Source organism: Arthrobacter sp. 9E16 (assembly GCF_002929435.1).
Classification (GTDB): domain Bacteria; phylum Actinomycetota; class Actinomycetes; order Actinomycetales; family Micrococcaceae; genus Arthrobacter_B; species Arthrobacter_B sunyaminii.
The window spans coordinates 494,408-942,856 of the sequence record NZ_PJIU01000001.1; the positions used below are offsets into that span (position 1 = coordinate 494,408).

A 448,449-nucleotide genomic window follows, 5' to 3' on the forward strand; every position below is an offset into this window, starting at 1 on the left:
ACGGGGACATCCGGATCCCCATGCTGCTCAGCAGTCCGCGGAAGCCGCGGGTGGCCGGAATCCGGGCAGTCTGGGTGTCCAGGAAGGAGGCCCGGCGCCGGGCGGTGGCACGTGTTTCCGGTTCCCCGGCGATGACACTGCTCCAGTCCGGGGCATCGGTCTGTTCGGCGGCGAGCCCGGTCTCCGCGGCATACCCGGCTTCGTCCTCCCAAGCCAGAGGAAGGTTGTCCTGCCGGAGGGATTCCGCGAAGCCGGCGGGCGGCTGGGCTGGCGGCTGGACAGGCGGCTGGACAGGCGGCTGGACAGGCGGCTGGACAGGCGGAACGGGAGCGGAGACCGCCGCGGTGCGGCCCTCGATCCCCCGCCGGCTGCGCCGGCTCATCGCAGGAAGATTGGCTGCTTCCCGTCCCTCAGGGCCTTGGGTGAAATGGTCTTGGGCAGCGGGGTATTCGGGACTGGGCTCGCGCATGTCTTCGTCTTTCGTTCCGGGCTGTGTGGTGGGCTGAACACGGGGTGCGGACAGCTCATATACCGCTGCTGCACCCCCGATTCCGCTCCCCCCGGCGAATGTAAAGGCCTTTCCACCCTACAGAAGGCCCCCGCGGCTCACAGAACCGGGCCGCGTCCGGCCTACTTCCCGCTCACGAAGCCCCCTGCTGCCACGCGTCCCAACAGTTCCGTCAACAGGTCCACTCCGGCCAGCATGTCCGCGTCGCTGGTCAGTTCCTTTTCATTGTGGGAAATCCCTTCAACGCTCGGCACGAAAAGCATGATGGAGGGCACCAGGTCCTTCAGGTTGGTGGAGTCGTGCCCGGCCAGTGTGCGGACTGTTCCGTACGGCAGGCCCAGGGACCGGGCGCAGTCGGCAGCGAGCGCCATGCCGGCCTCGTCGTAGGCCTTGGCGGCCCACACATGCTGGGCTCCCTGTTCGATGCGTACGGAGGCGGACTCTTCAATGGCGGCGATGCGCCGGTGGAGTTCGGCGTCGGCTGCGGCCAGCACATCGGCGTCGGTGCTGCGCACATCCACCAGCAGCTGAACCCGGCTGGCGACCACCACGGGAGAGTTTGGATAGACGGTGAATTCACCGCAGGACGTTATGACGGCGTGTTCCTGGGTGCTGAACCCGTCAGCGATCTCCCGGGCCGCCACCACCAGGGCGCTGGCCCCCAGCAGGGCGTCATGCCGGTCGGCAATTACGGTGGCACCCGTATGGGCCTGTTCGCCGTGGACCGTGAACTCGTATTTGTTGGCACCCCAGGTGGATTCGACGAGGCCGATGGTCAAGCCGGCATCTTCCAGCGAGCGCCCCTGCTCAATGTGGATCTCCAGGTACGCGGCCAGGTCCAGCGAGAAATCCCCGATGGTGCCAATGCTCTCCAGCGCTTCCCGCACTGACGTGCCGCGGGGATCGGTGGTCGCCAGGACCTGCTCCGCCGGAAGCTTGCCCGTGAACACCGCGCTGCCCATCATGGACGGCTTGAACCGGCAGCCTTCCTCGTTGAACCAGTTGATTACCGCAATGTTGAACAGCGGCTCGTCGCCGCCGGCGGCCAGTTGCTGCTGCAGCCGGATGGCCGCATGCGCCCCGGCGAGGACACCGTAAGCGCCGTCGTACCTGCCGCCCAGGGGCTGGGAATCAAGATGTGAACCCATCGCAATGTACGGCGCCCCGGGAACCAGTTCCAGCAGGGCAAACTGGTTGCCCACTTCGTCATAGCGCACCTCAAACCCGTGTCCCTCGGCCAGCCCGCGGAACCAGTTCCTGGTTTGCCCGTCCGCGGGGGTTCCGGCCTGCCGGTCCACTCCTCCCCCGGCTGTGGCTCCGAAGGTGCTCATGGAGCGGAAATCGGCGAGGAAGGCGTCGGCGTCGCTGCCGCGCAGGGACGGGGACTGGGGTGCGGTGGTGGTCATTGGATAGCTCCTGTTGTTGGGGCCGCCGGTTCGATGCCCGGTGCTGCTCCGGCAAGCCTGTTGTAGGTGAATTCGCCGCCCACAAGGGTGGCGAGGACTTGGAGGGCTGAAATGTCCGGCGCATCCAGCGGTGAACCGGAGAGCACCGCAAAGTCCGCGAGCTTTCCACGGCGCAGGGTGCCTTTGTCCGCGGCCGTGCCGGTGGCCTGGGCCGCCCAGTCGGTATAGGTGCGCAGCGCTTCCTCGGGGGTCAGGCCTTCGCCGGCACCGCCCAGGATTTTTCCCTTTTCGGTTTTCCGGTCCACGCAGGACTGCAGGGCACGCAGGACGTTGTTGTCCGCCACCGGCAGATCCGAGCTGCCCGCCACCAGGATTCCCGCGTCAACCAGGGACCGCCCGCGGTACAGCCAGCCCTCGCGCTCCGGCCCCACCATGGCGGCGAACTGGTCCCCGAGGGGACCAATGAACGCTGCCTGCGGGGTAACGGCAATGCTTGCGGCGGCGACGGCGGCCAGCTGGTCAGGGCGGGCGATGCCAAAGTGTTCAATCCGGTTGGGCAGGGCGTTGCGGCCGTAGCGTTCCTGGCACGCAACAATGATTTCGGTCGCCAGGTCGATTGCTGCGTCCCCGATCGCGTGCAGGGCGATGGGCCAGCCGGCCCGGTAGGCGGCGTCGACGCGTTCGCGGTAGACATCGGGATCATCGAGCAGGTACCCGGTGTTGTGCGGATGTCCGCAGTAGTCTTCGGTGACCGCCGCCGTCGCGCCCAGCAGCGAGCCGTCCATGAAGACCTTGACCGGACCCAGGGATACCCGGTCATCGCCAAAACCGGCCACCACCCCCAGGTCCAGCCCGCGGCCGGCCCCGGTGCCGTGCATGTCGGCTTCATTGGCCTGCAGCGGCTGCAGGGAATCCAGCGCCGGCATCAGCTGAGCTCTGGCATGCAAACGTCCCGCGGCGGCAGCCTGCTGATACGCCGCAACTTCCACCGGACTGTGGCCGATCCAGCCGCCGCCCACGCCGGCTTCGGTGAAACTGGTGATGCCGACGGCGGCATAGCGGGCGGTGGCTGCGTCCAGGGCTTTAACGATCTGTGTCACCGGATAGGGCAGCAGCAGGCCCTGCAGCAGCTGCTGGGCCGCTTCCTCCACGATTCCGTTGGGTGATCCGTCCTCTGCCCTGCGGACGGCGCCGCCGGTGGGATCCGCGAACCCCGGTTCAAAGACGCCCGCCAGCTGCAGCGTGGCGGTGTTGGTAATGGACAGGTGCCCGGAGACATGGCGCAGATACAGCGGCCGGTCGCCGGTGATCCGGTCCAGTCGGTCGATGTCGGGAAAGGCTCCGCCGTGATGCTTGTGATTGAACCCCGTGCCATTGATCCAGGCCCCGGGTGTGTCCGCCAGCCGCTGCACTTCGTTCTCCAGCAATGCGTACAGCTCATCAAGGCCGCGGGCCTGCTCCAGATCGATGGCGTCCAGCCCCAGACCCCACCAGGTGGTGTGGCAGTGCGCATCGATGAAACCGGGCACCACGGTGGCACCGTCAAGGTCGATGCTCCGTTCGGCGGTGCATCCCTCCAGCTCCTCGTCAAAGCCGGCAATCCGGCCGTTGAGCACCCCCACTGAACGGGCAGCGGGCCGCTCCTTCTCCAAGGTGACGATGTTCCCGCCGTGCAGGATGAGGTCAAGTTTCATCGGATTCCTTCCAGCGCCGCCGGTTCCGCACTGCGGCCGGGGACTGAGGCTGTGTCTCGTGCGAGGGTGTTGGCCGTGGCGGGAGCCATGGTGTCCGGATCTGTCAGCACATGCAGCAGCGCCAGGCGCCCGCTGTCCAGGGCCCGGTCCAGTGCCGGGCCGAACGCAGCGGTGTTCTCCACCCGCTCTCCGTGTCCGCCGAAGCTGCGGATCCAGCCGGCAAAGTCCGGGTTGGCAAGCGCTGTGCCGGAGGGCCGCTCCGGGTATTTTTGGCGCTGATGTGCCACGATCGTGCCGTAGCCGCCGTTGTCCACCACAATCACCAGCGGGGCTGCGCCCTGTGCTGCGGCGACGGCCAGTTCCTGGGCGTTCATGAAGAAGTCACCGTCACCGCAAACGGCAACCACCGGGCGTTCGGGGTGGATCAGCGATGCAGCCACCGCGGCAGGCACTGCCAGTCCCATGGCTCCGTTGCGCGGGCCCACCAGGGATCCCGCGCCGTGGTGGCTGAGGTAGCGGGCGCCCCAGATGGTGGCGTTCCCGGCTCCGTAGGTCAGGATCCGGTTCTCCGGCAGCCGCCCTTCCAGGAGGCCAAAGGCCACTGCCAGGTCGACGCCGGAGCCTCCGTCCGGCCGCGGCACGGCGTACCGCCGCTGATCAGCGGCGAGTGCTTCCATCCACGCACCGTCCCGATTTCCGCGGGCCGCCAAAGGGTCCGGCAGGGACCGGGTGAAAGCCGCGGGGGTCACGGTCAGATGCAGGTCGATGCGTCCGTCGTGGCCTGCTGCATCGGGATCGGGCAGTACCAGGACGGTTGGTGTTCCCGCCGCGCGCGTGTAGCCGTCGCTGAGGACGTCGGTGCGCGCGCAGCCAACAAAGAGCAGCAGGTCCGCCTCGTCCAGCCGTGCCGCCAGGGTGTCGGCCCGCCCGTATCCCAGCCACCCGGCCCAGGCCGCAGAAGTGTGCGGCACTGCGTCGTAGGACCGGAAATCCGCAGCCACCGGAACCCGTGCCGAGACTGCCCATGCGGCCAACTGCCCGCCGTCGTCGGCCGTCCAGCCTTCTCCTCCAACGATCAGCAGCGGACGCTCCGCACGGGACAACCGGTTTGTCAGCTCGTCAAGATCCGCTGCGCCGGGCTGGGCGGCGGCGGTTCGGCGGGGCGGCACCGTCCCCTGTCCGGCCGGACGCACGAGTACGTCCTCGGGCAGCCCGATCACCACCGGCCCGGGCCGTCCGGAGGCGGCCAGGTGCATGGCTTCGGCAACGGTTTCCGCTGCCCGGCGTTCGTCGTCGAGCACCATCACTTTTTTGGCCGTGGTGGAGAACCAGCCCTCCAGGCTGAACTCCTGGAAGGCGCCCCGGCCGCGGTCTGCGTGCGGAATCAGTCCGACAAAAAGGACCAGCGCAGTGGCGTCCTGCCAGGCGGTGTGGACCGCGATCATGGCGTTGGCCGCTCCCGGCCCGCGGGTCACCATTGCCACGCCGGGTGCGCCGGTGAGCCGGGACTCCGCGAGCGCCATAAACCCGGCTCCGCCCTCCTGCCGGCAGACCACCGTCTGGATAGCTGAATCATGGAGCCCGTCCAGAACGTCCAGGAAGCTCTCACCGGGGACGGTGTAGATCCGCTTTACGCCGTGCTCTTCCAGCTGGCGGACAATGAGATGGCCTGCTGAGCGCTGTGCCACAAGAAATTCCTTCCGTTTGACCTAGTGCTTGAAGCCGGGAAGGTCCACGCTCATGCGCGGGGCGATGGTTCCGGCGGCCGCAGTGAACAGGCTCAGCACCACCAGCATCGCCGCAGCCGGCCACCAGTGATCGGATGCCGCCGCCACCAGGCCGGTGGCCACCAGCGGAATGAAGCCCGACACCATGCCGGCGGTGTTCTGCGCGAACCCGACGCCCGTGTACCGGGTGCGGGCGGGGAAGAGCCCCGTCAGGATGGTGCCGTTTGCGGCGTACGGGAGGGACAGCGTGGCCACGGCCAGTGTCATGCCCAGGATCACCAGCACCGGAGTGCCGGAGGTGATGAGCAGGAAAGAGGGGATGGCTGCGACGGCGGAGCCGAGGCCGCCGTAGAGGATCACCCGGCTGGAACCGAAGCGCTCGCCGAGCCGGCCGCCCAGGATGAGCACGGGAATTTCCACCGCCGCGGCCACCATGCCGCCCAGCAGCATCAGCTGGGAGGAGTAGCCCAGGATGGACACGCCGTAGTAGACCACGAAGGCGGTCACCAGGTAGAAGCCGCCGACGCCGAGCAACGCAGCGGCCATGCCTACGATGATCTGCTTCCAGGAGTCCTTCAGGGTGGTGCGGATGGGGGTCTTTTCCACCTGCCCGTGTTCAAGCAGCTCCGCAAACACGGGAGATTCCTCCAGCCGGCTGCGGATGTACACGGCAACAAGGAGCATCGGAATGGCGGCAAGGAAGGGAATGCGCCAGCCGAAGCTGTCAAAGTTTTCCTGCGAGAACAGCAGTGTCATCAGGAAGAATCCGCCCGAGGACAGGATGGTTCCGATGGGTGAACCAATCTGCGGGAACGCGGCGTACCGGGCACGGCGCTCCAACGGCGCGTTTTCCACCACGATGGTCATAGCTCCGGACCATTCCCCGCCCACGAACAGGCCCTGGGCCACGCGCAGGAGCACCAGGAGGACCGGGGCGGCGATGCCGATGGCCGCGTAGGTGGGCAGCGCACCGATCAGGCCCGTGACGACTCCGATGCCCACGATGGTGATCATGAGCGTCTTGCGCCGGCCGATCCGGTCCCCCATGGCGCCGAAGAACATTCCGCCCAGCGGCCGTGCCAGCAGGCCGACGCCGAACGTCGCGAACGAGGCCAGGGCCGCCGCCGTGGCATTCTCATTGGTGAAGTATTGAACGTTGAAGATCAGCGCTGCAGCGGCGCTGAAGAGGAAAAAGTCGTACCACTCCATGGCGGTGCCGATCAGGGCTCCGACAGAAACCTTCATGGCCTCTTTGTCGGTGAGAGTACGGGTTGCCCCGGCCTCGAGGTTCAGTGGTTGTGTCATGCCTGCCTCCGCAGCTGCTGGTGCCAAACCGTTCAAACGGTCGTTCTGGACGGGAACGAAGCACCAGCATCTCAGGGCGCCCCGTATGACGCGTGCAACAAATTCAGTGGATTACGCCCCGTAAGATGTGCAAAAGCACAAAAAACAGGGCGGTTTATCAAGTGGTAATCATGCAGAAACACGGATTTAACATCGAGGACTCCTCAGCTCGGTGGACCGCGCTCCTGGACGGACTCAGCGTGGAGCGGCTGACCGCGCTGTTCCTGGAGCGGGTACTGCAGCTGAATGACTACCACGACGGCGCGTTGCCGGCCAGCGAGATCCGCCGCACCGCCACCGTGTCCTTCAGCGCACTGATTGAAAGCCTGCGTCCTCGGGATGACAGCCCGCGCCTGGTGGCGGAGCGCCACGACATTGCCCTGGATGTGGGGGTCTCACGCGCCCGGGCAGGTGTTCCGGTGGAGTCGCTGATGACGGCGATACGCCTGGATTTCACCATCCTGTGGAGCGAGCTGATGAACCTGGCTGATGCCTCGGACGCCGAACTGCTGGTCCGGCGGGCCGAGACAGTCTGGGAAGTGGTGGATTCCTATGCCTCCCAGGCGCAGGCCGCATACATTCTGGAGCGCCAGCGAATGGCACAGGAGGCAACGTCGCTGCGGCAGGGCTATGTTGCGGCGCTCTTCGGGCCGGTCAGTGCGCCGCCGGAAATGCTCGCCCGCATTGCCCGGGGCCTCGGGGTGGGCGAAGACGCAATCCTGATGGTGGCGGCAGCCGCCGCGGACAACACCGCCGCCCTCCATCTGGCTGTGGCGGCGGCTTCACGGCGCGGCGCTGACCTGTTCACGCATCCCCTGCCGGACGGGCTGGTGGTGTTTTGGGTGTGCGACGAGCGGAGCGGAAGCGCCGTCCGGGACGCCGCCGAGCAGGTCCGCTGCATTCCGTGCGGTCTGGTGGAACGCGTACACGGGCTGGCCGGCTTGAGGCTGGCCGCGCAGACAGCCCGGGCGCTGGCGGCGCTGGCCGGCCCCGGCGACCGGGGAGCCCTGACCATGCGCAGCGCGTGGGCCCGCCTTGCACGGCACCGGCTGGCGGAGACCGGCATTCCCATGGTCCCGGATGTCGACGCGGCCCTGCAGGGCTGCGGCCCCGTGGAGCGGGAGCGGCTGCAGGAGGCCGTGAGCACCTACTTGGCGACCGGCAGCATCGCCCGGTCCGCGGAGCAGTTGTTCTGCCACCGGAATACCCTGATGAACCGGCTGCGCCGCTTCACCGAGCTCACCGGCATTGATGTGATGGTGCCGGAGCAGGCGGCGCGCCTGGTGGTGGCCTGGTCCTAGGACCCTAGGATGCATTGACCGGCCCGCCGCCGCTCCGTTCCCGTTTAGCGCCGGCGCCGCGCGGCCAGGCGTTCCAGCAGATCCTCCTCCGCATGTTCCCCGGGGGCGATCCCGCCGGGAATACGCAGCAGGAAGAAGAGTCCCAGCGTCCACCACAGGCCAAAGAGCAGCCACGGGACGGCACCCAGCGCGGCCGGCATGCCGGGCAGGTACAGCGAGAGCAGTCCCAGGCACAGCACCGCCGCGGCGATGCCGATCAGCTGACCGCCGTTGCCCTGGCCGCCGATACGCAGCGGGCGGTCCATCTTCGGTTCGCGGCGGCGCAGGAGGACAAACACCAGCGAAACCATCGCATAGGCAATCACAATGCTCGGTGACCCTGAATCAACCAGCCAGCCCAGCATATTCTGCCCGAAGAACGGCGCCAGGACGGACAATGCCCCGATGAACAGGAGCGCATTGACCGGGGTGCGGTACTTGGGGTGCAGCTTGCCGAACCATGCCGGCAGCATCCCCGCGCGCGCCATCGAATACATCAGCCGTGAGGCACCCAGCAGCAGGGAGTTCCATGAGGTCAGGATGCCCGCGATTCCGCCCGCGATGAGGATCTTGGCCATGATGTCGGAGCCAAACAGTTTACCCATGGCGTCCGCCGTCGCAATGTCGGTGCCGGCGAGCTCCTGCGCGTTCATGGCGGAGGAGGTGGTGAGGATAGTGCCCACGTACCAGACGGTGGCCAGCGCGACGGCGATGACCACCAGGCGGCCGATCTGCCGTGCGGGGATGTGGGTTTCCTCCGCGGACTGCGGAATGACGTCAAAGCCCACGAACATGAACGGAACCACCACCAGCACCGCGAAGAAGCCGCCCATCCCGCCGGTGAAGAAGGGCTCCATATTGGCTGTCGATCCGCCGGTGAAGGAGCCAAAGACCAGCATCAGTCCGACAACGATCAGCAGCAGAACTACAAAGGTCTGCGCCACGCCGGCGTGCCTGACACCCAGAATATTCACTGCCGTAATGACGACGGCGGCCACCGCGCCCACCAGCGCCCACGTCAGGTGCACGTGGTCCCCGGCAATCTCCCACAGCGGAACCGCGTTGAGGTTGGGAAACAGATAGGTGGCGGTCCGCGGCAGGGCCACGGCCTCAAAGGCCACAATGGTGATGTACCCGCCGGTAATCCCCCAGGATCCGATGAAGGACCACCGCGGTCCCATTCCGCGCAGCAGGTAGTTGTGCTCGCCGCCTGCCTTGGGCATGGCTGCCACGAGTTCGGCGTAGGTCAGGCCAACCACCGCCATGATCAGGCCGCCGGTGACCATGGCCAGGACCGCGCCCATGGTGCCGGCCGAGGTGATCCAGTCGCCGGTCAGGACCACCCAGCCGAAGCCGATCATGGCTCCGAAACCCAGGGCGAGAACGTCCCAGTTACCGAGGACCTTGAGGAGGGACGGCTCTGCGTCCCGCGTGGACTTCACTTCTGTTCTGCCCATTGATCTACCTATTCTGTGATTACCTCGGGTGGGTGTTGCGGTCAGGTGGTGATGCGGTGCCCGGCGCCGAACTGTCAGCCCGGATTTCCCCCGCGCAGATAGACGGTGGTGGTGTGGCTGAAGAATTCCTTCGCCGCGCCGCCCTGTTCCTTCGGTCCGTACCCGGATTTCCGTGCACCGCCGAAAGGCACGTGCGGATCGGCGCCGGCGGATTCCGAATTCACGTGCAGGATGCCAACGTCAAGGCTGTCCACGGCATCAAGCACGCGGGTGACATCCTGGGTAAAGACGGCGGCGCTGAGCCCGAATTCACTCTGGTTGGCCAGTTCAAAAGCCTGTCCGGCATCAGCAGCGCGGCGCACACTCAGCACGGGGCCAAAGAACTCTTCCCGCCAAGCAGTGTTGGCTGCCCCGGCCGCCGGATCGCCCGGCAGTTCCAGCACCGTCGGCGGAAGGAAGAACCCGCCGTCCGGGTCGGCGCGGCCCGGAGCCTTGCCCTGATAGGCAAGTTCCGCTCCTTCGGCCAGGGCTGCCTCCACCCCGGCGCTCACGCTGTCCGCAGCCGCTCCGTTAATCAGCGGCCCCATGTGGACTCCGTCGTCGGCGGGGTCACCGGTCACCCAGGCATCAAGGCGGGCGCGGAGCCGGTCCAGGAAATCATCGGCCACCGCCCCGTCCACGATGAGGCGCGAGGTTGCGGTACATTTCTGGCCGGTGGAACGGAACGCTCCCAGCAGGACCTGCTCGGCTGCGAGATCCAGATCCGCATCCCGGAGCACGACGGCCGCGTTCTTGCCGCCCATCTCCGCCTGCACCGGAACGCCGCGCGCGGCACCGGCTGCGGCGAGACGCCGTCCGATGCCGGTTGATCCGGTGAAGGTGAGACCGTCCAGCCGCGGGTGTTCCACCAGGGCGCTGCCCAGGCTCCCCGGTCCGATGACCAGGTTCAGTACACCCGCGGGGAGCCCCGCTTCCGCCAGGGCACCGGCCAGCCGCAACGCCAGCAGCGGTACGGTGCTGGCGGGTTTCCACACCACCGTGTTGCCGTACGCCAGCGCCGGGGCGATCTTCCAGGCCGGGATGGCGATCGGAAAGTTGAACGGTGTCACCACACCCACCACACCCAGCGGCTTGCGGACCACCAGGATCCGTTCGCCCCGGCGCGGGGAGGAGAAAACCTCCCCGGCGGACCGGTCCCCTTCGTTGCCGTAGTACCGCAGGATCTGTGCTGCGCGGAGCACTTCGCCCTGTGCCTCGGCTCGGGTTTTCCCTTCCTCCCGCGCCAGTTCCAGGCCGAGGCGCTCCTGGTCCCGTTCCAGGATGCCGGCGGCCCGGAGCAGGATTGCCCCGCGCTCATGCATCGGAGTACCGGCCCAGGCACGCGCTGCCGCCGACGCAGCGGCCACCGCACGGTCCAGCTGCTCTGTGGAGGCCTGAGGGCCGTGTGCCACTGTTTCGCCGGGCCGGGCCGGGTTGACCGAAGTCAGGACGGAACCGGTGCCTTCTTCCCATGTTCCGTTGATGTAGTGCCGCAGTGCGGCGGCTGGTGCAGAGTGCGTCAAGGGAGCTCCTGGTGTGGGACGGCGGTGAGGCTGCGGACGGGATTCGCGGGCGGTTAGCGGAAGGCGGGGATGCCGGTGAGTTTCTGCCCCAGGATGAGGGTGTGCACTTCATCGGTGCCCTCGTACGTGCGCACCGACTCCAGGTTGTTGGCGTGGCGCAGCGGTGAGTATTCCAACGTGATGCCGTTGCCGCCGAGGATGGTCCTGGCTTCGCGGGCAATCGCAATGGCTTCGCGCACGTTGTTGAGCTTGCCCACTGAGATCTGGTGCGGCTGCAGGGTTCCGGCGTCCTTCAGCCGTCCCAGGTGCAGGGCCAGGAGGAATCCCTTGTTGATTTCCAGGGCCATGTCCACCAGCTTCTGCTGGGTCAGCTGGTAGCCGGCCAGCGGTTTGTCGAACTGCAGCCGCTCCTTGGAATAGGCCAGGGCGGTTTCGAAGGAATCGCGTGCGGCGCCCATGGAGCCCCAGATGATGCCGTAGCGGGCTTCGTTCAGGCAGGAGAAGGGCCCGCGCAGTCCCTTGGCGCCGGGCAGGACCGCATCAGAAGGCAGGCGGAGGTCGGTCAGTTCAATCTCGCATTGGATGGAGGCACGCATCGAGAGCTTCGGTTCAATCGGCGTGGCGGCAAAGCCCGGCGTGTCAGTGGGCACAACGAAGCCGCGGACGCCGTCGTCGGTCTGCGCCCAGATGACGGCAACGGCGGCAACGTTGGCCAGTCCGATCCAGCGCTTGGTGCCGTTGAGCACCCAGTCGTCCCCGTCCCGGCGGGCGAAAGTCTTCATGGATGAGGGATCGGATCCGGCTGTCGGTTCGGTGAGCCCAAAGCAGCCGATGAGTTCGCCGGCCGCCATTCCCGGCAGCCACTGGGTTTTCTGCTCCTCCGAGCCCCATTTGGCGATGGCGCTCATCGCCAGTGACCCCTGCACGGAAACGAAGGTCCGCAGTCCGGAATCGCCGGCTTCCAGCTCTGCTCCGGCCAGCCCGTATTCGACCGCGGAACCGCCTGCGCAGCCGTAGCCATGCAGGTGCATGCCCAGAAGACCGAGTTTGCCCATTTCCGGAACAATTTCGAGCGGGAAATGGGCGTCCTCGTACCAGCGCGCAATGTTCGGGCGGATCTGATCATTGACGAAACCGCGCACCCGTGCGCGCAGCTCCAGCTCCGCCGGGGTGAGCAGGGAGTCGAAGTTAATGAGGTCTGCGGGTTCCAAGGCTGCTTCGCCGGGTTCCTGGGCGGCAAGGGCGGTCATGATGCTCCATCTCTGTAGGGCGTTGCGGTTGTGCTGTGGGGCCGGCCCCTATCAGCGGGGCCGGGTGTGTCAGGAAATGCTGGCTGCGGGTGCGGCGGAGGATGCCGTCTGAAGGATGGCCGTGCGGAGAACATCCAGCCCGTCGCGCAGCAGTTCGTCGCCAATGACCAGCGGCGGCAGAAGGCGGATGACGTTTCCGTAGGTACCGCAGGTCAGGGTCAGGACACCTTGGGCGTGGCAACCTGCGGAAACAGCTGCGGCCAGGTCCGGCCGGGGCTGCAGGGTGTGGGGATCGGCAAACTCCAGGGCCAGCATGGCTCCCCGGCCGCGGAACTGGGCCACGACGCCGATCTCCTCCACCAGCGGTTCCAGCAGCTCACGGGCTGCAGCTTCAATGGACCGGGCGTTGGCCAGCAGGGTGCCGTCTTCGAATTCCTCAAAGACTGCCAGTGCGGCCTCGCAGGCCAGCGGGTTGCCGGCATAGGTGCCGCCGAGTCCACCCGTATGCACGGCGTTCAAAAGCTCTGTCCGTCCGGTGACGGCGGACAGCGGCAGGCCCCCGGCCAGTGCCTTGGCGCTGAGGGTGATGTCGCCGGCCACGCCCTCGTACTCGCTGGCATACAGCGTGCCGGTGCGGCCCATGCCGGCCTGGATTTCATCCATGACCAGGACAATCCCGTGCCGGTCGGCGATCTTCCGCAGTCCGGCCAGGAAACCGGGCGCCGGAACAATGAACCCGCCCTCGCCCTGGATCGGCTCGATGACCATGGCAGCGAAGGTTTCCGGGCCGCTTTCTGCCAGCGTCTGTTCAACGGAGGCCAGTGCAGCTGCGGCGTTCCCTGCCTCGGCACCGGTTGAAGGGCGCAGGGGGTTGGCCGAGGCTGCCCGGATAACCTCGCCGGGCAGCGGACCGAAGTTGAGCCGGTACGGGTTTACCTTGGCGGTCATGGCCATGGTGAGCAGGCTGCGCCCGTGGTAGGCCTCGTCGAAAACCAGCACGTTAGGCCGGCCGGTTGCCGCGCGGGCTATCTTGACGGCGTTTTCCACGGCTTCGGCGCCGGTGGAAAACAGGGCGGTGCGCTTGTCGAAATCGCCGGGGGTGTGTTCATTGAGCCAGCGGCATACCTGGGTGAACGAGTCATATTCGGTGACCATGAAACAGGTGTGGGTGAACTTTTCCAGCTGCGCAGCCACCCGCTGCCGGACCCGCCGATTGGCGGCACCCACACTGGTCACCGCAATTCCGGAGGCAAAGTCGATGAACCGGTTGCCGTCCACGTCCTGGAGGATCCCGCCGTCCGCCCGGTCAATGAAGACGGGCAATGTGACGCCGAAGCCGGCGCTGACGTGGGCCGTGCGCTCCTGGTGCAGCGCCCGGGAACGGGGGCCCGGCACGTCGGTTGCCAGGTGCCTGGTCTGGGGAAGGGGTGCGGCTGCGGATTCAAAAGTCGTCTCGGTCATGCGCACACGCTACGGAGCAATGCGACGTGCGTCATTGAACATTTGAGCCAATTTTGGCCGCGGTACTGGATGATTTGTCTATGGTCTCCCTCACTGAGCTCAGCAATGCCCTGGGCCCCCTCCTGGTCTTCCATTCCGGACGGCAGCAGCCTAACCGCCAGCTCACCGGCGTCCATGTGTCCGAGCTGGAGGACCCCACGCCCTATCTGGAGGGCGGGGAACTGCTGCTCACCACCGGCATGCCGCTGGTGCGCAATGATGCCGCTGCCGGAGAGTACGTGGCGCGGCTTCGGGACAAGGGAATTTTGGCCCTTGGCCTGGGCTTGGGCCCGTGGCTGGAGGAGGTTCCTCTGCCGGTGGCCGAGGCCTGCGCAGCGGCGGGCGTTGAACTGCTGACCGTTCCCGACGGAGTGCCGTTCCAGAACATCTCGCGGGCGTACTGGCGGTTGTCCGCCCGGAGCAGCCAGGCCGACCTCATGAGCAGCCTGGGCACCCAGACAGCCCTCGCCCAGGCGGCGATGCGCCCGGACGCGACCACCGCCGTCGTCCGCGGCCTGGCGCAGGCGCTGGGGGGCTGGGCCGCGTATCTGCCCGCCGATTCGGGGCCATCAACCTTTTGGCCCGCCAGCGCCGAGGGGTACATTCCGCCGCTGCGCGCCGAAACCCTCCGGCTCAACCGGGCCGGAACACACTCTGCGGCCACTTTTGAAATCCACGGGCAGGCCGTTGTGGAGTATTCCATCGGCACCAGCGGACGCATCCACGGTTTCCTCGCCGTGGGCCCCGGACGCACGCTGACGGCGGCGGACCGCCAGGTGATCCTGACCGTCTGCACGCTGCTCGCGCTCAAGGCACGGCAGCGGGAGGTGGTTTCCGGCGCCACTGCGACGCTGGGCGCTGCCGTGGCCAAGCTCGTCCTTCACGGACACACGGAGGCGGCACGCATCCTCGCTGCAGACGTGGGCCTGCAGGAACTGCCCGGCCGGGTGCGCGTGCTGGGACTTACTGTCCGGGCCGGCGAGAACCCGGGACTGCTGATTCGGGCCGCTTCCGCTCTGGTTCCCGATGCCGGGCTGCCTCCCCTTCCGGACTATTCGGCCGCCGGCCTGCTGCGCCATGAGGAGGAATCAGCCCTGTACCTGGTGCTTCCGGCCCACGAAGTTCCGGCCGCGGGGCAGGAACCGGGGGCCGCGGCGTCCAGCCCTGCGGCGGCCCATCCGCACCTGGCCGGAGCCCTGAGCGAGCCGGTCCCGCTGGGGGAAGCGGCGTCGGTGATGCCGGCCGTCCGGCGGGCCCTGCGGCAGGCACCGCCCGGTTCGCTGGTGGGGACCGGAAGTGACAGCAATTCCCGCGCGCGTGAATGGGTGACTCTTCTGCAGGGCTACCCGCGGGCGGACCTGGTGGGCACAGTGACCGAGTATCTGCGTCACCGCGGCCACTGGGAAAACGCCTCCCGCAGCCTGGGGGTGCACCGCAACTCGCTGCGGCACCGCATCAGCCTTGCTTCCTCGCTGCTCGGTGTGGACCTGGATGATCCCGATGTCTTTGCACCGCTGTGGATGGAGCTGCGGCACTACGAAAGGTGATCGGTTGGCTGCCTCTCGGCCTCTTCGCTGCGCAGCCAGGAGAGCACACTGTCCGTGTGCTCGCCCAGCCGGGGCGGGGCCTGGACGCGCGGTGCCAGCGGCGGCTCCCAGACGGCGGGGTGCCGCAGCTGCCGCCCGCTCACGGCGCCCGAGGCGTCCCGGACCTCGATGGTGGGTTCCAGTCCCAGCGATTCGGCGTAGGCAATGCCGTCATCGATGCCCGCGACCCGGCCGGCCGGCACGCCGGCCCGCGTCAGCCGTTCCTGCCATTGGGCAGCCGGAGCCGCCGCCAGCAGCTCTTCCAGCAGCGGCACCAGCGCCTCACGGTGTTGCACACGGGCACTGTTCGTTGCAAAGCGCCCGTCATCGGCCAGGTCCGGCGCTCCCAGCTCCCCGGCGAGGCGGCGAAACTGTGCGTCATTGCCGCAGGCGACGGCAAGCGGTCCGTCAGCGCATTCAAGGAGTTGATACGGCACGATCGACGGGTGGGCGTTGCCCATTCTGGCCGGCACCGCTCCGGCCCCCAGGAAGGCCTGCCCCTGATTGGCCAGGGCTCCCTGCAGGCTGGAGAGCAGATTCAGCTGGACGTGGCTGCCGCGCCCGGTCGCGCGGCGGGCCTGGAGGGCGGCCAATACGGCAATGGTGGCGTCCTTGGCCGTCAGAACGTCTACCAGCGCGACGCCGGCCTTGTACGGAGCGCCGTCGGCTTCCCCCGTGATGCTCATCAGTCCGCCAAGGGCCTGGACGATGAAGTCATATCCGGGAATGTCCCTGCCGCCGGTTGTTCCGAAGCCGGAGATGGAGGCATACACCAGCCCGGGATTTGCGGTGCTGAGTTCGGCGTACCCCAGGCCCAGCCGGTCCAGTCCGCCGGGCTTGAAGTTCTCCACCAGCACGTCCGCACGCAGTGCCAATTCCCGCGCCGCCTGCAGATGGTCAGGGTCGCTGAGGTCCAGGCAGACGGACTCCTTGTTCCGGTTCACCGATTCAAAATACGTTGAACCTGTTTCCGACCAGGGCGGCCCCCAGCTGCGGGTGTCATCACCGGCTCCCGGGCGTTCCACCTTCACGACCCGGGCGCCCAGGTCCGCCAGCGTCATGGTGCACAGCGGGCCTGCCAGCACGCGGGAGAAATCCGCAACCAGGATCCCGTCAAGCGGCCGCTGGCCCGCGGCGTCCGCTGGGCAGCCTGCCGCTGATCCATCCAGTCCGGCCGGTCCGTGCGGCGATGCTGAATTCACCATCTGTATGCTCCCCTGTTCCCCGGCGGACTTTCTTTCGGGGAATTCCCCCTGTGTCACTCGTCACGCCGGACGGTGCATCCAGCTTAGACACGGGCCGGATCGGAGATTTGGACGAATTGTCCTGCCGCAGGGCGCTCTGCACACCGGACGCGGCGTGCGGGCCCAACTGGACAGGGATTGTGCGCGGCAGGTGGGCAACCGGCGGGAAAAAGAAAAAACCCCCGGAAAACCGGGGGTTTTTTATCTGTAGCGGTGGGGAGGCTCGATCTCCCGACCTCACGATTATGAGTCGTGCGCTCTAACCAACTGAGCTACACCGCCACTAAATGAGTGAAGCCCGCGTCCCTAAATTGGCCTCTGCAAAAACAAACAGCCTTAGCAACACGGGCCCTCCCATTGAGAGCCCCGACCGGGAATCGATCCCGGGACCTCCATCTTACCAAGATGGCGCTCTACCACTGAGCTATCGGGGCAACGAGTAAATACTTTACCAGTAGTTTTCGAGAACATGAAATCGGGCAAAAACCGCACAGATAAAGTGATCTGGGCCACTCTGAGCTGCGGGGAAATCGGCAGCTTCCCGAGCCCGCCGCTCCGTCTGGAAGCGGTGCTCCGAAGCAGGGTTTTCCGCCAATAGTCAGTATGCTTAGGGGACGAGAAAGTAGGCATAGTGACAGATTCACCGCAGCACCCGGACGGTGCCCTGTTGGGCGGTCGCTACCGTTTGGAGCAACAAATCGGTGCCGGCTCCATGGGCACCGTTTACCGCGCCGGGGATGAATTCCTGGGCCGCGACGTAGCCGTGAAGGTGGTCCGGACTTCGGCTGCCACGGCAGAAGAGCAAGAGCAGGCCGACGCCGAGGCGAAGATCCTGGCACGGCTGAACCACCACAGTCTCGTGACTCTGCTCGACGCCGGGACACATCTCGCCGCTCCCGGTATCCAGCAGGTGTACCTGGTGATGGAACTGGTGGAGGGTGCGGATCTGCGGCTGCGGCTTCAGGACGGACCGCTGGCTCCCCGCAAGGTGGCCCAGCTGGGCTATGACCTCGCGGTGGGTCTGGATTACATGCATCGCGCCCACGTGGTGCACCGGGACGTCAAACCGGCCAACATCATGCTCTTTGACTACCGCGGTGACGACGCCCGCCTCCGCGCCAAGCTCACCGATTTCGGCGTGGCGTTGATTGCCCGGGAGCCGCAGCCGCAGAACGGAACCTTCACCGGCACCGCTGCGTACATGAGCCCGGAGCAGGCCCGCGGCGAGGCGGTAGGCACGGAATCGGACATCTACTCGCTGGGCCTGGTGCTCCTGCAGTGCCTCACCGGCGTACCTGCCTACCCGGGGCCCGCCCTGGAGAGTGCTGTGGCACGCCTCCTGCGCACCCCTGCCATCCCCGAGGACCTCGAGGATGGGTTCCGGAGCCTGCTGACCGCCATGACGGCTCTAAAGCCCTATGACCGCCCGTCCGCCCACGAGGCTTCCCTCGCCCTGTATGAACTTGCGGTGGCACCCCGCGCCCGCCACCGGCTGAGCCTGCCGCTGATTCCGGCCGACGAAGCCGAGCGCATCGCAGCTGTGCGGCGCTACAACCTGCTGGACACTCCCCCGGACGGTGCCTTTGACCGCATCACGGCCCTGGCTGCACGGCTGTTCTCCGTCCCGGTGGCGATAGTGAGTGTGGTGGACACGGACCGGATCTGGTTCAAGTCCCACCACGGAACTGACGTCAAGCAGATCGGCCGGGACCCGGGACTGTGCGCCTCGGCAATCCTGCAGGACGATGCCTGGGTGGTGTCCGACGCGCGGGTTGATCCGCGGACTCTGGCCAATCCCCTGGTGGCCGGCGAGTTTGGGATGCAGTTCTACGCCGGGGTGCCGCTGCAGACCCGCGACGGCTACAACCTGGGCACCCTGTGCGTCTTGGACCGGGAGCCACGGGAATTCACGGAAAACGATGTTCAGACTCTCGAGGACCTGGCCGCCATCGTCATGAATGACTTGGAACTGCGGCTGGAGAGCCAGCGCACGCTGGTCTCCTGAACTGCATGACCGGGCCGTGACGCACCGGGCTTCCCGGACTCCCGAAAGAGTTCCACACGCAGAAAAGGAAAGGCACCTCCGATAATTCGGAGGTGCCTTTCCTGTGCGTCAGTAACTTATCTCAGAGCGGCCGCGCCTCTCGGCGCTGCCCTCCAAAAAGCCCGGTGCTTAGTCGCGGAAACGCGGTGCGCGGGTACCGGCCGGCTTGAAGCCGCCGCGGTCGCCGTCGCGCTTCTTGAAGCCGCCGCGGTCGCTGCCGCTGCGGTCACCGAAGCTGCGCTCGCCGTCGCGCTTCTTGAAGTCCTTCTTGAAGCCGCCGCGGTCGCCGCGGTCATTGAAGCCGCCGCTTTCGCGTTCGCGGGCCGGCTTGCGGCCGTTGTCCAGCTCGAGGTGGATCAGCTCGCCGCCAATCCGGGTGCGGGACAGAGCGCGCAGCTGGTCCTGGCTGAGGTCAGCCGGGAGCTCAACGAGCGTGTGGTCGGCGCGGATGTCGATGCCGCCGATCTGTGCGGAGGACAGTCCGCCTTCGTTGGCAATGGCGCCAACGATGGAGCCGGGCATGACGCGCTGGCGGCGGCCGACAGCGATGCGGTACGTCGCATTGCCTTCGGTCAGCGGGCGTGTCGGGCCGCGGGATCCGTTGCCGTCGTTGCGGCCTTCGGAGCGCTCACGCTGGCGGGCCGGAGCCTGGGGAATTTCTTCCATCAGCAGCGGGCGGCCGCCCTGTGCCATGACGGCCAGTGCAGCGGCAACTTCCTCGGCGGTGACGTCGTGGTCAGCCAGGTAGGTCGTGACCAGGTCGCGGAACACCGAGACATCCTCGGATGCCAGGGTTTCGGTGATCTGCTCGGAGAACTTCGCCAGGCGCTTGTTGTTCACAATGTCGATGCTCGGAAGCTGCATGTGCTCAACGGGCTGGCGGGTGGCCTTTTCGATGGCCCGCAGCAGGTACTTCTCGCGCGGAGTCATGAAGAGGATCGCGTCGCCGGTGCGTCCTGCACGGCCGGTGCGGCCGATGCGGTGGACGTAGGACTCCGTGTCGTGCGGAATGTCGTAGTTGATGACATGGCTGATGCGCTCAACGTCAAGGCCGCGGGCGGCGACGTCGGTGGCAACCAGGATGTCGATCTTGCCGCTGCGCAGGGCCTCGACGGTGCGCTCGCGCTGCTGCTGCGGGATGTCACCGTTGATTGCTGCGGCCAGGTAACCACGGGCCTTGAGCTTGTCAGCCAGGTCCTCGGTGGCCATCTTGGTGCGGACGAAGGCGATAACGCCGTCGTAGTCTTCGCTTTCCAGGATGCGGGTCATGGCGTCCAGCTTGTGCGGGCCCATGACCTGCACGTAGCGCTGGCGGGTGTTCGCACCGGTGGTCGTCTTGGACTTGACCGTGATTTCCGCCGGGTTGTTCAGGTACTTCTTGGCGATCTTGCGGATGGCGCCGGGCATGGTGGCGGAGAACAGTGCCACCTGCTTGTCGGCGGGCGTGGTCGCCAGGATCTGCTCGACGTCTTCGGCGAAGCCCATGCGGAGCATTTCGTCAGCCTCGTCCAGAACCAGGTACTGCAGGTTGGACAGGTCCAGGGAACCCTTGGAGATGTGGTCGATGACGCGTCCCGGGGTACCGACAACAACCTGGGCGCCGCGGCGCAGGCCGGCCAGCTGGGGGCCGTAAGCGGAGCCGCCGTAGACGGGCAGGACGGTGAAGTTGTCCATGTGCTTGGCGTAGGAAGCGAAGGCTTCAGCGGACTGGAGGGCTAGTTCGCGGGTCGGTGCCAGCACCAGGATCTGGGTGTCCTTGGTGGCGGGCAGGCCGGCCATCAGGGACAGGGCGGGAACAGCAAACGCGGCAGTCTTGCCGGTACCGGTCTGCGCCAGGCCGACGACGTCGCGGCCTTCAAGCAGGAGGGGGATGGTGGCTGCCTGGATGGGGGACGGCTTTTCGTAGCCGACGTCAACCAGGGCCTGCAGAACGCGGGCATCAAGACCGAAATCGGTGAAGAGAACCTGGTTCTCTTCAGCTGCTTCGGGAGCGGCGGTTGCTGCGGTGTCAGTGTTTTCTACAGTGTCAAGCAAAAGAAATAATCCTCATTCATTGGGACCGCGCGGCCAATATCGGCCGCAGGACGTAAGTCCGGCGCTGTTGCAATCCCATGGCAGGACTTTCCGTCACAGCTGTAGGCCAATTTCACTGGATTGTGAGGCGTGGCCGGTGTGACGATTTCTTTGCCGGCGCTCCCAAAAAGATGAATCTGCCCGCATTCGAAAACGCGAGCCCCAACACAACGTACCTAACGGTCAGAAACCGTAGGAAAATAAGGGAATACCGGAGTGGGGGATGTTTCAAGTGTACGGCATGCCGGGGGTGGCCCGTCCACAGTTGCCGGTGAGCTTGGGCACACGGGCCCATAATCAGCTGTTTTGGCCGGTCTCCTGGCTCTCGATTTTGCTGGTTTGACGGCGTTTTCGGGAGTTCGCTTGATCTTTTGGGTTTATTGGGCGGCGGCCGCGGTTTCCCGGGACTGCCGCGATTCCAGGGTGCGCAGGACCTTCTTGATTTCCGGAGACAGCACCAGTCCCCCTGCAGCCTCCGCGTCGGCCAGCAGCCCGGCCTGTGCCGGACTGAGCCCGCGGAAAACATCGCCGGAGGTCACCCCGTGTTCCGGACGCCGGATAACAGTCACCGGGTCTGCCGCACTGATGGTCCCGTTGCGGACAACGCGCAAATAGGTTCCCACCCGGCCGGCCGCAGCGAACCGTTTCACCCAGCCGGGCTGCTCCATCCGCTGGGCAAAATTCCGGCACGGCGTGCGGGGACAGGTCACTTCCAGGATGGTCCGGTCCCCGATCTGCCAGCGCTCACCGATCACGGCCTCGGATACCGGAAGGCCCGCAATCCGCAGGTTTTCGCCGAAGAGGCCCGGAGGAATGTCCGTACCCAGTTCGCCTGCCCAGTAGTCGGCGTCGTCCTGCGAATAGGCGTAAACGGCCTTGGATTCCCCGCCGTGGTGTTTGCGGCTGGCCTGAATGTCCCCGCTCAAACCGAGACCGTGAACCTTCACGGGCCCGACGACGGGACGCTTGTCGATTGCCGTCACACCGGTGGAGTCAGTGGTGGGCAGCAGTTCATGGACGCGGCATACGGCCAGCAGGGTTCCCGGGGTCATGCGGATGATTCTACGAGGCTGGTTTGTGTTCCGCCTGACACTCGGCGGGCAGTGACCGGAAACTACGGCTGAACGTTCTTCACGGGAGCCAGCGGGATCTGTTCCGAAACGGGCTGTTTCCACCAACGCTGCGGGCGGCTCTTCCACAGCGCGACGAGCCACCAGGCCATCAGGCCCACTCCCCAGAAGACACCGACGCTGGAGGCCATGAGCCATGCCTCGGGTATTTGGGAATCAAGGTTTGGTGCCCCCATGAGCCAGCCAATGGCCTTGGGCGAGAGCAGGAAAACTACAAAGGATGAGACCAGCAGGACCATGCCCCAGCGGTGAACCCCTGTTCCCTGCTGCGTAAAGTCCGCGATGTTCCGCCAGAGGACCGGGATGAAGAGGGCCGCCCACACCCAGTGGTGCGACCAGGAGACCGGTGAGATCAGCAGCATGAGGAGCGCGGTTGCAGCCAGGGCAGTGATCAGGTCTCCGCGGTTGCCGGCGAGCCGGATGATCACGGCCGCCGCAGCAACCATCAGCAGGGACAGCAGCAGCCAGGGCAGGTCCACGGGGAAATCCGGTCCGGTGAAATGCAGGATGGCGCCCTTGATACCCAGGTTGTCCACATATCCGGCCCCGCCAATCCGGGAGGTGTCGGGCAGCAGCTCGGCCCAATAGGTGCGTGATTCCCGCGGCAGGATCAGGAAGCCAAGCCCAAAGGTGGCCAGGAAGCCAAAGGTCATGTTGCGCAGGCCGCGCCAGTCTCCGCGCGCCAGGTAATACAGGCCGAACACCAGCGGCGTGAGCTTCAAGCCGGCAGCGACGCCGGTCAGCAGTCCCGTGGGCCAGGTGTCCCGCTTAATCAGGAAGTCCGCCATGATCAGCCCGAACAGCAGAATGTTGATTTGCCCGAACGCCAGGGTTTCCCGCCAGGGTCCCAGCAGGATCACGAAACCAATGCCGGCCAGGGCCAGCGGACGCAGCCACTGGTGCTTGAGGACGGCGCGCACTCCCGGCTGCCGGAAGGCGTAGGCAACACCCAACACGGCAGTGGCTGCGGCGATCAGCAGCGAGATGCCGGTGAAAATGTTGAGTCCGAGGCTCTGCCCGAACGGCGCCAGAACGGCGAACAGGAGCGCCGAAAAAGGCGGATACGTGAACAGGAGGCTGCTGCCCTCGCGGTACCGCAGTTCCTTGGTGTAGAGCTCGCCTCCGGCGTCGATCACGCTCTGTCCACCGGTCAGGTAGACGCTGAAATCCAGCCCGTGCCGGGGGGAAATCACAAAGGCTGCAGTGATCATGAGTGCCGCAGCGATCAGCGCCGCCAGAGTTACTGCCAGCCGGGCCATTCCGGATCGGGTCTTCAGGCCCATGATTCTCCCTGCACTACAGCCAACCGAGATATTAACGCTCGCAAGTCTACCGGGGGCCGCGCATCGGTGAACTGTCCGGGGCACAGGATAGGCTGGGCGCAGTCAATCCATCATTGGAAGGTTGCTCATGTCCGCACCGCTTTTGGCCATCGTTAATGCCCGCGTTGTTCCCGTCACTGCGCCGCCGTTCGACGGCACGGTGGTGCTGGAAGACGGCAGGATTCGGGAGCTTGGACCGGACGTCACCGTTCCGGAGGGAGCGCAGGTCATCGATGCCGGCGGCCAGTGGCTGCTGCCGGGCCTGGTCGACGCGCACACCCACCTCGGCGTGCATGAAGAGGGCGAAGGCTGGGCCGGCAATGACACGAATGAAATGACGGACCCGGTGATGGCCGGGGTCCGCGCCATCGACGGCGTCAACCCGCACGATCTGGGTTTCGATGATGCGCTCGCCGGAGGGGTCACCGCAGTGAACATCAACCCCGGTTCGGGCAACCCCATCGGCGGTCTGGCCGTGGCCCTGCACACGCACGGGCGGTACGTGGAGGAAATGGTCCTCCGCTCCCCCAGCGGCCTGAAGTCCGCCCTCGGCGAGAATCCCAAGCGCGTGTACAGCGACAAGAAGCAGACCCCGTCCACCCGGCTGGGCACGGCGCTGGTGATCCGCAAGGCGTTCATGGATGCACAGAACCACATGGGAAAGAACGACGACGACGACCGCGACCCCCAGCTCGAAGCCCTCGCCATGGTGCTGCGCCGGGAAATCCCGTGGCGCCAGCACGCCCACCGCGCCGACGACATTGGCACGGCCCTGCGGCTGGCCGACGAGTTCGGCTATGACCTGGTCCTGGACCACGGCACCGAGGCCCACCTGCTGGCAGACGTCCTGGCCGAGCGCGGGGTGCCGGTGCTGATCGGCCCCCTGTTTACTACCCGTTCCAAGGTGGAGCTGCGCCAGCGGAGCATGGAAAACCCGGGCAAGCTGGCCGCGGCGGGCGTGGAAATCTCCATCATCACCGACCATCCGGTGGTGCCGATCAACTTCCTGATCTATCAGGCAGCCCTGGCGGTGAAGGAAGGACTGGATCCCGAGACAGCCCTGCGTTCGGTCACCATCAATCCCGCCAAGGTCCTGGGCCTGGCAGACCGCATCGGTTCGCTTGAGCCGGGCAAGGACGCCGATGTTGTGCTCTGGAGCGGAGATCCGCTCGATGTCATGCAGCGGGCGCTGACCGTGTGGATCGGCGGACGTGAGGTCTACCGCTATGACACCCAGACCCGGACGCCCGTAGTGGCCGGCCGCCAGTGACCAGACCCGCAGACCGCAGCCCCGTGACGAACAGTCCCCGCACTCCTCTGCCCAAGATCATCCGGGCCGCTTTCGGAGCCTGGCTGGCGGCGGCCGTTCTGGTGGCCGTGGCCGGGATTTCCTTCATCACGTCAGCCCAGACCCAGCACCGCGACGGCGCAGCACTCACCAGTTTGGGGCTGGTGACCCTGGCGGTGGCGGTGGTGATCGGGTTTTATGCGCTGCGCCTGCGGACCGGGAAACGCAGCGCACGCGAGACACTCACCACCGTGGGCATGATTCTCGGGATACCGCTGCTGTTCCGCGGCCCGGCGCTGGTCGCCCTCGGCGCCGTCCTGCTGCTGTGTGTGCTGCTGCTGTGGCTGCCGCAAAGCAGCAGGTTCTTCCAGGAACGAGATCCCAAGGCCCGCCGCCGGCTCCTGGGCCGGCGGCGGCCTTAAGGCTGCAGGTTTCCTACAACTGGTCCAGTGCCTGCTCCAGATCCGCGATCAGGTCTTCGAGATCCTCGATGCCCACGGAAAGCCGCAGCAGGTTCTCCGGAACGGCAAGCTCGGTGCCCTTGACTGATGCGTGCGTCATTTCCGACGGATAATTCATCAGCGACTCGACCCCGCCCAGCGACTCCGCCAGCGTGAACACACGGGTGGATTCGGCCACCTTCTTGGCCGCGGCCTCGCCGCCCTTGAAGGACACCGAGACCATTCCGCCGAAGTCCTTCATCTGGGCCTTGGCCAGATCGTGTCCGGGGTGGTCTTCCAGCCCCGGATAGAGCACGTTTTCGACGGCGGGCTGGTCCCGCAGCCACTTGGCGACCGCCATGGCGTTGGACGAATGCCGGTCCATCCGCACGCCCAGGGTCTTCAGTCCGCGCGTGGTCAGCCAGGCTTCCATGGGAGCGGACACCGCGCCGACCGCAAACTGGATGAAGCCGATCTTCTCGGCGGCGGCGTCGTCGTTCAGGATGACCGCGCCGCCAACGGCGTCGGAATGCCCGCCGATGTACTTGGTGGTGGAGTGCACCACAATGTCCGCGCCCAGTGCCAGCGGCTGCTGCAGGTACGGGGAAGCGAAGGTGTTGTCGACAACCAGCCAGGCCCCGGCGTCGTGCGCGGCCTGCGCGACAGCGGCAATGTCGGAAATCTTCATCATGGGGTTCGACGGCGTTTCCAGCCACACCATTTTGGTGTTGCCGGCGGCGATGGCCCGGGTGAGGGCGCCGACGTCGGACATGTCCACCGCAGCGTTGGTGATGCCCCACGCGGAGAGAACCTTGTTGATCAATCGGTAGGTGCCGCCGTAGGCGTCGTTGCCGAGCACAATGTGGTCTCCGGGGGCCAGGAGGGCACGGATCAGGGCGTCCTCCGCGGCCAGCCCGGAGCTGAAGGAGTACGCGTGGGCCCCGCCCTCCAGCGCGGCCAGCTGGTCCTGCAGCGCATCGCGGGTGGGGTTGGTGCCGCGGCCGTACTCGTAGCCGTTGCGCAGTCCGCCAATGCCGTCCTGGGCGTAGGTGGTGCTTTGGTATAGCGGCGGAATGACCGCACCGGTGGTGGGGTCCGGGGTCTGGCCCGCGTGGATGGCGCGGGTGTTGAAGCCTTCGCTCATGGTTTGCTCCCTTGCTTCAGGATGGATGTCGGTTAGACGCTCATGTAGGACAGCAGGTCATGCCGCGTGAGTATTCCCACCGGCGCGCCCTCTGAGGTGACCATGACGGCGTCGTTCTCCTGCAGTTTTTCCTTGGCGGCAGCCACGGAGTCCCCGGCGCCGACCATCGCCAGCTGCGGTCCCATGTGGTCCCTGATGCTGTCAGTGGGCTTGGCCTCGCCGCGGAACAGCTTCTCCGTCAGCGAGCGCTCGTCCACTGATCCGAGGACCTCGCCGATGCGCACCGGCGGTTCCTGCGACAGGACCGGAATGCACGAGACGCCGTACTCGTTCAGGATGTTGATGACGTCCAGGACCGTCTCGTTGGGATGGGTGTGCACCAGGTCCGGCAGCGAGCCGTCCTTGGTGGCCAGCACGTCGCGGACGGCGGCTTCCTGCTCCGGGCCCTGCAGGAAACCGTAGGAGCGCATCCACTCATCGTTGAAGATCTTGCCCATGTAGCCGCGGCCGCTGTCCGGCAGCACCACCACCACCACGTCGTCGGGGCCCAGGTCGCGGGCAGCGCGCAGGGCCGCCACTACTGCCATGCCGGAGGAGCCGCCTACCAGCAGGCCTTCCTCCCGGGCGAGCCGGCGGGTCATGGCGAAGGACTCCGCATCGTTCACGGGAATCACCTCGTCCGGAACGGACGGGTCATAGTTGCCCGGCCACATGTCCTCGCCTACGCCCTCCACGAAGTAGGGACGTCCCGTGCCGCCGGAGTACACCGAGCCCTCCGGATCGGCGGCAATGATGCGCACCGGGCCGGTTGGACGGTCGGCGGAGATGTCCTTGAGGTAGCGGCCGGTGCCCGTGATGGTGCCGCCCGTGCCGGCGCCGGCCACGAAGTGGGTCACCGTGCCGTCGGTGTCCGCCCAGATCTCCGGTCCCGTTGACTCATAGTGGCTTTCCGGGGCGGAGGGGTTAGAGAACTGGTCCGGCTTGTAGGCGCCGGGGATTTCCCGGACCAGGCGGTCGGAGACTCCGTAGTAGGAGTCGGGGCTGTCGGGTGCGACGGCGGTGGGTGTCACCACCACTTCGGCGCCATACGCGCGAAGCACATCGCGTTTTTCCACCCCCACCTTGTCCGGCGTGACGAAGATGCAGCGGTAACCCTTTTGCTGTGCCACCAGTGCCAGGCCGACGCCGGTGTTTCCGCTGGTGGGCTCGATGATGGTGCCGCCGGGCTTCAGCTTGCCTTCCCGTTCAGCGGCCTCGATCATCCGGACCGCGATGCGGTCTTTGATGGATCCGCCCGGGTTCAGGTATTCCAGCTTCACGAGCACCGTGGCCGCGATGCCATCGGTAACGTGGTGCAGCTTCACCAGCGGGGTCTTGCCGATCAGGTCCAGGACAGTATCTGCAAACTTCATGTGCAACACGTTACTTGTTCGGTTCCACGGGTCCAGCTTTCCCCGGAACCCGGCGTAGCAAAAGCCACACCGCCCGGCCGCCTCCCCGGCCCTGAGCTGTCAGCGGTGCGTGCAACCATGGAGATATGTCCTTCTCCGTACCGGTGTCCGCCGCTGGGGGACCCGGCGCCACCGGAACCGGGCCGCTCTCCATCCTCTGGGAATCGGACCGGCCGTTGAGCCTGACCCAGTCGCTGGGCATTCTGGCCCACGGCCGAAAAGATCCGTCGGTGCGGATTGGCCCCGGGGTTGCGTGGCTGGCGTTTTCGACGCCGGAAGGGAACGCCACGCTGGCACTCAGTGAGCAGCCCGCACCGGCACCGGGCGCCCGTGTGCTGGCCCGGGCCTGGGGGCCGGGCGCCGGGGCGGCGCTGGCTGGCGTTCCGGCTCTGCTCGGGGAAGATGATGACTGGACGGCCTTTGACGACCCAGACTTCGCCGCTTCCCTCCCCGCCACAGTGGCGGAAACCCGGCGCCGGAACCCCGGACTGCGGCTGCCCAGCACCGGCCGGATGCTGGACAGCATTGTTCCCGTCATCCTGGAACAGAGGGTCACCGCCATGGAGGCCTATTACGCATGGCGGTATCTGGTGACCAAATACGGTGCCGATGCTCCGGGCCCGGCACCCGCCGGCTTGAAAGTGCCGCCCGGCGCCGAAACCTGGCGCCGGGTTCCGAGCTGGGAGTGGCACCGTGCCCGGGTGGATTTCCACCGGTCCGGCACCATTCTGCGGACCTGCGCGGCTGCCTCCGGCCTGGAACGGCTGTCCGGGGTTCCACTCGGCACGGACCTGACGGAGCGGTTGTGTTCGCTTCCCGGCATCGGCCCCTGGAGCGCCGCGGAGATCACGCAGCGCACGCATGGCGCTCCGGACTCAGTCTCCGTGGGCGACTACCATTTGGCAGCGTTCGTGGGTGAAGCGCTGACCGGGCGCAGGACGGACGACGCCGGGATGCTGGAGCTGCTGGAGCCCTGGCGGGGCCACCGGCAGCGGCTCGTGCGGCTGCTGGTGCTAAGCGGCTTCCGGAAGCAGGCCTTCGGGCCGCGGCTGGCCCCGGAGGACCACCGCGGCCGTTAGGGCACGGATTTCTCTCTGTCCCGACGCTGCCAAGACCTGCCGCGCCTGCGAAGGGTTAATCCTGCGAAGGGCTAATAGGGGGTGATCGCCAACCGGTAGATGGACGACGGCTCGGCCCCAAAGCGCTTCAGCACTGCCACCACCGCCTCCTCATGCTCGCGGTCAACGGCCACCTGTGCGCGCAGCCGATCCTCGAAGTCCATTTTCCGTTGGTCGCCGCGGAAGTTTTCCGTACGCACCCTGTCCGAGTACACCGCGGAGTCTGCCAGTTCCAGGGATCTGGCCCCGGCCAGCAACAGGGCATCGCGGAGGCCATCGATACGATCGGTGTTGACGACCGCGCTGATCAAATAGTCGGGGGCGTTGGAAGGGCTTCGAGCGCCGTCTCCGGTTGTCGAGGTCATGTCGGAGCCCCGTCCTCTGGTGGTGGGCCGTGAGGTGATCCCGCTGAGCGCGTAGGCTGAGGCGCCCTGCTGGATCTGGTCCAGGTCGTCCTGTTCCGGGCCGGGCTCGCGCAGCCCCATGGTGCGGCTGATGATCGCGGCAATTATCCAGCTCAGGATGAAGGAAAACAGGACCACGCACACAATGGCAACCACTTGGTGCCAGAGCAGCAGCCCGCCGCCCCCGTTGAACAGTCCGTCGTCGCTGGTTGCATTCACGGAGCTGTCCGCGAAGAAGCCCAGCAGGAAGGATCCCAGGACGCCGCCGATAAAGTGGACGGCGATGACGTCCAGGGCATCGTCATAGCGCAGCACGTGTTTGAGCCCCACCGCGAAGCAGCAGACGCAGCCGGCAATCAGCCCAATCAGCAGTGCTCCGCCGGTGCTGACAAAGCCGGCGCAGGGGGTGATGGTGGCCAAACCGGCAACACCCCCGGAGACCGCGCCCACCAGGGTGGAGTGGCCGCTGGTCAGGCGTTCCACCAGCAGCCAGGTCAGCATGGCGGCACCGCCTGCCACGTGTGTGTTCATCAGGGCCTGGGCCGCAATGTCATTGGCCTGGAGTCCGTCGCCGGCGTTGAATCCAAACCAGCCGAACCACAGGATGCCGCCGCCCACCAGCATGAGCGGCAGGTTGTTGGGCGAAGTCTTGAGGTTGGGCCAGCCGCGGCGTCGCCCCACGACCAGCAGCACGGCGACGGCGGCGGCTCCGGCCGAGGCGTGCACCACCATTCCTCCGGCCCAGTCCTGGGCGCCGAGCTGAGTCAGCCATCCCTTGGGATGCCAGAGCCAGCGGGCCACCTGCGGATAGACGAGGATGGACCATGCGGCCAGAAAAACGGTCCAGCCGGCGAACTTCAGCCGTCCCGCCGTCGCCCCCGTCAGCAGCGCCGGGGTGATGATGGCAAACATCATCTGGTAGGCGACGAAGGCGAGCGCGGGGATGGTTACCCCCGCCGCCACAGTGTGGAACTGGGGGGTGTCCACGTCGATCAGGGCAAACGCGTCGAACTCCCCCACCAGCGAGTTCCCCTGGTTGCTGAACGCCAGGGTGTAGCCCACCAGCACCCAGGTGACGGTGATAATGCCCAGCGGGATGATGTTCTGCATCATCATGGTCAGGACGTTGCGGACCGGAACCATGCCGCCGTAGAACAGTGCCAGCCCTGGAATCATGAACAGCACCAGGCCTGCGCAGATCAGTACCCAGGCGGTATCCGCGCCGTTCACGGCCGGCCGTCCTGCGGGAAGATTCCCCGGACCCGCTTGTCCCGGGGTATGGATTGACCGTGGAAGGTGTATCGAGCAGCAAGCTTGCAAGTGGGCATGACATCCCCGTTCCGGCTCTGCTTCAGGTGAATGGTGCGTCCGGCGCGCCGCAGACAGCGCGGTCCACCGGAGCTACGAGCTTACTTCCGCGGCCAAACCCATAAGAAGAGGACAGGTCCCTGCACGCAGCCAAAGGGCCGAAACCGTTTCCGGTTCCGGCCCTTGAACTGCCCCGCGCTGCGGTCAGGACGCCCGGGCGCCCACCATGCCGTGCGGATCGATGACGTATTTGCGCGCCACCCCGGAGTCGAATTCACGGTAGGACTCCGGAGCCTGGTCCAGGCTGATGGGCGTGGCGTTGACAGCCTTGGCGATCTGGACCTTGTCATGCAGGATCGCCATCATCAACTCCCGGTTGTACTTCATCACCGGGCACTGGCCCGTGGTGAAGGCCAATGACTTAGCCCAGCCGGTTCCCAGATCGAGGCTCAGGGAGCCCTTCTGCGCCGCCTCATCCACTCCGCCCGGATCGCCGGTGACATATAGCCCGGGAATGCCCAGGGCACCGCCTGCAGCCGTGATGTCCATCAATGAATTCAGCACCGTGGCCGGCGCTTCTGTGGCCGAACCATGGCCGTGGCCGCGTGCCTCGAACCCGACCGCGTCCACGGCGCAGTCCACTTCGGGGACGCCCAGGAGCTGTTCAATCTGGTCCTTGGGGTCTCCCAGGGACACGTCCACCGTTTCGCAGCCAAAGCTGCGGGCCTGAGCCAGACGGTCCTTGTTCAGGTCACCGACAATAACGACGGCGGCTCCCAGCAGTTGCGCTCCGGCCGCCGCGGCCAGGCCCACCGGACCGGCACCGGCGATGTAGACGGTGGATCCGACGCCGACCCCTGCAGTGACCGCCCCGTGATAGCCGGTGGGAAAAATGTCCGAGAGCATGGTCAGGTCAAGGATCTTCTCCATTGCCTGGTCCTTGTCCGGAAACCGCAGCAGATTCCAGTCCGCATACGGAACGAGCACGTATTCGGATTGGCCTCCCACCCAACCGCCCATGTCCACGTACCCGTAGGCGCTGCCCGGACGGTCCGGATTCACGTTCAGGCAGATGCCCGTTTTCCGCTCCTTACAGTTCTTGCAGCGTCCGCAGGAAATGTTGAAGGGCACCGACACCAAATCCCCCACGGAATGGAATTCCACGTCAGGGCCGGTTTCCACGATTTCTCCGGTGATCTCATGTCCCAGGATCAGGTTGGGAGGAGCGGTGGTGCGGCCGCGGACCATGTGCTGGTCCGATCCGCAGATATTGGAGGTGACCACCTTCAGGATTGCCCCGTGGGGCACCTTGCGCCCCACATTGGCGGGATTGACTCCGGGTCCGTCCCGGAGTTCAAAGGTTGGATAGTCGATGTCCTGCACTTCCACGACACCGGGTTCTATGTAGGCAACTCCGCGGTTTGAGCTCATAGGATTCTTCGCCTCGCCTTATCGTCGTTGATACGGGCCCGGGCTTCACCGATGTACGCCGTTTGGATGTACACCGTTTGCCGGAGCCGGTGCCGCCGCGGGATGCCTAGACCCTAGACCGGGACAGCGGCCGGCGCCAGAGTAACCCCGGCCGCGGCGCAACCGGTGCTGCCTGATACGACGCGCTTAACGCACACCGCGGAGGTCCCCGTTGAGGGGACCCCCGCGGTGTGCGAAGCCTGTGCCGCTCATCGGTAGCGGCGAATGTGAACGGCTAGTTGGCCTGTCCGTCGGACCCCGCTGCTGCCTGCCCGCTTTCCTGGGCCGCGATCTGCTCGTGGACAGCCTTCATGTCCAGTCCCTTGACCGCATCCACCAGTTCACTGAACTGGGAAGCGTTGAGCGCGCCGGGCTGCGAGAAGACCAGGACCTTTTCGCGGAAAGCCATCAGCGTAGGGATGGAGGTGATGCCGGCAGCAGCCGCCAGGCCCTGCTCTTTTTCGGTGTCCACCTTCGCGAAGGTGATGTCGTCATGCTTCTGGGACACGGCGTCGTACACCGGTGCGAACTGCTTGCAGGGGCCGCACCAGTCCGCCCAGAAGTCCACGAACACAATGTCGTTTTCCTCAATGGTCTCGGGGAACGTTGCCTCAGTGATGTCGATAGTTGCCATCCTTCAACGCTATCCGGGGGATGCGGAGATGTCTGCAGTTGTTCGCTCAGCGGTGAAGGCGGCAATGCGGGGCCGTGCCCCGGGCAAGAAAAAACCCGCCCCGGCCAGTTTCCTGGCGGAGCGGGCTCTTCCCGTTCGGTGGCAGATACTGGATTCGAACCAGTGAAGGCGTTGCCAGCTGATTTACAGTCAGCCCCCTTTGGCCGCTCGGGTAATCTGCCGAACATCTTCGCGATCAACATCTTCGCGGAAGACTGCCGCAAGCGACTGCGGCCTAAACAACTTTACAGAACTTTTGCCCAAGATACGAATCGGCGGCGTGAATTGCTTCCTGCCCCGCCCTGAAGGCAGTCCGGACTAGAGCCCGCGGGCAATCCGTGACTGCATCTGGGCGTAGAACGCATCGGCCTGTGCCCGGGTTACGGCCCCCCACGCGACGGCGTTGGCCAGGTCTTCCCGGATGCCCAGCAACCGGCGCTCCGCTGACGCGTGGGGAGCGGAGACTGTCTCCTCCGCGCCGGCGACCGCTGCACCCAGCCCTTCCACCGGTGTCAGGAATGACCGCAGCTCCGATGCCTGCGCGGGGGCCGCGGCAGCTCCCACACCAGTGATGGAAACCGCAGCCAGCACGGATCCTGCCGCGGCGGTGCGGAGTTTGCCCATCTGGCTTCGTCGATGACGGGAATCGGACGGAGGGTTGGCGGTGGTGTTCACCCCAATACTGTCGCCCGGAAAGATGGGACCCATCCCGGCAAAAGCTGGGTGCAGCCTGTGAGGGCTGCCACGGATGCCCGGACCTACTAGGCTGGATGCAGGAGAAAAACTACTGCAAGGAGCGCACATGGCCAGCGAGTCATCATTTGATGTTGTGAGCAAGATCGACAAACAGGAAGTTGCCAACGCCATGAACCAGGCGCAGAAGGAACTGTCCCAGCGCTACGATTTCAAGGGTGTCGGCGCCGAGGTGGACTTCAGCGGCGAGAAGATCCTCATGAAGGCCAACTCCGAGGAACGCGTCATGGCGGTACTCGACGTCCTGCAGTCCAAGCTGGTCCGTCGCGGCATTTCCCTGAAGTCCCTGGATGCCGGCGAGCCGTTTGCCTCCGGCAAGGAGTACCGGATTGAAGCCTCCATGAAGGAAGGCATCGCCCAGGACCAGGCCAAGAAGATCAACAAGATCATCCGCGACGAAGGCCCCAAGGGCGTGAACTCCCGAATCCAGGGCGACGAGCTGCGTGTGACATCCAAGTCCCGCGACGACCTGCAGGCGACCATGGCCCTGCTCAAGGGTGCCGACGTGGACGTGGACCTGCAGTTCATCAACTTCCGCTAGGCCTTCTGCGGCTGCTGCGGCAGCCGGTTATCCAGAAAGTACGACGACGGCGCCGCTCCCCTTGTTGGGGTGCGGCGCCGTCGCCTTGTCCGGGCATCTCCCTGCAGCACCAGTTCAGCCGGGCAGATCCGGGGGGTCCCGCCTGATCAGACGCCGCCGCTGTCTCTGGTGCAGATAAAGGGCTCACCAGCTCCGGAGAACCCCTTATCTGTGCGAAGGATCGTCTGCGTCCCGGTTCGTGCCTAGAGCTTCTTCGTGCTTAGAGCTTCACATCTTCGCCGGCGGGACCGTCCTCGCCGTAGTCCCTCAGGGCGCTGCCGCCCACTGCCTCACCCATCCAGGTGAGCAGCTTCCATGAGCCCTTCGTGCCTTGGCCGTCGCCGTCGCCGTCGACCCGGTCCATCACAGCCACGCCGGTGTTGCTCAGCGCGTTCTCCACGATGAAGTCGGGCTCCACATTCTCCGCCCGGGCTGTGCACCAGGCGCGGATCATGGCGCCGTGGCTGACCACCACAGGGTTTTTCAGTCCGGCTGACTGTAATTCTTCGATCACTGCGTCAAACCGCGCGAAGGTTTCATGGCCGTCGGGTCCGCCGGGCATGTGCACTCCCAGATCTCCCCGAACCCAGCTGTAGACGGTTTTGAGGTAGGCAATGACGGCGTCGCGGTCATTGCGCATTTCCAGATCGCCGGCAGAGATCTCCCGCAGCCCTGGGCGAACCTCCACGGGCAGGCCCAGAGCTGCGGCCAACGGATCAGCAGTGAGCTGGGTCCGGACCAGGTTGGAGGCAAAGATGCCGTCGATGGGCTCATGGCCCAGGACTTCCGGCAACGCTGCTGCCTGGGCAAGGCCCAGCTCCGTCAACCCCGGACCGGGGACATCAGTGTCCAGGAAATGGTGCTCATTGGAGGGAGTCTGGCCGTGGCGGACAAGAATGAGGCGCATGCCTGAGAGCCTACCCTTCGTCCGCCGGCCGGCGAGGACGAGAGCAGCGGTCAGGATCCGAGCGGACGTCCGGCCATGTTTTCCAGCCGGCGGATGCGGTCGGCCATGGGCGGGTGGGTGGCCATCAGCCCGCGGACGCCGTTCCGGAAGGGGTTGGCGATCATCAGGTGCGAGGTGTTGACCAACCGCTGGTCATTGTTCGGCAGCGGTGCACGCTGGGTTCCGCTTTCGAGCTTGCGCAGTGCGGAGGCGAGCGCCAACGGATCGTCGGTGAGCTTGGCGCCATCTTCATCGGCGTCGTATTCCCTCGTCCGGCCAATCGCCATCTGGATCAGCGACGCGGCGAACGGGGCCAGAACAGCCATCGCGATCATGGCCAGCGGGTTGGCGTTGCGGCGGTCACCGCCACCGAAGAACAGCAGGAACTGCCCCAGTGAGGTAATGACGCCGGCGATGGCGGCCGCCACCGAGGATGTCAGGATGTCCCGGTTGTAGACGTGCATGAGCTCGTGGCCCAGCACTCCGCGCAGCTCCCGCTCGTCGAGCAGCGTCAAAATGCCCTCGGTGCAGCAGACAGCCGCATGCTGCGGGTTGCGGCCGGTGGCAAACGCGTTGGGTGCCATGGTGGGTGAAATGTAGAGCTTGGGCATCGGCTGACCGGCGCGGGCCGAGAGCTCCCGCACGATGCGGTACATCTGAGGAGCCTGCTGTTCGGTGACGGGAATGGCCCGCATGGCGCGGATGGCAAGCTTGTCACTGTTCCAGTAGCTGTATGCGGTGGTGGCCAGCCCGATGAACAGGAAGATCCAGATGAACGAGGAGCTGCCGGTTCCGCTGGAAAGCAGGGCGCCTATGCCCAGCAGCACGGCGAAGAGCACACCGAACAACGCGGCGGTCTTCAGTCCGTTGAAGTGTTGATGCACTTAGGTGGTCCTTTCGTCAGTGGATTCACCGATATCAACGTTTCACGGGGCGCGTCTGTTCCGCTAGGGCTCGGGGTGCCGGGCGTCGTACCGGGCGAAGCGCGGCTGGCTCCGGGCCAGCACTCCCACCAGGACCACGCAGACCAGGCCACCGATAACCGCTGCCCATCCTTCGCCCAGGAAGGAGGCGTCGACGCCGGCCACCAGGTCACCCAGGCGCGGGCCTCCGGCCACCACCACCACGAACACCCCCTGCAGCCGCCCGCGCATGGCGTCCGGCGTCGCGGACTGCAGGATCGTGGAACGGAAGACTCCGCTGACGGAATCGGCGATGCCCGCACACGCCATGGCGATGGCAGCCGGGATGAGCCATGCGGTGGGTTCGGCGCCGTCGTTCCGTCCGGCCATCACCACCACCACACCGAACGCGGACACGGACAGCCCCCACGCCACCACGGACCACAGCACCGCCAGCCCCTGCCGGCGCACCGCGCCGAGTGGCCCGGAAAAGAGACCGGCGAGGAAAGCGCCCACGGCGGTGGCTGCCAGCAGCACCCCCACCGTTGTGGCTCCCCCGCCCAGCAGCACGGCTCCGATGGCGGGCAGCAGCGCCCGGGGCTGGGCCATGACCATGGCGGCAAGGTCCACCAGGAAGGTCATGCGGATGTTGGGCCGGGTCGCCAGGAAGCGGAAGCCCTCCAGCACCGATTTCAGGCCAGCCTTCTGCACCTCACCAACGGGCGGCATCGGGTCCAGCCGGTACACCGCCCACATTGCGGCGGTGAAGGTGACGACGTCGACGGTGTAGGTCCAGCCGTAGCCGACCCTGGCCACCAGGACACCGGCCAGCAGGGGGCCGATGGTCATGGCCAGGCCGAAGGTGATCATGCTGAGGGCATTGGCGGCCGGCAGCAGCTCGGGCCGCACCAGCCTGGGAATGATGGCGCTGCGTGCGGGATGGTTTAGCCCGCCGGCACCGGCGTTGACTGCCACCAGGGCATAGAGCAGCCAGATGTTGCCCAGTCCCGCCCAGGCCTGGGCGGCAATGCCGATCGTGGACAGCCACAGCAGAACGGAGGAGAACAGGGCCACTTTGCGGCGGTCGTACGCATCCACCACGGAGCCGCCGTAGAGCCCGGCCAGCACCAGCGGAACCAGCCCCACCAACCCGAGCAGTCCCACATAAAAACTCGACTGGGTCAGGGAATAGACCTCCAGGCTGACGGCCACCAGCGTCAGCTGGGTGCCGACGGCGGAAAGCGCCGTTCCGGTCCAGAGGCGGCGGAAATCCGGGCTTTCACGCAGCGGGGTCAGGTCAGCGAGGAGTTTTGGCACCCGAGCAGTCTAAGCCGGAGGCCGCCGGGCCCTCTTACAGGCGCCTCCGGCGGGTTGCCGGCACCGATAGACAGCACCCTTACGATGGAGGAAAAGCCGCGAATCCTTGGAGGTCACGTGTTTACCCGGAACGTTGCAGAGGGAATCCACCGCATCGAACATGCCTACGTCAACACCTACCTGGTGGAAGACGACGGCGGCCTGGCCATCATCGATGCCGGCCTGCCCGGCATGTGGCCGGAGCTGTCCCGGGCCGTCCGCGAATTGGGCTACGGGCCGGGATCCGTGTCGGCGCTGGTGCTGACCCACGCGCATTTCGACCATGTAGGCTCAGCCGCCAAAATCCGGCGGGAGTTCCGGACGCCAATTTTGGTGCACGACGACGACCGGTACATTGCGGCCCACCCCTACCGATATGAGCATGAGAACAAACAGGTTCCTCTATCCCGTCCGCTACCCCGCGTCGATCCCCTACCTGGGCGCCATGACCCTGGCGGGAGCACTGAACGTCCGCGGTGTCACCGATGTGCACAGCCTCGGGGAAGACACCGGCTCCACCCTTCCCGGAACACCGCGCATCATCCATACACCCGGGCACACTGCCGGGCACGTTGCCCTGCACTATCCGGACCGGGGCGTGCTGATCTGCGGGGATTCCTTGGTGACGCTCAACCCGTATACCGGGACCAAGGGGCCGCAGATCGTTTCCGGAGCGGCCACCGCCAACAGCCCGGAGGCGCTTCGATCCCTGGAACTGCTGGCCGCTACCGGAGCCGGCACGCTGTTGACCGGCCACGGTGAGCCCTGGACCGGCGGTGCCGAGGCCGCCGTCGAGCAGGCGCTGGCGCGCGGGGCGTCCTAAGGTTCGCGCTCGACTTCCTGTTTCAGCACATCCAGCAGCCGGGGATCGCCGATGGGACGAAAGTGCCCCATCGTTTCGAGCTGGATATTCCGCGCTCCGGGCAGGGAACTGCCGCCGGGAATGTGGGGGTCAAAGCGGCTGTACACGGAGGTGATGCGCGCGTTGACGTCGCTGCTGCCCTGGAGCTTGAGCAGCAGCTTGTCGCGCGGCGAAAAGGCGCGGATGGACGGAACAAAGAAAAAGCGCGCGTAGACGGAGCCGGAAAAGGGTGTGTTGACGGCGACCATGTGGTCCACCCGCCGGGCACCTTCCGGCAGCAGCATCAGTTGCTTGCCGATGAGGCCGCCCTTGCTGTGGGCCACAACGATTACATCGCTAAGGTCCCGTTCCACGAGATACTGCTGGACCAGTTCCGCCATGCGGTCGATCCGGCCCCGGTTGAAGCCCAGCGGCGCCACTGTGTGAACCGGATGCCCCCAGGAAGACAGTGCCTCCGCCAGCGGGCGCAGGAACTGCCAGTTCTCGTACACCCCGGGAATCAGGACGACCGGGCGTCCCGCCGCACCGGCCTCCGGTACCAGGTACTCGGACGGATCCTTGCGGAACAGGAACCCGTTCACCTGCCAAAACCCCACATAGGCGTAGTCCGCTGCCCAGGCCCTGGCAAGCGCCGCCCGGCGGCGCATCCGCTGCGGCATCACTGCCGGCGTGCTGCTTCCCGAAGGAGTGCCGCGGTCTGCGCCGGCTCGGTGTACATGCACACGTGCGGCTGGCCGGGCAGCTCCACGGCAACCGCTCCGGGGCGCGCAGCGGCCAGTTCCCGCAGCCAGCGGGCGGGAACAATGGGGTCCCTGGCGCCGCGGACGAGAGTCACCGGCGCCTGGACCCTGCCGATGCGCTCCTCGAGCCGGTGCCGCACCATCTTCGGCATGGTGCGCAGGTACCAGCGGGGACCGGCCCGCAGATAGTCGGTCAGCAGAATCCAGTTGATCACCGGAGGTTCCCGCAGGCAGTCCTGCGCCAGCCGCAGTCCCTGCAGCACGGCATGGCGTTCCCCGCTGTTGGTCGTGGGCCCCATCAGTACCACGGAGGTCACCAGGTCCGGCGCGCACAGCGCCATTTCCGTCACCACCTGGCAACCCATGGAATGGCCCACCCACTGGGCGGGACCGATCCCGGCGGCCCGCAGGGCATCGCAGCTGATCTGTGCAAAGCCGGCCATGTCCAGACCGTGGTGCGGTGTGGATGCGGACCCGAAACCCGGCATTTCCAGCGTATGTACCGTGGAATCCTTCGCCAGTTCGTCCACCAGCCGGGAAAAATAGCGCCCGGAGGCTCCCAGGCCGTGCACCAGCACCATCTGATCGGCCCCGGACCCGTAGGTGCGGATGTCGACGTCGTACTCTCCCACCCGCACGCGCTTATGGGTTGGCTGTGCCTTGGTACCTGTCAAAGGATTCCCCTGTATTGAACGTCGGTCCGAACTCCTGAGACCACACTAGTGGGCAGGCTCGAGTCTTATTATGAATTATTCATAATAAGTGGTTAGCTAGTGGCCATGACATCGACAGCAGCCACCGCAGAGACCACCGCACGGTGGTCCGAAGCGCTGCGCACCCACGGTCGTCGGGTCACTAAGCAGCGGCTGGCGGTCCTCACCGCCGTCGAACATCACCCCCATGCCGTGGCCGACGACGTCGCCGCCGCAGCACGCGGGGAGCTTCCGGACATCAGCCTGCAGTCGGTCTATGTGGTCCTGGCGGACCTGACCGAGACCGGGCTGCTGCGGAAGATCGAGCCGCCGCACTCCCCCGCCCGGTACGAGACCCGCGTGGATGACAACCATCACCACGCGATCTGCACCGGCTGCGGACGGATCGAGGACGTGGACTGCGCAGTGGGGCACGCGCCTTGCCTGACGCCGGAGAACACCCACGGCATGACCATCCAAATTGCGGATGTGCTCTACCGGGGGCTCTGCGCAGACTGCGCCGGCCAAGCTTCCTGACGTCATCTGAACACCCTTAAGAAAGAGAGAGCATGTCGAATTTCACCACCACCCAGACCGGCACACCGGTTGGCAGCGATGCCAACTCGCTGAGCGCCGGCCCCAACGGAGCCATCGCCCTGCACGACCGTTACCTGGTCGAGAAGCTGGCCCAGTTCAACCGTGAGCGCATCCCGGAGCGCATCGTGCACGCCAAGGGTGGCGGCGCATTCGGCGAGTTCGTTGTCACCGAGGATGTTTCCAAGTACACGCGTGCCGCTGTCTTCCAGCCGGGCACCGTAACGGAAACCGTCCAGCGCTTCTCCTCGGTGGCCGGCGAGCAGGGCTCCCCCGACACCTGGCGCGACGTTCGCGGCTTCGCACTGCGTTTCTACACCTCCGAGGGTAACTACGACATCGTGGGCAACAACACCCCGGTGTTCTTCATCCGCGACGGCATCAAGTTCCCCGACTTCATCCACTCGCAGAAGCGCCTCCCGGGCTCCGGCCTGCGTGACGCTGACATGCAGTGGGATTTCTGGACCAACTCCCCCGAGTCCGCACACCAGGTCACGTACCTGATGGGTGACCGCGGCATCCCGACGTCGTGGCGTGAAATGCCCGGCTTCGGCTCGCACACCTACCAGTGGATCAACGCCGCCGGCGAGCGTTTCTGGGTGAAGTACCACTTCACGTCCAACCAGGGCAACCACGAGATCAACGGTGCCGAGGCAGAGAAGATTGCCGGCGCCGACGCCGACTACTACCGCCGCGACCTGTACGAGGCCATCGCCGAAGGCAACTTCCCGTCCTGGGACCTGCACGTCCAGGTCATGCCGTACGAAGATGCCAAGACCTACCGGTTCAACCCGTTCGACCTGACCAAGGTCTGGCCGCACGCGGACTACCCGCTGATCAAGGTGGGTACCCACACCCTGAACCGCAACCCGGAGAACTTCTTCGCGCAGATCGAGCAGGTTGCCCTCTCCCCCGCGAACCTGGTTCCCGGCATTGACGCCAGCCCGGACAAGATGCTGATGGCCCGCATCTTCTCCTACCCGGATGCACAGCGTTACCGCATCGGCGCCAACTACAACCAGCTGCCGGTGAACTCGCCGAAGGCTCCGGTTAACAACTACTCGCAGGACGGCGCCATGCGCTTCTCCTACAACTCCCCCGAGACCCCGGTCTACGCGCCCAACACCCTGGGCGGCCCCGTAGCCGATGCCGCACTTGCCGGCGAGGGCTCCTGGGAGAGCGACGGCTCGCTGGTCCGCGCCGCCGCTACCCTGCACTCCGAGGACAGCGACTTCGGCCAGGCCGGCACGCTGTACCGCGAGGTGTTCGACGACGCTGCCAAGGAGCGTTTCCTGGAAACGATCACCGGTGCCGTCTCCGGCGTTCAGCGCCCGCACATCCGCGAAGCTGCGATCCAGTACTGGACCAACGTTGACGCGACCCTGGGCGAGAAGCTGCGCCTGAACCTCGCTTCCGGCGAGACGACGCCGATCGAGAAGGCCGAGTTCGTGGGCGTTGCCGACTAACTCCGGATACTCCGGCAACCGCTTCGGTGGTTGGTGAAATGACATGAGCGGCCGGTCCCTTCGGGGCCGGCCGCTTTTGTGTAATTGGCGACCGCTTTGGGCGTCGGCGCCCGGTTTGGGAAATCCCTGCCTGTGCGGACCGGAAGGGATTTCCCAAACCGGTTACATCTGCCCAAAACGGAGGGGAAACCTCGGTTGCTGGTGTTTCCCTACCGGTTGGGCCAGTACCAGATGATGAGCATGGTCACGAGGAAGCCGGTAAGGAAATTCAGCTTCAAGAAACGCTTCCAGCCGGCGTTGGCACGCTCCGAATCCGCATCCGAAATACCGAGGAAGGGCAGCAGGTTGAGGATGTACGGCAGCGCCAGCAGGCTTCCGAGCGTTGCCGGCCACGGAGTGAGGAGCATCAGCAGGCCGCCGGCGAGATAGGCTGCGGCGGCAATCCGGACCACTGCTTTGGCGCCGAGGACCGTGGCGATGGAACTGATCCCTCCCTCGCGGTCCGGCACCACGTCCTGCACGGCGCCGAATGCCTGGCTCGCCATCCCCCAGAGGAAAAACGCCCCCAGCACCGCCCACAGCCCCGGCGTGAACACGGCTCCGGCCAGCACCAGCCCGTAGACCGCGGGCGAGACGAAGTGGGTGCTGGACGTGATGGAGTCCAGGAAGGGACGTTCCTTGAACCGCAGCCCGGGGGCGCTGTACGCAATGACGGCAAAGACGCTTACAGCGAGCACCAGCCAGGACAGCGGATTGCCGAGCACGATCAGCGCAACCAGGAACGGAACATTGGTGACGACGGCGGCCCACAGGGTGATCCGGTGGAAGCCGCGGTCCAGGACCGCCCCCTCCACTCCGCCCTTGCGGGGGTTGTGCAGGTCGGATTCGTAGTCGAAAACGTCATTGATGCCGTACATCGCCAGATTGTAGGGAATCAGGAAGTACAGCGTTCCCAGCACCCAGGTCAGGTCAATGCCGCCCGTGGTGATCAGGTAGGCGGCGGCAAACGGATACGCGGTGTTCACCCAGGACAGCGGCCTGGACGAGACCAGCAGCATCCGCAGCGTCGTTCCCGCCGTACGGGTGGTTGTGCTCACTGTTTCTCCTGGGGATTGATGGCGGCGTTGCGGGCCTTCAGGGGGTTCTTCCGTTTTCCAAGGAGCATCCACAGCGCCGGCAGCAGCAGCACGGCGGCAACCGTGTAGGCGAAGTCTTCCAGCGGTGCCCTGCCGATAAAGGCACCCGAGATGCGCTCCGGGTTGTACCAAAACAGTCCCGCGGCGATCATCACGTTGTCGAAAACGGCAGTGAGGAGCAGCAGGACAACAGCGGTGATGCCCAGCGCCGCCAGCACGCCCTTCCGGCCGCCCGCCGTCGTCGTGGTCCGCCGCATCAGTGCTAAGACCAGCACAGCGGCGGCCGGAACCAGGAACACTGCGTTCAATGCCCAGTACGTCACTGTTCCGCCTCCTGCCGGGAAGTGCTGCGCTTTCCGGCGCGGTTCAGCACCAGGGACACCAGGCCAAACAGGACCATGGTCAGGTAGCAGAGGAAGCCGAGGAAAAAGACTTCTTCCACGGGCAGGTGCGGTGCCAGGACAATGCCGAGCATGATCGGTGTTTCACCCCGGTAGAAGATGTCCAGGCCAATGCCGCCCAGGTCCCACAGCAGGAAAAACACCAGCCCGATTGCCGTCACCCAGGAGGCACGCCTGGCGTCCGCGAAGAAGAAGAGCCGAAACCGGTGATCCAGCAGTACCATGCAGCCGATCGACGCGAGCAGCAGGAACAGATAGAGGAATCCCACTAGCCGCGGCCTCCCGGAGCCCGGTCCCCGTGTCCGGACGGCACGGGCAACTCTTCCGTGCTGGTGTCCCCGCGCAGCCGCTTGAGCACCAGTTCTGCACTGATCAGGCACATCGGCAGTCCGATGCCCGGCAGGGTGGAGCCGCCGGCGTAGAGCAGCCCGTCCACCTTGCGGCTCGCATTGGAACCGCGGAAGAACGCGCTTTGCTTGAGCACATGCGCCGGGCCGAGCAGCGTTCCGCGCCAGGAGTTCAGGTCCTGAACAAAGTCCTGCGGGCCCACGGTTCGCCGGACCGTGATGCGCTCGGCGAGGTCCGGGATGTTTGCCCAGTCGGAAATCTGGGCGATGACGGCGTCGGCCATCCGCTCGATCCGTTCGTCGCCGCTGCCGTCCATGCCACCGGCTCCCAGAGCCGGATCGGAGGGAACAGGCACCAGGACGAAGATGTTCTCATAGCCGTCCGGGGCGGCGTCGGGGTCGGTCGCACTGGGGCGGCAGACATAGAGCGACGCCGGATCCGGCACCGAGGTTTCCTTGCCGAAGATCTTCCCGAAGTTCTCTTCCCAGTCCTTGGTGAAGAGCAGCGTGTGGTGGGCCAGGGACGGCAGCGTCCCGCGGACACCCAGGTGCAGCAGCAGCCCGCCGGGGCCGGGGATCCGGTTTTTCCAGTAACGCTCCGGATAGGTCTGCAGGTTCCGGGGCAGCAGCGAAGTTTCGGTATGGTGCAGGTCCGCCGCAGAGACCACCAGATCGGCGTCCAGCACCAGTGCCTGTCCGGCAACATTGGTGTATTCGACGCCGGTGGCCCGCACGCCGGGGCTGCGCCGGAAACGGCTCAGCCGCCCGGCCGGCTCAGGATCCGTGGTGCGGATCCGCGTGACGGTGGCATCGGTACGGATCGTGACGCCCTCCGCGGTGGCCAGATCGGCGATGACGCTGATCAGCCGGGTAAACCCGCCCATCGGATAGAGCACTCCGTCCGCCAGGTCCAGCCGGCTCATCAGGTGGTACATGCTGGGCGTGGTGAATGGGGAGGAGCCCAGGAACACGGCCGGATAGCCCAGGATCTGCCGGATCCGGGGATCGGTGAACTTCTGTGCCACGAAGGAACTCAGCGGCTGCAGCAGCAACTGGGCAAGCCGGGGACCGCGCCTGAGCACGTCGGGGCGCAGCAGCGGCAGGAAGGAAGCGAAGGTCGAATAGAGGAACCGCTTTTTGGCCATGTCATAGACGTCGACGGCGGAATCCAGGTATTTCTCAAGCTTGGCTCCGGCGCCGGGCTCGAGGGATTCAAACAGTTTCACGTTCTCAGCGCGCGTGGCCGCGATGTCGACGGGTTCACCGAAACCTTCAAAGAAGACCCGGTAGCCGGGGTCCAGCTGCACCAGGTCCAGCTGCTCCTCGGCGGATGTGCCCATGAGGCGGAAGAAATGGTCGAAAACCTCGGGCATCAGGTACCAGGAGGGCCCCGTGTCGAAGCTGAAGCCGGCGCTTTGCCAGGTACCGGTGCGTCCCCCCGGGACTGACTGCTGCTCCAGGACGGTGACCCGGAGGCCTTCCCGAGCCAGCAGCGCCGCAGTGGCCAGGCCCGTGATGCCGCCGCCAATCACTACGGCGGTGCGGGGAGGTGCGGATGCGGTCCTGCGGGTCATGGCTGCCTTCCGGCTTCGGTGCCGCGCAGCGCCGGGCGGCGGAGGCGGTGGGTGTAAAGCGTTTGTGCCGCAATGCGCAGCTTCACCGGGTTGGGCACCCGGATGCGGCTGCTGCGCAGCTTCCGGGCGGGTGTGGCCCGCAGTCGGCGCGACAGTTCACTGAACAGTTCCTGCGCCAGCGCCACGGCGGGCCGCGCAGCCGGCGGGAGCTCCGCAATGGACGCTCCGGAGACCAAAAGGTCTGCATCGATGTCATCCAGCAACCGGTGCTTATCCGCTTCGGAGAACGACCCCACGCTGATGCCGGGAAAGTAGCTGCGGCCCAGCGTGTCGAAGTCGTCCGCCAGGTCCCGCAGGAAGTTGACCTTTTGGAAGGCGGCTCCCAGTCGCTGGGCACCTTCCTGCAGGCGTTTGCCCCGCTCCTCGCTGACCTCGGTACCGTGCAGGAAACACTGCAGGCACATCAGTCCGATAACCTCGGCCGAGCCGTAAACATAGTCGTTGAAGGATTCGGCGGTGTGCTCGGTGCGGAGCAGGTCCGCGCGCATGGACCGGAAGAACGGAGTGGTCAGTTCCCCGGTAATGCCGGTGGCGCGGGCGGTCAGGGCGAAGGCGTGCACCACCAGGTTCACGCTGTAACCGGTGTTCAAAGCCTGCCGTGTTTCCGCTTCCAGGGCATCCAGTACGCGGGCAACGTCCTCCGGCGGCAGGGCCGCCTCCGCGGCCACGCCGTCCACGATTTCATCTGCCAGCCGCACCAGCGCGTAGATGGCCTCGATCTGCAGCCGGGTCCGGGGCTGCAGCAGCCGCGAGGCCAGCCCAAAGGATGTGGAGTAGGAACGGATCACCACAGACGCCGTCTCAACGGCGACTTTGTTGTACAGCGAAAGGCCGCTCTGCCTGGCCATCCCCTACCGTCCCCGGTTTACGGCGCCGGCCACGATGCGTTCGAGCACCTGGCGCAGCGGCCCCGGGATGGACGGGCAGTCCAGGTGGGACCGGGCGCGGTCCGCGTATTCCTCCGCCAGGGTCCGGGCGTAGTCACGGGCCCCGGAACTGATCAGCAGTTCCCGTGCGCGGTCCGCTTCCTCGGCGGTAAGATCCGGGCAGCCGATGAGATGGGACAGTTCTTCCCACGACTCACCCTGGGCGGCGTGCGCAATGAGAACCGTCCGCTTTCCCTCCCGCAGATCGCTCAGGTTCGACTTCCCGGTGGCGCTCTCCTTGCCGAAAACACCGAGCAGATCATCGACGAGCTGATAGGCAATTCCAGTGTCCCGGCCAAAGTCGCCCAGCGTTGCGACGGCGTCGTCGTCTGCTCCGGCCAGCACCGCACCAGCCTGCAAAGGTGCTTCGAAGGAGTAGACAGCTGTCTTCAGGCGCTCCATGTCGAGGATCTCGGGGATCTGCGGTGCACCGGGGGAAAAGGAAAAGTCCACGTCGATCAGCTCGCCTGCGGCGGAGGCAAAGACTGCGTCATCCAGGATCGCCGCGAGTCGAAGCCGGGTCTGCTGGTCGGTGTCAACGGTGTCCAGCATCCGGAACGCCCCGATCAGTGCCAGGTCTCCGGCGATGATTCCCGCTGACATGCCCCGGTGCCGAGCGGATTCCGGTGTCTGCCCGGCTGTCTGTGCCAGGGCCCGGTAGGTGCCCGAAACATTCTCGTGTCCGCGCCGCATGAAATCCAGGTCGATGACGTCATCGTGGATGATCAGCGCCGTGTGCAGCAGCTCAAAGGCCGCACCCACCCGGGCCGCCGCTTCCGTGTTCGTCCCGCCCAGATGATGATAAGCAGTCATCAGGATTCCAGGGCGGACGCGTTTGCCGCCCACCGTGGATTTCTCCAATGTGTCCCACAGGCTAAGGTAGCTGGGACTAAGTTTGGCTGCACGAAGCTTTGCCTGGGAAAAGAATTCACGCAGGACACCTTCCACCTGCTCGTATCCGACGGCTGGGTCAAGCAGTGGTTCGGTCTCCATAGGTCCAGTAAACACGGTGAGTATACGGAGGAGAAATGTCGCAACGCGGGGAACTCGTAGTTCTCGTGGATTCGGATGGCACGCCCGTCGGAACGCAGGAAAAATCAACGGTCCACACAACTAATACGCCCCTGCATTTGGCGTTTTCCACTCATGTGTTTAACCGCGCCGGACAAATGCTCGTAACCCGGCGGGCCTTAAGCAAGCTGACGTGGCCGGGAGTGTGGACCAATTCCTTCTGCGGGCATCCCGGTCCCGGCGAAGCCACAGAAGACGCCGCCATCCGCCGGGCGGACAGGGAGCTGGGCCTGACACTGGTCCGGGACCAGCTTGACCTTCGGCTGCCGGATTTCCGCTACCGCGCGGTGGATGCCTCAGGAATCGTGGAGCACGAGATCTGTCCTGTCTACACGGCGGTCACGGACGCAGATCCCGTGCCTGCTGCGGACGAAGTCATGGACTGGAAGTGGGCGGATCCGCTCGCGCTGGCCGAGGCCGTGCGCCTGACCCCATGGGCCTTCAGCCCCTGGCTGGTGCTGCAGTTGCCCCTGCTCTATCCGGAGGTATTCGCGGGCCGCGGTTCCTCCGTGCCGGCATAGGCCGCAAAGGAGAGCCGGCGGGGCCAGCGAACCCACGGCGCTTCAGCGGGCCAGTGTGCCCACAGGGTGTGAAAGGCCCGGCGGAAACGGCGGATGACGTTCGCGGTTCCGATCAGCGCCCGCGGGGCCATGCCCACCACTAAGGTTCGTTCAAAGCGGCACCGGTAGCGCTGGCCCATATGCAGACTGAGGCAGACGTCGTCGTGCATTTCCGGATCGCTGCGGTGCACCTCGGAACGGATCTCACACCACGCTGAACGGCGCAGGGCGAGGTTGGAGCCGAAGAGCGGCAGATGCCCCATGGCAAGACCCATGGCCAGGTAATAGGACCCGAGGTACAACACACTGAGCACAGCGCCAACCGGCCTGCGGAATCCGTAGAAGGAACCGGGCCCGGAGAGCGCCGCGAGGGCGGGATCGGCGCGGAAGGATTGTGCTATCTGCTGAATCCAGTCCGGCGGCAGCACGCAGTCGGCGTCGCACCGCGCAATGATGTCTCCTGTCGCGGCGTCGTAGCCGGCGGCAGCTGCGGCCGGAATTCCGCGTTCCCCCTCAAACACCACGCGGGCACCAAACCGGCGTGCGACGGCGGCGCTGGCATCAGTGCTGTTGTTGTCCACCACCACGATTTCAAGCGGCGGCACCGATTGTCCGGCGAGGGAGGCCAAGCACCCCTGGAGGGCGGCCGCGTCATTCAAACAGGGGATCACCACGCTGACTGAGGGCAGGGCGGCAGACATGGGGGAAGTCTACCGGGACCGGCATCCGTCTGGGACACGGCGGACCTCCCGGATGCTGCTCGTCTGCCGCCGGGCTGCACGCTGCGCTACCGTGAATTCATGATTGACGCCCTCCTCCGCCGTCCCGCGGGTTCCGGAGAGTTCTTCGCTGACGGGGTGCGCCTGGCCGTCCTGTTCAGCCTCGCTGCAGCTCTCCTCTGGTACGGCCCGGTGGACGTGGCCCTGTTTTTCCTCGTTCTGGGGGGAACGCTGGTCTCACGTTCCCTGAACATCTCCCGGCTTTTTGACGGGCTCTACGGGCTGACGCTGCTGGCCGCGGCATGGAGCAGCGTCCTGGACGTGTACGCGCGGGTGGGCTGGTGGGACCTTCCGGTGCACTTCGCCGCCACCGGCGTCATAGCCGGCATGACGTACTTCCTGCTGTCCCGCCTCGGTGTGATTTCCGTTCCCGAGCGTCGCCCCGCACCTGCCGCAGCCCGGCTGGCCGTGCCGGTGCTGGTTTTCGCCCTGGGGCTGGCCGTGAGCGTGTTGTGGGAACTGGGCGAGTGGTGGGGCAACTCCTTTGTGGACGCCGCCATCAACGTGGGCTACCAGGACACCATGGGTGACCTGGTAGCCGGCGGATTGGGCTCGCTGCTCGCCGGCGTCGTGATGGATCAGATGATCCGGCGGAACCCGGAATCAGCAGCTCCCGCATCAGGTTCCGGTTCGGCGCTGCAGCGCCGCCTCCACCGCTGATACCAGCGCGTAAAGCACGATCGACGCAAGGGTCACGACGACGACGCCGGCCCAGACCTGGTCATACCGGGCACGGGAAACGGCTGATACGATCCCGTAGCCTATCCCCTGGCCGGTTGCCAGCCATTCGGCCAGCAGCGCTCCCGTCAGTGCTCCCGGAATCGACACCCGCAGAGCCGTGAAAAAAGCCGGCGCAGCGGAGGGCAGTGCCACCTTCCGGAAGGCGTCCAGCCGGCTGCCGCCGTAGACCTGGACAACCTCCAGCATGGCCGGCGAGGCAGATCGAAGTCCGAACACCATCGTGACCAGTGCAGGGAAGAGCACCACGATGCCGCCCATGGCAGCCACTGCGGCTTCCTGCCGGCCAAAAATCAGGATGATCATGGGAGCCAGCGCCACCAGCGGCACCGACCGAAGAAGCATGGCCAGGGGCATCAGGGCTTGTTCCACTCCTCGGAAGACCGTGAAAAGGCAGGCCACGACGGCGGCGGCGAGCATTCCCGCGGCGAACCCCATTCCGGCGTCCAGCAGGGTCTGGCCCAGCTGCCCCATGATGAGGGCCCGGTTTTCCGCTGAATCCGGATCACGGAGCAAATAGCTGTAAACGTCCCAGGGACCCTTGCCGATGTAGGCCGAAACCTCGAAAACGCGCAGCAGCCCAACCCACAGCGCCCCGACAACGGCTAGGGACAGGACAAGACCGAACAGCATCTTCCCCGTAGACCGGAGCACCCCGCGCATCAGGACCCTCCGGCCCGGACGCCGGAAGCCCAAGGTGCAGCGAACCGGGAGAGGAGTCCCAGCACGGCGTACGCTCCCCCGGCCAGGGCGGCACAGGCAAAGGCAATTCCCCAGACCCGGGCTACTTCCAGGGTTTGTTGGGCGTTGACCATTGCCGGTCCCAGCCCGCGGTCCACTCCCCCGACATACTCGCCCAGGATGGCGCCCAGCAACGCGGCCGGGGCCGCGATTTTAAAGGCCGCCAAGACCGCCGGGAGGGCCGCAATGATGCGGACTTTCATGAGTTGGTGGATCCTGCGGCCGCCGAACACCGCCACAATATCCAGGCAGGACCGGTCGGCCGCCTTCAACCCGGCGAGGGCACTGACCATAGTGGTGAAGAAGACGGACAGGGCAGCCAGTGCGACGGCGGTGCCTGAGGGATCACCGGAGCGCGGAGGTCCCACGACGATGAAGATCACCGGGCCGACGGCCACCACCGGCAGGCAGTAACTAATGACGGCCAGCTGCGTTGCCAGGCGTTCCAGCGGCGGAACCAGCAGCACCAGGAACGCCAACAGCAAAGCCAGGGCGTTGCCCCACGCGTAGCCGGCACCGGCTTCGAGCAGGGTCACTGCGGCGTTCCGCCAGTAAAACCCCCATCCGTCAGCTCCCATTTGGCTCAACACCTGCCAGGGTGTGGGTATGGCTCCTGTGCCGCCCCCGGCCGGGGCCCCGACACCGCGCAGGAATGTGGCGGCGCCGATCCACCACAGCGCCAGTGCAGCGCCCGCCCCGGACAGGCCCACGGCCCAATGCGGAAGCTGTAGGCGTCTCACGGGGTCTCCCCGGACGCCGGACCGCTGAACAGCAGTTCTGAAGCATGGTCATGCAGGGCGTGGAATTCAGGGGTGCGCATCATGTCCGGAGTGCGCGGCCGCGGCAGGTCCACGGTGATGACTTCCTTGATCCGTCCCGGCCGCGGGCTCATGACCGCAACGGTGTCAGAGAGGAAAATGGCTTCGGAGATACCGTGGGTGACCATCAGCGTGGTGGCAGGTTTCTCGGTCCAGATTCGCAGCAGTTCCAGGTTCAGCCGCTGGCGGGTCATGTCATCCAGTGCTCCGAAGGGTTCATCCAGGAGCAGGACGGAAGGTTTCAGGACCAGGGCCCGCGCAATCGAGACGCGCTGGCGCATTCCGCCGGAAAGCTGTGCCGGGCGGGCCTTCTCAAACCCGTTCAGCCCCACGAGGCTGATCAGTTCACGGATATACGCGTCATCAGCGGGCAGCCCCGAGACTTCGAGCGGCAGCCGGATGTTGGTGTAGACGCTGCGCCACGGCAACAGGGCCGAATCCTGGAAGGCGATGCCCAGTTCGTGTCCGCGGCGAAGATCCTGCGGGGATTTTCCGTCCACCAGCACTTCACCGGTGGTGGGGGTTTCCAGCCCGGCCAGGATCCGGAGCACGGTGGATTTGCCGCAGCCCGATGGTCCGAGCAGAGAGAGGAACGAGCCCCGTTCGGTCATGAGATTGGCAGCTTCCAAAGCCGTGACCTTCTGCCGGCCGGAGATGAAGGTCTTGCCCAGGTCTGCGAGCCGGATTCCCGTTCCTGACCGGGACCCCGCGGATTCCGGTTGCACCAATGTGCCTGCGGGCGGCACTGCGGCAGCCACGAAGTCCCGGCGCAATTACTTCAGCTCCGGATTTTCTTCGTAAACCTCCGCCAGCAGGCTCATGTCAAAGACGTCTTCGGCAGCGAGGTCATAGCCGGCCAGCTTCAGGATCGAGAGGTTCTCTTCGATCAGGGAATCAGAGATGGTGAAGAGACCATTGGTTTCGGTCTCCTCGGTAACCACCAGCTTGGTGTTCTGCTCTTCGGCCTGCATCTTCTCCTTGGCCATGTCCAGGTTCAGGTCGGCACCGTAGACTTCCACAGCCAGACGTGCCGATTCCTCCGCATCCGCCACGGCGTCCTTCCAGCCGCGCAGTGTGGCACGCAGGAAATCCTTGAGCTCTTCGCGGCGGTCCGCGATGCTCTCATCCGTGGTGACAAAGCTCTCCGCAACAAAGGGCAGTCCGTTGTCCGCGAAGGGCAGCACTGCCGTCGCGTGGCCGGCCAGTTCCAGGGTCAGCACCTCGTTGGTCAGGTAACCGAAGAAGCCGTCCACATCGCCGTTGACGAGAGGCTGGGGATCATATTGGACCGGCACCTTCTCGACCGTCCCGGCATCGATGCCGTTGACTTCCAGCAGAGCGTCGAACAGGGTCTCGTTGACCCCGGCCTGCACGCCTATCCGCTGGCCTAGCAGGTCTTCCGGGGCGGTTATCGGGTTGCCGTCCAAAGAAATGATGACAAACGGATTCTTCTGGTACGTGGTGCCGATGATTTTCAGCGGCGCGTCTTCCTCCACAATGACCGGTGCAACACCCATGGGGCTCGAGGTGCCCACCAGGGCCCCGCCGGATAGGAGCATGGTTTCCGTGGACGTGCCGCCCGGTCCGCCGGCAATCAGGTTCAGCTCGCTGAAGCCCTCCTCGGCGTAGTAGCCGTTCGCGTCGGCGAAGTACTCTCCGGCGAACTCCGCGTTCTTGATCCAGGACAGGTTCATGTCCAGGGTGCCGTAGTCGCCGGCATCTGTGCCGGCCTCCGCCTCGGACCCCGTGCAGGCGGTGACCAGAAGCAGGCTGGATGCGGCCAGAGCGGCAAGGGCTGGCGTGAAACGTCGTGTTGGCCGGGAGGTAAGGCTCATCGGTATCAAGCTTTCCGTAGGCGAATAAGTCCTGAGCCTAGGAACGCATTGTTACCACCGGCGTACTTTCCTCGTTACGTTGCGGTAAACGGGCAGGCCGGCGCTTGCGCCCCGCCCGTCCGTGCCCGTTGAATCCGCGGCCAGGCACAAAAAAGTCCGGACGGGGCCCTGCGCCCCGTCCGGACTTTGATCCTGCTATGCGGTTACTTGCTGATGTACTTCGCGTGCGCCTCGTGCGCCCGGGCTACCTCTGCCCGGATCTCCTCGATGTCCTTGACCTTGTTCCGGTATTTGAGGTCCATCCCGGCGATCTGCCGTTCTTCCTCGCAGAGCGCGGTGTAGATACGTTCCCGTTCGCCTTCATCCGTCGTGTAGGACAGGTCCAGGTAGGCGTTGGCGTGGCGGCGGGCATTGTTCACGGCCGTTTGGGCCTTGCCGGCCGGGCTGACCAGCGACGCGATGATCGTGACCGTCAGGACCCCGATGATCACACCGAGGGACAGTCCCGTGCCGATCTCGATGACCTCCACATGCTCGCCGTTGTTGATGAACCACAGCGTGTTTTCGTGCAGTGCATGCAGCACCAGCTTCACGCCGATGAAGGCGAGAATGGCGGCCAGACCGTAGGAAAGGTAGATCAGGCGGTCCAGCAGTCCGTCGATGAGGAAGTAGAGCTGGCGCAGGCCCATCAGGGAGAACGCGGTGGCGGTGAAGACAATGAACGTGCTCTGGGTCAGGCCGAAGATGGCCGGAATGGAGTCCAGGGCGAAGAGAATATCGGTTCCGCCGATGGCCACCATGACCAGCAGCATGGGGGTGAGGACCTTCTTGCCGTTCTCCACCGTGACGAGCTTGTCGCCGTCGTAATGGTCGGTGGTGGGCAGCACACGTTTGGCGATGCGGATGATGAAGTTGTTTGCCTCATCCTTTTCGCTGTTCTCGGGCTTGAGCAGATTGCCGGCCGTGATCAGCAGGATCAGGCCGAACAGGTAGAAGATCCACGAGAAGGAGTTGATCAGCGCCGCGCCCAGGAAGATGAACCCGGTCCGCGCGATCAGGGCGAAGACGATGCCGAAGAGCAGCACCTTCTGCTGGTCTTCGCGGGGCACCCGGAAGCTGGCCATGATGATGAGGAAGACAAAGAGGTTGTCCACTGAGAGAGCCTTCTCAGTGATGTATCCGGCGAAATACTCACTGCCGGCGGTGGCTCCGCCGAAGACCAGGACCAGGACGCCGAAGACGAGAGCCAGACCCACATAGATGGAAGACCAGACAGCGGCTTCCTTGAGCGTGGGAATATGCGCCTTGCGGATGTGGAAGAAATAATCGAAGGCCAGCAGGCCCAGAATGACGGCAATCGTCACTCCCCAGATCAAGGGGGAAACAGTCATGGAAATCCGCTTTCGTAGGGTCGTCAGAGAACCATAGGTCTCTCCGGCAACCCTGAACAGGTGCCCGCTGCATCCGGCGGGGGCATCGGTGCCCAGCGTGTTGACGGATAACGGCGAGGTGGATACTCCCCTACGAAGGGATCAGTCTAACGGGTTTGGAAGCGTTACTGCCACTCATTGTTCGCGGGGATCTCCAGAAGCGGCAGGTCAGCCGGGGTGTCAACGTCCAAACCATCAGAAAGATCAGAGCAGTTGACGACGTCGATCAGTGCGGGATTGGCGTGCAGGTACGCTCTGGCGCCGGCGTCTCCAGCCGCCGTCTTCGCCGCAGCGGCGGCCAGGACCGGGTCAAAGACCAGCGGATGGCCGCGGCGAAGATCGGCTGACCCGGGCTGCCGGTAGCCGGCGGCGGTGATACGGCCGGGTTGATGGCTTGCAATCAACCGGCCGACGACGGCGGCGCTCACCCCGGGCTGGTCGCCGAGTGCCACCAGCAGCGCTTGTGCGCCGGGGTGGTCCGCCAGTACGGCGTTAACGCCTCGGCTAAAGGAGGATCCCAGTCCGGTTTCCCAGGACGGGTTGGTAACTATTCCGGCCCGGTCCAGCCGCGCATGGGCCAGCACCCGGTCGGCTTGGGCCCCAAGGACCACGGTAATGTCAGTGCAGCCGCCGCTGCGAAGCTGCGTGAGGATGTGTTCAATCAGCGGTCTGCCCCGGAAGGACAGCAGTGCTTTGGTGCCCAGACCCAAACGGGTGCCCGCCCCGGCAGCCAGCACAAGGCCAACCACCGGGACGGGCACGATGTCAGCCTTCGCAGTCAGAGCAGTACTTCATGCCGTTCTTTTCCAGGGCCACCTGGGAGCGGTGGCGGACCAGGAAGCAGGAGGCGCAGGTGAATTCGTCGTCCTGCGCCGGAACCACGCGGACCAGCAGTTCCTCGCCGGAGAGGTCAGCGCCGGGGAGTTCAAAACTCTCCGCGGCCTCCGTTTCATCAACGTCTACGGCGGTGGCGGACGGGGTCACACTGCGCTGGGCCTGCAGTTCTTCAAGGGACGCGGTGGATGCTCCGTCGTCCTCGGTCTTGCGCGGTGCGTCGTAATCTGTCGCCATCTTCCTTGGCTCACACTCCTATTTTCAGCTCATTGTCGGATCCGGCCTTGATCGTAACGGATGGACGGCAACTCCCCTGCCTCCAAGGGCAACAATCCGGACATATTCGCCGCAGGCCGAATCAGGTGCAGCCCGCCGTGCGCCCGGGGCAGGTCCGGCACCCTGCCGCGCCGGCCCCGGGCATGCCAAAGGGGCGCCCCGTTTCCGGAACGCCCCTTCGAATTATCCGTGTAGTTTGGCTACGGCTTCTTGGGCTCGGGCTGCACTTCGGCCGGAGCCATGGTGTGGTTACCACCCGTGGTGAAGGATCCATTGGAAGCGGAACCGGTTCCGCTCGCTTCAGCGGGCTTGGAAGCGGACGAGCCTGCCGATGAGGCGGGCTTACCGGAATCCGATGAATGCGAGACCTTGTCCTTGGCAGTGGAAGTAACCTCGGACACCTTCTCCTGCAGTCCGGGTGCCTTCTCCTTTGCCCACTCCGTGCCGTGGGAAACAGTTTCCTGGACCTTGGGGTCCTTCCAAAGTTCCATCAGCTTTTCGCGGCCGGCCTTGGAACCGAGCAGGTAGCCAACGCCTGCGCCGGCCAGAAATACGAACTTCTTAACCATGGTGCTCCTCATTCCTGCCCCCGTGAGGGGCATTGCGAATACCGTCTGGGTGTTCATACGCACACTACCGCCGGAAGCGGAAGAATCAACAGCAACCTTACTATGTCCGGACCGGTTCCGCTTACCGGTGTGCCTAGCTGCCCATCAGGCGGGACCGGATGAGGAACCGCTTGCCCTCCGGAGCTTCAACAGAGAAGCCGCTCCCCCGGCCCGGGACCACGTCGACCGTAAGGTGAGTGTGCTTCCAGTACTCGAACTGCTCCAGGGACATCCAGAAGTCCAGTTGTTCCCCGGGCGCCACTTCAAAGGTCCCCAGCAACACGTCCGCTTCAGAGGTGATGAAGTCCCCGGCCGGATAGCACATCGGTGATGAGCCGTCGCAGCAGCCGCCCGATTGATGGAACATCAGCGGGCCGTGCTGTTCCCGCAGCTGCAGCAGGAGCTGGTGCGCAGCAGGCGTCAACGCCACCCGGGAAAAGTTCTCCCCGGGCAGCGTGACGGCGGCCTCCAGCGCCCCTGCAGACACGATGGCGGCGCGGTTGGAGCCTGCTTCCTGGTTTGCAACCATCAGTACTGGACAACCACCCGTCCGTCGACTTTGCCCTGCTCCAGCTCCTCCATCACGGCGTTGATCTCCTCAAGGTTCCGGGTGCTCACCTTCGGATGGATGAGGCCGCGGTCGTAGAAGTCGATCGCCTCGGCAAGGTCCTGCCGGGTGCCCACAATCGAGCCGCGGATGGTGAGTCCCTTGAGCACAATGTCAAAGATGGGTGCCGGAAAATCTCCCGGCGGAAGGCCGTTGAAGACAATGGTGCCGCCGCGCCGTGCCATGCCAATGGCCTGTCCGAATGCCGAGGGATGGACCGCTGTAACCAGCACGGCATGGGCACCGCCAATCTTGGACTGGATTGCCTCGACGGGATCCTCGGTGCGTGCATTGACCACCACTTCGGCGCCGAATGACGTGGCGAGCTCCAGCTTGTCGTCAGCGATGTCCACTGCGGCAACCCGCAGCCCCATGGCTTTGGCATATTGAACCGCGATATGGCCCAGCCCGCCAACGCCGGAGATCACCACCCATTGCCCGGGCCGTGCTTCGCTGACCTTCAGCCCCTTGTAGACGGTCACTCCGGCGCACAGGATCGGCGCAATCTCCACCGGGTCCGCGCCCTTGGGGATGCGGGCGGCAAATTTGGCGTCAACCAGCATGTACTGACCGAAGGATCCGTCGACTGTGTAGCCGCCGTTCTGCTGCTGCTCGCACAGCGTTTCCCACCCGGTGCGGCAGAATTCACAAACACCGCAGGCAGACCACAGCCAGGCGTTGCCCACCATGTCCCCCAGGGCGACATCCCGTAACGCCGTCTCCCACAGCAACAACCTCCCCGACGCCCTCGTGGCCGGGGATGAAGGGCGGAGTGGGTTTCACCGGCCAGTCACCCTGGGCAGCGTGAAGGTCAGTGTGGCAGACGCCGGTGGTGACCAGCTTGACCAGCACCTGTCCCGGTCCCGGGTCCGGGACCGCCACTTCTTCCACTGACAGTTCCTGTCCAAGCTCGTTGACTACGGCTGCTTGCATGTTTGCCATTCGGTCCTCATCTCCTTGATCCGCGCGGGTGTAGTTCAGCGTAGGTTCGACCGTCCGGGGTTAGAAGAAGCCCTGCTTGTTTTCGGCGTAGCTGACCAGCAGGTTCTTGGTCTGCTGGTAGTGGTCCAGCATCATGGCGTGGTTCTCTCGTCCGATGCCGGAGGACTTGTAACCGCCAAACGCCGCGTGTGCGGGATAGGCATGGTAGTTGTTCACCCATACCCGGCCGGCCTGGATGTCCCGGCCGGCGCGGTACGCGGTGTTGCCGTTGCGGGACCATACGCCGGCTCCGAGGCCGTAGAGGGTGTCGTTGGCGATGGCCAGGGCTTCGCCGTAGTCGGAGAAGCGGGTCACCGAGACCACCGGGCCGAAGATCTCCTCCTGGAAGATGCGCATGTTGTTGGTGCCTTCAAACACGGTGGGCTTCACGTAAAAACCGCCGGCGAGATCGCCGTCGAGCATTAGACGCTCCCCGCCGGTGAGCACTTTTGCGCCTTCCTGATGCGCAATGTCCATGTAGGAGAGGATCTTTTCCAACTGGTCGTTGGACGCCTGCGCACCGACCATGGTGTTGGTGTCCAGCGGATTGCCCTGGATCATCTGCGCGGTGCGGGCCAGCGCATCGGACATGAAAGAGTCGTAAATGGAGTCCTGGACCAGCGCCCGTGAGGGGCAGGTGCACACTTCACCCTGGTTCAGGGCAAACATGTTGAACCCTTCCAGTGCCTTGTCGTAGAAGGCGTCATCCTCCTGGGCGACGTCGGCGAAGAAGATGTTCGGGCTCTTGCCGCCCAGCTCGAGGGTGACCGGAATGAGGTTCTGGCTCGCGTACTGCATGATCAGCCGGCCGGTGGTGGTTTCACCGGTGAAGGCGATCTTGCGGATCCGCTTTGAGGATGCCAGCGGCTTGCCGGCCTCCACGCCAAAGCCGTTGACCACGTTGAGCACACCGGCGGGCAGAATGTCCGCGAGCAGTTCCATGAGGACCATGATCGAGGCCGGGGTCTGCTCGGCCGGCTTCAGGACGATGGCGTTGCCCGCGGCAAGCGCCGGAGCCAGTTTCCAGACAGCCATGAGGATGGGGAAGTTCCACGGGATGATCTGTCCCACCACACCCAGCGGTTCGTGGAAGTGGTAAGCCGTGGTGTTGTCGTCAATCTGGGAGAGCGTGCCTTCCTGCGCGCGGACGGCTCCGGCAAAATAGCGGAAGTGGTCAACGGCCAGCGGCATATCCGCGGCCAGCGTCTCACGGACGGGCTTGCCGTTGTCCCAGGTCTCGGCAACAGCCAGCAGCTCCAGGTTTTCTTCGATGCGGTCGGCGATGCGGTTCAGGATCTGTGCCCGCTCCGCCACCGAAGTCTTGCCCCATGACGGAGCGGCCTTGTGCGCCGCGTCCAGGGCCAGGTCAATGTCCTCTGACGTACCCCGGGCCACTTCGCAGAACACCTTTCCGGTGACCGGAGAAACGTTTTCAAAGTACCCGCCCTTGACCGGGGGCACCCATTCGCCGCCAATCCAGTTCTCGTATCGGGGCTTGAAGGAAAGCTTGGAGCCCTCGGTGCCGGGCTGTGCATATACAGTCATGTTGCGCTCCTGGAGTTGTGACGTCGGTGTCTTTTCCGTCGGTGGCATGAGCGTAGACCCGGCTACGTTGCATCTACGTAGCGCCAGGGATGGTGCAGCGCCTGCACCGGCATTATTGTTGCCGTGGGCAATTTTCCGGACCTGCCCCCGGACGGACCTGACAAGGACGGCACATGGCTATCGAACGCAGTACCGACGGCGGGGCACCGGGCACCAGCCGTTACATCCGTTACCGGTGGTGGGGCCTGCTGGCCATCAGCCTCGGTGTGGCCATGATTATCATGGACGCCACCATCGTGTCGGTGGCCGTGCCCTCAATCGTTGGTGATCTGGGCATCTCCAGCACCCAGATCCAGTGGGTCCAGGAAATCTACACCCTGCTGTTCGCTGCCCTGCTCCTCACCTGGGGCCGGATCGCGGACCGGGTGGGACGACGGCGGGTGATGCTGGTCGGCGTCGTCCTGTTTGTTGCCGCGAGCATACTGTGCGCCCTCGCCGAGTCCGGCGGTGTACTGATCCTGGGGCGCGCCATCCAGGGGTTGGGCGGATCGATGATCCTGCCGACCACCCTGGCCCTGTTGAACGCCAATTTCCAGGGACGCGAACGCGGCATCGCCTTTGCCGTCTGGGGATCAACGATCGGCGGCATGGCGGCCATTGGCCCGCTGCTGGGCGGGTGGCTCACCGAGAATGCCAGCTGGCGCTGGGCTTTTGGCATCAACATCCCGGTTGGCGTGCTGATTGTGGGCGGTCTGCTGCTGTTTGTCGCGGAGTCGTCCGAACCCGTGGTCGGCGCCGCACAGCGCTTGGACCTGGGCGGAGCCGCCCTGTCGATTATCGGCTTCGGGGCACTGGTGTTCGGCCTGATCGAAGGCCGCACCTACGGCTGGTGGAATGCGTCCGAGGACGCTGCGTTCCAGGTGGGGAACCTCTCCCCTGTTCCCCTGGCTTTCCTGCTCGCTGTATTGGCCCTGACGTGTTTTGTGCTGCTGCAGCGCTCGCGGACGGCTGCGGGGAAGGGCGTGATCCTGGATCTGTCGCTTTTCCGGATCCCGTCCTTCGCCAACGGCAACGTCACCGCGCTTATTGTCAGCTTCGGCGAGTTTGGGCTGATCCTTTCGCTGCCGCTGTGGTTCCAGAATGTGCTGGGCTTTACCGCTTTCCAAGCCGGCCTGGCCCTGCTGCCGCTGGCCGCGGGATCTTTCCTCGCCAGCGGAGGCGTTGCGGCGCTGGCACGGAGGTTCAGCCCCATCCTGGTGGTCCGGATGGGACTGGGCCTGGAAATCCTGAGCATTGCCGCCCTGGCCCTGCTGATCCGGCCCGACAGCACAGCCTGGCTGACCTCGCCCATCCTGCTGGTTTACGGCATTGGCGTGGGACTGGCCACCGCCCAACTCACCTCAGTGGTCCTTGCCGAAGTTCCCATCGCCAAGAGCGGACAGGGCTCGGCTACCCAGAGCACCGCGCGGCAGACCGGATCCGCGCTGGGCATCGCCGTGCTGGGAACGGCCTTCTTCACCACCCTGCGCACCGGCACCGAGGACCGGGTGGCGGACGCCGTCGCCGGCAACCCCCAGTTGGGTGCTGTGGTGGATTCCGTCAATGCAACCTCAGGCGGCAGCATCTCCGCACTGGCAGCGGATCCGCAGACCGCTTTCATCGCGGACGCCGCTCGGGAAGCCATGACCAACGGGGCGTCCCTGGCTGGCTGGATCGCCGCTGCCGCACTGCTGATTGGCTTCCTCACCAGCCTGCGCATCAAGCCGGTTATCGGGCCGCAGGCCGGTGAGCCGGCCGGTGTGCGGGCTCCGGAAGAGGGGCCCGGCGCAAGTTCTCCGTAGCCGCTGTCCCGGGTCAGCCCAGGTCCCGCTCAATACGCTGGAGGCCGGCCACTATCGAGGCTTTCCGCGGGGAGCGCGCAGGAAGCAGCTGCAGGGCGCGGGACCAGGCCTCGGCGTCGTCCCTGCCCTCCGGCAACGCCAGGTACGCGAGCAGCGAATCCGGGCCGGCGTCCGAGAGCATCGCCTCGCGCAGCACCATGCTTACCTCGCTGCGCAGAGCGGTAATGGCCGGGGCATCCGAGCGCGGCAGGACCGGCCCCCGGTACAGTCCCAGCGCCAGCCGATAGGCGCCATTCTCCAGGTATCCGAGCACCTGTTTGGCATCAATGACCACCCCGCGCGGAAGCCGGTACGGACGGGACTGCGGTACCAGGGCAGGCTCCGGCGCACCTTGGCTGTGCTTTCCCAGCAGATTCCGCAGCCGCAGCATTTCAGCACGGACGGTGCTCACGGAGGTGCGCTCCGGATAGACCATGACGGAAAGTTCATCGGCGGTGAGCCCGCCCGGGTGCAGGGCAAGGAGAGTGAGCAGCTCAGCGTGCCGGGTGCTGAGCGTCGCGGGATGTCCGCCGACGTTGACCACTGCCGGATCACGGCCCAGAACCTGCAGGCTGTCCTGCCGAAGGAGGGTCCGGTGTGCTGAGCGCGGCGAGGCATCCGGCAGGCGCGGACGGCGGCGCAGGTTGCGGCGGCGGCCGGCCTCCTGCAGACGCTCCACCTTCAACTGGGACTCCGCTGCCGCCACGGTGGCTTCAACCAGCGCCAGGGTGTGGGCTGCCACGGCTTCGTCTTTCCCGGTGATGTCCACGACGCCGATGAGGGTCCCCGTATCCGGATCGTGGACGGGCACCGCGGTGCAGCTCCACGAATGGACCTGGCGGCTGAAGTGCTCAGCCCCGGAAATCTGAACGCTCTGGCCCGAGGCAAGCGCGGTTCCCGGGGCGCTGGTTCCAATCGAACGCTCCGACCAGTCCGTGCCGGGGATAAACAGCATTCCTTCCGCGAGCCGGCGTGCGTCGTCGTCGCCCTCCACCCACAGCAGCCGCCCCAGTTCATCTCCCACGGCCACGAGGAGCCCGGTATCGGTGCCCGGGCGGACCAGCAGCCGCCTGATGACCGGCATGATGGCTGCCAGGGGATGCGAGGTGCGGTACTCCCCCAGCTCGGAGCCGGTAAACACCAGCTGTGGAACGGCCTCGTCCGGGTCTGTGTGGTGGCGCAGGGACCGCTGCCAGGATTCACGGACCGGGGGCCGGAGCCAGCGCGTCAAACCGTCCGCAGAACCAAGGTTTTCGTGAGCGCGGAAGGCATCGCGCTGCAGGGCGTCCGCAGTGCGCGGAGGCGGATCATCGTAGTCCTGGTTGTGCACTGCCCCGACCTATCCACACCGATAAGGAGACTGTCCTGGCACCCGCAACTGCGGGTGTCAGGACAGTCTACTCATGCCGCTTCCGTCCGTTCCATGGGAAAGGGCCGAAGCTTCGGTGTTATCCGGGCGTGCCGACGGCGGGTTACTGTCCGCGGGCGATCCGGACCATCTCGTCACGGTCCACAACCTTGACGCGCTCGCGCACCAGCTCGCCCGTGGCGGGATCGGGATGGACGTAGGACGCGCCGAGGCTCTTTTCGTAGGCGTCCAGCTTCAGCCAGCCCTCCCACGTGGTGTATTCCACGCCGCGGTCTTCGAGCAGCTTGATGATGGATTCCTCGTCCGGTTCCTCGGCGGCCGGCAGGTTCAGCCGGTCTTCCAGCAGGAAGCCGATGGTTTCCAGCGCGTCACCCTTGGTGTGTCCGATCAGGCCAACGGGGCCGCGCTTGATCCAGCCGGTGGTGTAGATGCCGGGAACGGGGGTGCCGGCTTCGTCAATGACCCTTCCGCCCTCGTTCGGGATGACGCCGCGCCGGGAGTCAAAGCCCACCTCCGGCAGTTCGGACCCGAAGTAGCCGATCGCCCGGTAGACCGCCTGGACCGGGTAGTCGACGATTTCTCCGGTGCCGCGGGCGTTGCCCGTTCCGTCCAGTTCATTGCGTTCGAACTTCATGCCGGCCACCTTGCCGGGGTTGGCGGGGTCCTCGTAGATCTCCACCGGGCTGTGCAGGAAGTGCAGGTGCAGGCGGCGGGAGGCACCGGAGTCCTGTTCCTCAACCAGCCAGTTGGTCAGCGTGTTGACCATGGTTTTGGTCTGGTTGTTGGTGCGGATCTGCTCGTCCGAGCCTTCGTCGAACTCGAAGTCCTCCGGGTAGAGCACAATGTCAACGTCACGGGAGTGCGAGAGTTCGCGCAGTTCCAGCGGCGTGAACTTCACCTGTGCCGGACCGCGGCGGCCGAAGATGTGGACGTCCGTGACGGGGGACTTTTTCAGGCCCTCATAGACATTGTCCGGAATCTCGGTGGTCAGCAGGTCATCGGCGTGCTTGGACAGGATGCGGGCAACGTCCAGGGCCACGTTGCCGTTGCCGATGACGGCAACTTCCTTGGCGTCCAGCGGCCATTCCCGCGGCACGTCCGGATGTCCGTCATACCAGGACACGAAGTCGGCACCGCCGAAGGAGCCCTCGAGCTCTACGCCGGGGATGCTCATGTCCGCGTCCTTGATGGCGCCGGTGGCGAAAATGATGGCGTCGTAGAAATGCCGGAAGTCGGTAAGGGTCAGATCCTTGCCGTAGTGCACGTTTCCCAGGAACCGGATGTCACCACGATCCATGACTTTGTGCAGGGCGTTGACGATGCCCTTGATCCGGGGATGGTCCGGAGCCACGCCGTAGCGGATCAGGCCGTAGGGCGCGGGGTATTTGTCGAAGAGGTCAATGCTGACCTCGAAGTCCCGTTCAGCTTTGGTGAGGATATCTGCGGCATAAACACCGGCGGGGCCAGCGCCGATGATGGCGACTCGCATGGGGCGCTGCGACCGGTCCGCGGCTGAATTAGACACTGATAGTCCTTCGTCTCGGGGAGAAATCCTGTGCGGAATAACGCACAGTTTCCTATTCTAAATGCCGCGTACGACGGCGTCTAAACGGTTCGGTGCGAACGTCCCCGCGGATGGGCGGGGGACGCGTTTGCAGTCCTGGCCACCGGCTGCGCTGCGGCGGGAATACCCGGCGGTCTCAGCATGTTGTGGCTCACGTGTCTTCTTCGAACGGAACCGGCGCCGAGCGCTCCGCATCCTTGTCCGCCTCCGCCACCTCTCCCGCGTCCGCGCCCGCCCGTTCCGCCCCGCAGCAGCCGGCGGCGCAGGCGTCGCCGCCGCCGTCCGGGGCGTCGTCCGGCAGACGCAGCGAAAACTCCACGGGCATCCTGTTTGGGGTCGGTGCGTATGTGCTGTGGGGACTGCTGCCCCTGTACTTTGTCCTGCTGGTTCCGGCGGGAGCGGTGGAGATTGTTGCCTCCAGAATCGTCTTCTCCCTGGTGTTCTGCGCTGCGCTGCTCACCACCCTGCGCTCGTGGAAGGCCACGGCCGCAGCCGCAAGGAACCCGAGATTGGTGGCCACGCTGAGCGGAGCCGCCGTACTCATTGCCGTTAACTGGCTCACTTATGCGTGGGCCGTCCTGAATGAACACGCGGTGGAGGCCGCCCTGGGGTACTTCATCAACCCTCTGGTCTCCGTGCTCCTGGGCGTGGTGATCCTCAAGGAAAAACTCAGGCCGCTGCAGTGGGTGGCTATGGCGGTGGGGTTTGTTGCCGTGCTGGTACTGACGTTCGCCTACGGCACTGTGCCCTGGGTGGCGCTTGCCCTCGCCTTCAGCTTTGGCCTGTACGGGCTGGTGAAGAAGGGCGTGGGTGGAAAGGTTGATGCAATCTCCAGCCTGACCATTGAGACCGCCGCTCTGACGCCAATCGCCGTCGGCGTCCTGATCTGGCTCTCGATTAGCGGAACGTCCACCATCCTCAGCAACGGCGCCGCTCACTTCTGGCTGCTCGCCGCTTCCGGCATCATTACGGCTGTTCCGCTGATCTTTTTCGGCGCCGCCGCCCGGCGCCTTCCGCTCTCAACTGTGGGCATGCTGCAGTACCTGGCGCCCACCCTGCAGTTCATTATTGCTCTGGCGGTCTTCAAGGAAACCATGCCGCCGGAGCGCTGGGCAGGTTTCGGACTGATCTGGCTGGCGCTGGTGATCCTGACCGTGGACATGATGGGCGGTCCCCGACGGAACCGGCTGCTCCGCGCCGCCGGGGTCTGAGCAGGAGCAACGACTCAAAAAGAAAACAGCCCCCGCTGTCCGAAAGGACGGCGGGGGCTGTTTTGGTCTGCGTGAAGCGTTTAGCGGACCGAAGCTGCGCGCTGGCGCTGGAGTGCCACCAGGGCGGCACCACCGGTCAGCGCCATCAGGGCGCCGATCCCGCCGATGGCCAGCTGCGCGGCATTCAGGCCGGTTGCGGCCAGCTCCGCTGTCCCGTCAGCTGCAGCCGGAACCGGCTGCGCTGCCAGGACGGTGACAGCCTGCTCAACCGTGAAGGTTGTCCAGCCTGCAAGGGCTCCGTTCCGGAACAGAGCCACCTTGTGCTCACCTGCTGCCAGAACGGCCGGAACAGCCACAGCCAGTGATCCCTGGGTGTCTGCAGTAACCTCACCCAGATTGACGCCTGCGGACGGCAGCACCACTTCGTAGGCGGTTCCGCCGTTCAGGCCCGAGATGCGCAGCTGGCTGCCGGATGCAGCAGCGGTGACCGTTCCCCGCGCGGCTTCGGTGAGGAGCGTGTCCTGCCCCAGCGTCACCTGTTCAACAGTGGCGACCCCGGCCGCAGCCTTGGCCTTGGCCTGCTCGGCTGCACGGCGTGCTTCTTCTTCCGCAGCAGCTTGCGCTGCGGCAGCCGTCTGGGCTGCTTCCTTAGCTGCGGCCTCATTAGCTGCTTCCTGGGCGGCAGCTTCCTGTGCGGCGGCCTCGGCAGCTGCGGCTTCCTGGGCAAGGGCCTCGTCAGCGGCGGCCTGCTCTTCAGCAGCCTTCTGAGCAGCGGCGTCCTCAGCAGCCTTCTGAGCGGCGGCCTCCTGCGCGGCCTTATTTGCAGCAGCGGCTTCCTCGGCGGCCTTATTTGCAGCAGCAGCTTCCTCGGCGGCCTTCTGAGCGGCGGCTTCTTCAGCGGCCTTCTTGACAGAGGCCTCTTCAGCAGCCTTCTGAGCAGCGGTCTCTTCAGCGGCCTTGTCCTCCACCGGGGCGGTGTCAGGCTTAGCAGCTGCCGCTTCTTCGGCGGCCTTCTTGGCAGCGGCTTCTTCGGCCGCAGCCTTGGCGGCGGCTTCCGCAGCTGCCTTGGCAGCCTCGGCCTCGCGGGCGGCGTTGGCGGCAGCCTCTTCGGCGGCAGCGCGGGCAGCAGCTTCAGCGGCGGCCTTTTCCTCGGCGGCGCGGGCGGCGGCCTCCTGTGCCGCTGCCTCTTCGGCAGCAGCGCGGGCAGCAGCTTCAGCAGCTGCCTTTTCCTCGGCGGCGCGCGCGGCGGCCTCACGGGCTGCTGCTTCGTCCTGCGGCGAGACCGCGTACTGGCCGAACTTCGCAGTGGCGAGGTAGGCGCCCTGGTTCGGACCGGCAGTCAGCTGGACTGCTCCGATTCCAATATCCGTGTCAGCGGCACGGAGCATGTTGGCGCGGTGCGCCGGCGAATTGACCCACCAGCTAAAAGCCTGGTCGGCGCTCATGTTCCAGACGATGTTCTCGGGGAACGCATAGGATCCCGGGCTGTGCTGGAAGACGCCGGCTCCGTAGATGTTGGCCTGGTCGGCCGACTGCTGTGTCCAGGACTGCGACTCGGCAGACATCTGGTCATTCCAGCGCAGCGGGGCCAGCGCATGCTGTGCCCGGTAATCATTAATCAAGACGTACAGGCGGTTGGCGAACTGAGCGTCCGCGGAGCTTGCCGCTGCGGACGGGATCGAGATCAACGCCGTCATGAGTGCGATGGCGAGCGCCGTGAAGACGCCCACAAGTTTCTTAAAGCGCAAAGTGCATCCTTATGCCTCGGGACCCGGTGAAACACCGGTGCCGGCCGTGCGCAGACTCCCCAGAAGACTGCGGTGCCCGGTAAAAACGTCACGGGGCAACGATGTGAATTTACCGCAGGCACCACCAATAGACAACAGGCCCTCTAATAACATCAGTAACACCAATAACAAATAGGACACGCTGAACCCTGTAACGGCTGTCAGAACCGGGCTTGCCGGAGGGTGGCCCGGGACGCAAAAAGATGCGCCGGGCTCTTCGCAGAGTCCGGCGCATCTCCAGCACCGTGAGGGCATGTAGGCCCAGCAGCTAAAGCTGTGCGCGCACCGCCGCTTCCAACACGTCGAGGGCGTCCGACAGCAGCTCTTCCCCAATCACCAGCGGCGGCAGCAGGCGCACCACGTTGCCGTAGGTGCCGCAGGTGAGGATGATGACGCCTTCAGCCAGACACGCCGCGGCGATGGCTTTGGTGATGTCAGCATCAGGGGTTTTGGTGCCGGGCTTGACGAATTCCAGCGCCAGCATGGCACCGCGGCCGCGGACCTCGCCGATAACGCCGGTGTCTTCAGCGAGCTGCTGCAGCCGCGGAACCGCCAGCTCCTCGATCCGGCGGGCGCGCCCGGAAAGATCGAAGGCTTCCATAGTCTCGATTGCTGCCAAGGCCGCAGCGCACGCGACGGGGTTGCCGCCGTAGGTGCCGCCCAGACCGCCGGCGTGGACGGCGTCGAGCAGTTCGGCGCGGCCGGTGACGGCCGAGAGCGGCATGCCGCCGGCAATTCCCTTGGCCATGGTCATGATGTCCGGAATGACGCCCTCATGCTGCACGGCGAACCATTCGCCGGTACGGCAGAAGCCGGACTGGACCTCGTCCGCGATGAAGACAATTCCCTTGGACTTGGCCCACTCGGCCAGCCGCGGCAGGAAACCTTCCGCCGGAACAATGAAACCGCCCTCGCCCTGAATCGGCTCGATCAGGATGGCTGCCGTTTGGTCCGCGCCAATCTGCTTTTCGATGGCCAGGATGACCCGATCGGCTGCCTCGGCACCGGTGAGCTCCGCATTTTCCTCGCGGAACGGGTAGCTCATGGGCATCCGGTAGATCTCCGAGGCAAACGGCCCGAAGCCGGTTTTGTACGGCATGGCCTTGGCGGTCAGCGCCATGGTGAGGTTCGTGCGGCCGTGGTAGGCGTGGTCAAAGGCGACGACGGCGTCCCGGCCGGTGGCGGACCGGGCAATCTTGATGGCGTTCTCCACGGCCTCGGCGCCGGAGTTGAAGAGCACGGTTCGCTTCTCATGGTCCCCGGGGGTCACTTCGTGCAGCTTTTCGGCCAGCGCAATGTAACCCTCGTAGGGGGTCACCATGAAGCAGGTGTGAGTGAAATGCTCCACCTGCTGCTTCACCGCGTCGACGACGGCGGGATCCGACGCACCGACGCTGGTCACGGCAATGCCGGAACCCAGGTCAATGAAGGAGTTGCCGTCCACATCACGGACGATGCCGCCGTCGGCGTCGGAGACATACACCGGAACGGACGAGGCCACGCCCTTGGCAACCACCGCTGCCCGGCGGGCGTTCAGCTCGGTGGACCTGGGACCCGGGAAGGTCCCGTTGATGCTGCGCTTCTGCTCCAGCCGGTAGGCGGGTGAGAGGGCTTGGGTGCTCATGGGGTGTGCCTTTCAAACGGTGTTGCGGGGAGGTAGGTGCTGCGTTGCGGCAGCGGGAGTGAAGCCTAGGCGTCCAGCGCGGTCATGACGTGCTTGATCCGCGTGTAGTCCTCTACGCCGTACATGGAGAGGTCTTTGCCGTAGCCGGAGCTCTTGAACCCGCCGTGGGGCATTTCGGCCGTCAGCAGGATGTGCGTATTGATCCAGACGGCGCCGAAGTCAAGGTCGCGGGCCAGCCGCATGGCCCGGCCGTGGTTGGTGGTCCAGACGCTGGATGCCAGGGCGTATTCGACGTCGTTGGCCATTTCCACCGCCTCTTCCTCGGTGCGGAAACTCTGCACCGTGATGACGGGGCCGAAGGTTTCCTTCTGGACGATGTCATCATCCTGGCGGGCGCCGGTGATGACCGTCGGTTCAAAAAAGAACCCCTTGGCACCGGCACGCTTGCCGCCGGTGACAATGCTGCAGTGCTCCGGCAGGGCGTCGATGACGGCATTGACCGCGTTGAAGTGGTTGATGTTGTTCAGCGGTCCGAAGTAGTTCTCCTCGGAATCCTCGTGCCCGGTCTGCAGGGTTTTGGTGTGTTCCACCAGGGCGGCCACAAACTCGTCCTGGACAGAGTCCTCCACGAGTACGCGGGTGATGGCGGTGCAGTCCTGGCCTGCATTAAAGAAGGAGAACTCGGCCACGGCCCGGGCAGTCTTCTGCAGGTCCGCGTCAGCGAACACCACAGCCGGCGCCTTGCCGCCGAGTTCCAGGTGCGCACGCTTGAGTGTTTTGGCGGCGCCGGAAGCCACCGCGATGCCGGCGCGGACCGAACCGGTGATGGACACCAGGCCCGGCACGGGGTGCTCCACCATTGCGGCACCGGTTTCTCCGGTGCCCAGGACCACGTTCAGGACGCCGGGAGGGAAAATCTCCCCGGCGAGGCGGGCCAGAACGAGTGTGGATTCGGGCGTGGTGTCGGAGGGCTTGAGCACTACGGTGTTCCCCGCGGCGAGCGCCGGGCCGATCTTCCAGACGGCCATCAGCAGCGGGTAGTTCCAGGGGGCAACCTGGGCGACGACGCCGATAGGCTCTCGGCGGATGAATGAGGTGTGATCCTCCATGTACTCCCCCGCTGCCTTGCCCTCCAGCAGACGGGCAGCACCGGCAAAGAAGCGCAGCTGGTCCGCTCCCACGGCCACTTCCTCCGCGGCAATGACCGACCGCACCTGTCCGGTGTTGCGGTGTTGGGCGTCCACCAGTTCATCGGCATTGGCTTCCAGTGCGTCGGCCAGACGAAGGAGCATGAGCTGGCGTTCGGACGGAGTGGTCCGCTTCCAGGTCTTGAAGGCGGCCGCGGCGGCCTCCATGGCGGCGTCGACGTCGGCCTGATTGGACACCGGAGACGAGGCAACCACTTCGCCGTTGACCGGGTTGATGATTTCCAGCTGTTCGGTTCCCTGTGCCGGGACAAACTCTCCGTTGATGAAGTTCTGCAGCGTCTGGGCCATGGCTCGCACTGTCCTTTCGGGTGGAGGTAAGCCCGGACTCCGTTGCCCCGGACTTTCCTCTCAACCTATGCGGTGAAGACTTCGTTCCATAGGGACAAAACTACAACGGTCACCGTCTTGGTCTGTGCAGGCGACCAAAGCCCGCCCGTATAGTTGCTGCATGCCAATCCAACTGTCCGATCTCCTCGCCGCTCCCGGTCTCAACCTGCGCAAATGCGGCACTGCCGAGCTCACACCCGCGCCCCTCCAGTGGGTTGCGGTGACCGAACTTGAAGATCCGTTTCCCTTCCTGGGCGGCGGAGAGGTCGTATTGACGACGGGGCTGCGGCAACGCAGCGGAGCCGTGCAGCGCAGTTTCGTGGACAGCGTGCACCGGGCCGGAGCGCTGGCTATTGGTTTTGGCACCGGACTCAGCCACGCAAAGGTGCCGGCTGCCCTTCTCGAAGCGGCGGACCAGCGCGGCCTGTCCGTCTTCGAAGTTCCCTACGAGACCCCGTTCGTGGCCCTTGGCAAGATGGTGGCGGACGCATTGGCGGCTGATCACGTCACTCAGCTTCGCGATCTGCTCGCTGCACACCAGTCCCTGGCGGCAGCACTGCTGGGCGGGAAAGGCCTGCCCGGATTGCTGCAGGAACTCTCCGGGCTGCTGGACAGCCCGGTTGCCCTGTACCAGTACGGTGCGCGGCTGTTCACCACCGGTGCCCGCGCCGAGTCCGGGCCGCGCCGGCGAGTTCCCATCGCCACCGGCCTCCGGGACCGGTGCACCCTGATGATCGCTGAACCCTATCTCCGGTCGGACATTGTGGCCTACGCCCAAAGCCTGATCAGCGTCGAACTAAGCAACCAGGCCCGCCGGCGCACCCGCGAGCGCGCCGTGACCGGTCAGCTGCTGGCCGACGTCGTCGCGGGTCGGCTGACCGGCACCGACGCCTCGATGCGCCTGCAGGGGGCCGGCATCTCCATGACGGGGCGCAACGTGACTTTCCTGGTGGAAGCCGCTTCCGGCCAGGTGCGCTCGCTGCCGTCCCTTCCGCTGCCCGCGGAGTTCGACGGCGCTGCCACCGCCGTCGTCGACGACCGGCTGGTTGTCGTGGTTCCGCAGGGTTCCCGCCCCGAACTCGCCCGGATCCTTTCCGACTACCTCTACGGCAGCGGGCTCACCGCGAAGATCGGCATCGGCGGTTCCTACGCGGACCATGCCGGGCTGCGCTGGAGCTATTTCGAGGCCAAGGAAGCCCTCCAGCGGGGCCAGAGCCTCAACGAACCGGTTCGGCTGAGCCTCACCTCACTGCTGATGTCCGGCACCGACGTTCCGCTGGCCGATCTCGCCGCCGAAGCGCTGGACCCGGTGACGGACTTTGACGCCGCCCACGACGCAAACCTGCTGGAGACCCTGGATCATTACCTGGCCCTGAACGGATCCGTGGCTGCCGTGGCGGATGAGCTGGGACTGCACCGAAACACCGTGCGCTACCGCCTGGGGCAGATTACCGAACTGACCGGCTACGACCCCGCCGTCACCGCGGACCGGGTACATCTGTTCCTGGCACTGAATGTTCGCCGTCTCGGCCTCGGAGCGCCCTGAGGTGCGGGACACAAAACTTCTCCGCGTTATCTAGTACGGTGCAGGTATTCAAAGTGCAAACCACCATCACGTAGACGCCGCAACCTTAAGAGTGCCCGCTGCAGTGTCCACACGAGGAGCCACCAATGCCGCAGTCGGGGATCGATTTTTCCAGTGCTGACAACAGCGTCCGTCCCCAGGACGACCTCTACCAGCATGTCAACGGCGCGTGGCTCAACAGCACCGTAATCCCTGATGACAGGCCGCTGGAGGGCACGTTTACCGCCCTGCGTGACGGAGCTGAACTGGCAGTCAAGGCGATTATCGAAGAAGCCGCCGCCAAAGGAGAGTCCGCATCCGGCGTCGAGCAGCAAATCGGCGGCCTTTACTCCAGCTTCATGGACGTCGCTGCAGCCGACCAGCTGGGGTTGAAACCCCTGCAGGAACGTCTGGAACAAATCCGCGGCGTGCGCTCAATCGAAGAGTTCGCGGGCCTGCTTGGCCGGCTGTTCCGCTCCAACGTCCACGGTCTCTTTTCCATCTACCCCGACCCGGACGCGGGCAACCCGGAACGGGTCATCCTCCATCTCGGGCAGGGTGGCCTGGGGCTGCCGGATGAGTCCTATTACCGCCAGGACAAGTTTGCCCCTGTCGCAGCGGCCTACGGCGACTACGTTGCCAGGTTGTTCACCCTCGCTGACATCCCTGATGCCCAAGCCGCGGCGTCCCGCGTCGTCGAACTCGAAAGGGCCCTGGCCTCGTATCACTGGGACCGGGTCACCTTGCAGGATGCCCACAAGACCTACAACCTCAAGACAGCCGCTGAAGCCGCTGCTCTCTTTCCGCTGCTGGACACGTGGTTTGAAGCCGCCCGGGTGGAACCGGCCAAACGGGATGAGGTTATTGTCAGCACTCCGGACTTCTTCGCCGGTGCCGCCGGCTTGCTGGAGTCCGAGCATCTGGGCACTTGGAAGGAATGGCTGACGCTGCGGGCACTTAGCTCGGCCGCCCCCTACCTGTCCTCTGAATTTGTGGAGGCACATTTTGACTTCTACGGCACCACTCTCAGCGGGACACCCCAAAACAAGGAACGGTGGAAGCGCGGGGTGGCCGTCGTCGAAGCGAACCTGGGCGAGGCAGTGGGCCGGATCTACGTGGAGCGGCACTTCCCCGCCGGCCACAAAGCCCGGATGGAGTCCCTCGTTGCCAACTTGACCGAGGCCTACCGGGACAGCATCTCCTCCCTGGAGTGGATGGGCGAAGAAACGAAGGCTGAAGCACTGATGAAGCTGAAGGCCTTCCGTTCCAAGGTGGGGTTCCCGGAAAAATGGATCGACTACTCGGACATTGAGATCGATCCGCATGATCTTCTGGGCAATATCGAGCGGGCCCACAACGCGGACGTCGACCGGCATCTGGACGAGATCGGCAAACCGGTTGACCTCACCAAATGGCGCCTAACACCGCAGACGGTGAACGCCTACTACCACCGGACGCTCAACGAGATCGTCTTTCCCGCCGCCATCCTCCAGCCGCCCTTCTTCAACGCGGAAGCAGACGACGCCGTCAATTACGGAGGAATCGGAGCGGTGATCGGCCACGAAATCGGCCACGGATTCGATGACCAGGGTTCACAGTTCGATGGCAGCGGCGCGCTCCGGAATTGGTGGACTGACGAGGACCGGGCCGCGTTTGAAGCTTTGACGGCCAAGCTGGTGGCGCAGTACGACGCGCTCTCTCCGTATGCCGCACCAGGCCACAAGGTGAACGGAAAGCTGACCCTGGGCGAGAACATCGGCGACCTCGGTGGTCTGGCGATCGCTTATAAGGCCTACCTCCTCAGCTTGGGCGGAGCCGAACCGGAGGTGATTGACGGCGTCACGGGACAGCAGCGGTTCTTCATGTCATGGGCAGCCGTATGGCGCCAGGTAATCCGTTCCGAGGAAGCAATCCGGAGACTGGCGACGGATCCCCACTCTCCCAACGAGTTCCGCACAAACGCCATAGCCCGCAACCTCGACGCTTTCCATGAAGCATTCAAGGTCACCGCCTCCGACGGCATGTGGCTGGATCCGGAGCAACGCGTCAGCATCTGGTAACGCGCAGGTCCTTCTCGTCTTCACCCCCTCCCCCGGGCAGCATCGCGCGTGCACGCAGGGGAAAATGCGGGCCCTTGCGTTGCATCAGACGGCGGATTCGGTGTTGAGCGGTGCGTTCAGCCCCCTGAGCGGCGTAGTCCGGGGATCGGGCGGTTGTCCCTCGTTGTCCGGGTTTGGCGGGCATACGGTTACTCCCAACTGGCTCGTCTGAGCGAGTGCACTCTGAACATGCCTGCACTGCCGGAGTTCAGATGTGTCTTTTCACGAGGAGGTGAAGTCCTGTGGAGATTACTGAAGAAAACATCACCGAAGAACGATCCGCGATGTTGTCCAGGCTCGGTCTGGACGTACAGAACAAAGGAACCATGGGCCGGATTTTGGCCACCGGTTCCATCGCCGAGGCAACCGAACGCCCGGACGGCACGATGGAAGCCACCATTCGGATCAACGAAGACGAGATCTGCTGGGAACCGGCAATTCTGGTGCTTCCGCACGGCGGCGAACTTGACCTGACGGTCATCAACGATGACACAAACACGCATTCGTGCCTGCTGCCCAGTAACGGTGACCAGAAGTTTCTGTGGCTGGTGAACCATTCCAGGGGCCGGGCAACCCTGACCCTGGATGGGCCGGGCTACTACTGGTACAGCTCACCAGGAGGAAACGATGAGGGCCGCGGCCTGACCGCCGCCATCGTGGTGCGGGGCGAAGTGCCCCCGGAAGCCCGCCTCGACCGTCCCGACCAGCCCCGACCATAGGAAGGAACTGAACCAATGACTATTGAGTATTTGGACGCCGGTGAGGCAATCAGCCACGGTGCCCTCAGCGCCGTACCCGGTGTTGCACCGGCGGTTACGGACAACATTGACTACGAGCGTTTGCTGAGATCACGTGCGGAGTCGCATAACTGGATCACTTACTACGGCGCCTATGACGGGCAGCGGTACAGCCTGCTGGACCAGATCAACACGGAGACCGTAAAGCAGCTCACCCCGGCCTGGATCTTCCAGGCCGGGCAGTCGGGACAGATTGCCGGCGCCTCGACCTACGCTTTCGAGACCTGCCCGCTGATCGTGGACGGCGTCATGTACGTCACCGGATGGGACGGCTGGTTCTGGTGTCTGGATGCGGTGACGGGCAAGGAACTCTGGCGCTACAAGCATGCGGTGCCCTATGACGTTTCGCTGTGCTGCGGCAACGTCAACCGGGGTTGCGCAGTGGCAAACGGAAAAGTGTACTTCGTGACCCCGAACGCCCAGCTGGTGGCGTTGGATGCTGCCAACGGCCAGAAGGTGTGGCAGAAGACCATTGGTGACGTGCGTGCCGGTGAAAGCGCATCGCTGGCTCCGACAGTCATTAAGGACCTGCTCATCACCGGAAGCGCCGGCGGCGAGTTTGGCGTGCGCGGCCATATCGATGCGTGGGATCTGGAAACCGGCGAGCAGCGCTGGCGCACCTACACCGTGCCCAAGCCCGGCGAGCCGGGTTCGGAAACCTGGCCCGCTGACGGTGAGGCCTGGCAGCGCGGCGGGGCAAACCACTGGGTCACCGGAACGTATGACCCGGAGACGAACCTGTACTACGCGGGCACTGGAAACCCTGCCCCCGATTTCGACGGCGAAGTCCGCGAGGGAGACAACCTTTACACCGACAGCGTCGTTGCACTGGACGTCGACTCAGGTCAGATCAAGTGGCACTACCAGTTCACTCCGCACGATCTGTGGGATTACGACTCCACGATGGAAATGACCCTGTTCGAGCGCGACGGCAAGAAGCTGCTCGGGCATTTCGACAAGAACGGTTACTTCTTCGTCCTGGACCGTACCAACGGTGAACTGCAGAACGTCACCCCCTTCGTGGACCGCATCGACTGGGGTGTCATTACCCCGGACGGAAAGGTCACACCCCGGAAGTACCCGGACAAAGAGGGTGTTCCCGTTCACTTCTACCCCGGCCCGGCAGGCGCGAAGGAATGGACCCACGCGGCATACAGCCCGAAGACCGAGATGTTCTACGTGCCGGTCGCCGACGTGGGTGCCACCGCAACCCGGCGTCGCCGGGAGTTCAAGGAAAGCATGCCGTACTGGGGTGCCGGCGTTGCCGTGGACATCGACGACATGGCCGGCTCGGTCAGCGCGTTCGACACCCACGGCGAGGAAAAGTGGCGCTGGCGCATCGACTACCCCATGGCCGCCTCGGTTCTGGCCACCGCAGGGGACCTGGTCTTCGCAGGCACCCCGACCGGTGAGTTCGTCGCCCTGGATGCCCGGACCGGTGAGAAGTTGTGGGAATTCCAGTGCGGCAGCGGCCACCACGGCAGCTCCTCGACCTACAAAGTCGACGGCAAACAGTACGTCGTTGTCCCCGTCGGTTGGGGTGGATGGCTTGAAGGCATCATCCCCGGAATGCTCGGCGCCGGCCACGGCAGCGCGTTGATCGCGTTCGCCCTGCCCGACTGATCCCCGCCCATCAAGAACTGATCCCCGCCCTTTAGGAACAGAAAGGAAAAACAAACATGACCGCTAATAACGATCTGCAGAAGTGGGAAGCCCCCACCCTCGCGGAAATCCGCGTGTCGGCCGAGGTCACCGCCTACGTCGCCACGAAGTAATTCACATCAGGCGGGCCGCCGGGCGACACGGTCCGGCGGCCCGCCTGCCACCAGCGAAAAGGATGCCATCAACGATGTGGGCACGAGTACTCGGATCAGCCGCCGGCGGAGGATTCCCGCAATGGAACTGCGACTGTCCCCGATGCCGGGCAGTACGAGACGGCTCACGGCCCTGCGTCCCGCGCAGCCAATCGTCCATTGCGGTAAGCGCCGGCCGGCAACAATGGTTCCTGATTAACGCCTCGCCCGATATCCAGTTCCAAATAGAAGCCTTCGGGGCCCTGCACCCCGCAGACGGCAGTGTGACCCGGATGCAGTCCGTCCTGCTCACCGACGCCGAGCTTGACCACACACTCGGCCTGCTCCTGATGCGGGAAGGCCGCGGGCTCGAGATACACGCAACCGAGTCGGTGTATGAGACTCTCACCACCGGCACCGGGATACTGCGGACGCTCGAAGGTTACTGTCCCGTCACCTGGCGACCGGTGATGCCGGGCACCGAGATGATGCTGGGCGAAGGACTGTCCTACCGCGCCTTCGATGTCCCCACGACCAAACGGATGCGGTTCCCCGGGGCCGCGGAGAAAGGCCGGGTGGTGGGCTACCGCATCACCGATACCGCCAGTCAGCGAAGCCTGGTCTATCTCCCCGGCGTGCAGCAGATCACACCGGACGTCCTTGAGGAGCTGGCGGGCTCCTCCGCACTGCTGGTTGACGGCACCTGCTGGCGCGATGATGAGATGCCCGGCCTCGGCCTTGCCAGCAAGACATCGCGCGACATGGGACACATGCCCATAGACGGACCGGACGGCAGTCTCGAGCTGCTTGCACCCCTGCCCGTCGACCGCAAGATCTACATCCACATCAACAACACCAATCCCATCTTGATCGACGACTCCCCCGAACGCCTGTCCCTGGACAGGCGTGGCCTCGAGGTCGCCGTAGACGGCTTGGAACTGGAAATCTAAGGAGCAATGATGACGGCAGTACTCACCCCCGATGAACTCGAGGAAACGCTCCGCTCACACGCCAAGCAGTACCACAGCGAGCATCCGTTCCACCGTCGGATGAACGATGGCCAGTCCAGCCGTGAGGAGATCCGGGGGTGGGTGGCCAACCGCTTCTATTACCAGGTCAACATTCCCCGGAAGGACGGGGCGATCCTCAGCAGCTGCCCGGACAGTGATGTCCGGCGCCGCTGGGTCCAGCGGATCATCGACCACGACGGCGTCACTGAAGGAACCGGAGGAATCGAGTCCTGGCTGCGTTTGAGTGAGGCAGTCGGCCTGACCCGCGAGGAAGTGGAGGATTCACGGCATCTGCTCCCGGGCGTGCGGTTTGCCGTGGATGCCTACGTCACCTTCACCCGCACCCGGCCCTGGGTGGAGGCGGTGGCATCCTCCCTCACCGAATTGTTCGCACCCGATCTGATGGCCGAGCGGATCGCGGCATTCGAACGCGACTACACCTGGATTGCACCGGAGGGCCTGGCCTACTTCCGGTCCCGCCTCACCCAGGCCCCCCGCGATTCACAACACGGTCTTGAGATCGTCAGGAAGCACTGCACCACACCGGAAACGCAGGCAGCAGCGGTGGCGGCGCTGTCCTTCAAATGCGATGTGCTCTGGAGCATGCTGGACGCAATGGAACAGGCCTATGGAAATCGCTGACCTGAATGCCCGGCCGCGGTTGGCGCCGCACGTACGGATGGTTTTCAATGCCGCACGCGGGGAACACGCGTTATTGTCACCGGAATTGATTTGGGTCATCAACGCCACCGGAGCCGCCATCGTCGAGTTGTGCGATGCCAAACGGACTATCGCGGAAATCGCCGTCGAATTGCGCGGCCAGTTCGACCAAGTCGCTGAAGGCGACGTTCAACGCTTCGTGGCCGACCTCGTCACCAAGCACGGCATGGAGGTAGACCATGGATAACCCTTACGGACTGCTCGCAGAACTCACGTATTCCTGCCCGCTGCAGTGTTCCTACTGCTCCAACCCCCTTCAGCTCGATGATTATCGTGACGAGCTGAGTACCGAGGAGTGGAAAAGAGTATTCACCGAGGCCGCCGGCCTGGGCGTGCTCCAGCTGCATCTTTCGGGCGGTGAACCGCTGCAGCGCCGCGACATCGTCGATCTGGTGCAGCATGCCAACCAGCTGGGCCTGTACACAAACCTGATTACCAGCGGGCTCGGGCTGTCCACGCTTCGTGCCGAGCAACTCCGCAAGGCGGGCCTCGACCACGTGCAGCTCAGCATCCAAGCCGATGACCAAGCCCTGTCCGATCAGATAGCAGTGACTACCTCGTTCGAACGCAAGCAGGTAGCCGCAGGGCTCATCAAGTCACTGGGCTGGCCGCTCACCCTGAACGTTGTGTTGCACCGGCAGAACATCGACAGGATCGGGGGCATCCTCGATATGGCGGAGGCGATGCAAGCCGACCGGGTGGAACTGGCGAACACGCAGTATGCCGGCTGGGCAGGACCCAACCAGGCCGAGCTGCTGCCCACCAGGAACCAGTTGGAGGGTGCGGAGGCGGTGGTGCGGGCGGCCCGGGAGCGGATCGGGGATCGGATGGAGATCATCTATGTCATGCCCGACTACTACAGCATGTTTCCCAAGCCCTGCATGGACGGCTGGGCCAGCCGGCAATTTACCGTGGTGCCCAACGGCGAGGCGCTGCCATGCCCGGCAGCCCATGAGGTGGCCCGCGGCCTCGGCCTTCCCCCTGCCACAGTGCGCGAGCACTCACTCCAATGGATCTGGAATGAGGCACCACTGTTTCAGCAGTACCGCGGGACCGATTGGATGCCGGATCCGTGCCGAAGCTGTGACCGGAAGGAAATCGACTTCGGCGGCTGCCGCTGCCAGGCCTTTGCGCTCACCGGTGACGCTGCCCGGACTGACCCCGTCTGCCATCTGTCTCCCGATCACGGAATTGTCGAGGCGGCAGTGGAGGCAGCCAACGACCCGCTGCGGCCGCACAACGGACCGTTGATTCCCCGCGCGAAGGTGAGCCGCGCCAAGCGCGCTGCCACAGCGACGCAGGAAAGGCCGGCGCGAACTTCGCTGTCGCTGTCCCCCACCAGATTGAAGGATTAGAAATGGGACATCTGGAGATACGCTGCGTCGATGCGGACGGGGCGCGGTTCTGATGCCGGACACCGATGTCAGCGGCCGGAGAAACGACAGCAAGCGTCCGCCGTGCTACCAGTGCGGTGAGGCTTACACTCCGGAGGACGCGGACCGGCACCTGGAACCGGTCAATTGCACCCGGTGTCCGCGCTGCAAGATGATGCCCGCGTGCTACACGTGCCGAAACATGTACTGCAACTGTGAAGTGCACCAGCTCTGAAAACCTCGCAGGGCCATGCGTCTTGGTGTGATGCGGATTCGGAATAAGTGGTCTGTTCACTCCACTGAGCGGCGTGGTCCCGGGATCGGGCGGTTGCCCCTCGTTCTCAGCCTTGAGCGGGGCTACCGTGTCCAGTGGGAGACCAATGACGAAACCATGGCCGCAAACGGAGCAGCGGAACCGCCCGGCCCCTTTGATTCCTGCCCATCAATAAGGAGAAAGGAAACCAGAATATGACTGCTAACAACGATCTGCAGAAGTGGGAAGCCCCCACCCTCGCGGAAATCCGCGTGTCGGCCGAGGTAACCGCCTACGTCGCCACCAAGTAAGTGACACAGGCGTTCCACCGGGCCGCATGGCCCGGCGGAACGCCTGCCAAAAGGAGCAGCCATGTCGGGGAACCCGGACGCCTACGTCCACCGAACCTACGATCAGACCGTGAAAGCCCGGCGGCCGGCCACACGCCGGGGACTGCCGGTGGCGGAAAGCGGAAATCCGCAGGACGGCTCAACCCGGACGCTTCATTTGACGTCTCTGGCTCGACCCGGCCGTGCCGCCAATCCGTTGGACAAGGACTTCGACTATGCCACGGAATTCCGCTCCCTGAACCTCGACGATCTGGCACGCGATGTGGACGAGGTCTTGACGACGTCGCAGGACTGGTGGCCCGCCGACTTTGGGCACTATGGACCGCTTGTGCTGCGGATGGCCTGGCACAGCGCCGGCACCTACAGGGTTGGCGACGGACGGGGAGGCGCCGGTGCCGGGATGCAGCGTTTCGCCCCCTTGAACGGCTGGCCTGATAACCGCAACCTCGACAAGGCGCGGCGCCTCCTGTGGCCGGTCAAGAAGAAATACGGCAACAAGATCTCCTGGGCCGACCTGATGATTTTCGCAGGGAATCGTGCACTGGAGACGATGGGTTTCAAGACGTTCGGGTTTGGCGGGGGCCGTGAGGATGCATGGTCTGCCGACGAGACCTACTGGGGTCCGGAGTCACGGTGGCTCACCGACGAGCGGCACAGCGGCATCCGGGACCTGGACGAGCCCCTGGCTGCCAGCGAGATGGGACTGATCTACGTCGATCCGCAGGGACCTGCCACGGTGCCCGACCCTAAAGCTTCAGCGCGCGACATCCGTCAAACGTATGCCCGCATGGGGTTGAACGACGAGGAGACCGTCGCCCTGAACGCGGGCGGGCACACCTTCGGCAAGAGCCACGGCGTGGCCGATCCTGCCATCTATCTCGGAAAGCAACCCGATGCCGCACCGCTCGAGCAGCATGGCCTGGGCTGGGCCAACCACTTTGGAACCGGCAAGGGTGCCGATACCATCAGCAGCGGGCTTGAAGGGATCTGGACAGCCACCCCCATCACATGGGACAACAGCTTCCTGGAGACATTATTTGCCTATGAATGGGAAGTAGCACTCAGCCCCGCCGGGCTATGGCAGTGGATCCCCAAGGATGGCGGCGGTGCCGGCACCGTACCGGACGCCCATGACCCTTCCAAGACCCATGTTCCCACCATGCTCACCACGGATCTCGCGTTGCAGGCGGATCCGGCCTACGAAGCGATAGCGCGGCGATTCCTCGAGAATCCGGACCAGTTGGCTGATGCCTTCGCCCGGGCATGGTTCAAACTTACGCATATCGACATGGGGCCAACTCAGCGCTATCTGGGGTCGTGGGTCCCATCCGAACCCCTGATCTGGCAGGACCCGGTACCGGACGTGGACCATGACCTCGTTAGTGCCGGCGATATCACTGAGCTAAAGAACCGGCTGCTCGAGTCAGGGCTGACGGTAGGCCAACTTGTTTCAACCGCATGGGCTTCGGCCTCCACGTTCCGGGACAGCGACAAGCGCGGTGGAGCGAACGGCGCCCGCATCAGTCTCGAACCGCAGCGGAGCTGGGCTGTCAACGAGCCCGACGCCCTGGCAGCGATACTGGACGTACTTGGGAAAATCCGCGATCAGTTCAATGCTTCCCGACGCGGCGGCACGCAAATTTCCCTCGCCGACCTGATCGTGCTTGGAGGGTGCGCGGCAGTAGAACGTGCCGCGGCCGGAGCTGGTCATACCATCGAGGTCCCGTTCCAGCCCGGACGCACTGATGCGACACAGGAGTGGACCGATCCTGAACGATTCGCCGTGCTCGAACCTGCCGCCGACGCCTTCCGCAGTTACCCCGGCGACGGCAACGGGCCGCCGGCCGAGGTACTCCTCATCGAGCGTGCAGGCCAGCTGACGCTCAGCGCCCCGGAAATGGCGGTGCTGCTCGGCGGTCTGCACGTGATCGGCGCCAACTATGGAGGTTCCCGCCTCGGTGTGCTCACCTCAACGCCGGGCCTGCTGACAAACGACTTCTTCGTCAACATCCTTGATATGGACACTGTGTGGGTGCCGGTGGCGGACGATGCCACGCCTGAGATCACATACGAGGGCCGCGACCGCCACACGGGTGAACCTAAGTGGGCCGCAAGCCGCGTCGACCTCTTTTTTGCCAACAATTCCGAACTGCGTGCACTCTCTGAGGTCTATGCCAGCCAAGACGCGGAAAATAAATTTCTACGCGATTTCGTGTCCGCGTGGCACAAGGTCATGAACCTGGACCGGTTCGACCGCTGGTGATTTCGCAGCCGCGGTTCCGCCCTGCCCGCTGACGCAGGCAGGGCGGAACCGCGCAGGTGCCGGTGTCAGAGGGCTTTGACGCCTGCTTCTGCAACGTCCTGGTCCTGGTTGCCGGAACCGCCGCTGACGCCGATGGCGCCAACCACTTCCCCGTCACGGATGAGCGGGATGCCGCCGGCAAAGATCATGATCCGGCCGTTGTTGCTGGCAGCAATGCCGTAGAACTGCTGGTTGGGCTGGGAGTTCTCGGCCAGGTCCTTGGTTTGGATATCGAAGGCCCGGGAAGTGAAGGCCTTGTTGATGGAGATGTCGATGCCGCCAAGCCAGGCACCGTCCATCCGGACATGAGAGATGACGTTGCCACCGACGTCGACGACGGCGATGTTCATGGGCTGGCCTATCTCGGTGGCTTTGGCCTCGGCGGCGCTAATGATGTTACGGGCGTCCTCAAGAGTCAGTGCCATAACGTTCTCCTCGATCTAGTGGGCAGGCAGACGTCGTCGTTAATGCCAGCCCATTGAGTTGGAAATTCATGCCGCCGTCCGGGCGGCACTGGTTGGCAGGGTACGGGTTTGACGGTTGATTTGCCTGCGTAATTGACGGATTTTTTATGCGTTCCCGAGCATCCCGGCTTCCCCATTTCCTTGTGATGTAACAGGAGTTACACTTCGAAATGTGATGCAACATATCGACTGGGTCCTGATCCTGCCGCAGCTTCCTTCCGAACCCTCCCGGCACCGGGTCGCCGTATGGCGCCAGCTGCGCAAGGCGGGCGCCGTGCCGGTCTCACCCGGCGTTTGGGCACTCCCTGCCGGACCGGCGTTCCAATCGGAACTGGACCGCGCCGGAGAACTGTGCCGCAAGGGCGGCGGAACTTTGGCCGTTGTTGATGCAACGCCGCGGGACGAGGCCTCGGCCGCAATGATCCGGAATGCTTTCACTGCGGTGCGCATCGATGAATGGGCTGAGTTCACCGCTGACTGCGGCAAGTTCGAGGTGAAAATTGCCCGGGAAATCCAGAAGCGGAAGTTCACGTTCGCTGAGCTGGAGGAGGAAGAGCAGAGCCTGGATCGGCTGCGGCGCTGGTACCGGGACCTGAAAAGGCGGGACATACTGGAGCTGCCTGAGGCGAAGGCCGCCGACGTGCGGCTGCGTGCCTGTGCAGCCGCCTTGGAGGACTACGCAGAGCAGGTATATCAGGCCGTTCATGGTGCATCCGGAGACGGCGGCCGCCGCCTGGCCGAGCCGACACTGTTGGAGGCTCCGCAGGAACAGGCCGGTTCCCGCTCATGAACGCCCGGCAGAGGCGCAGCAAAGCCGCCGGGGCAACTCCTCCGGCGGTCCCGAAGCCCTCTGCCCGCATCCTGGCGCCCCTCTACGCCGCTGGATTCACCACGGCCTTCGGAGCCCACAGCATAGCTGCCGGGCTCGGTGCCGAAAGCGGCGGGATAGGAATGGGGATGCTCACCCTCGGTGTGCTCCTTGCCATTTACGACGTCGCCGAAGTGGTCATCAAGCCCGTCTTCGGTTACCTGAGCGACAGGATCGGCGCCAAGCCGATCATTGTGGCCGGGTTGTTCGGTTTCGCCCTCGCCTCTTTGTTGGGTACTACGTCGGCCACCCCCCTCATGCTTGGGCTTGCCCGGCTGGGGCAGGGCATAGCCGCAGCAGCCTTTTCCCCGGCGTCGTCAGCGGCTGTTGCCCGATTGGCCGGGACGGCCGCGGCGGGCAGCTACTTCGGCAAGTATGGTTCGTGGAAGGGCCTGGGCTACGTGCTCGGCCCCCTGCTGGGCGCCGTGCTTATCTGGGCCGGGGGCTTCCGCGCCCTGTTCCTGTCAATGGCCATTGCCTCAGCCGCGGCCGCTGTATGGGTTTGGATCGCCATGCCTGCGCTGCAGGTTCTCGCCCGCCCGCGCTACACCGTAACCGAACTGGTGCGCCAAAGCACCCGGCGTTCCTTCCTGGTGCCCACGCTGGCACTGGCAAGCACTACGGGAGCTCTCGGCGCGTCCGTCGGCTTCCTGCCGCTGCTGGGCAACAACCTGCACTTGAACCTGTTCGCGAGCATAGCCGTGGTGTCCCTCCTCGCCTTGTCTTCCGCCCTGATCCAGCCGCTGGTGGGCCGATTGTCGGATCAGGGCCGCATCACAGCCCCCGCCGGCATGGGTCTGGGCCTGGCCATGATCGCAGCTGGAGTTACGCTCCTTGCCCTGCTGCCGGTGCCGGTAACGCTGTACCTGGCCGCGGTGGTCATTGGCTGCGGCATTGGCATTACTACGCCTCTGGGATTCGCGTACCTTGCCGTCACCACCCCCGAAGAACGGATGGGCCGCACCATGGGCGCCGCGGAAATCGGCAGGGAAGTGGGAGAAATCGGCGGACCACTGATCGTAGGAGCAGTTGCAACCGCTGCGAGCGTGGCAGCGGGTCTTGGAATGCTGGGACTGATCGTGGCCGGCACATCCGTGCTGTGTCTTGCTTTCCTGCGCAACCATTCCCAACGCTGAATGCTGAATCCAATATTTTGGAAACCCCATATATTTTGGCCATATTCCGTTGCCAGAAGCGTTGCCGCACCATAGAGTCCGTTACCAATTGGACAGTCCGTGACCACGTACAATCCGATGAGCAACCCCAAAGGGGTGATTTCCGATTTTAGCTGAGCAACGGCGCCAGCAGATGCTCCCCCAATCCGCCAAGGATGAGGTGAGAGGCGCATGGGAACGGTTCGTGCAGGGCGACGACGACGTCTATGGCGTGCGGCCGGAAGTCGCCATTTCCTGGCAGCGGTCCCGGGATCGCTACCGGGTCGACCCTTTTCTGTCCGAGGTGCCCAACGCTGTCTCGCAGGTGGCCCACTCACCCAATCAGGATGCTGTCTTTGCGGAGCTGGGGTTCTGCGCCGCAGCAATGGCAAACGAGGTGGCCAGTGCCGGGGGCATTGTGACCATTGCGGACGCCTATGGGCGGGTGCTGTCCGCCTGGGGCGATAAAAGCACCCGTTCGATCGCTACCGCGGGTGGACTCGCGCCGTGGCACTGCTGGTCCGAGGGTGCAGTAGGCACGAACAGCATGGGCACAGCACTCGAAACTCACCACGCGGTAATGATCAATCAGTCGGAACACTGGCTGCAGGCCTTCCACGACTGGTCCTGCGGGGCCATCGCGGTACGGGACGTAGTGAGCGGGGACCCCCTCGCCGTTCTGAACATTTCATGCTGGCGCAGTGACCTGCCGCTGTCCACCCGCAAATGGCTGGAGAACTCCGCCGCCCACACTCAGAACACCCTGCGCACCCGCGCGCGGGACAGCGGAAGCGAGTTGGTCGCCGCTTACGTCCAGGCCCGGGGGCGGACAAACGAGCCGCTGGTTGCCGTTGATCTCGCCGGCGGAGTGGTAATTGCAGACGACAGAGCGAGCGTCTTTCTCGGCGTACCCGGAAATGTCCCTGCAATTGACCCCGTGACGCGCTGGGCACCGCAGCTTCCGGCCTTCATCCACGCGGCAGGTTATGCGACGAAAAAGGCCAGCTCAGACCCTGGATGGACCGGGTCCACGAAGATCTTCACCGCTCTCTCCGACGAACCGCTATCGATCGGATTTCGTCCCGTCTTCCTTCACAAGTCTCTGATCGGGCATTTGATCTCGTTTGGTGCATCGTCAGGCGAGGAGTTCCCGCAGACGAAAAAAGGCAGCACGTCCCTAGGGCAATCCCGTCGGATAGTCGCGCTCCGCGGAGAGAACAGAATGGTTCTGCTGGCACCGTCAGAGGTCACAATGGCCGGTTCGGAAGGCAGCGACGTGTGGCTGCTCACGGATGAAGGCAAACTCCCGGCAGCCCAGTCCGGCTTGGAAAAGCTCGACCATGACCTGGCTGATACCGGTAACTTCCTGAGGGTACACCGTCAGTATCTGGTCAACCTCAGCCGTATCCGGGAGGTGGAACGCCGGGAGAAAGGGGAACTTGTTCTGATTATGGACGATGCAGAGAACACCCGCGTTCCGGTCTCCCGGCGTAACACCGGCGCGGTGCGCCGCGCACTGAGCATTTGAGCCTCTGAGTGCGCGGCAACCGGCTCAGTCCATCTCTACCGGTATCTCCCCGAACCCGAAGAAGGTGACCATCCAATAGACGGCGTAGAGACCCAGGAGGACAAAGCCGTGCCATCTGCGCAGGTGGCCTGTCCACAGGAAGTACGTCGCCAGCCAGGTCATCAGCGTCAGTGCCGGCAGGTGCCATGTGATCACCGAAGAGTCGACAATCACGCTGCCGAACAGCAGAAGCACGCCGAGTTTCGCCGTCACGGAGAAAACGGCGCTGCCGATCACGTTGGCGATGCCGATCTCGGGAGCGCCCCTCATTACCGGCCTGACCGTCAGGTACAGGTCTTCGAGAGTGAGCACCAGAGTGGCGATAGTAGCTCCGAAAACCGTCGCTTCCATGCCAAAGTCTTCCAGGATGCCTTCGGTTCCCTCGGCAACCAGATAGGCACCCAGGATCAGCCCGACGAGCGCGACGGCGGCCAGCGCCAGTGCAGGCCAGCCAGTGCGCCGATTTGCCTCCGGAAACGGCATTTCCTTGCCGAAGAACTTGTTGGTCCGGCCAGTTGGAGCTCCACCCTCGCCGCCGGTCAAGGTCAGCGTGTCAACGCTGGAACGGGCTCCGGTGCCGGAAGTGCGGGCGAGCTCATAAGCCTCAAACATCTCCGCATCGCGGAAGACCGGCCGGTTGGCCTTGGATTCCCGGCCGACAACGTAAACGAGGAATGCCAGGAACAGGCCCAGCAGAATGACTCCGTGGATAACAGTCATTGGCCCGGTTAGGAGGAACGGGATGAGGACGAGCGGCGTGAGTGCAAAAATGCTGAGGTAATCCCGCGGGATGCTAACCCGCGTCGGTGCCAGAATCGCCGCGATGGCGAGGACCAAGCCGCTGTACCCCACCGTGGTTCCAAACACGATGCCGACAGCAACCCCGTCCATTTCTTCTAAGTTGAAAACAACACCAAGGGCTACATCGTCGAACTCAATCCCGGTGAAGATGATGGCGAGCAAAAAGATCGAGGCGGTCAGGCCCCTCGCTGCGCCGACCAGATGAGTGACGAGTTTGTCGGCAGCGTAGATCAGTATCGCGGCCCCAAGAACGAACGTGATCATTGAAACCATATGTCTCTGACCAGCCCTTCCGATATGTGAGTACAGATGGACGCTCTGCCCTGCAGAGCAGGCAGGCCCTCGCTCGTCCGAGCCAGTTGAGAGGTAACCGTATGCTGGCCCGGGCAAGACAGCCAGAGACAACCGCCGAACCCCCGCACCGTGCCGCTCACCTGCCCTAACACGCCGTTCAGTCTCAAAACGGGACTGTTACCGGGGTTATCACACAGGTCAGAGTCCGTTGCTGTGTGCCAGGGCGATGGCTTCGGTGCGGGAGCCGACGTCGAGCTTTTTGAAGAGGTTCCGCACATGGAACTTGACCGTGTTCTCGCTGATGCCCAGCGTTGACGCGATGGTGCGGTTACGGTGCCCCGCGACAAGCAGCTCAAGGACTTCCAGTTCCCGGGCAGCCAGGTTCCAGCCGGCCGCATCCCGGGCGGGACGGGTGGTCAGGTCCAGTGGAAGCGAGACGAAGACATCGGCACCCCACCCCGGCATGACTTCCATCCGCAACTGTCCCGTCAGCGCTTTTACCCGGCGTTCCAGACCCCTGACACTGGCTGAGTCGGCGGTCAGCACGCCGCCGCCGTCGTCGCGCACGTTGATCAGCAGGTTTTCACCGTCGCAGTCCCAGCGCGTGCGGATTCTGCTGATGTCGGTTTGCTCCATCATGGTCAGCACAAGTCCGCGGACAATGGCCCGTGCTGCGTGCGCGACCTCGCCGGGGAGCGCGCGCCCGTTAAGGGGAGGCTCGATGAACTGGATCTCAATACCGCTGAAGCGGGTGAGCGGCCGCAGCTCCTCCCGCAGGCGTTCAAAAGCCCTGGCTACGGGTTCCTCCACCGCAGTGGTGGTGCGGTCGCTGAGGGCACGGATGCTGATCAACGCTTTGCCGGCGAGGTCAGTGACGGTTGAACGGGCCGCGGCGTCGTTCAACGATGCAGAACGCAGGGCTGCCAGAAGGGTTTCCAGGGTTGTGGAGTGCATATCGGTGAGTTCTGCGGTTACGCGCAGGCGTTCAGCCGAGGCTGCGCGCGACTCCAGCAGGTACGACGGCGGCGCGTCGGCGATTTTCTCCTGAATCCGCCGGGCGGCGATACGCCACAGATACTTCACCACATCCAGCTCGGCACCGTAGCTGCCGGCGCCGGGATGAGGATCGGTAACCACGAGCATCGCACGGCTGGAAACGTGTTCCAGAGCCAGCACGGGCAGAATGCGGCCCGCGATCTCAGCCTCTGTGAAAACGGGATTCTCACCTGAAAGCGCTGGGCGAAGCTTTTCGAGCTCGGCGATGGAAACCCGGGAGATGATCGATTCCTCACCGGCTTTCTTCTGCGGCCGTCCGGTGCAGTCCTCAGTAAAGATGGCCAGCGCGCTGCTTTTTAGGTAGGGAAGCATAGCGTTTCGCAGCCGTTCCGCTATGTCGGTCAAAGGAGCATCCGCCAATGACGCGACAGCGCGCAGAAACAGCCACGGAAGGCTCGACACAGACTCGGATTCTTCGTCCCGGGGCAGGCTGGTGACAGCACTCATGCGGTGAGTGTACGGGAGCGAAGCGTGTTTACAACCCTTAAGGGTAGTGAGAACCGTTCAAAAACAGTGTTACCCCTACCCGTAAGTTTCTCGATCATGAGTATCAGCCAAGGCATGTGGTGCCGCTACAGGCCCGATGACCGAATCAAGGGAGATACATCGTGAATCCGACAGCAAATGCAACGCTCACTGAGGAACCGGCAACACTGATCTGGACTGAACTCGATCAGCGGGCCGTGGACACGGCTCGCGTGCTGGCCGCTGACGCGGTGGAGAAAGCGGGCAACGGTCATCCGGGCACAGCGATGAGTCTGGCGCCGGCCGCCTACCTCCTGTTCCAAAAACTGATGCGGCATGACCCGTCGGATCCGGAGTGGACAGGACGTGACCGTTTCGTGCTCTCCCCCGGCCATACGTCGCTGACCCTGTACATCCAGCTCTTCCTCTCGGGTTACGGCCTGGAGATCGGAGACCTCGAGGCACTGCGCACCTGGGGCTCACTAACCCCGGGGCATCCCGAGTACCGGCACACCAAAGGGGTTGAAATCACCACGGGTCCGCTGGGCCAGGGGCTGGCCACAGCGGTGGGCTTCGCCTACGGGCAGCGCCGCCAGCGCGGGATGTTCGACGCCGGTGCTGCGCAGGGTGAGAGCCCGTTTGATCACACGATTTGGGTCATCGCCTCTGACGGCGATCTCCAGGAAGGTGTGACGGCGGAAGCTTCCTCTTTGGCCGGGCACCAGGAGCTTGGGAATCTAGTGGTGCTCTACGACGAGAACCACATCTCCATTGAGGATGACACGAACATCTCCTTCACCGAGGACGTCCTGAAGCGCTACGAAGCGTACGGCTGGCACACGCAGCGTGTCGACTGGACCAGGACGGGCGAATACATCGAAGACGTTGGCGAGCTGCACTCCGCGCTTCTGGCTGCTAAGGCAGAAACTTCCAAGCCGTCCATCATCTCGCTGCGCACCATCATCGGCTATCCGTCGCCGAAGCAGAACACAGGCAAGATCCATGGATCCGCGCTCGGAAAGGACGAAGTCGCGGCGCTGAAGGAAGCCCTGGGCTTTGATCCGGAGAAGTCCTTCGAGGTCGCCCCGGACGTCCTGGCGCACGCCCGCCAGGCCCTCTCCCGCGGCTCCGAAGCGCACCATGAGTGGGAGGAGCGCTTTGAGGCCTGGAAGGCTTCGAACCCCGACGGCGCCGCTCTCCTTGAGCGCATCAGCAACGGCACGCTTCCCGAGGGCTGGGACGCCGCCCTCCCGGTGTTCGAAGCGGGAAAGGATATGTCCACGCGGGCCGCCTCGGGCAAGGTCCTGAACGCCCTCGGCCCCGTGCTCCCCGAACTCTGGGGCGGCAGCGCCGACCTCGCTGAATCGAACAACACCACCATCGAGGGCGCCGCCTCCTTCATTCCGGCGTCCCGTTCCACCGGCGTCTGGAAGGGAAACCCGTACGGGCGGGTCCTGCACTTCGGCATTCGCGAGCATGCCGCCGCCGCGATCGTCAACGGCATCGTCATGCACAGCAGCACGCGCGCCTTCTCGGGAACCTTCCTGATCTTCAGCGACTACCAGAAGCCCGCCGTCCGCCTCGGCGCCCTCATGGGTGTTCCGGCGATCTACGTCTGGTCACACGACTCAATCGGTCTGGGAGAGGACGGTCCCACGCACCAGCCGGTGGAGCAGCTCGCCTCCCTGCGCAGCATTCCCGGGCTCGACGTCGTTCGCCCGGCGGATGCGAACGAGGTCGCCGTCGCCTGGCGCACCATTCTGGAGAACACGCAGAACCCGGCCGGCATCGTGCTCACCCGCCAGAATGTCCCTGTGTTCCAGCGCGGCGCAGGTGAGGCCCGGGGCGAGACGTTCGGGGCGGCGGAGGGTACGGCGAAGGGCGGTTACATCCTTGCAGAAGCGAAGAACGGGCTTCCCGACGTCATCCTGATCGGCACAGGCTCCGAGGTTCAGCTCGCCGTGGAAGCCCGCGAGGGGCTCGAAGCGGAGGGAATCTCCACCCGCGTCGTGTCCATGCCGTGCCTGGAATGGTTCAACGCACAGGATTCGTCCTACCGCGACGCAGTCCTGCCGCGCACCGTGCGCGCCCGGGTCTCCGTCGAGGCAGGCGTCTCGCAGGGCTGGCACGGCGTCGTCGGTGATGCCGGACGCAGTGTCGCCCTTGAGCACTTCGGAGCCTCCGCCGACTATCAAACGCTTTACCGCCAATTCGGTCTTACGGCAGACGCCGTCGTCGCGGCGGCGAGGGACTCCCTGGCAGCCGTGGCCGCCGAACCCCTGGCGCCCAACGGCACGCCGGCCATGCCGTCCGGCCACCGGGGAACCGAGACCGGCGACCAGCAGAAAAGCGGAAAAGGAGCACACCATGACCTCATCACCCACAACTGATCTCTCGGCCGCCGGCGTCTCAATCTGGCTCGATGACCTCTCCCGGGAGCGCATCAATTCGGGCGCCTTCAAGCATCTCATCGAGGAGCGCAACGTCGTCGGCGTCACGACCAACCCCAGCATTTTTGCCGCAGCGCTGAAGAAGGGCGAGTCCTATGCCTCGCAAATCGGCGCTCTCGCACAAGCGGGGGCCGGCGTCGGCCAGGCCGTTTTCGACATCACTACGCACGATGTTGCCCAGGCCTGCGACATTTTTGCCGAAGCCGCCAAGCGCACCAACGGAGCCGATGGCTGCGTCTCCATCGAGGTTGACCCGGGACTGTCGCGCGACACCGCGGGAACGGTTGCCGAGGCCAAGCGGCTGCACGCGAAGGTGCAGCGCACCAATGTCCTGATCAAGATCCCGGCTACCCGCGAGGGCCTGCCTGCCATCTCCACGACACTTGCCGGGGGCATCAGCGTCAACGTCACGCTGATCTTCTCCCTGGAACGCTACCGTGACGTCGTTGACGCCTTCATGCTTGGTCTCGAACAGGCCAAGGAGAACGGCCACGACCTGTCGCAGATTCACTCCGTGGCCTCGTTCTTTGTCTCCCGCCTGGACACCGAAATCGATGCACGCCTCGATGCGGTCGGAACTGACGAGGCGAAGGCACTCAAGGGGCAGGCCGGCGTCGCCAATGCCTGTTTGGCCTACCGGATCTTCCAGGAGCAGTTCGCCACCGAGCGCTGGCAGGCCTTGGAGGCCGCCGGTGCCCATGCCCAGCGTCCCCTCTGGGCTTCAACCGGAGTGAAAGACCCGAACCTCCCGGACACGCTCTACGTCGCGGGCCTCGTCGCTCCCCAAGTCGTCAACACGATGCCGGAGAAGACACTCGAGGCCGTGGCCGACCACGGTGTCGTGAGGTTCGATACCATCACCGGATCCTACGAGGAGTCCGAGAAAATCCTCAACGGCCTCGCGGCCGTCGGCATCTCCTACGACGAGGTAGTCCAGCAGCTCGAGACCGAGGGTCTCGACAAATTCGTTGCCAGCTGGGCGGAACTGCTGGCCGACGTCGAAGCTGCCCTCACACACGCCGCTCCCGAAAGGCAGACGCCATGCCCGGTTTCCCTCTGAAATGCTGCATCAACCCAAGCATCCTCTCGGCCGACTTCGCGAACCTGGAGTCCGAGCTCGCGCTCATAAGCAACGCCGACGCCGTTCACGTGGATGTCATGGACAACCACTTTGTTCCGAACCTGACCATTGGGCTGCCCGTGGTGGAGCGGCTGCAAAAGATCAGTCCCGTACCGCTGGATGCCCACCTGATGATCTCCAACGCAGACCGCTGGGCGCCGCAATATGCCGACGCCGGTTTAAACTCGGTCACTTTCCATGTCGAAGCATCGGAGGCCCCCATCAAACTCGCCCGCGAACTGCGTGCCAGAGGCACCAGGGCAGGTATGGCCCTGCGCCCGGCCACTGCGGTGGAACCGTACCTGGATATGCTGCCGGAACTGGACATGCTGTTGATCATGACGGTGGAACCGGGCTTTGGGGGCCAGGCATTCCTGGACGTCATGCTGCCCAAGATTCGCCGTGCCCGGGCGGCTGTAGAGGGTTCCGGAGTGGACGTCGCCATCCAGGTGGACGGTGGCATCACGGAAGAAACAATCACCCGGGCTGCGGAAGCCGGAGCCAACGTCTTCGTGGCCGGTTCTGCCGTCTACGGCAGGCCGTCGCCGGCGGAAGCCATCGAGTCACTGCGGGCGAACGGCCAGCGCGCCCTGACCCGTCCTTAAGGGTAGTCAAAACCGTTCAAAAACAGTGTTACCCCTGCCCGGAGTGCTCACCATCATGGATATCAGCCACAAGCGGCCGCAAGGCCGCTACAGGTCGATGACTGCTTTGAAAGGACAAACAGTGAATCCGACAACAGATGCACCGGCCATTGCGCCCGCCACTGAGAGTGACGTGCTCCGCAATATCTCCCTCGTCAAGGACGAAATCACCAACACTGCAGCCAAACTGGATGCCCGCGAGCTGGCCGGCCTCGCGGCTCATCTCAGCCAGGGCGGACGGGTGTTCGTTGCCGGGGCGGGCCGAAGCGGCCTGGTTCTTCGGATGGCCGCCATGAGGCTGATGCATCTGGGACTGACGGTTCATATCGCCGGTGACACCACTACCCCGGCTATCACATCCGGCGACCTGCTGCTGGTAGCTTCCGGGTCCGGAACCACGTCGGGAGTGGTCAAGTCGGCGGAAACCGCTGCGAAGGCCGGAGCGCGGATTGCAGCGTTCACGACCAACCCGGATTCACCTCTGGCCGGGCTCGCCGACGCCCTGGTCATTATTCCCGCCGCACAAAAAACTGATCACGGCTCGAGCGTGAGCCGCCAGTACTCCGGTTCGCTGTTTGAACAGGTCCTCTTTCTCGCCACCGAAGCCATCTTCCAGTCCCTGTGGGACAACACCGATGAACCCGCCGAGGACCTCTGGCTCCGGCACGCCAACCTCGAGTAACCACAACGTCCGCCGTCACAGCCCAACGCAGTCCCCTACAGAAAGAAGCAGCATCGTGAAACTTCAAGTAGCCATGGACCTCCTCACCACCAAGGACGCCCTCGAACTGGCAGGCCGGGTGGCCGAGTACGTCGACATCATCGAACTCGGCACTCCCCTGATCAAGGCCGCGGGGCTTTCCGTTGTCACAGCAGTCAAGGAAGCCCATCCGGACAAGCTTGTCTTCGCTGACATGAAGACCATGGACGCCGGCGAGCTTGAAGCCGACATCGCCTTCAAAGCCGGCGCAGACCTGATGACCGTGCTCGGTGTCGCCGATGATTCCACCATTGCCGGCGCCGTCAAGGCAGCCAAGGCGCACAACAAGGGCGTCGTGGTCGACCTCATCGGAGTTGCGGACAAGGTCACCCGCGCCAAAGAGGTCCGTGCGCTCGGTGCGGAGTTCGTTGAGATGCACGCGGGTCTGGACGAGCAGGCCCAGCCCGGTTTCGATCTGCAGGGGCTTCTCACCGCAGGCGCCGAAGCCCGCGTTCCGTTCTCCGTTGCCGGCGGGGTGAAGGTGAGCACCATTGGAGCGGTTCAGCAGGCCGGAGCCGACGTAGCTGTAGCCGGCGGCGCCATCTATGGCGCAGCCGATCCGGCCCTGGCCGCCAAGGAACTGCGCGAGGCCATCGCCTAGCTCCCGAAGGGCGCCCCCGTCGAGTGTCCGGGACACTCGACGGGGCGCCCCGGAGCACATCGGCATGGGCCCGCCGCTCCTGCCGCACAGCAAGCACAAAAACCTCCCGTTGCCGCCTACCGCCCGGTAACCATAATGTGGGGGAATGGAAAACTGCGTGCAACCCGCCCGAACTCTCCGCTGGCAGGGCCTGGAAGACACCGCACGCCATGACACCGCAGCCGTATCGTTCCGGGACCGGGAGCTGGCTGCCGGCGGCACCTCGGTCGCCGAGGAGTACACCGCCTCGTGGACCCTTTCCACCTCGCCGGGCTGGGTAACCACCCGCTTCTGCATCCGGGTCGAAGCACCTGACTGGTCGCGTTCCCTGGAGCTCACGCGCTCCCCCGAAGGAAAATGGACTGCCGACACGCAGGTATCAGGGAACCGGAGCCTGCCTGCTCCCGGCATCGAGGACGCCGGCGCGCTGGACAACGCCCAGGACGTGGACCTTGACCTGTGTCCTCTGACCAACACCATGCCCATCCTCCGCCTGGACCTGCTGAACGCGTCAGCTCCTGCGGATGACACCAAACTCACCATGGCCCGGGTGGAAATGCCAAGCTTGCGGGTGCTCCCCAGCGATCAGGTCTATTCCCAGGTTTCGGCCTACGGCGAGGACCGGGGTTACGGTGTGGTCCTCTTCAGTTCCACTTCCCGCGGGTTCACCGCCGAGCTGACCGTGGATTCTGACGGTGTGGTCATCGACTATCCGGGCCTTGCCCGCCGCCTGCCCTAACCCTGCCTTCCCTGGCCCCGGCTGCCGGGTGCACCGGGCTGCCTCCTCCCGCGGCTAGGATTGAAGTACACCATCCGCAATTTTGGAGACCCCATTGAGCCAAATGTTCCTGGACAAATTCAAAGCCCTGGTCCCCAAGTATCTTGAGGACGACTGGCGCGAAGAAGAAGACGGCATCCCCGCCGACATCCTCAATGAGATGCTCGACGCCCACGATTTCGCCATTCCCCTGGTGCTGCGGGAGTTCTACCTTGCCCTGGGCAACAGTGAAGACCTCATGGAGGCCTACCACTTCTTCTGGGATCCGGACGAGCTGGAAATCGAAGACGGTTATCTGCTCTTCCTCGAAGACGAGGACGAGAAGTTTGTCTGGGGCTTCCGTGTGGATCAGCTGGACGTGCCGGACCCGATCGTGTGGCGGCGCAACAACGCCCGCGGCGACTGGCAAAGCGAAGAGGGCACCTTCAGCGAATACGTCTTTGACATGTTCGAGTGGGTCTTCGAGGAAGATCCCAACTAACCCTTCCCGGAAGGAGCCACGCATGCAGCAGCCCGGCACCGTCGATGAGGTGTGGCCCAGCCACGCGCCGGAGAACTACCAGTGCCCGTTCTGCGACATGGCGTCCGGAGAGTTCGCGTTCCCGGACAACCTTTGCGAGCCCGGAGACCTGGTGTATTCCGACGAGCTGGTACTGGCGTTCATCGCGTCCCACGGCTTCGATCCGGAGCCGGGCCACGTCCTGGTGACGCCCCGGGAACATTTTGAGCTGCTGTATGAACTGCCCGACGACGTCGCCGCCCGCCTCATGATTGTCACCCGCGACATTGCGGTGGCCATCAAGAAGGCGTGGCGGCCCGACGGCGTCACCACCCGGCAGCACAACGAGCCCGCCGGCAGCCAGCACGTCTGGCACTACCATCAGCATGTACTTCCCCGCTGGGACAATGACGGGCTCTATTTCACGCCCAAGCGCCCGATCGTGGACCCCGCCGTCCGGGCCCGGAAGGCCGCCGAACTTCGCGCCGTCCTATAGGGCGGAGCGACCCGGCATTGATGCTGCGCCGCGGGGTATTGCCGGCCCTGGCCCTACGGCCGTGACCTGTCAGTCTTGGGTTCACGGTCCGGGCTCCAGGCATGGGAGTAAAGGCCAAGCGCGGCTTCCTCCTGAGGAGCAATGCCAAACCGGTTGATTAACCTTCGGCTTTGATAAAGGGTCAAGAACTCCGCGCTGCGGCTGATACGGGCCTTATCCGCCTGGTATAGGTAAGAATCCATGGCGCGACCCCAGCGCTTACGCCAGGTGTCGACGGACGGCTCGGCAGCGATGGCGGACATAATATTGAGTGCGGGAACGATCTGCGCAGCCGTCCGCAATGTCAGGGCTTGGCGTGCGCGTTCTGCCTGGGGTCCAAAAGACTCCGTGCAGCTGCGCAGATGCCTCGTCCAGTAGTAGTCCCAGCTAAGCGCCCGGCGATCCGGCCAGAGTGACGAACGGGGTCCGCGCATCATGGCGTAAGCCGTGTCGTGGAGAAGCAGGGCCGCAAACGCCGAGCGGGTGCCTGCGGCGGGAAAACGGCCCAGCCCCCAAGCCGCGAGGTCCGAGGAGAGTTCCGCCACCTCGGAGGTGAGCGCAATACCCTTGATACCTCCGAAGGAAGCCATGACAGCCTCGATGTGGGGCGTGGCAGGCGCGCCCTGAGGTGGCGGGTATTCGCCGCGGTGCATCTCGAAAAGATCCAGCTCCCCAAGCTGGGGCGAGCACTGGAGCACGAGAGCCTGCGCAAAGCGCTTCAGCCGGCCCGCGATCTCGCCTCGGACCAAAGAATGCACCTGCACGCTCGGTTCACTGGCATCCAGACGCCGTAAGTAGAAACTCCGCTCGGCCCCCAAGAATCTGGCCTGGGCCATCAGTGGCGTGACCACATGCCTAACGACGGCGTCACACACCTCCGCTCGCGCCGGCTGCACCGTCAGCACCCACCAGCCCGTCACATCAGCCTTCTGCGGCAAGGATCTGGCCGACACCGCCCCCACCTGCTGCACTTCTCGGCGCGTGGCCACAACCTGGCTCATGATCTCTCCCTCTGGCATCCACTACAACGTAGTGGATGCCAGCGTTGCAGAGACCCGGAAGGTACCTTCTGACCTGCAGAAAACTATAGTAAGTATGCTTATGACGATTGCCAGGGGTGGCCTCGTCCGCTAGAGTGCGCCCTAGACTTCCCGTTCCACCACGGCCACGGCAAAGCTGGCCAGCGCCTGCTTGACCACGGTGTCCGGCAGCGGTTCCAGCGCGGCAACGGCTTCATCGGACCACTGCCGGGCAACCGCCCAGGCCTCCGCCGTGGCCCGGTTCTCCCGCAGTGCCTGCACGGCTGCAGCCAGAGCTGCATCGGAACTCAGGTCCCCGTCTACCAGCTCAAGTACGGCCGCAGCATCGGCGTCGCCCGCAGCAGCGTTGCGGCGCAGCAGCAGCACAGGCAGGGTTGGCACGCCTTCACGCAGGTCAGTACCCGGTGTCTTGCCGGACTTAGCCTGAAGTCCGGTGACGTCTATGACGTCGTCGGCCAGCTGGAACGCGGTACCCACCTTCTCGCCGTACTCCACCATGACGTTGACGGCCCGGCGGTCTGCGCCGGAGAAGAGCGAGCCGAACTCGCCGGCGGCGGCGATCAGCGAAGCTGTCTTGCCGGAAATAACTGACAGGTAGTGTTCCAGCGGATCCTGTCCCTCGCGCGGGCCCACCGTTTCATGCAACTGGCCCATGCAGAGCCGTTCAAAGGTGCGGGCCTGAATACCCAGGGCTTCGCCGCCGAGCTCGGACACCAGCGAGGAGGCACGGGCAAAAATCAGGTCTCCGGTCAGCACCGCCACCGAGTTTCCCCACACCTCGTGGGCCGTGGGCGCACCGCGGCGCAGGGGCGCGGAATCCATGACGTCGTCGTGATAGAGCGTGGCCAGATGCGTCAGTTCAACGACGACGGCGGTCTGAATGACGTCGTCGTTGACCGGGTTGGGGCCCAGATGAGAGGCCAGCAGCGCCAGCAGCGGGCGGATTCGCTTACCGCCGGCCTGGGCCAGATGCCGTGAAGTGGCGTTGGCAAAGGGATCCGAGTTGGAGATTGCTTCAAGGAGCCGGGCTTCCACCAGTTCCAGGGCGGCGGCAATGGAAGGGCCCAGCTGGGGGTCTTCGGCGATAAGCGCGAATCCTGCCGGCAGTGCGGGCGCGGCGTCGTCAGCGGCAGTATCCGGGCTGGTGTTCGAGGATTCAGTCACGGTGTGAACTAACTTTTCGTCGGAGCGGGATGGACAGCGGGCGGGATGGATCGTCTTGGTTCGAGGCTGCCGGGACAAGGGCTTCCAGCACGGCAATAACTCTATCCTCCAAACCCTTGTTGCTGCGGTCCGTGAGGTTGGCCAGCATCCGCACCACAAACTTCATCAGCACGGGCAGCGGCATTCCGGTGCGCAGCGCGAGCTTCATGATGGCGGGTTTGCCGATCAGTCCGGCGAAGATCCGGCCCAGGGTGAAGTGGCTTCCCCACTCTGCGCGGATATGGTCGGCGTAGCCCGAGAGCCGGTAATCAAAGGCTGCCGGGGCAGACAGGATTCCCGGAGTGCGTGCCTCAGCCTCGGCGGCCACGATAAAGTCGGCGGCGAACCGCGCGGATTCCATGGCGTAGGAAATGCCCTCGCCGTTGAACGGCGAGACCATCCCGCCGGCATCGCCCAGCAGCAGGAGCCCCGGCGAGTAGTGCGGGGTGCGGTTGAAGCCCATGGGCAGCGCCGCACCGCGGATCTCCCCCACCTGGTTCTCCGGAGAAAAACCCCACTCGGCGGGCATACCCGCGGTCCAGTCGCGCAGGACCTTGCGGTAGTCCAGCTTTCCGAATTCCTTGGACGAGTTCAGGATGCCCAGGCCCACATTGGAGGTTCCGTCGCCCACCCCGAAGACCCAGCCGTAGCCGGGCAGCGGATTTCCGGAAGCGTCGGGAAGTTCCAGCCAGCCTTCCATCCAGTCATCGTTGCTGCGCGGGCTTTCGAAGTAGGTGCGCACGGCCACGCCCAGCGGCCGGTCGTCGCGCTTTTCGATGCCCAGGCTCAGCGCGGTGCGGCCGGAGTTGCCGTCCGCCGCCAGCACCACGTCGGCGAAGAATTCGCGGGTTTCACCGGTGCGCCGGCCGGCGTCGTCGAGCACGTTGGCCACTACCCCGGCAACCCGGCCGTCATCGCTGCGCAGCGCGGAGGTGACCGAGTGCCGCTCCAAAATAAGCGCCCCGGCCGCCTGCGCGTGGCGGGCCAGCGCCTCGTCAAAGCCCAGGCGGGTGCGGATCAGTCCGTAATCGGGGAAATCGGAAAGCACCGGCCAGGGAAGTTCAACGGTGCGTCCCGCGGCAATGAGGCGAAGGCCCTTGTTGCGGCGCCAGCCCTCAGATTCTTCATGGGGCAGGCCGAGGAGCTGGATCTCGCGGACGGCGCGGGGTGTCAGGCCGTCACCGCAGACCTTCTCCCGGGGGAAGGAGGTCTTTTCCAGGACGGTAACGTCCACTCCCGCGCGGGCCAGGTAGTAGGCAGCGGTGGAACCGGCGGGCCCGGCACCGACAATAAGGACCTTCACTTAGATGGCTGTCCTCCCCGGCTTTACAGCACGGTGGATGGCCACGATGCCGCCGGAGAGGTTGCGGTAGGCCACATCATCCCAGCCGGTCTCCGAAATCCAGGCCGCCAGTCCGTCCTGGTTGGGCCAGGCGCGGATGGACTCGGCGAGGTAAACGTAAGCATCGGGGTTGGAGGCAACCTTGCGGGCGATAGGCGGAAGGGCCCGCATCAGGTATTCGGTGTACATGGTCCGCCACACGGGAACGGTGGGAGAGGAGAACTCGGCGATGACCAGACGGCCGCCGGGCTTGGTGACCCGCAGCATTTCGGAGAGCGCCTTTTTCGGCTCGTTCACGTTGCGCAGGCCAAAGGAGATGGTGGAGGCGTCAAAGGAGTTGTCCTCGAACGGCAGATTGGTGGCGTCGCCGGCCACGAAGTCGATGTCCGGACGGCGCCGCTTGCCCACCTTGAGCATCCCCAGGGAGAAGTCGCAGGCAACTACGTTGATGCCGGCGTCTGCGTAGGGTTCGCTGGAGGTGCCGGTGCCGGCGGCCAGGTCAAGGACCCGCTGGCCTGGCTGGGCGCCAACGGCGTCCACCACCAGACGACGCCAACGGCGCGTCTGTCCCAGGGACAGCACGTCATTCACGACGTCGTATTTCGGTGCCACGTCGTCAAACATGGCAGCGACTTCATCAGGGCGTTTTTCCAACGATGCGCGCTTCACTCGATCATTGTCTCAAAGAATGTCCACGGGACCGAACGCGCAGTTGCAGGTGTCTTCCGCCTCACGGAGGATGGCCCCGTGCCCTCAGCGGCGTGGAACGCCGCCCGGGACACATCCGCGCGAGGAGTAGGCTGGAGTCATTATGACCACCCTGCGTTCCCTGACCGTGCCCATTGGTGAGCTGTCCGCCACAATCGGGCTGCTGGAGTATCTGGTCCTTAATGACCAGCTTGCCTGGATCCGCAGCGGAGAAGGGCTGGTGGGCTTCGGTGAAAGTGCCCGTTTCACCTCCAGCGGCCCCGAACGCTTCGCGGACGCGCAACAGTGGTGGCTAAAGCTGGCGGACGACGCCGAGATCGAGAATCCGCTGTCGGTTCCCGGCAGCGGCCTGGCCGCTTTCGGATCCTTCGGATTCTCCAAACGCTCTCCTTTTGAATCCCGGCTCATTGTGCCGGAGATCGTGGTGGGTTCACGCGACGGTGTCACCTGGATTACGCAGACCACAGCAGATCCCGATGCCGAGCTGAGCCCGGCCTCCGCCCGGTCGGCCCTGGACCTGTATCTGGATGAAGTTCCGGTTGCGCGCGAGCCGGACCCGGAGGACCGCATCCTGCCCGGTATCCTCAGCGAGGCCGAGTGGAAGAACGCCGTGGCCCGCTCGGTGGCGCACATCAACGCCGGGGACCTCAGCAAGATTGTCCTGGCCCGCGACATTGTGGCGTCCCTCGGTTCACCCGTGTCTGCGGCGCAGGTGCTGCGCGAGCTGGCTTTGCGGTACCGCAGCTGCTGGACCTATTCGGTGGACGGCCTGATCGGTTCCACGCCCGAAATGCTGATCAAGGTGGAGAACGGAGTCGCCCGCGCCCGCGTCCTGGCCGGCACCCTGGACCGTGCCACGGCGCCGGCGGATGATCCGGACTATCCGCAGCGGGTGCTGGCCGGATCCGACAAACAGCGTCATGAACACCAGATCGCCATTGATTCGCTCACCCGCCAGCTGCAGCCCTTCACCTCCTCCATGACCTCGCACAGCGAGCCGTTTGTCTTGGAACTGCCCAACGTCTGGCACCTCGCGTCCGACGTGGCCGCCAACTTGGCGCCCGGCGCCGACGGCGGAATCCCGACGTCGCTTGCCCTGGTGGAGGCGCTGCATCCCACCGCGGCAGTCTGCGGCTTCCCCACCAGCGTTGCCGGCGAACTGATCAGTGAACTTGAACACATGGACCGCGGACCCTATGCCGGCCCCGTGGGCTGGATGGACGCCGCAGGCAACGGCGAATGGGGCATCGCCCTGCGCGGAGCCGTCATTGAGGACCCCCGCACGGTGCGGCTGTATGCAGGCTGCGGCATTGTGGCCGGATCCAATCCGGCCGCGGAACTGGCAGAAACCTGGAGCAAGTTCCGCCCCATGCTCGAAGCACTGGAACTGGACCGCGCCCGCGGTGCCGTGGCCGGATCCCGGGCTTAGCACTCAGGGCCGCCTGCTCCTAAACTTTAAGCGCCTCCCTTGACGGTGTGACGAAGGTTGTGTATCGCACCGTTTCGGAGTGCGTATAATTGAGTGATCGTGCATATTTATGCATGACTCAGGCAGCAGCACCGGCCCATCCGGCCGGTCCCGTCCCTTTCCGATTTCGAGGTTGTAATTCCCATGCTGTACAAAACACGCACCGCCCTGGCCGCCGTCCTGGCTGTCGGCGCCCTGACCGCCACTGCCTGCAGCGGCGGCAGCGGTTCTGCGGAAACGGAATCCGGGATTCCGCTCGTGAACGACGGCGCATTGACGGTTTGCTCCAATGTTCCGTTTGTGCCCTTTGAGTATGTGGGCGACGACGGCGAATACACCGGCTTCGACATGGACCTCAGCCGTGAGGTGGCCGCCGGAATGGGCCTGGAGATGGAAGTGCAGAATGCCAGCTTTGACGGCTTGCAGAGCGGCACCGTCCTGGCCGCCAACCAGTGCGATGTGATCGCCGCGGCCATGACCATCACCCCGGAACGCGAAGAGAACCTCGCTTTCTCCGACCCTTACTACGACTCCCTGCAGTCACTGCTGGTCTCCTCCGATTCACAGGCCAAGTCCCTGGAGGACATGGCGGGCAAGAAGATTGGCATTCAGCAGGGCACCACGGGTGAAACGTATGCCCGTGACAACGCCCCCTCCGACACGGAGGTCATTGCCTACCAGACCGATGCGGAGCTTTTCCAGGCGCTCCAGGCCGGCAACATCGAAGGTATCCTGCAGGACCTGCCCGTGAATTTGGGCCACACCGGCGACGATGCCTTTACCATCGCGGCGACTTACGCCACCGGCGAGTCCTACGGGCTGGCTGCCAAGAAAGACGGCAGCGAGGAGCTGATCAAGGAGATCAACGCCCAGCTGGCCGAGATGCGCAGCAACGGTAAGTACCAGGAGATTTACGACAGGTATTTCACCGAATAACGCGTACGCGGAGCCAAATACGCGAACGGCGCACTCATGCCCGACATCCTGATGAAATATGGCATGCGTAGAATCTAGAGTGCTTTCATCTGTTTATGAAGGGGCAATCGCCACTGGCTCCGTCCACGAAAAGGTTGTAAATCCATGCTGAACAAAGCACGCAGAACCGCCCTGGCCGCGGTGACCCTAAGCGCCCTGGCACTGACCGCCTGCGGCGGCGACGATTCATCCGCTGACGGTGCCGCCGATTCCGGGCTTGGCCTGGTCTCGGAAGGAACTCTGACGGTTTGCTCGGAAATCCCCTACGTTCCGTTTGAGTATGTGGAGAACGGCGAATACACCGGTTTCGATATCGACTTGATCACCGAGATTGCCACCGGTATGGGTCTGGAAACCGAGATCCAGCAGCAGGGTTTTGAGGCCATCCAGGGCGGCACGGCCGTCAGTGCGGGAATGTGCGACCTCAGCGCGAGTGCGGTCACTATTACGCCGGAACGCTCCGAAAACCTGCTCTTCAGCGATCCGTACTATGAGTCGCTGCAGACCCTCATGGTGCCCGCCGGTTCCGACATCACCGGCATCGACGATCTGGCCGGCAAGCGTCTGGGTGTCCAGCAGTCCACCACCGGTGCCGCCTATGCCCAGGAGAACGTCCAGGGCGCAGAAATCCTGGAATTCCCCGGCGACGGTGAACTCTTCCAGGCCATTCAAGGCGGCAGCATTGACGCCATCCTGCAGGACATTGCCGTGAACACCTCCCACACGAAGGAGGGCGATTACGACATCGTAGAAGAATACGAGACGGACGAGTCCTACGGTTTCCCCACCAAAAAGGAAAACACCGCCCTGATCGAAGAGGTCAACGCCCAGCTGGCCGAGCTGCGGGACAACGGCAAGTACACCGAGATTTACAACAAGTACTTCGCTGAATAAGCACTGACAAGCACCGAACGTTCCGCCGTCCCGGGTTGTGACCCAATCCGGGACGGCGCCACACTTATCTTCCGCGGAAGGCTCCATTTTGAAACCGTCCACCCGCAGACGCCTTTTCCGGGGCGTCCTGTATGCCATCTTCATCCTGGTCGTAGCGGCCATAGTCCTGCTTGCGGACTGGAAAGCCATCGGGGTGAATTTCTTTGACGCCGAGGTGGCCAGGAAGGCCTTCCCGACCATCATTACCGTGGCCGCGAAGAACACCATCATCTACACCGCCATCGCCTTCGCCGGCGGCCTGGCACTGGGTTTGATCCTGGCACTGATGAAGCTCTCCCCCGTGGCCCCGTACCGCTGGGCCGCCACTGCCTACATCGAAATCTTCCGCGGACTTCCTGCCCTGCTGGTCATTTTCGCTTTTGCCTTTGCCGTGCCGATCGCCTTCTCCTGGCGCCCGCCCGGAGGCAACGCCGGCGCCGGCCTGATTGCCTTGATCGTGGTCTCGGCCGCCTACATCGCCGAAACCATCCGCGCCGGCATCCAGGCGGTACCGGCCGGCCAGATCGAAGCGGCCCGGTCCCTGGGCATGGGACCGGCCTGGACCATGGTTTCCGTGACCCTGCCGCAGGCGTTCCGCATCATCACGCCGCCGCTGACCAATGAACTCGTCATCCTGATCAAGGACACCTCGCTGCTGTTTATCGCCGGCATGGCGCTGGCGGACCGCGAACTGACCACGTTTGCCCGCGACGCCGTCTCGCAGAACGCCAACGCCACGCCGCTGGTGCTTGCCGCCCTGATGTACCTGATCATCACGCTGCCGCTGACGCAGCTGGTGGCACGCCTTGAACGCCACAACCAGAGAGGCCGGTGACTTCCATGAGCGCTGAAGCATACAGCTCCTCCGCCACCGCCAATAAAGCGGTGCCCGCCATCCAGGTTCAGAACCTGCACAAGAGCTTCGGCTCCAACGAAGTCCTCAAGGGCATCGACTTCCACGTGGACCAGGGCGAGGTGGTCTGCGTGATCGGCCCGTCCGGTTCCGGCAAGTCCACCCTGCTGCGCTGCGTCAACCGCTTGGAGGAGCCCACCAGCGGCACCATCCTGGTGGAAGGCGTAGATATCACCGATGCCGAGACGGATCTGGACAAGGTCCGCACCCGGATCGGCATCGTGTTCCAGCAGTTCAACCTGTTCCCGCACCTGAACGTGCTGAAGAACCTCACTCTCGCCCAGCGCCGGGCCAAGAAGCGCGGCAAGGCCGAGGCTGAGGAAATTGCCAAGAAGAACCTGGCCAAGGTGGGCCTGGCCGACCGCGGCGACTCGTTCCCCGCGCAGCTTTCCGGCGGCCAGCAGCAGCGTGTGGCCATTGCCCGGGCGTTGTCCATGGATCCGGACATGATGCTCTTTGACGAGCCGACCTCCGCCCTGGACCCCGAACTGGTGGGCGACGTCCTCGCCGTCATGCGCCAGCTGGCCGAAGAGGGCATGACCATGATGGTGGTGACCCACGAGATCGGTTTTGCCCGCGAAGTCGGTGACCGCGTGGTGTTCATGGACGGTGGCGTCGTCGTCGAGCAGGGCCGCCCGAGCGACGTGCTGGACAACCCCCAGCACCCCCGCACCCGCGAGTTCCTCTCCAAGGTGCTCTAGCCTTCCACAGCAAAGCAGCCCTCCCGCACGTCACGTGCGGGAGAGCTGCTTTTGTTGGTGCCGTGGAAAGTTACCTGAGCACGTTCTGCACGGCGCTCCTGACCGCCGCGTGCAGTTCCCGCAGGGCGTCCCGGCGCACCGGAACCTCCAGGATGGAGCGGCCCGTGACCGGGGCGTCGAGGGCGTCGTCGAGCTCGTCCGCCGTGCGGACCAGCGTGTGCGGCACTCCGTAGGCGGCGGCCAGGGCGGCCAGGTCCACGGTGTGCGGGGTGCCGAAAAAGCGCTCGACGACGGCGGCATACTCTTCGCGCTCCCCCAGCGCCCCGTGCTCAAGCGTGGAGAAGATGCCGCCGCCGCCGTCGTTCAGCACCACCAGCTGCAGGTCCGGCTCAGGTTCGCCGGGGCCGAGCAGGAGGGCGCCGGCGTCGTGCAGGAAGGTGAGGTCGCCCAGCAGCGCCCGGGTGGGGATGCCGTTGGCCAGCGCAATGCCGGCCGCCGTCGCAATGGTGCCGTCAATGCCGGCCAGGCCGCGGTTGGCGTAGACGTCCAGCGGATGCCAGTCCGGGGCCGCCACCAGGTCCATGTCCCGGATGGGGTTGGAAGAGCCCAGCACCAGGTTGCCGTCCGTGTGGTCCCACACCAGATCCGCCACGTGCAGGCCGTTTAGTTCCCTCTCCCCGTCGAGCAGCGAGGATACCGCGGCCATCGCCGCGGCGGAGGCGGTTTGCCAGCGTTCCAGCCAGCCGGGAGTGCCTTCGCCGGCAAAGTCGAACAGTCCGGCCAGGTCGGTGATGAGAGTTTCGGGGCGGCGTCCGGCGGTAAACCAGTTCACCGGGCGCGGTACGTAAATGGCCTTCTCCACGTCCCTGCGGGCGAGCAGTCCGGCGACGGGTCGGGACAGGGTTGGCCTGCCGAAGACCACCACGCGCTCGACCTCCGGTCCCAGTTCCTCCAGCAGGAGGCGGTAGGCGCCAATCGCGTTCGGGCCGAAACGGGCGTTCGAGGACGGCTCGGCCAGCAGAGGCAATCCTGCGCGGCGGGCAAACAGTGCGGCAATCTCGCCGGCGCCGTCGCCGGCGATGACCACGGCGCGGTGAGTTCCGGGGTGGTTGGCCAGGGCCGCTGCCTCGCGGCCGGTGGCGACGGGTTCTGCCGGGAGTTCGGCTGGAGTTTCGGCGTCGGGGACTGCCAGTTCGGCGGTGTCGCTGTCCTGCGGGATCAGCGGGTCACGGAACTGCAGGTTGATGTGGATCGGCCCCACCGGGCTGCCGGCGGTGACCGCGTCGAAGGCTGCACCGATGGCTCCGGCGGGGTCATCTCCGGCGCGGACGTTCGCGGTGGAGGCGGGAAACTCGGCGAAGATCCCGGGCTGGACGGTGGTCTGGTTGGCGCCGGTCCCGTGCAGCTCCGCGGGCCGGTCGGCGGAGAGCACCACCAGCGGCACGCCGGCATGGTGGGCTTCCATGACGGCGGGCATCAGTTCGCCCACCGCGGTGCCGGAGGTGGTGACGACGGCGGCCGGCCGGTGTCCGCCGCGGGCCAGGCCCAGCGCAGTGAACCCGGCAACGCGTTCGTCGATCCGCACGTGCACCTTCACCCGTCCCTGCACCTCGGCCTCCGCCAGCGCGTAAGCCAGCGGGGCGCTGCGCGATCCCGGGGCAATGACGACGTCGGTCACCCCTGCCGCGGTCAGTGCGGCCACCGCGGAGCGGGCGGCCTGCAGCGAACTGAGATTGCTTCCCGCCTTCGGGTCGGAGGATGCGGCGGAGGCGGACGGGCTGGGAGATTTCGAGGTTCCGGTCACCTCTCCATCCTAGGGTTCGGGGACGGGCGTGTATCGTCAGCCGTCGATACCGGCCTGAAAGGCAGGCAGCCGTCGTCGTCTGCTCCGGTTTGGGAAATCCCCTCCGTTTTGGGAGATCCCTGCCGTTCCGCAGCGGCAGCAAAATCCCAAACCGGTCGCCTTTTCCCCAAGTGGAGGATGTGGCAGGGCGCAGCCGCAGCGAGATGGCCGCGGACAGCCGACCCCTTCCTCAGTACGCTCAGTACGCCTTCACGCGCTGCTCGACAACCAGGTGGATGAGCGCAAAGGTCTTGTCCTCATCGATAGCCTTCAGCGCAGCCTCGATGGCTGCGGGAACATCGGCGTCGCGCTCCACTTTGATGCCGAAACCCCCAAAGGCCTGGGCCATGAGCGCAAACTCGGGGTTTTTCAGCTGCGTGCCGGAGACCCGCTCCGGGTAGTGGCGCTCCTGATGGGTTCGAATGGTGCCATATTCCTGGTTGTCCATGACGATCACCAGCGGGGTGGCCCCGTACTGGGCGGCCGTGGCCAGCTCCTGGCCGTTCATCAGGAACTCGCCGTCGCCGGCGATGGTCACCACGCGCCGGCCCGGGTAGGTCAGCGACGCAGCTACCGCCGATGGCACGGAATAGCCCATGGAACCGTTACGGGCGCTGACCATGGAGGCGTATCGCTTCGTGGGGAAATAGCGGTGGGCCCAGTTGGTGTGCTCGCCTGCGCCCAGGGTGACCATGGCGTCATCCGGCAGCGTCGGCACCAGATGCGCCATCAGGGTGTCCATCCGTGCCTGCCCGGTCTGCGGTCCGGCGGGCGGCAGGGCGGCGAACGATTCCTGCTCACCGCGCATGCGGGAAGTCCAGGCCATCCACTCGTCCTTCACCGGCAGATCCATCAGCACCAGGTCACGGACAAAGACATCCGGCTTGGCGACGATCTGGTAGGAAACCGGACCGGAACGGCCGCGCAGCGAGGGATCGATCGTGACGAGGAAGTTCTTCTTGCCCCAGTCCTGCCTGGCGACAAAACCATCGGTGAGCACGTCACCGGGCACGGTACCGACAAAGACCAGCAGGTCCGTTTCTTCGAGCAGGTCGTACGTGGGCTTCGGCCTGCCGTACCCGATCGGCCCGACGTAGGAGGGTGAGTCGAAGGGTACGATTCCCTCGCAGCGCCACTCAGCGGCGGCGGGGAGGTTGTGTTCCTCCAGCCACCGGGTCAGGGCGTCTGCGCCTTCCTGCGTCCAGTCATTGCCGCCGGTGACAAACAGCGGCTTGTCCGCTTCCTTCAGCGCAGCCTGCAGCGCTTTCCAGTCCGTCACTGTCATGCCGCCGGGGGCAACCGGAATAGGCGGATGCAGGTCGGCGCTGATTTCCTTGCGAATAATGTCCTCGGGAAGGCCGACGACGACGGGGCCCGGACGGCCGCTCATCGCGGCAAAGATCGCCTCGGCCACAATCTCGGACGCCCGCTCGGCGTGGTCCAGGACCATCACCCGTTTGGCGCCGGTGTCGAACCAGGCCTTGATATCGAATTCCTGAAACGCCTCACGGTCTCGGTGCTCGAACGGAATCAGGCCCACAAAAAGCACCATGGGCGTGGAATCCTGCCAGGCCGTGTGCAGGCCGACGTGCGCGTTTGCCGCGCCCGGGCCGCGGGTAACCATGGCGATGCCCGGAAGCTGCTGCATCTTGCCTGCGGCCTCGGCCATGTAGGCGGCCCCGCCTTCATGCCGGCATACGACGGTTTCAATCGCTGACTGGTGCAGTCCGTCCAGCACATCCAGAAAACTTTCGCCGGGCACCACGTAGGCCCGCTCCACTCCGTGAGCAGCCAGCGAATCAACAATCACGTGGCCGGCGGACTTGGTCGCGGAGCTGGTTGCTGCCGTGGAGGGAGCGGATACTCGGGGAAAGGAGGATGCCTGAGGCAGCTCTGACGTCGTTGTCATCTATTCACTTTCGTTGCTCGGATACATCAATGCGCCGTCGGACTGTCAATGTCCGTTCGATTTCCGTTAGCAAAGCACTTGCTTGGTTTCGAGGTGGGATCATCCTAACCGCACCGGGCCGATATGCGGCGTAGTGTGACGAGATCCGGTCCCCGTGTCCGGAGCGATACCTTCCGGGGCACCGTTAAACCGCGGAAGCGGGAACCAAGATGGCTCCCGCTTCCCTTTCACCCGGGCAGCAACGGCTCACCCCGGTCCAGGCGCTAGTCGGCGGTGGCGGCTTTTACCTTGTCCGGCTGCTCCTCCGGACCCTCCACGACGTCCGGATCCTGCACGGCCTCCGTGTACCACTCGGTGAGCGCGGGGTCATCGCTCTCAAAGTCGGCGCCGGCTCCTTCGTCCTCCGACACGGGAGCGGCACCGAAGACAAAGTCGTCACCGTGCTCACCGATACCCCGGCGCACTCCTCCCCTAATGGCCTCCAGTGCATACCGGCGGCGAATCATGTAGGGATCATTGCGCAGCTCCTTGCCCCACGACACCATCACGCCGATCAGGATGATGGTGAAGGGCAGGGCACAGGTCACCATGATGGACTGCAGCCCCGAGAGTGCGTTGCGTCCGCCGGCCAGCAGCAGGGCCATGGAGATCAGTCCAAGCGCGGAAGCCCACACGATGGTCACCGATTTCGAGGGGACCGGCCGCCCCGACTGGGACATGGACCCCATGACGTTGGCTGCGGAGTCCGCGGCGGTGACAAAGAAGACCAGAATGGCCACCAGGCAGACAATCGACGTCACGGTGCTGAACGGAAGATGTCCCAGCAAATCGAACATGACATTCTCCCCGGCACCCACCACCGTCATGTCCCTGCCCTCCAGGTTCATCCAGATGGCGCTGCCGCCGAAGACCGTGAACCAGACGATGGAGATGGCCGAGGGAACAAACACCACCACGGTGACGAACTGTCGCAGGGTCCGGCCCTTGGAAATCTTCGCAATGAACATTCCCACGAACGGGGACCACGAAATCCACCAGGCCCAGTACAGCGTCGTCCAGGCCGTCAGATACGCCTCCTCCGTGTCGCCCTGGCCGGCAAAGACCGTGAGCATGTTCGGCAGGTTGTCGAAAAACGCGATGAGTGAAACCGGCAGCAGATCCAGCACGAAGAAGGTCGGTCCTGCCAGCAGGACAAAAGCTGCGAGCAGGATGACCAGGGTCATGTTGGCGTTGGACATCAGCCGAATGCCCTTTTTAATGCCGGCCACTGCGGAGATGGTGAAGACAACCGTCAGAATGGTGATGGCCACGACGACGAAACCATTGCCCAGTTCCCTCCCGGTGATCATCGAAACGCCCGTGCGGATCTGGAGTGCGCCGATGCCCAGCGACGTCGCTGTGCCGAACAGGGTGACCAACACGGCGAAGACATCGATGATCTTGCCCAAAACACGGTTGTTGCCGTCCGGAAAAACCGGTTCAAAGAGTGAGGAAATCAACGGCAGGCGGCCGCGCCGGTAGGAGGCGTAAGCCAGTGCCCCGCCCACCAGGGCGTAGATGCACCAGGCGATGGACGCCTGGTGCAGGAAGGCGTCAGTCATGGCGGGCAGGATGGCGTCGGAGGTCCCGGCCTCGGCATCCGTCGACGGCGGAGGGCTAAGGAAATGGCTGAGCGGCTCCATGGGTCCGTAGAAAATCAGCCCAATACCCAAACCGGCGGCGAACAGCATGGAGATCCACGACAGAGTCGAGTATTCCGGGGTGCTGTCGTCGGCACCCAAGCGGATCTTGCCGGTGGGGCCAAAACCCACCACCAGCATGAAGATCACGATGCCCACCACGGTTGCATTGAACAGCCACCCGAAGCGAACCACCACCCAGCCCTGCATGGCGGTGCCGACCAGGTTGAGGTTGGCCGGCGCAAGTGTTGCCCACGTCAGGATTGCCAGGGAAACAGCCAGCGCGACAATGAACACGCTGCGCCGGGTTGGAAAACCAACCCCGGTGTCCTCAACGCTGATTCCCGGCACAAGTCCGGGGTGAAGACCGAACGTTGGTTCGGAAGCGGCATGGCGCAGTGCCTTTTTTACCCGTTCGACCGGCCGCCCGCCCGGTTTCTGTCCCTGCAAACCGGGCGCAGGCGGCCTGTCCGTGCTGTTTGCCGCTCCGTCAAAATGTGAAGGGTCAGAATTCATAACGCACGACTTTAGCGCATTTACCTGCCACCGCTCTAATTCATAACAATTAGAACACTATTGGAAGGAATGCTATTCACTGCTTAAGTAGCAGTGAATTCCAACTAATGCTAATTGCATTTCGGAACGCTACTTTGTTCCCTACCCCGCAGCTGCCGCGGCAAGGATGGGGGCCATGCTTTCACGCATATAATCGGCCACCTCGCCCTGCGTGACGGCAACATCGAGCACAAAGAGACCCTCAGCACCGTCGGCAAGCCATTCCTTCAGCTCCGTGAGGTCGCTCAGGGAACGCATTTTCACGCCGCGCGCACCCATGGCGCGGCCCAGCGCACTGAAATCGACTTCGGGGATCTGCATGGCTGTGTCGTCGAGGCCCCGGGCTGCATACTGGTGAACCTCGGCGCCGTAGGCGGCGTCGTTGAACACCACCATCACTCCGCTGGGAATGGCGCGGACGGCCGATTCGAGGTCGGCCAGCGCCATCAGGGCTCCGCCGTCGCCCGCGATGAGCACGGTGGTCCGGTCCGGACGGGCCACCGCCGCGCCCACCGCTGCCGGGATGCCCAGGCCGATGGACTGAAACGCTGTGCCCACCATCATGAGCCCCTGCGGGTCAGGTGCCTGGCAGTACATCGGGATCCAGCCGCAGAAGTGCCCGCCGTCCTGGACGATGGTGCGGTTCGCGGGCAGGACGGCGTCGAGCTGCTGCGCCACGGCACGGGGATTCAGCCGCCCGTCGGCCGCAAATTCGTCCGCGGCAGGGTCAGAGGTGAACGACGGCGCGGTCACTTCCGGATGCTGCGTCCGCCACCCGCCCTGCACAGCGGAAACTGCTTCCGTGAGTGCCACAACGGTTTCCCGGGCATCGGCCTGAATGAAGCTCGAAACCCGGGGGTTCGTGGGCGCATCGGCTTCATCAATCTGGATGACCTCGGCGTCTTCAGCGAAGAGGGATCCGTAGCGGGCCTGGAAGGCGTTCAGGCTGGCACCGGCAACGAGGACGAGGTCGGCGGAGCGCATGATCTGCAGCGGAGCCCTTCGTGCGAAGCCCCCCGCTATACCCAAATCCCAGGGCGTATCGAGGTAATTCCGCGCCATGAGGGAAGTCGCAAACAGCGCACCTACCTTGTCCCCCAGTTCCACCAGGGCTGTTCCCGCATCGGAGACCACGGCACCGTTGCCGGCCAGGATCAGGGGACGCCTGGCACGATTTATCAGTGCCGCGACGCGTTCCACGGCAGCCGGGTCCGGCAGCACCCGCGCGGCAGGCTGCGGATGCGCCGCCGGCTCCTGGGTCCCGGCAGCTTCATTGGCGAGGTCGTAGGGAATGGACACGATCACGGGACGCCGCTCGTTGCGGGCCGTGGACCAGGCTTCTTCAGTGAGACGCTCCGCGTTTCCTGCTGCGACGGTGAGGGTGAGCACCCCCAGACCCCGGGCAACCATCAGCTGGTCGATGTCCCACGGCCGGGCTCCGGTTGTGGGAGCCTCCCCCACAACCAGCACCATCGGAATCCGGGCTTTGGCAGCTTCGGTCAGCGCTGTCAGGGAGTTGGTGAAACCGGCTCCGTAGGTCACCGTTGCCACTGCAATCCTGCCCGAGGCACGGTAATAGGCGTCAGCCATGGCCACGGTTCCGGCCTCGTGCCGGGCGCTGACATAAGGCAGGCCGCGGGACGTGAGATTGGAGGTGAAAAAGGCGTTGCCGTTGCCCATCAGGCCAAACACGACCTCGGAGTGACGCGCACACACTTCCGCGACGACGTCGGATACGTTCAGTTGTTCAGTCATGTCGGTTCCTTGAGATCAGTGCTGTGGTGTCAGCAGGGCCGCTGCCTGACGGGCGACGGTGAGAATCCTGTTGTTGGCAACAGGTGCACCGATGGTGATGCGGATGCCCTCGTTCGGAAAGACGCGGACGGAAAGGGCGTTCTCCTCAAAGAGCGCGGCGAGAGCGCCCGTCCGGTCCCGGCTGTCGAGCCAGAGAAAGTTGGCTTCCGACGCAAGCACCGGCAGCCCGGCAGCCAACAGCGCGTCGTACACACGCCGGCGTTCAGTGACGAGCACATCAATCCGCTCCTGAAGTTCATCTTCGGCCAGCAGGGATGCCAGCCCGGCCTGCTGTGCCAGCGACGTGACTCCGAACGGAACAGCCACCTTTTGGAGATTTACAACCAGCTCCGGGCCGGCAATGGCATAACCCAGGCGCAGCCCGGCGAGCCCGTAGGCCTTGGAGAAGGTGTGCAGAACAGCAACGTTGGGATACTTGCGGAACATTTCGATCCCGACGGCGGTGTCGGCATCGCGGTTGAAGTGGACGTAGGCCTCGTCCAGCACCACGAGGACATCCGCGGGGACGGATGAGATAAAACTGTCCACCGCTGCGGCGCTGAGGACCGTGCCCGTGGGATTGTTCGGATTGCAGAGAAAGATCACCCGGGTTCTTGGGGTGACAGCGGAGGCCATCGCCTGAAGGTCGTGGCCGCCGTCCTCGGCCAGCGGAATGGGCTGCGGTTCCGCCCCTGCAGTGGTGGCCAGAAGCGGGTAGGCCTCGAAGGACCGCCAGGCGAACATCACCTGGTCCCCCGGATTGGTCACGGCGAGGATGATCTGGCTGGCAACCTCCACCGACCCGGCGCCGAGCGCTATGTTGTCCGGTGAAACCGCCCAGCGGGACGCGATCGCACCGCGGAGTTCTTCCGCGGCGATCTCCGGATAAAGGTTGATGCTGGACACGGCGCCGGCAACGGCCTCCACCACGGAAGGCAGAGGAGGGTAGGGATTCTCGTTCGAGGAGAGTTTAAAGGCCTCCAGGCCGTCAACGGCCCGGGGAGCTTTTCCCTGGCGGTACGGCGGGAAGTTTTCAAGCCCGGCGCGGTGCGTGATGTTCATGATTCTCCTGATGGGCCGGAGCAAAGGATAAGCTGCAGCGCCGGCGCGCCGCCCAATGAGGCTAAGTAATACCGGTCACGCAAAACAAGCTGCACAGCAAACACCTCACAGAGTGCCACCTTTGGCCGGAGTTCGCCGTCTATCTGCTGTACAAATTGCACAACCTTTCTCCGCGAATTTGCTCATGACCGCTTTTGTGATTAGCGTCACTCCGAGGCTGCCGCGTTTGGACCCCACTCATTGACGAGTGTGCCGCCGGCCCGTCCCCGATTTCTTTTTCGATGCGGAGCACCTCCGCACCTGACGCTTGTGAGGCACCTGCATGACCACTGCTGATCTGACAACCAGCTCCGCACCACCCGAGAACCGGTCCGGTCTGGGACGGTCAATGAATTCCCGCCAGCTGACCATGATGGGGCTCGGCAGCGCAATTGGCGCCGGGCTGTTCCTTGGATCGGGGGTGGGTGTCCAGGCGGCCGGACCCGCCGTACTGATTTCCTATCTCGTGGCCGGCGCCCTGGTCATCATCGTGATGCAGGCCCTGGGCGAACTCGCTGCGGCCAATCCGAGCTCGGGTGCATTTTCTGTCTATACCGAGAAAGCCTTTGGCAAGACGGCCGGATCCGCTGTCGGCTGGCTCTGGTGGTTCCAGCTTGTTGTGGTGATTGCCGCCGAAGCCATCGGCGCCGCCGGTCTTCTTGCGTCCGTTTTCCCGGACCTGCCCGTCTGGCTCATGGCCTTGTTCTTCATTGCGGTTTTCTCGCTCATCAACGTCACCGGTGTGAAGAACTACGGTGAATTCGAATTCTGGTTTGCGATCCTTAAGGTTGCCGCCATTATTCTCTTCCTGGCGATCGGCGCCGCCCTCATCTTCGGCTGGCTGCCCGACACCACCTCCCCCGGGCTGAGCAACCTCTTCGGGAACGACGGTTTCGCCCCGACCGGCATGGCAGGCATTGCCTCGGCACTGCTGGTGGTGATCTTCGCATTCGGCGGGACCGAGATCGTGAGCGTCGCCGCAGCCGAGACCGCCGACCCCGCCCGCAGCGTGGGCAAGGCCATCAAGACCGTTGTCTGGCGCATCCTGGTGTTCTACATCGGCTCACTGGCCGTCATTGTCACTGTTATCCCCTGGGATTCCGAAGCCCTCGATTCACCGTTTGCCGCTGTCCTGGCAACGGCCAAGATCCCGGGGGCAGAAACGGCCATCATCCTCGTGGCGGCCGTTGCCCTGCTGTCGGCACTGAACGCCAACCTGTACGGCGCCTCACGGATGGTCTATTCGCTGGCCGAACGCCGTGATGCGCCCAGGGCGTTGCTGCGGCTCAACAAGGCGAAAGCACCTGTTCTTGCCGTGCTCATCTCGGTGGCCGTGGGGGTTGTCTCCACTGTGCTGGAGCTCTTCTTCCCGGACCGGGTGCTCCCCGCCCTCTTGAACGTCGTCGGATCCACCGTGCTCCTGGTCTGGGCTTCGGTTCTGCTGTCCCAGTTTGTGCTTCGCCGCAGGGCCGACCGTGCCGGCCAGGCCCTCAAACTGCGGATGCGCGGCTTTCCGTACCTCACGGTGGCCGGCATGGTCCTTCTGGCAGCCATCCTTGTGCTGGCCTGCCTCGATCCGGCTGCACGGACACAGCTGCTCTCCACCGTCGCGCTCGTGGCCTGCATCGCCCTCGCATGCAAACTGGCGCATTCCTCCCGCACCCGGCGAAGTGCCGCCGCTGATAGCTAAGCGGAACAAAGGAGGATGTCCCCTAAGGCGCCGCCGGCCGCCTCCGGCAAGGTACAAAAAGCCATCACGGTGAACTACAGCAGAGGATTCCCGCTCCCCCGCCAAACCAACTGAAGAGCCAGCCGAGACCGGCGGAGAACACAAGGCCGATCGCCAGCGCCGTGCCCCGCAAGTCGCGGCCGCCCCGGAAGAGTCCGGCTGTCCCCCCGCTAGTTTGTGCCGCCGGTCTTTGCCTTATCCGGCCCCTCTGCCGTCGCACCCTCAGGATCCCCGGAAGCTTCAGGATCAGCCGGGGCCGGTTCCTGCACGTTGTCCGTGTACCAGTCGGTGAGGGCGGGGTCGTCGCTCTCGAAGTCGGCACCGGCGCCTTCGGACTCCGGCACATGGGCAGTGCCGAACACGAAGTCGTCACCGTGCTCGTCGATGCCGCGGCGCACGCCGCCGCTGATGGCCTCCACCGCATACCGGCGCCGGATCATCAGCGGGTCGTTGCGCAGGTCCTTGGCCCAGGAAATCATCACGCCGACGAGGATGACGGTGAACGGCAGCGCGCAGGTCACCATGATGGCTTGGAGCCCCGAGAGGGCGTTGCGGCCCCCGGCCAGCAGCAGGAACATGGCGATCAGCCCGAGCGCGGCCGACCAGATGATGGTCACCGATTTCGAGGGCACGGGCCGGCCCGACTGCGACATCGAGCCCATGACGTTGGCGGCCGAATCGGCGGCGGTGACGAAGAAGACCAGAATCGCGAGCATGCACACGATGGGCGTCACGGAGCTGAACGGCAGGTTGGCCAGCAGATCGAACATGACGTTCTCTCCGGTGCCCTTCACGGCCAGGTCCACCCCGTTCCGGTTCATCCAGATGGCCGTACCGCCGAAGACCGTGTACCAGCAGACAGAGATGGTCAAGGGAACGAAGACGACGACGGTGACGAACTGGCGCAGGGTGCGGCCCTTGGAGATCTTGGCGATGAACATTCCCACGAACGGCGACCAGGAGATCCACCAGGCCCAGTACAAGGTAGTCCAGCCGGTCAGGAATTCCTCCTGCTCGGCGCCCTGGCCGGCGAAGACGGTCAGCATGTCCGGCAGGTTGCCGACAAACGCGATGAGCGAGGCCGGCAGCAGATCGAGCAGGAAGAACGTCGGCCCGGCCAGCAGGACAAAGAGCGTCAACAGAATGACCAGGGTCATGTTGAGGTTGGAGAGCAGCCGAATGCCCTTCTTGATGCCGGCGACAGCGGAGATGGTGAAGACAACCGTCAGGAGGCTGATGGCGACGACGACGAAGCCGTTACCCAGCTCCTGGCCCGTGATGATCGAGACTCCGGTGCGGATCTGGATCGCGCCGATGCCCAGCGACGTTGCGGTGCCGAACAGTGTCACCAGCACGGCGGAAACGTCGATGATCTTTCCCAGCATCCGGTTGTTGCCGTCGGGGAACACCGGTTCAAACAGCGACGAAATCAGCGGCAACCGGCCGCGCCGGAACGAGGCGTAGGCAAGGGCGCCGCCCACCAGAGCGTAGATGACCCAGGCGAGACTGGCCTGGTGCAGGAAGGTGGTCGCCATGGCCGGCAGGATAGCGGCGTAGGTGCCGGCCTCTGCATCGGTCGAGGGTGGCGGGGAGAGGAAATGGCTGAGCGGTTCCATCGGCCCATAGAAGATCAGTGCAATGCCCAGACCAGCTGCGAACAGCATGGAGATCCAGGACGCCGTGGAGTACTCCGGCGTGCTGTCGTCGGCCCCCAGCCGGATCTTGCCGGTCGGCCCGAAGCCAACCACCAGCATGAAGATCGCAGCGGCAACCATGGTGGCGTTAAACAGCCAGCCGAAATGCACAACCACCCAGGCCTGTACGCCGGCGCCCACGGAACTGAGGTTGTCGGGCGCAAAAATCGCCCACGCCAGAACGGCGAGGGAGATGGCCATGGCAGAAATGAACACACCGCGCCGGGTCGGATAACTGACACCTGTGTCCTCGACGCTGATGCCCGGGACCAGCCCGGGGTGGATGCCGAAAGCCGGTGAGGCAACGTGTTGCAGGGCCTTCTTGACCCGTTCAACGGGTCCGCCGGCGGCGGCAGCTCCCGTAGCCGGACCGGCGGCAGTTGACCTGTCAGTACTGCCTGGGACGCGCTGTGGCGGTGAAGGGTCTGTATTCATGATGAGAGAAATTATTCCATTGGGGATGGCTGCTCCCATTTCCGGAAGACTGCCGGCCGAGTGCAAAACTCCGTCGTTACTAGGGCTGCCGCTTCCCTCTGTGACGAAACTCGCACCCGCAGGGACCGCACACAGTTCACTCCTGCCACATAGTTGACTCTCCACGGGCTCCTTTCTAGGCTGACGGGCAAGCCGGAGCAGCACAGCTTGTCCCTCCATGACCGCTCCTGCAGATGCCCGAAGGGATATGACATGCCGCTCTATGCCTACCGTTGCCCGGACTGCTCAGACTTTGAGATTTCCGTTGCCATGGGCAAAGCGGCCGGTTCCCTTCCCTGCCCTGCCTGCGGAACCCCCTCCGCCCGGCGCTTCACCGCACCCAACCTCTCCCGCGCTTCTTCCAGCGCGTACCGGTTGATCGAAAGCACCAAGCGCTCGGCAGCGGAGCCCGCCGTCGTCCGCTCTCCCGGGCCGGCTCCCCGCACCGCCGGCGGGAACATCGCCACCAATCCGCTCCACCGAAAGCTTCCCCGCCCCGACTGATTCCCCAGGTTCCCGCCAGCAAAAGGAGCAATCATGCCAAAGGCCGTCTTTCCACTCGATTCATCGAAGAAATTTGAGGACCAGGAAAAGCTGGGCCACAACCGCTGGCATCCGGAGATCCCGCCGGTGGAGGTGCTCAAGCCCGGGGAATCCTTCCGGGTGGACTGCCGGGAATGGTTCGACGGCGCCATCGTCAATGATGACTCCGCCGAGGACATTCTCAACGCTCCGCTGCTGACCGTACATAAGCTCAGCGGTCCGTTTGCGGTGGAGGGCGCCCGCCCCGGTGACCTGCTGGTGGTGGATATCCTCGACGTCGGACCCATCCCGCAGGAGGACACCGGACCGCTGGCCGGTCAGGGCTGGGGATACACCGGCATTTTTGCACGGGAGAATGGCGGAGGATTCCTCACCGAACAATTCCCTGACGCCTACAAGGCAATCTGGGATTTCACCGGCCAGACGGCCACTTCCCGGCACGTACCCGGAGTCTCGTTCACCGGGCTGATCCATCCCGGGCTGATGGGAACCGCCCCGTCGGCCGCACTGCTGTCCAAATGGAACAAGCGCGAAGGTGACCTGATTGCCACCGACCCGCACCGGGTACCGCCGCTGGCGCTGCCGCCCGAGGCAGAACATGCAGTGCTCGGCGGGGTGCCCCGGGACCAGTGGGGGCGTGTCGGCGCCGAAGCCGCCCGCACCGCGCCCCCGCGGGAAAACGGCGGCAACCAGGACATTAAGAACCTCTCCAAGGGCAGCCGCATCTTTTATCCGGTGTTCGTGGACGGCGCCAACCTCTCCGTCGGGGACCTGCACTTTTCCCAGGGCGACGGCGAGATCACCTTCTGCGGCGCCATTGAGATGGGCGGCTTTATCGACCTGCGGGTTGATCTGATCAAGGGCGGTATGGACACGTACGGTGTCCACGAAAACGCGATCTTCATGCCCGGCACCGTGGAACCGCAGTTCAGCGAGTGGATCGCCTTCTCCGGCACCTCGGTCACGCTCGACGGCGAGCAGCGCTACCTGGATTCACACCTGTCCTACCAGCGGGCCTGCCTGCACGCGATCGACTACCTGACCAAGTTCGGCTACAGCCCCGAGCAGGCCTACCTGCTGCTCGGCGCCGCCCCGATCGAGGGCCGGCTCTCGGGCGTGGTGGACATTCCGAACTCCTGTTCCACTGTCTACATACCCACCTCAATCTTCGACTTCGATATCCGTCCTTCGGCCTCGGGACCGTTCCAAATCGATCCGGGAATCGGAGCGCCAAGGGCAAGTACAGCTGGGTGAACGCGGTCCGCCCAAGCGCTGACGGTGCCTTTGCACCTATGGGGCGTGCACTTCTCGGCTGGATTGTCCTGTGCGCCGGAATCGGCTTGGCGATCAGCACCGCCCGCTTTGCAGCAGGGCTCACAAGTGCACCAGCGGCAGCGGTCCCCCTGCTGCAGGCCCTTCTGGTAACCGCACTGGTGGTACCCGTCATCCTCCTGCTGCGCAGCAAAGTGGACCGCAAATCGGCGGCTGATCTCGGGTTGTCCCGCCGCATGCTGACACCTGTGATCTTTGGCCTCACCGTTGGTGTCGCCTCAGGCGCTCCGACTTGGCTGCCCGCGCTGTGGATGGGATGGATCAGTATTGAGCGCGTGGACTACGGCACGCTCATGTCTTTCCTGCTGATCAACGCCTTTGTGCTGCTGCTCTACGAAGCGCTGCCGGAGGAACTGGCGCTGCGGGGTTATGCCTGGGCGAACCTCCGAAGCCGCTGGATCGCGACGTGGATTGTCACCGTGCTGTTCATTTTCAGCAGCTCACTCATCAGCGTTTTCCAGTTCGGGTCGGCCCGGCTGCTGGACGTGGAGCCGGTTGGTCTCGGCTGGGCTCCGGCAGGCACCGATCCGGTGGCCTATGTCCTTCAGCTGGGGTTGTTTGGCTTGGTGCTTTGTGGGCTGGTGCTCGGCGGGCAGGGCTGGCTCGACTCGGGAATCGACGTCGAGTTCACGGCCCCGGACGCGATTGCGCTGGTACTGGTGCATATATGTTTGGGCGGGTTCATGTTCATCCTCACCCGGAAGTGGCTTCAGCGCCGCGATACGGTAACGGAGGGGAACGCTCTCATGCACCGCGCAGGATCATAGCGGCCGCGTGAGCAGCCTCAGTATTTGGTCGAGTCGTCCAGCAGCGCCGCGATGGCGTCCAGTGTTTCGCTGTCCACCTCGGACAGAGTGCGTGTGGCAAAATCGCGAACCTTAGCCCGGCGCATCGCCGCCAGCAGCTCCAACTCACTCTGGATACGCTCTGGAACTTCGCCGTCGGCCTCCAGCAGGTAGGAAGGATTGATCTGGAAAAACTCGGCCAAGCCCGTGACCACCTCTACGGGCTGGCGGACCGTGGCATCCCCGGATTTCATGTGGTGCCAGCGGGTGCGTGAGAGCTTGATCCCCTTCTCGGCAAGGGCTGACTGAATGTCGTGGAATTCAAAAGGCTTGCCCTCGGATGTCTGGACGACATCCAGCAGCAGGTCGATTTTGCGGGCGAGAATTTGGGATTCCCTCAGGTTGCGCTGGGCAGCGCTTTCAGCGGCCACGGTTATTTTGCCTCCGAAACTGGGTCGGTCAAGTCAACAGGTGTCTCCAGGTCCAGGCACCGGCACCAGGCCTGGACGGATTCATTCCACAGTTGTGGAGCAGAGTTCCACTCCAGCGTGTGGTGGGCGCCGTCGAACTCCACGAATCCCACAGGCTGGCTTTGCCGGGAAACGAATGCCCGAGAAAGCTGTACTGGTACGGAGCGATCATCAGTACCGTGAAAAATCATAGTCGGGATACTTGGATGTTTCTGCATGTATGTTGCGGGCATTTCGCGCCACCTGATGACGGGTTCTCCCCGGGGGCGAAGGAGATTGACGGTATGCGGCAGCCACCGGGCCAGGAACCCGGGACAGCCCGCACGCCGCAGCTGCGCCGAAATGATCGCCGGCCAGTCCAGCGCCGGAGACACCAGCAGCACGCCCGCGGTGCTCGGCGCCGGGCACCGCCCGATGGTGCGGAGCACAATGGAAGCACCCAGCGACCAGCCCACAAACAGGATCCTCCGGGCTCCGTGATCCAGCGCGTAGCGTCTGGCCGCCTCGATGTCTTTCCATTCGGTGAGCCCCAGATGGCTGCGGCCCGGCGGTGGGCCGAGGTCCAGGGATGTGCGGTACGTGGGCAGCAGCGAGGTATAGCCGAGGTCTGCGAAGGCTGCCACGCCACGCAGGCACTGGCTTCGTGAACTGCCCAGCCCATGGACGTGGATGACCCACACACCGCTGCCTTGAGCCGGAGGGATGATCCATGCCGGAAGCCCGCCAATGGTTGCCTCCTCGGCGGCGAATCCGAAATCCGCCGGGGTATCGCCCAGGTGACCGCTGAGGCGGCCTTTGCCATCCCGGATTATTCGGCCGGGGTCACCGCTCTCCACCGTCCGCCGTACCGCGGTTCCGACGGCGGGCGGCCCCAGCACCACTAACCCGCCGCCCGACGGCGCACGCATGCTGAGCCGCCCGGGATGGGCGGCAAATCCGTTCGGTTCAAAGTCAAGGTACTGCCGGTTCCCGATCCTCCCGTGTCCACGGACCGGCGCCAGCGTCCTGCCCGGGCCCGCATCCGTGACCTTTGCGCGGATCAGGGATCCGGCCAGCGCCGGCAGACAGGCGGCGGCCGCGACAGCCAGCACCGTGCGCACGGTTGGCCACGCCATCAGAGCGGCCTCCCCTGTTTCAGGCACAGCGCCTCGGCCTGGTTCACTACGCTTCTGTCCGCCGGTGACATCTGCTGCCCGCGGTTCTCAGAGAGGTCCATCCAGTCGTGGATTTCAATGACCAGGCGGTGAATGGTATCGGCGGTGTTCCGCGCGCGTTTCCGGTGCCCTTCGGTGACGGATTGGGCGGTGGTTCCCACCAGGCTGACGGCGGGTGTCTGAGCGACTGTGGAGAGCCACACTGCCCGGAGCCGCGGCTCCAGCACGCGGATCTGCCGCCGGACTCTGAGGTCGCTGAGGATCCGGCCAATCGGTGCCACCGCCAACCCGGCGGACAGCAGCACCACCGTCAGGGGATTGGACACGTCATACACGGTTCCGGCGGCACGCCTCAGTTCCTCGTTGCCGGTCACGTTTGCCATGTCCATAACAAGCACGGAGATGCAGAGAACAATGCCCGCAACACATCCCAGCGCAATAATCCGAAACCCCACGCGAAACCGCTTGCGCCTCATATGCGGCACGTTCTTCAGGCAGGTGGCCAGGGTTCCCACCATGACCGCCAGTATGTACAGGTATTGAATCCCCGAGTAAAGGGCTGCCGCCGGCTGGCTTCCGTAATCCAGCATGAAGGAGAATGACGGGACAGGATCGTCGATCAAGGCAAAGCTCACCGCCATGATGACAACCGTGATAACTGCCGCGCGCCGCAGCCAGAAGGTTTCCCTGCCGCTTACCGTGTCACCGGCTCTGGCACCGTGGGCGATGGCCCGCGACAAATAATAGACACCAAAAATCAACAGGACGTTGGCGGCCAGATCCAGCCCGTTGGGCCAGGGCATTTTTTCTGCTGCCCAGAGATAGAGCCCGTCGATATTCGTTGTTAAGGACGCGGCGATGACTATTGAGGCTTTCAGCATTGTGTTATCCGGGCGGGTGCGCGCCCGGAGCGCCAGTGTCAGCACGAGCAGCCACATGAAAATCACGACAATCAGGTTGCTCATTCGAAGTACGCCTCGTACCGGTAGATTTCATGGCTGGATTCCCGGATGGCTGCGGCCAGAAGATCGGCGAGATGTTCTGCCGCCGCTTCCAGATCAGAACGGAAGTCACCGCGGGCCAACGCCTTGGCCACCACCTCGCCCGAGAGTTCCTGGAAGACTTTGACCCCCTGCCATGAGGCCTCAACGCTTTCATCATGGCGGAGGACCATGTGCGAGAGTTCGTGGAGAATCAGCTGCTGGCGATGAAGAGTCCCCTTCGTCGCGGAGTGATAGACCACGTCCGCATTCTCCCGTGGAATCCACAGCCCGCAGATTTTCTTACCCGTGAGCTTTTCGCTTTGAACAATGACGATGGGACGCCGGCGGATTGTCTCGACGTGCCGGATAAGAGATTCCAGTGTGACGCGTACAGGCAGCTGAAGTCGCTCGAACGCATCTTTTGCCGTTTGCCGAACGTCTTTATCCATGGGGTTCCTCATTTTTAGTGGGGCCTCACGCTAAAGTGTAGTTCGGAACATGTTCCAATCATGTATTATTGGGTCACCGGCCCGGTGCCGAGCATTGTGAAGATCGTTTTTTCGGAAGTTGGGGGACTTTCGGATCTTTCGCACACATGCTCGGCCCAGGCCGGTTTTTCATTGCGGGGCGCCGCCATACTCCGCACTTCCCAAAGGCACTTATCCAGGCGCGGCTTCTCTTTCGCTGGTTACTTTTGTGCCGCCCATGCGGCGTAGCTGCCGTCCAGTTCGACGACGTCGTACCCGGCGCGGCGCAGGCCGCTGGCTGCCACGGAGTTCCGCACTCCGCTCTGGCAGTAGGTCACAATGGTGCCGCTCTCCGGAAGCTCATCCAGGCGCCACAGCACACGCCCGCCGCTGAGCTGGTACGAACCGGGAATGTGCCCGGCCGCGTGCTCGGTGCGGTTGCGGACGTCCAGCACCATGGCGGCGTCGAAATCCGGAAGTTCGGACGGCTGGATCAGCGGCGGAGTGAACGGCGGCAGACCGTCGATGCTGGTGACGTAACCGGCAACGTTGTCGATGCCCACGCGGACCAGGTGGTTCCACATTTCCTGCGCCTGCTCCTGACCCTCGGCCAGGAGCACCAGCGGGTTCTGGTCCTTTTCCGGATCCACGACCCAGGCACCGAAGCTGGCAAAGGACTTGCCGGCGGGAATGTTGAGGGATCCGGCAACAGTGCCCTCATGGACACGGGCGTTAGAGCGGGTGTCCACGAAAATCGCACGGTCGGCGGCGAGATCACGGACGACGTCGTCCGTGGACAGTTCCTGCAGCGGCGCCCGCTCGCCCATGACGGCCGGGCCCTGCCGGTTTTCGCGCTTCATGCGGCCGAAGTAGGCGTGCGCGTCGGGCTGCCCGTCGAGCAGTTCGTTGATGAACCCCTGCTCGTCGTTGTTCTCGAGGTACGGGCCCCACCAGGCGTAGCGGCGTTCGTAGCCGACGGTGGAGGACGGGATGGCCCCCAGGGCCTTGCCGCAGGCGCTGCCGGCGCCGTGGCCCGGGTGCACCTGGACGTAGTCGGGCAGGGTCAGGAACTTGTCCCGCAGGCTGGCGAACAGCTGCTTGGCACCTGCAAAACGGGTGTCGACGCCGCCGGCGGCTTCGTCCAGCAGGTCCGGACGGCCGAGGTCGCCGGAGAAGATGAAATCGCCGGACAGCAGGTAGCCGGGTGAATCACTGAACGCGCCGTCAGTGATCAGGAAGGACAGGTGCTCCGGGGTATGGCCGGGGGTGTGCAGAGCCTGGACGGTGATGTTGCCGAGCTTGACCGTATCCAGGTCGTGCAGCCGTTCACCGTCGAAGTCATACTGCCAGTCGGGTCCGCCTTCACCGGAAACGTAGACCGTGGCACCGGTGGCCGCAGCCAGTTCCCGGGTTCCGGAGAGGAAGTCGGCGTGGATGTGGGTTTCGGTAACGGCCACGATTTTCATGCCGTTGGCGGCGGCGAGGTCCAGGTAGCCGGCAATGTCGCGGCGGGCGTCGACGACGATCGCCTCGCCCTTGGCCTGGCAGCCGATCAGGTAGCTGGCCTGGGCCAGGTCTTCATCATAAATGCGTTCGATAAGCATGGGGGTGCTCCTTCTGTTGTGAAGTGGAAGGTTTGTTGTCTGTGGAGCTAGGCCGGCAGGTGCCGGGACGCGTCGTCCCGGTGCCGGTTGGTTTTGCGCAGCGGGCAGGAAGGGATGAACAGCCAGCAGACGGCCACCGCAGCCAGTGCAAGTGCCGCGACGCCCCCGGCGAGAATCAGCTGGAGATCCGCCGGTGCCTGCTGTATGAGCACGAAGGCGCCCATGACCAGGACAAACCAGCCAAAGCCCTTGCGGAGCGCGGTCTCGGGGATCCGGCCGGCGAGCTTGGCGCCGATCAGGCTGCCGACAATCGCAGCGGCCGTGACGGCCAGGACCAGGCTCCAGTCCAACTGGACCGTGGTGAGGTAGCCGGCGAGTCCGGCGAAGGACTTCATGCTGATGACCACCAGTGAGGTGCCCACGGCAATCGACATCGGCAGTCCGCCGAGCAGAGCCAGGGCGGGAACTACAAGGAATCCTCCGCCGGCACCCACCAGTCCGGTGACCAGGCCCACAATGAGGCCCTCGACCAGGATTTTTCCGAGCGGCATCCGTCGCGGAGCGCCGTCACTGTCAGTGCCGGCCGCCTGTTTGTTCTTACGGCCGCGGATCATGGCGGCCGAGGTGGCGACCATCATCAAAGCGAAGGCAACCAGCAGAATCTCACCGGGGATGAAGCCGCCCAGCAAGCCGCCGGCAAAGGCGCCAAGCATGCCGGCGGCACCGAAGAGGAGGCCGGTGCGCCACATCACCCGGCCGCTGCGGGCATGGCTGATGACGCTGACCGCGGAGGTGACACCGACGACGAACAGCGATGCCGCAATGGCTTCCTTGGCGTCGAAGCCGGCCACATAAACCAGGATCGGAACGGTCAGGATGGAGCCGCCGCCGCCGAGGACACCGAGCGAGAGCCCGATGAGAATGGACAGCGCCAGAACGAGGATCAGTGTCGGGGTCATGATGCTGCCGCGGTGTCCCCGGCTCCGCTCAGCGGCAGGCTGGCGAGGACGTCTTCAGGGGTGGGTTCAACGGCGGCTTTGTTCCACGGCATGACCGATAGTGCTTTGCCCATGGCGCAGGTGTTGGTGGCCGCGGAGAAGGTCAAACCGGCGCCGATGACGCCGGCCAGAGTCCGGACCTTGGGCGAAGCGAACCGGCCTCCGGTCAAACCGGCAAGCACGAGGGACCCGGCTGCCAGGCGCACCTGGCGCTCCAGGTCCCAGCGCTCCTTGCCGCGGACAACGTTGCCGCCGGCCGCCGCGTAGCCCGGTACACCTCCGGTGAGGACGGTGGCTGCATCTATGCCCGCTGCGCCCAGCCGCTGGCGCGCCTGCTCGGCACGGACACCCGACTGGCAGACCAGAACGACGCTGCCGCCGAGGCGTGTTGCCACGGAATCGGCATGGTCCTTGAGCAGCGGAAGGGGCACATTGACGGAACCGGCAATGTGCAGGGACTCGAATTCAGCTGCGGAGCGGACATCCAGCACGATCAGATCCGGCTGCTCGCGCTGCCAGACCTGCAGGGTCTGCGCATCGAGTGCAGTGACGGCCGATGCGGGGATAGGCGAGCCGGGAGATGAGGGTGTTGCGGAAGCCATGGGGTCCTCTCAGGACGGGGAAGATGAATACCCCACCGAGTATTACTTATACCCCCGGGGGTAGTCAAAACACCCGCCGGGGTATAAGCTGGGATCTTCCCTAGCTTCGGAGAAACTCCATGGAACTTGATGCAACAGAGCTCACCCCGGTCATCAACCGGCTCAAGCGTGCGCAGGGCCAGCTGAGCGCTGTCACCCGCATGCTGGAGGAAGGCCGCGACTGCAAGGACGTTGTCACGCAGCTGGCCGCCGTCTCCAAGGCGTTGGACCGGGCAGGTTTCCTCATCATTGCCACCGGGCTGCAGCAGTGCCTGACCCAAGAAGACAACGCCATGGACAAGAAGGAACTGGAACAGCTCTTCCTGTCCCTGGCCTAACTCCACCCTCCCCTCTGACTCAACGGCTGCCCTTTTTGCCGGGTCCCTTGTGCCCGTGCCGTCCGGGGTTGGCATCCTCGCGGTACACCTGCACCACGGCCGGCCGGGGCGCCCGGACTTCCCCGGCAGCCGGCACGGCGCCATCGGGCACGTAGTCCGGAAAGAAGGACGTGTGCGCGCCGTAGCTGCCGTCCTCCCCCGGATGCTGCACGGCAACGAACACCATGGATTCCTCGTCATGGATCACCGGCCCGCAGGTCTCTCCGTCACGGGGCACGGAAAGGAACTGCTCCACCTTGCCGCGTTCGCGTCCGGTAAGCGCCACTTTGAACAATCCGTCGTTGTAGCCGATTCCGGACGGAGCGCCGTCGGTGGAAATCCACAGGTTGCCGGCGGAATCAAAGGCCAGGTTGTCCGGGCAGGAAATGGGGCTGACCAACTCCTGGGGATAACCGCTGAAGTAGGTGGCATCCCCCTGCGCCGGGTCCCCGCAGAGCATCAGCAGATTCCAGCGGAAGCTGGTGGCCGTGGCGTCGTCGCGGTCCTCGATGATTTCCACAATGTGCCCGTCACGGTTTTCCCGCCGGGGATTCACTTCATCGGCAACTGCGCTGGCGCCGACGCCGCGGTTGGAGTTGTTGGTGCAGGCCACGTAGACCCGCCCCGTGGCCAGGCTCGGCTCCACGTCCTCGCAGCGGTCCATCTTGGTCGCCCCGGCCTTGTCCGCAGCGAGGCGGGTGTAGACCAGCACTTCCGCCACGCTCATGCCCGGGATAGCCGATTTGCCGCGCACCACCAGCGGAAGCCAGGTGCCCCGGCCGTCGAATCCGCCGTCAGCGGGAACAGAGCCGGTACCGTCAATTTCAGCCGCGGGCGAGTTGCCGGCAAACCGGGCAACATACAGGTCCCCCTCGGCCAGGAGCGTCATGTTGTGCCGCTTGTCGTTCTTCCGGTACTTGTTCTTCGAGACAAACTTATAGAGGTAGTCGAAGCGCTCATCGTCCCCCGAATACGCCACGGCCTTGCCGTTGCGAGCGATGATGACGTTGGCACCCTCATGTTTGAACCGGCCCAGACTGGTGTGCTTGCGCGGCACCGACTCCGGGTCCTCGGGGTCAAGCTCCACGATGTAACCGAACCGGTTCGGCTCGTTGCGGGTTTCCGGGGTGCGCGCATCGAAGCGCGGGTCCTCCTGCTCCCAGCCCATGGCCGTCGCGGCGCTGTCCAGGCCATACCGCTTGTCCTCGGCGCTGGTGCCGTCGGCGCGAAAGAAGCCGTTGAAGTTCTCCTCGCCGGAGAGCACCGTTCCCCACGGAGTGCTGCCGCCGGCACAGTTGCCAAGCGTCCCGAGCACAAACCGCCCCTCCGGATCGGCTGCCGTTTTGAGCAGCTCCGTTCCGGCTGCCGGTCCCGTGAGTTCAAAGACGGTGTCCAGGGTGATGCGGCGGTTGAGCCGGGCGCCGCGGACATAATTCCAGGGTGTGCCCCGGGAACTGCGTTCCAGTTCCACCACCGACATGCCGACGGCGTTGCGGAAGATGGCGCGCCGCTCGGCTTCCTCGGCGGCGGAGGCCGGGGCAGCCGGGAACATGATCTCCGGGTTTACATACTCGTGGTTGCAGACGAGCAGTCCCTTCTTGCCGTTGGGCTGGCGAAGGATTTCCAGATAGTCGTTGTTGTAGCCGAACTGGCGGGCCTGCGCGGCCGCGTTCTGGTCACGGAAATTGAACGCGGGGGAATCGGCGAACAGCGGATCTCCCCAGCGCAGCAGCGGTTCCCACTCGTATCCAGCCGGGACGTCAAAGCTGTCCACTGCCGCGTCCACGGGTGCGATGGGTGCGAAGCCCAGGGATTTCCGCGGACCCCGTCCGCCGCCCGGCCCGGCCGGTGCCGCTGTCGCCGGAGCTGCGCCGCCGAGGGCCAGCACGGCGGCTCCCAGAGCACCGGCGGCTCCGACCCCCAAGGCTGTGCGCCGTGAAAACTCGGCCGACACGATGTCCCGGAAATAGCTGTTGGCGGAAGTGTTGCAGACTGCTTTGCTGCAGGCGTTGTCGCACTTCAGAGCGCAGGTGACAGCACTACGCTTGCCTCGGGTGTGCCCGAGCATGGGCAATAGCCGTCTCTTCGGGGCGGCGCCGGCGAGACTTGACTCGGCGTTCACGGCGGGCTCAGAAGCGGACGGCACAAAATTGGACAGGTCGGTCAAGGGTCGGGCCTTTCTCCGGCGGATGTGTCGCTGCCCACGTTGGCAGTGGAAAGCGACGCGCAGGAGGCTGCCGGTTGAACGCCGGGTTAACAACTCCAGCAGGTGCCCTACCGTGCGGCTGCGACCAGGGACCGGACTTCGGGGGCCACTTCCTCGCCGTAACGCTGCAGGTCCCGGGCATTGTCGCTGGCCAGGAGGAATCCGGAGATACCGTATTCCAAGGCGATGTCCGCGAGTTCCCGCGCCCACTGGGCGGCCGGCCCCTGCAGCAATCCGCCGCCGGTGGTTTCGAGGGAACCGCTGATGTTCAGCAGCCGCCGCACCGCTGCCGGATCACGCCCGGCGGCGACCGCAGCGTCGTCAATCCGCGAGTTCATGGCCGCCAAATCGGCCGGGCCGCCGCGGAGATAGCTGAGCGTGGGCACCCAGCCGTCAGCCGTTTCCCCGGTGAGCCGGAGCATGCGCGGCTTGTAGGCACCCAGCCAGATACCGACGTCGTGCGCCGGTGCGGGCCCGCGCTTGGCGCCGTGGACCTGATGCACCTCTCCGTCTACCCGCAACGGCGTGCGGTCACCAACAGCCCAGACACCGCGGATGATCCGGATCGCCTCCGCCAGCCCGGTGACTGCCTCACCCGGTTCCAGCCGCTGCCCGCCCACAGCCTCGATCGCGTCCCAGAAGGCGCCGGCACCCAGTCCGAGTTCGAACCGTCCGCCGCTGAGCAGGTCCAGGCTGGCCGCGCTGCGCGCCACGATCACCGGCTGGCGCAGCGGCAGATTCAGGAGATTGGTGGCGAGGGTGATCTGCTCAGTTCTGGCAGCCGCGTAAGACAGCAGTGTCCAGGTGTCCAGGAACCGCGGCTGATAGGGATGATCCTGGAAGGTGGCCAGGTCCAGCCCGGCCCGTTCCGCCGTGACGGTCAGCTCCACCGCCTGCTGCGGCGGTGAGGCCGCAGGCGTGAGGAATGCTCCGAAGAGCAGGTTCCGGCCATAGTCGGGCATGGGGCGCTCCTAGTCGTTCAGCCTAGGGCCTCGGACCCAGCCTGAGGGCACCACCTTTTGGAAGACCGCTAGAGGAAGAGTTTGAACCCCACATGCGACGGAGTAAAGCCCAGACGCTCGTAGAACCGGTGGGCGGCACCGCGCGCCCTGTCGCTCGTGAGCTGAACCATCGAGGCGCCGCGCCGCCGCCCTTCTTCGACCGCCCAGGCCATCATCGCCGAGCCCAGTCCGTTGCCGCGCAGCCCGGCATCCACCCGCACCGCCTCCACGAGCAACCGGGTGGCCCCGGCACGTGCCAGCCCGGGGATAACAGTCAGCTGCATGGTGCCGACAACCTTGTCCTGCTGGTTTGCCGCAACCACCAGCAGCTGGGCGGGGTCGGCGTCAATCCGCCGGAAGGCCTCAACGTATGCTCCGTGGCGCTCCGGTTCCGCGGAATCCTCACCCTGCCGCAGCTCATCTGCGGCCAGCAGTTCAACGATCGGCCCGACGTCGGCGGCACCTGCCCGGCGCAGGCGGTAGTTCTGTTCGGACAGGGTAAAGGTGGCCAGCGTCATGGGTTGATCCTTGCACGTTGCCTTCAGCCAACGGATCCGGCGGACCCTACTGCCGGGTGGCGCGGATTGCGTCGGCGATGGTCGTTCCCGGATGCTGCGCCCGGTACTCCTTCACCCGTGCCGGGTCGGCATCGCCGGCGTTGTTGTCCGTTCCCAGCCGGCCAACAATGCCCGGGGCAACAGCCCCCAGAAGCAGTGCCAGAGCCACCAGGCCGAGCCCCAAAAGAAGGTTGTCCGCAAAGATCCACACGGCCAGCCCGGCAGCCGCCATCAGAACCGTCACTGCCGGAAGTACGTACTTCATGCTGTCCTGTCCCCTCTCATCAACTGTCCATAAACCCGTTCCAGCCGGTCCAGCCACCACTGCCGGCGCTCCGGCGCCGCCGCGTAGCGCTCCAGCAATTCCCCAGACACCGCCACGTTCCGCACTGCCAGGGCGCCGCCGTCGGGCAGCAGGGGTTCCTCGGCGACATCCCCCGCCATCAGCGACAGGGTGCCCAGCCCGCAGGCATACGGCAGCTCGGGCAGCGAGGCCGCCAGCGCGACGCCGGCCCGGATTCCCACCGAGGTGTCCAGGGCAGAGCTGACGACGGCGGGAAGCCCGGCCGCGGCCACAATCTCCAGGGCGCGGCGAACTCCGCCGAGCGGAGCCACCTTCACCACGATCAGGTCCGCAGCGTCTTCCCGTGCCACGCGCAGCGGATCGGTTTCCTTGCGGACGCTCTCGTCGGCGGCAATCAGCACCGGGATGTCGCGGCGTGCCAGTTCCTGCCGCACCTCCCGCAGCCCGGCAATGTCCGGGACCGGCTGCTCGGCGTATTCCAGCCCCGCTTCGGCCAGCGCTTCCAGTGCGGCGACGGCGGTGGGCACGTCCCAGCCGCCGTTGGCATCCACGCGGATGCCTGCGGTGGGCAGCAGCCGCCGGACTTCTGCCACCCGGGCCAGATCCTCGGCCACGGTCTGGCCCCGCTCGGCCACCTTAACCTTCACGGCACTCACCGCTCCAAACCGGGCAAGGACTCCTTCAACCCGGTCCACGGCCACCGCCGGCACGGTTCCATTGACCGGAACGGAGGTCCGTACCGGTTTCGGATACCCCTCCCCCGCCGCTTCCAGGGCGGCCGTAAGCCACGGCGCGGCCTCGGCGTCGTCGTATTCGGGAAACGGGGAAAACTCGCCCCAGCCGGCAGCCCCGGGAATCAGGAGGGCCTCACGGTGCAGGATCCTGCGGAAACGGACACGCATGGGAATCGAGACGACGCGGGCTCCGGTGAGCAGGACGGACAGGTCCGGCCGGGACCCGGAAGCGGAGGAAAAGTCAGGGGTAGCCACCCAGCCAGCCTAGCCCGGGATCGGTTCGGCACGGCATGACGGCGCTCACGGCGGCCATTCAGCCAAGTGCCAAGATCCAGTGGCAGACTAGGAGGCAATGAATACCCGCGATCTCCTGAACCGCCGCGCTCCGACTCGGCGCCCGCCTGCCTCCAATGCAGCCCTGTTCCTGTTCGGGGCACTGCTGTGTGCGGCTGCAGTGGCACTGACGTACTGGGGTTTTGTCCGAACCACCACCGGCCAGCTGGCCGATGAATCCGCCTGGCGCGAGGCTGAAGTGGCGATGCCCGGAACAAAGCTGCCGGTGCTGGAGTTCCTGGACAACCTGCCGCTGTTGTCCGTCTTCATTGCGGGGGCCGTGGTGCTGGTGATGACCGTACGACGACGGCGGCTGGCACCGGCGGTGATTGCGCTGGCAACTTTTGCTGCGGCGAACATCAGCAGCCAGCTGCTGAAGCGGCTCTTCTTTGACCGCCCGGACCGGGGCGTCATCACGCTGGACTTCAACTCGCTGCCGTCAGGCCACACCACGCTGGCTGCCTCGGCGGCCGCCGTCGTGTTCCTGCTGGCCTCTCCCCGCTGGCGTCCGGCGGTTGCCCTGGCGGGCGGAAGCTACGCGGTGCTCGCGGGGGCGTCCACCTTCGTTAACCTGTGGCACCGGCCGGCCGACGTCGTGGCGTCCTTCCTGGTGGTGGCTACGTGGACACTAATTGGCGGGTTGGTCATGCTGCGCACCACCCCGGAGTGGAATTACTGGCCGCCCGGCGGCCGGGGCCGCGGTTCAGTTCCGGTGCTGGCCGCGATGTGCTGGATCCCCGGGCTGCTGTCGCTGCTGATCAGCGTGGGCGCCTACCTGTACGCCATCAGCGGCACCACGGTGCTGGGCAGCAGCGAGTCCATGCTGTTGTATTTCTGGTCCGGTCTGGGCCTGATCGTTGGTGTGGGTTACGTGCTCAGCGCGCTGGCCTGCTGGGTCTTCTCTATGCAGGCGGGAGACCCGGCCCGCTGACCTGTCCGCGCGCCTGGCCCTTGGGCTGGCCGTAGCCGGGACGGCCTTTAGGCACCCATTTCCACAGTGCGGCCGCTCCCAGCAGGCCCAGGACGGCGGTGGCACCGATGCCTGCTGACAGTGACACCAGCGCCGTCACCGCCGAGAGGAGCGCCGGCCCGGCCATGGTGCCGGTGTCCGCCAGCAGCCGCCAGATGCCCAGGAACTGCGGGCGGCCGGGCGAGGGCGAGAAATCCGCACCCAGGGTCATCACGATGCCGGAACCGATCCCGTTGCCGAAACCCAGGACCAGGGCCACCAGCAGCAGGCCGGTCCGGTCGGTGGTGAACGGCATCAGCGCCAGTCCCGCAGCCATGGTCAGCATGCACGGCACAGCCACCCAGCGCCGCCCCCACAGGTCCATGGCTTTGCCCGCGGGATAGAAGATCAGCATGTCGATGGCACCGGACAACCCGTAAATCAGGGCGGTCTGAGTGGGGTCCAATCCGATGTGCTGGGCCCAGAGCGGAATGACTGCCTGCCGGGAGGCTCGCACGGCCGCGATCAGGAGGATGCCCAGGCCCAGTGTGCGGAACACCCTGCCGTGGCTGCCGAGGACGGAGCGAACGGTAGGCGCGGGAACAGCCGGGTCGCCGGCGCTGCGGCGCCCTCTGCCGGCGGAGCCTGGACCGGGGGCTCGTCCCGGGCCCGCCGGGATGGGCACCCGCAGTTCAGGGACCCGCAGGCTGATAATCGCTGCCAACAGGGCGGCGGCGGCACCCACCCAGTAGGCTCCGGAGATTCCGGCGAAATGGATGACGCCGGCGGCGGCAAAGGGTCCGGCAAAGACACCAATCCGGTTTACCCCGCCCAGGGTGGACAGTGCCCGGGCCCTGTAATACAGCGGTACGGCTTCGGTAAGGTAGCTCTGCCGTGCCAGGCCAAAGACCGAGCCCGCCATCCCCACCATGAACACGGCCAGGGCAAAGATCCACAGCACCGGTGCCAGAGCTGCCGTGGCCATCGCTGCCGAACACCACAGTGCAGCGATCACCAGCGCCCATTTTTCGCCGAACCGGGTGGTAAGCACCGTGGCCGGCACGTTGGTGAGCAAAGAACCGATGCCCGTCAGGGTGATCACCAGAGCAGCCAGGGCCACGGTGGCTCCAAGGTCCCGCGCTGTCAGCGCGATCACCGGCAGGATGGCCCCGGTGGCCAGGCCGTACAGGAGCGTGGGCCCAAACGCGGGAATGGCTATGGATTTGAGGCTAAAGGATTCTGCGGGCACCGGTTCAGGGTACGCCCTTATTGCTTAAGCCACTTCCAGCGTGCCAGGGTCCGCAGCCGCATCAGCAGGGCCCGGGACTGCTCCGGCCCGTACGGCAGAATAGGGATGGCCTTGGTCATATCGGTGGAGGCCTGGTCCATGGCGCTGCGGGTGACGGCAACGGCGGTGCGCATCTTGTTCATCTGCGTAGTCACGAAGTCCACGGCCACCGGTTTGCCGTGGCCCGGCACGAAGACCGAATACAGGTCCTCCAGCGCGGTCATCTTGCCCAGCGTGCGGATCCACTCCTTGGGAAAGGAGTCCTCAAAGGACGGATCCGCGCCCTCTTCCACCAGGTCTCCGGTGAACAGGACATCGCCGGCGCCGACGAGCAGGTCATGGTCGGTGTGGCCCCGGCCTAGATGGAAGAGCGTCACGGAGATGCCGCCCAGATCCAGGTCCACCGGGGAACCGTCCACCAGGCGGTTGGGTGCCAGAATCTCCGTGTGCACGCCCTCCCCGGCGGCCATCTCGGCTTCCACGCCGGCGACGGCGGGGCGCTGGGAATCGCCCTGCTCGCGGATGGCTTCGGCGCAGCGGCTGGTGGCCCAGATGTCCTGGACGCCGTTCGCCGCCAAGACAGCGTTGCCGAAGAAATGATCAAAGTGCGCGTGGGTGTTCACGGCGATCAGCGGCAGATCGGTGCGCTCACGCACTGCCGTCAGGATGGCGCAGCCCTGCCGGGGACCGGCACCGGTGTCGATGATCAGCGCCTGCTCATCCCCGATGACCAGACCGGTGTTCATGCCGAAGCCGGGATTGCGAAGCACCAGCACCCGCGGCGCCACCTCCAGCCACTGCTCGGTTTCCTGGCCGGTTGCGTGGGTCATGGGTCCGTCCTTTGTGGGGTCCGTAAGCTGCCCGGAGCCTCGGGTGCACCGGCGGTGAATTTCTTGTTCCAACTTCTGGTTCCAAGGTATCGCGGCCGCGGCGGCCGGACCACGACTGTCCGCAAATGTTGCGGCGCGGGTCCGGCCGGGTTCGCGGTGCCCCTGGTCCGTCAGAGGTCCGCGAGGACGCTGCCCGGGTTCTCGATGGCATCAGCCACATAGCGCAGGAAGCCGCCGGCGGTCCCGCCGTCGCAGATCCGGTGGTCGAAGACCAGGGTCAGCTCGGTCATTTTCCGTACGGCCAGTTCGCCGTCCACAACCCACGGCTTGTCGATGATCCGGCCGATCCCAAGGATGGCCGACTCCGGATAGTTGATGATCGCGGCGCTGCCGTCCACACCGAACACCCCGTAGTTGTTCAGCGTGAAGGTGCCCGACGTCAGCTCGGCAGGCGTGGCCTTGCCATCGCGTGCCGACGCTGTGAGCCGGCGGATTTCCGCGTCCAGGCCGCGGGCGTTCATGGTGTCGGCACGGCGGATGGAGGGAACAACCAGGCCGCGGTCGGTCTGCGCTGCGAAGCCCAGGTTGACGCCGTCGTAGGCTGTGATGCTTGCACCGCCGTCGGCGTCCTCGGATGCCGGATCAAACCGGGCATTGAGTTCGGGGAACTTCGCCAGCCCGGCCAGCACAAAGCGGGCGAGGAACGCCATCAGGCCGGGGGTGTTAACCGGGTGCCGGCGCTTGAGGTCCGCGCGCAGTTCCAGCAGAGCGGTGGCGTCCACATCCACCCAGACCGTGGCCTCGGGAATGCTGGCCCGGCTGGCGGTGAGGTTCGCGGCAACCGTTTTGCGCAGTCCCTTGACCGGTGTCCGCGATGCGACGGCCAAGCCGGTGCGCGGGTCGCTGCCGGCAGGGGCCGCCTGAGTTGCCGAGGTTGCGGGGGCTGCGGCGGGTTCGGCCTTTTCGGATGACCCTGCCCCGGACAGAGCTGCTTCCACGTCGCTGCGCAGGATCAGTCCGTTGGCGCCGGAGCCCGTCAGATTAGCCAGCCGGACACCGTTCTCGCGGGCAAGCTTGCGGACCAGCGGCGAGATGCACCTCGGAGCCTCGGCCGGGAGGTCCGGGACTATTGCCAGCACCGGTACCGGAGGGGCTGATGAAGCCGGAGCTGCACCCGGTCCAGCCGCTGCGGTACGCGGGCGGCGGGTCCGGCGTGCCACGGCGTGCCCGCCGGGGGTGCCGTAACCAATCAGCACGTTGCCCGAACCGGCCTTTTCTTCCTGCCGGTACGCTTCGCCGTCGGGGTCGCTGCGTCCTGGTGCCGGCGCGGATCCGACGGCGGCGCTTTCGAGGGAAGTTGTCCCGGCGCCGGCCGCTGCCACAGAGATCAGGGGACGCCCGACGTCGAGCGTCTGCCCTGCTTCGCCGTGCAGCTGTGCCACGGTGCCGGCAAACGGGGAGGGAACTTCCACCAGGGACTTGGCGGTTTCCACCTCGGCCACCGGCTGGTCCACGCGGATCTCGTCGCCCACGGCCACCAGCCAGGTCACCAGTTCGGCTTCGGTCAGGCCTTCGCCCAGATCAGGGAGCAGGAAGGTGCGCGTGCTCATCGGTCCTCCCACTGCAGTTCGTCAACGGTGTCCAGGATCCGGTCCACGCTGGGCAGGAACCAGTGCTCCAGCTTGGGGGCCGGATAGGGAATGTCGAACCCGGTGACGCGCAGCACCGGCGCGGCCAGGGAATGGAAGCAGCGTTCCTGCACGCGGGCCACGATTTCCGAAGCCACGGAGGCGAATCCGGGTGCTTCCGAGATGACCACGGCGCGGCCGGTGCGGCGGACCGAGGCGGTGACGGTTTCATCGTCGAACGGCACGATGGAGCGCAGGTCGATCACTTCCAGGGACCGGCCCTCTTCCGCTGCGGCTTCGGCGGCAGCCATAGCCGTGGCCACTGACGGTCCGTAGGCAATCAGGGTGGCATCGGAGCCGGAGCGGGCCACTGCGGCGGTGCCGATGCCGCCGGAAAGCCGGGTGCCGTCCTCGGACACATCTTCGGCGTCGAAGCGGCTGCGCAGTGCGGCGAGGTCCACATCCTCCTTGGTCCAGTAAAGCTTCTTGGGTTCCAGGAAAACCACGGGATCATTCAGCCGGATGGCTTCGCGGAGCAGCGTGTAGGCGTCGGCAACCGTGGCGGGCGCCACGACGGTCAGTCCCGGAGTGTGTGCGTAGTAGGACTCGGAGGAGTCGCAGTGGTGCTCCACTCCCCCGATGCCGCCGGCGTAGGGAATGCGGATCACCATTGGCAGGCGGACCTTGCCGCGGGTGCGGTTGGCGGTCTTGGCGACGTGGCTGACCACCTGTTCAAAGGCCGGGTAAGCGAAGGCGTCGAACTGCATTTCCACTACGGGACGCATGCCGTTCATGGCCATGCCCACGGCCATGCCCATGATGCCGGATTCGGCCAGCGGGGTGTCGAAGCAGCGCTCTTCACCGAAACGGGCGGTCAGCCCGTCGGTGATGCGGAAGACGCCGCCCAGCGGGCCCACGTCCTCGCCGAACATGATGACGGCGGAATTGGCCGCCATTTCATCGGCCAGTGCGGTGTTCAGTGCCTTGGCGAAGGTGAGGGACTCAGGGGCGGCCGGGCCCGGCGCGGCCGGCGCTTCGAGTGTTTCAGGGACTTCGAGGGTTTCGGTAACGGTCATCGTGGCTGCCTTTCAGGCCTGGCGCGAGAGTTCGTCGCGCAGCAGGTTTGCCTGCTCAATGAGCTGCGGCGTGCGTCGGGTGTAGACGTGGTTGAACAGTTCCTGCGGATCCGGTTCCACATCGGTGTTCAAGCCGTCGCGCATGGCGGCGGCAATGTCCTCGGCATCTGCTGCGAAGCCGGCCTCGGCGTCGTCGTCCAGCAGGTTGAGGCCGCGCAGGTAGGTGCGCATGCGGGCGATGGGATCCCGCGGCACCCACTTCTGAACGTCCTCCTCCGTGCGGTAGCGGGTGGCGTCATCCGCGTTGGTGTGGGCCTGCATGCGGTAGGTGTGCGCTTCAACCAGTGACGGCCCGTGTCCCTCACGCGCCCGGTCCACTGCGGCGCCGAGGACCGAGAGCAGGGCCGCCAGGTCGTTGCCGTCCACCCGTTCGCCGGGCATGCCGTAACCGATGGCCTTGTGCGCCAGGGACGGCGCCACCGACTGGCTCGCCAGCGGCACCGAGATGGCGTACTCGTTGTTCTGCACAAAGAACACCACGGGCACGTGGAACACGGCGGCGAAGTTCAGGGCCTCGTGGAAGTCGCCCTCGCTGGTGGCACCGTCTCCGCACATGGCCAGCACCACGGTGTCTTCGCCCTTGAGCTTGGCGGCGTGGGCCACGCCGACGGCGTGCAGCAGCTGGGTTGCCAGGGGCGTGGCCTGCGGAGCGGTGTTGTGCTCGTAGGGGTCGTAGCCCGAATGCCAGTCACCGCGCAGCAGCGTCAGGACCTGCAGCGGTTCCACGCCCCGGGAAATCACCGCCACTGTGTCGCGGTAGGTGGGAAAAAGCCAGTCGTTTTTGTCGAGAACGACGGCGGCGGCCACTTGGCACGCTTCCTGGCCGTGGGAGGAAGGATAGACCGCCAGCCTGCCCTGCCTCACGAGCGCGTTGGCCTGGTCGTTGATGCGCCGGCCCGCGATCAACCGGGCGTAGGCACTGCGGAGGGAATCGCCGTCGGGCAGCGGATAGCGGTCATCGTGGCGGTGGACGCCGTCCGGGTCCACCAGCTGCACCGGTGAGTCCGAGGGCAGCAGGTCCGAGCTGCCGGCGGTGCCGAATCGGCGTGCGTCCCTGCGGGGATCGTCCATGGCTCCGGGGGGCGGATTGCCCGTTGAGATAGTCATTTTGCCTCCGTCAGCTGCCCTTCCACCGCCTCTTCGCCGTGGATGTTCTGTTACCCAAGTATGCTGACGAACCCTTATTCGTATCCAGAGAGCGGCGAAAACGTGGATGGATGCGACGCTGGCGGCTATGCTGGTGGACGAAATGTAAATTGTGAGCTGGATTACCCCGGAGAGTGTGGACACTATGGCACGGGACATCACCGAGCAACCGGCCCCGAAACTGGATGACATCGACCGATCCATCCTCGCTGAGCTCACGGGCAACGGCAGGGCGTCCGTCACCGCCGTGGCCGAGGCCGTGCACATTTCCCGCGCCCACGCGTATTCGCGGATTGCCAAGCTGACGGAAACAGGAGTGCTCAGCCGGTTCACCGCCGTCGTTGATCCGGTGAAAGCAGGGTTGCGTTCGTCCGCCTATGTGACATTGAAGGTGCGCCAGCACTCGTGGCGGGAACTGCGTGAGCAGCTGCGCGCCATTCCCGAAATCCATCACATTGCACTGGTGGGCGGCTCCTTCGACGTAATCCTGCTGGTCCGCGCCGAAGACAACGTGCATCTGCGCCAGGTCATCTTCGACCAGCTTCAATCAATGCCGGGCATCCTGGATACGCAGACGTTCCTGGTGTTTGAGGATCTGGACGCCAGGTAAGGGCAAGGCCCCGGCGGCCCCCAAGACAGCAAGCGGCCCGCCAACCGGAAGTCCGGTGGCGGGCCGCTGTGCGCAGTACCGGGGCGGATCAATCTTCGTCGTGCCCCTGATCCATGCTCATCTGATCCTCGGCGGGAGGGGTCTCTCCCGGGGGAACGCCGCCGCCGGGCTCCAGCCCGGTGACGTTCCCTGCCGCGGGGTCCGGGTTGGCAAACTTACCCTTTTCCGTGCTGGTGTCGGCGTTGCCGCCACCCTCCCGGCTGGAGTCCTGCAGTTTCTTGCCGGCATCCTTGGGCTTGTCGGGATTGCCCGGGTCATTATTCGGATCGTAGCTGTCCGTCATCTGTGCCTCCGTCTCTCCGTGGCTGCTGGTGCTTCCGGGGTGGCCCGGACAATAATCAGCATGCTGATCATTAGTTTCCAACGTAGTCTCTGGCGCCCCGGAGAAACAACCCGGCCCGGTTCAGGCCCGGACGCGGCGGTTGCTCAGCCCGGGTGCTCAGCCGAAGAGCGCTTCCCCCACGAAACCGCCTTCCCTGGCACCCGGCGGAACGGCGAACACCGCCGAACCAATCGGCGTTGTCCATTCGTTGAGCAGGTCCAGTTTGTCCAGGCGTTCCTGGATCGGCAGGAACTGGGCACTCACGTCTGCCTGGAAGGAGACAAAAACCTGCCCCGCATTGGAGACCGGACCGCCGGGCTCCGGTGCGTCGTCATAGTTGTACGAACGCCGCAGGATCCGTTGCCGCGGATTGTCCGGCCGCGCCCGGCGCATATGGGAGTAATCGGGAATCACCGGGAAACCGAGCGCCGTGACGGCCTCAAAGTCGGGAGCGTCGTGCTCGGCGGAACCGGTAAGGGGCGCACCGTTGGCCAGGGTGCGCCCTACGGACTCCTCGCGGCCGTGCCGGTCCAGTTCATCCCAGGTGTCCAGGTTCATGGCGATCCGCCGGATGACCATGGAGGTGCCGCCGTCCAGCCACGCCGGGATTTCAGCGTCGCCCCAGACCACCCGGTCAAATTCGGCCGTTCCGGGAACAGGGTTGGCCGAGCCGTCCACCTGGCCAAACAGGTTCCGCATGGTGGTGCCGGTTTGTTCGCTGCCGTAGGCACGGCGGAATCCGGATTGGATCCAGCGCACAGCGGCAAACGCCCGGCTGTCCTTCAACAGCATCCGCTGGGCGTGGGCCACGGTCAGCGGATCATCGGCGCAGATCTGCAGCAGCAGGTCTCCGCCGTTCCAGCGCTCCTGCAGGGCGTCAACGCCGAAGCCGGGCAGCGGAGCCAGCCACGGCGGTGCCAGATGCGGGGCAACAGCCTTGACCAGGCCCGGGCCAAATCCAAAGGTCACGCTCAGCCGGGCGGGACGAACCGCCAGCTCCGCTTCCGTGTCCGCCAGGGCAGGCTGGCCCTGTGTCAGCGCCGCGGCGTCGTCACTGAGCAGGCGGAGCCAGGACCGGATCCGGTCGCGGCTCACGTCGGTGCGCAGGTCCAGCGCGAGGAACGCTGCGTGCGTCTGCGGCTCGGTGGCGATCCCCGCCTGGTGCCTTCCATAGAAGGGGACCGTCTGGGCCCCATTGGCTCCGCCCTCGTCCAGCCCGGTGCGGGCCAGGTCCGGCTCGGAGCTGGAACTGTTTCCTGCCCATTGAGCGCCGGCCGCCGCGACCGCGCCCAGTCCGGCGGCCGCTCCGCCGAACAGCAGACGCCGACGGCCGACGCCCTGGGGCTTTTCCTGGCTCATCAGTGGCCCGTGGAGGGTTCTTCGCTGCTGTGTCCGGCACCGTGCCCCGCACCATGGGCAGCATCATTTTCGGAGGACGCATCATCCGATTCGTAGTTTTCGTTGGCGCCGGCAAAGTCCTTGGCCGTGGCTTCCATCTCCAGGGTGCTGCCGTCGCCAAGTTCCAGGGTGATGGGCAGCGTCTCGCCGGCCAACAGGTCATCGGTGAGGCCCATGAGCATGAGGTGGTTGGCGCCGGGTTCGAGGACGTATTCCCCGCCCGCAGGGACAACGAAGCCGCCTTCGATTTCCTGCATTGCCATGGCACCGTCGGCGCCGGCTGCCGTCTCGTGCAGTTCCACCGCGGCAGCGGCAGGTGACGTCGCGGACACCACCGTGATGTCTTCCGCCCCGGAGTTTTCCAAGGTGCCAAAGGCGCCGGTCATGTCGCCGGCGCTTTTGGCCTTGGCCCAGGCTCCGGTCATGGCCAGGTGCTGGGATTGCTCGGCGGCTTCAGAAGAGGCGGCTTCAGAAGAGGAGCCGGTGGCCGGGGTATCGGCGGCGCAGCCGGCAAGCCCTGCGGCGGAGAGTGCAAGGACGGCAGCTGCAAGGGAGAGTTTCTTCATTTGGGATACTCCGAAAGGTTTGGTGCGCGGGCGCGCTCATGGGCCCGGGCGAAAAGTCGCTAAAGGTACGCAGCCCGACGGTTGCGTTGAAGTAGCCGCACGCGGGGTTTGAGGCGCGGCGCACGGCAGTTTGCCGGTTAGGAGCCGGCTCCGCGGCGGCGCTTCTTCAGCTGCGCAACAACAGCCCAGACGGCGAGGGCAATGATGGCTCCCACGGCCGCACCGCCAAGGGCCCAGGGCACATGCGATGCCACGGATTCCTCCGTTGCTGCGGGGTCGGAAGACTCAGCGGTCGGCTCCGCCGTGGCGGATGCTGCTGCTGATTCCGTAGGTGTACCGGCCGGAGCGTTCGTCTCCGCGGCGTCCGAACCCGGTGCATCAACGGTGAAGCTGAACGTTCCGGTGATGGGGTGTCCGTCGCTGGAAACCGCGCGCCAGTTAACTTGGTAGGTGCCGTTTTCGAGCGCGGGCAGTGCCTGAACCAGGGTTTCACGGTTAAGCACGGGGTCGGACTCGACCAGGTTGGTTCCGGCTGCGTCCGCGACGATCACCTTGTTGCCGATGTCCATCAGCTCGGAGCTGAAGACCAGTTCAAGCTCTGCCGGGGCTTCTTCCAGGACGGTGCCGTCCGCCGGTGTGGAGGAAACAAGTTCGTCATGGGCCAGTGCTGCCGGTGCGGCTGTCAGTGCTGCTCCGAACCCTGCAAGCAGCAGGGCGCCCAGCAGGAACGCGCGGAAGGCGAGCAGGCGGCGGGAAACAGCACTGCGGGAGCGAGGGGTGGAATTGAACTGGTGGGAAAAGGGTGTTGAGGAGAGAGAGGGCATGACTGCTTTCTGCGCCGGCCCGTTACCGACGGCTGCTGGGAGTAAGGCTCCGCGCGGAGGTGCGCGGGCCTAGACGAACACAGCAGCGGCCGGCGGGCCCCGGTGTCTCATCACCAGCAGCGGAACACCGAGGTTCCCCAGCGGGTCAGCAGGGATCAGGCTGGAGAGCTTGGGAATCCGCGGTCCCAGCGGCAGCGGGAGGATCAGCGGCAGGATGGCCGTGATGGACAGACGCATGGTTGCCACGAGCTGCAGCAGGGCAGCTTCGCCTTTGCGGATGAGCAGTACTGTTGCTGCGGCGGCGGTCAGGTGGCCGAGCCACATCGCGGCCGAAGAATGCCCCGCCGCGCTCACGGATGCAACCGTTCCGGGGTCAGCAAACTGCGCGGCCAGTGCTGCCGGTTCCACATGCCCGGCGTGCCCTGCGTGGCTCACTGCGCTCAGACCGGCGGCGGAGGGACCGGAGGTCAGCCCCGCTCCCCCGACTGTAAAGAGCAGATGGAAGATTCCCTGGCTGGCCAGCACTGCTCCGGCTGTACGCGGCAGGGAAAGAGTCCGTCCGGCAAGGGCACAGGAGACCATCGCGGACAGCGCCAGGGCGAACAGCACGATGAACGGGTTGGGGATGACCCCACCGGCGAGGACGTGGGAGGCAGCAGCAACGGCCGTGGCCGACAAGGCTGCGGCCCAGCCGCGCACCAGGCGTGCGGTGCGCGTGCTCATGTTCCCTCCCGGAGACGGTTCGGACCGGGTGAGCGGGTGCTCGGTCCGGCTGCTGACATTCTCCCCGGATTTCTACGGGTTGTCGAATACGTTTCCGGGCGGACCGTACGATTCATCGTGCAGATAACGGGGTCAAAACCCGTTCCCCTGAATCCTTCGAACAGATAATGGGGTCCTGAGGACCGTTTAGGCCCGTTATCTGTTCCAGCGACGGTTCCAAGTCCCGTGGCTACCCCTGGAAAACCGGCTTGCGCTTGTCGATGAACGCGGAAAATCCTTCAGCATAGTCCTTGGTCCGGCAGAGCTCGCCCTGGGCGGTGTTCTCGGCCTCCATGGCGGTCCACAGCCCCACCCGGGAATCGCGGATCTGTGCCACCAGGGACTTGGAGGCCCGGAACGCTCCGGTTGCGCCGCTGGCCACACGCTCCACGATGGTCCGAGTGGAGTCGAGCAGCTCATCGGCCGGGAAGGCACGGCTGAACAGCCCGGCGGCCACGGCTTCGGCACCGCTCATCAGATCCGCCGTGTAGATCAGGTCCAGGGTCCGGTGCGCGCCGAGGCGTTCGGTGAACAGCCAGTGTCCGCCGGAATCCAGGGTTGCGCCCAGATTGGCGAACGGCGAGCCAATCTTCGCGTCCTCCGCCACGTAGACAACATCCGTGGCCACGAGCAGACCGAGTCCGACGCCGAGGCAGGCACCCTGCGCCGCAGCGAAGGTGGGAGCCGGAAAGGCTGCCATTTTCTTCAGCAGCGGAGTCACCAGGTCGCCCAGATAGGCGTAAGCGTCGTCGTTCGCGGGGTCGACGGCGGAAATGTCGCGTCCGGCGCAGAACGCCCGGCCTTCCCCGCGCAGCAGCAGCGCCCGCACCCCGGCGGCTTCGGCGTCGTCGTAGGCCCGGGACAATTCAGCCAGCGCCTCCTCATTCAGGGCATTGAGCTTCTTCGGTGCATTGAGGACTATTTCGGCGATGCCGCCGGTGACGCTCAGTTCAATCAAGAGGTGCTCCGTTCCTTCGAAAACTAGGCGTCGTAATCGACGGTGACGTCTGGGCTGGTGGGGCGGCTCTGGCAGGTCAGGACGTAGCCCTTTTCCAGTTCATCCGGTTCCAGGGCATAGTTTTCGTCCATTTCCACAGTGCCGGTGACAACTTTGGCGCGGCACGTGCCGCAGACGCCGCCGGCGCAGGCGAACGGAACATCCGGACGGACGCGCAGCGCGGCATTGAGGATGGATTCACGGGCGTGGGTGGGGCTGGCCACTTTGCCCTGCAGCCCGTCCAGGCGGAACGTGATCGAGTAGTTGTCTCCGCCGGGTTCGACGGCGACGGGACGGCCCGCAGACCCTTCCGGCTTGCCGGGCTGGCCGGTGCTGAACAGCTCGAACCGGACCTTGTCCGCGTCAACCCCGCGCTCGGCCAGGGCGTCCCGGCACATCTGCACCAGCTCGAAGGGTCCGCAGAGGAACCATTCGTCCACCTGCTGCGTCGGCAGCACCGAGTCGATCAGCACGGACAGCTTCTCGGCGTCGATCCGCCCGGACAGCAGGGGCGAGATCCGCTGTTCGCGGGACAGCACATGATGCAGGGCAAACCGTGCGGGGTAGCGGTCCTTCAGGTCCGCCAGTTCCTCCAGGAACATGACGTCCATGGCGGCCTTGTTCGCGTAGACGAGGTCGAAACGCGTGCTCTCGGACGCGGCCAGCACCGTGCGGGCAATGGCAATCACCGGGGTGATGCCCGATCCGGCGGCCACCGCCACAAAAACGTTCTCGCCGGTGACGTCCAGGTCTTCGGGGTGGTTCAGGCCGTTCATCGGATGCTTGGAAATGAAACCGCCGGCCGGGCTCATGACATCCAGCACGTCCCCGGCTTTGAGGGATTCATTGGCCCAGGTGGAGAACCGGCCGCCCAGGTCACGCTTGATCGCCACCCGGATTTCCCCGGGCCGCGGCTCCGCGCAAATGGAGTAGCTGCGGCGGACTTCGGTGCCGTCCATGGTGGTGCGCAGGGCAACATACTGCCCGGGCAGGTAGTCATACGATCCGGCGAGGGCCTCGGGCACCGCGAAGGTCACTTCGATGGCGTCCTCGGTGAGCCGGCGCACCTCGGCAACCGTAAGGGGATGAAAGGTGGTTCGGCGGGAGGGCACGGACCCCGGCGACGGCACCGCTGCGTCCGCAGCGGACGGCGCGGACAGTGCGGAGAGCGCCTGCGCGGGAACGGATGTAGTCATGGGTTAGAGCACCTTGAAATAGTCGAAGGGTTCACGGCAGTCCTGGCAGACATAAAGCGCCTTGCAGGAGGTGGAGCCGAAACGGGTCAGTTCACGGGTGTTGAGGGAAGAACACTGCGGGCACTTCACGCTCAGGCCCAGCCGGACCGGGCCCGCCGCGGCTTTGCCCGTGGGCGGGGCAATGCCGTAGGTGTTCAGCTTGGCCTTCCCCGCCTCGCTCATCCAGTCCGTGGTCCAGGCCGGGGCGAGCACCAGGTCCACGCGGACGTGGTCATAGCCGGCGGCGTTCAGCGCCGCCGTCACGTCCTGGCGGATGGCGTCCATGGCCGGACAGCCGGAGTAGGTGGGCGTGATGGTGACCGTGACAGTGTCCGGTGCGGTCGGTTCAACCGCCCGCAGCACACCCAGATCTTCGATGGTGAGCACCGGAATCTCCGGGTCGCAGACAGTCGCGGCAATGTCCCAGGCGCGGGCGGCCGCCGGATCGGAGGGACGGAGCATTTCGGCGCCGACGGCGGTGGCACCTTCAGTCTCAGTCATGACCGCTTACCAGCTGGCGCCGGGATGCTCGCGGGCCAGGACCTGCATCTCGGCCAGCAGATATCCCAAATGTTCGCTGTGCTTTCCGCGGCGTCCGCCGCCCGGGGCTGCCGGGACCGCGGGAACCTCAAGCCCTGCTTCGCGCAGCACGGCGCCGACGCCGGCGTCGAACCCCTCGCGCAGCGCGGACGGAAGGACTGCCGCTCCGGTTGCGGCCAGGGAGACGGCCAGATCGTCGTCCTCGAACAGTTCGCCGACATACGGCCACGTCAGTTCCAGCGCGCGCGTGATCCGGCGCCGTGATTCCCCGGTGCCGCCGGCCAGGCGCAGGATCCACTGGGCGCTGTGGTCGCGGTGGTAGTCAACTTCCTTGACGGCCTTGGCTGAGATCGCGGCCAGAGTCGGATCAGTGGAGGACATGAGCGCCGTGTACAGCTCGTAGAGGTAGAAGGACGCCACCAGCTGGCGGGCGATGGTCCGGCCGAAGTCGCCGTTGGGCTGCTCAAACAGGTGTGCGGAGCGGAACTCACCCTCGCGGCGCCAGTAGGCCAAATCATCTTCGGTCCTGCCGCTGGCCGACCCGGCGTAGGTCAGGAAGGACCGGGCGTGTCCGAGCAGGTCCAGCCCTATGTTCCCCAGCGCCACGTCTTCTTCCAGCTCCGGGGCACGGGAGATCCACCAGCCCAGCCGCTGGGCCAGGATCAGGGAATCATCGCCCAGGCGCAGGGCGTATTCAGCGACGTCGGCGGGAGCCTTGATCCCCGCCGCGGCGATGTCCTCCGGGCGCAGGGCGTTGCCGGGGGTAATGCGGGTGGCGCTGTCCGAGCTCACAGGTGCTTCACTCCTTCGGACTTGGTGTAGTACGTGGCGTGCCGGTAGTCCTTGCCCTGCGGGGATTCAAAGAACTGCCCCTTGGAGTCGGGGTCGGAGGCAATAATGGCCGACGCCGGCACCACCCAGAGCGAGACGCCCTCGTTGCGCCGGGTGTAGAGGTCGCGGGCGTTGCGGACTGCCATGTCCGCGTCCGGAGCGTGCAGCGAGCCGGCGTGGACGTGGGAGAGTCCGCGGGAGGACCGAACAAAGACCTCCCAGAGCGGCCAGGTCGAACTCAGTGCCGCGGCACCGGCCGCGGTCTCCGGCTCGGCGGAAGTCTGCGTGCCCACCGGCTTGGCGCCGTCGTCGCCCGTTGTTGAACCGGAAACCATGATCTAAGCCACCTCTGTCTTCTGTGCCGCTGCCTGCTTTGCTGCATACGCGGCTGCTGCTTCGCGCACCCAGGCGCCGTCTTCGTGTGCCTCGCGGCGGCGGGCCAGGCGCTGCGCATTGCAGGGCCCGCGTCCGGCGAGGACTTCCTTGAACTCGTTCCAGTCCAGGGGACCGTGCTCCCACTGCTGTGTGTCTTCGTTGAAACGGATGGAGTCATCCGGCAGGGTCAGGCCCAGGACCTTGACCTGCTCCACGATCATTCCCACAAAGCGGGAGCGCAGTTCATCGTTGGAGAAGCGCTTGATGTTCCAGGCCATGGACTGTTTGGAGTTGGGTGAATCATCATCCGGCGGGCCGAACATCATCAGCGAGGGGGCGTACCAGCGGTTGATGGCGTCCTGCGCCATTTCGCGCTGCGCTTCGGTGCCGTTCGCCAGTTCCAGCAGGATTTCGAACCCCTGCCGCTGGTGGAAGGACTCTTCCTTGCAGACGCGCACCATCGCGCGTCCGTAGGGGCCGTAGGATGCACGGCACAGCGGAACCTGGTTGCAGATGGCAGCGCCGTCCACCAGCCAGCCGATCGCTCCCATGTCCGCCCAGCTGAGGGTGGGGTAGTTGAAGATGCTGGAGTACCGGGCCTTGCCGGCAATCAGGTCCTCGGTCATTTTCTCGCGCGGCGTTCCCAGCGTCTCCGCAGCCGAGTACAGGTAGAGGCCGTGTCCGGCCTCGTCCTGCACCTTGGCCATGAGGATGGCCTTGCGCTTGAGGGACGGGGCACGCGTAATCCAGTTGGCCTCAGGCTGCATGCCGATGATCTCGGAGTGCGCGTGCTGCGAAATCTGGCGGACCAGCGTCTTGCGGTAGGCCTCAGGCATCCAGTCGCGCGGTTCAATCCGCGAGTCTTCAGCCAGGAGCTGCTCGAAGTATGCCTCCGGCCCGTCCGAGACACTCGGTGCTTCGGCCGGAACGGCCTGCAGTCCGGGGGAAGCGTCGGTATGCAACGACATAACTGTCACCTCACTGTGCGATAAGGAGCCGGATGCGAAAGTGCAAAAGATAATTACCGACCGTTCGGTCAGGATATATGGGTGATCCACTTCACGTCAATATTCCCCACTATTTAGACAGGCGAACTAGTTAATGAAAGTATCTAGTCGTGCAGAACATTTCCTGGCCCAGCGACTGGATGCGGGCAACGCTCAGCCTGTGCGTACTGAAGGCGCTCGACGGCGGCGCCACCTACGGCTACGCCATCGCCTCCGGCTTGGAGGAGCAAGGCTTTGGCACGGTAAAGGGCGGCACTCTGTATCCGCTGCTCACCCGGTTCGAGGCTGCAGGCTGGGTCACCGCCTCATGGCAGGCCGGGGACGGCGGTCCGGGGAGAAAGTACTTCTCCCTCACCTCTGCCGGGCGACGGGAACTGGCTGAGCAGCGCGAACTGTGGGCGCGTTTCAGCGGCACGGTTGACCGTTTTCTCGGCACTCAAGGACGCAGCACTGAGACCCCCGACAGGAGCACTCATGGAAACCCGTGACGGCCGGACCATCCCAAAACCAACCCGCGCCGGCCGAACCGACAGGGCCACCAAGCGATGGTTTGACGACTTTGTGGTCGAGCTGCGGTTGCAGGACGTTCCCGGGGACGCCATCGGGGACGCGGTAGCCTCCGCCCGGGAGTTCCTGGCGGACTCCGGCGGCACTCCCGGCGAAGTGTTCGGCCCGGCACGGGCGTACGCCGCAAGCCTGGATTTGCCCCGCCACAAGGAACCCCGCTCCGGCATGGCCGCCCTGCTGGTGCCCACCTGCCTGGGACTGCTGGGGTTCTTCGCAGTGGCGGCAGCGGTGAGTTCCACGGACGGCAGCGTCCAGGTGACCCTCCCCGGCCTGCTCATCGTGCTGACCGGGCTGGCCCTTGCGGCCTGCGCGCCCCTCCTCCTGGGCTTCTTCGTTCGGGGACCGCTGTGGCGTCCCGCCGCCGCGCTAATGCTGGTTTTCACCCTTCAGGTCCTGATCGGCATACTTGCCAGGGACGTGGTGCTCTTCACCCTTCCAGCGCTGCCCACCGCACTCACCGGCGGCCTGGTTCTGCTCTCCACCTCGCTTTGGGGCCAGTTCCGCAAGGACACAGCTCCGGACCCCATTCTTGAGCCGATGATCGCCCCTCCGCCCTCCTCCTTTGGCCTGACCCTGCTGGGAGTACTCGGCAACTGGATGCTGTTCCTCGCAGCCGCCGCCATGGGGGCCTGGTTCCTGCTGCGCTGAGCTGCCTTCAGACCGGTAAGCCGCGAGCATAAACGCCACGGAGTTCTTCGCCCGCCCGGACGGTGTCGATATATTCGGGACATGACTACTTCTGCCACTCCTCCCGTTGCCCCCAAGGTTCCCACCGAACGCAGCCACCACGGAGATACCTTCGTTGACGACTACGAGTGGCTGCGGGAAAAGGAAAACCCCGACGTCGTGGCGCACCTCAAGGCAGAGAACGCCTACATGGAAGAGGTCACGGCGAATCAGGAGAAGCTGCGGCAGGAGATCTTTGACGAGATCAAGAACCGCACCGAGGAAACTGACCTGTCGGTTCCGGCCCGCAAGAAGGGCTGGTGGTACTACTCCCGGACCGAAGAGGGCAAGCAGTACGCCATCCACTGCCGCACCGCCGCGCAGGACACCGGGGACCTGGACGCGGACTGGACTCCGCCCGTCGTTGAACCCGGCGTTCCGGTTCCGGGCGAGCAGATCCTGATCGACGGCAACGCCGAAGCCGAAGGCAAGCCCTTCTTCTCGCTCGGCGGACTGGCCGTCACCGAGGACGGCAACCTGCTGGCCTATTCGCAGGACAACGCCGGCGACGAGCGCTTCACGCTGCGGATCAAGGACCTGCGCACCGGCGAACTGCTGACGGACGAGGTCACCAACGTCTTCTACTCGCTCGCTTTCTCCCCCGACGGCACCCGGGTGTTCTACACCGTCGTGGATGATTCCTGGCGCCCCTACCAGATCAAGGCCCACACCCTCGGCACTCCGGTCCAGGACGACGTCGTTATCTACCAGGAGGACGACGTTGCCATGTGGACCGGCTTTGACCTCTCCGCGGACCGGCAGCAGCTGCTGATCGGCATCAGCAACTCCGAGTACTCCGAGTACCGGGTCCTGGACTTCGAAGATCCCGCGGGAGAGGTCCGCACGCTGATTCCGCGCAGCGAGCGCATCCTCTACGAGGCCGAGCCCGTCACCATCGCCGGCGAGCGCCACTACCTCATCACGCACAACAAGGATGCCCTGAACTCCATGCTCTCCCTCGTGGCGGAGACAGAGTTTGCACATCCGCTGGCCGAGCAGCACTGGAACACCGTGGTGGCGCACGACGACGATGTCCGCGTCAACGGGGCGGCCGTCACCAAAACACACGTCATCGTGTCGGTCCGCAAGGACACCACCGAGCGGGTGCAGGTCCTTCCGCTGGAGGGCCTGGGCACCGAAGTCCAGGGCGATCCCGTGGAGCCGGCCTTTGACGAGGCGCTCTACACAGCCAACCTGGCCAATGCGGAGTATGACTCCCCGATCATCCGGCTCAGCTACACCTCCTACCTGACTCCGCCGCGCGTCTACGACTATGTGCTGGCCACCGGCGAGCTGGAGCTGCGCAAGGAAACCCCGGTCAAGGGCGGCTACAACCCGGCCGAGTACGTGGCGGAGCGGGCCTGGGCTACTGCTGCGGACGGCACCCGGATTCCGCTGTCCGTGCTGCGCCGCGCCGAGGTTCAGCAGGACGGAACCAACCCCGCCCTGGTCTACGCCTACGGCAGCTACGAGATCAGCATGGATCCGGGTTTCAGCGTGGCCAGGCTGTCCCTGCTGGACCGCGGCGTCATCTTCGTCGTCGCGCACATCCGGGGCGGCGGCGAAATGGGACGTGCCTGGTATGACCAGGGCAAGAAGCTGAACAAGAAGAACACCTTCACCGACTTCGTCGACGCCACTGATTATCTGGCGTCTTCCGGGTGGGTGGATCCGTCACGGATTGCTGCCATGGGCGGCTCGGCCGGCGGGCTGCTGATGGGCGCCGTGGCCAACCTGGCGCCGGAGAAGTACAGGGCGATCGTGGCACAGGTTCCGTTCGTGGACGCGTTGACCACCATCCTGGATCCGGAACTGCCGCTTTCGGCACTGGAGTGGGAGGAATGGGGCAACCCGATCACCGACCCCGAGGTGTACCGGTACATGAAGGAATACTCCCCGTACGAGAACATCCGGGCCGTGGACTATCCCCGCATTGCTGCGGTGACCAGCTTCAACGACACCCGGGTGCTGTACGTGGAGCCGGCCAAATGGGTGGCGAAGCTGCGCGAGGTGACCACGGGCTCCGAGCCGATCGTTCTGAAGATCGAGATGGACGGCGGGCACGGCGGCGCCTCGGGCCGCTACGAGGCCTGGAAGGACCGCGCCTGGGATTACGCGTTTGTGCTGGATGCCCTGGGAGCCACGGAACTGCTTCCCGGCACCGCAGGCAACTAGCGGCTGCCGCTGCCGGGGCCCGGGCGTTCAGTCGCCCGGCTCCGGCGCGGGCCTGTTCAGCGGCTGCCCCGGCGCCCGCTGGCCCTTTTTACCCTGCCGCAGCAGCGTGAGCGAAATGGTCGCCACGGTCAGCAGGACCACGCCCACCACAAGCAGGTCCAGGTGGTCGCGGATAAAGGGGAACCTGTCCCCCAGCACATATCCCAGCAGCGTCAACCCCGTCCCCCACAGCAGCGCCCCCGCCGCGTCGAAGGCCAGGTAGGCGGAATAGCGCATCTTGCCCACTCCGGCCACCACTGGAGTGAAGGTCCGGACGATGCCCACGAAACGGGCCAGCGTGATGGCCTTGCCGCCGTGCCGGGCAAAGAATGCCTCGGCACGGTCCACGTTTTCGCGCCGGAAAATCCGCGATTCGGGCCGGGAAAAAACCGCGGGCCCGGCCCGCCTGCCGATCCAGTACCCGAGCTGGTCGCCCAGAAACGCCGACAGGGAAATCAGCAGTCCCAGCAGCCAGACGTTGATGTGCACCGTTCCGGTGGCCACCAGCAGGCCAGCGGTGAACAGCAGCGTGTCACCGGGCAGGAAGAACCCCACGAGCAGGCCGGTCTCGGCGAACACAATGCCGCAGACCACCAGCACCACCCACGGCCCCAACGCCGGATCCGCCAGGAAGACCTGCGGATCCAGCCATTCAGGGAGCACCGGCTGACGCGGCCCGGCAGGCCGCTCCCCCGGCCGCGGCCGCGGCATCGAAAGCTATCACCTCCTCAACCTACGGCACGGTACGGCGCTGTGTCCCTGCCCCTGGCAAATGCCGGAGCATTACGCCGCCCGGCTTGACAGTGACCTCGCTCACAGGATTACCTAATGAACATTCGGTAAATAAAGCGAGAGGGTCTCATGGCTGACATCGACGTTGCCGCTCATGTGCAGGAACACGGACTGGACCATCCGATCCTGGAACACGACGCCGCGGGGCGCTGGCTGGGATTCACGGTGGAGCATCTGGCCCCCGGCGAAGCGACCATCACCATGGTGCTGCGCCCCGAAATGCTCAACGGCTTCAGCATTGCCCACGGCGGAATGGTCTTCGCCTTTGCAGACACTGCCTTTGCCCTCGCCTGTAATCCCGCCGATACCAGCGTCGCGGAGATGGAACTGATCACCGTCGCGTCCGGCGCTGACATCACGTTCATTTCCTCCGCACTGCCTGGTGAGACTCTGCGGGCTGTGGCCAATCACCGGGCATCCGCCGGACGAAGCGGCGTTTACGACGTCGAGATCACCGCTTCCGGCCCCGGCGGCGGCAGCCGGGTGGTTGCGGAGTTCCGCGGCCGGTCGCGCGCGGTGCCCAACCCGGCCTTCCGCTCCCGCAGCTAGCCACCTCTTCGATGCCGCGGCTCTTTCCCTGACGATGACGTTCCAACCCAAAGGGCATTCCATGACCTCCTCCCCCGCACTGCTCAAATCCACCCCTGCAGACTCGGCGTCGCTTGATCCCGAAGAGCGGATGAGCCGCGATGAAATTGAAGCACTGCAGCTGACCCGGCTCCAGCACACGGTGAAGTACGCCTACGAGCGCGTGCCGCTGTACACGCAGAAATTTGACGAGGCCGGCGTCCATCCCGAAGACCTTCGGGAGCTCGCGGATCTGGCCAAGTTCCCGTACACCACCAAAGAGGATCTGCGTCAGACCTACCCGTTCGGCATGTTCGCCGTGCCGCAGGAGCAGGTGGCAAGAATCCATGCCTCCTCCGGAACCACGGGCAGGCCCACCGTCGTCGGCTACACCGCCGGCGACCTGGACCGCTGGAGCACGCTGGTGGCGCGGTCCCTGCGTGCCTCCGGGGTTAAACCGGGCTACAAGGTCCACAACGCCTACGGCTACGGCCTGTTTACCGGCGGCCTGGGTGCCCACGCCGGTGCAGAGAAGCTCGGCTGCACGGTCATCCCCATGTCCGGCGGACAGACCGAACGCCAGATACAGCTGATCTCCGACTTCCAGCCGGACACCATCCTGTGCACGCCCACCTATCTGCTCACCATCGCCGACGCGATGCGGGCCGCGGGGATCGATCCGCGCTCCACCTCCCTGAAGAACGCTGTCCTGGGCGCAGAACCGTGGACCGAAGAAATGCGCCACGAACTGGAAGTGTCCATGGACCTGGACGCCTGTGACATTTATGGCCTGTCCGAAGTGATGGGGCCGGGCGTGGCCGGAGAGTGCGTGGAGTCCAAGGACGGCACGCATATCTGGGAGGACCACTTCCGCCCGGAAATCATCGACCCGTTCGATGACACCAGGGTGCTGGACGACGGCGAACCCGGTGAACTGGTCTTCACTTCCCTCACCAAGGAAGCCCTGCCGATCATCCGCTACCGGACCCATGACCTCACCCGGCTGCTGCCCGGCACCGCACGCCCGGGCATGCGCCGCATGGGCCGAATCACCGGACGCAGCGATGACATGATCATCCTGCGCGGCGTGAACCTGTTCCCCAGCCAGATCGAGGAGATTGCCCTGCGCATCCCCGCGCTGAGCCCGCACTTCCAGCTGGAAATTACCCGGCCGGACCGCATGGATGAACTCACGGTCAAGATTGAACGGCGCGAAGACTCGACCTCGGACGAGTGCCTGAACGCCGCCATGGAGCTGCGGACGCAGATCAAGATCCATGTGGGGTCCTCCTGCACCGTCCAGGTGGCGGAGCCCGGAACCCTGGCCCGCTCCAGCGGCAAGCTCCGCCGAATCTATGACCTGCGCGCCAAAGAAGCGGGCCTGGTCCAGGGCTGAGCAGTGCCCGCCCGGGACCGGCCCGCCCGGCCGAACGTTCGTGAGAAAATGGACTCCATGCCTTCAACGCCATCAGCCGCATCCGGCGCTGCCACCGCCGCCAACCGCCGCGGCCGTCCCGGATACGATCAGCAGTCCGTCCTCGCCATTGCCGTGGACGTCTTCAACAAACACGGCTACGAGGCAACCTCGATGGGGATCCTGGCGGAAAACCTGGGCATCACCAAGTCAGCGATCTACCACCATGTGCCCTCCAAGGGGGACCTGCTGCGTCTGGCACTGGAAAACGCACTCGGCGGGCTGGAGGCAGTACTGGACGACGCCCGGGCCTCCACCGGTCCTGCGGATGAGCAGCTGGAGTTCGTGCTGCGCGGCACTATCAAGGTCCTCACCGAGCGTCTGCCGTTCGTAACGCTGCTGCTGCGCCTGCGAGGCAACACCGAAATTGAGCGCGACGCCCTGTCCCGGCGCCGCGAATTCGACCACCGGGTGGCCAAGCTGGTGGACGCAGCGCGGAGCGAGGGAACTCTGCGCAGCGACATTGATCCGCGCACCACCACGCGCCTGCTTTTCGGCACGATCAACTCGATTGTGGAGTGGTACAAGCCCGGCGGCCCCATTTCCCCGGACCAGCTGGCCGATGATGTCATCTCGATCATGTTTGACGGGCTGCACGCGCGGTCCTGACGGGAGTGCGGTGCACACCCGCGTCATTCCGGCTCAGCCAGCTCCAGAAGCCTCGCCCGCGAAGTCCGGAGTTCCGACGCGGTGAGGTAGGGAGTCCCGATGGACCCTGCGAGGCCCTCGGCGGCGTACCGGATGGTCAGGGAGGTAGCCGGATCCAGCCCGTCGGCGTCGAATGCTTCCCGCCACCTCTGTGCATCCGCACGGAGGAACCCCTGAATGGCCGGTTCCGTGCTGCCGATGATCAGCAGCAGGGATGTGGGGGCAAATACCTGGCGCACCGCGGGATTATCCGCGTCGGTCAGCGCCCGGACATAGCCCCGCAGCAGCTTCCCGGGCCGGTTCTCGCTCAGATCAACGCGGGCGTGCACGGCATCCCAGAGCTTTTGGGACACATCCGCCAGAATTGCTTCCTCCAGCGCGTTCCGGCTGGCAAAGTGATGGGTCAGCGCCCCCTTGGATACTCCTGCTGCCGCTGCTATATCCGCCAGGCTGACGCCCCCGCCATGGCTAAACAACGTCTGGGACGCCGCCTCAACGATCGATTTCCGGGTCCTTTCCTTGTCCCGCGTGGCAGCTGTCTCAGTGGATGGCATGAGTGTCTTCTTTCGTGGTGTCCGACGGAATCAGCCGAGCGGCGAGGACTGCGGCCACAACCAGGAGTGCGGCAGCAATAAATGAGGCTACCTGCATGCCGTACGTAAAAGCATGCTGCGCCATCGCAAGCAGGGCTTCGTTGCTGTCCCCCAAACGACCGGCCGCGCTGGCGAGGGAGTCCTGCATAGCTGCCGCAGTTTCCGGCGAGGTGCCCTCCGGAATCTCAAGCCGGGCCCGGTACAGGGCCGTCTGCAGCGAACCGAGAACGGCGATGCCCAGAGCGATACCCAGTTCATAGGCGGTCTCGGAGATCGAGGCTGCGGCCCCGGCGCGTTCGGGCGGCGCGGCCGCCACCACAGCATCGGTGGAGAGTGTCATAGCCAGCCCTGTTCCCAGGCCAATAACTGCCAGCGAAAGACCGATGCCAAGGTAGTGGGGCAGGCCCTCCGTCACACCGAGCGCCGCCAGCCCCAGGGCTCCAACAAACAGTCCGGCGGCGATGGCACGTCCGCGCCCCAGCTTCGAGAGCGCCAGGCCAACGACGGCGACGACGGCGAGGGAGGCGATGGTCGCCGGCATCTCGGCCATGCCGGCCCAGAAAGGCGAGTATCCGCGCACCAGCTGCAGATACTGGGAGAAGAAGAACAACACGCCCAGAAACGCGAAGATGGACAGCGTGTTGGCGGCGACCGCACCGCTGAATGCCGGGATCCGGAACAGGCTGATGTCCACCATCGGGGTCTTCAGACCGCGCTGCCGGCGAACGAACAACCAGGCGGAGCCCAGGCCGATCAGTGCACCCGCGAGAACCGGCCAGCCCAGTCCGGATCCGACGGCCTGCTTGATCGCGTAAACCAGTGGAACAATCGCCAGCACCGACAGCAGCGCGGACAGAAGATCAATCTTTCCGGCATTTGGATTCCGTGACTCGGGCAGAAGCCAGAGACCGAGCACCAGGATCAGCACAATCACCGGAACGTTGATGAGGAAAACCGAGCCCCACCAGAAAAACTCCAGCAGGGCGCCGCCCACCAGTGGGCCGATGGCGCCGCCGGCCATGGTACCCGCTGACCAGATGGCTATCGCCCGGGTGCGCTGGATCGGATCGTGGAACAGATTGCGGATGATGGAGAGCGTTGACGGCATTACTGTGGCGCCGGCGATGCCCAGCAGGGCACGGCTGGCAATCAGCACCTCGGCGGAAGGAGCGAAGGCAGCAATCACGGAGGCAACACCAAAGGCCAGGCTGCCGATGATGAGCAACCGTTTGCGCCCGATGCGGTCGGCAAGGTTGCCCATCGTCACCAGCAGCCCGGCGAGTACGAACGAATAGATGTCCCCAATCCAGAGAATCTGCGTCGCCGTGGGGGCCAAATCCGCCGTCAGAGCGGGGACCGCCATGTACAGAACGGTCCCGTCAATGGCGAGGAGCGTGACGGCAAGGATAGGGACAATGAGGGCGATCCATTCCCTGCGGCCGGCCTGCGGAGGAACGTTGGGTATCGAGATCATGCCCCAAGGCTAACAATCCAAATGGTTCGTTACCAAGTACGTTTAGTTTGTTAGTGCACGCCGCAGATGGGACACGGACACCCCGGTGCCGCCGCTCCGGCGGATCAGTCGGTGCTGCGGTTCTTCTCCACCAGGGTCAGGACATCGTAGGTGGCCACGACGTCGTCGTTCTGGTTGGTCAGCAGCGCATCCCAGGCAACCTCGCCGTATTCGTCGGTTTCCCGCGGCGTGATCTTCTTGGCGGTGAGGGTGACCCGGATGGAATCACCGGCGGCCACGGGCGTGATGAACCGCAGGTTTTCCAAACCGTAGTTGGCCAGCACCGGCCCAGGCGCAGGCTCCACGAACAACCCGGCCGCCCAGGACAACAGCAGGTAGCCGTGTGCCACAATGCCCGGGAAGAAGGGGTTGGCCTCGGCGGCTGCCTGGTTTGTGTGGGCGTAGAACGTATCCCCGGTGCTGTTGGCGAATGCCGTGATGTCTTCCAGCGTCACTTCGCGGAGGTCGGAGCGGACGGCATCGCCGATCTTCAGTTCGGACAGGTCCTTCCGGAACGGATGGGTGCCGTCGAAGTTCCGGTCCGCACCCGCGTGCCAGACGCCGGTGAGGGCGGTGAGCATGTTCGGGGACCCCTGGACGGCAGTGCGCTGCATATGGTGCAGCACCGAGCGCATGCCACCCAGTTCTTCGCCGCCGCCCGCGCGGCCGGGTCCGCCGTGGACCAGGTGCGGCACGGGTGAGCCGTGGCCGGTGGAGCTCCGGGCATCCTCACGGTTGAGCAGCAGCACCCGGCCGTGATGTCCAGCGATGCCCAGGGTCAGTTCGCGGGCGGTGTCCGGGTCATTGGTGCACACTGTGGCCACCAGTGATCCGCTGCCCCGGGCGGCCAGGCGCACGGCGTCAGCGACGTCGTCGTAACCGATCACGGAGGCCACCGGACCAAACGCTTCCACGGAGTGCAGTGCCTCAGCTTCGGCGTCTGCCCAGGTCAGCAGGATGGGAGCCAGGAACGCTCCGTCCTCGGCGACACCGCGGCTTCCGTCGCCGCGAAGGACCTCCGGCGCGTCCAGCGATCCGTAGGCCAATGCAGCTCCGGCATCGAGCAGGGTCTGGACGGAGGAGCACACTCCCTCGAGCTGTTCGGTGGACGCCAGCGCACCCATGGTGACGCCTTCAGCGCGGGGATCGCCCAGCACCACGCGCTGGTCAATGCGCCTGCCGGCGGCGGCAACGACGTCGTCCACCAGCTCAGCGGGCACAATGGCGCGGCGGATGCTGGTGCATTTCTGGCCGGCCTTGACGGTGATTTCAGTGACCAGGGACTTCACGAAGGCATCGAACTCCGGGGTGCCGGGGACGGCGTCGGGTCCGAGGATGGCGGCGTTGAGCGAATCGGTCTCACAGGTGAAGCGGACCCCGCCCTCGGCGACGTTCGGATGGGCCTTCAGCAGCTTGGCCGTGGAGGCGGAGCCGGTGAAGGACACGTAGTCGCGGTAGTCCAGGTGGTCGAGCAGGTCCCGGGCTGAACCCGAGATCAGCTGAAGGGATCCGGGCGGCAGGATGCCGGAATCGATGATCATCTTCACGGTGTCTGCGGTGAGATAGCCGGTGGGCGTGGCCGGCTTGACGATGCTGGGCAGGCCCGCGATGAAGGCCGGGGCGAGCTTTTCCAGCATGCCCCAGACCGGGAAGTTGAAGGCGTTGATCTGCACGGCGACTCCCGGCAGCGAGGTGTAGATGTGCTCGCCGATGAAGGAGCCGTCCCGGGACAGTGACTCCGCTGCCCCGTCCACCAGCACCGTGGAGTTGGGCAGTTCACGCCGGCCCTTGGATCCGAAGGTGAACAGCACCCCGATGCCGCCGTCGATATCCACCAGGGAGTCGGTGCGGGTGGCGCCGCTGCGGGCGGACACCTCATAGAGTTCATCCCGGTGGGCGTTGAGGTAGGTGGCCAGCTCCTTGAGCTTGAGGGCACGCTGGTGGAAGGTCAGCTGCTGCAGGCCCTTCCGGCCAACCGTGCGGGCGTGCTCGACGGCGGCAGCCAGGTCCAGCCCCGCCGTACTGACCAGGGCCAGTGTTTCCCCTGTGCTGGCATCGCGGACTTCCGCCGGGCCTGCGGCCGTGAGCTCCGAGCGGTCCGGTGTCCACCAGGAATCCCGAACGTAGCTGGGCACTACCCGGACGTCTATGGCTGTGGAGGTCATCGTTGACTGGCCCTTTCGAAAGCATTGATGGGGACCTGAAGTACGGTCCCGTCCGCGCCAAGGTCCAGCGGCAGGCCGGCAGGCCACCGCAGGATAACTGACCGGACGTTCAGTAATAGGATTTAGCCTACAGCAGGATGTGGCGCAGCACACCCTGCCGGGTCGGGGTACCGGAAATCTACCCGTTCTGTGCGCCGGAACCCTGCCCACGGTGTTCTGCGGAGATTGTGCAGGACTACGTTGGAGCGCACATCCGCATCCCCTGAGGAGCATCATGTACGAGTTTCATTCCCCGACTACGGTTTTGCCTCCGCTCTCCGTTTCCTCCGGGTCACCGGGGAAATCCAAACCGGCCGGCCGGTTCCGACGCACCGGTCTGGTTGGCGCCCTGCTGCTGGGGCTGACCGGAGCCCTTGCCGGCGCCGTGACCGCGGCGCCGGCTTCGGCTGCGGAAACAGTGTCCGGCTCCGGCACCGATGCCCGGGCAGACGGCAGCCACCGGGGCGGATATGGAAACGGACACGGGAACGGTCACGGCAAAGGCCACGGCGGCGGCCACCACGGCCGGGACAAAACGGTTGACTATGTAGCGTTTGGGGACTCCTACGCTTCAGGATTCGGCGGCGGGCCGCTGCTGGATGCCTGCCGCCGCACAGCCCAGGGCTACCCGACCCTGCTGGACGCCCTGCCGCGCGTGGAGCTGGACAGCGATCAGTCCTGCGCCGGCGCCACGGCACTGACCACCGATCCGGCCCCGCCCGCAGGCCCCGTGGACCTGCCGGAGCAGATCTCCACCGCCGTCTCCGCCAACCTGCTGAACCGGCAGACCGATCTGGTCACCGTCACCATTAGCGGCAATGACGTGCAGTTCGGCTCAGTGGTGGCTGCCTGCGCCGGACCCGTGCTGCCGGAAACCTGCGCCCCCGCTGTGGCGGCGGCACAGGCGTACGCGGAGACCGCCGTCGTTGCCCAGCTGCAGGCCAGCTTTGCGCAGATCCGCCGGGCGGCACCGCGGGCGGAACTGGTGGTGGCCGGTTATCCGCACCTGTTCGAGGCCGCCGCGCCGGGAATCCTCAGCGTAGAGGCGCAGAACCTGTTCAACGCCGGAACAGACGCGCTCAACGCCGTCGTCGCCGGGCAGGTGGGCGACGGCACCTTCGTGGACGTGACCGAAGCCTTCGCCGGCCACGGCATCGGTTCACCGGACCCCTGGATCCTTGCGGACGGCCCCTTTGCCCTGCATCCCACGGCCACCGGATACAGCGAGGGCTACTTCGCCGCCATTACCGCCGCAGTGGACGTGGAGCGCCCGGCCCAGGGAGGCAAGGGGCACTGCCGCGGACGCCGCTGACTGAGAGGCAGGCTCAAACTACGTCCCGGCCGGTGCGGTCAGCACTTCCGCCAGGTCAAACTTCACCGGCTCCTCCAACTGGCTGTAGGTGCACGAGTCCGGGGAGCGGTCCGGCCGCCAGCGCAGAAACTGGGCGGTGTGCCGGAACCGCTCCCCCTCCATGTGGTCATACTTGACCTCCACCACGCGCTCGGGCCGCAGCGGTACAAAGGACAGGTCCTTGCCGCCGCTCCAGCGGCTGCCCTCGGAGTTGCGGGGCGTGCGCGTTCCGGTGTCCTGTTTGTCGGCGGTCCACGGGTGGTCTGCCGAATCCGACACCAGCGGCTGCAGTTCAGCGAACAGTTCACGCCGGCGGGCCATGCTGAACGCGCCGGCCACCCCCACGTTGGTGAGTTCGCCGGCGTCGTTGTAGAGGCCCAGCAAAAGCGAGCCGACGGCGTCCGGCCCGGATTTGTGCACCCGGTAGCCGGCCAGCACGCAGTCAGCGGTCCGCTCATGCTTGTACTTCGCCATAGTGCGCTTGCCCGGCTGGTAGGGATCCGTCAGGGGTTTGGCCACGATGCCGTCCAGGCCGGCACCCTCGAACTCGCTGAACCAGCGCTGCGCGGTGCCTGGATCGGTGGTGCGACTGGTCAGATAAACGGGTGCGGCGGCGTGGGCAAGCGCGGCTTCCAGTGCGCTCCGGCGCGCCGCGTACGGCCGGTCCATGAAACCGGTGTCGTCCAGCGCCAGCAGGTCAAACGCAACAAAGGCCGCCGGTGTTTTTTCGGCCAGCAGTTTCACCCGGCTGGCCGCCGGATGGATGCGCTGTTGCAGGACCTCAAAGTCCAGCCGCTTCCCTGATTCGCTGATCAGGATAATCTCGCCGTCCACCACGCAGCGCTGCGGAAGGTTGGTCTTGAGCGCGTCCACCAGTTCCGGAAAGTACCGGGTCATCGGCTTTTCGTTGCGGCTGCCGATTTCCAACTCATCACCGTCCCGGAAAATGATGGAGCGGAAACCGTCCCACTTGGGCTCATAGGAGTAGTCCCCCTCGGGCAGCGCAGTCACGGCTTTGGCCAGCATGGGGGCTACGGGCGGCATTACCGGAAGTTTCATGGGCCCCATTCTTACCCGGTTTTCAGTCGAGGGGAATGGAAACGCCCAGCCCCGCGGCAAACGCGGTCAGCAGGTCCCGGCCCTGCTGCCAGTTCCCGATGCCGCTTTCATCATTGATGTGGGTCAGTGCTCCGGCGTCGATCACGGGGACACCCCAGGCCTGGGCCAGCAGCCGTGCTCCGGGGAGGGTGCAGTAGGGATCGTTTTCGCTGGCAACCAGCAGTCCGGGCACCGGAAGCGGCTCCAACCGCGGGTCCCGGAAAGATCCGGCAGTGTCCGGGAAGGCCGGCTCGGCCGGATCCGGCGGCGCCACCAGCAGCACACCCCGGGCGCCTTTCGGGTTGCGCAGCAGCCACTCGGCGGAGGCCAGGCAGCCCAGGCTGTGGGCCACGAGGATGGTGTCACCGCCGCGGGAGCCGGCGGCGTCGTCGAGCGCGTCCATCCAGTTCTCCAGGTTCGGGTCATCCCACGACGACGGCGAAATCCGGGACACGTCCGCGGCACCGTCCTGCCACCGGCTTTGCCAGTGCTCATCATTGGAGCCGCCAATCCCGGGGACCATGGTCAGGTGCATGCTGTTCGCCTCTCATCCTGTGGTGCCGGGGAGCCGGCAGCCGGGAATATCTGCTCGGAAACCGGTGCTGTCAATGAACATGAAGAAGATCGGTTTCCTGTCCTTTGGACATTACCGCGACGTGCAGGGTTCCTTTGTCCGCACCGCCAGGGACGCCCTGCTGCAGACCGTCGAAACGGCGGTGGCAGCCGAGGAAGCGGGCATTGACGGAGCCTTCCTTCGGGTCCACCACTTCGCCCCGCAGTTCGCTGCGCCGTTCCCTCTGCTGTCCGCCATGGCCGCACGGACTCACCGGCTTGAACTGGGCACGGCGGTGATCGATATGCGCTACGAAAATCCGCTGTACATGGCCGAAGAAGCGGCGGCCGCGGATCTGATCAGCGGCGGCAGGCTTCAGCTGGGCCTGAGCCGGGGTTCACCCGAGCCTGCGCTGCGCGGATATGAGGCATTTGGCTACGTTCCCACCGGGGACAGCACCGATGCGGATGAGGCCCGCAAGCACACGCTGGTGTTCCGGGCTGCGATTGCCGGTGCAGGTTTGGCGAACGCGGATCCGATGATGACCGGCAGTTCCGACGCGCTGGCCATCGATCCGCAGTCCCCGGGCCTCGCAGAACGGATCTGGTGGGGTTCCGGAACCCGGGCGACGGCCAAGTGGACCGGCGAACAGGGCATGAACCTGATGAGCTCCACCCTGCTGACGGAGGATACCGGAGTTCCCTTCGATGAGCTCCAGGCCGAGCAGATTGCGGTGTTCCGCAAGGCCTGGGCCGATGCGGGACATGAGGGGACTCCGCGGGTCTCCGTCAGCCGCAGCGTCATTCCGCTGGTGACCGACACCGACCGCCGGTATTTCGGGCTGCGCGCCCAGGCCGAGGGTCGCGACCAGGTGGGGCGGCTCGACGGCGGCCTGGCCCGGTTCGGCAAGAGCTACATTGGCGAACCCGACGTCATTGCCGCCCAGCTTGCCGCGGACGCCGCGGTTCAGGCTGCGGACACGCTTCTGGTGACGGTGCCCAACCAGCTGGGCGTGGACTACAACGTGCAGCTGCTGGAAAACATCGTGAAGCATGTCGCGCCGGCGGCCGGCTGGCGCTGATGCCTCCCGTACGGCGGCGGTTCCCGGCTGTCACCGGCATGCGCTATGGTGGTGTCAGCTTCACGAGAGGTGGCCAACGCCCGGAGGAATCCGGGTCCGTAAAAGCTCCGACTGGCCTCACACCAACCCCATGTTCGGCGGGTGGTTCGGATGACGAAGCGGCCTGACGCCGCCCGGCGCAGGCAAGGACAACCTGTAAAGGAACACGCTGTGAGCACTTCCAGTGACACCCGCTGCGCCAGCTTCCGGCCCGGCCATAACATCCATCAGATCCATGCCAAGAAGCTTGTTGGCTTCGATGACTGGGTGGATGCCCAGGCCTACGTGGACCTGGACCTGGGCATCGTCCAGCTGGTCGTGGACGGCAGGCAGCAGCTGATGTGGTTCCATGACCTGCCGACGCTGGCCCTGGCCCTCGCTGGTTCCGGCGGAGCGGCACAGTGGTGCGCCCGGTACTCCTCGCTCCTGGTCCCCGGCGGTTTCGACGGCCCGGCCCGGCGCTCTTTTTTCTACTTGGCGACGCCGGAAAAGCTCAGGCCGTGTAGCGGGTTCAGTTCAGCATCCGGCGCCGAAGCCGCTTCAGCACAGCAGGGCTGACCCCGGCGTCGCGCAGGTACTGTTCCGCGTCCAGCCCGTCCAGGGCGCGGAGCAGTTCACGCCTTCCGTCGGCCACCCGGGCGTCTTCCTGCTCGGAGGTCAGCGGCTTTTCCCGCGGATGCACCTGCGTGGCGTGGAAGGCATTAATGCCGCGTACGGCCTGCTCATAATCATCGGCAATGGCCTCCGGCGATGCCCCGGCCAGCTGGAGCAGGAGCATAATGATGAGCCCGGTGCGGTCCCTGCCGGCGGAGCAGTGGATCACCACCGCGCCGTCGTCGGCGTCTGCGAGGGCCTGAACGACGGCGGCGATCTTCTCCGGCCAGCGGCGCAGGTTCTCCCGATACCACTTGGGTGAATCCATGTACGGGCCGCAGAGCGCGGTGAAGTCGGGATCGTTCGCTTCCTGCGTGGGCCGGGTCAGGAAGGTGATGCCGGCAGCGGCGTCGGCGCCCACCTCCGGGTCGGTGTCCCGGCGGCCCTGCTCGACGTCGTTGCGGAGGTCGATGACGGTGCGGACGCCTGCTTCGCGGGCCTGCGCCCAGCCCCGCTCAGTGAGCCATTCGGACCGGCCCATCCGGAAGATCCGGCCGGGTGCCACGGAGCCGCCGCCGGCAACCGGGATGCCGCCCAGGTCACGGGCATTCGCCGCGCCTTCCCACTCCACATCCCGGTTGCCCATCACGCCACTCTAGGACCAGTCGAAGAAGCCCTTGCCGGACTTCCGGCCGAGCTCGCCGCGCGCCACCTTGTCCCGAAGGATCTGCGGCGGTTCAAACCGCGGACCAAGGGTTTCGGCAAGATACTCGGCAATGCCCAGGCGCACGTCCAGACCCACAATGTCGGTGGTCCGCAGCGGTCCCGTGGGGTGCTTGTAGCCCAGGACCATGGCGGCATCGATATCCTCTGCCGTGGCCACGCCCTCCTCCACCATGCGCATGGCTTCCAGGGCGATGGCCACTCCCAGCCGGGAGCTGGCAAAGCCCGGGGCATCGTTCACGACGACGGGCGTCTTGCCGAGGTCCTGCGCCCAGGCGGCGGCGGCTTCAGCCAGCTCCTCGGAGGTCTGCTTTCCCAGCACCACCTCGATCAGGGTGGAGGCGGGCACCGGGTTGAAAAAGTGCAGCCCGCAAAACCGCTCCGGGCGCTGCAGCTTTTCCGCCAGGCCGGAGACGGACAGTGAAGACGTGTTGGACGCCAGCCAGGCCTCGGATCCCAGCTGCTCCTCGACCGCAACCAGGGCTGCTGCCTTCAGTCCGAAATCCTCCGGCACTGCTTCCACCACCAACCCGGCACCGGAGAACGCCGCATAGTTCGTGGAAACGGACAAACGCGCGGTCAGGTCCGCCAGGCCCGCGGAAACGGTGCCGCGCTCGACGCTCTTGGCCAGTGCGCCGGAGACGCGGTCATAAGCGGCGGAGGCGGCGTCGTCGTCGCGCTCCACCACCACCACCGTTGCTCCGGCCGTGACGAAGGCGTGGGCGATACCCGCGCCCATCCGCCCGCCGCCGAGCACTCCTACCGTGGAGGGAACTGCCATTACTTTTTCTTCCTCTCAAGGAATGCGGACATGCGGTCAAACTTGGCCTGCGATTCAAACAGAATCCCCTGCGCCAAATTGTCGATGGCGGGGTGGGCGTCCGCCGGGGCGGCAAACACCGTTTTGGTGAGCCGGACGGCCAGCGGGTCCTGGCGGGCAATCCGGTCCGCCAGGGCGTGCGCGGCGGCCAGCAGGTCTTCCGGTTCGGCGAGCTCGGTGACCAAGTGCGCGGCCAGCGCTTCCTCGGCGTTCAGCACCCGTCCGGCCAGCAGGATCTCCTTGGCCAGCGGTTCGCCCACCAGTTCCTTCAGCCGCCAGCTGGCGCCGGCGGCTGCCAGGATCCCCAGCGAGGTTTCCGGATTGCCGATCTTGACGCGGGGTGTTCCAATCCGGAAGTCCGCAGCGAAGGCCAGCTCCGCCCCGCCGCCCAGGGCGTAGCCGTCCAATGCCGCGATGACGGGCATCGGTAGTTTGGCGATCCGGGCAAACACAGTGGAGTTGATGCCTCGCAGGGCGTCGTCGCGGCGGCGTTCGCGCAGCTGGGCAATGTCCGCGCCGGAGGCAAACACCCCGTTGCTTCCAGCAAGGATGAGGGTCCGGGGGTTCTCCTCCAAGTCCGCGCAGAGCAGGTGCAGCTCTTCGACCATGGCGGCGTCGATGGCGTTGCGGACCTCGGGCCGGTTGAGGACCGCGGTGACGCGCCCGTTCCCGTCGGTGACCTGCAGGGTGGTGAAGGAGCTGTAGTCGGCACCCATTTAGACGGCCTCAATCAGCATGGCGGTGCCTTGCCCGACGCCGACGCACATGGTGGCGATGCCGCGGGAGGCACCCTCGCGTTCCATTCGGTTCAGCAGCGTGATGGCAATCCGGGAGCCGGAGGAACCCAGCGGGTGCCCCAGGGCGATGGCGCCGCCGTCGTTGTTGACGATGTCTTCGTTCACGCCGAGCCGGCGGATGCAGGCCAGGGACTGGGTGGCGAAGGCTTCGTTGAGTTCAAAGGCGCCGATGTCGGCAAGTTTCACGCCGCTGCGGGCGAGCACTTTCTGCGTGGCCGGGACGGGGCCGATGCCCATGATTTCCGGCGGCACTCCGGCGGACGCGCCGTCGACAATCCGGGCCCGGGCGGTGAGCCCGTACTCGCGGATGGCACGCTCGGAGGCGACGATGATCGCGGACGCGCCGTCGTTCAGCGTGCTGGAGTTGCCGGCGGTGACAATGCCGCCGGGCCGGACCACGGGACGCAGCTTGGCGAGCACCTCGGCGGTGGTGCACTCGCGCGGGCCCTCGTCGGTATCCACCACGGTGTCGCCCTTGCGGCCGCGGATGGTGACCGGAACAATTTCGTCCTTGAAGTGTCCGGCGGCAATGGCTGCCAGCGCGTTCTCGTGCGATCGGACGGCAAACGCGTCGGCGTCCTCGCGGGAGATGCCGTCCACGGCAGCCAGTTCCTCGGCGGTTTCCGGCATGGAGTACGTCATCTTGCCGTCGCGGGAGAGTTCTCCGGAGGTAAAGCGTTCGTTCACGAAGCGCCAGCCGATGGAGGTATCGAAGGTTTCACCGGGCTTGGCGAAGGCCTTGGTGGGCTTTTCGGTGACCCAGGGCGCGCGGCTCATGGATTCGGTGCCGCCGGCAATGACAATGTCCGCGGCTCCCGCCTTGATCATGTGCGAGGCCATGATGATGGCGGACAGTCCGGAGGCGCAGAGCCGGTTCACGGTGATGCCGGGAACGTCGCCGGGGAACCCGGCCAGCAGGGCGGCGAGGCGGGCAACGTTGCGGTTCTCTTCACCGGCACCGTTGGCGTTGCCGAGGATGACTTCGTCGACGACGGCGGGGTCCAGTCCCTCGCGCGCCACCAGTTCCTGCAGCGTCAGTGCCGCCAGGTCATCGGGCCGGACGCTGGACAGCGCGCCGCCGTACCTGCCCACCGGAGTCCGCACTCCGCCCACGAGAAACGCTTCAGTCATTGTTGCTCCCACCGTCTGTGTGCCGCCGGCCGACGCTGGCCGGACAGCATTTACTGACCATTCGTTCTGTAAAGAATTGCACGACGGCGGAAAGCGGTCAATGTGACCGGCCTCGGGTGACGGACGGCTCTGCGGACAGAAAATGTCCGCAGGAACGCCCGCAGCCGGCGGTTCACGGGGCTAGGCTTCGGGCATGAGCTTCAACATTCAAATATGCGTGGACTGCGAAAACGCCCATGAGCAGGCTGATTGGTGGGCGGAAACGCTGGGCTGGGTCAATGAACCCCTGGACCAGGCCCTGATTGATTCCCTGCTGGATCAGGGGACCATTTCCCCGGACATGCTGGTTGACCATAAAGGGCAGCGGCGGTGGCGCGACGGTGCGGCGATCTGCCGGGAAAGCGAGGTCGGCTCCCCGGAACGCCTGCGCATCCTTTTCCAGCCCGTGCCCGAGCCCAAGACGGCAAAGGACCGCATCCATCTGGACATCCATATCAACGGGGCGGACAAGGACGTGAAGCGGGCGGAACTTGAGGCACGCGGAGCCACCTTCCTGTATTCGGAACAGCAGGGGCCATCCTCCTGGTACACCATGGCCGATCCCGAAGGAAACGAATTCTGCATCGCCTAGGCCAACGGGCTGGAGCGGGAGGGTCCGGCGTGCGGCGCTTCCAGGGTTACTGCAGCAGTTCCGCCGGCACAGCGTAGGTCAGCACAACGGCCAGCAGGTTCTTGGCGGCGTGCACGGCGTAGGACAGGATGAAGTTGTTTCCCGCCCAGACGTAGATGCCCACCAGCACCGCCCCCATGGCCAGGTACGGCATCAGGACCGGCAGCGTCAGCGCTTCCTTGCCGGCCAGGTGGATGCCCGCGAAGAGCAGCACGGAGATTGTGCAGCAGGCCCAGATGTTCAGGTGCCTGCTGAGCTTGCCGATGAGCAGGTGGCGGAAGATGTACTCCTCCACAAACGGAGCGATCAGCACCAGCAGCGGAATGATCAGCAGCGGCGGCAGGGAAACCACCAGGCCCTGGACAGCTTCTTGGTTGACCGCTGTTTCGGGTGGTCCGGTGAAGGCCACCGCGACGGCGGTGAGCAGCAGCATGACAAACACGCCGCCCGGAATGATCGCCAGCGTCAGCCAGGGCCGGGTGGCCAGGATCCGGGTTTCCCGCACCGCGTAGCGCCAGGAAGCCCAGGCGGCCAGTGCGCCGGCCGAAAGGTAGAACGCCAGGTTCACCACATAGCCGGCCAGCAGCGGATCGGGAATCAGCGTGGTCAGTCCGGGGATGCCGAGCCCCGGGGCGTAACTGAAGATCAGCAGGAACAGCACGTAAAACCCTGCGGCAATTCCGTCCCGCCGGGTAAAGGCGTAGGACAGGAAGTCCGGCCGGCGAAGCTCAGCCACGTTAGACGGTCAGCTCAGCCATGACGCGGGGCATGGCGTCCAGCAGCTCCCCGGCCAGGAAGCTGAGGGGTCCCTGGGCGGCGGCCAGCCGGTCGCCGGCGGTGGAGTGCAGGTAGGTTCCCCAGCAGGCGGCCTGTTCTGGGCTGGCTTTCCGGGCCAGGAACCCGGCGATGGCGCCGGCCAGAACGTCTCCGCTGCCGGACGTGCCCAGGCCGGAGTTGCCCGCAGGAACTTCCCAGCGCCGGCCATCCGGTGCCGTAATGAAGCCCTGGGCGGCCACTACCGCCTGATATTTGGCAGCAATGTCCAGGGCCGCCTGTTCCACGTCGAGGTCCGTCCCGGGGTCAAGATCCAGCAGCCGGGCGGCTTCCTTCTTGTTCGGTGTCAGCACCAGACGCCCGGCCCAGCGCTCATACACCTCCGGCAGGCCGGGCAGAACACCCAGTGCGTAGGCATCAAGGACCACCGACGCGTCTTCCTTCATCAGCGGGGCAATGCTCCGGAGCAGCTCTGCGGTGGAATCGGCGTCGTCCAGACCGGGGCCAACCACCACCACGTCGGACGTTTCCAGATCGGCCCCTATGGCCTTGCCCGCCCGGGACCCGGAAATAACGCCGTCGTCTTCGGGCAGCGGAGCGCACCCCGATTCAGGCACTGCCACGGCAACGGCCACGGCCACTGAATCGGTCACGGCGAGGGTCAGCCGCCCGGCGCCCACGCGCAGGGCGGCGCGGCCGGTCAGCATGGCAGCGCCCGGTGAACGCCGCGCACCGCCAACCACCAGCACGTTGCCGCGGTCGGATTTGTCAGCGGCCTCACGGTTGACCTGCCAGCCTTTCAGCAGGGCGGGAGTTACGGCAATTACGGGTTCAGCGGGGGTGGACATGGTTGTCATCTCCTGCATGCTCGGTCACCGGGGCGCCGCCGGATTCCAGGTGGTCAACGGCATTGAAACTCTCCAGCACCCAGCGGCCCTTTCCTTCCGGGCGCATCAGGCGGGTTATGGAAGCGTTACGGACGCTTGTACTGGAAGCAATATCGAGAAGTTCGGCCTCACTGAGCTGCTCGCAGATGTAGCGGATCAGCATAATCACGGCATCATGGCAGACGACGGCGACGCGCTTTCCGTCGTTTTCGTCGTCGATGTCGCGGAGGACCGAACGCAGGCGCAGTGCCACGTCGGCCCAGGATTCCCCGCCCGGGGGCCGGTAGGAGAACTTGCCCAGCCAGTTTCGCCGCTGTGCTTCATCCGGGAAACGGGCGTCCACTCCTGCTGAAGTCAGCAGGTCCAGGATGCCCAGTTCCCGGTCGCGCAGCCGTTCGTCCAGGCGTATGTCCTGAAGACCGGTCAGCTCCGCTGTCTGCCGGGCCCGCAGGTACGGCGAACACCAAACAGCCTCGGGACGTTCATGCTCCGGCAGCCCGGCGAGCCAGCGGCCCAGCGCTTCACCCTGCTGAACACCGGCGTCACTCAGCGGAACGTCGGCGTCCCGCAGCCCAATGTCGATGACTTCGGCCCCGGAGCGCTGTGCCGCAGTGGCTGCTACGTTTCCCGCGCTCTCGCCGTGCCGGATCAGGACCAGTTCGATTGCACCCATCCTCCGACTCTACCCCCGCCCCAAAACCGATTCGAGATGAATTCACGGGAAAAACCTGCGGATTCATTATTCATAGCACTTGATTCGGGTACACCAAATGTGATTAGGCTCGGCAATGGAAAATACGCTTTGGAACGATCCAACGGACATTTCCCAGACTTCTGCAGCGAATCGGGCCCGGCGGGCCTTGCTGGCATGCTCAGCGGTAATTGTCCTTGCATCCTGCTCCGCGGGTCCCGCGGACAGCACCGACGCCGGGGGCACCAACAGCCCTGCCCCCGCTGTCCCTTCAACTTCTTCCTCCCCCACGCCCGTTCCCCCATCTGCAGCTACACCTGAGCCCTTACATGAACCTCTGTCACCGGATTCCCGGTCGTACCCGGCGGAAGAACTCGTCCTCTCCGAAAAGGGAACAGGCAGCGGACGCTACGTTCTTGAGGGTGGTCTGAGAGAGGGGGAATCCCTCACCATTGCGGTCACGTGCACCCCTGGCGGAGAACTGGACGTGAAAACCGACCCCGCCATCGCAGGCATCGGCAACTTTCGCTGCGGCAACGGGCCGCTTGACATGAGTGTCAGCAATCCCGCCCTCGTGCGGGATATTCCGGATCTGTCGGTCACTGTGGAGACGTCCAGCGGCGCATCCTTCTGGGTACAGGCCCGGGTCCACGGCGGCGCCTAGCATTTATGAAAATGTTTCCTTTACATGGATAAATAAATTTCCGGCACTTTTCAAAAACCCTTGATTCAACTCACCTCATTGTGTTTAGGGTCGTTGATGGGAACCTATATGAAGGAAAGCGCATCGAGAGCAGCATGTACCTCCGCCACAGGGCAGCGCGGCCGCGGCAACCCCGGCCTTTGGATTGGCCGCGGCGCCCTGGCCGCAATGTTTGTTGCTGTCCTCTCCGGATGTTCCGCGGACGGGACGGCTGAAGCCGAGCCGGCCAACACCACGCCGGCGGCTGCCGCAAGTGTCTCCCCTTCCGGCCCTCTTGAGGATTCGGATGTGGCGGAACCCCTTGCACCACAGATTGAACTGGACGGTGTTTCTCCGTCCGGAGAGAGGGTTCTTTCCGAGCAGGGCGTTGGCACCGGAACCCATAAGTTTGACGGAGTGCTGGAAGCGGGACAGGTCCTGAGCCTCTCCGCGTCCTGTCCCCCCGGAGATTCAGTGTCCGTCAGCGGAGCTACGGGGCGTTATACCGTTCCCTGCAGCAGCCCCGCCTCGTCGTATACTTTCGATGCTCCGGCCGACGAGGCCGTTGAAGGCGTGGAAGTCACCGTGAAAACAGCCCACGGCTCCCCCTACTGGCTCGCGGCATGGGTGCACGACGCAGAATAAGCCTCCCGCGCGCCGTCACGTGTTGGCACGCTGATCCGTCTTGCCGCCGTTGCGGACCGTGAAGGTCAGCAGGAACGCGACGGCGGCAAAGGCCGCCAGCAGCATCAGCCCCACAAAGTAGCTGCGGTTCGCGGGATCGTAGGTGGCGCCCATGACCAGCGGCGGAAAATAGCCGCCCAGTCCCCCGGCGGCGGCGATGATCCCGCCGACCGTGCCCACGTCCTGCGCCGGTGCTGCCCGTCCCACCCAGGCAAACACGCCGCCGGTGCCCAGACCCAGGAACAGGGCCATCAGGATAAATGCCGTGCCGTACACCCGTTCCTCCTCCGGCCGCAGCGCAACGACAATGGCCAGGACCACGGTGCCGGCCAGGGACGTGAGCGTCACCAGTTTCGGACCCACTTTGTCCGCGATCGTTCCGCCGATGGGCCGGGCGATCACGGCAGCCACCGCAAAACCCGCGGTCCGGGTTCCGGCTGCCGTGGCGTCATAGTCGTACACGTTGCCCAGGTAGGTGGGCAAATAGTTGGAGAACGCCACGAAGGCACCAAAGACCACGCCGTAGAGGAAGCACAGTTGCCAGGTCACGCGCAGGCTGAAGGCGTGGGTAATCTTCGGCAGCACCGGTTCGGTGGGTGCAGACCAGGCCGGTGACTCACGCAGAATCAGCCAGCTCAGCACCGCCATGGCAGCCACCACGACGGCGATGGTGATGTGGGTGCCCATGTAGCCGACGGCGGTGACCAGCCGGGGCGTGAAGAACGCCGAGACGGCAGTGCCCACCATGCCGGCCCCGAAGACGCCGGTGGCGAATCCTTTCCGGGTGCGTTCGTACCAGGCCGAGCAGAACGGAATGCCGATGGCGAACACCGTCCCGGCGATGCCCAGGAAAAACGCAATGACCACCAGGAACGGGAAGTTCCCCATCTGTCCCACGATGCCGGTCAGCAGCACCAGCGGCGCGGTGATGCCCAGAATGACGGTGAACATGATTCTGCCGCCGTACCGGTCGGTCAGGGCCCCCACCGGGATGCGGGCCACTGATCCCACCAGGATGGGCATGGCCACCAGGATGGAGGTCTGGCCCGGTCCCAGGTCCATGTCCGCGGCGTACCGGCTGGACAACGGCCCAATGATTGTCCAAGCCCAGAACCCCACCGTAGACGCCACCGTGGCAACAATAAGGTTCTTCAGCTGCCCGGACCTCAGGTCCGCGGATGACGCCGGCGATTGCGCTGAAGCTGGCATGACGGTCTCCTCTCGTGCAGGGCTGGTGCCGGCGCATCAGTTCCGGGGTATGCCTTTGCGGTTGCGGTCCGGAGTGCCTACCGGAGCCCAGCTGCCGCGCGGAGTAGGTGACCCGGGTGCAGGCCTTTTTCCGCGGGAGCGGTAGACGATGTACGGGCGGAAAAGGTATTGCAGCGGCGCGGTGAAGGCGTGGACCAGACGGGTGAACGGCCAGAGCGCAAACAGGGCGAGGCCCCACAGGGTGTGGATCTTGAAGGAAAGGGACGCCGCGGTCATCGCCGAAATATCCGGCTGAAAAATGAAGAGAGAGCGGAACCACGGCGCCACGGTGTCCCGGTAGTTCACGATCCCGGCGTCAAAGACGGAGAAGACTGTGGTGGCCAGCCCGGCCAGGATGGCGGCCAGCAGGAAGATGTACATCACTTTGTCGTTCCGGGTGGTGGCCATAAAGACCGGCCCGGTGGTCCGCCGCCGGTAGATCAGCAGGACGATCCCCACAAGCGTGGCAAACCCGGCAATGGAGCCCACGCTGAGGGCAAAGAAGTGGTACCGGTCCTCATTGATCGCAATGGCATCCATCCAGCTCTTCGGGATGACCAGCCCCACAAAGTGGCCCACGATCACCGCCAGAATGCCAAAGTGGAACAGCGGAGAGGCAATGCGCAGCAGCCGGGATTCGTACAGCTGGGAGGAGCGGGTGGTCCAGCCGAACTGGTCATACCGGTAGCGCCAGATCGAGCCCAGAATGAGTACGGCCAGCACCACGTAGGGCAGCACGCCCCAGAGCATCACGTCACCCAAACCCACCTGCACGTTGACCGGCGGAGGTACGTCCGCACGTATCATGGCGCGTTCCTTTCATGCACCGGCAGCAGCCGGGAACTGTAAGGTTCCAGGCCCACCGTTTCCGTGGGCGGCCCGTAGCCGGCTGTCTGCATGACCGTTTGCCGGTCCTCGGGAGAAACCCCGGGCAGGGTCGAGCAAACCAGCGCCAAAGCTCCGGAGTACGGAAGATTGTCATCGCGCAGTGCCAGCCGCAGCAGTTCCAGCGAGGGCCGGTAGCGCTGCAGCAGTTCGTAGCCGTCCGACGGGGAAACTTTGGCGGCGAATTCCAGCACCAGCGGCAGGTAGTCCGGCAGCTCGGACCCTTCCGGCAGGGCACCGTGCGCCCGGTAAACCTCCTTGAAGGCGGCAAGCGCCTCGCCCCTGCGGCGGGTGTCGCCGTCGGTCCAGTAGGTCAGGTGCAGGCTGTGCCGCTTCGACAGGTCGAATTCCTGGACATAATCCGCCTGCACCTCGGGCAGCGGTTTTACGGTCAGCCAGGAGAGCAGTTCCTCCAGCGGTTCGGCATCCGCGCCGGCTTCCGCGAGCGCCGCACGCATGGACGGCACCAGGTCCACCAGTTCCTGGTCCGGATACTCCAGCAGCAGCCCGCAGACCTGCCGGACGACGGCGCTGCGCCGGGGATTGGCGTCCTTGTAAGGTTCCGGCTCGAAGGTGCCCTTGCCGGGTTTGCCCAGAAGCTTCTCCAGCAGGCTCACCGGCCACCTCCCTGCTGGTCCGGCCCGTCACCCTCGGCTTGGTCGTAACCGGCGCCGATGCCGCTTTCGGACTGGGTACCGCCGGTGGTTCCAGGCACGCCGCGGTTGCCGTCAGCCGGAAACAGGCCCCGGGGTGAGCCCCGCCCGTCCCAGTTCAACAGGTTGACGCGGCCGCCGAGATCTCCGTTGCCGGTGGGATCGTCCCCCCGCTGGCGGGCCTGCAGAGCGGCGAAGTTTTCCACCGCCACCGGCATCGGCCGCCCGGAGGCTTCGCCGAATACACCGGTTTGTCCCATTCCGGGGCCGCCGTCCACATCCAGCGAACAGCCGATCTCCTCCAGGTTGTGGGCATCCTCCAGATGAGCACTGGGAATGACGTAACGCTCCTCATACTTGGCGACGGCCATCAGCCGGTACATGGCCACGATCTGTTCGCCGGTCATTCCGACGTCGGCGGCAATCTGTTCATCGGGGACGTCGCCGAGGGTGATGTTCCGCATGTAGGCGCGCATCGCTGCGAGCTTGCGCAGTACACCGGTGACCAGATCAGTGTCTCCGGCCGTGAACAGTTCGGCCAGATACTCCACGGGGATCCGCAGCGCCTCGATGGCGCCGAACAGATTGTCCGCACTTTCGCCGTCGTGCCCCTGTTCGTTCAGCACATCCACGATCGGGGACAGCGGCGGCACGTACCAGACCATGGGCATGGTGCGGTACTCCGGATGCAGCGGCAGCGCCACACGGAAGGTCTTGGCCAGTGCGTACACCGGGGAGCGCCGGGCCGCTTCCAGCCAGTCCTCGGGGATGCCCTCGGCCCGCGCCGCGGCAAGCACCTCCGGGTCGTTGGGATCCATCATCAGATCCAGCTGGGCCTCGTACAGGTCCTTCTCATCCGGGACAGAGGCCGCGGCCGTGACCCGGTCGGCGTCGTACAGGAAAATGCCGATGTAGCGCAGCCTGCCCACGCAGGTCTCGGCGCACACGGTGGGCAGGCCCACCTCGATCCGCGGATAGCAGAAGGTGCACTTCTCAGCCTTTCCGGAGCGGTGGTTGAAGTACATCTTCTTGTAGGGACAGCCGGTCACGCACTGCCGCCAGCCGCGGCAGCGGTCCTGGTCCACCAGCACAATGCCGTCCTCTTCACGCTTGTAAATGGCGCCGGACGGGCAGGACGCCATGCAGGACGGATTCAGGCAGTGCTCACAGATCCGCGGCAGGTAGAACATGAAGGTGGAGTCGAATTCCAGCTTCACCTTCTCCTCCGCCTCGCGGCGCATCTTTTCTAGCACCGGATCGCTGAGCTGCGTGCGCGCCGAGCCGCCCAGGTCGTCATCCCAGTTGGCGGACCACTCGATTTTCATGTCCTCTCCGGTGATCAGCGACTTGGGCTTCGCGACCGGAAAATCGTTGCCCGCCGGGGCGTTGATGAGGTTCTCGTAGTCGTAGGTCCACGGCTCGTAGTAATCGTCCAGCTCCGGCTGGACGGGGCTGGCGAAGATGCCAAAAAGCTTGGCCAGCCGGCCGCCCGCTTTCAGCTTGAGCTTGCCGCGGCTGTTCAGTTCCCAGCCGCCCTTCCATTTCTCCTGGTCCTCGTACCGGCGCGGATACCCCTGGCCGGGGCGGGTCTCCACGTTGTTGAACCAGACGTATTCGGTGCCCGCCCGGTTGGTCCAGGCCTGTTTGCAGGTCACGGAGCAGGTATGGCAGCCAATGCACTTGTCCAGCGCCATCACCATTGCTGTTTGGGCCATGATGCGCATCAGTAAGCCACCTTCTGGGAGCGTTTGCGGACAACGGAAACAATGTCGCGCTGGTTGCCGGTGGGGCCAAGGTAGTTGAACGCCCAGGACAGCTGCGCGTAGCCGCCGATCATGTGGGTGGGCTTGACCAGGATGCGGGTCACCGAGTTGTGGATGCCGCCGCGCCGGCCGGTCGCCTCCGACTTGGGCACGTCGATGATGCGCTCCTGGGCGTGGTGGACGTAGATGACTCCGGCCGGCATCCGGCTGGACACAATGGCCCGGCCCACCAGGACCCCGTTGTTGGAGATGCACTCCACCCAGTCATTGTCATTGACCTCGATCAGCGCGGCGTCCTGCGTACTCATCCAGACTGCGGTGCCGCCCCGGGACAGTGAGAGCATCAGCAGGTTGTCCTGATACTCGGAATGAATGGACCACTTGTTGTGCGGGGTCAGGTAACGCACCGCCACGGACAGGTCGCCGCGGGTGCCCAGCTGCGGCTCTCCGAACAGCCGGTGCATGTCCAGCGGCGGCCGGTAGATCGGCAGGGCTTCACCCATGTCCTGAATCCAGTCGTGGTCCAGGAAGAAGTGCATCCGGCCGGTCAGCGTGTGAAAGGGCTTGAGCCGTTCGATATTGATGGTGAACGGGGCGTAGCGCCGCCCGCCGGTTTCCGAGCCGGACCATTCCGGCGACGTGATGACCGGCGTCGGCCGATCCTGGGTGTCGCGGAAGGTGATCTTCTTGTCCTCCGCGCCCTCCGCCAGGTCAGCCAGCGGGGTGCCGGTCCGCTTCTCGAGGGTCCGGAATCCCTGCACCGCCAGTTCGCCGTTGGTGGTTCCGGAGAGCAGCAGGATGGCCTCGGCCATCCGCGCGTCGGTGTCCACCGCGGGGCGTCCCGCCGCCGCCCCGCTGTCAAAGACACCGTGCTTGCGCGCGAGGTCTTCCAGCGGCTTGGTGACGTCGTACTTCACGTATTTGGTGGTCAGGCCCAGCTTGTCCGCGAGCGGCCCCACGGCAACGAATTTCTCGCCGATGGCGGTGTAGTCCCGCTCCACCACGGCCAGGGAGGGCAGGTTCTTGCCCGGCACCGCGGGAATATCCGTGCCTTTCCAGTCCGGGGCGTGCCCGCCGGGCTGCGCAATTTCCCCCGGCGTGTCATGGGTGAGCGCCGTGGCCACCAGATCCTTCCGCACCCCCAGATGGACCGCTGCCTGGCGCGAAAACTCCTCGGAGAGCAGCCGGAACAGGTCATAGTCTGTCTTGGCTTCCCACGGCGGCGCGATGGCGGGTGTGAAGGCGTGCACGTACGGGTGCATGTCGGTAGAGGAGAGGTCGTATTTCTCGTACCAGGTGGCGGCCGGGAACACGACGTCGGAGAGCAGCGTGGAACTGGTCATCCGGAAGTCCGCGGACACCAGCAAATCGAGCTTTCCCTGCGGCGCCTCGTCGCGCCAGACGACGTCGGCGGGCCGGGACTCGCCGTGATCGGCGCCCATGACGTTGTTCAGGGTGCCCAGCAGGTGTTTCTGGAAATACTCCTCGCCCTTGGCCGAGGAACCCAGCAGGTTGGACCGCCACAGGACCAGGGTCCGGGGCCAGTTCTCCGGGGCATCAATATCCTCCACCGCGAACCGAAGCCTCCCGTCCTTGAGCCGGCGGGCCACCCAGGACGCTTCATCCTTTGCCTCGCCGCGGGCCACGCCCGCCGCTGCCTCATCGGCCACATCGAGCGAGTTCTTGGCGTCGAACTGCGGAAAGAACGGCATCCAGCCCATGCGGGTGGACTTGGCGATCACATCTGCGGTGTGCAGGCCGCGCAGGTGTCCCTGTGCCAGCGGCGACTGCATGGAGTCGGAGGAGTAGCCGTCGGAGCGGAACTGGTCCGTGTGCATGTACCAAAATGCGGTGCCGATCATGAACCGCGGAGGCCGGTTCCAGTCACCGGCCGAGGCCATTGCCGCCCAGCCGGTGATCGGCCGGCACTTCTCCTGGCCGACGTAGTGCGCCCAGCCGCCGCCGTTGCGGCCCTCGCAGCCGGTGAGCATGAGCATTGCCAGGATGGCCCGGTAGGTGACGTCGCCGTGATACCACTGGCAGATGCCCGCGCCGAGGATGATCATGGAGCGGCCGTTGGATTTCTCGGCGTTGGCGGCGAAATCCCGGGCGGTGCGGATCACGGCGTCGGGCTTGACGTTGGTGACCTCCTGCTGCCAGGCCGGAGTGTAGGGGGTTTCGGCGTCGTCGTATCCGGTGGCCCATTCCCCGGGCAGACCGTCCCGGCGCACACCGTACTGGGCGAGCATCAGGTCAAACACGGTGGTGACCGTCCTGCCGGCCACGGTCATGACGGGTACGCCCCGGCGCAGGACAGAGCCGATGCCGCTCGGATCGGTGAAGGCAGGCAGGTCCACCCGGCTGACTTCACCCTGCCAGGCCGGCGCATCGGCAATCGACAGCGCCGGAACCACGCCCTGCAGGTCGAGGTTCCATTTGCCGGCGTCGGCGTCGTTGTAGCGGAAACCCACTGAACCGTTGGGCACCACCGGAGTGCCGGCGTCCCGGTCCAGCAGCACCGTCTTGAAGGCGGCGTCCGCGGCACCGGATTCGGCCGGACCGAGGTCCGCAGCGGTGAGGAACTTGCCCGGCACCACGGAACCGTCGGTGCGGGTGTTGATGCTGACGAGGAAGGGAAGGTCGGTGAACTGGCGGACATAGTCCTCGAAGAACGGTACCCGCCGGTCCACGAAGTTTTCCTTGAGGATGACGTGGCCCATGGCCATGGCGAGCGCGCCGTCGGAACCGGCCTGGGCGGGCAGCCACTCATCGGCGAACTTGGTGTTGTCCGCATAGTCGGGGCTGACCGAGACCACTTTCGTGCCGCGGTAGCGTCCCTCCACCATCCAGTGGGCGTCGGGAGTGCGGGTCACCGGGATGTTGGAACCCCACATCATGAGGTAGGTGGCATCCCACCAGTCCCCGGATTCGGGCACATCCGTCTGGTCGCCGAAAACCTGCGGGCTGGCCACCGGCAGGTCTGCGTACCAGTCGTAAAAACTGTTCATCACCCCGCCGATGAGATTGATGAAGCGGGCACCGGCGGCATGGGACACCATGGACATGGCCGGAATAGGCGAAAAGCCGGTGCAGCGGTCCGGACCGTAGTTCTTGACCGTGGAAACGTGGGCCGCGGCGGTCATCTCCAGGGCCTCGGCCCAGGTGGACCGGGCGAGCCCGCCCTTGCCGCGGGCCTGCTGGTAGGTGCGCCGGCTTTCCGGGTCATTGACGATTCGTTCCCAGGCCAGCACCGGGTCTCCGGTGTCCTTCTTCGCCGCCCGGTACATTTCCAGCAGCACGCCGCGGATGTACGGATAGCGCACCCGGGTGGGCGAATACGTGTACCAGGAGAAGGCGGCGCCGCGCGGACAGCCCCGGGGCTCGTACTCCGGACGGTCCGGACCCACCGTGGGATAGTCCGTTTCCTGCGCTTCCCAGGTGATGATCCCGTCTTTGACGTAGACCTTCCAGGAGCAGGACCCGGTGCAGTTGACTCCGTGGGTGGAGCGCACCACCTTGTCGTGGCTCCATCGGTTCCGGTAGAAGGAATCACCCTTGCGGCCGCCCTCCCGGAACACGGCACGGCCGTCATCGGTCTCATCCCAGCGGGTGAAAAACCTGCCGAGCTTGAGCATTGCTTCTGTTGCCGGGCCATCAATCCCCGGTGCGGAGCCAGCCATGAAACCACGCTAGGCCCGGAGCCGGTGGGCGGGACAGCCCATCGGCAAGAAATTCGTGCCTCGGAAGGCAGACCGGTCCGGCGGGAGGACCTTAGGCGGTTCCTCCACGGGGTCGCGCGCAGTGGGTTTGGGATGGAGCGATAAACTCGGAACTGTGAGCACAGATCTTCCTGAACAGGTGTCCGATATTTTCGACCCGCAGCAGTGGCGTCTTGTCTCCGGGTTTGAGGACCTGCAGGACATGACCTACCACCGCCAAGTGGAGCGCTCTGCCGACGGCGGGATCGTGCGTGACCTGCCTACCGTGCGCATCGCGTTCAACCGTCCGGAGGTCCGCAACGCGTTCCGCCCGGGCACCGTGGATGAGCTCTACCGGGCCATGGACCACGCCCGGATGACCCCCGACGTTGCCACGGTGCTGCTTACGGGCAACGGCCCCTCCCCCAAGGACGGCGGCCATTCCTTCTGCTCCGGCGGTGACCAGCGGATCCGCGGCCGCGACGGCTACCGGTACGCCGAGGGCGAGACCCGGGAAACCATCGATCCCGCGCGCGCCGGCCGGCTGCACATCCTGGAAGTCCAGCGCCTGATCCGCACCATGCCCAAGGTGGTCATAGCCGTCGTCAACGGCTGGGCGGCCGGCGGCGGGCACAGCCTGCACGTGGTCTCGGACCTCACCATCGCCTCCCGCCAGCACGGGAAGTTCAAGCAGACGGATGCCACGGTGGGCAGCTTCGACGCCGGCTACGGTTCGGCGCTGCTGGCCCGGCAAATCGGCCAGAAAAAGGCCCGCGAAATCTTCTTCCTGGCCCGGGAGTACTCCGCCGATGACATGGTGGAGATGGGCGCGGTCAACGAGGCAGTCGATCACGAGAACCTGGAGAAGGTGGCCCTGGAATACGCCGCGGACATCGCCCGGCAGTCCCCGCAGGCCATCCGCATGCTGAAGTTCGCATTCAACCTGGCTGATGACGGCCTGGCCGGCCAGCAGGTCTTCGCCGGGGAAGCCACCCGGCTGGCGTACATGACCGATGAAGCGGTGGAAGGCAAGGAAGCCTTCCTAGAGAAACGGGACCCCGACTGGTCCTCCTTCCCCTACTACTTCTAGGCCGCCGCCATGGAACTGCTGACCGTCCACACACCCGCCGGCTTTAATGCCCAGGAGCTCCTGGCTCCGCTGGCAGATGCCCTCGCCGGCGAAGGTCCAGCTGTTGCCCCCTATGCGGACCCGCACCAGACTTTCTCCGGGGAACTCCCCAACGATGACATCGCCCTGGTCATCAGCACCTCGGGGTCCACCGGAACCCCCAAGCAGACCATGCTCAGCACGGATGCCCTGGCCGCTTCCTCCATGGCCACGGCCATGGCGCTGCATGCGGACGGGCAGTGGCTGATGGCTCTGCCCGCGCACTACATCGCCGGCGTGCAGGTCTTGATCCGCTCGCTGTATGCCGGGACCCAGCCGGTGTTCATGGACACGTCCGGATCCTTTAGCGCGGCCCGCTTTACGCAGGCGGCCGAAGAGATGACGGACCGTAACCGGTTCACGTCCCTGGTGCCCACCCAGCTGCACCGGCTGCTGACCAACCCGGAGCCGGAAACGGTGCGCGTGCTGCGCCGCTTCAATGCCATCCTCCTGGGCGGGGCTCCTGCCGGCACCGGGCTCCTCGCCGACGCAGCCGCACTCGGCCTGAACGTCGTCACCACCTACGGCATGAGCGAAACCTGCGGCGGCTGCGTGTACGACGGCGTGCCGCTGCCCGGTGTCGACGTTGAGGTGGAATCCGGCGCCCTCTGGATCGCCGGGGACATCCTGGCGGACGGCTATCTGGGCCGGCCCGAACTCACCGCGGAACGCTTCCGGTTCAATTCCGGCAAACGCTGGTACCGGACCGATGACACAGGCAACGTGGAGAACGGCCGGGTCACGGTGTCCGGGCGGCTGGATGACGTCATCGTCAGCGGCGGCGTCAAGATCTCCGCCGCGTCTGTCGGCGCGGCCATCGAGCAGTTGGCCGAAGTCTCCGATGCCGTGGTCCTGGGCCTGGACAGCCCGGAATGGGGAAGCATAGTCGCTGCCGCCGTCGTCGGCTCCGTTGATCCTGAAAAGGTTCGCGACGTTGTCCGCACAACGCTGGGAAAGGCCGCGGTACCCAAGGTGGTGCTCCTGCTGGAGGCCCTGCCGCTGCTGGCCAACGGCAAAACCGACCGGATGGGGATCCGCCAGCTGCTGGCGGCCGCCGGCCACACGCACCCCTGATGTCTGCACCGGGCCGTCGGCCCGGCGGATTTCGCGGCGCGAAGCTGCGGCAGAATAGATCCCAGAGAACCTTCACTAGAACAAGAGGATGTTGATTGTGGCTACAGCCGCGCAGTGGTTAGAAGGAGCCCGCCCCCGCACTCTGCCGATGGCGGTGGCTCCGGTCATTATCGGCACCGCCGCGGCCTATGATCTGGGTTCGTTCAAACCCCTGAATGCCGTGCTCGCCGCACTGGTGGCCATCCTGCTGCAGGTAGGCGTGAATTACGCCAATGACTACTCGGACGGCATCCGCGGCACCGACGACAACCGGGTGGGCCCGCTGCGGCTGACCGGCTCCGGCGCGGCACGGGCCAAGCAGGTCAAGTACGCGGCCTTCGCCTGTTTTGGCGCGGCGATGGTGGCCGGCCTGGTGCTGGTTATCCTGTCTTCCGCCTGGTTCCTGATCCTGGTCGGGGTGGGCTGCGTCGCAGCGGCATGGGGTTACACGGGCGGACGCAACCCCTACGGCTACATGGGACTGGGCGACGTCTTCGTGTTTGTGTTCTTTGGCCTGGTGGCGACGCTGGGTACCACGTACACGCAGGCGGGACAGATCAGCCTGCCGGCGGTGCTTGGTGCCGTCGGCACCGGACTGATCGCCATGGCGCTGCTGATGGCCAACAACGTTCGGGACATCCCCACGGACCGCGAGGCCGGAAAGCGGACCCTGGCCGTACGGCTGGGCGACGAAGCGGCTCGCATCAGCTACGTCATGATGCTCGCGGTGGCCATTTTGCTGCCGCTGTTCCTCGCCTCCGACTACCCCTGGGTTCTGCTGGTCCTGCTGCTGATCCCGGCCTGCCTGATGCCCAGCTGGCTGATGCTCAAGGGCAAGAAGCGCCGGAGCCTGATCCCGGTCCTGAAACAGACGGGGCTGATCAACCTCGGGTTCGCCCTGCTGTACAGCCTCGGCCTGGTCCTCACCCGGATGCTGGCCTAGGTGTAGTAATGCCCGGGTAGGTTCCGCGCTTACTTATCCTCGCGGGGACGGCGGTCGGAGTTGATCTGCACGTCCGGGTGCGCATCCAGCAGGCTGTCCTCAGCGCCGGCGTCGTCACGTTCAATGCGGTTTGTGGTCCGCGGGTTGTTGCCGTGGAAGCGCTGCTGCACAGTGCGTGCCGCCTCGTCGCGCATGTCGCGGAAGAACAGGTACGTCACGCACCACGCAAGTATCGCGCCGACAATCGCGGAGAACACCAGCCCCAGCCCAAGCCAGACGCATGCTGCGAAGAAGACGGCCACCAAACCAAGGCGGAGAGCGGTAAATTTCCAGAAAGCCACACCGCCATTCTAGTGGCTGTTCCTGTGTGCAGCTTCTTCACGGCCACGAGGGCACCCGCCGACCCGCCCGGTATGGAACTCACAGCTGAAGGTCAGCTGCGCTCCCCTACAATTGAGTCATGCCTCGCCTCGTGCTTTTCGGTGTCATCATTGTCGCCGCCGTCATTATTTACGCCATCGTCGACTGCGTCATGTCGCGTGCACAGGAGGTGCGCAGCATCTCAAAGACGGCGTGGATCTTCACGATCGTGCTGTTGCCGGTGCTCGGCGCGCTCCTGTGGTTCCTGTTTGGCCGCCCGATGAGCGGTCCGGAGCCGAAGAACCGGAAGCCGCGCCATCCCACCGCTCCCGACGACGACCCGGAGTTCCTGCGCAACCTGGCCATCCGCCGTCGGCAGCAGGAGAAGGAAGCCGAGCTCAAGCGCCGTGAGGCTGAACTCCGCGAGCGTGAGAAGCAGGCCGGAAACAAAAAGAACGACGACGAAAAGCCCACCTCGTAGCTCAGCGGCTAGCCGCCAAACCCGCTCCGGTCATCCCCGGGGCGGGTTTTTTGTTGCCGGCGGCGCGGACGGGACACTCGGCGGGCCAACAAAAAACCCGCCGCCCGGCGAACCGGAGGGCGGGTTTTTATCGGCCGAAGCCGGTCAGTGCGTTAGACGCCGGAGTAGCTGTGCAGGCCGGCGAAGAAGACGTTGACGATCGTGAAGTTGAAGACCACGCAAAGGTAACCGACGATCGAGAGCCAGGCGGCACGGGTGCCGGTCCAGCCGCGGGTGGCACGGGCATGCAGGTAGCCGGCATACACGACCCAGATCACGAAGGTCCAGACTTCCTTGGTGTCCCAGCCCCAGTACCGGCCCCAGGCCTGCTCGGCCCAGACGGACCCTGCCATGAGGGTGAAGGTCCACAGCACGAAGGCCACGGCGTTGATGCGGTAGGCGAAGTTCTCCAGGGCCTGGGCGGAGGGGACAATCCGCAGGAACGTGAGCTTGGAGGTGCCGCCGGCGCGAATCTTGGACTCGCGGTCCGCCTGCAGCAGCTGCAGGACGGACATGGCGAAGGTCAGTGTGAAGAGCGCGGAAGCAATGACGGCGACCGACACGTGAATGATGAGCCAGTAGCTTTGCAGCGCCGGAATCAGGTGCGCCACCGGCGTCGGGAAGCCAATGGTCGCGACCATCATCATGGTCAGGACCAGAGCCACCACAAAGGTGCCAAGGAAGCGCAGGTCCCGCTTGAGCAGCACCAGCAGGAACACGACGGCGACTACGAGGGCGCCGGTGGTGCAGAACTCGTACATGTTGCCCCAGGGCACCCGGTGGGCGGCGAGCCCTCGGGTGACCACGGCAGCGGTGTGGATCAGGGCGCCCAGGACGGTCAGTGCAACGCCGACGCGCGCGGTGTTCCGTCGCGCTCCGACGTAGCCCATGGAGGCGTCGGCTGTCTGGGCCACGGCACCGCCGTCGGCAGCTGTACCGTCGGCATCCCAGCCGCGTACGTTGCCGTCGGCCAGATATGTGTCCGATCCGGCGCGGCCCGAGCGGGCGGATGCACCGGCATGCGCCGGTACCGGCGCCCCGGCCTTCTGCTCGGAGAGCTTGGATTCCACGGCCTGGATGGTTTTGCTGCTCTTGGCGAGATCCCAGGTGAAGGCAAGGAACGCCACCGTATAGGCGAACGCCGCCAACAGCATGAACAGCTCGCTGTACTCAGCGAGGGCATAGTCAATGGAGGGCATTACGAGTCCTTACCTGTTTCCTTCTTCTGCGCGGCACTGCTGTCCGCTGATGCTCCGGGCTCTGCGTCCCGGTCTGTCGTGTGCTGTCCGGAGCCCGGAGCAGATGCTTCCCCCGCGCCATTGTCCTCCACTGAGCCGGTGCCCGCCAACCACTGCTTCTGCAGCAGATCGCGGACGGCAGCGGCCTCAGTGGACAGGCGCTGGTCTTCACCTCGGGCCAGGAGCCCGTATTCGACCATGATCCGCCCGTCGGCATGGGTGCCGGTGCGGACCCAAACACGGCGCCGGGCAAGGAACAGTGAGGCGGCCAGGCCCGTGAGGGAGAGGGTGGCGAAGACCAGAACCCAGATTTTCGCCGGATCGTAGTGGATGTCCAGGGCAGCGTAGCGCTTGATGCTGTCAAAGCTGATGGAGCCCTTGCCCTCGGGCAGCTCATAGGTTTCCCCAACACCCAGGACAATACCGCCGGCGTCCAAGTTGCGGCTGTTGATTTCCGTGAGGTCCTCGGTGTCCAGGACGTACACGTTGCTGGGCACGCCGTCATCCAGGCCAAGGTCGCCGTAGTACGCATTGAGGTTGAGCTGCGGATTGATCGGATCGGGGTCTCCGGAGTAGGACACGCCCTGTTCATCGAGCATGGCGGTGGGCAGGAAGAAGCCCACGAAACCGAGCTGGTCCGGCTTGGCATCCGGAGCCTTGATCACCATCAGGGACGTGTACATGCCGTCGCTGGGGACGGAGACCACGGGCCCCTGCAGCGCAATGTTGCCCTCACCGTCGCGCACGGTGACGACAGGAGCATAGCCGTTGCCGACCAGGTAGACCCGGCTGCCGCCGATGGTGAGCGGAGCGTTGACCTTGAGCGTTTCGGTGTGCTCGGCGGCATCCGGGCTGTCCTTGACCGTCATGTCGGCGGTGAAGTCCAGGGGCTGGCCGTAGTGGGTGGGCGACTCGCGGTCGAACCGGACGTTGAACTCGTCCAGCGTCAGTGAGTAGGGCGCCAGCTGTTCCTCGGTGAAGCTGGTGCCCGGGGTGAACGAGTCATAGCCCACCAGGGTGTTGACGAAGGACTCCCCCTCCACCACCACCTTCTGGCCGCTGTAACCAAAGAGCCCGCCGATGGCAATGCAGATCAGCACGCCGATCAGGGCAGTGTGGAACACCAGGTTTCCAATTTCCTTCGCGAAGCCGCGTTCCGCTCCGACGGAGGGACGGTCGGTATCCAGGTCCCGGACATCCACCCGGTAGCCGCGCTTGCGCAGCAGCTGCGCGGCTTCCTTGACGGCAGCGGCAGCGGTGAGGCCCGACGACGCCGGCACAGCCAAGGTGCCGTACTCCGGCAGCCGGGACAGCCGCTTGGGGGTGCGCGGCGGCTTGGAGCGCATGGCGCGGTAGTGTGCCTTGGCGCGCGGAATGACGCAGCCGATCAGGGAGATGAACAGCAGCAGGTAAATCGCCGAGAACCAGACGGACGAGTACACGTCGAAGAGCTGCAGCCGGTCCAGCCAGGGGCCGGTGTCCGGGTTGTCCTTCAGGTACTGCGTGACGACGGCGGGGTTGGCCGGCCGCTGCGGAAACAGCGATCCGGGCACCGCGGCGACCGCCAGCAGCAGCAGCAGGAACAGTGCAGTGCGCATGCTGGTGAGCTGGGTCCAGGCCCAGCGAACCATGCCAAGCGGCCCGAGGGACGGCAGCTGGACGTCTCCGGCGGAGCCTTTGCCGCCGGGGCCTTTCCGCCCGCCCTTGCCGCCGCCGGGCACGCCGGAGGCACTTGCGCCGTTGTTCTCGGCTTCGGTCAAAACTTCCGGTTCGCGCTTCAACTGGCTCTCATGGTTCTTTGAAGGGGGCTTGTGCCGGGCAGGGGCCCCGGCAGTCCTTGGTCTTTTGTCAACGGCATTGTCATCAGCATCAGATCGGCAGGGTCACACTATCCAACCAACCTTGGAGATTGTTGATCCAGATGTTCCAGACGCCTGTGATCATCAGGACACCGAGTGCGATCAGCATTCCGCCGCCGAAACGCTGCAGCGCAAGCCGGTGGCGGCGGAAGACACCCAGGGCGCCCATGCCCCGCCGGAATCCGAGAGCGATCAGCAGGAACGGCAGGCCAAGTCCGAGGCAATAGATGAACGTCAGGAACGCGCCCTTGGCGGCGGTGGCATCATCTCCGGAGAAGGACAGCAGCTGCACGGCCGAGAGTGTGGGGCCAAGGCAGGGGGCCCACCCCAGTCCGAACGTGATGCCCAGCAGCGGCGCGCCCCACAGCCCCGCCGGCGGGCGGGCGGTGATCTTCCGGTCCCGCTGGAACCAGCTCAGGCCGCCCATGAAGACGATGCCCAGGACGATGATGGCTGCGCCGAGGACCTGCGGAATCCAGGCCTGGTCCGCGCCGCGCAGCCAGCCGCCCAGTTGGCCCACCCCGGCACCGATGATGACAAAGACGGCGGAAAAACCGAGCACAAACAGGCCGATCCCTACCAGCATCCGTCCGCGGCGCTGCTTCTGGAGGTCAACACCGGTCAGGCCGGTGACGTAGCCCAGATAGCCGGGAACCAGCGGCAGAACGCACGGAGAAAGGAACGAGACGAGGCCGGCGAGGGCTGCCACCGGAATGGCCAGCAGCATGGATCCGTTCAGGATGGTTTCGGCGAAAACATTGGCGGCCGGCAGGGCGGCAGGCACACCGGCGGCGAGGGCTGAGGGAAGCATGCCGGCTAGGCTGCCAGCGCGTCGGAGATCAGGGCCTTCAAGGTGCCCTTGTCCGCCAGGCCCAGGATGCGCGCAGCCACACGGCCTTCACGGTCCAGGACCAGCGTGGTGGGAACGGCCGACGGCGGCACGAACTGGGTCATGGCCAGCAGGATTCCGCCGTCCTTGTCCTGGAAGCTGGGATAGGGAATGCTGAACGACCGTTCAAAGGCTTCCGCAGTATTGCGTTCATCCCTGATGTTCACTCCGAAGAAGCGTGCCCCCTCGGGTTCGAACGTGTCGTGAAGTTCCACCAGATCCGGAGCTTCCTTACGGCAGGGCGCACAGGCGGCGTACCAGAAGTTCAGCACCACCACGCTGCCGGCGAATTCCGACGACGAGACGGTGGTGCCGTCAAACAGGGTGCCTTCCAGCTGCACGGGCTCGCCGCGCTGGTCAGAGGCATATTCGGTGACGGAGCCGTCACCGGCGATGTAGTTCTTGTTGTCCCCCGCTTTGGCCTGCGCTGCCAGCGGATCCTCCACCGCGCAGCCCGATGCTGCCGCCACTGCGGGCACACCGAGGGCCAGGCCGGCGCCCAGCTTCAGGAAGGAGCGGCGGCGCATGGCATCCGGCTGGGGAGTGCTCTGAGGATTCTTCAACTATTTCCAGCTTTCATCGCGGCAGGGGGGCCACTTCTACAACGCGTAGTAATTCTATTATGCTCCCGGGATGCTCGCTGCACCGGGGAGAAGGTCGGCGGAGGGCTCGGCGTACCGGACACCAATGAGGGTGTCGCCGTCGAAATCCAGGGAGGTTACCGAGGTAAGGGTGCACTGGCGGTTGCGCGGATCATGCCAGAGTTTGCGGCCCTCGGCGGACAGCCGGGTAACCCAGATGGGCAGCTGGTGGCTGACCAGCACGGCTTCGGCGCGGTCCCCGCCGAGCTCGGTGGCGCGCAGCCGTGCATCCGTCACGGCAGCCATGACCCGCTCGGCCTGGGCGGCATACGGTTCACCCCAGGACGGCTTGAAGGGGTTGTACATCAGCGGCCAGTATTTCGGGTTGCGCAGCCGGCTGGTGACGCCGGAGAGCCCTTCGAACTTGTTGGTTGCTTCCAGGATGCGCTCGTCGGTGGTGATGTCCAGGCCCAGGGATGCGGCGATCGGTGCGGCGGTCTCCTGCGCCCGGGTCAGCGGTGAGGCCACCAGATGAACCAGCTTGGCGCCGTCGTTCTTTTGCGCCTCAAAGTATCCGGCGACACGGCGGGCCATCTGCTGGCCCAGCTCCGACAGGTGGAACTCCGGCAGGCGTCCATAAAGGACTCCGTCAGGGTTGAAGACTTCTCCATGGCGGACGAGATGGATCGAGGCACGCGACATGTTCCTAAGTTTCGCAGAGAGAGTGCGCAGGACTAAATTCGTCACAATGCTTGAAGCTTGAACTAAACCGTGCGATAGTTGATGCAAATGCATGGACATGCAGCGGGCAGCGCCCCGATACCTACCAGCAGCAGGAGCACATCATGATCCCCAGCGGACTCACCACCGGTACCTGGACCCTCGACGGCTCGCACAGCGAGATCGGTTTCACTGTCCGCCACGCGGGCATCAGCAAGGTGCGCGGCAACTTTGACGACGTCACCGCCGTGATGGAAATCGGTCCCTCGCTTGAGGATTCCGCCATCAACGCCGTCATCCAGTCAGCTTCCTTCAACTCGAACGACGCCAACCGCGACGGCCATGTCAAGGGCGCCGACTTCTTCGACGTCGAGCAGTTCCCCGAGCTGACCTTCACCGTCACCGGCATCGAGGGCTCCGGTGAAACCTACCGGGTGTCCGGCGACCTCACGATCAAGGGCATTACCCGTCCGGTGGTCCTGGACACCGAGTTCAACGGCGTAGCCGTGGATCCCTTCGGCGCCACCCGCGCCGGCTTCTCCGGTTCCACCGTCATCAGCCGCAAGGACTTCGGCCTGACCTGGAATGCCGCTCTGGAAACCGGCGGCGTCCTTGTCGGTGACAAGGTGACCATCAGCGTTGACGCAGCCTTCGTGGCCGCAGCCTAACCAAGACATTTGATCCCGCTCCGGCGGGCCGCAGCGGACACCCCGGCCTTCGGGCCGGGGTGTCCGTCGTTTATGCCCCGGGATAGGCTGGATGGGAACCGATTACTGCTTTCCTGCCCGGTCGGTCCTTTGCAGGGAGCAGTACCCGCACCAACGAGCAAGCAGGCGGCGATGAGTACCCCACCGAATAATCCGGATCCGCAGGATCCGTTCGTTCCACCAATTCCCGGCCCGGCGGATGACCAGCCCAAATACGGACAGCGGCTGCCCCAGCAGCCCCAGTATGGGCAGGACCAGCCGTACCCTGCCTATGGCCAGCCTGGATCCGCCAATCAGCCCGGCCAGCCTTCCTCCCCGTATGGCCAGCCCTATGGACAGCAGCCGTACGGGCAGCCCTACGGCCAGCCGCAAAGCCCTTACGGCTACCAGGCACCGCAGCCCTCCGGGTATGCGTATCCGGGATCAGGCGGGCCGGTTCCGGGTGCCAAGGGGCCTGCGCCCCGCGAGGTTATGACTGGCTTCTGGCTCATCATCGCGGCCGGCATCGTGACCTTCCTGTCCACGATTATCACGGTGCTCTCCACCGCCGACGATCCCCTGGCCACACTTCCTCCCGAAGACCGCCGGGTCATGGAGGACGCCGGTGTCACCGCGGAGCTGATGCGAAGTTCGTTCGTGACGGTCGGTGTGGTGATGGCGGCGATCGCTCTGCTGATCTATGTCCTGCTTGCCGTCCTGATCCGCAAGGGCAAGAACTGGGCACGGATTGTTGCCACGGTGTTCGCGGCGATATCCGCCGTCGGGCTGCTGCTTTCCCTGGTGGCCGGAATGGCCTTCTCCTCGCCGCTGAACCTGCTGAACATGCTGGGCACATTGGCCGGAATCGCCGGCGTTTTCTTGCTGTACCGCCCTGAGTCCCAGCCACATTTCCGCAGTCAGCCGCGTTTCGGACCCTACTGACGGACCTCCAAGGCAGCCGCTGCTGAGGCGGCACGCACCAAAGAAGCCGGACCGTTTCCACGGACCGGCTTTTTTGGTGCCCGGGCCTCCCGGAGAGGGCCTGCAGTGGTCACAACAGCAGGGAAGCGGCGTAGCGTTTGATCTCCCGCTGGGATGGGCAGCCCATCCAGGCGCGGAGAGCGTATCCCTTTGGACGAAGGCGGCACCCGCGATGAGTTCCCTTCCTGCTTCCCCCGATCCACAAAAAACCCGTGTTTCCGCCCTGGGCACCAAGGTGCGGACATTGGTCACTGCACGCATCCGAACAGCGCGATCCGGCCCCAGGGAACCCGGCGGCGAGCCGCTGTCCGCTGCCCGGCCCACGGAAAAACATCCGGCGCCGCCGGCACCCAGGCACAGAGAGGTGGCCGGCGTGGTGGTTCCCGATATGCCCTCTGCGGTCCCCGCTCCTGCTTTGCCTGCCCGTATTCCCTACAGCGAATGGAAGGGCCCGCGGCCGCGTGCCGTCCGGGTGGCCTATGCCCTGATTATGCTGGCCGGCTGCATCAGCCTCATCAGCGGCGTGCAAGCCAGCCGGGCGCCCGTCACCGAGATGCCGCCTCTCGTCGTCCAATTGGGAGAGCTGGGCGTTGACACCGGCGAATACGCAGCGGTTCTGCAATTCGTGACCTTGGCTGCCACGCTTGTGGTCTTCGGCCTCTATCTGCTGTTCGCCTCCATGATTCGGGAAGGACGGAACTGGGCTCGCATCGGAGGCTCGGTCCTGGTCGCCTCGGCACTGGTCTGGGCCGTCCTGAACGCCGTGGTTCCCCAAACGGTTGCGCTGCTGGTGGCCGCCCTGGGCCTGGCACTGCTGTACCGGCGGGACTGCGCCAGGTACTTCCGGCCCAGGCGGAGCCAGTATCTCGGCGAGTCCTGACCCGGAACCGCGACGGCGGCTCCACTACTACGTGGCCAGCCGGGCCCGCGCCTGCGCCGCTATATCCGAGGCCTGGGCCCGCTGGGCGTGGTAGGCCAGGATCTGAAGTTCGGTGGCCATGTCCACCTTGCGCAGCTGAACGTGATCCGGAACCTGGAGCACCACCGGCGCGAAGCTCAGGATGCTGGTAATGCCGCTTGCGATAACGCTGTCACACAATTCCTGGGCCACCTCGGCGGGAACAGCCAGCACCGCCATGTTGGCCCGCGTACGGTGAACCACGGCTTCCAAATCCTTGACGGGGCTCACCCGCAGCCAGCCAACTTCCTGTCCTACGACCATTTGATCGGCGTCAAACAGGGCCACCACTTCGAAGCCGCGCGATCCGAACCCCGGATATCCTGCCAGCGCCTTGCCGAGGTTTCCGGCGCCTATGATGGCAACCCGCCAATTGCGCGTCAGCCCCAGCGCAGCTGAGATCTGGTCGCTCAGGTAGGAGACCTCATATCCCACGCCGCGGGTTCCGTAGGAGCCCAGGTAGGACAGGTCTTTGCGTAGTTTCGGAGAGTTGACTCCCGCCGCTGCCGCCAGTTCGTCGGACGAGACGCGCTCCACACCCTCCGCCAGCAGCGCGCCCAGCGCCCGCAGGTAAATGGTGAGCCGGGCCAGGGAGGCAGGCGGAATGTGCCGGTGGACAACTGCTCCTGCCGGTGCGGGTTCCTCAGAATTGCTCACAAAGTCTCTATCCGTCGGTGGATTTCCACTCTATGCCCGGCGGGAGTCCGGACGAAGCCCGGGCCATCCCTCTTCCAGGAGCCGGCGGATCCTCGCCTCGTCCAGCTGCCAGAAGTCCCGCTGCACGCCGTCGATCATCAGCACGGGAATCTCTTCGCCGAACCGGGACGTCAGATCCGCATCGCCTTCAATGGACTGTTCGCGCCACTCAATGGACAAATCCCTGCTGATTCGTTCCAGCACCTTGCGCGCATCGGCACACAAATGGCACCCCGGTCGGGTAAGCAGGAGCAGGTCCGGAGCAGCCGGTGAAGAAGTCATACCTCTAAATTAGCCGCTCCGTCTATTTCTCCTGCCGCTTTTAGTCACGGGCCGTTCGGACCAACTTTTTGCGTAGACTCGGGGTATGCCCAGAACCACCGCAGTACGAGCCGTCGAGCCCATGGCAGCGGCGGTCAAACCTGGCGAGGCTGCCTTCTTCGACGTCGACAACACTCTGATGCGCGGAGCAAGCCTTTTCCATGTGGGGCGCAAGATGTACCAGCGCCGGGTGTTCACGCTTCGCGAAGCGTTCGGCTTTGCCCGCAAACAGCTGCGGTTTATGCTGCAGGGCGAGAATCTCAAGGATGTTCACTCAGTGCGCGATGCCGCCCTGACGCTGGCCACCGGGCTGGCAGCCTCGGACATCCGCATTCTGGGCGAAGAAGTCTATGACGAGATGATCGAATCCAAGATTTGGCCGGGAACCCGTGCTCTCACCGAGCAGCATATGAAATCCGGCCGGCCGGTCTGGCTCGTCACCGGGACCCCCGTGGAGGTGGCCTCCGTGATTGCTGACCGGCTGCACCTGACCGGGGCGCTGGGAACGGTCAGTGAAATCGACGGCGGCCTCTACACCGGACGCCTGGTGGGCGAGTTCCTCCACGGCCCCGCCAAAGCCGAAGGCGTGCGGGTGCTCGCGGAAAAGGAAAACCTCGATCTGCAGCATTGCTGGGCGTACAGCGATTCCTATAACGACGTCCCCCTGCTGAGCATCGTGGGCCACCCCGTGGCCATCAACCCCGATGCCCGGCTGCGCCGCCATGCCCGGGACCGCAACTGGCCCATCTATGACTTCCGGTCCGGCCGGCGCGCCGCAACCCTGGGGCTAAAAGGTGCCACGGTGGCCGGAGGCGCTTACGGCCTGTGGCGCGGATTTTCCTGGGTCCGCTCCCGCTAGTCTTCCGGCCACATCCGGGGCTTTTGGTTAAATGACAAACCCGCCGGCCCAAGGGGCGGCGGGTTTGTCCAGGAAAGATCCTGGTTACTTCTTGTTACGACGCTGGTGGCGGGTCTTGCGAAGCAGCTTACGATGCTTCTTCTTTGCCATACGCTTGCGGCGCTTCTTAATTACTGAACCCACAGAGTCCTCACAAACTTGAAATAGTCAGACGCCGGCTCCAACGCTTCGGCACCGTTGGCACCCGCGCGTCGACACCGGCAGTTAATTGCCACGGTGTAAAACGTTCTTTAACAGGGTACCGCCTCGCCGCGGTATCCAGTGACAGCGCTACGCGGTGTCTGTTCGGCGGTCGGCGACGGCGTTTTTAAGCACCTGCTGCACCGCGGATTCAGGCACCCGGTAGGAGCGCCCGAAACGGACGGCCGGCAGCTCGCCGGAGTGCACCAGCCGGTACACGGTCATCTTGGACACACGCATGACATCCGCGACTTCCGACACGGTCAGAAACCGAACGTCCGAGAAATTGCCCTCGTCTGCCATATGCCTTTTGTTCCTTTGCTGATGTGCAGCCACCAAGCTGCACGGCAGGTGAGTCCTCAGACGCGGATGCCTGCCAAGGGAATGCTGTCCGGTCTTCCACTCTAGTGTCTCACGTCACCCCAGTGAAGTTGGCGGGCCATCTTAGGCCTCCAATCCATCCTTTCGGCCGGAGAGCCTCCGGGCTCAGATCACGCCCTGGGCGAGCATGGCATCGGCCACCCGGACAAAACCGTTGATGTTCGCCCCCACCACATAGTTTCCGGGTGAGCCGTACTTTTCCGCCGTCTGCGCACAGTTGTCGTGGATGTTGACCATGATCTCGGTCAGCCGGCGTTCGGTGTGCTCGAAGGACCATGAATCGCGGCTGGCGTTCTGCTGCATTTCCAGCGCCGAGGTGGCTACGCCGCCGGCGTTGGCAGCCTTGCCGGGGCCAAACAGCACGCCGGCTTCCTGGAAGATTTCAATGGCCTCGGGCGTGCAGGGCATGTTGGCGCCCTCTGCGACTGCCAGGACTCCGGATTTCACCAGCGTCCGGGCGTCACCGGCGTTCAACTCGTTCTGCGTGGCACAGGGCAGGGCCACTGTGGCGCCGGCGTCCCAGATGGAGCCGCCGGGAACATAGGTTGCTGAGCTGCCCCGGCGCTTGGCATAGTCGGTCATCCGGCCGCGCTCCACCTCTTTCACTTCGCGCAGCAGGGGTACATCAATGCCCGATTCATCCACTACGTAACCCTGGGAATCGGAACATGCAATGACGTTTGCACCGAGTGACTGTGCTTTTGCGATGGCGTTGATGGCCACGTTTCCGGAGCCGGAGACAATGACGCGCTGCCCGTCCAGGCTCAGGCTGCGGCTCTTGAGCATTTCCTCGACGAACAGCACCACGCCGAAGCCGGTGGCCTCGGGCCGTACCAGCGAACCGCCCCAGCTGGTGCCTTTGCCGGTCAGCACGCCGGACTCGTATCGGTTCGTGATCCGCTTGTACTGGCCAAACAGGTAACCGATTTCGCGTCCACCCACACCGATGTCCCCCGCAGGGACGTCCGTGTACTCGCCAATGTGGCGGTAAAGCTCGGTCATGAAGGACTGGCAGAAGCGCATGACTTCGGCGTCCGTTTTGCCGCGCGGGTCAAAATCGGATCCGCCTTTGCCTCCGCCGATGGGCATCCCGGTCAGGGCATTCTTGAAAATCTGCTCGAAGCCGAGGAACTTCACGATGCCCAGGTAGACCGAGGGATGGAACCGCAGGCCCCCCTTGAACGGGCCGAGCGCCGAGTTGAACTCCACTCGGAAACCGCGGTTGATTTGCACCTGGCCTTTGTCATCGACCCAGGGAACACGGAAAATGATCTGGCGTTCCGGTTCACAGATGCGTTCCAGGATGGCGGCGTCGCGGAACTCAGGGTGCTTCCGGAGCACCGGCTCCAAACTGTCGAAAACTTCGACTACCGCCTGATGGAATTCAGTTTCGCCCGGATTGCGGCGAAAGACTTCATCCCGGACGCTGATGAGTGTTGGGTCCATGGTGTGATGCTCCTTAGCGTATTTCCTCTTCTACGCTAGCGTTTGCGCGCCGTGCCTGCGATGTGTGACGGCGAAAGAAGGGCTAGGAGCGGCGACGCCGGAACTTCGGGAACTGCCCCAGCAGGTCTGCGGCGCGTTCCGCAGCCCTGCCCACAGTGCGGCCCAGATGGGGTGCGAGGGCCGGATCCACGCCGGCAGGTGATGCCTCTGCACTTCCGGGCTCCAGCGCGGCGGCTGAGGCCGCCGCTGCGGAACGGGGATCCGGCGCCCCTGGCCGGCCGGTGAACAGCGGCCTTGCCTGACGTGAGGGCGCAACTGCCGATCCCGCGGTTACGGACGCCGCCAGCCGGGAGTCTGCAGCGGATGCCGCCGAGAACGAGGGCAGGTCAAAGGCGCGCAGCCACAGCACAATCTCCTCCAGCGGAGCTGTCTGCAGCGAGTAATAGCGCTTTTGCCCCTCGGCCCGCATGCTGACCAGACCAGCCTCACGGAGAACCTTCAGGTGCTTCGACACAGTGGGCTGGCTGACTTCCAGCTCCTCCACGAGTGTGCCCACGGATTTGTCTCCGCTGCGCAGCGCTCCCAGCAGTTCACGGCGGGTGCCTTCCGCAATGACCGCAAAAACATCATCGATGACCATGACACCCACTTTATCCGTTCCCCGGGGAAAGCCCGGTTTTGGCGGACTCGGGCAGGTTCCCGTCCCGTCCCGGCCGCGCGCTGCTAATCAAACCAGGGATCGAGTCCGTGCAGCGGAAAAACCTCTTTGCGGGTAGCCATCACCGTGCGGTCAATCTCGTCGTTGGGATCATAACCAACTTCCCAGGACCGCCACCAGAGTTCCACGCCGTCACCCATCATCGGCGGGGAGTCTTCTCCGTAGTGCTCCTTCACATACTTACGCCACGGTTCCGGAACCGGCGTGTTGCTGCGGATCCTGCCGTTGGCCGCCACGGACATCAGCAGGCTCCAGGAACGCGGAACCACTGACACCACGTTGTAGCCGCCCCCGCCTGTGGCGATCCATCTGCCTCCGCAGATGGTGTTGGCAAGGTCCGCAATGGTGAGGGCCGCCTGCCGCTGGGTTTCGACACTGAGGCGGAGGTTGGTCAGCGGATCATGGAGGTGGCTGTCGCAGCCGTGCTGGCTGACGATCACTTCCGGTTCAAAGGCAGCCGCGAGCTGCGGAACCACGGCGTGGAAGGCCCGCAGCCACCCGGCATCGGACGTCCGGGCCGGCAGCGCCACATTGACCGCGGTTCCTTCTGCTCCGGGGCCGCCCGTCTCGTTGGCGAAGCCCGTGCCGGGGAACAGCGTCAGGCCCGTCTCATGCAGGGAAATGGTCATGACGCGCGGGTCATTCCAGAAGATGCTCTGGGTTCCGTCTCCGTGGTGGGCGTCGACGTCGATGTACAGGACCTTGCTGACACCGTTGTCCAGCAGGCGGGCGATGGCGGCCGCGGCGTCGTTGTAAATGCAGAAGCCGGAGGCGCGGCTGGCCGCGGCATGATGCATGCCGCCGCCAAAATTCACCGCATGCAGCACCTCTCCGGACAGGATGGCGTCCGCAGCTGCCAGGGAGCCGCCCGCCAGCCGGGCGCTGGCCTCGTGGATGCCGGCAAAAGCGGGGTTGTCCTCGGTTCCCAGCCCAAACTTCTCGCTGGTCGCCGTGGGGTCTGCGCTGACGGCACGGACGCCGGCAATGTAATCACTGCCGTGGACGGTGCCCAGCTCAGCGTCGCTGGCAACGAACGGCTCCCCCACGGACACGCCCGGCAGGTCGAAGATTCCCAGCTCGCGGGCAAGCCTGGCGGTGAGGTCCAGACGCAGCGGACTCATGGGATGGCCCGCACCGAAGTTGTAGGCCAGCATGGACTCGTGCCAGATGATGCGGGTTGGCATGACCGGAAGACTCAGTCCGCGGTTGATCATGCTGAACAGGCTACGCGATGTGCGCGATACTTGGAGTTTGTACGCGGCGGGAGCATCCCGGTCCGCTGCTTCGGCACCGCATCGGTGGTGTACTACTGTTGAGCACCGCGCGCCCAACCCGTAATCACCTGTCACCAAGGAAACAAGCACGAATATGGCAACCATCCGGCAGCACCGGGAGCCCCGGGAACGCCTGCGGCAGCTTCGGCAACTGCAGCCCTCCAAGGTGTTCTCCGGCCTGCGTGACTTTGTGGATGCAGTCGCCGCCGGCTCCCCGGCCCGGCTGGCTCTGATCGTCTTCGCCCTGGTCATCTTGGTGTTCACCGGGCTTCTGTCCCTGCCGGCTTCCTCGAGCACCGGGCAGGTCACTCCCCTGCATGATGCGCTCTTCACTGCAGTATCGGCCGTCTGCGTCACCGGACTCACCGTGGTTTCCACCGCCACGCACTGGTCCGGTTTTGGGCAGGTCCTGATCCTGATCGCCATCCAAGTGGGTGGTTTGGGAATCCTGACCATGGCCTCCCTGCTGGCTCTGGCCGTTAACCGGCGGCTCGGAGTGCGCGGAAAGCTGATTGCACAGGAAGGCATGAACACCGGCCGGCTGGGTGAAGTTGGTTCACTGCTCCGCATCGTCGTCAGCACCACCGTGGCGATCGAGCTGATCCTGGCTGTGATTCTGGCGCCGCGGTTCATGATCCTGGGTGAATCCGCGGGCCAGGCCATCTGGCATGCGGTGTTTTATTCGGTGTCCGCCTTCAACAACGCGGGCTTCACTCCGCATTCGGACGGCCTGGTGCCCTATGACGAGGACCTTTGGATCCTGATTCCCCTGATGGTCGGGGTTTTCCTCGGCAGCCTCGGCTTTCCGGTCATCATGGTCCTGCTGCAAAGCAAGCTGCACCTTCGTCAATGGAATTTGCACACCAAGCTCACCCTGCTGGTCACCGGCATCCTGCTCGTGGGCGGCAGCATTCTGTGGGGGGCCTTCGAATGGTTCAACACACGCACCATCGGAGACATGAATGTGGCGGACCGGATTCTGCATTCGGTCTTCGCATCCGTCATGACCCGCTCCGGCGGCTTCAGCCTGGTGAACATGTCCGATCTGGATTCCAGCACGCTGCTGATCACTGACATGCTGATGTTTGCCGGCGGCGGGTCGGCGTCCACGGCTGGCGGCATCAAGGTCACCACGTTGGCCGTCATCTTCCTCGCCATCGTGGCGGAGGCTCGGGGCGATTCTGATGTCCGGGCGTTCGGCCGCACCATTGCCTACAGCGCCATGCGGGTGGCCATCTCGGTGGTTATCCTCGGCGCCACCATGGTGGCCGTTTCCACTGTTGCGCTGCTGGCCATTACGGAGGAGACACTGCAGCCGGTGCTCTTCGAGGTAATTTCCGCCTTTGCCACCTGCGGGCTGAGTATTGGACTGAGCGAAGTGCTGCCGCCGGAAGGGAAGTACCTGCTGTCCGCCCTCATGTTCGCCGGCCGGGTGGGTACGATCACTTTGGCCGCAGCACTGGCAATCCGGCAGCGCAGCACCCTCTACCACTACCCCGAAGAAAGGCCGATCATTGGCTGACAGACCAGCTCACAATGCTCCGGTTCTGGTGATTGGACTGGGACGCTTTGGCTCCGCCACCGCCGAACAGCTGGTCAAGCAGGGCCGCGAGGTTCTGGCCATCGAGCGGGATCCCACCCTGGTCCAGAAGGCCTCGGGCATTCTCACCCATGTGGTCCAGGCCGATGCCACCAACATCGACGCCCTCAAGCAGCTGGGCGCGCAGGACTTTTCCTCCGCCGTCGTGGGCGTGGGCACCTCCATCGAATCCAGCGTGCTGATTACCGTTAACCTGGTGGACCTGGGTATCGAGCATCTCTGGGTCAAGGCCATCACCTCCGCGCACGGCAAGATCCTCACCCGGATCGGTGCCAACCACGTCATTTATCCGGAGGCCGACGCCGGCCGGCGCGCCGCTCACCTGGTGGGCGGGCGGATGCTGGACTTCATCGAGTTCGACGACGACTTCGCCATCGTGAAGATGTACCCGCCGCGCGAGACCCAGGGCTTCACCCTCGGAGAGTCCAACGTGCGTTCCAAATACGGGGTCACGGTGGTGGGGGTGAAGTCCCCGGGCGAGGACTTCACCTATGCCCGCGCGGACACCAGGGTTTCCTCCCGCGACATGCTCATCGTCTCCGGCCACGTGGACCTGCTCGAACGGTTCGCGGCCCGGCCGTAGCTCTGTGCGGTGCCGAGGCATCAATCCGCACACCGGGAGGTCCGTCCGGGACGCTGAGGCAACCCCTGCCCGAAGTGCTACTTCTTGGCTGAAAGCTCCGCCGTGATTTCGGCTGCCCGTTCCGCTGCGGCCCGCGCTCCCCGGGCGATGACACCGGGCAGGTCCTGCTCGTCGAAAGTCCGGATGGCTGCTTCGGTGGTGCCGTTGGGGCTGGTCACGCCGCGGCGCAGGGCGGTTGCGTCGGCGCCGGGCTCGGCGAGCATGTATCCGGCGCCGGCAACGGTGTCCCGCGCCAGGACTGTTGAAAGCTCAGGGTCCAGGCCCAGCTCTACGCCGGCGCGGGCCATGGCCTCGGCCAGGTAAAAGGCATAAGCGGGGCCCGATCCGCTGACCGCCGACACAGCGTCCACCTGGTCCTCTGGAACCTGCACCACGCGGCCGGTGGCCGACAGCAGCTCGGCGGCCAGCGCCATTGTTGCCTCGGTGGCACTGGTTCCGGCCGAGATCGACACCACGCCGCGCCCCACCTTGGAGGGTGTGTTGGGCATGGACCTGATGACGGGCTGTCCGGCGGGAAGGCCCGCCTCCAGCATTTCCAGCGACACGGCGGCAGCCACGCTGATGACAACGGCGCCGCCGGGCAGAGCGGGGGAAATCTCCTCCAGCAGTGCTGCGACGCCCACGGGCTTGACCCCGATGATGACGACGTCGGCGCCGGCCACGGCGGTGCGGTTGGCCTCGGCGTCGTCATTGCCGGCGAGCACGGTGATCCCGTGCCGTTCGCGCAGCTCGGCTGCCCGTTCGGGACGGCGCACGGTGGCCGTCACCTGCGCGGCCGGCAGCCCGCCGGCGAGGATTCCGCTCAGGATGGCTTCATTCATTGAGCCGCAGCCCAGAAAGGTCAGGTGGGTTTCTCCGGTATCCATGTTTTCGATTCTGTCACGGCACTGCGCGCTGCCATGTTCCGTGACAAGCGGCTCATAAGAAGCAGGCTATTCCGAAATCTGTCCCAGGTTCATCCGCGCGAAGTCCAGCGTCTGCTTCAGCTGGTCCTCCCGCTCCCCCGCCCCCTTGGCCTTCCGGGTGCTCACTTCAATGGCCACGACGCCGTCAAAGCCGGTTTCGCTGAGATACTGCAGGGCTTCGGCGCAGCGCTGCGTCCCTTCTCCGGGAAGCATGTGCTCGTCGCGGCCGTTGGGTGTGCCGTCGGTGAGGTGCACATGGTGCAGTCGGGGACCGAGCTTGCGCAGTTCCTCATAGGAGTCCATGCCGGCGATGGCCGCGTGGGAGAAGTCCCAGGTGACGTGCTCGTACGGTTCCGGAATCGGATTCCAGTGCGGCAGGTAGGCCTTGGCCTCGCGCCCGCGGACCCGCCACGGATACATGTTTTCCACCGCGATGGTGACGCCGTACTGCTCGGCAATGTGCCGCACGCCTTCGGCGAAGTTCTCGGCATAACCGGACTGCCAGCGGAACGGTGGATGAGCCACCACCGTGGTGGCTCCCACTTCCGCGGCCATGGCGGCGGAGAGTTCAATCTTGGTCCAGGCCTTGCCCCACACCTGCTGGGTGAGCAGCAGTGTGGGCGCATGAATAGCCAGGATGGGCTGCGAATAACGCTCGCTGAGTCCGTTCAGGATTTGCGGGTTCTGGCTGTCGCTGTTTCCCGTAACCATGATTTCCACCCCGTCATAGCCCAGGTCATGGGCAACGGCGAAGGTGTCATGCACGGACAGCGGATAGACGGAAGCGCTGGAGAGGGCCACCGGAATGACTTTGGCGCCGCTTTCCTCCGCCGGTGGAGTGTGGGGTGAAGAAGGCATTCAGTTGGACTTTCCGTAGATAAGGCTGCGTCCGGCTCCGGTGCCGGACTCCATGACTTGAGGGGTGGTCTCAGTTCGCGGAGTGTCGGGCAGCGGCCCGTCGGATTCAAAGCGGAGAGTGTCAAAACGCTGCAGGATCAGTCCCTCGCGCAGGGCCCACGGGCAAATCTCCAGTACCGGCAGGTCGAAGGCCTCCATCGCGGCATGGGCGGTCATGGCGCCGGCCAGCACCTGGGCGGCACGGATCGGAGACACTCCGCCGAGGTTGCTGCGGTCGTCAATGCTCATGGTCTCCAGCCGTTTGGTCCACAGTCCCAAGTCTGTGCGCTGCAGGCGCCGACGGACATAGGGGCCGTCCGCGGAAGGCGCGGCACCGGCAATCCGGGCCAGTGACCGAAAGGTCTTGGACGTGCCCACGGCGAGGTCAGGCCGGCCATGCCGTTCAAATTCCGCGGCAGCCTCACGGACCTCACCGCGGATGTACTTGCGCAGCTTCTTGATGCTTTTGGCCGTGGGCGGATCCCCCGTCAGCCAGTCCCGAGTCAGCCGGCCGGCGCCCAGGGGAAGCGACAGCGCCGTTTCGGGCAGCTCATCGGCCCCCTGCGCCATTTCAAAGGACCCGCCGCCAATGTCCAGGTCCAACAGTGTCCCGGCGCCCCAGCCGTACCACCGGCGGACAGCCAGGAACGTTAGGGACGCCTCCTCGGGACCGCTGAGTTCACGCAGGTGGACACCGCTTTCGGCCTCGACCCGGGCCAGCACGGCCGCACCGTTGGCCGCCTCGCGAATGGCCGAGGTACAGAATGCCAGGAGGTCCTGGGCACGGTGCCGGCGGGCAAAGTCCCCGGCTTCGGCGACGAAATTGATCAGCTCGCGCTGCCCCGCCTCGGTGATGGCGCCGTCGTCGTCCAGATGCGCTATCAGCGACAGCGGACGCTTGTGGGAGGCAAACGGCAACGGCCGCGCACCCGGGTGCGCGTCCACCAAGAGGAGGTGGACGGTGTTGGAGCCAATGTCGAGCACGCCTAATCGCATAACCCCATTATCCGCTCAAAACACAGCCGCTCTGAAACGCAGCCGCCGTACGGCGGCTGCGCTCTTCGCGGGCTACTTCTTCGCGGGTGCGCGCTTGCGGGCTGCCGGCTTGCGGGCGGCGGGCTTCTTCGCCGGACCCTTTTCGCGCTTCTCCGCCAGCAGGTCAATGGCCTGCTCACGGGTCAGCTCTTCAATCGCAGTGGACCGCGGCACCGTGATGTTGGTGATGCCGTCGGTGATGTACGGACCAAAGCGTCCGTCCTTGACCACAATCGGCTTCTCGGAGACCGGGTCGGTGCCGAACTCGGCCAGCGGAGCCGCTGCCTGACGCCCGCCGCGCTGCTTGGGCTGGGAATAGATTTCCAGCGCCTGTTCCAGCGTGATGGTGAAGATTTCCTCTTCCGAACCGATGGAACGGGAGTCGGTGCCCTTCTTCAGGTACGGGCCGAAGCGTCCGTTCTGCACGGTGATCTCGTTGCCCTCGGCGTCGGTGCCCAGCACGCGCGGGAGCTTCATCAGTTTCAGCGCTTCCTCGAGCGTGACGGTGTCCACGCTCATGGACTTGAACAGCGATCCGGTGCGCGGCTTCTGCTTTACGGGCTTCTTCGGCGGCTTGGGCTTGCCGTTCTTGTAATACTCCACCGGCTGATTCGCCAGTTCCTCGGCTGTGACCTCGGGGATCAGCTCGATGACGTACGGGCCGTAGCGGCCGTTGCGGGCCACGATGGTGCGCCCGGTTTCCGGATCCTCGCCCAGGACTCGCTCTTCCGGCCCGGCCGTTTCCATCAGCTCGATCGCCTTCTCGGCGGTCAGCTCATCCGGGGCCAGATCCTCCGGGACGTTGGCGCGCTCCGGCTCGGTGCCTTCGGGTGCGTCCGCGGGCAGCGGGCGCTCCAGGTACGGGCCGAACTTCCCCACGCGCAGGGTGATGCCCGGGGCGATTTCGATCGAGTTGATGGCCTTGGCATCGATTTCGCCGAGGTCGTTCACGATGGTGTGCAGTCCGGTGTCCACGCGGTCGCCGTAGTAGAACTGGTTCAGCCACTCCACGCGGCCGGCTTCGCCGCGGGCAATGCGGTCCAGATCCTCTTCCAGCTCGGCCGTGAAGTCATAGTCCACGTAGTCGGTGAAGTGCTCTTCGAGCAGCCGCACCACGGAGAACGCGATCCAACTCGGCACCAGCGCCTGGCCGCGGTTGGTGACGTAGCCGCGGTCCATGATGGTGGAGATGGTGGCCGCGTAGGTGGACGGACGGCCGATGCCGAGCTCTTCGAGCACCTTCACCAGCGACGCTTCCGTGTAGCGCGGCGGCGGGGATGTTTCGTGCCCGACGGCGTTCAGCTCGGCTGCGGTCAGCGCATCGTCGGCCTTCAGGACCGGCAGGCGTGCACCCTCGGTGCCCTCGGCGTCGTCGTCGCGTGCCGCATCGCGGCCCTCCTCGTAGGCGGCCATGAAGCCGCGGAAGGTGATGACGGTACCGGAGGCGGAGAACTCGGCGTCCCGGCCGTCGGAGGCCACGGCACCGAGGCGGACGGACGCCGTGGAGCCCTTGGCATCGGCCATCTGCGATGCGACGGTGCGCTTCCAGATCAGTTCGTACAGCTTGAACTCGTCGCCACGCAGTGATGAGGCGACCTGCGCCGGGGTGCGGAAGGAGTCACCGGCGGGGCGGATGGCCTCGTGGGCTTCCTGCGCGTTCTTGGACTTGCCCTTGTACACGCGGCGCGCTTCGGGCACGTATTCGGGGCCGTACAGTTCGGAGGCCTGGCGGCGGGCGGCGTTGATTGCCTGGTCCGACAGCGCCGGCGAATCGGTACGCATATAGGTGATGTAGCCGTTTTCATACAGCCGCTGGGCCACCTGCATGGTCACCTTGGAGGAGTAGCGCAGCTTGCGGCCGGCCTCCTGCTGCAGGGTGGAGGTGGTGAACGGAGCGGCCGGACGGCGGGTGTACGGCTTGGTGTCCACGGAGCGGACCGTGAACGACGACGATTCCAGGTTCGCTGCCAGCGAGGTGGCTGCCGCTTCGTCCAGGTGGGCCACGGACTTGGCCTTGAGCTCGCCCAGGTCGCTGAAGTCCTTGCCGGTGGCCACGCGGGCACCGTCCACGGAAACCAGCTTGGCCTTGAAGGATTCGGCCGCGCCGGTGGCAAAGGTGCCCAGCAGGTCCCAGTAGGACGCCGGGCGGAAGGCCATGCGCTCACGTTCGCGCTCCACCACCAGGCGGGTGGCGACGGACTGCACGCGGCCGGCGGACAGGCCGCGGGCCACCTTGCGCCACAGCACCGGGGAAATCTCGTAGCCGTAGAGTCGGTCCAGGATGCGGCGGGTTTCCTGGGCGTCCACCATGGCAACATCGACGTCGCGCATTTCCAGCAGCGCACGCTGGATGGCTTCCTTGGTGATTTCGGGGAAGGTCAGGCGGTGCACCGGAACCTTGGGCTTGAGCACCTGGAGCAGGTGCCAGGCAATGGCTTCGCCTTCACGGTCACCGTCAGTTGCGAGGTAGAGTTCGTCGGCGTCCTTGAGGGCAGCCTTGAGCTCGGCAACCTTCTTCTTCTTGTCCGCGGAGACCACGTAGTAGGGCTCGAAGTCTTTATCCAGGTCCACGGCAAACTTGCCGACGGCTGTCTTCTTCAACTCGGCAGGCAGGTCGGAGGGCTGCGGAAGGTCACGGATATGTCCCATGGACGCCGTCACCTCGAAACCCTCGCCGAGATACCCGGCGATGGTTTTGCCCTTGGCCGGAGACTCGACAATTACAAGCTTCTTCTTGCCGGTCTTCTTGTCCGTCGCCTTAACTGGCACTGTTCTCCTACGTACGAAGGTGGTTCTCAAAGTATGGGTTGTTGTGGCCGGGCTCTGCTGCCTGGCCCGATTCATCCTCAGACAGTATGCGGGATGCCCCAGCACTAGGGTAGCCGCATTGAATAGGACTTATTGACGAGCCTACCGAAAAGCCGGAGGTCCTTCTGCGGACGTCAATTGGCTGCGGGAACCAGGAATCCGTCCAGGACCAGGTTGCGGACCTCGGCTTCCAGCCCGGCGGCAAACTCCGGTTCCGGGCGGTCCAGCAGCACCGCGAGCGCTCCAATGATCTGTCCCACGGACAGCTCTCCGTCACTGGCGGAGACAAAGCCGGTCAGTTCCGTGCTCATGAGATTCGTACGCCGCAGTCCCGCTCCCTGGCGCAGCAGGATGACGCCGGGATGTTCCGCCCCCGGCCGTGAGTGGCGCTCCTCGGTCACGTCGTCGGCCACCTCCAAGTACGCCTCCGCCAGCGAGGGATGCGCCGCCAGCCAGTCAAAGCGCTCGACGGCGGCGCCCAGGTGCGGCCCAACGGGCTGTTCCAGCGGGTGCGTGATCTCCTCAAAACGCCGCAGCGGAACAGCGTCCGGGGCCAAGCGGCGGCGAAGGAAGATGGATCCGAAGCCGATGGCCTGCACCTTGCGGGAGGCGAAATCCTCGAGGTAAGCGGCGTAGGAGGCCAAGTATTCGGCCCGGTTCCGGTTCTCCGCGGCGTCCCGCAGCCACATTTCCGCGTATTCGGCGGGCTCCAGGATTTCGCGCTGGATCACCCACGCATCGGTTTCCGCCGGCAGCCAGGACTCGATCCGTTCCGACCAGTTCGGGGACCCGCTTTCCTGCGTTTCCGGAGACTCACTGTAGGGAAGATCACTGTCCTGAATCTCCCAGTTACCCAGCATTTGCGCCGTTCCACCGGGAACCAGGACGCCCTGCAGGCTGCGCACGAGCGTGGCGACGATTTCATCACCGGCCAAACCGCCGTCGCGGTACGTGAAGCGGTCCTCGGGATCTTCACACCGGGGGCGGGGAGTAATCACAAACGGCGGATTGGACACCACCAGATCAAACTGTTCTCCGGCCACCGGTTCCAGCAAGCTGCCTGCCCGCAGTTCCACCCGGTCCGCCAGGCGCTGGGGATTCAGATCCAGCGCGCCCGCGTTCAGCAGCAGGTTGAAGCGGGTGAACGCGAGCGCCCGTTCCGAAATATCCGTTGCCGTCACATGCCGGGCGTGGCGGAGGAGGTGGAAAGCCTGGATCCCGCAGCCGGTGCCCAGGTCCAGGGCACGCTGAACCGGGCGGCGGATCGTCAGCTGTGCAAGGCTCAGCGAGGCCTGTCCGATGCCCAGCACGTGATCGTGGCGGAGGACGCCCGGCCGCTGGTGAGCACCCAAATCGCTGGCGACCCAGAGGTTGGCGCCGTCGGCGTCATCGTCGATTTCGTACGGGCGAAGGTCAACCGCGGCGCGGAAGCCTCCGTCCGGCACCGATTCGACCAGCCCCAAAGCAAGAAGCCCGCGGGTGCCGGTCCGCGGCAGGGCGGCATCCAACGGCGCCGCTTCCACTTCTTCTCCGGCAAGCCACAGCCGGATCAGGACGGAAACCGGAGCCGGGTTTTCCTTGGCCGCCTCTTCACGGCAGCGCAGCACCGCCGGTACCAGCTGGTCCCGGCCCAAGGCTGCGGCGGCAGACTCCCCCAGGAAGTCCGCCACCCCATCCACCGTGTAGCGGACAGCCGCCAAATCCGCGGCAAGGCTCTGGATCAGGGGAAGGTCGGAACTCTGGGGTGCATCCGGGACACCGGCGAAATCAGTCACCTCCCCAGTTTATGGCTGGCTCGCCGGGTGCCCGGACACAGGGGTTTTGCTACTGGGAAGAAACCTCCTGCAGCTCGCCGCGTTCATCCGTCACTCTTTCGGACTGCCGCCCGGCCGCGTGCCGTGCCGCCAGATAACCGAAGACCGCAGCCGGGGCAATGGTGGCTCCCGCCCCGGGGTAGGTCCGGCCCATGACCGAGGCCGTGGTGTTCCCTGCCGCATACAGTCCCTGGATCACCGAACCATCTTCCCGGAGCACCCGTGCGTCCGGATCCGTGACCAGTCCGCCCTTGGTGCCCAGGTCCCCGGGATAGAGGCGGACGGCGGTGAACGGGCCCTTTTCCAGGGCGCCCAGGTTCGGGTTGGGTTTTACCCCGGGATCACCGTAGTAGTTGTCATAGGCGGTGTTGCCCCGGCCGAAATCCTCGTCCACGCCGGTCCGTGCAAATTCGTTGAACCGTTGCACCGTGGCCGCCAGACCTGCCGCCGGAACACCCATCTTCTCCGCCAGCTCTTCCACCGTGCCAGCCTCCAGCAGCAGCCCCTCGGCAGCCCACTTTTTCTTCCCGACCATGATGGCAGAAAACAGATAGCGCCGCCGGTGCCGCGCCTCCATCACCAGCCAGGACGGATTGGCCGTCACCGTCTCATTGCGTTCAAGCATGTGGTGCCCAAAGTCGACATAGGACTCGGACTCGTTCAGGTACCGCTGCCCCGAGGCATCCACCACCAGCGAGTGTGGCATGGAACGCTCGGCGAGTGAGAACGCGACTCCGCCGCCCGGACCCACCGTGGACGGTCCCCACCATGCGTCGTCCATGAGCGCCAGGGCTCCGCCGCGCTGGGCCACCAGGTCAATGACGTCGCCCCGGTCCCCCTCCGGCGCAGAGGAATACTCCTGCTCCAGCCCGTGGTACTTTTTGCGCCATTGCGCGTTGCGGGCAAATCCGCCGGCGCCCAGCATTACGCCCTTCCGGGTCCGGATGCGGATGCTGCGCCCGCGGCGGGTGACAACGGCGCCCACCACCGCGCCGTCGTCGTCCTGGACCAGATCAGTCAGCGGCGAGGACAGCCACACCGGTGTCTGCTGCTGGCGCACGATGTGCATGAGGGAGCAGGACAGCGCTCCGCCCAGACCGTACAGCCGTTTGCCGCGGGCCAGCCCGCCCAGGGTCCGGAAAACAAAACGGGCACCGCGGATGAACCCGCCGGGCGTGGACCAGGCGCGGGAGAGCTCCCAGACATCGTCAGTCATCAGCGGCACCGGGATGCCGGATTTGGCGGCCCGGGACTGCTTGAACCAGGAACCGAGCAGTTTGGTGTCAAACGGGCGGACTTCCAGCGAACGCCCGATCATGCCGCCGGGTTTGTCCGGGTAGTAGTCGGGATAATCCTTGGACCGCATCCACTGCACGCCCAGGGTGCCCAGCAGGGTGACCACGTCGGGAACGGCATTCAGGAACGCCAGCTTGCGTTCGCGGGAGGACACCGGGCCGACATCGTCGATCACCGTTTCCATGTAGGTGAGAGCCTTTTCCGTACTGTCCGGAACCCCGGCCCTGCCCATCAGCGGATTGTTCGGCATCCACAGTCCCCCGCCCGAAATCGAAGTGGTGCCGCCCCACACATCGGTGCTTTCCACCACCAGGACATCCAGGCCATCCTCCGCCGCGGTGACAGCGGCGGTGAGGGCTGCCGCTCCGGTGCCCACCACCAGGACGTCTACGATCCTGTCCCACTCTTCGCTCCCCGGCGGCGCTGTGTCCTTTGTGGTGCCCGTTCGCGTGCTCTGCTCCTGCGTCATGGCCTGCTCCCCCTATGGGTCCGCGTGTCCCGGACGTCAGCGTCCGGGGTGCGACGAATGCTACATGATGACTTTTCAGTGGAAATCAGTGGTCCGGCCGCAAAACCCAACCAAGCAAAGTGTTGCCTACATCACATTTGTGAATTAGAGTCCAGTTTCAGTTCAGGATCTGAAACATGCACCGACCGTCTCCTTGAAGCAGCTCGGTGCGCTATGACATTGGAGTCAGCACATGGCGTTTGCCCTTACCGAAGAGCATGCGGACCTTTGCTCCGTTGCAGCCGACTTTGCGGGACGGTTCGCCGACACACGGGTCACCCGCGAGCAGCTGGACTCTTACGGGGCCGGGGAACCCGCGCCGTTTTGGGATGACCTGGTTGCCAACGGACTGCACGCCCTGCATATCGGCGAAGAGCACGGCGGACAGGGCGGAACGGTGGCTGACACGGCCATCGTGGTGGAGGAATTTGCCCGCCGGCTGGTACCCGGCCCCTTCCTCTCAACGGTGCTCGCCAGTGCGGCCGTCGCGGCAGCCGGTGACTGCAAAGCCTCAGCCAGCGGTCTGGCCGCCTTCGCTGAAGGCGCCCGCGGCACCCTGGTTCTTTCTTCCGCAATCACCGGCACCTCCGCCGCTGAGGGCGGCTGGCTCCTGCACGGAACCGCCAACGTACTCTCACTCCAGTCAGCCGATCTTTTGGTGGTTGGCTTCAACGACGGCGGAACCACGCGGTTTGCCCTGGTCGATGCCCGCAGCGCCGGCGTCAGCCGCAGGGTCCAGGCCTGCACGGATCTGACCCGCGACGCCGGTATCCTCGAACTCTCCTCGGTGGCCGTGGGCTCCGAAGCGATCCTGGAAAACCTCGGGGCAAGCCGCGTGGAAACCCTGCAGACCTGCCTGCTCGCCGTGGAAGCAGCCGGCGTGAGCCGCTGGGCTGTGGAAGCTGCCGCTGAATACGCCAAGCTGCGCGAACAGTTCGGTTCGCCGATCGGTTCCTTCCAGGCCGTCAAGCACAAGTGTGCCAACCTGCTCATCACCGCCGAACTGGCCGCAGCGGCAGCCTGGTCCGCCGTCGTGTCCCTAGACCAGGATGAGGACCAGCAAAAACTGGCTGCCGGTGCAGCCGTTCAGGCCGCGATCGCCCCGTCGGCAGAAGCGGTCACCGAAGCAGTGACCATTTTCGGCGGAATCGGCTTCACCTGGGAACATGATGCCCATCTGTACTGGCGGCGGGCAATGACGCTGGCCGCTCTGGTGCCGGCCATGAACGACGCCTCCACATCGCTGGGCAGGGTTGCCCTGGAGCAGGACCGCCGCATTGACATTGAACTGCCCGACGAGGATCCGGCCTTCCGCGCCCGCATCGGCGAACTGCTCGATCATGCCCGGACACTGTCCAATGAGCACGACGGCGGGCGCTGGTACTCGCGAGGATCGCAGCGGACATTCCTCGCGGAAAACGGACTCGCCGCCCCGCACTGGCCTGCCCCCTATGGGCTGGGCGCCACTCCCGCCCAGCAGGTGGTCATCTCCCAGGAATATGCCCGCCGCGGGATGACCCAGCCGTCGTCGGTGATCGGCGAATGGGCCATGCCCACCGTGCTGGCCTACGGCAGTGAAGCGGTCAAGGAACAGTTTGCGCTGCCTACCCTGCGCGGGGAGTTGATCTGGTGCCAGCTCTTCTCCGAACCCGGTGCCGGGTCCGACCTCGCCGGGCTGAGCACCCGGGCAGCCAAGGTGGACGGCGGATGGGAGCTGCGGGGACAAAAGGTTTGGACGTCCGGCGCCCATGAGGCGGACTGGGGCATCTGCCTGGCCCGCACGGACAGCGAGGTCCCTAAGCACAAGGGACTGAGTTACTTCCTCATCGACATGCGAAGCGCAGGGGTGGATGTCCGTCCCCTGAAGCAGTCCACCGGCGACGCCGAATTCAATGAGGTGTTCCTGGACTCGGTCTTCGTGCCCGACGCCTACCTGCTGGGGGAACCCGGCCAGGGCTGGCGCATCACGGCCATGACGCTGCAGAACGAGCGGACTCAGATTTCCTCCGGTGTTTCGGTGGGTACGGAGGACGCGCTGCGGTCCATGATCACCCAGGGCACCTACGCCGGCCGCGAGCATGACGCACTCTCCTCCCTCGGCAGGATCGCAGCCTTCAGCTCGGCCATCGGCGCCCTGAACCTGCGGGAGACCCTTCGCCAGGTCAACGGCATGGCACCGGGTGCCGGATCTTCACTGGCCAAGGTTGCCCACGCCCGGCTAACCCGCGAGGCCGCATCCCGCGTCCTGGCGCTGGCCGGACCCGGAGCGCTCTTTGCCCAGGCTCCCGGAGACGCAGTGACCGGACAGCTTTCCGTTCCGCAGGTGCTGATCGGCGGCGGAACGGTGGAAATCCAGCTCAATGTCATTGCTGAACGCATCCTTGGACTTCCCCGCGGCTGATCCAGGACAGCAGGACCCGCCGCACCCCCGAGCGCAGTGACCCCACAACCAAGCTCCACCGGAAGGAACCGTTTCGCATGACAACGTTGACGAGCGAGACCGACAGCCCACGCACCCTGGATCCCGCCCGCCTGCGGGAACTCCTGGAGCCCAAGTCCATTGTGATCATCGGAGCAAATACCCGATCCGCCTGGTCCCACTTCACCTACAGCAACCTGGTCTCCGGCGGGTTCGAGGGCAAGCTTTACCTGGTCAACCGCCGGGGCGAGGACTGCCACGGCCAGGCATCATTTGCCACGATTGCCGATCTGCCGGAGGCGCCGGACCTGGCGATTGTCCTGACCGGAACGGATTCCCTGGCAACCATCCTGGAGGAAGCCCGGATCAAGGGCATCCGCAACCTGATCATGCTGGCTGCGGGGCTGGGCGAGGCCGGAGCCGAGGGCGCTGCCCTGCAGGCCAGTCTGGTGGAGCGGGCACGAGCGGCGGACCAGCTGATCCTGGGACCCAACAACCTGGGATTCCTCAACACGCATTCCAGGGTTGCAGCCTTCAGCCATATGACCCAGATGCCCATGATCAGCGGCGGCGTGGGAATTGCCACCCAATCCGGAGCGCTCGCCATCTATCTGCTTCCTTACATGGCCTCGCGCGGCGTCGGCTGCTCCACGGCGGTGACCGTGGGGAACGAGGCGATGATCTCTGCCATCGACGTTATGAGCCTGCTGGTGGACGACGAGAACACCAAGGTCATCGCCGCTTACCTGGAACAGATTTCCGACCCGGCGCAGTTCCTCGACGTGGCTGCCCGCGCCCGCGCCGCAGGCAAGCCGATTGTCATTTTCAAGGCCGGACGCAGTGAAGCATCGGCCCGGGTCGCTGCAGCCCACACCGGTTCGCTGGTGGGCGACGACACCGTCATTGACGCAGCCTGCCGCCAGCACGGAGTCATCCGGGTGGAAGGCATCGAGGACCTCGTGGCCACCGCGGGCCTCATCGAGGCCTACGGCGCCCTGCCCGGCCGCCGCATGGGCGTTGTCACCGGCTCCGGTGCCATGTGCGCCCTTGTGGCCGACAAGGCCGACGCCGCAGGGCTGGACCTGCCCGCTCCGCACCCCGACACGGTGCAGGGACTGCACGACGCCGGGCTTCCCGCCTTCTCCACCGTCAACAACCCGATGGACACCACCGGGTATGTGTCAGTTGACCCGACCATCCTCACCAAGGCTGCCCAGTGCTTTATCGATGACCCGAATTATGACTTCGTAGTGGTCAACGGCTCCTGGCCCGCCAACCAAGCCGTGGCGGACATGAGCCGGGCCACGCAGGATGAGATGCTCCGGCAGTTGACCTCCTCCCCCAAACCCGTCATTGCGATGAGCTTCCTGCCCACGGAGGTGACCGAGTTTGGCCGCGCGTTTGCCGCGGAACACGGCTTCCCGCATGCCTCCGATTCGTTTGACCGCGGCATCACCGCGGCCGCCCGCAGCGCCTGGTGGGGACAGCGTGCCGCTGAACTCGCAGCCGACGGCGAACCGCCGGCCGCCGCACCGATCGCCAAACCGGCCGGTGCGGATTCATGGACGGAAGTCCAGAGCGGTGAATTCCTCCGCAGCCTTGGCGTGCCGTACGTGCCTGCAGTGGTTGCTTCCTCCGCTGAGGAAGCCGTGGCCGCCGCCGAAGACCTGGGCTACCCGGTGGTACTGAAGATTGCGTCGGAGGACATCGCACATAAGACCGAGGTTGGCGGTGTCCGGCTGATGCTCTCGGATGCCGATGCGGTGGCCGAGGCGTACCGGTTCATCCGTGCTTCCGTGGCTGAACTGGCACCGGCTGCCCGGGTCCAGGGTGTTGCGGTATCTCCGATGCGTCCTGCAGGCACCGAAATGCTGGTAGGCGTTGTCCGTGACCCGCGCTGGGGGCTCGTGCTCGCCGTCGGATTCGGCGGGGTCATGGTGGAGCTGCTCAAGGATTCGGCGGTGCGCCTGCTGCCGGTGGGGCCCGCCGAGATCCGCCGCATGCTCGAATCCCTGAAGGGCATTGACCTCCTGACCGGCTTCCGTGGCGGAGAAGCCACCGACCTCGACGAGCTGGCTGAGGCCATCTTTAAGATTTCCCAGGTGGCCGTGGGACTCGGCGATGAACTCGAGGAACTCGAAATCAATCCGCTCCGGGTTTCCGGTAACCAGATCGAGGCGCTGGACGCGCTGATCCGCTGGAAGGACCAGTAGCCGGTGAGCCACATCCAAGGGCGCCGGGAGGCGGTGATAACGTTGCAATTTCTGAGGGAATTCGGCCGGGAGGCGAGTGATGGTTCGGCAACTAACGCGCGAAACAATGGACCTTCCCGCCTATCAGGTGGAGCGCCGGCAACGGATCCTGGATGCTGCGAAAAACCTGCTCCGCGCCAACGAGTACGAATCAATCCAAATCCGCGACGTCGCGTCCGAGGCGAACGTGGCGCTCGGAACGCTGTACCGGTACTTCTCCTCGAAGGAGCACCTGTATGCGAACGTCGTTTACGACTGGAGCGTTCCGTTTGGTGCAGCGGACGAGGCCGTGCCGGACAGCTTCAGCACCACCGAGCGGGTCGCCCAGCGGCTGCGGCAGGCGCTGGCCGCGTTCCAGAAAAGGCCGAATTTTTACCAGACGATCCTGATGCTGCGGACTTCCTCCGATCCGGATGTGCGCGAGCTGATGCAGCAGCTGGTCCTGTTGCTCGAGGAACCTCTCCGTGCCGATTTCTCCACCCTGTCACCGGACGAGGCTGCGGACATTACCGCCATGGTGTGGGCCATCCTCATGGACATGGTGGGGCGCCTGCTGGCCGGCAACCAGACGTTGGAGGATGCCAACCGGGTCCTGGTCCGCTTTGTGAAAATGATCGGGCTGCGGCTCGACCAGGTCGAAGCGGGAGCACCTTAACCGCTGCAGCAGGCCGGGTGTCTGAATGAGCGCCCATGAACTCGACCATGTTGCCTTTGCCGTTCCGGCCTGGGGCCGGGCCGGAACAATGCTGCACCGGGAACTCGGAGCGCGGTTTGCCAGCGGTTTCACCCTGCCGGAGTTCAACCCGTGCCAGGTTGCCCTCGCCGAGGACATGCGGCTGGAGCTGCTGGAACCCGGCAGCTCCTCCACGTCCTTCATCGCACGGTTCCTCTCCGAAAACGCAGGAAACGCCGCACCGCACCACATCACCTTCAAGGTGCAGGACATCTCCGCAGCAATCGCAGGGGCACAGGCGGCCGGAATCGAGCCGATTCTGGTGAACACCGAGCATCCGCTGTGGCAGGAAGCCTTTTTGCATCCCAAGGACACCGGGCTCGGGTTCCTGACGCAGATGGTCCAGACATCGGAAGCTCTGGAGGACATCACCGCTGCCAACGAGTTCACTGCGGACTGCCCCTGGGAGGAAGACCCGTCCTCTCCGGCCCGGCTGCCGGTTGTCTTTGGGCTGGTGCCTGACCTGCAGCGTGCGGAACACGTGCTCGTCAACGTTCTTGGCGCCGGCAGGCAGCGGTTGCCGGAAGTTCCCGACGGAGAACCGGCGGCCACCGTGTTCCGGTGGCCGGAAGGCGCGGACCTCATCCTGCAGGAATCGGTGCCCGGCGCCGGAGACTCAGGCCTCAAAGCCCTGGGCTTCACCGCAGCGGACGAGCCCTGGGCCGGACCGGATTCCCCCGGACTTCTGGAATTGCTCGGTGCGGGGTCTTTTTATCCCGAACTGGGCATTCGGATTTCGCCGCTGCGCATTCCCGCCCCGGCCAGATCCGGCTAGACCGTTCACGCCTACCCAACCAGCCGGCGTCGCACATCCGGCATCTGCACGGACCTTGGTGCACCAGCACATTTCATATACCAGCAATGAGGAGAACAAACGTATGGGACTTCGTGGAGAAGCCGCAATCCTGGGCTATTTTGAGCTGCCGCCGGAACGCAAGCTGAAGCGTGAGAAGACCTTCAACCTGGAACAGTGGGCCCGGCTCTCCAAGGCGGCGCTGGATGACGCCGGACTGGACGCCACCGACGTCAACGGCATCGTCACCCCGATGATCGGGGAAGCGGACATGTTTGTTCCCTCCACCATCACGGAATACCTCGGCATCAACGCAAATTTCGCCGAGATCGTGGACCTCGGCGGCGCAGGTTCCGCCGCCGGAGTGTGGCGGGCCGCAGCGGCCGTGGAACTGGGACTGTGCGACGCCGTACTGGTTACCTTCCCGGGCACCCACGACGTACCGGCCGACGCCCGCCGGCCGTTCGAGATGACCGACAAAATGTACTTCGGTGCCTCATCCAACGCCTACGGGTCGCCGCAGGCAGAATTTGAAATCCCGTATGGAAACCTGGGGCAGAACGGTCCCTACGGGCAAATTGCCAAGCGGTACGGCCACGAATTCGGCTACGACGAGCGCGCCATGGCAAAAATTGCCGTGGACCAGCGCACCAACGCCTGCGCCACCCCGGGCGCCGTTTTCCACGGTCAGCCCATCACCATTGAGGACGTGCTGGCATCACCCATGGTGGCGGACCCGCTGCACATGCTCGAAATCGTGATGCCGTGCCAGGGCGGTGCCGCTGTGGTGATTGGAAACAAGGACCTCGCAGCCAAATCCAAGAACCGTCCGGTGTGGATCAAGGGCTTCGGAGAACGGGTGCCCTACAAGACACCAACCTACGCACGGGATCTGATGCACTCACCCATGATCCACGCAGCCGACCAGGCGTTTGGCATGGCCGGCATCGGACGCAACGAGGTGGACATGGTCTCCATCTACGACTGCTATTCCATCACTGTGCTGATGAGCCTGGAGGATGCCGGCTTCACCGAAAAGGGCAAAGGCATGCAGTTCGTGAACGAACACGATCTCACCTTCCGCGGGGACTTCCCGATGAACACCGCCGGCGGGCAGCTTTCCTTCGGGCAGGCGGGCATTGCCGGCGGCATGCACCACGTGATCGACGGCGTGCGCCAGATCATGGGCCGTGCCGGTGAAGCACAGGTGACCGACTGCAACCGGGCCTTCGTGACCGGCAACGGCGGCATCATGAGCGAACAAACGGCACTGATCCTCGAAGGCAACTAGGAGTACACCCCATGAGCACCTCATACACTCTTCCGGATCTGCAGCGTCCGATGCCGGTCCCGACACCCCTGACCAAGCCGTTCTGGGATGCACTGGCGGAGCACCGCATCCGCATCCAGTATTCGCCTTCACTGGGCGAATACATCTTCTACCCCCGCCCCCTTGCCCCGGGCACCCTCGCCGACGACCTGGAATGGCGGGAAATATCCGGAGCCGGAACCCTGTACACGTATACCGTCTCCACCCGGCCGGTGGCCCCGCACTTCGCGAAGGAAGGCACCTTGGTGCTCGCGGTGGTGCAGTGGGATGAAGGCCCTAAGTTTTCCACCGAACTCGTCAACGTAGCCCACGATGACATCGAGGTGGGTATGCGGGTTAAGCCCGTTTTCTGCGATTACCCCGAAGCGGGAATCACCATGCTGCGCTACGAACCGGAGAACTGAAAATGACAGTCAGCACCGATTTTGCCCTGCCACCCGTCACCCTGCGCATCGGCAGTGAAGCGCGCAGCACGGGCAGTGGAACGCACACCCATATCAACCCCGCCACCGGCGAAGCCCAGGCACAGGTCCCGCTGGCAGGTGCCGCGGACGTTGACGACGCCGTCAACGCCGCCCACGCTGCCTTCGCGCTCTGGCGGGCAACACCGGCGGGCACCCGCGCCAAGGCGCTGCTCAAGCTGGCGCAGCTGGTCGAGGACCACACCGAGGACTTCGTCAATCTCGCCATTGCCGACAACGGCATTGCCCGCTCCAATGCCTATCCCACGGTTAACGCCGCGGTGGAGTGGATCCGGTACTACGGCGGCTGGGCTGACAAACTCCCGCTGGGCCGGATCACCTCGGTGGCCGGTGCGGGAGGATCGTTCGGCCATACCCTGCGTCAGCCCTACGGCGTGATCGGTGCAATCATCACGTGGAACGCACCGCTGATGTCCCTGGCCATGAAGGTTCCCGCCGCTCTGGCCGCCGGAAACACCGTGGTGGTCAAGCCGAGCGAGCTGACTCCCTTCACCGCTATGCTCTTTGCCGATCTGGTCACCGAAGCCGGCATACCCGAGGGCGTTTTCAATGTGGTTTCCGGCGGTGCAGAGGCAGGGGCGGCCCTGGTGGAGCACAAACTGGTCAAGAAGGTGACGTTTACCGGCGGCCCCGACACCGCACGCAAGATCACCGCGGCCTGCGCGCAGACCTTCAAACCGGTGGTCCTGGAGCTGGGCGGCAAGTCCGCCAACCTCGTCTTCGCCGACGCCGACCTCGAGGCCGCTGCCATGCACTCAACCTTCATGGCTTTCGGCATCATGAGCGGACAGGCCTGCGCCCTGCCCACCCGCCTGCTGGTCCAGGACTCCATCTACGACTCCTTTGTGGCCACCATCGGTGCAATCGCGGCCTCCTTCAAGACCGGAAACCCCCAGGAACTCGACACGATCTGCGGTCCGGTCATCAACCAAGCCGCCATCGACCGGATTCATTCGATGGTCACCCAGGCCCAGGAAGACGGGGCCCGCCTGGTTACCGGCGGACAGCGGCTTGCCGAGGACCTCGCTGACGGTTTCTTCTATCCGCCCACGGTCCTGGCCGATGTGGATCCTGCCAGCGAACTGGCGCAGAAGGAAGTCTTTGGCCCAGTGCTGGCCATCACCCGCTTCAGCGACGAGGCCGAGGCAATCGCCCTGGCCAACAGCACCGACTACGGGCTCTCCGGATACGTCTGGACCGGCGACGCCCGCCGGGCCGTCCGCGTGACCGAGGCGCTCGAAACCGGTGAAGTAACCATCAACGGCGCCCCCAGCGCAGTGGCGGAACGCCCCTTCGGCGGCATCGGCCACTCCGGCACCGGCAATGAAGGCGGCCTGGAGGGACTTGAAGAGTTCTTCTGGACCAAATCCGTCGCCTACGGGAACGGCTAACACCGAGTACAGCACCACCGCACCACCTTTCTCTAAAGATCGTCTGCTCCACCGCCGCCCGATACCTGTCGGCCGGCGCCGCTGCATTCTGTTGACCTCATAGGAAAGGCAGGACACCGATGTCCTCCACCACTCGGGCGCTCAAGCGCCCAGGCTTTGCTTCAGTAGTCATAGTCCTGGTTCTGGCCGAAATCATCTCGGCCTTCGAACTGTCCATGATGTACGTCATGCTGCCGACCCTGATCGCGGATTTCCAGGTAGACGCCAACACGGTCGCCTGGGTCGTCACCGCCTATCTGCTGGTCTCCGCCTCAGCCGCTGTGCTGGGCGGACGCTTCGGCGACATGTACGGCCGGCGAAAGGTCATGGTCATTGTCCTGGCCATCGCAGCCGTTGGTTCGCTCATCTCGCTGCTCGGGGGCTCCCTGGGCATGATTATCTTCGGCCGCGCCATTCAGGGTGTTGCCGGTGCCGTCCTGGGCCTGGCCTTCGGGCTGGCCCGTGAACACCTGGATGAAAAGCGGGTGCCGGTCGGCATCTCCATGGTCGGCGCCTCGGCCCTGATCGCCGGCGCCGGCGGATCCATGATCGCCGGGTTCATGATCGATCTCTTCTCCTGGCACGGGATCTTCGTCTTCGCTGCCGTCCTGGCGGTCATTGCCGCTGTGGCCATCCAGCTGGTTATTCCGCGGGACACCAACGCGGTCACCACGGACAAACCCGACTACCTGGGTGCCATCCTGCTGCCCATCGCGGTCAGCGCCCTCCTGCTGGGACTCTCCAACAGCTCAAAGACCGGCTTCCTGTCGGTGGAGTTCCTGGGCCTGATCGGCCTGGGCCTCGCTGCTGCCGCGGTGTGGGCGTGGTGGGAACTGCGGGTTGAATCGCCGATCGTGAACCTGCGGATGTTCAAGAACCGCCAGATCGCCCTGGCCATGACCGCAACGGTGTTCGCCGCCGTCGGTCCCCTGGGCGGAGTGTCCGTTCCCTCGCAGATGATCATGCAGTCCCCCGAGTCGCTGGGGTACGGGCTGGGCTTTACGCCCACCGAATCGGGCGTCATCATCTGCCTTACCGCCCTTGTTGGCTTCGCTCTCTCACCGGTGGGCGGGAAACTGTCCTTCCGGTACGGGGCGCGGATTGTGTTTATCGGAGGGCTCGTGCTGATGGCCCTGGTCCTGCCCCTCATCCTGCTCACCTACGGGAACGTGGCAATGTACGTAGTGGCGATGACTCTGAACGGCGTCGGCATTTCCCTCACCTACGGTGCGCTGCCGAACCTGCTCGTTGAGGTGGTCCCGGAAACCCACACCTCGGAAACAGCCGGAACCAACACCATGATCCGCAACGTCGGCCAGTCCGCGGCGATCGCCATCGGCGCGTTCATCCTCGCCAAGAACACGGACCCGGCAACCCAGGCCATTTCACAGCAGGGCATCAGCGCCGCCCTGCTCCTGGTCCTGGCCTTTGCCGTGCTCTCAGTCATCATGGGGCTGATGCTGAGCCGCAATCCCAAGCCCTGGGTTCCCGAGACGGTTGGCGAGCGCGACATTCGCCGCGGGACAACGCGCGATCCGGAAGGCATCGTTTCAGCCTCTGCCTAGTCAACAGCGAAGTTCCCGTAAGCGCTGGCATGCACCGCCTCACGCGGTGCATGCCAGCCTTTGGTTTCCAACACGAAAGGCAGGACGCGATGTCCTCCACCGCAAGGGCGCTGAAACGTCCCGGGTTTGCACCGATTGTCATAGTCCTGATTCTCGCTGAGATTGTCTCGGCCTTCGAGCTGTCCATGATGTACGTAACCCTGCCCACCCTGATGAGGGACTTCCAGGTGGACGCAAACACGGTTGCCTGGGTTGTTACGGCCTTCCTGCTGGTGTCAGCCTCCGCCGGTGTTCTGGGTGGACGCTTCGGAGATCTGTACGGCAGACGGAAGGTCATGGTCATTGCCCTGGTCATCGCAGCCGTCGGTTCGCTCATCTCGCTGCTCGGGGGCTCCCTTGGCATGATTATCTTCGGCCGCGCCATTCAGGGTGTTACCGGTGCGGTGCTGGGTCTGGCTTTCGGACTGGCCCGCGAACATCTCGACGAAAAACGTGTTCCGGTGGGCATCTCCATGGTGGGGGCCTCGGCGCTCATCGCCGGCGGGGGCGGCGCACTGATCGCCGGATTCATGATTGATGCCTTCTCCTGGCACGGCATCTTCGTCTTTGCTGCCGTCGTGTCGGTTATGGCCGCGGTGAGCATCCAATTGGTGATTCCCCGGGACACGGTGCTGCCCAGCCGGGAGAAACCGGATTACCTTGGCGCGGTACTGCTGCCCATCGCCGTGAGTGCCATTCTGCTCGCGTTTTCCGGCGCTTCGAAGACCGGTTTTGCGTCCGCCCAGTTCGTCGCCCTGATCAGCGTTGGGATCGTCGCCGCCGCCGTGTGGGCGTGGTGGGAGCTGCGGGTGGAATCCCCCATCGTGAACCTTCGGATGTTCAAGAACCGCCAAATTGCCCTGGCCATGACCGCCACCGTGCTCGCCGCCGTCGGGCCTTTGGGCGGCGGGAACGTCCCGGCGCAGCTCATCATGCAATCGCCCACTTCGTCGGGATACGGGCTTGGTTTTTCTCCCACCGGCGCCGGGGTTCTGATCAGCTCAACTCTGCTGGTGGGCTACTTATTCTCACCGCTGGGCGGAAAGCTGGCCTTCCGGTTCGGCGCCCGCACAGTCTTCATCGTTGGTCTGGCGCTGGTGGCCCTGGTCATTCCCATCATCCTGCTGACCTATGGAAGCGTGCTGATGTTTATCATTGCGATGGTCCTGAACAGCACCGGCATATCGCTTGCCTACGGCGCGCTGCCGAACCTGCTCATTGAAGTGGTCCCGGAAACCCACACTTCGGAAACTGCCGGCACCAACACCATGATCCGCAACATCGGCCAGTCCGCCGCCGTTGCCATTGGCGCGTACATCCTGGCCAGCCACACAGACCCGGCCACAACGGCCGTTGCGCAGGAAGGCATCAGCTCAGCGTTCATCTTCGTGTTGATTTTCGCTGCATTGTCAGTAGTGGTGGCACTGATGCTGCGACGCACTCCCGCACAGTGGGTTCCCGAGACTGCCGGCGAGCGCGACATTCGCCGCGGCACCAACCGAAGCCCGCAAGACACGGTCCACGCACCGCTGTAACCCTCAGCTGCGAAGTCCCCGGAGCCGCCGGGGCCCATGAAATCCGCATTTCAGTAAACGCTTGTGAAAGAGGAAAGACCATGACAATCCATCTTCAGAACATCGGGAAGGTCACGGAAGGCGCTCCCGTTTCATGGGAGTCCAAGGACGCTCTCCTGTACGCCCTGAGCGTGGGTGCCGGTGCCCGCGACCAAACAGCAAACCTTGCCTTCACCACGGAAAACTCCCGGGGGATCGATCAGAGCGTGCTGCCCACCTTCGCCGTGCTTCTGGGCGGATCCGGCGGTTCCATGGATGAGTTCGGGGACTTCAAGCTTTCGCAGATCCTGCACGGCGGACAAACGGTCACGCTGCACCGCACGCTGGCCCCGGCCGGAACCGTGATTCCGCGCAGCTTTATGAGCGGCGCCTGGGACAAAGGCAAGAATGCCGTTGTTGAGCTCACCACCCATCTGCTCGACGCCGACACCCGGGAGCTCACTGCCACCTCAGTGACCTCCATGATTATCCGCGGAGAGGGCGGCTTCGGATCCGAGCCGGCACCGCATGACGGGTGGGAGCTGCCCGACCGCCCGGCCGATCTTGTGGACGTACAAAGGACCTCTCCCGACCAGGCCCTGCTCTACCGCCTCAACGGCGACCGCAACCCGCTGCATTCAGACCCCGCGATGGCCGCCATGATCGGCTTTGAGAAGCCCATCCTGCACGGACTGTGCACTATGGGCTTCGCCGGCCGTGCCCTCCTGGAAGGCGCGTTGGGGTCTGACGTCGATGCGTTCGGCTCGCTGAGTGTCCGTTTTGCCGCACCGGTGATTCCGGGCGACGAGCTGACCACCAGCATGTGGATGACCGAAACCGGTGCCGTTTTCCAGACACGGGTTGGGGACACCGTGGTCCTGGACCGCGGCACCTGCCTCCGCCGCGATGCGCTGGCGGCCGGTGAAAGCCTGCTTTCCGAACCGGCTACGGCCTAACGTCACGGTCCGGCGGCGCGGCGGCGGCCCCACCAGGCTTCGCGCCCGGGCTGCCGCCGTCGTCATCGTTCCTATTCGATGCAGCCGTCCGGGCACCGAAGGGTGGACGGGTCCGAGGCGCACTCCGCGCAGTACAGGGTGAGCTTGCGGCAGGAGGGGTTGGAGCAGTTCTCGAACTTGCTGGTGGGAGCCTCGCAGCGCACACACTTGCCGATGGTGGCGGCGTCCTCGGTGAACTCCATGTGCATCCGCTTGTCGAAGACGTAGAGCGAGCCTTCCCACAGTCCCTTGTCACCGTAGGCTTCCCCGTAGCGGACAATCCCGCCCTGCATCTGGTAAACCTCTTTGAAGCCGCGGTTGACCATCAGCGAGGACAGGACCTCGCAGCGGATGCCGCCGGTGCAGTAGGTCACCACCGGCTTGTCCTTGAGATCGTCGTATTTGCCGGAATCCAGTTCGGCGATGAAGTCATGCGTGGTGGCAACGTCGGGCACCACGGCCCCCTTGAACTTGCCGATCTGGGCTTCAAAGGCATTCCGGCCGTCGAAAAAGACCACCTCTTCGCCGTCGGCCTCCTTCTCCTCCACCAGCTGGTGGAGTTCTTCCGGCCGCAGGTGGGTGCCTCCGCCCACTACTCCGTTCTCGTCAACCTTCAGTTCACCCGGGGCGCCGAAGCTGACAATTTCCTGGCGGACCTTGACGCTCAGCCGCGGGAAGTCCTCCGCACCGCCCTCGGAATACTTGATGTCCATCTTCTTGAAGGCCGGATATTCGCGGGTGGCCTTCACATATGCCTTCACGGCGTCAAGCTCGCCGCCCACGGTTCCGTTGATCCCGTCGGGCGAGATCAGGATCCGGCCGCGCAGTCCCAGCTTCTCGCAGAGGGCGCGCTGCCAGAGGCGCACGGCCTCCGGATCGGGGAGGGGCGTAAAGGCGTAATACAGTGCAATTCGGTTCAAAGCCACACATTAAGGGTAGACCGGCGCGGGACCCCGAATTTCATCAGCGCACATACCTTTCACCTGCCGCCCCCGCTAGTGTTCATTCATGAGCCTGCTGGACGATGATTTGCTTGAGACCTGGGTGACCGGATGGGCGCAGGCCCGCGGCTATCGAACCCGACGGGAAGGCCGTTTTCCGGCGGCTTTCCTGCACGACAAAACCAACGACTGGGAGTACTTCGCCTTGGAACCCTCCCATGACGAATTCGCGGCGCTGGCTTCCTCGGCCCGGATGAGTCCCGGGCGGCTCTTCACCATCGTCACCGGACGCGTGAATGAAATCCACGGCGCCGCCTTGGTTTACGGGCTGAATGTCCGGTCCGCGGACGAGGTTTTCATGACACTGGACATGACCGGGCAGGACATTGAAGACCCGCTGCCGCTGGACGGTTTTGAAGCGGAAACGGTGCGCAACGGCAAGGTGGGCACCGTTACCGTCACAGCCGACGGCGAGCTGGCCGCGCGGGGCAGCGTGGCGATCGTGGAAGGGCATGCGGTGTACGACCGGATTGTCACCGAGCCCGGGTTCCGACGGCGCGGGCTGGGCAGCTACGTGACGCGGGCTCTCACCGCAGTGGCCATGGAACACGACGCCGATTCCGGGCTGCTGGTCGCCACCGCCGACGGGCTGGAACTGTACACCTACCTGGGCTGGGAAAACCTGGCCAGCGTGGTGATGTTCGAACCGCGGCTGTAGGCGTCTGCGGCCGGTTTGCGGTGGCTTTTGCGGTCGCGTTTGCGGCGAAGACGCAGCGGTTCAGCCCGGAGCTGAGCGGGCGCGTTTAACAGCGGCTGTCCGGACGGCCGGTGGGAGAATGGCACAGTGGCCCTACATGATTCCCTGATCCCCCTGCTCGGCTCCGGCGCCGACCCGGAACAGCTGGTCCATGTCCACGAAATCCCCGCCCGCCAGGCTGTTCCCGTTCCATGGCCGGACTGGGCGCACCCCGACGTCGTTGCCGCCTACGCCACGGTGGGTGTCCACGAACCCTGGCGCCACCAGATTGAAGCCGCAGAGTCCGCGCACTCGGGGCAGCACACGATTATTTCCACCGGCACCGCCTCCGGAAAATCCCTGGCCTACCTGCTGCCGGCCCTGGACGAGATCCACCGCACGGCACTGGATGACCGGGTCACGCTGGAGCCAACCGGGTCGGTGGCCCTCTATCTGGCCCCCACCAAGGCATTGGCCGCTGACCAGCTTTCCGCCGTGAACGCCCTGCAGCTTCCCACCGTGCGCGCTGAAACATACGACGGCGATACAGACACCGGTGCCCGGCGCTGGATCCGGGACCACGCAAACCTGGTGCTGGCCAACCCCGACATGCTGCATTTTGGCGTGCTGCCCAACCATGCCTGGTGGGCCAGGTTCTTCCGCCGGCTGAAGTACGTCATCATTGACGAGGCCCACAGCTACCGCGGTGTCTTCGGTTCCAACGTTGCCAACCTCATGCGCCGGCTGCGCCGGATCTGCCGCTACTACGGCGCCGACCCGGTGTTCATCGGAGCGTCCGCCACCTCGGCGGACCCGGCCTCCTCCTTCGGCAGGTTGATCGGCGGCGAGGTCACCGCCGTCACCCGCGACGCCTCTCCGCACGGAGCCACCACCGTGGCGCTCTGGGAGCCGCAGCTCACCGACCTCAAGGGCGAAAACGGGGTGCGCTCCCGGCGGACCGTCATTGCCGAAACCTCCGACCTGCTGGCCAACTTGGTGGCGGCACAGGTCCGCACCATTGCCTTCATCAAGTCCCGCCGGGGCGCCGAAACCATTGCCACCATCACCCGCCGGCTGCTGGATGAGGTGCATCCCTCGCTGCCGGACCGGGTGGCCGCGTACCGCTCCGGATACCTGCCCGAGGAACGCCGCGAGCTGGAACGCCGGCTGCGCAGCGGCGAGCTGCTGGGCATTTCCAGCACCTCCGCCCTGGAGCTCGGTATCGATGTTTCCGGGCTCGACGCCGTGCTGGTGGCCGGCTGGCCCGGCACCCGCGCTTCCCTCTTCCAGCAGATCGGCCGGGCCGGCCGCTCCGGCCAGGACGCGCTGGCCGCCTTCGTGGCCAGTGACGATCCCCTCGATACGTACCTGGTGCACCATCCGGAGGCGATCTTCGACATTTCGGTGGAAGCAACTGTCTTTGACCCGTCCAACCCCTATGTGCTCGGCCCGCACCTCTGTGCCGCCGCCGCCGAAATCCCGCTGACCCCCGACGAGCGGGAGCTCTTTGGTCCCACCGCTGCCGGACTGCTGGATCAACTGGTGGACCAGGGCTACCTGCGGCGCCGGCCCTCGGGGTGGTTCTGGACGCATGCGGAAAGTGCAGCCGCCCTGGTGAACCTGCGGGCGGACGGCGGCGGGCCGATCAACATTGTGGAATCCGACACCGGAATGCTGCTGGGCACCATGGATTCGCCGCAGAGCCAGTACCAGGCCCACACCGGCGCGGTCTACGTGCATCAGGGCCAGACGTTCCTGGTGGACGAGCTTAATGAAGCGGACCACTGCGCCATGGTCACCCGCGGCAACCCGGAGTTCTACACCCAGGCCCGGGACGTCACCCAGATTGAAGTGATCGAGACGGAACGGACCTCGCATTGGGGCGAAATCCAGGTCTGCTTTGGCACCGTGAAGGTCACCACCCAGGTGGTCTCTTTTCAGCGCAAGGCCCTGATCTCCAACGAGATCCTGGGCGAGGAGCCGCTGGAACTTGAGGCCAAGGAACTGTTCACCAAAGCGGTGTGGTTTGTCATTGACGAGCACCTGCTCACCGGGGCGGGCCTGATTCCGGCCGATTTTCCCGGCGCCCTGCACGCTGCCGAGCATGCCTCCATCGGGATGCTGCCGCTGATCGCCACCTCCGACCGCTGGGACATCGGCGGCGTTTCCACCGCCCTGCACGCCGACACCGAGAAGCCCACCATCTTCGTGTACGACGGACATCCCGGCGGTGCAGGCTTTGCGGAACGGGCCTATGAAGCCGCCGAGCTGTGGCTGACCGCCACCCGCGACGCCATCCGTGCCTGCGAGTGCGAGCGCGGCTGCCCCTCCTGCGTGCAGTCCCCCAAGTGCGGCAACAAGAACAATCCGCTGTCCAAGGCCGGTGCGGTGACCCTGCTGCAGGTGCTGCTGGACAACGCCCGCAGCAGGGAAACCGAACCCGGCTCCGGCGCTGCTCCCGCTGCGGCTGCAGCAGCGCCGGTCCGGCAAGCGGGCTAAGACCAGACTCACGGCGGAGGTCCGGCGCGGGCATGCCCGGTGGCAGGCTGCGGCAGCAGCGGGACGGGCACCCGGGTTTCCACCTGGACGGTCCGCTCTCCGGTGTCCACCGTGCATGCTGCCAGTACGGCGCCGTTGCGGCCGGCCACCTCTGCAGCCACCACGCACGGCTCTCCGCTCCGAAGTTCACGAACCGTGTCAGCGGCCGCGAGTGCTGCCAGATCGGCCGCGGTGGCCGCCCTGCTTGCGGCCACCGCGGTTTGCAGCAGCATCAGAACGGCTGCGCACAGGATCAGCAGCAATAGTCCGGAACCCAGCACCATGACCGTGCCCGCGCCCTCCTCGGTTTTATCTCCTTTCCCGGCCGCAGCGGCCGCTCGCGCTTCTCCCACGTTGGTTCGTCCTTTCGGCTGGTCGTGGTCCGATCTGTCCGGTTGCCCGGCGGCACGCTTCCTCTGGCTTGTTTAGTTTCCGGGTGGCAGGGATTCCGGAAGCGCCGCGGCAGATCCGGTCAGCTCAAGCGGCAGCCGGTCCAGCAGCGGAGCCGAGACGGAGGTCCCTACTTCCACCAGCATCCATTCCCCGTCCGCGGTGACGGTCACCCGTGCACCGGGTCCTGCGATCCGGCGGGCCGCGTCCTCCGCTTCGGCGGTGCCTCCGCGCATGATTTCCCGTGCCGCCGCCCGCGCGGCTTCTTCCACCCGCAGTTGGGTGGCTCCCGCTGCCACTCCCGTCAGGACGGCGGCCAGGAGCAGCACGACGGCGGGCAGGCCCACGGCCAGTTCAGCGGTCACCGCTCCGCGTGAGGACTCTGCCGGTGGATTCTCCCGCTGTACGCTACCCAAGGGTGAGGGCACTGCGGATCAATCCCATGAGCAGGGACCGCACCTCGCCGCTGCCCAGGACCGCTACCAGAAGGGCGGCAAAGGCAACGGCCGCCAAGGTGGCAATCGCATATTCTGCCGTTGCCATTCCTGCTTCGCTGTCGCGGAAGCTTCTCCGGCGGCGCTCCCCTCTGTTGAGGGGAATCGGCAACACGTTCTCCGTTGCCCGGGGGTAGAGCACGGTCACTGTGCCGAATCCCGAGCCGCAGGGTTGGCTCCCGGAAGCCGGCGCCCCGGGACTGTGCTCCGTTGAAAAAACGGGCGCGTCCGGCTCGCAGTTCGACTCACCGGTGCTGCCCCGGCCGCGCTGGACGGTGGTAACGGATCTGCTTAAACCTGGCATGGTTCCTCCTGATGTGATTGCTGTGAGCTGTAACTGCACCGCTGTTGAGGCGGTGATCCGATCCTTCATCGGCCGGCCCCTCGGAACCAGTGAGGATGTTGCCGTTCCGGACAACGCCCGCGGGCAAGACGGTTGTGGAGGATGCGCAGCACCCGCGCAGATGTGTCTTAGGGAAGCGACGGCAGCAGGGACATCAGCAGCGGCACCACTGTCAGGGCCACGAATGCCGGGAGCGCACACAGCCCCAGGGGAACCACGAGCCGGACCCCCAGAGCCGCGGCACGGCGTTCCGCTTCGCGGGCCCGGCGGCGGCGTATCTGCGCCGCCTCCGCCACCAGGACCGCAGCTGACGGCGCCCCGGTGGTGGCTGCGAATCTCAGTGCTTCGCGGAGGTGTGCTGCGGGCTCGGGGAGCCGGCTGCGCTCCGGTGCCGCCAGATCCCACGCTGCCGCCCAGGGGGCACCCAGCTCCAGGGCAGCCTGCACCCGGCAAAGACACACTGAGGTGTCCGGTTCCACTACCTCTGCCAAGACGGAAAGCGCCTGGAGGAGCGGCTGCCCGGCCTCCAGCATGGCTGCCGTCAGATCCAGCATCAGGGCAGGATCCTCTATGCCTGCCCCGGGAACGGCGTTGTGTCCCGGTGTCCTCTGCGCACCGTCCCCGTTTGGAGAGACAGTTAGCGGCGCGGTATTCCATCCCGGCAGCAGGAGCAGCGCAACGGCGGCAGCAAGAAATACCGCCACCAGGGCTCCGGTCATCAGATGCCTGCTGCCTGACGCACGAGCGCACGCGACCAGAACCTTCCAGCCAGGGACAAGGCAACTCCTGCCGTCCCTGCCAACCAGCCAAGGGGACTGCCCAGCAGCACGCCCACGGGATCTGCCCCCAGCAAATAACCAAGGCCCAGCCCTCCCACCGGTAACCAGGTCAGCAGGCGGACGGTTGCCTGGGGTCCGGCCATTGCGGTCTCCCGCGCCGCCTGGCTGTCCAAACCGCTCTCCAGCTGCGCGGCATACCGTCCGAGGACACCGGCCAGAGGTGCACCGCTGCGCTCCGTCACGCTCACGCACGCCGCAAGTCCGGTCCACAACCCGGCCAGGGATGCTGCGTCACGGCTCCGGCCCGACCGCCGCGTCTTCCGAGCTGTTCCAGTCTGTTCCTGCGCAGCGGCACGGAAAACCGGTACAGGGCTGATGCCCAGGGATGCGGACTGCGCGGCGGCCTCCAGCACCGGCAGCAGCCGCGCGGGCAGGGACCCAGCGGATTCCTTCCCGGCCGCTGCCTGCAGGGTTGCTGCGTCAGCCCAGAGCTGGTGCGGGGCGCGGCCGGCCGCCAGCAGACCAGTGAGCTGATGGATCAGAAGTGGCAGCTCCTGCAGTGCCGGCTCAGAACGGGACCGTCGAAAGTCCGAAGATAGCCGATGCAAAAGCGAGGGCCGCAGGAACCGGTCCTCTGGCCGGCCGGGACCCGACAGGCGGCGGCCCAGGCCCGGACTCAATTGCCCCGGGTTTCGGGAAGGCGACAGCAGCAGAACCGCCGACAGCCCGAGCAGCCCGGTAATCCAAAGACCGGTCATGAAACGGAGGTCTCCAAGGCCCCGGCGATTCCGCAGGAGGGCTGTTGCCCGTCTGGGCGGGACGGTGCCGCTTCCTCCCCGGAACCGCCGATCCGCCCCTGAAGCGCAGCCCACCCCTCGCCGTGCCGATCTGCAGCATCCGTTGGCAGCAGCGGCCGCAACGCCGGCACCGCCAGCAGCCGGCCGTCAGCCGATGCCGTGATCACGGCTATTTCGGCAACCCGGCGGCCGGCGGCGCTGCGGGCCAGATGCACCACCACGTCCAGGGCGCTTGCAGCCTGCAGAGTAACCGCGGTGCTGCTCATGCCGGCGAGCGCCCCGAGAGCTGCCAGCCGGGCGGGAACATTGGCAGCCGAGTTGGCATGGATTGTGCCACCGGCGCCGTCGTGACCGGTGTTCATGGCGGCCAGGAGTTCACGGACCTCGGCGCCGCGGCACTCCCCCACGATCAGCCGGTCCGGCCGCATCCGCAGAGCCTGGCGCACCAGTTCGGCCTGATCCACTGACCCGGCTCCTTCGACGTTGCCATGCCGGCTTTGCAGGCCCACAACATGCGGGTGGCGGGGATCCAGCTCTGCGGCGTCCTCCACGAGCACCAGCCGTTCGTGCGGTTTACTCAATGACAGCAAGGTGGAGAGCAGTGTGGTCTTTCCCGTGCCGGTGGCTCCGCTGATCAGGAAGTTCAGGCGGGACGCGATGATGCGCCGAAGCACTGCGGCGCACTCAGGATCCATAGTTCCACCGGCCTGCAGTTCCTCCATGGTGAAGGTCAGCGTGCGCCGGATGCGGATGGAGAGCAGCGTGGAACCGGTGGATACCGGACGCAGCACCGCATGGACCCGGTAGCCGCGCAGCTGAACATCCACGCACGGATTGGAGTCATCCAGCCGCCTTCCCCCGGCGGCAATCAACCGGGCGGCAAGTCCCTGAACCTCCGCGTCGGAACCGAACCGCAGCCCGGTCAGTTCCAGCCCGTGCCCGCTGTCCACCCATACCCGGTCCGGCCCGTTCACGAGGATGTCGCTGATCCCCGGGAGTAACGCCAGTTCCTGCAGCGGGCCGAGCCCCTGCAGCTCCGCCTGCACCCGGTCAACGGCGCGCAGGGCCCCCTGGGTGCCGAGCAGCCGCCCGCTGGAGTGCACTGCCGCTGCCAACCGGGCGGCGGTGACGGGCTCGCCGTCGTCCAGCATCCTGCGGCGAACCTCCCGCACCATGGTCGAATCACCGGCGCGGGGCGCCTGGTCATCTGCGGGCAAGGAAGATGCTGCCCGGCGGCCCTTTGCCCCGCTCATGACAGCGGCCTTTGCCTCGGGTCAGCGGGCTGGGGCACCTCGGCGGCAAACCGTTCCACCAGCTGTCCGGTTACCCGGCGGATGCTGCGGCTGCGGCCACGCTGCAGCAACAGTCCGCGTGCCTCGGCGTGTTCGAGGCGGCGCGTCGCGGGCAGGTAGCCGGCCAGGGGCAGCCCGGCGGCGTCAGCTGCACGGGCGTCGTCCAGTCCGTCGCCCAGCGGTCCGCGGACCACTGCTGCTTTGGGTACGGTGCCTCCCAGGCTTCGACTCAATGATCTGGCTGCGAGTACGGGCCGCAGCCGTCCCGGAACCACCACCAGCAATGCGTCGCAGGAGAGCAGCAGCTGACCGGGCAGGTGCCGTGCGCAGTCCACAATGGTGAGGGCAAAGGCCGCACGGGCTGCGTCCATGACTGCCCGGATGCTTTCTTCTGCAGGAGCTTCAACCAAGGACTGTGTTCCCGAATACCCGGGTCCCGCCTCGCCGTCGTCGGCATCGGAATCCGCGGAACCACCGGCGAGCAGCGCGAAACCCGACACCCGAGGCAGCGCAGAAGTGAGCTGCACCGGGTTCAACGCCCCGCGGACCTCCGCCAAGTCGGGCCAGCGCACTCCGGGGACTTCACCGCTTCCCAGGCTGGCGTCCAGTCCACCGCCGAGGGGGTCGCCGTCCACCAACAGCGTTTCCATCCGGTGTTCGGCAGCTTCCTGGGCCAGCCAGCACGAAAGGGTGGAGGCCCCGGCTCCCCCGCTTCCGCCCACGACTCCCAGCACAAAGCCCGAATTGTGTTCTCGCCGGCGACCAAGGTATTCCGCCAACCAGCCCGAAGCCGCCGGAAGCACGGCTACGCGCGCGGCTTCGAGCCGGGCAGCCTGCTTCCACAAATCCGTGTCCTGCTCGAAGCCCACCAGGATGGTTTCCGCCCGTCGACGCCGGTTCCTGTCCGGTGACATACGGTGTCCAGGTCCCACACCCGCCAGATCGCTGCCCAACAGCATCACTTCTGGGTTGCGCTGGAATGCGGCTGCTGCGTCCGGTATCACTTCCAACTCCACGCCCGCTGCCGCAGCAATTCTGGCCACCTCATCCTGGATCCGCTGGGATGCACTGATCAGGATGACCGGCGCCGAGGTGCTTGGACCGCGGGCCGTTGAATGGGACGGGGCGCTCTCCGTGCGCAGGTTAAACCGAGCCGGTGCCCGTGTGTGTTCCGCCGGGAACTGCGCCCGCAGCGCGCGTGCCCTCCGGTGCCCGGAGGACGGCACCCACAGTTGTTCTTCGCTCATGCCACCAGACTCGCCCAGCCGCAGCAGCAGCACAGCGGACCACTGCAGCACTGGGGACAAGCCGAGGTTGCCCGTACGGTGTGGAGGACGGGCGTGAAGGAACACAGCGCCAGCAGTCCGCGTGGGAGGATGGATGGGCTGCATCCGCGGTGAAAACAGAAGTGGAACAGGAAGGTATGCCGGACGCATGACGTACCTGCGCATCAACGGCATGGACCTCTATGCAGAGGTTGCCGGCGACGGCGCCCCTGTTCTCCTGCTCCACGGCGGCTTTTGCTCCCTCGAATCAATGCGGGAGCTCTCCGGTTCCCTGGTCCCGCACTATCGGGTGCACGCCTTCGAGCGTCCCGGCCACGGCCGCTCCGCCGACATCGACGACGAATACAGCTACGCCCGGGGCCTCGCCGACACCATCGCGTACCTCGACAGCCAGAACCTCGAAGCGGTTCATGTCATCGGTTACAGCGACGGAGCCATCCTCGGCCTGCTCCTTGCCCTGGAGCAGCCGGACCGCGTCCGTTCGCTGACCGCTATTAGCGCCAATCTGGATCCCTCGGCCTTCAGCACCGACGAAGAGCACCAATCACTGGTGCTCACACCGGCGCGGCAGAGTCCTGTCCACACCGCTGGCGGACCCGACGGCGACGGCGCATCCGCTCCGGCCGCCAAGCCCGACGTCGAACGCCTGCACTACGAACGGCTGTCACCCGACGGCCCGGAACATGCCGACGTCGTCCTCAATAAGCTGTTCCGGCTCTGGACCACGGAACCGAACATCCCGGCAGCGGACCTTGCCCGCATCACCGCTCCCGTCCTGATCATGGCCGGGGACCGTGACTCGATTCGGCCGGACCACACCCTCCTGATTGCAGCCTCCATTCCCGGCGCCCGGCTGTGCATTGTGCCGGGCGCTTCCCACGGGCTGCTGGCCGAGCACCCGAAGCTGATCAGCAGCGTGATCCGCGGTTTCCTCCCGGCCTAGGCCCGCTCATAAGCCTCCGGGCACCCGCATCCCTAGCGTGAGCGGCGCAGCAGCCAGACGAAATACGGCGCGCCGATTAGCGCAATCATCAGCCCGGCCGGAATAGAGGCGGGGGCGATGAGCGTGCGGCCCAGCGTATCCGCAACGCAGACGAGCAGCGCTCCCAGCATCATGGACACGGGGATGAGGCGCCCGTGCCGCGCTCCGACCAGAGCCCGGGCAAGATGCGGAGCCACCAGGCCCACAAAGCCCACTGCTCCGACGGCGACCACGCTGAGTGAGGCGAGGACGGCCGCGACGGACAGCACCCCGAGCCGGGTCCGGTCCAGCTGTACGCCCAGGATGCGCGGAGTGTCCTCATCCACAGCGAGGAGGTCCAGCTGCCGCCGCATGCCAAACAGCAGCGGAACCGCGACAACGAGCGCGATCGCGACCGGAACGACGTCGGGCAGCGTCCTTCCGTACGTTGTGCCGGAGAGCCAGGTGAGGATCCGCGGCGTATTCCATGGATCGGCACGGAGCAGGAAAAAGGTCGTCAGGGCGCTCAGCCCGTAGCCGCAGCCGATGCCGATCAGCACGAAACGGTCCGGCAGGAACCCGCCGCGCCAGGTCAGGAGGGCAATCAGGCCGAACGTGGCCAGTCCCGTCGCCACCGCGGTGAGGATCAGGAGGGGCCGTCCGCCGCCGAGCATGGTGACGACTATGACGGCGCCGAGGCCCGCGCCGGCGGTGATGCCGAGGATGCCGGGTTCGGCGAGCGGATTGCGCACCGTGCTCTGCACCACGCAGCCGGCCAGGGCGAGCGCGGCACCGGCCAGCAATGCTGCAAGGACACGCGGCATCCGGTCATCCAGCGCCCGCCCAATCAGGTCCGGTGCCGTGCCGTTCAGCCACAGGGCAACGTCGCCGGTGCGCAGCCACAGGCTGCCGGCGAGCAGGCCCGCCACAGCGGCGGCCGCGAGCAGGACGCCGGCACCGGCCAGCACCAGCACGAAGCGGCGACGAGTGCGCAGCCCGCCGCGTGCCTGCGGGGGCTGCCGCACCGGGCCGGAGTCCCGCAGCCGCAGGGCGAGCAGAACAATGACCACGGCCCCGAGCAGGGCGGTGGGGATCCCGGTGGGAATGGACGAAGCACCTTCAGCCCCGAGGAGAGCCCGCAGGGTCGCGTCTGCCAGCAGGATCAGGAGTGAACCGAGAAGGCCGGACACGGGAATCAGGAAAACGTGGCGGTTCAGCACCGCGATCCGGCTGGCAAGCAGCCGCGCGAGTACCGGTGCCCCGAGACCGACAAAGGCGATCGGCCCGGCAAGCGTCACGGAGACGGCGGTGAGCACGACGGCGGCAACAACTGCGGCGATGCGGGTTGAACGGAGCGGCACGCCGAGCGAAAACGCGGTGTCATCGCCGAGGCCGAGCACGTCCAGCCGCCTGGCAAGCAGCAGGGCACCCGCGAGCGCGACAATGATGACCGGCGCTGCACGTACGGACGCGTCGAGGTTCAGCTGCGCCAGGGATCCGCTGCCCCAGGCAAAGAGACCTGTCGTGTTCTCCTTGAAGAGGATCAGGAGCATCGCGGTGGCCGCATCCAGGGCCATGGCGGTCGCGGACCCGGCAAGGATGAGCCGTGTGGTTCCCGAGCCGGCGGAAGTTCCGGCGAGACCCAGCACGAGTGCGGCAGCGGCCAGCCCGCCCACAAACGCGACGCCGCCGGATGCCCAAAGCGGAACAGCCAGGCCAAAGGCGGCGACGGCGGTGAGCGCGAAATAGGAACCGGCGGTGACCGCGAGGGTGTCCGGAGACGCGAGGGTGTTCCGGGAAATCGACTGCAGCAGCGCTCCGGCAACCCCAAGCGCGAAGCCCACCCCCACTCCGGCGAGCAGACGCGGCAGGCGGGAACCGGTCAAAATGTCGCTGACCGGCACGCCGCCAATGTCCTCCCGGGCACCGCCGGCCAGGCGCACCAGATCCAGCATGCCAACTCCGGACGTGCCCTGGGTCAGGTGCCACATGCCCACCAAAACGACGGCGGTGAACAGGGCGGCCAATACGGCCGCCCCGCTCATCCCGGCGCGAAGACCGGCGTCCGGCACCGGAGCGTGTCCGGTGCCGGGCGGTGCTGTTCGGGCGGAGTTGCTCAACCCTGCTCGGTAATGATGTTGACGTACGCGTCGATTGCCTGCTGGTTGGACAGCGGACCGCCGGCACCCCAGACTCCTGCCGGGAACGCGTGCGCACGGCCTTCCTTCACGGCAGGAAGAGCGGTCCAGATCGGGCTCTTCTCAAACTCGCTGACATACCCGTCGGCACCCTCGTCGGCAGAGTAGAAGAAGGTGGCGTTGCCGACGGCGGTGAGGCCCTCGATATCCGTCTGGCCCAGGCCGTACGAGGGATCGACGCCGCCGCTGCCGTAGGAGGCATCAATCTCGTCCGTCCAGGCAGCGGTGAGGCCAAGCTCCTCGCCCAGCGCGGTGAAGAGCGCACCCTCGCCGTACGGGCGGATCACCACGTTGCCGCCTTCCATCCATCCGTCGAAGAAGAGGAAGTCGGTGGTGGGCAGGTCAACGGCCTGGACCTTGTCCTTGGCAGCAGCCAGGTGTGCGTCGAAGTCCCCCAGTACTTCGGCGGCACGATCGGTGCGGCCGGTCGCCTCGGCGATCATGGTGAACACGTTCTTCATGTTGCCGATCGGGTCCGCTCCGTCCGCGCCGACAGTGGCAAGCACGGGAACGCCGCGTTCCTCGAGCTGGGCGATGAGTTCATCGTCGGCGCTGTAGGCCTCGATGATGATCAGGTCAGGGTCCGCTGCGTAGAGTGCGTCCATGTCGGGCTCGCCGCGGGTGCCGATGTCGGCAACGCCCTCCGGGATGGTTTCGGCGCTTACGTACGTTCCGTAGCCCTCGGCGTCGGAGACCGCCACAGGTGTTACGCACAGTGTGAGAGCGTCCTCGATCTGCTGCCACTCAAGCACCGCGATGCGCTCGGCGGGCTTGTCGAGCTCCACCGTGCGGCCCACGCCGTCGGTCATTGAGACCGCATCGGTGGAGGTGGTCGTTGTGTCTGCCGCGCAGCTCTCGGACGTTGCGGCGGCGACATCGGCAGCTTCGCTGACCTCGGTGGTGCCGCAGGCGCTGAGGGCGAGGGCGGCGACGGCCAGTGTCGCGGCCGTGCTCGCAAAAGAACGGGAACGGATCATCGGTGGTCCTCTCGGGTGGCGCTCCGGGGCGGAGCAGGAACTTGGGTTGCGGTGCGGTTGGCATGGCGTCCAACGGGATCGATGCGCAGATGGTTGGTGCGCGGGTCGAGGGTGACCTCGACGGAGAGCTCGTACACTTCGCTGATGTTCGCGGCGGTCAGTACCTCGAGCGGGCTGCCGGAGGCGTGGATGCGGCCGTCCGACAGCAGGAGCAGGTGATCGGCGATCCGGGCAGCGTGGTCGAGATCGTGCAGCACGATGCCGACAGCAACGCCGTGGTCATCCACAAGGTCGCGGACCAAATCGAGGGTCTCGATCTGGTAGCGGAGGTCAAGATGATTGGTTGGCTCGTCCAGCAGGACGACGCCGGTCTCCTGCGCTACGCACGCGGCGAGCCAGACGCGCTGCACTTCGCCGCCGGAGAGTTCCCCGACCGGCCGCTGCGCCATGTCCATGACTCCGGTGGCGCGCAGGGCACGGTTCACGGCGCTGCGGTCCGCGGCGGAGAGGCCGGCAAATCGCCGCCGGTACGGGTGGCGGCCGAAGGCAACCACCTCACTCACCGTCAAGCCCTGTGGAGCCGGCCGCGACTGGGCAAACAACGTGACCTCACGCGCGAACTCGCGCGCACTGAGCAGGGAAGCCTCGCGTTCGGGCCGGTCGATTCCGCCGCCCAGCTTTACGGTCCCCCCGTCGACGCGGTGCAGACGTGCCAGGGAGCGCAGCAAGGTCGACTTCCCGCTGCCGTTTGGGCCGACAAGCGCGGTGACCCGGCCGGGTTCCAGCGTCAGCGAAACACCCTGGACCACGAGCGTGCTGCCGTAGCGGAGTACCAAATTCTCTCCGCGCATCGCCTGGAGCCGCGAGCACTGGTCTTGCACTGTGGACATAGGGAACCTGAATCGTCGCGGGCCTGAGGCGGGAGGGCGGCGTACCAAAGGCGTTTACGGACCACGCGGGTTAGGGTTGCCAAACCTAATATAAACGATACTGGTGTGACCTATGTAATGAGGAGTGACGCACGTTTTTATTCGTCATGTTGGGTCGGCTGAAGCACCGCCGGCAGGCAGGGACAATGGAACCATGTACGTTGTCCTCTCCGCCGCCGGGCCGGCCTCCCCCGCCGGGTCCCTGTTGCTGCAGGAAATGGACGAAACCGGGCAGCCCGGCGCAGCACCCGCCGTCGTCGCCCCCGGGCACCTGGCCGCCGCGGTGCGGCATTACGAGGAACGGCCGCAGAACGTCCGCTGGGTTTTCGGCAGCACCCGGGACATCTATCCCCGCCTGCTGGACGCCGGGGTCACCGTGGAACGCAGCCATGATCTGGCCCTGGTCCGCGGGATCCTGCGTTTTTCCGAAGCCGTGCCGGCGTCCCCTTATATCGACAAGCTGCGTGCCGAGACGCCGGGCGAGGACGCGGACCTGCTCCCGCGCCAGCTGCTGCCGGTCCAGCCGGCACCGAACCAGAGCTCGCTCTTTGAGGAACTCGAGGGTTTCGATGCCCTGGCCGGCAGGCGCGGTCCGTCGCCGGAGGACCAGGCGGCCGAGCTGCAGGACCAGCTGGCGGCCATCGCGGCTTCCTCCGCCCCAGGCCGGCTGGCACTGCTGCTGGCCGCCGAATCCGCCGGCGGCCTGATTGCCGTGGAAATGGAGCACGCCGGCCTGCCCTGGCGGCGGGACATTCACGAAGCCATGCTGGAGGCCGAGCTGGGGCCGCGCCCGCCCGAGGGGCAGCATCCGGTGCGGCTGGAACAGCTCGCAGCAGAGCTGCGGGACAAACTGGGCAACCCGGGGTTCAATCCGGATTCGCCGCAGGAACTGCTGCGCGCCCTGCACCGGGCCGGCATTGAGGTGAAATCCACCCGCTCCTGGGAGCTGCAGCAGCATGAACACCCCGCCATTGCTCCCCTGCTGGAATACAAGCGGCTCTCGCGGCTGCTGAGCGCCAACGGCTGGACCTGGCTGGATGCCTGGGTGGACGGCGGCAGGTTCCGGCCCGAATACGTGGTGGGCGGGGTGGTCTCCGGCCGGTGGGCCTCCCGCGGCGGCGGTGCCCTGCAGATTCCCAAGTACGTGCGCGATGCGGTGCGCCCGGATCCGGGTTACCGGTTGATTGTCGCCGATGCCGCGCAGCTGGAACCCCGGGTGCTGGCCGCTCTGGGCCGAGACAATGCCCTGGCTGCCGCGGCCCGCGGAAAGGACCTGTACCAGGGCATCGCGGACCAGAACTTCAACGGTGACCGGGCGCTGGCCAAAATGGCCATGCTCGGTGCCATGTACGGTGCCACCTCGGGTGAAGCCGGCCGGTTGATGCCCGCCCTGACCCGGTCCTACCCGCAGGCAATTGGAGTGGTGGAGCGCGGCGCCCGGGCAGGGGAAGCCGGAAAGACGGTCAGCAGCCATTTGGGCCGCACCTCGCCGCCGGTCTCCGAACGCTGGCTGCGTGCCCAGCAGACCGCGTCCGCCGAGGAACAGCGCCGCGCCGATTCCCTCGCCCGCTCCCAGGGGCGGTTCACCCGCAACTTTGTAGTGCAGTCAACGGCGGCGGAATGGGCGCTGTGCTGGCTGGCGGAAATACGACGGCGGCTGCGGGCGGCGTCGTCCTCCTCCCCGGCGGGGCAGCTGGTGTTTTTCCTGCATGACGAAGTGATGCTTCATGTGCCCGCAGACCGGGCAGAGGAGGTCAGCGCCCTGGTCACCGAGGCCGCTGCGGCAGCCACCCGCCTGCTGTTCGGCCGGATCCCGCTGGAATTCCCGGTGGTGGCCGTAACCGTGGATTCCTACGCCGAAGCCAAGTAACGCTCCGCCGCACGCGACGGCACAGGAGCCGGGAACCAACGGATAACGATCAGGGAGTAGGCCAACAGGAAGGCCAGCGAGAAGGGCAGGGACGCCCACGGCAGGTCGGTGGCATTGAGGTCCCCGAAGCCCGCCGCGCCCAGGCCGAACGCTCCCAGGTTGTTGATGACGTGCAGCGCGATGGCCGCTTCCAGCCCGCCGGTGCGCCAGGTGATCCAGCCGGCCGCGACGGCAAAGGCAGCCACGTCAATCTGCCCCGCCGGTCCGTAGCCGTGGCCCAGGACAAAGAGGGGAACCGGCAGCAGAATGGCGAAGGCCGGATGGCGCAGCCAGGAACCGATGCCCTGCATCAGCAGACCGCGGAACACATACTCCTCAGCAGTTGCCTGCACGGGCACCAGCGCCAGGACCACCAGCAGCAGAAGCCAGACATCACCGGGGTTTGGTCTCCCGTCCGGGACTCCGCCGCTTCCTCGCAAGGACTCCGGCACCAGCAGGCTCAGGGCGTTCAAGGCAGCAAACAGGCCGGCCGCGAGGACGAGCGGCTTGGGAAACAACCGCCAGCGCAGCCGGCCGGTGACCGAAGAGAGAGTTCCGGCGGAACGCCTGCCGCCCCACCGCACGCCCAGTGCCGCCGCGGGCCACAGCAGGCAGACGGTTCCGAGCAGAAAGGCGAGCTGCACCGGGTCCCCGAGGTCTGATTGCGCTGACAATGCCCGGTCAACCATGGCGGAAACCTCCGGCACAAAGATCCCCACCACCGCTGTTATCCCCATCGCCAACATCATCAGGACAAAAAAGAGGACGACGGTGACCAACACCGTGGTCAGCGGGTGCCACCAGCGGTAGCCGGGCAGGGAGCGGGGCAGCCGGTGAAAGGGATAGGCGGGAGCGGTGGCCGGAAGATCAGTTGTCATGCTCCCAGCCTGCCCGCCCGGCGCCGCGTAACGCTTCGGCCAATCGGCTCCCGCCACCAGCCACATGGCGGAAAAGACTTCATGCTTTTGGCTAATTGTTCTCCGGCAGACCGCTCACTAGGATTTCTAGAATGCCGCTCCCGACTCAACGCCCCAGCCCCTGGAAGACGGCCGGCATCACCGCCGCCGCCGCGGCAGTCGGGGTCCTGGTTTTCCTGATCGTCCGCGGCTCCATGCTGCCGCCGGACGACGCCGATCCGCTGCCTTTCATAGGGCTGATGTTCCTGGACTTCATCCTGGGTCTGACCGCCGTCGGCCTCCTCCCCATCGCCCTGCGCCGGTCACCCGTGGGCGCCGGACTTGCCATCATTGCCCTCAGCGGACTCTCCACCCTGGCCCTTCCCGCCGCCTGCCTGTGCATCGTCCGCGTCGCGGCCCTGCGGCGACCTCGTCTTCTGGCCGCCACTGCGCTTGTCTTTCTTGCAGCAGTGTTGGTCGACTTAGCGGTCAACCCGGTTGATGGCGCCCAAGACTACGGGTGGGTGCTGTTGATCGCTTTGGGCATGCTGGGAGTTCTGGTGCTGATTGGGCTGAACCGCGGCGCCAAAAGAGCATTGATCGTCTCCCTCCGGCAGGAAGCGGACAGCGCCCGTCGGGAACAGGATGCGCGGGCGGATCAGGCACGGCTGGCCGAGCGGACCCGGATCGCCCGGGAAATGCACGACACCCTGGCGCACCGCCTGAGCCTGATCAGCATGCATGCCGGCGCCCTGGAGTACCGCACCGATCTGGAGCCGGAGACCATCCGTTCCACAGCCGGGGTCCTCCGGGAGACCGCTGCCAAAGCCGCGTCGGAGCTGCGCCAGGTACTGGCCGTTCTTCGTGAAGAGCCGGAGGCCACGGCGCCCCAGCCCAATATCTCCTCCATTCCGGCACTCGTGGAATCAGCCCGGGCGGCCGGCACCGACATCACGCTGAGCATCGAACCGGCGCTGCTGGCAGCCGGAGCGGATGGTCCCGCCGATGCCACCTCCCGCCATCTGTACCGGGTGGCGCAGGAGGGCATCACCAACGCCCAAAAACATGCTCCCGGCCATCCCGTGGCTGTGTCCCTCACAGGTGCGCCCGGGGAGGGCATCACGGTGACGGTCAGTAATCCGGTTTCCCGCTCCACGTCCCCTGCACCGGACGGGCTCGGCCTGATTGGGCTGGCCGAGCGGGCCAGGCTCTCCGGCGGCTCCTTTGAATCGGGTGCTAAGCGCGGGGTCTACACCACCGCAGTGCAGGTTCCGTGGTGAGCACGGATCCGCTGAAGGTCCTGCTCGCGGACGATGAACCCCTCATCCGGGCAGGGCTCCGGCTCATCCTCGACGGAGCGCCGGATATTGCCATCATCGGTGAAGCGGACGACGGCGACACCGCCGTTCGGCTTGCCGCCGAACTATCGCCCGACGTCGTCCTCATGGACATCCGGATGCCTCGCCTGAGCGGCATCGCCGCCACGGAGCGCATCACGGCGGCGCCGGAGCCGCCCCGGGTGATCGTCCTGACGTCCTTCGACACCGATGATTTCATCCTGTCCGCACTGCGTGCCGGTGCGAGTGGATTTCTGCTCAAGGACACGCCGCCGGCAGACGTGGTCTCCGCCGTCCGGGCGGCGGCTGCCGACAACCTGCGCTTCTCCCCCGGTGTCCTCAAGCGCATCGTGGCGGCCGCGGCGGCCGCATCCGCAGAATCAGCGGAGCCCGCGTCACAGCACAACCCGCTGGCGGTCCTCAGCGAACGCGAGCACGTCATTGCCCGGGCCGTTGCCCGCGGGCTGACCAATGCGGAGATAAGCGCCGAGCTCTATGTCAGCATTGCCACCGTAAAGACCCACATCGCCAACGCCTTCACCAAGCTGGATGTGACCAACCGCGTCCAGCTGGCCGTGACCGTCCTGCAGGCCCAACCAGCGTCTACAGATCGGGAACGATTTCCCGGTTTTCATCCCAGGGCAGAGTCCAGCCCAGCTCCTCAAGCACCCCGTTGAGGATGATCCCGGTGAAGCCCCACACCAGCACCCCGTTCACGAGGAAGGCGGGCGAGCGGTGCTTGTTCCGGCCGTGGCTCATCACCGCGGTGCGGCGGTTTTCGGGGTTCAGCAGGTCCGCCACCGGGACCCGGAACACGGACGCCGACTCGCCGTAATCCACCACATCCACCGGGGTGGGCCGGTCCCACCAGCCCAGCACCGGAGTCACCAGGAAGTTGCTGACCGGCAGGCCAACCTCGGGCAGCGTGCCCAGAACGACGACGCCGTCCGGGTCCAGCCCCGTTTCCTCCTGCGCTTCGCGCAGGGCGGCGGCCTCCGGGCCGGAATCCACCGCGTCCACGGAGCCGCCGGGAAAGGCCACCTGCCCGGGATGGTCGTTCAGGGTGGCGGCCCGCTCCACCAGCAGGACATCCAATTCCTCGGGAACACCGGCGGTACGGAAGTCAGCGGGCTTGTCATCCAGGTTGCCGAAGAGGATCAGCACCGCGGCACGGCGGGCAGTGGCCGGGTCCACGCTGCGGCGCAGCAGCTCCAGATTCGCGTCGAAGCTGGTGCTGCGGGCCGAGGCTGAAACACCCAGCTCCCTCAGATCGGCGTAGGCGCTCATGCTTCCAGCCCGTAGCCCGCGGCACGCAGCTGGGCACGGGTCTCAGCGGCCATCATCCGGGCGTGCAGTTCCTCGCGGCCCGGAGCCAGCTCATACTTCAGCAGTTTTTTCGCCTTTTCCGGATCCGTTTCGCCCTCGCCGTAGGACGGGCACAGCGCGGCCACCGCGCAGGCGCCGCAGGCCGGGTTTTTGGCGTGGCAGACCCGCCGGCCATGGAAAACCACCCGGTTGGACAGAGGCGTCCAGTCCTTGGGTTCAAACAACTCGGCGACGTCCTCCTCCACCTTCACGGGGTCCTTGGCAGTCGTCCAGCCGAACCGGCGTGACAGCCGGCCAAAGTGCGTGTCGACCGTGATCCCGGGGATGCCGAAGGCGTTGCCGAGCACCACGTTGGCCGTCTTCCGGCCCACTCCCGGCAGCGTGACGAGCTCTTCCAGCTTGTCCGGCACCTCGCCGTCGTACTCATCCACCAGCCGGGTGGACAACGCCTTGATGCTGGCGGCCTTGGCCCGGAAGAAACCGGTGGGCCGGATCAGCTCCTGCAGCTCCGTCTCGTCCGCCTCGGCCAGTGCCTTGGCATCCGGATAACGGGCAAACAGCGCGGGAGTGACGGCGTTGACCCGGATGTCGGTGGTCTGCGCCGACAAGACGGTGGCCACCAGCAGCTCAAACGCGTTGGTGAAATCCAATTCGGCCACGGCGTAGGGGTACAGCTCCCCCAGCATCCGGTTGATCTTCCGGGCCCTGCGTTTCAGGGCCAGCAGGGAGGGATCACTCCCGGTTGCCTTTGCCACTTGGTTGGTGTCCTTCTGTTGCGCCGCTGCGGTGGTGAAGGTTTCCGGACTACTCGCCGGAATCCTCACCAACGCGCTCGATGTTGCTCAGGTCCCGCAGCACGCCGATGCGGCCGGTGCGCTTGTCCTGGACCAGGAATTCGGTGCCGCGGTCTTCCAGGCCCAGTTCCCAGTCTCCCGGGTGGAACATGAACAGCGGCAGTCCGGTGCGTTCATCCACGATCTGGCGCGGGGTTCCCACCGCAAACCAGAATGCTTCCACCACGTTTTCGGACTCTTCACGGGTGGCGCTGATGGATTCATTGCCCGACGACGGCATCTGGGCCGACGCCTGCGTGGCCGGTTCCGCCTCGGCGGACTTTGCCCGAACCACCGGGTTGACCGTGGTGGCCGCGAGGGCATCCTCGCTGTCCGGCGCCGCTGCGGGAGCCTGAGACCCTGCGGGAGCCTGAGACGCTGCGGGAGCCTGAGTCGAAGCGGGTGCCTGAGTCGAAGCGGAACCCTGGGATGCGGCGTTCTGGTCAGCTGAGGATTCCGTCCGGGCTGAGTCGGCAGGAACAGCTTCCGTGCGGGCAGGTTCCGTGCGGCCCGCTCCGGAGCCGGCTTCCGCGGCATCTGCCGGGATGCCGTTAACGGCGGGGGCATCGGCGCCGGGGGTCACGCCGTCGTTAGCCTTGCGGCCAAACAATCCGGTCGGGGCCAGCTTGCCCATGCCCTTGCCCATCCCTGCGAAGCGCGATTCTGCCGGCTCGGCGCTGTTGCCGGCGTTCTCACCGGTGCCGTGCTCAGCACCGGCGGCCGTGGCCCCCTGTGGTGCGGGTTTGGCCGGACGGCGGCGCAAACGGACAGCGTCGCGGGCCATGACGTGGGCCGGTGCCGCGGGGCGCTCGTCGAACTCGCGGGAGAAGGGCGGGATATGCGGTGCGAGCGTGGTGGATGCCACCAGGCCCAGGGCTCCGATGAGGGTGACCAGGGCGCCAATCGTGAAGTCGTTGACCACCTGCAGGAAGAAGAAGGCCACCGCCAAAACAGCTACAACGGAACCAAACTGGTCCACGGAGAGCGAGCCAACGCGGTATTTCAGTTCGGGAGCCATCCGGCGGGCGGCAAAGAGCCCGGCGACGAGCAGCGGCAGGATGATGCCGATTCCGAGGAAGAACAACGGCGTCAGCGGGGACCAGAAGGTGGCTTCCAGGCCGAAGGCAAAGCTCCACGGCAGCAGGGAACCAATCAGCATGAGGAGGACGGAGCCACCGACCACGGTGTCCCGCAGGCCAAACGGACCCAGGACTGCCGTCCGGGCGTTGTCCTCGCCGGCGGAATGAATCTCCGACGGTGCCGGAGTCTCCGTCGCCGTTCGGGCGTCGTTCTCAACGGGGGGCTGGTTCATTCGTTTCTCCATTCGCGGCCGCCGCCTGCAGGCCGGCAGAACATCTGCGGTCCGCGGCAGGGCGAGCCGCCTGCACTGGTAAAAAGCGGTTGCTTCCCTGCACAGCCTAGTCAACGCCGGCACCGCAGACTAGCCGAACTGCCGCTGCGACACGGGCCGTGATCTACCGCTCACCGCACAAATACCCCCGTTACCGGGCGTGAATGTGACGGTTAACACACTGGCGGCCGATCGGCGTTAGGGTAATTGCAACGCTACGGCAGCCCCTCGATCCGGGCTGGACCGTGGGCGACAGCTAAGCGAAAGGGTTCATGATGTCTGAACAGTCCCCCGTCAAGCAGCAAGGCGACGCACTGGAGAACCTGCTCCACGAGCGCCGCAGTTTTCCGCCCAGCGCGGATTTCGCCGCCGGCGCGGTTGCCCAGCAGTCGGTCTATGACGAAGCAGCGGCCGAAGGTCCGGAGTTCTGGGCCCGCCAGGCCCGCAGTCTGCTGACCTGGGACGAAGACTTCACCGAGACGCTGGACTGGTCCGACGCGCCCTTTGCCAGGTGGTTTGGCGGCGGAAAACTCAACGCGGCCTACAACGCCCTGGACCGCCATGTTGAAGCCGGCCGCGGCGACCGTGTGGCCATCTACTTCGAGGGCGAGCCCGGTGACACCCGCACCTACACCTATGCCCAGCTCACTGAAGAGGTCAAGAAGGCCGCCAACGCCTTCGAATCCCTGGGCGTGTCCAAGGGCGACCGGGTAGCCGTGTACCTGCCCATGATCCCCGAAGCCGTGATCACCATGCTCGCGTGCGCCCGCATCGGAGCGGTCCACTCGGTGGTGTTCGGCGGGTTCTCCGCTGATGCACTGCGCAACCGCATTGACGATGCCGAAGCCAAGCTGGTGGTGACCGCAGACGGCTCCTACCGCCGCGGAAAGCCCACCGCCCTGAAGCCCGCCGTGGATGAATCACTGGCGAAGGAAGGCCATACCGTCACCAGCGTCCTGGTCGTTCGCCGCAACGGCGAACCCGTCGAGTGGACCGAGGGGCGGGACATCTGGTGGGACGACGCCGTCGGTTCCGCGAGCGCCGAGCACACTGCAGTGGGCCACGACTCCGAGCATCCGCTGTTCATCCTCTACACCTCCGGCACCACGGGAAAGCCCAAGGGCATCCTGCACACCACCGGCGGTTACCTGGCGCAGACGGCGTTCACCCACCTCAACACCTTTGACCTGAAACCGGAAACCGACGTGTACTGGTGCACCGCGGACATCGGCTGGGTCACCGGGCACAGCTACGTCACCTACGCCCCGCTGGTCAACGGTGCCACCCAGCTCATCTACGAGGGCACCCCTGACACTCCGCACCAGGGACGCTGGTGGGAACTGGTGGAGAAATACAAGGTCTCCATCCTTTACACCGCGCCGACCGCCATCCGCACCTGCATGAAGTGGGGCCGGGACATTCCCGGAAAGTTCAATCTGGACTCCATCCGCGTGCTGGGCTCCGTGGGCGAGCCCATCAACCCGGAGGCGTGGATGTGGTACCGCACCGTCATCGGCGCCAACGGCAACCAGAAGGAAATCCCGGCACCCATCGTGGACACCTGGTGGCAGACGGAGACCGGCGCGCACATGATTGCCCCCATGCCGGGCGTCACGGCCACCAAACCCGGTTCCGCCCAGGTTGCCGTTCCGGGCATCTCGATTGACGTGGTGGACGAGATGGGAGAATCCGTGCCCAACGGATCCGGCGGTTTCCTGGTCATCAAGGAACCGTGGCCGGCCATGCTGCGCGGCATCTGGGGCGACCCTGAGCGCTTCAAGGCAACCTACTGGTCCCGGTTCGACAACATGTACTTCGCCGGCGACGGCGCCAAGAAGGACGAGGACGGCGACATCTGGCTGCTGGGCCGCGTCGATGACGTGATGAACGTATCCGGACACCGGCTCTCCACCACTGAAATCGAGTCCGCACTGGTGAGCCACCCCTCGGTGGCGGAAGCCGCCGTCGTGGGCGCCGCGGATGAGACAACCGGCGAGGCCGTGGTGGCCTTTGTGATCCTGCGCGGCAGCGCCAAGGACGACGACGACATTGTCGCCACGCTGCGCAACCACGTGGGCAGGGAAATCGGTCCGATCGCCAAGCCGCGGCACATTCTGGTGGTGCCGGAGCTGCCCAAGACCCGTTCCGGCAAGATCATGCGGCGCCTGCTAAAAGACGTCGCCGAAGGCCGCGAGGCCGGGGATTCCAGCACACTGGCGGACAACACCGTCATGCAGCAGATCGCGGAGTCGATGCGGAGCTAACGTCCCGCGCTGAGCCAACAAACGCTGAGCCAACAAAAGGTGCACGCCCCCGGACCGGGGCGTGCACCTTTTGTGTTTTGTGTTCTGTTTTCCGGGACGCGGTTGTGCCGCGGAGAGAGGCTGTTAGGCCGTGGTGACGTCCAGTTCCACGTCAATGTTGCCGCGGGTCGCGTTGGAGTACGGGCAGACCTGGTGGGCGGCGTCCACCAGCTTCTCGGCCGTGGCCTGGTCCACGCCGGACATTTCCACATGCAGGGCCACGCCCAGCTTGAAGCCGACGTCCTGCTTGTGGATGCTGACATCGGCCGTAATGGCTGCGTCGGCGATCGGAGCCTTTTCGGCGCGCGCAATCATCTTCAGGGCGGACAGGAAGCAGGCCGCGTAGCCGGCTGCGAAGAGCTGCTCCGGGTTGGTGCCGTCGCCTGAGCCGCCCATCTCCGTGGGAGTGGCCAGGTTGACCTTCAGCTGTCCGTCGCTTGTCTGGGCTTCTCCGTTGCGGCCGTCTCCGGACGCGGTGGCAACTGCAGTGTACAAAGCGCTCATGGCAACTCCTCTAAGTCGGGGGGCATCAGGTAGACTAACTAGTACGTCTACTTGGACCCAGTAAACGCGCCTTCACCGCAAACCGCAACCCCGGGAGGACCCATGGCCGCCAGTCCGCCGGTGCGCACCCGCATCTTGGATGCCGCCGCCCTGCTCTTCTATACCGAAGGCATCCGTGCCGTGAGTGCAGACCGGATCATCGCTGCGGCGGAAACCACCAAGGTGACGTTCTACCGCTACTTCCGAACCAAAGAGGAGCTGGTGGTGGCCTATCTGCAGGCACAGTCGGAACGGATCCGGGAGGCAGCGGGCCACCTGAGCCCCGATCCCTGCACCGGGCTGCTGGAACTGGCCGAGGCCATGGGGGCGCAGGCCTGCGTCCCCGGGTTCCGCGGCTGCCCGTTCATCAACGCGGCAGCCGAGTATCCGGACCCCGCCTCGCCGGTCCGTGCCGTGGTCCTTGAGCACAGGCAGTGGCTGCACGCAGAGGTCAGCGGCAGGCTGGCGCAGCTGGGGGCAGCAGATCCGGATTCCCTGGCAGATCAGCTGCTGATGCTGCGGGACGGCGCCATGGTCCACGGCTATGTGGCGGATCCCACGGGTGTTGCGGGGGCACTGGTCAGCGGCGGACGGGCCATTCTCGGCAGCCTCGCGGCCTGACCGGTTTTCCGCACCGGCCCGGCACCCAACACGTCCGTTGGTGAGATGGAAACTCATGGAGTTGGCACCACAGCGTCCGGGGTAGCAGAATCAGTGCTCGTGTCCACTTCCAGCACTTCCTCCCCGCTGTCCGCTTCCGCACCCTCCGCACCACAGGACCCGCCGGTCCACTCCCGACGCATGGCGCGCAAAGTCGCCGGAGCGTCATTCGTCGGAACAGCCCTGGAGTCCTACGACTTCTATGTTTTTGGAACGGCAGCTGCCCTGATCCTGAACCGGATCTTCTTCCCGGAGGTCGATCCGCTGATCGGCACCCTGCTGTCCTTCCTGTCCCTGGGCATCGGGTTCATTGCCCGCCCCCTTGGAGCCGTCATCTTTGGCCATCTCGGCGACCGCATCGGCCGGAAGAAGTCGCTCATCTGGACCATCGTCCTGATGGGCACAGCCACCGGGATCATCGGCCTGCTGCCGGACTACAACACCATCGGCATCTGGGCCCCCGCCCTGCTCGTGACACTGCGGCTGCTGCAGGGCCTGGCAGTGGGCGGTGAATGGGGCGGAGCCGTCCTGATCGCCACCGAGCATGCAGAACCCCGCAAACGCGCCCTGTATGCCGCGATCCCGCAGATCGGTTCCCCCGTCGGAACCATCATGGTCACCGGGATCTTCCTGCTGCTGACCAGCGTCCCGCAGGAAACCATGGAGGCCGGCCTGTGGCGGGTTCCGTTCCTGCTGGCCTTCCCGTTCATGGCCATTGCCCTGTACCTGCGGTTTGCCATCGAAGAAACCCCCGTCTTCAAGGATGTTGCCGGACACCAGGCCCTTCCCCGCGTTCCCGTCCTGGAGGTTCTGAAGACCCAGCGGCTGGCCGTCCTGGTTGCCACGTCCGCGTCCCTGCTCGGCATCGGTTCCTACTTCCTGATGACCACCTATACCCAGGCCTACGGAACCGAACAGCTGGGCCTGTCCGGCACCACTGTGCTCAATGCGGCACTGGTGGGCTCGGTCCTGCAGCTGGCCACCATTCCGGCATTCGGCTGGCTGGCCACCAAGATCGGCTCGGCCCGCATGGTCGCCGCAGGAGCCTTCGCCACCCTGCTCATTTCCTTTCCCCTGTACTGGCTCATCAGCACCGCAGACCAGACGACCTACATCCTCACCATCCTCATCGGCGGGATCGCGCCAACCGCCGCGTGGGCGGCCCTGGGCGGACTGATGGCTGATCTCTTCCCGGCCCGCACCAGTTTCACTGCCCTGTCCCTGGCCTACAGCTTTGCGGGCATCCTCGCCGGCTTCGCCCCGGCCGCAACGCAGGCATTCGCCAAGGCAACGGACAGCGCGTGGTGGCATCCCGGCGTCGTACTGGCGCTGATGTCGGTGGTGACCATCGCCGGCGCCCTGGCGGCGGGACGCATGACGCGCCGCCGGGATGAGGCAGCAGCGCCGGCGCAGGTTGGCGCATAGTTAAGCCATGACTGCCTCCCGCACCCGCAACCTGCTGATCCTCAACGGCCCCAACCTGAACCTCCTGGGCACCCGCGAGCCCGGAATCTACGGCACCGAAACGCTCGACGACGTGGAGGCACTGGCGCTGGACGCCGCGGAATCCCACGGCTGGACCGTGGACTGCATCCAGTCCAACCATGAGGGTGACCTGATCGATGCGATCCACGGTGCCCCGGGGCTGGCTGACGCGATCATCATCAACCCGGCGGCCTACAGCCACACATCAGTCGCCATCCCGGATGCGCTGTCCGGCGTCGGTCTGCCCGTGGTCGAGGTTCACCTGAGCAACATTCACCGGCGCGAGGAATTCCGGCACCACTCCTACGTATCAGCGGTGGCGGACGCCGTCATCTGCGGGGCCGGAATCGCCGGCTACAAGATGGCCGTGGACTACCTCGCCGCGCGGCTGGACGGGGAAGCGCAGGCGGAAGCCGGCGCCTGATCCGCTACTCGCCGGAGATGCACTGCCCGGGCGAGACAGGATCGGAATATCCGGCGGCGGCTTCCGCCACCGGCCCAACCTCGCTCAGGGACAGCGCATAGCCGATCGGCTGATCGCCGGTGGTCTTGGCAAAGATGACACCGGCCAGCTGGCCGTCGATGTCCAGCAGCGGCCCGCCCGAGTTGCCCTGCTGCACGTTCGCGGCGAGGGTGTAGACCTCCAGCACTTCCGGGGCGGACCCGTAGATGTTACGCACCGAGACCTCGGAGAGCTTTTCAACGTTGGCCGCCTGCAGCTGGAACGGACCGCCGGCCGGGTACCCGGCAAACGCCGCAGTGGTGCCGTCCGGAAGGACATCGCCCAGCGGGATCGGTTCGGCGTCTAGGCTGTCCACAGCCAGCACGGCCAGATCACGGGCACTGTCGAAATAGACCACCTCACCCGGAAGCGCCCCGCCGCCGGGGACCTGCACCACGGGCCGGGAAACTCCGGCCACCACGTGGGCATTGGTGATCACGCGGTCATCGGAGACGACGAAGCCCGAGCCCGTCTGGTTCTGCCCGCACTGATAAGCCGTTCCGGTGATCTTCACGACCGAATCCGACGACGCCTGCAAAGCTGCGGATGAGAGCGCCTCATTGGGGGCAACCACCTTGTCCGGGGCGGCGCTGTCCAGGATGGTGGGCAGGCCCTCTGCGAGAGTGAAGGAACGCACTTCCGCCGTCCAGGTTTTCACCCGGTCAGGAGTGGCTTCCTCGATGCCGTTCAGCACTTTCGAGGACGTGATCTGCTGCGAAAGGAACGGAACCCCGAGGGTGTTGACGCTGAAAGCGAGCACGGACATCACCAGGGCGGATACGGCGAGGTTCACTCCCCCGCCCAGCAGCCGGTCCAGAAAACGCAGCGGCGGGAAGTTCATCCAGCGCCGGATGGACCCGCCCAGCGCGGCGCCGAGAGCATGCCCGCCCAGGACAAGCACCACAATGGTGGCGATGACAGCGGTCAGGCGCCAGCCGTCGTCGGGCACCCATTCGGTGACCAGGGGGATCGCGAAGAACGCGGCCACAGCCCCGGCCACAAAGCCCACAATGCCGCCCAGCGTCACCACAAGACCGTTCCGCAGCCCGGCGATGAGGTAGAACAGCAGCGCCAACAGCAGAATGATGTCTAGCAGTGAAAATCCGAGCACAAACAGCTCCAAGCGCGGTCTAGGGGGTGTTGCGGGGACTCTTCGAGACTGTCCCTGCCTCCCGAGTTTAGCGGCCCAAACTGGAGACTTCGTCCGCGCCGGACCGCAGAGGGCAGTACGCAGGGGCGTCCTTTTTATCATCCGTGGGCGAACAAAGCTATTACAGGTGTCACATGGGGCCGTAGTGCGAGAAGATAATGGAAGGGACAACTATTTACAGGAGATTTCATGGATATCGAGGTACTGCGCCGTGCGCCACTGTTCGCCTCATTGGGAGACGACGTCTTCGCAGCTCTGACCGACGAGTTGACTGAGGTCGACCTTTCGCGCGGCGCATCAGTTTTCCGCGAGGGTGACCAGGGCGACCAGCTGTATTTCATCGTGTCCGGAAAGATCAAGCTGGGACGTTCGGCACCGGACGGCCGCGAGAACCTGCTGGCCATTCTTGGCCCGGGCGAGCTCTTCGGCGAAATGGCGCTGTTTGATCCGAGCCCGCGCAACGCCACCGCCACCGCGGTGTCCGAAACGCGACTGGCCGGACTGCGGCACGACAACCTGAAGGCACTGCTGGAAACGCGCCCGGAGGTGTCGGTCCAGCTGCTGCAGGCCCTGGCCCGCCGGCTGCGCCGCACCAACGAGTCCCTTGCGGACCTCGTCTTCTCGGACGTTCCCGGCCGCGTTGCCAAGGCACTGCTGGATCTGGCGGACCGCTTCGGCCGCCCCGCCACTGACGGCATCCTGGTGGCTCACGAGCTGACGCAGGAAGAACTGGCCCAGCTGGTCGGCGCTTCCCGCGAAACGGTGAACAAGGCCCTGGCCGAGTTCGTTCAGCGCGGCTGGCTGCGCCTGGAAGCCCGCGCCGTCGTCATTTTGGACGTGCAGCGGCTGCGCCAGCGCTCACGCTAGGTCTTTTCCGACCGCCTTACAGCGAACGACGGCGCCGCTCCCCTTTACCGGGGGCGGCGCCGTCGTTTGCGTTTAAGGTGTGCGGGAATCGGTCTCGGTGCAGGAATCAGCGCCCGTGCTGGGCCGATCCCTCCCCGGCGCCGCTGAGTGAAACGGACAGCCAGTAACTGCCGTCGGCCTCCACCAGCTCGGGCCGGAAGACGGCCGCCGGACGGCGGGATGCAAGGTAGGCAATGCAGCCACGGGCACCGGCCAGTTTCTCCAGCACCAGTTCCACCGGCGGCACTGTGAGTTCAGACAGCGTGAGCCCGGTGGTGTCCGGGAGCCCGATCTCATCGCCCAGGGCGGTGGTGTTCCGGGCCGCGATCTCCTCGGCCGCGGACCGCCACTGCCCCCAGCTCCCCTTGCCCTCCAGCAGGGAGGCTTCCTGCCCCATGGGGTGAACAACCGCGAAGTACCGGGTGTCGAACCGGCGCAGCGCAAAATCAGCCGTCTGCCAGTTGGCCAGCGGCCGGAGCAGGTCGGTGCGCAGGCCCAGTCCCCGGCGTTTGAGAAGCTCCGGAAAGGACTTGTCTCCGGCTGCCAGCGCAACCCGGGCGGCCATCCAGTCCGGGCCCCGGTTGCCCTCCAGCAGCGTCGATTCGTCCGGTCCGGCCAGCAGAATGCCGGTTTCTTCAAACAGTTCACGGATGGCCGCCACCACGTGCCGCCGGGCCAGCCGGGGATCGTCGATGCCCAGTGCCTTGGCCCAGGCTGCCGGGGCCGGACCGAACCAGGTCACGGCGTCGTCGTCCTCCGGGTTGATGCTGCCGCCGGGAAACGCCACCCGGCCCAGCGGCGATTCGCCCCGGCGGTAAGCCAGATAGGTCTCGGCGCCGCGCGGCGCGTCCCGCACCAGCACCACGGAGGACGCCAGGCGGGGTTTGCGCGGTGCACGGTCACCGTGTTCAAACCAGCTTTCCGCGGCTCCCCGAAGATACGGGGGAACCGGGAAAAGCCGTACTGATGAATTAGGCAAATTCAGCGATCACTTCTACTTCGACGGGGGAATCCAGCGGCAGCACGGCCACCCCGACGGCGGAGCGGGCATGCGCGCCCGCCTCGCCGAAGACCTTCCCCAGCAGTTCTGATGCACCGTTGATGACGGCCGGCTGCCCGGTAAAGGACGGGTCCGATGCCACGAAGCCCACCACCTTGACGATGCGGCTGATGCGGTCCAGATCTCCGATCTGGGCCTTGATGGCAGCCAGCGCGTTAACAGCGCAGGTTGCGGCGTATCCTGCGGCGTCCTCGGCCGGTACCCCGGCGCCAACTTTGCCGGCCGCAGGCAACACGCCCGAGACGAAGGGCAGCTGCCCGGAGGTGTAGACGTAGTTCCCCGTGACAACGGCGGGTACATAGGCGGCCACCGGTGCTGCGACGTCCGGCAGCTCAATACCCAGTTCCGCCAGCCTGCGTTCCACGGCGGAAACCGCCCCGTTCACCTCAGTCACTGCGACTTCTCGCGTTTCATGTACGCCACGGCACCCGTTCCGTTGGGGGCGGGCGTGATCTGGACGAGTTCCCAACCTTCTTCGCCGTGCATGTTAAGGACAGCTCCCGGTGTGTGAAGAGGAAGCGGCGTGATGAAATATTCCCATTTGCTCATAATCCAAAGACTAACGCGTGCTTGTAGACTGATGCGCATGGCAGCTCGCAAATCTCCGCTCTTTGATACGGCTACCACCCTTGGCCAGATTGTCGCCTTCTTCGGCGTCAGCGCGCTTTGTGGTGTTTTGGCCGCGGGTCTTCTGGTTCCCGCCGCCGCCGCCGCGGGCACAGCCGCGTCCGGATCAATCCAGTTCTTCGATGACCTCCCGTCGGAACTGCAGGCCGGCGCGCTGGCCGAGCCGTCAAAAATTTACGCCAATGACGGCTCTCTCATCGCAACCCTGTATGAGGAGAACCGCCAGCCGATCAAGCTGGACCAGGTTTCCCCCACCATGATCGACGCGATGCTGGCCATTGAGGATGACCGCTTTTACGAGCACGGCGGCGTGGACGTCCAGGGTGTCATCGGAGCCCTGGCCTCCAACCTCACCTCCGGCACCAACCGCGGCGCGTCCACCATCACGCAGCAGTATGTGAACAGCGTCATCATCGACACCAACCTGCAGAACAAGCAGGAGGTGGTGCTCTCCGGCAACAAGGACTACGGCGACAAGCTGCGGGAGATGAAGCTGGCCATTGCCGTGGAAAAGCAGCTCTCCAAGGATGAAATCCTTGAGGGCTACTTCAACATCGTTCCCTTCAGCGGCACCACCTTCGGTGTCCAGGCCGCGTCCAAGTTCTTCTTCAATGTGGACGCCTCGCAGCTGAACATTCCGCAGGCAGCCCTGCTGGCCGGCGTCGTCAACGGCCCGTCCGTCTACAGCCCCACGGGCAATCCGGAACTGGCCCTCCAACGGCGCAACATTGTCATCCGCGCCATGCTCGACAAGGGGCGCATCACGCAGGAAGAGCACGACGCCGCCGTCGCCACGGAGCTGGGCCTGAACATCACACCGGTTCCCAGCAACTGCACCGGCGCCGTCCAGGCACCGTACTTCTGCGACTACGTCATGCACCTGATCCTCAACGATGAGAGATACGGTGCCACTACGGAGGACCGGCAGAAGCTGCTCTACCGGGGCGGCCTGAGCATCAACACCACCCTGGATCCGGAGATCCAGAACGCCGCGCAGACGGCCATCAACGAAACCGCTAACCCGGACACCACGGACCCCGAGATCGGCCACTCCATGGTGTCGATGGAACCTCGAAGCGGAAAAATTCTCTCCATGGCGCAGAACACGCGCTACACACCCGAAGAAGGCGCCGGCAACTCGGTGATCAATTTCAACGTCGACCTGAACCAGGACGGCGACCCCAACAAGCCGCTGGGCGGCATGGGCGGTTTCCAGCCCGGATCAACGTACAAGCCGTTCACGGTGGCAGCCTGGCTGGACGCAGGCAAAACCCTGAACACCACCCTGAACGGCAGCAAGCGCACCTACCCTGCAGGCCACAGCTGGAACGCCAGCTGCCTGCCGGGCGGACGCTATGGCATTCCGGAGCCTTGGACGCCCATCAACTACGGGGACACCAACTACAAGACCACCACCGTCATCGACGGTCTGGCGAACTCCCTGAACACCATCACCATGGCCGAGATCAACCAGCTTGATCTCTGCAAGTTCCAGGAAATGGCGTTTGCCTCAGGCATCCACAACGGCAAGAGCGCCAGCGGCGAGAACGAACCGCTTGAGGTCAACCCGCCGTCGTCCTTCGGCGGCGGCGGCGACGCCTCCCCGCTGGCCATGGCCACCGGCTTTGCCACGTTTGCGGCCGAAGGCCTGAAATGCGAACCGCGTGCCCTGGAGTCGGTGACGGCCGCGGATGGACGGTCCTTCGAGGTACCGGCCCAGGAGTGCACGCAGGTCATGAAGAAGGAAGTTGCCCAGGGCGTCAATGCGGCAACGCAGCAGGTGATGACCAAGGGCTCCGGCTACTACCTGCAGAACGGCAAGCCGGTGGCCGGCAAGACCGGAACCAATGACTTCCGGTCCCAGACCTGGTTCATGGGCTACACCACGGGCATGGTCACCGCCTCCTGGCTGGGCAACCACGTCTGGGGCAACGAGCGGGGCTCGATGGAGGGCAAGCAGATTGGCGGGCAGGTCTACCCCGAGATCGACGGCTCGAAGATTGCCGGCCCGTCCTGGAAGAACTTCATTGACCGGATCCCGGACCAGTACCAGGCCAATCCGTTCACCCCGCCGCCGGCATCCGTCATGGGCACCGTGGCGGCGCCGCCCCGGCCTGCACCGGCTCCGTCCAATGATCAGAACAAGAACAACAACAACAACGGCGGCGGCAACCAGGGCGAAAACAAGAACGACGGCGACGACTAACGGTGGCTGCTCCTTCGCTTAGCTCTGCCCTGCGTTCGGCCGCCTGGGTTGCCGGCGGCACTGCCGGAGCCGGTGCGGCAGCGCTGGCATACGCGTCGCTGATTGAGCGGAATCTCTTTGGAATCCGTGAAGAGACCGTGGCCATCCTGCCGCCGGGGAGCGCCCCGCTGCGGGTACTGCACCTCTCGGACATCCATTTTGTGCCTAACCAGAACATCAAGGTTCGGTGGCTGCAGTCCCTCGCCGAGCTCGAACCGGACCTGGTGGTCAACACGGGCGACAACCTGAGCCATCTGGAAGCCGTTCCGCCCCTGCTGGAAGCGCTCAAGCCGCTCCTGCGTTTTCCCGGCGTGTACGTTCCCGGCTCCAATGACTACTACGGTCCCCGGGCCAAGAACCCGCTGACGTATTTCACCGGTCCCTCGAAGATCACCAAGGATCCGCCGGCGCTGCCCTTCGGCGAACTCTTTGGAGCGTTCGAGGACGCGGGCTGGAGGGGCCTGACCAACCGCAGGGACTCCATGGCGCTGGGAGGCGTCCGCCTTGATTTCTCCGGGGTGGATGACCCGCATCTGGACCGGGACGTTTACCCCGGATTTCCAGAGACAAGTTCCAGCACCGGGCTTCCGGTTGTCCGGGTGGGGGTTGCCCATGCTCCCTACCAGCGGGTGCTCAACTACTTCACCGACGGCGGGGCTGAGCTGATCCTGGCCGGCCACACCCACGGCGGACAGGTGTGCATCCCGTTCTACGGCGCACTGGTCAGCAACTGCGACCTGCCTACGCGGCTGGCCAAGGGCCTGGCCGTTTGGGAGCACAACGGGCGGAAAGTTCCGATGAACGTTTCGGCCGGCATCGGAACCTCCCGTTTTGCCCCGGTCCGGTTCGCCTGCCGCCCCGAGGCTGTCCTGCTGACTCTGACGGCGCGGTCTTAGACCGTTTCCCTCCCGCCGGGTCACAGGGTTGCCCACCATGGACGACCAAACTCCGGACGCCCATCGATTCTCCCCTGTAAGCGGGCTTAGGATTGAGCCCTCAAAGGGACACTCTGCTTGTTGCAGCACCCTCCACCCGCTCGAGAAGGTTCCATGCCTGCGCAGACAACCCTGTGGCAATCCCTTGCACGGCTCTATCCGCATCTGCGGCCCATCCTCCCCCGCTTAATCTGCGGGTTGTTCTGTGCCCTCGGAGCCAGCCTCATGGCTTTGGCGATCCCCCAGGTGTTCCGGGTCCTGATCAACACCTCCCTGGCACCCGGCGGATCCACGGCGGCTGTCTGGGGAGCGGCCGGCGTCGTCCTGGGTTTGGGCATCCTTGAAGCTACCTTCATCGCCCTGCGCCGCCAGTTCGTGATTGCACCGGCCACCACCGTGGAAACCCGGATGCGCACCTCGTTCTACCGGCATCTGCAGGACCTCTCCGTCTCGTTCCATGACCGCTGGGGCAGCGGGCAGCTGCTCTCGCGGGCCATGAGCGACTTGAACCTGGTCCGCCGCTGGATGGCGTTCGGTGCCATCATGCTGGTGGTCACGGCGCTGACCGTGGTGGTTGGCTTCACCATCATGCTGTTCACGAGCTGGGTGCTGGCGCTGATCTTCATCGCTGCAGCCGTTCCGATCGTGGTTTACGGCTACCGCTTCAACCGTTTTTACCGGCAGGTGTCCCGCCAGAGCCAGGACCAAACCGGAGACCTGGCCACCACGGTGGAGGAATCCGTCCACGGCATCCGCGTCCTGAAGGCCTTCGGCCGCAGCCGTGAGGCCCTGGACTCGTTTGAGGAGCAGGCCCAGGAACTGCGTGAAACCGAAGTGTCGAAGGCAAACTCGCTGGCCAAGTTCTCCCTCGTGGTGACGCTGCTGCCCGAAGCTGCCCTCGCCGTTGCCCTCGTGGTGGGAATCATTGCCGTAGCGGACGGCAACCTCAGCATCGGTTCGCTGGTTGCTTTCTTTGCCACCGCCGCAGTAGTCGCCGGGCCGGTGGAAGCCGTGGGTCCGCTGCTGTCCATGACCCTGACAGCGAAAACCGCGATCGACCGGCATTACGAAGTAATGGACGCGCAGTCCTCCATTCAGAGCCCGCAGCACCCGGTGCACCTCAACGATGTCCGCGGAGAGCTGGTGTTCGACGACGTCCATTTTGCCTATCCGGACACCAAGGACGGCACGCGCAACCTGATCGACGGCGTGACCCTGTGCCTGCGTCCCGGCGAGACCATGGCGCTGGTGGGCGTGACCGGCAGCGGAAAATCCACCCTGCTGCAGCTGGTCCCCCGGTTGTTCGACGTCACCGGCGGCTCCATCCGGATCGACGGCACTGATCTTCGCCAGCTGGATCTGGAAGAACTGCGCACCATTGTGGCTGTGGCCTTCGAAGACACCACGCTGTTCTCCAGCTCCGTCCGCGACAACGTGCTGCTCGGCGCCGAACCGGCAAGCTCCGCCGAAGCGGACCAGCTCCTGGCCCAGGCCCTGGACGTGGCGCAGGCCGACTTTGTGTACTCGCTGCCCGAGGGCACGGACACCCTCATCGGCGAGGAAGGATTGAGCCTTTCCGGCGGGCAGCGCCAGCGCGTGGCCCTGGCCCGGGCCATCGCCGCCCGGCCCACGGTGCTGATCATGGACGATCCGCTCTCGGCCCTGGATGTACGCACCGAGGAACTGGTGGAAGGCCGGCTCCGCGAAGTGCTGGCGGACACCACCACGCTGGTGGTTGCGCACCGCCCGTCCACCGTTTCCCTCGCCGACCGTGTGGCCCTGATGGAAGACGGACGCATCAGCGCCGTCGGCACGCACGCCGAACTCCTGGCCGGCAACGACCACTACCGGTATGTGATTGCCAGCCTGCCCACGGATCCCGAAGACCTGGACAGCCCCCTGGAGGACGGTCCGCGGCCCGCGGAGGAAGCCGACGACGCCGCAGGAGCCCTTGAAGCACCGAGCCTGGACGATGAGGAGATTATCCGATGAGCCGCTTCACCGTCCGCCGCGGCAAGGGTGCCGACCCGGCCTATGATGCCACCGCCAGGCTGGGCACCGCCGGCGAGGACGCCGTTCACCTGGGCAAGGAAGAGAACCAGGCCGTCCGCCGCCGCTCGCTGGCACTGCTGGGCTCCCTGATCCGCCCCAACCGCGGACGGTTCATCGGCACGGTGCTGCTGGTGGTCTTCTCCCAGGCCGCCCGCGTGGCCGGGCCCGCCATCATCGCCTACGGCATCGACCACGCCCTGCCATACCTGCAGGCCGGCAACAGCCTGCCCCTGATCCTTTCCGGCGTGGCTTATCTGCTGGCCGCCCTGCTGGCTGCCGGCCTGACGGCGGGCTATGTCCGCGCCACTGCCCTGCTGAGCCAGGCCATGCTGCTGGACCTGCGGCTGCGGGTCTTCCGGCACACCCAGCGCCTGAGCCTGGAATTCCATGAGAAGTACACCTCCGGGCGGATCATTTCGCGGCAGACCTCCGATCTGGAAGCACTGCGCGAACTGTTGGACTCCGGCGTCAGCTCCCTGGCCTCCGGCGCCATGTACATGCTGTTCACCGCCGTGAGCATCTTCCTGCTGGACTGGCGCACCGGGCTGCTGATGCTGGTGGCCTTCGTACCGATGTACCTGCTGACCCGCTGGTACCAGAAACGCTCCCAGCTGGCCTACCGCGCCTCCCGGGTCACCTCCGCGAAGCTGATTGTGCACTTCATCGAAACCATGACCGGAATCCGGGCTGTGAAGGCCTTCCGCCGCGAAAAGGTCAACGCAGAGAAGTACGACGATCTGGCCGAGGACTATCGCGTGGCCACCGTCCGCTCCATCAACCTCAACGGAGTCTTCCAGCCCGGGCTGGTGCTCATCGGCAACGCCACGGTGGCCGTGGTCCTGCTGGCGGGCGGCTTCCGGGTACTCGACGGCGGCCTGGAGGTGGGCGCCCTGCTGGCCCTGCTGCTGTACTCCAAGCGCTTCTTCCAGCCGGTGGACCAGATGGCCATGTTCTACAACTCCTTCCAGTCCGCTTCCGCGGCGCTGGAAAAGGTCTCCGGCCTGCTGGAGGAAGTGCCCACCGTCCGCCCGCCCAAGCATCCCGTGGAATTGAAGCACGCCAAGGGCGACATCCGGTTTGACGGTGTGGAATTCCGCTACGGTGACGGACCGGTGATCCTGCCGCAAATGGACCTGCACATTCCCGCCGGCCAGACCGTTGCCCTGGTGGGACAGACCGGTGCCGGCAAGTCCACCCTCGCCAAGCTGATCGCCCGCTTCTACGACCCCTCCCAGGGCTCCGTGCTGCTGGACGGCGTGGATCTGCGGAACCTGACCCAGCGGGACCTGCGCCGCGCCGTCGTCATGGTGACTCAGGAAGCGTTCCTGTTCAGCGGCTCGGTGGCGGACAACATAGCCCTGGGCAAGCCCGAAGCCACCCGCGCGGAGATCATTGCCTCGGCCAAGGCGGTGGGTGCGCATGAGTTCATCGAAGCGCTGCCGGAGGGATATGACACCGACGTGAACAAGCGCGGCGGCCGGGTTTCCGCCGGCCAGCGGCAGCTGATCAGCTTCGCCCGGGCCTTCCTGGCCGATCCGGCGGTGCTGATCCTGGACGAGGCCACTTCCTCGCTGGATATCCCCAGCGAACGGCTGGTCCAGCACGGCCTCAAGACCCTGCTCGGCAACCGGACGGCGCTGATCATTGCGCACCGCCTCTCCACCGTGGAGATCGCCGACCGGGTACTGGTCATGCACGCCGGCGAAGTGGTGGAGGACGGCACCCCCGCGGAGCTCACGGGCGGCACCGGCCGGTTTGCCAAGCTGCAGGCCGCCTGGCAGGAATCCCTCGTGTAGGACGACGACGGCGAAAGCTCGCCGCCGGGCGATGTTACCGTCCGGCGGCGAGCCCGGTTTCGCGGAATCCACGGTGATCGTCTACACTTGTAAAGTTGCTTCAGCGGCGGGGAAACCCGGCGAAAAGCAATGGTTACGGGGTGTGGCGCAGCTTGGTAGCGCGCGTCGTTCGGGACGACGAGGTCGCAGGTTCAAATCCTGTCACCCCGACCAAACAAAAAGAGTCTGTCATTCGACAGGCTCTTTTTTGTTGCCCTTCTCCTCCCGGCTCCGAGTACGCTTCAATCCGACCCTTTCAGGCCGCACGCTGCTCACCACGGAGGAAACAACCATGGGCATTACCCCTCAGATGATTCGACAGCTCGTTCCGTTTGCCGAATTCCTGGAGATCGATTTTCCCGAACTGTCGCCGCACCTCGTGGTGGCGCAGCTTGCCGACCGGCCGGAATACGGCACCATCGGAGGCGGAGTGCACGGCGGCGCGGTCATGGCCCTGGCAGACATCGCCGCTGCAGTCATGGCGGTCATGGCCTCCGGTGACCCCTCAGCTGCGCCGGCAACACTGCAATCCTCCACAAATTTCCTGCGGCCGGCACGCGGTGTCCTTCGGGCCGAAGCCGAGGTAACGCGCACGGGCCGCACCACCGTCGTGGACGTCCGGGTTACGGACAGCTCCGGTGAGGCCTGTGCGGTGGTGCGCCAAATCGTGTCCGTCAAACCCGCATCCCAGCCTGCCTCCATCTGAGCCGGCACGCGGTGCGTCCCGTTCCCGCACCCTTGATCTGTGAATTCCCGACGGTAAGCTCGTGGCGACAGCACACACCGCCAGGAGCTCCCCATGGTTGTCCGCGTTGATTTGAATATTTCCCTGGACGGGTTCGCCACCACCACCGACCAAACTCCGGAAAACCCGTTTGGTGAAGACTGGTCGCGGCTGGTGGGTCCGTACACCGCTACCCGGACGTTCCGGGAGCGTGTCCTGCAGGAGTCCGGCGGAGGCACCACCGGCGTGGACGACAAATACGCAGCCGAGTACTTCGACGGCATCGGCGCCGAAATCATGGGAGCGGGAATGTTCGGGCTGCACAACTTCCCCGACGACCCGGCCTGGCAGGGCTGGTGGGGCGATGAAACCCCGTTCCGCTACCCGGTCTTCATCCTTACCCACACCACCCGTGCACCCATCGACATGCCGGACGGAACAAGATTTGAGTTCCTGGCCGCGTCACCGGAAGAGGCGCTGGAACGGGCGGTCTATGCGGCAGGCGGCGAGGACGTGCGGATTGGCGGCGGTCCCACCGTGGTCAAAGCGTTCCTGGAAGCCGGGCTGGTGGACCGGATCCATGTAAGCATCACACCGATCCTGCTGGGCCGCGGCATCAACCTCTGGGACGGCCTGCGCGGCCTGGAGGACGGCTACCAAGCCAGCGCCGAAGCAGCCGACGACGGCGTCACCCACCTGACCTTCCGGCGCTGAGTCCGCACGCCGCACACATCAAGTAAAAGTCCGCCCGGTCAGCCGCTCGTACGCCTCGACGTAGCGGGAGCGGGTGCGCTCGACGACGTCGGCGGGCAGGGCAGGCGGCGGAGTGTCCGAAGCCTTGTCCCAGCCGGATTCAGGGGAGGTCAGCCAGTCCCGGACGTACTGCTTGTCGAAGGACGGCTGGGCCTTGCCCGGCTCGTACAGGGACGCGTCCCAGAACCGCGAGGAATCCGGGGTCAGCACCTCGTCTCCCAATGTCACCAGGCCGGTGGCGGGGTCCAGGCCAAACTCCACCTTGGTGTCCGCCAGGATGATCCCGCGGCTCCGGGCAATGGCCTCGGCCGCAGTGTAGATGTCCAGCGTCAGGTCGCGGATCTTCGCAGCCGTTTCGGCACCGACAGCCGCCACAACGGCGTCGTAATTGATGTTCTCGTCATGCTCACCCACCTCGGCCTTCGCAGACGGGGTAAAGATCGCGGGGTCGATCCGTGAGCCGTCAACCAGTCCCGCGGGCAGGGGCACATCGCATACCGTCTGCGACCGGCGGTACTCGGCCAGCCCGGACCCGGTCAGGTAGCCGCGGGCAATGGCTTCCACGGGGTACATGTCCAGTTTTTTGCAGATCATGGCCCGGCCGGCCACTTCGGCAGGAACACCCTCATCAGCGGAAATGACGTGGTTGGGGACGTTGCCGAGCTGGTCGAACCACCACAGACTCAGCTGGGTGAGGATCCGGCCCTTGTCCGGAATGATGCTGGACAGCACGTGGTCATAGGCGCTGATCCGGTCGCTGGCCACCACCAGGACCTTCTCCCCCGCCCCCGGTGCGGACAGATCAGCAGGAACGTACAGGTCGCGGACTTTTCCGGAATAGACGTGGGTCCAACCGGCCAGTTCGGGGGCGCTCATGCCAGCTCTCCTTCAACATCACGGCCCGCAGGGGACTGGGAGCCCGCGGGCACCGTGACATCACCCCGCAGTGCTTTCAGGGCGATGTCGCTGCGGTGCTGCGAGCCGTCCAGCCGGATCTCCTGCACCCCCGCATAGGCGAGCGCGCGTGCTGCCTCCAGATCGGCGCCCAGCCCGACGACGGCGAGCACCCGCCCGCCCGCGGACACCACTTTCCCGTCATCATTGAGGGCGGTGCCTGCATGCAGCACGTGCACGCCGTCAAGCCTTTCGGCCTTTTTTAATCCGCGGATCCGGTCACCGGTGCGCGGCGTGTCCGGGTAATTGGCGGCGGCAACCACCACGGCAACCGCCGTCCGGGGATCCCATTTGAGCTGTTCCATGGCATCCAACTCGCCCTTCGCGGCGGCCATCAGCAGCCCGCCCAGCGGAGTCTTCAACCGGGCCAGCACGGCCTGGGTTTCCGGATCGCCAAACCGCGCGTTGAACTCGATGACACGCATCCCGCGTGACGTCAGTGCAAGGCCGCAGTACAGAACTCCAACGAAGGGAGTGCACCGCGCCGCCATCTCATCGATCGTAGGCTGGGCCACGCGGCGGACAACGTCCTCAACAAGGTCCGCCGGCACCCAGGCCAGCGGTGAGTAGGCGCCCATTCCGCCGGTATTGGGGCCGCCGTCGCCGTCAAAAATGCGCTTGAAATCCTGTGCCGGTGCCAGCGGCACCACGTTGCGGCCGTCGGAGAGGACAAAGAGGGACACCTCGGGGCCGTCCAGGAACTCCTCGATCACCACAGTGCCGCCAACATCGAAGCAGGCGCGGGCGTGGGCCAGAGCCTCGTCGCGGTCGGAGGTGACCACCACTCCCTTGCCGGCGGCGAGCCCGTCATCCTTGACAACGTAGGGGGCACCGAAAGTGTCCAGGGCGTCGGCGGCCTCTTCCGGGTTGGATGCCATCCGGGCCATGGCGGTGGGAACGCCCGCCGCTGCCATCACCTGCTTGGCGAAAGCCTTGGACGCCTCCAGCTGGGCGGCCGCCTTCGAGGGGCCGAAAACGGGGATGCCTGCTTCGCGGAGGGCATCGGCCACGCCGGCGGCGAGCGGAGCTTCAGGGCCGATCACCACCAGGTCCGAGTCGAGGCTGCGGGCCAGCGCCGTCACCTCCTCCGGGCTGGACGCGTTGACCGGGTGCACCGGTACCATCTGCGCGATGCCCGCGTTTCCGGGGGCTGCGTGCACCTCGCGGACGTACGGATCTGCCAGCAGGGATCGGACAAGGGCGTGTTCGCGGCCGCCGGGGCCAACAACTAGAACCTTCACAGTAGTTCAGCGTACTGGGTGCGCTTCGGCAGCAGAAAGAACGGCGGCCTTGTGACGAAGCAGCGCCGGCACAGTGGCCGCACCCATACAAACGCCCTCCCGCCGCGAATAGGAGCCATGACCGCTTCCCCGAAGTACCCAGCCCGCCGGCCCCGGAACCTTCCAGCCCTGCTCTACGCCGCGCTGGCGGGCATCCTCGCCGCCGGAACCGTCCTGGCTGCAGCGGAACTGGCGGGGTCCTTCTTCACTGCCCGCGCCCGCCCGCTGATTGCCTTGGGATCCACCTTCATTGACTTCACCCCCCTGTGGTTGAAGAACTTCGCGGTGGAAACCTTCGGCACCAATGACAAGGCAGCTCTGTTCGCGGGCATGGCCCTGACCATCGCGGTACTCGCGGCCTGCGCAGGGATACTGGCGCACCGCCGCTGGGGGCTCGGCGTAGCCGCCGTCCTCATCATGGGTGCGGTGATTGTGGCCTGCGTGGTGACCAGGGCCGGCGCCTCCCCGGTGGACGCCATCCCCACGGTACTGGGCACCGCAGTGGGGATCGGCGTCCTGCGCGGATTGATCCGCCGCACTCCTGCCGCCGAATCCGGTGAATCCCGTGGCGGCCCGTCCCCCGCTCCGCTCCGGAACCGCCCCACCCGCCGAGGCTTTTTCACCGCCGCCGGGCTGACCGTCATCGCGGGAACTGCCGCCGCGGCCGGCGGCCGGGCCATCGCCGCAGCCCGGAACACCACTGCCTCCTTCCGCGCGGCCCTGAAGCTGCCGGCCGCCGCTGACCCGGCACGTGCCCTGCCGGCCGGGCTGCAGTCACCCGTGGCGGGAGTGACCCCGTGGCTGACGTCCAACTCGGATTTCTACCGGATTGACACCGCCCTGAGCGTGCCGGAAATCGATGCGGAAACCTGGGAGCTGCGCATTCACGGGATGGTGGAAGAGGAAGTGCGGATCAGTTTTGCCGAACTGCTCGACTCGCCGCTGATTGAGCGTCACCTCACGCTGACCTGCGTCTCTAATCCCCTGGGCGGAGACCTGGCCGGCACCGCCAAGTGGCTGGGACTTCCGGTGCGCGAACTGCTGGCACGGGCACGGCCCGCCGCGGACGCCGATATGGTGCTTTCCACCAGCGTTGACGGCTTCAGCGCCTCCACTCCGCTGGAAGTGCTCCAGGATGACCGGGACGCCCTGCTGGCCGTGGGAATGAACGGTGAACCGCTGCCCCCGGTGCACGGTTATCCCGTGCGCATGGTGGTGCCCGGGCTCTACGGATTTGTCTCCGCCACGAAGTGGATCGTGGACATGGAAGTGACCCGTTTCGACGCGCAGACCGCCTACTGGACGGACCGCGGATGGGCCCAGAAGGCACCGGTGAAGACCATGGCCCGGGTGGAGGTCCCGGCGTCGTTTGCCCGCGTGCCTGCGGGTCCCGTGGACGTGGGCGGCACCGCCTGGTCCCAGCAGCGCGGCATCACCGGCGTGGAAGTTACCATCGACAACGGCGACTGGCAGCCCGCCGTTCTGGCAGCCGAGGCATCGGTGGATACCTGGCGCCAGTGGTCCTTCCGCACCGATAACCTTTCCAGCGGCAACCACACGGTCCGGGCCCGCGCCACGGACCCGCAGGACGGTGTGCAGACCGGCGCCCGGGCCGACACGGTTCCGGACGGCGCCTCCGGCTGGCAGTCCGTTCAGTTCATGGTGGAATAGAAACATGCCTGCCACTTTTACTGCGTCCGATGCCGTTGAACTTGCCGTTGTTGAACGCAGCGGTTTCATCGAGTCCCGCCATATCGGGTCCGCCGTGGTCATGGCCGCCGACGGAACCGTTGTCACCGCCCTGGGCGACATCACCACGCCCATCTTTCCGCGCTCCACGCTGAAGCCCTTCCAGGCCGTGGCCGCCATGCAGGCCGGGGTCCCCCTGCGCGGGCCGCAGGTGGCGCTGGCCGCCGCCAGCCACACCGGCTCCAAGGAACACACGGACGTAGTCAAGACGATGCTGGCCGCCGCCGGCGTCACCGAGGACCATCTGCAGTGCCCCGAAGACTGGCCGCAGGATGAGGCCGCCCGCCATGAGCTGATCCGTGCCGGCAAGGGCAAAAACAAGCTGGCCTTCAACTGCTCCGGCAAGCACGCCGCCTTCCTCTGGGCCTGCACCGAAAACAACTGGGACCACGCCACCTACCTGGACCCGCAGCATCCCCTCCAGCAGAGCATCGCCGGCGTGATCGAAGAATTCACCGGCGAAAGCGTCAGCCACTGGGGAACCGACGGCTGCGGTGCGCCCCTGGCCGCTGTTTCGCTCACCGGGCTGGCCCGCGGCATCGGCCGCCTGGCCAAGGCTCCGTCCGGAAAACACGGCAATGCCCGCGCCGCCACGGTGGCCACCGCCATGCTGGACTACCCCTGGGCCGTTCACGGCCACGGCCGTGAAAACACGGTGGTGATGGAGGACCTTGGCATCATTTCCAAGAACGGCGCCGAAGGCGTCCTGGTCCTGGGCACCGACACCGGTGTGTCAGTGGCGCTGAAGATGCTCGACGGCGACACCCGGGCCGCGTCCCTGGTGGGCCTGACCCTGCTGGCCGCCAGCGGTGCGGTGGATCCCGGCAAGATCAGCGCGGTGCTGGACAAGATTGTCCGTCCCGTTCTGGGCGGCGGCGCGCCCGTGGGCAGCATCCGTCTGGGCGCACCCGTGACGGCGCTGCTGGATTCCGCACTCCTGGATTCCTGAGCGGACCGGCTGAACAACTCATGGCACGACGACGGGTCCCCGCCACCGACGGCGAAGCTGCGCTGCGCGCTGCCCTCGCTGCCACTGCTGCAGGGACGAAACCGGACCGGAACACCCTGGCCACGGCCGTCCGCTATTCGTTGGAAGAGCTGGCGGAGCGCGCGCCGGGCAACAGCGTAGAGGTTCGGGTGCCGCCGTTCGGCGTCACCCAGTGCGTCGCCGGCCCCCGGCATACCCGCGGCACCCCGCCCAACGTGATCGAAACCGACGCGGCCACCTGGCTGGGTCTGGTCTCCGGGCAGCAGTCCTGGAATGAGTCCGTTCAGGCCGGAAAAGTGGCTGCGTCAGGGCTGCGGGCCAACCTGTCTGAGTGGCTGCCGCTCTTCCGTGCAGGCCAATAACCTCTACTGCCGGTAGAATTCTCGTATGGATTCCCAGCAGCACAGTCCCGAACGCCGCGAAATTACCGTCCGGCGTGCCCCCCGTTTCGTCCCCTTCCTCCTGTTGGGCGTGATCGCCGGCTTCATCGCGGCGCTGCTGGTCGCCTATATCGGCCCGGAAAATCCCACGTACACGCGGGAAGCCACCTTGGGCTTCTTCACCATCATGTTCGCGATTCCGGGTGTGTGCCTCGGCGCCCTGGTTGCCCTGCTCCTGGACTGGAACAGTGTCCGCAAAACCCGCCGTGCCGTCGTCGAACGGGACGAAGAGTAGTCCTGCTCCCAGCGGCCGTAATGGTTGCGCATGAAGGTCTGGCTTTGCCCGCGGCGTGAGAGACTAATCTCATGGCACGCGGTGATGGAAAGCTTTCCCACGATCTCATGCCCGGCGAAAAAGGTCCGCAGGATGCCTGCGGAGTTTTCGGCGTCTGGGCCCCCGGCGAAGAGGTAGCAAAACTTACCTATTACGGGCTCTACGCACTGCAGCACCGCGGACAGGAGTCCGCCGGCATAGCCACCAGTGACGGCTCAAGAATCAGCGTTTACAAGGACATGGGTTTGGTGTCCCAGGTCTTTGACGAGACGACTCTGAACACCCTGGGCGGTCACATCGCGGTGGGACACTGCCGCTACTCAACCACCGGTGCCTCGCACTGGGCCAACGCACAGCCCACTCTCGGCGCAACCGCCAGCGGCACAGTGGCGCTGGCCCATAACGGGAACCTGACCAACTCTGCTGAACTCTACGAAATGATCGTTGAGCGCGAGGGACGGCCCCGTTCCGGCGAGATCGCCCAGGGCAACACCTCGGACACGGCACTGGTCACGGCCCTGCTCAACGGTTCCGACGGCCGCTCGCTCGAGGAAACGGCCCTGGAACTGCTGCCCAAACTGCGCGGCGCGTTCTCCTTCGTGTTCATGGATGAAGGCACCCTTTATGCCGCCCGTGACACCTACGGGGTGCGCCCCCTGGTCCTCGGACGGCTGGACCGCGGCTGGGTCGTAGCCTCGGAAGGTTCCGCCCTGGCCACCGTGGGCGCCAGCTTCATCCGCGAAATCAAACCCGGTGAGTTCATTGCCATTGATGAGAACGGGATCCGCAGCAGCAGTTTCGGCGAGCCCACTCCCGCCGGCTGTGTCTTCGAATACGTCTATCTGGCCAGGCCCGACGCCGTCATCAACGGGCGCTCCGTGTATGAAAGCCGGGTGGAAATGGGCCGCCAGCTCGCCCGCGAGTACGCGGTCGAAGCGGATATTGTCATTCCCGTGCCTGAGTCCGGAACTCCCGCCGCCGTGGGTTATGCCGAAGAGTCCGGCATTCCGTTCGCCCATGGATTCGTCAAGAACTCCTATGTGGGACGCACTTTCATCCAGCCCAGCCAGACGCTGCGTCAGCTGGGCATCAAACTCAAGCTCAACGCGCTGGAATCGGTGATCCGGGGCAAGCGCGTGGTGGTGGTCGATGACAGCATTGTGCGCGGCAACACCCAGCGGGCCATTGTGCGGATGCTGCGCGAAGTCGGCGCCAAAGAGGTGCACGTCAAGATTTCCTCGCCGCCCGTCCAATGGCCCTGTTTCTACGGGATCGACTTCGCCTCCCGCGCAGAACTGATTGCCAACGGTGCGGCCGTGGAGGAAATCTGCACGTCCATCGGGGCCGACAGCCTGGCGTACATCTCCGAGGACGGCATGATCGGAGCCACCCAGCAGCCCCGCCAACGCTTGTGCACTGCCTGCTTCACCGGCGTGTATCCGATTGAGCTGCCGGCAGCGGACAAACTGGGCAAGTCCCTGCTGGAGTCCGAGGCGCCGGCCAACCCTGCGGACGCAGACAGCGCCAATGGCTGTGATCCCGGACCAGATTCAGACTTTGAGAACCTCCTCACCGAATCCGATAAGAAGGAAGCCGTATGAGCTCGTCCGACACCGCCATCACCTATGCCTCTGCGGGCGTGGACGTTGAAGCCGGAGACAAAGCCGTTGAACTGATGAAGGCAGCCGTGAAGGCTACCCACAATTCCTCCGTTCTGGGCGGGGTGGGCGGTTTTGCCGGACTCTACGACGTGTCCCGGCTCCTGACCTACAAGAAGCCCCTGCTGGCAACGTCCACCGACGGCGTGGGCACCAAGGTTGCCATTGCCCAGGCCATGGACATCCACGACACCATCGGTTTTGACCTGGTGGGCATGGTGGTTGATGACATTGTGGTGGTGGGCGCCGAACCGCTGTTCATGACCGATTACATTGCCTGCGGCAAGGTGGTTCCGGAACGTATCGCGGACATTGTCCGCGGCATTGCTGCGGCGTGCGAGGTGGCCGGCACCGCGCTGGTGGGCGGTGAAACCGCCGAGCACCCCGGGCTGCTGGGCGAACACGAGTACGACGTCGCCGGCGCAGCCACCGGTGTTGTGGAGGCCGCCAACCTGCTGGGCCCCGAACGCGTCCGCGACGGCGACGTGGTGATCGGCATGGCGTCCTCCGGGCTGCACTCCAACGGTTACTCTCTGGTCCGCAGTGTCATCAACCGTGCCGGCTGGCAGCTGGAGCGCCAGGTCAGCGAGTTCGGTCGGACACTGGGTGAAGAGCTCCTGGAACCCACCCGCGTCTATGCCGCTGACTGCCTGGATCTGGCCCGGCTGGAAACCGCAGGCGTCCACGGGTTCAGCCATGTCACCGGCGGCGGCCTCGCCGCCAACCTGGCACGCGTGCTGCCCAAGGGCCTCGAAGCGACGGTGGACCGCTCCACCTGGGAGCTGCCGCCCATCTTCAAGCTCGTGGGTGAGCTGGGCAATGTGCCGCAGTCCGATCTGGAACGCACCCTGAACCTCGGAGTGGGCATGGTGGCCATCGTGGACGCGGCAGGCGCGGATGCGGCTCTGGCCCGGCTGGCGGAGCGCGGCGTCCCCGCATGGGTCATGGGTACCGTAGGTGCCGCAGGCCCGGCGCAGGCAGGCCCGGACTACGTCCAGGGAGCCAAGGGCGTCGACGGCGGTGCCGTCCGGCTGGTGGGGAACTACGCAGGCTAACGGGCCGAACCCCCACCAGGACCCCAACACAAAGGGCGCTCATCGGCTTCGATGGGCGCCCTTTGTTGTGCCCCGTCCCGGGAGAGGAAAGGTCCTGCTGGGAACGGCAACGCGTCTTAACGGCCTTCAGCGGATCCACCCGGGGGTGATCCGCTGAAGGATAGCAATTGGCCGACGCTTTGAAGTGCCGCTTTAGCCGATGCGGCGGGAAGTACCTTCATCGTCGTCATCGTCGCCAAATTGATCCGCGTACTTGTCTTCGTACGCCGAGTAATCCGGCTCGGCCGGTTCCTCGGGATATCGACTCGATGGACGGCTCGTTGGTCCCGCAAGCTCACGCTGCAGTGCCGAGTAGTCCGTGGCCGGGGTGAAGTACTTCATTTCCCGGGCCTGCTTGGTTGCTTTTGCCTTTTGACGGCCGCGCCCCATGGCGTGACCCCCTTTTTGCGTCGATCCGGAGGTGGTCGCTCTGAGCAAGATGAGCGAGGCCCCGGAATATTTGGTCAATTTGTCGTAAGTACAGGTTACATGTTTTCGGGCCGCCTTGTGCCCCGCCTCGCCCGATGTGGCGCTCCAAGACCCCGGATTGTTCATGGCACCCAGCACCCCTCATCCTGCACGACCGCACCCACACTGGGTAAAGTCAGGGGTAGAGACAGATTTGGGGCCCTTTTCGGGCCGCCTATAGGGAGGACTGACGTTCACCATGAGCGATAAAAACAGCACGCCGGGGACAGATTCCCCTCCCGCTTCGGGAGCGTCCCCGATAAAGCCAACAGCGGAAGAGGCTGGGGCAGCGACCGCTGCATCACCCGGGCTGCCGGACCTTGAAGCCCATGCTGAGCCACCGCAGTGGCTGTCAGGGGACATCGGACACGACACCCGCGTTTGGTCCGCCGCGTTCGAAGGCACCGAAGCCGCACAGGACGACGGCGGCAGTACAGCCGCTGAACCCGCTGACGCAGAGCCTGACGCAATGATGAGTGAGGAACCGGAACTGACCAACCCGGACGATGTCACGCTGGCAGAGCCGTCCCTGGGCAGCCCGGACATCAGCTCCGATGCAGCCGACGCCGCCTCGCTCAACGATGCAACTGCAGAAGTTAAGGCAGTGGAGGCTGAAGCGGCGGATGCGGCTGTCCTCACCGATCCGGCTGCCAATCATCCTGCGGCGGTCAGCCACACCGCGGGAATAACGGCAGCGGCTCCCATGACTGGCACAGGGACCGCGGATGACACAGGGACCGCGGATGACGAATCCCCGAAGGAGGAGACTCCCCGCTCCGATGGCAACACGGATGGGACCTCCGGCAACGGCGAAGCTGCGGAGCCGCAGGCTGCTGCAGAGCCTGCGGACTCCCGGCGTTCCCGCCGCGGCACTGAGCCACGCGGCACCGCAGCATCATCCGAATCATCCGGGGAACCTTCCGGCAACGGAACAACCAAGCGCACCCTGCTCATCATTGGTGTGCTGGGGGTGCTCGCCGTCCTCGTGGTGCTGTTCTTCACCGTTATCCTGGGTTCGGAAAAGGAACCGGGGGTGCTGGAAGAGAACGTTGCACCCGTAGAACTGGATGCCGGAGCCTGCCTTGCCGATTTCGCCGGAGTCAACGAGCCCGTCACGGTGGTCACCTGCGAGACTCCGCACAATGCCCAGCTGGTCGCCGCAGCCACCTATCCGGACAGCGACGAGTTCCCCGGCACCGAGGCACTGTCGGAACGGGCCACTGAGATCTGCGCCCAGGTCCGCTACTCCGAGGCGTTGACCGAGTCCCCTGACCTGGAGCTTCAGGAGAACAAGGTCATCCCCACCCGCGAGTCGTGGGAAGACGGCGACCGCCGCATCGACTGCTTTGTGGTTTCCAGCGGAGAAGCGGACCTGACTGCCTCACTGCTCGCCGACTAGCTGCCCGAGGGCAGCCAGGCCGGCCGCTTAGGCGGCTTCCACCGTCAGACCCACCGGTTCCGTCACCAGCTCCTCGCCGTCCATGCTCACGTTTCCCTCCGGGCGGTCCACCAGCACGGTGTCTCCGTCACTGATCCTGCCGGCGAGGATGCCCCGCGCCAGCTTGTCGCCGATTTCGCGCTGCACCAGCCGGCGCAGCGGACGGGCGCCGTACGCCGGGTCATACCCGGTCAACGCCAGCCATTCGCGTGCCGCGTCGGTGACGTCCAGCACCAGACGGCGTTCATGCAGCCGCTTCGCCAGCGCCTGCACCTGGATGTCTACGATCTTGGACAGATCCTCCAGGCTCAGCGGATCGAACAGGATGACGTCGTCCAGCCGGTTCAGGAACTCCGGCTTGAAGTTCGCGTTGACCATGGACATAACCGACTCCCGCTTCTGATCTTCCGTCAGACCGGGATCCACCAGGAACTGGGACCCGAGGTTGGACGTCAGAATCAGAATGACGTTGCGGAAGTCCACGGTGCGGCCCTGACCGTCGGTGAGCCGGCCGTCGTCGAGCACCTGGAGCAGAATGTCAAAGACTTCCGGATGGGCCTTTTCCACCTCATCCAGCAGGATGACGGAGTACGGCCGGCGGCGCACCGCCTCAGTCAACTGGCCGCCCTCCTCGTACCCCACATATCCGGGAGGCGCTCCAACCAGGCGGGAAACCGCGTGCTTCTCCGAGTATTCGCTCATGTCAATGCGCACCATGGCACGCTCATCGTCGAAGAGGAACTCGGCGAGCGCTTTGGCGAGCTCGGTCTTGCCCACGCCGGTGGGTCCCAGGAAGAGGAAGGAACCGGTGGGCCGGTCCGGGTCGCTGACACCGGCGCGGGAACGGCGGACTGCGTCCGAGACGGCGCTCACTGCCTTGGTTTGGCCAATCAGGCGCGAACCGATGTTGGCCTCCATGTCCAAGAGCTTTTGTGATTCACCCTGAAGCATCCGGCCGGCCGGAACACCGGTCCAAGCGGAGACAACCTCGGCGATGTCGTCCGCCGTGACTTCCTCCGAGACCATCAGTTCATGGGTTTCCTCGCCGAATTTGCTTTCTTCCGCCTGCTGGGCAGCTTCCAGCTCCTTTTGCAGCGCGGGAATTTCACCGTAAAGAATCCTCGAAGCTTCCGTGAGGTCGCCGTCGCGCTGGAACTTCTCCGCCTCGCTGCGCAGTTCATCAATCTGGGCCTTCAGATCACCCACGCGGTTCAGGCCCGCTTTCTCCGCTTCCCAACGGGCGTTCAGGGCAGCCAGCTCTTCCTTCTTATTGGCCATGTCTTCGCGCAGGACCGCCAGCCGTTCCACCGAGGCTTCGTCCGTCTCGTTTGCCAGCGCCAGTTCCTCCATGGTCAACCGGTCCACGGCGCGGCGGAGTTCGTCGATTTCCTCCGGCGCGGAGTCAATCTCCATCCGCAGCCGGGAAGCGGCCTCGTCCACCAGGTCGATAGCCTTATCCGGAAGCTGGCGGCCCGTAATGTACCGGTTGGACAGCGTAGCCGCGGCCACCAGGGCAGCATCGGCGATGGCCACCTTATGGTGCGCCTCGTAGCGTTCCTTCAGGCCGCGCAAAATCCCGATGGTGTCCGGAACACTGGGCTCCCCCACGTAAACCTGCTGGAAGCGCCGCTCCAGCGCGGCGTCCTTTTCGATGTTTTCGCGGTATTCATCCAGTGTGGTGGCGCCAATCAGGCGCAGTTCCCCCCGCGCCAGCATGGGCTTGAGCATATTCCCGGCGTCCATGGAGCCTTCAGCGGCCCCGGCGCCCACCACGGTGTGCAGCTCGTCGATGAAGGTGACAATCTGGCCTTCGGCGTTGGAGATCTCCTCCAGCACGGCCTTAAAGCGCTCCTCGAACTCGCCGCGGTATTTGGCGCCGGCCACCATGGACCCCAGGTCCAGGGACAGGAGGGTTTTGCCGTTGAGGCTCTCCGGAACATCGCCTGCCACAATCCGCTGGGCAAGCCCCTCGACGACGGCGGTCTTACCCACGCCGGGTTCGCCGATCAGCACAGGGTTGTTCTTGGTGCGGCGGCTCAACACCTGGATAACGCGTCGGATTTCTGAATCCCGCCCGATGACCGGATCGAGTTTGCCGCTGCGGGCCATCTCGGTGAGGTCGGTGCTGAACTTCTCCAGCGCCTGGAAGGTGTTTTCCGGATCAGCATTGGTCACTTTTCGGTCTCCTCGTACAGATGGAAGGGCTGCCTTCAAAGCGTCGTGGCCGGCTCCGTTGTCCCGCAGTGCCTTGCCGGCCGCGCCGCTGTCCAGGGACAGTCCGAGCAGCAGATGCTCGGTGGACACGTACGCGTCGCCCAGCTGTTCGGCTTCCTGCTGAGCCGCAGTGATCACCTGCAGCATGGAACGCGAGAACTGCGGCTGTGCCACGGAGGAGCCCGAAGATGACGGCAGGGAGTGGATCGCGTTGGACGCTGCGGCGCTGACCGTATCAGCGCTCACGCCCGCTGCCTTCAGCAGGGCCACTGCAACCCCCTGACGCTGGTCCATCAGTGCTTTCAGGAGATGGGCAGGCTCGATTTGGGGGTTGCCCGCCGTGGCAGCGTTCATGGCAGCTGCCTGGAGCGCTTCTTGGCTCTTGTTGGTGAATTTGGTGTCCACTACGGGTTCCTTCCAAGCTCAAACTGGATTCCAGCTTCCGGAGCGAGTCCTAGAAAAGATCATCCCACCGGACGCAACAAAGTTGAGTCAATTCGACTCAACTTGAATTGTATAGGTTATCCACGGCGTTTGCACGACAATGAGGCACGGTTTGCGCGCACTTGGACCCAAAAATATCGAACGCAGTTTCCGGACTGCGCGAGCCCGTTCTAGGAGAGGCCGGGCACGGCTTCGTGCTCGTGGTCCCAGTCCTCTTTGGCCCGCTCCCACTGGGCGTTTCGCGCCTCGTACAGCCGCAGTTGCTCCCCCTCCAGCGAGGCCCAGCCAATCACTCCCATAGTTTCCTGGAATTCCTCCCCGCCGAGATGGCCGGTGAGGTGGTCCAGGAAGAATTCCCATCCCGGGCCCGCTGCCCATTCCCCGGAATCCGAGTTAATGAGGAAGAAGCCGCTGCGTACCGAGGCGTACTTCAGCTCCACATGCGTATATGAATCCTCTGCAGCCAAATGCACTTCCAGTTCGGCCGTTTGGCCGCCCGGACGGGTAAAGGAGACGGTCAGCAACCGGGGTGGATCGCACCGCAGGATAGCGCCCCTGGTCCCGTCGGGGAGCTCGTAGTTGCCTCCCCGTCGTAAATCTCCCTCGGGCCGTCCCACGTATTTCTCCAGGGCATCGGGGTCTGTCAGGGCCGCCCACACTTCCCCAATGGGATAGGGAATGATCCTGCCGACGACCATCATGAGCGCGTGGCCGGCTTGGATTTGCCGCTTGCCAAAAGTGCGTTCGGTGGGTGCAGCCGAGGCATACGGTTCAGGCATAGCTTCCACTCCTCTGTAGAACAACCGGCTGGGAACTCCGGCTCTTCCAGCGGCCGGCGGCGCCCGGGGTGCCACTGGGAGGAATCGCTGAAGCGGGTATGCGACAGGGCCGCGGAGGGCCGGTTTTCCACGACGGTAGCAGGGAAAATCTACGCTGCACAGAGTTCGCGGCTTCATTGAATGACAGTACGCCTGTGACTAAAACCATAGAAATGGAGGCCCGCAGCAGGCATTTGACAGGTTCGGATTGTCCCCCCTTGCCGCACCGAAGCCCAGCTGCCGTACGCCCTTTCCGAGGAAAATGCCGGAGGCTGCACTGCCGGGCTGTGCAGGATGGTTGGCTGCCGGAGCATGCCAAAACTCCATTGAAACCCGAAGGATTTGCCCCCATGAGCAAACTTGCGGAACCGGAGATATCGGAGACCGCTGGACCGGGAACCCGAGTCAATAAGACGGTCTTCATCGGTTCAGCTACCGGAATCCTGGCCATTGCCCTGTGGGCCATGCTTGCCACTGACAACGCCGAGACGGTCATCGGGTCCATGGTCGGCTGGGTTTCAACGAACATGGGTTGGTACTACTTCCTGGTCGTCACCCTCGTGGTGGTTTTTGTGCTGGTCACGGCACTGACCCGGGTGGGCAAGACCAAGTTGGGTCCGGACCACTCCAAACCGCAGTTCGGACTCTTCACCTCGGCGTGTGTCTTATGTCTTTGACCGCCCCCGGGCACGGGTACCCTGACCGGATGGGGAAAAACCGCGCACTCACAACCGTCCTGGCTGTTTCGGCTCTCACGCTGACGCTGATGTCCTGCTCCAGCGAGAAGCCGTCGCCCGATGATGCCGCCGCAGCGCTGGCGGAAGGCCTCAGCAACGCTGATGTGTCGGCGTCCTCCTTCACCGCGGGTACGCCAGCCCAGGTGAACACCGAACTGGAGACGCTGCTGGCCGGCATGGGCCCGGTCCGTCCCGCCGTCACCGTGGCCGGGATCGATGAAGACGCGGAGAACGACGACGCCGCCGCCGTCCGCCTGGCCTACGCCTGGGATGTGAACATGGACTCGGCTCCGGACTGGTCCTATGAAAGCACCGCCCAGCTGCGACGCGGCGAAGATGACGCCTGGCAGGTCCAGTGGGCCCCCTCCGTGCTCTTTGAGTCCCTCGCCGACGGCGACCGGCTGGTCCGCACCACATCTCCCGGACTGCGCGCCGACATTCTGGACCGCAACGGCCAGCCCCTGATGGGCTCCCGCCCCGTGCTCCGGATCGGGATCAACAAGCCGGACATTCCGGAGGACCGCCAGGCGGCCTCCGCCACTGCGCTGGCCGAACTCGCAGGTTTGGATCCGGCAGGCTACGCGGCCCAGGTGGCGGCGTCCGGCCCCGAGGCCTTTGTCGAAGCCATCGTGCAGCGCCAAGAGGCGGACGGCCCCGTAACTCCGGAAGCCCTCGCCGGCATTCCGGGCGCGCTGTCAATCCCCGACTCGCGGGTGCTTGCCCCCACCAGGACCTTTGCCCGCGCACTGCTCGGCACGGTGGGCGAGGCCACTGCAGAGCTGATCGAGGAATCCGAGGGCCGTCTTTCCACCGGCAACCAGACCGGACTCTCCGGACTGCAGCAGCAATATGACGAGCAGCTGCAGGGCACCCCCGGCGTGGCGGTCACCCTTGAGAACACGTCAGGCAACAACATCGTCTTCAGCATCAATTCCGAGGACGGCACGGCTCTGCAAACCACCCTCGATCCCCGGCTGCAGTCCCTCGCTGAGGGGATCCTGGAAGACGAGCCGTCGGCGTCGGCCATTGTCGCCATCCAGCCCTCAACCGGAGACGTCCTCACCGTGGCCAACGGGCCCGGCAGCGAGGGACAGCAGACTGCGCTTCTGGGCCAGTATCCGCCCGGCTCAACGTTCAAGATTGCCACCTCGCTGGCCCTGCTGCGGCAGGGAGTCACGCCCGACAGTTCGCTCTCCTGCCCGGCGGAACTCAGCGTTGACGGCCGCAAATTCAACAATGCGGGCAGCTATCCGGCGGCCTTTGTCGGGGAGATTCCCCTGCGGGATGCTTTTGCGCAGTCCTGCAACACCGCCTTCATCAATACCCGGGACACGGTGCCGCAGGACGCGCTGGCCTCCGCCGCACAGGATCTGGGCATCGGGGTTTCCGCTTCCATGGGCGTACCCGCGTTCTTCGGTTCCGTCCCGGAAGAAGCCGATGGAACGGCACACGCAGCGTCCATGATCGGTCAAGGCGAAGTCCTCGTCTCTCCGCTGGCTCTGGCCGTTGCCGCCGCATCCGTGGGCAAGGGCGAACGGGTGACTCCGCTGCTGGTTACCCCCGGTCCCGAGGCAGAAACAACGGGCGCAGAGTCAGGATCGTCGTCAGCACCGGCTTCACCGTCCCCTTCCCCGGCGCCCACAGGCGCCGGCGGCGCCGGAGCATTCACAGCGGCAGAGGCTGCTTCGCTGCGCGACATGATGCGCGGCGTTGTCACCGACGGAGGCGCCAACATGCTGGTGGACGTCCCGGGAGAACCGGTGCTGGCCAAGACCGGTACGGCGGAATTCGGCAGCGAGACCCCGCCGCGCACGCATGCCTGGGTGGTGGCCGTGCAGGGTGACCTGGCTGTGGCGGTGTTTGTGGCCGAAGGCGAACTGGGCTCCACCTCGGGCGGCCCGCTGATGAAGGCTTTCCTGGACGGTGCCGCCGGCCAGCCTTAGCCCCGGTACTGCCCGCCGCGGGGAGGTCCGTACTGCCCTCCGGGTCCGTAGCCTCCGCCGGGCCCGTAAACACCGTACGGTTCAGCCGAGCCATACGGCATGATGCCGGGACGCCCGGTGGGAACAATGACTTTCCCCAGCGGCATCAGCGAGATCGGCACCATCTTCAGGTTCGCAATGCCCAGCGGAATGCCGATGATGCTGATGAACATCGGTATGGCCGTCATGATGTGCCCGGCGGCGATCCACACCCCTGCCACCACCAGCCAAATGACGTTGCCCACCGTGGACAGCAGCCCGGGTGCGCCGCCGCGGTCCACTATGGTGCGGCCAAAGGGCCAGAAGGCGTAAGACGCGATCCGGAAAGACGCGATGCCGAACGGGATGGTCACGATCAGCAGGCAGCACACGATACCGGCCAGCACATATCCCAGCGCCAGCCAGATGCCGCCGAACAGGAGCCAGATGAGGTTCAGGATGAGGTTCATCGTCTCATTGTGGTGCACCGTGGCCTGCAGCACCATGTCCCGGACGCCCGTTCATTGTGGTCGGTGCCCGTACAACTAGACTGGAGGAATGTTGCCAATCAAAGATGATGCCGGGACACCTGCTGACAAGCCCGTGGAACTGACCGCCAACCAGTGCTGGGATTACATCCGCCAGGCTCCGATCGGCCGGCTGGCCGTCATTGCCGACGAGCACCCCGAGATTTTCCCGATCAACTTCGTCGTGGACCGGGGATCCGTTGTCTTCCGGACCGCCGAAGGCACCAAGCTTCGGGCAGCCCTGGAAGGCGCTGCAGTGACTTTCGAGGTTGACGGTTACGATGACCGGCTTGGTTTCGCCTGGAGCGTTGTCCTGAAGGGCTCGGCAGCCCAGCTGGAGTCCATCGAGGAGGTCCTCGCCTCAGAGGAGCTTCCCCTGTTCCCCTGGCAGGCCGGGGAGAAGAACCACTTCATGCGGATTGAGCCGGCGGAGACCAGCGGCCGCAGTTTCCAAATCAACAGCGCAGCCCGCAGGCATTACCTGCGCGACGCCAAGCCGCAGCCTTCCGTCGAGTAAATGAGCCGAGTAAGGACACCGTGACCAGCACAGTGAATGCTGCCTCCCCGATCATCCGGTTCCCTGAACTTCCCTCGGTTCCCTGGGGAAAGAACAACGGCCGGGTCAAGGAAATCGCATCAGGAACAGGATGGCGCCTCAGCGTTGCCTCCATCGACAAGCCCGGTGCCTTCACGGCCTTTCCTGGAATGGACCGGATTACGGTTCCGGTGGAGGGTGAACTGCTGGTCCTCACCGTGGACGGCGCCGAACACGGGATGGAGAAGTTCCGCCCGTTCCGCTATTCCGGAGACTCCGCAGTGGAGGCTGCCCTGCCCACCGGGCCTGTCACGGTGCTCAACACGCTTGCGGACCGCACCACCACCGGCGCCGCGGTGATGGTGGCCGAATTGTCCAAGAAGAATCCGCAGACGCTTGGATCCGGCCAGTTCCTGGTCCTGCTGCACGGCAGCGCCACGGTTACCGCGGACGGTGGTACAGCAACAGCAATTGAGCCGCTGGACACCGTGGTCGGTGCCGATGAACGCCCGTCAGTGCTGGGACGCGGATTCGCCGCCGTCGTGTCCTTCTACGATTTGGACTAACCCGGAACGCACCAGCGAACACAGAAAAGGCGCCTGCCCCCAAAGGGAACAGGCGCCTTTTGCGCTTTAGTGCTGAACCCTAGCGGGAACGGCGCTCATTCGACGCCGGAGCCGTGGCGCGGCGGGGGCCGCCGCCTCGTGCGGGACGGCCGGCACCGGAGGGTGCCTGCGCACGCGATCCGGAAGCCGAACGGCCTGCGCCTGCCGGAGCAACATCACCGGCGCGCTGGCCGGTGGCCGGACGGCGGTTGCGGCCCTGCGCGGTGGACGCAGCAGCAGCGCCGCGGCGTCCGTCCTGCGACCGCTGGGCACGGGGAGCATCGGGAGTGAAATCGTTGCGGTCACGCTCGCTGCGTTCACTGCGTTCAGCCGAGACACGTCCGCGTCCGCCGGATCCGCCCCGGCCGCCGGCACGGGGTGCGGTGGTGGAACGGGCGGCGCGCTTGCGCTGGGCATTGGCGCCGGTGGACCGGCCGCCGCCCTGCTGCGGAGACTTCGATGCCAGTTGGGCGGCGCGCACATGCGGCTCCACAACAGCGGCTCGGTCACCGATCAGCTTGGCGATGGACGGAGAATTGTGCGAAACCTTTTCGATGGAGACGTCAACGCCCGCAGCCTTCATCAGCTTGGACACTTCACTCTTCTGTTCCGGCAGCGTCAGCGTGACAACGGTTCCGGACGAACCGGCGCGTGCCGTACGGCCTGAACGGTGCAGGTACGCCTTGTGCTCCGTGGGGGGATCAATGTGGACTACCAGTTCCACGTCATCCACGTGCACGCCGCGGGCTGCGACGTCGGTGGCAACCAGCACGCGCACGTCACCGGAGGAGAATTCCGCCAGGTTCCGGTCGCGGGCATTCTGGGACAGGTTGCCGTGCAGGTCAACGGTGGGAATTCCGCTGTCCGTCAGGAACTTGGCCATCTTCCGGGCGTGATGCTTGGTGCGCATGAACATGATGCGGCGGCCCGAGCCGGAAGCCAGTTCCTTGACGAGCAGCTTCTTGGCCGTCTGGTCCTGAACCAGCAGCACGTGGTGCTCCATGGTGGACACCGCTGCCTGCGGCTCGTCCACCGAGTGGGTCAGCGGGTTGGACAGGTAACGGCGGACGAGCTTGTCCACGCCGTTGTCCAGCGTGGCGGAGAACAGCATCCGCTGCCCCTTTTCGGGGGTGCGGTCCAGCAGCCGCTGGACTACCGGCAGGAATCCGAGATCAGCCATGTGGTCGGCTTCATCGAGCACAGTGATTTCAATGGATTCCAGGCTGATGACCTTCTGCTTCATGAGGTCTTCAAGCCGGCCGGGGCAGGCAATGACAATGTCAACGCCAGCCTTGAGTGCCTTTTCCTGGCGCTGCTGGGAAACGCCGCCGTAAATAACGGTGGTGGTTAGGCCCAGTTCCTTGGCGAGCGGCTCAATCACGTTGTTGATCTGCGTGGCCAGTTCGCGGGTGGGTGCCAGGACCAGGCCCAGCGGGCGGTTCGGCTTGCGGCGGTAGGCCGCTTCAGCCTCAGCCAGCCGGGTGACCAGCGGAAGTGAGAAAGCGAGGGTCTTACCGGAGCCGGTGCGGCCCCGGCCGAGCACGTCGCGGCCCTTGAGGGTATCGGGAAGGGTTTCAACCTGAATCGGGAATGCTTCGTCAATTCCTGAAGCGGAGAGGGAGGAAACCAGAGCCTTGGGTACACCAAGGGCAGCAAAAGTAGTCATTAAAAGACAAGCAACTTTCGGTAAGTGGCCCCAAAGCCGTATGGCACCGGGGTTCGCCGAAGAAAAGTCAGACAGTGTCCAGTGGCTCGGCCTTATGTGACCGGCGGGACAAAAGAAAGCGTTCATCGACGCAGGTTGCGCTGCTTACACACGCGGCTTTTAGGCGCGGCAGTCACAACAACTTCGTCCAGTTTACCGGTTTGTGCCCAGTTTCCTAATCGCCGCCCGCACGGAGGGTCCTGGAACTGTCCGGGGAGAGGCATTTGTGGACAGTTTCATGCCTGCAAACACGCCGCGGCGCAGCCGATAACATTAACAGTAATGACTACTGAACCAGCCCTGCCCGACACCGGATCCCTGAACGCTGAACGTCCGGCGGACGCAAGCACGCCGGACGAGACTTCAGACCCCCGGCACTTCCGCTCGCCGGTGTCCTTTGTCCGGCGCGGTTCCCGCCTCCAGGGCCGCCGCCAGCAGGCCTGGGATGAACTGTCGGACCGGTTTGTCATTGACGTTCCGCGTGCGGAAGCGGATACCTCAGTGGATCCCGCTTACGTGTTCGACGCCGCCGCCGAGTTTGGACGCACCGCTCCCCTGGTGGTGGAAATCGGTTCCGGCCTGGGTGAAGCCGTGACTCATGCGGCTGAACAGAATCCGGACAAGGATTACCTCGCCGTGGAGGTCTACCTTCCCGGCCTGGCCCAGACCCTGCAGCGCATCGGCCAAAAAGAGCTCACCAACGTCCGCGTGGTCCAAGCCAATGCTCCCGAGGTCCTGACCACTATGCTTCCCGCCGGTTCCGTGGATGAAGTCTGGGTGTTCTTCCCCGATCCCTGGCACAAGACCCGCCATCACAAGCGCCGCATGGTCAAGGATGAATTTGCCGAGCTGGTCGCCCGCGTCCTGGTGCCGGGCGGTATCTGGCGCCTGGCCACCGACTGGTCCGACTACGCCGTGCAGATGCGTGAAGTCCTCGACGCGTCCGCCCGGTTTGTGAACCTGCACGACGGCGAGCAGGCCGGCGAGGACAGCCCGCTGACGCGCGTAAACCGCGAAGGCCTGGAAAAGAAGGCTCCGGTGGACGACGTCGACACCCGGGGAGGGTGGGCGCCGCGGTTTGCGGGACGCACCCTGACCAGCTTCGAGAACAAGGCGCACCAAGCCGGCCGCCTGATCTTCGACCTGACCTACCGCAAGGCCTGATTCCCATGACTGAACCCAATGATGCCCGCGTCGGCCTCTACATCGACTTCGACAACATCGTCATTTCCCGCTATCAGCAGCTGCACGGCCGCAATGCCTTCCAGCGCGACGGCATCCGCAATTTCGACAAGTTCAGCCGTGACGCCGACCCCGATATCGCAGCGAAACTGACCTCCGCCACGGTCGATTTCAACGCCATCATCGACTTCGCTGCGTCCTTTGGCACACTGGTGGTCAACCGTGCGTACGCCGACTGGTCGGTGCCCGTCAATGCCAGTTACCAGCGCCAGCTGATGTCCCGGGCCGTGGACCTCACCCAGCTGTTCACCACCACCACCCGCGGCACCAAGAACGGCGCGGACATCCGTCTTGCCGTGGATGTGGTGGAAGATCTCTTCCGGCTGCCGGACCTCACCCACGTTATTATCGTCGCCGGAGATTCGGACTACATTGCGCTCGCGCAGAAGTCGAAGCGCCTGGGCCGGTTCGTCGTGGGCATCGGCGTTGCCGGATCCACCAGCACCTCGCTGGCCGCCGCCTGTGACGAATTCGAAGACTACGATTCGCTGCCGGGCATCAATAAGGCCGCAGCGCCGGAGCGCGTCGACAAGGACCGGGTGCCCGAACCGGCGCAGGCCCAGCTGGATCCCGCCCCCGGCAAGGTCCACCAGCTCACCACGATCCCCATGTTCTCCGATGCCGGGGACACCCAGTTCAGTGATGAGCCGGAAATACACGAGGACATCGACCCGCAGACCATTGCCACCGAACTCCTCATCCGCGCCCTGCAGATCGGCCACGCGAAGGGCGACTCCGACGAGTGGCTCAACTCCGGGACCATCAAGAACCAGATGCGCCGGATGGACCCCTCCTTCAACGAGAAGCCGCTCGGTTACCGGTCCTTCACCGACTTCCTCGCATCCCACAGCGACTTGGTGGAACTGGAGGAAAGCGGCCCGCAGCGCCTCATCCGCCTGCGCCCGGACGCCGGGAACGCCGCAAGCTAGTTTCGCGCGGCGTCTGGCACAAGGGGTGGGCGGTCCGGTTTGCCAGGGCGGCAAAAGGACTTTGCCGCCTGCGTATTCCCGGTGCATGCTTCAGTAATGGAACATGGAAACCATCACGCTGCCTCCGAGACGGTTGAGTCCGGCAACGTCACCCCGCAGACACCTGAGGAAACCAGCGACTTCTGGGACCGGCGCTACTCCGAAAGGCCCGCTCTGTGGAGCGGGCAACCCAACGCCGCTCTGGTGAGCGAAGTCCGCGGGCTGAAGCCCGGAAGGGTTCTGGACGTAGGTTGCGGTGAAGGTGCTGACGCGGTGTGGCTGGCGGAGCAGGGTTGGGATGTCACGGCACTGGAGGTTTCCAACGTGGCGCTGGACCGGGCAGCCCGGCAGGCCGACCAGCGGGGCGTGACCGTGCACTGGCTGCACTCCGGCTTGGTGGAGGCCGCTCTCCCGCCCGCTTCCTTCGACCTGGTATCCGCCCAGTATCCGGCGTTGCTGCGCACCGACTCGAACGCAGCCGAACGTGCTTTGCTTCGTGCCGTGGCCCCCGGGGGCGTTCTCCTTCTGGTGCACCATCAGCTGCCCGCCGACGGGGACGCAGGGCCACACAGCGCCGCACTCCGGGACTACGTGGGACTCGCCGATGTGGCAGCCATGCTGGACGAGAACTGGCAGATTGAGGTGGACGAGATCCGGCCCCGGAACGTTTCCGCCGGTGCAGGTGCCCACCACACCGAGGATGTTGTCCTACGGGCGCGCCGCCTGCGCTGATCGCTGTCTGTGTTCTTAATTGGCCGTCTGCGCTCTTAGTTGTCTGCTGTCTTAATTGTTTTCGCGAACCTCTTGCCGCAGACCAGTTTGCGGCGCAAACTACTTTGCAACCGGTAACATTCGCTTCCCGCAACTTGAGCGGAGCACTCCATGGCAAAGAAACCAGTCGGCCTGCGGGGCGGCAGCGGCCTCGAAGGCAACACCGTCCCAAACGCTGCCGTTCCCGACCAGCCCCTTGACCTCGCATCCGCCCTGCGCATTGTCGACGACGCCGAACGGTCCGTCCGGCGGCAACTGACCGGGAATGCCGCTCTGATCTACCTGCTGTGGGCGCTGGCCTGGCCGCAGCCACCATCGCCACGGTCATCCTGTCGGTCCGCGGCGCCCGGGGACTTCGAGGCCCCACTTCTTTCCAAGCCGGCATGTACGGCGCCTCTTGGGCCCTGGGATTCCTCATCATGGGCATCCTCAGTGTCCTCATTGGCCGGGCAGTGGACGATTTCTGGGTCCGGGGCATGCTGATCAACTCCGTTGCCGTGTTGATCGTGGGCCTGCTTTACGTCACGGGCGGCACCACCTTCAATGATCAGCGTCAGTGCTACCTCGGACTATGGCTGCTGGTGGTGACCATCGCTGCCCTCCTCTCCGGCCCCAACCACTTCCTGGCTGTGTTCCTGTACCTGGGATCAGCAGGGCTCCTGGCGGGGTCCGTCACCGAGTACCTCGCAACACGGCGCCGTCGCCCCGCTGCGGTGAACCATGCCTGAGCTTGATCCGGTGATCCACGCCGAAGCACGGCTACGGGCGCTGACCATGCTCAACGAGGTGGGTGAGAGCAACCGCATCGCTTTTACCAAGCTGCGGGCAATGCTGGACATGACGGCAGGAAACCTGTCCACCCACCTGCGAAAGCTCGAAGATGCGGGCTACATCGTGGTCACCAAGACCATAGAAGGCCGTTCCCCCATCACGTATCTGGGGATCAGTCCGGAGGGAAAGTTGGCTTACGCCCAGTACCGGACAGCCCTTCAGGATCTGCTGGCCACACCGCAACTATCGGAGGCACCGTGACTTCCAATCCCAGTTCAGCCATCCGGCCGGCCAGCCTCGCCGGCACGTCCGACGTGCTGGCGGCTGCCAGGGGCGTCACCAAAAGCTACGCCGGCAAACCCGCCCTCAGCGGCGTCAGCCTGGACCTCCGGGCAGGGGAAGCCCTGGGATTGCTCGGCCCCAACGGAGCGGGAAAGTCCACCCTCCTGAATCTGCTGTGCGGAATCCGCACTCCGGACGCAGGAACGGTGGAACTCTTTGGCCGCAATCCCCGGGAGCCCGCCGCGCGGCGGCAACTGGGGACTACGCCTCAGGCAACGTCCGTGCCGCCCACTCTGCGGGTCCGGGAAACTGTGGACTTTGTTGCTGCCCACTACGAGCATCCGGTGCCGAGAACCCGGCTGCTCAGGGATTTCGGGCTCACGCATATCGCAGACAAACAGTGCGGCGGGCTCTCCGGCGGGCAGCAGCGGAGGCTGCTGGTGGCACTTGCGCTGGTGGGAAGGCCCCGGCTGGTCATCCTTGACGAGCCGACCACCGGCCTGGATGTTGAAGCGCGCGAAAACCTCTGGGAGCGTCTGGGCCAGTACCGCAGGGACGGCGGCACGCTGCTGGTGACCAGCCACTACTTGGAGGAGATTCAGGCCCTCTCGGGGCGGGTGGCGGTTCTGAACAACGGGGAGGTTGTTGCCGACGGAACCGTGGACCAGGTCCGCAGCCGGGTCTCCGTCAGCAGAGTCTTTTTCCGTACCCACCTTCCGCCGTCGTTGTTCGAGTCCTTACCCGAAAGCGCGGGAGTCACCGCTGGCGGGGACAACGTCGTGACGGTGCTGAGCCGGGACTCGGATGCGACCGTCCGGCGCCTGGTCCGCGACAACATTCCGTTTTCCGGGCTCGAGGTCCACACGGCCAGCCTCGAAGAGGCGTTCCTGTCTCTGACCCACCTATCTGCCGGCCCCGAGACAAGAGCCCGGGAGGAGAAGCTATGAGTACCGCAACGCTGGTCCGCGCGCACACCAAGGCACAGGTTCTTGAGCAGCTGCGCATTCCGATTTCCGTCATTTCGTCGACGCTGTTCCCCACGCTGGCACTGGTGTTTTTCGTCCTCCCGCAGCAGGCGGTGACTTCCAATCCCGTGGCCTCGCTCATCGCCGTCGCGCAGCTGGCGCTCTTTGGGGTGATGAGTTCATTCCTGTTCAATTACGGCATTGGCGTCGCGGAGGACCGTGCCAATCCGTGGAGCAGCTATGTACGGACGCTGCCCGCCGGCGCCGTACCGCCCACTGCGGCCCGTGCACTAACCGCCATGTTGTTTGCCTTCTTTTCCCTGATCCCGGTGATGCTCGTGGGCATGTTCACCACTTCGGCACTGGAGGCCTTCACAACGGGGGCGCTGTCCTGGTGGCGGGTGCCGGCGGCCATGCTGGTATGGCTGGTATGCGGCCTGCCGTTCCTGTTCCTGGGCCTGCTGATCGGTTACCTCTGCACTTCCAAGGTAGCCATCGCCGTCACGCAGGTGGTGTTTTTTCCGCTGGCCTTCGGCGGGGGGCTGATGCTTCCTCCGGACTTGTTCAGTCCGGGACTCAACGCGCTGTCCCTGTTCCTGCCTACCCGGGCTGCCCGCGATCTGGCGGTGACCGTCTTCGCCGGGCAGCCGCTAAGTCCGTCCGCCATCCCCTGCCTCGTCGCCTGGACGCTGGTGCTGGGAACACTGGCGGTGTGGGCGAACCGCCGCGACCAGGGCCGGCGGTTCCGCTGAGGGCGGCCGGACAAAGCAGTCAGAGAGACTGAACGTAACCGCCGTCGTAGTCCACGGCGTCCTGCTGCTTCCCGGCCGGAAGGGCCCGCAGCTTGCCGCGGCGCTGCACCAGCGAAGCGAGGCTGAGCTGTGTAGCGAAAGGCCGCGAAGCGGGCGGCCGCTGCCCACGGGTCAGGGTCACGACGTCGCCGGCCAGTCCGGCAGCAAACACCCGGCTGCGGTCCGGGGTGCGCTGCTGGATGGAGTCCAGCTCCGCGGAAAGTTCATCGATGCGGGCGCGCAGCCCGGACACCTGGTTTTCCAGCTGCATGATGCGCTTGATGCCCTCCAGGGACACGCCCTCCTGGGAAAGCCGCTGAACCTCACGAAGCATGTCGATGTCATGCTGTGAATACCGCCGGGACCTTCCGGGAGCGCGGCTCGGGCAAACAATGCCCAGCCGGTCATACTGCCGCAGGGTTTGCGGATGCATATCCGCCAACTCCGCAGCAACGGAGATCACAAAGATGGGCGCGTTCACGTCTATGCCCATTGTTCCTCCTTGACAGCTGTTGACGTTAGTAACCATAGCCCGGTTCCGTTTCCGGAGCACCGGAAACCGAACCGTGTTTTGCGGCTACAACCTGGCCTTGGAGGCCAGGCCGGCGCGCGGATCCTCGCCCTTTGTAGCCTCGGCGAAGGCCTCCACTGCGGCCTTGGCTTCCTTGTTGAGATGCGAAGGGACGGCGACGTCGATGGTTACCAACAGGTCCCCGTTGCCCTTGGACGTTTGAACGCCCCGGCCCTTGACCCGGAGGGTGCGCCCGGAGGGGGTGCCGGCAGGCACCTTGAGCTTCACTTTCTCAGCAGTCAGCGTGGGAACTTCGATCGTGGCACCCAATGCAGCTTCGGGGAAGCTGACCGGCACATGGATGCGGATATTGTTTCCGTCGCGGACAAAGAAGTCGTGAGGGGTGACGTTCACGGTGACCATCAGATCGCCGTTTCCGGCGGCACCCGGCTGGCCCTTGCCGCGGACGCGGATCTTCTGGCCGTCCTTGACCCCGGCGGGAACACGGACTTCCACCACTTCGCCGCTTGGCTCGCGCAACCCAATGACGGTGCCGTTGATGGAGCCTGCGAAGGAGATAGTGGTGCTCGCCGTGCGGTCCGCACCCTTCTGCGGCTGCGCTGAGCCGAACCCGCCGCCAAACCCTCCGCCGCCAAACAGGTCGGCGAATTCCGGGGGAATGTTACTGCCGCCGGTGCTGTAGCTGGTGCGGCGGCTACCGCCGGGACGTGCACCCTGGCCAAAGAGCCCGCCAAAGAGATCCTCGAAGCCTGCGCCTCCCGCGGGACCTGCGCCGCCGGGACCGCCCGCCGAGAAGCGTGCTCCGCTGCCCATGGCACGGATCGCGTCATACTGCTGGCGTTCCTCGGGGTCGGAGAGAACCGAATACGCTTCGGAGAGATCCTTGAACATCCGCTCGGCTGACGGATCATCCTGGTTCTGGTCCGGATGGTACTTGCGCGCCAGCTTCCGATAGGCCTTCTTGATATCGGCTTCCGACGCGTCCTTGGGGACACCCAGAATCTTATAAAAATCCTTATCGACCCAATCCTGACTAGCCAATTGGCGTCCCCTTCCTCAATTTACTGCTCCTGCCCACACCCCGCGGGTTGCGGACCGGACGTGCACTGCTGGAAAAAAGGTGCCCAGGGCCGCCGTGAGACGGCCCCGGGCACCCCTGCCTACTGCTCCGGAACGGAGACGATAACCTGTGCCGCCCGCAGGACCCGGTCATTGGACTTGTAACCGGCCCGCAGAATCTGCGTCACTGTATCGAACTGGACGTCCGGGCTTTGCTGCTGGATCAGGGCTTCATGGATGTTGGGGTCAAATTCGACCCCCACCTCGTCAATCCGTCCCAGGCCGTACGTCTTCAGCGAATTTTCCAGCTTGTTGGCGATGGAGGCAAAAGGCCCCTCCGCCAAGTCGCCGTGCTGGCGTGCGGCGTCGATGTCATCCAGGACGGGCATCAGGGAGTTCAGCACTCCAATGACGGCCATTTCCCGGGCGACGTCGCGGTCCCGCTCTACCCGCTTGCGGTAGTTGACGTATTCCGCCTGCAACCGCAGCAGGTCGTTGCGCAGTTCCGCAGCTTCCGGTGATCCCGCGGCAGAGGGTTCCGGGGGAACATCGGCGCTGTTGAGGATCTGCTCGGCCTGAGCCAGAGCATCGCCTTCGGCACCGTTGTCTGCAGCGGGAGCCTCACCGGAGGCCGCAGCTTCGGACTCCGCCGGCGATGTGCCGGCGGGATCCTGCTCGTCGCCGTTGTGCTTCTCGTTGTTTGCTTCAGTCATGATTACTTCTTGTCTTCGTCGTCGACAACCTCTGCGTCAACGATGTCTTCGTCACCTGCGGAGGATCCGCCGGCTGCACCTGCATCACCGGCGCCGGCGCCGCCTGCGGCACCTTCAGACTGTGCCTGAGCGTAGATGGCTTCGCCCAGCTTGGTCTGCGAGGTCTGCAGCTTCTCGAACGCCGACTTCACTTCGTCGTCGTTCTCGGTGCCTTCGAGAGCCTTCTTCAGTGCGTCAACGTCGCCCTTGACCTCGGTCTTGACGTCTTCGGGCAGCTTGTCATCGTTGTCCGTGAGGAGCTTGTCCACGGAGTAGGCCAGCTGCTCGGCGGAGTTGCGGACGTCGGCTGCCTCGCGGCGCTTCTTGTCCTCCGCTGCGTGCTCTTCGGCTTCGCGGACCATCCGGTCGATGTCTTCCTTGGAGAGGGAAGAACCACCCGTGATGGTCATGGACTGCTCCGCGCCGGTGCCCTTGTCCTTGGCGGACACGTGCACAATGCCGTTGGCATCGATGTCGAAGGTGACCTCAACCTGCGGGACGCCGCGCGGAGCCGGAGCGATACCGGTCAGCTCGAACGTACCCAGCGGCTTGTTGTCGCGGGTGAACTCGCGCTCACCCTGGAAGACCTGGATGGCCACGGACGGCTGGTTGTCATCCGCCGTGGTGAAGGTCTCGCTGCGCTTGGTGGGGATGGCCGTGTTGCGCTCGATCAGCTTGGTCATCACACCGCCCTTGGTTTCAATGCCCAGGGACAGCGGGGTGACGTCGATCAGCAGAACGTCCTTGCGCTCACCCTTCAGGACACCGGCCTGCAGTGCGGCACCTACGGCCACAACCTCATCCGGGTTCACGCCCTTGTTCGGCTCCTGGCCGCCGGCCAGTTCCTTCACGAGGTCGGTGACGGCCGGCATGCGGGTGGAACCGCCGACGAGGATGATGTGGTCAATGTCGGAAACCTTGATGCCGGCTTCGGAGATGACGTCCTTGAACGGCTTCTTGGTGCGGTCCAGCAGATCCTTGGTCAGGTCCTGGAACTTGGCACGGGAGAGGTGCTCGTCCAGGTGGACCGGTCCCTCGGGCGTCACTGAGAGGTACTGCAGGGAGATGTTGGTGGAGGTGGCCGAGGAGAGTTCCTTCTTGGCCTGCTCCGCAGCTTCCTTCAGACGCTGGAGGGCAATCTTGTCCTTGGACAGGTCAGCACCCTTGGCCTTGGCCTGGCTCAGCAGGTAGTCAACGATGCGCTGGTCCCAGTCATCGCCGCCGAGTCGGTTGTCACCGGCGGTGGCGCGCACCTGGATGGTGGAGAAGTCATCTTCATCCTTGCCAACTTCCAGCAGGGAAACGTCGAACGTTCCGCCGCCGAGGTCGAAGACCAGGATGAGCTCATCTTCCTTGCCCTTGTCCAGGCCGTAGGCCAGAGCGGCCGCGGTGGGCTCGTTGACGATGCGCAGCACGTTCAGGCCGGCAATCTCGCCGGCTTCCTTGGTGGCCTGGCGCTCGGCGTCGTTGAAGTACGCAGGAACGGTGATCACGGCGTCCGTGACCTTCTCACCCAGGTACGACTCGGCGTCGGACTTCAGCTTCTGGAGGATGCGGGCGGAGATTTCCTGGGCGGTGTACTTCTTGCCGTCAACGTCCACGCTCCAGTCGGTGCCCATGTGGCGCTTGACGGAGGAGATGGTGCGGTCAATGTTGTTGACGGCCTGGCGCTTGGCGATCTCGCCTACGAGGACCTCTCCGGACTTGGCGAAAGCAACTACGGACGGCGTGGTGCGGCCACCCTCTGCATTGGCGATAACGGTGGGCTCGCCACCTTCAAGGACGGAGACAACCGAGTTGGTGGTTCCAAGGTCAATACCTACTGCACGTGACATTTGCTTCCTCTTTCCGTGGAAAACGACGCCGTCGAGGGGCCTGAGCCTCCGCAACGCGTCTTGAGCGTTCTGCACTCAACTTTACTCACGCTCCGATCTTTGTCAATAAAGTTGAGTCTGATCGACTCAAGTTCTTCCATCCGGTGCCCCGGTCTTGACGTTCCGGCTCCGGGACAAAAGAAGGTACCCACAGAGGCAAAGTCCCCAAAGCAGGAACAGCGGATCCCACAGCCAGGCGTGGCCGGCCAGGGCGGGAAGGTTGTATCCGCCTGCCGGCACCACCCATCCGGCCAGTACCGCATTGCTGACTGCTGTGTTTATGCCGCCATACAGGATCAGCAGCAGAGCCCCTGCCCAGCTCAGCCCGCGCCATAGTCCTGTCCAACCGATCCGGCCGTAGGCAACTGCCACCGGGATGACGGCGCCGCAGGCCTTGGCAAGGGCCACCAGCCCCAGTCCGAGTCCGGTCAGCAGCCGTGAATCCGAGGAGATCTGCAATGCGTCCCTGCCCACCGTGTCCAGCAGCCACTGCCCGCCAAGGGCCCAGTAACCGCTAAACGAGGCATGCACCAATCCTGCGGCGCACGCCGTCCACACGCAGATTCGGGCGGCCTTCTCCCTCGACGATTCCATCTTTGCCTTCCGAGGCATCTCGCCAGGCAACGCCCGGCCGTTGGAGGCGGGTCCAGATGCCATCGTCCCGAACTCTTCGACCCGGGACAAGGGCTCCATACCCGGCAACGGCGACGCAGCCCGGACGACACAGGCCGCAGACTCGCCCAGATACGGGCACGCCTGCGCGTATCCTCCTCCTATGGCTTCCGAACAGTATTCGCACGGCCACCACGCCAGCGTGGTTGGCGCCCACGCCGTGCGTACGGCCGCCGATTCAGCGGCGTATCTGCTCCCCTACCTTGAACCGGGAATGACACTGCTGGATGTAGGCTGCGGCCCGGGCAGCATCACGGCTGACCTCGCGAACCTCGTAGACCCCGGGCCCGTCACCGGACTGGACCAGTCCGAGGACGTGGTGGCCCAGGCCCGGAAGCTCGCCGCCGCCCGGGGCTTGGACAACGCGGAGTTTGCCGCGGGGAACGTGTATGACCTGGACTTTCCGGACGCCGCGTTCGACGTCGTCCACGCCCACCAAGTGCTTCAGCACCTCGCAGATCCGGTGGCGGCCCTGCGGGAGATGCGGCGCGTCACCCGGCCCGGCGGGATCGTGGCGGTCCGGGACGCCGATTTCCACGGCATGAGCTGGTACCCGGAGCTTCCCGAACTCTCTGAATGGATGGACACCTACCAGCGGATTGCCCGCGGCAACGCGGCACAGCCCGATGCCGGCCGACGCCTCGTTTCGTGGATCCTGGAGGCAGGCTTTACGGAATTTGTACCCTCGGCGTCCAACTGGCTTTACGCCACTCCTGAACGCCGCGCGTGGTTCGGTGACGGCTGGGCCCAGCGGGTGCTGCATTCCGCATTCGCCGCCCAGGCGCTGGACCGCGAGCTGACTGACCAAGCCGGTCTGGCCCGGATGGCAGGCGGCTGGCGGCGCTGGTCACAAAGTCCGGACGGATGGTTCCTGATTCCGTCCGGGGAGATCATCGCCTGGGCCTAGCTGTTCAGTGCCGGTCCTCTTCGCCCGCCATCTTCTTCGGTGGGTAGGCTGGATGAATGTACAGAATCATCACGGTCTGCACCGGCAACATTTGCCGCTCCCCCATGGCCCAGTTCTGCCTGACCCGTGCTTTTGACGAGGCGGGACTCGGAAATGACGTCCGTGTGGATTCCGCCGGGGTGACCGCCTGGGAAGCCGGGCGCCCCATGGACCCCCGTGCCGCGAAGGAACTCCAAAACCAGGGTTTCGGTGCCGGGGAGACCCGGGTATTCCGGGCACAGGAGTTCAAACTGGATTGGTTCGCCGACCGTGACCTCGTGCTGGCCATGGATTACGGGCACTACACCGAACTCCGTGATCGGGCAGCAACTCTTCAGGACCGGGACAAGGTTCGCCTGATTCGCAGCTTTGATCCGTCATCGGCAAAGCTTCCGGTCGAAGAACAGGGTATTGAAGATCCCTGGTACGGCAACATGAGCGACTTTGACTCCTCATACGCCCTGATCCAGGCTTCAGTGCCGGGCGTGGTGCAGTATGTGCGGGACGCCCTCGCATCCGCCGGCGGATCGCACTGAAACCGCCCCGGGTCTTTCCCCGCGCCGGCACGCTGCCTGTCCTCATCGCCGTTGACGGCTTCTCCGGTGCCGGCAAAACCGCCCTCGCAACAGAGTTGGCAGCGGCACTTCGCGCCCACCACACCGTGTCCCTCTTCCACTTGGAAGACATCTATCCGGGATGGGACGGATTGGCGGAGGGAATCGGGTACTTCCACCGGCACGTCGCCGAACCGCTGTCCGCCGGCCGCGCCGCCGTTTGGCAGGCCTGGGACTGGAGCCTGGGCCGGTACGCCGACGCGCGCCGCACCGAGCCTGCTGACATCATCATCTTCGAGGGCGTGGGCTCCTCCAGCGCTGCCGTGCGCAGCCTGCTCCATGCTGCCGTGTGGGTTAGTGCACCGCCGGAACTTCGGCGGAAACAGGCACTGGCGCGCGACGGCGACACCTACGCACCGCATTGGGACCGGTGGGCCGCACAGGAGCAGGCCTGGGCGGCGGAGGATCCGGCGTCGTCCTGCGCGGACATCACTGTTGACCTCGGCGTGGACCGGAACGCCGGCGCACCGGATCCCGCGGCCACCGTCCAATACGTGCTGCAGGCCCTGGGGGAACTCGCACTTCCGCTAACGCCCGGCTGGCCGGGGGCCGGCGCGGACGCCGGAACTGTCCGGGTTCAGCGGCTGGACACCTGGGTGCACCCTGAGCTGCTGTACGCCGCGCTGTACGGCAGTTCTTCCCGCGCCGTCTGGCTGGACAGTTCCAGCGCCCCGGACTCAGTCGTGCCGGACCCGGAGGTGCCGGTTGGCCCGGGTCAATCCGGTGCCGCGCACGTTTTGGCCCGAAGCCGCTTCAGCATCATGGCCGACGACGGCGGCCCGCTGGGACGCTACGCCGAGCACCGGCGCGAAACCGGCGGCGGAGTGACCACCATCGTGTCCGGACCAGTGAGCGCCCGTCGGCCGGGAGCGTTCTTCCCCTGGCTGGACTCGGTCTGGGGGCGGCCCCGGGGACAGGCCCCGGCCGACTACCCCTGTGGTTTTGCCCTGGGCTGGCTCGGGTTCCTGGGCTACGAATTGAAACGGGAAACAGGCGGCAGCAACACTCCGGCGGCTCCGGGCACAAACCCGGAATCCGTCGCGGACGCCGCCCTCATTTATGCCGGGCGGGCCGTGGTGCTGGACCACGAGCTGAGGTGCGTCTACGTGCTGACCCTTTCCGGCAACAGCCCGGACGGCGGTGAAAGCAGCGCGGACAGCTGGGCTGCGCTGGTGCGGCGGGCCGTCGAAACTGCTGCCGCTGTCCCTCCGGGAACCATGCCGGATCTTCCGCCCACCGGTTCTTCCCTGCCCGTCCCGCAGTTTACTGTGCGGGACAGCAGGGATTCCTATCTGGCCAAGGTCCGTTCCGCGCAGACAGAAATCAGCAACGGCAACTCCTACGAGGTGTGCCTGACCACCTCACTTACCGGGCACCTGGCCGAGCCGCCGGGCCCGGCAGACGTCCTGGGGCTGTACCGCAGACTCCGGCGGCGCAGCCCTGCACCCTTCGCCTCGCTGCTGCGCTTCGGGGGGTACAGCCTGGCCGGAACCTCTCCGGAACGCTTCCTGTCCTTCGACGCCGCCGGACGGATGCGGGCCGAGCCGATCAAGGGAACCCGCCCGCGCGGAGTTACGGCCGCGGAGGACCGGGAACTGGAAGCAGACCTGGCCTCCTCGGTGAAGGACCGCGCGGAGAACATCATGATCGTGGACCTGCTGCGCAATGACCTGTCCCGGTTCGCCGTCCCGGGCTCGGTCACCGTGCCCCGCCTCTGCGCGGTGGAAACCTACGCCACGGTCCACCAGCTCGTCAGCACAGTGGACGCGGTGCTGCTTGCCGGGGCGTCCCGGGCCGAGGCCCTTGCCGTTGCCTTCCCGCCCGGGTCCATGACCGGGGCTCCCAAGATCAGCACCATGGCTATCCTGGACCGGCTGGAGGGTGCCCCGCGCGGAGCCTATTCCGGCGTCGTCGGCTGGTTTTCCCTGACCGGTGCCGCGGATCTGTCCGTGGTGATCCGTACCCTGGAAATCCGGGACCGTTCCCTGTTCCTGGGGGTTGGCGGAGCGGTCACGGCGGACTCGGATCCGGAGGCGGAGTGGGAAGAAGTCCAGGCAAAGGCCTTCGGGGTACTCAGTGCGCTGGGCGCCAAGTTCCCGGAGTAGCTACTGCAGGGTGGCAGTCAGCCGGCATACGTTGTCGATGTAACGCTGCCAGACGGGGCGCCCCACCCACTCTGAGAGCAGCAGCTCCCGGGACATGGACCGGTAGGTGTCTTCAATCCGACGCATGTCGGTCACGATGTTCCCGTCGAACATCATGACCGACACTTCCAGGTTCAGGGAAAAGGACCGCATGTCCATGTTCGAGGACCCCAGGACGGCCACCTCGTTGTCGATGGTGAAGTGCTTTGCGTGCAGCACCAGCGGTTTGGGATACAGGTAGATCCGGATGCCTGCACGCAGCAGCGCTTCATAGTAGGAACGCTGGGCATGGTCCACGAGGAACTGGTCGCCCCGCTCGGAAACGAACAGCTCCACCTGAACGCCGCGCTGGGCAGCCGTGGTGATGGCGTACAGCAGGGAATCATCGGGCACGAAGTAGGGGCTGGTGATGGAAATCCGGTCCGAGGCCGAGTAGATCAGGGAGGTGAACAGGCGCAGGTTGTTTTCCGTGGTGAACCCGGGGCCGCTGGGCACCACCTGGCACGTCACGTCGCCGGGATGGCTGTCCCATTCATAGAGGCTCAGCTCGCGCTCGAGGTTCTCATCCGTCTCCGCGTTCCAGTCGGTGGCGAAAACAACGTTTATTTCATCAACCACCGGCCCTTCCAGCCGCGCCATCAGCTCCACCCACTTCCGGCCCATCTTCTGGTTATGAGGCTTGCGGTAGGAGGGTTCCACCAGGTTCTGCGATCCCGTGTACGCCACTTTGCCGTCCACCACTAGGATCTTGCGGTGGTTGCGCAGGTCCGGCCGCCGCCACAAACCGCGGGCCGGGAGCAGGGGCAGCATCCGCCGCCACTGAATGTCAGTGCTGCGAAGTTCCTTCAGCAGTTTCCGATAGCCCTTCACCCGCAGTGTGCCGATGTGGTCGAACAGCAGGCGCACCCGGACTCCGCGCGCGGCGGCGTCCTTCAACGCGGCGAAGAATTCCCGGGTGACGCTGTCGTAACTCATGATGTAGAACTCGACGTGCACGTATTTTTGGGCGGTGCGGACCACTTCGGTCATTTCGCGGATGGACTCGCTGTAGTCCCGCTGCAGCTCCACTTTGTTGCCGTCCAGGCTCGGGAAGGATCCCAGCCGGCGGTTCAGCTCGGTGGCCGAGACCACCCATTCCGGCCCGGAATACCGGCTGCCCTCGGCCTCCAGTTCGCGGGTGTTCTCACGGACCGCCCGGTTGACCTCAGCTTGGCGCTTGACCCGGTGTTCGGAGAGCCGGAAATTGCCGAAGAGCAGGAACAGGATGATTCCCGGCACCGGGAGGAAGAAGATGCACAGCAGCCAAGCCATGGCGGTGGTGGGCCGCCGGTTCCCCGGCACTACGCCCAAGGCGATGATGCGGATCGCGTAATCCAGCACGGTTAGTGCCGTGGCGATCCATACTGGGAGCGCCGTGCCCGTTAATGCAACCCACACACGAGGCTCCTATCAGCTGACCGGTTCCCCAATAGCCTAGTCTGCCGGATGAACAAACTAGGCTGGGGTCATGACTGTTCTGGTGTTCCTGGATCCGAAGTTTCCCGAAGGCCGTCTCGCGGATGCCGCCGTCCCGCAGCTGATGGCCGCCGATCTGGGGGCCACCCGCGGCGACGGCGTGTTTGAATCGATGCTCGCCGTTGACGGCACTGCCCGTAAAATGGACGCCCATCTGGACCGGATGGCGTCTTCGGCGCAGGCTCTTGACCTTGTTTTTCCGGAACGGGAGAGCTGGGAACGTGCCGTTTCCACGGCCCTTTCCGAGCTGCTGATTCAGGCAGGACCCACAGAGGCGGTGGTGAAGCTGCTGCTGACCCGCGGAGTCGAGGGCGCCGGCTCCCCCAGCGCGTGGGTTGCGGCTTCCCCCGTACCCGCCGAGGTCAGGGAACGCACCGCCGAGGGCCTGGCTGTCCTGCTGCTGGACCGGGGTTATGACAGCACCGTGGCCGACCGGGCGCCCTGGCTGCTGCTGGGCGCCAAGACTCTGTCTTACGCCGTCAACATGGCGGCGCTGCGCTACGCGAAAGCTCAGGGCGCCGACGACGTCATCTTTACGTCCTCCGATGGAAAGGTCCTGGAGGGTCCGACGTCGAGCGTCATCCTTGCGGTCGAAGAAGACGGCGTCAAAACGCTGCTGACGCCCGAGCTTGAGAGCGGCATCCTTCCCGGCACCACTCAGCGCGCTCTGTTCGACGCGGCTGAAGCCGCAGGATGGGCACGCGGCTACGGACCCCTGGAGCCGGCCCACCTGATGGAAGCCGACGCCGTGTGGCTGGTTTCCAGCATCCGGCTCCTCGCCCCGGTGACCTCCATCGACGGCACCCCGATCCCGTCATCCCCCGAGCTGACCGAAGAATTGACCGCACTGCTGCGCGGGGCCTTGTAATCCGGGCTGCTCAATCCGGGCTGCTCAGTCCGGGTCAGGTCAGGATGAAGTTGAACGTTCCGGCGGCAACGGCGGCGGTCAGCGCCGCACCGGCCAGCAGCACCCCGTAGAGGGCAACCCAGGCATCCAGCACCGTGAACACCGAGGTGCGGGCCCACGTCCTCCCCCCGCTGCCAAAACCGCGGGCTTCCATGGCTGCGGCCAGCCGGGTGGCCCGGCGCACCGCCTGCACCAGCAGGGCAACCGCCTGCCCCAGGAAGGAACGAATACGGGTCAACGGGCCGGAATCCGCGCCCACTCCCCGGGCATGCCGGGCCATGCCCAGGCTTTGCCATTCGGAAACCAGCAACCCCACCAGACGCATGGCGGCCAGCGCCCCGAGCACAAACCGGTGCGGAAGCCTCATCTTCTGCGCGAGGGCGTCCGCCAGATCCGTGGGGTCTGTCGAGGCCAGCAGGTAAATCCCCGGCAGGGCTATCGCCAAACCGCGCAGTCCGATGGCGATGCCGGCGGCCACCGAATCCGAAGTGAACAGGACCGGCCCGGCATCCACGAGGACGGTGCCGGTCTTTTCCGCCAGCAGCGCCGTGCCCCAGGCGCCAACCAGAGCGGCAATCACCAGCGGCCAGATGCGTTTGAGCAGAACCAGGGGCCGGATCCTCAGCAGCGGCAGCAGGAGTAGCTCACCGGCCAGGACAATGCCTGCGCTGATCCAGTCCACACTCACCAGCACCGCGAGCGTTACGGCCGCGGCAGCTGCAAGTTTTGACAGCGGATTTGCCCGCTCCAACAGTGTCCCCGCCGGACGCCGGGTCGGATTCCGCAGGTCCGTCATCATTTCCGTGCCGCTCACTTCCACACCGCATTCCGGACAGCCTTGCGTGCCGTGGCCGCGCCGTCCTCCACGTGCAGGACATCTCCTCCCAGCGCCTGCAGGAACTCGGCGTCGTGGGTCACGGCCACCACCGAGCGCCCTTCGGCCAGCAAGCTGCGGAGCAGGGTCACAAGCTCAGCCCAGGTGTTGGCGTCCTGGCCAAAGGTAGGTTCGTCCAGCAGCAGGATGTCCGGTTCCGTGGCGATCATCGTGGCAACCGAAAGCCGGCGCTTCTCTCCCCCGGAGAGGGTGAACGGGTTGGCGTCCAGCAGGGAGGTGAGCCTCAGCCGGTCCGCCAGCCGTTCCACCAGGTCGGTAATCTCCGTTTCTGTCAGCCGTCCTGCACGCCGGGGGCCAAAGGCCAGTTCCCCGCGGACGGTGCCGGTCAGGAACTGATGTTCCGGTTCCTGGAAAACCGTGCCGATCCGGGTCACCAGTTCGGTTGATTTCCAGCGGCCGGGATCAGTTCCGGCGGAACCGGCAAGCGCGGGTGAGGCATGCAGTGCGCCGGCCACGGGTGGAAGCAGTCCCCCCAGCGTCAGGGCAAGGGTTGTTTTTCCGGCGCCGTTTGGGCCGGTAATGCCGAGTGAGGTTCCGGCCCGCAGCGTCAGGTCCACCCCGCTGACGACTGCCGGTTTCCGTTTCCCGCGCCCGGCGGCCAGCCCACCGGCAACAAGCAACTCAGCTCCGGCGTCCTGCGCCGGAGAGTCAGGAACCGCAGGCCGGGCCCCCGGAAGCCAGACGCCGGCAGCGGCGAGGCGGGCACGGTTCCCCGGCTCCGCCAAAACCTGCGACGGCGGTCCGTCAGTCAGGATTCCGCCGTCGGCCGCCAGGACCACCACCCGGTCCACCACGTCCGCCCAGACGGCAACACGGTGTTCCACCACAATGAGCGTGGCGCCCGTTCGCTCCAGCACGCGTTCGACGGCGGCACGGACCTCCCGCACGCCGTGCGGATCCAGATTGGCGGTGGGTTCATCCAGCAGCAGCAGGCCCGGCTGCATGGCCAGCACGCCGGCCAGGGCCAAACGCTGTTTCTGCCCTCCGGACAGGGCGGACGTCGAATGGTGCAGCGGCACCCGCAGGCCAACATCGGCCAGGCTGGTGCGCACCCGCTCCCAAATCTCCTGCGGGGGTATCCGGAGGTTCTCCGCACCGAAGGCAACCTCATCCCCCACGCGGGAGAGCACCAGCTGTGAGTCGGGATCCTGCAGTACCAGGCCCGCCCGGCCGCGGGCCTGCAGCGGATGCACCCCGTCCAGGGTGAGGCTGCCGTGTTCCTCCCCCGCAGCGTCGGGTCCGGTGCCTTCGCCCAGGACACCTGCGAGGGCGTGCAGCAGTGTGGATTTCCCGGCCCCGGAAGCACCCAGCAGCAGGACCTTCTCCCCTGCTTCGATGTCCAGCGTCAGGGAGGAGAGTGCGGGGGTGCTGCGGCCGGCGTGCCGCCACGAGTAGTCCCGCGCCCGCACGGCCACGGGGGAAGACACGGGGGAAGATACCGGGGACGCCCCAGGGGAAACGTCAGGAACGCGCATCTGCTGCCCGTCCCGAGGCGAACGATGCCAGGACTCCGGTCCGGGCCAGCGCCCGGGCGGCAAGCCAGGACAGCACCCCGGCAAGGACGGCACCGGAGACGGCGGCGAACAGGGTGTACAGAGCCTGCCACTGCAGGGCCCATTCGGGCCGGTAGAGGATGTTTTCGCTAACCCCAAGGAACACTCCGGACACCAGTCCGGCCAGCACTGCAACGGGAAGGGTGTACCGGACGTAAAGGAAGGCCAGGAAGACCAGTTCGGCTCCCAGCCCCTGGATGAATCCGGACAGCAGCACCGAGAGGCCGAACTGCGTTCCCAGCACGCCGGACACGGCCGAGGCGAGGACCTCACAGTAGATGGCAGCTCCGGGTTTGCGGATGATCAGGGCGCCCAGGACGCCTGCGATGAGCCAGCCGCCGGTGTAGAGGCCGCCCAGCGGCGGAAAGGCAAGAAACATAACCTCCACGCCGCTGTAGGCCAGCGACCAGACCCAAAAGATGACGCCTACGGCTACTGCGAGCACGGATGCCACCACGATGTCGACGACCCGCCAGGGGCGCCGCCACGGTGAATCCTGCCGGCCGGAGCGTTGCGCCGGGGAATTGTTCTGCTGCATGAAAAAAACCTCCTGAGGTACAGGAGGGGAGGGACTGTTCACGGCGGACTGCCGTGAGATCCCGTGAGATCTCGACTCCCTATCGCCGGTACTAACCGGATCAGGTTCGAGGGTCTGCGGTTGTCCGCACTCTCAGCGCCTGGGTCTTTCCGCAGCATGCCTCGGCATGGGCGGGAAGGGCGCTCCCCTGTCGTATGTCTTGCGAGTCCCACTCTACACACGGGCAAACCATTTTGGGCGGCCCGGCGGGTAGGGTTAGGGAAACGGCCCACAAAAACTAGGAGCATCCATGAACCTGATCCTGAAACTGCTCAGTACCGGTGTGAGCATCGGCGCGGGCATTGTGTCCGCCAAACTGCTGGACTTCCTCTGGACCCGGATCACCGGCAACGAGCCTCCCCGGGACAATGACGGAGTCCTGGACGTCAGCCTCCGCACCGCGGTGGTCTTCGCCGTCGTTTCCGGCGCCGTTAGCCAGGCCATCCGGGTGCTGACCACCCGCGGCACGCAGCGCGCCATCCAGCGTTACCAGAAGACCCCCGAGGTCGTCTAAGCAGCACCGGGTTTCACCACAGGGCGCTCAGCCCTCGGGACTGTGTCCCGGGCGGCGGGCGCCCTGCACTGTTTCCACCGAGGAATCGTCGTCCAATGACCCTGCCTCGTTGTGGGCTCCGGGATCGTCATCCACGCGCGGGTCTTCATCTTCGTCGCCACTGTCGGTATCGCCGGCCCGGGATTGGAGCAGCAGCTCCTGCGCGCGGCCCACCACGTCGTCAAGCTCGTCGATGGTGAGCAGTTCGGGCCGCAGGTGCTTGGTACGGTAGCCGGCACGCCCCACCATGTGGGCGGACACCGGTGCGGTAAGGATCATGAACAACCAGCACACGCCCAGGACCGGAAGCAGTGCCCAGCTTTCAAACTGGACGGCCATGGCCAGCAGGAACAGCAGCAGTCCAAGCACCTGCGGCTTGGACGCGGCGTGCATGCGGCTCATCAAGTCCGGGAAACGGGTCAGGCCGATGGCGGCCGCCAGGGACATCAGCGCCCCGCCGAGCATCAGGATTCCAACAATGAGGTCATTCAGTTCCGGGCTCACGGGCTACCTCCGGTCCGTAACAAAGCGGGCAACGGTCACGGAACCGATGAACCCGATGAGTGAAATCGAGACCAGCAGCGCCAAATAGTTCAGGTTCCGGTTCACGATCATGTCCGTGGCCAGGGCAGCTCCCACGATGGTCAGCAGGACGTCAGCCGCCAGCACCCGGTCCAGGATGGAAGGACCGCGCGCGATCCGGAAGATGGCACCGGCTGCCGCGACGGAGAGCATGACTGCCACCAGGACCACAAAGATGCTCATCATGGGTTCATTTCCTTGCTGGTTGCGGCCGGGAGGGCGCTCTCCGATCTGGCCAAAGCCTGCTCTGCCTTCAGCACGTCCAGGTCCTCACGGGTGCCAATGCTGCGGATCAGCCAGGACTCGGTGTCCCGCACGTCCTTGCGGACCTTGTCCGCTTCCTCCGGTGTGGAAACGTTCAGGCAGTGCAGGTACAGGGTGGAGGTGGACCGGTCAACTTCCACGACGAGCGAGCCGGGGATCAGCGACAGTGCGTGTCCGGTGGCAGTGACGAGCAGGTCCGAGCGGCTGCGCAGCTTCACGCCCACCACGGCATTCTTGATGTTTGGGCCCTTGGTCAGGGACAGCCACAGCACTTCGAAGCTGGCGTGCACCAGTTTGTAGAAGAACCGGACCAGGAAACCCGCGGCGTAGAGCGGGTTGAACCGTCCGCTCAGTTCCACGGGAGGCAGGTAGAAGATGTTGGCCACAATGAACGCGATCACGGCCCCGAAGATCAGGTTGCCGGCACTGAAGTCCTGCCAGAGGGCGCCCCACAGGAACACCAGCCAGATTAGCAGCGGGATTTCCTTCAGCAGCGGTACGCGCGGACGGTTCCGCATTTGGGCTCTGCGGGTCATTGTCCGGCCCCCTCTCCAAGAACGGCTTCAATGTACGGGGTACGGTCCAGCAAATCCTGCGCAGCGTGGTCGCTGAGCGAAAACAGCGGGCCGGCCAGGACGGTCAGGGCAACACCCAGCGCCACCAGTCCCACTGTGGGGTACACCATGGTGCGCGGCAGCAGGTCGACGGCGCCGCGGCCGGAGAACTTTCCGGTGGACTTTTCGGTGACGTCACCGGAGGTCCGCAGCGACGATCCGTCGGTGCCGGTGGCCAGCAGGATCGGATCGGGGTGCACGGCGTCTTCCGGGGTGCGCCAGAAGGCACGGTTCCAGACCCGGGCCATGACCAGCAGGGTCAGCAGGCTGGTCAGGACGCTGGCCCCCACCAGGGTATAGGCCAGCGGCGTGCCCAGTTCAGCGCCTGCCTCCAGCAGCCCCAGCTTGCCCAGGAAGCCGGAGAACGGCGGAATGCCGCCCAGGTTGATGGCGGGGATGAAGTAGAGCACGGCCAGGATCGGCGACAGCTTGGCCAGTCCGCCTAGGCGGTCCATGTTGGCGGTGCCGCCCCGGCGCTCGATCAGGCCGGTCACCAGGAACAGTGAGGTCTGAATCGTAATGTGGTGGACCACGTAGAACACCGCGGAACCGATGCCGATCACGGATCCGACCGCCAGGCCGAAGACCATGTAGCCAATGTGGCTGACCAGGGTGAAGGACAGCATTCGCTTGATGTCTGTCTGCGCCAGGGCACCGAGGATGCCCACCACCATCGTCAGCCCGGCAACCACCATCAGCAGCGAGTTGATCCGGTCGCCGGGGAAGAGCAGCGTCTCGGTGCGGACCATGGCGTAGACGCCCACCTTGGTCAGCAGGCCGGCGAACACTGCCGTTACCGGTGCCGGAGCGGTTGGGTAGGAGTCAGGCAGCCAGAAGGACAGCGGGAACACCGCCGCCTTGATGCCGAACGCCACCAGCAGCATCAGGTGCAGCATCAGCTGGGTTCCCGAATCAAGGTCTGCCAGCTTCACCGCCAGGTCTGCCATGTTTACGGTGCCGGTGGCAGCGTAAATCATGGCGATGGTGATCAGGAAGAGCAGGGAGGAGACCACGCTGACCACCACGTAGGTGACACCGGCGCGGATCCGCGGCGTTGTCCCGCCCAGCGTCATCAGCACGTAGCTGGCGGTCAGCAGGATTTCAAAGCCCACGTAGAGGTTGAAGAGGTCCCCGGCCAGGAAGGCGTTGGATACCCCCGCAACCAGGATCAGGTACGTCGGATGGAAGATCGAGATGGGTCCGTCTTCATCGCCGTCGGCCATGCCCTGCCCGGCCGCGTAAATGAGCACCGCCAGGCTTACGGCCGTGGAAATGACCAGCATCAGGGCGGAGAACTGGTCCACCACCATGGTGATGCCCACCGGCGGGAGCCAACCGCCCAGGTTTACTGCCTGAGCCCCGGTCTCCCAGACGGAAAACAGCAGGACCACTTCCAGTACCAGGGTGAGGGACAGGATGCTGACGCTGATGATGCGCTGGGCGCTGGTGTGGCGAATCAGGATGAAGGCGAGGGCTGCACCGAAGAACGGCAGGACAACGGCCATCGGGGCCAGGCTTATGGTGTTCATTCCTTGGCCTCCGGGCTGGTGCTTTGACCGGTGGCGCGCAGGGAGCCCGGCGCCTCTTCAGCCTCTTCGGGCGGGGTGAATTCAGTGGTGTCCTCGGGGACGTCGGCGTCGTCCTCGGCGTCGAAGCTGCTCTGGCTGGCCACGCGGCGGTCCTCGATATCGTCCTGGACCTCGTCCTGGCGGCTGAGTACCCAGGACCGGTAGATGATGCCCAGCATGAACGCCGTCACCGAGAAGGAGATCACGATGGACGTCAGGATAAAGGCCTGGGGCAGCGGATCGTTGTAATCCTCCGCCGCGATCTCCGCGTTGAACAGGGGCGCCAGGCCCTGGAAACCGCCGGTTGAGAGCAGCAGGATGTTGGTGGCGTTGGTGAGCATGGTCAGTCCCAGCACCACGCGGGTCAGGCTGCGTTCAAGGAGCAGGTAGATGCCGCAGGCGTACAGCGCTCCCATAATGATCATGAAGGTGATGTTGACGCTCATCGGGCCACCTCCTCTTCCTTGCTGACTATCTCGGGTTCGGGTTCAAGCAGGTCCTCGTCGTCGGAGGATCCGCCTTCGCTGCGTTCATCGATTTCGGAGCCCAGGCTGCGCAGGACATCCAGGACCAGCCCCACCACCACCAGATACACGCCGATGTCGAAAATGGTGGACGTGACGAACTTGATTTCGCCAAAGATCGGCCAGGTGAACTTGATGATCGCGCTCTGCAGGATCTGGCCGCCGAAGAGCAGCGGCGCCGCGGCCGTGAGGCCGGCGATGCCCAGCCCGCCGCCCAGCAGCAGGCCGGCGCTGACCGGGCTCGCTTCAGCCAGTTCAAAGCGTCCGCCTGCCAGATAGCGGATGGTCAGGGCCAGCCCTGCCATGAGCCCGCCGGCGAAGCCGCCGCCGGGAATGTTGTGCCCGGCCAGCAGGAGGTAGATCGAGAACATGATGACCGAGTGGAACAGCAGCCGCGTAATTACTTCAAAGATGATGGAACGGCGTTCCGGTGCCAGGGTCCGCCCGGCCACCAGCCAGGCATCACGGCTCACGCTGGAGAACTTCCGGGCCAGGGCCAGCGTGGCTTCCTGGCGGCCTGTCGAGGCAAAGTGTTCGCGGCCGCGGTCCACCGAGCCGGTGGCAACTCCCTCGGCACGACGGCGCTTGTCGCCGCGTCCGCGGACAAAGATCAGCGAGGCCACGCCTGTGGCGGCCATGGCCAGCACGGAGATCTCACCGAAGGTGTCCCAGGCGCGGACGTCCACAAGTGTTACGTTCACGATGTTGGCGCCGCCTCCCACCTCATACGCGAGGTCCGGGTACAGCAGCGAGATGGGCTCGGCGACGCGGGAGTTCATGGCCGTCATGGCGATGAGCACCATGGTGGCGCCGAAGGCGATCCCGAGCAGGGCCCGCAGCAGGCGGTGCCCGGCGGGTTCCCGCTTCCACAGCCGGGCCGGCAGTGACCGCAGGGCCAGCACAAAGGCCACCAGAACGATGGTTTCCACCAGCATCTGGGTTAGGGCCAGGTCCGGTGCGCCCTGCAGGGCAAAGATCAGGGCAATGCCGTAACCGGTGACACTGACCATCAGCACCGCAAGGAAGCGCTTGTTGGCGCGGGCTGCGGCCAGGGCGCCCAAGATGATTCCCACGCCGATCACTGCCTGCAGCGGGGTGTCCCACCAGTGGAACTGGTCGGGAAGGGAAGCTCCGCGCCAAAGCAGGGCGGACAGCGGTGTCAGGACGGCCACCGTCAGGATGACGAACAGATAGAACATCAGCGAACCGCGCTGCGTGCGGCCGGTAATCCAGACCGCGACGTCGTCGAGCACGCCAATGATTCCGCGGTAGGAACGCTCGGCGTCCAGCGGTGCGGTGAAACGTGCCTGGAGCTTTTCGACCCGCAGCCGCTGCCAGAACAGCAGCACCCCGGCGCCGATGGTAATGACCGTCAGCAGCAGCGCCGTGGTGAAACCGTGCCACAACGCCAGATGGGTGGGGGCGCCGTCGGCCGGGTACAGATCAGCGTAGGAGCTGACGGCGGCATCGATCGGGGCCGGCCAGAGACCGAACACCACCGTAACCGCCGCGAGGATGGCCGGCGCGCCGATGAACGCCCACGGAACCGGCTTGAAGGGCGTCGGACGGCAATTAGGTTTGGCCGCAAAGCCGCCCCAGACGAAGCGCGCGCTGTAGGCGAAAGTCAGGATGGAGCCGATGACGACGCCGGCCAGCAGGACGGCCGCACCGAAAGTTCCCTGCTTTTCGGCGAAGTGGACAAACGTTTCGTAGACGGATTCCTTGGCCACGAAACCCAGCAGCGGCGGAACGCCGGCCATGGAAGCGGCGCCGATGACGGCAACGACAAACAGTTTCGGTGCGGAGCGGTAAATACCGGAGAGTTTGCGGATGTCGCGGGTACCGGCCTGGTGGTCCACGATGCCCACCACCAGGAACAGAGTCGCCTTGAAGAAGCCGTGAGCCAGCAGCAGTCCCAAACCGGCAATGGCCGCCTCGCGGTTGCCGAGACCGACCACCAGGGTCAGGAAGCCGAGCTGGCTGACCGTTCCGTAGGCCAGGATCAGTTTGAGGTCATGCTGGCGCAGCGCGCGCCAACCGCCCAGCAGCATGGTGGAAAGGCCCAGAACGAGCACCACCGCATGCCAGTAGGTGCTTTCCGAAAAGCCGGGGGCCAGCCGCGCAACAAGGTAAATGCCGGCCTTGACCATGGCTGCGGCGTGCAGGTAGGCGCTGACCGGGGTGGGCGCGGCCATGGCGGCGGGCAGCCAGAAGTGGAAGGGAACCAACGCGGATTTGGAGATGGCGCCAATGAGCATGAGCACAATGGCGATGTCCACGAGGGCGCCGCGCTCCAGCAGCTGCGGGGCCATGGCCATGATCTCTGAAATCCGGAACGTTCCGGCGGCATCACCGATCAACACCATGCCCACGAGCATGGTGAGCCCGCCGAGGGTGGTAACCACCAGTGCCTGCAGGGCGGCCCGGCGCGCCGACAGCCGATGCGCCGAGTATCCGATCAGCAGATAGGACAGGACGGTGGTTACTTCCCAGAAGATGAAGAGCAGGATCAGGTCATCCGCCGTCACCAAACCGAACATGGCTGCTGCGAAGGCCAGCAGCTGGGAGCCAAAGGCGCCCATCTGTGCGTCCCCCGGGCGGAAGTAGCGTGCGCAGTAGAACAGCACGAGCGAGCCAACGCCGAGAATGAGGATGGACAGGACCGCGGCCAGGGTGTCCATCCGGAACGCGAGCTCAACTTTGAGATCGGGAATCCAGGGGATCACTACGGACGGCGGGGCGTTGGGAGCGCCCGAGGCCAGCGTCTGGTCGGCACCTGTGTACCGGGGGAACGTGACCAGCAGCCAGATGAAGGCTGCTGCGGGGACGGCGGCCAGGACGTAGAACGCCGACCTGCCGATCCTGCGGAACATTATGGGCGCCACCAATGCCACCGTAAACAAAACGGTGAGCACAATTAGCACTAGATCTCCCGAGCTTTTTTTGACAGTCTTCCAGCCACAAACACAGCTGTAGTTATCAAGGTGGTGGTCAGAGGGCGTATATCTATTCTACTCATGGCATACACCCAAGCCCCATTCGAGGGCCGGGCAGCCATGCCGCGGGACATGCCGGAGAGCCGGTTGTCGCTCTGCCCGGGCCGGGCACCTATAGCATCTGCCTATGGTCTCCAACACAGAAGTTCACCGCGCCCTGCCCGGCGGGCCGCCTCCGCATTTCCGGAAACGGCAGGTCCTGGCCTGGGCGTCCTGGGACTGGGGGTCCGCCGCGTTTAACGCCGTCATGACCACCTTCGTCTTTACGGTGTACCTGACCTCGGAGAGCTTCGGCGGGAAAGACCATGCTTCCTCCGTCCTCGGTTACGGTATTGCCCTGGCAGGAGTGGCAGTGGCAGTGTTCGCCCCCGTCATGGGACAGCGCTCGGACGCCGGGGGCCGGCGCCGGCTCTGGCTGGGCATCAACACGGCCCTGGTGTGCCTGGCCACCGCCCTGTGCTTCTTCGTCCTTCCACGGCCGGAGTTCCTGCTGCTCGGCGTTGCGCTGATCGCCTTGGGCAACGTCTTCAGTGAATTTGCCGGCGTGAACTACAACGCCATGCTGTCCCAGATTTCGACGCCGGCAACGGTGGGACGGGTCAGCGGTTTCGGCTGGGGCATGGGGTATGTGGGCGGGATTGCTGCCCTGGCAGTGGTGCTGGTGGGCTTCATCAACCCCGACGTGGGCTGGTTCGGCGTTACTTCGGAGAACGGCCTGAACGTCCGCGCCGTCGCCGTTTTCGCCGCCGTCTGGCTGGCCGTCTTCGCGGTGCCCGTCCTGTTTGCGGTTCCCGAAGTTCCCCGTAAGGAACGAGCTGCCGGAATTGGCTTCCTGGCGTCCTACGGACTGCTGTTCCGTCGCGTCAAGGCCATCTACAAGACCAGTCCGCACACCATCTGGTTCCTGCTGGCCAGCGCAGTTTTCCGTGACGGCTTGGCCGCGGTGTTCACGTTCGGCGGAGTAATAGCACACGGGACCTTTGGATGGCCCCTCTCACAGGTCATCATCTTCGCCATCTTCGGCAACGTGGTGGCAGCCGTCGGCGCCATTGCGGGCGGCTTCCTCGACGACCGCGCCGGCCCCAAGAAGGTCATTGTCTTCTCACTGATCGGGCTGCTGATCTCCGGCGGGTTCATTGCGCTGTTCGGAGCCGGGGACCAGCGCCTCTTCGGGCTGCAGTGGAGCGGCGACACCACGTTCTGGATATTCGGACTGATGCTGTGCCTGTTTGTGGGGCCGGCCCAGTCGGCGTCCCGTGCGTTCCTGGCCCGGCTTGCCCCGGAAGGCGAGGAAGCCGAGCTGTTTGGGCTTTATGCCACCACCGGCCGAGCCGTGAGCTTCCTGGCGCCCACGCTCTTCGCCGCCTTCATCACCATTTTCGGCGCCCAGCGGTACGGCATCCTCGGCATCCTGCTGGTGCTGCTGGCGGGCCTGCTGGTGCTGCTGCCGGTGCGATCACCGGACAAGACACCGCGCGCGGTGGTTCCGGAAGCCTGACCGCTGCCCGGCGCTACACCTGGGAGCGGTGGAAGTTCAGGTGGCTGCGCGACGCCGTCGGGCCCCGCTGGCCCTGGTAACGGTTGCCGTACTGTCCGGACCCGTAGGCATATTCGGCCGGGGAGGTCAGCCGGAAGAAGCACAGCTGGCCGATCTTGGAACCTGGCCACAACTTGATCGGCAGCGTTGCCATGTTGGACAGCTCCAGGGTCACGTGCCCGGAGAAGCCGGGGTCAATGAAACCGGCAGTGGAATGCGTCAGCAGCCCCAGACGGCCCAGCGAGGACTTACCCTCAAGCCGCGCCGCAATGTCATCGGGCAGGGTGACCGTCTCATAGGTGGACCCTAGGACAAATTCGCCCGGATGCAGGATGAAGGGCTCGTCCGGGTCGACCTCCACCAGGCGGGTCAGGTCCGGCTGGTCCAGGGACGGGTCAATGTGCGCGTATTTGTGGTTGTCGAAGAGCCGGAAGAACCGGTCAATGCGCACGTCCACGCTCGAGGGCTGAACCATCGAGGGATCGTAGGGATCGAGGACGATCCGCTTGTCGGCAATTTCGGTTCGAATGTCGCGGTCAGAAATCAGCACTATCTAAAAATAGCGCATGCACACGCGGGAGCCGGCCGGGGCTGTCAGCGGCCAATCTCCGTCCGGACGGCATACAGCTCAGGAAAAAACGTCAGCTCCAGCGCCCGCTGGAGGAAGGACGCACCGGAGGATCCCCCGGTTCCCCGCTTGAATCCTATGGTGCGCTCCACGGTCTTCAGATGGCGGAAACGCCAGAGTTGGAAGTTGTCCTCCAGATCCACCAGCTCTTCACAGGCTTCATAAATGTCCCAATTCTGAGCGGCGTTCTCATAAACGTGTTTGTAAACACGCATGAGGCCCTCGTTGGCCACATGCGCCTGCGTGACGTCACGGTGAAGCAGTTCCGCGGGGACGGCATAGCCGCGGCGGTGCAGGAACCGGATGAACTCGTCGTAGATGCTGGTTTGTTCCAACAGATCCGTGAGCAGGGCCTGCGCCGCAGGATCGGCTGCGAAAACGTTCACCATGGCGGCATTCTTATTGCCCAGCAGGAATTCCACGGCGCGGTACTGATAGGACTGGAACCCGCTCGAGGCGCCCAGATCACCCCTGAACTCGGCGTATTCCGAAGGCGTCAGCGTGGCCAGCACCGACCACTGCTCGGTCAGCGAGCGCTGGATGTGCTTGATCCGGGCGATGCCCTTCATGGCCGCGCGCAGGTCATCCGCGGCCAGGTTGGACCGGACGGCCCGCAGTTCATGCAGGACAAGTTTCAGCCACAGCTCGGAGGTCTGGTGCTGGATGATGAAGAGCATCTCATCGTGGTGCTCCGGACTGCTCACGGGATGCTGGGCAGCCAGGAGATCATCCAATGCCAGATAGGAGCCGTAGCTCATCTTGTCGGTAAAGTCCCGTTCAATGCCCGGCTCCAGGTTTCGGGTGTTCCTGCTCACGCTCATTCTCCCACCGTAGCTTGATTCACCCCCCTGCCGCTGTGCCAGACTTGCGGCTGAGCCTTTGACGAACATCCAGCACTCAAGGAGATCCCCATGACGGAGAATACGGACAGCACGCACGGCACGGCGGATGCGGAAGGCGCACTTCCCGGCCAGGCGCAGTATCAGGACCCCGAAGGTGCTGCAGCGCTCGAAGAAGCCATCCTCGCCGGCCAGGAAGGCCGGATCACCAGCCAGGAGCTGGTAGCCCGGATCTGCGAATCGGAGCTGCTCAGCGTCGGCCGGCTGCTGGACGAGAAGGACCCCGCGTCCTTCCAGGCCCTGGTGTTGAAGGCCCCCGAGGGGGACTCCGCTGTAGCCGCAACGTTCACCAGTGCCCAGCGGGTGCCGGAACAGATCCGCGAAGAGGCTCCGGTCATGGTGAAGGCCGGCGGTGAAGCTACCCTGCGCAGCATTGGCGCAGGCTACGGACTGGCCATCAACCCCGGCAGCAACCTGGGACTCGAGCTGGGACCGGAAGGAATCGCCGCCATCGTTGCCGCCTACGATCAGGCAGCGGCCAATCAGGCAGCAGCCGCTGCGGCGAACGAAGCAGGCAGCGGCGAGACGCAGCCTCAGTAGCCACCCTTGCGCTGTCAGGGGTGGCCTCTAGGCTGGGGCCACACGCGTGGAGGGAAACCAGTTGCCCTGCACCCGGACTCCGGAGGACACCATGACCTGTTCAATTGTTCCCCCTTATCTCCTGACACGCATTGCCGAACTGCAGGGCGGAGGCTTTAGCCGGGCGCCGGAAGCTGCGCAGCGGGCGCTGGCAGAGCTCCCTCCGGTTCATCAGGCACGGTCGCAGACACTGCAGCCGCCGTTTCCCCCGCGCGGCAGCGCACTGGCCTCCACACTGCGGCGGGAGATTTCCGACGCCGGTTCACTGGAGATCCTCCCCGGCACCCTGGTCCGTTCAGAGGGCGCAGATCCAACCGGCGATGCAGCAGTGGATGAGGCCTATGAAGGGCTCGGGGCTACCCACGCGCTTTTCCGCGACGTCTACGGCAGGGACTCGGTGGACGGCGCCGGCGGCCTTTTGGCGGCCACTGTGCACTACGGCCGCGACTATGACAACGCATTCTGGAACGGTGAACGGATGGTGTGCGGCGACGGCGACGGCGAAATCTTCCAGCGGTTCACCAAATCGCTGACAGTTATTGGGCATGAACTGGCCCATGGCGTTGTCCAGTACACCTCCCGTTTTGAGTATTCCGGCCAGGCCGGCGCGCTGAATGAATCCGCCGCAGACGTTTTCGGTGTCCTCGTGGAGCAGAAACTCCTGCACCAGGAAGCTGCGCAGGCAACGTGGCTAGTGGGCGCGGGGTTGTTCACCGACCAGGTGTCGGGCGCTGCGCTTCGGTCCCTGAAGGCTCCCGGCACGGCGTATGACGACGACGTGATCGGCCGTGACCCGCAGCCGGCCACCATGGCGGGTTACGTGGACACTGAATCGGACAACGGGGGAGTCCACATCAATTCCGGCATTCCCAACCACGCCTTCTATTTGGCCGCAACCGCCATGGGAAATTTCGCCTGGGAACGGGCCGGGCAAATCTGGTATGACACTTTGGCCGAGCAGGACCTCCCTGCGGACTGCACTTTTTCACTGTTTGCGGCCGGAACGCTCGCCGCTGCGGAAAAACGCTACGGCAGCTCGGGAGCAGAGTACGCTTCCGTGTCCGGTGCCTGGGAAGCCGTGGGCGTGCTGCCATGAGGATTGTGGTGGTCCGCACCGGCGGCTTCGCCGGCCTGACCCGGGTGTGGAGCACCCAGGTCAGCACCGAAGAAGCGGAGCGGGAGTGGCTGCCGCTGCTGCAGGAGCGTCCGCCGGAAAAGGCTGACGGATCAGACCGCTTTGTCTACGAGATTAGCGTGGGCCCGGCTGCGGTTACCCTGCCCGAGCACTGTGTTCAGGGTAAATGGCGGGATCTGGTGGACCGTGCGCGGCAGGGCGGCAGGGAGACAGACAGCAACGACGGGTGAACACCGAATTCGGCCCGGCGCGGGTTCCATGTAAAGTGGTTTTTTGTGCCGGACCCTTCCGGCGCTGCGGGCGTAGCTCAATGGTAGAGCGCTAGCTTCCCAAGCTTGATACGCGGGTTCGATTCCCGTCGCCCGCTCCGAGAAAAAGACCCCTGAGAATCCTCCGCGATTCCCAGGGGTCTTTTGTTGTCTGCGCTGTCTTTCGGCGGGGATATACTGAGCCGGTGTTGGGGGTACTTACCGGGTTCACCGTTGTCTGGATCATCATTCTTGCGGGATACCTGATCGGCAGGCTCAAGGTCCTGGGCGCAAACGCGCAAAATGTCCTGAGCAGGCTGGCGTTCTTCGTTGCCTCCCCCGCCCTGCTGCTCGTAACCCTCAGTGATGCGGACCTGCACACGGTCTTTTCCCTGCCACTGCTCGTAGCGGCAGCCAGCGCCGTCGTAACGGCAGGCATCTTTGTACTCTGCACCCGCTGGTGGCTGCGCCGCCCCCTGCCCGAGGCACTGATCTCAGCCATGTCCTCGTCGCTGGTCAACGGCGCCAACCTGGGCCTGCCCATAGCCGTCTATGTCCTGGGCGATGCCGCCTTTATTGCCCCGGTCCTGATTTTCCAGATGGCCTTCTTCACTCCGCTGTTCCTGATGCTTCTGGATTCGGCGACGAGCGGGCGTCGGACCTCGCTAATGACCTTCCTGACCCAAGTCGTGCGCAATCCGATCATTATCGGAACCCTGATCGGCCTGTTCCTGGCCGCCACCGGCCTTACCCTGCCGGTCATCATCCTGGAGCCCATTACCCTCATCGGCGGAGCTGCTGTACCCGCCATGCTGCTGGCCTTCGGGATCTCCCTTGTTGGATCCCGCCTCTTGGAGCGCGACGGCGGCCGCCGGGCCGACGTCCTCCTCGCCACGGCATTCAAACTGGTGCTGCAGCCGCTGCTGGCCTACGCCCTGGCGCATTACATCCTGGGGATGGAGGGAACCCTGCTGTTTGCCGTCGTCGTAACCGCTGCCCTGCCCACCGCACAGAATGTCTTCGTGGCAGCCAACCGCTACGGCCAGGGCGAACTCGTAGCCAAGGACACGGTTCTGCTGACCACCATTCTCTCCCTTCCGGTCCTCATAGTCATTGCTGCACTCCTGACCTGAGGTTTCTCTCACCGCCACTCGTCCTGAGAGTGGCGGAATTCACACCCAAGGCATAGTGTCTTTTCGAAAGGCTGCTTAGGGTGGCAGTTTTGCGGAAGGTTCTATCAATCCGCGCCTACGACGAGGTGGAGGCACAACACCGATGCCAATGGATGCGAGACACAACGACCGGCCCCGCAAACGGGCGCGCGCAGCTGCGGGGGTTGCCCTCGCTATCGGAGCGACGCTGTTGACCGGCTGTTCCTCCGAAGAAGGTCCCCCAACCCTCACCTGGTACATCAACCCGGATGACGGCGGCCAGGCAACGATCGCCGAAATCTGCACCGACCAGGCAGATGGCGCCTACACCATCCAGACCTCGCTGCTGCCCAGCGATGCCGGAGCGCAGCGGGAGCAGCTCGCCCGCCGGCTCGCAGCCGGCGACGACACCATGGACATCATGAGCCTGGACCCGCCTTTTGTCCCCGAACTGGCCGAACCCGGCTACCTCGCTCCTGTTCCGCAGGAGGTCATCGACAACACCACGCAGAACGTCGTCGAAGGTGCACTGACCGGAGCGAAGTGGAAGGACAAGGTGGTGGCCGTTCCGTTCTGGGCCAACACCCAGATCCTCTGGTATCGGAAGTCGGTGGCGGAAGCCGCAGGGTTGGACATGACCCAGCCGGTCACCTGGCAGCAGCTCATTGACGCAGCCGCCAGCCAGGGCAAGTTCCTGGGGGTCCAGGGTGCCCGGGCCGAATCCATGACCGTGTGGGTCAACGCACTGGTCGAATCTGCGGGCGGCACCATCGTGGAGAATCCGGACGCCCCTGCAGACGAGATTAAGCTGGGCCTCAATTCCGAGGCGGGAACCCAAGCTGCCGAAATCGTGTCCACCATTGGCAAGGAAGGCCTCGGCGGCCCCGGACTGCCCACCCAAACCGAAAACACCTCCATGATCCAGTTCCAGGGCGACCAGGGCTCGTTCATGGTCAACTACCCCTTTGTCTGGCCTGCCACCAATGCAGCAGTGGAAGCGGGAACACTGCCCGCAGACCTGATCGATGACATAGGCTGGACCCTGTATCCGCAGGTCAATGCCGGTGAAGAAACCGCTCCCCCGCTGGGCGGGATCAACCTCGGTGTGGGGTCCGAGAGCAAGCATCAGGACCTGGCCTACCAGGCCATTGAGTGCATTGTCAGCCCGGATAACCAGTCCCTGTACTTCACCAGCAACGGCAATCCCCCGGCCAACATCGATGCCTATGATGCTCCGGGCGTATCGGACACCTTCCCCATGGCGGAGACCATCCGTGAGTCCCTGGAGCTGTCCAAGCCCCGGCCGCAAACCCCGTACTACAACGAAGTTTCAACCGGCATCCAGCAGACGTGGACCCCGCCAAGCGACGTTGATCCGGCAACCACGCCGGAAACCAGCTCCGAGTTCATCCTTGCGGTCCTGAAAGGGGAGAAGCTGTTGTGAGCACTTCCGTAGAAGCTCAGCGGGGAGCAGTGCCCGCATCCAAACCCGCCAAGCCGCGCCTGAGTGACAGGGCACGGTCCGAACGCAGGCTCGGGCTGTGGCTGGCCGGCCCGGCATTCGTGATCATGCTGGCCGTCACTGCCTATCCGATCCTCCTGGCCGTGTGGGATTCACTGTTCAAGTACCGGCTGACGGCGCCGGGCGACAGAGAATTCATTGGCCTCGGCAATTACAGCGTTATTCTCACCGACAGCGTTTTCTGGCGCGACCTCGGCGTGACGCTGCTGATCACCGTCATTACCGTGGCTGTGGAACTCGTTCTGGGCTTTGCCCTGGCCCTGGTGATGAACAGTGCATTGAAGGCCGTCCGCGGCTGGCTGCGCACAGCCATCCTGGTTCCCTACGGCATCATCACCGTGGTTTCGGCCTTCGCCTGGTTCTACGCCTTCGACATTAACTCCGGCTACATCAACCACTGGTTCGACTGGGTGCCGGGTATTAGCCCGGACCTGAACTGGTTTGCCGACGGGCCCACCGCCCTGTTCGTGATTATCGCCTCCGAAATCTGGAAGACCACACCGTTCATTTCTCTCCTGCTGCTCGCCGGGCTGGCGCAGGTTCCCGGAGAACTGACCGAAGCCGCGGAAGTGGACGGTGCCACCTGGTGGCAGCGGATGTCACGGGTGATCCTGCCGAACATGAAGGCCGCCATCATGGTTGCCGTCCTGTTCAGGGCGCTGGACGCGTTCCGGATCTTCGACAACGTCTACATCATGACCAACGGTGCCTACGGGACCGAAGTCCTGTCGCTGCTGGCATACCGCACCTCGATTTCCCGGCTGGAGATTGGCATGGGCTCAGCGATTTCAGTCCTGCTGTTCCTTTGCGTGATCATCATCTGTTTCATCGCCATCAAACTGTTCAAGGTGGACCTCACCGGTGCACGAGGGGGTAACTAGTGAAATCCTCACCTGTTCGTCGCAGGCTGATCTGGACCATCATCTCGATCGTGGTGATCGTCTATGCACTGTTCCCGGTAGCCTCGATTCTCGCCACCTCGTTCAAGATCCCCAGCGACCTCACGTCGGGAACGTTCCTCCCCAATACGTGGTCCACCACCAACTATGAAGAGATCCTTGTGGGGGACGCCCAGGATCTCTTCCTCTCCGCACTGCGCAACTCCATCGGCATCTCCCTGATCGCCACGTTTGTTGCCGTGGTGCTGGCCACCCTGTGTGCCTACGCGATTGCACGGCTGGACTTTCCCGGCAAGAAGCTGATCCTGACCACTGCGCTCGGCGTCTCGATCTTCCCCGTAATTTCCATCGTGACTCCGTTGTTCAACCTGTGGCGCAACATCGGGCTGTATGACACTTGGCTCGGACTGATCATTCCATACCTGTCCCTGACCCTGCCGATTTCCATCTGGACGCTGTCAGCGTTCTTCCGGCAGATTCCCTGGGAGCTGGAACAGGCAGCCCAGGTGGACGGAGCCACCACCTGGCAGGCTTTCCGCAAGGCTATTGTTCCCCTCGCGGCACCCGGGGTGTTCACCACGGCGATCATTGCGTTCTTCATCGCCTGGAATGACTTCGTGTACGGCATTTCGCTGACCTCAACCGATGCAGCAAGGCCGGTTCCAGCAGCCTTGGCCTTCTTCACCGGCGCCTCCCAGTTCGAAGAACCGACGGGCGCCATCTCGGCGGCCGCAATTATTGTCACCATCCCCGTTGTAGTGCTGGTGCTGGCGTTCCAGCGCCAGATCGTCTCGGGCCTAACCCAGGGCGCCGTCAAGGGCTAAGTTCCTTACGTCCGGTCGAAGAAAAGGATTTATTCTCATGGCATCGATCACCCTCAACCACCTCGTCAAGAAATACGGCGACGGCTTCCCTGCCGTCAACGATGTCAGCTTGGATATCGCAGACGGTGAGTTCATCATCCTGGTTGGCCCGTCCGGCTGCGGAAAGTCCACCCTCCTGCGGATGATCGTAGGTCTGGAAGACATCACGTCCGGAGACCTGCTGATCAACGGGGAGCGGGTGAATGACAAGGCACCCCGTGACCGCAACCTGGCCATGGTGTTCCAGAACTACGCCCTGTACCCGCACCTGACGGTCTTCGAGAACATCGCGTTCCCGCTGCGCCTCGCCAAGGGCAAGTACACCGATGAGCAGGTGAACAAGCTGGTGAATGACGCTGCTGCCACCTTGGAGCTGACTGAGCATCTGGACCGGAAACCTGCCAACCTTTCCGGCGGTCAGCGACAGCGCGTTGCCATGGGCCGCGCCATTGTCCGCCAGGCGGATGCCTTCCTCTTTGACGAGCCCCTCTCCAACCTGGACGCCAAACTGCGCGGACAAATGCGGTCGGAGATCTCGCAGATGCAGCGCCGGCTGGGAACCACCAGCGTCTATGTGACCCACGACCAGACTGAAGCCATGACCCTCGGCGACCGCGTAGCAGTGCTCAAGAAGGGCATCCTGCAGCAGGTGGCGTCGCCGCGCGAACTGTATGAACAGCCCATCAACCTCTTTGTCGCGGGCTTCATCGGCTCTCCGTCGATGAACTTCCTGCCGGCCACGGTGGACGGCAACGTGCTCCGGACTGCGGTTGGCGACATCACGATTCCCCAGGATAAGGCCAGCAAGGCCACGGGGAAGAACATTGTGCTCGTAGGGCTGCGGCCGGAGTTCTTTGAGGATGCCAAGTTTGTGGACGAGGCCAAGCTTCACCACGGCTCAACGTTTACCGCACCCATCAGCCACACCGAATGGCTGGGCAACGAGCAGTACGGCTACATCCCCTTCCACCCGGATCCTGAGGTCAAGGAACTCCTGGACAACTTGGCACGGGATATGGATGCCGACGAGCTCCGGCCGCAGATTGTGGTTACCATCGACGCAGCCTCCCGCATCCGCGGAGGACGCGACGCCGAGCTGTGGCTGGACACCCGCAAGGTGCATCTGTTCGATCCCGAGACCGGGGAGAACCTCACCCGGGATGCCGAAGCAGGTGCGGAGCTGACTGAGGAAGCCAACGCAGCACGTGCCGAAGAAATCGCCATGGCACACGAGAATGACAAGGTGGGCAGCGGAAACTAAGTTCCCGCGGATTTGCCCGGAGAAGCCCGGACGGCGGCAGGCCCGCGGTCCGGGCTTCTCCTGTTTCACCCGGTATCGTTTGATCGGTGCAGGGAACAACATCGGTAATCAAAGCAGTGGCCACGTGGCTGCTTGCCCTCATGCTCACCATCGCTGCGGCAGTGGTGGTCATTTATTTCGTCAATGCGAAGGTGTACGGGCCGGGGCACCAGGTGAGCAGCTACTTCGACGCCCTCCAAGAAGGGGACGGGGAACGCGCCCTGGGCCTGCTGGCCGCCACGGTTCCGCAATCCAATGCCGCCCTGCTGGACGGAGACGCGCTGCGGGCCGCAGCCGCGGACCTTGAGCTGGTTCAGATCGGTGAACCCCGCGACGCCGGTGAGGACAGGGTGGATATTGACGTCACCTATGCCATGGGCGGCGGGGAGGCGCAGAGCACCTTCCGCCTGACGCGTACTGAGAAGCACTGGTTCTTTTTTGACCAGTGGTCCTTTGTCCCTTCGGTCCTTCCCACGGTGACTGTCAGCGCCCCCAGCCAGCGCGAAGCCGTCCTCAACGGCGTTCAGGTGGCCCTGCCTGAAGAGACCACCACGTTTGCTTCCTTCTATCCCACCCGCGTGGAAGCTTCCTACGAATCGGAGTTCTTCGCCGCCCCGGCGGAATCAGGAGTCCTGACTTCGCCGCGTGACACCGTCTCACTGGTCCTGGCAACCGAGGCCACCGAGGCCCTGAGAAATGCCGTAGATGCCAAGGTCCGCGATTTTCTCGCCGGCTGCACCGGCGCCCAGGACCGGCTCGCCCCGCCGGGCTGTCCGTTCTTCCACTTCACCGACAACCGGGTCCAGCCGCCCATCGTCTGGGAAATCACGCAGTACCCGGAAGTCAATATTCGTTCGGTGTCGGGGAAGTGGGTACTCTCCCCGCTCAACGGCAAGGCCCGTCTCACCGCTGAGCAGACGGACCTCTTCAGCGGTGTCAAGAGCCCGCTGGAGGTTGAGAAGGATTTCAGCTTCGCCGCGCAGCTGTCCGTTGGTGCAGGCGAGGTGTCCGTTACTCCCCTGATCGACTAGCCCGGCCGGATGTCTGTGGCCGGGCTGGTCGATTGCCGCACAGATTCCGCTAGTCGAGCCCGCGCAGGTCCAGGGTGAGCTCAGTGTCTCCCGCGGCGTCGATGGTCACCGGGATGCCCCAGTCCTGCTGGTACAGGTGGCAGGCGGCGTGGTCGGGGATCTCGCCGCCGGGCTCGCCGTCGCAGGCCGCGGCGCGTGCCGTGATGTGCAGAACACCGCCGGAGACGGAGTCCGAAAGCACCAGCTCACGCGTCAGCCCGGTGGAAGTCCCTCCGCCGGAAACCAGCAGTTCCTCCGGAGAGGATGAGATCTTCAGCTGCGTGGGATCTCCCCACCGGTCGTCCAGCTTCTGGCCCTTGGGAGCGGCAAAGCGGACGGAAAGCGCCACCGTGCCCGCGGCCATCGGGCTGGCAGGGCGCTGTGTCTGCCGGGCACCCTCGTCCACCGACTGGGCTTCCTTGGGAATGGGCAGCCGCACCAGTTCGTGTTTGTTGGCTTCCACCACGATCAGCAGCGGTTCCCCGGCAGTGGTGTCCACCAGGACGCCGGAAGGCTCGGAGAGTCCGCGGGCCAGGGTGGAAACGGTTTCAGTTGCGGGGTCGTAACGGCGAACAGCACCGTTGTAGGTGTCGGCGATGGCCACCGAACCGTCCGGCAGCACTGCAACTCCCAGCGGGTGCTGCAAACGCGCCTCCCCGGCAGGCCCGTCGCGGAAGCCAAAGTCAAAGAGCCCGGCTCCGACGGCGGTGCTGACCGATACCCGTGTGGTGCCGTCGGCTGTACTAAAGGCCAAACGGCGAACCGCTGAGGTTTCCGAGTCGGCGACCCAGATGTTGCCGTCAGCGTCTTCGGCCAGGCCGGAGGACTGGGCAAACCAGGCCTCCGCACCGTCGCCGTCCAGCAGGCCTTCAAGCCCGGTGCCGGCCAGGATGCCCAGTGCGCCGGTGAGCGGATCGAAGCTGAAAATCTGGTGCGTGCCGGCCATGGCCACTACCAGCCGGCCCAGCGCAGTGGACCAGGTCACGTCCCACGGCGAGGACAGGGACACGGCCAGCGGGTCGGAGCCAAGGGCCGGCTGCACGGACGCCGATCCGGGTACGTCGCTGCCGGCCGCTGCGGCGGCTTCGGAGGGGTGGTCCGCGCCGGGTGCCCGCTTTGTCTGGTTGCCGGCGTCCAGGAGCCGCTGCACGCCGTTTCCGGCGACAGTGGTGACGGTTCCGGAGGCCAGGGCCACTGCGCGCAGCCGGTGGTTGACCGTGTCCGCCACCACGACGTCGTACCCGGTCTGCTCCGCCACGGCGGCAGGCAGGACGGCCAGGCCCTGGGGTTCGTTGAACTGTGCCGTGCCGGCGTCTCCGTCGCGCCATCCCTTGGTGCCGTCACCGATAACAGAGCGCACTGTGGTGAGATCATCCTCAAGTTCCACGAGGCGGTGGTGCCCGGTATCGGCCACCAGGAAGGTCCCGCCGGGAAGGGGAACGGCCTTGCCGGGAAAACGCAGGTTGCCGGCGGTGGGTTCGGCCGGAACGTACGGACCGTTTCCGCGGTGCAGCGTGCCCTTTGCTTCGTGCTCTTCGACGAGCTCGCTGATCAATGATTCGAGGCCGGCGGCGTGACCTTCACCCGACAGGTTGGCCACGATGTAGCCTTCCGGATCCAGGACCACCAGGGTTGGCCAGGCGCGGGCCGCGTAGGCCTGCCAGGTGATCAGCTCCGGGTCGTCCAGGACCGGGTGGTGGATTTCGTAGCGTTCCACAGCCGCTGCCAGGGCCACGGGGTCTGCCTCGTGCTCGAACTTGGGCGAGTGCACACCCACCGTCACCAGCACGTCGGAGTACTTCTCCTCCAGCGGGCGAAGCTCGTCCAGGACGTGCAGGCAGTTGATGCAGCAGAAGGTCCAGAAGTCCAGAAGCACGATCTTCCCGCGCAGGTCTTCCAGCCCGAGCTGGCGGCCGCCGGTGTTCAGCCAGTTGCGGCCCTCCAGGGCGGAGGCCCGCACCCGGTATCCGGTGCGCACAGTTTCAGTCATTAACGGTCTCCTTCAGAGCTGCTGGCATCCCGCTTGGCCAGATTGGCAAACATGTTGTTGTAAGCGGCCAGCTCAGCCTCATTATTCCTTTCGGCTGCCCGATCTTTACGCCGTGTTTCGCGGGCGTCAGTCCGGGACCACTGCAGCGCCACCCCAATGGCCACCATGACAGTGGGAATTTCGCCCAGGCCCCACATGATGGATCCGCCGAGCTGCTGGTCAGCGAGGGCGGACAGTCCCCAGTCCCGGCCCATGTTTCCAAAGTAGGAGGCCTGGATCAGGGAGGTTCCGCCCATGACCGCCACGCCGAAGAAGGCGTGGAAGGCCATCGTGGCCAGCAGGATCACCAGGCGCAGCGGATACGGCGCCCGGTAGGGCAGCGGGTCGATGCCGATCATGGTGAGGACAAAGATGTAGCCGGTCAGCAGGAAGTGCACAACCATCAGTTCGTGGCCCACATGCTGGCGCAGGGCGAACCCGAACAGCTCCGAGTAATAGAAGATCACGATGGACCCGGCAAAGTTGACGGCCGCGAAAATGGGGTTGGTGACCAGTTTGGAGAACCACGAGTGCACGCCGACGAGGATCCACTCCCGGATCCCGCGGGTGCCGTCCCCGCGCGGTGTCAGCGCCTTCAGGGCCAGTGTTACGGGGGCACCGAGTACCAGGAACAGCGGAACCACCATGGTCAGGGACATATGGGCCAGCATGTGGGTGCTGAAGAGCACCATGCCGTACACGGCAGGGGCACCGGACGTGACGTAGGTCAGCGCAGCAAGGCCAAACAGCCAGCACAGGGCACGAACAATTGACCACTTATCACCGCGGCGGCGCACCTTGACCATTCCGGCAATGTAGGAAATCGCCAGGACAAGCACGATCGCGACCCACAGCCAGTCGAAGCGCCACTCGGTGAGGTAGCGTTCATTCGTCAGTTCCGGCGGCAGGTCGTATCCGGTGAGGATCCGCGCCGGCGACGCGTTGGCCGGCAGCTCCTCCGGCCGCGGGGTGGCGGTGCGGCCCAGGGCCACGGCCACGCCGGAGACAGCGGCCATGATCAGCAGTTCCACACCGATCAGCTGCCAGAGAATGCGGTTGGCGCTCTTCGCCCGGGGGCCGCCCTGTTCGTTGGACCCTGCGGCGGATCCGGGAATCTTGGCGGGCAGCTGGGGAATGATCCAGCGGCGGTGCAGGAACCCGATCACGCCCAGCAGCAGGGTTGCCGCGGCCTTGAAAATAACCAGACTCCCCCACTCGGAATTCAGCTGGGAAAGAGAAGTGATGCGCAGGGAGGCGTTGATGACGCCGGACAGGAAGACCAGCGCGAAGGCGAAACCGGCAAGGGCGGAGTAGCGGCGCAGCACCACGCCGGTAATGGGACCCAGCTGGCGCGAGACAACAGCCAGGACAATGAGTCCGCCAATCCACAGGCACACACCGGCCAGGTGCAGCCCGATGGAGTTCACGGCGGCACTGTGGTCGTCGCCGCCTGCTGAGTGGCCGACGAGCGCGATGGGGATGATGGCCCCGGCGGCCAGCACGGTGGTGGCGGCGAGACCGTTCAGGGACCGGACACCGAAGGCCAGGGTGGTGACCACTGCTGCAATGATGCTCACTGCCAGCCAGGCGCGGCCGGTGGAGAAGTCGGTGACGAAGGCGCCAAGGCCCTGTGTGTAACTTGCCTCCGCGCTCAGCGGCAGGCCGGAGACATCCGAGTAGGTGAAGAGCAGCACGCCAACGGCGGCCAGCGTCCAGACCGCGGCGGCGAACCCTGCCAGTGACATGGCGCGGGCGAAGGCGGGGTGTTCCGGCTCATCCGCCCGGACCTTGCGGGACCGCGTGAATTTCAGCGACTTTGGCAGGATGGCGACTGAGAACACCAGCGCTCCAATGACCGCTGCCATGGCACCGTTCTGCACGGCCTTGGCAACAGGCAGGGCCCATCGGGTCAGTGCACCGGGGTCGGAAAGCTGCTGGGCCGCGGCGGCACCGGAGAAGACCAGCGCCCCGGCAAGGGCCGTGAACAGGACGGCAGCGGCGGCGGCGAGCCAGCCGCCCCGAACGGCTCCGGCAGACGTGGAAGCGCCGGACGGCAGGCGGGCGCCGGCGGTATCGGTGTTGGCAGTTTTAGGCACGATACCTATTCTCTACCCCCGGTAGAAATTTGGGCTAATTGCACAAAAAAGGCCGGCGCCCTCAGGCGCCGGCCCTTGCCTCAGGAACGGAGGTTACTTCTTGGTGGAGACAGCAGCCTTCAGCTTGGAGCCGGCGGTCAGCTTGACGCTGTGGCCTGCCGGGATCTGAATGGTTTCGCCGGTCTGCGGGTTGCGGCCCGTGCGGGCAGCGCGGTCAGTGCGCTCGACTGCGAGCCATCCGGGGATGGTGATCTTCTCGCCATTGGCAACGGAGGTTGCGAAGATGTCGAAGACAGCGTCGAGAACGCCGTTCACTGCCGTCTGGCTGTTGCCGGACTTCTCTGCCACTGCTGCAACAAGTTCACTGCGGTTCATAGCCAATTTATGTCCTCCTGGACTAGGTGTTAGCTCGAGCGGATCACGGATGCGAAACCGCCACTGTTGGAAACTTACCAGTCCGCGCCCGGAAATCAGGAAAAATCCGCTGTTTTTCGCGGTTTTTTCAGCTCTCAGCCCAGAAAAAGGTGCCATTTACCCCATCGAGGCCCTTAGCCTGTTTCCTTGCAACGGCGCGGATTTTACGCACACCCGCCGCCAAACAGCTCCGGGGCATGCAAAAGGGCGGCAACCCGTAGGTTGCCGCCCTTTTGAAAGCTTAGTTAAGCAGTGCTTACCAGCTGGACTTCTTCACGCCGGGCAGTTCGCCTGCGTGGGCCATGTTGCGGAAACGCACACGCGAGATACCGAACTTCTGGAGGGTACCGCGGGGGCGGCCGTCAATCTGGTCACGGTTGCGAAGGCGTACCGGCGAGGCGTTGCGCGGAAGCTTCTGCAGGCCGAGGCGTGCAGCTTCGCGGGCTTCGTCGGTAGCGTTCGGATCCACCAGGGTCTTCTTCAGTTCGAGGCGCTTCGCAGCGTAGCGCTCAACAATGACCTTGCGCTGCTCATTGCGGGCAATCTTTGACTTCTTTGCCATTCTTAGCGCTCCTCACGGAATTCGACGTGCTGGCGGACCTTGGGGTCGTACTTCTTCAGGACCATGCGGTCCGGGTCGTTACGACGGTTCTTGCGGGTCACGTAGGTGTACCCGGTGCCGGCGGTCGACTTCAGCTTGATGATCGGACGTACGTCCTTGTCCTTAGCCACTAGAGCTTCACACCCTTCGCGATAAGGTCAGTGATGACGGCGTCGATACCGCGCACGTCAATCGTCTTGATGCCGCGGGCCGAAACCTGCAGCGTCACATTGCGGCGCAGGGACGGAACCCAGTAGCGCTTCTTCTGAATATTCGGGTCGAACCGGCGCTTGTTGCGGCGGTGCGAGTGCGAAATGCTGTGACCAAAGCCGGGGATGGCTCCGGTGACCTGGCAATAAGCTGCCATGATCTCTCCTCCAGTTGTAGTAAATATGACGGTCCTCAAAAAACAGACACAGGGCGTTTGCCTAAGCACCTGCCATAAAGAGCGTCCCGCCACCAGTTTTGACACCGTTATTACTGCGACTTTCCGGAGGTTGACCTGGCGGGGTGAGATCCAGCCGAAGTGCCTCGCCGCGGGGAAGACGGTGAAGTTCAGGATGCCAAGCAGTATCTGCCGGGACAGCCTTCAATTCTAGGTTTATACGGGTGGCCGCGCAAATGTCTCCAGGCCCGCCTTACGGCATCTCTCTCGAACATAGGCGCAACTTAACGCCTCTCTATCCTAGGGGCAACCCGGCTTTCATTCAAACCGGCGGGATACTGTACCCGTTAAAGGTGCCTGACCTCACCCTTTAGACGGCGATGACGGCGTTTGTACTGCCCCGTCCGCCCCGACAACCACCACTGCCGCCTCCGGATCCAGCTCAGCGCCGTCGAGTTCGGTGCCGCCGCCCACCACTGCGCCGGCATCCACAATGGCGTTGCGCAGCTTTGCGCCGGAACGGATCTTCACGTCACCCAGGAGAACGCAGTTCTCCACTTCAGCGCCGGCTTCCACCAGAACGCCGGCCCCCAGGACGCTGCGCCGGACGCTGCCTTCCACCCGGGAGCCCGGCGCGAGGAGGCTGCTGGAAACCCGGGCCGCCTCGCCGGCGAAACCGGGCAGCCGGCGCGGTGAGGCACTGAGGATGGGCCATTGAGGATCATCGAAGTCCAGCCCGCGGCCGTCAATCAGGTCCATGTGGCCCTCGTGGTAGCTGCTCGGCGTGCCCATGTCCCGCCAGTAGCCCTCCAGACGATGTTCGGCCACCTTTTCCGTCTCCACCAGGTAGGGAATCAGCTGGTCGCCGTAATCCTCCAGCTGGCAGTCCCTTTCCATCAGCTCATCCATGGCGTTCAGGAGCACGGCTGCGTCGTAAAGGAAGATTTCGGCAGCCACGAGGTCGGTTTTGGGCTTCTCCGGCTTGTACTCAAAGCCGGTCACGAAGCCGTCCTTCGCCTCCACCACACCGTGGTCGGAGGGGTTCCTGCGGATCTTGGTCGTAACCACGGTCAGGGCAGCACCGGAACGCTCATGGGTGGCAAGAACCTCCCGGTAATCGAGCCGGTAGAGATGGTCGGCGCTGAGCACCAGGACCAGGTCCGGATCATAATCGCGGATGTAGTCGGCCTGGCGGTACAGAGCGTCAGCATTGCCTTGCGCAAACCCCTCCCCTTCGCCGCCCTGATAGGGCGGCAGCACCCGCAGGCCCCCGTTGGTCCGGTCCAGGTCCCAGGGGCGGCCGCTGACCAAATGGTCATTCAGTGACTTGGGCTTGTACTGCTCCACGATCCAGACGTCGGACAGGCCGCTGTTGTGGAGGTTTGACAGGGGAACATCGATCAGGCGGTAGGAGCCGGCAACCGGCATGGCAGGCTTGGCCCGGTGGTCCGTGAGGGAGCCAAGGCGGCCTCCCGTTCCGCCGGCAAGAATCAGTGTCAGAATGCGGGGGGTGTGCATGTGGTACCTCTCGCTGGGGGGGGCGTGTTGACTGCTCTCCATTTACACCAAGGCTAACAAAATGCCCTGACGCCGCTCTCAGGAGGGATCGGCGGGGGTGTTGTCTTCAACGATGCTGTTGCCCGGTTCCAGCCGGCCCAGGATGCGCCGGCCAATGCGTTCGAGGTCACTCACGTCGCGGGCGTCCAGTCCGTCGAAGACCAGATCCCGGACGGAGCGGACGTGGTCGGGAGCGAGTGAGGCCAGGGCTGCCATACCCTCGTCCGTGAGCGCGGCCATGGTGACGCGGGCGTCGTCGGGCGACTGCGAGCGTTCCATCCAGCCGCGGCCCTCAAGTTTCTTCACCACGTGCGAAAGCCGGGAGAGGGATGCGTTGGACCGGGCCGCCAGTTCACTCATCGGCAGCGCACGCTCCGGTGCCTCGGAGGTCATCGCCAGCACGTGGTAATCGAAAAGCGTGATCCGTGCCCGCTTGGACAGGTCTGCATCCAGCGTGGGGTTGAGCCGTGTGGCCACGGCGTAAAGAGCCAGCCACGCCCGTCGTTCATCGGGACTCAGCCAGGGGACGGAGGAGAACTCGGTGTCGCTCATTTGTCTATACTCCCATGGTTGCTTGAGCCTTCAATGATTCGGCGGGCGGGGCCGGCGCGCTTAGCTGTCCTGTTGTTTAGGCGCCCCGGTGCCTTCCACACCGAACGGCAGGGAATCGACGTCGAGCCGGGGATTCTCATCCTGGGTTGCCACAAGCTCGCGTGCCTCGGCGTGAGTATCCACGCTGGGCATGGACCCGGGCATGGGCCGATTGGCGGATTCCTTCATGATGTAGACGGCCACTGCTCCCACAACGGAAGTTGCCATCAGCCAGAATGCCGGCATCAGGTCATTGCCGGTCAGATTGATCAGCCCCTGCATGATCAGCGGTGCGGTGCCGCCGAAGATCGCCACGGCGAAGTTGTAGGAGATGCCCATGGCGCCGTAGCGGCTCGCCGTGGTGAACAGTGCCGGAAGCGCCGAGGCGAGGTTGGACACGTAGAGGGTCACGGGAACGGCCAGCAGGCCCAGTCCCAGCAGGGTCGACCAGACAGGGCCGTGGGCAATCAGCAGGAACGCCGGAACGGCCAGCACAATGGTGGACCCCGCGCCCATCAGCAGCACCGGACGGCGGCCGATGCGGTCCGACAGCTTTCCGCAGAGAGGAATGCACAGTGCCATCGCCACCAGGACGGGGATGGTCAGCAGTGTGCCGTGCACGGCGTCGTATCCCATTGAGTCGGTGAGGTAGGACGGCATGTAGGAGGTCAGGGTATATCCGACAGTGTTGGCTGCGGCTACCAGGACCATGGCGACGATGATCGGGCGCCAGTACAGGCCAATCATGGCCAGCGTTCCCGGAGGTGCCGTTTCGCCGTCGGGCTTCCCCGAAGCTGCGTTCTCCTCCTGCGCATCCAGGGTGGCCTGGAAGGCCGGTGACTCTTCAATCTTGAGCCGGAAGTAGATGGCGATCAGGCCCAGGGGGCCTGCAACGAGGAAGGGAATGCGCCAGCCCCAGTCGAGCATGGTTTCGGCACTGAGCGTCAACTGCAGGATGGACACGACCCCGGCGCCGAGGGCAAAGCCCATGTAGCTGCCGAGGTCAAGAATGCTGGAGAGGAAGCCGCGGCGCTTGTCGGAGGCGTACTCCGTCACGAAGGTTGTGGCACCGGCGTACTCGCCGCCGGTGGAGAAGCCTTGGAGCAGCTTCATGAGGACCAGCAGCACCGGAGCCCACATGCCGATCTGGTCGTAGCCGGGGAGGAGGCCGATCACGAACGTTGAGCCGGCCATCAGCATCAGAGTGGTGGCCAGAGTCTTCTGGCGGCCCAGACGGTCGCCGAGCCGGCCGAAGACAATTCCGCCGAGCGGGCGGGCCAGGAAGGTGGCGGCGAAAACGCCCAGGCTGAAGATCAGCTGGGCGGAGGCGTCGGCCTCGGAGAGGAAAACCGCTCCCATGGTGACGGCAAGATAGCCGTAGACACCAATGTCGAACCATTCCATGGTGTTGCCGACGACGGTTCCGCCCACGGCTTTCTTCATCATCGATTTGTCGACAACATTCACGTCGTCAACCTTCAGGCGCCGGCGCCTCAGGACGGGGCGGCGGAGAGTGGGTGCATCTTTAGGCATGTTGGCTTTCTTTCCTAGAAGTCAGCTGCGTGTATCGGAAGCAACCGGCCGGACGCCGCAACAGGCGTCAGGCAGACCAACAAGTTTAGGAAAAACAGCGGGGGTTACCGAATTATCAGTGTTCTGATGATGCGTTCAGGACACCATTTGCCGGGAAAACACCCATGCAGTCATTGGGCTCTTGGGGAATTCTGTGAATCACCTCACCCTGGAGGTTTTACGCACCGTTCAGGGGCCCTTTTTCAGGAACGGACCGGAACTTTGGGGTGTACCGGAATCGGGTATTTAGGGGTCAGATTGTCACCTGAGGAAACCCCCCGCAGCCGGCGCCCGACCCACGGTCCGAGGTATTCCCGAGCCCACTGGGCATCACGGCGCAGTTGCTCGGCACGGGTCCGCGCAGGCAGCTCGTCCAGCTCCGGGACATCGATGGTGTCGGTGCGGCGCAGGACTTCGAGGACTTTCTTGGCGGTGAACATATGTCCGGCCGGGGCCATGTGCAACCGGTCTATGTCCCAGTACCTTTCGTCCTGCAGTTCCTTCATGCGCCAGTAATCCACGAGCTCGGCACCGTGGCGGTCAGCGACCTCGCGCACCAGCTCGTTGTACAGCGCCGTCCGCCCCCGGGTGGCCCCAAACACCGGTGACCGGCCCGAATCGAATCCGGTGAACATCAGCACAGCGGCGCCGGAGGCACGCAGCTTGGCAATGGCGCCGTCGTACGAGTCCATCAGTGTGTCGATGTCCACCCGGGGGCGCAGGATGTCGTTGCCGCCTGCGTAAATGCTCACCAGCGTTGGTTCCAGTGCGATGGCGGCGTCCACCTGTTCCGCCAGGACCTGATGCAGTTTCTTGCCGCGGATCGCCAGATTGGCGTATCCCCAGGAGTCTTCGGCGAGGATCAGCTGCTCGGCGACGCGGTCCGCCCAGCCCCGCACCCCGTTGGGCAGGGAGTCATCCCAGTCCCCCACGCCTTCAGTGAACGAATCGCCCAAAGCCACATACCGAGAAGTAAAAGTCACTCCCACAGGGTACAAGTTGATTCTGTTGTTTCCGCATTGACAGCTAGCTGCACGCCCGGCGGATTAGACTCTGAACAATACCGTCACCGTTTCGCAGTACACCGCGAGCAACCAAAGGAACCCATGGCCAGCTCAGCAGCCGGACCGCGCCAACGTGCCGCAGTCATCATGAACCCCATCAAAAAGACCGATGTGGACATCCGCGCCCTGGTTGAGAGCGCCTGCCGGGACCAGGGCTGGGATGAGCCGCTGTGGCTGGAAACCACCAAGGAAGATCCGGGGCGCGGCATGGCCAAAGAGGCCCTGGAAGCCGGCGTGGATGTGGTGATCGCGGCCGGCGGCGACGGAACCGTACGCTGTGTTGCCGCCGAACTGGCAGGCACTGACACGCCGCTGGGGCTGATCCCGCTTGGAACGGGGAACCTGCTGGCCCGCAATCTGGATATCGCCGTCGACGATCCGGAGGCCGCGGTTACCGCCGCACTTACCGGAACGGACCGCAATATCGACGTCGTCCACGTCACCCTGGACCGCGCGCTGGAAGGCGACGTTTTCCTGGTCATGGCCGGGCTCGGGTACGACGCCGCTCTCATGGGCGATACGAACGACACGCTCAAGGACCGTGTCGGCTGGCTGGCCTACATTGACGCTGGTGTCCGAAACCTGCCAGGCAAACCGGTCAAGAGCACCATCCGGCTCGACGGCGGCAAGGAGATCTCCGGCTTTCCCCGCAGCGTGATGGGCGGCAACTGCGGAAAGATCATGGGCGGCCTGGAGATTTTCCCCGGTGCCCGGATTGACGACGGGCTGCTGGACATCATGACCATGGCCCCCAAGGGGCGGTTGGGCTGGCTCGGTGTTGTGGCCGGACTGCTGCGCCGGGGGAAGGGCAAGGGAACTTCCGTGGAGTATTACCAGTGCAAGGAAGCTGAAATCTTCACGCAGACCCCGCAGGAATTCGAAGTTGACGGTGACCACCTGGGCAAGGCCTCGCATGTGGCTTTCCGCGTCGATCCCAGCGCTTTGCGGGTTCGGATGCCGCAGGGTGAGAAGGATCCGGCCATTCTGACCGACCCTGAAGTCTAGAAGGCCGCTGCCCCGGGCCAGGGGCAGCGGCCTTCGTTGCTAGAGTCCCATCCAGACTGCGGGATCCTGATATTCGCCATCTTTCAGCACTTCAAAGTGCAGGTGAGGTCCGGTGGAGTTTCCGGTGCTTCCAACGGCCCCGACCTCCTGGTTGATATCCACCCACTGGCCCACCTCGACAAAGATGTCATTCAGGTGGTTATAGGTGGTTTCGACACCGTCTCCGTGGTCAACAACAACCCGCAGTCCGCCGTACTGGTGATATTCCGCATACACCACGGTGCCAGGCGCAATTGATTTGACGGGTGTGCCCAGATTGGCACCGAAATCAATTCCGGTGTGCCATTCCAGTGCACCGTTTCCAAGCAGCGGGTTTTCCCGCCAGCCGAACGGAGACGTGACGCGTAGCTCGTCCAGCGGCACCGACGGGGGTTCCGGAGCCGGTTCTGCGGGCGCCTCCTCCACAGGCGTCGTGGATCCCTGGCCGTTTTCCGCAGGGGGCGCTTCGGCCGGCTCCCCGGAATTCTCTCCGGGTTCCGCAGAGCTGTCTCCGTGTTCCGCGGACAGTTCGGAAGTCACAGATGCCCGCTCCAAAAGGAGCGCATCCTGCCCGGCGCTGTGGGCAGTGCCTGCCACGGCCGACCCGAGCACCAGCGCCGCCCCGGCCCCGAGGGCACAGGTTTTGCGAGCGGGGGTGGACAGCCAGCGCAGGTCTGCCGGCAGGGATTGAACGGCCGCCGGTACCTTTTCGAGCCGGTACCTCATTGTCTCCGGCCAGTGCTTTGCAAGTCTCGAGGAAATACTCTTTCCGGGCGGTGCGCTTTCTGTGGTCCAGCTGAGGACCTTTTCCCGCAGGTCCGGCAGGATACGGTCCCGCAGTTCCGGCAGAAGCCGTTCCCGGATTTCAGTGAAATGATCTGAGTACTTCGTCGTAATCCATCACCTCTTGTGCAGTTGTCGGCAAAGGGGCAGTGAACAGCAATAGTTCTCATAGGCGGGAGCCAGGCTCCCACTCGTTTCACTTTACCGACGCGGCACTTTGGGATGAAAGCAATTGTGATGAAGGTCAGTCATCCCTTGGCGGCAGATCACACTCCGTAGAGGTGGCTCCGAACCTTAGCCTTCGGCGCGTCCCCTGCGCCAATAGCCCATGAACGCAACCTGTTTGCGGTCAATTCCGGCTTCGCTCACCAGATAGCGGCGCAACCCGCGGACCACGGCGGCCTCGCCGGCAATCCAGGCGTAGAACGGCAGCGCGCCCGACGGCGTGTGCGGGTTGGGTGTTCCCTGGACGGCCGCCGGAGTAAGCCGCTGAGGTGTCTCCCAAAGGATGGTTTCGTCCACGTTGATGTCTTCGATCCGGGGGCGGGGCGGCACCGGCGCACCGTCCACGGAGGCCCATCCGGGAAGCGCCACGGCCTCCCGGACAGCGGCGTCCAGCAGTTCACCGTGGGGCCGGCCGCTTCGGGCAAGCCAGCTCACCCGGACCGAGGATTCCGTGGATACCTGCTGCTCGTCGGCGGCTGTTGGAACTTCCAGAAGGGCGTGGCCGGTCACGTCCCGGGGCAGGCTCTCCAGGATGGCCGTGATCGCCGGTACGGCCGTTTCGTCGCCCGCCAGCAGGATGTGGCGGGCCATCCCGGGACGCCATTCAATCCCGCCGTAAGACTCCGCCGTGACACAGTGGGCGGCGTTGGGCCCAATGATGCTGACCCGGTCCCCCGGTTCCGCAGCGGCAGCCCAGCTGGACGCGGGGCCGCCCCTGCCCTCTTCATCGAAGTGCAGGACAAAATCGACATCGATCTCCGGCTCGGCACCCGAGCACCGGGCAGCACGGACGGTGTAGGTGCGCATGGAACCGCGCACAGCCTCGTCCAGCTGCAGCCAGTTCCGGTACCAGGCGGTATCACTGCAGTCGAACTCCGGCACCGGAATCCGGTTGCCGTCAGCAGCAATCGAAGGAACCACCACTTTGATCCGCAGATCGTGGGTCTGTCCCTGGATCCCAAACTCGGAAAGGCTCGGACCCGCAAAGGTGATGCGCTGGAAGTTTTCGCTCAGGCGCTGGACCCGCCGCACTTGGACGTCGAAGCACATCACGGCTCCGGCACCTGAGGCACGGCGTGCCTTGCGGGGTACCGCTGTTGCTCCGGTGCGGGTGCTGACCTGAGTCATGATGCGGCCTCCAGGCGGGTTTTTGGTTCGCGTGCGGTTAGGGTGTCGTGCGGGTTGGGCAGGTAGCCCACCTCTCTGGCAGGGTCCTCATCAGCCGGCTGCAACGCATGATGACGGCCAATGGGAACCACCATAGGGGTTCCGGAGACAGGATCGGGAATGACTCTGGATTCCAGACCAAAAACGTCACGGACCAGGTCTTCGGTGACGACGTCGGCCGGGGCGCCCTGAGCGGCGACGGCACCGGACTTCATTGCAATCAGGTGGTCTGCATAGCGGGCGGCGAGATTCAGGTCATGCAGCACGATCGCCACGGTGGTGCCTGCCCGCCGGTTCAGGTCCGTGATCAGGTCCAGCACTTCAATCTGGTGGGTGACGTCCAGGAAGGTGGTGGGCTCATCCAGCAGAAGAATCCGGGTCTCCTGCGCCAGGGCCATGGCAATCCACACCCGCTGGCGCTGGCCTCCCGAGAGCTCATCAACGTTCCGCTCCGCCAGGTCCAGAGTGCCGGTGGCTTCCAGTGCGGCGGCAACGGCGTCGTCATCCCCGGGTGTCCACTGACGGAACCAGCCCTGGTGCGGGTAGCGGCCGCGGCCCACCAGATCCGCCACGGTGATGCCGTCCGGCGCCACCGGAGTCTGGGGCAGCAGGCCCAGGGTGCGTGCCACCTCGCGGGCAGGCCGGGAATGGATGTCCCTCCCGCCCAGCAGCACCGTGCCGCCGGCAGGTTTGAGCAGCCGCGAGAGGCCGCGCAGCAGTGTGGATTTGCCGCAGGCATTGGCGCCGACAATGATCGTGATCTGCCCGGCGGGGAGTGTGACCGACAAACCGTCCACCACCAGGCGCTCGCCGTAGGAAAGAACCAGGTCCTGTGCGCTCAGGGTGTTCGGATCAGGGGTATTATCCATCTCAGCCTCCTCGGCCTACACGGTTGGAAGTCACCAGCAGCCACAGCAGGAACGGCGCCCCGAGGGCACCTGTCACCACGCCCACGGGCAGTGAAACACCCGGAACCAGATTGGCTCCGACAAAATCTGCGGCCAGCACGATGACGGCGCCCACCAGGGCGGAGACCGTTAGGGAGTGCCGCCCGCCCAGCAGGCGCCTGGCAATCGGGCCGGAGAGAAAGGCAATGAAAGCCACTGGTCCCGCGGCAGCGGTGGCCACGGCAGCCAGAGCCACCCCGGCCACCAGCAACCCCAGTTTGGACGCCTCAACCCGCAGTCCAAGCCCCGCTGCTGTGTCCTCTCCCAGCTCCAGCCCGCGCAGCCGGCGCGCAAGGACCGCAGTAACGGGCAGCAGCACAAGCAGGGCCAGGGCCAGAACGGCGGCACGGTCCCAGTTGCTGGAGTTCAGCGAACCGTTCAGCCAGACCAGCACCTGGGAAGCGGTTCGCACATCGGCACGCGTCATCAAAAAGGTCACCAGCGCCTGCATAACGGCGGCGAAGCCGACGCCGACCAGAATCAACCGGTAGCCGGCTGCACCGCCGCGCCGGGAAAGCAGGTAGATGGCCATCGCGACAGCCAGGGCTCCGCACAGGGCGGCCAGGGAAACAGTTGTCCCGGCGGCACCGAAGACCACTATGGCCACCACGGCACTGGCACTGGCTCCGTAGCTGATGCCAATGATGTCCGGACTGGCCAGCGGGTTGCGCAGCATGGTTTGGAAAATGCTGCCGGAAATCCCGAAGGCGGCACCCACCAGAAGTCCAATAACGGCGCGCGGCAGCTTGCTCTCCATCACGATGAACGTGGCACCGGGAATCTGTTCCCCGCCGAGTATCCGGAAGAAGTCCGGGATGGTGACGGTGTAGGTGCCCAGCAGGATACTGACTGCAAAGAGAACGACGACGGCGGCCGCCAGGACAGTGGTCACCACGCGGCCCCGTTTCAGGGACCGGCGGCGGGCGGCGCGGACCAGGAGGGCTCCCGGTCCGGTTGCGGAACGGTCCAGCAATGCGCTCACAGCTGGGCCTGCTTCCGCCGCCGGACGAGCCAAATAAAGACAGGGGCTCCGATGACGGCGGTCATGACGCCCACTGGAATTTCTCCCGGCGGGAGGGCTAGGCGCCCAATGATGTCGGCAATGATCAGCAGCACCGGCGCCAGGACCAGGGAAAAGGGAAGGATCCACCGGTAGTCCGGTCCGGTGAAGGACCGGACCATGTGCGGGATCACCAGGCCGACAAAGCCGATCGGGCCTACGGCGGCCGTGGCGGCACCGCACAGCAGCACCACTCCCAGGGCAGTGATGCCGCGGCTGAGGCCCACCCGCTGCCCCAGCCCCCGGGCCACGTCATCCCCCAGGGACAGACCGTTCAGTGCCCGGCCGGCGCACAGCGTGATGACGGCGCCGGCTGCCAGGAAGGGAACGACGGCGCTGATCACGTCCCAGCCCCGACCGGACAGACTGCCCGCCTGCCAGAAACGGAAGATGTCCAGTGTCTGCTGGCTGGAAACCAGCACTGCGCTCATGAGCGAAGTCAGGCCGGCGGACAGGGCCGCCCCGGCGAGGGCCAGTTTGACCGGAGTGGCGCCTTCCCTGCCCAGGCTCGCCACGGTGTACACAAGGACGGCGGCCAGTGCCGCGCCGGCCAGCGCAAACCAGATGTAGCCAAGGAAGGTGGAAATGCCGAACCCGTAAATGCCGAGCACCACAAAGAAAGCCGCTCCGGCGTTGACCCCCAGAATTCCGGGGTCCGCCAGTGGATTGCGGGCCACGCCCTGCATGGCGGCCCCGGCCAGCCCCAGTGCACCTCCTGCCAGCAGGCCAAGGACGGTGCGGGGAATTCTCGACACCACCACCGCATGGTCTCCGTTGCCGGGGTCGTAGGAGGTGAGGGCTTCGAGCACGGTTCCAAAGGGCAGCGCCCGTGCGCCGAAGGCCACGGATGCCAGGCAGGCCAGCGCCAGCACGCCGATCGCGGCCGCCAGCAGGGCCGCCCGGCGGCCGTTCCGAGGAACCGCCGTGCGGGACGGTATTTGCCCTTCCGTCCCGGCAAAGCGGAGGGTTTTAGGTGCCGGTGCGGAGGAGCTGGCGTTCACGCCCACCGCGGCACCTCCTTAAGACGGAATGATCTTAAGTAAGGCTAACCTACGGTCCCGGTCCTTAAGAAACGTTTCTGTGCCCTATTCGCCGGGGCGGAAAGCAATCAGCGCGCGCCGTGCCCCGGGGCCACCTCTTCGCCGGGACGCACCGGGCCCGGCGGGGTTCCGTTGCCGAACGGCCGGCCGCCGAGCTGCTCCCGGTGATGCTCGGTGAGCCACCCGGACAAATCCGGCCCCTTGGGAACGATCCCCGTGGGGTTAATGTCCTCATGGACGATGTAGTAGTGGGCCTTGATCTGCTCGAAGTCGACAGTGTCGCCAAAGCCCGGCGTCTGGAAGAGGTCCCGGGCGTAGCCCCAAAGGTTCGGCATCTCGGTGAGCTTGTTCCGGTTGCATTTAAAGTGGCCGTGGTAGACCGCATCGAAGCGGACCAGGGTGGTGAACAGGCGGACGTCGGCCTCGGTGATGGTGTCGCCAATGAGGTAGCGCTGGCGGGAGAGCCTGTCCTCCAGCCAGTCCATTGCGGCCCACAGGCGGTCATAGGCGGCGTCATACGCCTCCTGCGATCCGGCGAAGCCGCAGCGATACACGCCGTTGTTGATCTCGGTGAAGACGCGCTTGTTGACGGCCCGCATTTCCTCCATGTGCTCTGCAGGCAACAGGTCCGGGGCACCCTCGCGGTGGAAGTCCTTCCACTCAGTGGAGAAATCCTCGGTGATCTGCGGAAAATTGTTGGTCACCACGGCGCCGCTGGGAATGTCCACGACGGCCGGTACGGTGATGCCGCGGCTGTAGCCGGGTGTGCGGCGGAAGAACGCCTCCTGCAGGCGTTCGATCCCCAGCACCGGGTCCCTCCCGTCCGGATCCAGGTCAAAGGTCCAGCTCCGGGCATCGTGGGTGGGGCCGGGGGTGCCCAGCGAAATGGCATCTTCAAGACCCAGCAGGCGCCGCACAATGATGGTCCGGTTGGCCCAGGGGCAGGCCCGTGCTGCGATCAGCCGGTATCTGCCGGCTTCCACCGGATAACCGTCCCGGCCGTCGCGCGTGATCCGCGTTTCAATGTAGTTGGTGTCCCGGGTGTATTCCGTACCGCCGGTGACATAGGCTCCGCGAGTGCTGAAGCCGGACCCGTTGTCCTGGTCTGTTGCCGTGTTCTCAGCCATGGGAATCCTCGTTCGGGTGGGTGTGCCTGATCCTGCACTCAACACTAGTGGCTCCGAACCGGTCCCGGCTGCCCCCTGCTCTGGGGGCCGCCTCCCCGGTAGAGTCTAAGGACTACGCTTGCTTATCCACGATCACCACAGCCGGAGGAATTGAGCCACATGCGAGTAGCTGTCATCGGAGCAACCGGAAACGTCGGCACAGCCCTGCTCCGTCGGCTGGCCCAGGCCCGCAGCGAACGTCCGGAGGGCCTGGAGATCGTGGGCATTGCCCGGCGGATCCCCGACGGCGGCACCCCGCCGTACGACGGCGTTCAGTGGCACAGCATCGATATCGCCACCTCTGAGGGCCGTGAAAAGCTGACGGAGGCGCTGCGCGGGGCCGACGCCGTCGTCCATCTCGCCTGGGCCATCCAGCCCAACCGGGACGAGGCGGAGCTGCACCGCATTAACGTGCACGGCACCGAAAACGCGCTGGCCGCTGCGGCGGCCGCCGGCGTGCGCCAGTTTGTCTGCGCCTCATCCGTGGGCGCCTACTCCCCCGCACCCAAGGACCGGCTCACCGATGAGTCCTGGCCGGCGCGCGGCATCGCCAGCTCACACTACAGCCGGCACAAGGGCGAGCAGGAAGCACTGCTGGACAAGTTTGTTCGCGAGTACCCCGAAATCCCGGTGGCCCGGCTTCGTCCGGGGCTGATTTTCTCCTCGGATGCAGGCACGGAAATCGGCAACTACTTCCTGGGCCCGCTGGTGCCGAAGTTCATCCTGAACAAGCTGCGGCTGCCGCTCATCCCCCTGCCCAAGGAGTTCTCCTTCCAGGTTGTCCACGCTGATGACATCGCCGATGCCTACTGGCGCGTGGTGGACCAGCGGGCCGAGGGCGCCTTCAACATTGCCGCCGATCCGGTAATCACCCCGGAGCTGCTGGCCGGAGTACTCGGTGCCCGCCGGCTGCTGAACATCCCGGTGAAACTGGTGCGCGCCGTCGTCGGCCTGACCTGGGCCGCACACCTGCAGCGCACCGATCCAGGATGGATCGACATGGCCGCCGGTGCTCCGCTCATGGACACCTCACGGGCACGGGATCTGCTGGGCTGGACTCCGCGGCGCACCTCGGTGGAGGCGTTGAGGTTTGTCCTGGACGGAATGACGGACGGCGACGGAGTCAAAGGCTCGCCGCTGCTCGCTCCCCGCCGCTGAGCGCCGCCTCGGTGTCCTCCTCCAGCAGCTGTGCGTTCAGCGCCACTGCCAGACGGTAGGCGTCACCGGCTACCGCCACCACTTGGCCGGACGGATCGGTGACGTTCCCGACGGCCCAAATCCGGTCTGCCCCGGTCCGGCCGTTGTCATCCGTTTCCAGGCACCCGTCCGCGTCCAGGGTGCATCCCGGAATGTCGGCCAGCGCAGGATCAACAGTGGCCACCGGTTCGCAGAACAGGGCACGGCACGGGACGGTCCGGCCGTCCGCCAGGGCCACCGCGTCCAGGGCGTCCTCGCGGATGAGCAGCCGCTGTGCCGTCCCCTCCACAACGTCCACGCCCATAGCCGCCAGGGAACGGACGTCATCGTCTGAAAGCTCGAGTCCGTCCTGGACGATCAGGGTCACGTCCGCGGAGAAACTCCGGACCAGGATGGACTGCTGGACGGAGCTTTGGCCCGTCCCCAGAATGGCCAGCGCCTGGTCCCTCATCTCCCAGCCGTGGCAGTAGGGGCAGTGCAAAAGGTCCCGGCCCCACCGTTCCCGGGCACCGGCAATGTCCGGCAGGGTGTCCCGGAGCCCGGTCGCCAGCAGCAGATGCCTGCCCTGCAGCACCCTGCCGTCGGAAAGCTCGGCCTGCCGGTCCTCGTTCACGCGGATAACCTGCCCGGACACCAGCTCAACGTCGTACCGCTCCAGGTCCGACCGGCACAGCCGCACAAGTTCCGCAGGCGAAATGCCGTCCCGGGAGGGAAAGCCGTGAACCTGGTCCGCGGGACCGTTCCGGGGCTGGCCTGCGTCCACAACCGCAACCCGGCGGCAGGCCCGCCCCAGCACGGTGGCAGCTGTCAGACCGGCTATTCCGCCGCCGATAATGACCACGTCATAGCGGTCGGCGGGGTCTACAAACGCATTGGAAGATCGAGTCATGATTCTTTTCTATCGCACTTTTCAATAATCGTCAGCAGGCTTAGTTTTACTCCATGACGAACAACCCGCAGGCAGTTTCCGCCTCAAAACTCAAACAGGGCATCACCGGCCCCATGCTGTACCTCTTCATCCTTGGGGATGTCCTGGGTGCAGGCATCTATGCGCTGGTGGGCGAGGTGTCCGGCGAAGTGGGCGGAGCCATCTGGGTGCCGCTGGCGGCAGCGCTGCTGCTGGCACTGCTCACCGCATCCTCGTACGCCGAACTCGTTACGAAGTACCCCAAGGCCGGCGGGGCCGCTGTCTTCGCGGAGCGCGCCTTCAAGCGTCCGGCACTGTCTTTCATGGTGGGATTCTGCATGCTCGCCGCCGGTGTCACGAGTGCTGCCGGCCTGTCGCTGGCCTTTACCGGCGACTACCTCAACGCCTTCCTGGACGTTCCTCCGGTGCCTGCAGCCATCGTTTTCCTGCTGCTCGTTGCCCTGCTCAACGCGCGGGGGATCTCCGAATCGGTACGGACCAATGTAGTCATGACCGTCATTGAACTCTCCGGCCTTGTCCTCGTCATCGTGCTGGTGGCCGTGATGGTTGGCCGGGGCGACGGCTACACGGAACAGATCACCCAGTTCCCCGCCGGCGCCAACCCGGCAACGGCGGTGCTGGGAGCCTCCCTGCTTGCGTACTACTCTTTTGTGGGATTTGAGGTCTCAGCCAATGTTGCGGAAGAGGTCCGGGACGTCAGCCGGGTGTATCCCCGGGCGCTGTTCGGGGCGATGCTCACCGCCGGGGTGGTGTACCTGCTGATCGGGATCGCCGCATCCAGTGCGCTGCCCACGGAGGAGCTTGCAAATTCCAGCGGCCCGCTCCTGGCAGTAGTCAGCGCCACGGGCTTCGGCCTGCCGGATTGGTTCTTCAGCCTGATTGCACTCGTGGCTGTCGCCAACGGCGCCCTGCTGACCATGATCATGTCCAGCCGGCTGACCTACGGAATGGCGGAGCAGGGCCTGCTTCCCGCAGTTTTCGGCAAAGTCCTGCCCAACCGGAAAACGCCATGGGTGGCGATTGTGGTCACCACCGCCGTCGCCATGGTCCTGACCATGACCGGCGGCTTGGCGTCCCTGGCCGAAACCGTGGTGCTACTGCTGCTCCTGGTCTTCCTCAGCACGAATATTTCAGTGATCGTGCTGAGGAAGGACTCCGTGGACCATCCGCATTTCCGTACTCCGCTGGTGCTGCCCTACCTTGCCATTGCTTCCTGCGTCCTGCTGCTCACCCAGCAGTCAGGGTCGGTATGGCTGCGGGCCGGGATCCTGCTGGCGATCGGCGGAGTGCTCTACCTCGTCCGCCGCGCCGTCAAGGGCAAGGTGGGCTGAGGGCCTACTTGAGGTCGTCGTCGTAATCCTTGCCGGCGTGCTGCTGACGCAGCTTGCGGCCCTCCTCGATGTCCTCTTCCATCTGCGCCTCGCGCTTTTCCGTCTGGCGGGTGTCACGCGGTGGCAACTGAACGCTTTCTTCAGCCTGGATACCGGCCTGCAGCTCGCGTCCGCGTTCCACCTCGGCGTCAAACTCCGCACCGAACAACAATGACACGTTTGCCAGCCAGAGCCACAGCAGGAGAACGATCACACCACCGATGGCGCCGTAGGTTGCGTTGTAGTTGCCGAAGTTGGCCACGTAGAAGCTGAATCCCAGCGTGACGATCCCCAGCACGATCAGCGCAATGAAAGCGCCCATGCTCATCCAGCGGAACTTGGGCTGCTTCACGTTGGGCGTGGCGTAGTACAGAATGGCGACAAGCAGCACGGCGAAGATCAACATCGCCGGCCATTTGGCGATGTTCCAGATCATGACGGCCTCGGAGCCGAGACCAACAAAGTTGCCTATGGTCTCAGCGATCGGGCCGCTGAGCACCAGCATCATCAGCAGCGCGGCAACCAGCAGGACGAGCACCAGGGTGACCAGGAGCTGGGTCGGCAGCAGCTTCCAGGCCGGCCGGCCCTCGTCCACTTCGTAGATCCGGTTCATGGACCGGCCAAAGGCTTTGACGTAGCCGGAGGCGGACCAAAGAGCGCCGACAATACCGATGATCAGGGCGAATCCTGCACTGCTCGACGACGTCAGCTGGGTGATGGGGCCTTCCAGGACCTCCACTGCACTGGCCGGGGCGAACTCTCCGAGGAGCTCCAGCATGGCCTTGGTGGTGCTTTCAGCCTGCCCCACCACGCCAAGGATGGACACCAGCGCCAACAGCGCCGGGAAAAGGGCAAGAACCGTGTAGTACGTCAGCGCTGCCGCGAGGTCGGTGCACTGATCCTTGCTGAACTCCCGGATGGTTTTGCGGGCGATGTACTTCCAGTTGGGCTTCGTGACCTCGGCCGGAGTGTCCGGCTTGCTCGCGTCGTCCGGACTGGGAGCCGTTTGCGCCTGGTCCCCGCTGTTTTGCTGCGCCATGACAGCCTCCTCGGTGCGTTGGATGATCGAATTTCATCCTATTGCTAAGGAGGCTTACTACCAAAGGCTGCGGGGCGGGTTTCGGTTTTATCCTGCCGCTGAGGTCAGAAATCCTTGTAGTAGTCCGTCAGCAGGGTCTCCTCCGCCGGGCTGAGCGCGCCGTCGGGATCAACCTGCGGCGAGTCATCCACCACCTGCCGGCTGTAATTCACGTAGATGTCGTCGTCGTCCCGTCGTGCGCCCGCCAAAGGAATAAAGTGCTGGCGGGCTTCAAACAGGCCCAGCGCAACAGTAATCCACTCCGGCACACCGGTTGCCCGGTCCAGATGGACCTGGCCCACCAGCCCCAGCCGCTCACCGTCCTTGGCCCAGACAGTGGACCCCTGAAGTTCGTGGAGGACAAATTCATCTGCCATAACCGTTCCCCTTTTCCTGTCCCGCCGGAGCGCACGTTATCCCAGCAGGCCAGAAGAGTGCCTGCCTGTCAACGGACAGCGGGAAGATGTCAGCGGCGGAGTCCCTCGTCCTCGGCAGAGTTCTCCTCCCGCTCCGCATAAACCTCTTTCCCCGGCCCGGCAAAGGAATGCCGGCGGTCCACGGCTTCAAGCGAACCCGTGAAGAACTGCGAGGTGCTGGTGTCCGCCGGATCCCCGCCGGACTGCGGGCGGGCATTCCGGTGCACCTCCGGGGCCCTGGACTTCACTTCTTCCCAGCGCTGGCGGGGCAGGCCTCCCGGATGCCATTCCTGCATATAGGTCACCATCGCTTCACGCACCAGGCAGCGCAGGTCAAACAGGGCACCGCTGTCCGCGGCGCTGACCAGGATGCGCACCCGGACCAGGCCTTTTATCGCATCGGTGATCTGGAGAACGCCGGTGCGGCCGTCCCAGAGGTCGGTTTCCGCCAGAGTCTTCTTCAGATGGGTGCGCAGGTCCCCCACCGGTGCACGCCAGTCCAGGTCCAGTTCCACCGTGCCGAGGATGGCGGACTGTTTCCGCGTCCAGTTCTCGAACGGCGTGGTGGTGAAGTAGGTGGACGGCAGGATCAGACGGCGGTCATCCCAGAGGTGCACCACCACATAAGTCATCGTGATTTCTTCGATGGTTCCCCACTGGGTTTCCACCACCACAACGTCATCCACCCGGATGGCGTCGGTGAAGGCAAGCTGCATGCCGGCAAACACATTGGTCAGCGTGCTCTGCACCGCCAGACCGGCGACGATGGAGATCAAACCGGCGGAGGCCAGGATACCGGCGCCGAGGGCCTGAACCTCAGGAATGGTGAGCAGGACGCAGGCCACGGCAATCGTGATGATGATGGCCACACCTACCCGCCGGCCCAGCATGACCTGCGTCTTGAGCCGGCGCATCCGGCGGTTGTCCTTGGTGTCCGTCGTGTACTTGGTGAGCAGCATCGCTTCGATGATGAGCAGGACAACAACGGCCAGCCAAGCCAGCGAGGCAATCAGGGCCAGGGTGAGGATATAGCTGACCGGTTCGAACCAGTCGAAGCCGACAGCGGTGGCACCGAGGGCAATCCGCACACCGATCAGGGACAGCACCAGCCGCAGGGGGTTGCGTCCCAGCGCAATGACCTCACGGATCCGCGGGACGCGCCGGAAGATCTTTGCCATGGACTCACGCACTATCCGCGCCAGCACCAAGGCTGCCGCGACGGCGATCAGGAGGGCAAATACGGGTTTGAGGCCGGAGGCAACAGAGAGGACGTCTTGCATACCCTCGATCGTGTCAGTACCCCCGGGGGTCCTGTCCAATCGGCAGAAAGGGCATCCCGGCCACGCCGGGATGCCCTTTTTGCACCGAAACTACTTGGCGGCGTCGGCCGCAGCGGCTGCTTCCGCAATCATCGGCACTACATTCTCCAGGGCATACGGGACGCTCAGGACGTTGATGGCTGAGACGGAGAAGACACGCTCAGCATTGGCATCGGCAACGAGGGCGCCGTTCTTGACCGCAGGAATCTGGCCCAGCAGCGGGTCGGCCTCGAGGGCTGCAGCGGCTTCATCATCAGCCACCCAAGTTACGAAGATGTCGGAGTCCAGCTGGTTGGCGTCCTCATCGGCCCACGGAAAGTAGAAGGCGTCAGCCGGGGCCTTCTCATCCACGATCGGCGCCTGGACCATGCCCAGCTCAGTCAGGAACTTGGGGCGGTTATCCAGGGAGGTGTAGACGGAGGAGGCACCCTTGGCGAGGTTGCCGTAAATGAAGGACTTGCCCTCCAGCTCCGGGTACTTGGCGGCAGCGTCCTTGATCGACTGCTCCGTATCTGCAACCAGCTGTCCGGCCTTTTCACTCAGGCCCAGCGCTTCACCGGTCATCTCAGCAGTTTCCTGCCATGAGGTGCCCCAGGGAGCGTCCGGGTACGCGACAACGGGGGCGATCTTGGAGAGCTTGTCGTAGTCTTCCTGGGTCAGGCCGGAATAGGCGGCAAGAATAACGTCCGGGTTCGCGGCAGCAACATCTTCGAAGTCGATGCCGTCGGTGTCCGAATACAGGGCCGGAGCATTCTCGGATCCGATGGGCGCATCCAGTTCTTCCAGCGCCTCATCAATCCAGGGCGTGGTTCCCTGTTCGTTGCCGCCGTAGCTGATGGCCGGCATGACCACCGGCACAACGCCGAGGGCCAGAGCTGTTTCTGCATTTGACCAGGCAACGGCGGCCACCCGCTCGGGAGCGGACTCTATGGTTGTTTCGCCGTAGACGTGTTCGATGGTGACCGGAAAGGAATCGGTTGCCGCTGCAGTGGAGCTGCCGCCGTCGCCCGCTTCACCGGTGGCACCGGTTGAGCAGGCGGAGAGGGACAAAACAGCGACGGCGGCAACAGCCGCAGCGCGGCGCATCCGGGACAGGGCCATGGTGGGCTCCTTGACTAAGGGTTGGACTCTTGAGGCAAAACCAATGTCCGGAGAATCCGGACAAAAGTAAGGCTAACCTATCCTTAGATTAAATACGCAACGTCTGCCTTGCGTATTGCGGCCGCCGGGCCATCAGTTCACCTCTTCCGGCGCTTCCCCCGGGTAAAGGTAGATGCCGTCCTCACGCGCTTCGACTCGATGCGTCTTGGCGTTCACCATGGCCGGCAGGCACAGGGCCTGGCCGGTGCGCAGGCAGAACCGCGCCGAATGGACAGGGCATTCCACCTCTGTATCCTCAATCCACCCTTCCGACAGCGACGCTTCCTCATGGGTGCACGTGTCATTTAGGGCGTAGTAGCCTCCGTTGTCGCTGCGGAAAACAGCAATGTCGTCCGAGGTGCCGGCAACCTCGGCATCGACCTTCAGTGCGGTTCCTTCATCAATTTCATCCGCAGCCGCAACACGAATGCCTTCGGCCATCATTACCCTCCTCCAGCACGGGATGTAGCAAGGTGTTCTTCCCTCCAACCACGTTACCCGGCACCCCGGCCCGCCCGCACAGGACATGGGACGGACCTGCGCGGGGCTACAGGGAGGCCGAGGCTCCGGTACGCCGGATCTCCAGCTCGCGAATGAGCCCGATGAGTTCCCGGCGAAGCTCCGGCCGGAGGGCTGCAGTGAAACCGGACCGCTCGATGTCATCGGCACGCCCCAACATCTTCCGCCCATACTGGGAAATACTCACGGCGCGGCGCGAGCCGCTGGGCTCGGGCGGCAATTCCCCCACCAGCCCCTGGCGGGACATCGTCACCAGTGACGTGCCCAACGTCTGCGCTGTCACCCGCAGCCTCCTCGCCAACTCCGCCCGCTTCATCGGCCCCTCAGCGTCCAGCACCCGAAGCACCGTGACCCGCTCCTGCGTCAGGCCAACGCTCCTCAACCGGTTGTCGACCTCGCGGCGCACCAGCCGGGCTGCCGTGGACAGCAGCCGGACAGCTTCCCATTCCCCCTCGTTCTGCATTTGCCTGCTTTCCTGTACGTATCTCCAGTTGGCATCAAAACAATCAGTGTGCTTACTATTCCAACGCCATGGTGGGGGGTCTTGTCAACAATTTGGACATTCGGCCGGGCTGCCTGGTCAAAGCCATCGGCCGAGAAGAAGGGCACCGGCACACCCTTTCTGCCCACTGCCGCCGCGCGTAAGCTGTGGCGCACAGCCAACGGAGGCTGCCTGGAGCAGCCCGGACGAGGGGAAGTGCCATGAGCACCAAGGACCTGCAGGATGCGCGCACCACCGGCAGTGACGGCGTTCGGGAAGTCAAGGAACGCGTGGTCACCGCCGAGGATGCCCGTGCGCTGGCTGAAGAGTCCCGCATCGCCGAGGACCGGCGGCCCGGTTTTGCCAAAGGCATTTACATGGGCAGTTACAACTTGGATCTGATTCGGCCCCAGCCGGCGGATCCCGAGGAAGCCATCCGCGAGCGCGATTTCCTGGACCGGCTGGAAGCCTTCTGCGGCACCTTGAACGGGCAGGTCATTGAAACCACCGGCGTCATCCCCGATGAATACCTGCAGGGGCTGACGGATCTGGGGGTCTTTGGCATGAAGATTCCGCGCCGCTACTCCGGACTGGGGTTGTCCCTGCTCGCGTACGGCCGCGCGCTGATGCTGCTCGGCTCCGTGCACCCCAGCCTTGGTGCACTGGTCTCGGCCCATCTGTCCATCGGCGTACCCGAGCCGGTCAAGGTGTTCGGCACCGACGAACAAAAGGAAAAGTACCTTCCCCGCTGTGCCGGCGGAGCCATCTCTGCGTTCCTGCTGACCGAGCCCGACGTCGGCTCCGACCCGGCACGGATGCGCGCCACCGCCGTGCTCTCCGGGGACGGGAGCGAATATGTCCTGGACGGAGTAAAGCTCTGGACCACCAACGGCGTGATTGCCGAGCTGGTGGTGGTCATGGCCGCAGTGCCGCCGCACGGCACGGAAAAGGGCGGAATCAGTGCCTTCGTCGTGGAAATGGACACTCCCGGCATCACGGTGGAAAACCGGAACAACTTCATGGGGCTGCGCGGCATTGAAAACGGTGTGACCCGGCTGCGCGGGGTGCGGGTTCCCGCCGCCAACCGGCTGGGCAGGGAAGGCCAGGGGCTGAAGATTGCCCTCACCACCCTGAACACCGGACGCTTATCCATCCCGGCGCTGTGCGCCGGTTCCGGAAAATGGTCGGTCAAGATCGCCCGGGGGTGGACCGGAACCCGCGAGCAGTGGGGCCGGCCCATTGGCCGCCATGAGGCCGTGGCAAAAAAGGTGGCTTTCATCGCTGCCACCACCTTCGCCCTGGAAAGCGTCTTCGAGCTGTCCGCCTCCCTGGCCGACGCCGGCACCAAGGACATTCGGATCGAAGCCGCGCTGGCTAAATTGTGGGCCTCTGAGATGGCCTACCGGATTGCCGATGAGCTGGTGCAGATCCGGGGCGGACGCGGTTTCGAAACAGCAGCTTCCCTGGCCGCGCGGGGCGAGCGTGCAGTTGCCGCCGAACAGCAGCTGCGGGATCTGAGGATCAACCGGGTCTTCGAGGGCAGCACGGAGATCATGCACCTGCTGATTGCCCGTGACGCGGTTGATGCGCATCTGAAGGCAGCGGGTGACTTGGCGGTGGCGGATGCCTCTTTGGGCAACAAGGCCAAGGCAGCTGTAAAGGCCAGCGGATTTTACGGCCGCTGGCTCCCCACGCTCGCCGCCGGGAAAGGGTCCGTTCCCACCGCCTATGCGGAATTTGGCCCCCTGGCGGGTTACCTGCGTTACGCGGACCGAGCTTCACGCCGGCTTGCCCGCTCCACGTTCTACGGGATGGCACGGTGGCAGGCGGGACTGGAACACCATCAGGTGTTCCTGGGCCGGATAGTGGACATCGGCGCGGAGCTTTTCGCCATGTCCGCTGTGTGCATGCGGGCTGAAACCCTCCGCCGCAGGAATCCCGGAGAGGGTGCGCAGGCGTATGAGCTGGCTGCAGCCTTCTGCGCGCAGTCACGCGTGCGGACTGAAACTCTCTTTGACGATCTGTGGCGCAACTCGGATGCAGAGGACCGCAAGCTCACCAAAGGCGTGCTTGCGGGACGCTACACCTGGCTGGAGAAAGGGGTGCTGGACCAGTCCGAGGGCACCGGCCCCTGGATCTCCGCGTCGGCAAACGGGCCGGATGCAGGTGAGGACCTGCACCGCCGGTACCGGTGACTACCGTTGGCTGCCCCTTTGACCGTCAGCTACCCATGGCCGCGCGGGAAACCACCACATACCGGGCGGCCAGGTCTTCCGGGGACAGCTCACCGGCGGACCGGTACCACTGGGCGACGCCGGTGCACATGGTAATCACGGCACGCGCGGATTCCACCGGGTAAGGCGTGGCGAACACTCCGGCGGAGACGCCGTCGTGCACCACCTCCGTCAGCAGCTGCTGCTGACGGTCACGGGCGGCAATGTGCGCTGCGCGGGCATCGTCATGGAGGCTGCGGATTTCCGATGCCGCGATGAAAGCGTGCCCACTGCGGTGGGCATGAAACAGCACCAGACACTCGATGAGCAGCCGGAAGCGCTCCTCCACTCCCGGGCCGGCCTCCGCGAGGGCGGCTTCGCTCCGCTGGTACAGATCAGTCATCGCGCGCTGCACTATGCCTTCCAGCAGTGCATGCTTTGAGGAATAGTGGTGATAGATCCCGGGAACGGAGAGACCGGCACGGCCGGCCACCTCCCGGATGGTGGTGCCGTGATAGCCCTGTTCCACGAAACATGCCAGGGCAGCCGCCAGCACCGGCGGCAGTTCCTGTTCGGAGTAATCCCGCCAGTCCATGCCTGCGGCGGCCGACCGCTCCGCTTCCCCGTCGATACTGCCGCTACCCATGCCGCTCCATCCCTTTCCGATCGGCCGTAAGTGACCCTTGACACAATTTTGCCCCTGCACCAGACTTAGCATACCCACGCGCCATACCGATCGGTTGCTCGGTCCGATGCTCGTCGGTCCGGTTCCTGCCGGTCCCGTTCCATCCTGAGGAGCTCCATGCCAGAGAACAGCGTTCCCGCCCCCCGGCTGGACGGAAAAACGGCCATTATCACCGGTGCCAGCCGCGGCATCGGTTTGGCGGTGGCCCGCCGGCTGGCGGCTGAAGGCGCCCGCGTCTGCATTACGGCCCGCAAGCCCGGCCCCCTGGCCGAAGCCGCGGCATTGTTCCCCGAAGGGTCCGTACTTGCCATCGCGGGCAAGTCGGACGACGCGGACCACCGGGCCGAAGTACTGGACACGGTGGCAGCGGAATTCGGCCGGCTGGACATTCTGGTGAACAATGCCGGCATCAATCCGGTCTACGGTCCGCTGATGGACCTGGAGCCCGAGGCCGCCCGCAAGATCATCGATGTCAACCTGTACGGCACCCTCGGCTGGGTGCAGGCCGCCTATCACCACGAGAAGCTCGATTTTGCCGGCCGCGGCGGTTCCGTGATCAACCTGTCCTCGGTCAGCGCCCAAACGCCGTCTCCGGGCATCAGCTTCTACGGGATCAGCAAGGCTGCCATTGAGCAGCTCACCCGTTCCCTGGCCGTGGAGCTTGGCCCGGCCATCCGGGTCAACGCACTGGCTCCCGCCGTCGTCAAGACGCAGTTTGCCCGGGCGCTCTATGAGGGGCGGGAAGAACAAGTGGCCGCCGCCTACCCGCTGGGTCGGCTGGGCACCCCGGAAGACGTGGCGGCCGCAGCCGCCTTCCTGGCCTCCGATGACGCAGCCTGGATCACCGGCCAAATCCTGAACCTCGACGGCGGCCTGCTGGCTGCCGGCGGCAACGCATAAGCCACGCAAAGGACACCGAATGAATACCCTTCCCCCGGACATCGAAGACCTGCGCCTGCGCACCCGGGACTTTATCCGCACTGTGGTCATGCCGGCGGAGCCCGCTCCGGGGGATCGGCTGTCGGAAGGCGAACGGGACCGGCTGCAGGCAGCTGCCAAGAGCGCCGGCGTGTTCGCACCGCATGTGGCGCGGGAATACGGCGGACAGGGTGTTCCCCTGCAGTTCTGGTCCCCCATCTTCCAGGAGGCGGGCTATTCACTCATCGGCCCCACAGTGCTCAACTGCCAGGCACCGGATGAGGGCAACATGCATATGCTCGAACTCATCGGCACGCCGGCACAGAAGGAGCAGTATCTGCGTCCCCTCGTGTCCGGTGCTGCGCGTTCCTGCTTCGGGATGACCGAACCGCACCCGGGCGCCGGATCCGATCCGGCTGCGCTGCGGACCTCGGCTGAGAAGGTCGACGGCGGCTGGGTCATCAACGGCCACAAACGTTTCATCAGCGGCGCCAACAATGCGTCCTTCTGCATCGCCATGGTGCGCACGCCGGCAATCGAGGCAGCCGCTGACGGCGGCACCTCCTCCCCCGCCCCGGCCGGAGCCACCATGCTGCTGGTGGACATGGACACCCCCGGCGTCCGCATCGGCGAACAAATCTCCACCATGGACCGCGCCATTGGCGGCGGACACCCCCATCTGCACTTTGAGGACGTCTTCGTTCCGGACTCTGCCGTTCTGGGTTCGCCCGGAGAGGGCTTCCGCTATGCGCAGGTCCGGCTGGGTCCGGCGCGGCTGACGCACTGCATGCGCTGGCTCGGGCTGGCCCGGCGGGCAATGGACATTGCCCTGGACCGAACCAACACCCGCGAGATTTTTGGCTCCGCCATGCATGAACTCGGCATTGCCCAGGACATGCTGGCACTGAACGTGATGGATCTGGAAACGTCCGATGCGATCATCACCAAAACGGCCGCCCTGCTGGAAGCCGATGCGAAGGCCGGCTCGGCGCTCTCATCGGTGGCCAAGGCACACACCTCCGAGGCTGTGTACCGGGTGATCGACCGCTCACTGCAGCTGTGCGGGGGCGACGGCGTCTCCGACCGGCTGCCGCTGGCGTCCTACCTTAACGAGGTGCGGGCCTTCCGCATCTACGACGGGTCCAACGAAACGCACAAGTGGGCCATCGCAAGGCGGGCATCCGCTGCCCGGCGGCGCGAGGTGGAAGCGGGAGCGCCGTTCCAGGCTTCCGTAGACACCGCTGCGGCCTACAGTTCCACGGAGGCATAGGCATGGCTGTCACCGCAGCGTCCATGCACTCGGTCCCTGACGGCAGCGAGGTGGTGGCAACCTCGGCCGAGGCCGCCGCGCTCGCTTCACCTCCGTTGCTGATCCTGGACGCAGTCACAGATTTCCTCGACAGCCACAACCTCGGCTCCGGCCCCCTGTCCTGGGCTCAGATCGGCGACGGACAGTCCAACATCACATATCGGCTGGAGCGCGGCGGCGACGTGTTTGTCCTCCGCCGGGGACCGCGGCCGCCCCTGCCCCGTTCAACGCATGACATGGTCCGCGAAGCGCGGATCCAGCAGCTCCTGCGGGGCCGCGGCATTCCGGTTCCCGCCATCCTTGCAGTGTGCGAGGACGAGTCCGTCCTGGGCGTGCCGTTCTACGTGATGACTTTTTTGGAAGGTCTGGTCATCACCAACACCATTCCACCGGCCCTGAGTTCTGCCGAACAGCGGCTGGCCACCAGCAACGCCGTCGTCGATACCCTGGTTCAGCTGCACGCGGTGGATGTGGCGACCGGTGACCTGGCGTCCTTCGGCCGTGCCGACGGTTACCTGCGCCGGCAGGTGGAACGTTTCTCCGCGCTCTGGGACATCAACACCACCCGCTCCCTGCCCGACGTTGCCCCGCTGGGGAACTGGCTGGCCGACAACCTGCCCGCCAGCCAGCAGGCCTCGGTGCTGCACGGGGATTACCGCCCCGGAAACCTGATGTTCCATCCATCAGCGCCGGCACGGGTTACTGCCGTCCTGGACTGGGAGATGGCGGCAGTGGGCGATCCCCTGGCCGATCTGGGCTACCTGACCGCAACGTACGCCCAGCCCGACAGCCCGCCCAGCCCGCTGGAGCTGACCGCCGTCACCCGCAATCCCGGCTATCTGACGCGCGGCCAGCTGATTTCCCGCTACCAGGAACAAACCAGCCTGTCCCTGGACGCCCTCCCCTGGTATCAGGCGCTGGCCCTGTGGAAAGCCTCCATCTTCTGCGAAGCGATCTACACCCGATGGCTCAAGGGAGAGCGTCCCAACGACACCCTGTTCGCGCCGACGCTGGAGGACGGCGTTCCGCAGCTGCTAGCCCAGGCACGCGTGTTTGCAGGCCTGTCCCCCGCTGCCGCGCGGTAGGTAAAGGGCCGGCTAGGGAACGACGACGGCGCGGCCCAGGATCTGGTTGTTCTTGAGTTTTTCGTAGGCCTTCGGCGCATCGGCGAGGGAGAAAACCTCGGTGTGCACGTTGATCCCGCTGGACCGGGCCAAATCGAAGACTTCAATCAGTTCGGGCCGGGTGCCCCAGTACGGCGAGCGGATGGATGCCTCCCAGGCGCCGGCCATTAGTCCGACGGGCAGCACTCCGGCGCCCACACCCACCAGGACCTGGTCCCCCTGCGGCCGGATCATGGCCTGGCCCAGGTCCATGGTGGCCTGGTTGGCGACAAAGTCGAATACCACGTTGGCCCCTTCACCGTGGGTCAGGTCCCGCACCAGAGCCACCGTTCCCTGCTCGGACGGGAACGTGTAGTGGGCTCCGACTTCCGTGGCCAGGTTCAGTTTGTCCTCACTGATGTCCAACGCAACCACCGTGGCCGGGGTCATCGCACGCAGCAGCTGCACTGCCACGTGCCCCAGACCGCCTACGCCGATCACCACACAGGTGGCACCGGCATGCAGTTTGGCCAGTGAACCCTTGATCGCGTGATAGGGCGTCAGCCCCGCGTCGGTCAGGGACACGTTCTTCACCGGGTCCAGGTCACCCAGGGGAACCAGATGCCGGGGACTGTCCACAATCATGTATTCCGCCATGGCCCCGGGCGCTCCCAGTCCCGGCGGAACAATGCCGTAGCGGGCAGCATTGGTGCAGTAGTTTTCGCTGCCTTTGGAACACTCATAGCATTGTCCGCAGCCCCACGGGCCGTAGACCGCCACCGATGTTCCCAGCTCCAGGTGCTCCACGCCGTCGCCCAGCATGTCCACCACTCCGGCGCCTTCGTGGCCAAGGGTCTGCGGCCTGCCGTACACATACTGGTCATCGGGCAGGCTCATGATGAACTCATCGGAATGGCATACGCCGGCAGCGCTCACCTTGATGCGGACCTGCCCCGGGCCGGGCTCGGGAGTCTCGATTTCCACAACCTCGGGCGCCGAACCAATCGTGCGGTATTGAAGTGCCAACACGTCATACTCCTTTTCTCCGCGGAGCCGGCAGGGGCCGGAGCGGAACTGTTGAGTGGCTTGGTCCCCCATCCTGACACCGCACCGGCCGTCAACACACCCCCTTCGGCGCAGTGGGGGCGGGAAATGCCCCAACGGCGTGCCGGGCGTCAGCTGAAGAGAGCCGCAGCCCGGGACAGGGTTTGGAAGACTCCGTAGGCCAGCGGCACACCCACCAGAAGCCAACTCACGGTGATCCGGATACTTGTCTTGCTCACTTGTGATCCTCCTCCAGTTTGGTGGTGTCCGGCTTGCCGGCATTTCCCCCGCTGTCCGCGCCCCTGGCCTTCTGATGCTTGTCCGGTTCGTGATGTTTGGAATCAACCGGGCGCACCATGAGGTTGGCGATGAAGCCAATCACCAGCAGGGCCACCATCGTGAGCAGCGCCGGCTGGTAGGCCTCGGCGTTCAGTTCCCCGGGTGTCCCCTGGGCATCAAGGAACGAGTTCACGATCAGCGGACCGGCGATGCCTGCAGCGGACCATGCCGTCAGCAGCCGTCCGTGGATGGCGCCTACCTGGAAGGTGCCGAACAGGTCCCGCAGGTAGGCGGGAACCGTGGCAAAGCCGCCGCCGTAGAAGGAGAGGATGACAAAGGCCAGGAGAACATACAGGATGGTTGACGTGTTCCCGAACAGGGCGAGCATCAGGTAGAGCACTGCTCCTGCCCCCAGATACACCATGTAGATGCGCTTTCGCCCGATCACGTCGGAAGTGGCGGACCAGACAAAGCGCCCGCCCATGTTGCCGATGGAAAGCAGGCCCACAAAACCTCCGGCGACCGCCGCGCTGACGAGGGAAACGCCGTCGGGCTGGCGGAAGAAGTCCTGGATCATGGGCGCGGCCTGTTCCAGGATGCCGATTCCGGCTGTGACGTTGCAGAACAGGACAATCCAAACCAGCCAGAATTGCCGGGTCTTGATCGCATTGGCCGCAGACACATGGTTTGTGGTGACCAGGGCCTTGGACGCCACTGTTTTGGGATCAAACCCTTCCGGCGCCCAGCCGTCCGCCGGTACCCGGATGGTCAATGCCCCGTAGAGCATATATACGAGATAGATGGCGGCGAGGGTCAGGAAAAGCTTCCCGACGGCGTCGCCGGCGTTTGCTCCGGCCGTTCCGAAATCGGGATCGTAGAAGGTCAGCAGTGCAGAGGAGAGCGGGCTGGCGATCAGCGCGCCGCCGCCAAACCCCATGATGGCCATCCCCGTGGCCAGCCCGGGACGGTCAGGGAACCATTTGATCAGTGTGGAGACCGGAGAAATGTAGCCGATGCCCAGCCCGATGCCGCCGATGACTCCATACCCGATGTAGAGCAGCCAGAGTTGGTTGGTGAAGATGCCGAGCGCACCCACCAGAAAGCCTCCGGTCCAGAAGACGGCGGAGACGAACATCGCTTTGCGCGGTCCGTTCCGGTCAACCCAGGTCCCCATGACGGCGGCGGAGAGGCCGAGCATGACAATCGCCACCGAGAAGATGATGCCGATCTGGGTCAGGCTGGCGTCGAAGTGCTCCACCAGTGCGTTCTTATAGACGCTCGTTGCATACACCTGGCCGATGCACAGGTGGACGGCCAGAGCCGCGGGCGGGATTAGCCACCGATTGAATCCCGGCGGGGCGATGGTGTTTTCACGGTCGAGCCAGCTCATCCATAACTCCCTTGTGGTGCTGCGGCACGTGCTTAACTGCTGTGTCAGCCAGCATTCCCCATGCCGGCCTGCGGAAGACTGTGACACGCCGCCAGCCGTTTATCCGACAGGCCGGAAATCCACAACCTACTGGCCGGTAAGTTTTTTCACCGGAATCCTTGCTTTGTTACCGGACAGTAAGTTAGATGTAACAGACATCACACTTGTGTCGGGGGAATTCGTCATCAGAGCAGAGGCGCTTTCGGTCCGGCACGACCGAAATCGAGGGCCCACCGGCGCACTCCTCGCTGCCTGTCCGGTTATCGGACCGGCTTATGACCACAAAGGAATTTCAATGACGAGTTCTCTTTCCGGCCGGAACCGTTCCCGGCCGCATGCCCTTCTAACAGCTCTTCTGGCTTTGTTCCTCATCCTTCTTCTGGCTTTCTTTGTGCTGTTCACCAGCAGGGTTGCTGCGGGAGCCGCCCAGCTCAGTGACGGTGCCGTGCGCGCGTCGACCGGTGCCGGTGATCTGAAAGAAGGAGCCGCCAAAGCCCGGGAAGGTGCCGACAAGGTTGCCGCGGGCAGCGAGAAGGTCGACGCCGGTGCCAACACCCTGGCTGACGGCATCGCCAGCGCCAAGACCGGTGCCACGTCCCTGAAGAACGGTGCCGTGGCCCTGGATGAGGGCGCGGTGAAGCTTCAGACCGGCGCTGTATCGGCAGCCGACGGAGCGCTGAAGATCGCCGCGGGTGCGGGAACGGCCAACACGGGTGCGGGACAGCTCGCCAACGGCGGCATCCAGCTTCGCGACGGTGCGGTCCGCGCTTCCGACGGTGCGCAGCAGCTTGCAGCGGGTTCGGGGGAACTGAACAACGGAGCGCTGAGCGCCGCTGAAGGTGCCGGTGCGCTTAACGCCGGTGCCGTAAAGCTCAACGACGGCGGTCTTGCACTTCGCAACGGCGCGGGACAGATTGTGGGCGGAGCCAAGGCGCTGAACGACGGCGGCGTGAAGCTCCGCGACGGCGCCTCGGCCGCCAATACCGGAGCGGGCCAGGTGGCCGCGGGAGCCGGGGACCTCAACAAGGGGGCACTTGCCGCCAAAGACGGTGCAGACCAGCTGACCGTGGGTGCCGGAGCCGCCAAAGACGGCGCCGACAAGATTTCCGGCGGCGCCGGAGCCATCGCCGACGGCGCGTCTGCTCTCAACGACGGCAGCATCGAGCTGAAAACCGGTGCCGAGAATGCTGACAAAGGAGCACAGCAGCTCGCCGCAGGCACAAAGGACCTGAACACCGGCGCAAAGTCCGCAAAAGCGGGCGCCGACCAGGTTGCGGCGGGAGCCAAGCAGGTTAATGGCGGCGTCTCCAAGCTGGCCAAGGGTGCCGGCGACCTCCGCGTAGGCGCAGTGGCCCTGTACGAAGGAACCGGATCTGCGGTGGCGGGCACCGAGGCGCTGCTGGCCGGCGCCAACCGGGTGAATGCGGGAGCGGCGGCTCTCAGCGAAGGCGTCAACACGGCTGCAAACGGCTCAACCGAACTGGCAGCGGGCGCACGGAACCTCTCCAACGGCATCAATGCCCTGGTCAATGGTGGTCCTGCGCTGCGTGACGGTGCTGCGAGTCTCGCCACCGGGATTCCCCTGGTCAACGGCGGAGCAGCCGGCCTGACATCCAGCGCCGATACGGTGGCAGGCGGCGCATCCAGCGCGTCCGCAGCCGCAGCCAACATGGTGGCCCAGCTGCAGCAGCTGCAGCAGGATGCGCCTTCCCTGACCGAGGCTCAGCTTGCTGAGCGCCTGACGGCCATCACGGCACAGGCGCAGGAAACCAAGGCCGGCGTGGACGGCATCGCCACCGGTGCCACCGACTTCAGCAATGCCTACAACACCCAGCTCAAGGACGGGCTGGAGCAGGTTCGTGCCGGCGCAGTGGATGCGGGTGCAGGCGCAGCGGCCGTGGCTGCCGGAGTCTCCGGCGTACGGGACGGCGGAATGCAGGTTGCCGCCGGCGCCGAGGCGCTGAACAACGGCGTCCTCGCCATCAAGGCCGGTTTCGACGGCCAGGGCACGCCGGAGGAACCGGGTCTGCGCAACGGTGCCAAGGGTGTGGCCGACGGTGCCGCGCAGCTTGCCGCGGGTTCCCTGCAGCTGCAGGGTGGGGCGAAGCAGCTTGTTGACGGAGCCGGTGCGCTCGAAACCGGTGTTGCCGATCTGGCGGCCGGAACCGGCGCTTTGGAGAACGGATCCGCTGATCTGGCCGACGGCAACGGAGAGCTTGCTGCCGGTGCCGGACAGCTGGACACCGGGGCCCAGACCCTCGCGGCCGGCACCCCGCTCCTCTCAGCAGGTGCAGGTCAGCTCGCTGCAGGTGCCGGAGCGCTGAACGCCGGAGCAACGGAGCTTTCCACCGGCGCGTCAGACCTCTCCACCGGACTGACCACACTGAGGGCCGGAGCAGGCAGCCTTGCCGCCGGCAACGGAACCATCGCTGTAGGTGCCGGCAAATTGAACACGGGCGCAACCGCTCTGGCGACGGGCACCAAGGCCCTGGAGACGGGCGCCGCCCAGCTGGCTACCGGTGCGGGTGTCCTCACGGCGGGTGCAGAAACGCTTTACGCAGGAACCGGGGAACTCTCCACCGGCCTGGCCACGCTCCGGGCAGGTGCCGGATCGCTGGCATCAGGCAACGGTGCCATTGCAGAGGGCGCCAACAAGCTCAACGCCGGAGCATCCGAGCTGGCCGCCAAGACACCGGACCTGGTTGCCGGTGCAGACAAGCTCGCCACCGGCGCGCAGACCCTCTCCACCGGCTTGAGCACCCTTGAGACCGGCGCGGTGACGCTCTCGGAAGGCAACGACCAACTGGCTACCGGGGCAACCACTCTGGCCGAAGGCACCAGCAAGCTGGTGTCCGGCAGCGGCTCGCTTGCGGACGGCACCGTCAAGCTGGATGAGGGCGGCAAGACGCTCACCGCAGGAACGGCGGACCTGAAGGACGGCGCCGCTGAACTGGCCGAAGGCAACACCAAGCTGGCCGAGGGCAGCACAACCTTGGCCGACGGCAACGGGGAAATCTCCGACGGCGCCGACACCATGCGGGCCAGCACCACGGCCATGACCCCCGGCGAAATCGTTACTTCCCCGAAGGTTCTGGCAGTGCTCATCCCGCTGCTTCTGCTCATGATTCCGGCGGTCATGCTGGTTTCCGGCCGCTCACGCGAGTCACAGCACTAGAAGCGAAACCACGTCCCGCCGAAAGGGCGGAGCCGCGCACGCGGCTCCGCCCTTTCTTTGTGGATGCTTCTTTGTGGACGCAGAGGCCTCTAGCCGGGCTCTTGGCCGTTGAACTCCTGGGAAATGGAGGTGGCGGCAGAGCGCAGCAGCGGAACAGCACGCTTGGCGAAACTTTCGTCCACCCGGGAGATGGGTCCGGAAACAGAGACGGCAGTGGGCGTGGGAGCGTCCGGCACGGCGATGGCGAAACAGCGCACGCCCAGCTCCTGTTCCTGTTCGTCGATGGCATATCCGCGCTTGCGGATCCGCTGGAGGTCAGCCAGCAACTCATCCATGGTCCCGATGGTCTTGTCGGTGGGTGTCGGCATCCCGCTGCGGGCGACGATGTCGCGCACCTTGTCGTCGGGCAGCTGCGCCAGGATGGCCTTGCCGACACCGGTGGCATGGGGGTGCACCCGGCGGCCGACCTCGGTGAACATCCGCATCGAGTGCTGGGAGGGGACCTGTGCCAAGTAGACCACCATGTCTGAGTCCAGCACCGCGATGTTGGCCGTCTCTCCGAGCCCGTCGACCAGCTTCTTGAGCTGGGGAAGGGCAAGGGATCCCAGCTGTTTTGTGGCCCCTTCCCCCAACGGGATGAGGCGAGGACCCAAGGTGTAGCGCCGGTTAGGCAACTGGCGGGCATATCCAAGCGTTACCAGGGTCCGGAGCAGCCGGTGGATGGTGGGAAGCGGCAGATCCGTGGAAGCCGAGAGTTCGCTCAGTGTTACGGCTCCGCCGGCATCTGCAATGATTTCCAGCAGCTCAAAAACGCGTTCGACTGACTGCACGCCGGAACCGGCGGCTTTTCCGGCCATGAGTTTTCCTTCCGAGATTTTCCTGCAAACTTTATCGCATGGCGGAAACTCTTTATTGCACTTCGGTTAGAGACCGATGCGCGGCCCCATATCCGCGGTTCCGAAAGGGATCGGCCGCAGCCGCAGGTGGAAGGTACCGCTGTCCAGGGTTTCCGATTCGAGAACCTGGAACCCTGACGGCACGGACCCGGCGTCAAAGAGACGCTTTCCCGTCCCCACCACCACGGGAAAGACGAGCAGCCGGAACTCGTCCACCATGCCGGCATCGTGCAGTGATCTGGCCAGCCGGTGACTTCCGTGAACCTGAATCTCGCCGCGCCCGCGCTTCAGCGCCTCAACGGCATTGAGCGGGTCCCCGGGGAGAACCTGGGTGTTGTGCCACGTCGGGTTTTCCACGGTGGAGGAGACCAGGTATTTCGGAAGGTGGTTGAGGGCGTAGGCAACGGCGTCGTCCGGGTCGGTGACAAGCTCCCAGAAGGGCTGCATCATCTCGTAGGTATACCTGCCCAGGAGCAGCGAATCAGCCCTCGCCAGCCAGCTGTTAACAATCTGTCCCACCATTAGGTCATGGAGGTAAGGCGCCAGCCAGCCGCCGCGGTCAAAGCCTCCGGACAGGTCTTCGTCCGCTGAACCCGGGCCCTGCATCACGCCGTCCAGACTCAGGAAGATGTTGACGGAGAGTGTCATAAGGGCAAATTTACGCCGCGGCAGGGCGCCACCGGTATGACCACTGCACCTTTTGCCGCTCCGGGGCCTTAGCTCTCTGCCCCTTGGGCCCAGGCGTGCGGCGCCGGCCGGCGGGTGCTCGGGAGTGCGCCGTCGGCCCGCCACTGCCGAACCCACTCGGGCAGTTCCAGATCCGAGGGAGGCAGGACTCCGGCTGCTTTGAAGATCTCTTCGTTGCTCACCGGACCGTTCTTGGACACAAAACGTGCGGCAATGTAGGCACGTGCGTAAATCTCGCCGTCGGCCACCATGCGCTGCTCAATGTAGCTGGCGCGGTCATCGAAGCCGATAACCTTGGTTTCGATCGTGTACCGCTGGCCCAGCTGAAGGGATTTGCGGAAACTGATCGTCTCGTTGCCCACCACCGGGCTCCAGCCGTTGCGCCGCATGCTGTCCCAGAATCCGCTGCGGACCATGAGGTCGAAGCGGCCGAGGTCCATCAGCGAAAAGTACATGCCGTTGTTCAGGTGCATGGCGATGTCGATGTCGGTGGGAAGCACCCGCATCGGGAGCGAGGACGAATCGAAGAAGTCCAGTTTCGGACGCCGGCGGGAACGGAACAACACGAGAAGAGTGCGAAGAAGAAGGTGCATGGACGCTATATTACTGGTCAGTAACTTAGTGGGCTACCCATTGCCGTGGCGGAAACGGCTGCCCACACTGGTTTTATGACGAATTCACCCGACGCGAACCCGCGGTATGCCGTGGGCGACCAGGTTCGCTGGAACTACCGGGGATCGGATATTAGCGGCCAAGTCACGGAAATCCATACCGCTGACTTTGAGTTCATGGGCCGGGTCCGGGCCTGCTCCGAGGACGAGCCGCAGTACAAGGTCCGCAGCGACTCCTCGCACCGCCACGCGGTCCACAAGGGTTCAGCCCTCCGGGCGGCGGAGGACTGAAGCTTCCCTCGTGGTGCAGCCTTACGTATGTCCGGTTCCCGGAAGGGGCGGCGCGGTAGATCGGTAGACGTGGCCGGTGGGTGTGCGCGTTTCGACCGTATGCGGTTGGAGGGTGAGTGGTTCGCGAGCATGGGGCTGGATCGGGGGCTCTGTGACGACTGTGGATTTCCAGCCGGGTGCTTCTTTGGCCTGGTTGCAGGCCTCGCACAGTCCCTGCAGGTTGTCCGCTGTGGTGGGTCCGGCTTCGTGGAAGGGGCGGATGTGGTCGTAGTTCCGGATCGGCGCTCCGCACCACGGCATCCGGCAGAGTTGGTCGCGGACCGCGATGAACCGTGCCAGCCCGGACGGTACCAGCCGTGCCCGGGAGTCCATTCCCACGAGTTGGCCAGTGGACGGTTCCGTGTAGAGGCGCCGCAGCCAGGTGTGAACGGTTTTGTCGGGTTGGGTGTCCGGGCCAGGCGTGCATTGGGTGTCCGGTCCGCCCCGGACGAGGTTCCGGGCGGTCTGTGCGGGGATCATGCCGTAGCCGGGCAGCACGGCCGGTTCCGCGGATCCGGCGAGCAGGGTCCGGTCCGTCATGATCAGCTGCACCTCGATCCGCACGTCTTCGGCCCGGGCTTGTCCGGTGGTGCGTTCCACGAAGGTGTCGGCCATGATCTGGCCCTTGGTCCGGGGATCTCCGGCAGCGCGCTGCCGGTCCGCTTCCCGGGTCAGGGCTGCGTAAACGCCCACTCCCTGGGCCACGGGCAGTAGGGCGCTCACGTAGGTCATGGTGTCCGGTGCCGGACGGCAGGACACGAACCGTTCTGCGGTGGCTTTGGCGGTCCGGTTCACTACGGAGTGCGGGTCCAGGGTGTAGGCGAGGGTCTTGATCCGGGCGATGAGCTGCCGGTCGCCGAGTTGTTCCAGGGCGGAGAGGTTGCCGGCGACGAGTTCGTCCACGCGCTGCCGGTCCTCCCGGGTTAGGCACGCGGTTTCACGGACCAGGAGGGTGGCCCGCCATTCGCTGATGACCCCGGTGGTGAGGGCGTGCAGGGTGTGGGACATTTCCCGGGTCAGGATCCGGGCCAGACCGAGCAGCCGGTTTCCGCGGTGCGGGGATTCCCGGCGGGCGAATCCGATCTGCGCACCGACGCCCTTGCCGAGATCCTCGGCCCGGGCGCCGGCTGCAGCCTGGGTTCGGCGGGTGATGGCGTCGAACACCGCTGTTGCGCGGGCTTGGGCGGCGGACGCGGCTGCCTTGAGTTCTTCCAGTGCCCGGATCTGGTCAATCAATGCTGCCAATGCTGCCGGTGCCGCCGGCACAGAGCTCTCGGGATCCCGGCCCGTCACGGAAGGATCCGGGTCAGAGTTCCTGTTGGCCCAGACGTCATTGTGCGTTTCACGGCCCGACGCTTCCTCGTACATGTGTTCTATTTTAGTGCGCGGGTGACACCACGGACAGAGTGTAAGTACGGGCGTATTACTCGATTCATGTCCCCTGTGACGTAGACGGACAGCCTTCTGCGGGGTTGCAAGCGCTGCCATTCCGTCCGGTTCTTCACTCCCGATTACCGGCGCCGCCGGACACAGAGGCCGGGAGGCCCGACAGGGCATCCCGGCATCCGCAGCCCGCTAACCGGGTATCTGGATTCGAGCCGCTTCCTGAAGCATAGGGTCGGTCACAGTGACTGTGGCTTCCCCCGGCGCCATATCGAAGGAAACAAACCCGCGCGATTTGTCCCCCGGAAGCACATCCCCCGATCCAAGCTGCCCATCCGCGAACATATACATTTCGCCCTTACGCCCGTCGACATCCTTCGCATCAAAGTAGAGCGGGTTCGCCGTCGTTACTCCTTCCTCGGTTTCCCAGAGCACATCGTGGGAGTGCTGACTGACTTGTGCCATGGGCGTTTTTTGTTCTGGCGCGTGGGGAAATCTGGGACCTGTTGGATGTCAGGTTCGAGGATATGCATGACTGGTTGGACGGACTCGCTGCCGTAGAATACGTTGCACTCACCACCCATCACATTCCGCTGGGCACCGAAAAGAATCTTCCGGTCTGCACAGACTTGTCCCTCCGAGACCAGGACATCGTGAAGTTCATGTCGGAGGCCGCACAGAATCTTCGCCAGGGTGTCCACGGAGTCCGGGGTAGAAAAGCCACCAGTGGCGCTGGGGCATTGACGCCTCGAAGAGCGGGAACGATGTCCTCCTCAGCGCCGCGGACGCTTGGGTACCGACTCGGAGAACACGTGGCTGGTCCCGATTACGATCACCGACGGGCAGGTCGACACGACCCTTGATGAGGACTTCTTCAGCGGGTTCGACGACAAAAACCCCACCAGGTTCGCTCCTTCTACCGCCGACCCAAAGGATCCTCGCCCAACGCTCCCCGAACCGAATTCGTCAGCGGACACGTCCGAGGAGGACGCGGCGCATTCGCGGACATGAAGCTGCTTCCGGCGGTCACGATCCGTCGTCGTTAGTTCTATCGATGCAACGAGGGCGATGCTAAATCACTTCGTCTTCACCGGGCGGCGCCTTGGCGCCGCCGTCCGTGCCGTTCATCCAGAGCACCACATCCATCACGCGCAACTGGCTGCGGGTTAGTGAGCATTTCCGGAATCTGCACGTTTTGCCTCCCCAATGGTGGGCAGGGCAGCGGCCGCTCACCCATGGCCGATACTACAGATGAGGCCGGAGAAACGGCTCTAGGCGGACGCCGCCTGTCTAGTCTCCGCGCGCCGTCCGCACCCGGTTAGCCCGCCGGTAGCCGTGCACCCCGCCGATGATGGCCCCGGCTCCGCCGATCATGCCGCCGACCACGGCTCCCTGCGCCATCCCGCCAAAAAATCCTTCACCGGGGGTCACATCAAATTGCGGCGGGCTGATCAGCGGCTGGCCCGCGAACACGGTGTAGGCCATGGCCGCAAACGTAACCACCATGCCGATGCCAAAGACGGCGATGCCCAGCATCGTGGACCGGGCCCCGGCATTTTCCGCGAGCTTCTGCGGATTCACGCCGCGCCGCTTCGCGTACCAAAGCGCGGCGAGGGACGGAAGCATCGTCGTTAGCACCAACAGCGTCACGGGCAGCAGGAACAGCCCAAACACTGCGGCGATGAGGGCACCCACGAGGCCCGCATAAAGTCCGATCGTCAACCCGAAAGCATTCGACTCCATGAAGACGGACCGTTCCCGTTCGTCGCCGTAGGCGGGACTGTCCAGGTCCATGATTCGTTCGGCGGCTCGGTCGAGCCTGCTCGGCTTGCGTGTCATTTCCGGTCTCCCGCCTCGTCGGTGAACAGTTCCTCGACGGTCCCGCCCAAGGCGCGGGCAATCTTCAGGGCCAGATACACCGACGGGGCGTAGTCGCCCTGCTCGACGGCGATAATCGTCTGCCGGCTCACCCCCACCAGCTCGGACAGCTCTGCCTGCGTCATGCGCTGCTGCTTCCGACGCTCCCGCACCGGACTCGCAAAGTCAGCCTTTCGAGGAACCATACAGAAATGTTAGGGATCCTTGACATCCAAAGTCAAGGATCCCAGACATTTTCCTGGGCTTGGGCCAAGGCAGTCGCGCTTCGCTCCGTTCTGAGGAAAACCCGGTCGGTTCAGGCCGGGACCCTGCCCTCAAGCCCCCCGCCGCTACTTCGTCGCCGCAGCCCGCAGCGCCTTCCAGGCACCCGTGGACCACAGGGCCCAGATCACCAGCAGGGGCTGGAAGAACAGCCGGCCCAGACGCTTGCCGTCCGTATCCAGGCCAAAAGCATCAGTGTGTGTGACGTACTGCGAGATGTTGCCCGGGAAAATCACCACAAAGAACGCCGCTGCAGCCCATCCCACCGGCACCCGTCGCTTGCGGAGCAGAATCAGCGCCGCACCAAGACTGATTTCCGCCACCCCGGAAAGCAGCACCACGGCATCGTCATCCAGGGGCACCCAGTCCGGAACCTGCGCCTGAAACTCTGAACGGGCAAAGGTCAGGTGCGAGGTTCCGGCAAACGCCAGGAACGCGCCGAGAGCGATCGCGCCCAGCCGTCGGGGTTTCGACGTCGGCGGGGCAGGACGGGCCGCAGCCGCGGCAAGGCGTGAAACGAGAGACATGCGGCCAAGCCTACGTCAGGCGGTTGTAGGCCAGCTGGGCCAGTGCGGCGGCCTGATCACCCAGCACCGAGTCATCGAAAAGCACCCTCGGCGAGTGGTTCCAGGCCGCCGTTGCGGGATCCAATGACGGCGGTGTGGCACCCAGGAACAGGAAGGTCCCGGGGATTTCGTCCAGCACCAGGGAGAAATCCTCGGACCCCATCAGCGGATCCCGGGACTCCAGCACCCGGTCCTCGCCGAACAACCCCCGCAGGTCCGTAAGTGCCTCACGGGTGCGGCCGGCGTCATTGCGGGTGACGGGATAGCGGACGGTGAAATCGACGTCGACGCTGCAACCGTGCGCGGCAGCAATCCCTTCGGCGAGCGCCTTCGACTCCACAATCACCCGGTCCAGCGACTGCTCGGACAGTGTGCGCACGGACGCGCCCAGTCTGGCCGTATCCGGAATGACATTGATGGCGTCCCCGGCTTCCAGCTGCGTAACGGTGAGGACAATCGGATCGAAGACAGAGAACCGGCGGGTGGACATGGTCTGCAGCGCGGAGGCTATCTCCGTGAGCGCAGGGACGGGGTCGACGGCGGTCTGCGGCTGGGAACTGTGGCCGCCTGAACCTTTGACCGTAATGCGCAGCTCGTTTGCTCCGGCCATCAGCGTGCCCGGCTTGGTGCGGAAAACTCCCAGCGGACCGGGACGCACGTGGATCCCGTAGGCGGCAACGGGACGTTCTCCGGCGGCGTCGAGCACCCCCTCATCGATCATCAGGCTGGCACCGTTGTGGCCCTCTTCGCCGGGCTGGAACATGAAGATGACACTGCCGGCCAGGTCCTGCTGCTGAGCGCAGAGCAGCTTTGCGGCGCCAACCAGCCCTGCCACATGCAGGTCGTGCCCGCATGCGTGCATGTTTCCGTTGGTCGAGGCGTATTCCAGGTCCGTCAGTTCGGTCACCGGCAGCGCATCCATGTCCCCGCGCAGCAGGACGGCCGGTCCCGGCTCGGCTCCGCGCAGCACGGCGACTACGGACGAGGCCTTCAACCCCAGAGTGATTTCCAGGTCCAGGCCCTCCAGCGCAGCAACGATGCGGGACTGGGTCCGCGGGAGGTCGAGCCCGGTCTCCGGATCCTGATGGAGTTCGCGCCGCAGCGCCACAAGTTCCGGGAGGATCGCCTGTGCTTCAGAAACAAACATGCATTGAGTCCTGTCATCCGCGCTGATGCCCGGCCGCAGCAGCGGCAGGAGTGTTACTAAGGAGTAAACCATCCCTGTTGCCGAGGGCACAGCCGCCGCAGCGCTCCGGGACAGTCTCGGAAGCAACAGAACTGGACATGACCCGCGGAAGTTTTCCACAGCCGGCAGCATTGCGCTGCCGGTACGGAGCGTCCCTGCCTACTCTGTGCACACGAGTCTGGGCACACGAGGGGGCAAGCTCATGAACTATGACATTGACACAGCGGCCGTACAGGCTGTGCTCATGGCCGTTGCCGTCGAGGGCACGGCACTGAACGAGTCAGCGAACGCTGCCAGGCAGGCGGGCGACGACGCCGCGGCCGGGTTCGGCACGGCGCAGGAAGTGGCGGAGGCCTTCACCAACTTCTGGAAAACCCGGGAAGATGTGGCACAACGGGTTTCCAGCTTGGTGTTCCGCAAGGCAGACAGCGTCGCTGAAGCCGCCCAAGCCTTCGTCGCGGCCAACCAGGAGATGACGGACAGCGCCCATCAGGCTCTCGCCCGCATCAATACGGACTTTGCCGCCCCCGTGCCCCGGCACCGGCCGAAAACCCCTGTGGCCTGACACCATGGCATCCATCGACCCGGTTCTCCGCATCGACGTCCCCTGGGCGGAACTCACTGTTGCGGTGGAAGACATGCGGGCCAAGGCATCAACCATCCCGAGCATCCTGGATGCTGCATCCGCTGCCTGGAACGGGCTGCAGCAGGCATATCGCCACCCCGGCACCCAGGACCGGGTTTACGCTGCGCTCAAGGACCTGCGTGACCCCACAGTCGATTGGGCCGTGGCGCTGTCCTCCGCGTGCGCAGCCGTGCAGGATTTTGCGGCGGCCGGGCGGCCGCTGCAGCGCGAATCGGAGTCCCTCGAAGCCGAACGCGCCGGACTCCTGAGAACGGCCGCCGAAGCAGAAGACTCCAGCGCTGAGGACCAGGACTCCGCCGAACGCGCCGTGGCGGATTTCAATGACCGGGTCCGGTCCCTGCGGGACAGGTGGAACAGCCTTACTGCGAGCACAGCTGCAGAACTCGCCGGTATCACGGGAGGCACCGGAGACGGACTCCCGGTAACAGCCGCAATTGGCGGTCGAACACTCCCCGCGGTTGACTGGCTTCATCTGACTTCCACTCTGGACAACATCGGCGCAATCGATCCGGAAGCCGTGGTGGACTCCATCCTTCACCTGAACGCTGAAGAGCTCCGCGAGTGGGCCAAGGTCAATCCGGAGGCGGCCCTTGTCCTAGCGACAAACAAGATGCCCCACCACGGTCGGGATCCCGAGCGGACCATGGGCAACGTCAGCAGCTACGGTTACCGGCGCGAGCGGGGCAGCCTCGCCGCAACCCTGGCGCCGGAAGGCATCGCACTGATCCGGGAGACCTGGCTGAATCTGACGGACCTGGAACAAAAGCGGCTGCTGCTCCTGTACCCCGGCACGTTCGGGAACATGAACGGCATACCGATGGAACAGCGCGCCTTTGCCAATATCGTCACGGTTGCCGGGTTGCGCGAACAGGTCACCCGGCAGATGGCCGCTATGGGAGGTGAACCGGTTAAGAGCAGCTTCGCGCAGAACCCCGGGGAGCAGGCGCTGTACACCTCGCTTCGCTCCGTCTGGGACGAACTCAATAAAAAGAAGACGGGCCTGGACAATGCCGTGGAGAGTAACCGGCAGGTGGTGATGGCCAGTCTGGAGGGAGACGGCCGTATTGTCACCATGAACGGCACTCCGTCGCAGGACGCTAAAACCAGCACCATACTGGTCCCCGGCACCAGCAGCGACCTGTCGGCTCTGGAAGATTACTCCCTGCGGCTGGACAACATCACCTCGGACCGGGGGGCGGACGATGTCTCGTTCTACTGGCAGGGCACCGACCTTCCCAACGAGGTGCCGGACAACAGGTCCAGCTCTTACAACGAAACCGGGGGACCTCTGCTTGCCGGCTTCGACGCAGCCCTTGACCTTGAGTTGTCGCCGGAGACGAGAAGCACGTACATCGGGTACAGCGCCGGAGCCGCCCTTGTGGGGACCGCTGAACGCGAAGGACTCAATTCCACCAACATCATCTATCTCGCCCCTTCCGGTGCCGGCAACGAAGTCGACGGCGTGGAAGACACCCGAAACCAGAAAGCCCACCGGTATTGGATCCAGACCCGGGACGATCCCATTGTGCTAGCCCAGCTCCTCGGCGGCATTCCCCAGGGCGGAGACCCTCAACAGATGGATGTGGTGCGGCTGGAATCCGGGTTCATAGAGCACTCCAAGGGCGGCCCGTTGGTTTCGGGCCACGAGGAATACTTCTCACCGGACTCAACGGCCATGCTGAACATGCGCCGGGTGGTGCTCAATGAAGCCGTTTTTCCGTACATTCCTGATGAAGCCTTCGTGGATGAAGGCGGCATGTGGACGTACAGTCCATTACAAACCAGACCGCAGAATTACGCGGGAGAAAAAATGCCCTCGGTCCCCGTGGAAAGTGCAGGCCCCTGATGCAGGAACGTTCCTCGAAATCGCCGCGTCTCGCGGCCGCCGCACTGTTGATCTTCAGCCTGGGAGGCTGCACCTTGATTTCAGAAGCCGGAACACCCGATCCGTCCACCGCACCCTCGCGTCCCGCCGCCCAGGTGCTGCCCGAGCTGGAAACCATCCTGCCGGACCTCATGGCGCTCGGCGGCGAGGCGTCGCCGCTTGCCGTCCAACAGCTCAAGGAAGAATCCTGTCTTGACCCCCTGCAGGAGGACAACTGGAATACCCAGACCCGCGCCCTGGGGTGGCTGGTAGGCAGATTCACGGATCATGAGTCAGCCCAGGGAGCCATGGACGCATGGAAAAGCCACCTCGAGACAGGGGGGTGGGTCCAGGACGACGAGTTGCGCAACGCGCCGGAAACCAACGGCGATGTCCACGTCATGCGCTATCACCACGAGGACCTGCAGCTGAGTGCCCGCTACGACCATGCCGAACTTAACAGCAGCCGGAATGTGAGCGTCGTGATCACCAGCCCCTGCATGAAGAACCCCGAAGACCACCGGATGACCCGCTCCAAGCTGGACCCCGACTACGGCGTCAGCAGTAAGTACTATGACTCCGATGCCGAAAAGGCTGACCCCGCCTAGCCCCGGAAGACATGCCGTCCAGCCCTAGACTGTGTTCCATGATCGAGAGCGCGACCATAGGCGAGACCGCCCCGTCCCAAAGCACCGGTTGGGTCCGGGAGCGGCTGCGGAAGAAGAACGACGACGACTGGGAACGTCCGGCGCCTACGCCGGCTCAGGTGCGGCGGGACGTCATCGGAACCGCCGCCGTCATTCTGGTTGCCGCAATTGCGCTTGAAACCAGCCGCGGATTCGGCGCTGTGGGCGGGGAGGACCGTCCGTTCTGGCTCCAGCATCTGGTACTGGCGCTGATGGTGGTGCCTCTGGCTCTGCGGCGCCGCTTCCCGATCAGCGTCCTGCTGGTGTCCTCATTGCTTTTCTTTCTCCTGAGCACCTATATGCCGGCCATCAGCACCCAGCTCGCATTTCAAGCCGCGTATTTCGCCTCCATCTACTCGGCCGTGGCCTGGGCGCGGGACCGGAGGATGCTTCGGCTGGCACTGGCGGCGGTAATCGCGGCGATGGCGCTGTGGTTGATCCTCGGTTTCACCGTGTCCAGCGCCTATGACTCCTTTTTCGAAAACCTCAAAGAGAACGCCCCGGCAGGCGATGAAACCTACGGCGGTCTATTGCCTCCGCTGGCCTCCTACGCCGTGTACTCATTCCTGATCAATGCCGCCTTTTTCGGCGGAGCCATCCTGTTCGGTCTCACCTCCTGGCGCAGCGCGCACCAGCGCGAACGTCTCGCAGAACAGGCAGGGCAGCTGCGCGCCCAGTCGGCGGAGCTGGCGCACCAGGCGGTGGTGAATGAACGGCTGCGGATCGCCCGGGAACTGCACGACGTCGTCGCGCACCATATCGCGGTCATTGGCGTGCACGCCGGGGCGGCACGGCGCGTGATGGAGAAGAAACCCGAAGCCGCTGCGGGCGCCCTGCAAACCATTGAAGATTCAAGCCGTGAGGCGGTGCAGGAAATGCGTTCCCTGCTGGGCGTGCTGCGGGCCGGCGATGAGACCGATCCCGCCGGCGACGGCGCCCTTCGCCGGCCGGAACCGGGCCTTGCGGACCTGGATGCGCTGGTGGCCGAACATCTGGCCAACGGACTGCAGGTGACTTTCACCCGGGTGGAAGACACACCGGGGGCGCTCGACGCCGTCGCGGCTCCGCTGGCCCTGTCCGTCTACCGCACCGTTCAGGAATCCCTCGCTAACGTGCGCCGCCATTCCACCGCCGGTTCCGCCGTCGTTGCCCTGCGCAGCGGATCGACCGACGGCGTGCGCTGGCTCGAGGTGGAAACGGTCGACGACGGCCTTCCCCGGACGGGTGGACAGCCCGGCTCCGGATTCGGGCTGCGGGGAATCCGGGAGCGGGCGGCCCTGCACGGCGGCACTGCGGAGATTGGCCCCCGGCCAGGCGGCGGGTGGCGGGTACGCGTCCGCTTCACACAGCGTTGAGATTCCGTGCCGCGGGAGGAAAGCCCGCTAAGCTCGTTGCCGGGGGATGAGGGACACCATGAAACCAATTCACGTACTGCTCGCTGATGACCAGGCCCTGGTGCGGGCCGGCTTCGCGATGATGCTCTCCGTCGAGGACGAGATCCATGTGGTGGGCCAGGTGGCCAACGGCGCCGAAGCAGTGGAATTTGCCGCCGCCAACCCGGTGGATGTCATTCTGATGGACGTGCAGATGCCGGTTCTGGACGGAATCCGCGCCACGGAACAGGTGGTGCGCGCCGGCACGGCCAAGGTCATCATCCTGACCACTTTCGAACGCGAGGATTACCTCTTCGATGCCATCCGGGCCGGAGCGAGCGGTTTCCTGCTGAAGAATGCGGACCCCGATGACCTGGTGGCGGCAGTGCACGCCGTCGCCTGCGGCCACGCCCTGCTGGCTCCGGAAGTCACCATCCGCGTGATCGAGCGGTTCGCCCGGTCGCTCGAGTCCGAGTCCGAGTCCGAGTCCGAGGCTGAGTCCGGCTCCGAGGCAAGGGAAGCCGGAACGGCCCTTCCCGCCACGCCCGCCACGGAGCAGCAGAAGCTCCTGGACACCCTGACCTCCCGCGAGCGCGAGGTTCTCATCCAAATCGCCGCTGGCCGGAGCAACGCTGAAATCGCCCGGGAGATGTTCCTGGCCGAAGCGACAGTTAAGACCCATATCTCCAACCTGCTCGCCAAGATCCAGGTCCGTGACCGGGTGCAGGCGGTGGTGTTCGCCTATGAAAGCGGTCTCATCCTTCCGGGGGAGAACCCGTCGGATCCCGCTGCCCGCAGCTCCTCCTAGCCGGCAACGGTTCACCCGCACGGCCGATCCGCCGCCTTCCCGCCGCACCTAGGGTTAAGGGAGAAGATTCCCACCATGCCCGGCGCGACCGGGAAAAGGAGCAGCCACCATGCTGCAGGTGCAAAACCTGACCCGAACATTCGGGGACAAAGTGGCGGTCGACAACGTCAGCTTTGATGTTCCGTCCGGCCAGATGACCGGTTTTGTGGGCGCCAACGGTGCCGGCAAGACCACCACCATGCGGATGATCATGGGGGTCCTGAGCGCCACCTCCGGCGAGGTGCTCCTCGACGGTGCTCCCCTGACGGCCCTGGCCCGGTCGACCTTCGGGTACATGCCCGAGGAACGCGGCCTCTACCCCAAGCAGCCCATCCTGGATCAGCTGATCTACCTCGGTCAGCTGCACCGGATGAGCCAGTCGCAGGCCCGCAAGGGCGCCATGGACCTGCTGGAGCGGTTCGGCCTCGGCGGCCGGACCAAGGACAAGCTGGAGTCCCTGTCCCTGGGCAACCAGCAGCGGGTGCAGATCGCCGCCTCGCTGCTGCACAAGCCAAATGTGCTGATTCTGGACGAGCCGTTCTCGGGCTTGGACCCGGTGGCCGTGGATTCCATGGTGGAGTTGCTGCGCGAGCGCACCTCCGCCGGAGTTCCGGTGCTCTTTTCCAGCCATCAGCTGGATCTGGTGGACCGGCTCTGCGACAGCATGGTGGTCCTGCAGCAGGGCAAGGTGATTGCCTCAGGCACGGGCGATGCCCTGCGTGCCCGGGCAGTCAACCGGCACCGCATTACGGTTTCCCCGGATGCCGGCTGGGTGCGGGACGAGCCGGGGATACGCGTCCTCGACGTTGCAGGTCCCACTGCCGTCCTGGAATTCGACGACGACGACGCGCGGCAGCGCCTGCTCGCCACCGCGCTCACCCGCGGCTCCGTGGAGGAGTTCGCCCCCATCCGACCGTCCCTGAGCGAAATCTACCGTGAGGTGACCGCAGTATGAGCTCCGTTTCCCGCCCCACGCCCCCCTGGGCGATCGTCACCCTCCGCGAGGTCATGGTCAAGGCCCGCGACCGCAGCTACCTGATCTCCACCCTGGTCACGCTGGTCCTGATTGTGGGCACCGTGGTCTTCAACGCCTACATGAGCACCCGCGCCGACGAATACACCGTGGCGGTGACCGAGATGCAAAGCACCGCCCTCGAAAATCCCGCCCAAGAAGTTGTTGAAGCGGCCAATGAAGCAGGCCAGGCCGACGGCGGCAACACCAGTTTTGAGGCGATCTTCGCGGACTCGCCCGAGCAGGCCGAGGAACTGGTCCGTTCCGGGGAGGCCGACGCCGCACTCCTGGTGGGCTACGACGGCTGGACGCTAACCGGCAACGAGGAACTCGACGGCGGCCTGCAGCAGGGCATCGCCGACGCCCTGCGCGCCTACACCTTGGAGATCAACGCCGGCTACGCCGGGACCACCGCAGAGGCACTGCTGGCAGGCAGCGAGTTCCAGACCGCCCTGTTGGACGGAAACACGGAAAACCAGTTCATGGCCCAGTTCACCGGCTTCGTGTTCGGGTTCCTGTTCTACATGGCTGCGATCATCTTCGGGATGGCGATCGCCACCTCGGTCCTCGAGGAAAAGCAGAACCGGGTGGTGGAGATTCTGGCCACGGCCATTCCGATTCGGCAGCTGCTCTACGGCAAGGTGGCCGGCAACACCGTCCTGGCCATGATCCAGCTGGCCCTCTACGCCGGGGCCGCCCTGCTTGCCCTGAACTTCACAGACACTGCGGAACTGGCCGGAACCATCATTCCGGCCTCGGGCTGGTTCCTGGTCTTCTTCCTGGCCGGCTTCCTGATCCTCGCTTCCCTCTGGGCCATGATCGGTTCCATGGCTTCGCGGTCCGAGGATCTGAACAACAGCTCCGGGCCGGTGCTCACGATCATCATCGCGGCGCTCTTTGCGGGCCTGTTCGCCAAGGGACAGTTGCTGGTCGCGGCGTCCTACGTCCCCGTAATCTCCACCGTGGCCATGCCGGTACGGATGCTGAACGGCGACGTGCCGCTGTGGGAGACCTTCCTGTCGCTGGCGATCGCCCTGGCCGCAGCCTACGCACTGCTGCGCTTCGGCGAGAAGATCTACCGCCGGGCAGTGATGCAGAGCGGCGGCGCGTTGACCCTGCGCAAGGCGATGAAGCTGGAGTCCTGATCCGAAACCATCAGCACGGTACGCGGCACTTTATACCGTGCCGGACGGCCGAAGAGGTGTTCCTCACCTCTTCGGCCGTTCCCCCGGACAGCTAAGTCAGATTGCGTCCCTGAGCAGGTCCGCCAGCGAGTTGAAACGCTCGTTGGACGGCAGATCATCAAGCAGAACGGCTTTGCCGTCCGGGCCGCAAAGCGGAATGCGCCAGTTGGGATACTCGTCCCCGGTGCCGGGCTGGTTTTGGGTGCGCCGCTCCCCCACCGCATCAGCCAGCGCGACGCCGATGAGCACGGACGGGGACTGCAGGATGAAGGAGTGCAGTGCCTCCACGGACTGCTGGACGTTATCCGTACCGCTGGCTCCAGCAGGCAGCAGCCCGGCGCTGCGCACCAGCTCCAGGACGGATTCCCGGGCCGCAGCATCCGCTGCCCGCTCCTCCTCCACCGGACGGTTCAAAAGCCCCAGGGACTCTCGCAGGTCCACGTGTTCTCCGGCCAGGTAACCGGCCGTGGGCGGCAGGTCATGGGTGTTGACTGAGGTCAGGGCGCCCTTCCGGTATTCCGCCGGCGGGCGGGGACCGGCGTCGCCGTGCTCAAACCACAGGATGGACGTGCCGAGCACGCCGCGCTCGGCGAGGTACTCCTGCACCCAGGGCTCAAACACCCCCAAATCCTCGCCGATCACCACGGCACCGGCGCGCTGTGCTTCCAGGACCAGGATTCCTATCAGCGCCTCGTGGTCGAAGTGCACGTATGCGCCGTCGCCGGGCCCCGAACCCTGCGGAATCCACCACAGGCGGAACAGGCCCAGGATGTGGTCAACCCGGATGCCGCCTGCGTGGCGGAGAATGGTGCGCAGCATGTCCCGGTAGGGAAGGTAGCCCGCGTCCGCGAGCCGCCCGGGATGCCACGGCGGCTGGCTCCAGTCCTGGCCCTGCTGGTTGAACATGTCCGGCGGAGCACCCACTGACACTCCGGGAGCCAGGACCGGGCGGAGCATCCAGGCATCGGCCCCGGCAGGGTGCACGCCCACCGCCAGGTCATGCACAATCCCGATTTCCATGCCGGCGCTCCGGGCGGCACTCTGGGCTGTCTCCAGCTGCTGGTCGCAGATCCACTGCAGCCACTGATGGAACCGGCTGCGCTCCGTGAAGGCGGAGCGGTGCTCCCGGACCCATTCGCTGTCCGGACCGGCAATCTGCTGCCACTGGGGATCATCTGCCGGCAGCTTCTCGGACAGCGCACACCACAGAGCGAAATCCTGCAGTCCCTTGCCCTCCAGTGTGCAGAAGCGCTCAAACTGCTGCTGCCGCGCAATGCTTCGCGGCACCCTAAAGATCAGTTCCAGCGCCGCCAGTTTGGCGGCGTAGGTCGCGTTGCGGTCCAATTTCTCGGCAGAGTGGTTGGCCGCCCCGAAGGTCCGCGCAGCTTCCTCAACCCGGGCACGGTCTGCCCCCGGAAGATAGCCGTATTCGGGAATGTCCTCCACCCGAATGTAGAGCGGGTTAAAGAATCGGCGTGTGGTGGGCAGGTACGGCGAGGGTTCCACCGGCGGAACCGGTTCCGCCGCATGCAGCGGGTTGGTCAGGAGGAAACCGGCGCCGTGGCGTCCGCCGGAGAGCGCTGCGAGATCTGCCAGGTCGCCCAGATCCCCGATGCCCCAGGACCGGGAGGAGCGTACCGAGTAGAGCTGGGCCATGAGTCCCCAGGCCCGGTGGCGGTCAAGGCCGGCGGTCGTCGTCAGCCGTTCCGGCGTGACCACGAGAACGGTGCCGGCCTGCCGCTGCCCGGCAGTCACTTCGAGCCGGTGCCAGCCCAGTGGAAGGTCCTCCGGGAGCGGAATCAGGGTGCGGCCGGTGAGGGTCCCGTCAACGTCCAGTTCCTCGCCGGGCACCGCCGGCCACTCCAGCTCACGCCTGCTTCCGTCCTCCAGCACGATCCGCACGTCCGCGTGCACTCCGGCGGGTAAATGGACGGGGACTGTCCGGCTGCGGTGTTCGCGCACGACGACGGCGCCCGGCAGTGTTTGGTGCCACCCCTGCAGGCGTGCCGAAGCCAATGACTGCGACAGGTCCTCCCGCGTTGCCGTGGCCACCCCCAACGCGCCGAGCACTTTTTTCAAGGTCTCATTGGAAACTTCGCGGCGGGTTCCGTCCCAGCCGTTGAACGTGGTTGCTACATGATGATGTTCGGCCAGCTCCTGTAGGAGTGCGGTCTCGCCGGCTGGTTCGCCTGTGATATTCGCTTCAGTCATGTCAGCCAATCTAGGCGTCCCGGGGTGCCTTCGCCCAGCCGGGTGGAACCAGCTATCCTCAGCTGCGTTTTTCGGTGAGCCGCCAACCATCCTGATAATCGGGGTGGTCCTGGTAGCCGGCAGCCATGGAGGCCAGTGCCAGCGAGGTCCACTCCAGCTCATCGGCGAACAGTTTGCCCTGGCCGTCGGGATCCAGGAGCATCCGTGCCAGGGCATTGCGCCGGGCACCGCCGATGATGTCGATCAGCATGAGCTTGGCTTCGCACTCGCGCAGCAGCCGTTCCTCGTACCAGCGGTCAGACGGTGCGACGCCCCTGGCAGTTAGGAGCTTCCGGGACTCCGCGGCGTCGTCCTGAAAGCGTGTCAACAGGAAATCCACGATGTCCATGTCCATGCCCATGATCGTACGCAGGGATAAATGGCGGTGTCAGGGGTGGTACCCAAAATCCGCATGCCGGGGCAGGAATATTTCTTACCGACGCTTGGTTGACATAACTAGTCGAACGAAAGAGAGCCCGTGCCAGCTGTCAGCGCACCGCACCACCCCTCAACCACCCGCTCCAAGCGGGTACGAAACATTCGCTCCATCCGCCGCGGAGATCATGTTGAAGTACGCAGCGGCGAACAGGTTTACTATCGCGGAGAAGTCCGTGAAACGGCTCCGGGTCTGGGCACCATCTGGATCCGCGGCGACGAAGAAGGAATCCGCACCGCAATCAGCGTTGAGGACTTCACCATTTGGAAGCTTCCGGCGTAGCCCGAATCTTCCCGTTGCCGCAGGGCTGTGGAAATATTCCGGTACCGGAAAACATCCACACCGAATGAGCATCGCCGTGAGGAGCCGCCATGTCCCGCTCTCCCAGTCACTACCGGGTCCGGGTGCGCAACCTCAATGATTTGCGGCGGGGTGATCAGGTAGAAGCCATGATTCGCAGCGTTGTCCATCACCGGGGAAAGGTGCTGGATCTGGCGCCGGGACTCGGCGCCGTTTGGATCCGGACTGATGCCGGGCGACGGGCCCTGATCCATACGGATGAATACAGGCTTTGGCAGGTGCTCCCCGCCGAAGCGGGATGACACGGCGGGGACAGGCATGCGACTAGCGGTCCATGAGCGCCCCGGCGCTGATATTCAAAGTTGCGGCCGTCATGCTTCCGGCTTTATCCGAAGCGGCAAAGGCTGCAGCATTGCCCACCTCTTCCAGGGTTGCCGCGCGCCGCAGCAGGGTGGCGTCGACGATGCTGTTGGCAATGTCCTGCCTCCCTTCCATATCCGGCGGCAGCGACTCGGGGATGCCGCCGCTGCGCAGGGTCACAACGCGGATGCCGTGCGGCCCAAGCTCCACCGCGAGCTGGCGCCGCATGGCTTCCATCGCCTCGAAGGCGGTGATCAGTCCGCCCAGCCAGAGGCCGGGCGAAGGATTGCCTGAACCTCCGAAAGCCAGGATCACGCCGGAACGCTGCTGCATCATGTGCCGGGCAGCGGCACGCGAGGTCAGAAACATGGTTTGCACCGCCGTGGATACCGGCCGCAGATAGTCCTCCACGTACATATCCACCATCGGCTTGCCCTGCACATCACCGTGTTGAATTACATTCATGGAGATGTCCAGACTCCCTGCCGTGGCCGCGACATCATTGGCGTGGTCATCCACCGCCTGCCCGTTGGTGGCATCCAGCAGCGCGGATTCCGCCAGTCCTCCGTTTGCCCGGATGTCGCGGGCCACCCGCTCCAGGGGTTCAAGGTGCCGGCCGGCCAGGAAAACGCGTGCTCCTTCCCTCGCGAAGGCCCGGGCCACTGCTCCCCCAATCGCTCCGCCTCCTCCGTAGATAACGGCATTCTTCTCGTTGAGCAGCATGGGAACCTCTTCGGATAGCTGTGGCTGTGGCTGTCCATGATGGCACTGCCCCACTGGCGTGGACAGGGGCCCGGGCTGTTGCCCGGGCCCCTGTGCTGTTACCAGCGGACCTTTTTCTCCCTCCGCCCCTGTTTCCCGAAGCTGTGCGTGGGCTTGTGGTCCTTGCCCAGGCTTTGCCATCCGGGGAGGGCGCTCTCGGTGTCCGTGCCGGGAACCGGCTTATCTCCGCCTTCGGCACCAAGCTTGGCTGCAGCTGCCGGGGCGATGTTCACCGTTGCCGTTACCGGCACCTCGGAGGTGACGGCAGACACGGACGTGAGGGAAGAGGCAGGGGCAGCTAGCCCCGGGAAAGGAGTTGACGGGTGTTTTTTGGATGTTGTCATGGTTGATCTCCGGACTGTTTAAGTACCGGCCGGGAACTGCGCTGATGATGGCCGTCCTGCACTGACAGCATGGACCGCCTACCCGGACGATACGGGCGAATGGGGTCAGCGATGAGAGCGGGTGCTCGGAGCCGGTAATCCGGCCCGGAGGGTCCCTACTCGTAAATCAGTTCCATGGGCAAAACCTTAACAAGAAAAGGCGGCACCGGGATAGACCCGGTGCCGCCTTTTCTTGTTGCCGAATGTGCTGACTAGATCAGGGCATCAGAGAGGTGGTTCGGCGTCCCGAAGCGGTGCGCGGTGATGCTCACGGCCTGCTCATGCAGGAACGGCAGCAGCTCAACGCGCCCGGCCTCGGTGACCGGATTGGCGTAGACGGCCACGTCGGGCCGTCCCCCAAGGGCGGTGGCCAGGGCCGAGGCGCCGGAGCCGATCAGCCGGATCCGGGTCCCCTGCGCTGCGGGGTCAAACCCTGCAGCGGAAGCCAGCCATTCGGCGTCGTTCTCCTCCGCCACGGGGACTCCCTGTTCCGTCAGGACGGACCGGAGCGCCAGCGGCAGTTCGACGCCGGTGGAGACCCGAAGCGCGGATCCGGCCAGCAGCCCGGCAGCGGCTACGCGCACCAGGGCGTCGAGCGGCTCATTCTCGGACAGCCGGATGGTCACCGGCAGCGGCCGGTAGCGGAACACGTTGCGTTCCGCACTCAGCGCGGACACGTCCTTGGCAGTGCCGAACTCCTCGGCCCACGCCGCGGCATCGCTGCTCAGCGCACGCTGCAGGAAGTCGGTGTCAGCAGCGAAGCTGGAAGATGAAGCCGCTGCCAGAAGCTTTGCGGCACCCTGGTGCCGGACCGGGGCTCCGCTGCCGGTGGCCTTTGCAGGCTCCCATCCGCCCAGGCCCATGAGGTAGTTGGGGCCGCCGGCCTTGGTTCCGGCACCGACTGCGGATTTCTTCCAGCCGCCGAACGGCTGGCGCTGGACGATGGCGCCGGTGATACCGCGGTTGATGTACAGGTTGCCCGCCGAGATGTTTTCCAGCCACAGGTCCATTTCCGCCGGATCCAGCGAGTGCAGGCCGGAGGTCAGCCCGTAGTCGATCTGGTTCTGCAGTGCGATGGCTTCTTCGAGGGTGTCAGCCGTCATCACGCCGAGGATGGGACCAAAGTACTCGGTGAGGTGGTACTCAGAACCGGGACGGACCCCGGTGCGCACGCCCGGGCTCCAGAGACGGCCGGATTCGTCGAGCTGCTTCGGTTCGATGAGCCAGGACTCGCCGTCGCCCAGCACGGTCAGTCCGCGCAGCAGCTTGCCTTCGGCGGGTTCAATGACCGGGCCCATCTGCGTCACGGCATCCACCGGATAGCCGACCTTGAGCGACTGCACCGCGTCCACCAGCTGGTTGCGGAAACGCGGGGACTTGGCCACCGAGCCCACGAGGATCACGAGGGAGGCTGCCGAGCACTTCTGCCCGGCGTGGCCGAAGGCGGAGGAAACGACGTCGCGCGCGGCCAGGTCAAAGTCGGCGCTGGGCGTGACGATGATGGCGTTCTTGCCCGAGGTTTCCGCCAGCAGGGGCAGATCCGTGCGGAAGGACCGGAACAGCTCTGCCGTTTCATAGCCTCCGGTGAGGATGACCCGGTCCACGGAAGGATCCGAGATGAGCTGGCGGCCGAGTTCACGCTCGCCCAGCTGAACCATCTGCAGGACATCGCGGGGAACGCCGGCTTCCCAGAGCGCTTCCACCATGACGGCTCCGCTGCGCGCGGACTGCCGGGCGGGCTTGATGATCACGGAAGAACCGGCTGCCAGGGCAGCCAGGGTGGAACCGGCCGGAATGGCTACCGGGAAGTTCCACGGCGGGGTGACCACCGTGAGGCGGGCCGGGACGAAGCGGGCGCCGTCGACCTTTTCCAGGTCCTTGGCCTGCTCCGCGTAGTAGTGCGCAAAGTCGATGGCTTCGGAGACCTCGGGATCGGACTGGTCCAGGGTCTTGCCGGTTTCGGCGGCCATGACCTCCATCAGGTCCGCCCGGTGATCTTCGAGGACGGTTCCTGCGCGGTGCAGGATCTCGGCGCGGTCGGCGCCGCTGAGGGCGGCCCAACCCTTGCTGGCAGAAACCGCTGTCTCGATGACGGCGGAGAGCGCCTCTTCGTCGGCCACCTGGGCGTCGGCTACGGCAGCCTTGCCCAGGGGTGAGCCCTCGATGCGGGTCAGGATGGACCGGCCCCAGGCCTGGTTGGCCGGCAGCGACGGGTCAGTGTCCGGCGTGTTGGTGAAGCCCGAATGGGCGCCGCCGGTTCCGGTGGAAGCATCCGGGCGCGGCTGGCTGCGGTCCTGGGTGCGGTTCGGGGCAGGAACCCGGTCATCCAGGTTTTCCAGCGAAGTGAGGAAGCGCAGCTTTTCGCGTTCAAAGAGGGCCTCGTTTTCGCTGAGCTCGAAGACCGCCGACATGAAGTTCTCGGAACTGGCGCCCTCTTCGAGGCGGCGGATCAGGTAGGCGATGGCGACGTCGAACTCCGCCGGGTGCACCACCGGCGTGTACAGCAGAAGCGAACCGACGTCGCGCTTGACCACCTCCGCCTGGCCTGTGGCCATGCCGAGCAGCATCTCGAATTCGATGCCCCCGGTCACGCCGCGCTGCTGGGCAAGCAGCCAGGCGAAGGCGACGTCGAACAGGTTGTGTCCAGCCACGCCGATGCGCACGTTGGCCACGCGGTCCGGCTGCAGGGCGTAGTTGATGACGCGCTTGTAGTTGGTGTCCGTTTCAGCCTTGGTGCCGCAGGTGGCCAGCGGCCAGTCATGCAGCGAGGACTCCACCTGTTCCATGGGCAGGTTGGCGCCCTTGACCACGCGGACCTTGATGGGTGCGCCGCCGTCGGCCCGGCGGGCTGCAGCGAACTCCTGCAGCCGCATCATGGCGGAGAGGGCGTCCGGGAGGTATGCCTGCAGGACAATGCCGGCTTCCAGGTCCTTGAATTCGGGCATGGACAGGAGCTTGGTGAAGACCGCCATGGTCATCTCCAGGTCCTTGTACTCCTCCATGTCCAGGTTGATGAATTTCTTCTGCGCGGAGGACGCTGCCCGCCGGTAGAGCGGGGTGAGCTTTTCCACCACATGCTCAACGGCTTCATCGAACGCCCAGTGCGAGTGCGGTGAGACGGTGGAGGACACCTTGATGGAGACGTAGTCGACGTCGTCGCGCGCCAGGAGTTCATGGGTTCCCTCCAGGCGGCGGGCGGCTTCGCGTTCGCCGAGCACGGCTTCGCCCAGGAGGTTCATGTTGAGCCGGACGTCGTCCTTGCGGATGCCGGCAATCGCCTTGCCGAGGCGCGCGTCGGTAGCGTCCACGATCAGGTGGCCGACCATTCGGCGCAGCACCTTGCGGGCTACCGGAATGACAACGTGGGGCAGCACCGGCGCCATAACTCCGCCCAGACGGACGGCGGAGCGCATGTACCAGGGCAGGAAGCCCGGCACCCGGGGCGCGAGGGCGGCGAGATTCCGGCCTGCCACGCGGAGGTCTTCAGGGCGGATGACGCCGTCAACGAATCCAACCGTGAAGTCCAGTCCGGCCGGATCTTTCAGCACGCCGGCAAGCTGTGCAGCGGACGCGTCCACCGGGACGGTTGCCGCTTCTGCGAGCCAACGGCGGACAAGGGCCACCGCCTCATCGGCCAGGGCCTGTGGGGTGTCCGATCCCGCGGTGGTTTCGGTGAGGATGTTGCTCATGCGGGCAGCTCATTTCAACGTGCAACTGATAGGTATTCCTCTAAGTATCCGCACTATTTCCCATTAGGCAAAGATGGGTTTTCTTACCGGTATAGATTAGATTTACTAATGAATTGAAAGGGGGAAATGACCGTGCTCGATGTTCGCCGCATGATCCTTCTCCGGGAAGTCAAAGCCCGCGGAACCCTGGCCGCAGTGGCGGAAGCACTGAGCCTCAGCCCTTCCGCGGTATCCCAGCAGCTGGGCCAGCTGGAGAAGTCCGTGGGGGTGGAACTGCTGCGGAAAACCGGGCGGGGTGTGCAGCTGACACCGCAGGCTGAGATTCTGGTGGCCCATGCCTCCGACATCCTTGAATCGCTGGAGCGGGCCGAAGCGGACCTGGCTTCGTCGCTGACCGCTGTGACCGGATCCATTCGGATAGCGGTGTTCCAGTCAGCTGCTTTGGCCCTGCTGCCCGACGCACTCCGCATCCTTCGCCGTGAGCATCCGGAACTGCGCGTGGAAATGGTTCAGCGTGAGCCCGAGACAGCACTGTACGAAACCTGGGCACGCGACTTTGACCTGGTGATCGCTGAACAGTATCCCGGACATGCCGCCGTCCGGCATGCCCAACTGGACCGGGTGCACCTGACCTCGGATGCCATCCGCCTGGCCGTGCCGCATGAGGGCCTTCCGCCGGTGCAGTCCCTGGCGGACACCGCGGGGCTTCCGTGGGTGATGGAACCGCGGGGCGCGGCCTCCCGGCACTGGGCGGAGCAGATTTGCCGGCGTGCGGGATTTGAACCTGATGTCCGTTTTGAGACGGCCGATCTGCAGGCCCAAATCCGGCTGATCGAGTCCGGAAACGCCGTGGCGCTGATGCCGGACCTGGTGTGGACCGGCCGGGATCCCAGCGTCCACTTAATGGATTTGGACGGCAAGCCGCACCGAAGCATCTTCACGTCCGTCCGGCGGGCCGGCGCCAACCGGCCGGCGGTCCTGGCCTGCCGTGAGGTGCTCGAGCGCACTGCCCGCCAGGTGGCGGCGTCATAAGTACGCCATAACACGATGCGGGGTTCCGGCAACTGCCGGAACCCCGCCCTCAAACGCTGCGCTTCAAATTACCTGCTGCTGCCTGAGCTGCCCGAGCCGCCGGAACCGCTTCCCCCGGACGTGCCGCCGGAATGCCCGGAACCGCCGTGGGAATCCGTGCCGGAGCTTCGACGGATACTGTCGTCCGTCTCGGTTTCAATCTGCTCCTTGCGGACTTCCTCGGACACGCTTTCCGTGTCCGTGACAGTTTCGGTATCCATCCGGACCCGCTCCACCGGCACCGTCTTCTTGCTGACGACCGGTTCCTCGGCGTGAAGCGTCACTTCGTGCTCTTCTTCGCTGAGCTCCCGTCCGGCCATGGCGGAATCGACATTGGCATCCGTGATCGGCTCCGTCTCAATGCGGACCTCTTCATGGCTGACCGGAACCTCGGTGGTGACGGTCTCAGTGACGATGTACTTCCGCAGGCGCGCCTTGCCGGTCTCACGCGACCGGGTGCCCACGTCCAGCTGCTCTTCCGAGCGGGTCATGGCGTCATCAGTGGTGGGGCCAGAGGTATCGTGGCCCACGGTCGCGTCCGCTGACATGCCCGAGCGCGTCATGTCGCTGTCCTCCATGAAGTCCGACCGGTCGCCGCTCCGGGTTCCGACGCCGGAATCCGTCATGGTGCCCGAATCCGTCATGGTGCCCGCGTCCATGGTGGAGACGTCGTCACTGCCGTCGTCGTAAGTAAACCCGTAGTACCGGTAGAGGGTCACTTCCTCTTCGGGGGTGATGGATCCATCGGATTCGACCTGCGGGGAGTTCTTAACCTCGTCCTTGGAATAAGGAACCAGGACGTCCATACCCTCCACCGTTGCTTCGCTGAGAGGCACAAAGGACTCGTTCGTTCCAAGAATTCCGGTGTTGACCGTGACCCAGGCGGGCTCATTGGTCTGGTCATCCAAATAGAACGTTCCAACGGCGCCAATCTTGTCACCGTTGGGTCCCAAGACGTTGCCGGACCCTGCCATGAGACCTTCAACTTGCTGGTTGCTGATCATGCTGTTCTCCTTCAGCTGTGAAGCCATCGCCGTTGTACGGTCTGGTTTCACGTTTGGGCCGAGCCTGCAACAGGCATCGCGAAGATACCTGCGGGGGCCTTATTGGGCGGCTGTAGTATCAGGCAGACCTGAAATGCCAAGCCTGCTTACCATTCCAACCCAACGCCTTCGGAGCGTCAATAGGTAATCCGGAAGGGAGCCTACTTCTCGCTGGTCAGCAGTTCGCGCACCTGGCGGCGGAGCACCTTGCCCAGCAGCGACTTGGGCAGCTCCTCAATGGCCACAATCCGGCGGGGAACCTTATACGGGGTGAGCCGCTCGCGGCACCAGGCCCGCAGCCCGGCTTCATCCAGTTCCGCACCCTCGGTCAGGACAACGGCCGCCACCACCTGCTCGCCGCCGTCGGGGCGGGGCAGGCCCACCACGGCGACGTCGGCAATAGCCTGGTTGCTGCGCAGCACTTCCTCCACCTCGGTGGGAGAAACGTTGAAGCCGCCGGTGATGATCAGTTCCTTTCGGCGGTCCACCACCTTCACGAAACCGTCGTCGTCCACGGTGACAATGTCGCCGGTGCGCAGCCAGCCGCCGTCGAGCAGCACCTGTTCCGTGTCCTCAGTGTTGTTCCAGTAGCCCGCGAAGACCTGCGGGCCGCGGATCAGCAGTTCACCCGGTACGCCGTGCGGCACCTCGGAGGAAGGCTGCTCCGGATCGACAACGCGCATTTCCGTGCTCGGGAACGGAACACCGATGGTGCCGTTGCGGCGGCTCTCGGCAAACGGATTACCCAGCGCGACCGGCGACGATTCGGTGAGGCCGTAGCCCTCCACCAGGAGTCCGCCCGAAACCTCTTCCCAGAGCTTTACGGTGGCCGCCGGCAGGGTCATTGCGCCGGAAATGGCGAAGCGGATGGTGGAGAGGTCAATGCCCCGCTTCTTGGATTCCAGCGCCGTCCTCTCATAGATCGGCGGGACGGCGCAGAAGACGGTGGGCTTGGATTTCTTGGCGGCGTCCAGCACCAGATCCACGTCAAACTTGGGGAAAAGCACCAGCCGCGACCCGGTCAGCACGGAGAAGGTCAGGTACAGGGTCAGGCCGAAGGCATGGAACATCGGCAGCACGCCGTAAATGACTTCCTTGCCCTCCTGCGCACCGTGCATCCAGGCCTGCCCCTGCAGCGCGTTGGAGCGCAGGTTGAAGTGGGTGAGCATGACACCCTTGGGGATTCCCGTGGTGCCCGAGGTGTACTGCAGGGCGGCCAGGTCCCGCACCGACGGGCGGGGATGGGCGCTGTCGATCGGAGCGGAACTGAGCAGCTTTTCCCAGGACATGGTGTTTTCGGTCTTGGTTGTCAGCCCTGCCCGGGTACGGCGGATCGAGGGCAGCGGCAGCCGCAGCCCGATGCGCTTGAGCCGCGGCATGGCCTTGGTGATGTCCACGGCGATCACCGTTTTGACGGCAATGTCGTCGGGGAAGTCCTGGATTTTCTCCACGGCCTTGTCCCAGATAATGGCCACCTGGGCGCCGTGGTTTTCAAACTGGTGGCGAAGTTCGCGTTCCGTGTAGAGCGGATTGTGCCCGACGACGACGGCGCCCAGACGGAGCACGGCATAGAACGCGATGAGGTACTGGGGGCAGTTCGGCAGCACGATTGCCACGCGGTGTCCGCGGCGCACACCCAGCTTCCGGAGGCCTTCGGCGGCACGGTTTATCTGGTCGCCGAGGTCGGTGTAGGTGGTTTCGGCACCGAAGAATTCCAGCGCCACCTTGGGCCCGTAACGGTTAACCGCGTCCTCCACCATGTCCGTCAGTGACTCGGTGGGCAGCTCAATGGTTGCCGGAACGCCGGGCTGGTAGTTCTTGACCCACAATGGTTCCTGGGCAGCAGTCATTGAGGAAGCTCCTTCACTTTGGATAATCCTGACTATAGCGACGCGCCCGGCCCGGAGATAAATTGTTTGTCCTGCACCACGTCGCAGCGGGGCAGAAAGGTGCCGCCCTTAGGCGCCAACCCCCTTGAGATACTGAGCCAGCGCGCGGGGCGCCGAGCGCGGAGCGGCGGCCTCGACCACGGCGTTGTAGTTGGTGTTGGTGTTCACGTCGTAGGTGAGGATGCGGCCGTCGGCCGTTTCCATGAATTCAATCCCGCAGACCTCCAGGCCCATGCGCTTGGCGAACTCGAGGTACTTGCCGATGATCGGATGGTCGAAGCCCTCCCGCAGGCTGAAGAGCTGGGTGTCCTCATCCGGGGCGATGGTGGCGCCGGGCGGCATGATCGGCTTGCCGGTGGACGGGTCGATGGCACAGGCGTCCGCCGGGCAGAGCTGGAATCCGCCGCGGGCGGTGTCTGCCCGGATCGCATAGATGAACTCGCCGCCAACAATCTCCACGCGCGTAATGAACGGCTCGGCGGCGTTGATGAACTCCTGGATAAGGGTGATGCCGTCAGCTGGTTCCTCAAAGTCCGGTCCCGCCACATAGTCGGCCAGCTCGCCGTGGGACTCGAATTTGCGGACCCCCAAACCCTTGCCTCCCTGGTTGTGCTTGGTGATGAAGGGGGCCGGAAATTCCTTGGCAGCGGCCAGGATGGAGTCCCGGCCGACGGCGGCCACCGTGCGCGGAGTGTCGATGCCGGCGGCGCGCAGCGCGGTGAGCTGGTCCACCTTGCTCATTTCCAGTTCCAGGATCCGCCGCCCGTTGACCGTCCGCCGGCCGTGGGCTTCCAGCCAGGACAGCACCGCCCGGGCATAGTCCTTGGACAGGCCGTGGTCGCGGGTGTGGGAGGAGGCACTGATCCGGGACCAGAAGATGCCCTCCGGCGGCACCGAGTCCAGATCCAGGACGCCATCGGTCAGCAGCCATTCCTCCACTTCCAATCCTTCGGCTTCGAAGGCGCGGGCAAACGGCGGAAACCACTCGGGGTTCTCATGCAGGGCATAAATCTTGGGGCTGGTCGAGCTCATGGCGCGTTGCCTTTCCTCTGTAGTTATTGGAATCCAGCGCTTAGCCGTCGATGTATATTCCATTGCCGGGACCCATGGGCAGGCCGAACACGAAGAACACGGTCAGCACGCCCACCCACGCGAGCCAGAACAGCACGGTGAAGGGCAGCATCCGGGCGATGACCGTACCCAGCCCGGCCTGCGGCTCATATTTGCGGAGCATGGTCAGCAGCACAATCATGTAGGGGTTCAGCGGGGTAAGGATCTGCGTGGCGGAGTCCCCCACCCGGAACGCGCCCTGGATGAAGGCCGGTTCGAAGCCGAGCAGGGCGAACATCGGCACAAACACCGACGCCATCAACGTCCACATGGCCGAGCCGGAGATGATGAACAGATTCAGCAGTGAGGCCAGAAGGATGAACCCGATGATGGCGGGGTAGCCGGTCAGCCCGATGGACTCCAGACCGGAAGCGCCGGCGACAGCCAGCCAGTTGCCGATTCCCGACCAGTTGAACAGCGCGATGAACTGCCCGAGGATGAACGCCAGCACCAGGAAGCCGCTCATGTCCTTGATCGAGGACCCCATGACCCGCGGAACATCCTTGCCGGAGGCAATGGTTCCGGTGATCTTTCCGTAGACCAGCCCCGGCACGGTGAACATGATGAAGACAATGAAGACGATGGAGCTCAGCAGCGGTGACTTGGGCAGGTAGCCGCCGTCATCATTGCGCCAGGGCGAATCCGGCAGCAGCACTCCCGTGAGGATGACGGCGGCGACGACGGCGCCGGCCACGACTGCCCGGATCACGCCCCTGCGTTCCACGGAAGTCAGGGTGGAGGACAGTGCGGTGGAAGGCAGCGCGGTGGACGGCAGCGCTCCCGGTAACTGCGCCTCGTCGTCGGCAAGTTCCTCAGTGGGCACATCCTGCCGCCGCAGCCGCGGTTCCAGGATTTTGTCGATGATGAACCCCGCCAGCAGGATCAGCACGATCGAGGAGGCGACGTTGAAGAAATAGTTCGACAGCGGGTTCACCGGGGAACCGGGGTTCGGCAGCGTCTCGGTGACCGCCGTCGTAATCCCGGAAAAGAGCGCATCGAGGCTGGTCACCAGCATGGACGTGGAATAACCTGCACCGGCGGCGGCGAAACCGCCCAGCAGTCCGGCCACCGGATGGCGGCCGGCTGCCTTGAAGACCAGCGCGGCCAGCGGCGGGATGACCACGAAGGCGGCGTCGGACATGATCGAACCCGTGACGCCCACAAAGCCGACCGCGTACGGGAGCGCCCACCGCGGTGCGGAGCCGAAGGCCTTGCGGATCAGTGCCGAAAGCAGCCCGGACTTCTCCGCCACGCCCACGGCCAGCAGGATCGGCAGCACCGTAGCCAGCGGCGGAAACCCCAGATAGTTCGCTCCCAGGGTGGTAGTGAACCAGCTCAGGCCCTCGGCGGTGAAAAAGCCCTTGATGACCGTTTCCTCGGTTGCCCCGGGAACGGTAACCGCAACGTGTCCCCAGGCCATGGCCGTGGAAGCCACCGCGACGATCAGGAAAAGGATCAAGAAGAGCATGAACGGATCCGGCAGCTTATTGCCCACGCGTTCAATGCCGCCCAAAAGGCGGTCCGGAAAATTGGAGCGGGTCTTGACGGATGCAGAGGGGGTACTGGTCATGCCGGTCTCATTTCCTGTCAGTCGAAGTAACGGGCAACATCAACCGGTCCGCCGGCAGCGGCAAATTCCTCGGCCACGGCACGGCGGAGCTCCGGATCACAGAGATAGTCGAGGGCAGTCAGCGCCAGGCCCGCGGCGCCGTCGAGGGCTCCGGATTCGGCAGCGGGTGAGCCGGCCGCCTCCGCGAAGGCCCGGGTATGCAGGGCAACGTCCGCCGGTGCAATGCCAATCAGCGGATGGATGCCGGGGATCCGGTAGCTGACGTTGCCGAAGTCCGTGGAGGCGGCGATGGTTTCCGACACCACGCCGGCCGGCAGTGGGCTGCGGCCGCGGCGCTGCTGCGCACTGACCCAGCGTCCGGTCAGCGCGGAGTTGGTGCGGACCGGCAGCGACGGCGGGTGTTCGTCCCAGTCGATCGTGACGCCGGTGCCGGTCATGAGTGCGGCGCCGCGGGCAATGTCTTCCAGCCGGGCGCTGAGGTCCTTCAGCGTTTCCGGATATTTGGACCGCGCATAGAGTTTCAGAACGGCCTTTTCGGGGATCACGCTGGGACGCCGGCCACCCTCGGTGATGATGGCGTGCACCCTGTCCACGGGCGGCAGCTGCTGCCGGAGCAGGCCGATGGCGCTGTAGGCCAGGGCTGCGGCATCCATTGCGTTGCGTCCCATGAAGGGCTGGGCGGAGGCATGGGCGGCGACGCCGGAGAAGGTCACGGTCAGCAGCCGTCGGCCCAGCCAGACCTGCTCGGCAAGGTCCATGGCATAGGGGTGCACCATGATCGCTGCATCCACGTCATCGAAGGCGCCGTTGCGGGCCATGACTTCCTTGCCGGAATGTCCTTCTTCGGCCGGCGTTCCCAGGAACACGACCCTGCCCGGGAAGGCCTCCGGGTTTTCCTCAAGCGTTTTCGCCAGCGCAATGAATGCCCCGGCTCCGGTGGCTGCTATGACGTTATGCCCGCAGGCATGACCCACCTCAGGCAGCGCATCATATTCGCTGAGGATGGCGATGGCGGGTGCGCGGTCCGCCCCTGTCTCTTCGGCCGCGGAGCCTGCCGTCCCAATTTCAGCCCTGACGGCAGTGGGCAGTCCGTGGGCCCCAAGCTCAGCCTTGATGCCGTGGCGGCGCAGCAGATCCACGAGGAACGCCGCGCTTCGGTGCTCCTCATAAGCTGTCTCCGGATCCCCGTGCAGCGTATGGACAACGTCGTTGAGGTCCGCAGCCAGCGCATCCACCTGTGCTTCCACGGCCGCCGAAAGCTCAGCGGAAGCTCCGGCAAAATCCGACACCGGAGCCTGCACTGTTTCCATGCGGCGCCCGGTTTCGGCGTCGAGCTGGTTGAGATACGCGGGACTGGGATTTGTGGCGCTCGTCATAGCCACCCACACTAGGGGGCGGGCCCCGGAAGGATCGAGCTGGATTACGGCGTGTTCCGGACCAGGGGCGGCTACCGGCCGCGGCCCGCGATGCGTGTCACGAGTGCCTGCGGGCCGCGGGCGCCAAACCAGGCCAGCGCCTTGTACCGCTTGCTGGGAATGGAAATGCCCTTGCCTGCAAAAGCATCCGCTAGACCCTCGCGAACCACGCGTTCGGCATCAAGCCACATCCAGTCCGGATACAGGGTCTTGTCCATGTCCATGCGCTGGTGGAATTCCGTATGCACAAACCCGGGACACAGCGCTGTGACGTGCACCCCGCGTCCGCCGTAATTGATGTTTGCCCAGCGGCTGAACGTAATGACCCATGACTTGGCCGCACTGTAGGTGCCGCGGGGAATGAAGCCGGCCACGGAGGCCACGTTGATGATGTGGCCCCCGGGTTCTTCCATCTTCGAGAGCATCGTGTTAAGAGCGGTATGGCTCAGCTGCAGCGGTGCCGCCACCAGAACGTTGAGATGGTCCATTTCGGCGGCCAGCTCATTGCGTTCAAAGCTGTTCTTCAACCCGTAGCCCGCGTTGTTCACGAGCATGGCGATGTCCGGTTTCTCCAGCCGGCGGCTCACCCGTTCAACACCTTCGGGCTCGGCCAGGTCCGCCGCGATGTACTCCGCCTGCACGGAGTACTCGGCTGCCAGGCGGCCGGCGGATTCCTTCAACCGTTCCTCATTCCGGGCGGTGAGGACCAGGTTGTAGCCGCGGTTCGCGAGCTGGCGGGCAAATTCGGCACCAATGCCGGACGTGGCGCCGGTAATCAAAGCTGTGGGAGTCATGGGTCCACCTTTCCACGCCCACCCTGCTATGCCCGGCAACCTTTCGCAATCCGCCGCACGGGATCACTGCCGGTGCCTTGCCAGCCGTGCCGGCGGCACCCTACCGTGTCAAGAAACCGGCCCCTGCAAGGAGGAGCCATGGCACCATTTAGCCGGTATCGGGACAGGCAGGACGCCGGAGTCCAGCTGGGCGTAGCGCTCGCCCCCTACCTCGGCGCGCCAAACCTGGTGGTGTTAGGCCTTCCGCGCGGCGGCGTGCCCGTGGCTGCCGAAGTCGCCAAGCTGCTCCACGCGCCGCTGGATGTTGTCGCGGTGCAGAAAGTGGGCCTCCCCGGACAGCCCGAGCTGGCCGCCGGGGCACTGGCATGGGTGGCCGGGACAGTCACTACCGTGCAAAACGAGGCCGTTCTTGCAGACTGGCAGAGCTCCCTGCATTCCGGCACCTCCTCCAGCGACGGGCCCGGCTCCGCGGAGCAGGCCTTCGAAGCCGCCGCCGCCATCGCGCAGCTCGAGCTGATCCGCCGCGACAAGCTTTACCGCATGCGGCGGGACCCGCTGAATGTTTCCGGCCGCACGGTGGTGCTGGTGGATGACGGACTGGCCACGGGCGCGTCCATGCACGCCGCGCTGCTGGGACTCCGCGGGCAGAACCCGGCCAGGCTGGTGGCGGCGGCTCCCGTGAGCTGCGGGCCGGGTGCGGAAACCGCAGTGGCGTTGGCGGACGACGTCGTCATCCCCTGGCAGGCGATTGGGCTTACCGCCGTGGGCCAGGCCTACGAGAACTTCGACGAGATTACCGACGCCAACGTCCAACGCCTCCTCGGCCTGCCGTAGAAGCATCCTGTAAAGGGGAACACTCAATGAACAGAGCATCAGCAGACTGGACCGGAGCCCGGTACGTCGCCCTGGGCAGTTCGTTCGCATCAGCCCCCGGACTGGGCACTCCGGTGCCGGGCAGCCCGCCGGAGGCCGGGCGCACTGACGTCAACTATCCCCACCTGCTGGCCCGGCAGCTGCAGCTTTCCCTCACTGATGTCACCAGTTCCGGAGCCACCACCGCGGATGTGCTGTGGCGCTCCCAGTACGGGCAGGCGCCGCAGTCGGATGCCCTGGCGGCGGACACGGACCTGGTCACCGTCACCATCGGCGGCAATGACATTGGCTTCGCGGCGTACCTCATGGCAGCAGGCCTGCCTCCGCTGGCCCGTCTCAAGCATCTGCCCTCACTCGAAATGCTCAAGGCGCTTGCACCGGCCGTCCTGAACCGGCGGCTCGCGCTGCTGCCTGCGGCCATGGCCTCCGTGGGGCAGCTGATCCGCCGGCGCTCCCCCAACGCCGTCGTCCTGTTCGTGGAATATCTGACTGTGCTGCCGCTGGACCCGCACATCCGCGTGGCCGGCATGAAACCGGCGCAGGCCGCCGCCGGCCGTGAGCTGGCCGTGCATCTGGCGCTGGCGACGGAAGCGGGGGCCAATGCCACCGGCGGTTCCGTGGTGCGGGTGGCTAAGGCCAGCGCTGACCACTATGCCGGCTCGGAAGACCCGTGGACGGTGGGCGCCTTTGTCCCCACCGAGGGTGGGCCGCTGCCCTACCATCCGAACCAGGCCGGGCATGAAGCCGTGGCGCAAATGATCCAGGACCACCTCGCCCGGCTCACCGGAACGGATTCCGGCCAGCCGGGATGAGTGAATTAGATTGGGCGGATGACTGCGCAGAGGCCCCCGGATACCCGCACGGAACCGCCCGAAGCAGCCGGTGAGCGCGAGACGCTGACCGGCTTTGTGGATTACTTCCGGGCCACCGTGGTTCTAAAGGCTGCCGGACTCAGCGATGCCGACGGCGTCAAACGGCTGCTGCCCTCCCTCACCACGGTGTCCGGGCTCGTCAAACACCTGACCGATGTTGAGCGCTATTGGTTCCGCACCCGGCTTGACGGGCAGCGGGATGTGCCCACGCGATGGTCTGCCGCTGACCCGGACGGGGAATTCAGGGTCAATGACAATGACAGCCTCGCGGAACTCATCAAGGACTATGAGGCTGCCTGCCGCGAATCCCGGGAGGTGCTGGAACGCTATGACCTCGAGGACCGCTGCCGCGGCAGAAGCGCCGGCGAAGGTGAAGGGGACGTCGACGGCGACGAAGACGACGGGCAGAACGTGCGGTGGGTCCTGGTGCACATGATTGAAGAAACCGGCCGGCACTGCGGCCACTTGGACATCCTGCGCGAACTGCTGGACGGATCCACCGGAGACTGACCGGCGTGCTGTCTGGCCCTTCCGAGGGCTCTGCGGCAGGCCAACCCTAGAGATCAGGGCATCCCCGGAAGGATAATTTTCGGAACAGGGGCGCTGCCAGCCCGACTCTACGGGAGGTTTCACATGTCCATGTCAGGAAGTACTTTTGGGTTCGGAGGGTTGAGCCTGGAGGTCAGCGAGCTCACCCGCAAGGTGGTCCGGGGCATCCGCACGGGCATGGTCGTCACCGGGGTCCTCTCAGTGGTGCTGGGTGCGCTGGTTTTGTTCTGGCCCGGAGCCACCCTGGACGTGATTGCCGTCCTGTTTGGCCTGTATTTCGTCGTCGCCGGGGCGGTCCGGGTGGTCACAGGGCTGGTGACTCCGCTGCTCGGCGGACTGCGCGTCCTGAACATCCTCATCGGCCTTCTGCTCTTGATCGCCGGAGTGGCAGCGATCCGTAATCCGCTGGCCTCCCTGTCCGTCCTCGCCCTGTTCATTGGAATCGCCTGGATTGTGGAGGGCATCATGTCCCTGACCGAGGTGGAGAGCGGCGGATCACGGTGGTACGCCATCATCTACGGGATCGTCAGCATTATTGCCGGCGTGGTGGTCCTGTTCCTCCCGGTGAGCTCCCTTGCAGCACTGGTGATTTTCGGCGGCGTTGCCCTGGTGGTGCTGGGCATTGTGGAAGTGGTGCGTGCCTTTTCCTTCGGCCGCGGAATGCCGCTCAACTACTAGGAAACGTTCAGCGAGCATCCAGCAGCTGTTAACACAGGGATAACTTGCGCGGAAACGCGGTTGTAATACGGGGCGCCCACGCTGGGAGTAGCACGGTTTCCACCCGCCGCTCCGGCCCGCGCGGCCGGCCACCCCCGAATGGAGTATCTCCATGGACTCTGGAAACACCGCCTGGCTGCTCGCCAGCGCCGCCCTGGTTTGTCTAATGATCCCCGGCATCGCCTTCTTCTACGGAGGAATGGTGGGCTCACGCCGAATCCTGAACATGATGCTGATGTGCTTCGGCGGGGCCAGCCTTGTCGCAGTCCTCTGGGTGCTTTACGGCTATTCCGCAGCGTTCGGCAACTCCCTCACGGGAGCCGGTCTGCTCGGAAACCCGCTGGAATTCTTGGGTCTGTCCCAGTTACTGGTTGAGGATCCGGACTCTTCGATTCCCGTGGCGTTGTTCGCCGCCTTCCAGCTGATGTTTGCCTGTGTGACCACGGCACTGGTGGCCGGCGCCGCCGCCGGCCGGATGAAGTTCGGCGCGTGGATGCTGTTTGCCGGACTCTGGGCCACCCTGGTCTACTTCCCCGTGGCGCACTGGGTCTTCGCCTTCAGCAGTGAAGACGGGTCGGTCACCGGCGGCTGGATCGCCAACCAGCTCGGCGCCATCGACTTTGCCGGCGGCACTGCCGTCCACATGAACGCCGGAGTCGCAGCCCTGGCCCTGGCCCTGGTCCTGGGCCGCAGCAAGGGCTGGCCGCATGCCTCCGGAAAGCCGCACAGCCGCCCGCTGGTACTGCTCGGCGCCGGGCTGCTCTGGGTGGGCTGGTACGGATTCAATGCCGGTTCGGCCCTAAGTGCCGGACATTCCGCCGCCGTCGTCTTCCTGAACACGGCTGTGGCAGCCGCCGCCGGCCTGCTCGGCTGGATGCTGATGGACCGGCTGCGGCTGGGAACCTCGTCCTCCCTCGGAGCTGCCTCGGGTCTGATTTCCGCCCTGGTGGCCATCACTCCGGCCTGTGGTGCCGTCAGTCCGCTGGGCGCCTTGGCCATCGGACTGATTGCCGGCCTCGTCTGTTCCCTGGCCATCGAATGGAAGTACCGGCTCGGGTACGACGATTCCCTCGACGTCGTCGGCGTCCATGCCGTGGGCGGCCTGCTGGGCACCCTGCTGATCGGCCTGTTCGCCACCGACGCGGCACCCAACGGTGTCAGCGGCCTGTTCTACGGCGGCGGGCTCGAACTGCTGGGCATCCAGGCCCTGGCCTCCGCTGCGGTGCTCGTCTACTCCTTCGTGGTCACCTGGATCATCGCCAAGGTGCTGGCGATGACCATCGGCCTGCGCATTCCGGAGGAAAGCGAGCTGCAGGGCATCGATATGGCAGCCCATGCCGAATCCGCGTACCTGAACGACGAGGAGCCCGTGGAGCTGGGCGCCCGTCCGTAACGTTCCTCCTCCGCCGGGGATCAGCCCTCCAGGGCTTCTTCCTGGCGGAGGTAGACGGACAGGAGGTCCCGGGCGTGCTGCGTCTGGGGCCCTTCCTTTTCCATCGCTTCCATCATGGACGCTGCCTGTGCCTTGCCTCCGGGGAACGGCGGCAGGAGCGGAACGTCAGGATCCGAGACCACCTCGATGATGCACGGCCGGTCAGCCGCGAGCGCCTGGTCCCAGGCAGCACCGAGCTGCTCCGGATCATCCACCCGGATGCCCTCAAAGCCCAGCAGCTCCGCGTAGCCGGCATAGTTGAAGTCCGGAAGCGCCTGGCTGTCCGGGAAGCGCGGTTCGGTTTCCATCTCCCGCTGTTCCCACGTCACTTCCGCCAGTTCTCGGTTGTTCAGGACGCAGACAATGAAGCGCGGGTCCGCCCACTGCTGCCAGAGCCTGCTGACCGTAATCAGTTCGGTGATCCCCGCCATCTGCATGGCGCCGTCTCCGGACAGGGCAATAAGCGGGCGGTCCGGATGGGCAAGCTTTGCGGCCAGGCCGTAGGGCACAGCGCATCCCATGCTTGCCAGCGTGCTGGACAGATGCGCGGGAACGCCGGCCGGCAGCCGCAGTTGGCGGGCGTACCAGTAGACGCTGCTGCCCACGTCCACGGCCACCTGGGCGTCCGCGGGCATGCGGCTGCTCAGCTCGTAGACGGCGCGCTCGGGGTTCACCGGGTCGGCCGGGGTAAAGGCACGCTCGCGCGCAAGTTCGTGCCAGGAACGCACCGCCTGTTCGACGTCGTTCCGCCACTCGGAGGGTCCGCGCTCCTCCAGCAGCGGCAGCAGGGCGTCCAGGCATGCGGCAGCTTCACCGGGAAGAGCCACTTCCACCGGGTACCGGTTACCGATCGCCGCCGAATCGATGTCGATCTGCACGGCTCGAGCAGCCCCGGGCGGCGGATAGAACTCGGTCCACGGGTCATTGGAGCCAATGATCAGCAGCGTGTCACAGTTGCCCAGCACATAACCGCTGGCCGAGGTACCCAGATGGCCCATGACTCCGGCCGCCAGCGGCAGGGACTCGTCCACGTACGGCTTGCCGAGCAGGCTGGTGGTAACGGCAGCGCCCAGCTTTTCGGCCAGGGCCATCACCTGTTCCTGCGCGCCGCGGGCTCCCTGCCCCACCAGCAGGGCGACTTTCTGACCGCTGTTCAACAGGTTGGCGGCGGCCTGCACGTCTTCGTCGCGGGGCAGGATCCGGGCCGGCCGCCATACCGGAGCGGTGGTAAGCACGCCGTGCTCCTGGTCCAGTTCCGGAGCCGGCGCCTGCTGAACATCATGCGGCAGGATCACCACGGAGGGAGTGCGGGTGGCAAGGGCTTCTTTGAAGGCCCGGTCAATAACCAGCGGCGCCTGCTCCGGGCTGGACACCTGCTGCCGGAATCCGGACGCAACGTCCCGGAACAGGTGCATCAGATCCACTTCCTGCATGTAGCCGGACCCCAAAACACTCAGGCTCTGCTGTCCGATGACGGCCACCACCGGCACCGAGTCCATCCGGGCGTCATACAGGCCGTTGAGCAGATGGATGGCACCCGGGCCCTGGGTGGAGACCACCACGCCCACTTCCCCGGTGTACTTGGCGTGGCCCACCGCCATAAAAGCTGCGTTCTCCTCATGCCGGGCCTGGACAAACTCCGGTCCGCCCGCCCGCCGCAGGGCCCCCATCAGCGGGTTGATGCCGTCGCCGCTGTATCCGAAGATCCGGCCCACTCCCCATGCCTGGAGCCGTTGGACCACCAGGTCCGCTACCAATTCCGGTTCATCCTGTGGTCCTGTGCCGCCCATTGCATGCCTCCCATGGAAGATCAGTGTGCTTGGTATCCCCCACTCTTCCATCCCGCGGGCAAGAAATGCACGTTTGGACGGCCCGCTGCTCATGCATTGATGTGTGACGCTGTGCCCGCCGCTATGCTCAAAAACATGGGTAAGGTCATCTATTACGTTGCATCGTCACTGGATGGCTACATAGCCACCGAAGACAACAAGCTCGACTGGCTGCTGGACTTCGGCTTCGAGGCGTTCCAAACGCACTATGACCAGTTTTTGGCCGGGGTCGGCGCACTGGTGATGGGTTCGGTAACGTACGACTTCGTCCGCGCCGAGGACCCCGGTTCCTGGGCCTACGGCACCCTGCCCTGCCAGGTGCTGACCAGCAGAAATCTGCAGGCGCCGCCGGACACCGGTGTACGTTTCGCCGCCGGTGACATCCGGGATATCTGCGCAGCCGCAGTGGCCGACGCCGGCAACCGGAACGTCTGGGTGGTGGGCGGCGGTCATGTCGCAGCCCAGTTTGCCGACGCCGGGCTGCTGGACGAAGTGCGGGTCACCTATATGCCCGTGGCGCTCGGCAGCGGGCGCCCCCTGCTTCCCGTCGCAGCGCCCACCGGCCGCATGCGGCTGACGGGGACGACGTCGTTCAACGGCGGGGCTGCCGAACTCCGCTTTTCCGCCGAATAGGCCGGCAGCCACAACGTATCCCTGCCCGCTTCCCGGTTCACTGTAGGGTGTGTTCCGTGCGCGCCCTCTGGTGGCCCTCGAAGACGCCGGCGACCTGCCGGGGCACGTCACCGCGTCCCTGAAGGCGGCGCTGCGAAACTCGGAAAAGCTGCTGGCACTGGTCTCGGACCTCCTCACGGCCGCCACAGCCCGCGCAGCGAGGCAGGGCGGGGCACTGTCTTCACCGTTACCCTGCCGCTTGCCCGTTCCGGTGCTGATTTTGTGCCCCGCGCAAGGCTGTGAAAATATCCAGTTGGATCCGGCACCCTACCGGGCACATTCAGCAGGGGAATTTACTTGATGGCCAACCACGGCATTTCACCCGTCCGCAAGGTACTGCGGCGTCTGGGGTCCTTCTCCCTCGTCGGCGCAGTGGCCTTCGTTGTGGATGTCTCCCTTTTCAACGTCCTGGCCTCGACGGTGCTCGATGACAGCCCCATAACCGCCAAGGTCATCTCCGTTGCCGCTGCCACGACCGTCTCCTGGGTCGGCAGCCGATACCTGACCTTCCGCAGCACCCGGGGGCGGAGCGTCCGCAGCGAAACCCTGCTTTTCGCCCTGACCAACGTGGTGGGGCTGCTCATCGCCACCGGCTGCCTGTTCATCTCACACTACGTGCTGGGTTTCACCAGCCAGTTTGCGGACAACATTTCCGGCAACGTCATCGGTGTCCTGGCCGGCAACGTGTTCCGGTACTTCGCGTACCGCTACGTCGTTTTCACCACGGAAGAGGAACGGGCAGCCCGGAGCGCGCTGAAAGAAAACGCATAAGGGCTGCCCGGCCGTTCGGCTACGCTACTTCCGGGACTGCGGCGTACGGATCAGCTTCTTGTTGACGAACTCATCCATGCCGTAGCGTCCCAGTTCCCGGCCCACACCGGAGCGCTTGACGCCGCCGAAGGGCAGGTCTTCCTGGGTTCCGGACACGCCGTTGATCCAGACCATGCCCGATTCCAGCCGGTCAGCAACCTCAAGGGCCTTGTCCTCGTCAGCGCTGAAGACGGCGCCGCCCAGGCCGTACGGTGAGCTGTTCGCCAGTTCTACGGCTTCATCGGCGCTGGAGACCTTGTAGATCACGGCGGCCGGACCGAAGAGCTCCTCCGAGAAGGCACGCATATCCTCCGTGACGCCGGTCAGCACGGTGGGCTGAACGTAGGCGCCGGGCCCGTCCACCAACGCACCGCCGGTGTGGAGAGTTGCGCCCTTATCCACGGCATCCTGAATCTGCTCCACCAGGGAGTCTGCGGCAGCCTGTGAGGACAGCGGTCCAAAGCGGGTGCCCTCGTCCAGCGGATCACCGGGCTGGATCTTCTGCATCTTCGCGGTGAACTTCTCCACGAAGTCGTCGTAGAGATCCTCCATGACGATGAAACGCTTAGCGGCGTTGCAGGCCTGTCCGGCGTTGCCCATGCGGCCGGCCACGGCGGACTTGACCGTGGAGTCCAGGTCCTCGGAATCCAGCACGATGAACGGATCGCTGCCGCCCAGTTCCAGCACGTACTTCTTCAGGTTCCGGCCGGCCACCTCGGCAACGGCGGAACCGGCACGCTCCGAACCGGTCAGGGAAACGCCCTGGATCCGGGGATCTGCAATGATGTCCGCGGCCTGGTCATTGGTGGCGAAAAGGTTGATGTAGGCATCCCGGGGCAGCCCGGCATCGTGGAAGATCTGCTCCATGGCCAGGGCTGACTGCGGGCAGTTGTTGGCATGCTTGAGGAGCACGGTGTTGCCCAGCATGAGGTTGGGGCCGGCGAACCGGGCCACCTGGTAGTACGGGTAGTTCCACGGCATGATGCCCAGGATCGCGCCGATCGGTTCGGTGCGCACGGTGGCCCCGCCGCCGCCCTTTACGCTCAGTTCCTCATCGGCCATGAAGCCGGGGCCTTCGGCGGCGTAGTAGTCGTAGATGTCTGCGGACAGGGCAACTTCGCCCTTGGCCTCACGCAGGGGCTTGCCCATTTCGGTGGCGATCAGGGCCGCCAGCTCGCCGCTGCGTTCGCGGTACAGCTCGGCCACCCGGGCGATGATCTTGCTCCGGGCCTCAACCGGCTGGCTGCGCCACGAGGCAAAGGCACCGTGGGCTGCGCTGATTGCTTCGTTGATTTCGGCGTCGGTGGCTTCGGCGAATTCTTGCAGTGTCTCCCCGGTTGCGGGGTTCACGGTTTTGTAAGCAGTCATGGGGCTCACGTTACCGGCGGCTGTGGCAGGAGCCACAGCGGTTCGCTCTTGGCTCAACCGCCGCACCCGGCACACCAGGCGCGGCTAGCGGCGGGCCGGGGCGGCGTCGCCGTCGGGTTCCGGCGGATTCCGGCGGGCGGAACGAGGCCGGGGAAAGCGGCCGAACCGGGGCCGCGGCCAACCCTGTTCCTTCTTGCGTGAGCCGGCTTCGATTGCCCCGGATCCGCTGGGTTTGCTGCGCGTCCGGCGCGGAAGCCGCACACTCAGCTCCCCCGGACCGGGCAGGCGCCAGCCGCGGCGGCGGGCCACGGTGCAGATGACGGCGGCGGAAACGATGGCCACGGCCATGCCCACATTACGCAGTCCCAGGTGATAGAGGACGGCCATTTCAATGGCGGCAATGAGGGCGCCGGTGGCGTACAGGGTGTTGCCGCCGAAGATCGCTGGCACCCGTCCCACGGCGATGTCGCGGATCATGCCGCCGCCCACCGCTGTGGCGACGCCGATCAGGATGGCAGGCAGCCACTCCAAGCCAAAGCCCAGGGCCTTGGATGTTCCGGTGGCCGCCCAGCAGCCAAGGGCAAAGGAATCAATGACGATCAGGAACCGATTGGCCCATTTCCCCTTGAGCTCAATCAGGTAAGCAATGAACGCACCGGCAATGGCGGCAAAGAGGTAGGCGGGATCGGTCAGCGCCACCGGGGTGCCCGCCTGCAGCAGCGTGTCGCGCAGGACACCTCCGCCCAGGGCTGAGGTGAGCGCCAGGACCACAAAACCCACCGGGTCCATACGCAGCTGCCGGGCAACCGCTCCGCCCAGTACGCCGTTCGCCAGCACCCCGGCCAGGTCCACGACCCTGAACACGGCCTCCGGATCCAAAATCTCCACGCCGCTCCCGCTGTTGATTGGTGCCGTGTTTTCCGGCGTCCAGTCTAGCGCGGCAGGCTCCCGGGTTCGGCAGCATCACCTTTTATCAGTCACCGGGCGGCAAAATAATCCGCCAGCTTTTCCAGCGTTTGTTCCAGACTCGCAGGATGCCGGCGGGTCACTCCCATGATCCGGTACATGACGCGGTGGCGGACGCCCCTGGCATCCCACTGCTCGGTTACAAGGGTCCCGCCGTCTGCAGGCTCCAGCAGGTAGCGCCAGATATGACCGCCCATATGCCGCCAGGCAATCCTGTGCCCCTCCTGAAACTCGGTGACCGTGTTGCGGATCTTGTAGGGAACACCCATCTTCATGTCCATGCCGAAAGTGGCTCCGGGGGCCAGCCTGGCAGGACCGTGGGGGTGCGCGTCACGGACGGTTCCAGACCCGTCGATAACACTGTGCATGGCCGGACGGGCCAGCAGGTCAAACACGGATTCCGGCGAGGCGGGAACAAAGCGCTCGCGGCTGATCAGGTAGGGGCTGTTCATCGGGTCAGTCTAACGGCACGTAAGTTTCAAGCTCCGGGGTCCGGTTACAGGGTCCGTTCGTAGAGCCAGCCGTCTCCGCCCATGACCAGCCGGTGCCGGGCCTCCGGGTCGCCGGGCAGCTGGGGGTACTCGGCGTCGCCGTGCCAGACCATTACCGGCGGCGTCTGGCCGGGCAGCTGGCGGGTTGTGTAGGTCTGCGGCGCGGCAGCGCCGGCCGCTGCGAGCGCGGCGGCAACCGTTTCCACCCCCAGCAGCCCGTGCAGTGTCACCCAAGTGGGCGGGTACAGTTCCATGCTCCCCTCCCGCTGCCGGCGGAAGGCATCGGCGGGAGTCAGCCAAACCGCGTCCACGTGTTCTTCGGGGCTGAGCAGGATCTCGCCCTCGGGTGCTTCGGCCAGGAAGAACCACGTCCGGTAGCGGCGCGGCGCTTCGGGCGGCGGCTCCCAGCAGGAAAGCCGCACCAGGTTGGGCTCCGCCAGGCGGAGCCCGGTTTCCTCTTCGGTTTCACGCACGCCCGCCCGGAGCGCGGCCGCAAGTTCACCGTCGTCGTTCGCCGTAGGCTGCACCGAATCCGCCGGCAGTCCGTAGTCCTCGGGGTCCACCCGCCCACCGGGAAACACCCAGGCGCCGGCAAAGGATCCCCGGTGGCGGGGACGCTCCAGCAACAGGACCTGCAGTCCGTCGGGCGCATCGCGCAGCAGCACCACTGTGGCGGCCGTGCCGTGAAGCATGATGGATTCCGTTCGTGAGGGGGAGACTTGCGGGACCGTACTGGAGTCCCTTGAAGGATGGTAACCGTTATCCGCAGGCAGTAGCCGCGGGCACAGGACCCGCCCTATCCTGAAAACCCCGCGGAAGGGCGCGCCTGCTATGGAAAAGGCTGTAACGGACAAGTTCGACTTCAAGAAAAGCTACCCCGAGCTCTACGCCCCCAAGTCCGGCGATTTCGCCCTGGTAGAGGTTCCGGCCCTGCAGTACCTTGCCTATGACGGGCACGGGGATCCCAACACGTCGAAGGAATATCAGGGCGCCTTGGAATGCCTCTACCCCACTGCGTATGCGGTGAAGTTTGCGTCCAAAAAGGACCTCGGCCGCGATTTCACCGTGGGCCCGCTCGAAGGACTCTGGCGTGCGGCTGACATGGACGCTTTTATCCGCGGTGACAAGGATTCCTGGGACTGGACCATGCTGGTGGCCCAGCCGCCGTGGATTACCCCTGGCCTGGTTTCGGATACCGTCGCCGCGGTTGCCAGAAAGAAGAACCCGCCGGGACTGGACAGGGTGCGCCTGGCGACCATTGAGGAAGGCACCTCGGCGCAGATCCTGTACATCGGAGCCTACGACGCCGAGGGCCCGGTCCTTGAGCGCCTGCATCACCAGTGGATGCCGGCACACGCACTCACCTTCAACGGCGACCACCATGAGATCTACCTCAGCGATCCGCGGCGGACCGCCGTGCACAAGCTCAGGACGGTGCTGCGGCAGCCGGTCCGCCCGCTGGGCCCTTCCGCCTAGGCGGGTTTGTCCAACCCGCGCGGTTTGGCGGCCGGCGCACCCAGCATCGCTTTCAGCTGGTCATCGCTCACCCGTGTGAGAGCGGTGAGCAGGTTCATGATGCGGGCACGCTCACGGGCGTCAAAGCGGGTGGCATCGAGAATGTCGCTGACCCAGAGTCCGTCCATTGCCAGACGGACAATGACGCCGATGACTCCGGTGGGCTGCCCGGGGTCCAGGTTGTCCTGGTCAAGCCTGCGGTTCAGGTAGATCAGGGACTCCGCCAGGTTGGGGCGTCCGACGGCGGTGGCCAGCAGTGCCCCCTGGTCAGTGTCGCTGTTGGACTCGGCATCCGAGAACGCCTTGATGTAGGCGCGGTCCGAGGCTCCCACCTGTTCCGGGTCCGAGTCCGCGAGCCGGCCCAGCTTGTGGACCAGCTCGATAATCATTGCTTCAACGTCCTGCTCGATTTCTTCGAGAGGTGCGCCTGGCCTGAACATTTTTCCTCCAGCTCAACGGTCAACCGCCGTTCGGTTGACCGACCAGCTTAGCCCGGTTCCGTTTTATTCTCAGCTCCGGGAAGCTTCCCGCCGCCGCGCCGGGCGTAGCACCGGGCGCCGGTTTGAAGTCGGGCAGACAACAGGCTTGTCTTAGTCCATGACGTGGATCACCGTACGCCGTGCCGTCCAGCTGCTGGTCGGGCTGTTTTGCTATGGCTTTGCCATTGGCATGATGATTCAGGCTCATCTGGGCGTTTCCCCCTGGGATGTGCTGGGACAGGGCGCAGCCCGTTCTTCGGGCATTCCCTTCGGCATCGTGACCGTCCTGATTGGCGCGCTCGTGCTGCTGCTGTGGATCCCGCTGAGGCAGAAACCGGGCATCGGCACCGTCCTGAATGTGCTGCTGATTGGTCCCAGCGCCGAAGTTTGCCTTGCCCTGGTGCCCGCTCCTGATCAGCTTTGGGCGAGGGTTTTGCTCTTCACCGGCGGTCTGGTGCTGCTGGCTGCCGCCACAGGCGTCTATTTAGGGGCACGGTTGGGCCCCGGCCCGCGGGACGGGCTGATGACCGGGATGCACCGCCGCTTCGGATGGCCCGTTTGGGCCGCGCGCACCGGCATAGAGGTGGCAGTGCTCAGTGCGGGGTGGGCGTTGGGCGGCACCGTGGGTCTGGGAACAGTGGCCTTTGCCCTGCTGGTGGGTCCGCTGGTCAGCCGTACGATGCCGTTCTTTGATATCCGTGCGCTCGGTCCGCTTCCGGGGGCGTCACGTCCGCGGCCCGTAGGTCAGGATGGCATTGCCTGATGCAGTGGTCCGGGACTCGAGCAGCTTTAGCCGGGTGAGCGGGTCTCCGGGCTGAAACAGCCGCTGCCCCGAACCGGCCACCACCGGGTGCACCATGAGTGTCAGGGAGTCCAGCAGTCCGGCGAAAAGGAGCTGGCGCACAAGTGAAATGCTTCCGTTCACGGCGATGTCTCCGCCGTCGCGTTGCTTGAGCCGGCGCACGAAGCCCTCCAGCTCATCGTCCATTAGGTGGGAGTTGTTCCAGCTCAGGTCTTCATCGGTGAGTGTCCGGGAGGCCACGAACTTTTCGACCGGGTTGATGAAATCCCCGAAGCCGTCCCCGGTGTTTCCCGGCCAGTAGTCCGCCCATTCCTGATAGGTCGTCCGGCCCAGCAGCACCGTATCCTGGCCCGCCAGGACGGATTCCATCAAGGGCCCCATGTCCTCGTCAAAATGGTCAAACTGCCAGTCTCCCGGGTTCTCCACCACGCCGTCGACTGAGCTAAAGAGTGCCGCCGTCACCTTGCGCATCGTGTCCTCCTGCAGCTGCCGGTCTTGGAACGTGTCCGCCAAATCTGGCTTCCTCCGCGAAGGTACCGCAAGACCCTTCCGGGCGGGAGGGAGCGGACTTAGGATGGCCGTGCCGGTTCACCCTTCCGCAGGAGGAATCATCATGGTTGACGGCCCGTCTTCACCATCCGGAACGCAGGGACCGCCTGCCGGCTACGGCAACGTTCCGGTGATTTTCTCCGCTGTGCTGGCAGCGGTCGCGGGCGTGGCAGTGGCCGTCTTCTCCACCGGCGGAACAGAGCGGGAATTCCGATGGGAGCTGGGACTCGCCGCTGCCTGCGCCACCTTCATCGTGTCCCTGCTGATTTTCCTGCTGCTGATCATCACGTCGCGCCCCAACCCTGAAGAATTGGGCAAGGGCACCGGCATCAAGAGGAGCTTTGGTTCCCTTCCGGACACGGCCGACGGCGATGACAGGTTCCGCCCGGACGGCACCGACCAGCGTTAGCTGCCGAAGATCCTCTCCAGGAGTACCCCCGCACGATCCATGATGCCGGTGTCCGGCCAGACGTCGTCGTGCTCCAGGTGGTTCTGCTGCAGCACCACCCGGACCAACCCCAGAGCCAGACCCACCACCATGCCGGCCTCCGCGGCGAGGTCCGGTTCGGATTTGCGGAGACCAGCAGCCGCGTAACGTTCCATCACCAGGTCCGTTAACTGCTTCTCATGATCGGCCATCCATTCGTTCTGTTTGGAAAACAAAACAGGTGAGGCCATGATGGCCTTCATCCTGCGGCCGGCCAGCTCCGGATCGGGCTGGCCGGCCACCAGGGCGGAGACTACGGCCGCAGCAAGGCTCAGGACAACCGGGGTGCCGTGGTCGGGCAGGAACTCGCGGGCGACGGCGTCGCGCATTTGGGCGGGCGGCGGACCCAGGAAGACGCCTTCCTTCGAACCGAAATAGTTGAAGAACGTCCGCTGCGACACCATGGACGCAGTGCAGATCATGTCCACGGTGACGTTGTCATAACCCCGTTCCAGGACCAGCGCCACAGCCGTTTTTTCGATCTCCGACCGGGCGGCTGCACGCTTGCGGGCACGCAGCCCCCCGGATGCTTCAACGCCTTGGTCCATCACTCCGCCTTCCGCCGTGATGCAATTCCCGATGCCGCTGCTTACTCGTACCGCAGGGCGTCGATGGGGTTCTGCCGGGCTGCCCGGCGAGCCGGCAGCGTGCCGGCAAGGAACGCAATCAGCATGACGACGCCAATGATGACTGCTACGGAGGCCGGCGTGAACAGCATAATGTTCAGGCCGGGAAGGGCTGACAGCACCGTGTTGGACAGGACGGAGCTGATCGCCGTGCCGAGCCCGATGGCCACGCCGGCTCCCAGCGCAGATCCAAGGAAACCAATAAAGATCGCTTCGAAGCTGAACAGCGCGAAGATCTTGCCGCCGCCCATGCCCATGGCCTTCATGAGGCCGATCTCGCGGGTGCGTTCCTGCACGCTCATCAGCAGGGTGTTCACGATGCCGAACCCGGCAGCCACAAGGGCGATGACGGCGAACGCGTTGAGGACGCCGATGATGCCGTTGATGACGGTCTGGATGGCACCGATCTGGTCCGCCACGGTCAGCGCGGTGAAGCCCTGGTCTGCGAGGTCGGACTTGATGCCGTCCAGCTCGTCCGCGCTGATGTCCGTGGACAGGTAGGCAACGGAGGTGATGTAGCCGCTGGGAACACCGGCAGGCATGCCGGTTTTCTGCAGGGCGTCCATTTCGGTCCGCAGCTCCTCGTTGAATCCGGCACCGTCGCCAAACAGGGAGTCGTTCTGCACACCGGCCACCACGGCATCCACCGTGTGCTGGGTTCCGGCGTAGTCAGTGACCGCAATGGAGACCGTCTGGTCCAGGGCTGCCTGCTCGTCGGCGAAGCCCATCGGCTCCAGGTATGAGGACGGAAGCAGCACTTCACGCGATCCGCTGCCGTCTTCAAGCTGCCGCCCGGCGGCAAGATCCGCATCAGCCATCCCGATCATCGGATTGACGGTCAGCTCGAACTTGGTCCCGCCGTCGTACTGGATGAAGTCGGGTGCCAGCATGGCGGCCGGTTCAACCTTGTCGATGCCGTCCGTGGCGCGGATGGTTTCGATGTCCGCCTCGGAGAGCAGCGTGAAGCTGCCCTGCATGGCGGCACCGTCCGGATCGTATTCCTTGGGCCCGTCATCGGCCGCTCCGGTTTCTGCGGCGGGCGAGACGGTGAGCAGATCGTCGCCGCCAATGGCGCCTATTTGCTTGTCGATGTAGTCCGAGACGCCAGCACCGATGGCGCTGGTCAGGGTCAGCGTGAAGGCCCCGATAAAGATGGCGACCACGGTCAGTGCCGTGCGGACCTTGCTGCGGAAGGTGTTGGATACTGCTGAGCGGAGAATGTCGCCGGCGGTCATGCTGAGGCCCCTGTGGTGATGGTGGTCGAGAAGAGTTCATCGGCGGACACTTCGCGTCCGTCCTTGATGTAGAACTGGCGGCTGCAGCGGGCCGCGAGATCCGTGTCGTGCGTGACGGTAATCAGGGTGATGCCCTGTTCCCTGTTCAGCGAGAACAGAATGTCTTCCACGACGGCGCCGGTGGCGGTGTCCAGGTTGCCGGTGGGCTCATCGGCGAAAATCACCGACGGATTGTTGACCAGGGCGCGGGCAATGACCACACGCTGCTTCTGGCCGCCGGAGAGGTCGGTGGCCTTGTTTCGAGCCTTGTCCGCCATTTCCAGGCGCTCCAGGGCTTCCATGCCGCGGCGCTTGCGTTCAGCGGGCTTCACTCCGGCAATCATCAGCGGCAGCACCACGTTGTCCAGCACGGAAGAGTTGGGGGTGAGGAAGAACTGCTGGAACACGAAACCGAAATCCCGGTTGCGCAGTTCGTTCAGCTCATTTTTTCCCAGCGAACGCGCATCCTGGCCCTTGACGGAAATGGTTCCCTCGTCGGGGCTGTCCAGCAGGGCGAGCAAGTGCATGAGAGTGGACTTTCCCGAACCGCTCTTGCCGACAATCGCCAGGGACTCGCCGCTTTCCACGGCCAGGCTGACGCCCTTCAGGGCATCAAACCTGTTTTCCCCCTGCCCGTACGATTTCGTCAGGTTCTGCGCGCTGAGTACGTGTGGTGTCATCTTTCCGACGTTACATGCAGTTCCTGCAAGTTTGCCGGGCCTGCAACTTGGGCGGCTTTGAACCGGCTGGGCCGGTAGTACTCAGATCTCGGGAATCCAGGCGGGATCGCGCCCGGTCAGTCCCACCAGCCGGTCCAGCGGCGAAGCAGAGTCATCAACCGGAACCACCGGGCCGAAGAGGCCCGGATTACGGGGCTGTTCGCCGAGGAACTCCACACAGGCCTGTACGGCACGCAGATCCGGGTTGTAGCTCTGTCCGGTGGAGCGCGCCAGGTCCCAGCCGTGCACAATGATCTCGTCCAGGGCAAACATGCCGGCGTCCACGGCATCGAGCGGAACCCGGCCCGCCACCGTCTCCCCGTCCCACGCCGCCGGATCCGCCCAGGCGCCGGCCAGGGCAGTGAGCTGGTTGGGAATGCGCTCACGCCAGCCTTCGGCCAGGTTCCTGCCGTCCGCTTCAGGCACCTTCCCGGCTCCCGGCGGCAGGGCAGTCTTGTGTGCGGAGAGCTGGAATTCCAGCGACAGTCCGTCGATGTGCTCCAGAAGGTCGCCCACCGTGTAGTCGGGCGACGGTGTGGGCCAGCTGAGCTGGTCATCCTGGATTGCGGCGATCACGGCGCCGGCGTCACGGGCTGCATGATGGAAATCGACTGGAGCACGCATGGTTCCTCCTCGAGGAAAACGCATCGGTGTCTTTTCAAAAACCTGACTCTCGCTGACCCTGCCGTTATCAAAAACGGTAGCAACGCGGACTTCCGTCCGTAAGGGGAACCGGGTCCGGGCATTGTCACGAGGTCCGGCTACCTATTGCAATGCTGTGTCTAACACACCATAGTGTGAGGCATGGAAGATGATCTGCTGGGTGGACACCTTCAGGAACTGCGCCGGGGAACCGTGGTGCTGGCCTGCCTCTCCATCCTGAAACAGCCCGGCTACGGCTACGGCCTGCTAGAAGAACTGGAACGAGCAGGATTTTCCGTCGAGGCAAACACCCTCTACCCGCTGCTGCGCCGCTTGGAGAAGCAAGGGCTGCTCACCAGCTCCTGGGACACCGAAGAGGCCCGCCCCCGGAAGTTCTACACCACCAGCGAGCAGGGAGCTGAGCTGCTAAACGCCCTGCTGCAGGACTGGGAAAAACTGCACGCCTCCATTCGCCAACTCAACGAAGGAAGCCCCTCATGAGCACCCTCACTGACCGGTACGTCTTCGCTGCCCTCACCTCCATTCCCGAGGCCCAGCGGTCCGATATCGAGCGGGAACTGCGCGCCTCGATCACCGACTCCGTCGAAGCCCGCACCGATGCGGGCCAGTCACCGACCGAAGCAGAACGCCAGGTCCTCACCGAGTTCGGAGATCCCGCACGGTTGGCAGCCCGCTACACGGACCGCCCCCTGCACCTGATTGGACCGGAACTTTTCCTGGATTGGTGGCGTCTGCTCAAGCGGCTGCTGGCGATAGTGGTGCCGCTCGCCTTCGTGGCCACCGTAGTGTTCCGGATGGCAACTGATCCGACAGATCCCGCCGGGGCCTTTGGGTCGGCACTCGGCAATGTCCTGGAAGCCGTGGTGCAGGTCGGTTTCTGGCTCACCCTGGTCTTTGCAGTCATTGAATTCACCGGAACCCGGCGGAAGGATCCGGGCCGGACCGCCTGGTCCCCGTCCGTGCTGCCTCTCTTGCCGCGGCAGGCTTCGGTTTCCCTGGGCGACACCATCGCCACGGTGGTTCTTTACGCGTTCTTCATCGGCCTGCTGCTGTGGCAGAAGGTGGGATCACTGCTGTTCCTTGACGGCGAACCCGTAGTGGTCCTGCAGGACGAGCTTTGGGATTTCTGGTTGCCGTTCATCATCGCCCTGCTGACAGCCAGAGCCGTGTTCGCCGTCGTGCTCTATGCATCAGGACGATGGACGTTTGTCCTTGCAGCCGTGAACGCCGCTCTGGCGCTGATGTTTATGGTTCCGGTGCTCTGGCTGCTGGCCACGGACCGGGTCTTTGACCTGACCGTCCTCAACGCCGGCGACTTGGGCCAGGAGGCCTCGTCATGGACCACCGGGATCACCGCTGCCGCGGTGCTGGTGATTGGGGTGTGGGAATTCGGCAACGGATTCAGAAAGGCCGCTAAGGCCTCACGCCAAACGCCGGCAGCGTCAATGCCGGCAGTCCCGTCTAACTGATCAGCGAAGCGCCCTGTTCAGCGAGCAGCACCAGGGACAGGCAAACCATCAGGACACCGCTGGCCAGCGTGACGGCGCGGGCACCGCCCGGCCGCGAGCGCAGCAGCCGTCGGGCCGCAAGAGCCACACAGGTGTAGACCAGCACGGACACACCAAAGTGGGACAGGCCCAGGACCAGGGTCTGCAGTGGTACGGCCAGGCCGGCATCGGCATCGGCATCCACAAACTGCGGGATGAGCGCCAGATAAAGCAGCAGCGCCTTCGGGTTGGTGCCGCTGGTGCCCAACCCCTTGAAGAAGTCCTGCCGGCCCCCGCGGCGGGCAGGCCCGGGGCGGACAGGAATCGGAGGGGCGAGGGTGGCTAGCCTGCCTCCGGCGTCAATCGATTCCGGCTGGGCACCGCCGGGCAGGGCGGGTCCCGCACCGCCGGGCAGCCCGCCGGCACCGGAACCCGAGGAACCCGTCGTCGTCGTAAAACCGGCCGAACGCCAGGTGCGCAGCGTGGAAATCCCCAGCCAGAGCAGGTAAGCCGCACCGAGCAGTGTTAGGCCGGCCAGGAGCTGCGGGGTGGCGGCAATCAGCGCCGCGAGCCCGGCGACGATCAGTGCGGTGTGTAAAAGATAGCCGGCGGACAGCCCGGCCACGGCGGGTGCAATCCTTCGGGCGCGCAGGCCGGAGGAGATGCAATATGCCCAGTCGGCCCCCGGAGTCATGGCCAGGGTGACGGAGACGATCGCAAAGCCCGCGAATTGCTGAAAATCCATCCCTCAAGCCTAGGGATCCGGCGGCGAAAAGTGCTGACCGGAAGAAGCCCGCCCACGGCTCCGAACGATACGATTCTTGCGTGATTGACGCTATTGACCATGAAATTTTGCGCCTGCTTCAAATTGACGGGCGGATGAGTGCCACGGCGCTCGCTGCTGAGGTGGGGCTGACGGTTGCGCCCTGCCACCGCCGCATCAAGGAGCTTGAACGCAAGGGAGTGCTGACGGGCTATCGTGCCGTGGTTGATCCCGCCGCCGTCGGGCTGAGTTTTCAGGCTTTGGTGTTCGTAACCCTGCGCGACCGCGCGCAGATGCTTACCTTTGAGAAGGCAGTGGGCGTTCACGAACAGATCGTGAAGGCGGACAGGCTTTTCGGGGATCCGGATTTCCTGCTCAAGGTCATCGCGGCGGATCTCCTCGGCTACCAGCAGTTCTACGATGAAGTGCTCGTGGCCCTGCCGGGCGTCGAGAAGCTCACCAGCACCATCGTGATGAAAACCGTGAAGGAAGAAGCCGGCCTGCCGCTGTGAGGTGAGAGGCCCGGACGAGTCCCGTAAATTGGAACCATGCCAGCTCAGTCCGAACATCTCACCGTGGCGGTCGGTGAGGGTAAAGTCAGCGCCGTCTGCGCACAGCCCGCTGATCCGTGGGCGTCCCTGGTCGTGGCGCACGGCGCCGGTTCCGGCATGGAGCACCCATTCCTCACCGGGTTTACCGATGCAATGAACGACGGCGGTGTGGCCACCTGGCGGTTCAACTTCCCCTACCGGGAGGCCGGGAAGAAATTCCCGGACCGAGCCCCGGCAGCGATTGAGACGTGGCGCGCGCTGATGTCCGCCGCTGAGGACCGTGCCGACGGATTACCTGTGTGGGCGTGCGGAAAGTCCTTTGGCGGGCGGATGGCGTCCATGGCCGTGGCCGAGGGGATGCAGGCGGCGGGACTGGTGTTCCTGGGCTATCCGCTGCATCCGCCGGGCAAACCCGAAAAGCTGCGCGACGAGCACCTGTACGGGCTTTCCCTGCCCATGCTGTTCCTGCAGGGCACCCGGGATCCCTTCGCGTTGCCGGGCGAGCTGGAACCGGTGGCGGAGCGGATCGGCCCGTCCGCCGTCGTCGAACGGATTGACGGCGGAAACCACATGTTCGAAGTGCGCGGGAACAAGCGGGCGCAGGAGCAGATCGGTGGATCCCTGGCAGCGCCGGTGCTGGACTTCATGCGGGGCCATCAAAGCCGCAGCTAAGCTCACCCCTATGAGAACGGATTTTGATCCGGCCGCCATGGGCGGCCGCAGTTTCTACCGGCTGCTTACCTCCGTGGTGGTGCCGCGTCCCATCGCCTGGGTTTCGACGGTCTCGGCTGACGGCGTGGACAACCTGGCGCCGCATTCCTTTTTCACCGTCGCCTCGGTCAACCCGCCGGTGGTGTCCTTCACCTCGGTGGGCGAGAAGGATTCGCTGCGGAACATCCGCGAGACGGGCGAGTTTGTCATCAGTCTCGCCCCGGAGAACCTGTTTGAGGCGGTCAACGCGACCGGCACCGGTTTCACCGCGGAGGTCAGCGAGTTCGATGCCGCCGGGATTGCCCGGGAGGCCAGTGCCACGGTGCGCCCTCCCCGCGTTGCAGGCTCTCCGGCTGCTCTTGAATGCCGGCTGCGGGAGATTCATCCAGTGGGCGACTGTTTTGTGGTCTACGGCGATATCACCTTTGCGGCCGTCCAAACGGACGTGCTCGACGGCGATTCCCACCCGCGCATCGACAAGCTGCGGCCGCTCTCCCGGCTCGGTTTGAACGAGTGGGGTACCGTCGGCGAGGTCCGGGAGATTACCCGGATCCGGCCCGACGAATGGCCGGGCCATTACCGGGGCGACCAACTCCAGTAGGGCGCCCGCGATACAGCGCGCCGGCGATCCGCTAGGACGTTTTCCGGCGCTGGAGCCAAGGCTGCAGCAGACCGGTGACCCAGGGCAGCACCCAGTACGCCATGATCGGCGTGAGGATGGCGGTGGTCAGGAACACGCGCAGCGGCATCAGCAGCGAATCCCACCACTCGGGCAGCAGCAGGCCCACCAGCGCTGTAAACGCAAGGTTCACGGGGAAGAAGCCCAACCAGATGGCTACAGCCTGCTTCCAGCGCGGCGGCTTGACCGGTGTCTCGAGATCGGTGGAGACCGACGGCGCATCAAACCAGCCCTCGATGCCGGTGCGGCGCAGAACGTGGCGGTCCTCGACCATGTCGCGGCCCCGCTCCAGCCAGGCAAGGCGGGGTTCGGAGTGCTCCCAGGCGTCCAGCGCTTCCTCGTCGGAGAAGCGGTAGAGCATGTGCCATTCATCGGACTCGGCGGAGGCGCGGACCCAGCCGGAGCCCAGGAAACCGGGCCAGCTGTTGGCGAGGTTAACGCCTTCCTGGACCCAGTGGGTGGCCTCAGGCACACGGAGGGGATCAACCCGCCGGGTGATGGAGACCGTTACCGCCCCCGGCCCGCGAAGCGGGAGGGCGTCAGCGTGCGTTGAAGTCATGCTTTCCAGTATCCGGGGAGGATGACGCCGACGGCGAATCGGGTGCGGGATCCCACAGGCGCCTCACGCGTCAGTAGGGGTCAGTAGGGCGTGTGCTGGTGCAGGGCTAGTTTCCATTCACCGTCTTCCTTGGCATACACGCTGCTGAGCAGGGCCGTGTAGAGAGTGCCGTCACGGTCGGCCCGCACTTTGTATGTGAGGAATCCGGCGTCGGAGCCCAGAAAGGATTCCTTCGGGTCGATGATCTCGAAGGCAGACCACGGCGGACCCCCCATCGATTCGAGGATCTGGTCCCGGTTGGTGAGCCGCAGCCCGCCGGTCAACACCATTACCGGTTCCCGCGCCAGAACAGTCGAATAGAACGCGGTCGCTTTCACAGGCCCAATGGACAGGGCATGCCATCCCTCGGTTTCCAGTGCCACAAGTTCATTTTCCATGGCTCAGGAGCTTAGACCTGCCGCCCGATAGGCAACAGGAGTCCCTGGCCATCCCCTATCGCTCTGAGCACCGGGAGTGTTTACTGGAGCCCCGCGACCCACGATTTGGTTTGCACCCAGGAGCCACAAAGGAGTGGATATGGATATGGCCAACAGTTCCCCGTCACAGCTGGACGAATCAGTTCAGGACTGGCTGAACAACCTCAATACCGCCCTCACAACCCGGAATACCGAAGCGGCGGCCGACTTGTTTGAGGACGACGGATTGTGGCGGGATTTCGTCTCCTTCACCTGGAACCTCAAGACACTCGAGGGCAAGCAGCAGATCATCGACATGCTCGATTCCGTCCTCGATGACGTGCAGCCCTCCGGCTGGACGCTGGCGGAACCGGCCGCCGGCAACGCCGACGCAGCCGAAGCGTGGATCACTTTTGAAACCGCCGCGTCGCGCGGCTGGGGCCACCTGCGGCTGCGAAACGGAAAAGCCCGGACCCTGCTCACCACCATGCAGGAACTCAAAGGGCATGAAGAGAAAAAGGGTGCCACCCGGCGCAAGGGAGTGGAGCACACCGTTGAGCGCGGCCGGAAATCCTGGCTCGAGGAAAAGGAACTGCACCAGGCGCGCCTGGGCTATGAGGAGCAGCCCTACTGCGTCGTCGTCGGCGGCGGCCAAGGCGGGATTGGACTCGCCGCACGGCTGCGCCGGCTAAACGTTCCCACCATCGTGATCGAACGGAACGAACGGGCCGGCGACTCCTGGCGCAAGCGCTACAAGTCCCTCGCCCTGCATGACCCGGTCTGGTATGACCATCTCCCCTACCTTCAGTTCCCCGACGATTGGCCGGTCTTCGCTCCCAAAGACAAGATTGGCGACTGGCTGGAGCATTACACGTCCCTCATGGAACTGGATTACTGGTCCGGCACGGAGTGTCTCGGCGCGCAGTACGACGACGATGCCGGAGCCTGGGAGCTGAGAGTGCGGCGCGGGGGCCAGGACATTACACTGCATCCGCAGCAGCTGGTGTTTGCGCTGGGAGTCTCCGGATATCCCAACATTCCGGAGTTCGAAGGAGCCAACGCATTCCTTGGCGAGCAATACCATTCCTCGCAGTACCCCGGCGGCGGTGACCAGACCGGCAAGAAAGCACTCATCATCGGCTCGAACAACTCGGCCCATGACATTGCCGCCGACCTCTGGGAGCACGGCGCCGACGTCACGATGCTGCAGCGTTCCTCCACCCATATAGTCCGCAGCGAATCCTTGATGGAGTTCGCCCTCGGCGACCTGTACTCGGAGCGCGCTCTGGCAGCCGGCACCACCACTGAAAAAGCGGACATGCTCTTTGCCTCCCTCCCCTACCGGATCCTGCCGGAGGCGCAAATCCCGATATACGAGAAGATCGCCGAGCACGACGCCGAATTCTATGACCAGCTGCGCGCCGCCGGGTTTGATCTCGACTTCGGCGAAGACGGGTCCGGGTTGTTCCTGAAATACCTGCGGCGCGGTTCCGGCTACTACATCGACGTCGGCGCCTCCCAGCTGATCATCGACGGGCGCGTGAAGCTGAAGCAGGGCCAGGTCGCCAAGTTCACGGGCAACGGAGCGGTGCTCGACGACGGCACCGAGCTGGACGCGGACGTCGTCGTCTACGCCACCGGATATGGATCCATGAACAACTGGCTGGCGGACCTGATCTCCCCGCAGGTAGCCGATCAGGTGGGCAAATGCTGGGGCTTCGGCTCCGGGACCACCAAGGATCCCGGACCCTGGGAAGGGGAGCTGCGCAATATGTGGAAACCCACCAATGTGGATAATCTCTGGATCCACGGCGGGAACCTGCATCAGAGCCGGCACTACTCACTGTTCCTGGCACTGCAGCTCAAGGCCCGAAGGGAGAAACTGCCCACCCCGGTCTACGGACTGCAGCCGTCCCATCATTCCCGGTAGCCCGGTCCGCAGCAGCATACCCGCAGCAGCCGGCTGTACGTGACGCAAGCCGCACCCCCTGTAAATGCGGGCAGCGCTTTCGGTAAGCTGTCGCCATGCTGAAGAGAGTGGCAAAGAAAGTCGCGGTGGCAGCACTCATTTTTACGGCCTTTGTTGCTGGCCTTGCTGCGGTACTGGGTTACGGTGCACTCCAGCTCGTCCAGGCTGCGGTGTTCGGTGACGACGGCGACCCCTCCGTCTGGTCCTTCTTTGCCGCCTTCATGGCGCCGTCGCTTTTTATCGGAGCCCTGGTGCTGCTGACGATGGGGGTGCGTTCCTCGCGGCGCCGCGCCCGGGCGGCGCAAAGCAGGCGCAGCAATGCCGCTGCGCAGGCCGAGTCCTGGCGCCGGTTGTACGTACGGAGGGACGAACTGCTGGTGCGGTGGTCCCGTTACGAGACCGACGTCGCCCTGATGATCGACTATCCCATCATGACGGACTACACGGACCCGGTGGTCCGGGACGTCATTGTCGCCATGCAGGGCATCCGTGCCGCCGAAGCCCAGGCACTGGACCTGGACCGCGGTCCGGCCGAAGCATCCAAACTCTTTCATGCGGTCAACAGGTTTGAGGTTGCCTTCCTGACAGCTGAAAAGTACGCCCGGCGCTGCGGGCAGTCCAAGCTCAATCCCGCCGAACGCACCAAGCTCGCCGGCGCCCGGCAGGCACTGAACATCATCCTTGATGGCGCGGCGACGCCGTCCGAGGTGGAGGTTGCCTACCGAAGCCTGCGGGGTTCGCTGCGCGGGATCATCGACCTGCCGGACCGTGCCGTGGCCGACCTCCAGGCCCACACCCGGCAAAGCCTCGGCGTGCGGCCCCACGGTTCGTCACCGGCACCCGCTCCGGCACACCGGGCAGCCTAACCGCAGCAGCCCAACCGGTTACTGAGCATTCCCGCGGGGATACTCGTCCTCGTCGGTATCACCGCTTTCCGTACTCTGCTCCAAGCGGTCCGCTTCCGAACCGTCAGCACGCAGCGGGTCACCGTGTGCCTGCACCGGGTCCTGGGATCCGGCATCCTCCTGCCCGTCGGGGATGGCAGGGGTTTGCTGTTCCTGGGCATCGGCTTCGTTTTCGGTAGGTACAGCGGGGCGGTCATCTGCTTCGGACATCAGCATTCTCCTTTGCCGGAAACGTTTTCCTTTTGCGAGAAACGGGGCTTTCAAGCTCCGCTGTTGACGAAGAACGCGGACAGGTCCCCGTAGGGATTCACCGCCGGATCGGCATCGAATCCGTTGTATTGCTTCCGCAGTCCAATAACGGCACGGGCGGTCTCATCGGTGATATCCGTGTCGCGGGCGAGACCCCAGGGGCCAAGTTCGGCGTCGAGCACCCGGCGGGCATCCGGCGCGTGCAGGTCACGGGCATTGGCGATCAGGTCAGCGGCCTCGTCCCTGTTGTTTGGCTCCAGAGCCCAGGCCAGTGCAGCCTCATAAGCCTCCCGGAAACGGAGGGCCGTATCCCGGTTCTCGTCATACCAATCCCCGTTCCAGGCGGCCACGCTCCCGACGTAGGGCAGGCCAAGCGCTGACTCGTCGGCCAGATTATTCATCCCCTGTTGGCCTGCCAGTACTTCCAGTCCGTCGCTCAGCAAAGTGGCGGCGGCGTAGCCGTCTGTCATCTTTCGGTAGCGTTCGGCAACGCTGCCGGAGCTGACCACCGTGTAGTCGGCGTCGCGGCGCAGCCCGGCTTTTTCGAGGATGGAGTAGAGAACGTACGCGTAGCCGCTGTTCGGTGCGTCCACGGCCACCTCGCCTCCCCGCACCGCCTCCAGGGACGTGATTTCCGGTGGACTGATGACGCTGAGGCCCATCCCCAGATCCAGGGCGAAATCAGCCAGGACGTTCAGTGTGCGTCCCAGGTCATTGGAAGCGTTGCACCGGTAGTTGACCACGTTGTCCCAGGAGGTTTGCAGGACGTCGTAATTTCCGGCGTCGAAGTCCCTGAACTGCTGTTCAGGGGACTCCACCTGTTCCAAGGTCACATGCACGTCATTGTCCGCAAAGTATCCCTTCTTCTCCCCCGCCGCCAACGCTGCCGAGATTGAAAAAACGCCCATTCTCAGGGGATTTGTGCTGCTGCCTGGCTGTGCCATTGAAGGTCCTTGATCTCTTGAAGGAAGCCCCCTGTCCATGTTCCAGCGTAGGGAGGCGCACCGTGCTGGAAAAGAACCCACGGTAATAAGGGCCATCTACAACCTGATGCGGCACACTGAACGCATGGGGACACACGGCCAGATCAGAGCCTCGGAGCTGGAGCTTCTGGCGTCCTCCACCCGGAGCAATGGGGCACGTTTGCGCCGCCTGCTGCACCCTGGGTTCCTGGAGATCGGACGCTCGGGGCGGCGGTGGACACGTGAAGAGATGATTGAGTCCCTCGGCGACGAGGAGCAGCGGCCTGCCCCGGAGACGGATGAATGGGAATTCTCGGATCTGGCTCCGCACCTTGTCCTGGTTACCTACCGGATCCAAACCGGGACCACGGAGGATCCCGGGCACCGGCAAAGCCGGCATACCTCCGTATGGGACACCTCGTCCGGGCAGCCGCGTCTCCGCTTCCATCAGGGAACTCCCGTCCTGGGCAGCAGCGAATGAAAACGCGAAAGGCCTGCCCCTGGGGACAGGCCTTTCAATGCCGCTGCGTGGAGATGGGGGGAATCGAACCCCCGTCCGATGTTGTATTGCCAGGGCTTCTCCGGGCGCAGTATGCGTCGGATTTTCTCGGCCCCAGCCATCCTGCAAACAAGTGGCTGATCCGGGCCCAGCCGTCCAAAAGTCCCGAACACCCAGACGGCGGGAGTGTTCAGCAGTGGCCCTCTAAACGACGCCAGGATCCGGAGCGAGAGCGGCTCCGGGCTGACGGACTACTCCGGCTGCTTAGGCAGCGAGAGCGAAGTCAGTGCGCATAGGTTTGGCACTTATTTTTTTGCAGAGAGCGTTTACGAGATAACTCTGCGTTCTCGGCCCGCTTCCCCTGACTCAACAGACATCGTCGAAACCGATCATCCCCGTATTCAGTTGCCAAGCCCTTCCGGGCCGCCGCCTGCTACCGGCGTCCACCATTTATAACGACACGGTACCGCGGATGATTCCCGGGCAGGAACCCTCCGTGGCGCTGCAATCAATGGCTGGTGGTTCCCTGCCGCGATTCCAGGGCAGGCGCAATCCAGGCGTCCGACACCATTCCGGTGACCCACGCGTAGACGACCTTGTGCAGGACGTCGACGGCTCTTTCCTTCGCCGGCCAGGTTGCGGGCGGAGCACCGATACCGGTGGCGTTTTCCAAGGTTTGGTCCGTTGCCAGCCGCACCACGGTGAACCCGGTGTTGGCTTCGGGCCCGCGGATACCGGTCACGGACCAGACACCGCGCAGCGCACCAAGCACGGCACCGGTCCCCCAGTGCATGGCGTGGTTCCAAACCGGCGGCTGCGCATCCGGAGCGGGGTGCCTGCCCAGCAGGCTCAGGAGCGTCCGGGCCGGAACGTAGGAGTTGGGGCGGCTGGTCACTGCTTGTTCGAGTTTCTCGCCTGCGGTCATCGCGGCCACCCCTGCCAGACCTGCGACGGCACCCTGTCCGGCGGCTTTCAAGAGCATGCGTCCACGGGATTCTGCCATGTCTGCCTCCTGGTTAGGTGGGTCGAATCAGGACGGCTCAGGCCGCATTAGCGGCGGCGTCCGAAAATCAGCGAAGCAGCCGCCGTGGCAGCGGTGACCGTATAGACGGAGGGCCAGGCGCCGAGTTTCTTGGCCAGCGGGTGGGACAGCCCGAACGCTGCCACATAACCGGCGGTAAGGGCAGCGGCGGTGCCGGTTCCGGCGTCGCGCTTCCACATCATGAAGGCCGCCGTACCCGCCGCAGCCAGAACCACACCGCCAAGCTGGCGGTTGCCGGTATCCCGGGCGGTCTTGTAGCCGCCGATCAGGCCGGCGCTGGAAACGAGGGAGGTCAGAAGTGCGCTCACAGTGGTTTTTCTCCTCTTGGCTGCTGATTACTGCTCCCAGCCTATCCCTCCGCGGCAGCGGCCGGAGTGTGTCTAGACTGTGAGCAAACTTCCCACAACACCAAAAGGACCGCGCATGCCGACAACGCCGCAGACTCTGCTCGCCCAGGACGCCGCAGTGGAGAAGGTGGCCACCGGAGCACAATGGGCCGAGGGGCCCGTGTGGATTCCTGCCCGTTCCGCCGTGCGCTTCAGCGACATCCCGGGCAACCGGATCCTGGAGTACCGCGAGGCCACCGGCGCTCTGGAGGTTTATGCCGCGGATGCCGAATTTACCAACGGCCGTGCCCTCGACCGCGAGGGCGCCGTGATCCAGTGCTCGCACGGAAGGCGTGCCATTGAGCGCGACACCGGCACCGCGCCCGACGCTGTTCCCTCCGTTTCCACGCTTGTGGACTCCTGGAACGGCCGGCGGCTGAACTCACCCAACGACGTCGTTGTGAAGTCCGACGGCACCATCTGGTTTTCCGACCCCTCCTACGGCATCCAGAAGGAGGAAGAGGGGCATCCGGGACAGGAAGAGTACGGCGACCGCTGGGTGTTCCGCTTCGATCCGGCCAGCGGTGAGCTGACACCGGCGGTCATCGACGTTGAGGTCCCCAACGGGCTGGCCTTCTCACCGGATGAATCCATCCTCTACGTCTCCGATACCTCGCTGGGCACCCCCGCCATGGACGGCGGGCCGCGGCTGCACGGTCACGCGATCCACGCGTACGACGTCGTCTCCGGCCGGTTTGCGCGAAACGGCCGGATTTTTGTGGAGGTTGGTCCGGGAGTTCCCGACGGTTTCCGCGTGGACGTGCACGGGAATCTCTGGTCCTCCTCGAAGGAGGGCGTGCAGGTCTTTTCGCCCGAGGGTGAACGCATCCTGCAGATAGCTGTTCCGGAAACCGTCAGCAATGTCTGCTTTGGCGGCGACGACGGCCGCACCCTGTACATGACCGCGTCATCGAGCCTGTACCGGATCCGGACCACCGTCACCGATGCCGCTGCTGCACTGCGGACCTCCGAGGCTTAACGCCGGAAGGTCCGCAGGGAGTGCCTAGTTTGCCGTTCCTTCGCTTCCTCCGGCGGGGCGGTAGCTCCACAGCTCGGCGCTGACTCCCACCGGCCGGGCCCGGCGGGAATCTGACGAGGTGCCGCCGTCGGCCGTTTCCTGCCCGTGTCCATGGGCAAAATCCTTCGATGACACCCAGTCCTGGAAAGACTTCTCATCCCGCCAGCGGGTAACCACCAGCCAGGTGGTGCGCTCATCGGTCGGCTGCAGGAGTTCAAACCCTTCAAACCCCTCCTGCCCGTCCACGGCGCCGGCGCGTGCGGCGAACCGCCGGGCCAGCTCGTCTCCGGAGTCGGCGGGAACAGTTATGGCGTTGATTTTGACGATGCTCATGGCCCATTATCCCCACATCCGGCGGCGAACACCCCCGGTGCGGGAGTATCCGGGAGGGCTGTCCGGTTTGGCGCTGCCGCGTTTGCTACCCTAAGTAGCCAAGACCGGATCCCGGTCTCCGGACGACGGTTCAGTACCCGGACAGCGACAAGACTGGCCAAAGGATTTAGTCATGGCATGGGTCATCCTTGTTCTCTCCGGCATGCTGGAGGCCGTCTGGGCCACCGCACTGGGCAAATCGCAAAACTTCCGCCGGGTGTGGCCTACGGTGATCTTCGCCGCCGGCCTCCTGCTCAGCATGGCCGGACTCGCGGCGGCCATGCAGTCCATTCCCGTGGGCACCGCGTATGCGGTCTGGGTGGGAATCGGCGCAGTGCTGACGGCTGCCTACGCGATGGCCTTTGGCGGCGAGAAAGCCACCGCACTGAAGGTCCTGCTGCTGCTGGGCGTCGTCGGCTGTGTTATCGGCCTGAAGGTGGTGGGCTAAACATGCCGTGGATTGTCCTGCTCCTGAGCGCCGTCCTTGAAGCCGTGTGGGCCACCGCCCTGGATGCTTCAGCCGGGTTCACCCTCCTGGTCCCCTCCATCATCTTCCTTGCCGCATGCGTGGCCTCCATGGTGGGTCTGGCTTACGCCATGAACTCCATTCCCGTCTCCACGGCGTATGCCGTATGGACCGGGCTGGGCGCCGTCCTGACAGTCGCGTATGCCATGGTGTTCGGCAACGAACAGCCCGGACTGCTGAAGATCCTTTTCCTGGCCGGAATCATTGGCTGTGTGGTCGGCCTGAAGTTTGTGGAGTCTGCTCCCCGGGACAAGAGCCCAGACACTGTTCCCAGGGACCCGGCGGGTTGATACTGCTCTGAGCGCCGGGAATGCTCCGGCGCACCGCGGTACCGGCAACGATGATCGGAGCCTTCCATGTCCACAGCGGAAAACGCGTCTTCCTCCCTTTTCCGGCGCAAGCCAATCGACGAGGTCGAAGACGAAAAGAGCGGCAGCAAACTCTTCAAAAGCCTGGGGCTGTGGCAGCTCACGGCTATCGGCGTCGGCGGCATCATTGGCATCGGCATCTTCACCCTTGCGGGTTTGGTTGCCAACGGCGGGCCTGACGCGCCCGGCGTCGGTCCAGGCGTGCTGATCTCGTTCCTTGTCGCGGGGCTGGCAAGTGCTGCAGCAGCACTGTCCTACGCTGAATTTGCCGGAATGGTCCCGCGAGCCGGTTCCGCCTATACGTATGGATATGTGGCTCTGGGCGAGATCATTGGCTGGTTTATCGGCTGGGACCTGCTTCTGGAATACACGGCCATTGTGGCCGTGGTTGCCATTGGCATCTCGGGCTATTTCACCGAGTTCATGAGCGGAATCGGCATTGACGTTCCGGCCTGGATGCAGGGCACCGGCGACACCGTTGAGGGCGGGGTCGTGAACGTGCCGGCCCTGGTGGTCTGCCTGTTCATTACCTGGATCCTCAGCCGGGGCACCAAGACCTTCGGGCGCTTCGAGCTGGTGGCGGTCGGCCTGAAAGTGCTGTTGATTCTCTTCATTGTGGGGCTGGGATTCTTCTTCGTGAATACGGCCAACTACACACCGTTCCTGCCCAACGGTTTCGGTGCTGTCTTCACCGGTGCGGCTACGGTGTTCTTCGCGGTGTTTGGATATGACGCGATGAGCACGGCCGCTGAAGAAGCTACCGACGGCAAAAAACACATGCCAAAGGCCATCCTGCTTTCGCTGGCCGTGGCCATGGTCCTGTACGTCCTGGCAACGCTGGTCCTGACCGGCATGCAGAATTACACCGAGATCAGCCCGACCGCCGGATTTGCCTCCGCCTTCCAGGCCGTGGGGCTTCCGGTCATTGCCACCGTTATCTCCGCCTTCGCCGTGCTGTCCATCCTCACCGTGATGCTCACCTTCCTGCTCGGCGTCACCCGGGTTTGGTTCTCCATGAGCCGCGACGGACTGCTTCCGGGCTGGTTCTCGGGAACGGACCGGCACGGTACACCGCAGCGGGTCACTTGGATTGCCGGAATTGCCTCGGCACTGCTGGCCGGAGTGTTTCCGATCCGTGCCGTGGCGGATCTGACGAATATCGGCATTCTGGCGGCATTTGTGGTGGTTTCGGTGGCTGTGATTGTGCTCCGCCGGCGGCAGCCGGACGCTCCGCGGGAGTTCCGGCTGCCGCTGATGCCTTGGATTCCGGCCTTCGGCGTGCTGTCCTCAGGCTTCCTGATGCTGCAGCTGCACTGGGAGACCTGGCTGCGTTTTGCCATCTGGCTCGTGATCGGCGTTGTCATCTACTGGTTCTACGGCCGCCGCCACTCGCTTTTGAATCCGAACAGTCCGCGTCTGGCCAAGCCCCCGCCGGCGCCGGAAACCGCCTGAGGCGCAGAGTCGACGGCATATTTTCAGCTCTCCGCAACGGCACTTCACCTCTCCACGACGGCTGAGCTACGTGCGGTCATCGAGCGAAGGACCAGGCCCAGAACCACGCACAGAAGGTAGCCGGCCGCCACAAACAACCAGCCCGCGAGGAATCCTCCCGAATACTGCAGCAGCAGTCCCATGGCCAGCGGACCCGAGGCGAATCCAACGTACATTCCCAGCGAGACCACACCGGATGCCGCCCCTACCCGGCCCGGTTCCACCTCCCGCATTGCTCCTGCCATCACCACCACATTCACCCCGAGCACCGTGGCCCCGTGGAGGGCCACTCCGGTCCACAGAAGTACGGGCATCCCTGTTTGCCCGGCGGCCAGCAGAAGCGCCGTCCCTCCGATGGCTCCCAGCGCCAAGATGAGCAGCAGCGACGCCACCGCGGTTCCGCCGGCAATCCGCCGGCCCCACAGCACCCGGGCCGCTACGCCAACCACTCCGGCAACCGCGGCGGCCGCTCCGGCCATCAGCAGTGAAAAGTCCAGCTCGCGCTGCGCAAACATCGGCAGGTAAACGTTGGTGGCCTGCATGCCGGCGCCCGAAAACAGGGCAAACCCGGCCAGCAGCCAGACCGTGGGCGGGAACCGGTCGCGCGGGCCGGAAGCCGCACCCGTCCTTGGCAGCGCCGGCGGTGCAGCAGGCAGCTTGTTCCACGAATACATCAGGAGCACCGCCATGACGACGGCGGCTCCGGCGGCGGCGCCGCGCCAGCCGACCAGCAGCGCCGCAGCGGGGAAGAAGAGGCTGGAAAACAGCTGGCTCGCCTGCACACCGGACTGCTTGATCCCCAACCAGCCGGGACGCCGGACAGGGTCCACCTGGTGCGCAATCACCCTGTTGGTCGTGGGATTGGAAATCGCCTGTGCCGGTCCCGCCAAACCTACGGCAATCAAAAGCCACAAATAGCTTCCGGACACAGCCATCAGCGTGAGTGCGAGAGCCGTGCCTCCGAAAATAAGGATGAGCTGGGCACGTCCGGAAATCCTGTCGCTAAGCCTGCCCAGGGACACGGAAGACAACGCCGCGCTGAGGAAACAAACCGTGGCCAGCAGTCCAAACTGCGCCTCGCTGATGCCCAGGTCGCCGATGATGAGCGTGCTCGTGGCGCTGATGCCGTAATTCATGACGGGCCCGGCACCCATTGCACACACCAGCACAAACAAAAGTCCGGGACCCGCTTTGTTGTTCACTTTCTGCCCTTCTCGCAACGACACAGTACATTCTGGCTCACCGGTGAACAACGCACTGACAAATAGCGGCTATCATCTGCTTAGGGCCGGTATAACCAGGCCTATTAGCTGGGGGAGTAGAAATGGGCGGGGAGTCTCAAACAGTGCCTTCTGTGCGGAAAAAATCCGCCATGCTTTTTCGTCGCGGGCGAACCATGGTCGTGCTGGTGGCCGTCTTTTGGCTGTGGCTGCTGCTGGGTAGCGCGAACTTCATAGCCGGCCTCTTTGATACCCCCTTTTACGCGATGCTGGCCCTTTACGGGCTGGGCGTGGTGACCCTCATTTCCCTGGGTGTGGCTGGAATGGCCATTTTCTACATGGTTGTCAACAAGCCTGCGCGTACAGAACTCCCCGCTGGCAGCTCCGCCCGTCCCGGTTTCTCGGAGCTTGCACCCGTTATTCGTCTCGTTCCGCGCAGGGTTGCCGACCACAGTGCAGCCCTGACCAACAAAGCCGCTGCCAAGTGGCGGGATCTGGCTTCCTGACTTCCGGTTGTTAGAACTCCCGGCGTTCCGTCAGGTCCCCGCCCCGGCCACCTGACGGAACCGGATCGAGCGGCACATCAAATGTCAGTGCCGCACGACAGTCTTGTGCCATGACAGTCACCCACGCCCCCTACCGCCGCGAGCCGTACGTCCGTTTCCAGACGACGTCGTCGATCATAGACGGCAAGGCTTGCGCCTGGACCCGCGTCTCGGTGCTCCTGCACTGGATTGACGACCTCGGGCGCGCCCACAATCGCTGGGTGCCGGCTGAAAACGTCCGCCGCGTCGCCCGGGATGATTCATCGTGGCAGGACCCCTATGACGACTGGGCCTTCTACTATCCCGGCGCTGCCGCAGGTTCTTCTCCGGAGCGTTCTTCCCGGGAACTTCTGCCGACGGCCGCCTGAAGCCCTTCCGGACCCCTTCCCTTGACATGGGCCGGAGCCCACCCGCTTATGGAGGTACGGGCGGTTCGGCCCACGGGAGCAACCATTGGAGCCGGTGAGTGGAGCAGAGCATGGAATTCAAGGGCATCATTGAAGCCGCCGGCGAGCTTGTGGACCTGGCCGGGGTAGCCGTCATCATTGTTGGTGCCGTCCTCGCTACGGTGTCCGTGGTGCGCACCCTTCTGCGCCGTACGGGCCGCCCTGTCTATGAGGCGTACCGGCAGCAGCTGGGCCGGTCCATTCTGCTGGGCCTGGAGCTGCTGGTTGCAGCGGACATCATCCGGACCGTGGCTGTAACTCCCACGTTTGAATCGCTCGGGGTGTTGGCTCTCATCGTCCTGATACGGACCTTCCTTAGCTACACCCTGCAACTGGAAGTCACCGGACGGCTGCCCTGGCAGCAGGCCCGCCCGGCCGAAGCGGCACCTCCGCCGAAGTGACCGGCCGACCCGGCTTAGGCTCGGCGACTGTCCCTCACCGACACAACGAGCAGAGCCGCGGTCAGCCCCAGGGTCAGTATGCCCACCGGGTTGGCCAGTGCGGCGGAGAAGCCTGCCGCTTCCGCTCCGACCAGCGCGGACATTACTGAACCGTCGCGCCCTGGTTCTCCGCCGACGTCGGGCACCAGGAAACCAAAGGCCCCGCCTGCCAGCCACAGCCCCAGCAGAAGAAAAGACGTGCGCAATGGTGCCCCGAAACGCGGCCGCCGGGCGGCAGCCACTGTGATGCGCGCTGCCGACAACAACATCAGGATGGCCATCAGCGGCCCAACAGTTGCCGCAAAGATCACTACCAGGTTCCCCTGGATGCCAAACAGCATCCGTCCTGCTGTGATCCACAAAGGAACCAGCAGAGCCATCGGGAGGCTTAACGCCGCCGCAGCAGCAGAAAAAACGGCTGCGGGACGGACCATGGACCGTGCCGGGGATGTGGTGCTCATGGTTTAAGGCTAGGCGAGATTCACGGCTAAACATGTTTCCCGCCAGGCGCACGGGCAGCTCCCGGACGTACTACTTGGGGACGGTACGGATCGCCCGCATGTCATCACAGGGGATGAGGTTATTTGTCCTGCCGGAACCCTATTCTGGAATGGCGTCCACCCCCAAATAAACGGCGCGACCCCGTTCATTGTTTGTTCTGACTCCGTTCATGATGAAAGAGCATGGTTTTCGTTATGCCTATCGAATACCTGATGTGGGCTCCTCTGGTGGTGCTGTCATTGGTTCTGTACCTCACTTTGGCTGCCGCAGCGCTCTACAGTCTGGCCGGTTCTCCGTGGGTTTCCAGCTCGGCACGTCGCGGGTGGATGCTTGCTGTTGTGCTGCTTCCGGTGGTGGGGTCGGTGCTGTGGTTGGCCGCTTCCCACCGGCGGACTGCGGCCTTTCCCACCGACGGCGGCGATAAGCCCTCAACGTTGGAGGGGCCAGAAATTCTCTTGGAAGTCCGCGATCCCTAGGACTGCTCAAGCGCCGCGAAGACACGGCGGGTCATGAGATCGGATCATGAGAATGGCCGACAGCAGGGCGGCGGATCGTCCGAACTATCGTCAAAAGGGTGGCGGATCGTCGCCGTAGTCTTCCGGAGGTTCACCCGCAGGGGCCCAGCCCGACATCCGCCTTACAGCAGGTTTCGTGGCTTCCCCCCTGGGTCCCGCACTTGGTCCCGCGCTTGGTCCCGCGCTTGGTCCCGCGCTTGGTCCTGCGCTTGGTCCTGCGGCCAGGGTGAGGTGCGGATCGGTCCGGTAGGTTCGACCGCCCGGTGACGTCCACTCAATAATTCCGGGACTGTGTTGTTGTGCTTTCCAAAAACCCCGCGACTTGAACATGTGATGCCGCCGGCACAAGTGCTCCAGGTTGTCGTGATCGGTGGTCCCGCCGTGGGACCACGGTCTGGTGTGGTCTATCTCGGCGATGACGGCGTTGGTCCGGCATCCCGGGAACCGGCAGGTTCCGTCCCGTGCCCGCAGCCAGCGTTGCAGCCCGGCCGGGACTTTCCGCCGCCGCCCGACCCGCAGAATTTCCTCAGTGTCCGGGTTTCGTTCCACAGGTGTCCAGTGGGCTGCCTGCCGGGCAAGTCGGCGGGCAGTTTCGGGGCTGATCGGCCCGTATCCGTGCAGTTCGGCAGGCTGTTCGTCGGCACCGAAGAGGGTTTCGGCGGTGATCAGGACCAGGATCTCGGTGCGGGCCCGGGCACGTATCCGGGCCTGGTTGTCCTTGTTACCGCTGTCCCGCTCGTCCCGGCCATTGCTGTCCCGGTCACCGGCCCCCACGCTGTCTCGGCCACCGATATCCCGTCCTACGGCTTCCCTGGCATCCTCTTCACCGTCGAGCAGGTCAGCCAGAATGTCTGCCCGCAACTGATCCACTCCCCGCGGATCTCCGGCCCCCTGCTCACCGCGCGCCGCCGTGGTCAGCTGCGTATAAACCAGCTGAGCCCGGGCTGCGGGCAATAACGCCGACAGCCACGACATCCCGTCCTCCTCCGGCACCAAACACACCCGCCGGCGTTCAAAAGCACTCTGGTGCCGGACCGGGACGGTCTCCGGATACCGGCCCTCGCGCAGCCTTCTGGCCTTCACCCGGAACTGGGACGACGTCTGCCCCGCACCAGCGGCCTCCAGCAAGGCAGTTTCGAAGGCGGCCAGGTCGGGTTCGGGGACGTTCTGGGATTGGTCCAGCACCGTCTGCACATGCCCGTAACCCAGGCTCCCGTCCTCCAGCCGGGCCAGCGTTGCGGTATGGGTGGTGCATAACCGTCCCGCCTCACTCATCAGCATCTTCGCGGTGTTCGTCGGCAGGTGCAGGATGGCTGCGGCTTCCTCCGCCGCCAGACTGAAGGTCAGGGCCGGATCCTCCCGGCCAACATCTTCAAGCAGATCATCACGGAAGAGGATTTCCATCCGGTGCAGCACCTTGGCCTGCTGGGCCTGCGCCCACCGCACCAAAGCATCCAACCGGGACAACACCGCTGAGGACTCGTCCTGGGTCAGGGACTCCGCACCCTGCAGGACCAACGAACCGGTAAGCCCGTCCCGGTAGGACGGATCCAGGTGAGTGGTTCTGGGATCCCTCGGGGCACTATCCGGCTCAGCGTTGTAAATCGACAGGCTCGGGCCGGCAGCCTGCCCGGCACCGGATGCTTCACCAGTGCCACCGCGTCGAAAAGATCCGTTCTGATCCATGGCTTCAGGCTTTCACCTGCCACCGACATTTCCGTCCCGAAAACAGCCCCAAAAACCCCAAAACAGACCACTTTGGGACGTCCCAAATACTCGACTTTTTTCTATAACTACTTGCCAGAGGAGGGGCTGCCTACGCCGCGCCGGCACACACCGTCAAAGCGACCTACATCGGTTCCCCCATCCGCCGTCCGACCCACCGTGGACGAGCCACCCTCCCACCCCACCGGAAAAGTTCGCCATCCCCGCTACGCCATCTTCGGGCCACCGAACTTTTGTGTTACGTTGCTGTCATGAGCCGCAAGACTGCCCTCCTGAGGCCTGCCAGGCCGGCAACAGGCGCACCTTCCCCTGTGTCCGCTACCCCCACCGAAATGCCCGCTGTTCCCAAACGCCTGATCTGGATGCTGGGACCCGCGCTGGTTGCGGGAGTCGCCTATCTGGATCCGGGAAACGTGGCCAGCAACATGACGGCGGGTGCCCGGTTCGGCTACCTGCTGGTGTGGGTTGTGGTTGCCGCGAACATCATGGCCTGGCTCATCCAGTACCTCTCCGCAAAACTTGGACTGGTCACCGGCAAGTCCCTGCCCGAACTGCTGGGAGAACGCCTGGGCCGCAAAACCGGACGCCGCCTCTACTGGCTCCAGGCGGAGCTCGTAGCCATGGCCACCGATGTGGCCGAGGTGATCGGCGGCGCCGTGGCCTTGTGGCTGCTGTTCGACCTGCCGCTGCTCCTCGGCGGCGTCATTACCGGGGTCATATCCATGGCTGTTCTGGGCCTTCAGGGCAGCGGACGTCACCGCACGTTTGAGTACGTGATCGTGTCCATGATGGCGATTATCGCCGTCGGCTTCACGGCCGGAATCGTGATTTCCCCGCCCGACGGGGGCGCCGTTGCTGACGGCCTCATCCCCCGCTTCGAGGGAAGCGAATCCGTGCTGCTCGCAGCATCCATTCTTGGCGCCACGGTCATGCCGCACGCCATTTACGCGCATTCGGCACTCACCCGGGACCGGTTCCCGGACCGCACGGCTTTCCTAACGACCCCGAGGCTGATCCGCGCCACCCGCTGGGATGTCACCATTGCTCTGGCTGTCGCCGGAACCGTGAACCTGGCGATCCTGCTCCTGGCAGCGAGCTCCCTCCAGGGCGTCGCAGGAACCGACACCTTGGAAGGTGCGCACGCGGCAATCGCTGCGTCCCTTGGCGGCGCCGTCGCCACCCTTTTTGCCGTCGGCCTGCTGGCCTCAGGCCTGGCATCCACCTCCGTAGGCGCCTACGCCGGCGCCGAAATCATGCAAGGGCTGCTGAAGGTCCGCATGCCGATGCTGCTGCGCCGCCTGATCACGCTGATTCCCGCTCTGCTGATCCTGGCGGCCGGCGTCGACCCCACTTGGGCGCTCATCCTCAGTCAGGTCATCCTGTCCTTCGGCATTCCGTTTGCCCTGATTCCGCTGGTGTGGCTAACCTCGCGCCGGGATCTAATGGGTGTGCACACCAACCGCTGGTGGACCACCGCGCTGGGAGTGGTGGTGGCCATTCTGCTGGTGGGGCTGAACATTACGCTGCTCGTGCTGACCTTCACCGGCGCGGCTTAGCGCCGGAAAGGTCCACCACCACAGCACGACGACGACGGGAACCTCCGTGTCACCGGTCCCCTGCTCAGTCGTTTAGCGTCCCCTCCACCAGCGCGGTGGCAATGCTGTCAGCATCCTGCACCGCGGCCAGATAGCGTTCGGCGTCCAGAGCCGCGGCGCACCCGGTGCCGGCGGCGGTGATGGCCTGACGGTAGCGGTGGTCCACGGCATCGCCGCACGCAAAAACACCGTCGGCGGAGGTAGCCGTGGTGGGTGCCGCCACCGTTATGTAACCCTCCGCGTCAAGGTCCACCTGCCCATACAGCAGTTCGGTGCGCGGCACATGCCCGATGGCGACAAACACCCCGGTAGCCGCCAACTCGCGCCGTTCTCCCGTGACCGTGTCGGTAAGGGTCACCCCCGTCACCTTGTCCTGGCCGTGCACCGCGGTCACTTCGCTGTTCCACTCAAAGCGGATCTTTTCGTGGCTCTTGGCCCGCATGGCCATGATGCGTGAGGCCCGCAGCTCGCCGCGCCGCACAATCACTGTGACGGTCCGTCCGAACCGGCTCAGGAACAGAGCCTCCTCCATGGCGGAATCACCGCCGCCCACCACCAGCACGTCCTGGTTCCGGAAAAAGAAACCGTCACAGGTGGCACACCATGAGATGCCGCGGCCATTGAGCCGCTTCTCCTCCGGCAAACCCAGTTCCTTGTACGCGGATCCCGTGGCCAGGATGACGCTGCGTGCCTTGTATTTGTCGCCGCCGCCGGTCTCCACCCGCTTAATGTGCCCGCCCAAATCGACCGACACGACGTCGTCGTACTGCACCACGGCACCGAACTTTTCCGCCTGCCGGCGCAGGCTGTCCATCAGGTCCGGGCCCTGAATACCGTCCGGAAAGCCGGGAAAGTTTTCCACCTCGGTGGTGTTCATCAGGGCTCCGCCCGCGGTCACCGATCCGGCAAGGACACGCGGTTTCAGCCCAGCCCGGGCCGCATAGATGGCCGCTGTATAGCCGGACGGACCGGAGCCGATGATGATGACCTGATCGGTATTCATGAGGTAGTCCTTGGCGTGCGGTCTGGTGGGGAACAGCAAGGGCACTGATCCCAGTGTGACCGCCCCGGCTCCGGCCGGAAAGAAGTTCCGTGCCGGCGCCGCCATAATGGAGCGATGCCCTCTCCTTCACCGACTCCCGCCCGGCAGCATCCCTCTTCCCGGCGGCCTGCCGTACACCTGGCGCAGTTGCCCGTGGCTGCCATTGACGCGCTGGCAGCAGGAGACTTGGACACCGCCAACCGGCACTCCCCCGTTCCCCTCACCCGGCATTTTTCCTCCGACCGGCAGTCGCTGTGGAAAATGCGCAGCGCCCAGCTTGCGGCAGCGCCCGACGACGCCGGCTGGATCACCGGGGCCATCGTCGACACGGAGTCGGGGCAGGCTGTGGGCTGCGCAGGTTTTCACGGACCGCCGGATTCGGACGGCATGGTGGAACTGGGCTATTCCGTGGATCCAATGTTCCGCCGCCGCGGCTACGCCCGCGCCGCACTGGAACTGCTGCTGGCCCGGGCCGCCCGCGAGCCGGACGTCCGCACTGTGCGCGCCACTATCAGCCCGGATAACGAAGCATCCCACAACCTGGTGCTGCAGTACGGGTTCGAGGAAAACGGTTCCCAGTGGGATAAGGAAGACGGGCTGGAGATCATTTTCGAAGTGGCAGCGGGAAACCAATCCGGACACCCCAGTAGGCTGATCTGATGCTTCCCGAAAACCTCTTTGCCAACCAGGCCACCTTAACCACCGCCCGGCTCCGGCTGGAACCGCTCGGGCCGGAACATTTTGAAGGCGCCTGGGCCAGCCTGCAGGATCCGGAAGCACGGCGCCTGACCGGAACCCACTCAGAATTCACCCCCGAACAGATTCAGGCATGGCTGGCCGGGCTCGCCGGACAGCATGACCGCGGGGACTGGGCCGTCATCCGGCGCTCCGACGAACAGCACCCGGAGGAACGGTACTTGGGCGAAGTGGTCCTCAATGACCTCGATGCCGACAACGGGTCGGTCGGATTCCGGATTGCCCTGGCACCGGCGGACGTGCGGGGACAGGGGTACGGGACCGAGGCGACGGCCGCCGTCGTCGGGCACGCGTTTGATGACCTGGGCCTGCACCGGGTGGCGCTGGAGGTTTTTGCGTTCAATCCCCGGGCCCAGCGCGCCTATGAGAAGGCCGGGTTCACAGTGGAGGGCCGCCAGCGCGAGGCTCTGCTCTGGGACGGTGAGCGGGTGGATGCGATCAGCATGGGTATCCTCGCACGTGATCCGCGGCCCGCCCTGCCGGTCCCAACAGCCTAAGTCAGCCGATGCGGCGCCGGATCTGCACGGCAGCCAGCAGGGTGAACACCACCGTCATGGCGGCGAGGACGAATACCACGTAGGCGTTGGTGACCGTCCAGTCCCCCACCGACGCAGTGATCCCAAAGAGTTCCTGCAGCTCAATCACTGCCTCCGGCTGGTCCAATGCCAGGACCTGAAGGGAGTCGGCCGTCATCTCCTGGCGGAGGGGCACCGCAGCCTGCATGAACGGCAGAGCGTTAACCACGGTGCGCACACCCTCAGGCAAGGCACCCACCGGAATGTAGGCGCCGGCCAGGAAACCAAGAATCGTGCCCACAATGGTGGACAGGGCTGAGTACGCCCCGGAAGTGCGGACGAAAGAGACCGCAAAGGCGCTCAGCGCCGCAAACGCCACGCAGCTCAGCGCCAGGAAGCCGTAGACCGTGGCGATCTGACCGGCGTCGAAACTGATCCCGTCCACCAGGTACAGGTAGGCCAGGCTGATGATCAGCACCACCGTTGTCATGATCAGCGCCACGACGCCGGCGGAGAGCAAATAGCCAAGAATCAACTGTTCGCGGCGGATGGGGGACACGAGAAAATCCCGGAAACGGCCCGACGACGAGTCCTCCACAAACACATTCATGGCGCCCAGGCCGGTGGTGATGGAGGTAATGCCGACAATCCCGGCGAACATCCAGGTGTCCACGAAGCCCTTGACCTCGTCCCTCGTGGCGGCAGGGAAAGAACTCTGCAGGCTGTCGATCTGGGTGCTGCCCAGAAACAAGGTGTACAGCAGGAACAGGATCAGTGCCGAAAGCAGCGAGAAGAACACGCCCATCCGGTCCCGGAAGAACAGCCGCAGGTTGCGCTGCATCAGGTTTCCGATGATGTTCATGCGCCCTCCCCCTCGTGTCCGGTCAGCGCCAGAAAAACGTCATCCATGGTTCCGTGCCGGAATTCGAAGTCCGCCACGGAGTCCCCGTGTTCCGCCAAAATGCGGCGGGCCGTGTCGGCGGTGTCGACGACGAGCCGCACCACCCCGCCGTCGTCCTCGTCGCGGATGCCGGCGCCTGCAGCGGTTGCCAGCGCCAGCAGCGCCGGACGGTTGTCCGTGGTGATGCTCAGGACGGAGTTGCTGTGCCGGGCGCGCAGCTGGGCGGGCGTGCCGTCGGCGATGATCCGGCCGCGTTCAATAATGCACACGCGGTCCGCTTCCTCGGTTTCCTCCATGTAGTGCGTGGTGAGGAAGACGGTGAGTCCGTGCCGGTCCCGCAGCTCGCGGATGGTGGACCAGACCATGGCGCGGCTGGCCGGATCAAGTCCGGCGGTCGGTTCGTCCAGGAAGAGGATCGACGGCGAATGCAGCAGTGCGCGGGCAATGTCCACCCGGCGCCGCTGTCCGCCGGAATAGGTGCCGTAGCGGCGGTCGACAAATTCGTCGATCCCGATCATGGCGCTCAGCTCCTGGATCCGGGCATCGTTGGCCGCGGTGTCGGCCGAATAGAATTTGGCCCTCGTCCGCAGGTTTTCCCGGCCGGTGAGCAGAGGATCCAGCAACGAGTCCTGGAAGACGACGCCGATGTCCTTACGGACTTCGCCGGCCTCGCTGCGTACGTCGTGCCCGCTGACGGTGGCTTCACCGGCATTGAAGGGAATGACGGTGGTGAGGCAGGAAATAGTGGTGGATTTACCGGCGCCGTTGACTCCGAGAAAGGCGAAGACGGTGCCGGGGTGAACCTCAAAGGAGAGGTCGTCAACAGCTGTGGTGGCACCGTATTTCTTTGTCAGCCCACGCACGGATATAGCGGTGTCTCCGCTGATTGCCACAATTCCCCCGGATTCTCCGGCAGCCGCAGCCGGTTTGGGGAAAGTCTAGCGGTAGGTTTGGTGCAGATCGTCCCATTCGAAGAGCGTGGTTTCGTTGTTTTCCCAGTCCTGCCGCAGGATGGCGTAGGCAACCGAAGCCACCCGCGTACCGTCCGCTGTGGGCCAGCCGAGGCGGTAATGGGCCTCCTTGAGAAAGCCTGCCCGGACGAAAGTCTTGCGCATGGCAACGTTGTCCTCCCGCGTCTGGCCTTCAAACCGCACCGGATCGGAAAACTTTTCAAACACCAGTGAGCACAGGGCCTTCAGGACCTGCGGCCCCAGTCCCCGGCCGCGGAAGTCCTCCGCCAGCCGCAGGTCGAACATGGGGGTGTCCTCCTCCAGGTCATCAAGCACCACCATTCCGACAGTTTTGGCATCAGCGACGATCCAGTAGCCCACCGATTCCTCAGACCAGAACCTGCCGCTGTCCACCGCTTCCCGTGCCGACTCCGCCGTATGTTGTGCCGTCATATGGAAAGGAAAACTGTTTGACGTCAGGAATTGCACAATTGCTTCCGCCTCAGACTCCGATTCGGCCATCAGGCGAAAGTTAATAACCATGGTGGGAGCCTATCCGACACCAGTAGGGTGTTGGTCATTAGGTGTCCACCAGCATTCCCACCCATTCCAAACCAGACTTGGGGATATTCATGAGACGAGTTGTTTCGACCGGGGAAATCACCGTTGAGTCGGCTGCACGGAATCTGCAGGACTATTTCACCGAACTCATGCCCCGGACCGGCAGGGTCCGCAGCAGTTCGCGGTTTGATTCCTGGGCCGGCGGCGGCGATGCCCCGGATGTGGTGAACCGGTTCACGGCCGACGACGTCGTGGCCGCCTCCTTCCGCTCGGTGAAGATCCCGGCGCGGACAGCCGTTGCCCTGCTGGAAACCCGGGCCGGGGACATCTTCGACCTGCTGGCTTCCATCCCGGCCGACGTCGATTTGCCCGACGCGGACGCGGTGCAGGATTTGGGCGCCGGCAGCCCGGCGCGCCAGCTGTGGAACCTCCTGCGCGGCAGGCACGACGACGACGGCGGCTGGGGCGTGGGCCCGAGCACCGCCAGCAAACTCCTTGCCCGCAAGCGGCCCCGGCTGATTCCGGTGTACGACTCCATCATCCGCCGGGTGACGGCGGTGCCCGGGCCCAAGGACCAGTGGGAGTACTGGCACGCCTCCTTTGCGGACGGGGTTCTTGCCGAACGGCTGACGGAGATCCGCGCCAAGTCGGGGATCACTGAGCCCATTTCCGGCCTTCGGGTGCTGGACATTGTGCTGTCCATGCACGGCAAGCGGCAGGGGTTCCTGCCGCAGGAGGAGGATCTGGAGTCTTGAGCGCCCGCCCGTCTCCACCGTCCGGCGCTGGCGGAACCACCGTCCGCCCGGGTCCGGCCAGCCCGTGGCTGGGCACGCCTCCGGGCATCATTGCCCTCACGGCACTGGTTCTGTCCATTGTCCTTATACCGCTGTTCTTTCCGCTGGCCGGGCTCGCCCTGGTGCTCGCGGTCGTGGCTTTGGTTCGGCGGCGGCCGCAGCCACGCAGCGCCTGGGTCGTTGCCATCACCAGCGGCGTGCTGCTCGTCGTCGTGCTGGCCATCGGCATTCTGGCGTCGGTTTTCCTCTTTACAACGGGATCCGGCGGCACCGGCGATCCACAGCCGGCTACAACCTCGGTGTCCGTTCCAGCCGGGGAACCCTAACCGAAGGAAAGGGCGGCCGAACCGTCGCCGCGCACCGGAATTTCTCCCCATTTAATGCCGTCTGCAGATGAGATGAAAACGTTACTGGCCTCGAGCATATTTCCGGGCCGGTTGTGAGGCATTCTTTGAGTACGTGAGCCCGCAGGTTCACCGCCCGCACTCCTAAAAGAGGATATCCGTGCACCATTCTCCGCGCGCTGCTGCGCTTCTTGCCGCTTTGTGTTTCTCCATCGTCCTCGGCGGGTGTGGTTCGTCCGGTGAAGCTGAAGAAACTCCTGCCGCCAAAGATTCCCCTTTGGCTGAATTCATGTCCTCCGCCTATGAGAGCGGGATGAGCGTGGAGGAGCAGGAGAAGGAATACGCCGAACGTGAGCGCAAGCGGGAAGACCTCGTGGCCCAGTGCATGACGGAGGAGGGTTTCGAGTACACGCCGAATGTCCAGGACGTGTCATTTTCCATGGGAACGGACACGGAATGGAATCCTGATTCCCGGGAATGGGTGTCCCAATACGGCTATGGAATGATCAATTTCCCCGGCCGGGATGACGAGCCCGTGGCCAGCGAACAGGAATACGTCGATCCGAACGCGGATTATGTCTCCAGTTTGTCAGAATCTGAGCAAACCGCCTTTTATGAGGCGCTCCACGGCCCCACTCCCGACGAAGAGGACATGCCCGCCGAGGGGGAAATGACGGAATGGGACTGGACCACCGCGGGCTGTTACGGATGGTCGGAGAATGAAATAAACGGCGACGACGTCAACACCTCCGAGAAGCACCAGCCGCTGATTGATTCCATGAATACCCTCTACGAGGACATGATGAGTTCCCCGGAACTCACCGAGGCCGATGCCGAGTGGTCCTCCTGCATGGCCGACGCCGGACACCCAGGGTTCACGGCTCAGATGGATGCGCAGAACAGCATCAATGAAAAGATGAACTCCGCCTACAACGGGGTGAGTGCCAGCACCAGCGCCACCGCCGAGGCTGTTGACCCCGGCGCAATGGTCGAACCGGACATGGACGAGCTGGCCGAGGAAGAAATTACCCTCGCCCTCGCTGACCTGGACTGCCGGGAGAAGACAAACTACAAGGACACCATGGAGAGCGTGCAGTTCGAGCTCGAGCAGCAGTTCATTGATGACCACAAGGCCGAGCTGGAAGCTTTCCGCGCGGACATCGAGCAGGGCAACTGAGTGGCGGGGCTTGGACGCAATGGTGCCGACCGGCCGGCGGACCAGGCATCTGGCCTGGGTCTGCTCCTGGAAGAGGCTCCGGACCGGGCCCAGGAGCAGGACGTTCCCGCACGGTCATCAGCATGGGCAGGTATCATCACCGTTTTCCAACGTAACCGAACTCTCTGGATTGTGGCTGCTGCCGCCGTTCTGAGCCTGGTTGCCGGCCTGCTGCTGGGGCGGTTTCTGGTCTCGCCGGCTGACGCAGCAGGTGCGGCCGAGCCTCCGGTGCCGGGGCTGGTGACCGTTCCCGTGCAGTACGGCCAGCTCAGCAATGACGTAACCATCCGCGGAGAGGTGGCCTACGCGGACCCGGTGGAAGTGCGCATCGACACCACATCAATAGCCGGCCCCGCCGTGGTCACGGGCCAGGTGCCGGAAGTTGGAGCGGAACTGAAGCCCCTATCGATAGCCCTGGAGGTTGCCGGCCGGCCCGTCATGGTCCTGCCCGGCGAACTGCCTGCCTACCGGACCCTTTCCCTCGGCGCATCGGGCCCCGACGTGGTCCAGTTCAAGACGGCGGTTCGGACGGTGGGAATCGACGCCGGCGATCCGTCCGACCCGGTGTTCGGCGCAGACGCAGCCAACGCCGTCGCAACCCTTTACGCCGCGGCCGGGTATTCGCTTCCGGAGTCGGAGGAGGGAAGCGCCGAATCCGTCCGCGCAGCGCAGGAATCTGTACGGATGGCGGAGCAGGGTTTGTCCTCAGCCCAGAACGAGCTGGCCATGACGCCGGTGGGTGCAACACCCGTGGAGATCCGGGAGGCCGACAATGCCGTAGCCGCCGCACAGCGAGAGCTGGCCGCCGCGCAGCAGGCCACACCCCGGGATGCGCTGCAGATCGGCAACCTGGTGGATGCCCTTGAACTGGCTGAACTGCGCCGGCAGCAAATCGGCGCCGACCGAACCGACGCTCCACAGCGGGCAGCAGTTGACGCCGCTGCGGTGCAGCTCGCGCAGGCCCAGGAGGACCTGGTCCTCGCCGAGCAGGCTGCGCTGCCGTCACTGCCTGCCTCAGAGGTGCTGTACCTGGCCGATCTGCCCCGCCGCGTCGACACCGTCACTACCGCCCGGGGTTCCATCCTGGAGGGATCCTCCATGACAGTTTCCGGCGCAACGCTGGGACTGTCCGGTTCCGCAGCGGAAGCTGATGCCCGCCTCCTCAAGGCCGGGGACAAAGCGTCCTTTGACCTGCCGGACGGCACCGCGCACGGGGCCAACATCACGTCCGTTGCAGCCGGAGAAGGCGACTCCGCGCGATGGACCGTTCAGCTGCAGCCGGACCCCCTGACGCCGGAGCAGATCCAGGAACTCCAGGGAACCAACGTTCGCGTGTCGATCGCCGTCGGCGCCACCGACGGCGATGTTTTGTCCGTTCCCTACGCGGCCCTCACCGCCGGGCCCGGGGGCGAAACACGCGTGGAAGTGGTGGAAGGAGATCCCCGTGAGGGCGAACGGACGGCCACCCGGCTGGTGGTGGTCCGCAGCGGTTTGGCAACTCCCGGTGCCGTGGAAGTCATCCCGGTGGAAGGGGAACTGGCCGAAGGGGACCTTGTTGTGGTGGGCAAGTGAGTGTCCCCCTCCTCGAACTGCGTGATGTCACAAGGTCCTTCCCGGGTCCACCCGAAGTGCAGGCACTGAAGGGCATCAACCTCACTGTGCGCCAGGGCGACTACGTGTCGATTGTGGGTCCCAGCGGATCGGGCAAATCCACCATGCTCAACATCCTCGGCCTGTTGGACCGGCCCAGTGTGGGCGAGTACCGCTTTGACGGCCATCTGACCGGAGTTCTGGACGAGGACACGCGCGCTGCAGTCCGCGCCCAGCGCATCGGGTTTGTTTTCCAGGCCTTTCACCTCATGCCGCGGCGGTCGGTCCTGGAGAACGTGATGATGCCCATGCTCTACAGCGGAACCCCGCGCATCGAGCGCGCTGACCGCGCCCGGGAGGCGCTCCGGCGCGTTGGCCTCGGCCACCGCATCGATTTCCTGCCCGGCACCCTCTCCGGAGGCGAGCGCCAGCGCGTGGCCGTGGCACGCGCCGTCGTCACCCGCCCCAGCGTGCTTCTGGCCGATGAGCCCACCGGCAACCTCGACGGCGGCACCACGCAGGATGTCATGACGCTGTTCGAGGAACTGGTGACCGACGGGCTGGCCCTGGTCATCATCACGCACGACCAGGGCGTGGCCCGGCGTGCACCCCAGTGCGTCCGGATTGCCGACGGAAGGGTGGTCACGCCCGTATGAAGCTCGCCCGCGTCACACGAAACCGTCCCCCTGCCGACCCGCAGGCGGCAGGACTCCTTTCCCCCGTTCCTTCCGCAGACCGCTTCAGTTTTATCGACCTGCTGATCGAAGCCACCTCCGACCTCGGGACACGGCCGGGCCGGCTCCTGATGACCCTTGCTGGAACCATCCTGGGCATCGGAGCCCTGGTCGCCACCCTGGGCTTCGCCCAGACCACCGCCGGACAACTGGCCAAACAGTTCGACGCCTTCGCCGCCACCCAGGTCATCGCGTCTCCCGCCACGGCCCAGAACTCCGACGGCAACAGCGTTGCCACCGCTTCCCTCCCCTGGGACGCAGTGGAACGCATGGAACGCCTCGCAGGGATCGAACAGGCAGCATTAATCACCGAAGTGAAACTCCGTGAAGGCACCGTCACCGCCGTTCCCGTCAATGATCCTTCCGCACCCCTCACCTCACCGCCGCGGGTTTTTGCCGCCTCCCCCGGACTCATCGACACGCTGGAGGGCACCGTCCTGCACGGCAGGCTCTTCGACGCCGGACACGACCAGCGGCATGACCGCGTGGCTGTGTTGGGCAACCGGCTCGCAGACCGTCTTGGCATCACCCGGGTGGATTCCCAACCGTCCATCTTCATCGACGGCCTGCCGTACGCCGTCGTCGGTGTTTTCGGCGACGTCCAGCAGCGCTCCGAGCTGCTGGAGAGTGTTGTCATCTCCACCGGCGCGGCCCGTTCAGACTTTGGCCTTGGTGCGCCGGGAGAGGTGCAGGCGCGCATTGTTGTTGGCGCCGGCCCCCAGGTGGCGGACCAGGCTGCCCTCTCCCTCTCCCCCGATGAGCCCGAGCGCATCGACGTCGCAGCCCCGCAGGGACGCTCCCAGCTCGCGGGCAATGTCCAAGCGGACGTCAACCTCATTTTTGTGGTCCTGTCCGTGGTGGTGCTTCTGGCCGGAGGCGTTGGAATTGCGAACGTGACGATGCTTTCCGTCATGGAACGCACCGGAGAGATCGGTCTGCGCCGTGCCATCGGTGCCACCCGGCGCCAAATTGCCGCGCAGTTCGTCGCGGAGTCAGTCATTATCGGACTCCTGGGCGGGATCCTCGGCGCGGCCGCGGGAGTTTTCACCGTCATCGGAATCTCCCTGTCCCAGCAGTGGACGCCCGTCCTCAACCCGCTTCTCGCCTGCGGCGGGGCGCTCCTGGGAGCACTCGTCGGGCTGGTCGCCGGCGGATTTCCGGCCCGCAAGGCCACGCGCATTGAACCCGTCGTGGCCCTGCGGGGAGCCTAGTGCGCTTTGTACGGCACCGGTTCCGGCAGCCCCGCTTCACGGCGTACCCGGCGTGAGAACCGTTCGATGGATTTCAGTGCGGCTTTGACGTCGGCTGGACCAACATCGAACGGCATGGACTTCATGGTCTCAGCGGGAACAGTGGAAGCCTCCGCCACCAGATCCAGTTCACGGGCGTCGTCCACGGACAAACCCACCTCGGTAAGGGTGTTCGGCAGGCCGACGCGCGTTGTGAACTCCACAAAATCCCGGATCTCAGCGGTGGGAGCGCCCTCCAGCACCAACTGCGTCAGTGAGCCGATGTTCACCTTCTGTCCGTGGGCGAGGCCATGCGTCTGGGGTGCAGCGGTTAGGCCGTTGTGGATGGCATGGGCTGCAGCCAGTCCGCCGGACTCGAACCCCAGTCCGGACAGCAGGGTATTGGCCTCGATAACCTTTTCCAGCGCCGGCGTGACGAGGTTGTCCCGGGCGGCATCCAGGGCGGGAAGCGCGAACTCCCACAGCACGTCCCAGCTCAGCCGCGCCAGCGCGGTGCCGGTCTCAGTGGGCAGGCCGCCGGCCATGGTCAGCGAAAAAGACGCAGCCGTGGCGCGTGCTTCCAGCCAGGTGGCCAGCGCGTCGCCCACCCCGTAGGCAAGGAACGACGCCGGAGCGTTGGCCACAATCTGCGAGTCCACCAGCACCAGATCCGGGTTCCGGGTGAAGAACCGGTACTCCTCGAAGGCTCCGTCTGCGGTGTAAACGACGGCGAGCGCCGACGTCGGCGCATCAGTGGAAGCGACGGTGGGCACCGATGCCCAGCGGATGCCGGCTGCGTCGCCGGCGGCCTTGCACGCGTCGATGGTGCTGCCGCCGCCCACTCCCACCACCACGTCAGCGCCCGCGGCGCGGATGGCACCGGTCAGCCGGTCAATTTCAACGGCCGTGGGTGTTCCATTGAAGACTTCCCGGGTGAGTGGCAGTTGGGCAACCTGCAGGGACGTGCCGATGTCATGGCCGACAAAGCCCCAGACGACGTCGTCGGCCACCAGCAGCGGTGTCTTGCCGACCTGGCTAAGGAACTCTCCGAGCCGGTGGATGGCGCCGGCGCCCTGCACGTAGCGGCCGGGACTGATGACGGTACGAATTGGTGCCTGCTTCATCGTGAGCTCCTGAGGCGGTTCCGACGGCGGCCGACTGGCTGCCGCTGTCAGCCTAGGGGGCGGCCGAAACGGCAGCTAGGGGCAGCCTGCATCCGGGTGCCCTGATCACCCGATCCCGACGTCGCGCCGCCGGAAACCCGTAAAACCCGCCGCGACGAGGACTGCTGCACCCGCCGTCAGAACCGCCAGCGGGGCAGCCTCCGGATCGGCGCTGGGCACCAGCGCCACATGGGCGAGGGGTGACAGGTCCATGGCCCAATCGGGCAGAGCCAGCAGCTGTCCCAGAAAGAGCACAATGGCGCTCCACACCACCGGCGCCCACGCCAGTGCAGCGAGCCGGGGAACCAGGCCGTAGAGGGCCGCCGCGACGCCGGCGGACAGGGCGATGGCGGGCAAATACGTCAGCGCAGCAAGGGTCAGCTCGCCCGCCCATCCGCCGTCGCCGGTTCCCGCGGCCACTCCCAAACCTGCGCCGAGCCCCACGACGGCGGTCATCAGGACGGTCTGCCCGGCCACCACAGCGAGCCATCCCGCAAGCAGCCCGGTCCGGGAACTGCCGGTGGCGAGCAGCTGCTCGACACGGCCCGCGTCCTCCTCTGCACGCAGCCGCAGGACGGCCGAGACGCTGAAGAGGAGCGGGGCAACGATGACGAAGGAGACGATGGCGGACGCAAAACTGGTGGTCACATCCGCCAGGTCCACGGTGATGAAATCCGCCAGCTGCGGGAGATCGGAGAATGATTCCTCCAGGGAATTGGCCAGCGCCCCAAAAGCGGCCGCGAACAGGAAAGCGGAGACGGTCCAGGTGGCAAAGGAGCCGCGCAGCAGCCGGCCGGCCAGACCCGCCGGGGAAAGCAGGGCGGGCCTGGCGGTTGCCGGACCGGGCCGGGGCGTCCGCAGCCCGGCGCCAAGGTCCCGCCGCCGGGCCAGCTCCACGGCGAGCACCAGCAGTATTGCCGTGGCCGCAACCGAGAGGAGCAGCGGCCACCAGCGCAGGTCCACCCAGAGGCGGGTCTGCTGCGGCCAGGCAAGCGGGGAGGACCAGGACAGCCAGGATCCCTGGTTGTTGATGACGTCGCCGATTCCCCGGATCAGGAAGGCGGCAGTCAGAACCGCCATTGCCGTGCCGGTGGCTCCCCGCGCGTGCTCATTGAGCTGGGCGGCAACCGCGGCAACCGCACCGAAAACCATGCCGGTGAGTGCGGTCCCGGCGCCCAGGGCAAGCGAACTGGCAGGGTCCAGGGACGCTGTGCCCGCGAGCGCCGCCACAACGGCCGCCCCGACCGCGGCATTGGCGACGGCGACTGTGATGATTGCGGCGGCGGCCGGTGCAAAAGGGCCCACCGGCAGGGCGCGGAGCATTTCCATCCGGCCGGATTCCTCCTCCGCCCTGGTATGCCGCACCACGAGGAGGATGCTCATGATGGCGGCGGCCAGATAGAGGTACAAGGAGAGTTCGTTGGCGACCATCGCGCCGAACGTGTAATTCTCCAGTCCAAAGGCCGGTCCGGTCATCATGACCGTGGCCGGGTTGTCCATGAGCGACGCCCGGGCCTGCAGTGATTCCGGGGTGGTGTAGGTCGTCTCGAAAGTGGCCATGGACCCGGCAACGCCTGTGCCGACGGCCAGGGTCCAGACCGGAATAATGATCCGATCCAGCCTCAGGTGCAGCCGCAGCAATCCGCCGGTGGCAGCCCACGGGTTGCGGAAGGACTGCCGGCGGGCAGTGGGTGGTGCGCTCATTGCTCTGCTCCCGCCTCGTCACCGTAGTGGCGCAGGAACAGCTCCTCCAGTGACGGCGGGGCAATGGTCAGGTTTTGCACGCCGGCTTCGGCCAGCAGTGCCAGGATGCTGTTCACCTGCGCATTGTCGACGTCGAACCGCAGATATCCGTGCTCCGCACTGAGGTTGTGCACCCCCGGTGCAGCGGCCAGCGCGGCCGGATCCGCCGTCGTCGTCGCCGTGACCGTGGACCGGGTGAGGTGGCGCAGCTGGGCCAGGGTGCCGGTTTCCACGTCGCGGCCGGAGCGGATGATGGTGACGGTGTCGCACAGCTTTTCCACCTCGGCGAGGATGTGGCTGGACAGCAGCACGGTACGTCCCTCGCTGCGCAGGTTCCGGATCTCCTCGGTGAACGCAGCCTCCATGAGCGGATCGAGGCCCGAGGTGGGTTCATCGAGCAGGAACAGCTCAGCGTCTGAGGCGAGCGCGGCGACCAGCGCCACCTTTTGCCGGTTGCCTTTGGAATAGGTGCGCGCCTTCTTGGTGGGGTCCAGCTCAAAGCGTTCCAGCAGTTCAGCGCGTCGTGCCGCCTGCCGCTTCGCGTCCCGGTCCTTCCCCGCGTACCGTTTGCCGGCATGTAGCCGGGTGAAGATGTCAATGGCTTCCCCGCCCGTCAGGTTCGGCCAGAGGGTGGTGTCCCCGGGAACGTAAGCGATCCGGCGGTGGACGGCGACGGCGTCCGCCCAGGGATCCATGCCCAGCACCGCGGCGGTTCCGGCGTCAGCGCGCAGCACGCCCAGCAGCACCCGGATGGCGGTGGATTTCCCGGCTCCGTTGGGCCCCAGAAATCCGGCGACCTGTCCCTCCTCCACCGTGAGCGAGAACCCGTCCAAAGCGCGCGTAGAGCCGATGGTCTTGACGAGGTTGGTCGTTTCGACAGCGGGCTGGTTCATGGGAGCTCCGGTGGCATGAGACGCGGCCGGGGCCCGTCTTGCGCCCGGTCTGCCCTGGCTGGCAGCAATGTCCACCCAGTCTGCGGCAACTTGCGCCGTTCGCCAAGGTGTTTTCCATGCTCGGTGCTACCCTGTTGGTATTCGAAGGTGTGTTCTAGGGAGGTGTGCGGTGCCCGTCTTTTCCTCTGGCCCAACTCCGCGACCGGGCGGCGCAAATGACCAACCTCCAGCCCGCGGCGCAACCCTTCCGGCCGGGTTCGCATCACCCGCCCAGGACTATTACGACGCCGGCATTGACCTGAACCGGCACCTGATCCGCGATGCCACGTCCACCTTCATCATGCGGGTTTCCGGCAACGCCATGGACGAAGCCGGCATCAGCGACGGAGACGAGCTGATCGTGGACCGGTCGCTGACACCCAAAGACGGGTCGGTGGTTGTTGCCGTTCTGAACGGAGAGCTGATCATCCGGCGGTTGCTGTTGACCGGCCAGGGGATCTTCCTGCACGCGGACAGCCCGGATTCAGAAGACATCCGGGTACCGGATCCCGCGGAACTGTCCGTCTGGGGTGTCGTGACCCGGTGCC

General features: G+C 65.1%; 425 protein-coding genes, 5 tRNA genes, 1 other RNA gene, 5 pseudogenes and 3 riboswitches (2 of these 439 only partly in view). Of the genes and pseudogenes, 188 read left to right on the forward strand and 248 right to left on the reverse strand.

All coding sequences use genetic code 11. The annotated features are described in order from the left end of the window. The 5 genes from CXR00_RS02315 to CXR00_RS02335 all read right to left on the reverse strand — a co-directional run. Positions 1–469: the 5' portion of a ParA family protein gene (locus CXR00_RS02315; RefSeq protein WP_181032455.1), read on the reverse strand. Its footprint begins 827 nt before the window's first position; the window shows 469 of its 1,296 coding nt (coding positions 1–469); it begins with the start codon at positions 467–469; its stop codon lies beyond the left edge, outside the window. A 161-nt stretch (positions 470–630) separates the two neighbouring features. Then, positions 631–1,914, reverse strand: a complete 1,284-nt coding sequence (locus CXR00_RS02320; protein ID WP_104052809.1) for a M20 family metallo-hydrolase — start codon at positions 1,912–1,914, stop codon at positions 631–633. Further along, positions 1,911–3,608 carry an amidohydrolase gene (locus CXR00_RS02325; protein ID WP_104052811.1) on the reverse strand — a complete coding sequence of 566 codons (1,698 nt, stop codon included), beginning with the start codon at positions 3,606–3,608 and terminating at the stop codon, positions 1,911–1,913. The genes CXR00_RS02320 and CXR00_RS02325 overlap by 4 nt, the downstream gene beginning before the upstream one ends. After that, on the reverse strand, positions 3,605–5,296 hold the full coding sequence (locus CXR00_RS02330) for a thiamine pyrophosphate-dependent enzyme (protein ID WP_104052813.1): 1,692 nt from the start codon (positions 5,294–5,296) through the stop codon (positions 3,605–3,607). Before CXR00_RS02330 ends, CXR00_RS02325 begins: the two co-directional genes overlap by 4 nt. Positions 5,297–5,317: 21 nt before the next feature. After that, on the reverse strand, positions 5,318–6,640 hold the full coding sequence (locus CXR00_RS02335; protein WP_104052814.1) for an MFS transporter: 1,323 nt from the start codon (positions 6,638–6,640) through the stop codon (positions 5,318–5,320). Positions 6,641–6,810: 170 nt separating this feature from the next. Between CXR00_RS02335 and CXR00_RS02340 the strand changes: the two genes are divergently transcribed. Further along, positions 6,811–7,980, forward strand: coding sequence for a helix-turn-helix domain-containing protein (locus CXR00_RS02340; protein ID WP_104052816.1), 1,170 nt, complete (start codon positions 6,811–6,813; stop codon positions 7,978–7,980). 44 nt (positions 7,981–8,024) lie between these two features. On the opposite strand, the gene CXR00_RS02345 is transcribed toward CXR00_RS02340, so the two are convergent. The 4 genes from CXR00_RS02345 to CXR00_RS02360 form a co-directional block, all read right to left on the reverse strand. Then, a complete protein-coding gene (locus CXR00_RS02345; protein ID WP_104052820.1) occupies positions 8,025–9,476 on the reverse strand; it encodes an APC family permease in 1,452 nt (483 codons plus the stop codon). Positions 9,477–9,550: 74 nt separating this feature from the next. Further along, positions 9,551–11,038 (reverse strand): aldehyde dehydrogenase family protein, encoded by a 1,488-nt coding sequence (locus CXR00_RS02350; protein ID WP_104052822.1) that lies wholly within the window; start codon positions 11,036–11,038, stop codon positions 9,551–9,553. A gap of 53 nt (positions 11,039–11,091) precedes the next feature. Continuing rightward, positions 11,092–12,288: an acyl-CoA dehydrogenase family protein gene (locus CXR00_RS02355; RefSeq protein WP_104052824.1), complete on the reverse strand. Its 1,197-nt coding sequence runs from the start codon at positions 12,286–12,288 to the stop codon at positions 11,092–11,094. A 69-nt stretch (positions 12,289–12,357) separates the two neighbouring features. After that, entirely contained in the window at positions 12,358–13,749 is a 1,392-nt protein-coding gene (locus tag CXR00_RS02360; RefSeq protein ID WP_104052825.1) for an aminotransferase class III-fold pyridoxal phosphate-dependent enzyme, read from the reverse strand. Positions 13,750–13,829: 80 nt separating this feature from the next. Between CXR00_RS02360 and CXR00_RS02365 the strand changes: the two genes are divergently transcribed. Beyond that, complete coding sequence (locus CXR00_RS02365) at positions 13,830–15,335, forward strand: PucR family transcriptional regulator (RefSeq protein ID WP_104052829.1); 1,506 nt, start codon at positions 13,830–13,832, stop codon at positions 15,333–15,335. Here the strand turns inward: CXR00_RS02365 and CXR00_RS02370 are convergent. The 3 genes from CXR00_RS02370 to CXR00_RS02380 form a co-directional block, all read right to left on the reverse strand. Next, entirely contained in the window at positions 15,323–16,579 is a 1,257-nt protein-coding gene (locus CXR00_RS02370) for a CaiB/BaiF CoA-transferase family protein (protein ID WP_104052832.1), read from the reverse strand. The two genes, CXR00_RS02365 and CXR00_RS02370, sit on opposite strands and share 13 nt — an antisense overlap. A 247-nt stretch (positions 16,580–16,826) precedes the next feature. Continuing rightward, positions 16,827–16,900: transfer RNA gene (locus CXR00_RS02375), tRNA-Met, on the reverse strand. 80 nt (positions 16,901–16,980) lie between these two features. Beyond that, positions 16,981–17,052: transfer RNA gene (locus tag CXR00_RS02380), tRNA-Thr, on the reverse strand. A 197-nt stretch (positions 17,053–17,249) separates the two neighbouring features. On the opposite strand from CXR00_RS02380, the gene CXR00_RS02385 reads away from it, so the two are divergent. After that, complete coding sequence (locus CXR00_RS02385) at positions 17,250–18,623, forward strand: protein kinase (RefSeq protein WP_258060250.1); 1,374 nt, start codon at positions 17,250–17,252, stop codon at positions 18,621–18,623. Positions 18,624–18,791: 168 nt separating this feature from the next. Here CXR00_RS02385 and CXR00_RS02390 read toward each other — a convergent pair whose 3' ends face one another. From CXR00_RS02390 to CXR00_RS02400, 3 genes are all read right to left on the reverse strand, one after another. Continuing rightward, positions 18,792–20,696 carry a DEAD/DEAH box helicase gene (locus tag CXR00_RS02390; RefSeq protein WP_104052836.1) on the reverse strand — a complete coding sequence of 635 codons (1,905 nt, stop codon included), beginning with the start codon at positions 20,694–20,696 and terminating at the stop codon, positions 18,792–18,794. Between the two features lie 416 nt (positions 20,697–21,112). Next, entirely contained in the window at positions 21,113–21,787 is a 675-nt protein-coding gene (locus CXR00_RS02395) for an MOSC domain-containing protein (RefSeq protein ID WP_104052838.1), read from the reverse strand. 62 nt (positions 21,788–21,849) lie between these two features. Continuing rightward, the gene (locus CXR00_RS02400; RefSeq protein WP_258060251.1) at positions 21,850–23,148 is read right to left on the reverse strand and encodes a glycosyltransferase 87 family protein; all 1,299 of its coding nucleotides are present in this window, start codon (positions 23,146–23,148) and stop codon (positions 21,850–21,852) included. 127 nt (positions 23,149–23,275) lie between these two features. Between CXR00_RS02400 and CXR00_RS02405 the strand changes: the two genes are divergently transcribed. Next, positions 23,276–24,457: an amidohydrolase gene (locus CXR00_RS02405; protein WP_104052841.1), complete on the forward strand. Its 1,182-nt coding sequence runs from the start codon at positions 23,276–23,278 to the stop codon at positions 24,455–24,457. A gap of 23 nt (positions 24,458–24,480) precedes the next feature. After that, on the forward strand, positions 24,481–24,897 hold the full coding sequence (locus tag CXR00_RS02410) for a hypothetical protein (protein WP_146068439.1): 417 nt from the start codon (positions 24,481–24,483) through the stop codon (positions 24,895–24,897). A gap of 13 nt (positions 24,898–24,910) precedes the next feature. On the opposite strand, the gene CXR00_RS02415 is transcribed toward CXR00_RS02410, so the two are convergent. Beyond that, entirely contained in the window at positions 24,911–26,059 is a 1,149-nt protein-coding gene (locus CXR00_RS02415) for a cystathionine gamma-synthase (RefSeq protein WP_104052846.1), read from the reverse strand. Between the two features lie 32 nt (positions 26,060–26,091). Then, positions 26,092–27,471: a cystathionine beta-synthase gene (locus CXR00_RS02420; protein WP_104052849.1), complete on the reverse strand. Its 1,380-nt coding sequence runs from the start codon at positions 27,469–27,471 to the stop codon at positions 26,092–26,094. Between the two features lie 125 nt (positions 27,472–27,596). Here CXR00_RS02420 and CXR00_RS02425 point away from each other — a divergent pair, with 125 nt between their 5' ends. Then, positions 27,597–28,589: a DNA-3-methyladenine glycosylase gene (locus tag CXR00_RS02425; protein ID WP_104052852.1), complete on the forward strand. Its 993-nt coding sequence runs from the start codon at positions 27,597–27,599 to the stop codon at positions 28,587–28,589. 71 nt (positions 28,590–28,660) lie between these two features. On the opposite strand, the gene CXR00_RS02430 is transcribed toward CXR00_RS02425, so the two are convergent. The 5 genes from CXR00_RS02430 to CXR00_RS02450 form a co-directional block, all read right to left on the reverse strand. Beyond that, entirely contained in the window at positions 28,661–30,262 is a 1,602-nt protein-coding gene (locus tag CXR00_RS02430) for an ammonium transporter (RefSeq protein ID WP_104052855.1), read from the reverse strand. 282 nt (positions 30,263–30,544) lie between these two features. After that, positions 30,545–31,771 carry a formaldehyde dehydrogenase, glutathione-independent gene (gene fdhA / locus CXR00_RS02435; protein WP_104052857.1) on the reverse strand — a complete coding sequence of 409 codons (1,227 nt, stop codon included), beginning with the start codon at positions 31,769–31,771 and terminating at the stop codon, positions 30,545–30,547. Positions 31,772–32,045: 274 nt separating this feature from the next. After that, on the reverse strand, positions 32,046–32,444 hold the full coding sequence (gene trxA / locus CXR00_RS02440; protein WP_104052859.1) for a thioredoxin: 399 nt from the start codon (positions 32,442–32,444) through the stop codon (positions 32,046–32,048). A gap of 139 nt (positions 32,445–32,583) precedes the next feature. Further along, positions 32,584–32,665: transfer RNA gene (locus tag CXR00_RS02445), tRNA-Tyr, on the reverse strand. A 136-nt stretch (positions 32,666–32,801) separates the two neighbouring features. Further along, the gene (locus CXR00_RS02450; protein WP_146068440.1) at positions 32,802–33,158 is read right to left on the reverse strand and encodes a hypothetical protein; all 357 of its coding nucleotides are present in this window, start codon (positions 33,156–33,158) and stop codon (positions 32,802–32,804) included. Between the two features lie 127 nt (positions 33,159–33,285). Between CXR00_RS02450 and CXR00_RS02455 the strand changes: the two genes are divergently transcribed. Beyond that, the gene (locus CXR00_RS02455) at positions 33,286–33,777 is read left to right on the forward strand and encodes a YajQ family cyclic di-GMP-binding protein (protein ID WP_104052863.1); all 492 of its coding nucleotides are present in this window, start codon (positions 33,286–33,288) and stop codon (positions 33,775–33,777) included. Between the two features lie 259 nt (positions 33,778–34,036). On the opposite strand, the gene CXR00_RS02460 is transcribed toward CXR00_RS02455, so the two are convergent. The 3 genes from CXR00_RS02460 to CXR00_RS02470 form a co-directional block, all read right to left on the reverse strand. Next, positions 34,037–34,723: a histidine phosphatase family protein gene (locus CXR00_RS02460; protein WP_104052866.1), complete on the reverse strand. Its 687-nt coding sequence runs from the start codon at positions 34,721–34,723 to the stop codon at positions 34,037–34,039. Between the two features lie 50 nt (positions 34,724–34,773). Then, on the reverse strand, positions 34,774–35,646 hold the full coding sequence (gene htpX, locus CXR00_RS02465) for a zinc metalloprotease HtpX (protein WP_104052868.1): 873 nt from the start codon (positions 35,644–35,646) through the stop codon (positions 34,774–34,776). A 63-nt stretch (positions 35,647–35,709) separates the two neighbouring features. Next, positions 35,710–36,981, reverse strand: coding sequence for an MFS transporter (locus tag CXR00_RS02470; RefSeq protein WP_104052871.1), 1,272 nt, complete (start codon positions 36,979–36,981; stop codon positions 35,710–35,712). Positions 36,982–37,065: 84 nt separating this feature from the next. On the opposite strand from CXR00_RS02470, the pseudogene CXR00_RS18710 reads away from it, so the two are divergent. Further along, positions 37,066–37,365 (forward strand): annotated as a pseudogene (locus CXR00_RS18710) (MBL fold metallo-hydrolase); the annotation flags it as partial. Positions 37,366–37,396: 31 nt separating this feature from the next. Then, a complete protein-coding gene (locus tag CXR00_RS18715) occupies positions 37,397–37,843 on the forward strand; it encodes an MBL fold metallo-hydrolase (RefSeq protein ID WP_308470534.1) in 447 nt (148 codons plus the stop codon). Here CXR00_RS18715 and CXR00_RS02480 read toward each other — a convergent pair. Both CXR00_RS02480 and CXR00_RS02485 read right to left on the reverse strand, forming a co-directional pair. After that, positions 37,840–38,541 carry a triacylglycerol lipase gene (locus CXR00_RS02480; protein WP_181032492.1) on the reverse strand — a complete coding sequence of 234 codons (702 nt, stop codon included), beginning with the start codon at positions 38,539–38,541 and terminating at the stop codon, positions 37,840–37,842. The genes CXR00_RS18715 and CXR00_RS02480 overlap by 4 nt on opposite strands. Then, positions 38,541–39,296, reverse strand: coding sequence for an alpha/beta fold hydrolase (locus tag CXR00_RS02485; RefSeq protein ID WP_146067193.1), 756 nt, complete (start codon positions 39,294–39,296; stop codon positions 38,541–38,543). The genes CXR00_RS02480 and CXR00_RS02485 overlap by 1 nt, the downstream gene beginning before the upstream one ends. A gap of 105 nt (positions 39,297–39,401) precedes the next feature. Between CXR00_RS02485 and CXR00_RS02490 the strand changes: the two genes are divergently transcribed. Both CXR00_RS02490 and CXR00_RS02495 read left to right on the forward strand, forming a co-directional pair. Continuing rightward, positions 39,402–39,851, forward strand: a complete 450-nt coding sequence (locus tag CXR00_RS02490) for a Fur family transcriptional regulator (protein WP_104052876.1) — start codon at positions 39,402–39,404, stop codon at positions 39,849–39,851. A gap of 32 nt (positions 39,852–39,883) precedes the next feature. Beyond that, the gene (locus tag CXR00_RS02495; RefSeq protein WP_104052879.1) at positions 39,884–41,374 is read left to right on the forward strand and encodes a catalase; all 1,491 of its coding nucleotides are present in this window, start codon (positions 39,884–39,886) and stop codon (positions 41,372–41,374) included. Positions 41,375–41,583: 209 nt separating this feature from the next. Here CXR00_RS02495 and CXR00_RS02500 read toward each other — a convergent pair whose 3' ends face one another. From CXR00_RS02500 to CXR00_RS02525, 6 genes are read right to left on the reverse strand one after another with little or no spacing between them, the layout of a single operon-like run. Further along, complete coding sequence (locus tag CXR00_RS02500; protein WP_104052881.1) at positions 41,584–42,471, reverse strand: prenyltransferase; 888 nt, start codon at positions 42,469–42,471, stop codon at positions 41,584–41,586. Further along, entirely contained in the window at positions 42,468–42,833 is a 366-nt protein-coding gene (locus CXR00_RS02505) for a lycopene cyclase domain-containing protein (RefSeq protein ID WP_104052882.1), read from the reverse strand. The genes CXR00_RS02500 and CXR00_RS02505 overlap by 4 nt, the downstream gene beginning before the upstream one ends. Continuing rightward, on the reverse strand, positions 42,830–43,180 hold the full coding sequence (locus CXR00_RS02510; RefSeq protein WP_104052885.1) for a lycopene cyclase domain-containing protein: 351 nt from the start codon (positions 43,178–43,180) through the stop codon (positions 42,830–42,832). The genes CXR00_RS02505 and CXR00_RS02510 overlap by 4 nt, the downstream gene beginning before the upstream one ends. Continuing rightward, complete coding sequence (gene crtI, locus CXR00_RS02515) at positions 43,180–44,832, reverse strand: phytoene desaturase family protein (RefSeq protein ID WP_104052887.1); 1,653 nt, start codon at positions 44,830–44,832, stop codon at positions 43,180–43,182. The genes CXR00_RS02510 and crtI overlap by 1 nt, the downstream gene beginning before the upstream one ends. Then, entirely contained in the window at positions 44,829–45,740 is a 912-nt protein-coding gene (locus CXR00_RS02520; protein WP_104052889.1) for a squalene/phytoene synthase family protein, read from the reverse strand. Before CXR00_RS02520 ends, crtI begins: the two co-directional genes overlap by 4 nt. Before the next feature lie 3 nt (positions 45,741–45,743). Beyond that, positions 45,744–46,811: a polyprenyl synthetase family protein gene (locus tag CXR00_RS02525; protein WP_237685635.1), complete on the reverse strand. Its 1,068-nt coding sequence runs from the start codon at positions 46,809–46,811 to the stop codon at positions 45,744–45,746. A gap of 35 nt (positions 46,812–46,846) precedes the next feature. Here CXR00_RS02525 and idi point away from each other — a divergent pair, with 35 nt between their 5' ends. Beyond that, the gene (gene idi, locus CXR00_RS02530) at positions 46,847–47,410 is read left to right on the forward strand and encodes an isopentenyl-diphosphate Delta-isomerase (protein ID WP_104052892.1); all 564 of its coding nucleotides are present in this window, start codon (positions 46,847–46,849) and stop codon (positions 47,408–47,410) included. Here the strand turns inward: idi and CXR00_RS02535 are convergent. Then, positions 47,365–48,150 carry a glycosyltransferase family 2 protein gene (locus CXR00_RS02535; RefSeq protein WP_104052893.1) on the reverse strand — a complete coding sequence of 262 codons (786 nt, stop codon included), beginning with the start codon at positions 48,148–48,150 and terminating at the stop codon, positions 47,365–47,367. The genes idi and CXR00_RS02535 overlap by 46 nt on opposite strands. 99 nt (positions 48,151–48,249) lie before the next feature. Here CXR00_RS02535 and CXR00_RS02540 point away from each other — a divergent pair, with 99 nt between their 5' ends. After that, on the forward strand, positions 48,250–48,888 hold the full coding sequence (locus CXR00_RS02540; RefSeq protein WP_104052894.1) for a hypothetical protein: 639 nt from the start codon (positions 48,250–48,252) through the stop codon (positions 48,886–48,888). On the opposite strand, the gene CXR00_RS02545 is transcribed toward CXR00_RS02540, so the two are convergent. The 11 genes and pseudogenes from CXR00_RS02545 to CXR00_RS02595 form a co-directional block, all read right to left on the reverse strand. Next, a complete protein-coding gene (locus tag CXR00_RS02545; protein ID WP_104052895.1) occupies positions 48,847–49,629 on the reverse strand; it encodes an ABC transporter permease in 783 nt (260 codons plus the stop codon). The two genes, CXR00_RS02540 and CXR00_RS02545, sit on opposite strands and share 42 nt — an antisense overlap. After that, on the reverse strand, positions 49,629–50,447 hold the full coding sequence (locus tag CXR00_RS02550; RefSeq protein WP_104052896.1) for an ABC transporter permease: 819 nt from the start codon (positions 50,445–50,447) through the stop codon (positions 49,629–49,631). The genes CXR00_RS02545 and CXR00_RS02550 overlap by 1 nt, the downstream gene beginning before the upstream one ends. Next, positions 50,444–51,250 (reverse strand): ABC transporter ATP-binding protein, encoded by an 807-nt coding sequence (locus CXR00_RS02555; protein ID WP_104053690.1) that lies wholly within the window; start codon positions 51,248–51,250, stop codon positions 50,444–50,446. The genes CXR00_RS02550 and CXR00_RS02555 overlap by 4 nt, the downstream gene beginning before the upstream one ends. Positions 51,251–51,298: 48 nt before the next feature. After that, positions 51,299–52,360, reverse strand: coding sequence for an ABC transporter substrate-binding protein (locus CXR00_RS02560; RefSeq protein WP_104052897.1), 1,062 nt, complete (start codon positions 52,358–52,360; stop codon positions 51,299–51,301). Between the two features lie 203 nt (positions 52,361–52,563). Next, positions 52,564–53,751, reverse strand: a complete 1,188-nt coding sequence (locus CXR00_RS02565; RefSeq protein ID WP_104052898.1) for a TerC family protein — start codon at positions 53,749–53,751, stop codon at positions 52,564–52,566. A 164-nt stretch (positions 53,752–53,915) separates the two neighbouring features. Further along, positions 53,916–54,551 (reverse strand): NTP transferase domain-containing protein, encoded by a 636-nt coding sequence (locus CXR00_RS02570; RefSeq protein ID WP_258060252.1) that lies wholly within the window; start codon positions 54,549–54,551, stop codon positions 53,916–53,918. A 4-nt stretch (positions 54,552–54,555) separates the two neighbouring features. Beyond that, on the reverse strand, positions 54,556–54,861 hold the full coding sequence (locus tag CXR00_RS02575; protein ID WP_104052900.1) for a DUF4193 domain-containing protein: 306 nt from the start codon (positions 54,859–54,861) through the stop codon (positions 54,556–54,558). A gap of 239 nt (positions 54,862–55,100) precedes the next feature. Then, entirely contained in the window at positions 55,101–55,469 is a 369-nt protein-coding gene (locus CXR00_RS02580; RefSeq protein ID WP_104052901.1) for a YtxH domain-containing protein, read from the reverse strand. Positions 55,470–55,602: 133 nt separating this feature from the next. After that, positions 55,603–56,037, reverse strand: a complete 435-nt coding sequence (locus CXR00_RS02585) for a DUF779 domain-containing protein (protein WP_258060253.1) — start codon at positions 56,035–56,037, stop codon at positions 55,603–55,605. Then, positions 56,037–57,057: pseudogene (gene adhP, locus CXR00_RS02590) on the reverse strand (alcohol dehydrogenase AdhP). Before adhP ends, CXR00_RS02585 begins: the two are co-directional and overlap by 1 nt. A 60-nt stretch (positions 57,058–57,117) precedes the next feature. Then, positions 57,118–58,641: an aldehyde dehydrogenase family protein gene (locus CXR00_RS02595; protein ID WP_104052902.1), complete on the reverse strand. Its 1,524-nt coding sequence runs from the start codon at positions 58,639–58,641 to the stop codon at positions 57,118–57,120. Positions 58,642–58,814: 173 nt separating this feature from the next. Between CXR00_RS02595 and CXR00_RS02600 the strand changes: the two genes are divergently transcribed. Then, entirely contained in the window at positions 58,815–60,482 is a 1,668-nt protein-coding gene (locus CXR00_RS02600) for a DHA2 family efflux MFS transporter permease subunit (protein ID WP_104052903.1), read from the forward strand. A gap of 13 nt (positions 60,483–60,495) precedes the next feature. On the opposite strand, the gene CXR00_RS02605 is transcribed toward CXR00_RS02600, so the two are convergent. Together CXR00_RS02605 and CXR00_RS02610 are read right to left on the reverse strand one after the other, a co-directional pair. Continuing rightward, complete coding sequence (locus CXR00_RS02605; RefSeq protein ID WP_104052904.1) at positions 60,496–61,851, reverse strand: GAF domain-containing protein; 1,356 nt, start codon at positions 61,849–61,851, stop codon at positions 60,496–60,498. Positions 61,852–61,993: 142 nt separating this feature from the next. Then, positions 61,994–63,415 (reverse strand): FAD-dependent oxidoreductase, encoded by a 1,422-nt coding sequence (locus tag CXR00_RS02610; RefSeq protein WP_104052905.1) that lies wholly within the window; start codon positions 63,413–63,415, stop codon positions 61,994–61,996. A 362-nt stretch (positions 63,416–63,777) separates the two neighbouring features. Between CXR00_RS02610 and rarD the strand changes: the two genes are divergently transcribed. Then, the gene (gene rarD / locus CXR00_RS02615) at positions 63,778–64,665 is read left to right on the forward strand and encodes an EamA family transporter RarD (protein ID WP_258059924.1); all 888 of its coding nucleotides are present in this window, start codon (positions 63,778–63,780) and stop codon (positions 64,663–64,665) included. An 80-nt stretch (positions 64,666–64,745) separates the two neighbouring features. On the opposite strand, the gene CXR00_RS02620 is transcribed toward rarD, so the two are convergent. The 3 genes from CXR00_RS02620 to CXR00_RS02630 form a co-directional block, all read right to left on the reverse strand. Then, complete coding sequence (locus tag CXR00_RS02620) at positions 64,746–66,413, reverse strand: CAP domain-containing protein (RefSeq protein ID WP_104052907.1); 1,668 nt, start codon at positions 66,411–66,413, stop codon at positions 64,746–64,748. A 307-nt stretch (positions 66,414–66,720) separates the two neighbouring features. Continuing rightward, positions 66,721–68,076, reverse strand: coding sequence for a 4-aminobutyrate--2-oxoglutarate transaminase (gene gabT, locus CXR00_RS02625; protein WP_104052908.1), 1,356 nt, complete (start codon positions 68,074–68,076; stop codon positions 66,721–66,723). 65 nt (positions 68,077–68,141) lie between these two features. Further along, positions 68,142–69,572, reverse strand: coding sequence for a gamma-aminobutyraldehyde dehydrogenase (locus tag CXR00_RS02630; protein WP_104052910.1), 1,431 nt, complete (start codon positions 69,570–69,572; stop codon positions 68,142–68,144). 160 nt (positions 69,573–69,732) lie between these two features. Between CXR00_RS02630 and CXR00_RS02635 the strand changes: the two genes are divergently transcribed. The 11 genes from CXR00_RS02635 to katG all read left to right on the forward strand — a co-directional run bounded on the left by CXR00_RS02635 (position 69,733) and on the right by katG (position 81,833). Then, complete coding sequence (locus CXR00_RS02635; protein WP_104052912.1) at positions 69,733–71,157, forward strand: PucR family transcriptional regulator; 1,425 nt, start codon at positions 69,733–69,735, stop codon at positions 71,155–71,157. Between the two features lie 125 nt (positions 71,158–71,282). Then, positions 71,283–73,235, forward strand: a complete 1,953-nt coding sequence (locus CXR00_RS02640; RefSeq protein WP_104052914.1) for a M13 family metallopeptidase — start codon at positions 71,283–71,285, stop codon at positions 73,233–73,235. 281 nt (positions 73,236–73,516) lie between these two features. Further along, complete coding sequence (locus tag CXR00_RS02645; protein ID WP_207347831.1) at positions 73,517–73,993, forward strand: MSMEG_3727 family PQQ-associated protein; 477 nt, start codon at positions 73,517–73,519, stop codon at positions 73,991–73,993. 15 nt (positions 73,994–74,008) lie between these two features. Then, entirely contained in the window at positions 74,009–75,694 is a 1,686-nt protein-coding gene (locus CXR00_RS02650) for a PQQ-dependent dehydrogenase, methanol/ethanol family (RefSeq protein WP_104052916.1), read from the forward strand. 56 nt (positions 75,695–75,750) lie between these two features. Then, positions 75,751–75,846, forward strand: coding sequence for a pyrroloquinoline quinone precursor peptide PqqA (gene pqqA / locus CXR00_RS02655; protein WP_104052918.1), 96 nt, complete (start codon positions 75,751–75,753; stop codon positions 75,844–75,846). Positions 75,847–75,920: 74 nt separating this feature from the next. Then, on the forward strand, positions 75,921–76,814 hold the full coding sequence (gene pqqB, locus CXR00_RS02660) for a pyrroloquinoline quinone biosynthesis protein PqqB (RefSeq protein WP_104052920.1): 894 nt from the start codon (positions 75,921–75,923) through the stop codon (positions 76,812–76,814). A gap of 9 nt (positions 76,815–76,823) precedes the next feature. Continuing rightward, entirely contained in the window at positions 76,824–77,516 is a 693-nt protein-coding gene (gene pqqC / locus CXR00_RS02665; RefSeq protein ID WP_181032456.1) for a pyrroloquinoline-quinone synthase PqqC, read from the forward strand. Beyond that, entirely contained in the window at positions 77,503–77,781 is a 279-nt protein-coding gene (pqqD, locus tag CXR00_RS02670; RefSeq protein WP_104052924.1) for a pyrroloquinoline quinone biosynthesis peptide chaperone PqqD, read from the forward strand. Before pqqC ends, pqqD begins: the two co-directional genes overlap by 14 nt. Further along, positions 77,774–78,949, forward strand: coding sequence for a pyrroloquinoline quinone biosynthesis protein PqqE (gene pqqE / locus CXR00_RS02675; protein WP_104052926.1), 1,176 nt, complete (start codon positions 77,774–77,776; stop codon positions 78,947–78,949). The genes pqqD and pqqE overlap by 8 nt, the downstream gene beginning before the upstream one ends. Before the next feature lie 486 nt (positions 78,950–79,435). Beyond that, the gene (gene pqqA / locus CXR00_RS02685; RefSeq protein ID WP_104052918.1) at positions 79,436–79,531 is read left to right on the forward strand and encodes a pyrroloquinoline quinone precursor peptide PqqA; all 96 of its coding nucleotides are present in this window, start codon (positions 79,436–79,438) and stop codon (positions 79,529–79,531) included. A 61-nt stretch (positions 79,532–79,592) separates the two neighbouring features. Then, positions 79,593–81,833 (forward strand): catalase/peroxidase HPI, encoded by a 2,241-nt coding sequence (katG, locus tag CXR00_RS02690; protein ID WP_104052931.1) that lies wholly within the window; start codon positions 79,593–79,595, stop codon positions 81,831–81,833. A 65-nt stretch (positions 81,834–81,898) separates the two neighbouring features. Here the strand turns inward: katG and CXR00_RS02695 are convergent, their stop codons facing one another. Then, entirely contained in the window at positions 81,899–82,297 is a 399-nt protein-coding gene (locus tag CXR00_RS02695; RefSeq protein ID WP_104052933.1) for a heme-binding protein, read from the reverse strand. Positions 82,298–82,511: 214 nt separating this feature from the next. Between CXR00_RS02695 and CXR00_RS02700 the strand changes: the two genes are divergently transcribed. The 3 genes from CXR00_RS02700 (at position 82,512) to CXR00_RS02710 (ending at position 85,886) form a co-directional block, all read left to right on the forward strand. Then, positions 82,512–83,126, forward strand: a complete 615-nt coding sequence (locus CXR00_RS02700; protein ID WP_258060294.1) for a Chromate resistance protein ChrB — start codon at positions 82,512–82,514, stop codon at positions 83,124–83,126. Further along, complete coding sequence (locus CXR00_RS02705; protein WP_104052936.1) at positions 83,123–84,340, forward strand: MFS transporter; 1,218 nt, start codon at positions 83,123–83,125, stop codon at positions 84,338–84,340. The genes CXR00_RS02700 and CXR00_RS02705 overlap by 4 nt, the downstream gene beginning before the upstream one ends. A 199-nt stretch (positions 84,341–84,539) precedes the next feature. Continuing rightward, entirely contained in the window at positions 84,540–85,886 is a 1,347-nt protein-coding gene (locus tag CXR00_RS02710) for a DNA-binding protein (protein ID WP_219816774.1), read from the forward strand. Between the two features lie 24 nt (positions 85,887–85,910). Here the strand turns inward: CXR00_RS02710 and CXR00_RS02715 are convergent, their stop codons facing one another. After that, positions 85,911–86,990, reverse strand: coding sequence for a sodium:calcium antiporter (locus tag CXR00_RS02715; protein ID WP_219815975.1), 1,080 nt, complete (start codon positions 86,988–86,990; stop codon positions 85,911–85,913). 228 nt (positions 86,991–87,218) lie between these two features. Then, positions 87,219–88,523 (reverse strand): LuxR C-terminal-related transcriptional regulator, encoded by a 1,305-nt coding sequence (locus CXR00_RS02720; RefSeq protein WP_104052942.1) that lies wholly within the window; start codon positions 88,521–88,523, stop codon positions 87,219–87,221. Between the two features lie 161 nt (positions 88,524–88,684). Here CXR00_RS02720 and tkt point away from each other — a divergent pair, with 161 nt between their 5' ends. From tkt to CXR00_RS02760, 8 genes are all read left to right on the forward strand, one after another. Continuing rightward, positions 88,685–90,931, forward strand: coding sequence for a transketolase (tkt, locus tag CXR00_RS02725; RefSeq protein WP_104052944.1), 2,247 nt, complete (start codon positions 88,685–88,687; stop codon positions 90,929–90,931). Beyond that, a complete protein-coding gene (gene tal, locus CXR00_RS02730) occupies positions 90,909–92,051 on the forward strand; it encodes a transaldolase (protein WP_104052945.1) in 1,143 nt (380 codons plus the stop codon). The genes tkt and tal overlap by 23 nt, the downstream gene beginning before the upstream one ends. Further along, positions 92,033–92,716: a ribulose-phosphate 3-epimerase gene (gene rpe / locus CXR00_RS02735; protein WP_104052948.1), complete on the forward strand. Its 684-nt coding sequence runs from the start codon at positions 92,033–92,035 to the stop codon at positions 92,714–92,716. The genes tal and rpe overlap by 19 nt, the downstream gene beginning before the upstream one ends. 97 nt (positions 92,717–92,813) lie before the next feature. Further along, the gene (gene hxlB / locus CXR00_RS02740; RefSeq protein ID WP_104053693.1) at positions 92,814–93,437 is read left to right on the forward strand and encodes a 6-phospho-3-hexuloisomerase; all 624 of its coding nucleotides are present in this window, start codon (positions 92,814–92,816) and stop codon (positions 93,435–93,437) included. Positions 93,438–93,492: 55 nt separating this feature from the next. After that, positions 93,493–94,116: a 3-hexulose-6-phosphate synthase gene (hxlA, locus tag CXR00_RS02745; RefSeq protein WP_104052951.1), complete on the forward strand. Its 624-nt coding sequence runs from the start codon at positions 93,493–93,495 to the stop codon at positions 94,114–94,116. 157 nt (positions 94,117–94,273) lie between these two features. Then, positions 94,274–94,894, forward strand: a complete 621-nt coding sequence (locus CXR00_RS02750) for a putative glycolipid-binding domain-containing protein (RefSeq protein ID WP_258060254.1) — start codon at positions 94,274–94,276, stop codon at positions 94,892–94,894. Positions 94,895–94,988: 94 nt separating this feature from the next. Then, on the forward strand, positions 94,989–95,414 hold the full coding sequence (locus CXR00_RS02755) for a hypothetical protein (protein WP_104052956.1): 426 nt from the start codon (positions 94,989–94,991) through the stop codon (positions 95,412–95,414). 22 nt (positions 95,415–95,436) lie between these two features. Then, a complete protein-coding gene (locus tag CXR00_RS02760) occupies positions 95,437–95,928 on the forward strand; it encodes an HIT family protein (protein WP_104052959.1) in 492 nt (163 codons plus the stop codon). A gap of 53 nt (positions 95,929–95,981) precedes the next feature. Here the strand turns inward: CXR00_RS02760 and CXR00_RS02765 are convergent, their stop codons facing one another. From CXR00_RS02765 to CXR00_RS02780, 4 genes are all read right to left on the reverse strand, one after another. After that, positions 95,982–96,968, reverse strand: a complete 987-nt coding sequence (locus tag CXR00_RS02765; protein WP_104052960.1) for a hypothetical protein — start codon at positions 96,966–96,968, stop codon at positions 95,982–95,984. A 141-nt stretch (positions 96,969–97,109) separates the two neighbouring features. After that, on the reverse strand, positions 97,110–98,171 hold the full coding sequence (locus tag CXR00_RS02770) for a polyprenyl synthetase family protein (protein ID WP_104052961.1): 1,062 nt from the start codon (positions 98,169–98,171) through the stop codon (positions 97,110–97,112). Beyond that, positions 98,164–99,513 carry a geranylgeranyl reductase family protein gene (locus tag CXR00_RS02775; protein ID WP_104052962.1) on the reverse strand — a complete coding sequence of 450 codons (1,350 nt, stop codon included), beginning with the start codon at positions 99,511–99,513 and terminating at the stop codon, positions 98,164–98,166. The genes CXR00_RS02770 and CXR00_RS02775 overlap by 8 nt, the downstream gene beginning before the upstream one ends. Next, positions 99,514–100,221 carry a demethylmenaquinone methyltransferase gene (locus tag CXR00_RS02780; protein ID WP_104052963.1) on the reverse strand — a complete coding sequence of 236 codons (708 nt, stop codon included), beginning with the start codon at positions 100,219–100,221 and terminating at the stop codon, positions 99,514–99,516. A gap of 139 nt (positions 100,222–100,360) precedes the next feature. Between CXR00_RS02780 and CXR00_RS02785 the strand changes: the two genes are divergently transcribed. The 5 genes from CXR00_RS02785 (at position 100,361) to CXR00_RS02805 (ending at position 105,250) form a co-directional block, all read left to right on the forward strand. Next, the gene (locus CXR00_RS02785; protein WP_104052964.1) at positions 100,361–101,689 is read left to right on the forward strand and encodes an isochorismate synthase MenF; all 1,329 of its coding nucleotides are present in this window, start codon (positions 100,361–100,363) and stop codon (positions 101,687–101,689) included. 183 nt (positions 101,690–101,872) lie between these two features. Continuing rightward, a complete protein-coding gene (locus CXR00_RS02790; protein WP_104052966.1) occupies positions 101,873–102,664 on the forward strand; it encodes a transporter substrate-binding domain-containing protein in 792 nt (263 codons plus the stop codon). A 144-nt stretch (positions 102,665–102,808) separates the two neighbouring features. Next, complete coding sequence (locus CXR00_RS02795; RefSeq protein ID WP_104052967.1) at positions 102,809–103,597, forward strand: transporter substrate-binding domain-containing protein; 789 nt, start codon at positions 102,809–102,811, stop codon at positions 103,595–103,597. A gap of 88 nt (positions 103,598–103,685) precedes the next feature. Further along, positions 103,686–104,471, forward strand: coding sequence for an amino acid ABC transporter permease (locus CXR00_RS02800; protein ID WP_104052969.1), 786 nt, complete (start codon positions 103,686–103,688; stop codon positions 104,469–104,471). 5 nt (positions 104,472–104,476) lie between these two features. Next, on the forward strand, positions 104,477–105,250 hold the full coding sequence (locus CXR00_RS02805; protein ID WP_104052972.1) for an amino acid ABC transporter ATP-binding protein: 774 nt from the start codon (positions 104,477–104,479) through the stop codon (positions 105,248–105,250). Positions 105,251–105,320: 70 nt separating this feature from the next. Here CXR00_RS02805 and menD read toward each other — a convergent pair whose 3' ends face one another. From menD to hisC, 5 genes are all read right to left on the reverse strand, one after another. Then, positions 105,321–107,054 (reverse strand): 2-succinyl-5-enolpyruvyl-6-hydroxy-3-cyclohexene-1-carboxylic-acid synthase, encoded by a 1,734-nt coding sequence (gene menD, locus CXR00_RS02810; RefSeq protein ID WP_104052974.1) that lies wholly within the window; start codon positions 107,052–107,054, stop codon positions 105,321–105,323. A gap of 238 nt (positions 107,055–107,292) precedes the next feature. After that, positions 107,293–109,002, reverse strand: a complete 1,710-nt coding sequence (locus CXR00_RS02815) for a thiamine pyrophosphate-dependent enzyme (protein WP_104052975.1) — start codon at positions 109,000–109,002, stop codon at positions 107,293–107,295. Between the two features lie 263 nt (positions 109,003–109,265). Continuing rightward, a complete protein-coding gene (locus tag CXR00_RS02820) occupies positions 109,266–111,197 on the reverse strand; it encodes a BCCT family transporter (RefSeq protein WP_104052977.1) in 1,932 nt (643 codons plus the stop codon). 141 nt (positions 111,198–111,338) lie between these two features. Next, positions 111,339–112,991: a thiamine pyrophosphate-binding protein gene (locus CXR00_RS02825; RefSeq protein ID WP_104052980.1), complete on the reverse strand. Its 1,653-nt coding sequence runs from the start codon at positions 112,989–112,991 to the stop codon at positions 111,339–111,341. A gap of 15 nt (positions 112,992–113,006) precedes the next feature. Continuing rightward, entirely contained in the window at positions 113,007–114,092 is a 1,086-nt protein-coding gene (gene hisC, locus CXR00_RS02830) for a histidinol-phosphate transaminase (protein WP_104052982.1), read from the reverse strand. Positions 114,093–114,414: 322 nt separating this feature from the next. Between hisC and CXR00_RS02835 the strand changes: the two genes are divergently transcribed. After that, positions 114,415–115,821, forward strand: coding sequence for an amino acid permease (locus CXR00_RS02835; protein WP_104052984.1), 1,407 nt, complete (start codon positions 114,415–114,417; stop codon positions 115,819–115,821). Between the two features lie 209 nt (positions 115,822–116,030). Here the strand turns inward: CXR00_RS02835 and CXR00_RS02840 are convergent, their stop codons facing one another. Beyond that, on the reverse strand, positions 116,031–117,989 hold the full coding sequence (locus CXR00_RS02840; RefSeq protein WP_181032457.1) for a BCCT family transporter: 1,959 nt from the start codon (positions 117,987–117,989) through the stop codon (positions 116,031–116,033). Positions 117,990–118,241: 252 nt separating this feature from the next. Between CXR00_RS02840 and CXR00_RS02845 the strand changes: the two genes are divergently transcribed. From CXR00_RS02845 to CXR00_RS02855, 3 genes are read left to right on the forward strand one after another with little or no spacing between them, the layout of a single operon-like run. Then, positions 118,242–118,532 carry an FmdB family zinc ribbon protein gene (locus tag CXR00_RS02845; RefSeq protein WP_104052989.1) on the forward strand — a complete coding sequence of 97 codons (291 nt, stop codon included), beginning with the start codon at positions 118,242–118,244 and terminating at the stop codon, positions 118,530–118,532. A 33-nt stretch (positions 118,533–118,565) separates the two neighbouring features. Next, positions 118,566–119,825 carry a formamidase gene (gene fmdA / locus CXR00_RS02850; RefSeq protein WP_104052991.1) on the forward strand — a complete coding sequence of 420 codons (1,260 nt, stop codon included), beginning with the start codon at positions 118,566–118,568 and terminating at the stop codon, positions 119,823–119,825. A 38-nt stretch (positions 119,826–119,863) separates the two neighbouring features. After that, a complete protein-coding gene (locus CXR00_RS02855; protein WP_104052993.1) occupies positions 119,864–120,670 on the forward strand; it encodes a CAAX protease family protein in 807 nt (268 codons plus the stop codon). A gap of 17 nt (positions 120,671–120,687) precedes the next feature. On the opposite strand, the gene CXR00_RS02860 is transcribed toward CXR00_RS02855, so the two are convergent. The 7 genes from CXR00_RS02860 to CXR00_RS02890 form a co-directional block, all read right to left on the reverse strand. Then, on the reverse strand, positions 120,688–121,119 hold the full coding sequence (locus CXR00_RS02860) for a hypothetical protein (RefSeq protein ID WP_104052995.1): 432 nt from the start codon (positions 121,117–121,119) through the stop codon (positions 120,688–120,690). 2 nt (positions 121,120–121,121) lie between these two features. After that, the gene (locus CXR00_RS02865) at positions 121,122–122,273 is read right to left on the reverse strand and encodes a S9 family peptidase (RefSeq protein WP_104052996.1); all 1,152 of its coding nucleotides are present in this window, start codon (positions 122,271–122,273) and stop codon (positions 121,122–121,124) included. Continuing rightward, positions 122,273–123,277 (reverse strand): hypothetical protein, encoded by a 1,005-nt coding sequence (locus CXR00_RS02870; protein WP_104052999.1) that lies wholly within the window; start codon positions 123,275–123,277, stop codon positions 122,273–122,275. The genes CXR00_RS02865 and CXR00_RS02870 overlap by 1 nt, the downstream gene beginning before the upstream one ends. Continuing rightward, positions 123,274–123,744 (reverse strand): hypothetical protein, encoded by a 471-nt coding sequence (locus CXR00_RS02875; RefSeq protein ID WP_104053001.1) that lies wholly within the window; start codon positions 123,742–123,744, stop codon positions 123,274–123,276. The genes CXR00_RS02870 and CXR00_RS02875 overlap by 4 nt, the downstream gene beginning before the upstream one ends. Positions 123,745–123,983: 239 nt before the next feature. Then, positions 123,984–125,366 (reverse strand): rhodanese-like domain-containing protein, encoded by a 1,383-nt coding sequence (locus CXR00_RS02880; RefSeq protein WP_104053002.1) that lies wholly within the window; start codon positions 125,364–125,366, stop codon positions 123,984–123,986. A 47-nt stretch (positions 125,367–125,413) separates the two neighbouring features. Further along, entirely contained in the window at positions 125,414–126,325 is a 912-nt protein-coding gene (locus tag CXR00_RS02885; RefSeq protein WP_104053003.1) for a sulfite exporter TauE/SafE family protein, read from the reverse strand. Further along, positions 126,322–126,966, reverse strand: a complete 645-nt coding sequence (locus CXR00_RS02890; RefSeq protein ID WP_104053004.1) for a rhodanese-like domain-containing protein — start codon at positions 126,964–126,966, stop codon at positions 126,322–126,324. The genes CXR00_RS02885 and CXR00_RS02890 overlap by 4 nt, the downstream gene beginning before the upstream one ends. Before the next feature lie 119 nt (positions 126,967–127,085). Here CXR00_RS02890 and CXR00_RS02895 point away from each other — a divergent pair, with 119 nt between their 5' ends. Beyond that, on the forward strand, positions 127,086–127,343 hold the full coding sequence (locus CXR00_RS02895) for a metal-sensitive transcriptional regulator (protein WP_104053005.1): 258 nt from the start codon (positions 127,086–127,088) through the stop codon (positions 127,341–127,343). A gap of 19 nt (positions 127,344–127,362) precedes the next feature. Here the strand turns inward: CXR00_RS02895 and CXR00_RS02900 are convergent, their stop codons facing one another. The 5 genes from CXR00_RS02900 to CXR00_RS02920 all read right to left on the reverse strand — a co-directional run bounded on the left by CXR00_RS02900 (position 127,363) and on the right by CXR00_RS02920 (position 132,352). Next, positions 127,363–129,450 (reverse strand): PhoX family phosphatase, encoded by a 2,088-nt coding sequence (locus CXR00_RS02900; protein ID WP_104053006.1) that lies wholly within the window; start codon positions 129,448–129,450, stop codon positions 127,363–127,365. Between the two features lie 206 nt (positions 129,451–129,656). Beyond that, the gene (locus CXR00_RS02905) at positions 129,657–130,550 is read right to left on the reverse strand and encodes an LLM class flavin-dependent oxidoreductase (RefSeq protein ID WP_104053007.1); all 894 of its coding nucleotides are present in this window, start codon (positions 130,548–130,550) and stop codon (positions 129,657–129,659) included. Positions 130,551–130,618: 68 nt separating this feature from the next. Next, on the reverse strand, positions 130,619–131,107 hold the full coding sequence (locus tag CXR00_RS02910) for a GNAT family N-acetyltransferase (protein WP_104053008.1): 489 nt from the start codon (positions 131,105–131,107) through the stop codon (positions 130,619–130,621). Between the two features lie 46 nt (positions 131,108–131,153). After that, positions 131,154–131,411 (reverse strand): hypothetical protein, encoded by a 258-nt coding sequence (locus CXR00_RS02915; RefSeq protein ID WP_104053009.1) that lies wholly within the window; start codon positions 131,409–131,411, stop codon positions 131,154–131,156. Beyond that, a complete protein-coding gene (locus CXR00_RS02920) occupies positions 131,408–132,352 on the reverse strand; it encodes an o-succinylbenzoate synthase (RefSeq protein WP_258060295.1) in 945 nt (314 codons plus the stop codon). Before CXR00_RS02920 ends, CXR00_RS02915 begins: the two co-directional genes overlap by 4 nt. Positions 132,353–132,536: 184 nt before the next feature. On the opposite strand from CXR00_RS02920, the gene CXR00_RS02925 reads away from it, so the two are divergent. Next, a complete protein-coding gene (locus CXR00_RS02925) occupies positions 132,537–133,448 on the forward strand; it encodes a phosphatase PAP2 family protein (RefSeq protein ID WP_104053010.1) in 912 nt (303 codons plus the stop codon). Here CXR00_RS02925 and CXR00_RS02930 read toward each other — a convergent pair. The 5 genes from CXR00_RS02930 to pdhA form a co-directional block, all read right to left on the reverse strand. Then, entirely contained in the window at positions 133,420–134,715 is a 1,296-nt protein-coding gene (locus tag CXR00_RS02930; RefSeq protein ID WP_104053011.1) for an MFS transporter, read from the reverse strand. The two genes, CXR00_RS02925 and CXR00_RS02930, sit on opposite strands and share 29 nt — an antisense overlap. Positions 134,716–134,732: 17 nt before the next feature. Then, positions 134,733–135,584, reverse strand: coding sequence for an MBL fold metallo-hydrolase (locus CXR00_RS02935; RefSeq protein ID WP_104053012.1), 852 nt, complete (start codon positions 135,582–135,584; stop codon positions 134,733–134,735). Positions 135,585–135,754: 170 nt separating this feature from the next. Then, on the reverse strand, positions 135,755–137,194 hold the full coding sequence (locus tag CXR00_RS02940; protein ID WP_104053013.1) for a dihydrolipoamide acetyltransferase family protein: 1,440 nt from the start codon (positions 137,192–137,194) through the stop codon (positions 135,755–135,757). Beyond that, entirely contained in the window at positions 137,191–138,288 is a 1,098-nt protein-coding gene (locus CXR00_RS02945; RefSeq protein ID WP_104053014.1) for an alpha-ketoacid dehydrogenase subunit beta, read from the reverse strand. Before CXR00_RS02945 ends, CXR00_RS02940 begins: the two co-directional genes overlap by 4 nt. 12 nt (positions 138,289–138,300) lie before the next feature. After that, positions 138,301–139,419, reverse strand: a complete 1,119-nt coding sequence (pdhA, locus tag CXR00_RS02950) for a pyruvate dehydrogenase (acetyl-transferring) E1 component subunit alpha (protein WP_258060296.1) — start codon at positions 139,417–139,419, stop codon at positions 138,301–138,303. A gap of 220 nt (positions 139,420–139,639) precedes the next feature. Here pdhA and CXR00_RS02955 point away from each other — a divergent pair, with 220 nt between their 5' ends. Then, positions 139,640–140,104 carry an Lrp/AsnC family transcriptional regulator gene (locus CXR00_RS02955; protein ID WP_104053016.1) on the forward strand — a complete coding sequence of 155 codons (465 nt, stop codon included), beginning with the start codon at positions 139,640–139,642 and terminating at the stop codon, positions 140,102–140,104. 88 nt (positions 140,105–140,192) lie between these two features. On the opposite strand, the gene CXR00_RS02960 is transcribed toward CXR00_RS02955, so the two are convergent. The 11 genes from CXR00_RS02960 to paaA form a co-directional block, all read right to left on the reverse strand. Further along, positions 140,193–140,447, reverse strand: coding sequence for a DUF6480 family protein (locus CXR00_RS02960; RefSeq protein WP_104053017.1), 255 nt, complete (start codon positions 140,445–140,447; stop codon positions 140,193–140,195). Positions 140,448–140,603: 156 nt separating this feature from the next. After that, entirely contained in the window at positions 140,604–141,845 is a 1,242-nt protein-coding gene (locus CXR00_RS02965; protein ID WP_104053018.1) for a Dyp-type peroxidase, read from the reverse strand. After that, entirely contained in the window at positions 141,845–142,450 is a 606-nt protein-coding gene (locus tag CXR00_RS02970) for a copper chaperone PCu(A)C (protein ID WP_104053019.1), read from the reverse strand. Before CXR00_RS02970 ends, CXR00_RS02965 begins: the two co-directional genes overlap by 1 nt. 137 nt (positions 142,451–142,587) lie before the next feature. After that, entirely contained in the window at positions 142,588–143,274 is a 687-nt protein-coding gene (locus CXR00_RS02975; protein ID WP_104053020.1) for a copper resistance CopC family protein, read from the reverse strand. Between the two features lie 69 nt (positions 143,275–143,343). Continuing rightward, the gene (locus CXR00_RS02980) at positions 143,344–143,997 is read right to left on the reverse strand and encodes a hypothetical protein (protein WP_104053021.1); all 654 of its coding nucleotides are present in this window, start codon (positions 143,995–143,997) and stop codon (positions 143,344–143,346) included. A 229-nt stretch (positions 143,998–144,226) separates the two neighbouring features. Next, positions 144,227–144,994, reverse strand: coding sequence for an enoyl-CoA hydratase/isomerase family protein (locus CXR00_RS02985; RefSeq protein ID WP_104053022.1), 768 nt, complete (start codon positions 144,992–144,994; stop codon positions 144,227–144,229). A gap of 23 nt (positions 144,995–145,017) precedes the next feature. Then, positions 145,018–146,229: a 1,2-phenylacetyl-CoA epoxidase subunit PaaE gene (gene paaE, locus CXR00_RS02990; RefSeq protein ID WP_104053023.1), complete on the reverse strand. Its 1,212-nt coding sequence runs from the start codon at positions 146,227–146,229 to the stop codon at positions 145,018–145,020. A 3-nt stretch (positions 146,230–146,232) separates the two neighbouring features. Beyond that, positions 146,233–146,730, reverse strand: coding sequence for a 1,2-phenylacetyl-CoA epoxidase subunit PaaD (gene paaD / locus CXR00_RS02995; protein WP_104053695.1), 498 nt, complete (start codon positions 146,728–146,730; stop codon positions 146,233–146,235). A gap of 45 nt (positions 146,731–146,775) precedes the next feature. After that, entirely contained in the window at positions 146,776–147,600 is an 825-nt protein-coding gene (gene paaC / locus CXR00_RS03000) for a 1,2-phenylacetyl-CoA epoxidase subunit PaaC (RefSeq protein WP_258060255.1), read from the reverse strand. Next, positions 147,597–147,974 (reverse strand): 1,2-phenylacetyl-CoA epoxidase subunit PaaB, encoded by a 378-nt coding sequence (gene paaB, locus CXR00_RS03005; RefSeq protein ID WP_258060256.1) that lies wholly within the window; start codon positions 147,972–147,974, stop codon positions 147,597–147,599. Before paaB ends, paaC begins: the two co-directional genes overlap by 4 nt. 3 nt (positions 147,975–147,977) lie before the next feature. Then, a complete protein-coding gene (paaA, locus tag CXR00_RS03010) occupies positions 147,978–148,982 on the reverse strand; it encodes a 1,2-phenylacetyl-CoA epoxidase subunit PaaA (RefSeq protein ID WP_104053025.1) in 1,005 nt (334 codons plus the stop codon). Positions 148,983–149,161: 179 nt separating this feature from the next. Here paaA and CXR00_RS03015 point away from each other — a divergent pair, with 179 nt between their 5' ends. From CXR00_RS03015 to CXR00_RS03025, 3 genes are all read left to right on the forward strand, one after another. Next, complete coding sequence (locus CXR00_RS03015) at positions 149,162–149,509, forward strand: PadR family transcriptional regulator (protein WP_104053697.1); 348 nt, start codon at positions 149,162–149,164, stop codon at positions 149,507–149,509. Then, the gene (locus tag CXR00_RS03020) at positions 149,496–150,236 is read left to right on the forward strand and encodes a hypothetical protein (protein ID WP_104053026.1); all 741 of its coding nucleotides are present in this window, start codon (positions 149,496–149,498) and stop codon (positions 150,234–150,236) included. The genes CXR00_RS03015 and CXR00_RS03020 overlap by 14 nt, the downstream gene beginning before the upstream one ends. A gap of 81 nt (positions 150,237–150,317) precedes the next feature. Next, positions 150,318–152,489, forward strand: coding sequence for a S9 family peptidase (locus tag CXR00_RS03025; RefSeq protein WP_104053027.1), 2,172 nt, complete (start codon positions 150,318–150,320; stop codon positions 152,487–152,489). A 27-nt stretch (positions 152,490–152,516) separates the two neighbouring features. Here the strand turns inward: CXR00_RS03025 and CXR00_RS03030 are convergent, their stop codons facing one another. After that, positions 152,517–153,191: a DedA family protein gene (locus CXR00_RS03030; protein WP_237688609.1), complete on the reverse strand. Its 675-nt coding sequence runs from the start codon at positions 153,189–153,191 to the stop codon at positions 152,517–152,519. Between the two features lie 198 nt (positions 153,192–153,389). On the opposite strand from CXR00_RS03030, the gene CXR00_RS03035 reads away from it, so the two are divergent. The 3 genes from CXR00_RS03035 to CXR00_RS03045 all read left to right on the forward strand — a co-directional run bounded on the left by CXR00_RS03035 (position 153,390) and on the right by CXR00_RS03045 (position 155,970). After that, positions 153,390–153,869: a hotdog fold thioesterase gene (locus CXR00_RS03035; protein WP_104053029.1), complete on the forward strand. Its 480-nt coding sequence runs from the start codon at positions 153,390–153,392 to the stop codon at positions 153,867–153,869. A gap of 61 nt (positions 153,870–153,930) precedes the next feature. Beyond that, entirely contained in the window at positions 153,931–155,283 is a 1,353-nt protein-coding gene (paaK, locus tag CXR00_RS03040) for a phenylacetate--CoA ligase PaaK (protein WP_104053030.1), read from the forward strand. A gap of 57 nt (positions 155,284–155,340) precedes the next feature. Continuing rightward, positions 155,341–155,970 carry a TetR/AcrR family transcriptional regulator gene (locus tag CXR00_RS03045; RefSeq protein ID WP_104053031.1) on the forward strand — a complete coding sequence of 210 codons (630 nt, stop codon included), beginning with the start codon at positions 155,341–155,343 and terminating at the stop codon, positions 155,968–155,970. A gap of 23 nt (positions 155,971–155,993) precedes the next feature. Here CXR00_RS03045 and CXR00_RS03050 read toward each other — a convergent pair whose 3' ends face one another. The 3 genes from CXR00_RS03050 to paaZ all read right to left on the reverse strand — a co-directional run bounded on the left by CXR00_RS03050 (position 155,994) and on the right by paaZ (position 160,280). Then, positions 155,994–156,563: a TetR/AcrR family transcriptional regulator gene (locus CXR00_RS03050; RefSeq protein WP_104053032.1), complete on the reverse strand. Its 570-nt coding sequence runs from the start codon at positions 156,561–156,563 to the stop codon at positions 155,994–155,996. Next, on the reverse strand, positions 156,550–158,076 hold the full coding sequence (locus CXR00_RS03055; RefSeq protein ID WP_104053033.1) for an MFS transporter: 1,527 nt from the start codon (positions 158,074–158,076) through the stop codon (positions 156,550–156,552). Before CXR00_RS03055 ends, CXR00_RS03050 begins: the two co-directional genes overlap by 14 nt. A 104-nt stretch (positions 158,077–158,180) precedes the next feature. After that, positions 158,181–160,280: a phenylacetic acid degradation bifunctional protein PaaZ gene (paaZ, locus tag CXR00_RS03060; RefSeq protein ID WP_104053034.1), complete on the reverse strand. Its 2,100-nt coding sequence runs from the start codon at positions 160,278–160,280 to the stop codon at positions 158,181–158,183. Positions 160,281–160,554: 274 nt separating this feature from the next. On the opposite strand from paaZ, the gene CXR00_RS03065 reads away from it, so the two are divergent. Then, positions 160,555–161,631 (forward strand): SGNH/GDSL hydrolase family protein, encoded by a 1,077-nt coding sequence (locus CXR00_RS03065; RefSeq protein WP_104053035.1) that lies wholly within the window; start codon positions 160,555–160,557, stop codon positions 161,629–161,631. An 18-nt stretch (positions 161,632–161,649) separates the two neighbouring features. Here the strand turns inward: CXR00_RS03065 and CXR00_RS03070 are convergent, their stop codons facing one another. Beyond that, a complete protein-coding gene (locus tag CXR00_RS03070; protein WP_104053036.1) occupies positions 161,650–162,729 on the reverse strand; it encodes an ATP-dependent DNA ligase in 1,080 nt (359 codons plus the stop codon). 22 nt (positions 162,730–162,751) lie between these two features. Then, positions 162,752–163,303 (reverse strand): alpha/beta hydrolase, encoded by a 552-nt coding sequence (locus tag CXR00_RS03075; protein WP_104053037.1) that lies wholly within the window; start codon positions 163,301–163,303, stop codon positions 162,752–162,754. Between the two features lie 73 nt (positions 163,304–163,376). On the opposite strand from CXR00_RS03075, the gene CXR00_RS03080 reads away from it, so the two are divergent. Together CXR00_RS03080 and CXR00_RS03085 are read left to right on the forward strand one after the other, a co-directional pair. Then, positions 163,377–164,402 (forward strand): LLM class flavin-dependent oxidoreductase, encoded by a 1,026-nt coding sequence (locus tag CXR00_RS03080; RefSeq protein WP_104053038.1) that lies wholly within the window; start codon positions 163,377–163,379, stop codon positions 164,400–164,402. A 58-nt stretch (positions 164,403–164,460) separates the two neighbouring features. After that, positions 164,461–164,597, forward strand: a riboswitch (SAM riboswitch). Between the two features lie 15 nt (positions 164,598–164,612). After that, positions 164,613–164,999 carry a hypothetical protein gene (locus CXR00_RS03085; protein WP_104053039.1) on the forward strand — a complete coding sequence of 129 codons (387 nt, stop codon included), beginning with the start codon at positions 164,613–164,615 and terminating at the stop codon, positions 164,997–164,999. Here the strand turns inward: CXR00_RS03085 and CXR00_RS03090 are convergent. From CXR00_RS03090 to CXR00_RS03105, 4 genes are read right to left on the reverse strand one after another with little or no spacing between them, the layout of a single operon-like run. Then, positions 164,953–165,681, reverse strand: a complete 729-nt coding sequence (locus CXR00_RS03090; RefSeq protein WP_104053040.1) for a tyrosine-protein phosphatase — start codon at positions 165,679–165,681, stop codon at positions 164,953–164,955. The two genes, CXR00_RS03085 and CXR00_RS03090, sit on opposite strands and share 47 nt — an antisense overlap. A 9-nt stretch (positions 165,682–165,690) precedes the next feature. Beyond that, positions 165,691–166,539, reverse strand: coding sequence for a 3-hydroxyacyl-CoA dehydrogenase family protein (locus tag CXR00_RS03095; RefSeq protein WP_104053041.1), 849 nt, complete (start codon positions 166,537–166,539; stop codon positions 165,691–165,693). Then, on the reverse strand, positions 166,539–167,294 hold the full coding sequence (locus CXR00_RS03100; RefSeq protein ID WP_104053042.1) for an enoyl-CoA hydratase/isomerase family protein: 756 nt from the start codon (positions 167,292–167,294) through the stop codon (positions 166,539–166,541). The genes CXR00_RS03095 and CXR00_RS03100 overlap by 1 nt, the downstream gene beginning before the upstream one ends. After that, the gene (locus CXR00_RS03105; protein ID WP_104053043.1) at positions 167,295–168,506 is read right to left on the reverse strand and encodes an acetyl-CoA C-acyltransferase; all 1,212 of its coding nucleotides are present in this window, start codon (positions 168,504–168,506) and stop codon (positions 167,295–167,297) included. Positions 168,507–168,699: 193 nt separating this feature from the next. On the opposite strand from CXR00_RS03105, the gene CXR00_RS03110 reads away from it, so the two are divergent. Beyond that, positions 168,700–169,137 (forward strand): VOC family protein, encoded by a 438-nt coding sequence (locus CXR00_RS03110; protein ID WP_104053044.1) that lies wholly within the window; start codon positions 168,700–168,702, stop codon positions 169,135–169,137. A gap of 46 nt (positions 169,138–169,183) precedes the next feature. Here the strand turns inward: CXR00_RS03110 and CXR00_RS03115 are convergent, their stop codons facing one another. From CXR00_RS03115 to CXR00_RS03125, 3 genes are read right to left on the reverse strand one after another with little or no spacing between them, the layout of a single operon-like run. Further along, positions 169,184–169,912: a CPBP family intramembrane glutamic endopeptidase gene (locus CXR00_RS03115; protein ID WP_104053045.1), complete on the reverse strand. Its 729-nt coding sequence runs from the start codon at positions 169,910–169,912 to the stop codon at positions 169,184–169,186. Between the two features lies 1 nt (position 169,913). Further along, on the reverse strand, positions 169,914–170,798 hold the full coding sequence (locus tag CXR00_RS03120; RefSeq protein ID WP_104053046.1) for an NAD(P)H-hydrate dehydratase: 885 nt from the start codon (positions 170,796–170,798) through the stop codon (positions 169,914–169,916). Next, positions 170,782–171,510, reverse strand: coding sequence for a histidine phosphatase family protein (locus CXR00_RS03125; RefSeq protein ID WP_104053047.1), 729 nt, complete (start codon positions 171,508–171,510; stop codon positions 170,782–170,784). Before CXR00_RS03125 ends, CXR00_RS03120 begins: the two co-directional genes overlap by 17 nt. Before the next feature lie 505 nt (positions 171,511–172,015). Here CXR00_RS03125 and CXR00_RS18190 point away from each other — a divergent pair. Beyond that, complete coding sequence (locus CXR00_RS18190) at positions 172,016–172,192, forward strand: hypothetical protein (RefSeq protein WP_181032219.1); 177 nt, start codon at positions 172,016–172,018, stop codon at positions 172,190–172,192. A gap of 108 nt (positions 172,193–172,300) precedes the next feature. After that, positions 172,301–172,855, forward strand: coding sequence for a hypothetical protein (locus CXR00_RS03130; protein ID WP_104053048.1), 555 nt, complete (start codon positions 172,301–172,303; stop codon positions 172,853–172,855). 15 nt (positions 172,856–172,870) lie between these two features. On the opposite strand, the gene CXR00_RS03135 is transcribed toward CXR00_RS03130, so the two are convergent. From CXR00_RS03135 to CXR00_RS03155, 5 genes are read right to left on the reverse strand one after another with little or no spacing between them, the layout of a single operon-like run. Further along, a complete protein-coding gene (locus tag CXR00_RS03135; protein WP_104053049.1) occupies positions 172,871–174,103 on the reverse strand; it encodes an MFS transporter in 1,233 nt (410 codons plus the stop codon). Positions 174,104–174,139: 36 nt separating this feature from the next. Beyond that, complete coding sequence (gene narI / locus CXR00_RS03140) at positions 174,140–174,949, reverse strand: respiratory nitrate reductase subunit gamma (RefSeq protein ID WP_104053050.1); 810 nt, start codon at positions 174,947–174,949, stop codon at positions 174,140–174,142. Beyond that, positions 174,946–175,644: a nitrate reductase molybdenum cofactor assembly chaperone gene (gene narJ / locus CXR00_RS03145; RefSeq protein WP_104053051.1), complete on the reverse strand. Its 699-nt coding sequence runs from the start codon at positions 175,642–175,644 to the stop codon at positions 174,946–174,948. The genes narI and narJ overlap by 4 nt, the downstream gene beginning before the upstream one ends. Next, positions 175,641–177,404 carry a nitrate reductase subunit beta gene (gene narH, locus CXR00_RS03150; protein ID WP_104053052.1) on the reverse strand — a complete coding sequence of 588 codons (1,764 nt, stop codon included), beginning with the start codon at positions 177,402–177,404 and terminating at the stop codon, positions 175,641–175,643. Before narH ends, narJ begins: the two co-directional genes overlap by 4 nt. After that, complete coding sequence (locus CXR00_RS03155; RefSeq protein WP_219815976.1) at positions 177,404–181,123, reverse strand: nitrate reductase subunit alpha; 3,720 nt, start codon at positions 181,121–181,123, stop codon at positions 177,404–177,406. Before CXR00_RS03155 ends, narH begins: the two co-directional genes overlap by 1 nt. Positions 181,124–181,277: 154 nt before the next feature. Here CXR00_RS03155 and CXR00_RS03160 point away from each other — a divergent pair, with 154 nt between their 5' ends. The 3 genes from CXR00_RS03160 to CXR00_RS03170 all read left to right on the forward strand — a co-directional run bounded on the left by CXR00_RS03160 (position 181,278) and on the right by CXR00_RS03170 (position 184,365). Further along, complete coding sequence (locus tag CXR00_RS03160) at positions 181,278–182,231, forward strand: 1,4-dihydroxy-2-naphthoyl-CoA synthase (RefSeq protein ID WP_104053054.1); 954 nt, start codon at positions 181,278–181,280, stop codon at positions 182,229–182,231. Positions 182,232–182,240: 9 nt separating this feature from the next. Further along, positions 182,241–183,383, forward strand: coding sequence for an AMP-binding protein (locus CXR00_RS03165; protein WP_104053055.1), 1,143 nt, complete (start codon positions 182,241–182,243; stop codon positions 183,381–183,383). Between the two features lie 97 nt (positions 183,384–183,480). Continuing rightward, on the forward strand, positions 183,481–184,365 hold the full coding sequence (locus CXR00_RS03170) for a 1,4-dihydroxy-2-naphthoate polyprenyltransferase (protein ID WP_104053698.1): 885 nt from the start codon (positions 183,481–183,483) through the stop codon (positions 184,363–184,365). Between the two features lie 29 nt (positions 184,366–184,394). Here the strand turns inward: CXR00_RS03170 and CXR00_RS03175 are convergent, their stop codons facing one another. Further along, positions 184,395–184,706 (reverse strand): DUF4229 domain-containing protein, encoded by a 312-nt coding sequence (locus tag CXR00_RS03175; protein WP_104053056.1) that lies wholly within the window; start codon positions 184,704–184,706, stop codon positions 184,395–184,397. Between the two features lie 119 nt (positions 184,707–184,825). Here CXR00_RS03175 and CXR00_RS03180 point away from each other — a divergent pair, with 119 nt between their 5' ends. After that, a complete protein-coding gene (locus CXR00_RS03180) occupies positions 184,826–185,206 on the forward strand; it encodes a PLD nuclease N-terminal domain-containing protein (RefSeq protein WP_104053057.1) in 381 nt (126 codons plus the stop codon). Between the two features lie 152 nt (positions 185,207–185,358). Here CXR00_RS03180 and ccsB read toward each other — a convergent pair whose 3' ends face one another. The 5 genes from ccsB to CXR00_RS03205 form a co-directional block, all read right to left on the reverse strand. Beyond that, entirely contained in the window at positions 185,359–186,444 is a 1,086-nt protein-coding gene (ccsB, locus tag CXR00_RS03185) for a c-type cytochrome biogenesis protein CcsB (protein WP_104053058.1), read from the reverse strand. Continuing rightward, on the reverse strand, positions 186,444–188,114 hold the full coding sequence (locus CXR00_RS03190) for a cytochrome c biogenesis protein ResB (RefSeq protein WP_104053699.1): 1,671 nt from the start codon (positions 188,112–188,114) through the stop codon (positions 186,444–186,446). Before CXR00_RS03190 ends, ccsB begins: the two co-directional genes overlap by 1 nt. A gap of 238 nt (positions 188,115–188,352) precedes the next feature. After that, entirely contained in the window at positions 188,353–189,153 is an 801-nt protein-coding gene (locus tag CXR00_RS03195; RefSeq protein ID WP_237685640.1) for a cytochrome c biogenesis CcdA family protein, read from the reverse strand. Between the two features lie 5 nt (positions 189,154–189,158). Next, complete coding sequence (locus CXR00_RS03200) at positions 189,159–189,758, reverse strand: TlpA disulfide reductase family protein (RefSeq protein WP_104053701.1); 600 nt, start codon at positions 189,756–189,758, stop codon at positions 189,159–189,161. 93 nt (positions 189,759–189,851) lie between these two features. Further along, positions 189,852–190,514 (reverse strand): histidine phosphatase family protein, encoded by a 663-nt coding sequence (locus CXR00_RS03205; RefSeq protein ID WP_104053059.1) that lies wholly within the window; start codon positions 190,512–190,514, stop codon positions 189,852–189,854. A 140-nt stretch (positions 190,515–190,654) separates the two neighbouring features. On the opposite strand from CXR00_RS03205, the gene CXR00_RS03210 reads away from it, so the two are divergent. The 3 genes from CXR00_RS03210 to CXR00_RS03220 all read left to right on the forward strand — a co-directional run bounded on the left by CXR00_RS03210 (position 190,655) and on the right by CXR00_RS03220 (position 193,079). Next, positions 190,655–191,200 carry a YceI family protein gene (locus CXR00_RS03210; protein WP_104053702.1) on the forward strand — a complete coding sequence of 182 codons (546 nt, stop codon included), beginning with the start codon at positions 190,655–190,657 and terminating at the stop codon, positions 191,198–191,200. A gap of 171 nt (positions 191,201–191,371) precedes the next feature. Beyond that, positions 191,372–192,160, forward strand: coding sequence for a hypothetical protein (locus tag CXR00_RS03215; RefSeq protein ID WP_104053060.1), 789 nt, complete (start codon positions 191,372–191,374; stop codon positions 192,158–192,160). A 211-nt stretch (positions 192,161–192,371) separates the two neighbouring features. After that, positions 192,372–193,079 (forward strand): hypothetical protein, encoded by a 708-nt coding sequence (locus CXR00_RS03220; protein WP_104053061.1) that lies wholly within the window; start codon positions 192,372–192,374, stop codon positions 193,077–193,079. A gap of 27 nt (positions 193,080–193,106) precedes the next feature. Here the strand turns inward: CXR00_RS03220 and CXR00_RS03225 are convergent, their stop codons facing one another. Next, positions 193,107–193,814 carry a redox-sensing transcriptional repressor Rex gene (locus tag CXR00_RS03225; RefSeq protein WP_104053062.1) on the reverse strand — a complete coding sequence of 236 codons (708 nt, stop codon included), beginning with the start codon at positions 193,812–193,814 and terminating at the stop codon, positions 193,107–193,109. A gap of 30 nt (positions 193,815–193,844) precedes the next feature. Further along, positions 193,845–194,135 carry a glutaredoxin family protein gene (locus CXR00_RS03230; RefSeq protein ID WP_104053063.1) on the reverse strand — a complete coding sequence of 97 codons (291 nt, stop codon included), beginning with the start codon at positions 194,133–194,135 and terminating at the stop codon, positions 193,845–193,847. Between the two features lie 85 nt (positions 194,136–194,220). Between CXR00_RS03230 and CXR00_RS03235 the strand changes: the two genes are divergently transcribed. Continuing rightward, positions 194,221–195,033, forward strand: coding sequence for an HAD family phosphatase (locus tag CXR00_RS03235; protein WP_104053064.1), 813 nt, complete (start codon positions 194,221–194,223; stop codon positions 195,031–195,033). 84 nt (positions 195,034–195,117) lie between these two features. Here the strand turns inward: CXR00_RS03235 and CXR00_RS03240 are convergent, their stop codons facing one another. The 5 genes from CXR00_RS03240 to CXR00_RS03260 form a co-directional block, all read right to left on the reverse strand. Next, positions 195,118–195,216, reverse strand: a complete 99-nt coding sequence (locus CXR00_RS03240; protein ID WP_003792170.1) for an AURKAIP1/COX24 domain-containing protein — start codon at positions 195,214–195,216, stop codon at positions 195,118–195,120. Between the two features lie 147 nt (positions 195,217–195,363). After that, positions 195,364–195,576, reverse strand: a complete 213-nt coding sequence (locus tag CXR00_RS03245) for a helix-turn-helix domain-containing protein (protein ID WP_104053065.1) — start codon at positions 195,574–195,576, stop codon at positions 195,364–195,366. Positions 195,577–195,759: 183 nt separating this feature from the next. Beyond that, entirely contained in the window at positions 195,760–197,100 is a 1,341-nt protein-coding gene (gene gdhA / locus CXR00_RS03250; RefSeq protein ID WP_104053066.1) for an NADP-specific glutamate dehydrogenase, read from the reverse strand. Positions 197,101–197,182: 82 nt separating this feature from the next. Continuing rightward, positions 197,183–197,740, reverse strand: coding sequence for a helix-turn-helix transcriptional regulator (locus tag CXR00_RS03255; RefSeq protein ID WP_104053703.1), 558 nt, complete (start codon positions 197,738–197,740; stop codon positions 197,183–197,185). Positions 197,741–197,823: 83 nt separating this feature from the next. Beyond that, on the reverse strand, positions 197,824–199,032 hold the full coding sequence (locus tag CXR00_RS03260; RefSeq protein ID WP_237685642.1) for an acetoin utilization protein AcuC: 1,209 nt from the start codon (positions 199,030–199,032) through the stop codon (positions 197,824–197,826). A 154-nt stretch (positions 199,033–199,186) separates the two neighbouring features. On the opposite strand from CXR00_RS03260, the gene CXR00_RS03265 reads away from it, so the two are divergent. Both CXR00_RS03265 and CXR00_RS03270 read left to right on the forward strand, forming a co-directional pair. Next, complete coding sequence (locus tag CXR00_RS03265) at positions 199,187–200,614, forward strand: TrkH family potassium uptake protein (protein ID WP_104053067.1); 1,428 nt, start codon at positions 199,187–199,189, stop codon at positions 200,612–200,614. Then, entirely contained in the window at positions 200,607–201,275 is a 669-nt protein-coding gene (locus CXR00_RS03270) for a TrkA family potassium uptake protein (RefSeq protein WP_104053068.1), read from the forward strand. The genes CXR00_RS03265 and CXR00_RS03270 overlap by 8 nt, the downstream gene beginning before the upstream one ends. Before the next feature lie 77 nt (positions 201,276–201,352). On the opposite strand, the gene proC is transcribed toward CXR00_RS03270, so the two are convergent. From proC to CXR00_RS03300, 6 genes are all read right to left on the reverse strand, one after another. Continuing rightward, positions 201,353–202,201: a pyrroline-5-carboxylate reductase gene (proC, locus tag CXR00_RS03275; RefSeq protein ID WP_104053069.1), complete on the reverse strand. Its 849-nt coding sequence runs from the start codon at positions 202,199–202,201 to the stop codon at positions 201,353–201,355. A gap of 66 nt (positions 202,202–202,267) precedes the next feature. After that, a complete protein-coding gene (locus CXR00_RS03280) occupies positions 202,268–203,098 on the reverse strand; it encodes a sugar phosphate isomerase/epimerase (protein ID WP_104053070.1) in 831 nt (276 codons plus the stop codon). After that, a complete protein-coding gene (locus tag CXR00_RS03285) occupies positions 203,099–204,133 on the reverse strand; it encodes an exopolyphosphatase (protein WP_104053071.1) in 1,035 nt (344 codons plus the stop codon). 72 nt (positions 204,134–204,205) lie between these two features. Continuing rightward, a complete protein-coding gene (gene topA, locus CXR00_RS03290; RefSeq protein ID WP_104053072.1) occupies positions 204,206–206,941 on the reverse strand; it encodes a type I DNA topoisomerase in 2,736 nt (911 codons plus the stop codon). A 173-nt stretch (positions 206,942–207,114) separates the two neighbouring features. After that, complete coding sequence (locus tag CXR00_RS03295; protein ID WP_104053073.1) at positions 207,115–208,755, reverse strand: methyltransferase; 1,641 nt, start codon at positions 208,753–208,755, stop codon at positions 207,115–207,117. Positions 208,756–208,804: 49 nt separating this feature from the next. Next, the gene (locus tag CXR00_RS03300; RefSeq protein WP_104053074.1) at positions 208,805–210,559 is read right to left on the reverse strand and encodes an FAD-binding protein; all 1,755 of its coding nucleotides are present in this window, start codon (positions 210,557–210,559) and stop codon (positions 208,805–208,807) included. Between the two features lie 232 nt (positions 210,560–210,791). On the opposite strand from CXR00_RS03300, the gene CXR00_RS03305 reads away from it, so the two are divergent. The 10 genes from CXR00_RS03305 to CXR00_RS03350 all read left to right on the forward strand — a co-directional run bounded on the left by CXR00_RS03305 (position 210,792) and on the right by CXR00_RS03350 (position 224,150). Further along, a complete protein-coding gene (locus tag CXR00_RS03305; RefSeq protein ID WP_104053075.1) occupies positions 210,792–212,999 on the forward strand; it encodes an acyl-CoA dehydrogenase in 2,208 nt (735 codons plus the stop codon). Between the two features lie 77 nt (positions 213,000–213,076). Then, positions 213,077–215,230: an acetate--CoA ligase family protein gene (locus tag CXR00_RS03310; protein ID WP_104053076.1), complete on the forward strand. Its 2,154-nt coding sequence runs from the start codon at positions 213,077–213,079 to the stop codon at positions 215,228–215,230. A gap of 79 nt (positions 215,231–215,309) precedes the next feature. Continuing rightward, a complete protein-coding gene (locus tag CXR00_RS03315) occupies positions 215,310–215,924 on the forward strand; it encodes a TetR/AcrR family transcriptional regulator (protein WP_104053077.1) in 615 nt (204 codons plus the stop codon). Between the two features lie 25 nt (positions 215,925–215,949). Further along, entirely contained in the window at positions 215,950–216,777 is an 828-nt protein-coding gene (locus CXR00_RS03320) for a VOC family protein (protein WP_104053078.1), read from the forward strand. Between the two features lie 103 nt (positions 216,778–216,880). Further along, complete coding sequence (locus CXR00_RS03325) at positions 216,881–218,086, forward strand: thiolase family protein (RefSeq protein ID WP_104053079.1); 1,206 nt, start codon at positions 216,881–216,883, stop codon at positions 218,084–218,086. Between the two features lie 11 nt (positions 218,087–218,097). Beyond that, a complete protein-coding gene (locus tag CXR00_RS03330) occupies positions 218,098–218,529 on the forward strand; it encodes a Zn-ribbon domain-containing OB-fold protein (RefSeq protein ID WP_104053080.1) in 432 nt (143 codons plus the stop codon). 2 nt (positions 218,530–218,531) lie between these two features. Beyond that, complete coding sequence (locus tag CXR00_RS03335; RefSeq protein WP_104053081.1) at positions 218,532–219,998, forward strand: aldehyde dehydrogenase; 1,467 nt, start codon at positions 218,532–218,534, stop codon at positions 219,996–219,998. A 119-nt stretch (positions 219,999–220,117) separates the two neighbouring features. After that, entirely contained in the window at positions 220,118–221,602 is a 1,485-nt protein-coding gene (locus CXR00_RS03340; protein ID WP_104053082.1) for an MFS transporter, read from the forward strand. 89 nt (positions 221,603–221,691) lie between these two features. Next, positions 221,692–223,176, forward strand: coding sequence for an MFS transporter (locus CXR00_RS03345; RefSeq protein ID WP_181032458.1), 1,485 nt, complete (start codon positions 221,692–221,694; stop codon positions 223,174–223,176). A gap of 80 nt (positions 223,177–223,256) precedes the next feature. Next, positions 223,257–224,150 (forward strand): MaoC/PaaZ C-terminal domain-containing protein, encoded by an 894-nt coding sequence (locus CXR00_RS03350; protein WP_104053084.1) that lies wholly within the window; start codon positions 223,257–223,259, stop codon positions 224,148–224,150. 71 nt (positions 224,151–224,221) lie between these two features. On the opposite strand, the gene CXR00_RS03355 is transcribed toward CXR00_RS03350, so the two are convergent. Continuing rightward, a complete protein-coding gene (locus CXR00_RS03355; RefSeq protein WP_104053085.1) occupies positions 224,222–225,115 on the reverse strand; it encodes a rhodanese-related sulfurtransferase in 894 nt (297 codons plus the stop codon). 82 nt (positions 225,116–225,197) lie between these two features. Between CXR00_RS03355 and CXR00_RS03360 the strand changes: the two genes are divergently transcribed. Together CXR00_RS03360 and CXR00_RS03365 are read left to right on the forward strand one after the other, a co-directional pair. After that, positions 225,198–225,848, forward strand: coding sequence for a GNAT family N-acetyltransferase (locus tag CXR00_RS03360; protein WP_104053086.1), 651 nt, complete (start codon positions 225,198–225,200; stop codon positions 225,846–225,848). Between the two features lie 126 nt (positions 225,849–225,974). Continuing rightward, complete coding sequence (locus CXR00_RS03365) at positions 225,975–228,365, forward strand: DEAD/DEAH box helicase (protein WP_104053087.1); 2,391 nt, start codon at positions 225,975–225,977, stop codon at positions 228,363–228,365. Between the two features lie 8 nt (positions 228,366–228,373). Here CXR00_RS03365 and CXR00_RS03370 read toward each other — a convergent pair whose 3' ends face one another. From CXR00_RS03370 to ssd, 7 genes are all read right to left on the reverse strand, one after another. Then, positions 228,374–228,757, reverse strand: coding sequence for an Rv3654c family TadE-like protein (locus CXR00_RS03370; protein WP_237688610.1), 384 nt, complete (start codon positions 228,755–228,757; stop codon positions 228,374–228,376). A gap of 72 nt (positions 228,758–228,829) precedes the next feature. Then, positions 228,830–229,159, reverse strand: a complete 330-nt coding sequence (locus CXR00_RS03375) for a TadE family type IV pilus minor pilin (RefSeq protein WP_237688611.1) — start codon at positions 229,157–229,159, stop codon at positions 228,830–228,832. Positions 229,160–229,202: 43 nt separating this feature from the next. Next, positions 229,203–229,661, reverse strand: coding sequence for a DUF4244 domain-containing protein (locus CXR00_RS18720; protein ID WP_308470489.1), 459 nt, complete (start codon positions 229,659–229,661; stop codon positions 229,203–229,205). A 98-nt stretch (positions 229,662–229,759) separates the two neighbouring features. After that, positions 229,760–230,350 carry a type II secretion system F family protein gene (locus CXR00_RS03385; protein ID WP_104053091.1) on the reverse strand — a complete coding sequence of 197 codons (591 nt, stop codon included), beginning with the start codon at positions 230,348–230,350 and terminating at the stop codon, positions 229,760–229,762. Then, positions 230,350–231,168: a type II secretion system F family protein gene (locus tag CXR00_RS03390; RefSeq protein ID WP_237687089.1), complete on the reverse strand. Its 819-nt coding sequence runs from the start codon at positions 231,166–231,168 to the stop codon at positions 230,350–230,352. The genes CXR00_RS03385 and CXR00_RS03390 overlap by 1 nt, the downstream gene beginning before the upstream one ends. Next, the gene (locus CXR00_RS03395) at positions 231,165–232,382 is read right to left on the reverse strand and encodes a TadA family conjugal transfer-associated ATPase (RefSeq protein WP_104053706.1); all 1,218 of its coding nucleotides are present in this window, start codon (positions 232,380–232,382) and stop codon (positions 231,165–231,167) included. The genes CXR00_RS03390 and CXR00_RS03395 overlap by 4 nt, the downstream gene beginning before the upstream one ends. A gap of 74 nt (positions 232,383–232,456) precedes the next feature. Then, positions 232,457–233,746 carry a septum site-determining protein Ssd gene (ssd, locus tag CXR00_RS03400; RefSeq protein ID WP_181032459.1) on the reverse strand — a complete coding sequence of 430 codons (1,290 nt, stop codon included), beginning with the start codon at positions 233,744–233,746 and terminating at the stop codon, positions 232,457–232,459. 187 nt (positions 233,747–233,933) lie between these two features. On the opposite strand from ssd, the gene CXR00_RS03405 reads away from it, so the two are divergent. Next, entirely contained in the window at positions 233,934–234,728 is a 795-nt protein-coding gene (locus CXR00_RS03405) for an alpha/beta fold hydrolase (protein ID WP_104053093.1), read from the forward strand. Between the two features lie 32 nt (positions 234,729–234,760). Here the strand turns inward: CXR00_RS03405 and CXR00_RS03410 are convergent, their stop codons facing one another. Genes CXR00_RS03410 through CXR00_RS03420 form a run of 3 tightly spaced genes read right to left on the reverse strand, consistent with a single transcriptional unit; the run spans position 234,761 to position 238,811 of the window. Further along, positions 234,761–236,866 (reverse strand): iron ABC transporter permease, encoded by a 2,106-nt coding sequence (locus CXR00_RS03410; protein ID WP_104053094.1) that lies wholly within the window; start codon positions 236,864–236,866, stop codon positions 234,761–234,763. Continuing rightward, positions 236,863–237,921 (reverse strand): iron-siderophore ABC transporter substrate-binding protein, encoded by a 1,059-nt coding sequence (locus CXR00_RS03415; RefSeq protein ID WP_104053095.1) that lies wholly within the window; start codon positions 237,919–237,921, stop codon positions 236,863–236,865. Before CXR00_RS03415 ends, CXR00_RS03410 begins: the two co-directional genes overlap by 4 nt. Next, positions 237,918–238,811 (reverse strand): ABC transporter ATP-binding protein, encoded by an 894-nt coding sequence (locus CXR00_RS03420; protein ID WP_104053096.1) that lies wholly within the window; start codon positions 238,809–238,811, stop codon positions 237,918–237,920. The genes CXR00_RS03415 and CXR00_RS03420 overlap by 4 nt, the downstream gene beginning before the upstream one ends. A gap of 193 nt (positions 238,812–239,004) precedes the next feature. On the opposite strand from CXR00_RS03420, the gene CXR00_RS03425 reads away from it, so the two are divergent. After that, on the forward strand, positions 239,005–240,720 hold the full coding sequence (locus CXR00_RS03425) for a bifunctional 3'-5' exonuclease/DNA polymerase (RefSeq protein WP_104053097.1): 1,716 nt from the start codon (positions 239,005–239,007) through the stop codon (positions 240,718–240,720). Here the strand turns inward: CXR00_RS03425 and CXR00_RS03430 are convergent. Beyond that, complete coding sequence (locus CXR00_RS03430; protein WP_181032460.1) at positions 240,702–241,637, reverse strand: CPBP family intramembrane glutamic endopeptidase; 936 nt, start codon at positions 241,635–241,637, stop codon at positions 240,702–240,704. The two genes, CXR00_RS03425 and CXR00_RS03430, sit on opposite strands and share 19 nt — an antisense overlap. A gap of 131 nt (positions 241,638–241,768) precedes the next feature. On the opposite strand from CXR00_RS03430, the gene CXR00_RS03435 reads away from it, so the two are divergent. Both CXR00_RS03435 and CXR00_RS03440 read left to right on the forward strand, forming a co-directional pair. After that, entirely contained in the window at positions 241,769–242,935 is a 1,167-nt protein-coding gene (locus CXR00_RS03435; protein ID WP_104053099.1) for a sensor histidine kinase, read from the forward strand. After that, positions 242,932–243,669, forward strand: coding sequence for a response regulator transcription factor (locus CXR00_RS03440; protein WP_258060257.1), 738 nt, complete (start codon positions 242,932–242,934; stop codon positions 243,667–243,669). Before CXR00_RS03435 ends, CXR00_RS03440 begins: the two co-directional genes overlap by 4 nt. Here the strand turns inward: CXR00_RS03440 and CXR00_RS03445 are convergent. From CXR00_RS03445 to CXR00_RS03455, 3 genes are read right to left on the reverse strand one after another with little or no spacing between them, the layout of a single operon-like run. Then, a complete protein-coding gene (locus CXR00_RS03445; RefSeq protein ID WP_104053100.1) occupies positions 243,596–244,279 on the reverse strand; it encodes a CoA pyrophosphatase in 684 nt (227 codons plus the stop codon). The genes CXR00_RS03440 and CXR00_RS03445 overlap by 74 nt on opposite strands. After that, positions 244,276–245,073 carry an endonuclease III gene (gene nth / locus CXR00_RS03450; protein WP_258059833.1) on the reverse strand — a complete coding sequence of 266 codons (798 nt, stop codon included), beginning with the start codon at positions 245,071–245,073 and terminating at the stop codon, positions 244,276–244,278. The genes CXR00_RS03445 and nth overlap by 4 nt, the downstream gene beginning before the upstream one ends. Before the next feature lie 49 nt (positions 245,074–245,122). Continuing rightward, positions 245,123–246,463: a hypothetical protein gene (locus CXR00_RS03455; RefSeq protein WP_104053102.1), complete on the reverse strand. Its 1,341-nt coding sequence runs from the start codon at positions 246,461–246,463 to the stop codon at positions 245,123–245,125. Positions 246,464–246,777: 314 nt separating this feature from the next. On the opposite strand from CXR00_RS03455, the gene acs reads away from it, so the two are divergent. Next, the gene (gene acs / locus CXR00_RS03460) at positions 246,778–248,766 is read left to right on the forward strand and encodes an acetate--CoA ligase (protein ID WP_104053708.1); all 1,989 of its coding nucleotides are present in this window, start codon (positions 246,778–246,780) and stop codon (positions 248,764–248,766) included. A gap of 123 nt (positions 248,767–248,889) precedes the next feature. Here acs and CXR00_RS03465 read toward each other — a convergent pair whose 3' ends face one another. Further along, positions 248,890–249,309 carry an organic hydroperoxide resistance protein gene (locus CXR00_RS03465; protein ID WP_104053103.1) on the reverse strand — a complete coding sequence of 140 codons (420 nt, stop codon included), beginning with the start codon at positions 249,307–249,309 and terminating at the stop codon, positions 248,890–248,892. Positions 249,310–249,411: 102 nt separating this feature from the next. Here CXR00_RS03465 and CXR00_RS03470 point away from each other — a divergent pair, with 102 nt between their 5' ends. From CXR00_RS03470 to aroQ, 3 genes are all read left to right on the forward strand, one after another. Beyond that, the gene (locus tag CXR00_RS03470) at positions 249,412–249,969 is read left to right on the forward strand and encodes a TetR/AcrR family transcriptional regulator (RefSeq protein WP_104053104.1); all 558 of its coding nucleotides are present in this window, start codon (positions 249,412–249,414) and stop codon (positions 249,967–249,969) included. A 99-nt stretch (positions 249,970–250,068) separates the two neighbouring features. Beyond that, positions 250,069–251,433 (forward strand): MFS transporter, encoded by a 1,365-nt coding sequence (locus tag CXR00_RS03475; RefSeq protein WP_258059831.1) that lies wholly within the window; start codon positions 250,069–250,071, stop codon positions 251,431–251,433. Between the two features lie 7 nt (positions 251,434–251,440). Beyond that, positions 251,441–251,917, forward strand: coding sequence for a type II 3-dehydroquinate dehydratase (aroQ, locus tag CXR00_RS03480; RefSeq protein ID WP_104053106.1), 477 nt, complete (start codon positions 251,441–251,443; stop codon positions 251,915–251,917). A gap of 4 nt (positions 251,918–251,921) precedes the next feature. Here aroQ and CXR00_RS03485 read toward each other — a convergent pair whose 3' ends face one another. Next, the gene (locus tag CXR00_RS03485; protein WP_104053709.1) at positions 251,922–253,106 is read right to left on the reverse strand and encodes a MarP family serine protease; all 1,185 of its coding nucleotides are present in this window, start codon (positions 253,104–253,106) and stop codon (positions 251,922–251,924) included. Between the two features lie 228 nt (positions 253,107–253,334). On the opposite strand from CXR00_RS03485, the gene CXR00_RS03490 reads away from it, so the two are divergent. After that, positions 253,335–254,012 (forward strand): Crp/Fnr family transcriptional regulator, encoded by a 678-nt coding sequence (locus CXR00_RS03490; RefSeq protein WP_104053107.1) that lies wholly within the window; start codon positions 253,335–253,337, stop codon positions 254,010–254,012. A 106-nt stretch (positions 254,013–254,118) separates the two neighbouring features. On the opposite strand, the gene CXR00_RS03495 is transcribed toward CXR00_RS03490, so the two are convergent. The 3 genes from CXR00_RS03495 to CXR00_RS18000 are packed head-to-tail and all read right to left on the reverse strand — an operon-like array spanning position 254,119 to position 255,660. Further along, positions 254,119–255,030: an NUDIX hydrolase gene (locus CXR00_RS03495; RefSeq protein ID WP_104053108.1), complete on the reverse strand. Its 912-nt coding sequence runs from the start codon at positions 255,028–255,030 to the stop codon at positions 254,119–254,121. Then, entirely contained in the window at positions 255,023–255,505 is a 483-nt protein-coding gene (locus tag CXR00_RS03500) for a RidA family protein (protein WP_104053109.1), read from the reverse strand. The genes CXR00_RS03495 and CXR00_RS03500 overlap by 8 nt, the downstream gene beginning before the upstream one ends. Continuing rightward, positions 255,502–255,660 (reverse strand): DUF4177 domain-containing protein, encoded by a 159-nt coding sequence (locus CXR00_RS18000; protein ID WP_146067190.1) that lies wholly within the window; start codon positions 255,658–255,660, stop codon positions 255,502–255,504. Before CXR00_RS18000 ends, CXR00_RS03500 begins: the two co-directional genes overlap by 4 nt. 37 nt (positions 255,661–255,697) lie before the next feature. Between CXR00_RS18000 and CXR00_RS03505 the strand changes: the two genes are divergently transcribed. The 7 genes from CXR00_RS03505 (at position 255,698) to CXR00_RS03535 (ending at position 264,243) form a co-directional block, all read left to right on the forward strand. Further along, the gene (locus tag CXR00_RS03505; protein WP_181032461.1) at positions 255,698–257,944 is read left to right on the forward strand and encodes a transglycosylase domain-containing protein; all 2,247 of its coding nucleotides are present in this window, start codon (positions 255,698–255,700) and stop codon (positions 257,942–257,944) included. Positions 257,945–257,946: 2 nt separating this feature from the next. Beyond that, positions 257,947–258,879: a metallophosphoesterase gene (locus CXR00_RS03510; RefSeq protein ID WP_104053111.1), complete on the forward strand. Its 933-nt coding sequence runs from the start codon at positions 257,947–257,949 to the stop codon at positions 258,877–258,879. Between the two features lie 153 nt (positions 258,880–259,032). Further along, on the forward strand, positions 259,033–260,910 hold the full coding sequence (locus CXR00_RS03515) for an ABC transporter ATP-binding protein (protein ID WP_104053112.1): 1,878 nt from the start codon (positions 259,033–259,035) through the stop codon (positions 260,908–260,910). Then, positions 260,907–262,766, forward strand: coding sequence for an ABC transporter ATP-binding protein (locus tag CXR00_RS03520; RefSeq protein ID WP_104053113.1), 1,860 nt, complete (start codon positions 260,907–260,909; stop codon positions 262,764–262,766). Before CXR00_RS03515 ends, CXR00_RS03520 begins: the two co-directional genes overlap by 4 nt. A gap of 136 nt (positions 262,767–262,902) precedes the next feature. Continuing rightward, a tRNA-Pro gene (locus tag CXR00_RS03525) sits at positions 262,903–262,979 on the forward strand. Positions 262,980–263,097: 118 nt separating this feature from the next. Continuing rightward, on the forward strand, positions 263,098–263,511 hold the full coding sequence (locus CXR00_RS03530) for a PaaI family thioesterase (RefSeq protein WP_104053114.1): 414 nt from the start codon (positions 263,098–263,100) through the stop codon (positions 263,509–263,511). A gap of 93 nt (positions 263,512–263,604) precedes the next feature. Further along, positions 263,605–264,243 carry a dihydrofolate reductase family protein gene (locus CXR00_RS03535; RefSeq protein ID WP_104053115.1) on the forward strand — a complete coding sequence of 213 codons (639 nt, stop codon included), beginning with the start codon at positions 263,605–263,607 and terminating at the stop codon, positions 264,241–264,243. 18 nt (positions 264,244–264,261) lie between these two features. Here CXR00_RS03535 and CXR00_RS03540 read toward each other — a convergent pair whose 3' ends face one another. Next, a complete protein-coding gene (locus CXR00_RS03540) occupies positions 264,262–265,158 on the reverse strand; it encodes a phosphoribosylaminoimidazolesuccinocarboxamide synthase (protein WP_104053116.1) in 897 nt (298 codons plus the stop codon). Next, a complete protein-coding gene (gene purD, locus CXR00_RS03545) occupies positions 265,155–266,477 on the reverse strand; it encodes a phosphoribosylamine--glycine ligase (protein WP_104053117.1) in 1,323 nt (440 codons plus the stop codon). Before purD ends, CXR00_RS03540 begins: the two co-directional genes overlap by 4 nt. Positions 266,478–266,594: 117 nt before the next feature. Here purD and CXR00_RS03550 point away from each other — a divergent pair, with 117 nt between their 5' ends. The 6 genes from CXR00_RS03550 to purM all read left to right on the forward strand — a co-directional run bounded on the left by CXR00_RS03550 (position 266,595) and on the right by purM (position 272,680). After that, positions 266,595–268,187, forward strand: coding sequence for a molybdopterin-dependent oxidoreductase (locus tag CXR00_RS03550; RefSeq protein WP_104053118.1), 1,593 nt, complete (start codon positions 266,595–266,597; stop codon positions 268,185–268,187). Positions 268,188–268,191: 4 nt separating this feature from the next. Then, positions 268,192–269,214: an asparaginase gene (locus CXR00_RS03555; RefSeq protein WP_104053119.1), complete on the forward strand. Its 1,023-nt coding sequence runs from the start codon at positions 268,192–268,194 to the stop codon at positions 269,212–269,214. A gap of 20 nt (positions 269,215–269,234) precedes the next feature. Continuing rightward, complete coding sequence (locus tag CXR00_RS03560; RefSeq protein ID WP_104053120.1) at positions 269,235–269,615, forward strand: sterol carrier family protein; 381 nt, start codon at positions 269,235–269,237, stop codon at positions 269,613–269,615. A gap of 25 nt (positions 269,616–269,640) precedes the next feature. Then, the gene (locus CXR00_RS03565) at positions 269,641–269,928 is read left to right on the forward strand and encodes a hypothetical protein (RefSeq protein WP_104053121.1); all 288 of its coding nucleotides are present in this window, start codon (positions 269,641–269,643) and stop codon (positions 269,926–269,928) included. Between the two features lie 71 nt (positions 269,929–269,999). After that, a complete protein-coding gene (gene purF, locus CXR00_RS03570) occupies positions 270,000–271,568 on the forward strand; it encodes an amidophosphoribosyltransferase (protein ID WP_104053122.1) in 1,569 nt (522 codons plus the stop codon). Then, the gene (purM, locus tag CXR00_RS03575) at positions 271,565–272,680 is read left to right on the forward strand and encodes a phosphoribosylformylglycinamidine cyclo-ligase (RefSeq protein ID WP_104053123.1); all 1,116 of its coding nucleotides are present in this window, start codon (positions 271,565–271,567) and stop codon (positions 272,678–272,680) included. The genes purF and purM overlap by 4 nt, the downstream gene beginning before the upstream one ends. Positions 272,681–272,872: 192 nt before the next feature. On the opposite strand, the gene CXR00_RS03580 is transcribed toward purM, so the two are convergent. Then, the gene (locus CXR00_RS03580) at positions 272,873–273,109 is read right to left on the reverse strand and encodes a DUF3073 domain-containing protein (RefSeq protein WP_104053710.1); all 237 of its coding nucleotides are present in this window, start codon (positions 273,107–273,109) and stop codon (positions 272,873–272,875) included. A gap of 277 nt (positions 273,110–273,386) precedes the next feature. On the opposite strand from CXR00_RS03580, the gene CXR00_RS03585 reads away from it, so the two are divergent. After that, positions 273,387–274,586, forward strand: coding sequence for a septum formation family protein (locus CXR00_RS03585; RefSeq protein ID WP_104053124.1), 1,200 nt, complete (start codon positions 273,387–273,389; stop codon positions 274,584–274,586). Between the two features lie 27 nt (positions 274,587–274,613). Here CXR00_RS03585 and clpB read toward each other — a convergent pair whose 3' ends face one another. Together clpB and CXR00_RS03595 are read right to left on the reverse strand one after the other, a co-directional pair. Beyond that, on the reverse strand, positions 274,614–277,244 hold the full coding sequence (gene clpB / locus CXR00_RS03590) for an ATP-dependent chaperone ClpB (RefSeq protein WP_104053125.1): 2,631 nt from the start codon (positions 277,242–277,244) through the stop codon (positions 274,614–274,616). 209 nt (positions 277,245–277,453) lie between these two features. Then, complete coding sequence (locus tag CXR00_RS03595; protein WP_181032214.1) at positions 277,454–278,062, reverse strand: SRPBCC domain-containing protein; 609 nt, start codon at positions 278,060–278,062, stop codon at positions 277,454–277,456. 389 nt (positions 278,063–278,451) lie between these two features. On the opposite strand from CXR00_RS03595, the gene CXR00_RS03600 reads away from it, so the two are divergent. Beyond that, entirely contained in the window at positions 278,452–278,778 is a 327-nt protein-coding gene (locus CXR00_RS03600) for a BCCT family transporter (protein WP_258060258.1), read from the forward strand. A gap of 29 nt (positions 278,779–278,807) precedes the next feature. After that, positions 278,808–280,781, forward strand: a complete 1,974-nt coding sequence (locus CXR00_RS03605; protein WP_104053127.1) for a penicillin-binding transpeptidase domain-containing protein — start codon at positions 278,808–278,810, stop codon at positions 280,779–280,781. Between the two features lie 116 nt (positions 280,782–280,897). Here the strand turns inward: CXR00_RS03605 and CXR00_RS03610 are convergent. Then, positions 280,898–281,269, reverse strand: a pseudogene (locus tag CXR00_RS03610) (YccF domain-containing protein); the annotation flags it as partial. Positions 281,270–281,357: 88 nt separating this feature from the next. On the opposite strand from CXR00_RS03610, the gene CXR00_RS03615 reads away from it, so the two are divergent. After that, positions 281,358–281,843, forward strand: coding sequence for a pyridoxamine 5'-phosphate oxidase family protein (locus tag CXR00_RS03615; protein WP_104053128.1), 486 nt, complete (start codon positions 281,358–281,360; stop codon positions 281,841–281,843). Positions 281,844–281,863: 20 nt separating this feature from the next. Then, positions 281,864–282,427, forward strand: coding sequence for a HutD family protein (locus CXR00_RS03620; protein WP_104053129.1), 564 nt, complete (start codon positions 281,864–281,866; stop codon positions 282,425–282,427). Between the two features lie 79 nt (positions 282,428–282,506). Here the strand turns inward: CXR00_RS03620 and CXR00_RS03625 are convergent, their stop codons facing one another. Beyond that, positions 282,507–284,132 (reverse strand): DEAD/DEAH box helicase, encoded by a 1,626-nt coding sequence (locus CXR00_RS03625; protein ID WP_104053130.1) that lies wholly within the window; start codon positions 284,130–284,132, stop codon positions 282,507–282,509. 321 nt (positions 284,133–284,453) lie between these two features. Here CXR00_RS03625 and trmB point away from each other — a divergent pair, with 321 nt between their 5' ends. The 7 genes from trmB (at position 284,454) to CXR00_RS03660 (ending at position 289,922) form a co-directional block, all read left to right on the forward strand. After that, the gene (gene trmB / locus CXR00_RS03630; protein WP_104053131.1) at positions 284,454–285,335 is read left to right on the forward strand and encodes a tRNA (guanosine(46)-N7)-methyltransferase TrmB; all 882 of its coding nucleotides are present in this window, start codon (positions 284,454–284,456) and stop codon (positions 285,333–285,335) included. A 5-nt stretch (positions 285,336–285,340) separates the two neighbouring features. Continuing rightward, positions 285,341–286,342, forward strand: coding sequence for an NYN domain-containing protein (locus CXR00_RS03635; protein WP_104053132.1), 1,002 nt, complete (start codon positions 285,341–285,343; stop codon positions 286,340–286,342). A gap of 96 nt (positions 286,343–286,438) precedes the next feature. Then, on the forward strand, positions 286,439–287,113 hold the full coding sequence (locus CXR00_RS03640; RefSeq protein WP_104053133.1) for a bifunctional 2-polyprenyl-6-hydroxyphenol methylase/3-demethylubiquinol 3-O-methyltransferase UbiG: 675 nt from the start codon (positions 286,439–286,441) through the stop codon (positions 287,111–287,113). Between the two features lie 326 nt (positions 287,114–287,439). Further along, positions 287,440–287,880, forward strand: a complete 441-nt coding sequence (locus tag CXR00_RS03645; RefSeq protein ID WP_104053134.1) for a hypothetical protein — start codon at positions 287,440–287,442, stop codon at positions 287,878–287,880. After that, entirely contained in the window at positions 287,873–288,184 is a 312-nt protein-coding gene (locus CXR00_RS03650) for a transcriptional regulator (protein ID WP_104053135.1), read from the forward strand. Before CXR00_RS03645 ends, CXR00_RS03650 begins: the two co-directional genes overlap by 8 nt. Next, the gene (locus CXR00_RS03655) at positions 288,181–289,152 is read left to right on the forward strand and encodes an ABC transporter ATP-binding protein (protein WP_104053136.1); all 972 of its coding nucleotides are present in this window, start codon (positions 288,181–288,183) and stop codon (positions 289,150–289,152) included. Before CXR00_RS03650 ends, CXR00_RS03655 begins: the two co-directional genes overlap by 4 nt. Next, positions 289,149–289,922: an ABC transporter gene (locus CXR00_RS03660; protein WP_104053137.1), complete on the forward strand. Its 774-nt coding sequence runs from the start codon at positions 289,149–289,151 to the stop codon at positions 289,920–289,922. Before CXR00_RS03655 ends, CXR00_RS03660 begins: the two co-directional genes overlap by 4 nt. Before the next feature lie 148 nt (positions 289,923–290,070). Here CXR00_RS03660 and CXR00_RS18490 read toward each other — a convergent pair. From CXR00_RS18490 to CXR00_RS03685, 5 genes and pseudogenes are all read right to left on the reverse strand, one after another. After that, positions 290,071–290,454: pseudogene (locus tag CXR00_RS18490) on the reverse strand (helix-turn-helix transcriptional regulator); the annotation flags it as partial. 84 nt (positions 290,455–290,538) lie between these two features. Beyond that, on the reverse strand, positions 290,539–291,534 hold the full coding sequence (locus CXR00_RS03670; protein ID WP_104053139.1) for a DnaJ C-terminal domain-containing protein: 996 nt from the start codon (positions 291,532–291,534) through the stop codon (positions 290,539–290,541). Positions 291,535–291,653: 119 nt separating this feature from the next. Then, the gene (locus CXR00_RS03675) at positions 291,654–292,265 is read right to left on the reverse strand and encodes a nucleotide exchange factor GrpE (RefSeq protein ID WP_104053140.1); all 612 of its coding nucleotides are present in this window, start codon (positions 292,263–292,265) and stop codon (positions 291,654–291,656) included. A 2-nt stretch (positions 292,266–292,267) separates the two neighbouring features. Next, a complete protein-coding gene (gene dnaK, locus CXR00_RS03680; protein WP_104053141.1) occupies positions 292,268–294,139 on the reverse strand; it encodes a molecular chaperone DnaK in 1,872 nt (623 codons plus the stop codon). A gap of 126 nt (positions 294,140–294,265) precedes the next feature. Then, positions 294,266–294,835, reverse strand: coding sequence for a DUF3995 domain-containing protein (locus CXR00_RS03685; RefSeq protein ID WP_258060259.1), 570 nt, complete (start codon positions 294,833–294,835; stop codon positions 294,266–294,268). Between the two features lie 118 nt (positions 294,836–294,953). On the opposite strand from CXR00_RS03685, the gene CXR00_RS03690 reads away from it, so the two are divergent. The 3 genes from CXR00_RS03690 to CXR00_RS03700 all read left to right on the forward strand — a co-directional run bounded on the left by CXR00_RS03690 (position 294,954) and on the right by CXR00_RS03700 (position 298,515). Next, complete coding sequence (locus CXR00_RS03690; protein WP_104053143.1) at positions 294,954–295,757, forward strand: methyltransferase domain-containing protein; 804 nt, start codon at positions 294,954–294,956, stop codon at positions 295,755–295,757. Between the two features lie 56 nt (positions 295,758–295,813). After that, positions 295,814–296,332 carry a low molecular weight protein-tyrosine-phosphatase gene (locus CXR00_RS03695; RefSeq protein WP_104053144.1) on the forward strand — a complete coding sequence of 173 codons (519 nt, stop codon included), beginning with the start codon at positions 295,814–295,816 and terminating at the stop codon, positions 296,330–296,332. 95 nt (positions 296,333–296,427) lie between these two features. After that, entirely contained in the window at positions 296,428–298,515 is a 2,088-nt protein-coding gene (locus tag CXR00_RS03700; RefSeq protein ID WP_258060260.1) for a chorismate-binding protein, read from the forward strand. Here CXR00_RS03700 and cls read toward each other — a convergent pair whose 3' ends face one another. After that, positions 298,516–299,991 (reverse strand): cardiolipin synthase, encoded by a 1,476-nt coding sequence (gene cls / locus CXR00_RS03705; protein ID WP_104053146.1) that lies wholly within the window; start codon positions 299,989–299,991, stop codon positions 298,516–298,518. A 70-nt stretch (positions 299,992–300,061) separates the two neighbouring features. Between cls and CXR00_RS03710 the strand changes: the two genes are divergently transcribed. Beyond that, positions 300,062–300,937: an aminodeoxychorismate lyase gene (locus CXR00_RS03710; protein WP_104053147.1), complete on the forward strand. Its 876-nt coding sequence runs from the start codon at positions 300,062–300,064 to the stop codon at positions 300,935–300,937. A 34-nt stretch (positions 300,938–300,971) separates the two neighbouring features. Here CXR00_RS03710 and CXR00_RS03715 read toward each other — a convergent pair whose 3' ends face one another. Genes CXR00_RS03715 through CXR00_RS03725 form a run of 3 tightly spaced genes read right to left on the reverse strand, consistent with a single transcriptional unit; the run spans position 300,972 to position 303,962 of the window. Next, positions 300,972–301,772, reverse strand: coding sequence for an energy-coupling factor transporter transmembrane protein EcfT (locus CXR00_RS03715; RefSeq protein ID WP_104053712.1), 801 nt, complete (start codon positions 301,770–301,772; stop codon positions 300,972–300,974). A 14-nt stretch (positions 301,773–301,786) separates the two neighbouring features. Next, entirely contained in the window at positions 301,787–303,346 is a 1,560-nt protein-coding gene (locus CXR00_RS03720; protein WP_104053148.1) for an ABC transporter ATP-binding protein, read from the reverse strand. Further along, complete coding sequence (locus tag CXR00_RS03725; protein WP_104053149.1) at positions 303,333–303,962, reverse strand: ECF transporter S component; 630 nt, start codon at positions 303,960–303,962, stop codon at positions 303,333–303,335. Before CXR00_RS03725 ends, CXR00_RS03720 begins: the two co-directional genes overlap by 14 nt. A 59-nt stretch (positions 303,963–304,021) precedes the next feature. Further along, positions 304,022–304,161, reverse strand: a riboswitch (TPP riboswitch). Between the two features lie 90 nt (positions 304,162–304,251). On the opposite strand from CXR00_RS03725, the gene CXR00_RS03730 reads away from it, so the two are divergent. Continuing rightward, a complete protein-coding gene (locus tag CXR00_RS03730) occupies positions 304,252–304,515 on the forward strand; it encodes a DUF4235 domain-containing protein (RefSeq protein WP_104053150.1) in 264 nt (87 codons plus the stop codon). A gap of 201 nt (positions 304,516–304,716) precedes the next feature. Here CXR00_RS03730 and mnhG read toward each other — a convergent pair. The 6 genes and pseudogenes from mnhG to CXR00_RS03760 all read right to left on the reverse strand — a co-directional run. Continuing rightward, positions 304,717–305,058, reverse strand: a pseudogene (mnhG, locus tag CXR00_RS03735) (monovalent cation/H(+) antiporter subunit G); the annotation flags it as partial. Positions 305,059–305,061: 3 nt separating this feature from the next. Then, positions 305,062–305,322, reverse strand: coding sequence for a monovalent cation/H+ antiporter complex subunit F (locus CXR00_RS03740; RefSeq protein ID WP_104053152.1), 261 nt, complete (start codon positions 305,320–305,322; stop codon positions 305,062–305,064). Continuing rightward, entirely contained in the window at positions 305,319–305,936 is a 618-nt protein-coding gene (locus CXR00_RS03745; protein ID WP_258060261.1) for a Na+/H+ antiporter subunit E, read from the reverse strand. The genes CXR00_RS03740 and CXR00_RS03745 overlap by 4 nt, the downstream gene beginning before the upstream one ends. Next, on the reverse strand, positions 305,933–307,543 hold the full coding sequence (locus CXR00_RS03750) for a Na+/H+ antiporter subunit D (protein ID WP_104053154.1): 1,611 nt from the start codon (positions 307,541–307,543) through the stop codon (positions 305,933–305,935). The genes CXR00_RS03745 and CXR00_RS03750 overlap by 4 nt, the downstream gene beginning before the upstream one ends. After that, entirely contained in the window at positions 307,540–308,028 is a 489-nt protein-coding gene (locus tag CXR00_RS03755; RefSeq protein ID WP_104053155.1) for a Na(+)/H(+) antiporter subunit C, read from the reverse strand. The genes CXR00_RS03750 and CXR00_RS03755 overlap by 4 nt, the downstream gene beginning before the upstream one ends. Continuing rightward, positions 308,025–311,030, reverse strand: a complete 3,006-nt coding sequence (locus CXR00_RS03760; protein ID WP_104053156.1) for a Na+/H+ antiporter subunit A — start codon at positions 311,028–311,030, stop codon at positions 308,025–308,027. Before CXR00_RS03760 ends, CXR00_RS03755 begins: the two co-directional genes overlap by 4 nt. Positions 311,031–311,229: 199 nt before the next feature. On the opposite strand from CXR00_RS03760, the gene CXR00_RS03765 reads away from it, so the two are divergent. Continuing rightward, entirely contained in the window at positions 311,230–312,600 is a 1,371-nt protein-coding gene (locus tag CXR00_RS03765; RefSeq protein ID WP_104053157.1) for an MFS transporter, read from the forward strand. A gap of 13 nt (positions 312,601–312,613) precedes the next feature. On the opposite strand, the gene dcd is transcribed toward CXR00_RS03765, so the two are convergent. Beyond that, on the reverse strand, positions 312,614–313,189 hold the full coding sequence (dcd, locus tag CXR00_RS03770) for a dCTP deaminase (protein ID WP_104053158.1): 576 nt from the start codon (positions 313,187–313,189) through the stop codon (positions 312,614–312,616). A gap of 44 nt (positions 313,190–313,233) precedes the next feature. Further along, positions 313,234–314,088, reverse strand: a complete 855-nt coding sequence (gene kynA / locus CXR00_RS03775; protein WP_104053159.1) for a tryptophan 2,3-dioxygenase — start codon at positions 314,086–314,088, stop codon at positions 313,234–313,236. A 90-nt stretch (positions 314,089–314,178) separates the two neighbouring features. Here kynA and CXR00_RS03780 point away from each other — a divergent pair, with 90 nt between their 5' ends. The 10 genes from CXR00_RS03780 (at position 314,179) to CXR00_RS03825 (ending at position 322,894) form a co-directional block, all read left to right on the forward strand. Next, entirely contained in the window at positions 314,179–314,706 is a 528-nt protein-coding gene (locus CXR00_RS03780) for an SseB family protein (RefSeq protein ID WP_104053160.1), read from the forward strand. A gap of 91 nt (positions 314,707–314,797) precedes the next feature. Beyond that, complete coding sequence (locus CXR00_RS03785; protein WP_104053713.1) at positions 314,798–315,841, forward strand: M4 family metallopeptidase; 1,044 nt, start codon at positions 314,798–314,800, stop codon at positions 315,839–315,841. Next, positions 315,838–316,110 (forward strand): protealysin inhibitor emfourin, encoded by a 273-nt coding sequence (locus CXR00_RS03790; RefSeq protein WP_104053161.1) that lies wholly within the window; start codon positions 315,838–315,840, stop codon positions 316,108–316,110. Before CXR00_RS03785 ends, CXR00_RS03790 begins: the two co-directional genes overlap by 4 nt. Before the next feature lie 66 nt (positions 316,111–316,176). Then, a tRNA-Gly gene (locus CXR00_RS03795) sits at positions 316,177–316,247 on the forward strand. 87 nt (positions 316,248–316,334) lie between these two features. Beyond that, a complete protein-coding gene (locus tag CXR00_RS03800; RefSeq protein WP_104053162.1) occupies positions 316,335–317,261 on the forward strand; it encodes an AEC family transporter in 927 nt (308 codons plus the stop codon). Between the two features lie 148 nt (positions 317,262–317,409). Continuing rightward, entirely contained in the window at positions 317,410–318,723 is a 1,314-nt protein-coding gene (locus CXR00_RS03805) for an extracellular solute-binding protein (protein WP_104053163.1), read from the forward strand. Beyond that, entirely contained in the window at positions 318,720–319,682 is a 963-nt protein-coding gene (locus CXR00_RS03810) for a carbohydrate ABC transporter permease (RefSeq protein WP_104053164.1), read from the forward strand. The genes CXR00_RS03805 and CXR00_RS03810 overlap by 4 nt, the downstream gene beginning before the upstream one ends. Continuing rightward, positions 319,682–320,524, forward strand: a complete 843-nt coding sequence (locus CXR00_RS03815; RefSeq protein WP_104053165.1) for a carbohydrate ABC transporter permease — start codon at positions 319,682–319,684, stop codon at positions 320,522–320,524. The genes CXR00_RS03810 and CXR00_RS03815 overlap by 1 nt, the downstream gene beginning before the upstream one ends. Before the next feature lie 37 nt (positions 320,525–320,561). Beyond that, positions 320,562–321,824 carry an ABC transporter ATP-binding protein gene (locus CXR00_RS03820; protein ID WP_104053166.1) on the forward strand — a complete coding sequence of 421 codons (1,263 nt, stop codon included), beginning with the start codon at positions 320,562–320,564 and terminating at the stop codon, positions 321,822–321,824. A gap of 86 nt (positions 321,825–321,910) precedes the next feature. Next, complete coding sequence (locus CXR00_RS03825; protein WP_146068442.1) at positions 321,911–322,894, forward strand: hypothetical protein; 984 nt, start codon at positions 321,911–321,913, stop codon at positions 322,892–322,894. A gap of 49 nt (positions 322,895–322,943) precedes the next feature. On the opposite strand, the gene CXR00_RS03830 is transcribed toward CXR00_RS03825, so the two are convergent. The 10 genes from CXR00_RS03830 to CXR00_RS03875 form a co-directional block, all read right to left on the reverse strand. After that, positions 322,944–324,923, reverse strand: a complete 1,980-nt coding sequence (locus tag CXR00_RS03830; protein WP_104053168.1) for an NHL domain-containing thioredoxin family protein — start codon at positions 324,921–324,923, stop codon at positions 322,944–322,946. After that, complete coding sequence (locus CXR00_RS03835; RefSeq protein ID WP_237685707.1) at positions 324,923–326,950, reverse strand: cytochrome c oxidase assembly protein; 2,028 nt, start codon at positions 326,948–326,950, stop codon at positions 324,923–324,925. Before CXR00_RS03835 ends, CXR00_RS03830 begins: the two co-directional genes overlap by 1 nt. A gap of 201 nt (positions 326,951–327,151) precedes the next feature. Then, positions 327,152–327,439, reverse strand: coding sequence for an HU family DNA-binding protein (locus CXR00_RS03840; protein WP_104053170.1), 288 nt, complete (start codon positions 327,437–327,439; stop codon positions 327,152–327,154). A 289-nt stretch (positions 327,440–327,728) separates the two neighbouring features. Beyond that, positions 327,729–328,034 (reverse strand): 30S ribosomal protein S14, encoded by a 306-nt coding sequence (rpsN, locus tag CXR00_RS03845; protein ID WP_104053171.1) that lies wholly within the window; start codon positions 328,032–328,034, stop codon positions 327,729–327,731. A gap of 2 nt (positions 328,035–328,036) precedes the next feature. Beyond that, a complete protein-coding gene (gene rpmG, locus CXR00_RS03850) occupies positions 328,037–328,204 on the reverse strand; it encodes a 50S ribosomal protein L33 (RefSeq protein ID WP_104053172.1) in 168 nt (55 codons plus the stop codon). Further along, entirely contained in the window at positions 328,204–328,440 is a 237-nt protein-coding gene (gene rpmB / locus CXR00_RS03855; RefSeq protein WP_104053173.1) for a 50S ribosomal protein L28, read from the reverse strand. Before rpmB ends, rpmG begins: the two co-directional genes overlap by 1 nt. A 381-nt stretch (positions 328,441–328,821) precedes the next feature. Next, a complete protein-coding gene (locus tag CXR00_RS03860) occupies positions 328,822–329,976 on the reverse strand; it encodes a glucose-1-phosphate adenylyltransferase family protein (RefSeq protein ID WP_104053174.1) in 1,155 nt (384 codons plus the stop codon). A gap of 78 nt (positions 329,977–330,054) precedes the next feature. Further along, positions 330,055–330,567, reverse strand: coding sequence for a MarR family winged helix-turn-helix transcriptional regulator (locus CXR00_RS03865; RefSeq protein WP_104053175.1), 513 nt, complete (start codon positions 330,565–330,567; stop codon positions 330,055–330,057). Between the two features lie 60 nt (positions 330,568–330,627). Further along, the gene (locus tag CXR00_RS03870; RefSeq protein ID WP_104053176.1) at positions 330,628–332,139 is read right to left on the reverse strand and encodes an MFS transporter; all 1,512 of its coding nucleotides are present in this window, start codon (positions 332,137–332,139) and stop codon (positions 330,628–330,630) included. A 242-nt stretch (positions 332,140–332,381) separates the two neighbouring features. Next, entirely contained in the window at positions 332,382–333,161 is a 780-nt protein-coding gene (locus tag CXR00_RS03875) for an SGNH/GDSL hydrolase family protein (RefSeq protein ID WP_104053177.1), read from the reverse strand. A 123-nt stretch (positions 333,162–333,284) separates the two neighbouring features. Here CXR00_RS03875 and CXR00_RS03880 point away from each other — a divergent pair, with 123 nt between their 5' ends. Beyond that, positions 333,285–334,247, forward strand: a complete 963-nt coding sequence (locus tag CXR00_RS03880) for a diacylglycerol kinase family protein (RefSeq protein WP_104053178.1) — start codon at positions 333,285–333,287, stop codon at positions 334,245–334,247. A 39-nt stretch (positions 334,248–334,286) separates the two neighbouring features. Here the strand turns inward: CXR00_RS03880 and CXR00_RS03885 are convergent, their stop codons facing one another. The 6 genes from CXR00_RS03885 to CXR00_RS03910 all read right to left on the reverse strand — a co-directional run bounded on the left by CXR00_RS03885 (position 334,287) and on the right by CXR00_RS03910 (position 340,635). After that, positions 334,287–335,012: a M23 family metallopeptidase gene (locus CXR00_RS03885; RefSeq protein ID WP_104053179.1), complete on the reverse strand. Its 726-nt coding sequence runs from the start codon at positions 335,010–335,012 to the stop codon at positions 334,287–334,289. Positions 335,013–335,363: 351 nt separating this feature from the next. After that, the gene (locus CXR00_RS03890; RefSeq protein WP_258060297.1) at positions 335,364–336,344 is read right to left on the reverse strand and encodes a siderophore-interacting protein; all 981 of its coding nucleotides are present in this window, start codon (positions 336,342–336,344) and stop codon (positions 335,364–335,366) included. Between the two features lie 74 nt (positions 336,345–336,418). Next, positions 336,419–337,330, reverse strand: a complete 912-nt coding sequence (locus CXR00_RS03895) for an ABC transporter ATP-binding protein (protein WP_104053181.1) — start codon at positions 337,328–337,330, stop codon at positions 336,419–336,421. Between the two features lies 1 nt (position 337,331). Continuing rightward, the gene (locus CXR00_RS03900) at positions 337,332–338,318 is read right to left on the reverse strand and encodes an iron chelate uptake ABC transporter family permease subunit (protein ID WP_258060298.1); all 987 of its coding nucleotides are present in this window, start codon (positions 338,316–338,318) and stop codon (positions 337,332–337,334) included. A gap of 68 nt (positions 338,319–338,386) precedes the next feature. Further along, positions 338,387–339,406, reverse strand: a complete 1,020-nt coding sequence (locus tag CXR00_RS03905; RefSeq protein WP_258060299.1) for an iron ABC transporter permease — start codon at positions 339,404–339,406, stop codon at positions 338,387–338,389. 170 nt (positions 339,407–339,576) lie between these two features. Then, positions 339,577–340,635 carry a glutathione S-transferase family protein gene (locus CXR00_RS03910; protein ID WP_104053183.1) on the reverse strand — a complete coding sequence of 353 codons (1,059 nt, stop codon included), beginning with the start codon at positions 340,633–340,635 and terminating at the stop codon, positions 339,577–339,579. Between the two features lie 159 nt (positions 340,636–340,794). Between CXR00_RS03910 and CXR00_RS03915 the strand changes: the two genes are divergently transcribed. Beyond that, positions 340,795–341,832: an NAD-dependent epimerase/dehydratase family protein gene (locus tag CXR00_RS03915; RefSeq protein WP_104053184.1), complete on the forward strand. Its 1,038-nt coding sequence runs from the start codon at positions 340,795–340,797 to the stop codon at positions 341,830–341,832. On the opposite strand, the gene CXR00_RS03920 is transcribed toward CXR00_RS03915, so the two are convergent. Beyond that, positions 341,798–342,760, reverse strand: a complete 963-nt coding sequence (locus tag CXR00_RS03920; RefSeq protein WP_104053185.1) for an NAD(P)/FAD-dependent oxidoreductase — start codon at positions 342,758–342,760, stop codon at positions 341,798–341,800. The genes CXR00_RS03915 and CXR00_RS03920 overlap by 35 nt on opposite strands. A gap of 53 nt (positions 342,761–342,813) precedes the next feature. On the opposite strand from CXR00_RS03920, the gene CXR00_RS03925 reads away from it, so the two are divergent. Continuing rightward, positions 342,814–344,130: an APC family permease gene (locus CXR00_RS03925; protein WP_104053186.1), complete on the forward strand. Its 1,317-nt coding sequence runs from the start codon at positions 342,814–342,816 to the stop codon at positions 344,128–344,130. A gap of 4 nt (positions 344,131–344,134) precedes the next feature. Here CXR00_RS03925 and CXR00_RS03930 read toward each other — a convergent pair whose 3' ends face one another. From CXR00_RS03930 to CXR00_RS03955, 6 genes are all read right to left on the reverse strand, one after another. Next, positions 344,135–345,208, reverse strand: a complete 1,074-nt coding sequence (locus tag CXR00_RS03930; protein WP_104053187.1) for a YhjD/YihY/BrkB family envelope integrity protein — start codon at positions 345,206–345,208, stop codon at positions 344,135–344,137. A 104-nt stretch (positions 345,209–345,312) separates the two neighbouring features. Then, entirely contained in the window at positions 345,313–345,624 is a 312-nt protein-coding gene (locus CXR00_RS03935; RefSeq protein ID WP_104053188.1) for a PRC-barrel domain-containing protein, read from the reverse strand. 89 nt (positions 345,625–345,713) lie between these two features. Further along, a complete protein-coding gene (locus tag CXR00_RS03940) occupies positions 345,714–346,943 on the reverse strand; it encodes a mechanosensitive ion channel family protein (RefSeq protein ID WP_104053189.1) in 1,230 nt (409 codons plus the stop codon). Positions 346,944–347,033: 90 nt separating this feature from the next. Then, positions 347,034–348,083, reverse strand: a complete 1,050-nt coding sequence (locus tag CXR00_RS03945; protein ID WP_104053190.1) for an ABC transporter substrate-binding protein — start codon at positions 348,081–348,083, stop codon at positions 347,034–347,036. A 132-nt stretch (positions 348,084–348,215) separates the two neighbouring features. Then, positions 348,216–348,563: a non-heme iron oxygenase ferredoxin subunit gene (locus CXR00_RS03950; protein ID WP_104053715.1), complete on the reverse strand. Its 348-nt coding sequence runs from the start codon at positions 348,561–348,563 to the stop codon at positions 348,216–348,218. 106 nt (positions 348,564–348,669) lie between these two features. Continuing rightward, the gene (locus CXR00_RS03955; protein ID WP_104053191.1) at positions 348,670–349,104 is read right to left on the reverse strand and encodes a MarR family winged helix-turn-helix transcriptional regulator; all 435 of its coding nucleotides are present in this window, start codon (positions 349,102–349,104) and stop codon (positions 348,670–348,672) included. A 239-nt stretch (positions 349,105–349,343) separates the two neighbouring features. On the opposite strand from CXR00_RS03955, the gene CXR00_RS03960 reads away from it, so the two are divergent. Then, positions 349,344–351,317, forward strand: a complete 1,974-nt coding sequence (locus tag CXR00_RS03960; protein ID WP_104053192.1) for an acyl-CoA dehydrogenase family protein — start codon at positions 349,344–349,346, stop codon at positions 351,315–351,317. 25 nt (positions 351,318–351,342) lie between these two features. Here the strand turns inward: CXR00_RS03960 and CXR00_RS03965 are convergent, their stop codons facing one another. After that, positions 351,343–351,981 carry a TetR/AcrR family transcriptional regulator gene (locus CXR00_RS03965; protein WP_104053193.1) on the reverse strand — a complete coding sequence of 213 codons (639 nt, stop codon included), beginning with the start codon at positions 351,979–351,981 and terminating at the stop codon, positions 351,343–351,345. A 156-nt stretch (positions 351,982–352,137) separates the two neighbouring features. Here CXR00_RS03965 and CXR00_RS03970 point away from each other — a divergent pair, with 156 nt between their 5' ends. Genes CXR00_RS03970 through CXR00_RS03980 form a run of 3 tightly spaced genes read left to right on the forward strand, consistent with a single transcriptional unit; the run spans position 352,138 to position 355,332 of the window. Continuing rightward, positions 352,138–352,920: an SDR family oxidoreductase gene (locus CXR00_RS03970; RefSeq protein WP_104053194.1), complete on the forward strand. Its 783-nt coding sequence runs from the start codon at positions 352,138–352,140 to the stop codon at positions 352,918–352,920. A 19-nt stretch (positions 352,921–352,939) separates the two neighbouring features. Continuing rightward, positions 352,940–354,208: an acyl-CoA dehydrogenase family protein gene (locus tag CXR00_RS03975; protein ID WP_104053195.1), complete on the forward strand. Its 1,269-nt coding sequence runs from the start codon at positions 352,940–352,942 to the stop codon at positions 354,206–354,208. Positions 354,209–354,210: 2 nt separating this feature from the next. Beyond that, the gene (locus tag CXR00_RS03980; protein ID WP_258060262.1) at positions 354,211–355,332 is read left to right on the forward strand and encodes a phosphotransferase family protein; all 1,122 of its coding nucleotides are present in this window, start codon (positions 354,211–354,213) and stop codon (positions 355,330–355,332) included. A gap of 12 nt (positions 355,333–355,344) precedes the next feature. Here the strand turns inward: CXR00_RS03980 and CXR00_RS03985 are convergent, their stop codons facing one another. After that, positions 355,345–356,379: an NAD(P)-dependent alcohol dehydrogenase gene (locus CXR00_RS03985; protein ID WP_104053196.1), complete on the reverse strand. Its 1,035-nt coding sequence runs from the start codon at positions 356,377–356,379 to the stop codon at positions 355,345–355,347. Between the two features lie 250 nt (positions 356,380–356,629). Then, a complete protein-coding gene (locus tag CXR00_RS03990; protein WP_104053717.1) occupies positions 356,630–358,063 on the reverse strand; it encodes an OFA family MFS transporter in 1,434 nt (477 codons plus the stop codon). A 334-nt stretch (positions 358,064–358,397) separates the two neighbouring features. On the opposite strand from CXR00_RS03990, the gene CXR00_RS03995 reads away from it, so the two are divergent. Next, on the forward strand, positions 358,398–361,277 hold the full coding sequence (locus CXR00_RS03995; protein WP_181032462.1) for a hypothetical protein: 2,880 nt from the start codon (positions 358,398–358,400) through the stop codon (positions 361,275–361,277). Between the two features lie 89 nt (positions 361,278–361,366). Here CXR00_RS03995 and CXR00_RS04000 read toward each other — a convergent pair whose 3' ends face one another. The 3 genes from CXR00_RS04000 to CXR00_RS04010 form a co-directional block, all read right to left on the reverse strand. Continuing rightward, the gene (locus CXR00_RS04000) at positions 361,367–362,134 is read right to left on the reverse strand and encodes an IclR family transcriptional regulator (protein ID WP_104053198.1); all 768 of its coding nucleotides are present in this window, start codon (positions 362,132–362,134) and stop codon (positions 361,367–361,369) included. A gap of 66 nt (positions 362,135–362,200) precedes the next feature. After that, the gene (locus tag CXR00_RS04005) at positions 362,201–362,821 is read right to left on the reverse strand and encodes a dihydrofolate reductase family protein (protein WP_104053199.1); all 621 of its coding nucleotides are present in this window, start codon (positions 362,819–362,821) and stop codon (positions 362,201–362,203) included. A 68-nt stretch (positions 362,822–362,889) separates the two neighbouring features. Continuing rightward, a complete protein-coding gene (locus tag CXR00_RS04010; RefSeq protein ID WP_104053200.1) occupies positions 362,890–363,453 on the reverse strand; it encodes an acyl-CoA thioesterase in 564 nt (187 codons plus the stop codon). A 75-nt stretch (positions 363,454–363,528) separates the two neighbouring features. Here CXR00_RS04010 and CXR00_RS04015 point away from each other — a divergent pair, with 75 nt between their 5' ends. Continuing rightward, a complete protein-coding gene (locus CXR00_RS04015; protein ID WP_104053201.1) occupies positions 363,529–363,762 on the forward strand; it encodes a DUF2945 domain-containing protein in 234 nt (77 codons plus the stop codon). A gap of 21 nt (positions 363,763–363,783) precedes the next feature. Here the strand turns inward: CXR00_RS04015 and CXR00_RS04020 are convergent, their stop codons facing one another. From CXR00_RS04020 to CXR00_RS04050, 6 genes are all read right to left on the reverse strand, one after another. Further along, positions 363,784–365,169: an HNH endonuclease signature motif containing protein gene (locus CXR00_RS04020; protein ID WP_104053202.1), complete on the reverse strand. Its 1,386-nt coding sequence runs from the start codon at positions 365,167–365,169 to the stop codon at positions 363,784–363,786. A gap of 207 nt (positions 365,170–365,376) precedes the next feature. Continuing rightward, positions 365,377–365,649: a hypothetical protein gene (locus CXR00_RS04025; RefSeq protein WP_181032463.1), complete on the reverse strand. Its 273-nt coding sequence runs from the start codon at positions 365,647–365,649 to the stop codon at positions 365,377–365,379. Between the two features lie 825 nt (positions 365,650–366,474). Further along, positions 366,475–367,023: a hypothetical protein gene (locus CXR00_RS04035; protein WP_104053204.1), complete on the reverse strand. Its 549-nt coding sequence runs from the start codon at positions 367,021–367,023 to the stop codon at positions 366,475–366,477. Beyond that, a complete protein-coding gene (locus CXR00_RS04040) occupies positions 367,020–367,247 on the reverse strand; it encodes a helix-turn-helix transcriptional regulator (protein ID WP_104053205.1) in 228 nt (75 codons plus the stop codon). The genes CXR00_RS04035 and CXR00_RS04040 overlap by 4 nt, the downstream gene beginning before the upstream one ends. A 144-nt stretch (positions 367,248–367,391) precedes the next feature. Beyond that, entirely contained in the window at positions 367,392–367,850 is a 459-nt protein-coding gene (locus CXR00_RS04045) for a hypothetical protein (RefSeq protein ID WP_181032464.1), read from the reverse strand. A gap of 10 nt (positions 367,851–367,860) precedes the next feature. Beyond that, positions 367,861–369,036: a M20 family metallopeptidase gene (locus CXR00_RS04050; protein ID WP_104053206.1), complete on the reverse strand. Its 1,176-nt coding sequence runs from the start codon at positions 369,034–369,036 to the stop codon at positions 367,861–367,863. 241 nt (positions 369,037–369,277) lie between these two features. On the opposite strand from CXR00_RS04050, the gene CXR00_RS04055 reads away from it, so the two are divergent. The 7 genes from CXR00_RS04055 to CXR00_RS04085 all read left to right on the forward strand — a co-directional run bounded on the left by CXR00_RS04055 (position 369,278) and on the right by CXR00_RS04085 (position 376,648). Continuing rightward, positions 369,278–369,640 carry a DUF6507 family protein gene (locus tag CXR00_RS04055; protein WP_104053207.1) on the forward strand — a complete coding sequence of 121 codons (363 nt, stop codon included), beginning with the start codon at positions 369,278–369,280 and terminating at the stop codon, positions 369,638–369,640. Positions 369,641–369,644: 4 nt separating this feature from the next. Then, positions 369,645–371,567: a hypothetical protein gene (locus CXR00_RS04060; RefSeq protein ID WP_104053208.1), complete on the forward strand. Its 1,923-nt coding sequence runs from the start codon at positions 369,645–369,647 to the stop codon at positions 371,565–371,567. Then, complete coding sequence (locus CXR00_RS04065) at positions 371,567–372,193, forward strand: hypothetical protein (protein WP_104053209.1); 627 nt, start codon at positions 371,567–371,569, stop codon at positions 372,191–372,193. The genes CXR00_RS04060 and CXR00_RS04065 overlap by 1 nt, the downstream gene beginning before the upstream one ends. Before the next feature lie 38 nt (positions 372,194–372,231). Further along, positions 372,232–373,626, forward strand: coding sequence for a sensor histidine kinase (locus CXR00_RS04070; protein ID WP_181032465.1), 1,395 nt, complete (start codon positions 372,232–372,234; stop codon positions 373,624–373,626). A gap of 58 nt (positions 373,627–373,684) precedes the next feature. Continuing rightward, positions 373,685–374,452, forward strand: coding sequence for a response regulator transcription factor (locus tag CXR00_RS04075; RefSeq protein WP_104053719.1), 768 nt, complete (start codon positions 373,685–373,687; stop codon positions 374,450–374,452). 109 nt (positions 374,453–374,561) lie between these two features. After that, positions 374,562–375,446, forward strand: coding sequence for an ABC transporter ATP-binding protein (locus CXR00_RS04080; protein WP_104053211.1), 885 nt, complete (start codon positions 374,562–374,564; stop codon positions 375,444–375,446). Next, the gene (locus CXR00_RS04085; protein WP_104053212.1) at positions 375,443–376,648 is read left to right on the forward strand and encodes an ABC transporter permease; all 1,206 of its coding nucleotides are present in this window, start codon (positions 375,443–375,445) and stop codon (positions 376,646–376,648) included. The genes CXR00_RS04080 and CXR00_RS04085 overlap by 4 nt, the downstream gene beginning before the upstream one ends. A gap of 96 nt (positions 376,649–376,744) precedes the next feature. Here the strand turns inward: CXR00_RS04085 and malQ are convergent, their stop codons facing one another. Then, positions 376,745–378,898 carry a 4-alpha-glucanotransferase gene (malQ, locus tag CXR00_RS04090; RefSeq protein ID WP_104053213.1) on the reverse strand — a complete coding sequence of 718 codons (2,154 nt, stop codon included), beginning with the start codon at positions 378,896–378,898 and terminating at the stop codon, positions 376,745–376,747. Positions 378,899–378,956: 58 nt separating this feature from the next. Beyond that, positions 378,957–379,292, reverse strand: coding sequence for a DUF6221 family protein (locus tag CXR00_RS04095; RefSeq protein WP_104102068.1), 336 nt, complete (start codon positions 379,290–379,292; stop codon positions 378,957–378,959). Positions 379,293–379,415: 123 nt separating this feature from the next. Here CXR00_RS04095 and CXR00_RS04100 point away from each other — a divergent pair, with 123 nt between their 5' ends. Continuing rightward, a complete protein-coding gene (locus tag CXR00_RS04100; protein WP_104053215.1) occupies positions 379,416–379,655 on the forward strand; it encodes a hypothetical protein in 240 nt (79 codons plus the stop codon). Positions 379,656–379,744: 89 nt separating this feature from the next. Continuing rightward, positions 379,745–379,975 (forward strand): hypothetical protein, encoded by a 231-nt coding sequence (locus CXR00_RS04105; RefSeq protein WP_104053216.1) that lies wholly within the window; start codon positions 379,745–379,747, stop codon positions 379,973–379,975. Between the two features lie 22 nt (positions 379,976–379,997). Here CXR00_RS04105 and CXR00_RS04110 read toward each other — a convergent pair whose 3' ends face one another. The 3 genes from CXR00_RS04110 to CXR00_RS04120 form a co-directional block, all read right to left on the reverse strand. Next, positions 379,998–380,756 (reverse strand): SDR family NAD(P)-dependent oxidoreductase, encoded by a 759-nt coding sequence (locus tag CXR00_RS04110; RefSeq protein ID WP_104053217.1) that lies wholly within the window; start codon positions 380,754–380,756, stop codon positions 379,998–380,000. 98 nt (positions 380,757–380,854) lie between these two features. Then, positions 380,855–381,139: a hypothetical protein gene (locus CXR00_RS04115; protein WP_104053218.1), complete on the reverse strand. Its 285-nt coding sequence runs from the start codon at positions 381,137–381,139 to the stop codon at positions 380,855–380,857. Positions 381,140–381,390: 251 nt separating this feature from the next. Further along, the gene (locus CXR00_RS04120; RefSeq protein ID WP_104053219.1) at positions 381,391–384,867 is read right to left on the reverse strand and encodes a bifunctional proline dehydrogenase/L-glutamate gamma-semialdehyde dehydrogenase; all 3,477 of its coding nucleotides are present in this window, start codon (positions 384,865–384,867) and stop codon (positions 381,391–381,393) included. A gap of 132 nt (positions 384,868–384,999) precedes the next feature. Here CXR00_RS04120 and CXR00_RS04125 point away from each other — a divergent pair, with 132 nt between their 5' ends. Continuing rightward, complete coding sequence (locus CXR00_RS04125) at positions 385,000–385,899, forward strand: LysR family transcriptional regulator (RefSeq protein WP_104053720.1); 900 nt, start codon at positions 385,000–385,002, stop codon at positions 385,897–385,899. A 68-nt stretch (positions 385,900–385,967) separates the two neighbouring features. Here CXR00_RS04125 and CXR00_RS04130 read toward each other — a convergent pair whose 3' ends face one another. The 6 genes from CXR00_RS04130 to CXR00_RS04155 all read right to left on the reverse strand — a co-directional run bounded on the left by CXR00_RS04130 (position 385,968) and on the right by CXR00_RS04155 (position 393,759). Continuing rightward, positions 385,968–386,942 carry a YsnF/AvaK domain-containing protein gene (locus tag CXR00_RS04130; protein ID WP_104053721.1) on the reverse strand — a complete coding sequence of 325 codons (975 nt, stop codon included), beginning with the start codon at positions 386,940–386,942 and terminating at the stop codon, positions 385,968–385,970. 200 nt (positions 386,943–387,142) lie between these two features. Continuing rightward, on the reverse strand, positions 387,143–388,831 hold the full coding sequence (locus CXR00_RS04135) for a long-chain-fatty-acid--CoA ligase (RefSeq protein WP_104053220.1): 1,689 nt from the start codon (positions 388,829–388,831) through the stop codon (positions 387,143–387,145). A gap of 108 nt (positions 388,832–388,939) precedes the next feature. Continuing rightward, entirely contained in the window at positions 388,940–389,902 is a 963-nt protein-coding gene (locus tag CXR00_RS04140) for a RimK family alpha-L-glutamate ligase (RefSeq protein ID WP_104053221.1), read from the reverse strand. A gap of 40 nt (positions 389,903–389,942) precedes the next feature. After that, on the reverse strand, positions 389,943–391,550 hold the full coding sequence (locus tag CXR00_RS04145; protein WP_104053222.1) for an AbgT family transporter: 1,608 nt from the start codon (positions 391,548–391,550) through the stop codon (positions 389,943–389,945). 17 nt (positions 391,551–391,567) lie between these two features. Continuing rightward, a complete protein-coding gene (locus tag CXR00_RS04150) occupies positions 391,568–392,926 on the reverse strand; it encodes a M20 family metallopeptidase (RefSeq protein WP_104053223.1) in 1,359 nt (452 codons plus the stop codon). A gap of 71 nt (positions 392,927–392,997) precedes the next feature. Further along, entirely contained in the window at positions 392,998–393,759 is a 762-nt protein-coding gene (locus tag CXR00_RS04155) for an SDR family oxidoreductase (RefSeq protein WP_104053224.1), read from the reverse strand. A gap of 138 nt (positions 393,760–393,897) precedes the next feature. Here CXR00_RS04155 and CXR00_RS04160 point away from each other — a divergent pair, with 138 nt between their 5' ends. The 5 genes from CXR00_RS04160 (at position 393,898) to CXR00_RS04180 (ending at position 398,163) form a co-directional block, all read left to right on the forward strand. Next, positions 393,898–394,593 carry a phosphoribosyltransferase gene (locus CXR00_RS04160; protein ID WP_104053225.1) on the forward strand — a complete coding sequence of 232 codons (696 nt, stop codon included), beginning with the start codon at positions 393,898–393,900 and terminating at the stop codon, positions 394,591–394,593. A gap of 26 nt (positions 394,594–394,619) precedes the next feature. Continuing rightward, complete coding sequence (locus tag CXR00_RS04165; protein ID WP_104053226.1) at positions 394,620–395,444, forward strand: SGNH/GDSL hydrolase family protein; 825 nt, start codon at positions 394,620–394,622, stop codon at positions 395,442–395,444. A gap of 18 nt (positions 395,445–395,462) precedes the next feature. Beyond that, the gene (locus tag CXR00_RS04170) at positions 395,463–396,014 is read left to right on the forward strand and encodes a DinB family protein (protein WP_104053227.1); all 552 of its coding nucleotides are present in this window, start codon (positions 395,463–395,465) and stop codon (positions 396,012–396,014) included. A 129-nt stretch (positions 396,015–396,143) separates the two neighbouring features. Next, positions 396,144–396,731 carry an HdeD family acid-resistance protein gene (locus CXR00_RS04175; RefSeq protein WP_181032210.1) on the forward strand — a complete coding sequence of 196 codons (588 nt, stop codon included), beginning with the start codon at positions 396,144–396,146 and terminating at the stop codon, positions 396,729–396,731. Positions 396,732–396,882: 151 nt separating this feature from the next. After that, on the forward strand, positions 396,883–398,163 hold the full coding sequence (locus CXR00_RS04180) for an ammonium transporter (protein WP_104053229.1): 1,281 nt from the start codon (positions 396,883–396,885) through the stop codon (positions 398,161–398,163). Between the two features lie 20 nt (positions 398,164–398,183). Here CXR00_RS04180 and CXR00_RS04185 read toward each other — a convergent pair whose 3' ends face one another. Next, positions 398,184–399,992 (reverse strand): thiamine pyrophosphate-requiring protein, encoded by a 1,809-nt coding sequence (locus tag CXR00_RS04185; protein WP_104053230.1) that lies wholly within the window; start codon positions 399,990–399,992, stop codon positions 398,184–398,186. Positions 399,993–400,127: 135 nt separating this feature from the next. On the opposite strand from CXR00_RS04185, the gene CXR00_RS04190 reads away from it, so the two are divergent. Both CXR00_RS04190 and CXR00_RS04200 read left to right on the forward strand, forming a co-directional pair. Further along, positions 400,128–400,664, forward strand: a complete 537-nt coding sequence (locus tag CXR00_RS04190) for a dihydrofolate reductase family protein (RefSeq protein WP_104053722.1) — start codon at positions 400,128–400,130, stop codon at positions 400,662–400,664. A 339-nt stretch (positions 400,665–401,003) separates the two neighbouring features. Continuing rightward, entirely contained in the window at positions 401,004–401,474 is a 471-nt protein-coding gene (locus CXR00_RS04200; protein ID WP_104053232.1) for a GtrA family protein, read from the forward strand. A 24-nt stretch (positions 401,475–401,498) separates the two neighbouring features. Here CXR00_RS04200 and CXR00_RS04205 read toward each other — a convergent pair whose 3' ends face one another. The 4 genes from CXR00_RS04205 to CXR00_RS04220 all read right to left on the reverse strand — a co-directional run bounded on the left by CXR00_RS04205 (position 401,499) and on the right by CXR00_RS04220 (position 405,030). After that, positions 401,499–402,881 carry an NAD-dependent succinate-semialdehyde dehydrogenase gene (locus tag CXR00_RS04205; RefSeq protein ID WP_104053233.1) on the reverse strand — a complete coding sequence of 461 codons (1,383 nt, stop codon included), beginning with the start codon at positions 402,879–402,881 and terminating at the stop codon, positions 401,499–401,501. A gap of 84 nt (positions 402,882–402,965) precedes the next feature. Next, positions 402,966–403,769, reverse strand: a complete 804-nt coding sequence (locus CXR00_RS04210; protein ID WP_258060263.1) for a trimeric intracellular cation channel family protein — start codon at positions 403,767–403,769, stop codon at positions 402,966–402,968. An 89-nt stretch (positions 403,770–403,858) separates the two neighbouring features. After that, positions 403,859–404,299 (reverse strand): SRPBCC family protein, encoded by a 441-nt coding sequence (locus tag CXR00_RS04215; protein ID WP_104053235.1) that lies wholly within the window; start codon positions 404,297–404,299, stop codon positions 403,859–403,861. Positions 404,300–404,343: 44 nt separating this feature from the next. Next, a complete protein-coding gene (locus CXR00_RS04220) occupies positions 404,344–405,030 on the reverse strand; it encodes an NUDIX domain-containing protein (RefSeq protein ID WP_104053236.1) in 687 nt (228 codons plus the stop codon). Between the two features lie 139 nt (positions 405,031–405,169). On the opposite strand from CXR00_RS04220, the gene CXR00_RS04225 reads away from it, so the two are divergent. Then, complete coding sequence (locus tag CXR00_RS04225; protein ID WP_104053237.1) at positions 405,170–405,814, forward strand: GyrI-like domain-containing protein; 645 nt, start codon at positions 405,170–405,172, stop codon at positions 405,812–405,814. On the opposite strand, the gene CXR00_RS04230 is transcribed toward CXR00_RS04225, so the two are convergent. Beyond that, the gene (locus tag CXR00_RS04230; RefSeq protein ID WP_104053238.1) at positions 405,811–406,293 is read right to left on the reverse strand and encodes a TetR family transcriptional regulator; all 483 of its coding nucleotides are present in this window, start codon (positions 406,291–406,293) and stop codon (positions 405,811–405,813) included. The two genes, CXR00_RS04225 and CXR00_RS04230, sit on opposite strands and share 4 nt — an antisense overlap. Positions 406,294–406,450: 157 nt before the next feature. Between CXR00_RS04230 and CXR00_RS04235 the strand changes: the two genes are divergently transcribed. Further along, positions 406,451–407,095, forward strand: a complete 645-nt coding sequence (locus CXR00_RS04235) for a YitT family protein (protein WP_104053239.1) — start codon at positions 406,451–406,453, stop codon at positions 407,093–407,095. Here CXR00_RS04235 and CXR00_RS04240 read toward each other — a convergent pair. Beyond that, positions 407,057–407,605, reverse strand: a complete 549-nt coding sequence (locus tag CXR00_RS04240; RefSeq protein ID WP_104053723.1) for a dihydrofolate reductase family protein — start codon at positions 407,603–407,605, stop codon at positions 407,057–407,059. The two genes, CXR00_RS04235 and CXR00_RS04240, sit on opposite strands and share 39 nt — an antisense overlap. 142 nt (positions 407,606–407,747) lie before the next feature. Between CXR00_RS04240 and CXR00_RS04245 the strand changes: the two genes are divergently transcribed. Beyond that, on the forward strand, positions 407,748–408,092 hold the full coding sequence (locus tag CXR00_RS04245) for a hypothetical protein (protein ID WP_146067186.1): 345 nt from the start codon (positions 407,748–407,750) through the stop codon (positions 408,090–408,092). Here the strand turns inward: CXR00_RS04245 and CXR00_RS04250 are convergent. The 4 genes from CXR00_RS04250 to CXR00_RS04265 form a co-directional block, all read right to left on the reverse strand. Then, the gene (locus CXR00_RS04250; protein ID WP_104053241.1) at positions 408,089–408,718 is read right to left on the reverse strand and encodes a TetR/AcrR family transcriptional regulator; all 630 of its coding nucleotides are present in this window, start codon (positions 408,716–408,718) and stop codon (positions 408,089–408,091) included. The genes CXR00_RS04245 and CXR00_RS04250 overlap by 4 nt on opposite strands. A gap of 41 nt (positions 408,719–408,759) precedes the next feature. Further along, positions 408,760–410,031, reverse strand: a complete 1,272-nt coding sequence (locus CXR00_RS04255; protein WP_104053242.1) for an ABC transporter permease — start codon at positions 410,029–410,031, stop codon at positions 408,760–408,762. Further along, positions 410,028–410,750, reverse strand: a complete 723-nt coding sequence (locus tag CXR00_RS04260) for an ABC transporter ATP-binding protein (protein ID WP_104053243.1) — start codon at positions 410,748–410,750, stop codon at positions 410,028–410,030. The genes CXR00_RS04255 and CXR00_RS04260 overlap by 4 nt, the downstream gene beginning before the upstream one ends. Positions 410,751–410,831: 81 nt before the next feature. Next, a complete protein-coding gene (locus CXR00_RS04265) occupies positions 410,832–411,413 on the reverse strand; it encodes a TIGR03086 family metal-binding protein (protein WP_104053244.1) in 582 nt (193 codons plus the stop codon). Between the two features lie 180 nt (positions 411,414–411,593). Between CXR00_RS04265 and CXR00_RS04270 the strand changes: the two genes are divergently transcribed. Together CXR00_RS04270 and CXR00_RS04275 are read left to right on the forward strand one after the other, a co-directional pair. Continuing rightward, positions 411,594–411,932 (forward strand): PadR family transcriptional regulator, encoded by a 339-nt coding sequence (locus tag CXR00_RS04270; protein WP_104053245.1) that lies wholly within the window; start codon positions 411,594–411,596, stop codon positions 411,930–411,932. Beyond that, a complete protein-coding gene (locus tag CXR00_RS04275; RefSeq protein WP_104053246.1) occupies positions 411,929–412,921 on the forward strand; it encodes a permease prefix domain 1-containing protein in 993 nt (330 codons plus the stop codon). Before CXR00_RS04270 ends, CXR00_RS04275 begins: the two co-directional genes overlap by 4 nt. On the opposite strand, the gene CXR00_RS04280 is transcribed toward CXR00_RS04275, so the two are convergent. Continuing rightward, positions 412,914–413,684 (reverse strand): LysE family translocator, encoded by a 771-nt coding sequence (locus CXR00_RS04280; protein ID WP_104053247.1) that lies wholly within the window; start codon positions 413,682–413,684, stop codon positions 412,914–412,916. The genes CXR00_RS04275 and CXR00_RS04280 overlap by 8 nt on opposite strands. Before the next feature lie 80 nt (positions 413,685–413,764). Between CXR00_RS04280 and CXR00_RS04285 the strand changes: the two genes are divergently transcribed. Genes CXR00_RS04285 through CXR00_RS04295 form a run of 3 tightly spaced genes read left to right on the forward strand, consistent with a single transcriptional unit; the run spans position 413,765 to position 415,565 of the window. Further along, the gene (locus tag CXR00_RS04285; protein WP_104053248.1) at positions 413,765–414,214 is read left to right on the forward strand and encodes an Lrp/AsnC family transcriptional regulator; all 450 of its coding nucleotides are present in this window, start codon (positions 413,765–413,767) and stop codon (positions 414,212–414,214) included. Positions 414,215–414,250: 36 nt separating this feature from the next. After that, on the forward strand, positions 414,251–414,925 hold the full coding sequence (locus tag CXR00_RS04290) for an alpha/beta family hydrolase (RefSeq protein ID WP_104053249.1): 675 nt from the start codon (positions 414,251–414,253) through the stop codon (positions 414,923–414,925). A gap of 10 nt (positions 414,926–414,935) precedes the next feature. Continuing rightward, positions 414,936–415,565: a flavin reductase family protein gene (locus CXR00_RS04295; RefSeq protein ID WP_104053250.1), complete on the forward strand. Its 630-nt coding sequence runs from the start codon at positions 414,936–414,938 to the stop codon at positions 415,563–415,565. 31 nt (positions 415,566–415,596) lie between these two features. On the opposite strand, the gene CXR00_RS04300 is transcribed toward CXR00_RS04295, so the two are convergent. Both CXR00_RS04300 and CXR00_RS04305 read right to left on the reverse strand, forming a co-directional pair. Then, entirely contained in the window at positions 415,597–416,202 is a 606-nt protein-coding gene (locus CXR00_RS04300) for an antibiotic biosynthesis monooxygenase (protein WP_104053251.1), read from the reverse strand. Positions 416,203–416,282: 80 nt separating this feature from the next. After that, positions 416,283–416,639, reverse strand: a complete 357-nt coding sequence (locus tag CXR00_RS04305) for a nuclear transport factor 2 family protein (protein WP_104053252.1) — start codon at positions 416,637–416,639, stop codon at positions 416,283–416,285. Between the two features lie 145 nt (positions 416,640–416,784). On the opposite strand from CXR00_RS04305, the gene CXR00_RS04310 reads away from it, so the two are divergent. Together CXR00_RS04310 and CXR00_RS04315 are read left to right on the forward strand one after the other, a co-directional pair. After that, the gene (locus tag CXR00_RS04310; protein WP_104053724.1) at positions 416,785–418,587 is read left to right on the forward strand and encodes an NAD(P)/FAD-dependent oxidoreductase; all 1,803 of its coding nucleotides are present in this window, start codon (positions 416,785–416,787) and stop codon (positions 418,585–418,587) included. A 125-nt stretch (positions 418,588–418,712) separates the two neighbouring features. Continuing rightward, entirely contained in the window at positions 418,713–419,492 is a 780-nt protein-coding gene (locus CXR00_RS04315; protein ID WP_146068443.1) for a hypothetical protein, read from the forward strand. Between the two features lie 18 nt (positions 419,493–419,510). On the opposite strand, the gene CXR00_RS04320 is transcribed toward CXR00_RS04315, so the two are convergent. Further along, complete coding sequence (locus tag CXR00_RS04320) at positions 419,511–419,741, reverse strand: hypothetical protein (RefSeq protein ID WP_146067184.1); 231 nt, start codon at positions 419,739–419,741, stop codon at positions 419,511–419,513. Positions 419,742–419,791: 50 nt separating this feature from the next. After that, on the reverse strand, positions 419,792–420,688 hold the full coding sequence (locus tag CXR00_RS04325) for an ABC transporter substrate-binding protein (protein WP_181032467.1): 897 nt from the start codon (positions 420,686–420,688) through the stop codon (positions 419,792–419,794). 160 nt (positions 420,689–420,848) lie between these two features. Here CXR00_RS04325 and CXR00_RS04330 point away from each other — a divergent pair, with 160 nt between their 5' ends. Beyond that, complete coding sequence (locus CXR00_RS04330) at positions 420,849–421,223, forward strand: DUF4440 domain-containing protein (RefSeq protein WP_181032468.1); 375 nt, start codon at positions 420,849–420,851, stop codon at positions 421,221–421,223. 45 nt (positions 421,224–421,268) lie between these two features. On the opposite strand, the gene ssrA is transcribed toward CXR00_RS04330, so the two are convergent. The 3 genes from ssrA to CXR00_RS04345 all read right to left on the reverse strand — a co-directional run bounded on the left by ssrA (position 421,269) and on the right by CXR00_RS04345 (position 422,591). Next, positions 421,269–421,638, reverse strand: a transfer-messenger RNA (tmRNA) gene (gene ssrA, locus CXR00_RS04335). Between the two features lie 111 nt (positions 421,639–421,749). Continuing rightward, positions 421,750–422,244: a hypothetical protein gene (locus CXR00_RS04340; RefSeq protein ID WP_207377051.1), complete on the reverse strand. Its 495-nt coding sequence runs from the start codon at positions 422,242–422,244 to the stop codon at positions 421,750–421,752. Positions 422,245–422,291: 47 nt separating this feature from the next. Continuing rightward, positions 422,292–422,591 carry a hypothetical protein gene (locus CXR00_RS04345; protein WP_104053256.1) on the reverse strand — a complete coding sequence of 100 codons (300 nt, stop codon included), beginning with the start codon at positions 422,589–422,591 and terminating at the stop codon, positions 422,292–422,294. A 115-nt stretch (positions 422,592–422,706) separates the two neighbouring features. Here CXR00_RS04345 and CXR00_RS04350 point away from each other — a divergent pair, with 115 nt between their 5' ends. Further along, complete coding sequence (locus tag CXR00_RS04350) at positions 422,707–423,648, forward strand: SMP-30/gluconolactonase/LRE family protein (protein WP_104053257.1); 942 nt, start codon at positions 422,707–422,709, stop codon at positions 423,646–423,648. A gap of 24 nt (positions 423,649–423,672) precedes the next feature. Here CXR00_RS04350 and CXR00_RS04355 read toward each other — a convergent pair whose 3' ends face one another. Continuing rightward, on the reverse strand, positions 423,673–424,020 hold the full coding sequence (locus CXR00_RS04355; protein ID WP_104053258.1) for an antibiotic biosynthesis monooxygenase: 348 nt from the start codon (positions 424,018–424,020) through the stop codon (positions 423,673–423,675). Between the two features lie 97 nt (positions 424,021–424,117). After that, positions 424,118–424,182, forward strand: a riboswitch (guanidine-III (ykkC-III) riboswitch). Between the two features lie 10 nt (positions 424,183–424,192). On the opposite strand from CXR00_RS04355, the gene CXR00_RS04360 reads away from it, so the two are divergent. The 3 genes from CXR00_RS04360 (at position 424,193) to CXR00_RS04370 (ending at position 426,405) form a co-directional block, all read left to right on the forward strand. Continuing rightward, complete coding sequence (locus CXR00_RS04360; protein WP_104053259.1) at positions 424,193–424,507, forward strand: multidrug efflux SMR transporter; 315 nt, start codon at positions 424,193–424,195, stop codon at positions 424,505–424,507. A gap of 2 nt (positions 424,508–424,509) precedes the next feature. Then, positions 424,510–424,875: a multidrug efflux SMR transporter gene (locus tag CXR00_RS04365; protein ID WP_104053260.1), complete on the forward strand. Its 366-nt coding sequence runs from the start codon at positions 424,510–424,512 to the stop codon at positions 424,873–424,875. Positions 424,876–424,941: 66 nt separating this feature from the next. Further along, positions 424,942–426,405 carry an amino acid permease gene (locus CXR00_RS04370; RefSeq protein WP_104053261.1) on the forward strand — a complete coding sequence of 488 codons (1,464 nt, stop codon included), beginning with the start codon at positions 424,942–424,944 and terminating at the stop codon, positions 426,403–426,405. A gap of 44 nt (positions 426,406–426,449) precedes the next feature. Here the strand turns inward: CXR00_RS04370 and CXR00_RS04375 are convergent, their stop codons facing one another. Continuing rightward, positions 426,450–427,646: an MFS transporter gene (locus CXR00_RS04375; RefSeq protein ID WP_258060264.1), complete on the reverse strand. Its 1,197-nt coding sequence runs from the start codon at positions 427,644–427,646 to the stop codon at positions 426,450–426,452. A 170-nt stretch (positions 427,647–427,816) separates the two neighbouring features. Between CXR00_RS04375 and CXR00_RS04380 the strand changes: the two genes are divergently transcribed. From CXR00_RS04380 to CXR00_RS04390, 3 genes are all read left to right on the forward strand, one after another. Beyond that, the gene (locus CXR00_RS04380) at positions 427,817–428,170 is read left to right on the forward strand and encodes a hypothetical protein (RefSeq protein ID WP_146068444.1); all 354 of its coding nucleotides are present in this window, start codon (positions 427,817–427,819) and stop codon (positions 428,168–428,170) included. A gap of 110 nt (positions 428,171–428,280) precedes the next feature. After that, on the forward strand, positions 428,281–428,577 hold the full coding sequence (locus CXR00_RS04385; protein WP_104053263.1) for a hypothetical protein: 297 nt from the start codon (positions 428,281–428,283) through the stop codon (positions 428,575–428,577). A gap of 110 nt (positions 428,578–428,687) precedes the next feature. Then, the gene (locus CXR00_RS04390; protein ID WP_104053264.1) at positions 428,688–429,056 is read left to right on the forward strand and encodes a DUF1622 domain-containing protein; all 369 of its coding nucleotides are present in this window, start codon (positions 428,688–428,690) and stop codon (positions 429,054–429,056) included. A 14-nt stretch (positions 429,057–429,070) separates the two neighbouring features. Here CXR00_RS04390 and CXR00_RS04395 read toward each other — a convergent pair whose 3' ends face one another. Beyond that, entirely contained in the window at positions 429,071–429,556 is a 486-nt protein-coding gene (locus CXR00_RS04395; protein ID WP_146068445.1) for a hypothetical protein, read from the reverse strand. 234 nt (positions 429,557–429,790) lie between these two features. On the opposite strand from CXR00_RS04395, the gene CXR00_RS04400 reads away from it, so the two are divergent. Next, positions 429,791–430,072, forward strand: coding sequence for a PLDc N-terminal domain-containing protein (locus CXR00_RS04400; protein ID WP_181032469.1), 282 nt, complete (start codon positions 429,791–429,793; stop codon positions 430,070–430,072). Between the two features lie 90 nt (positions 430,073–430,162). Here CXR00_RS04400 and CXR00_RS04405 read toward each other — a convergent pair whose 3' ends face one another. After that, the gene (locus CXR00_RS04405; protein ID WP_104053267.1) at positions 430,163–431,797 is read right to left on the reverse strand and encodes an HNH endonuclease signature motif containing protein; all 1,635 of its coding nucleotides are present in this window, start codon (positions 431,795–431,797) and stop codon (positions 430,163–430,165) included. Positions 431,798–432,168: 371 nt separating this feature from the next. Here CXR00_RS04405 and CXR00_RS04410 point away from each other — a divergent pair, with 371 nt between their 5' ends. After that, entirely contained in the window at positions 432,169–433,392 is a 1,224-nt protein-coding gene (locus tag CXR00_RS04410) for an Nramp family divalent metal transporter (protein WP_104053268.1), read from the forward strand. Between the two features lie 64 nt (positions 433,393–433,456). On the opposite strand, the gene trxB is transcribed toward CXR00_RS04410, so the two are convergent. After that, complete coding sequence (trxB, locus tag CXR00_RS04415) at positions 433,457–434,434, reverse strand: thioredoxin-disulfide reductase (protein ID WP_104053728.1); 978 nt, start codon at positions 434,432–434,434, stop codon at positions 433,457–433,459. A 114-nt stretch (positions 434,435–434,548) separates the two neighbouring features. Here trxB and CXR00_RS04420 point away from each other — a divergent pair, with 114 nt between their 5' ends. Both CXR00_RS04420 and CXR00_RS04425 read left to right on the forward strand, forming a co-directional pair. Continuing rightward, positions 434,549–435,133 (forward strand): GNAT family N-acetyltransferase, encoded by a 585-nt coding sequence (locus CXR00_RS04420; RefSeq protein WP_104053269.1) that lies wholly within the window; start codon positions 434,549–434,551, stop codon positions 435,131–435,133. Next, entirely contained in the window at positions 435,133–435,726 is a 594-nt protein-coding gene (locus CXR00_RS04425) for a GNAT family N-acetyltransferase (protein WP_104053270.1), read from the forward strand. The genes CXR00_RS04420 and CXR00_RS04425 overlap by 1 nt, the downstream gene beginning before the upstream one ends. A 1-nt stretch (position 435,727) precedes the next feature. Here the strand turns inward: CXR00_RS04425 and CXR00_RS04430 are convergent, their stop codons facing one another. From CXR00_RS04430 to CXR00_RS04440, 3 genes are all read right to left on the reverse strand, one after another. Then, positions 435,728–436,606 (reverse strand): ABC transporter permease, encoded by an 879-nt coding sequence (locus CXR00_RS04430; RefSeq protein WP_104053271.1) that lies wholly within the window; start codon positions 436,604–436,606, stop codon positions 435,728–435,730. Then, positions 436,603–437,508 (reverse strand): ABC transporter ATP-binding protein, encoded by a 906-nt coding sequence (locus CXR00_RS04435; RefSeq protein WP_258060265.1) that lies wholly within the window; start codon positions 437,506–437,508, stop codon positions 436,603–436,605. The genes CXR00_RS04430 and CXR00_RS04435 overlap by 4 nt, the downstream gene beginning before the upstream one ends. Before the next feature lie 75 nt (positions 437,509–437,583). Beyond that, positions 437,584–438,138 (reverse strand): GNAT family N-acetyltransferase, encoded by a 555-nt coding sequence (locus tag CXR00_RS04440; protein WP_104053272.1) that lies wholly within the window; start codon positions 438,136–438,138, stop codon positions 437,584–437,586. A gap of 89 nt (positions 438,139–438,227) precedes the next feature. Here CXR00_RS04440 and CXR00_RS04445 point away from each other — a divergent pair, with 89 nt between their 5' ends. From CXR00_RS04445 to CXR00_RS04470, 6 genes are all read left to right on the forward strand, one after another. Beyond that, a complete protein-coding gene (locus CXR00_RS04445; RefSeq protein WP_104053273.1) occupies positions 438,228–438,911 on the forward strand; it encodes a DUF6308 family protein in 684 nt (227 codons plus the stop codon). After that, positions 438,908–439,276, forward strand: a complete 369-nt coding sequence (locus CXR00_RS04450; RefSeq protein WP_104053274.1) for a hypothetical protein — start codon at positions 438,908–438,910, stop codon at positions 439,274–439,276. Before CXR00_RS04445 ends, CXR00_RS04450 begins: the two co-directional genes overlap by 4 nt. 178 nt (positions 439,277–439,454) lie before the next feature. Beyond that, a complete protein-coding gene (locus tag CXR00_RS04455) occupies positions 439,455–440,471 on the forward strand; it encodes a hypothetical protein (RefSeq protein ID WP_104053275.1) in 1,017 nt (338 codons plus the stop codon). Next, complete coding sequence (locus tag CXR00_RS04460) at positions 440,472–442,082, forward strand: hypothetical protein (RefSeq protein ID WP_104053276.1); 1,611 nt, start codon at positions 440,472–440,474, stop codon at positions 442,080–442,082. Then, positions 442,079–442,756, forward strand: a complete 678-nt coding sequence (locus CXR00_RS04465) for an ABC transporter ATP-binding protein (protein WP_104053277.1) — start codon at positions 442,079–442,081, stop codon at positions 442,754–442,756. The genes CXR00_RS04460 and CXR00_RS04465 overlap by 4 nt, the downstream gene beginning before the upstream one ends. Continuing rightward, complete coding sequence (locus tag CXR00_RS04470; protein WP_104053278.1) at positions 442,753–444,045, forward strand: ABC transporter permease; 1,293 nt, start codon at positions 442,753–442,755, stop codon at positions 444,043–444,045. Before CXR00_RS04465 ends, CXR00_RS04470 begins: the two co-directional genes overlap by 4 nt. On the opposite strand, the gene CXR00_RS04475 is transcribed toward CXR00_RS04470, so the two are convergent. The 3 genes from CXR00_RS04475 to CXR00_RS04485 all read right to left on the reverse strand — a co-directional run bounded on the left by CXR00_RS04475 (position 444,042) and on the right by CXR00_RS04485 (position 447,862). After that, positions 444,042–445,187 carry a glycerol dehydrogenase gene (locus tag CXR00_RS04475; protein WP_104053279.1) on the reverse strand — a complete coding sequence of 382 codons (1,146 nt, stop codon included), beginning with the start codon at positions 445,185–445,187 and terminating at the stop codon, positions 444,042–444,044. The genes CXR00_RS04470 and CXR00_RS04475 overlap by 4 nt on opposite strands. Positions 445,188–445,292: 105 nt before the next feature. Then, the gene (locus tag CXR00_RS04480) at positions 445,293–446,930 is read right to left on the reverse strand and encodes an ABC transporter permease (RefSeq protein WP_104053280.1); all 1,638 of its coding nucleotides are present in this window, start codon (positions 446,928–446,930) and stop codon (positions 445,293–445,295) included. Beyond that, positions 446,927–447,862 (reverse strand): ABC transporter ATP-binding protein, encoded by a 936-nt coding sequence (locus tag CXR00_RS04485; RefSeq protein WP_104053281.1) that lies wholly within the window; start codon positions 447,860–447,862, stop codon positions 446,927–446,929. Before CXR00_RS04485 ends, CXR00_RS04480 begins: the two co-directional genes overlap by 4 nt. 169 nt (positions 447,863–448,031) lie before the next feature. On the opposite strand from CXR00_RS04485, the gene CXR00_RS04490 reads away from it, so the two are divergent. Further along, positions 448,032–448,449, forward strand: partial view of a LexA family transcriptional regulator gene (locus tag CXR00_RS04490; protein ID WP_258060266.1) — the 5' portion only. It continues 14 nt past the right edge of the window; only the first 418 of its 432 coding nucleotides appear in the window; its start codon is at positions 448,032–448,034; its stop codon lies beyond the right edge, outside the window.

What these genes read in the sequence shown, in the direction of transcription:
- CXR00_RS02705 (WP_104052936.1), top strand. Translation starts at nt 83,123, where the DNA reads ATGAACGCCCGGCAGAGGCGCAGCAAAGCCGCCGGGGCAACTCCTCCG.
- CXR00_RS04035 (WP_104053204.1), bottom strand. Translation starts at nt 367,023, where the DNA reads ATGACACGCAAGCCGAGCAGGCTCGACCGAGCCGCCGAACGAATCATG.
- CXR00_RS02635 (WP_104052912.1), top strand. Translation starts at nt 69,733, where the DNA reads ATGCCAATCCAACTGTCCGATCTCCTCGCCGCTCCCGGTCTCAACCTG.
- CXR00_RS02965 (WP_104053018.1), bottom strand. Translation starts at nt 141,845, where the DNA reads ATGAGCCAGGAAAAGCCCCAGGGCGTCGGCCGTCGGCGTCTGCTGTTC.
- CXR00_RS04295 (WP_104053250.1), top strand. Translation starts at nt 414,936, where the DNA reads ATGAGAACGGATTTTGATCCGGCCGCCATGGGCGGCCGCAGTTTCTAC.
- CXR00_RS03110 (WP_104053044.1), top strand. Translation starts at nt 168,700, where the DNA reads ATGAGCTTCAACATTCAAATATGCGTGGACTGCGAAAACGCCCATGAG.
- CXR00_RS02535 (WP_104052893.1), bottom strand. Translation starts at nt 48,150, where the DNA reads ATGTCTGCCGCCCTGCCCTCAGTCAGCGTGGTGATCCCCTGTTTGAAT.
- CXR00_RS04085 (WP_104053212.1), top strand. Translation starts at nt 375,443, where the DNA reads ATGAGCTCCGTTTCCCGCCCCACGCCCCCCTGGGCGATCGTCACCCTC.
- CXR00_RS03530 (WP_104053114.1), top strand. Translation starts at nt 263,098, where the DNA reads ATGGGCATTACCCCTCAGATGATTCGACAGCTCGTTCCGTTTGCCGAA.
- CXR00_RS02320 (WP_104052809.1), bottom strand. Translation starts at nt 1,914, where the DNA reads ATGACCACCACCGCACCCCAGTCCCCGTCCCTGCGCGGCAGCGACGCC.
- CXR00_RS04445 (WP_104053273.1), top strand. Translation starts at nt 438,228, where the DNA reads ATGAGACGAGTTGTTTCGACCGGGGAAATCACCGTTGAGTCGGCTGCA.
- CXR00_RS04180 (WP_104053229.1), top strand. Translation starts at nt 396,883, where the DNA reads ATGGACTCTGGAAACACCGCCTGGCTGCTCGCCAGCGCCGCCCTGGTT.
- CXR00_RS04325 (WP_181032467.1), bottom strand. Translation starts at nt 420,688, where the DNA reads ATGGGCGTTTTTTCAATCTCGGCAGCGTTGGCGGCGGGGGAGAAGAAG.
- CXR00_RS03245 (WP_104053065.1), bottom strand. Translation starts at nt 195,576, where the DNA reads ATGGCAGACGAGGGCAATTTCTCGGACGTTCGGTTTCTGACCGTGTCG.
- CXR00_RS02820 (WP_104052977.1), bottom strand. Translation starts at nt 111,197, where the DNA reads ATGAATTCTGACCCTTCACATTTTGACGGAGCGGCAAACAGCACGGAC.
- CXR00_RS03940 (WP_104053189.1), bottom strand. Translation starts at nt 346,943, where the DNA reads ATGCAAGACGTCCTCTCTGTTGCCTCCGGCCTCAAACCCGTATTTGCC.
- CXR00_RS03685 (WP_258060259.1), bottom strand. Translation starts at nt 294,835, where the DNA reads ATGGCATCTGGACCCGCCTCCAACGGCCGGGCGTTGCCTGGCGAGATG.
- CXR00_RS02905 (WP_104053007.1), bottom strand. Translation starts at nt 130,550, where the DNA reads ATGCCCGACTATGGCCGGAACCTGCTCTTCGGAGCATTCCTCACGCCT.
- CXR00_RS02355 (WP_104052824.1), bottom strand. Translation starts at nt 12,288, where the DNA reads ATGACCGCCCTTGCCGCCCAGGAACCCGGCGAAGCAGCCTTGGAACCC.
- purM (WP_104053123.1), top strand. Translation starts at nt 271,565, where the DNA reads ATGAGCTCGTCCGACACCGCCATCACCTATGCCTCTGCGGGCGTGGAC.
- CXR00_RS03315 (WP_104053077.1), top strand. Translation starts at nt 215,310, where the DNA reads ATGGTTCGGCAACTAACGCGCGAAACAATGGACCTTCCCGCCTATCAG.
- CXR00_RS03335 (WP_104053081.1), top strand. Translation starts at nt 218,532, where the DNA reads ATGACAGTCAGCACCGATTTTGCCCTGCCACCCGTCACCCTGCGCATC.
- CXR00_RS02370 (WP_104052832.1), bottom strand. Translation starts at nt 16,579, where the DNA reads ATGGTGAATTCAGCATCGCCGCACGGACCGGCCGGACTGGATGGATCA.
- CXR00_RS03455 (WP_104053102.1), bottom strand. Translation starts at nt 246,463, where the DNA reads ATGAACCAGCCCCCCGTTGAGAACGACGCCCGAACGGCGACGGAGACT.
- CXR00_RS02455 (WP_104052863.1), top strand. Translation starts at nt 33,286, where the DNA reads ATGGCCAGCGAGTCATCATTTGATGTTGTGAGCAAGATCGACAAACAG.
- CXR00_RS04160 (WP_104053225.1), top strand. Translation starts at nt 393,898, where the DNA reads ATGGCACCATTTAGCCGGTATCGGGACAGGCAGGACGCCGGAGTCCAG.
- CXR00_RS02920 (WP_258060295.1), bottom strand. Translation starts at nt 132,352, where the DNA reads ATGCGTGTCCGTTTCCGCAGGATCCTGCACCGTGAGGCCCTCCTGATT.
- CXR00_RS03320 (WP_104053078.1), top strand. Translation starts at nt 215,950, where the DNA reads ATGAGCGCCCATGAACTCGACCATGTTGCCTTTGCCGTTCCGGCCTGG.
- CXR00_RS02630 (WP_104052910.1), bottom strand. Translation starts at nt 69,572, where the DNA reads ATGGCCCAGACGCTGCAGAACTTCATCAACGGAGAGTTTGTCCCGGCA.
- aroQ (WP_104053106.1), top strand. Translation starts at nt 251,441, where the DNA reads ATGACTGCCTCCCGCACCCGCAACCTGCTGATCCTCAACGGCCCCAAC.
- CXR00_RS03080 (WP_104053038.1), top strand. Translation starts at nt 163,377, where the DNA reads ATGAACATGAAGAAGATCGGTTTCCTGTCCTTTGGACATTACCGCGAC.
- CXR00_RS04440 (WP_104053272.1), bottom strand. Translation starts at nt 438,138, where the DNA reads ATGGTTATTAACTTTCGCCTGATGGCCGAATCGGAGTCTGAGGCGGAA.
- CXR00_RS04120 (WP_104053219.1), bottom strand. Translation starts at nt 384,867, where the DNA reads ATGAGCAACATCCTCACCGAAACCACCGCGGGATCGGACACCCCACAG.
- CXR00_RS03520 (WP_104053113.1), top strand. Translation starts at nt 260,907, where the DNA reads ATGAGCCGCTTCACCGTCCGCCGCGGCAAGGGTGCCGACCCGGCCTAT.
- CXR00_RS02460 (WP_104052866.1), bottom strand. Translation starts at nt 34,723, where the DNA reads ATGCGCCTCATTCTTGTCCGCCACGGCCAGACTCCCTCCAATGAGCAC.
- CXR00_RS02970 (WP_104053019.1), bottom strand. Translation starts at nt 142,450, where the DNA reads ATGAAGAAACTCTCCCTTGCAGCTGCCGTCCTTGCACTCTCCGCCGCA.
- CXR00_RS04215 (WP_104053235.1), bottom strand. Translation starts at nt 404,299, where the DNA reads ATGAACAGCCCCTACCTGATCAGCCGCGAGCGCTTTGTTCCCGCCTCG.
- CXR00_RS03195 (WP_237685640.1), bottom strand. Translation starts at nt 189,153, where the DNA reads ATGCTTCCCTCAGCCCTCGCCGCCGGTGTGCCTGCCGCCCTGCCGGCC.
- CXR00_RS03465 (WP_104053103.1), bottom strand. Translation starts at nt 249,309, where the DNA reads ATGAGCGCTTTGTACACTGCAGTTGCCACCGCGTCCGGAGACGGCCGC.
- CXR00_RS03805 (WP_104053163.1), top strand. Translation starts at nt 317,410, where the DNA reads ATGGATGCGAGACACAACGACCGGCCCCGCAAACGGGCGCGCGCAGCT.
- CXR00_RS04485 (WP_104053281.1), bottom strand. Translation starts at nt 447,862, where the DNA reads ATGAACCAGCCCGCTGTCGAAACGACCAACCTCGTCAAGACCATCGGC.
- CXR00_RS03565 (WP_104053121.1), top strand. Translation starts at nt 269,641, where the DNA reads ATGGATTCCCAGCAGCACAGTCCCGAACGCCGCGAAATTACCGTCCGG.
- CXR00_RS03470 (WP_104053104.1), top strand. Translation starts at nt 249,412, where the DNA reads ATGGCCGCCAGTCCGCCGGTGCGCACCCGCATCTTGGATGCCGCCGCC.
- CXR00_RS03035 (WP_104053029.1), top strand. Translation starts at nt 153,390, where the DNA reads ATGGCTGACATCGACGTTGCCGCTCATGTGCAGGAACACGGACTGGAC.
- CXR00_RS03675 (WP_104053140.1), bottom strand. Translation starts at nt 292,265, where the DNA reads ATGACTGAAGCAAACAACGAGAAGCACAACGGCGACGAGCAGGATCCC.
- CXR00_RS03955 (WP_104053191.1), bottom strand. Translation starts at nt 349,104, where the DNA reads ATGCAGAACGAGGGGGAATGGGAAGCTGTCCGGCTGCTGTCCACGGCA.
- CXR00_RS02980 (WP_104053021.1), bottom strand. Translation starts at nt 143,997, where the DNA reads ATGAGCACGCGCACCGCACGCCTGGTGCGCGGCTGGGCCGCAGCCTTG.
- CXR00_RS03255 (WP_104053703.1), bottom strand. Translation starts at nt 197,740, where the DNA reads ATGGTCATCGATGATGTTTTTGCGGTCATTGCGGAAGGCACCCGCCGT.
- ccsB (WP_104053058.1), bottom strand. Translation starts at nt 186,444, where the DNA reads ATGCCCTCCATTGACTATGCCCTCGCTGAGTACAGCGAGCTGTTCATG.
- CXR00_RS04430 (WP_104053271.1), bottom strand. Translation starts at nt 436,606, where the DNA reads ATGAACATCATCGGAAACCTGATGCAGCGCAACCTGCGGCTGTTCTTC.
- CXR00_RS03305 (WP_104053075.1), top strand. Translation starts at nt 210,792, where the DNA reads ATGGCGTTTGCCCTTACCGAAGAGCATGCGGACCTTTGCTCCGTTGCA.
- CXR00_RS03965 (WP_104053193.1), bottom strand. Translation starts at nt 351,981, where the DNA reads ATGGGTAGCGGCAGTATCGACGGGGAAGCGGAGCGGTCGGCCGCCGCA.
- CXR00_RS04330 (WP_181032468.1), top strand. Translation starts at nt 420,849, where the DNA reads ATGGGGACACACGGCCAGATCAGAGCCTCGGAGCTGGAGCTTCTGGCG.
- CXR00_RS03340 (WP_104053082.1), top strand. Translation starts at nt 220,118, where the DNA reads ATGTCCTCCACCACTCGGGCGCTCAAGCGCCCAGGCTTTGCTTCAGTA.
- CXR00_RS04190 (WP_104053722.1), top strand. Translation starts at nt 400,128, where the DNA reads ATGGGTAAGGTCATCTATTACGTTGCATCGTCACTGGATGGCTACATA.
- CXR00_RS02400 (WP_258060251.1), bottom strand. Translation starts at nt 23,148, where the DNA reads ATGGGCCTGAAGACCCGATCCGGAATGGCCCGGCTGGCAGTAACTCTG.
- CXR00_RS04175 (WP_181032210.1), top strand. Translation starts at nt 396,144, where the DNA reads ATGTCAGGAAGTACTTTTGGGTTCGGAGGGTTGAGCCTGGAGGTCAGC.
- CXR00_RS04370 (WP_104053261.1), top strand. Translation starts at nt 424,942, where the DNA reads ATGTCCACAGCGGAAAACGCGTCTTCCTCCCTTTTCCGGCGCAAGCCA.
- paaK (WP_104053030.1), top strand. Translation starts at nt 153,931, where the DNA reads ATGACCTCCTCCCCCGCACTGCTCAAATCCACCCCTGCAGACTCGGCG.
- CXR00_RS03125 (WP_104053047.1), bottom strand. Translation starts at nt 171,510, where the DNA reads ATGGGTGCAATCGAACTGGTCCTGATCCGGCACGGCGAGAGCGCGGGA.
- CXR00_RS04380 (WP_146068444.1), top strand. Translation starts at nt 427,817, where the DNA reads ATGCTTTTTCGTCGCGGGCGAACCATGGTCGTGCTGGTGGCCGTCTTT.
- pqqD (WP_104052924.1), top strand. Translation starts at nt 77,503, where the DNA reads ATGGAAATCGCTGACCTGAATGCCCGGCCGCGGTTGGCGCCGCACGTA.
- CXR00_RS03435 (WP_104053099.1), top strand. Translation starts at nt 241,769, where the DNA reads ATGCCGCTCCCGACTCAACGCCCCAGCCCCTGGAAGACGGCCGGCATC.
- CXR00_RS03830 (WP_104053168.1), bottom strand. Translation starts at nt 324,923, where the DNA reads ATGACTGAAACTGTGCGCACCGGATACCGGGTGCGGGCCTCCGCCCTG.
- pqqA (WP_104052918.1), top strand. Translation starts at nt 79,436, where the DNA reads ATGACTGCTAACAACGATCTGCAGAAGTGGGAAGCCCCCACCCTCGCG.
- CXR00_RS18000 (WP_146067190.1), bottom strand. Translation starts at nt 255,660, where the DNA reads ATGAGCAAATGGGAATATTTCATCACGCCGCTTCCTCTTCACACACCG.
- CXR00_RS03930 (WP_104053187.1), bottom strand. Translation starts at nt 345,208, where the DNA reads ATGGCGCAGCAAAACAGCGGGGACCAGGCGCAAACGGCTCCCAGTCCG.
- dnaK (WP_104053141.1), bottom strand. Translation starts at nt 294,139, where the DNA reads ATGTCACGTGCAGTAGGTATTGACCTTGGAACCACCAACTCGGTTGTC.
- CXR00_RS03690 (WP_104053143.1), top strand. Translation starts at nt 294,954, where the DNA reads ATGGCTTCCGAACAGTATTCGCACGGCCACCACGCCAGCGTGGTTGGC.
- CXR00_RS03135 (WP_104053049.1), bottom strand. Translation starts at nt 174,103, where the DNA reads ATGCCAGCTTCAGCGCAATCGCCGGCGTCATCCGCGGACCTGAGGTCC.
- CXR00_RS04390 (WP_104053264.1), top strand. Translation starts at nt 428,688, where the DNA reads ATGGAATTCAAGGGCATCATTGAAGCCGCCGGCGAGCTTGTGGACCTG.
- CXR00_RS03055 (WP_104053033.1), bottom strand. Translation starts at nt 158,076, where the DNA reads ATGATCTCGATACCCAACGTTCCTCCGCAGGCCGGCCGCAGGGAATGG.
- CXR00_RS03180 (WP_104053057.1), top strand. Translation starts at nt 184,826, where the DNA reads ATGCCTCGCCTCGTGCTTTTCGGTGTCATCATTGTCGCCGCCGTCATT.
- CXR00_RS03070 (WP_104053036.1), bottom strand. Translation starts at nt 162,729, where the DNA reads ATGAAACTTCCGGTAATGCCGCCCGTAGCCCCCATGCTGGCCAAAGCC.
- idi (WP_104052892.1), top strand. Translation starts at nt 46,847, where the DNA reads ATGTCGCAACGCGGGGAACTCGTAGTTCTCGTGGATTCGGATGGCACG.
- CXR00_RS03265 (WP_104053067.1), top strand. Translation starts at nt 199,187, where the DNA reads ATGGCAACCATCCGGCAGCACCGGGAGCCCCGGGAACGCCTGCGGCAG.
- CXR00_RS03215 (WP_104053060.1), top strand. Translation starts at nt 191,372, where the DNA reads ATGAGTACCCCACCGAATAATCCGGATCCGCAGGATCCGTTCGTTCCA.
- CXR00_RS04480 (WP_104053280.1), bottom strand. Translation starts at nt 446,930, where the DNA reads ATGAGCGCACCACCCACTGCCCGCCGGCAGTCCTTCCGCAACCCGTGG.
- CXR00_RS04115 (WP_104053218.1), bottom strand. Translation starts at nt 381,139, where the DNA reads ATGACAACATCCAAAAAACACCCGTCAACTCCTTTCCCGGGGCTAGCT.
- CXR00_RS04040 (WP_104053205.1), bottom strand. Translation starts at nt 367,247, where the DNA reads ATGGTTCCTCGAAAGGCTGACTTTGCGAGTCCGGTGCGGGAGCGTCGG.
- CXR00_RS04250 (WP_104053241.1), bottom strand. Translation starts at nt 408,718, where the DNA reads ATGGACCAAGGCGTTGAAGCATCCGGGGGGCTGCGTGCCCGCAAGCGT.
- pqqA (WP_104052918.1), top strand. Translation starts at nt 75,751, where the DNA reads ATGACCGCTAATAACGATCTGCAGAAGTGGGAAGCCCCCACCCTCGCG.
- CXR00_RS03515 (WP_104053112.1), top strand. Translation starts at nt 259,033, where the DNA reads ATGCCTGCGCAGACAACCCTGTGGCAATCCCTTGCACGGCTCTATCCG.
- CXR00_RS03405 (WP_104053093.1), top strand. Translation starts at nt 233,934, where the DNA reads ATGACGTACCTGCGCATCAACGGCATGGACCTCTATGCAGAGGTTGCC.
- CXR00_RS03580 (WP_104053710.1), bottom strand. Translation starts at nt 273,109, where the DNA reads ATGGGGCGCGGCCGTCAAAAGGCAAAAGCAACCAAGCAGGCCCGGGAA.
- CXR00_RS04300 (WP_104053251.1), bottom strand. Translation starts at nt 416,202, where the DNA reads ATGACTTCAACGCACGCTGACGCCCTCCCGCTTCGCGGGCCGGGGGCG.
- CXR00_RS02640 (WP_104052914.1), top strand. Translation starts at nt 71,283, where the DNA reads ATGCCGCAGTCGGGGATCGATTTTTCCAGTGCTGACAACAGCGTCCGT.
- CXR00_RS02420 (WP_104052849.1), bottom strand. Translation starts at nt 27,471, where the DNA reads ATGAAGTTTGCAGATACTGTCCTGGACCTGATCGGCAAGACCCCGCTG.
- CXR00_RS04260 (WP_104053243.1), bottom strand. Translation starts at nt 410,750, where the DNA reads ATGACACCACACGTACTCAGCGCGCAGAACCTGACGAAATCGTACGGG.
- CXR00_RS03650 (WP_104053135.1), top strand. Translation starts at nt 287,873, where the DNA reads ATGCCTGAGCTTGATCCGGTGATCCACGCCGAAGCACGGCTACGGGCG.
- CXR00_RS03100 (WP_104053042.1), bottom strand. Translation starts at nt 167,294, where the DNA reads ATGGGTGCCGACTACAGCTCCTTCACCACCCTGCAGGTCACCGACGGG.
- CXR00_RS03635 (WP_104053132.1), top strand. Translation starts at nt 285,341, where the DNA reads ATGACTGAACCCAATGATGCCCGCGTCGGCCTCTACATCGACTTCGAC.
- CXR00_RS03870 (WP_104053176.1), bottom strand. Translation starts at nt 332,139, where the DNA reads ATGCCTAAAGATGCACCCACTCTCCGCCGCCCCGTCCTGAGGCGCCGG.
- CXR00_RS04145 (WP_104053222.1), bottom strand. Translation starts at nt 391,550, where the DNA reads ATGACCAGTACCCCCTCTGCATCCGTCAAGACCCGCTCCAATTTTCCG.
- CXR00_RS04265 (WP_104053244.1), bottom strand. Translation starts at nt 411,413, where the DNA reads ATGCGTGCTCCAGTCGATTTCCATCATGCAGCCCGTGACGCCGGCGCC.
- gdhA (WP_104053066.1), bottom strand. Translation starts at nt 197,100, where the DNA reads ATGGACCCAACACTCATCAGCGTCCGGGATGAAGTCTTTCGCCGCAAT.
- narH (WP_104053052.1), bottom strand. Translation starts at nt 177,404, where the DNA reads ATGCGCATCATGGCCCAAACAGCAATGGTGATGGCGCTGGACAAGTGC.
- CXR00_RS02845 (WP_104052989.1), top strand. Translation starts at nt 118,242, where the DNA reads ATGCCGCTCTATGCCTACCGTTGCCCGGACTGCTCAGACTTTGAGATT.
- CXR00_RS02720 (WP_104052942.1), bottom strand. Translation starts at nt 88,523, where the DNA reads ATGAGTGCTGTCACCAGCCTGCCCCGGGACGAAGAATCCGAGTCTGTG.
- CXR00_RS02870 (WP_104052999.1), bottom strand. Translation starts at nt 123,277, where the DNA reads ATGAGCAACCTGATTGTCGTGATTTTCATGTGGCTGCTCGTGCTGACA.
- CXR00_RS03235 (WP_104053064.1), top strand. Translation starts at nt 194,221, where the DNA reads ATGCCCAGAACCACCGCAGTACGAGCCGTCGAGCCCATGGCAGCGGCG.
- CXR00_RS04170 (WP_104053227.1), top strand. Translation starts at nt 395,463, where the DNA reads ATGACTGCGCAGAGGCCCCCGGATACCCGCACGGAACCGCCCGAAGCA.
- CXR00_RS03015 (WP_104053697.1), top strand. Translation starts at nt 149,162, where the DNA reads ATGCGGGCAACGCTCAGCCTGTGCGTACTGAAGGCGCTCGACGGCGGC.
- CXR00_RS02815 (WP_104052975.1), bottom strand. Translation starts at nt 109,002, where the DNA reads ATGACAACGACGTCAGAGCTGCCTCAGGCATCCTCCTTTCCCCGAGTA.
- CXR00_RS04050 (WP_104053206.1), bottom strand. Translation starts at nt 369,036, where the DNA reads ATGTTTGTTTCTGAAGCACAGGCGATCCTCCCGGAACTTGTGGCGCTG.
- CXR00_RS03745 (WP_258060261.1), bottom strand. Translation starts at nt 305,936, where the DNA reads ATGACCCGCAGAGCCCAAATGCGGAACCGTCCGCGCGTACCGCTGCTG.
- CXR00_RS02795 (WP_104052967.1), top strand. Translation starts at nt 102,809, where the DNA reads ATGCTGAACAAAGCACGCAGAACCGCCCTGGCCGCGGTGACCCTAAGC.
- CXR00_RS04155 (WP_104053224.1), bottom strand. Translation starts at nt 393,759, where the DNA reads ATGACTCCCACAGCTTTGATTACCGGCGCCACGTCCGGCATTGGTGCC.
- CXR00_RS02825 (WP_104052980.1), bottom strand. Translation starts at nt 112,991, where the DNA reads ATGACTGAACAACTGAACGTATCCGACGTCGTCGCGGAAGTGTGTGCG.
- CXR00_RS03600 (WP_258060258.1), top strand. Translation starts at nt 278,452, where the DNA reads ATGAGCAAACTTGCGGAACCGGAGATATCGGAGACCGCTGGACCGGGA.
- CXR00_RS02805 (WP_104052972.1), top strand. Translation starts at nt 104,477, where the DNA reads ATGAGCGCTGAAGCATACAGCTCCTCCGCCACCGCCAATAAAGCGGTG.
- CXR00_RS02765 (WP_104052960.1), bottom strand. Translation starts at nt 96,968, where the DNA reads ATGAGCCAGGTTGTGGCCACGCGCCGAGAAGTGCAGCAGGTGGGGGCG.
- CXR00_RS03550 (WP_104053118.1), top strand. Translation starts at nt 266,595, where the DNA reads ATGACCGCTTCCCCGAAGTACCCAGCCCGCCGGCCCCGGAACCTTCCA.
- CXR00_RS03740 (WP_104053152.1), bottom strand. Translation starts at nt 305,322, where the DNA reads ATGATGAGCATCTTTGTGGTCCTGGTGGCAGTCATGCTCTCCGTCGCG.
- CXR00_RS04200 (WP_104053232.1), top strand. Translation starts at nt 401,004, where the DNA reads ATGGCCAACCACGGCATTTCACCCGTCCGCAAGGTACTGCGGCGTCTG.
- CXR00_RS02480 (WP_181032492.1), bottom strand. Translation starts at nt 38,541, where the DNA reads ATGCCGCAGCGGATGCGCCGCCGGGCGGCGCTTGCCAGGGCCTGGGCA.
- paaB (WP_258060256.1), bottom strand. Translation starts at nt 147,974, where the DNA reads ATGGTTTCCGGTTCAACAACGGGCGACGACGGCGCCAAGCCGGTGGGC.
- CXR00_RS02935 (WP_104053012.1), bottom strand. Translation starts at nt 135,584, where the DNA reads ATGACCCACGCAACCGGCCAGGAAACCGAGCAGTGGCTGGAGGTGGCG.
- CXR00_RS03660 (WP_104053137.1), top strand. Translation starts at nt 289,149, where the DNA reads ATGAGTACCGCAACGCTGGTCCGCGCGCACACCAAGGCACAGGTTCTT.
- trmB (WP_104053131.1), top strand. Translation starts at nt 284,454, where the DNA reads ATGACTACTGAACCAGCCCTGCCCGACACCGGATCCCTGAACGCTGAA.
- CXR00_RS03090 (WP_104053040.1), bottom strand. Translation starts at nt 165,681, where the DNA reads ATGGGCAACCGGGATGTGGAGTGGGAAGGCGCGGCGAATGCCCGTGAC.
- CXR00_RS04245 (WP_146067186.1), top strand. Translation starts at nt 407,748, where the DNA reads ATGGTTGACGGCCCGTCTTCACCATCCGGAACGCAGGGACCGCCTGCC.
- trxB (WP_104053728.1), bottom strand. Translation starts at nt 434,434, where the DNA reads ATGAATACCGATCAGGTCATCATCATCGGCTCCGGTCCGTCCGGCTAT.
- CXR00_RS03390 (WP_237687089.1), bottom strand. Translation starts at nt 231,168, where the DNA reads ATGACCGGTCTTTGGATTACCGGGCTGCTCGGGCTGTCGGCGGTTCTG.
- CXR00_RS02910 (WP_104053008.1), bottom strand. Translation starts at nt 131,107, where the DNA reads ATGACGCTGGCCACCTTTACCCTGTCCGAACAGAACTACCGCCTGCGC.
- CXR00_RS02525 (WP_237685635.1), bottom strand. Translation starts at nt 46,811, where the DNA reads ATGGAGACCGAACCACTGCTTGACCCAGCCGTCGGATACGAGCAGGTG.
- CXR00_RS04340 (WP_207377051.1), bottom strand. Translation starts at nt 422,244, where the DNA reads ATGGCAGAATCCCGTGGACGCATGCTCTTGAAAGCCGCCGGACAGGGT.
- CXR00_RS02890 (WP_104053004.1), bottom strand. Translation starts at nt 126,966, where the DNA reads ATGGCTTCCGCAACACCCTCATCTCCCGGCTCGCCTATCCCCGCATCG.
- pdhA (WP_258060296.1), bottom strand. Translation starts at nt 139,419, where the DNA reads ATGGACGATCCCCGCAGGGACGCACGCCGATTCGGCACCGCCGGCAGC.
- pqqB (WP_104052920.1), top strand. Translation starts at nt 75,921, where the DNA reads ATGTGGGCACGAGTACTCGGATCAGCCGCCGGCGGAGGATTCCCGCAA.
- CXR00_RS02900 (WP_104053006.1), bottom strand. Translation starts at nt 129,450, where the DNA reads ATGCTCGGGCACACCCGAGGCAAGCGTAGTGCTGTCACCTGCGCTCTG.
- CXR00_RS04355 (WP_104053258.1), bottom strand. Translation starts at nt 424,020, where the DNA reads ATGAGCATCGTCAAAATCAACGCCATAACTGTTCCCGCCGACTCCGGA.
- CXR00_RS02875 (WP_104053001.1), bottom strand. Translation starts at nt 123,744, where the DNA reads ATGGATAAAGACGTTCGGCAAACGGCAAAAGATGCGTTCGAGCGACTT.
- CXR00_RS03045 (WP_104053031.1), top strand. Translation starts at nt 155,341, where the DNA reads ATGCCTTCAACGCCATCAGCCGCATCCGGCGCTGCCACCGCCGCCAAC.
- CXR00_RS02495 (WP_104052879.1), top strand. Translation starts at nt 39,884, where the DNA reads ATGTCGAATTTCACCACCACCCAGACCGGCACACCGGTTGGCAGCGAT.
- CXR00_RS04165 (WP_104053226.1), top strand. Translation starts at nt 394,620, where the DNA reads ATGAACAGAGCATCAGCAGACTGGACCGGAGCCCGGTACGTCGCCCTG.
- CXR00_RS04140 (WP_104053221.1), bottom strand. Translation starts at nt 389,902, where the DNA reads ATGAGCTCGACCAGCCCCAAGATTTATGCCCTGCATGAGAACCCCGAG.
- CXR00_RS03325 (WP_104053079.1), top strand. Translation starts at nt 216,881, where the DNA reads ATGGGACTTCGTGGAGAAGCCGCAATCCTGGGCTATTTTGAGCTGCCG.
- CXR00_RS04365 (WP_104053260.1), top strand. Translation starts at nt 424,510, where the DNA reads ATGCCGTGGATTGTCCTGCTCCTGAGCGCCGTCCTTGAAGCCGTGTGG.
- CXR00_RS04075 (WP_104053719.1), top strand. Translation starts at nt 373,685, where the DNA reads ATGAAACCAATTCACGTACTGCTCGCTGATGACCAGGCCCTGGTGCGG.
- hxlB (WP_104053693.1), top strand. Translation starts at nt 92,814, where the DNA reads ATGACTGCTTTGAAAGGACAAACAGTGAATCCGACAACAGATGCACCG.
- CXR00_RS04360 (WP_104053259.1), top strand. Translation starts at nt 424,193, where the DNA reads ATGGCATGGGTCATCCTTGTTCTCTCCGGCATGCTGGAGGCCGTCTGG.
- CXR00_RS02395 (WP_104052838.1), bottom strand. Translation starts at nt 21,787, where the DNA reads ATGACCCCGGGAACCCTGCTGGCCGTATGCCGCGTCCATGAACTGCTG.
- CXR00_RS03595 (WP_181032214.1), bottom strand. Translation starts at nt 278,062, where the DNA reads ATGCCTGAACCGTATGCCTCGGCTGCACCCACCGAACGCACTTTTGGC.
- CXR00_RS02340 (WP_104052816.1), top strand. Translation starts at nt 6,811, where the DNA reads ATGCAGAAACACGGATTTAACATCGAGGACTCCTCAGCTCGGTGGACC.
- CXR00_RS04420 (WP_104053269.1), top strand. Translation starts at nt 434,549, where the DNA reads ATGCCCTCTCCTTCACCGACTCCCGCCCGGCAGCATCCCTCTTCCCGG.
- CXR00_RS02365 (WP_104052829.1), top strand. Translation starts at nt 13,830, where the DNA reads ATGGTCTCCCTCACTGAGCTCAGCAATGCCCTGGGCCCCCTCCTGGTC.
- CXR00_RS03785 (WP_104053713.1), top strand. Translation starts at nt 314,798, where the DNA reads ATGACCTGTTCAATTGTTCCCCCTTATCTCCTGACACGCATTGCCGAA.
- gabT (WP_104052908.1), bottom strand. Translation starts at nt 68,076, where the DNA reads ATGAGCACCCAAGCCCTCTCACCCGCCTACCGGCTGGAGCAGAAGCGC.
- CXR00_RS03050 (WP_104053032.1), bottom strand. Translation starts at nt 156,563, where the DNA reads ATGCCATCCACTGAGACAGCTGCCACGCGGGACAAGGAAAGGACCCGG.
- CXR00_RS03350 (WP_104053084.1), top strand. Translation starts at nt 223,257, where the DNA reads ATGACAATCCATCTTCAGAACATCGGGAAGGTCACGGAAGGCGCTCCC.
- pqqC (WP_181032456.1), top strand. Translation starts at nt 76,824, where the DNA reads ATGACGGCAGTACTCACCCCCGATGAACTCGAGGAAACGCTCCGCTCA.
- CXR00_RS02940 (WP_104053013.1), bottom strand. Translation starts at nt 137,194, where the DNA reads ATGAGCACGCGCACCTTCCTGCTCCCTGATCTGGGCGAAGGCCTGACC.
- rpmB (WP_104053173.1), bottom strand. Translation starts at nt 328,440, where the DNA reads ATGGCAGCTTATTGCCAGGTCACCGGAGCCATCCCCGGCTTTGGTCAC.
- CXR00_RS03075 (WP_104053037.1), bottom strand. Translation starts at nt 163,303, where the DNA reads ATGCACCTGACCATGGTCCCCGGGATTGGCGGCTCCAATGATGAGCAC.
- CXR00_RS04055 (WP_104053207.1), top strand. Translation starts at nt 369,278, where the DNA reads ATGAACTATGACATTGACACAGCGGCCGTACAGGCTGTGCTCATGGCC.
- CXR00_RS04150 (WP_104053223.1), bottom strand. Translation starts at nt 392,926, where the DNA reads ATGACGAGCGCCACAAATCCCAGTCCCGCGTATCTCAACCAGCTCGAC.
- malQ (WP_104053213.1), bottom strand. Translation starts at nt 378,898, where the DNA reads ATGACTGAAGCGAATATCACAGGCGAACCAGCCGGCGAGACCGCACTC.
- crtI (WP_104052887.1), bottom strand. Translation starts at nt 44,832, where the DNA reads ATGACCCGCAGGACCGCATCCGCACCTCCCCGCACCGCCGTAGTGATT.
- CXR00_RS04405 (WP_104053267.1), bottom strand. Translation starts at nt 431,797, where the DNA reads ATGGATCAGAACGGATCTTTTCGACGCGGTGGCACTGGTGAAGCATCC.
- CXR00_RS03310 (WP_104053076.1), top strand. Translation starts at nt 213,077, where the DNA reads ATGACAACGTTGACGAGCGAGACCGACAGCCCACGCACCCTGGATCCC.
- CXR00_RS02695 (WP_104052933.1), bottom strand. Translation starts at nt 82,297, where the DNA reads ATGGCACTGACTCTTGAGGACGCCCGTAACATCATTAGCGCCGCCGAG.
- CXR00_RS02325 (WP_104052811.1), bottom strand. Translation starts at nt 3,608, where the DNA reads ATGAAACTTGACCTCATCCTGCACGGCGGGAACATCGTCACCTTGGAG.
- CXR00_RS02835 (WP_104052984.1), top strand. Translation starts at nt 114,415, where the DNA reads ATGACCACTGCTGATCTGACAACCAGCTCCGCACCACCCGAGAACCGG.
- CXR00_RS03720 (WP_104053148.1), bottom strand. Translation starts at nt 303,346, where the DNA reads ATGCGCGTTCCTGACGTTTCCCCTGGGGCGTCCCCGGTATCTTCCCCC.
- CXR00_RS03395 (WP_104053706.1), bottom strand. Translation starts at nt 232,382, where the DNA reads ATGGTGCGGGAGGTTCGCCGCAGGATGCTGGACGACGGCGAGCCCGTC.
- CXR00_RS02585 (WP_258060253.1), bottom strand. Translation starts at nt 56,037, where the DNA reads ATGGTTGCAAACCAGGAAGCAGGCTCCAACCGCGCCGCCATCGTGTCT.
- CXR00_RS04185 (WP_104053230.1), bottom strand. Translation starts at nt 399,992, where the DNA reads ATGGGCGGCACAGGACCACAGGATGAACCGGAATTGGTAGCGGACCTG.
- trxA (WP_104052859.1), bottom strand. Translation starts at nt 32,444, where the DNA reads ATGGCAACTATCGACATCACTGAGGCAACGTTCCCCGAGACCATTGAG.
- CXR00_RS04020 (WP_104053202.1), bottom strand. Translation starts at nt 365,169, where the DNA reads ATGTACGAGGAAGCGTCGGGCCGTGAAACGCACAATGACGTCTGGGCC.
- CXR00_RS03190 (WP_104053699.1), bottom strand. Translation starts at nt 188,114, where the DNA reads ATGGTTCGCTGGGCCTGGACCCAGCTCACCAGCATGCGCACTGCACTG.
- CXR00_RS03980 (WP_258060262.1), top strand. Translation starts at nt 354,211, where the DNA reads ATGGCTGTCACCGCAGCGTCCATGCACTCGGTCCCTGACGGCAGCGAG.
- CXR00_RS03820 (WP_104053166.1), top strand. Translation starts at nt 320,562, where the DNA reads ATGGCATCGATCACCCTCAACCACCTCGTCAAGAAATACGGCGACGGC.
- CXR00_RS03205 (WP_104053059.1), bottom strand. Translation starts at nt 190,514, where the DNA reads ATGTCGCGTGCCTCGATCCATCTCGTCCGCCATGGAGAAGTCTTCAAC.
- CXR00_RS04070 (WP_181032465.1), top strand. Translation starts at nt 372,232, where the DNA reads ATGATCGAGAGCGCGACCATAGGCGAGACCGCCCCGTCCCAAAGCACC.
- CXR00_RS03120 (WP_104053046.1), bottom strand. Translation starts at nt 170,798, where the DNA reads ATGTCCACCCCCGCTGAACCCGTAATTGCCGTAACTCCCGCCCTGCTG.
- hisC (WP_104052982.1), bottom strand. Translation starts at nt 114,092, where the DNA reads ATGAACATCACGCACCGCGCCGGGCTTGAAAACTTCCCGCCGTACCGC.
- CXR00_RS03625 (WP_104053130.1), bottom strand. Translation starts at nt 284,132, where the DNA reads ATGACTACTTTTGCTGCCCTTGGTGTACCCAAGGCTCTGGTTTCCTCC.
- CXR00_RS02790 (WP_104052966.1), top strand. Translation starts at nt 101,873, where the DNA reads ATGCTGTACAAAACACGCACCGCCCTGGCCGCCGTCCTGGCTGTCGGC.
- CXR00_RS02855 (WP_104052993.1), top strand. Translation starts at nt 119,864, where the DNA reads ATGGGGCGTGCACTTCTCGGCTGGATTGTCCTGTGCGCCGGAATCGGC.
- CXR00_RS04080 (WP_104053211.1), top strand. Translation starts at nt 374,562, where the DNA reads ATGCTGCAGGTGCAAAACCTGACCCGAACATTCGGGGACAAAGTGGCG.
- CXR00_RS04025 (WP_181032463.1), bottom strand. Translation starts at nt 365,649, where the DNA reads ATGGCACAAGTCAGTCAGCACTCCCACGATGTGCTCTGGGAAACCGAG.
- CXR00_RS03890 (WP_258060297.1), bottom strand. Translation starts at nt 336,344, where the DNA reads ATGTGCTTCGACGTCCAAGTGCGGCGGGTCCAGCGCCTGAGCGAAAAC.
- CXR00_RS02915 (WP_104053009.1), bottom strand. Translation starts at nt 131,411, where the DNA reads ATGAAGTACGTACTTCCGGCAGTGACGGTTCTGATGGCGGCTGCCGGG.
- CXR00_RS04305 (WP_104053252.1), bottom strand. Translation starts at nt 416,639, where the DNA reads ATGGAAAATGAACTTGTGGCACTGGAAACCGAGGGATGGCATGCCCTG.
- CXR00_RS03915 (WP_104053184.1), top strand. Translation starts at nt 340,795, where the DNA reads ATGCGAGTAGCTGTCATCGGAGCAACCGGAAACGTCGGCACAGCCCTG.
- CXR00_RS02595 (WP_104052902.1), bottom strand. Translation starts at nt 58,641, where the DNA reads ATGACTGTATATGCACAGCCCGGCACCGAGGGCTCCAAGCTTTCCTTC.
- CXR00_RS02975 (WP_104053020.1), bottom strand. Translation starts at nt 143,274, where the DNA reads ATGCCCTCTCTCTCCTCAACACCCTTTTCCCACCAGTTCAATTCCACC.
- CXR00_RS03755 (WP_104053155.1), bottom strand. Translation starts at nt 308,028, where the DNA reads ATGAGCGTCAACATCACCTTCATGATCATTATGGGAGCGCTGTACGCC.
- CXR00_RS04230 (WP_104053238.1), bottom strand. Translation starts at nt 406,293, where the DNA reads ATGTTCAGGCCAGGCGCACCTCTCGAAGAAATCGAGCAGGACGTTGAA.
- CXR00_RS02405 (WP_104052841.1), top strand. Translation starts at nt 23,276, where the DNA reads ATGTCCGCACCGCTTTTGGCCATCGTTAATGCCCGCGTTGTTCCCGTC.
- fmdA (WP_104052991.1), top strand. Translation starts at nt 118,566, where the DNA reads ATGCCAAAGGCCGTCTTTCCACTCGATTCATCGAAGAAATTTGAGGAC.
- CXR00_RS03730 (WP_104053150.1), top strand. Translation starts at nt 304,252, where the DNA reads ATGAACCTGATCCTGAAACTGCTCAGTACCGGTGTGAGCATCGGCGCG.
- CXR00_RS04290 (WP_104053249.1), top strand. Translation starts at nt 414,251, where the DNA reads ATGCCAGCTCAGTCCGAACATCTCACCGTGGCGGTCGGTGAGGGTAAA.
- tal (WP_104052945.1), top strand. Translation starts at nt 90,909, where the DNA reads ATGACCTCATCACCCACAACTGATCTCTCGGCCGCCGGCGTCTCAATC.
- CXR00_RS03445 (WP_104053100.1), bottom strand. Translation starts at nt 244,279, where the DNA reads ATGAGCGCCTACGCCGATCTGAGGGAGCTGGGTGTTTCAGCCTCGGCC.
- CXR00_RS04350 (WP_104053257.1), top strand. Translation starts at nt 422,707, where the DNA reads ATGCCGACAACGCCGCAGACTCTGCTCGCCCAGGACGCCGCAGTGGAG.
- CXR00_RS04310 (WP_104053724.1), top strand. Translation starts at nt 416,785, where the DNA reads ATGGCCAACAGTTCCCCGTCACAGCTGGACGAATCAGTTCAGGACTGG.
- CXR00_RS03640 (WP_104053133.1), top strand. Translation starts at nt 286,439, where the DNA reads ATGGAACATGGAAACCATCACGCTGCCTCCGAGACGGTTGAGTCCGGC.
- CXR00_RS03420 (WP_104053096.1), bottom strand. Translation starts at nt 238,811, where the DNA reads ATGTCCACAGTGCAAGACCAGTGCTCGCGGCTCCAGGCGATGCGCGGA.
- CXR00_RS03945 (WP_104053190.1), bottom strand. Translation starts at nt 348,083, where the DNA reads ATGGCCCTGTCCCGGATGCGCCGCGCTGCGGCTGTTGCCGCCGTCGCT.
- CXR00_RS02490 (WP_104052876.1), top strand. Translation starts at nt 39,402, where the DNA reads ATGACATCGACAGCAGCCACCGCAGAGACCACCGCACGGTGGTCCGAA.
- CXR00_RS03230 (WP_104053063.1), bottom strand. Translation starts at nt 194,135, where the DNA reads ATGACTTCTTCACCGGCTGCTCCGGACCTGCTCCTGCTTACCCGACCG.
- CXR00_RS02885 (WP_104053003.1), bottom strand. Translation starts at nt 126,325, where the DNA reads ATGACCCCGACACTGATCCTCGTTCTGGCGCTGTCCATTCTCATCGGG.
- CXR00_RS03975 (WP_104053195.1), top strand. Translation starts at nt 352,940, where the DNA reads ATGAATACCCTTCCCCCGGACATCGAAGACCTGCGCCTGCGCACCCGG.
- CXR00_RS02960 (WP_104053017.1), bottom strand. Translation starts at nt 140,447, where the DNA reads ATGACGGACAGCTACGATCCGAATAATGACCCGGGCAATCCCGACAAG.
- CXR00_RS03990 (WP_104053717.1), bottom strand. Translation starts at nt 358,063, where the DNA reads ATGAGCTGGCTCGACCGTGAAAACACCATCGCCCCGCCGGGATTCAAT.
- CXR00_RS03880 (WP_104053178.1), top strand. Translation starts at nt 333,285, where the DNA reads ATGGCCAGCTCAGCAGCCGGACCGCGCCAACGTGCCGCAGTCATCATG.
- CXR00_RS04270 (WP_104053245.1), top strand. Translation starts at nt 411,594, where the DNA reads ATGGAAGATGATCTGCTGGGTGGACACCTTCAGGAACTGCGCCGGGGA.
- CXR00_RS02565 (WP_104052898.1), bottom strand. Translation starts at nt 53,751, where the DNA reads ATGACTGTTTCCCCCTTGATCTGGGGAGTGACGATTGCCGTCATTCTG.
- CXR00_RS03695 (WP_104053144.1), top strand. Translation starts at nt 295,814, where the DNA reads ATGTACAGAATCATCACGGTCTGCACCGGCAACATTTGCCGCTCCCCC.
- CXR00_RS03020 (WP_104053026.1), top strand. Translation starts at nt 149,496, where the DNA reads ATGGAAACCCGTGACGGCCGGACCATCCCAAAACCAACCCGCGCCGGC.
- CXR00_RS03095 (WP_104053041.1), bottom strand. Translation starts at nt 166,539, where the DNA reads ATGGCAGTTCCCTCCACGGTAGGAGTGCTCGGCGGCGGGCGGATGGGC.
- CXR00_RS04240 (WP_104053723.1), bottom strand. Translation starts at nt 407,605, where the DNA reads ATGCGCAAGGTGACGGCGGCACTCTTTAGCTCAGTCGACGGCGTGGTG.
- CXR00_RS02415 (WP_104052846.1), bottom strand. Translation starts at nt 26,059, where the DNA reads ATGAGCGAAGGCTTCAACACCCGCGCCATCCACGCGGGCCAGACCCCG.
- CXR00_RS04105 (WP_104053216.1), top strand. Translation starts at nt 379,745, where the DNA reads ATGTCCCGCTCTCCCAGTCACTACCGGGTCCGGGTGCGCAACCTCAAT.
- CXR00_RS03885 (WP_104053179.1), bottom strand. Translation starts at nt 335,012, where the DNA reads ATGAGGTACCGGCTCGAAAAGGTACCGGCGGCCGTTCAATCCCTGCCG.
- CXR00_RS04205 (WP_104053233.1), bottom strand. Translation starts at nt 402,881, where the DNA reads ATGACTGCTTACAAAACCGTGAACCCCGCAACCGGGGAGACACTGCAA.
- CXR00_RS04235 (WP_104053239.1), top strand. Translation starts at nt 406,451, where the DNA reads ATGACGTGGATCACCGTACGCCGTGCCGTCCAGCTGCTGGTCGGGCTG.
- CXR00_RS02335 (WP_104052814.1), bottom strand. Translation starts at nt 6,640, where the DNA reads ATGACACAACCACTGAACCTCGAGGCCGGGGCAACCCGTACTCTCACC.
- CXR00_RS02880 (WP_104053002.1), bottom strand. Translation starts at nt 125,366, where the DNA reads ATGCTTATCGAACGCATTTATGATGAAGACCTGGCCCAGGCCAGCTAC.
- kynA (WP_104053159.1), bottom strand. Translation starts at nt 314,088, where the DNA reads ATGAGCGTGAGCAGGAACACCCGAAACCTGGAGCCGGGCATTGAACGG.
- CXR00_RS18715 (WP_308470534.1), top strand. Translation starts at nt 37,397, where the DNA reads ATGAGCATGAGAACAAACAGGTTCCTCTATCCCGTCCGCTACCCCGCG.
- CXR00_RS03710 (WP_104053147.1), top strand. Translation starts at nt 300,062, where the DNA reads ATGACTGTTCTGGTGTTCCTGGATCCGAAGTTTCCCGAAGGCCGTCTC.
- CXR00_RS02895 (WP_104053005.1), top strand. Translation starts at nt 127,086, where the DNA reads ATGGAACTTGATGCAACAGAGCTCACCCCGGTCATCAACCGGCTCAAG.
- CXR00_RS03865 (WP_104053175.1), bottom strand. Translation starts at nt 330,567, where the DNA reads ATGAGCGACACCGAGTTCTCCTCCGTCCCCTGGCTGAGTCCCGATGAA.
- CXR00_RS04095 (WP_104102068.1), bottom strand. Translation starts at nt 379,292, where the DNA reads ATGGACATGGACATCGTGGATTTCCTGTTGACACGCTTTCAGGACGAC.
- paaE (WP_104053023.1), bottom strand. Translation starts at nt 146,229, where the DNA reads ATGACTACATCCGTTCCCGCGCAGGCGCTCTCCGCACTGTCCGCGCCG.
- CXR00_RS03910 (WP_104053183.1), bottom strand. Translation starts at nt 340,635, where the DNA reads ATGGCTGAGAACACGGCAACAGACCAGGACAACGGGTCCGGCTTCAGC.
- CXR00_RS03345 (WP_181032458.1), top strand. Translation starts at nt 221,692, where the DNA reads ATGTCCTCCACCGCAAGGGCGCTGAAACGTCCCGGGTTTGCACCGATT.
- CXR00_RS04015 (WP_104053201.1), top strand. Translation starts at nt 363,529, where the DNA reads ATGACGAATTCACCCGACGCGAACCCGCGGTATGCCGTGGGCGACCAG.
- CXR00_RS03585 (WP_104053124.1), top strand. Translation starts at nt 273,387, where the DNA reads ATGAGCGATAAAAACAGCACGCCGGGGACAGATTCCCCTCCCGCTTCG.
- CXR00_RS02580 (WP_104052901.1), bottom strand. Translation starts at nt 55,469, where the DNA reads ATGGTTAAGAAGTTCGTATTTCTGGCCGGCGCAGGCGTTGGCTACCTG.
- CXR00_RS04065 (WP_104053209.1), top strand. Translation starts at nt 371,567, where the DNA reads ATGCAGGAACGTTCCTCGAAATCGCCGCGTCTCGCGGCCGCCGCACTG.
- CXR00_RS04410 (WP_104053268.1), top strand. Translation starts at nt 432,169, where the DNA reads ATGCCCGCTGTTCCCAAACGCCTGATCTGGATGCTGGGACCCGCGCTG.
- CXR00_RS03220 (WP_104053061.1), top strand. Translation starts at nt 192,372, where the DNA reads ATGAGTTCCCTTCCTGCTTCCCCCGATCCACAAAAAACCCGTGTTTCC.
- CXR00_RS03260 (WP_237685642.1), bottom strand. Translation starts at nt 199,032, where the DNA reads ATGATCAACCGCGGACTGAGTCTTCCGGTCATGCCAACCCGCATCATC.
- CXR00_RS04400 (WP_181032469.1), top strand. Translation starts at nt 429,791, where the DNA reads ATGCCTATCGAATACCTGATGTGGGCTCCTCTGGTGGTGCTGTCATTG.
- CXR00_RS03860 (WP_104053174.1), bottom strand. Translation starts at nt 329,976, where the DNA reads ATGCACACCCCCCGCATTCTGACACTGATTCTTGCCGGCGGAACGGGA.
- acs (WP_104053708.1), top strand. Translation starts at nt 246,778, where the DNA reads ATGTCTGAACAGTCCCCCGTCAAGCAGCAAGGCGACGCACTGGAGAAC.
- CXR00_RS04130 (WP_104053721.1), bottom strand. Translation starts at nt 386,942, where the DNA reads ATGATCAGCAACCAGCAAGTTGAAGGTCTCATGGCAGGGTCCGGCAAC.
- CXR00_RS02345 (WP_104052820.1), bottom strand. Translation starts at nt 9,476, where the DNA reads ATGGGCAGAACAGAAGTGAAGTCCACGCGGGACGCAGAGCCGTCCCTC.
- purF (WP_104053122.1), top strand. Translation starts at nt 270,000, where the DNA reads ATGGCACGCGGTGATGGAAAGCTTTCCCACGATCTCATGCCCGGCGAA.
- CXR00_RS02650 (WP_104052916.1), top strand. Translation starts at nt 74,009, where the DNA reads ATGACTATTGAGTATTTGGACGCCGGTGAGGCAATCAGCCACGGTGCC.
- CXR00_RS03715 (WP_104053712.1), bottom strand. Translation starts at nt 301,772, where the DNA reads ATGACGGACCTGCGGAATCCGACCCGGCGTCCGGCGGGGACACTGTTG.
- CXR00_RS04220 (WP_104053236.1), bottom strand. Translation starts at nt 405,030, where the DNA reads ATGCTTCACGGCACGGCCGCCACAGTGGTGCTGCTGCGCGATGCGCCC.
- CXR00_RS03615 (WP_104053128.1), top strand. Translation starts at nt 281,358, where the DNA reads ATGTTGCCAATCAAAGATGATGCCGGGACACCTGCTGACAAGCCCGTG.
- CXR00_RS02925 (WP_104053010.1), top strand. Translation starts at nt 132,537, where the DNA reads ATGAATACCCGCGATCTCCTGAACCGCCGCGCTCCGACTCGGCGCCCG.
- CXR00_RS03300 (WP_104053074.1), bottom strand. Translation starts at nt 210,559, where the DNA reads ATGACGCAGGAGCAGAGCACGCGAACGGGCACCACAAAGGACACAGCG.
- CXR00_RS03280 (WP_104053070.1), bottom strand. Translation starts at nt 203,098, where the DNA reads ATGCCTTCTTCACCCCACACTCCACCGGCGGAGGAAAGCGGCGCCAAA.
- CXR00_RS04110 (WP_104053217.1), bottom strand. Translation starts at nt 380,756, where the DNA reads ATGCTGCTCAACGAGAAGAATGCCGTTATCTACGGAGGAGGCGGAGCG.
- CXR00_RS03995 (WP_181032462.1), top strand. Translation starts at nt 358,398, where the DNA reads ATGACGAGTTCTCTTTCCGGCCGGAACCGTTCCCGGCCGCATGCCCTT.
- CXR00_RS02360 (WP_104052825.1), bottom strand. Translation starts at nt 13,749, where the DNA reads ATGACCGAGACGACTTTTGAATCCGCAGCCGCACCCCTTCCCCAGACC.
- rpsN (WP_104053171.1), bottom strand. Translation starts at nt 328,034, where the DNA reads ATGGCAAAGAAGTCAAAGATTGCCCGCAATGAGCAGCGCAAGGTCATT.
- CXR00_RS02955 (WP_104053016.1), top strand. Translation starts at nt 139,640, where the DNA reads ATGGCACGGGACATCACCGAGCAACCGGCCCCGAAACTGGATGACATC.
- CXR00_RS04000 (WP_104053198.1), bottom strand. Translation starts at nt 362,134, where the DNA reads ATGGCCGGAAAAGCCGCCGGTTCCGGCGTGCAGTCAGTCGAACGCGTT.
- CXR00_RS04425 (WP_104053270.1), top strand. Translation starts at nt 435,133, where the DNA reads ATGCTTCCCGAAAACCTCTTTGCCAACCAGGCCACCTTAACCACCGCC.
- CXR00_RS03960 (WP_104053192.1), top strand. Translation starts at nt 349,344, where the DNA reads ATGAGCACCAAGGACCTGCAGGATGCGCGCACCACCGGCAGTGACGGC.
- CXR00_RS03505 (WP_181032461.1), top strand. Translation starts at nt 255,698, where the DNA reads ATGGCAGCTCGCAAATCTCCGCTCTTTGATACGGCTACCACCCTTGGC.
- CXR00_RS03385 (WP_104053091.1), bottom strand. Translation starts at nt 230,350, where the DNA reads ATGACCGGAGCCCTGGTGGCGGTATTTCTTGCTGCCGCCGTTGCGCTG.
- CXR00_RS03765 (WP_104053157.1), top strand. Translation starts at nt 311,230, where the DNA reads ATGGTCTCCAACACAGAAGTTCACCGCGCCCTGCCCGGCGGGCCGCCT.
- CXR00_RS03750 (WP_104053154.1), bottom strand. Translation starts at nt 307,543, where the DNA reads ATGAACACCATAAGCCTGGCCCCGATGGCCGTTGTCCTGCCGTTCTTC.
- CXR00_RS02600 (WP_104052903.1), top strand. Translation starts at nt 58,815, where the DNA reads ATGGCTATCGAACGCAGTACCGACGGCGGGGCACCGGGCACCAGCCGT.
- CXR00_RS03790 (WP_104053161.1), top strand. Translation starts at nt 315,838, where the DNA reads ATGAGGATTGTGGTGGTCCGCACCGGCGGCTTCGCCGGCCTGACCCGG.
- rpe (WP_104052948.1), top strand. Translation starts at nt 92,033, where the DNA reads ATGCCCGGTTTCCCTCTGAAATGCTGCATCAACCCAAGCATCCTCTCG.
- CXR00_RS02560 (WP_104052897.1), bottom strand. Translation starts at nt 52,360, where the DNA reads ATGAGCCTTACCTCCCGGCCAACACGACGTTTCACGCCAGCCCTTGCC.
- CXR00_RS03285 (WP_104053071.1), bottom strand. Translation starts at nt 204,133, where the DNA reads ATGCGATTAGGCGTGCTCGACATTGGCTCCAACACCGTCCACCTCCTC.
- CXR00_RS04475 (WP_104053279.1), bottom strand. Translation starts at nt 445,187, where the DNA reads ATGAAGCAGGCACCAATTCGTACCGTCATCAGTCCCGGCCGCTACGTG.
- CXR00_RS03130 (WP_104053048.1), top strand. Translation starts at nt 172,301, where the DNA reads ATGAAGGAAAGCGCATCGAGAGCAGCATGTACCTCCGCCACAGGGCAG.
- fdhA (WP_104052857.1), bottom strand. Translation starts at nt 31,771, where the DNA reads ATGAGCTCAAACCGCGGAGTTGCCTACATAGAACCCGGTGTCGTGGAA.
- CXR00_RS03430 (WP_181032460.1), bottom strand. Translation starts at nt 241,637, where the DNA reads ATGACAACTGATCTTCCGGCCACCGCTCCCGCCTATCCCTTTCACCGG.
- CXR00_RS03165 (WP_104053055.1), top strand. Translation starts at nt 182,241, where the DNA reads ATGGAACTGCTGACCGTCCACACACCCGCCGGCTTTAATGCCCAGGAG.
- CXR00_RS03360 (WP_104053086.1), top strand. Translation starts at nt 225,198, where the DNA reads ATGAGCCTGCTGGACGATGATTTGCTTGAGACCTGGGTGACCGGATGG.
- CXR00_RS03925 (WP_104053186.1), top strand. Translation starts at nt 342,814, where the DNA reads ATGACGAACAACCCGCAGGCAGTTTCCGCCTCAAAACTCAAACAGGGC.
- CXR00_RS02700 (WP_258060294.1), top strand. Translation starts at nt 82,512, where the DNA reads ATGCAACATATCGACTGGGTCCTGATCCTGCCGCAGCTTCCTTCCGAA.
- CXR00_RS04045 (WP_181032464.1), bottom strand. Translation starts at nt 367,850, where the DNA reads ATGTCTCTCGTTTCACGCCTTGCCGCGGCTGCGGCCCGTCCTGCCCCG.
- CXR00_RS02545 (WP_104052895.1), bottom strand. Translation starts at nt 49,629, where the DNA reads ATGCGCGGGGTGCTCCGGTCTACGGGGAAGATGCTGTTCGGTCTTGTC.
- CXR00_RS03920 (WP_104053185.1), bottom strand. Translation starts at nt 342,760, where the DNA reads ATGACTCGATCTTCCAATGCGTTTGTAGACCCCGCCGACCGCTATGAC.
- CXR00_RS04395 (WP_146068445.1), bottom strand. Translation starts at nt 429,556, where the DNA reads ATGAGCACCACATCCCCGGCACGGTCCATGGTCCGTCCCGCAGCCGTT.
- CXR00_RS04275 (WP_104053246.1), top strand. Translation starts at nt 411,929, where the DNA reads ATGAGCACCCTCACTGACCGGTACGTCTTCGCTGCCCTCACCTCCATT.
- CXR00_RS03105 (WP_104053043.1), bottom strand. Translation starts at nt 168,506, where the DNA reads ATGACTGAAGCGTTTCTCGTGGGCGGAGTGCGGACTCCGGTGGGCAGG.
- CXR00_RS03200 (WP_104053701.1), bottom strand. Translation starts at nt 189,758, where the DNA reads ATGCGCCGCCGCTCCTTCCTGAAGCTGGGCGCCGGCCTGGCCCTCGGT.
- CXR00_RS03935 (WP_104053188.1), bottom strand. Translation starts at nt 345,624, where the DNA reads ATGGCAGATGAATTTGTCCTCCACGAACTTCAGGGGTCCACTGTCTGG.
- narI (WP_104053050.1), bottom strand. Translation starts at nt 174,949, where the DNA reads ATGATACGTGCGGACGTACCTCCGCCGGTCAACGTGCAGGTGGGTTTG.
- CXR00_RS02865 (WP_104052996.1), bottom strand. Translation starts at nt 122,273, where the DNA reads ATGGCGTGGCCAACCGTGCGCACGGTGCTGGCTGTCGCGGCCGCCGCC.
- CXR00_RS02540 (WP_104052894.1), top strand. Translation starts at nt 48,250, where the DNA reads ATGATTGACGCCCTCCTCCGCCGTCCCGCGGGTTCCGGAGAGTTCTTC.
- CXR00_RS02425 (WP_104052852.1), top strand. Translation starts at nt 27,597, where the DNA reads ATGTCCTTCTCCGTACCGGTGTCCGCCGCTGGGGGACCCGGCGCCACC.
- katG (WP_104052931.1), top strand. Translation starts at nt 79,593, where the DNA reads ATGTCGGGGAACCCGGACGCCTACGTCCACCGAACCTACGATCAGACC.
- CXR00_RS04010 (WP_104053200.1), bottom strand. Translation starts at nt 363,453, where the DNA reads ATGCACCTTCTTCTTCGCACTCTTCTCGTGTTGTTCCGTTCCCGCCGG.
- CXR00_RS02575 (WP_104052900.1), bottom strand. Translation starts at nt 54,861, where the DNA reads ATGGCGACAGATTACGACGCACCGCGCAAGACCGAGGACGACGGAGCA.
- pqqE (WP_104052926.1), top strand. Translation starts at nt 77,774, where the DNA reads ATGGATAACCCTTACGGACTGCTCGCAGAACTCACGTATTCCTGCCCG.
- CXR00_RS04255 (WP_104053242.1), bottom strand. Translation starts at nt 410,031, where the DNA reads ATGACCGCCGGCGACATTCTCCGCTCAGCAGTATCCAACACCTTCCGC.
- CXR00_RS04320 (WP_146067184.1), bottom strand. Translation starts at nt 419,741, where the DNA reads ATGTCCGAAGCAGATGACCGCCCCGCTGTACCTACCGAAAACGAAGCC.
- paaZ (WP_104053034.1), bottom strand. Translation starts at nt 160,280, where the DNA reads ATGACCTCCACAGCCATAGACGTCCGGGTAGTGCCCAGCTACGTTCGG.
- CXR00_RS02760 (WP_104052959.1), top strand. Translation starts at nt 95,437, where the DNA reads ATGCAGCAGCCCGGCACCGTCGATGAGGTGTGGCCCAGCCACGCGCCG.
- CXR00_RS02715 (WP_219815975.1), bottom strand. Translation starts at nt 86,990, where the DNA reads ATGATCACGTTCGTTCTTGGGGCCGCGATACTGATCTACGCTGCCGAC.
- CXR00_RS03155 (WP_219815976.1), bottom strand. Translation starts at nt 181,123, where the DNA reads ATGGCTGGCTCCGCACCGGGGATTGATGGCCCGGCAACAGAAGCAATG.
- CXR00_RS03555 (WP_104053119.1), top strand. Translation starts at nt 268,192, where the DNA reads ATGCCTGCCACTTTTACTGCGTCCGATGCCGTTGAACTTGCCGTTGTT.
- CXR00_RS03490 (WP_104053107.1), top strand. Translation starts at nt 253,335, where the DNA reads ATGGATATCGAGGTACTGCGCCGTGCGCCACTGTTCGCCTCATTGGGA.
- CXR00_RS04470 (WP_104053278.1), top strand. Translation starts at nt 442,753, where the DNA reads ATGAAGCTCGCCCGCGTCACACGAAACCGTCCCCCTGCCGACCCGCAG.
- CXR00_RS03560 (WP_104053120.1), top strand. Translation starts at nt 269,235, where the DNA reads ATGGCACGACGACGGGTCCCCGCCACCGACGGCGAAGCTGCGCTGCGC.
- CXR00_RS04385 (WP_104053263.1), top strand. Translation starts at nt 428,281, where the DNA reads ATGACAGTCACCCACGCCCCCTACCGCCGCGAGCCGTACGTCCGTTTC.
- CXR00_RS02840 (WP_181032457.1), bottom strand. Translation starts at nt 117,989, where the DNA reads ATGAATACAGACCCTTCACCGCCACAGCGCGTCCCAGGCAGTACTGAC.
- CXR00_RS04060 (WP_104053208.1), top strand. Translation starts at nt 369,645, where the DNA reads ATGGCATCCATCGACCCGGTTCTCCGCATCGACGTCCCCTGGGCGGAA.
- CXR00_RS03065 (WP_104053035.1), top strand. Translation starts at nt 160,555, where the DNA reads ATGTACGAGTTTCATTCCCCGACTACGGTTTTGCCTCCGCTCTCCGTT.
- CXR00_RS04005 (WP_104053199.1), bottom strand. Translation starts at nt 362,821, where the DNA reads ATGACACTCTCCGTCAACATCTTCCTGAGTCTGGACGGCGTGATGCAG.
- CXR00_RS03725 (WP_104053149.1), bottom strand. Translation starts at nt 303,962, where the DNA reads ATGCAGCAGAACAATTCCCCGGCGCAACGCTCCGGCCGGCAGGATTCA.
- CXR00_RS18720 (WP_308470489.1), bottom strand. Translation starts at nt 229,661, where the DNA reads ATGAAGGATCGGATCACCGCCTCAACAGCGGTGCAGTTACAGCTCACA.
- CXR00_RS03780 (WP_104053160.1), top strand. Translation starts at nt 314,179, where the DNA reads ATGACGGAGAATACGGACAGCACGCACGGCACGGCGGATGCGGAAGGC.
- proC (WP_104053069.1), bottom strand. Translation starts at nt 202,201, where the DNA reads ATGGATACCGGAGAAACCCACCTGACCTTTCTGGGCTGCGGCTCAATG.
- CXR00_RS03415 (WP_104053095.1), bottom strand. Translation starts at nt 237,921, where the DNA reads ATGATCCGTTCCCGTTCTTTTGCGAGCACGGCCGCGACACTGGCCGTC.
- CXR00_RS03425 (WP_104053097.1), top strand. Translation starts at nt 239,005, where the DNA reads ATGTACGTTGTCCTCTCCGCCGCCGGGCCGGCCTCCCCCGCCGGGTCC.
- CXR00_RS02520 (WP_104052889.1), bottom strand. Translation starts at nt 45,740, where the DNA reads ATGGCCAGGCAGAGCGGCCTTTCGCTGTACAACAAAGTCGCCGTTGAG.
- CXR00_RS04280 (WP_104053247.1), bottom strand. Translation starts at nt 413,684, where the DNA reads ATGGATTTTCAGCAATTCGCGGGCTTTGCGATCGTCTCCGTCACCCTG.
- CXR00_RS03535 (WP_104053115.1), top strand. Translation starts at nt 263,605, where the DNA reads ATGGTTGTCCGCGTTGATTTGAATATTTCCCTGGACGGGTTCGCCACC.
- CXR00_RS02945 (WP_104053014.1), bottom strand. Translation starts at nt 138,288, where the DNA reads ATGACCGTTACCGAAACCCTCGAAGTCCCTGAAACACTCGAAGCGCCG.
- CXR00_RS03895 (WP_104053181.1), bottom strand. Translation starts at nt 337,330, where the DNA reads ATGGATAATACCCCTGATCCGAACACCCTGAGCGCACAGGACCTGGTT.
- paaD (WP_104053695.1), bottom strand. Translation starts at nt 146,730, where the DNA reads ATGCTCCGTCCCTCCGATCCGGCGGCCGCCCGCGCCTGGGACATTGCC.
- paaA (WP_104053025.1), bottom strand. Translation starts at nt 148,982, where the DNA reads ATGTCGTTGCATACCGACGCTTCCCCCGGACTGCAGGCCGTTCCGGCC.
- CXR00_RS03330 (WP_104053080.1), top strand. Translation starts at nt 218,098, where the DNA reads ATGAGCACCTCATACACTCTTCCGGATCTGCAGCGTCCGATGCCGGTC.
- CXR00_RS03540 (WP_104053116.1), bottom strand. Translation starts at nt 265,158, where the DNA reads ATGAGCGCCCCCGAACTGGCCGGTTGGACCCACGTCTATTCCGGAAAA.
- CXR00_RS03025 (WP_104053027.1), top strand. Translation starts at nt 150,318, where the DNA reads ATGACTACTTCTGCCACTCCTCCCGTTGCCCCCAAGGTTCCCACCGAA.
- CXR00_RS03950 (WP_104053715.1), bottom strand. Translation starts at nt 348,563, where the DNA reads ATGGCCGAAGGCATTCGTGTTGCGGCTGCGGATGAAATTGATGAAGGA.
- CXR00_RS04225 (WP_104053237.1), top strand. Translation starts at nt 405,170, where the DNA reads ATGGAAAAGGCTGTAACGGACAAGTTCGACTTCAAGAAAAGCTACCCC.
- ssd (WP_181032459.1), bottom strand. Translation starts at nt 233,746, where the DNA reads ATGAGCGAAGAACAACTGTGGGTGCCGTCCTCCGGGCACCGGAGGGCA.
- CXR00_RS04135 (WP_104053220.1), bottom strand. Translation starts at nt 388,831, where the DNA reads ATGACTGCTGCCCAGGAACCATTGTGGGTCAAGAACTACCAGCCCGGC.
- CXR00_RS03605 (WP_104053127.1), top strand. Translation starts at nt 278,808, where the DNA reads ATGGGGAAAAACCGCGCACTCACAACCGTCCTGGCTGTTTCGGCTCTC.
- CXR00_RS03970 (WP_104053194.1), top strand. Translation starts at nt 352,138, where the DNA reads ATGCCAGAGAACAGCGTTCCCGCCCCCCGGCTGGACGGAAAAACGGCC.